Genomic DNA, 461,373 nt, shown 5'->3' with positions numbered 1-461,373 from the left:
AATGGATTTGTCCACTACGAGCTATTTAAAAGAAACGGAGTTCCTGCAACAGTAATAAAAAACAATACAACAGCACTACAGATGCTATTACGAAACAGAATCCAGCTTTTTCCTATCAACAACTTAGTGGCCAAACGTGAAATACAAAATAATTTTCCGGATCAGGCAAATGAATTCAGCCACACGAAGACTCCCATGTACGAAGTAACTCTCCATCTGATGATTTCTAAAAACAATCCCGAAGCAAACTATATCCTTTCCAACTTCGCTGAAGGAATGTCCATCATACGCCGCGAAGGCACTTTCGACCAAATTATCGAAAAATATTATTAAGCATGATTACCTTTAGAATTCTACCTGCCACCTGATTTAACTTGCTTTCTATACGCCATCCATATAATTTGACGGGCTTACCCAGTTTATGACCGCCTAACGCAAATATTCCTGCGTTTCGCGTATCTTATTATAAATTTCATTCAATTTTCTGCCTTTTTGAGAGGGCCGATAGCCCTAAACCGGAGACCTGATGCCCAGAATTACTATTTCATCCCTTGAAAAATCCTATAACGGAGAAGACCTTTTCAGCGACCTTTCATTTGAAGTGAGCGCCGGAATGCGCCTTGCCGTAGCCGGACCGAACGGTTGCGGTAAATCCACCCTGCTCAAGCTTATTGCCGGAAAGATCGAACCGGATGCTGGCGTACTCTCTATCTCCAAAGGTGCCCGCCTCGGCTATGTCGCTCAGGAGTTAACCGGGGAAATCCTTGAACACACCCTGCTCAGCTGGGTACTTTCCGCCCTTCCTTCATGGAACAAACTATGGGAACAGTGGGAAGAAGCCGGGCAGAAGAATGATCAGGCCCACATGGAAAGGCTCTCTGAAAAACAGGCCGAGCTTGAACACCAGTTCGGATATAACCCTGAACACAAAGCCCGTACCATCCTGACCGGACTTGGCTTTTCGGAGCACGACCTGCTCAGCAAGATCAAGGAACTTTCCGGCGGCTGGCGTGAACGCGCCAAGCTGGGCCGTGTTCTATTGCAGGGCGCTGACCTACTTCTTTTGGACGAACCTACCAACCACCTTGACCTTGAAGCCGTGGAATGGCTGGAAAGCTACCTGCTCTCCTTCCGTGGCGCGGTCATATACGTGGCTCACGACCGTATTTTTCTGGATAAAGTCGGCACCCACGTGCTTTTTCTCGGCTCCGGACGTCCTCAGGTCAGACGCGGCAACTTTACCGAATTTCTTAAATGGCGAGCTGAAAACGCTGAGCAGCGCAGCCGTGAGGTGGCCAAACTTTCAGCACGCATCGAGGCTGAGAACTCCTACATCAACCGCTTCCGGGTCAAGGCGCGCAAGGCTGCGCAAGCCCAGTCCAAGATCAAGAAAGTGGAAAAGATGTCCAAGGAGCTGAACAAGATTCAGGAAGAAGCCGACCTCAACCGTTCCGGCAGAACCCTGAGCTTCCGCCTCCCGCCTACTTCACGCGGGGACAAAGCAGCCATCAACGTGGTTGATCTTGAATTTTCCTATGACGGCAAACCGCCATCCATATGGCCCCTGCTCAATTTCCAGCTTTTCCGGGGTAAGAAAGTAGCCCTTGCCGCGCCCAACGGTGCCGGTAAATCCACCCTGCTCAAGGTAATCATGGGCACACTTGAACCAAACGCTGGTTTTGCCAAGATCGGGCAGAATACAAGCTTGGCCTACTTCAGTCAGCACCAGAGCGAAATATTGCGCGATGAAGCCACCGCACTGTCTGAAATCCGCCGTCTCTGCGACCCGGACACAACCGAGGAACAGCTCAAAAGCGTACTGGGGCTGTTTCTGCTTGGTGAAACATATTTTGAACGCAAGGCTTCCGCTCTTTCCGGTGGTGAAAAGAACAGGCTTATCCTCGCTTCACTTTTCCTTTCGCGGGCCAACCTGCTCATTCTTGACGAACCTACAAACCATCTGGACCTTGAAAGCCGTGAAGGTTTAATCCGGGCCTTGAAAGACTACGACGGCACGCTTTTCTTTGTAGCGCACGACCGTTACCTGCTTGGAGAAGTTGCTGACGAGATATGGGCTTTAACCGATTCTGGTATCGAAACATTTTTCTCTTTCGAAGAATACGATAACTACCGCAAAGAGAAGCTTGCAGCACCGACCGCCAAAACTGAATCCGATGATTCCGGCGACAGCTACAAGTCTGCCAAACGCAAGCTGAGCAAGGAAGATAAGCGCAAACAGGCTGAAATCCGTAATGCCCTGTACAAGGAACTCAAGCCCAAGACTGCGGAATACGAGAAGCTTGAAAAGGACCTTGAAAAGACTCTCGAAGATCAGGCGACCATGGAAGAACAGCTTAATGATCCGGAACTGTACAACGACGGGGCTGCAGCTGTGGAACTAAACTCCCGCTACACAGAAACCAGCGCATGGGCTGACGAGCTGATGGAAAAAATGGCCGTACTTGAAGAAGAAATTGCAGAATTGGAAGAACGCAAGAAACAGCTTTTGGAAGAAGGTTAATGAATAAGAAACCAATTGAAGTTGTTGCCGGTGTTATCTGGAAAGACGGACTTTTTCTTTCTGCTGAGCGCCCCAAAGGTAAGGACTATGCCGGATGGTGGGAATTCCCCGGCGGCAAGGTCGAATACAATGAATCCTTTGGTGATGCACTGGTGCGTGAACTTCAGGAAGAACTAGGTATAACTCCTACAAACTTTGACTTCTGGATGGAAAAGACTGTAGAGTATCCCGAATATACAGTACACTTAAATTTTTTCGACATCTGGGATTTTTCAGGTCAAGTGAAGTCACTTGAGGATCAGCGTTTTGACTGGTTTGATATAACCGACATTCGCGATGTAAAATTCCTACCCGTCAACTACGAAGTCCTAGAAATGCTGAAAGAACGGGAACTTAACAAATAAGATCCCTCCCCGCACATTCTTCCGCCGAACAGAGGCGGAGCCCTATAAAAAAGTTTTGGTCTCCTTAAACCCTTTTGTAAAAGAGTTTAAGCCGCCGGAGGCGAAATCAAATCGTCAAAAGCGCAAAACGCATCAAATTGGAGTTAAGCATGAAAATTATCGACTTGATCAATAAAAACGGACAGTTCATCTCGCTGGAATTCTTCCCTCCCAAGGATCGCGAATCTTGGCCTAAATTTTTTGAAGTTGTAGATAAGCTTAAAGTGCTGAACCCTCTCTTCGCTTCCGTAACTTACGGTGCAGGTGGCGGAACACAAGACAATTCACTTGAAATTGTCAAAAGAATGAAGCAGGATGCAGGCATTGAGCCTCTCGCACACCTGACCTGTGTCGGTGCCAGCCCTGAAAACATCAGTGAATTTGTTTCCGCACTCCAAGAGGCGGACGTTGAAAACATCCTTGCCCTGCGCGGAGATGCCCCTGCTGATGATAAGGATTTCGATTTCAACACCCAGATCTTCAAGCACGGCTCCGATCTCGTAACATACGTAAAAGATAAACATCCCGGCGTTGGCATTGCTGTAGCCGGGTACCCGGAAGCACATCTTGAATCTCCTTCCATCAAGGAAGACTTCAAGTGGATGAAGTATAAAATCGATGAGGGCGGCGAATTCATCATCACCCAGCTCTTTTTCGATAACCGGGTCTACTTTGATTTCTGCGACAGACTCAAAGGTATGGGCATTGATGTGCCAGTGCTCCCCGGAGTGCTTCCCATCATGAGCCTCAAGTCTGCAAAGTTCATCCTTTCCCTGTGCGGAGCTGCCATTCCCGGAAAATTTCTCAGCGCACTGGAAAAGGCCCACGCTGAAGGCGGAGATGATGCAGTGTACAAGCTGGGCATTGAATTCGCCACCAGACAGGCACAGGAACTGCTGGACGGAGGCGCACCCGGAGTCCATCTTTACACTTTGAACAGAGCTAAAGCCTGCCTTGAAATCGGTCAGGCATTAAAATTTTAATACGGCTATAGAACGGCATTTTATATTGCTGAAAACAATTAACAAATAAACCGGACTGCCGATGGTCCGGGTCAAGAATATGGAGGTTTAGCTATGAGTACCAAAAATCCCAGAGTTGCAGTTGTCGGGGCCACAGGCGCGGTTGGACGTGAAATGCTCAAAGTCCTTGAGCAGCGTGACTTCCCCGCATCCGAAGTTGTTCCCTTTTCTTCCGCCCGTTCCGCAGGAACCAAGGTTCCCTATAAAGGTGAAGAACTGACTGTTATCGAACTGAAGGAAGACTCCTTTGAAGGTTTTGATCTCGCTCTCTTTTCCGCAGGCGGCGGTACCTCCGAAAAATTCGCACCCCTTGCTGCTAAAGCGGGCTGCGTAGTCGTGGACAACTCCAGCCAGTGGCGCATGGACCCCAAAATCCCTCTCGTTGTGCCCGAAGTTAACCCCGAAGATCTCGACTGGCACCCCGGCATCATCGCCAACCCCAACTGTTCCACCATTCAGATGGTTGTTGCGCTGAAGCCCATTCACGATGCTGCAAAAATCAAGCGTATCATTGTTTCCACCTATCAGGCAGTATCCGGCACCGGACAGAAAGCCATCACCGAACTGGAAACTCAGGTAAGCAGACTTTTCAACGGCAAGGACATCGTACCCAGTGTCTACCCTCACCAGATCGCTTTCAACTGCCTGCCGCACATCGATGTTTTCATGGATAACGGCTACACCAAAGAAGAAATGAAAATGGTCAACGAGACCAAAAAGATCATGGGCGACGACTCCATCAAGCTCACCGCTACCACAGTGCGTGTGCCTGTCTTCTACAGCCACTCCGAGTCCGTGAACATTGAGACCGAGGAAAAAGTAACTGTTGAGGAATGCCGCAACATGCTTTCCAGCTTCCCCGGCATCACCGTTGTGGACTACCCTGAAAAGAACCTTTACCCCATGGCTATCGACTGCGCAGGTGAAGACGATGTATTCGTTGGTCGTATCCGCGAAGATGAAACCATCGAGAACGGCCTGAACATGTGGATTGTTTCCGATAACATCCGCAAAGGTGCTGCACTGAACACTGTACAAATCGCCGAGACACTCATCGAACGTGATCTGGTTCGTGTAAAATAGCACAATAGCTATCTATAATTTTAAAAAGCGGTGAAGTTGGAAAGAACTTCACCGCTTTTTTATTCCGTATTCCCACTTGCGGAAGACTGTCCTTTAACGGTAATGTAAATGGGCTTAGCGAAAGAAGATTTCTGCAAAGTTTATGGCGGTTATGATCCCTGACGGGGTTTAAATAAATTTACGGAGTCCGGAATTGATTAGAAAAGTAGACAGCAACGAATATATTGATGCCATGCTTTCCGCAATGCGTGCGGGAACCGAAAAGATCTGCGCATTTTACGAACACCGCATCGGGTTGGTCTGCACAGACCCGAAACTCATGCTCATGCCTTGGGATGACCACTTGGTCCATCGCGGAGACGGTGTCTTTGAAAGCATGAAGTTCGTAGACGGCAAACTTTACCAGCTTGAACCGCACCTGCGCCGCATGAAACGATCGGCACGCACAATCAGTCTGGAACCGCCCTGCTCATGGGATGAACTTAGGGATATCATTCTGGAAGTAGCCGGAGCAGCAGGTGTTGATTCCGGCATGGTCCGGGTAATGCTTGGGCGCGGCCCCGGAGGATTCGGAATCACTCCATATGAATGCCCGGTTCCGTCCCTGTACATTGTCGTCTACAAATTCGAGCCCAAACCCGAATCATGGTATGAAAAAGGCGTAACCGCTTTCAGAAGCAAGGTTCCGGCAAAGCAGCCTTATCTGGCTACAATCAAGTCCATCGATTACCTCCCTAACGTAATGATGAAAATCAACGCCAAGGAAGAAGGATTTGACGTACCCTTCTGCTTCGATGACCTCAGCTTCCTCGCAGAAGGTGCAACTGAAAATGTCTGCATTGTCGGTCAGGACGGTAAGCTGTATACCCCGAAATTTACCAATTCTCTGGCAGGTACAACCATTGCCCGCGCCCTTCAGCTCATTGAAGACGAGATTGAAGTTGATTTCAGAGCCATCTCTGAAGAAGACATCCTGCTGGCCCGTGAGGTCATCATCTGCGGCACATCAATTGATGCCGTAGGGGTTGTTCGCTTTAACAAAAAACCTATCCACGATGTCCGTCCCGGTCCCATCTGCAAACGCATGCGCGAATTGCTGCAAAAAGACCTGCAGGAAACAGGAACACCGATTATTATGAGCTAAAAAAACAGGCCGTGGATCTCGATGGATTCACGGCCTGCTTAAACATTATATAGACTATCGCGAGCTACTTCTTGGCAGTCAGCAGCATAAGTGAAAGATAGTTCGTTTTTTCAGGAACCTCATTGATATCCAAATAAATGGCCTCGCCATCCAGCCCCAGACGGGTGTAGAATTTTACATCCATCTTATCCATTTCATTAACCTTATCGCGCAGTTCAGGAAAATTACGATAGGCTTTTAGGATTACGGCATTGTCTACGTTATCCAAAGACTTGGCAAACTTTTCAGGATCGGAAACACCGGAAGTAAGCAACAGATTCTGACCGGATTCTACCAATACCTGCTGCGATCTTGCTGCTGCAGCCTGATAGGAAGTGATGCCCGGCACTACCTCGAATTCAACTTCAGGACACATCATCTTCATGGTCTGCATCATGTAGCCGAAAGTGGAATAAATCAGCGGATCACCAAGGGTCAAAAAGGCCGCTGTCTTACCTCCTTTGAGCATATCACAGGCAATATGACAATTTTCTTCCCATGCTTCTCTCAACACATCCTTATCGCGGGTCATGGGATAACCAAGCTTAACCACCTCACAATCATCACGCACAAATTCAGAAGCGATTTCAAGAGAGTGGGAATACTTGTTTTTAGTTGAAGAGGCTGCGAAGACTATATCAACTTTCTCAAGTACCCGCACAGCTCTCACTGTCAACAGATCGGAATCACCGGGACCGACCCCGATACCATATATTTTTCCAGAATTACTCATTTACTTCTCTTTGTTGTTGAAGAGGAAGTCCGCAAGAATCTCCACGGCTTCCACATTTCTGGGACCGGGCCGGGAAAAGACCGACTCGTCCACCTTTAAAATTCGTTTATTACGCACTGCATCAATCAACTTGAAATGACTGCGTTCATCGGGCCTGACAGGAGAAGGATTCATACGTCCTGCCTGATAAACATAAGTTCGCGGATTCAGCCTCATCAGCTCTTCCTCGCCCATGCGCACAATCTTTTTATGGTTGCTGATGCAGTTAACTCCACCGGCATGGCGGATAATATCATCGACGATTGAACCCTGACCAGCAGCCAGCAGATTGGGATAACGTATTTCAAAAAAAACTGACGGCATTACCGATGAAGTCACATACTTTTGCGACACCGCATTAAGCCGCGCATTCATGGACTCAATTAAACCAGCTGCTGATTCCGGTTCCCCGGTAAGCACACCCAGTCTACGAACCATGGAAAACATGTCCTCAAACGAAGACACCTTGAACATGGCACACGGGATGCCCCTTGTCTTGATTGGATCAAGGGCTGTTGCGGCCTGAGAGCGTCCTGCCATTTGCAAAACAAGATCAGGCTTCAGGGCCACGATCAGTTCCGGGTTAGGCCGCATGTGCGTACCTATGGACGGCAGCGACGTAATCTGTTCCGGATAATGATCCGCAGCAGTCCGGGCCACCAACCTTTCTCCAAGGTCCATGGCATACAAAATCTCATTGAATGATCCGTAAAGGGCCACAATACGCCTTGCCGGAACCTGCAAGATAACCTCATTACCAAAATCATCAGTAATGGAAAGTGCAGCATGCCCCACGGACACAGTTCCTGCTAAACTAACCAGCAGCAGGAGAAAAAAGGACCTGCTGAACGCCGAGACGCGGGTGCTCAACAACCGCAACAGATGTTTCATAAACATTTGAGATATTTTCCTCTGTGATAACTTCCGCAGGAGAACCGTCCAGCACCACATTTCCCTTACGCAGGAAGACCAGACGGTCAAAATACAGAGCTGCAAGATTAAGGTCATGGATCACACAGGCAATTGTTGCGCCGTCGCGATTCATACTTTTCAGCAGATCGAAAAGCTCGATCTTTCCTGCTACATCCACGCCTGACGAAGCTTCATCCAGCACCATAATCCGGGCCTGCTGGGCCACAGTCCGGGCCATAAGCACCCGCTGGAATTCTCCTCCAGAAAGCTCGGCAACCGAACGCTCAGTTAAATGACTGATCCCGACCCGCTTTATGGCCTCGGCACAAATTCTCTCATCTTCTGCATCATAACCGAAAAAACCTGAACCGTGGGCATAACGGCCCATCATAACCATGGATTTAACGGTCAGCCCGAAAGCGGGGTCCACCCGTTGCGGAAGCACTGCCATAATCCCGGCCAGTTCACGGGGACGGTATGCATTAACCTCCCGCCCTTCAATCTCAATCCGGCCCTCCAATGGAGAAAGCACCCCTGAAATAGATGAGACAAGGGTCGTCTTTCCGCTACCGTTGGGACCGAGAATGGCGGTCATGGAACCAGCAGACAAACTAAGGTTTATTCCGTGCAGGACTTCACGCCCTGCGTATCCGGCTTTCAAATCCTTAACACTGATCATGTGCTGCCACCTTTAAAACCGGAACGCAGTACAATGCAGAAAAACGGGCCACCGAGCAACGCAGTTACAACGCCCACCGGAAGTTCTTCACCACCGGAAAGCAGCGAACGGGCTATGACATCGGACCAGACCAGCAACAACCCGCCCAAAAGGGAGGATGAAAGCAGCAAAGGCCTGTGCTCCGCCCCCTGAAACATCCGCACTAGATGGGGAACAATCAGTCCAACAAACCCGATAATCCCGGAAACAGCCACCGCCGCCCCGGTCAACAGACCGGAACCGATCAGCAGGGCCATACGCACCTTGGAAACATCCATACCCAGATGGCGGGCCTGAGTTTCACCGAGAGAGAGAATATCCAGCTCGCGAGAATAATAAACCAGCGGAATCATGCCAGCTATAAAGTACGGCAGGAAAAGCTGTAAATGACTCCAGCCGCGCCCCTGAAAACTGCCCATAATCCAAAAAACAATGGAGGTTACGGACTCCTCATCAAGGGACTTGAGCAATGAAATTAGCGCAGAAAGAAAAGTCGCAACCACTATCCCGGCAAGGACCATGGTTTCCCGGCGAAGCCTTCCACCGATACGCCCAAGTATAAGCACCGCGCCGAGCGCAGCCATTGCTCCGGCAAGAGCAGCCAGCGGCAGGAAGAGATTCCCGAATCTGGCCCAGAGCTCCGCGCCCAGCATGGTCGAGCCGGAAAAAATCGCCAGACTGGCCCCGAAAGCCGCCCCACTGCTCACTCCGAGGGTAAACGGGTCAGCCAACGGATTGCGCAGGATTCCCTGATAGACAGTCCCGGCTACAGCCAAAGACATGCCCACCAGAAATGACAGACAGACCCTGCTCAAACGCAGATCAATAACAATAAAGGAAAGGGCCTGATCAACCTTCTGTGCGCCGATTCCAAGAGCGGATTTGAATACCGCCATCACCTGCGCCGACTCAGTTCCGTAAGCCCCGAAAAGACAGGCGGCAAAGATGGAAAGCGGCACGAGCAAAGACAGTACACTGACTGCCAGTACTCTTCTATTGCCTGTAAAAACCATCTTCACCGCCCGATTTAATTAGTGGTCACCAAGATGCTTGAAAGCAACCTTGAGGTGGTCAACCCAGATATCCAGAACCTGGGGAAATTCAGCGGTTCCCTTGAGTACGGGAACGCACTTATAGCCCAGCTTGGAAAGTTCGGATTTCCATGAGTCAGCTTCATCGCCAGCCATATCATTACGGGCATGGTCGCCCGCAACAGACATGTATGGAATGAGATAGACTTTCTTGGACTTGCTCTTCTTGAGCAGAACTTTCACATCATCAAGAGAAGGAGCACCTTCAACTGTGCCTACAAAAATCTTGGGATCAACTTTGGAGAAGTAATCCTGAGAAGCGGGATAATAGATGTTGGCAGGATGGTGAGTTCCATGCCCCATAAGCACAACCGCATCCTTGGACTTACGGTCCTTGGGAATGTTGGCGATAATGGCTTTTACGGTACGCTGCATGTCTTCGTCAGAATAAAGAAGCGGCTTACCAACGGTCACTTTGGTCATGCCTTTAGGCATACCTTCGAACCTTTTTACAGTGTCGTAGATACCTTCGAATTCTTCACCGGGGATGGTGTGCAGGGACTGCACTGCCACATGAGTAAAACCTTCATCCATCATTCTGGTCATAGCCATTACCGGGGAATCAACTCCACGGCCTTCTTTAGACAGAATATTCCTGATAATTGCGGAAGAGTACGCCCAACGTACAGAAACGCCCGGGAATGCAGCTTTCACAGCCTTGTCGATAGCATCAAAAGAAGGCTGTGCTTCAGGCATACTGGAACCGAAAGCTGCGAGCAGGATACCTTTTTTAACAGGCTTTGCATCACCGTGTCCGGCCATGGCGAATGAAGGGATTAACAGAAAACAAACCAGAATAAATGCGGGGAAGAACTTGAATTTGTCCCCAAAACGGTACTGCATAACAGTCTCCTCAAATTTGGGGGGCTTAAAAATAGTGGCACCGCACATGTAACTATGCGCAGTGATTTCTGACAGGTAAAAGCCCCGTTATCCATCAGAATGATCGTGATTTGCACCCAGGCAGGTCTTCCGACTCGTCCCATTTCACCCGGCCTTCCCGAAATTAATTCAGTGGCACGCAGGACCGGATTTAATCCGGCCACACGGGGTAAAACCGTTAAGGACTCACGGCGGCGGGTCCGTTCCCGACTTTAACGGGATTCCCTATTAAGCTCGTGAGAGCGCCTCAGGCAAAGGCTAAATATGATTGTTCACCTCTATTGTCAATCTCAGCGTGCAGCAAGCGGCCCATCTCCGATTCCGGGCCAAATACGAATCATTCCAAACAAAGCGCGTAATGTGGTCCATAATCCGGCCACTATCCAGATCCAAAACAACATCTGCTGCGGATGAATCCAATCTACCACAAAAAGGACAGCCGCACTCGTCAATACTGCCGTAAGCATGGCATTACGCAGATAGCGAAAATCTCCTGTTCCTAGATGAATCCCGTCTGTAGCAAAGGAAAGTGCGTTAATGGGCTGTAAAAAAGTCACCGCAAGCCATGCCGGCCCAAACACCATGGCTGCTTCTTCCGGCACCAGCATCCAGACCACAGGACCCTGCCCCAAATACATACCGATGGTCAAAAGAACACCGGTCCCGAAGCTCCATTTGCAAACCAGTGAAGCTACTTTACGAGCTGTAATTCGGTCTGCACGACCTACAAAATAGCCCACCAGCGATTGTCCGCTGATGGCAAAAGCATCCAGAAAAAGGGCCAAAAAAACAAAGAACTGACGGATAGCCTGATGCGCCGCACCGGATTCCGCACCGGCCTTAGTGGCAAAACGGGTACAGAGCAGCAGAAACAAACATACGCAGCCAGTACGCACGAACATATCCCCGCCGATAACAAAGAGCCTGCGGGCATCCGCAAGGCTGAAACCGGTATTAAATCCGTAATGCTTACGCACTACCAGCACAGCCCAGATCGCACCGATCCACTGACTGATGGCACTTGCCAGCGCGGCACCGCCGACTCCCATTACCGAAAACGGACCCTTACCGAAAACAAGACACCAATCCAGCACCACGTTGATGGCATTCATACCCAGCGCAATCCACAGCGGAGAACGCATATCCTGATAGCCGCGCAAAGAACCGAAGCAGGAAAGCACCACAAGTACGGCCGGAGCGCCCAGCAAACGGTAACTCATATAATCCACTGCCAGATCACGAACAGCGCCCTCGCCGCCCATCAATCCGGAAATGCTCCCTAAAAATGGAAAGACAACAAACATCAGCACCAGACCGATTACAGCAGAAATACCCGCCGCCATCCAGCCGAGAGAAGAAGCCCTTTCCAGATCGCCCTTACCAAGGGCATGCGAGACCTCGGTCTGGGTGCCGATACCAAGGAATCCGAAAACCCAGAACACAGACGAGAATACAATGGTCCCGATACCAAGCGAAGCCAACGGTTCCGGGCCGAGCTTGGCAACAAACGCGGTATCTACCAGCCCGGTCAAAGGCTCGGCGACCATAGAGAAAAGAACCGGAATTGCCAGTGTCAGCAATGTCCGGTTCGGATTAATTTCAAACGGATGTTGTTTATTTTCTGTCATTAAAGATGCCTTCGGCGACCCTGCCGGGATTCTTAAACCCTTTTAATACGCTTCGCATCTTGTGATGCTCAGACCGTTATTTAATATTCTCTTCAAACCAAACTTCAAAAAAATCCATTGCTCTCTTGCCGTACAGTTCTTTGCGGGCGCGCTTAGGTGCACGCTTCTTGAGTGCAGGCATTAGTCCGAACTGGACGTTGGAAGGCTGAAAATTTTTCTTAGCTTCACGCAGATGACCGAGCAGTGCGCCAATGGAAGTTTCCGGCGGCGGTGCAGGCAATTCGTTACCTTTGGCCTGCTCGGCGAGCATGCGCCCTACCCAGAGACCGCAGGCAGCGGATTCAAGGTAGCCTTCCACCCCGGTAATCTGTCCGGCAAGGTGAATGCGCGGGTCGGCCTTGAGCGCCAGCTTTTCGTCCAGAACTTCAGGAGCATTAACGTAAGTGTTACGGTGAATGGAACCCATGCGCAGGAATTCAACATCTTCAAGGCCGGGAATCATACGGAAAATACGTTTCTGCTCCGGGTACTTGAGCTTGGTCTGAAAACCGACAAGGTTGAAGGCTGTCTTGTCCTTGTTCTCGGCACGCAGCTGAACAACAGCATAAGCCTGCTCTTCAGTGCGAGGATCAATCAAGCCTACAGGCTTGAGCGGCCCAAAAGCAAGGGTCATATCACCACGGTCTGCCATCTCCTCAATGGGCAGGCAGCCTTCAAAATGGATTTCCTTTTCAAATTCGCGGGGCACAACGCGCTCGCCTTCTTTCAGTTCCTTGATGAAAGAATTGTACTGTTCCTCAGTCATGGGACAGTTCAAGTAATCATCATCCTCAGGCTTGTAACGGGAACCGTAGAAAGCCACATCCATGTTCACGGAATCACGGGTCACGATAGGCGCGATGGCATCATAAAAATATAGACGCTGTTCGCCGATCTTGGACATCAGGCTTTCGGTCAGCCCTTCGGAGGCCAGCGGTCCTGCGCAAACAACGATCTTAGAAAAATCAGCAAGTTCAGGATCATCAAGGGAAATAATTTCCTTGCGGACAACGGAGATGAATTCGTTCTGCTCAATCTCTTCGGTGACCAGTTTGGAGAAAACCTCACGATCCACAGCCAAGGCAGAACCAGCGGGAACACGGGCCTGCATTGCAGCTTTCATGAGGACAGAATCAAGGGCTTCCATTTCCTTTTTAAGCACGCCGATAGCAGTGTTCAGCTCACCGGAACGCAAAGAGTTGGAACAGACAAGTTCAGCCAGACCGGGCAGATGATGGGCCTCGGAATATTTATCGGGCTTCATTTCGAAAAGCACTACCGGAACTTCAGCCTTCGCCAGCTGCATTGCACATTCACACCCAGCCAGTCCGCCACCGATTACAGCAATTTTATCCACGTATATTACTCCAAAGTCGATTGAATTTTTCAGTTATCTCAATTAATAAATGATAGATGTGTTTCGCGATCCTGCAAAATTATACCTAACTCACCATTTATGACCGCACCAATCTTAAAAATCAAGAATCTGACCACATCTTTCGCCACTCCGGGCGGAATCATTAAAGCTGTGGATAATGCCAGTCTGGACTTAGGGCAAGGAGAAACTTTAGCCATTGTCGGTGAATCAGGCTGCGGAAAAACCGTCCTATCCCTCTCTGTAATGGGCCTTATCCCTGATCCTCCGGGACGGATCACCGCAGGACAGGTGCTCTACCGTGATCAGGACCTCGTGCTACTCTCTGAGCAGGAAATGCAAAAAGTCCGCGGCAACAAGCTTTCGATGGTTTTTCAGGAACCCATGACTTCGCTAAACCCGGTTTTCAAAATCGGTAACCAGATCGGTGAAACTCTACGACTGCATAAGGGGATGAATAAACATCAGGCCGCCGAAGCAGCGATAGAAGCCCTCAAGCTGGTCGGAATTCCCACCCCCCATAAAAGGATCAACAATTTTCCGCATGAACTGAGCGGGGGTATGCGTCAGCGGGTCATGATCGCCATGGCACTGGTCTGCTCACCGGAAATCCTGATTGCCGATGAACCTACAACGGCACTGGACGTGACCATTCAATCCCAGATTCTGCGGCTTCTGGACGAGCTTAAGCATAAAATGAACGGTTCACTCATGCTCATCACCCACGACCTAGGCGTGGTGGCACGGGTCGCCACAAGAGTTGCAGTCATGTATGCGGGACAGATTGTGGAGTCTGCGTCCATCTCGGACACCTTCAAGGAACCGCTCCATCCATACACGCAAGGGCTGCTTAATTCTGTACCCCGGCTTGGCTGCCGCACTGCCCTGACTCCCATTCCCGGCAACGTTCCTGCACTGCTGGACTTGCCAAAGGGATGCCGTTTCCATCCCCGCTGTGACCGGGCTTTTGATCTTTGCCGGGAGCAGGAACCTCAACTTTTAAATAAAGACGGCAGACAAGTGCGCTGCTGGCTGCATACATAGCATAATGAATGAAAACATACTGGAAATAAAAGATATTAAACGCCACTATCCCGTCAGCAACGGACTTTTCTCCCTGTCCAAGTCTACGGTGAAAGCTGTTAACGGCATTACCCTTGAAGTAAAGAAAGGTGAGACGCTTGGGCTTGTAGGCGAATCAGGATGCGGGAAATCAACTCTTGCCAGACTACTCACCGGACTGGAAAAGCCGGATCAGGGCAGTATAAATTTCAAAGGCCGCAGGCTTGATGAATGGACCGCAACTGAGCGCAGCACCATGCTTCAAATGGTCTTTCAGGACCCGTACTCTTCGCTCAATCCCCGCCAGAGAATCGGAAAAATTATTTCCGAATCCATGCGCATCCATAAATCAGGCAGCAAGGACGAAATCCAGAAACGGGTCGAAGAACTGCTGGTACAGGTAGGTTTAAGACCTGAGCACCACAAACGCTACCCCCACGAATTTTCAGGCGGCCAGCGCCAGCGTGTGGCAATCGCACGGGCCATTGCCATGAACCCGGACCTAATCATCTGTGATGAACCAGTATCCGCGCTGGATGTGTCCGTACAGGCGCAGGTCCTCAACCTGCTTAAGTCCATTCAGCGGGAATTCGAACTGAGCTACGTTTTCATTTCCCACGACCTTTCGGTAGTCAGCCACATAAGTGACCGGGTGGCGGTTATGTATCTTGGGCAGCTCATGGAGATTGCCACTGCCGAAGAGCTTTACCGCAACCCCCAGCACCCATACACCCAGATCCTTCTCGATGCTGTCCCGGTTCCTGATCCGGCTGTTCAGAGAGAAGATGTGGTCATAACCGGAGATATGCCCAGTCCCATCTCACCGCCTTCAGGCTGTCCCTTTCATACCCGCTGCCCCAAGGCTATGGATATCTGCTCGCAGGCCCAGCCGGAACTAAAAGAAACCGAGGACGACCATAGAGTGGCTTGTCATTTGTATTAAAAAAGGCCGGAGCATTTGCCCCGGCCTTTAAAATTAAATTTATTTTATTTGCAGTTACTTAGAATTAGAACGTTCATGATATGCTTTTGCCAGTCCGCCCGCTGACGTTTCGCGGTAAAGACTTGGCAGGTCATGTCCTGTTTTCTTCATAACTTCCACAACCTCATCAAAAGGAATACGGTGAGAGCCGTCGGAAAGAATGGACATCTGGGCACGAGCAAGGGCGCGGGTGGAGGCGCAGGCATTACGTTCAATACATGGAATCTGCACCAAGCCGTCCACGGGATCACATGTCAGGCCCAAATGGTGCTCAAGCCCCATTTCCGCTGCATATTCAATCTGACGCAAAGTCCCGCCCATAAGCTGGGTTGCTGCAGCAGAAGCCATGGCGCAAGCTGAACCTACCTCCCCCTGACAACCGACCTCTGCTCCGGAAATAGAGGCATTAGTCTTAATCACATTACCGAACAGTCCGGCAGTAGCCAGTGCACGGAGCAAATCATTCTCTTTAAGATGTTCCTGAGTATCTTTGAGATAGCGTAAAGTTGCCGGAACGATGCCGCATGATCCACAAGTAGGAGCGGTTACGATTTCACCGCCACCTGCGTTTTCTTCGGAAACAGCAAGGGCATATGCAGTGGTCATACCGGTAAGCTGCATATCAGCGCCGGCATGCTTAGTGCGGCGGTAATAAGATTTAGCCTGCCTGCGAAGTCCTATAGAACCGGGCAATACCCCCTCGGCCTCAAGACCGCGTTCAAGGGATGCTTCCATTACTTCCCAGACATCTCGCAGAAAATCCCAAATCTCAGGGCCTTCACACTTTTCTACATATTCCCAATAGGTGATACCTTTGTCTTCACAGTGGGCCATAATCTCAGTAATAGTGCTTAACCCGTAGACGGGATCAGCACTGGAAGCGGCAGCACCTTCTTCACGGATGGCACCACCACCGACACTGTAAACTTTCCAAGTGTCAATAACTGAACCGGAACTGTCCAAAGCTTCAAACTGCATTCCGTTGGGATGCTCGGGCATCTTCTCTTCAGCTTTCCAGACCAACTCAGTTTTATCATCGCCGAGGACACTGAGAATCGCCCAGTCGGTAAGGTGCCCCTTACCTGTAGCGGCAAGACTCTCAAAAAGCGTTACCCTGAACCGGGATGCATCAGAATGTTTCTCCAAAAACCTTTCCGCAGCCATACGCGGTCCCATTGTATGGCTTGAAGAAGGCCCCACTCCAATACGGTATAACTCCCTTAAAGACTCCATCTCTCCTGCCGCCTTGTAAAAAATTATAATTCATCCCCTGAAAACACGTTATGTTTTTCCACAATCAGAAACGCTTATATTACGCATTAACTAAAATTGACAACTAAAAAATACTGATTACGCGATCAATAGATTGTTAAACAAATTAAAATGAATACAATTCATGCATTTCTACAAGAAACATTTCATGAAATACTTGCTTATCATGAACCTAGACCTAATAAAAAAGCCTCCGATTGTAATACCGAAGGCTTAAATAAACATCAAAAGCAGAAATGGTTAATCAACCAGCCCTTCAGGCAGGGTTTCAACAAATCTCCTGATTTCATCACGAACCCTACGAAAACTATCGAGCTGTTCTTCATTTGAGCCACCTCTTTCCGCAATTTCCTTTGCCATTTTCGGCGGATCATCAAAACCGACATGAACAACTTTACTGCCGCCCGGAAAAAACGGACAAGTCTCGTGGGCATGATTGCAGACAGTAACCACTATATCAATAGGAATATCTCTAAGTTCATCAATATGAGTAGACTTATGCGCGGAAATATCAACACCGGCTTCAGCCATTACCTTTACAGCAGAAGGATTAAGTCCGTGCGTTTCAATACCTGCGGAATAAGCATTGATCTGATCTGATTTTAAATGCCGAGCCCATCCCTCAGCCATCTGGCTTCTGCAGGAATTGCCTGTACACAAAAACAAAAGATTTATCTTATTTTGCATTTTTCCACCTGTTTGGATATTTTGCCAAAGAGGAAAGTTCAATAAAAAATCATTCCATTTGAGTCAAGCAAACACAACAGTTGTAACTAAATCGGCACAATCAGAACTGTTATTCGCGCATGCGAGCCTGTTTTCTTATATAATGAGGCAGTCTGATCTTCCATCTATCCAACTCATATTGACTGAAAACAAACTCTCCCTGAGCTGGAATAACCGGAGAAATAGAACTGACAGGAGTGCCGTCAAGAATCTTCATTACAATCTCACCGGCAGCACGCCCTTGCACTTCGCCACTTAAGACCATTCCCCCAACGGCCTTATCTTTACCCACACTCATTTCCCAGAAAGCAAAAACAGGAACCGGAGAATTCTCTGAAGTCCATGCCAGGACTTCCTCTCCGTCAACATTTGCACCTTCTTCAAAAAGACTATGGTATAAACCAATGACTATAGCGTCATATCCATTTTTGTCGGCATTTTTTACGGCCTTGCGCCAGTTAGTGTAATCACAAAAAGAACTAACATCCGCCCTAATCCCGCTGATCTCCATGCTATGCTGATCATGGAACACAGATGCCCTGAAAACTTCAGAAGTCGTGCCCTTATCAAGCAGAATCAAAACTTTTTTATTATTGAAAAGAATCAATTCCTTTAAATATCTTATTGTTCTTTTATAGAGGGGACGCTCAAGCACCCCGGTAACATTTCCCCCTAACGGACCATAATTACGCGGGTTATTGTTAATACCCATATAAACAACAGGTGTTTTTGTTTCTAAAAATCTATGTTCAAGTAACATCAGGGCGTTATCATCAGAAATTACGACAACGTCCGGCTTGACTTCCAAATAATATTGCCAAGCCAAATCAGCCTTTTCCTGATACTTTGATGCATCAATTCGCTTGGTATCCATCTGAAAATTGTATAACTCAACCTGATCCTTAAATATGGACTCAAGCCCAGCTCTTTCCTCTTGATCCCAAACATACCCATCATGGTAACTCTCAATAAAGAGCACCTTGGGCTTTGCGTTTGCAGAAGCTGCAGACACAAATAACAGCAGAAAAATTAGAGCACTGACTTGTTTTAACATAACGCTCCCGGGCTTAAGTCGAACACAAACCTCTTTCCATCAATTGACTACCCAGACGGTACATCCTACTGCAGACTGGACCACTTTGGTTGAAACGGAACCGAACAAGAACTCCTCAGCCTTGCTGACACCGCGCCTTCCGATAACAATGGTTCCGTACTCGCCTTCTTCGCGGATACGCAAAATATCCATACCAATGCTGCGCCCGGTCGAACAGATGTCTGTTTCATGGAAAGGAGACTTGCAACTGGCAAAATACTCAATTTTAATTTCTTCCGGGTTTACTCCCATCGAGACGAGCTTCTTCTCGGCCTCGGCCAATTTCACCATCATCGCCTGCTCATTCTCTCCACATTGCTTTTCCCAAGCAGCATCATCGGGAAAGATATCTTTATCCGGTAATCTTTCCACATAAAGCAATACTATCTCGCCACCGGAACAATTGCGGGCAATATTACCAATATATTCCACAGCCTTGAATGAATTTTCCGAACCGTCAAAGGCAACCAGCATCTTCATGGATTCCATAATAATTTCCCTCCTGCAGACTTAAACTACGCAAACCGGCTTACAAACTACGTATTTCCTTCAAACTTTTATTCATATCCAGCATCAATTCATCAACAGTCTCATAAAAAACGGAACTGGAAGATGAAAAGTGCATCAGTATATTATTTAATGACGGTGGAATGTAATCGTAAATTTTCTTCAAATTTACAACCCGGTTCCCGATAACCACCGAATAATCACCCGGAGTTATGGACGAAAGCATAGCCGGATCAATGTGATGATCCTTCATGGTCTGTGGTGTAATATTAGCCTTACCCGCCAGATAGATAAGGATACTTCCAAGTCCGAACACATCAAGCCCGAATGGGTTTTCATAAAGTTCAAAAGCATAATCGAAGTCTATCCACCTGTAATCTCCGGTATCATATTCAACCCATAGATGATCACGTCGAATATCCCCATGCTTTTCATCATTGTCGTGCAGAAATTTGATGGCCTCACAAGCCCAGATATACTTTTCTAAAATATCCGGAAAATGCTCGTGAAAGTATGTTTTATGATCTACCGCAATATTATGTACCCAGACATCAAGACGCTTACCCCGTATTATATCCAGCACCCGCACATTATTTCCTGCAGAGTCATTCACTGAATACCCCTGCATAAAGCGCATATCACCCTTTACCAGATCAAGAATACGTGCTTCCTTACGCGGGCTCCGGAAACACTCGATTTTGAATGGACCGATATTCATGGGGAACTTTTCGTAAAAAACAAGCTTTAAAATCTTGTGCTGCCCATCTTCCAAGCGCTTGCATCTCTTGACCCAATACTTGGGGTCATCAAGACCGAATCTTCGTTCCATTTCATTTTTAGAGACAAGAAAATGCTCATTCCCAAGTTGGATAACATCACTGAAATCAATATTCATGAATTCAGAGGTATCTGTATATAAATTCCCGAAACGGGAACTGCTGTAGTCAGGCAGATGAGTCTTAATAAGATCTTGGACTTCCTTGCTCATATCCACTCCCGCGATTCAAGCTGTTGGGCAAAAATCAACTTCTATGCTTACTGTGAATATAACACACCGCCATCAATAAAGAAAGAAAAACAGAAAACAGAAGGATAGGATTATAGAAAAGCAAAAGGAATATATTACACCCTGACCCTTGCCTGTTATCCATTTGTACTTTAAGTTGAAAGATTGAGATAAACACTTTAACCGCAATATTCTCAACAGAGGATTTCTTGAACCAAAAATTTTATTCACTGGATGAACTGGGCTGGAAAGACTGCTTCAAAAACCAGCTGGACACTGACGACAATGAACTGATTCCCGCCCGGGTTACCATGACTCACAAGGGACATCTGGTTGTCTCCACCGGACAGTCCGAACTACTGCTGAAGATAGCAGGAAAAGGAATAGGCAGCTTAAACGAACAACCTACTGTAGGTGACTGGCTGCTTATGGATCGCGAGACCATGGTCCCGGTCAAAATACTTGAACGCACCAGCCTGCTCCAGCGCATGGCTCCCGGTCAGGAAGTCAAACTACAGCCCATTGCCGCCAACATCGATACACTTTTCATTGTTTCTTCCTGCAACACCGAATTCAACCTGAACCGCATTGAACGCTACATCTGTCTGGCTCTTGAGGCCGGGGTAAATTTCGTGCTTGTGCTGACGAAAGAAGACCTGACTGAAGAAGCGCAGCAATACCGCAAGCAGGCCGAACACCTATACGAGCCCATGCCCATTGTGACTATCAATGGCAAGGATCCGCAAAGCGTGCAGAGCCTGCAGGAATGGTTCAAGCCCGGCGAAACCGTGGCCCTGCTAGGTTCGTCCGGTGTAGGCAAGACAACTTTGCTCAACACCATAAACGGCACCGAAAAAGAGAAAACCGGAGCCATCCGCCATGGAGACGACAAAGGCCGCCACACAACAACCACACGCTCACTGCATGTAATGCCTAGCGGAACCCTGCTTATTGACGTTCCCGGCATAAGAGAGTTGCAACTCCATGACTGTCATGCCGGCATTGACCGGGCTTTCAGCGAAATAGTGGAAGCCGAAGAGATGTGCCGTTTTGCAGATTGCAGTCATGAACGTGAACCTGGATGTGGAGTACGTGAAGCACTTGAAAGTGAAACTATCACCCGGCGCAGACTTGAAAATTATCTGAAATTGAAAGAAGAAGCGGAAAAGAATACTACAGAGATTGCAGAACGGGCCAAAAGAAAAGCCGGAAAGAAGAACAAATATTCGCGCAAATGGAAAAAATAATTTATTAAACGGTGCGATCTTAAAAGATCGCACCGTTTTTTAATTGTTAGTACTGACTTATCTTCTTGGGAAGCTTGATCATCCAGAACCCGGCTTTCTCGCCAGTAGGGACAAGCTTGAATGAAGTAGATACTTCCTGACCGTCGTATGTCATCTTGTCGCCATCGATTACATAGCTTGTGGCCTTCTTGATAACCTTACCATCCTTATCCGTGGCAGGATCAATTATCTTGGAGCCGAAACCGAAATCGTTATCTGAACAGACTGCTATAGTACGCATATCAGGTAAAAGGGCCAGACCTTCAGCTTTGCTTGGTTTCCAGCCGTATTCACGCAGACTAATAATCTTTTTCTTGGCCGCCATCTTGATACCGAGAGACTCAAGCTCTGCTGCACCCGAAACTGCTTCCAACTCTTTTCCTTCTGCGGTCATTTTTCCAGTCAGGTCAGTAGCGCTACTGATGTCGATAAGATAAATGAGGTTGCGCAACCCTTCCTTGCCTGTACCCTGCTCAACAATAAGGAATTCAGTGTCACTCACAGCGTGCAGATCACCAATCTTGACATCCTTACAACGCTTATAAGCTTCAACGTCAACGGGATATGCGAACATTTTAGTTTCGCCAGTCTCAGGATCAAGAAGAACAAGACGGGTAAAAGGAGCCTTGCTGTCCTTTACATTGCCATCAATGTCGCAAATAGACTGAACAGCTCCGAGAACCTTATTGGAAGGAGTTACAGCAACACCTTCCATACCCCGGTTAGGCTGACGTTTGCCTACGATTTCAGGCAACCCCTCACCCGGACCATACTTTTTGAGCAGGCGCCCGGTATTAACATCCATCTTAGCGATAAAAGGACCGTACTCATCACAAATCCAGAGATTGCCGTCCTTGCGGTCAAGGGCAATGCCTTCGGTATCCAGACCCTCACGATCGTAAGAAAGAACCTTATAAGAATCATTAAGCGGAATCTCACCGGTGGAACCGACGGTTCCGGGAGGAATGGGACGGCCTGAAATTTTTCTACCCTTGGTATCTTTGATTTCAATAGTGCTCATTAGAGTCACCCTACCGTCTTTCAAACCAATAGCACCGTAAGAAGGAGTGTAATCAGGAGCGGGAAAAACCTTTGACGGGACTTTCCTGCCATCAACCATAACTTTGGGACTATCTGCATTAGGGCCGCGATCACCAATGGCATAAAAAAAGCGGGTGCCGTCCTTACCAAGCCCGATATAAGTCATGCCGGAACCGATACCGATTGGAAAGCCTTCTGGAAATTCAGCTGCATATTGCCCGTTATACGGAACGTTATACTTCAGAGGGGTGTCAATTTCGTATTTCTCGATTTCAAACTCAGACGCAAAAGCAAGTCCGGCACTAAGCGCAACGGCCGCACCTGCTACAATCAACTTTTTAAGCATGGTTGCCTCCAGATATTTATATCCAAAAGCAGCTACACTTTTTGCAGGCAAAGATGATCACAGACAAGTGACAAACAAGACTCCTGTGCAAAAATAAGGAGTCGTTTTAATGAAATATAAAAACAAAAAAACTAATTACGGCTGAATAATTTCCCGCAAGGCCTCTTCTGCTTCGGTAAAATCAAACTTGAATCCGGCAGAGATAAGGTTCACCGGCATTACAAATTGACCACTTAGCAACACCTCATCCGCCATCTGCCCAAGAGCTAGCTTGAGAACAAAACCGGGGGCGCGAAACCAGATCCTTTTACCAAATACACTGCTTAAGGTATCTGCAAACTTATTAAAGGTCAGTGGCCGAATGGAGCTGAGATTGAAAATGCCCTTACATTTCTCATTTTCAATCAGAAAAATTATGGCCCGGACCTCATCTTTAATATGGATCCATGAGACACCTTGATGCCCTGCCCCAAGATAACTGCCCAATCCCGCCTTAAAAGGACCAATCATCTTAGACAGCGCACCGCCGTTTCCAAGAACCATAGCCGTACGAATAATTGCACGCCTCACTCCATGTTCTTCAACCGAAGCTGTGCTCGCTTCCCATTTTTCAACTACATCGGAAAGGAAAAGGCTACCTTTGGAAGAATTTTCATTAACCGGTTCTGGACCGCAATCACCATAATATCCGATGGCCGAACCCTGAATAACCACCTTCGGTTTATTTGGCGCTTTTACCACAGCTTCGCTTACAGCCTCCCCAGCCTCAACCCGACTGGTGAGAATCGATTTCTTCTTAGCTGCAGACCAGCGCCCGGAAGCGATATTATCTCCGGCAAGGTTGACTATTGCTGCCGCACCATCGGCATATTCCAGCCAACCGGATGAAGTTTTGCCATCCCAGACAACATTACGCACTCCGGAAATATCAGAAGGACGGCTGGAACGGGTCAAGCAAATAACCTGATACCCCTTTGCAACCAATTCATGACTTAGCCTTTTTCCAATAAATCCGGTTCCTCCGGTAATCACGACTTTCATGATCCCTCCTTGCCGACAATCAGCATTTCGCTTCTTCAATGGGCAATTGTATTATGAAACGGGTCCACTCTCCGGGCATGGAATCAACTTCCATGGTTCCGCCATGATGCTCGGTAACAATAAAATATGATACAGACAGTCCCAACCCAGTCCCTTTACCAACTTCCTTCGTAGTATAAAACGGTTCGAAAATCCTTTTACTTACTATCTCATCCATGCCGGGACCGTTATCTTCAATTTCAACCCTGACCAGTCCTCCGGCATGCTTTACCCTTAAAACCATACGCGGCCCACCGCTACTATACTTCTTTGTCTGAAGAGCTTCAGCCCCATTTCTGATCAAATTCAAAAATACCTGCTGAATTTCATTGCTCTCACACCACACAGCGGGAACCCCGGACTCGTACTCCCTGACTATTTCAATCTGTTTAAAATCATATTTTTCTTTCAAACTGTAACTGCTTGAGACCAGATCAATTGTCATATCCAATAATTCAGGCAAGCTGTGACGGCCTTTAATTTTATCACTTTTACGGCTGAAACTCAGCATATTCGAGACGATCTTTGCAGAACGCACACCTGCTTCAAAAATGCTTTCAATTTTATGGGAGACCCCCCGCCTTTCCATATAACTATGGATCGCATCAATTGATGTTCCGCACTCTTGAGCAATAAGATCATTAGCTTCCAGTCCGGGTGTTATCTGACGGGTGATGTTCTGAACATTTCCCAGAATGATTGCCAAGGGATTATTTATTTCATGGGCCATTCCGGCGGCAAGCCCACCGACAGAAAGCATTTTTTCATTCTGCATCACCATTTGTTCAAAATTCATACGGTCAGTAATATCATCAATCCTGATTACCGCCCCTTCAACACCGGGTTCATTCAAAGGATAGATAGTAATATTTTCATAACGGACACGCTTATCAACATACCGTCGAACCATAGGATCAACAACTTTTATGCCTGTCTTCAAGGCAGTACGGACTCGTTCAAGTTCACCAATCAAATCAGGGACAACCTCAGAAAGCTCCTTTTTAAGAACATTTTCAAGCTTAAGGCCGTATGCTTTTTCAGCTTCAAGGTTCCACTGATTGACTCTGCACTCTTTATCCACCCCAATAATGATGGAAGGCATTGAATTAATAACACTTGAAAGATAAAGCTGAACTTCCTGCAGATTCTGTTCAACCCGGTGCCTTTCCCTGAGTTCTTCACGCAGCAACTCCGTCTTCCGCATGACCTTATGCCGTAAAAGACCAACCCAAAGCATTGTTAACGCAAGAAAAGTAAGAAGTGGTGTAAGAACCAGAAAAGCATAATGTATTATCTTATCGTAAAGACTCTTCCGTTCGTAAACACCAAACCATTTTTCATAAATTTCATCATATTTCCCTGACTTCTTAATCAGGTTCAATCCTTCGTTCAACCGACCCAATAATTCAGCATTGCCTTTACGGACAGCAAAACAATATTTGCCGAAAGCAAAGTCCGCACCGGTGGTCTCCAGATTATCCAAATCCTCTTCGGCGACCCGAAAAAGATTTTGTATCTTTCCAAGAAGCGCCGCATCATGCTTACCGGACGACAGAAGTTTCAACGCCGCACCCTGATCGGCTACAGGAACAATCGTCGCGTCCGGATAATGCTCCAAAGCATAATCGTGCATGATATCACTGCGTTGAACCAGAATTTCTTTACCATGGAGATCTTCAAGTCTTCTGATATCCGAACCGGAACGCACAAAAATTGAATGGGAAATAATATTATGTGGAATTGAAAAATCGAAAAGTTCTGTACGGGCAGGTGAAAAATACATTCCAAGGACTACATCACTGGCTCCTTTCTCGAGATTATCAATAACTTCACTCCAAGGACGAAGGTTAATACCGATATTTAACCCGGATGCTTTTGCCACAGCGCGGATAATATCAACATTAAACCCAGTTGGCACGCCATCCTTTAAATATTCATATGGCGGATAATTGTTATCTCCTTCCACAAGAATATTTTCAGCATGCACAACCTGCCCATGAAACATGTACAAAGCCATACAGAGCAAGCACAAGAATCTTAGCAATACATTTTTTTTGTAGACCAAACTCACTCCCGTATTCAGCACTATATATTCCTAAAACACAGCTCCTTTTTTAATATTGATAATAGATCATTTCCAACAACTTTTGTCCAGAATTACAACGAATGCTTCCCCTTAAAAAACAAAAATCCCGGACAGCGAAAGCTATCCGGGACAAAAAAAATCAGAGTTGTAAAAATAAAGCTAAGCAGCCTTAAGAGCCCTGCTGATAAAATTCAAGATTTCCTTATAAAGACTGGGAGGACTGTACGGAGTAAGCAGATTGGTCCTGACTGCACCAACAAGGTTACACTGTACAACCGCAGCAGTTTCTGAAACAGGCAGGTTGGGAATGGAACCGTCACGCACACCGCGGGCAACACAGTTTTCAAGCAGAACTGGAATCTGGACAAACTTGTGAACCATTGCGTCTCGATCTTCTCCGGTCTTCAGATCACTGTAAGGTGAACATCGAATCAGCACCAGAAAATCCTCATCAGGATCAACTGAAAACTCAAGATAGCGGCGGGCAAATCTATACACGGCATCAAAACCGTTCTCTGCCTGCACCACTTCATCCTGCAAAGCCTGAGTCAAACGTTCAGCAACGTCAAAACCGGCCGCTCGGAAAAGCTTTTCCTTGTTCCCGTAATGGTGGGAAAGCAACCCCACTGCAACGCCGGCGCGATCTGCGATCTTCTTGAATGTAGTACCACTATATCCAAGCTCTCCGAAAAGCTCTTTAGCCGCCTTTAAAACTGTATCCTTTTTGGTCATTACAAAGTCTCGTTATTTCAAATTGTTGAAATTTATCGACACAGAAAAATCTTTACACGTAAAATCAAGCAAAGGTCAACTCTGAAAGTGATCACACCCCTAGCAATAACTTTAAGTATTTAATCCCTATTCTCCAAAATACTTACCACAAACCTTTGCCAGAAAGAACAAAAGCCCCTCCGGTGGGGGAGGGGCCTATGCTTTAAGGAATGGAAACGGAAGGTGTTTTACTAAGCTGATCTATAAAAACCTGACATCCGGAACATGTCCGCACATCATAGGTTTTTATCTTGATCAATGCCGATGTCCATCAGACTCGGGGAGAGATGCGGGCTTCCCCCCGTGTTGTGTCAAAGTAACTCTTGCAATTTGCTATTGTGGTTGAATCGTCATCCAACGTTATCAGGTGAAGCTTTCAAACTTTCTTCCTTAGACCCCTACAGTCGCAGGAAGCAGGAAAATTACTAGACCTGAAGGCTACATCAGCCTCTTGCAGACATCTACTCTGAACTCTTTTTCAGAGCGACATCAACTGAAAACAGTATCTACGTTCAGTACTGACTTCTGTCAACAGTTTTTTCGACTTTTTTGATTTTTGAATCAACTTATATCATAAGTATCTGTTTTTTTTCTATTTACTTTTGTATTTTTCTTCTCTAAAAATGCTCTATATACGACAAAAAACATTTATTTCACTTCAAAAACCCTACTGGTCGAACATTCAATCAGTCTCTTTAGGCCCATTTATCCCTTAAATTATCCATCCTGTTGCACCAAACCGTCGCTTCAAGTAATATCCTCTAAACGCCCCTAGAAGGAGAACAGACATGATTTTTAAAAAGATATTAATTCCCGTTGACGATTCCAAACACTCCGAAAATGCAATCAGCTATGGAGCCTCTCTCGCGGAAATGTCCGGCGGCAAGCTGATCGTTCTTCACTGTCACCGCCCTGTCCCCACTGGACTGGGAGAACCTAATTTTCAGAAGGCCATCGACAATGCCACCCGTGAGTCCTACGCTATCCTTGAACAAAAAACCGCCTTTCTAAAAGACAAGAATATTAATCATGAAGAAAAAATAATCGGTGGTTCCACGGCAAAAGCAATCAAGACTGTTGCCGATACTGAAAAATGCGACCTGATCATTATGGGGTCCAAGGGAAAATCCGACCTTGAAGGACTTGTTATCGGCAGCGTAACCCATAAGGTCCTACACACAGCCGAAATCCCTGTTCTGGTTATTAAATAGGAGAATTAAAATTCTACGAACGACAATCTATAATTAAAATGAGATTGTAATTAGAACTGTTTTCAATTAAGTATTTCAAAAAAATATTCGTGTAATTTTATCATTATTTCCAGCATACGGAGAGTTTAATGCGGCTTTTGACACGATCAGACTTTGACGGCCTTGCCTGCGCTGTCCTGCTCAAAGAAATCGGAATCATGGACAACTGGATGTTCGTCCATCCCAAGGATGTGCAGGACGGACGCTACCCCGGCGACCCCAACGATATAGTTGCCAACGTTCCTTATATCGAAGGTTGCGGATACTGGTTTGACCACCACTCCAGCGAGGAAGAACGCCTCGACATGAAACTGGATTACAAGGGTATGTCTAAACAGGCCAAAAGTGCTGCCCGCGTCATCTGGGAATACTTCGGCGGTCATGAAAAATTCGCTGACAAATTTGATGAAATGCTCCACTACGTGGATAAAGTAGACAGCGGAGACATCACTGCCGAGGAAGTAGCCAACCCCAAGGGCTGGATACTGCTCGGCTTCATCATGGACCCGCGCACCGGACTGGGCAGATACAGGCATTTCCAAGTCAGCAACTACCAGCTCATGGAACACCTTATAGACTACTGTCGAGAATTACCCATTGAAGATATCCTAGAACTGCCCGACGTCAAGGAACGTGTCGACCTTTATTTTGAAAGGGACAAACAGTTCCGTGAAATGCTGGAAGAACGGACCGAGATGTTCGGCAATGTCGCCATTCTCGACCTGCGTGAACAGGAAGAAATCTACCCCGGCAACAGGTTCACCCTCTACTCCATGTACCCGGAATGCAACATCAGCATCCAGATCATATGGGGTAAAATGAAGCAGAACACCGTCTTCTCCGTAGGTCACAGCATCCTTAACCGCACCAGCAAAGTCGACGTGGGCAGTGTAATGCTCAAATTCGGCGGTGGCGGACACAAGCAGGTTGGAACCTGTCAGGTTCCTCACGACGAAGCCGATGCCGTCCTCGGCCAGATGGTCGCTATGTTCATGAATAAGGAATAATTACTAAGAGCCTGATCACTGAGGTCAGGTTCTTTTTTATACATATTGTTTATCTAAGATTGACAGCAACATGAAAAAGTCAATACAAGATAAACATGAAACAATTCTCTGCAGAAATACTTACCCCTGAAACCGCAAGAAAAATTAAACTGCCGCTGCTTCTATCCGAAGTAATCGCAGGCTTCCCCTCCCCTGCTGATGACTACATCGATAGAAAGATGGACCTCAATGAGCACCTGATAAGCAATAAAGCAGCAACTTTTCTCATCCGGGCCTACGGCGACTCCATGATCGACGCCAACATCAAAGAGGGAGACATACTTGTTGTCGACCGCTCCATGGACGCCCACAATAACTCCATCATCATAGCCATATTCAACGGAGAACTTACTGTAAAACGGATCAAGCAACGAGAGGGAAGACTTTTCCTTATCCCGGAAAATCCGGATTACCCCCTGCTTGAAATAACAGAAGAAACTTCTTTTGAAGTTTGGGGAGTAGTAACTTACATCATCCACAAGGCAGTATAATGAGAATCTTTGCGCTGGTGGATTGCAATAATTTCTACGTTTCCTGCGAAAGGCTGTTCCGCCCGAAACTCAGACTCCGTCCGGTTGTAGTTCTCTCTAATAATGATGGCTGCGTAATCTCGCGCTCACAGGAGGCAAAAGACATCGGCGTACCAATGGGAGCTCCGGCATATAAATATCACTCATTTTTCCTGCAAAATAATGTTGAAATATTTTCATCCAATTACGCTCTTTACGGCGACCTTTCGCAACGAGTAACCGCAACTCTGGCCTCCCTCACTCCAAACCTTGAGGTCTACTCCATCGACGAATCTTTCCTTGAATTTCCGCCCTGCATGCTCCGAGAACTACCATCTATAGGAAAAGAAATCAGAACCAGAATTCTCAAATGGACCGGAATACCGGTCTCCGTAGGATTCGGCCCCACAAAAACACTGGCCAAGATTGCCAGCCGATTTGCAAAAAAACATCCACAAACAGAAGGAACATTCAGCCTTTGCGCCAGAAATGATCTGGACCGGCTGCTGGAGAAAGTTCCGGTAACTGGCGTCTGGGGCATCGGCAGACGACACGGTAAAAGATTAATAGGACGAGGAGTCAGTACCGCACGAGCCTTTAAAGACCTGCCGAACCTCTGGCTCAAAAAAAATATGTCCGTTACAGGATTGCATACCGCCCTGGAACTGCGCGGAACCCCCTGCTTTGAATTGGACAATTCGCCGAAACCCAAAAAAACAATATCCTCATCCCGTTCTTTCGGACGTCCTGTTTCAACCCTGTCCGACCTTGAAGAGTCCGTTGCAACCTATATCTCCAGAGCAGGAGAAAAACTGCGCGAGCAGCAATCACTTACCAACGGAGTCATGGTCTATCTGACCACCAACCGCTTCAACAATCTGCCACAATACTCCAACTCCGCCACCCGCATGCTGCCCATTGCCACGGACTACACACCGGAACTGATCAACATCGGACTGCAATGCATCCGTTCCATATATAAGGAAGGGTTCAGCTATAAAAAGACAGGAATCGTTCTGCTCGACCTTTGCGGAAAGTACAACCAGCAGTGCAATTTGCTGGAACTGGACAATAAAGCCGAATCAACAAAAAAAGAGGCCCTCATGAACCTACTGGACTCAGCCAATACACGCTTCGGCAGACGCACCCTCAGCTATGCTTCCGAGGGCATTAAGCAGCCGTGGCAAATGAACAGAAAGCACAAATCACCAGCCTACACCACTAACTGGGACGAACTGCCGAGAATTGGATAAACATCCAGAAATCGAGGAATGACAGGAGAAATTGAACTTGAAACAGATTTTAGACTTATTAGAAATCCGAAAATGTTCTCCCGATCCTGCTTGCCCATTCGAAAACTTTAGGGCATTAAACGGAGTGAAAGTAAAACTCAAAAGCCCGTAGTTGGGAAAAAACAGAATTACTGTCTATAAAATTATGAATAAAACATTTACCAGCATCAGGACCAAGGCGACCTTGATCGGACTGCCCCTGATCATCGCAGCCCTGCTTACAGGTTGCGGCACAAAAAACGAAGCCGCAGGGCTCCACCAGACAGGAACCGTCGCCTTCATGCTCAATAAGGACAAGGCGGCCTCTGTCTACTTTGAAAAGGCAATAGACGCCAATCCGGAATACGGCCCCAGCTATATAATGCTCGGCGACTGCTACCTCCGGGAAGGCAAATACAAGGAAGCTGTTGACGTCATCAGCAGAGGACTCAAACTTGAACTGGAGCAGGGCCACATCAGACTTGCTCACAGAAAGCTGGCTCGAGCCTACAAAGAACTCGGAAATTCCGAAAAAGCACTTGAGCACATAACCATCTATACCCGCATGTCTGTCTGGCAGGATAAATTCACTCCGCAGAAAATTTCCGAAACAGAAACTTTCGTCGCAGAACTGAATCTACCGGATGAACAAAAAGACCTTGCGGTAGACAAAATCATGGAAGAATCCAACAAAGCCAAAGCCGGACCAGTCATTGAAGAAAGTCAGGAAGAAGAAACCGACATTCTAAACATGATCAGCTTTGGACTTATTTAGTTTTTTTGCACAAGCGCCATAAATCCCGCATTTTATAATGTAAAATGCGGGATTTTCTTTTTAAGGGCATAAACAATAGCCCTCATTCGGAATTTGACGAAATGCACGTGTTTGTTTTATCAGGGCAAGCTGAAATGAATTCTGGCGGAGTTCATTAATCAAAAAAACTGAAGCAGTCCTCTAGGGTCAACTTTCAACAAAACCACCAACCTAACTCCTCTTACTGGTTATAATTTTGTCCTAAAAATCAGAGCAGGACCTATTATACCTACGTAAGTGTTAGTTATATTTAACTTGACAGAAGCCTTATTTGGCTTAAAACGGTTGCGTATTTTTTTGAAAAAAACAGTTTTAACTAACATAATATATAATTAACCAGAAAGACTCAGGAGAGTCATTTTGAATCCCAAAACAGATAAAGTACTTATTGCTAACCGAGGCGAGATCGCCGTGCGTATCATGCAGGCATGTAAAGATCTCGGACTCAGTTTTGTCAGCGTATACACGGCAGAGGACAAGGATTCCGGGCACGTAACTCTCGCAAGGAAGCTCGGAGGCGAAGAAGCGATCTATATGATCAGATCCTACAACGATGCAGGGGATATCCTCTCCGTTGCAGACGAAACCATGTGTACCGCGGTACACCCGGGCTACGGCTTCTTCTCTGAAAACTTTCGTTTTGCCCGCAGGGTAACCGAAAGGGATCGTCCCATGACCTTCATCGGACCTTCCTGGTGGGTAATCCGCGACCTTGGTGACAAAATTAACACCAAACGTCTTGCAAGAAAACTCGGAGTTCCCACCATCCCCGGTTCCGACAGGGCAATTTACGATGAACTGGAAGCGGAAGAAATCGCGTCCAACCTGTTTGAATTTCAGAAAGAACAGGGAGTACGTAATCCCGTTGTTCTCGTAAAGGCATCCGCAGGCGGCGGTGGTATGGGTATTGACGAAGTGTATTCCATCGAGGAATTTCGTCAGGTTTACCGCCGTATCAGAAACTACTCCCTGCGTACCTTCAACGACGAAGGCGTACTTATTGAACAGCGTATCTTCAACTTCAACCACCTTGAAGTTCAGATCGTTTCCGAACGCTCCGGCAAGAAACATGTCCACTTCGGCACCCGTAACTGCTCCGTACAGAGCCCCGGACGCCAGAAGAGGATCGAAGTCGCACCCGGCTTCTTCCCTGAAAGCATCGCTTATTCCTTTGATGCCAAGAAAGTTCTCGACGACATTGTGGAACACTCCCTGAGCATGGCCCGTGAAATCAATTATGACAACGTGGGAACATGGGAATGGATTGTAACCCCCAAGGGCGCCCCCTTCCTCATGGAAGTAAACACCCGTATTCAGGTTGAAAACGGTGTTTCCGCTGCCATTTCACGCATCAAGGGCAACCCGGACGTAAACCTGATCAAAGAACAGATCAGACTCGCCCTCGGGGATGAGCTGGGCTACACTCAGGACGACATCACATTCGAAGGTGTGGGAATCGAATACAGAATCATTGCTGAAGACACAGACGAGAAATTCGCTCCTTGGGCAGGCGAAATCGAGAATCTCCGCTGGGATGACCATAATTGGCTCAGAATGCATACCCATATCCCAAAAGACCTGCCCTACCAGATTCCCACAGAATTTGACCCCAACCTGGCACTGGCCATCATCTGGGGCAAGGACCTTGAGGAATCCAAGAAACGCGGACTCGAATTCCTTGATGAATTCGTTCTGGAAGGCAAGGACAGAAAGGAAGTATCCCTGAAGTCCAACCTTAAGTTTCTGGCCAAGAAAACAACAAACATACTGGAATTCTAATAATACATTATGGATATAGAAAAGAAACTGGACGGGTTAATCAAGAGGGTCCAGTATGCGCGTGATATTCTCGGTGAAGCCGAGGACAGACGCCTTACTGCATTCGCAGGCAAGCTTGATGCCTTCCTTGAAACCAGCATAAATAAGACTCAGGAAGAGCTGTGGGACAAACTCAACACTTACGATGAGAGCCTCGCAGTACTGGAAAAAGACATCGACAAAACCCTGTCCGCCATGGACAAGGTCCGTATCGTACGTCATTCCGAAAGAATCTGCCTCGAAGACATCCTTGAAAACGTATACGACAACTACACTGTCGTAGGTGGTAAGGATGACATGAGCATCGACCCCGGCATGGTTATCGCCCGGGCCTACATCACCCGCCGCGTGGGCAAGAAAGTCCACAACCAGCCGGTAATGGTCGTAGGTCAGGAAAAGGGCCACGGTCAGGAGTTCCGCAACGGCGGCTGTATCAAACCGTGGGGTAATGCCAACGCCCTGCGCTACATGAAAGTTGCTGCACGCGAGAACATTCCCATTCACACCTACGTATTCACCCCCGGTTCCTATCCGGTGGAAGATTACCCCGGTGCTGCTCAGCAGATCGCAGAAAACATCTACGAAATGTGCGGTCTTGATGTGCCCATCATTTCCGTTATTTCCGAAGGCGGTTCCGGTGGTGCTGAAGCAATCGCCATGGCCGATAAACGTCTCATGCTTTCCCACGGTTACTATTCCGTTATCTCACCCGAAGGTGCTGCCGCAATTGAAGGCCGTATCCGCGGTGGAGAACGTGCTCCCGCCGAGCTGATCGAAACCTGTGCCAAATCCCAGTGCATTACTGCGGACGACAACCTGCGTTTCGGTTATATCGACGGAATCATCCGTGAGCCTGCACTTGGCGCACGTCCCGAGCATTTCGATTTCTACAAGATGGTCCGCTCTGAAGTAGTTCGGGCCACAGATGAAGTGGTTCTGAGCGTTAAGGGCCTTCGCCTCTTCAGTAAGGCTGCCATCAAGAACCATAATAAAAAAGATATCACAGACGAATCCGTATTCGTCCGCTGGCAGATCAGCCCCAATGCAAAAGACAGGCTGCTCTGGAAGCGTTACAAAAAATACCGCCGCATGGCACAGGATGCTTTCGACGACAAGCGTTCCTTCCTTGAAAAGCTCAACTCCGCAAAAGTTGATGCCATGGCCGCAGCATACTCCACCGTACGCTACGACATGATCAGGAAGTACCAGTCCAAGATTCAGGCCCTTGCAGATGAAGCCAAGGACGAAATGCATGTTGTGACCAACAAGTTCGATAAGCTCAAGCACATGCTCCTCGGCAAGATGGGCGCAAGCACCAAGAGCGTGTCTGAAGTTGAAGCGGCACTGACCAAGCTTTCCGTTGATGCGGAACCGGACACTCCGCCATCTGATTACCGTCACTACATCAGCCCCCGTGCCAGCGAAGACAAGGAAATCACCTGTCCCAACGCTGAGAAGAACGGCTGTCTCGAAATCTGGTCCCGTGACCTTTTCGACGAATTCGCCGGGGTATGCCCCACCTGCGGACACCATTTCCCCATGGAATACCGCTGGTACATGGCTAACCTCTTCGACTGGGGCACAGTACGTGAATTCAACAAATCAATATGCTCTGCCAACCCCACCGGCTTCCCTAACTTTCAGGAAAGGCTGGACGGCGCAAAAGCCAAAACCGGGCTTCAGTCCGGCTGCATCACCTTTGAAGGTGCCATCAAACACACCAAGGTGACCTGCGCCACTCTCGTAGCCCCCTTCCGCGGCGGTTCCGTAGGAGCGGCAGAAGGTGAAAAATTCATCCGCGCCCTTGAGCTGGCAGGTAAGAAACGTTATCCCTTCCTCGCATACGTTCACGGTACTGCCGGTATCCGTATTCAGGAAGGAACCAACGGTCTGATCCAGATGCCGCGTGTAACCATGGCTGTACGCCGCTACATTGAGTCCGGCGGACTCTACATCGTTCTTTACGATACCAACTCCTACGCCGGACCGGTGGCAAGTTTCCTCGGCTGCTCCCCTTACCAGTACGCTGTGCGCTCTTCACGCATCGGTTTCGCCGGTCCGGGTGTTATCAAGGAAACTACCGGTATGGAAATCCCGCCGGATTACCATTCCGCATACAACGCGCTCTCCAGAGGTCACATTCAGGACATCTGGGACCGCCGCGATATCCGCCGCAACCTGCATCAGGCTTTCCTGACCGTAGGTGGCCGCAACCTCTATTACAGATAGAGCCACTACACTCTATTCCTCATACCCAGAAACAGCCCCTGCTCTTCACGGAGCAGGGGGTGTTCTAGTTAAAAACAAATTTAATCTGCTTTACCGTTTTAGCTTATTGTCACCAATTGCTATCATTAATCCTGAGAGTGAGTTATAAGCAGAAGAGGAATGAACCATTTAAGCGGGAGGCAGCAAATGAAATTGGCAATAAGATTATTTTTTCTGGCACTTTTGACAGCCCTCCTAGTAACACCGGTTTCAATCGCCGGTAATATGGCCGATGGCCTTCAATGTCCTTCCGGCTGGCAAACAAGAGCAAGAGCGCCTGCACAGTATGACCTCAACCAACTTCTCAAACAATGCACTCCGCCGACCAATGATGCGATAATTCAATTATACGCAAAAACAACCTCAGCTTCCATAATCGCAGAGCTTGATAAATGGACTCAATATTTAAGAAGCAAAGGTTTGCCATACCAACGGCTTTTAAACGAACAGCCGGGACACGTTTCCGGATATCCGGCAACACTCAGATTTTTTTCAGGCTGGGACCGGGATGGAAAATGGTATGACTCATACCTTGTCGTTTCACGCTACATGGGAACTAACTATATTTTCATAGGCTACGCAATGAAAGGACATGACCGGGTCAGAATTCAGATGCGAAATGCCATGAACGACTGGCATTATCCCGGAGTTTCAGGACCTACAAATTCCGGTTATTCAAACACCTACAACAATAACCAGCAGGGCCTGCCGAACCAAGGCTCGGGCATCAATCCGAATACAAATGCCAACATAAACATCAACCCGACAGTCAATGTGAACAGACCGGGCTGCACACGCCAGACCAGCCAGAGCTCTACTTACACGAATCAGGGTAACTCATATTCAAACAGTCAGGACACGCAATATCCCGACTCTGGAAACACTTATCAAAACACACAGGACCCCAAACCTGACACAGACAAACCCGACAATTCGAATAGTAACGGCAACAACCAGAACACTGACCGTCCCTCGGACAATAAATATCTCGACTATATACTGGAATAACCCCACATCATCATAAATAAGAAACACCCCCGGCTCCTTATGGAACAGGGGGTGTTCTAGTGACTCAACCAAATCTGCCTTTCTACTTGCTGCTACCGCCACCAATATTTGAAACAGTTGCAGAGACTTCTCCTGATGTATCCACTGTTTTGCAAGCCACAAACGAAAAGCAAAGCAGCAACCCAAGGACCAAGACAGGTAATTTTGTTTTCAATATATTTAAATCAAAAGACATCAAATTCTCCTGAAGGCAACAAGAAAAACTTTACTTCTTACCTTTTTTCTCCTGAACAATACGCTCCATATCTTCGTCGTAAGAAGCGACATTCCAAGGAAATGATTTTCGGGCGGTCATGACCGCAAAATTTTCAACTTCCTGTACCCACTGGCGATAGTCTTCGAGGACCCGCTCACCCAGCGGGGTAAGGCTACAGCCTTTACGACCACGGGTTTTAAGCACCAGAGATTCACCGAGTACATCCTCGGTGTTTTTAAGCCTTCCCCATGCCGCACGGTAGGACATTCCAAGCGCTTTAGCTGCTTTATTCAGCGAGCCCTGTTTTTCTATCTGCTCCAGCAGTTGCGCCCTACCAAGGCCGAAAAGCATACCTTCTTCTGTTTCCAGCCATAAGTTTAATCGCACCCTAGGACAGAAATTATCATCGCTCGCCATTATTCAGCCTCCTTATATTTACATTCGCTTTCTGTTTACTTTTTTTGATAACATAAACAAAGCAGCGCACAAAGTACATGCCTCAAACCAATGAGAATAAATCTATAACCGGCACGATCAGCCGCAAGAGCAAAAATAAGATTCTACCAGTTCAACTCTTGCTTTTCCTGAAACTCTAACTAAACTCCTAGCTCCGCAGCCAAATCCGCCTTTCCTCTGATTTTTTTACACCGGATCTGCTATATAAGGCTGACTACGTTTGAATTTATACGGAGTTTTTCCCGCTTATGAATATGACCACCGCAGACATGACCAACTCTCCATACAAAACCATATGGAACCTGTCATGGCCGCAGATACTGATGATGCTCTTCCACTTGATGATCGGTCTTGTGGATGTCTGGGTTGCATCCAAACTTGGCCGAGAAATTCAAGCCTCCATGGGCATGATCAGCCAGTCGCTTTTTTTCTTTCTGGTCATCGCCATGGCCACAGCCAACGGCTCGGTAGCAGCAATCAGCCAGTCCATCGGTGCAGGCATGATGCTGCGGGCTAAGCGCTACGTGGGCCTGTGCTTCATCATCGGGGCCATATTGGGACTGATCATCTTCACCGTAGGTTTTCCATACCGGAATGGAATCCTTACAATTCTACAAGTCCCCGAGGAAATGCGCTATGTGATGGAATATTTTATTGAAGTATTCCTATACCTTGTACCCATCTATTACATGCTGATCATTACCAACGCGGTCTTCAGGGCCCAAAAAAAGGTAATGCTGCCCCTGTACAGCATGATTATCGTCACGGTTACCAACACTATCGGTGACTTAGGACTCGGAATGGGCATGTGGGGATTCCCGAATCTCGGATACAAAGGACTGGCTTGGGCAACTTTCGGTTCAATAACCATGGGTGCCATATTCAACGTCATTGTGCTCATCAGATCTGGTGACCTGCGACGCAAATGCATTGCTCCGTTACGCTGGATGAAAAGCGCTTTCCCGTACCTTTTCAAAGTCGCGTGGCCAAGCGGCCTGATGCAGCTGGTCTGGCATTCTGGATACATGGTGCTATATTCCATCACTGCCAGTCTGCCTGAAAACAACGTTATCGCGCTGGCAGGCATGACTGCGGGAATCCGCATTGAGTCTATCCTGTTCCTGCCGGCATTTGCTTTCAATATGACTGCTTCGATTATTATCGGGCACTACCTTGGTGACGGCAAAGCTGACGAGGCCAAGAAGTTCGGGTATAGAATATTGTTTCTGGCTATCGGGTTCCTGAGCATTACCGCCCTGCTGCTCTGGCAGGTGATTTATCCGGTAACCGCCATCATCGCCCCGGAACAGGTGGTCCTTGATGAAGCCGTAAACTATCTCTATTATAATATGCTCGCCATTCCATTTACCCTGACCTCCATGATCATGGCCGGGGCATTAAACGGAGCTGGCGCAACCCTCTACAACCTGTTCATTTTTGCCATCACCGTCTGGGGATGTAGACTTCCGCTGGCCTATTTTCTGGGCCACGAAGTACTGAATTCAGCCACCGGAATATGGATGGCCATGCTCATCTCACAAGGGGTACAAGCATCTATAATTTTTTACACATTCTCGTGCAGAAACTGGCAGAAGTTCAGCATGATTAAGAAAAACAATAAAAGGACCAGCAATGAATAATAAATTCAAGCCTATCACCCTTGAATGTCAGAATGAATTTGAAAAAGCTCTCGCGGCCTGCCCGCAGCGTACCTCTGATTTCACCTTTGCCAATATCTGGGGCTGGACCGAACATTACGGTCTTGAACTGAGCTGCGGTAAATCCGGACTCATCCATATTCGCCAGAACAAACCTGAAGTAATCAATTGGGCTCCAATTGGAGACTGGTTCAGCGCGGACTGGGAAAAGTGCGAACTCATGAATACCCCCGGAACCAAATTCACACGTGTCCCCGAAAAACTGGCTCTGTACCTTAAGGATCTCTTTGGAGACAAGATCGAAATCACAGAGAACCGCGACCACTTCGATTACGTATATTCAGTACAGGAACTCATTGAACTACGCGGAAACCGTTTTCATAAAAAGAAGAACCTCTACCGCCAGTTCATGAAAAAATATGACTACGAATACCGCGAAATCACCCCTGATTGCGTAGAAGAAGTGCTGGAAATGCAGCTTGATTGGTATCGCTGGCAGGAAGAAAAGAACTTCTCGCCCGCCCTTGTCGCTGAGAACGAAGCCATTGCCAAAGTTCTCAAGGAAATGGACACCATCAAAAATCTCACTGGCGGAACCCTGCGAATCGACAACCGCATCATCGCCTACACCATTGCCGAACCCTTAGGCGAAGACACCATCGTCATCCATTTTGAAAAAGGGAACACCTATTTTAAAGGCGTCTATCAGGCAATCAATCAGATGTTCCTCGAAAACAGCGCCAGTGACAAAAAATTCGTTAACCGTGAACAGGATCTCGGCGAACCCGGACTGCGCAAAGCAAAAGAATCATACAATCCAGTACACTTCATGAAGAAATACGAGTTGGTTGTATTATAGTTTGATTTGATGCGCTTTTTGATAAAAAGATTTTTGCCTCCGGCGGCTTAAACCCTTTGAAAAGGGTTTAAGAATCACAAACTTTTTTAGTAGGGCTTCGCCGCTTCGTTATATTCTATTGTCACTTGATTTAATATGCTTTTTAATCAAACAGAACATAAAAGATTCGTAGTATTGGGGCTGGATGGACTTCCGGCCTCTCTTGCTTTGAAATGGGCAAATAAGTTGCCCAACTTAAGCCGTATTGCGGGCAAATGTGACCCCATTTCCACTGAACTGCCCGAACTTTCCCCGGTAAACTGGACATCATTCTTTACTGCGCAAAGGCCGGAGAAGCATGGCCTCTACGGTTTTACATCCATTGATTCAAAAAACTACACCCTTTCTATCAATAACTTCGATCAGGTGCTCTGCCCGACGATTTTCGATGCACTTGGCAACAATAATCTGGTCAGCAAAATTATTAACCTGCCCAATACCTATCCCGCCAAGCCGTTACGGGGAATGCTGATTTCGGGCTTTGTTGCCGATTCATTCGAGAAAGCTGTGCAGCCGCCCTTCCTGCTCGGTCCACTTCGCGATGCAGGCTATCAACTTGAAGCAGACACCAGCCGGGGAATAATGGACCCGGATTATCTTTTTGATCAGGTCGCGCTTACACTGAAGGGAAGATTGAAGGCTCTGGAAATGCTCTGGAATGATCTTGCATGGGATTTATTCACCATTGTATTTACTGAGACAGACCGCCTGTTCCACTTTTTCTATCCTGCATTCGAAGACGAGAATCATCCCCTTTACCCCAAGGCTGCTGCGTTCATGCAGAAGTGGGATCATGCAATCGGTGCAGTGCTGGATAAATTCGAAGCTCTGCCGGGCGAAAAAAAGCTGATTTCATTTGCAGATCACGGATTTGCCACTCTTGAAACCGAAGTGGACCTGAACACCTTTCTAGTGCAACAGGGCTATCTGGAATACACCCAGCCCGCAAAAGACCAGTGGGATTCCACAATAATTGCGCCAAGCAGCAAAGCATTTGCCCTTGATCCCGGAAGGATATATATCCATACCTCTGATTTTGCGCGTGGAGAAATTGAGTCGTCACAAGCAGATAAAATATCTGCTGAAATAGCTGACAAACTCATGAGACTTGAATTCAACGGGCAAAGGGTAATGGCACAGGTTCTCACCAAACGTGAAGCTTATGGAGAAAGCCCCGTAGGTAATCCGCCTGACCTGATATGCACTGCCAAGCCCGGATTCGATCTCAAGGCTAAATTTGACCGCGCGGAAATCTTCGGATTCCATGGCAGAACCGGAACTCATACGGCGCAAGACGCATTCTTCTACAGCTCCGACGGGCAGCAGATAAGCACCATGCACCAAACCGGACAAATCATACTTGACTGGTTTAATATTACTCTGCCAGATTAACAAATTCACAACTAATTTTACATACGAAGCGGCAAAGCCCTACCAAAAGTTTATTTGCTCCCCGAAGGGCCGCCGGAGGCATACATAGATCATGATAGATTTCAAAAACAAATTGAACCCGGCACAGTACGAAGCAGCTACTCACCCACAGGGTCCCGTGCTGGTAATTGCGGGTGCAGGCAGCGGCAAGACCCGTACAATCGTATACCGTCTGGCATGGCTGGTTGAACAAGGCATTCCGCCGGAATCCATCCTGCTGATGACCTTCACACGCAAAGCCGCGCAGGAAATGCTTCAGCGTACCGAACTTATTCTGGGCAGAAATCTGCACGGCACTCAAGGTGGAACATTTCACGCTTTCGCTTATTCCGTACTGCGTCAAAACGCGGCTGAAATCGGCTTCCCCAACGGCATCACCCTCATGGACCGCAGTGACTCTGAAGCTGCAGTCAAAGAGGTAAAAGACCAGCTTAAATTCGGTAAAGGCGACCGCTCATATCCCAAGAAATCCACCCTGCTGGATATGATCAGCAAATCGCGCAACAAAGAACTTTCCATTGATACACTGGTCAATTCCGAAGCCTTCCATCTGGCAACCTACGCTTCTGAAATGGAACAAATTGCCAAAGGTTATGCTATATACAAAAAGCAGCATGGCCTGATGGATTACGACGACCTGCTTTTCTACCTTGAAGAACTGCTGGCAAAGGACAAATTCCTGCGCAACTCCCTGCGCTCGCGCTACCAGTATATCATGGTCGATGAATATCAGGATACCAACCTTGTGCAGGCCCGCATCGTCGGCCTGTTGGCCGGAAAGAGCGGAAACGTCATGGCTGTTGGCGATGATGCCCAGTCCATTTATTCATTCCGTGGCGCAGATGTAACTAACATCCTTAAATTTCCTGAAATTTTTGAAGAAGTAAAAATTGTAAGACTGGAACAGAACTACCGTTCCACCCAGCCCATCCTTGACCTGACCAACGCTATTCTGGACGGTGCTGAAACCAAGTTCGACAAAAAACTTTTCACTGAACAGACTTGGGGCAGTAAACCACAGCTCATGGTTCCGCTCAGTGATTTCAGCCAGTCCAACCGCGTATTGGACCGGATCATTGAATTACAGAAAAAGCACGGTCCCGAAGAAGTCGCTGTACTTTTCCGCGCCGGATATCAGAGCTACGGGCTGGAAGTTGCCCTTAAACGGTTGGGTGTCGGATTCAAGAAGTACGGCGGACTGAAATTCAACGAAGCCGCACACATTAAAGATGTTCTGGCTTTTATGCGTCTGGTCAGCAACCCTGCGGATATCATAGCATGGCAGCGCACTCTTGGGCATATCAAGGGAGTCGGCCCTAAAACCGCCACAAAGATTGCACAGACTATAATTTCTGCCGACCAGAAGGCGCTCGGTAAATATACCAAGAAATATCCGCTACTTCAGGATATTCTACGTGACCTTGATGGCTTGCGGAAGAAAAATTCTTCTCCGGCAACCTGTCTTGAGGTCATCATGCCGCTGTACAGGCCGTTGCTGGTTGCCCAATACCCGGATGATTACCCACGCCGTGAAGCCGGAATTGAACAACTCAGCCAGATTGCATCCAACTACGATGATCTTGAATTCTTTCTGACCGATCTCTGCCTTGATCCTGACCAGCACAGTGAGGAGGAGAAAAAGGAAGACGTGGTTACTCTCTCCACTATCCATTCCGCCAAAGGACTGGAATGGAATGCGGTCATCATCATTGACCTTGTGGAAGACCGCTTCCCTTCACGCAAATCCATGCAGAAGCCCCAGGAATACGAAGAAGAACGCCGTCTGCTCTATGTGGCCTGTACCCGTGCACGCAAGGAACTGATCATGTGTGCCCCGGCGTCCATCAACCGCAAAAACACTGATTTCTCCGAACCTGCGATACCCAGCCCGTTTCTACGCGAGCTTGATACCGAACTTTTTGAGGAATTACAGGAATCCTATTCCGGCGGCATGAATGTTAAAAAGAACGCTCCGGTGCAGCCTGATGCATATTCCGCTCCCTCGGTGACCACCACTAAGAAGCCCTCACCCATGAAGCTGGGCCATTGCAAACACAAAATCTTCGGACGCGGGAAGATTATCGAACGCATCGAGCCCAACAAGCTGCGCATCAACTTCCCCGGCTTCGGCCCCAAGGTCATTGTCGAAGACTTTGTGGAGATGCTGTAAGAAATGACAAAATTAAATTCAGAACAGGATTTCCTGACCCTGATCGACAAATACTTCCCGTCTGAAAATGGACATGTCGCCCTTGGACGCGGGGACGATTGCTCTATCCTGCGTACTGAAAAAGACCTTTGCATCAGCAAGGATTTGTTTCTGGAAGATGTACATTTCAGGAGATCATACTTCTCTCCGGCAGACATCGGCTACAAATCACTTGCGGTTAATATCAGTGACATTGCAGCCATGGGCGGACAACCATGCGGATTTGCGCTGGGCCTGATTATCCCGGCCAGTCTGGAAAGTGAATTCTGGGAGCCGTTCTTTCAATCAATGGCCGCCCTTGCGCAGCAGCATGGATTGATTCTGGCGGGAGGCGACCTTTCCGGCGGGCAATATCTTGGAATTTCGGTAACAGTATGGGGCGAAGCTGCGGGAGGCCGTTTTCTTTCCCGTGGTAATGCTGAGCAGGGAGACGTTTTATTCCTGCATGGCCCGGCAGGTATGGCCCGCACAGGACTGCTGGCACTTGAAGAATCAGGGCTTGAATCTGCGAAACTTTATCCTGAATCCGTACAGGCTCACCTGCGCCCGCCCATGCGTGTAGCAGCCGGAATCAAACTGGCTGAGTCGGAGCATGTAAAGGGACTGATGGACCTCTCGGATGGTCTGGCCCGTGACCTGCCTCGCTTTCTAGGCTGCTGTGACGGGAATTTTGGCGCTAGAATTTTACTTGATGAATCGCACTTGCACGAAGAAATCATCCGCTACGCTGAATCAAAATCAATTGCCGCTGCCGAACATGCTTTCCTCGGCGGAGAGGATTATGCACTGTTCGGGGCTGCATCAGCTGATGGCTTCGCAGAACTAAAAACAGCAATCCCCGGCCTGCACCAGATAGGCACAATCACCGGGGACAACAAAATATTACTCAATGGCAAAGAATACACTGCCGGTGGATTCGACCATTTTTCTAAATAATTACCACCCCAGCGCGGTAATATATTCATACATGACCCAAAAATGGCAGAAGCTTCCGGCCATAACGAATACATGAAAGATTTCATGGAAACCGAAAAATTCCGGCCATGGATCAGGCCGTTTCACTGCGTATATAACTGCCCCGATTGAATACATAATCCCGCCAGCAAGCAGCCAAAGCAAAGCCCCTACCTGCAAAGCCTGAATCAAGGGATAAGCTCCGACAATCACCAGCCAGCCCATGGCGAGATAAAACCCGGTGGACAACCATCGCGGAGCATTCAGCCAGATCATTTTGGTAATAATCCCGGCCAATGCCATACTCCATATTGCTGCAAACAAGGACCATCCCCACGCACCCTTGAGCCCGACAAGGCATATAGGCGTATAGGTTGCGGCGATATAAATGTAGATCATGGAATGGTCGAGCTTGCGCAGCCACATGATCCCCCGCTTGGAAAGGGGCAACCAATGGTAAAGGGTGCTCGCAAGATAAAGCAAAACCATCCCCCCGCCAAAGACCGAAAAAGTAACCACATGCATTACGCTGGTCGGGTTTACCGATGAAACCAGCAACGCAACCAGTCCGGCAATAGCGAGGCAAAAGCCTATGAAATGAGTTAACCCGCTCATGGGTTCGCGTACGTATTGCAGCATAATATCCCGTCCTTGAATAGCGAATTGGATAACTGAATTTGGCCCTAACATTTTTTCCGGAAAATCAACTTGAAGAATATTCTGCAAAAAGCGGGCAAAAGTTCACATTCAAACGATCGTTTAAATTTAATATGTAACAGTACACAAAAAAAGCCCGTAACACCAGCGGTGTTACGGGCCATTATCATCTATAGAACGTACAGAGCGGCTCTTATGATATGATCAGGACTATTCGGAAAGCATGCGTACTGCGCAGAATTTTCCGCACATAGCACATTCTTTTTCGTCTTTATGGTCTTTTCTACGGGCACATGCCAGAGCGGGGTCAATTGCCAGTTCAGCAATACGGTCCCAGTCAAGTTCCTTACGTGCGATAGAAATATCTTTATCACGCTGAACAGCATCCTTACGGCCAAGCCCTACTTCACCGCACTGAGCAGCAACAAGGGAAGCTTTAACACCATTCCAGACGTCATCAATTTCAGGCAGGGTCAGGTGTTCTGCGGGAGTAAGGTAACAGAGGAAGTCCACGCCGTTCATAACAGCAATGGCACCACCGATTGCACCAGCAATGTGGTCATAGCCGGGAGCGGAGTCAGTTACCAGAGGTCCGAGAACGTAAAGAGGTGCGTTGTAGGTAGCAGCCTTGATTCCACGAATCTGGGATTCAACGAGGTGCATGGGCACGTGGCCGGGCCCCTCGATCATTGCCTGTACACCATATTCGTGAGCACGCTTGGCGAGCTTGCCGAGCATGAGAACTTCTTCCCACTGTGCAGCATCACCGGCATCTTCACCTGCACCGGGACGAAGACCGTCACCGAGGCTCAGGGTCACGTTGTGCTTGAGGCAGATTTCGAGAAGACGGTCATAGTTGGTGAGCAGCGGGTTTTCCGCATCATGATCACGCATCCAGCGGGCAAGAATGGAACCGCCGCGGGAAACAATACCCAGCAGACGCTCACCTTCTTCAGTTGCCCACTCTGCACCACGACGGGTCAGGCCGCAATGCAGGGTCATGAAATCTACACCCTGTTCAGCTTCTTTTTCCACTTCTGCAAAAAGTTCGTCGATGGAGAAACCTGCGGGATCTTCATCACGTGCAACATACTGCTGCGCCATAGCGTAAATGGGTACGGTACCCAGTGGCAGGGGGCAGCTGGTGAGCATATCGGTCCTGATTCCGTCAAGATCACCGGCGGTGGAAAGGTCCATAACGGCGTGTGCGCCTGCCTTCCATGCGGTATCAAGCTTCTTCATTTCCTTTTCACGGTCATTCTTAAAAGGAGAAGTACCGATATTAGCGTTAACTTTAACCTTCGCGGGCTGCCCGATAAGGGTGGGAGTTACATTCTTGTGGTTGGGGTTCCCGAGCAGAACCATAGTCCCATCTTCAATGCCCTGAATAATGGTCTCTTTGGAGAGCCCTTCGCTCTTGCAAAGTTCATCAATGCTGGAATCAAATATGCTTTTGAGAGCTTTATTTTTTGAAAACATCTGATTTCCTTATAACGTTATTTAGGATTGTGCATTTTCGTATTCTCAATGGTGTCTGTACAGGCAAGTCCTTACCCCAATTTGTTAGCGGGTACAATGGAACTTTTTACCCCGAAATTAAATAAGGGTACAACTTTCGGTAAAGTCGATAGTTCCGGCAGCATTACTCTTTCATTAATTCTCTACGTTTAAAGCCTGTCATTTCGGAATTTTATCATGGAAAATTAAACAGATACAAAATCAAATTTGCATTTGTGCGCAAATTCTAGTAGATCAGCAGATCATATTTTTTGCGACACATAATATTTCAAGGGGGAAATTTAATATGCGCAATTGGAGAGGACTGTTATTACTGACAGTTTTATTTACGCTGCTCTGCCAGCCCGCATTCGCGGCTGACTCCAGCCTCGGCCCGGTTAACGCCAAAGTGTACGGTCTGTTTACACTCATTCCGCCGCTTGTTGCCATTGTTCTGGCTTTCATTACCAAGAACGTTGTTCTTTCACTTTTCATCGGTGTTTTTTCCGGTGCTTTCATGCTCGAAGCCAAAGGCTTTGATATTTATAACGGTTTCATAGGCGGCTTCCTGCGACTGTCCAACGAAATACTCGGTTCTCTTGCCGACTCATGGAACGCAGGTATAGTACTCCAGTGTCTCGCTATCGGCGGCCTCATTGCGCTGGTTTCCAAAATGGGCGGTGCAAAAGCAATTGCTGACGCTCTGGCTAAAAAGGCAAAAAGCCCGCGCAGTTCCCAGTTTGTTACTTGGGTGCTCGGTCTTTTCATCTTTTTTGACGACTATGCAAACTCCCTCACCGTCGGCCCCATCATGCGCCCAGTGACTGATAAAATGAAAGTTTCCCGCGAGAAGCTTGCTTTCATAATCGACGCCACCGCAGCACCCATTGCCGGTATCGCGCTGATCTCCACCTGGGTTGCCTACGAAGTCGGCCTGATCCGCGACGGTCTGCAAGGTATCGGCTACACCATGAACGCTTACGGTGTTTTCGTGGAAACCATTCCTTACCGTTTTTACAACATTCTCATTCTGGTCTTCATCCTCGCTACCATCTGGTTCATGCGTGAATTCGGCCCCATGTACAAAGCTGAACACCGCGCCCGTACCACAGGTAAAGTCCTTGATGACAAAGCCAAGCCCATGGTCGCAGATGAAGCAACTGAACTGCAGCCTGCAGAAGATGTTGACCCCAGCATCTGGTACGCAATTATTCCCATCGGAACCCTGATCGTTGCAGCCTTCCTCGGCTTCTACTTCAACGGTTACAATGGAATTATGGGCGGTGACGATGCTGCACTCAAGCAGATTTTTGCAGATGCTCCCATGAGTTTTACCGCTATCCGCGAAGCTTTCGGTGCTTCCGACGCTTCCGTTGTTCTCTTTCAGGCAGCACTTATCGCCGGTGTTGTGGCTCTGGCCATTGCCATCGGCAAGCGCATCCTGACCGTGGACGAAGCTATATCCACCTGGGTACAGGGAGTTAAATCCCTGAACATCACTGCAGTAATCCTGCTGCTGGCATGGTCCCTCTCCGGTATCATCAAGGAACTCGGAACCGCCGCTTACCTCGTAAACGTGCTTTCCGACACCATTCCGACCTTCCTGCTGCCTTCCATCATCTTTGTGATGGGTTCCATCATCTCCTTTGCAACAGGCACTTCCTACGGAACCATGGGAATCCTCATGCCGCTCTGCATCCCGCTGGCCTACGCGCTGGTTCCCGAACAGGGCTACGTAATCCTGAACATCGGTGCAGTCCTCACCGGAGCTATCTTCGGCGACCACTGCTCCCCCATCTCGGACACCACAATCCTGTCCTCCATGGGTTCCGCATGTGACCACATCGACCACACCAGAACACAGCTGTTCTACGCCATCCCGGTAGCACTTATTTCCATCTTCTTCGGCTACATCCCCGCAGGACTCGGAATGCCCGTACTGCTGGTACTGCCGCTGGGCATTGTAGCTGTTCTTGCAACAGTACGCTTCCTCGGCAAGCCTGTTTCGAACTAATCGAATCAGCATATACGTAATTTAAAATCCCTCCCTCCGATTTGATTCGGGGGGAGGGATTTTTTGTTTAACGTCATTGACACACCCCACCCCTCAAAGTTAAAGTGAATTCACATTCACATATTTGGAGAGTAATTAATGAGCAAACGAATGGATCGCCTATCAAGGCGCGATCAGATAGCAGAAGAAGCCCTTAAGCTGGCAGCCAAAGGGGTTTCCGCCATTACAGTGAGTAACGTTGCCAAGGCTTGCGGCATCGTGCCTGCCGCCCTTTACCGTCATTACAAGAACAAAGACGCAATTTTTGATGGGGTACGTGAACTGATTCGTAAAAAACTCATAGATAACGCTAAAACCGCCATGGATGAGGGAGAGACTCCTTTAGACGTGCTGAAGCAACTGGCCCTGCGTCATGCCGACCTGCTGCATAAACACCCCGGCATTCCACGCCTGCTCTTCTCTGAAGCTGCTTTGGACCAGAAATCTATCCGACGTAAGGCAATATACTCTTTGATGACCGAATACCGCGCGGCTGCAGGAGAAATAGCCGCCAAAGGGCAGGAAATGGGCCAAATCCGCAAAGACGTTGATCCTGCGGATATTGTCTTCATGCTGTTGGGAACTGTGGTTCCTCCTTCCTTCCTCTTTCATATTTCCAACGGAGAATTTGATCCTCGCGAACAGGTCAAACGCAACCTTCAGTTGTTTGAAGAAACTGTCGCTGTGAAAAAGGAGAACTAACTATGAAATCCGGTCTGAAATTTTCTCATATAATCGTAGCGATACTGCTTTCCACTCTGCTTTACGGCTGTAATGAATCAGAATCAAAGCTCTGGCAAGGCTATGTAGAAGGAGAATTCGTATACGTTTCTTCCCCCTTAGGCGGGCAATTGGATGAAATCAGCGTGCGTAAAGGACAGACCGTTCTAGCCGGACAACCTCTTTTCACTCTTGAACGTGAGTTTGAAAAGTCAGGAGTCGATGAAGCAGAGGGGAATCTTAACAGGACAATCAGTGATCTTGCCGACAAACGCAAAGGCCGTCGCCCTTCCGAAATTGCCTCCATCAAAGCCCGACTGAAAAAAGCTGTAGCCGCCGAGAGACTTGCTGCCACAGAATACAAACGACGCGCTGATCTTTACAGCACCAGAACTATCTCGGAAGAAGAAAGGGACCAAGCACGCACGGATTATGAGCAGGCCACACAACAGGTAAAAGAAATCAAATCCGAACTAAAAACAGCAACTCTCGGCTCCCGAAGCGATGAAATCAATGCTGCAGAATCTTCAGTAAGAGCCGCACAAGCCAAGCTTGAACAGGCCCGCTGGAACTATGATCAAAAAGCACAATCCGCACCTCGGTCAGGATTAATATTTGATACCATCCGTTATCAGGGAGAATGGGTTGCGGCCGGAAAACCGATCATTTCCATCCTGCCACCGGAAAACCGTAAAATCCGGTTTTACGTACCGGAACAGATTGTAGGCAGTTTCAAACTCGGTGATAAACTACTGGTAAATTTCGATGGGCTGGCAAAACCGATACCGGTAACTCTGAGCTACATTTCTGCACAGGCTGAATACACGCCCCCGGTCATATATTCCAGCCAGAGCAGAGCCAAACTGGTCTTTATGCTTGAAGCTGTTCCGGCAACGGACAAAGCCTTACTCTTCAAGCCCGGACAGCCTGTAGATGTCAGCAGGACAGAGTACGGATTTGAAATTGAAAACGGATTCTTTAGCCGTATAAAGAATTACTTCCGGAGCAGTGATGACTGAGCAAACTGTCATAGACGTATCCGGCGTGACCAAATCCTTCGGACCCAAAACTGTGGTTAAGGGTCTGGATATGCAGGTCCGCAAGGGTGAGATATTCGGATTTCTCGGCCCTAACGGGTCCGGCAAGACCACCTTTATCCGCATGCTCTGCGGCTTGCTGCGACCGGACTCCGGCTCCGGCACCTGCCTTGGTTATGACATCATTGAGGAAGCTGAATTCATTAAACCCAAAGTGGGCTACATGGCCCAGAAATTCAGCCTTTACGGTGACCTGACCGTAAAAGAAAACCTTGATTTCCTTGCCCGTGCCTACCAATTACCCAACCGCCGCAAGCTTGTTGATGATGCCATAGAACGCATGAATATGGGCAGGTTCACCAACCAGCTCGCCGGATCACTTTCCGGGGGCTGGAAGCAACGTCTGGCTCTGACCGGATGCACCCTGCATAATCCGCAGCTGCTGCTCCTTGATGAACCTACCGCGGGTGTGGACCCTTCCGCACGCCGCGATTTCTGGGATGAGGTACACAACCTAGCAGCGCAAGGCATCACCGCGCTCATTTCCACTCATTACATGGATGAGGCTGAACGCTGCCATCGCCTTGCATATATCGCATACGGCGATCTACTGGCTAAAGGCACTCTGGATGAGCTGGTCAGCAATTCCGGCCTGCACACATGGACGCTCAACGGTCCGAACCTGAATGACCTAACCCCGAAGTTGCGAGCATGTGAAGGTATTGATCAGGTAGTTGCTTTCGGCAACACCCTGCACATCAGCGGACGCGACAACAATTTAATTGAAAAGGGAATCCGCACCCATGCCGGAGCGGAGAATAGATTTGAGCCCTGCGCGACAAGCCTTGAGGAAGTTTTCATCGACCTCATGCGGGGGATGAATCCATGAGTTTACATTTATTCTCATTCAAAAGGTTCATGGCTATGGCCGGAAAAGAATTCATCCAGATGCGCCGGGACCGTTTAACTTTTGCCATGATGATCGGCATCCCTCTGATTCAGATCATCCTCTTCGGGTTCGCCATCAACTCCGACCCGCGCCATCTTCCACTTGCCGTGCTTTCCGGTGACAATTCACGCTATTCAAGATCAATCGTGGCCGGAATGCAGGCCAGCACCTACTTCGATGTAGATAAATTCATTAACTCACGGGCCGAAGCCAACCGTCTTCTGGAACTTGGCGAAGTCCAATTCGTGCTGACTATCCCCGAACAGTTCGGCTTGGACATTGAACGAGGAGAACGCCCGGTACTGCTTCTGGAAGCGGATGCCACCGACCCGATGGCTACAGGCAATGCAGTAAATTCCATGCGAGAAATCATAAACCGGGCCTTAGCACGGGAGCTCAAAGGATCGCTCAGTTACCTACTGCCCGAAAACAGCGCAGTAGACCTGCGCATCCACGCTGATTACAACCCAGAAGCAATCAGCCAGTACAACATCGTCCCCGGTTTGATGGGGGTTATCCTGACCCTGACACTGGTTATGATAACCTCGCTGGCAATCACCCGCGAAACCGAACGCGGAACAATGGAAAACCTGCTGACCACCCCGGTCCGCCCGCTGGAAGTAATGATGGGCAAGATTATCCCTTACGTCATGGTCGGCTACATCCAGATGATGCTAATCATGGCGGCATCCATTTTTCTTTTCCACGTACCAATTAACGGCAACCCGCTAATTGTGTTCACATATTCAGCCATTTTCATTGCTGCGAACCTGACCGTAGGCGTAACCATCTCCACCGTAGCCCACAACCAGTTGCAGGCCGTGCAGATGTCCATATTCTTCTTCCTGCCCTCGCTGCTGCTATCCGGCTTCATGTTCCCCTTCCGGGGCATGCCGGACTGGGCACAAAACCTAGGTTCCATCCTCCCGCTGACCCACTACCTGCGCTTAGTGCGCGGAGTCCTGCTCAAAGGAACAGGCTGGGAGGAATCCCTGTATCACCTCTGGCCCATCGTGGTTTTCTGGATAATTGTGATTATTGTCGGGTTGAAGAAGTATCGGCAGACTTTGGATTAATACGGCCACTTCGCTAAACAACTCTATCTATCCAGCCCTCCCCCCGTGAGGGCTTTTTTACGCCGCGCGCAAATACTAACTCAAATTTAATTTCAATATTGACATATTTTTTCAAAATCCGTAGCACATAAACACAATCAATCTATAATTTTTAACTGGAGCTTGTAATGAAATTTATAAAATCAACCACTCTCGTACTGTCCTGCCTGCTCGCGGTTCTGTGCTGCTCAACCGCATTTGCACATGAATTCATCATTAAACCTGTGCAGTTTACCGCTGAAAAGGACCATGTTGTACCCTTCAGCGTTGTATCTGCACATGTCTTCATGATCAGTGAAGAAATGGAACCTATCAAAGAGGTAGAAGCCAACCTCATTATGGGCGGCAAGACCACTCCCCTGAAACTTTCTGAAAATGAAATGCTCATGACTTTGGACGGTCAGCTCACCCCTAAGGCAGAAGGTACCGCTATCATTGCCGGACATCGTAACGGCATCATCTGGACCCAGACCACTCAGGGTTGGAAGCAGCAGTCCAAGAAAGGCTTGAAAGGCGTTATCGGAAGCGGAAAATATGAAAAATTCTGCAAAACCCTGATAACTGTGGGCAAAGCTGACGGCAGCTACAAAAAAGCAGTCGGGCACAAGCTTGAAATCATGCCCATGAGCGACCCTACTCTGGCTAAAGTAGGTGATGAAATAGAATTCCAGACCCTGCTGGACGGCAAGCCTGTTTCTGTCGAAAGCATGACCGCTACTTATGACGGATTCAGCATGACTCCCAACACCTATGCCTACTTTACCGAGCCCTACGGAAACGGCCTTGCAAAAGTAAAAATTTCCGCTCCCGGAACATGGATGGTCCGTGTGCAGTACAAAAACGCCAACCCCACTGCCGATTACGACAGCTATGTAATGCGTGCAGTGCTGGTTTTTGAAGTGAAATAAATGAAATTATTCAAAATTCTTCCGGTCGTAACACTTGTTGCGGCCGGAATTCTATATCTCAGCAATATCGCGTGGGCCCATGGGGTAGCTTATGAAATGGTCGAAACCTCACCGGCTGTGACATTCAAATCCGGTTTTTCTTCCGGGGACCCCATAGCCTACGGGCAAGTGCTCATCTATGCACCGGATAATACTGAAGTGGAATTCCAGAACGGACGGACTGACAGGAATGGCGTTTTCTCTTTCCTGCCTGACCGTCCCGGAATATGGAACGTGGAAGTTGATGGCGGAATGGGACACAAACTTATTTTTGATGTGGAAGTCTCAGGATCGGACAAAAACGAACTTTCAGCCCACGAAAAAGAAGCCCCATTGCAGGGCTCCATCGGGATCAAGGCCTTACTTGGAATCAGCCTGATTTTTAACCTTTGTCTTGTTGCCTCTTACCTCCGGGCAAGACGAAGAACTACGGAAATGAAAAACACTGACGGCTAGCCCTGATAATAACCGGGGAAAATATAGACCCCGTTAGCCTGCATCCAGAAGCCCTGTTTGCCACTTTTACTTTTGTACAACCTGCTGAGTCCCACACGGATGTACACTTCTTCCCCTCCGGCGAGCAGGGCTTCCAATTCATCCTGTCTATCCTGTTGCACATATTCCATTGCCATACGGTGAAAACACAAATCCGCAATTGGGGTAAGGCGAAACTTTTCTCCGGCTTTGTCAGTAAAACCGAGACGCAATTTTATATCTTCGTCAGAATTTACAACCGAAACAGTTACGGATTTGGGATCAATCCTGATTGTCCTGATCGACTGGGAACAAGGCGCTTCAACCGGCACACATCGATTCTTGGCTGTGATTATACCTTCAAAAGCTTCTTCCATTGAATCTACAGCGCTACGTTCCAGCAAATCCTTAAAAGTCTGCTCATCAACACAATCAAGCCAGACATCATTTTCAAAAGTACAATCTTCCACATGAGGAGACTCTGGGTTCTCATGGGGGATGACATCTGCGGAGACAATTATTCCCGGACGAATATTCCTGAACTCGACAAAATCCAGATTCTCATAAGGCAGCGGACGGTAACAAGTGCAATCATCCTCATCCAGCAAGGCCATGCAAACATTATCGCTATCATTAAATCGCGTTAAATCAGTCAAAACCAACATGTAAAAAAGTCCTTTATCTCAAAATATAATAACAGACACCCTCGCTCAAACATAGAAAGCACAAATAATCAAAAAAAGTCAAGTACATCAACACCTGAAGGACACTAAAACCAATTCACTATAACGTCTCAGTCCTAATGCAATAAAAAAGCGGAGCCATAATGACTCCGCTTTTAAAATTAATATTGCATCATCTGTCCGGCCTGATTGACCATACCCTGCATCTGGGCTGGATTCAAACCGGAGTGAGAAAGATCTTTCACAATGCCTGCCCCCATGGAGGCCGCCTGCAAACTCTGCTGCAATTGTTCTTGCTTCATGAGCATATCATTACGCATGCCCCTCAGCTTTTCCACCTCATCACCAGAACGGACAATACCGTTGGGAACCCCGATCAACTCCGCATAGTCATCAACGGCCCGGTCCATATCCACCTTATCCAAGACTTCAGGATTAGCCTTTGCCAGATTGCCTACAAACTGAGCCAGTGACTGAATAGACTGAGTGCCTACCATTTTCTGGGCCTGCGCCAGCACCGAGATATAGTCAATCTTAATATCAGCCCCTTCGAGAATAGAAGGAGCTTCCGGCAGTTGCCCGGAACGCATCAATATGCCGAAAACCCTGTCGATAAGCGGATCAAGAAGCTCCGTGTGCTGGCGTTCAATAACCGGACCGAGCTGGATAAGCTTTTCCTCATGCCGCTCAGCTACCTCAGCAGCGGTAATGGTTCTACGGTTGGTTCCGGCCATCATCATGAATATATCATTGTAGAACCCTTCACGAATTGCGGTCCGTACATCCTGAATCTTATTACTGACCCCGGCAAGGTCCGGCCGCACCTGATAAAGAGGGGAAACCGAATCCTGCTGATTCTGCTCCACCGGGTTCTGACCGCCAGGCAATAAATTCAACCGCCTTGAATACATGGAAGGGACTTTCATGGGCGGCCTGAGCGTTAAATGCACGGCCTGAATCTGGCTTTTGCTCATCTCCATAAGCATCTTCACATCCGCCAGCACATCCATGGCCGGAGAACGTCCATACACATCCATGGCGGAAGTATCCCAGCGCGGAGCCATATACGGGTTCTCCATGAAACCGCTCTCGGAAAGCACATGCCCGCCGTGACCATTGAGCAGAAACACGGATTCAAACGGCATATTCATAGTATCCATGAGGTCTACATCGAACTCATCACGAGGCTGGACCACATGCAGAACATCGAACCAATGATCGCGATTCATGTTCAGGCTGCTATGTACCGTGGCAGGCAAATTTTGCTTGCCGAACCTTTTTTCAAGCTGGCGGGCGGTCATCTTGAATTCACGGTAAACCGTATCCACGCGTCCTTGTGCATCTGTGGCTAGGCAGTACTCCCCGGCGGTAAGAGTACGGAACCTAATTCCGCGCTCGTCATCCGGTTCACAATAGAGAATCCCGGTACCGAATCCGGCAAGTTCCGTGTATAGTGAATGGATGCAGGAGTAAAAGTTACTGCGGGCCAGAGCACGATACATTGCGCTCTCTACCTTGGATATCCATTCCCGCACCGACTTATGCCGCGAAAGATCGCGATCTGAAATACCGAGCCTGAACCACGGCCGGGCCGGGGAAGTCAGCCCGCCCTGCAAGCCAGCTGCGAGAATACGCAGGGATCGCGTGGCAGTGGAATCAATGATCTTACCGGACCGCACCCGCCCATCATTCGGACGGTGCCCGTCATAAACGCCCTTACGTGGCAGAATGTAATCACTGATCTCCTGCCAATGCGATTCCCAGCTGTTGCGCTCCTGACGCAAATCATGCAACCGCCGTAAATATTGATTATTTTCAATGTGTCTCATTTATTAGCTATCTCCGACAATCCTCACAAGCTTCTTGCACTTTGGGCACTTAACCTGCACTTCAACAACTTTGCCTTTCATCAAAAGCCTGCGGCAAACCGGGCAGCGATGTTCACTCATTTCATTACTCCTTTGGAACGTTTCAAAAATTCCTTACTGATTGTAGCCTTGGCTACCACCCCATCCGGTCCGGTCAAAATTGTCTTCTTACGTCCTAGGGCATGGACCTTACGCATACGACCTTCAGATTCTCTGCGCCGTGCCACCTTGACTGCAAATTCCGCATTCTGACGATCGACTTCCCGTTGCCGGATATCATTGGGATGCAACCATTCACCGTCAATGTTGCTGTATCCGGCATTCTGCATTTCACCGGGTGTATACCAATGCCCGGTCTTTTCCGAGAAGGTCCAATCTTCCGGGGCACGCCAGTCCGCAGGGGCGTTGAGTCCTTCTGTGGATGATGACGGATTGGTGCCGTAAGTGTAGCGGTGCCATTTGAAATAGCCGTTAAATCCGGGGGAACCGTTGGCAAACCAGACATTGGACTGGCCTTCATTTGCTGCAGGAAGATCGGGTCTGTAATAATTCGGCATTTCTTCCCCCTACTGACCGAGCTTGGTCTTTTGAGCCTGTAAATTCTGAGTAGCTGTTGCCAGCTGTCCGGTATCGCCCTGTCCGCCGGTCAGCACGGTGGCGCTACGTCCTTTTTTCATGCGTTCCATTTCACGCATTCTTTTGGCTTTCAGCTCCTCCTCACTCTTGGTGATAGCTTCCATCTTTGGTGGTTCAGGTGCCGGTGCCACCGGGGGTGCCGGTGGCGGTGAAACTGGTGAAGTTGGTCCTTTTCCTCCTCCGCCTCCCATAATCATTCTCCTTGTTTAAAATTTTCTGTTTCGGGCATTTCGCCCTCTTTATTCCTAACCGCACAAAAAATTGCGGCATCAACGCTTTTATCTTCAGCCGCCAGATAAGCGGCCTGCGGCAGAATTCCCGCCTTCTTAAATCCGGACCGCTCTGCCATACGGCAGGCCAGCGGATTGGTCACGGGTATCAACCCCTTTATGCAGTCGAAAATATATCCACCCGCAACGTCAGTGACTGACAACAGATGTCGCAGCACCCCCCGTCCCATCAGCAGAGTCCCCTTACCGTGAAATCCGGGCATGATCGCGAGATGCACAAAACATGACTTTGAGGTGAAACCGTTCAGCCAGAACAATCCGGCGGGTTGCTGATCCTTAAATCCGAAAAAGAAATGCTGATCTTCACGAAAGACAAGATTCTGGAAATCGATAAAACCTTCCACGGTTCCATCATAAAAAATTACCGGAAGTTGACCTGCCTGGCGCATGGTTTCCCAGAACCAACGCAGATGCCCGTCGGCAAGTGATTTCGTGCCGTCAAAATCCCTGAATTTATAAAATGTAAAATCTCCATCCACTTCAAATGCATACATCAGCCCGCTCCTGTGAAAATGTCGTATTCCATCAAGGCCTGCATATCCTCCTGCTGTTCAAGCACATGGACTTCCTTAGGAAAAACAGCCCCTAATGCGGGGTCCTGAATACGGGCCATGCAATCGAGCATGTCATCGTGCGCGGCCACAGGAAAAGCGAGATATTCATCATCGATAAACTCACGCACAAGATCTCTTTCCCGTCCCTGGTGATCCATGAACCGTGCCTGCCATGGAAGATAGAACCGAGCCTGCTCGAAGAGGGGGACCAGCTTCCGTATACGGTCAGCCTTGGGAACATTCCCGCCCAGCGGCTCAATGGCAAAGCGGTAATTCTGCTCATTCATTACGTGACGCATATGTTCCACATCAGCCTGCTGCCCGTATTTTTCGTAGCCCACCGCAAGCGGCGAATATGTCCGGTGCAAACGAAACAAGGCCCGTGCTCGTTCGGTAAGATTCAGGCGATCGCGTATGCCATCAATGAGATAGTAATTACGGTCCGGGCCCAGTCCGATGACCAGCATTACCGTGTAGTCGCTGCCGGATTTTTTCTCGCTTGCCGGGTCGACCAGAAGATAACGGTTAAATTGCTGCCAGCGAGTTTTGCCCTTGCTGTCACGAGGGTCCCAGCGGACGATCCATTCTTCGCGGAATCCCTGCACATCATCAGCACGCGGGTCCTGCATCATCTGGCAACCGAACACATACGGCCCCATTTCCCGCCGTTTGGTCTGCAATTGCTCCTTCGTCAGCAGCACAGGCCGACCTTCCATGGTTCCGTCCGCGGTTGCCGGATAGACCCGCGGGACCGCAGCTTCACGCTTCATCATCTCCCGGTAGGTATCATTAAAATGATAGCGGGTTCCGATATAGCGTTTGATACCTTCACGGGTACCGAGGTTAATAGACAGAGCCCAAGCCTCGGTGGTCTTGAAGATCATATCCGGTGAGGAGACCGACTCGCGAGTGACCACATCATCATAGATCAGCCGGGAAAAATGCTTGCCAGTAGGCTGACCATCCACAAGTCCCCATGCTTCTACTGTTGCTTCCTTGGGATTGGATTTACGCTTAACGATAATCCCGTCCTCTTCCGACCATTTGGGAGAATCCTTTTTAGGATCAGCCCAAAGCACATCGGGATAGCACTGTTTGAGCAATTCGTTACGCTCGAATTCCTGCTTGATCTGACGCAGAAATCCCTTGGCGACAGGCCGTGTATGACTGAAAATCCCCACCGTAACTTCCGGGTCACGCAAGATATCCTGCACAGTCAGGGCAAAAGTAATAATGGTCGACTTGTAGTGCTCACGGGACCAGAGATCGAGATGCCCGTCCGGGTTGGCCTGCACTTCCCGGCAACGTTCAAAGACCCATTCATTATTGGCGTCTCCGCGCCCCAGCAATCTGGTCAGCAGAAAAAAAAGATCATTACGTCCAAGCTCAGCCATAACCAGCAACGGTTGTTTCTTTGCTTCGGCTTCACGCAGGATCGCGGCGTACCACTTATTGACGCTGTCCAGATCCGTAAACTTCATCAAGCTTCTCCCTCAGTTCCGGGCTGATGCTGCCGCTTTTCTTTACACTTCTCGCTGCCGCGCCCTCTTTCTTTACATCTCCGATACCCCACGCTTTGCGCTCCATATCGTGCCGCTTATGCATGATGTCGAGCTTGGCTTTCAGGTCCTTGACCATGTCAGAATCATCGCCCTCTACCGCCAGTGCGAATACCTCCCGGAACCGGTCCAATTCCTCTTTCTGTTTTTTTATGACCTCATTTCTCGTCACTGTTTTCTCCAAAAACATTTAGTTGATGCGCTTCGCGCTATTATCACGTGATTTCGCCTCCGGCAGACAGGAAATTTCCGCCTCCGCCCGTTTCATGCATTTGCGGCAGAGCCGTGACTCTCGGACTATCTTGCGTCCACCAAAATTAACCTCAACCCTGAAAGGCTCCAGCACATCTGTGCGGCCGCAACGCTCGCACCGTTCACCTTCAAACATCCCGCCGATCCATGCTGAAGCTTCAGCCAATATTGCTGTCCCGATCATTTGAAAGCCTCGTAAGCCACACGACCTGCGACACCTGCAACAACCGCAGCAGTACCCCAAACAGCCCTTTCAAGATTGCGGAACTTTTCAGCGTGGGTATGGCAACGCCGTGCCCCGTTAATCTCCGCAATGTCCTCCTGAATAGACTTGACTCGTTCATCTATGCGGATAAGCAGGTCCTGTAATTCACTCCTTTCCTCAACCATTTTTCTCCCTCCATGTTTTTGCAACTTTCTCGGCGCTACGCCCGACCACATACCCACCAAGTCCCAACTCCATGAGAGACCAGAGCTGTGCCGGCAATTCCAAATGAGGAGCCTTGACCCAAAACAAAGCAAGGTAAGGATAAAGAAGGTAATTGTTGGCTACGATGGCAACGATGGTCAGCATCAGGATCGGACGCCATGAACGCTGCAACCAGTTGCCGGACATTTCAGCCAGCATGATCTTGACCCTTGATTCAAGGTCTGCCAGCTCACCCCTGTTCTGCATTTCCATAAGCCTGAGCTTGGCTTTTTCTCGTTCCCCGGCATCGGGCCAAATTTTGTCGATGATGGTTGATCCGAGATCAAGAATTGAACCGATCATCACGACACCTCGACTCTACTTTTGCCAACTCTCACTGAACCGGAATAAATAGGACTAACCTTGTGTCGCTTGTAATCGAGAAGGGAATTCCCACTTTCCAGCCAGTCAGGATGCTCCTGAATAAAGGCTGCATAATTTTTGATGGTTCGCCGCGTCTCCAGCGGATAAAGAGCAGCGAGTGTTTCTGCCTTGATTTCTTTCATTATTTCGTCCTCCTTTACCTGTAAGATAATTAACTGGGCGGACCTGAATCAGAAGACTCAGGTCCGCCCACAGGACATTTCTAATAATCGGGCAAAAAAAATCCTCCCCGGCCAAACCGGGGAGGAGAAAAACAAAAGGCTGACCAATATTGATCAGCCCTTGATATTATCGACTTCTACTCTTTGACGAACAATCTACTTTCCACGAAAACAAAAAGCTCTTACCCCACTCAACAGCACACTAAGTCCTAGCAAAACCCACTCAAGCCCAATGCTTCCAGCCGGATTCATCACGCAGCCATTTGCTTCTGCCCGAGCCCCAATTGCTACAGGATCTTTGATAGCTCCCAAAGTTCTATCGGAATCATATTTACCGTTATCTTTAACTACATAGTTAACCCAGTAATTGGCACCAAGAGTCAAGGTATCGTCGGAAGCAATATAGTTGTTGCTGGAATCCTCAATCCACCATGCTCCTTCAGTTTCAGGATCAACAGCAGGTGAATAGCTGCCAAAGTACATACTGGTTCCATTTTCTTCGAAACACTTAAGCAGCTTCAGGCTTCCAGCAGTTCCATTAAGACTTGTAGAATTAAACCGAAAAACCCCGTTAGCCCCATTGCTGTCCACGGTAGCAGTAAATTTACCCATTGGTGCTCTAAGATCAAAACCAGAAGGGACGTCGAAGGCTGCTTGAAACTCTGATGCTGTAGTAGCGTTTTCAGTACTGGAAGTCAGGGTTACGGTCACGCCGCTAGGCTGGTTTTCAGATAATTTTACGTATCCTCCTACACTCATGGCGAGTGCAGTCGGCCCACTGAAAGAAGTGCATGTAATCGTTCTTTGAGGGGTAACATTTCCATCATCGGATGTCTTGAACACCCTTATCGCTTTGTCACCCAGATAGTTTAATACATAAATAAATCCATCTTTAGCTATAACTGAGTGCGGATCGTTAATTCCAGTCGTATTAATTTTAGTTGTAGGACTAGTTAAACCATTGGCAGATGCCGGAAACGTCAATATATGATCATTCTGCGCGTCACCGACATAAACAACACCATTATCAACCCACAATCCTCTGGAATAACCCAAATCGGAAGAAGTTATAGTGCGCTTAGGCGCGACATTTCCATTAGCAGATGAATCAAAAACAATTACTGCCTTCTTAGAATAGTCTACGATATAGAGTTCTCCATTCTCAACAAAACACATTTGAACGTCAGACAAATTTGTGCTTCCGCCCTGAATGGTCCTCTTTGGGCCAACAGCTCCGTTATCGTTAATATTAAAGACTCTTACCATGTTACTTTGGCTGGCAACAAAAATTTCACTGTCAGTAACAAACAAACCTCTAAGTGCCCCTGACACACCGGTAATTGTCCGCTTAGGAGCTACGTCTCCGTTCGCATTAGCATCATAAACTTTAATGGTATGATCGCCTTCATCGGAGAAAAAAAGTTCATCGTTACGTAAAAAGAGCCCATATCCTTGAGATATGGCAGTAGATACATTACCAGATATCTCTCTTGTAGGAGTGACCGCGTTATTCTCTTGACTATCGATCATTATAATTTTGTCGTTATCGCGGCTCATAACAAACAGATCTTCCGCAAAAACCGAAGAGGCTGGGTACACACTAAATAAAAAAACAGTAAAAATAATAATTAATCGACGCATACAAAAGCCCCTTTCTACGGATTATTTTCTATAATATATTAAAGTTGTGTTACATCATTAATAAACTTAACTTCTTAGCGTATTAAATAAAGTTTTGTTTTTTATCAAGCCAGTTTCATATATCTTCAACAGTAGACAAAAAAGAACAACGCAATATCTAATTCTAAAATAACAGTAATTACAAACATACAATGACAGTCTTATCTAAATCGCAACTTGTTGCTGCAATACTATATCTACCATTCCCCTCAACTCATTATAACTACACCAAAAAAATCCTCCCCGGCCAAACCGGGGAGGACATACACAACTCCTAAAAATTATTTTATTTAAATCTATCGCACAAGACTATCCAGCCCTTGAATATGCTTTCCGTCAGGAAATACTTCCTCATATCGACGTGCATATTCCGCAGCCTTTTCTTGCTGATCAAGCTGCATAAAACAACGGATAGCACCATAGAGGGCATTCTCATAATATGGTGTATTATGATATTCACGGATTATCCTGCGGTAAGAACGCAATGCCCCTTGAACATCATTTAGATGATAAAAATACAGCCCTCCAATCTGGAGCAGGACTTCACCCTTAACATTCTGTTTTGAAGTAAGTTCTTCTGCAATAAGCAATGCTGTTTCAGCATCTCCGGCTTTTCCAGCATCTGCCAGATAATGGGCATAGTTTATGATCCAACGGGCAAGAATTTCGTTAAGCTGCGCCTGCCCTTTCAAAGAAGGAGGAATCTCAATTGAAGTCAGCAAAGACAACTTGTCCCGAGCCTGAGACAACCCTGAAGACTTGCTGAATGTAAACACCGGCAAAGGCTTACGCCCCGCATAGGTAGCGGTCATCTGCCTTGCATCAAGCACGGCAATTGTACTTTCTGACTGCACCCCCACACGCCCTTCGTCTAAAAAATAAAATCCGGCATTACCTTTCTGAGTCAGGGAAATATCAGTACCCCGAATACCTATCAATGAACGGGGGGTGGCTATATAAGATCCTTCGCGTTTACTGAGTATGGCCCGCAATACCCCGCGATAGAAGGTACCGATAAGAGTTTGTTTCTCGCCCTCAATTTCTCCGCCAAGCCTAAATTCACTGTTTTCGCCAAAACTCATGGTTGATCCCGCATCAAGACGCAAAACAGCTTTTCCATCCGGTCCGGTACGCAAGACATCTCCGATCTTTACTTCCTGACCTATCTGCACCTGTACGAAAAAATCCTGATTGCAACGACACAACTCAACCTTACCGGTTATCTTCTCTAACGAAGCCGCATATGCCGAACCATTTAGCATCCAAAACAGCAGAAAGAACGAAACAAGAAGAACGCGCCGCATGAAAATATCCCCTTTTATGAAAGGATTGAAGAACACCGTAAATTTAATTAAATTCCTCCATAAGAGATTAAATCATAACATAGCTTCTACATCCTAACCAGAACCTTCAATGCTCCCTTACTCATAGCGCGCTCGAATGCATCATTAAAATCAGAAAAATCATACTCAGCTTCAATCAAGCCGCTCACATCAATAATTCCCTGTTCCAACACATTCAATGCCAGACCGATGTCACCGCAACGGGAGCCGACAATGGAAATTTCATCAACCACCAGCTTGGCGAGGTTGATAGAGCTGGGCAGATGCGAAGTGGTCTTGGCAACAATGGTTCCTTCAGGGCGCACAAAATCAAGAGCATAATTAATGCCTTTCTCGCTGCCGGTAGCTTCCACCACCAAATCAAATTTATCCCACTTTTCAGACAGCGCGGTAAGTTCTTCAGGGTCACTGAGACAATAGGTATTCACCCCCTGCTTCGCAGCAATGGCAAGCTTATCCTCATGCTTACCCACCAGTAAAACGTTAGGGTTGTATAACTTCAAAGCCAGCGCGGTAAGTAAGCCCAGCTTTCCATCTCCAAGCACCATTACCCGCATATCCCCGATAATATGAATCTGCTGGCTGACCTCCAGTCCGGCAGCAAGAGGCTCGGCAAAAACAGCAGCCCGATCCTCAACATTGTCCGCGACCACACAAAGATTATCAGCAGGTGCTTTCAGGTACTCGGCAAACGCCCCGTCATGATTGACTATACCAATAACAGTCCGATCAGGAGCATGCCTGTGATCACCCTTAAACGGACCAACCGGACAGTTAATATCTGCCACAACGCGCTTACCGACCAACTCAGGCCTATCAGGACAGTCTTCAACTTCCGCAACAAATTCATGGCCGGGAACACCTGCAAACCCGTAATAACCCTTATGCAATTCAATATCCGTATTGCAAATTCCAGCCAGCCGGACCTTGAGCAAAGCTTCGCCGGGAGCAAGTTGCGGCTTATCCCGTTCAACAAAATCAATTTTTCCATTTTCAAAATATATTGAGCGCATAATTTCTCCTTTAATCTCTATAATTACCGTTTTTAGCAGCAAGTCCGGCAGACGCCAAGAGATGAGATAGAAAAAGCCCCCGGCAACCTTCTGGTCAACGGGGGCTTAAAAATTAGTACCACCAAAAAATCTAATCAAGCATCTGCTGATCCTTAAACCAGCAGACCGCATCCTGAACCGCTTCCAAAGCCGGACGATGAGTGTAGCCCAATTCTTTTTCAGCCCGCTCAGAACTGTAATACATCTTTTTGGATGCCATGCGCACACTATCCATGGTAGCCACAGGATTCTTGAGCAGTCCCAGCCTTGCCATTACTTCCCCGGTGAAACCAGCGAGATACATCACCATCTGCGGGACCCTGAACCTAGGTCCGGGCTTATTGGTGATCCGGGCTGTCATGGCAAATAAATCCTTAAGGCTGATATTATCCCCTCCGAGGATATACCTGCGACCAATTCTACCCTTTTCCAAGGCAAGCAGATGACCGTAAGCAATATCATCAACGTGAGCGACATTCAGCCCTGTATCAGCGTAAAACATTCCGCCGTCACGGGCGGCATTGAGCACCATGGTTCCTGTAGGAGTCGGCCGCGAATCGCCCGGCCCAACCGGAGTTGAGGGATTCACAATCACAGCAGGAAGCCCCTCATCCCGAATCATCTTCATAACCACTTTCTCAGCTAAAAATTTGGATTTCTTGTACGGACTGATCATGTCCGCAACTGTTGATTCAGCGTCTTCGTCAGCAGGGCTCCCATCATCATTACTTCCAAGCACACAAACACTGGAAGTGTAGACAATACGCTCCACCCCGGCTTCAAGGGCTTTCTGCATCAGCAAACGCGTACCTTCCACGTTAGTACGGGTCATACTTTCCGGGTCCGGAACCCAAAGACGATAATCCGCTGCCAGATGAAAAAGATATCTACAGCCCTGCAAAGCCTCTTCAAGTGCAGATTCGTTATTCAAATCTCCAATTGCAAATTCCACTGGTTCATTAATAAGCTGCTGAGCCCTGATCTTATCGCGAACAAGAGCTTTAATATGGAATCCCTTTTCAGCAAGAATTTTGACAAGCCGGGAACCAATCAATCCGGTCGCCCCGGTGATCATTACGTTCATAATGTATGGTTGTTTATTGGTAAGGTATCGATATGAAATATTTTACTGGACCTGTCCGGCTTTCCTAAGAGGGACTTATACGAGCAGGAATAAATTTACAAAAAGCCGTGCCTGCCGCTTGCAGGAATGAATGAAGGATAGGTTTGTGTCAAGTTTGGAATTGTAAATAAGTATTACTTAATTCAATTCATCGATAAAATTAACATTGTGCGCGACTTTAAGTCCGGCACGTATCTTTACTTCTATTTCATTATATAGATGCGGCGGACAATCCATATAAAACGGCTTGCTGTACCACGCCCCCTTAAATCTTATAACATAGTCAGCAGGATACCAACTGATCTTCTTCATATCTGCAAAACTGATTTCAACATACTCATCAGATTTAGCCAGTATCCCCTGCCCCATGGCCTGGGGATTTCCCATCATGGCAGAAAGAACGACTATCGCTGTTGCTGCATCTTCCATCTTTCCCGTAAACATCCGAGAGTAAACTGATTTATCCGATACTCCGAACTGATATCTAAAAACATGGCCCACCAAGGCAAGGGCCACAAGAATCAGCACCCCGAATCCTCCTATGGCAGCCATAGAAATATAAAGAGCAGTCTGAAGCTCCCTCATACCTCCATCTACAGCAACGACAATAACCACCATCAAAACAATAAACATTACCAAGACAGCCACCAGCAATTTACCGAACTCCAGCATTCGATATTTATCCGCAAGAATATGCTTGGCGTTCCAATTCCAGATAATCCCGGATTCATTAATGGTTATATCTGTGGCTCTGTCTTCTGATTTCATGTTCCCTGCCCCTATACCTGCATGGACTGATTTATACACTTACCATCATAACCTCTCTCAAAAAACATGTACACATCCTTCACAAAAACACCCCCGACAACCAAAGGCTGCCGGGGGCTTCTTCACTATATGTACTGAAAACGATCAGCTAGGCGTTATCAGTAACTCCTTGTGCTTCTTCGTCACCGCCATAAACCTTCTTCATAATCAGATAGGTTTCAGCAATCATCCAGATTTCGAGCACGAATACAATCAAACCTACTACGAAGAGCAGCCACTTGCCTCCGGCGTAGAATTTCTGGAGGTTGAACACCATTGCCCAACCGGTCATGGCGATCATAAAGACCATGGGGATACCGGTATAAATGGCTTTAACTTTTTTACGTGCAAGATAAACAGTGATGATCAGCAAAGCCAGTGCTGCCAGCAGCTGGTTTACAGTACCGAACAGCGGCCAGAGAGCCAGAGCGCCCTTTTTCAGTGCGCCGATGGAGAACCCGCCGTTAAAGCAAAGTATGGCAGCAGTACCGACTGCAATCAAAGTTGCGGGAACGGCTCCGGACAAGGCAGGCATTTTATATGCCTGAGCCAGTTCACCTACAACGTAACGCTGAATACGGGTAGCACTGTCGAGGGTGGTCGCTGCAAAGCTGACCAGAAACACGCCCATGATTGCAAGAGCGATATTTGAAGGGATACCGTAACTGGCCATCAGGTTAGCGGAGCCTTCAACAAACGCACCCAGCTTTGCGCCGAGTCCGGCTGCGGATGCCCATGATGCGTAGTGGGTGGTGAAGGCTGCGGTTCCGGTCAGGAACTGACCATCAGCAGTATGCTTTCCAAGCCCAAGTCCAGCGCCGACAGCTACGATGACGAGGATAGACAATGCAGCTTCCATAAGCATGGAACCGTAACCGATCATACGGGAATCGCGCTCGGTTTCGCACTGCTTGGCGGAAGTACCGGAGCTTACCAGAGAATGGAAACCGGAAATAGCGCCACAAGCGATAATAACAAACAGGAAGGGCAGCATCGGCGGAGCACCCTGCGGTGCAAGGTCGAGAGCCGGGGCAACGAATGTGGGATGAGCCACAACAGCGCCGATTACCAACAGAATCAGGGCTACAAAGAGCTGGTGCCCGTTAATGTAGTCGCGAGGCTGCAACAAGGCGGTAACCGGAAGAATGGATGCGATAAATGCGTAAACCAGCATTATCAAAGTCCAGACCACGATCGGGTTCATGCCTGCAATAGCTGGCATTTTGAAGGGCAGGTAAACACCGACCACAACAAATGCGTACATGGCAATAAGGGCAATGATGGACCAGACAGTATGGTCCGCGCCTTTTTTATACATAAGCCAGCCAAGGCCGACAGCAATGGGGACCTCACTCCATACCGGAACAACCGCGGCGGGGTACATATTAAAAAGGATAGCGATAATCAGTGCAAAAACAGCGATAACGATCAGCAGCTCAAAAAAGATGATGATCAGAAACAAAGAACGCACACGATTGTTAAGCAACCCGGCTGCAAGATCGCCCACAGAACGGCCCTGATTGCGCAGGCTGACGACAAGGGAACCAAAATCATGAACAGCCCCCATGAAGATGGCACCGAAGAAAACCCAAAGAACAGCGGGGACCCAACCCCAGATAATAGCAATTGCGGGACCTACGATGGGACCAAGTCCGGCAATGGAAGTAAAATGGTGCCCGAAGAGCACTTCTTTTTTAGTAGGAACAAAGTCTTTACCGTCCTCGAGTTCGCAGCTGGGACAAACCTTGTTCTCATCAATCTGAAAAATCTTTTTTGCCAGAAATTTGCCATAGGTATGATACGCAACAATATACCCCACAAAGCAAAGACCGGCGATAACGAGTGAGTTCACCTCAATACCTCCAAAGAAAAAAGAACCAATACAGGCAGAAAGACCCGATGTCTTCCCGCAACCACACACTTTACGAGCACCCTGCCTTAAAAACCCTTTCCGGATTCAGCCCGCCCGTTGTCAGAAGACAACCTTATATGCTGAACCAGGCCCCCTCGGGACGGCAGTGGGTACTCATAATAATTTTAGGATTCTACTACCTAAATTATTTCAGCATGAATTACCAGTTCCCTTTTAAAAATACCGTAACCACAACCGTTTGCAATTTCACAATTCAAAATAACGCATGTGATATTAACGATTAACCTGCAACAAGTTCACCGAAAATCGTTTTTACGCAAATAATGCGGCCACAATTTAATTGCAGAATCATTGCAACGCCTCTTAAGTGCCTTCCACTACATCAACCTTGGCAAAAGCAGGCTCATGCAACGGGATAAGTATGTCTGCCATTTCTTTGACTTTAAGCATGATGTCGTAAGCTTTATAGGTATTGACCGAAGTCCCCGGAGGAATAACCTCCATCTCCATGCCCCGTACTTCTGGCGGAGGATTGAAGTTCTCCATAATCACACAAAATCCGGTAATAGCTGCCAGCCCGCCTTCGGTATCAATCAGGACAGTCATGCCGCCCGGTGTATGGACAGGGGTATGCATCATACGTATGCCGGGAACCACCTCGTAATCACCATCAACGGCCACTATTTGCCCAGCCTCCTCCACATCCTCCACATAATCCTCCAAATAGCGGAAATCCAGCGGATGCGGATCATGCACATGATCAAGCTCCTTACGATGTACGTAGAATTTAGCGTTGGTGCATTTGTAATCATTCTCACAATGGTCATTGTGCAAATGGGTATGGACAACTATGTCGATGTCTTCAGGCTTGAGACCGAATTTTTCCAGACCGTCTTCGAAAGTGTGTATTTTGCCGCCGAGATCAGCTTCGCGATCCTCGGAAATGATAGGCTGCATCTCTCCGGTATCAACAAGAATCTTCTTGTCACCGCCTTCCAGATACCAGCTATAAATAGGAATGATGTATGGCTGACCGTAATCATGCTGATAGGTCATCATACCTTTGTCGAATCTCTTCGTACCTACAACGATGGGATGAATTCTGTACTTGGACATATTTCCTCCTTATCCAGTTATCCATATCGGACAGTTTTCCGCCTGAATCTGCAAAGTTTAAGCAGCGTGAATCTTAGGTCATTTTACAGGCAATTGTAAAATTCAAACGAGATCTACAGTCAACGAGATAAGTGAAAAGTCTAACAATCAATTCTAAAAACGAATTTGTATTTTCTAAAAGTAATCATAATGTAAAATAAATTCAACTGAAGAAATTACTATAACATACTATTTTATATAATTTTATTAAATATATTGTGAAATTTTTATCAAAAGATTGAGCTCCATAGAGTTTTTTGAAGCGCAATTAATGTGAAAAAATGTTATTTTTTTCTTTATCCCAAAAACGTTTGTTTATTTTTTCACAGACCCATAAAAAGAGTGTAAGTTAAAAACTACCGGGCAATCACAGCACATTTATTATTTAAACCTAAATAGAAGGAAGTGAGGAGGTCACCATGACTTACAAAGAGATTCAAGAACTGCTGATGAAGGAAATGAGACTTTATCATTACCCTGTAGCCGTTAAATATTTCTTCGATCAGGCTGAAGTGGACGAATTCAAGGAAAAAGCGGATTTCCATGTTCCGCTCAAGCCCATGACCTTCTGCCAGTGGGAAATAGCAGCCCGCATGAAAGGCCAGACCGTATACTCCGATGTTGAAGGCCTTGGTTGCGGCAACGCAAAATACGCTTTCGCATGGAAGGAACTGGATGAAGGTGAAATCAAAGGTCACTCCAAATATGTTGTAGATATGGAGCAGGCTGAAAAATTCGTACTCAGCAAACCCCGCATGAAAGAAGGCCTCATCGGTATTGCTGTGGCACCTCTCGGTTCCATCGACGGCATCTTCGAACCTGACGTAGTTCACTTCTACTGTGACAACATGCAGGCTTACCACTTTGCAGTTGACTACGCAGCAGCCACCGACACCCATCCCCTGCGCCCGAACATCACCATGAACTCCTCCGCTTGCGCAGGCTGCGTGTACACCTACAACGAGCAGGAATTCAACATGGTCTGTGCATGTTCCGGCAGCTACAACGCCGGTAAAACCGAACGCGGCGAAATCAACGTCATGATTCCCGGCACCAAGTTCAAAAAAATGGTTCAGAGACTTGTGGACCGCATGGAAATCGCAAGTTCCTCCATCACCAAGCCCGGCGATGGCTTCCCCGGTCAGGATGTCTGCAAGAACTGTCCTCTGATTATTTTCAAGAAAGAAAAATAGTAAAAGCAAAAAAGCTATCCCCGGACACTGCAAGGCCCGGGGATAGCACAAATAGGAATGAAGGCGCTGTTCCTGTTCAATCTGAATCTGATAGGGTCTCCGGCTGCTGCAACAGCCGGTAAGGAAGCAGAAAGCAGACACAGCAAAACCAACTTTCGATCAAGGAGATACACTATGTTTAAATCACGCAAAAGCCTTTTGATCATGGCTATCGCGGCACTGGCAGTGGTGGCCTATATCCAGCCCGCCTTTGCAGACCGTCTCGCAGATGCCATCAGCGCAACCCCCAAAGGTGCTGAAGCAGGCCAAATCAACTCTGAACTCGCTCCCGGCTTCCTCGGAATCCCCGGTGGCCCCAGCGTTAACCTCGTAATCGGCTTCGTATGGGCAATCTGGGTAGGTTGGATTTTCTCCACCGTCGGCGCATTCGGCGGTATCATGGCCGGTGTAGGTCACATCACCATTTACGGTTTCGGTAACTACGCATCTACCTTCAAAAAGACCTCTCCGGTCATGAACAAACTGGTAACCGACTCCATCCGCGTATCTAACCAGTGGCTGGTTGGTACTTCCGCGGCAATGTCCTCTTTCAACTACTACAAGATGGGCCGTCTGGTTCTGCCGCTGGGTCTTTCCCTCGCCGCAGGTTCCATTGCCGGTTCCTACCTTGTTCCCTGGCTTACAGCCGGTAAAATCTCCCTGAAATCCTACATCGGATTCTTCGGTCTCTTTGTTCTGGCTCTTGGCTGCTACCTGTTCTACGAAACCACTCCCAAAGGACAGGCTGGCAAAAAGCAGGCTAAAGAAGCAGCAAAGGCATTCGAAGCTTCCATCAAAGAAGAAAAAGAAGGCGCAAAAGTTGATACCGCAGCCATGGGTGTTAAGGTTGTCAGCTTCTCCATGACCAAGTGCGTATTCACCTTCTACGGCGTTGAATTCTCTTTCAACCCCCTTATCCCCGTAGTCGGCGGTTTCATCATCGCAGCACTTGCTTCCTTCCTCGGCGTGGGCGGCGGATTCCTGCTCGTGCCCTTCCTGACCAGTGTTGCCGGCCTGCCCATGTACCTCGTTGCAGGTACCTCCGCACTGGCCGTACTCGTAGGTATGACCACCTCCGTCTTCACCTACATGGTTGTTAAAGATACCCCCGTGTTCTGGCCCCTCATCGGTGTTGAACTCCTCGGTATCCTCGTGGGTTCCTTTATCGGCCCCCGTACTTCCAAGTACATTCCGGACGTATGGCTCAAGCGACTCTTCGTCGTACTGGCTCTGTACGTAGGTATCCGTTACTCGTCCAAGGGATTCCTCGGCTACAGCCTCCTGCCTCCGTTCTAAGACTTTGTCCCTGACGTCCAGAGGGGAAAACTTTTGCAAAAGTTCTCCCCTCTGGACTCCCCTTTCAAAATCTTTTAACCGGCTTCGCTTCATCGTAATTCAAAACGGGGTTTAATTTATGTTCGAGTCAATTCATCCCATCATAGACAGCCTGCTTATCGCACCTTACCGCATTGGTTTACCTGCCCTTGCGGCTTTTTGGCTTGGTACTGCGGTGGTGGCCCTGTGGTGTACTATTGTCGGAGAAATATCCATGAGCCTGATCTACATCTGGAACAGGGAGTATTACACTGACTTGAACCGCGAAATGACCCGCATGAACAATATTTCTATTGAAGCGATTCGCCATAAACAAAAAGACACCTTCAAATCTGCCAATAAATGGGCCAATGAATATTTCGGCAAAGTCTTCTTTTCCCATGCCGCACTCTTTGCAGTTTCACTCTGGCCCGTACCTTTTGCCATGGCTTGGCTCCAGAGCAGATTCTCCGGCATAGATATCCACACTGTACCCTTCACCAAATTTTCACTCGGCTATCCTTTCGTTTTTATTTTATCTTATATTATTGTACGCTATGGTTTCTCCAAGATAAGACCATTTATACCAGTACTCAAAAAAATTGACGACTTGAGAGCGGAAGACGCAAAAAGGGCCGGAGAACTCACTTCATGGGACGAACTTGCGCAGATTCCTGAAGAAAAAAAGGAAACTGCAAGCGGTAACAGCCTTGAAAGCAGGGCTTAATCATGAACAGAATTCTCACCGGGAAAGGCGCTCCTCTCTCGAGGGAGAATTCATGTTCAAGCTCAAATATACTCTCCCGGCAATATTCCTGTTGGCTGGAGCCGCAATATACTTCTTCGGTTCACAACCTGAAGAAAAAATTGTGCGCGTGGACATGTCCATTCGTGAAGAAGTACGCGTACCGGAACCCCGCCCGGCCATAACTTATGCCTACTTACCCCAGTATTCACACCGGGTTTCATATTTAAGGCACAGCAAACTAATCGACTACCTCTCCCGCGAGTCCGGTTTTACAATTCGTCAGGTCTTTCCTGATACATTTGAAGAACATCGCCGCATGGTCAAAGACGGCGAAATCGATATTTCCTTCTCCAACCCCATGACCTACGTAAGCATCGCCAAAAGCGGTGCTCGTGCTTTTGCGCGAATCATCGAACCGTCCGGCAGCCCTACATTCAGGGGACAGATTATCACCCGCAAAGATAACCGGGCCATCACAAGACTAAAAGACTGCATCGGAAAAACATGGATCGCCGTGGACCCTCTTTCCGCAGGCGGATACCTTTTCCCATTGGGGCTTTTTCTCAAAAATGGAATCAAAGAATCTGATTTCAAAGAAATCTCATTTGCCCCCGGACCGGGTGGTAAACAGGAAAAAGCGGTCCTCGCAGTCTATGCCGGTAAATACGATTTTGCCTCCATCCGTGAAGGAACCCTCAATGTTGTTCGCGATAAAATTAATATTGATAAAATCAGGATAGTTGCGGAAACCGAACCCTTTCCGGGCTGGGTCTATGCGGCCCGTAAAGGATTGTCGGATAAAATAGTTGATAAGATAAAATACTGCATGTTCCGTATGTCCATGGATGACCCGGAACAGGCCGCGATTCTATATCAGGCAGGGATGAGAGGAATAATTCCTGCTCAGGACAGCGATTACGATACAGTAAGAAAGCTTACGGAAGAATTAGGACTGAACATTGATTACGGACAATAGGGAGGCTAGAATGATAGAAATTTTCTCCCGGCTTAAATTCCGGACAAAGATCAATCTCGGACTGACCTTAATTGTTGCCTTTACCTCGCTGATCATTGCAATTTTCGTCATTCGAATGTCCTCTGATGCTCTCATTGAGCAATCCCGCAAACGGGGTGAAGTACTCGCTGGGAATCTGGCCATGCGTGCGGAAAACCCTTTGCTTTCAGTTGATTTGCTGAACCTTGGCTCTATGGTCAATGAACTGAAAAAAGCCGATGATGAAATCGTCTACGCATTCATCATGGATGACCGGAATCGGGTGCTAGCTAACACCTTCAGTGAAGGCTTCCCAATTCAACTTAAGGATGCCAATCAAGGCGAGAATAACAAAATCAGCGTAGTGACCATCGATACAGGCAAAAAACGCATTTTCGACTTTGCCGCCCCGATTTTTCTCAGCGATAAAAAGCTAGGGACAGTCCGCATCGGCCTTTCGCGAAGCGGAATCCATGCTGTGGTTCAAAACCTTATTTTCGCAATTTTTGCCCTGACCGGAGCGGTTCTTTTACTTGCAGTGCTTATCTCTACCCAGTTTGCGAGGCATTTAACCTTCCGTCTCGGCTCATTGCAAAAACATGCTGAAGACATCGTTGCCACTCACCTTGGTCCCAGCCTGCGCAAAGAAGAAAACAGAAACATAAAATTTACAGACCGATTCAAACGAGCCATAACGCATGCCCCGAAAGGGGACGAAATTCAGGAATTGACAGATACATTCGATGCCATGGGCATGAGCCTTGCCTGCCATATTGAAGATCTCCAGATCACTGAAGCGGACTTGACCAGACAGAAAGAGCTGCTCAAGACCATCATCAATGTTTCTCCGGACTTTGTTTCACTGCTGGGACCGCAACTCACCTATCTCGCCGTAAACAAAAGCTATGCCGAGCATCTGGGGCATACGGAAGACGACATCATAGGACTGACCGATCAGGATCTCTATCCAGAGGAAATCGCAGCAGCGCGCATGGAAGAAGCACGCATGATCCTTGAAACCGGACGCATAGTGAACAAAGAGACCCGCGAACCGGAAACAGACGAATCACCTGCACGCTGGTTCCACACTATCCGTGTCCCCGTTCATGGTCAGAGCAATAATATTATCGGCGTACTCTCTACAGCCCGTGAAATAACCGAGCTAAAAAATTATCAGGCACAGCTGATCCAATCCCAAAAAATGGAATCAATCGGCAAACTTGCCGGAGGTGTTGCACATGAGATCAACACACCGCTAGGAATTATCCTCGGCTATGCCCAGCTGTTGCAGGAAGATCTCAAGCCAGAGGACCAAATATCCAAGGATTTGGAAATCATAGAAAAACAGGCCCGGGTATGCCGTAAAATTGTTGCCGACCTTCTCGGATTTTCCCGCCAGAATGAGAGTGAAAAAATAACCATGTGCTTCAACAATTCCATTCTGGAGGTGGTGCAGTTAGTCAGCCACACTTTCAAACTGGAACAGGTTGAAATTTCAACAGATCTTGATGACCGTTTCCCCATAATCCACGGAGACCCCGAAAAGCTGAAACAGGTCTGGCTGAACCTGCTTTCCAATGCACTGGAAGCAATTGATGAAAAAGGACGCATCCACATCTCAACAAAGCTCGATACGGATTCCATGACCATCACAGCAGTCTTCGCAGACAGCGGACATGGAGTAGAACCGAAGAATATTAATGCCATTTTCGACCCCTTCTACTCCACAAAACCTGTGGGCAAAGGGACAGGATTGGGCCTTTCCGTATCTTTCGGAATAATTAAAGACCATGGCGGCACAATTAAAGCAGTCAGCCCTCTTCCACGAGTCTTGCGCCGCAAGCTGGATCTGCCCGAAAACGCAGGACCCGGCACTTTGTTCGAAGTTACCCTGCCTCTTGATGAACTCTCTGAAGAGTAACTTAGGGTTTTATAAACACAACCACTTGTGATATGATTCACTATTATGAAATTCAGACACGTATTCAACCATTGGACCTACGAGACCTTCCCACCCGGACGGTTGCTCCGACGAAGGTACAACTCTTTCAAGAAACTCATGGAACTTGAGGAAGAGTGCCTTAAAGCTATCTCGCACATCGAAGATATCGGTTTCGGTTTGACCGTCACAGACTGGGCATACGTGGAAAAACAGGCATCCGATCTGGGTATCAATATCCGAATCATGCTTGAACACTTGCAGGACATGAACCCTGTGCGCTTCATGGACATCATGGATTACTACAACAAGATCAATTTCTACGTGCGCATGGCTGTAACCGTACCTGATCCAGAAATTTCAAAACCATTTACCTTTCCCCTCGAAGATGCCATCGACTATGAATTCAAAGCCGGGGCCTGTGCCGCCGACCTCGCTCGGCTGAAGCAGGCCGGCGTGCCTGTTCTGGACGGCATGGTCATCGGTTCCGATGTTTACAACTACTTCATTGAAGCCAACAACCTGCGTATTGCCATTGATGAAATTTTGGAATCAGCAGTAACAACTGGAATAACAGACCTGAATATAATTTCCCGGACCATCATTGATCGCTTTATGCAGGGAGTAATGCCTGAAACAATTGCTACTGAAATAGAAATTGCCGCCCTTGAAACTTCACGCGGAAGCGGCAACCTGAGTCTGACCGCATCCTCCACACCGGAAGGAAGCCTCTATGCCCTGCCCGAAAGCTGGTGCACCATATCTCCTGTTCCAGTGCAAAATATTGTCGAAGCCTGGAAAAAAGCGGTCACCTGTAAATTTACTGCGGAATCCATCAAGGCCCGTATTGAATCCGGCTATGCAGACCGCGAAAGCCCTGCCTCGGTCATTATCCAGCCCATGAAGGATATTCATGATTCAGGAGTAATTGAAACCCTGCACGAATCATCCTACCTGCCGCCTAAAGACAGGGAAAGCGGTTGCTCTGCAATTTTCAGCCACAATTCCACAACTCCTTTCCTGATTTCAAGGAGGGAAAAGCAAAGGATCATCTCACGGCCGGAGAAATCACCGCTATCCACCCACTCGGCAAAAACAATCGCATCTCTGGGTAAAAAAGCAGAAGAAATTTTCGACGCTCCGCAAAAATGCCACTGGATCACCGACCTGCGCAACAGGGTCATGATCACATCAGCCCGCTCCTACCCTTTTCAAGGGGAAAAGGAGACTGTGCGTATCAAGCAGGCCCTTTCCTACATCGCCAACCTGAATATTTCCCCTCGCAACACGGAAATGTTCCTGCCGGAAAAAAGCCGCTCCATGTATGATCTGGTGCGCTTTGCCAATGAAAAAGGCATTGAGGAAATGTTCTCGCTGGTCAGTAAAAAAGGATTGGGTATCGATGGCGCGAAACACCTGAAGGCACGCCAGCCCATTTCCGTAACAGTACTTAACCTTGCGGACGGCCTGTTCAGTACTGCAGCCGGTAAGATGGATATTTCACCGGATGACATCAAATCCGCTCCCATGTGGGCGCTCTGGTTCGGCCTTGGGGCAGATCGCGCAGGTTGGGATGGAGACAACAGCATTGAAGGCTACGCCATCCTTTCACGAACCTACATGAACATCACCCTGAAATCGGAAAAAGACCTGACCGAAGTGGATGCTGTCTGCGATCCTGATGCACAGGCCAACCACATCAACTTCCGTTTCAAAGGCGGCAGTGGAAGTCCGGAACAGCGCATAGCAAGAATCAGGTTTATCAACACCACCTTGAAGTCACAAGGATTCGCTACAAATCATCAAGGGGATATGATTGAAGCCAGATTTAAGGGAGGCAGGGAACCGGAAATTCAAAAATTGCTGGCGACAACAGGACATTTGATAGCCCACATCGGCACCCATCATCCGGTAGTAAAAGAAGAGGAAAATGCCGATCAGGTAGCGGCAAGATTTATTTCGGGACTTGGTTAAAAGATATTCAATTTAACTTTTAACCTGCGATTTCTTATGAATCTGGACCAGAAAATGGACCAGCTTATCTTCTATCTCGCGATCATCCACATATTCGATGATCATTTCCTTGGCTTCTTCAAGGTCATACTCATTAAGAAGCTCGCGCAAACGCATGCGCAATTGTGCTTTCTCACGCTTTATCTGCAAATCTTCCAGAATATCAGTAACGTAATCAAAATCTTTCTTGGCGAGAGCTTTACGGAAATTAGTCCGCACAAAATGGGAATAAAAACGACTTGAAATACCGGAAAGAAGCGTACCCAGCCAGACACCTATAACCAGCGTTACAAGGTCAGCAGCCCTTTCCTTGGCAATATTCATCCACTCGTAGAAGTCACGATCACGCAGTAGATCCTGTGTCTTACGCATTTCAAGAACCATGCGCTTGGCTACCGGGTTATTCTTATTGATATCCAAAGCCTTACGAAACTGGGCCTCAGCCAGTTCCAGATCACCCATCTTAAAATAAGCCCGCCCGAGCAGGCTGTATAGCCAGTCCGAGCGGGGGTGAGTCTTCAAACTTTGTTCAAGGCTGGAAACCGCAAGCTCATAGTCACCGCGGTCAATCAATTCCTGTCCCATCCTGCCACAGGAGACTTCTGACTCAAGTGAAACCTGCGAAACAGTATCGGCACGACACTCAATGATGCCGATCATTACGGTCAGGGTAAGAATAACGCATACCAACCAGATAATTCTTTCTGTTCTATTCATTAAGAGCCTTACTCATATGCCGAGCATCCCTAGGATTAATATATTCATCTTAGACCAGCGCAAACCTACCAAAGTTGTTTGACGCTGCTGCCCGGATAATAGAATTTCAAAATGTGATCGTACTTCTTGGTTTTACCCAATTCCGCAGCTCCCCACTGCGAATATCCTACACCATGACCCCAACCACGGCCTTTGAATGTATAATAATCTCCCGTCTTGTCAATCTCCAACAGAATATCAGGCAACTTCAAAACACGTGAACTTCCAAGGGTAGTCCGTGTCCGCAAATCCCGGTGGCCGGAACCGTAGTTGATACGTACTTTGACAATCCTGCCGGACGGTCCCTTTTCAAGAGATTTTATGGAACGGATACCGGGAACGGAGATACCGATTTTCTTAAGCTTGGCTTCAATATCCTTACTGCTGTACTTCTTAGTCCATGAAGCCATCTTTCCCTTCAGGCTGGCTGAATCTTTCTGGGCAATAAGATAATCCTTACCTGCACCGAATATCGCCTTGGCGTCAGCGGTAAAGCCCCCGCTGTTGGCCGTATACTGGGAAAGAATCGGTTTCTCCTTATAAAGCATAACCTGACCGCTGGTCTGTTTCACAGCCTTGTCAGTACGCTTATCTTCACGATCCACCCCTCCGTACATCTGATCATAGGTATCCGCGTAAACATCATAAAACAAGTGCGTGCGGTGCTCCTTCTGGTAGTAGGCATAAGTCCTCGCGGCAACAGCCTGAGCTTTCAAAGTCTCAGCCGGCCATGAGGCATAGGACTCCGCCGGAACAACTGAACGCAAATAATCTTCTATCTCGATAATATTGAGAATCAGCAATTTACCCTTGCGGATACTAACATCGATAATTCCGCGCACCTTCTTGGAGTCCGATCCGTAACTGACTTTAAGAGCTCCGTTGGACTTGAACTTAATCCTAGTGGCGCTAACCACTTTGCCGTCAAGAGTCAGCTGCTTGCCGGAAAGACCTACCTTGTACTTGCGCCCGCAGCCAAGTTCATCAGTGCAAATTTTATCCTTACCCGATCCCGTAGTTACGGTCATAGACGTTACATTACGGCTTAAACAAACCCTTAACGTCGGTTCTGCGCCTACCTTTGAAGGTATTTTTTCATCGGGCTTCTCATCAGGCTTTTGCTCCGGTTCCTGATCTACCATCTGATCCTGCTTGGCCTTCATGGAAGAGATCACAGCCTCGGCCTGATACTTGAATTTACCCTTGGGGAAATAACGCAGATACTGCCTGAACACAGATTCGGCACGGTCATACCTGTTCATCTGATAATAGAGAAAACCAAGACGATAAAGCGCTGTGTCAGCATAATCCGGATAGTTGCGGCCCACCATACGGTAAACATCGGCAGCCTTTTCCGGGGCATCAAGAAATGTGGATAACACCATGGCCTTGCCGAACATTGCATTAACCCGGGTCTTAGCTACAGGGGAATAGTCAACAGCCGTATCGTATTGCTCAAGCGCCTCAAAATACTTACCGATATCAATCAGATAACTGGCATAGTTAATATGCCACTGGGCCTGAGCCTGATCTTCCAGCTCAATGGGGGAATATTCGCGGGCCTGAACGCTAACCGGAATCAAAAGCATCAAAAGCAGAACCGGAAGAAAAACATTGTGCAATTTATTAAATTTATTTTTCATCATTTTTATCCTTAATTTTATCTTCACCTGCTTTTTCTTCATCAATATCAATCGGTGCGGACTCAGTCGGAACCGCCAGATGATCAAGGTAATCCTTCATATAAAGCAAGTTACTGTCTGACGGACTAAGCAGCAGGGCCTTATCCAAGACCTGCCTGGCCTGCTTGATATCACCTTTATTCAGCAGATAGCGCACATTAAGCTGGTGCAACCGGACGTCATACGGAAACTTAGATATACCTTCATCCAAAATTTCGGATAGAGCAACTTCATCTCCCAAAGCCAGCAAAGTGTAAGAAAGATAAAGATATATATCACGGTCATCCTTCATCTTCACAGCTTTAATCAAAACCTGATAAGCATCACCGTAGTGCTGGCTGTGAAATGCATTCACACCAAACGCCTTGAGTTCGGCAAATTTTTTCTCACGTAATTCAGGAGTAATTTCCTTGTCGTCAATAAGCACTACCCTGCGACCATGAGGATACGGGGCATCAAGGATGGATTTAACAAGAATATCTCCCTGCAGCTTCAATTTCTCAACCGAAGCCGATCCAAAATAGTTATCGCTGACCACAAGCTTACCTGCAGCAACAATATTGCGCTCATTATCAAAGATATTGTTATCCTTGATCTCTACGCTGCCGCCTTTGAAATCAATTCCTTGAGTGCAATTGGTTATGCTTGAACGGACAACAGAACCGTTACCTGCACATAGAACCAGTCCCTGCCTTACTCCGGAAATACGCAATCCCTTAAAATCATAGCTACCTGTTTCAGTCACAGCCACCGCATATTCACCACCACGGAATGAAGATGACCTGATTTCAGTATATCCACCCGTAGAAGTAACAGTCTTGCTGAACCCGTTGAATTCACACTGGGAAAACAACGCCTTACCACCGGACAAAACTTGTACTCCCACAGTTGAATTGGATTCCAAACGTACCGGGGCACTAATTTCACCTATGGATTCAAGTTCACCGAAAACATCAATCCGGCCTTTGTTCTCAAAACGTATCTTTGTCCCCGACTGGAGGGTGAATTTCGAACCTTCGGGAATAGTCACCGGAAATCCGATCCGGTAATTACCCTTGACCAAAACACCACTCAATTCACCGAAAAGCTCACGCTCATCGAACTGAGGCATGACCACCTTGGTAATTCCATTCAAAGGCGAAAGGTTTCCGGCTTTATCCTTGATACGAACCCGATAATATACAGCTGTCCCCTGCATCACATCAGGATCAGCAAATTCAGGATTCCTTGTCTGGGCAACAGTTTCAAATTCACCAACAGGATCGTTACCCTTTTCAACCACAAATTCTTCAAGATCAGGGGCAGAAGGCACCAGCCAATTAAGTTTAACGCCGTCACGTCCGGTCTGATATTCTATTGTCTCCAGAACCGGAGGAAGCACACCATCAAGTGATATAAGCGAACCTGATTCAATCCAAAGCCTGTCTACTCCGTTAGCCTTGCGCATTTTAACCATCAAAGGTTCATTGGCTGCTTTATCTCCCTCCGAAACAACATAAAAACCTTCGTAAACACCCTGTGAAATCTGCGGCAAAGGTATATTCTTCTTAAAATCTCCAATACTGAAAGAACACGTCAGACCCGGCTCAGCATCAACACGAACCGCTACCCGCTGGCCAACTCCGAAAAACAGATTATCCACGTTGGTATCAACTGCGATTACTTCCGGGAGCTTCGGTCCCTTGGGGCAATCAGGCAGCACCTGCGCCATATTCCATGCCCAATCATAAACAACCATACGCATCTGACGCCTGATAGGATCGGAAAAGACTTCCTCCACAATGGTCCCGGCAAGACCGATAACACCGGTAGGAACGGAAATCCTGCGCTTCGAGGCACTATCACGCCATTTGCCAACCAGAGTGCCGGCAGCATTATACATCATAACTTCCGCATCCAGTTGGAAGAGATCAAAAGCCAAAGCCTTGATCATATCCGCGCTGTAAATATCGGTCTTAACGATGCCGTCCGCATTGAGAAGCTTACAAAGCTCCACATCACTCATCTTGCGCCAGCCGTCATCCCGTCCCAGTTCAGCAAGGGCGTTATCCACCACATCCTTCTGCAAGGGCATGAATCCCTTACCTGCCAACTGGTTGGTAATTGCCGCACGGGCAATATCCGCAACAAACAAGCGATCATCATCAAGCACCAGCACGGATTTATGCTCTGTGGAATTCTCGGAATGCTTGAGGTACTCAGCAGGCAAGACCGCAATTTTATACGGAATCGCCTCTTCCTCGGTATACTGCACTGCCTGCGTGGTCTTCTTGGCAAAACAACTTCCCAGCAGGAGTACTGCCAGCAGTAAAAATAATATGGAACTATGCTTGTTAATCATGGCTATGACTTTAACTTCCTGTCTACGTTAAAGGAATTGACCGTACCTAGCACGGAACGGACCTTCCCCTCCAGTTGCAAATGCTTGTCGGCAATAGAATACGCCCCCCCGCCCCAAGCCTGCAATTGCCGCCCGCTAAGGTTGAATGAATTAATCAGCAGCTTTCTGCCGCTTAAAGCCGCACTCATCCGGGCGGTGGTAAAATTAAGTCCCTCCCCGCCTTCAGGGTTGAACGAAACAGCGTCCAACAGATCAATAAAGAATCCCAGCCGAGGATCGAGGTTGGCAAGGTTAAATATCTGCAACCCATCAATCTTCGCAGAAGCCTCCCCTCGTACGGACTGAACCAGCTCATCAGCATCACCGCCCTGCATGAACATATTAGCATTAAGATATATTTTACCGCGCAGGGAAATTGATAGATCCTTTGCAAAACAGGCTATCAGGCTGGGCAGGCTGGTGCCGCGTCCTTTCACATTGCATTGTGCTGCAAGCTGATCCTGCGCCAACACAACATCTGCATTCAAATTAAGATGAAAAAGCTTACCGCTGGCCTTGAGCAAGGCTCGTTCGTTACCGGAATGAACAAAGATGGCAACATCGCTGAACGGCCAGTCATTGTAATAAAAACGACGAATGGCAGCCTTACCGCTGATATCGCGGCCAAGTAACGCCTCAAAATTAAATTTTTCTTTTACATCAGACGTGTTATCGCCATCGTCCTTTTGGGGAATACGGATACTTAAAGATTTTATCTGCGCCTCATATCCGGTCAGCTGATTCTGGGGGGTATTGAAATAACCGGAAGCTGAAATTTGTATTTCCTTATGGCTAAACTGGGTATCAAACACAGTCCGCAAAGGATTTTTTTTTTCAGCCTCGCAAGTAATTATGTAGTCGAAGAGTGAAAAATCACTGGCCTCGGCCTTGAACCGGACCTGTTTCATATCAACAGGAAAAGTCAACGATGCTTGCGCGTTAAAGGTCCCCCCGGTTGCGGAAGCAACATTAAAGCTCCGCACAGAAACAACCGGTTTGCCATCTTTAAGTTCAACATCAGCATCAATCTCGGAAATACTCAGTTCCTGCTTTTTGCCGTCCAAAGACTCCAGCACCAGCACCAAGTCCTTGGCGCTTACTGTCATCTTACCTGATAGCCCCTTGTTGGCGACACTACTGGGAGGAGTATGCAGTGCAAGAGACTTAAAAATTAACGTACCTTTCGGCTTGATAGACTTCAGCTTGGCAGACTCGCAGAGAGAACGTGTTGCATTACGGCCCCGTTCACTCTTTTGGGCCATGGCGTAAAGCTCTCCGGCATCAACCTGAGCTTCATCAAGGGTGACCTGAAAAGTACCGCCCTGCCCCATTTGCAAGGACAAACCCTTGCCGCTGGTGGAATCAAGTATCAGTCCACCAGCCTTAATATTCATGGTTCCTGCGGCACTGTCCACGCTGAAATCAAGATCGGTTGTCTCAAACCTTCCGGCTTCGGCCAATTCCGGAATGGTGGAATTGGACATATAGCCGAATCCGGTAAGAAAACCCAAAAAGGATGCCGGATCTATTGAACATTCTGTAGCTTGAAGATTTAATTTCAGCGGAGAGGTGGATGCCATATCCAGACGACCGGAAAACTTGAATCCCAGCTCGGCAATAGAAGCACTGCGCACATTAAAGGCAAACCCGCTGCTCTCCTTTTCCACGCTGGCAGAAACAGTAAGAGGTTTTGCCTGATAGCTGTTAGTCAGCTGCAGCCTGCCGGAAACAACATCAATCTTATCTGGAAATATGGCAGGAATTTCCAGCGTACCGGAAGAAGACTTCCCACCATCTCGATGAGCAAGAGCATTCACATCCGGTTCCTGCAGGACAACATGCCTAAGCTTAATCTCACCACTGAGCAGACTGGGGATATCGGGAAAAATTTCCAATTGCGGAATACGGACTGTATCCATACCACTCTGAACACGCAGGTTGGTTACGCGAAGGGAAGGAAGGGGGGAGTAATGGAGCTCAATGTCCTCCATTACCACCCCCATATTGGTCATATCAGAAAGCAGTTTCTGTGCGGCTTCCACAAAATGAACCCTTACCAGCACCATGGAACCGACCATAAGCACGATCGCAATAATTCCGCCAATTAGGAGTCCCTTCTTGTGCATCATCACAGATACCGCCTTGTTACTCTACTTAAGAACGAATACTACCCTTGCCTGAGCCAGCAGGTTATACTTCTGGTCATAGGCAAATACAGTAGATGCATCGTCAACGCTGACCACAGCATCAGTTACGTTTTGCACGGTCTTGCCCTTAAGCACCATGGGAGACTTGCTGCCCCATGATTCGAGGAGGGCACGGGCCTTTTGCAGGTCAGTTGTGTAACCACCGCAGCCCCTTTCAATCAGGACCTGATTAAGAACCTTGGAAGGATCAAAAAGAACTTCATTCTTTTCAGTCAGGATACGGTTTACCAGCGCGGGCTTGAAGTCAAAATCACGCACATCGACAATTATACCGTCAACCGGGGTAGCCACTGCTTCCTGTATTTTTTCGGATGCAGGTTCAGTGGTCTGGACCGGAACTTCCACTTTTTCGACAACTTCACTAGGAGCTTCAACCTTTGCTACGACTTCTTCTTTCTTTTCTTCCACCGCAGGAACAACAATTTCCGGAAGGGTTTCAGGCTTGAATGCCGGGATATCACGAACTTTCAAGGCCTCAGGCTCTTTGAGAATAATTTCATCAAAGGCACTGTACACGGAATCGTGACCGTGGAGGTTCAACCGCAGGCAAACCCTTGCATAACCTTCTGTGCGGTCAAATGATTCACCGCAAGGGACAGCACCACGCAAGGTGCCTTCAACAGTGGTCCTGACCTTTTCACTTGTCAGCATTCCATCACGCACTGTGGTTTGTCCGCTCAAGCGCAGCCCCTGAAAGATTTCAAGCATCCTTCTCTGGGCAACCACTTCGGCAGCGCGTTTAGCCCGATAACGGCTCTGTCCGGCTTCGGACTCACCGATTACCTGAATGTACCCTTTCTGGAAAACTTCATCCTGATTCACCACCTCGACAATCTTTTCCCCGGCAACAGCGGAGCCGGCAAAAAGCACTACCGCTGTCAGGGCTAGCAATAATTTTTTCACATTATCCTCCACTGTTAGTAAATATTCATAATGTTACGCAGACGCATCAGGGAAAGGATGAGATCTGCGCCATCCATGTTGGCATCAGGACGGAAAGCACCGGACAGGTCGGTTTCCATCAGGTTACGGTTAACTACGGTAACTATGGCATTGTACCATGCATCAGTGGGCTCCACGTCAGGATAGAGCGACTTTTTCTGCCCCATATACTGGGTAGACATTGAATCATCGCCGGTCAGCTTAATAAGCACATCTTCCAGCACAAAAGCCAATTCCTTGCGGGTCATGGGCTTCTTGGGATGGAAAAGATAGGCGCGGGTCTGCTCGTCGTAAGTGGGTTCGAGTCCCCGGACATGCCATTTAAGGACAGTCATAATTTCCGGCTCAAACATATGCCCTACAACATCTGCGGGAGTGAATTCGGCCTTTTTATCATCACCGGGAACAGGAATGCGTCCTGCAAAAAGCCTGTCCAGATGGAGCTCATCCACCAGCAATGCAGCAACGTCAGCCCGGTCGACCTCTTCCTTTACAGCAATCTGCTTGGCAACGTCGGTCAGGGTGTAGTTACTCATGGCCCGCAGAATCTTCTGAGCACGGTTGTAAAGTGCATTTGCCTTATCGTGCCACTTGCCCGGAGAAGCTGAAAGAACTACCCCCAGCACATCTTCAGCCTTACGGAATTCACCGCCCTTGAAATAGGCCTCACCCATGAAATAGTGTACGGCCTCAGTCTGTCGGTAATAAGGAAGGTCTTCTTCCACCACATACTTAAGCATGAGCTTAGCATCGGCGTAAAGATCCTCAGCTCTCTGCAGCCATCCGCGAGTGGTAATGTGACTGTAAACACGGATTCCCGTCACGTAGACACTGAATTTCTGTGATCTGTCACGCCTTGCCTCACGCACAGCCTTATCAAACTGGTCAATGGCTCTTTCTGCATCAACAGCGCTGTATTCAGCATCGCTTTCAGCCTCGGCACGCATGGCATATACAAGAGCCTTGCCTGCAATAGCAGGAGCATATTCGTCATCAAGAGCAACAGCCCGCTCAAAACGGACAAAAGCCTTATCCGGCAAGCCTTGATCTATCAGTTCCATCCCCATCAGATAATGATGGGCCGGGTTATCTTCAATAGACATGGGTGAGACCTTTTTTCCGCATCCCGCAAGGGAGAGAATCAAAAGCAGGCCCGAGAGAAATATCAAATATTTTTTCATCCGGTTATCCTCCATACATTAGAATCCTTCAGGATTCTGCCAACGGAATTTTAAATTCCTGCCATCCATTTTGCTCTGGAATTTCTCCACTCCCACATTTTTCAATGCGGTGGAAACACGCTTAAGCAGATTTTCTGCGCGCAAGGTAGACCAGTAGGTCACTTCCATATTCTGACCGTTCTGGCGCTTAACTTCCTTACGCACAAACCCGGGCACATCCTCAAGGGCCGTGCCGATATGAGAAAGTTCGGGAAAACCAATGAAAGTCAACGTGTAACGAAAGCCCTTGCCTCGATCCAGCTCGGATTCCATCTGCTCAAGCAACTCCCGGGCAATCCTTACCGAGGCCCAATAAGCCTCTGGCTCAGCTGCATCAACAGCCCTGTTGTAGACTTCAGCAGGCTTACCGGAAAGGCTCACATATTTTTCAATGGGTCTGCGCACTTCTGCGATCTTGAGCCCGTCAGAGATTCTAACACAGGTCAAATGCATGACAGGGTTAGCATCCCTAGGCAATTCTAGATCAACAGTGACTACGTAGTCAGCCTTGAGCTGCCTGTTGAATCTTGCGGCCTTTTTGAGATTCATTGAGCCTTCAATCTCACTGTACTTGGCTCGGGACATGGGCCAGTCGATCACCTCAAACTGAAATTTATTCCCGAAAGTACGTGAAACAGCATGCACAAGTTCATTCATTGACTGAGGAGGAACGGAATTGAATCCGGCCCCGGAACCGAAAATGAGCAACCTCGGCAGGCCGGACATTTTCTGCAGAATGGCAAGGGTGGTGTAGTCGGAATACATAAGCTTGCTATCAACAACGGCATCTACAGTAATACTGTAACCGTCATCAGTAGCCCCTTCCCTCAACACCTTGTAAGAAGAGATATACCCTTTAGAATGGCTGGCAATCTCGTCACGGACCAGCACCCCGGACTCAACAAGAGAGTCAGAGGCTACAGCCGTGCCGATCTGCATTTCAACAGCAGTGCGCAAAGCAGAATTAAGCGCCTGCTGACGGTCAACTCCATCACCGGTAGCCTCCACAGCTAACGCTGTGGAGGCAGCCAGCAATATTGCAAGCGAAATGGCAACCACTTGAGAGTACAGTTTTGCTAAGGACATACAGACCTCATCTTTTTGCGGCAGAAGAAACTACCATTCACTGTTACTCTGCTTTCTACGCTGCTTCACCCGATGCTGCTTAACGATCTTCACCTCATTACCGGAAATGTAAACACGTCCAGTCATGTTCAGCTTTCTGAGCATACGAACAACATTACGCTTCAAGTGAGCGGAATCAATGGAAGACTTGTACCACAATTCATGATGGGAAGAGGTATTCAGAGCGTTGGTCTTGGGTCTGTGGCTGTCGTATCCGGTGAAGATAGTAATGTAATCTTCAACATCGAGCATATCATCATCGCTGAAACCATCAAAAACAAGATTCCATTCGACGAGACGGCCACCGGAACCGATACCTGAACCACCTCCGGCACCGCTACCGGAAGCGCCGCCATCACCATCAGAATAGCTCTCGCCTTCAGGATGATACTGACCAAGGCGGTCTGCAAGTACTGCCCCTACGTCAGAACCGATAATTTTAGACAGCTTACCTACTGCCTCAAGAACGTCGTTGCGGCTGTATGGCTGGGGCACGAGCTGGTATTGCTGAGGTTCGGCCTCAAAGTTACCCATTCTGGAACCATCCCATACGGACAGAAGACGTCCCTCAACACGGGCAGTAACCCTGACGCTGTTCTGGTTGGTCTTAGCATTGGGGTAAATGCTGAAAATACAAAGAACATCGATACCGGCATCCTTGGCAATCTGGATAAGCTCGGCATCGTCGCGTCTGGTACGTCCCTGAACATGAGTCATATGGGTCAGGGCTGTTTCGTCTTTAACATCAAAGCCGAGATTTATCATCTCGTTGGAAATAGCATTAATTACACGTTTAAAAACTCTAGAGCTGCGGGGAACAGTATCCGGATCAACATCCTCTCCGACAATCATAACTCTCGGCAGATCAGTAGCCAAAGCCATGGAAGGTGCTACAAAAAAGCAGACTATGGCTATGAGAAGCAGTATTGGTTTCCTCATGTCACTCTCCTTGAAAATGTGTGGTTACATCATTTTGCCCGATTCCCGATGTTCGGACAGATTCTATAAAACAAATCCTCAATCATATCCCGGATTCGGGAATGGTTGTCCCAGCCTAAGTTAACATAACTATAATTAGTAATTATACTATATTACACAACTTATGCAACATAATTAAATTTTCCGTTCAAGTCGCACACACGCATAGATTTATTTTAAGAATATGCCTGAAATATTACAATAAACATTACCGAAAGTTATATCTATTATTTATCCTGATTCCGCCAGCATACTCGATCATGATGAACGTGTGCATATTGAAAAACACCCTACTTTATGTATACCACAGACAAACAATCTTTATCTACGTTTTTTATAATGAAACCATGAGTAGGTAAAAGCGAGGGGAAAAATAGATCCAAACACCCCACGCACCCATATCAAAAGGAATCTGAACCGGCAGACGCATATTAACACCTAAAATAAAGGTTTTTCCTGATGAAACCCAAAAAGACTAATACAGCGACTAAAACATGGGAAATGATGCAATGTTCCCGGGATGTGCTTGGCGCAACCTGCATGCAGAAAATTTTTTCAAGGGGCCAGAGCCAGATCAACCGCTACTGCTCATCACCACACCATGAAGACCACCAACGAAATCCGCTGGACAGGCTCCACCTGCTCTTCAGTAAACTTGAAGAAGAGGGAGAAAAGGAACTTGTTATCGCCGCACTGAACCACCTGTGCAGTTCAATCGGATACAGAGTAGAAGAACAGCAGAAAATCGTCCCCGACAAATTGACCGTTGAAGAAGAGTGCCTTGATGACTATCCGGAAAAAGTTGAATTGGACAGGCTGATTGCTATAAACGCCGCCCCGGAACTTGTCCGCAGGCAGGGTGAACATACCTGCCGGGAAATTATGGAAACAGTGACGAGTTACGAGAATCACCGTAAAAAGAATGCATAAGAAAAACCCCGTGCTGAATGAACTCAGGACGGGGTTAAATTTTTTAATGAAGTTCTTTTACTAGTTCTTCATGTTCACAAACTGGAAAGGCATATCGAGATCTGAATCCCTGACCAGAGCAATAACGGCCTGCAGGTCATCAAGTTTCTTGCCGGTAACACGCACCTGCTCATCCTGAATAGCAGCCTGAACCTTGAGTTTGCTGGCTTTGATCATTTTTACGATCTTTTTAGCAGTATCCTTATCGATCCCTTCCTTCAATTTAATTTCCTGCTTGAGCTGAGCGTTGGAAGTAGGCTCGACTTTACCGAAATCAAGAGATCTATGATCAACCTTACGTCTGGTGAAATGAGTGATCATCATGTCCTTAACGGCCTTGATTTTCATTTCATCGCCGGTAACAAGACTGATGGTATTTGTCTTTTTATTCAGAACAATTTCAGTATTCACCCCGCGGAAATCGTAACGGGTTTCAATTTCTTTAAGTACGTTGTTTACAGCGTTATCAACTTCCTGTGCGTCGATCTGGCTGACAATATCAAAAGATGGCATTGTATATCCTCCATAATATAATTATCTGTTTGAAGTCGCCCGTAATCTAACAATCGGCGAGACATAGTCAAGTCCTACACCCCGCATAGTTCAAGATTTCAGGGCTTCACCTACGGATGTGTATATATCAAAAATGGTGTTAAGCTTAGTAAGCTTGAATATCTGTTCTACCTTAGGATGCAATCCGGCAATCAAAAGGCGTCCGCCTTTAGGCATATAATTCATAATGGGAATCAATCCGGCAAGGCCGCATGAATCCATAAAGAGCACAGTAGAAAGATCAAGCACAAAGTTACTGTCTCCTTCATTCACTAAAGAAGACACATGCTCCTGCAACTCTGAAGAATTAGCTGCATCAACCCTGCTTTCACCTATACGCAGAATGACAAAGTCCCCGACCCTTTCATGAGACAAAATCATAATCTGCTCCTCGACAATTTATGGAATTACCCTACATTCCATTGCTGCATAAAAGAACTGTCAATTCATAGCATTACAATGTATCAAAGCACTATCTAATAATTTTTATCACCCCAAGCAAGAGAGGGCAACAGCTATGTATATACTGAATTTAAGCTACATTAAGCCTTTAGAAAACATTGATGCATTACTGGAAGAACACATCAAATTCCTTGAAAAATATTACAAAAAAGGACTTTTCATAGCTTCAGGGCGTAAAGTTCCGCGCACCGGGGGAATAATTCTCACTAAAAATATTGGGCTTGAACAACTGGAAAAAGCCATCAACGAAGATCCGTTCAAACGGGAAGGGGTTGCCGAATACGAAATCATTCAATTTATCCCCACCATGATGGCAGATGGTTATGAAATTTTAAAAGAAACTCTTTGATATAAAAAAGGGCCGGAACTAACTATGCCCGGCCCTGCAAATATCCAAAAAAGCTCTAAATCAATCTGCAAGCACTACTTCGGCAACCAGCAGATCACTATCATTTAAACGATTGTGCTTGTCATTCCACTCATCCATGAACCGCAAACAATCTTCACCGGTTATCGGCCTGCTGAAGTAATAGCCCTGAAAACAGGTTCCACCGAGCTTCCTCAAACTTCTTAATTGCTCTGCATTTTCAACGCCTTCAACAACAACCTTCATTTCAATATTTCGGCAAAGTTCAAGTATGCTCGCGACGATATGCCTGTTCACATCGTTTAAAGAACCGAATGTAAGAGATCGGTCAATCTTAACCTTATCAATGGGCAGTTCCCGCAGATAACGCAAGGAAGTATGCCCCATTCCAAAATCATCAATTGAAATACGAATTCCTAACTCGCGCAGCCGGTTAAGATTTTGAAGTTCCTTCCCACTGGTTGACATGGCAACGGATTCTGTAATTTCTATCTCAAGACAATACGGCGGAACTCCGGCAGACCTCAAACAACCAAGGACTTCAGCTTCAAGTTCATTCGCCCGGAATAATGATGGAGGGAAATTAACAGAAACAAAAAGATGGTATCCGAACCTTTCCTGCCAGACCGCCAGTTGATTGCACGATTCCCTGAGAACAAAATAACTCAACTCATCAATACAATTCATATCCTCAGCCAAGGCAACCACCACTTCCGGGGAAATATGACCATATGCCGGATGATTCCAACGAATTAGTGCCTCAACTCCCAAAATTTCTCCGGCATCGTCATCTATCTGCGGCTGAAAAACCATATACAACTGTTCTTCAGTCCTAAGAGCGCGGACAAGATCAGAAGCTAACGATCTGGCCACAAAGCCTTCAAATCCCGGCAAACCAACACATTTAAATCCTATTGAAGCATCTTCTCCCCGGGCGGCAACAATGATTTCATTCATTCCCCGGTCATACTGTTTTTTCATCACCCGGTCGGAGATCAACACAAAAGGCATATACAGTCCTACACCGACTCCCAGAATAAATACCTGCAGCCAAACCCCGGCCCATGTTCCTGTCGACAGATAACCATTCAAAAATACCGGCGTCGTCCAATGAACAGCATGAACAATATAAGGCACAAGACCTAGAGCTGTTGCTGCATAGGCAAGACAGTAAGCGATTGAAGGAATAAGAAGAAAAGGAATTGCATAAACCGGATTAAGAACCAAAGGGATACCGAATAACAAAGGTTCATTAACATTAAACAGGCAAACCAAAAGAGCCAGCTGTGAAATTCTTTTGGTCCCTGAATCCCGCCCTTTCAGAAAAATAGCTATCAACAGACTCATGGTCAGCCCCGAACCGCCGATCATCGTAAAGTTATCCAAGAATCCTTTAGTAAGAATATGTGTGGGTGCCATCCCGGATTGAATATTTATGATATTTGCAGCCAGATTGTCTGCTAAAACAGTACTATCAAAAAAAGAAAGGGAATTCGGGCCATGTGCTCCGAAAAACCAAAGCAACTGCGATGTTATCGTATAAAAAAGCCCATTTAAAAAATCAGAATCGCTAAGGCTTACAACAACAAGCACTGCTTTACGATACAATTCACTTAAACTACTATAGCCACTAAACAAAATAATCTGCTTTAACAGCACAAAAACAAGAATAACTGCAACACAAGCAGGAATCAGAGAAAGTATTTCCCTTGAAAAAATATCATACCCAGACCCGGAGACTTCAAGCCTGAATCGAAACTGAATAAATTTATGTAGAAGATAACAGGAGAAGGAAGAAACGAAAAATGCCTGAGCAATCCCCTTACCCAATGAAGCAATATCAGCAAAGGATTTGAAATCAATATCACCGTGCAATACAAAAAAACATGACAGCGATATAACTATAAATAGATTAGGACTTACATATTCACCTGAATATTCTTTGTTATGAATCAGCCCGAAATTGTAGCTCATGCTACACAGCAAAACGAGAGCAGCAACTCCGTATGTGCCGCTTACAACATCCTGCAAAAGCTTTGTAAATGTAGCGGAAAAAATTCCGGAATCCTTCAAAAAAGGAAAATTAAGTAAACAAAGAAAAACAGCCCCAACAACGATAAGCGGGAAAACCTGCAACTGACTCCGCTGCAGCACCCGAAAGAAAACCCGTGACCCTATCCAATCCAGCCGCCGACCTAGAGTAGATATAACCAAACTGTCGGCATCAACTAACCAACTTAATTTATTCATCAAGTATTCTGCCATGAACTGCTATGTATAATTTAAACTCTCTCCTCACTCCATTATGAATTCATAGACACAATTAAGAGCAAAATCAACTTCAACCAAACATGAATACCCACTTACTCAATTTTTCCTATTAAAAACTCCCCCAGTTTCTTATCAGTATCGCTAATATGTGTAACCAGCCAATCACTCAAATAATTCAAGATATCCATAGTTAAGACGCAAGTTCCGTCAACACATCCACTCTCAACTTCCTTGACCTTATTAATAAATTCTTGATGCTTGAGCTTATGGGCTGGAGCTTCAGGATATTCAAATTCGTCCATATATTTTTCTTCAGTGCCAAAATGATCTACTGAATACCTGCGCATACCCTCAATAACCTCTATCACGTGAGGCTGATCACTTTCCCCGGAGATAAGCAGGTCATAAACATGATTTACCATGGACACCAACCCCTTATGCTGCTCATCAATCTCAATAACACCGACCGATAGAGAATCACTCCACTTCAACATTGACATATAGCACCTCCAAAACTATTTTTCCTTGCGTAAATAAGGTGTTGCATCTTCTACATCACATTGTTCGGGTGATAGGAACTTTTCAGCATATTCCATAAAGACATTTTTACGTAAAAAGACTTCCATAACATCTCCATCAATATGCTGATCATTTCGCATAAAGGTCATTATCTTTAGTGCCTCAGACAGCTTCTTTGCTTTCTTGTAAGGTCTGTCGGATGCTGTTAGCGCTTCGAAGATGTCAGCTATCGCCAATATCCTTGTCTCAACAGACAGGCTGCCTATATCCTTCTTCAAAGGATAACCGGTTCCGATCAACGTTTCATGATGCCCGGTGGCAATCTCAGTAACCCTCTTAAGATGCTTCGGGAACGGAATCTGTGAAAGCATATCAAGCCCGCTAAGCATATGTGCGTTAATCTTGAACCGTTCTTCGTCGGTAAGAGTTCCCCGCGAAATCATCAGATTATACAACTCCCCACGGTTGTATTCATTTTCAGGAATATCAAGCGGATTGCCCAACGCATCCTTGAAATGGTCATATTGGTTTGTTCTGAGAATGATATGCTCAGGATTATCCATAAGCAGTTTCTCCCATACAGGAAGTTCAGTGACAGAGTCCCCCATACGCTCAAGCTCGAAATGCCCAACCCCTAACCGCTTATCGAAATAGCGTAACCACTTCCGTTCACCGATTTCGGCCAAACGTTCCTTACGCTCATCTGACATAAATTCACCGCCGATATTACACTCGGCCAGAAAGGCAAAATCATCTTCCAATTGTTGAATCTCAACATCCAACTCTTCTTTCAACTCATCCTGATTACCACCATTGGCAAGCTTGCGGTAATATTCAATTTCAGCATCACGCCGCAAAACCTCAAATCTCATCCGCACTTCATGAATTCGGTCGTAAATAGTCTCTAATTTTGTTGCCTTATCAACCACATATTCCGGTGTGGTCACTTTACCGCAATCATGCAACCAACCGGCAACCCACAACTCCCGCCACTCTTCGTCTGTCTCCACACGAAAATTCTTCAACGGCCCTGAATCCATATCATGTACCGCCTTGGTCAACATCTCCGCCAGAACCGGAACTCGTGTACAATGCCCGCCTGTATAAGGAGACTTGGCATCAATAGAAGCAGCAATGACCTTGATAAATGCATCAAACAATTCTTCCAGTGAATTAACAAGCTTGCTATTATCCAATGCAATTGCAGCCTGGGCAATAAGCGACCCCAGCAAATCTTCCAGACCGTCTTCGAAAAGATCGCAGTCCCTGGAATTAAACAACTGTATAACACCTAGTATTTCATCACTTCTCGTAATGACCGGAACGGTTATCATTGAATGAATATGTCCACGCTCCGGTTCGTGATCCAACCCGGTAGGAAACAATGATAGTTCTACACCTTTTACATTGAGAATCTCGCGTTTGTTGTAGGCTTCACAGGCATACCACAACACTGAATCCTTGCTTACAAAATCAATAATTTCCGGGATTACCATTACTCTGGATACCGGATTTTCCGAAAGTCCACCAAGAACAAAACTTAATGAATCAAGCGAGAGCAGCTCAACTGCCAGCTTATTCCCTTCCATCAAATACATTACTCCACCATCCGCCTCCGCAAGATCACGAGCTGAGTCAAAAATTAATGAGACAAGTTTTTCCAGCTCCTTTTCCGAAGAGAGAGCGAGACCGCAGGAAACAAGTTTTTCCAGCTTTTCCTGTGTAGCTATGAGGTTGGCAGTTTTATCACGGATGGTTTCCTTCATAAGAAGGCCGGCCTTACCCAGAGTATCAAGTTCTTTTATCTGTGAATTAATGGGAGGGGATTCGGAAAAATCAAAATTCTGCACTTTCTTAGCTTCACGCAATAAAACTTCCATGACTCTGGTTCCCCTGCGGGCAATATATACTGAAGCAAAAGACAGCACCAAAAGAAGAATTGCAGAACTATATATGATTCTAGTCGACATTCTGGAGATATGCCCTGTCACATCACTTACCGGTGCAGCTGCCGCAACAACCAATTGCAAGCCGCTATTCCCGTATATCGGAGTAAGGCTTGCCATATAATCCTGACCGTCTGCACCCTCAAAAAATGTACAACATGTTCTGCCTTCTTCTGGGATAGAGATATGGCGGGCCACGCACCGGACAGTATTATCAGGAAATGAAACCGCCATGGGGAGCTGTAAATTGCTCCCGGCCACGGCCCAGTTTTTATTGGGATATGCAACCATGCGATTATCATCATCCATAATCCAAAGCAGGCCATGGTTGCTGACATGCTGTTTTGCAAGCATACTGCCCAGTTGGTTAAGGGAAATATCCAACCCAAAAACTCCCGTGCCATCCCCAAGGGTTCTTGCACAGGTAATCCCCGGCATTCCGGAACTGCTGAAAACATAAGGTGATGTAAAAACCGTTCCACATGAAAATAGAGCCTGCCTATACCATGGCCGTTTTCGGGGATCATATGAAGAGGTATCAAAACGTTCGCCAAGCAGGTGTTGAGAAGAATCGAAATACCGCCAACGCTGCTCCCCCCCTTCACTTTCATTCACGCTAAGCAGTCGTTCTATATATGCACATCCTTCCGGGGCCTTATACTTTGAGAGAATCTTCTCGGTCCCGCGTGGAGCAATAACCTGATAAAATGCACCGTTATCATAGCCGATATATGCAGACATCAATTGGTTGTTTGAGTCGAGCATAATCTTCAAAGCCTTAAACTTATTGTTAAACGACGCCTCTCCCATACTGGACACGTTCCCGCCAAGGGTTGCCCCGCCCACATTAGCGAGAACAACAACAGGTTCAATATATGCATCTAGTTTTGCGGCAGTCTTATCAGTTATTTCCTCAAAATATTCCTCAGCCGACTCGATCGCGGCCTGATCAGACTGACTCTTAACTATAATTATAATTGTCCCAGTGGTTAAAAGACATGTTCCAACAAGCAGACAACAAATAATAAATGCAATCGACCATTTCCGCTCCATATCCTCTCCCTTTCTTCTCCATGCAGAACACATCACAGAACAAATCTTCCACCCTCAAAGGGTTAACACTATAACAAATATAAAACAACGAGGGTAAAATAAAAAAACCGTGCGTATTTTTATAACGCACGGTTAATCTGTAATCAGCAATTATGTAAATTTATTCTACTTCAATGAATTAATTCTGTTTGTTAATTTTCTGAATTCAGTCTTCATTTCAATATTCTGAAAAACAACCAGATCAGGAGTTTGCAGCTCTGAAATGCGATCCAGCATGGCATTGGCATCCTTCATCAAGGCAATCAAACTGTGCGCACCTTGAACAGTCTCAAAGGTGTTGAGGGCCACCTCATATTCATGGGAAATACCGGATTTTGCGTCCGCAACACGTTTTTTATTCTTACTTAGATAGTCAGCATACATCTTAGCTGTTCTAACAGTCAGCCCTTGAGCTGCCAGGTTCGTCTTGTATATGCTCCGGTACTTTGCAGGCTCACTGTTTATCTTCTCTACAGTTCTCTGAATCAACTCTTCCTGTTTCTTTATTATCTCGGCGATACGGACCAGATACACATCATCTATTCTCTGCTCATAGTTATCATAAAGGTTAAGCAGAATACGCAGCAACAAGGTATGCATGCCATAATACCGCTTGGCCATTTCAATATTTTCATTTGCTTCAGCTGTGAGCCTCTGCAATTCCGAAGTAATCAACTTAACATTATTAAATACTGAAATGAGACGCACATCATCATCCCCGGTAACACTGTAAACAAGAGTTTCCACCTGTTCACGGTCAACCTTCATCCCGAATTCCTGCATCTCGCTAAGCAACTGATCAATCAAGCCTTCAATACGCTTATCGTTTTCTTCCTCTTGGATTTCAAGGTCTCTGATTTCCGAATCAATGGAATCGGCATCCTTTTTCCAGACTTCCCATTTTTTAACCTTCTTAGGTGCGGCAATCCGCTCAGTTTTAAGTTCAGCCGCCCGCTCACGGCAAGACCTTGAGTCATCCTGCAATTTCCTAATGGCAGTCTTGGATTCCGACATTCCTGAAATCCCTAAAATCTCGATACATTCATCCAGCAAATCATTAATTTTATTATCTACACTACCCTTGTCTGTTTCCAATGGGTTCCAAGAGGAATCAGGCACATTAGCCCGCAAATCAAGCCCTGAAACAGCCTCAGAGAGCAGAGGGTGAACCTCTCCCCATACATCTTCAAGAGAAGATGCCGAAGCATAATTCACGCAACAAAATACAATCACAACCAAGTAACAAAGAACTCTCACCAGTCTCCACCTCTAAATACAAATACTGAATAGTTTGAGACATAAACATAACACCTTACAAACGCAGGTGTCATGCATTAAATGCAAAACTAAAATGCTTCACTGCAAGACTCTAAAACTGCAACTTTACCTTTTCATTTCAATAAAATGTGAATTTTTTCCCATTTATAAACCGAAAATCATATAATACTATAATTTAGCCCTTCACTTCTGGACATATACTCAGCAGAGGCATATAAAACCCGCCGAAGGATAGTGGAATTACATCCACCTCTACATACTGATATCTGCGACACAGCCCCGGACCACCACCAGAACACAGGCCCTTCGGCAGTGCCCTACCTCCGGCTTCAAGCTATACGCAATTCCCGCGAACCATATCAACCACACCACAAATACGGGATATGCCGGAATTCAAACTTCAGTATTCATTGTTTTTACAGATCTAAGCGAATGGAGAGAAGCTATGACCCAATCATTGGCAAAGACTTTTGTGAACACCTTTCTGGGCCACGCCCCGATGTGGTACAAACTGGCTATTCTGGCCTTCCTGATCATCAACCCCATAATTATGGCCACCGTAGGACCTTTCGTAGCAGGCTGGGTTCTTATTGCGGAATTTATTTTCACCCTGACCATGGCTCTTAAATGCTACCCCCTTCCGGCAGGCGGACTGCTGGCAATGGAAGCAGTTCTCATCGGTCTGACCACCCCTGAAACCATCTATCAAGAAGCTCATCACAACTTTGAAGTAATTCTGCTGCTGATCTTCATGGTCGCTGGTATCTATTTTATGAAGGACTTCCTGCAGTTCACCTTTACCCGCATTCTGGTCAACGTTCGTTCTAAAAAGCTGATATCCCTACTCTTCTGCTTTGCCGGAGCATTCCTTTCCGCATTCCTTGACGCGCTGACCGTTACAGCTGTCATCATGGCTGTAGCTCTTGGATTCTACAGTGTTTACCACAAGTACGTTTCCAGCGGCGCAGACAAAGGCTCTCACAGCCTTGATTCCGACCTGCACCTCAAGGAAAAGAACCGTGAAGAACTTAAAGAATTCCGTGGTTTCCTGCGCAACCTGATGATGCACGGCGCTGTGGGTACCGCTCTCGGCGGCGTATGCACCCTCGTTGGTGAGCCCCAGAACCTGCTCATCGGGCACGAAATGGGCTGGCACTTCATCCCATTTGCAGTAAACGTAGCCCCCGTAACCATGCCGGTATTTGCAATCGGCATGCTGACCTGTCTCTTGGTCGAACAGTTCAAAATCTTCGGTTACGGTTTCACCCTCCCCGGCAACATTCGTTCCTTCCTCTTTGAAGAAGCAATGCGTCAGGAAAAACAGCAAGGGCAGGCAGGCAAGCTTAAACTGATCATTCAGGCCATCATCGGTGTCTGGTTGATTCTTGCGCTGGCATTCCACCTTGCCGCTGTCGGTATTGTCGGACTTTCCATTATCGTACTGCTTACCGCCTTCACCGGTGTCATTGAAGAAGGCCGCATCGGACCCGCATTTGAAGAGGCCCTGCCTTTCACAGCCCTGCTGGTTGTATTCTTTGCGGTAGTTGCTGTTATCCACTCTCAGGAGCTCTTCAAACCGATTATCTCGTACGTGCTTAGCATGCAGGGTCAGGCCCAGCTTATGGCCTACTACGCCGCAAACGGGCTACTCTCAGCAATCTCCGACAACGTATTCGTTGCCACTGTCTACATCTCCGAAACCAAGATGCATTTCGTACATGTACTTGATGCCATCCCCGGCATCGGTATGACCGGACAGGAATTGATGACTAAACTGACCGATCCCCACGCCGTACGTGCTGATATCATCGCATCACTGCCTCAGGCTGCAGGAGCACAGGTTCAGGCAGCCATGCACCAGTTCGACAAACTTGCTGTAGCAATCAACACCGGAACCAACATTCCTTCCGTTGCCACACCTAACGGACAGGCCGCATTCCTCTTCCTGCTGACCAGCGCACTGGCACCGGTCATCAGGCTTTCCTACGGCAGAATGGTTCTGCTGGCACTGCCCTACACCATCACCATGTCCATCACCGGACTGCTGGCTGTAGACTGGTTCCTGTAGACCATACTCATAAATAGCCTTAAAAAGCGGGTAACCTGAATCATCGGGTTACCCGCTTTTCTTTTGTCCATCTCTGGACATCAAAAAATAAAAAAACTAACCTCTACATGAAAATCGAAATCAACTACTATTTTCAGACACACTGGAGACTGCTTATGGACACAACTCTTGAAATCATCGGATACTTAAGATCAGACATAAAAACACGCGATAATGCCCCTAAGCAGGGCAGCGAGGGCGGAATTGAAGCTATAGTTGAAATAAATGAAAAGTACAAGGATGCACTGGAAGGATTAAAAACAGGAGATGAGATATTGCTTTTCTCCTGGCTCCACAAAGCAGACAGGAGTTATCAAAAGGTTCATCCGCGTGGCGATGAATCACGTCCAAAACGGGGCGTATTCTCAACCCGTTCCCCGGACCGGCCTAATCCTATCGGCCTGCATCCGGTGACCATCACCGCCATTGACGGCTGCAAAATAAAAGTCCGCCCTATGGAAGCCATAGACGGAACACCGCTGGTTGACATAAAAAACGCCCAACGCAAAAAATAGGACATACCACCATACCGGTAGCCACTAAATTAATAGCACCCACCATCCAGGTAGCCATTAAATTCATCAATATGAATTTAATATAAAATAAATCTAATTTATTTTAATGAGGACCACCATCCCACGGGGTCGGTTACAGAAAGACCGACCCCGCATGGGGTATTCCATCGATACAGGTATCGTGAAATCTCGGGTAGTTACTACCGGGGACGGTAAGTAATTCTGCCGCGAGTGAGATCGTAAGGAGAGAGCTCAACTGTAACTTTATCACCGGGCATAACTCTGATGCGGAATTTACGCATTTTGCCGGAGATGTGAGCCAGAACCTCATGACCGTTTTCAAGCTCTACGCGAAACATAGCGTTGGGGAGAGCTTCTTCAACAATACCATTAACTGCAATGCCTTCTTCTTTAGCCAAAACTTTTCCTCTTATTACTATTAGTTATCATAAAAAAAGCCCGCATACGCAACTGCGACAGCGGGCTTATTTTTCGATTTTCCCGGATAGGGGAATATCAAGACTGTCTTTAGGTACAAAATGGTTTCAGTGAGAATTACGTATTCTCACCAGCCCAAACGGGCTTTATACCAATTCGCAACAAATTACCAGCGTCTGGGACGTGGTTCGCGGGGACGAGCTTCGTTTACTTTCAGATTACGTCCGCCGAAGTCAGCACCATCGAGATTTTCAATAGCCTGAGTAGCGCCTTCATCTTCCATTTCAACAAAACCGAATCCGCGGGGGCGGCCAGTTTCACGGTCATTGATGAGTTTAACGGAAATTACTTCACCAAACTCTTCAAAAGCTGCCCTTACATCTTCCTCGGAAGAATTCCAAGGCAGATTACCCACGTAAATGTTCTTCGACATCTCAAAAAACTCCATAAAACGTTAAGACTTAAAACAACCCAGACAGCCGGTTCGAATCGAAATTCGTCACCACACTTTGCTACAGGCCAGAATTACGCCCCTAGCCCATAAACCATTCAACTAAATACCCATACAGACAATCTACGATATTCGGCTGAAATCCGGTATCCTATGTAGCCCCATACCTCAGTAAGGATAAAAGAGCAATAGGCCTGCGCAAAAAAGGTTATATAAGTTATACTTTTTTTACGCAGGCCTTAAATTATCAAAAAGAGCGACTACTTACTTCTTAAGCCAGCTCATCATTTTACGGAGTTCGCCACCAACCTGCTCGATCTGGTGCTCTTTACCGATGCGGCGCATAGCAGAGAAGTGAGCCTTGCCGGTCATATTCTCAGCGATGAATTCACGAGCAAATTCACCCTGCTGGATTTCCTTGAGGATCTTCTTCATTTCCTTACGGCTTTCAGCGTTGATAACGCGAGGACCGCGAGTCAGGTCACCGTACTCAGCAGTATCGGAAATGGAATCACGCATCTTGGCGAGACCGCCTTCGTAGATGAGGTCGATGATCAGCTTGCACTCGTGCAGGCATTCGAAATATGCTATTTCAGGCTTGTAACCGGCTTCTACGAGGGTTTCAAAACCGGCTTTGATCAGCTCGGAGAGACCGCCGCAGAGAACAGCCTGTTCACCGAAAAGGTCAGTTTCGGTTTCTTCACGGAAAGTGGTCTGCAGTACGCCGGAACGGGTTGCGCCGATACCTTTTGCGTAAGCAAGAGCGATATCAAAAGCTTTGCCGGAAGCATCCTGATCAACAGCGATAATAGCAGGAACAGCTCCGCCTTCAGTGTATGTGCGGCGTACGAGGTGACCGGGTCCTTTGGGAGCAGCCATGATAACGTCAACATCAGCAGGGGGAGTAATCTGTTCGAAATGAATGTTGAAACCGTGACCGAAAGCAAGGATGTTGCCGGGCTTCAGGTTGGGGGCGATGTCATTCTTGTAGACTTCAGCCTGAACCTGGTCGGGCAAAAGGATCATGATCAGATCGGCCTGTGCAGCAGCTTCAGCAGCGCTGACAGGTTCAAAACCGTGTTCCTTGGCAAGATCGTAGTTGGCGCCGCCGGGACGCTGACCTACAACAACTTTAACACCGGAATCACGAAGGTTCTGTGCGTGGGCGTGACCCTGACTACCGTAACCGATGATGGCAACTGTCTTATCTTTGAGCAGATTCAGATCAGCGTCATTTTCATAATAAACTTTCATTGCTTTCTCCTGATTTTTCTCTTTAATTCGGACACGAAACTCGCGAATAGCTTCCCGGCGGCTCGCCTTGAAAAAAAGCCAGCCGGAGGGCACTCCTGTGCCGAAATGTTGATGAAATTTTTTTACCTAAACTTGCAGGGCACGCTTCATAGCGACGGTGCCTGTACGGGCGATTTCCTTGATACCGAAACGAACGAGCATATTAATCAACGCTTCAATCTTGCCGTGGTCACCGGTAACTTCTATGGACAGCTCGTCCGGACTCACGTCTACCACTTTGCAACGGAAGATATCCACAATACGCAGAATCTCAGCTCGCTTGTTGTCTTCGGCATTAACCTTAAGGATGACCATCTCACGTTCAACAGCCTTGTGTTCCATCATATCCACAACCTTGATAACCGTAACCAGCTTACGCAGCTGTTTAACAATCTGTTCAACGATGTGTTCATCGCCGATGGTTGTGATGGTCATGTGGGAAACTCCCTCCTCTAGGGTGGGAGCAACGTTGAGGGATTCAATGTTGAATCCTCGCCCGCTGAACAGTCCTGCAACTCTGGAAAGAACCCCGGGCTCGTTTTCAACTGTCACGGATAAAGTATGTCTCATTACTTCCTCCTAAACGAGCAGCATGTCGGTTAATGAAGCACCGGCCGGGACCATGGGATACACGTTCTCTTCCGGATCTACACGGACATCGATGATGGTCGGCTTTCCGTTGGAGAAAGCTTCCTTGAGCACCGGTTCGAGGTCTTTTTCTTCAGTAATCCTGTACCCGGCAGCTCCGTATGCTTCGGCAAGTTTAACGAAGTCCGGCTGGGCATCCATGCAGGTTTCACAGTAGTTGCGATTGTAAAAAAGCTCCTGCCACTGGCGGACCATTCCGAGATAGCCGTTATTCAAGATAACAATTTTTACGGGAAGGTTGTTGCAGACAGCAGTCATCATTTCCTGAATATTCATCTGAATAGAACCGTCACCGGCAATATTCACCACAAGTTTGTCGGGGAAGGCCATCTGAGCACCGATAGCTGCAGGAAAACCGAAGCCCATGGTACCGAGACCACCTGATGAGAGGAAAGATTTGGAACGTTTAAACTTATAGAACTGAGCAGCCCACATCTGGTTCTGGCCTACTTCAGTAGCGACAATGGCTTCGCCGTTACTGATTTCGTAGACTTTCTCCACAACTCGTTGGGGCTTGATGTATTCGGTGTCGCCCTTATTATATCGCAGGGGATGAGTTTCTGACCATTCCTGAACCTGCCTGACCCATACAGCGTGGGCAACTTCCCAGTCCACGGAATCAAGGTTCGGTTCCATTTCACTCTTTAATGCAGACAGTGCGCTTTTACAGTCAGCGACCAGAGGCACGTGTACGGCTACGTTCTTCTGAATTGAGGTGGGGTCAATATCGATGTGAACAAGAGTGGCTTTGGGGGCAAAAGTGCTGACCTTACCGGTAACACGGTCATCGAACCTCGCCCCGATTGCCAGGACGAGGTCCGCGTTATTTATTGCCATGTTTGCGGCATAGGTGCCGTGCATTCCCAACATCCCCAGCCAAAGGGGATCATCTCCGGGAAAGGCGCCCAGCCCCATAAGGGTAGCGGTCACCGGAATGTTCAGACTCTGGGCGAGCCATGTTAATTCATCCTCAGCTCCAGAGCTGATAACCCCTCCGCCTGCATAAATCAAGGGTCTTTCTGCACCTTCGATTAATTTAGCGACTTTTTTAATCTGCCGCGCATGCGGTTTCAGATTGGGGTTGTAGCTTCGCAGCGACACATCTTCAGGCCATTCGAACTTGAATTTCTGCTGCATAATGTCCTTGGGCAAGTCGACCAGAACCGGCCCGGGACGTCCGGTACGGGCCAGATAGAAGGCCTGTCGGACAGTGTAGGCAAGATCTTTGATGTCCTTAACCAAGTAGTTATGCTTTGTGCAGGGTCGGGTGATTCCTACGATATCCACTTCCTGAAACGCATCGTTTCCGATCAATGGTGTGGGAACCTGCCCGGTGAAAATAACCACCGGGATCGAATCCATATACGCCGTTGCTATGCCGGTAACAGTGTTGGTCGCTCCGGGACCTGATGTCACGAGGCAGACTCCTACATCGCCGGTGGCGCGTGCATAGCCGTCCGCAGCATGGATTGCACCCTGTTCATGCCTTACAAGTATGTGCTTAAACGGATAATTGGGCAATTCGTCGTATATATCAATTACGGCTCCTCCAGGGAATCCGAATACGACGTCCACACCCTCCTTTTTCAGACATTCAAGAAATATCTGAGCTCCGGTGAGCTCCATGGCTACCCTCCCTTATTTATGCTTGTCGAGCAAAGCTTGCAGCTTTGTCTTTCCAGCGAGTTTTTTCTTTTTGAGTTCTTTGACCTCCTGAGTTTCAGTGTCACTCAGGTAGGACTTAGCTTCCATTTTATCGATGAGTTTCTTGAATTCGTTGTGCTGATTCCATAGAGCGTGAATCTCGCTATCCTGGCCCACTAGCTGCTCGATCAGTTCAATTTCTCTCTGTTCCATTTGAAACTCCTTTTTGCAATGGTTTGCAACTCAGGCGCTGGCAGGGATTATCCCAGCCCAGCGCGGTTCAACATCGGACTCCACCAGTAAAACCTTTTTACGGTTGGAATGCCCTGATGCAATGGAAATATTTCGCTTTTTAAGACCCAGACGGGTCGCGACAAATGCGGCAAGAGCCTTGTTGGCTTTGTTATCAACAGCGGGCGCGTTTATGCGCACACGAACGCTGTCCTGATACTCCCCGGTAATACCCTCATTTTTGGCGCCGGGTTGCACCCACACAGAGACCCTCCACGAACCGTGTCCGCAGGGCCTGATGTAAGATGGGAGTTCAGCTATAACTTCGCTCACTTGGCCTTCTTAAAGAATTTAAGTTTGGATTCGATGGCTTCGACTTTCTCAACTTCGGGATCACCTATCTCCAAAGTCTTGAGATGGGACTCAAGAAGAGCTTTCAACTCGACCTCAAAACGGGTTCTCTGCCGTTTCAATTCGTTGATATCCTCGTGAATCTGGGCAAGCCGGTTATGAGCCTGCTGCAAAATCACCTCAGCCCTTGAGTGGGCTTCATTGATGATAAGCTCGGCTTCTTTCCTTGCGGTAGCCTTAAGGTCATCCACCATCTTCTGGGTGGTCATCAGGGTATCGCGCAGTGTTTCTTCACGCTGGCGAAACTCAGTGATAGTGCTCTCACGACGGGAAACCATCTTCTGGAGCTGCTTTTTCTCGTCGGCAGAAGCCCCCAGAACCTCCGCGAGTTCGACCATAAGCTGGTCTACTTCACTCTTGGAGTATCCGAACAGCGACTTCGAGAATTTTTTATTAAGTAAGTCTATTTTTGAAAGACTCATGCCCACCTCCGGCATCTACATGCCATAAGCGAGTCTGGTGAGGTTGCCCACCAGAGCAATGTCGAGCATCTGGATGGCCAGAAGCACAACAATGGGTGAAAGATCAAAACCACCAATATTTACAAAGGGGAGATACTGCCGAACCTTGGCGAAAACAGGCTCAGTCACGCTACGTAAAAATCTGACAATCGGATTGTAGGGATCAGGATTGACCCAAGTAATCAGGGCGGAAATAATAACCACCCACATATAGAGATTAAGTACGAGCGAAAGGACCTTCGCCACGGCAAGAATCACGTAATCCATTTAACATACTCCTAACGGGCTGGACCGGAAGCGGCGGCTTCCGATCTTGACTATAAATTGGCACAGCAGGATTCAAGAATCAACTGTTTTTCCAAATTTAACTGAATTCTATTAAATATAAGAACATAGATCACAAAGAGCACACAGAAAAATCAAGCCCTGACAGCTCATTCATGTTCCTTCATACTAATTTAAATAAACTTTTGCTGACCGCAACCGCAACTGGACCAGACATCATTCCGGGCCTTTTCCAGCAGATTACATAAAGTCCAATAACTGTTCACATGCAAACGGGCATTAAGTGTAGGACTGCGATAAGCCCAGAATTCAACTCCGGCACGTTCTGCACAGCTCTCATCCACCCATGTATCACCGATATAAACCACTTCTTCAGGCTTCATCTTCCATTTATTAAGAATGTAATGAACGCCTTCAGGATGAGGCTTAGTGTTAGGCAGGGTCTGCGAAGTAACCATTGGCGCAAAGAAGCCCTCAATATCAAACATTTGCAAAACCAACGGAAGAGTATCAGTACGGTTTGTATTGATCCCCATACGGATATTATTGGTTCTCAGCCACTCAAGCAGACGGATAAGCCCTTCTTCTACTTTAATATAACTAATACCCTCCCTAAGTGAGGGATCAGAGCTGAAAACAAAGGCTTCTTCATGGAATTCTTCAGGCAGGATATGCTTCAAGGCTGCGGCATGAGTCAAAGCATGGACGGCTTTTTCTTCTTCGGCATCCATAAGATCAAGTCCAAACTTTTCCTTGAACTTGTTGTAGTACCACTTATTGGATTCAAAAGAATTGATCAAGACCCCGTCACAATCAAAAATCACACCCTTTATCTCTTTAACCACCTCAGGAGGAGTTACTGCACTGATATGTATGGATTCCATAGGATTTCTCCCTAAACTTCTTTCACTTTAAGAACTACGGTAAATTCCCGGGCAAGCCATGGTTTGTCTTCGGGCAATCCGGAAAGGTCCAGCAACTTCCACGCCTTTTCGCGGAGCACCAAAGCTTTCTCCTCCAACAGTCCTTCCTTTTCATAAAATTCAATATCAAGATCCTTCCAAAGAGAGACCGCATCAACATCTCCGGTTACCAAAACTGAATTTTCAGGCAACAGCAAGGCAAAACCTTCCAGCACCTTCTTCCACGGCAACTGAACGTCCCCGCCGCCCAGACCGGGCAAATTAGCCATAAGTCCCCCGAGAGCCATAGCCTTGCGGTCATCCTCGTTATCCACGTCCAAGCCGAGACTTTCACCAAATCCGGCCCATTTCTCACTCAATTTTTGTTCAAGGGACCCAAGTTCTAGATTCTTTTCTTCATAGGCATAACAAAGAGCCAGAACTACCTGATTCTGGATGCGTGCTTCTTCATCACTTTTATCCTCAACCTCAGGAGAGATACGGGAATTCAGCTCGTTCTGGATAGCGCTGGTTCTTTCACCGAACTGATCTCTATCGCTGGGCTGCGGGTTGGCAATAAACTTGAGCATATCGCCAAGGCTTTCACCGTAGCTGATGAAATCATCAACCATACGGCGGCAGGTCTGAGGTTCAACAGGCAGATTTTCAGGGCGGTAGACAAGCACATCCCCGTTAGCTTCCCTGTCAATACCCGGATCAAAAATCAAGGCACCCTCAACCTTTTCCCCCACCAACTCTTCATGCATTTGCGGAAAATATATCAGCACGGTAGAACTCCTTTTAGACCCAATTATTCTCTGAAATTTTATTTCTTATGCGGTTCGAAACGGCTGCAAACGCCCTCACATTCAGGCTGCTCAAAAAGACAAACTTCTTCATGCAGCGCTGCGCAGAAGGGAAAGCCCTCTTCGTCTCGCGGAACCATCTTGCGACACACAACTGTGGATTTCAAGTGTTCTTCTATTCTTTGTTCCCAAAGGTCACGAAAGGCCTGCTCGTCCAAATGAAAATTATCGGCCTGCAAAAGGAGTTTATCATACTTCCCTTCCAGATCCTTAAGAACCCGGCACCGCCATTCACGATTATACCCGGGATTAAGCATCTCTTCGTAAAGACACCTTCCATTTAGATAGAACCGGCACATACGGCCCGGCATCTTGGTTACCTTAGCCAAAAAACATCCCTCCGGGACAACACGGCCAGCGGCCTGAAACTGTTAAACATTCAACGTTTGAAGTATGTACGCATTGCGGCTTTGTAAAGATCAAAAAACATAAATTTTTCCGTGTCGTTCCGAGATAAGAAGTCATTCTTGACCAAAGAGCGAGGCACGTGTAAAAGTTCACTACCGTCTAGCATTGGAGGATAAAAATGTTCGGTTTAGGAATAACAGAAATTCTTTTAATTTTGGGTATTATCATCCTGATTTTCGGAGCTAAAAAACTTCCCGAAGTGGGTAGCGGTCTTGGCCGTGCAATTCAGAATTTTAAAAAGGCAAGCAGCGAATCTGAAGAAATTGACGTAACACCGTCAAAAGATAAGAACAAAGACGCTTAGTCTTTGCTGCCAGCTTGATTTATTTTGCAGGCCCCGCCTGCAACACCCCGGTTTGCTCTGCGAGCCGGGGTTTTATTTTATCCCGTTATCAAGAGCCTCAGCAAACATACCCAGCCCGCGCCTAAGATATATCGCTCCGGAAATAAAAGTAAAAACAGCAGTAATAATCTCTACTTCAGGATGCAGGAACCCCACATCCAATCCGAAAGCAAGTCCGGTCAAGACACTGAAAACGACCAAAAGTTGCAACGCTGTAGTTATTTTGCTGGACCAAAGAGGCTGAATCCTCTTTTCCACTTCTACACCGTAAAATTTCAGCAGGAAAAGTCCCCCGACAATGATCAGGTCACGGGAGACAGCAAGTACGGTCAGCCAGACAGGGACAAATTCTTGAGCAGAAAGGCAGATAAAGGAAGTTACCAGCAGAATTTTATCAGCCAGGGGATCAATCATGGCCCCGAATTCAGTGCGCTGTTTCATGACCCGAGCCAGAAAACCGTCCAGCCCATCTGAAATCCCGGCCACCATGAACAGCAGCCAAGCAGCAAGAAAATTGCCGTCAAGGTAAGTAATAACAAACCCCGGAGTAAGCAATATCCTGAAAATAGTGATCAGATTGGGTATGGTCCAGATTTTTCGGCTCTGCACGATCCTTCCTTTTTATTTTGCCTCCTCGAGTCCCTCCAGACTGAAAGTAAGCCCGCGGGGAGGCAGGTAGTCGTTTAAATACCCTCGCAGCACCCACTGGTCGGAAACTTCAAGGGACCAGCTTGCAGAAACAGCGGTGGGCTGCATTTCAACATCAAGTAACTCCACTTCCTGAACTGCGGAATCCCATGACTTAAGCTTACGCCCGAATTCACGTACTCCTTCTGGATTAAACCAGCCGCTGACAACCAGAACAGCCTTGGGATTCATGAGGGCTTCAATGTTTTCAGAACCGTAATACTTACCCCAGAGTTCACGCCAGACCCTTTCCATGCTGCTTCCGGAAGCAAACCATTTTCCACCGGAAGACTGCAGGTCACCGGTCCAACGATTCTTGGATGCATGCCGCACGGAAAGGACCGAGGCAGTCTTATTACTGTCAGCCACAGTCGCATTGCTCAGCCCGTAAAGAACAATCAACTCATTGATCTTCTCATTCTGTTCCAGCTGCCCCTCTTCATTGAGAGTAAATTTTTCATTGGAAACATCAATCTGAACAGGAACTACGGAAGATGAAAAGAGACCCATTTTTTTCATCGCAGCACGCAAAGACTTACGGTTAACACTAACGTCAATAGAAACGGAAACTCCGTCTTCGCTCATTTTAACGTTCATATCCTTATAGCCGTTGATGTACTCTTCATAATAACTGCCGAAAGCCTTCTTGACCGCCTCTGTCCTTTCTGCGGACAAGGTTCCGGGAAGCATGCGTGAAGCTTCGGCAAACAGAGCTTGAGCAAAAGCTTCAGTGACTGCTTCCTGACGCAGAACCCGCTGGGAAACTTCCTTTTCAGGATCAACAGGCTTGAAAATCTGAACTTTAACTGCGTAAGCAGGCAGAGCAGAAAACAGCAGCACCGCAACGCAGGCTGTCAAAACAAACGGCTTTATCTTATCTGAAAAATTCAACTTATCGCTCCGGTAATTTATCGCTGTTGATTCTGTTCTGCAGGATGTGCATCAAGAGATTCTTCCTGAATCTCACTATCATCAGTAACCGCACTAGCATCCTGCGGCAGTTCTTCATCTGCAGAATCTACGGATTCATCTTTTTTAACAGCCCCGGAAGGCTTATCTACAAGAATAACAACTGAACAATTCTCGCTCACAATCTTACGCTTAAGCACAGCTCTAACCTTAACCGCATCATCAAGTGAAAGAATCAGATTACTCCTTGAAGCCCCGTGGGTATTCACAGCCTTAACTTTCAAAGGAAAATTTCCAATCCGAGAACGCAAATTTTCAGATTTATCATCAGTCATATAAGTAACAATACCACGCTTGAGCACAGTCTCCCTGCTGACCGCAAAAGGACCGTACACCCCCACTCCCCGGCCGTCATAAATAAGGGGAAGCAGTACCGGATTACAATCAAGGCCCCGGGCATCGACTAAAATGCCACTGTAAACGGAGCTGTCAATATAACCGTTTTCTTCGCTTTCCAGAGCTTGCAATTCAGCTCCAGTCTCACCGCGATCACCGGAAATGGTCGGTGGAATACCGGTCTGAAAAGAAATGGTCGGTGGAATAATAATAGAGGAAAGGCCGTTACGCAGGTTGAGGGAAGAAGTTACGACCACTATCCCGTTTGCATCAACCGCCGTATCAAGCAATGAATTCTGCACGTAACCGCGTAGAGAATTCAAAGACTTAAGATCATCCTTGATAATGGAAGAGACCTTGCGGCGGCTGTCCAGCGGCAAAGAAAGAACCATATCCAGCAGCCCCTTGCGTGACTCTACCCCACCCTGCCGCACGGCGAGAGCCTTGCTGCGTACAGGATCAATACTGCCCGGCAGCAACTTGATAGACGAAGAAGCGGAAAGAAATCCACTTCCCCAGTTAATAAGGGTTCCGTCGTATTTCTCGATCAAACCGCCATAACCGTCACCGTTGTCTGCAGCTTGCCCCTGAGCACAAGCAAAAGAAGCTGTAAACAACAGGACAAATAAAACAAGAAAAGTATATATTTTCATTGGTTTTCCACCATTATAATTTCAAATACGCACACTTCTCCAATCTATCCCAAAACAAAACTAACAAAAGGTTTTGGGATTCTTAAACCCTTTTGCAAAAGGGTTTAAGCCGCCGGAGGCAAAAAACTCTTAAAAGTTCTTACCCTTCCCGGACTCAATCCGCAAGCCACTGCTCTACAAATTTAACAGCCTTGTCATGATCGTGAGGCGCAAACCAGTGAATATCCTTCTCGCGTTTGAACCAAGTCAGCTGCCGCTTGGCATAGGCACGAGTATTCTTGGCCCATAACCGGATGGTCTCATCCATGTCGATTTCGCCCTTGATGTAACGCATCAACTCAATGCAACCGATCCCGGTCCAACCGGGCGCATTTTCATCTGGGCACTTTTCCCATGCCTTACGGGCCTCTTCCACTGCCCCGGCCTCAAGCATATTTTCAATGCGCAACTTAAGCAGCGGGGTCAATTCATCAAGATCGACCTTAATGCCGATCTTCAAAAAATTATAAGGAGAAGGCGGTACTTCACGATTATGCCACCAAGTAAAATTCTTGCCGGTGGCCTCATAAACTTCAAGAGCACGGGCATTTCGCTGGCGGTTGTTGGGATGGGTGCGCTCGCAATACTCCGGATCAACCTTTTCCAGTTCGGCATAAATAGCCGGACCGCCCTCTTCTTCTGCACGCTTGCGAATACGTTCCCGAATTTCGTCCGGAATGTCCGGAATAGGCGCAAGACCGGAAATCAAGCTTTGCAGATACATGCCCGTTCCACCGACCAATACCGGAAGCTCTCCAGCTCCGGAAGCATCAATGCGCTCCTTGGCGAGATCAACAAAACCCGATGCGTTAATGGTTTCAGTGGTCGGCAGGAATCCGTAAAGTTCATGCGGACAAACGGCCATTTCATCCGGGCTGGGCTGGGCGGTAATTACCGGAAAATCAGTATAAACCTGCCGGGAATCAAAATTGATTACCCGCACCGGGAATTTCCGGGCCATACCGAGAGAAGTGGCTGTCTTCCCGGCCCCTGTGGGACCGAGAATACAAACAACTGGTCTGCGCTTTTCCATCATCTATTTTCCGGAAACAAGCCTTTCGATGACTTCATCATAAATCTGACGCGGCACAAGACCTTTAATATCCCCGCCGTTCACAGCCACATCCTTAATGATTGTAGAACTGAGATACATCCACTTGTAGTCGGTCATCAAGAAGACGGTCTGGATATCATTATCCAGACGACGGTTCATAAGTGCCATCTGAAATTCGTACTCAAAATCGGAAACCGCACGCAATCCACGCATGATAACATTGGCCGGACTTTGCTCCACATAATGTACCAGCAAACCGTCAAACGAATCGACCTCCACCTGCGGATGGTGTTCGAAAATGCGTTTTGCCATGTCCACCCGCTCCTCAAGAGAAAACTTTGTATTCTTGGAGGTGCTGCCCGCTACGGCGACGATGACTTTATGAAATGTCTTGATCCCACGCATGACCAATGAAAAATGACCACGGGTGAAAGGGTCAAAAGTTCCGGGGAATACTGCTGTTACTGGCCTTACTTCTGCCATAATAAAATCCTTGTTTGACCATAGAGTTTGTTTACCAGCAAATCGAGGCGCCCCACATGTTCAGATTCAGGTGGTTCGACTTTATCCTCAACTTCCGCCAGCACAAACCCGTCCTCGGAAAGCCAGCCGCTTTCAAGGGCCGCATCAAGGGCCTTGGGCAGCAGGTCATATCCGTAAGGAGGGTCGATAAAAATAAGATCGTAAGGTTTATCCGGGGCTTTTCCGAGTACTTTGAACAGGTCGGTCTTAAAGACCTTGTACTCCTTGGGCGAAGCTCCCAAATCCTTAAGATTGGTACTAATCAAGTTCGCGGCACGTCCGTTTTTCTCCACAAAAAGAGCGAACTCCGCACCACGGCTCAAGGCCTCAATGGCAAGGCTGCCGCTCCCGGCGAACATATCCGCAACACGCAGACCGTCCCACTCCACGCCCCTTGATTCGAGCATGGAAAAAATAGCCTGCCGAACCTTGGAGGTTGCCGGACGGTATCCGGGGCCGCTGGCGGTTTTGATTACCCGCCCGCCGTATTTGCCGCTAATAAGTCTCATATCTACAATTCCGAAATAAGTTCCACAACCTGACGATTGATTTCAAGCAGCCTGTCCCGCAGCTCGGTCTGGCTGAGGAAGGACTGAGCCTGCACTTTATCGAGCCTGCTTCTGAATTCAGTAAAAAGTTTTTCAGAGTCCTTGAGCAGAAAATCCCAGTCAATTCCCGGCTTGGCAGACATCCCCTTGGCTACAGGCTGTATTTCTCCGCCGGGCACAAGCATGAGTTCTTCCCGGTAATCAGCAATATGCACCTTGTAACCAAGTTCCTGCTTGATCAGACCGGCCAGCACTTTCTGCCCTTTCGGCTCGCCGTGGGTCAATATGACTTTCATAGCCGGACTGTCAAAGTTTTTCAGCCAATCAAGCATCTCATCCTGACCGGCGTGACCGGAAAAACCGTTAATAGTGAAGATTCTCGCCTCCACAGCCAGTTTTTCTCCGAAAATGGTGATGCTGTCAGCGCCGTTTACCAACTTGCGGCCCGGAGTACCCACACCCTGATAACCTACAAATACCACACTGGAATCTTTTCGCCAGATATTATGACGCAGGTGATGCTTGATACGCCCAGCGTTGGCCATGCCGCTTGCAGAAATAATAATGGCCGGACCTTTAGTATTGTTGATGGCCTGCGATTCTTCCGTGGTCAGGGTAAATTTAAGGTTTGGCAAAGAAAGGGGATCATCGCCGTTATGCATCAACTCTTTAGTATCAAGATCAAAAAATTCCGGATGGTTTTTAAAAATCTCGGTGGCTCTGATGGCAAGAGGACTGTCCAGATAGACAGGCATGTCAGCTGGAAGCTTGCCGTCTTTGTAAAGCAGATGCAAGGTGTAGATAAGCTGCTGGGAACGTTCCACAGCGAATGCCGGAATAACTACCTTGCCGCCACGTTCGTAACTCCATTTAATAGCTTCAGCCAATTCCCCAAGACTGTTGGAGGAGTCCTTGTGATTGCGATCCCCGTAGGTTGATTCCATAAGCAGGTAATCAGCCTTTTCGATAATACTGGGGTTACGGACGATAAGCTGGTCCTTGTGTCCAAGGTCACCGGAAAAAACAATCTTGGTAGTCTCCCCGCCTTCCTTGATCCACAACTCAATAAATGCGGAACCGAGAATATGTCCTGCATCCTTAAAGTTTACAGTCACATCTTCAGCGGGGTCGAAACTGGCTCCATACTGCACTGTGCGCATGAGCGGTACGGTCTTCAGCGCATCGTCCTGCTGATAGATAGGAGAAATGGGGGACATTCCCTTGCGCAACCTTTTACGGTTGGTCCACTCGGTTTCCATTTCCTGAATGTAGGCACTATCGAGCAGCATAATATCAAGCAGATCGCGGGTCGGAGTGGTCATGTAGATGGGACCTTTAAATCCGGCCCGCACCGCAGCAGGAAGCAATCCGGTATGATCAATATGAGCATGTGTAATCAGGATAAAATCAAGATTCTTCGGATCGTAATCCGCAATACCCCGGTTACGTTTTTCAATTTCAGCGTTACCCTGGTGAAGACCGCAATCAACAGCGAATCTGGTATTTTCGGTCTCAATGATATAACAGGAACCGGTGACAGTTTTAGCAGCACCCATAAAAGTAATCTTCATTTTTCCTCCCGAATCCAAACTTGAATCTATTACGACTAGGCTTGTTTTTCTTTTTTTGATAATTCGAATGCACTGTTACATGCACCATTAATCAAATTCAGGCAACAGCGGAGCAATTAGAAAATGCAGCAGCACAACCAGAAAAAAGCATACCTTTATGGACTTTCAGCCGTTCTCATTTGGTCTACAGTTGCCTCGGCATTCAAAATAGCCCTAGGCTACATGGACCCGCTGCAACTACTCTTCTATGCGGTTATTTTCTCCACCTTCTCCCTTTTCTTAATTTTGAAGATACAGAATAAAACCGCGCAGATAAAGTGCATGAGTATAAAAGAGTTACTCAAAAACGGCCTCCCCGGACTGATCAATCCATTCCTGTATTATATAGTACTGTTTAAGGCCTACGACCTGCTCCCCGCACAGGAAGCCCAGCCGCTCAATTACACATGGGCAATCACTCTTTCACTGCTTTCCATCCCCCTGCTGGGCCAAAAAATGACCATGCGCGAACTGCTGGCAATCCTGACCAGCTACTTGGGTGTGGTGGTAATTTCCACCCACGGCAATCTGCTAAATATTCAATTCAGTAATGGTTACGGGGTATTTCTAGCCTTGTTCAGCACTATACTCTGGTCGCTATACTGGATCATGAACACAAAAAGTAAATCCGACCCGCTGGTGGGGCTGTTTTTAAACTTCTGTTTCGGACTGCCGCTGGTAGCCGGAGCCATGCTTATCTTCTCCGGTCCGCCGCCGTTCAATGCCCCGGCAATACTTTCGGCTGCATATGTGGGTTTCTTTGAAATGGGGATAACTTTCGCTCTCTGGCTGAATGCCTTGAAATTGACTGAAAAGGCATCACGGGTGAGCAACCTTATTTTCCTGTCACCATTCCTGTCGCTGATCCTGATCCACTTTATTCTTGGTGAGGAAATTCTGCCTTCAACGCTAATGGGACTTCTGTTTATTGTGGGTGGAAATGTGATCCAGCAATTGGGAAAGAAGAGTTAAACTATAAAAATACAAAAGGACCGGGCTGGAGGTGTCCCGGTCCTTTTTGTACTTAAAGGAGTGATGATGAGGAATGAAGACTATATGTATATTCGGGCACTTGTTGAAGAAAGTGCAGGGGAACAATTTCTTCGCCCGTCTTGTATTTCCATTTAGCATCTAGCGTGCCAAAAAAGCTATTCCTTTATTTACAGCAACTTAAACAAAATAAACTTTTTCACTTACTCACCCTGCACATTTTCTTGCACATATTTTTTGCACATATGTGCAATGCACAAGTTCACAAACTGCACATCCATTCAGTCTTCTACTCAATGTTAAGTTTAAGGATTGACGACAGAACGGTTAAAAACGCGCAACCCACTGTACATAACTGTTTTTTCGTATTATGTTATTACTAGTGGTAAACGAAGAAACATTGAATCAAAACTCAATATACCATAGACACCACTTAGAAGATAAGGAGGAAATTATGCATACACGCCTATCAGATGTGTACCTGAACCATGAAATCAATGAAAAGATCGAAGAAGCCTGCCAGAATCTTGGAATCAGCAAGAGCATGTTTTTAAATGTCCTGCTGCAGGAACTGTTCAGCAAGGCCGAACCTGAAGATCTGTTTTACAACCGCGTGAGGCTCTGCAACGACAACGACATCGCAACAAAAACAACAAAGCAGATTTCACAGTAACCCAATTGCAATCACGCAGGCCGCACACAATAACAACCTCAACAACTTGCGGCTATTGAAACAAGGGAAGGCGCAAAAATCAGGAACTGACTGACAAGCTGACCTGACTTTTGCGCCCATGTTTCTTCATAAATCCCACCGCAGGGAATTTACCACGCAGCATATTAATGCTGCTTTTTTTATGCCTATCTATTTCTGCCCAAACTCACGCCCCTTAATTATGCTCTCCATGACATATGTCATGTTTGACAATAATTCCCCTACAAAATATACGGTTATTCCAATTCCCTTATTTTTTTAATTATCCTAAACTGGAGAAAAAAAATGCGTTCAATATCTTTAGGAGTGATTCTCGTCATGCTTTCACTGGTATCCGCTGTTCCGGGCTTTGCAACCGAAAAACTCAGCGGCGATGTAATCATGTTCCACGCCGGCAGCCTTTCCGTTCCCCTTGCTAAGATGGAAAAGGAATTCGAAGCCATGCATCCCGGCGTTGACATCAAACGCGAGGCCGGTGGTTCCACCAAAATGGCACGTATGATCTCTGAAGTGGGCAAACCTGCTGATATCATGGCTTCCGCAGACTACGTTGTCATCGACAAAAACCTGATTCCCAAGTTTGCAGATTTCAACATCCGCTTTGCAACCAACCAGCTTGTTCTCTGTTACACAGACCAGTCCAAATACGCATCTGAGATCAATTCCGACAACTGGTATGAAATCATCCAGAAGCCCGGCGTTGTCTGGGGTCACTCAGATCCCAACCTTGATCCCTGCGGCTACCGCAGCGTGATGGTTATGCAGCTGGCTGAAAAATTTTACGGCAAAGAAGGCCTCTTTGATAAACTCATCAAACAGCGCAAGAAAGAATGGGTCCGCCCCAAATCAGTTGAACTGATCTCACTGCTCAAAACAGGAAACATGGACTACGCTTGGGAATACCTCTCCGTGGCAGTACAGCACGGCCTGAAATACATTACCCTTGATAAACACATCAATCTTTCCGACTACAAATACAACAACTTCTACAAACAGGCGAAAGTAACTGTAAGCGGCAATAAACCCGGCACCACCATTGAACGTGTTGGAAAATCAATCACTTACGGTATCACCAAGCTTAAGGACGCCCCCAACAAAGCTGCAGCCACTGCTTTCATGGCTTACATGCTCTCCCCTGAAGGCGGCCTGAAAATCCTGAAAGAAATGGGCCAGCCTCCTTTTGTTCCTGCCATTGTCCCTGATGAAGCCATGGTTAAGAACATGCCCGCTGAACTGCAGAAACTTGTAAAAGTAAATAAATAATCCGACCAAAAATGAAAGCCGGGGAGATCCCCGGCTTTCATTAATTCCCGCCTATGAAAAAATTCCACAAGACTTCAGTCAGCTCAGTTCTTTCCACCATTCTGGTCCTAGGCTTCATTCTGGTTCCGTTAAGCCAGTTGATATTAGGCTCAAGCGTAAATGAACTTCTTGAAACCATCATGGACCCGGATGTTCGCGCAGCCATCAGTCGCAGCATGCTTTGTTCCGGTATGGCGGCACTCATATCTTTTACCATCGGCACTCCTTTCGCCTTCATGCTGGCCCGCAAGGATTTCAAAGGCAAAGCACTGGTGGAATCCATCATAGACATGCCGATTATGATTCCGCATCCGGTAATCGGTATTGCACTGCTGTCCATTGCCGGACGAAATCACTGGATAGGGCAGATGCTTCTGGATGCCGGAATCCGCATTATGGGTACAAATACAGGCATTGTAGCTGTTCTGGTCTTTGTTGGGTTACCTTTTTATCTCAATGCCGCACGGGACGGATTTGAAGCTGTTCCCGAGAGACTCGAAAAAGCAGCCCGAACCTTAGGGGCTTCACCTACACAGACATTTCTGCGGGTTACCTTGCCGCTGGCTTGGCGTTCATTACTGACCGGGATGATCATGTGCATGGCCCGCGCGCTGAGTGAATTCGGCGCAGTTGTTATCGTTGCCTACCATCCCATGATCGCACCAGTGCTGATGTACGAACGGTTCACCGCCTACGGGCTTTCCTATTCACGTCCTGTGGCTATCTGGCTGATTTTTCTATCATTGGTGCTGTTTGCTGCACTGCGACTTCTTTCACGCGGACTGGGGAGCAGAGAATCATGATCAAAATTGAAAAGCTCAACGTTAAACTGCCTAAATTTTCTCTGCAGGACATCAGCCTTCACATCCCGGAAGGGGATTTCTTCACCCTGCTCGGACCTACAGGTTCCGGTAAATCTGTGCTGCTGGAGACAATTGCCGGACTGGTTCCGGTATCATCCGGCTCCATAAAAATTTCCGGCAGTGAAATTACCTATCTGCCTCCTGAAAAACGGGGACTGTCCATTGTTTATCAGGATTACGCACTATTCCCGCACCGTAACGTGCTGGAAAACATAACCTTCGGCGCGAAATATAAAGGTATCAGCGCAGACAGCGCAATGCGCAAAGCAGAAGAACTTGCCGAAAAGCTGAATATTTCCCACCTGCTGGCCCGAACCCCTCGTCACCTTTCAGGCGGAGAGCGTCAACGCGCTGCCATTGCCCGCGCCCTGCTGGTGGACCCGGCAGTGCTGCTACTTGATGAGCCGCTTTCCGCTTTGGACCCGGCTTTCCGTCAGGAAGTTCAAGACCTGCTTAAAAACCTTCATCGCGAAACCGGAATAACCTTTGTCATGGTCACCCACGACTTTGACGAAGCACTCTATCTTTCCACCAATGGAGCCATCATCAGAAACGGTAAGCTGATCCGCAAAGGTAAAATCAGGGATATTTTCAACTCTCCGGGTTCTGAGTTCGTGGCCGGATTCGTTGGTATGTCCAACATCTACCCCTGCACACCCATGACTGATTACGTAAAGTTTAGCGACCTGAACCTGACTTACACCAAAAAAAGATCAGGTTCGGAAACAAGATTGGCCTTCCGTCCTGAAGAAGTGTTGCTGGGCAGTGAGATTGGAAAACACAACGGGCAGAACAGCTTTTACGCCACAGTCAAAGGCATAACAGCCGGAGGCTTCCATGCCCGGGTAACTCTTGATTACGACGGCATGGAAATCTATGCCCTTGTTCCGAGGAAAATGATTGGAAATGGCGAGTTGGAACCGGGACTGCCCATCAAAGTAGCTGTTCCGGAGCAAAGCCTGCACCTGTTTTAATTACGAGAACGCAAACCTGCGGCCAACGACCTTATATTATTGATATTAAGCAGCAAATATGAAATCAAAAGGACCGCAACGGACAACTCTCTATTCACACCATAGCTGTATAAAATCATATAAGTACCAACTATAAACAACTGTAAAAAAACAAAGAATTTCTGTTTGCTGTCCAGCCAACTGATTCCGAAAGAATTACGGCATTGAAAATAGCGAAGCAGGTTAATCAATACATTGGAAAAGCAGAAAGCCAAACCGGCACCGCTCACCCCTAGGCTGTTGTAAAGCAGCACACAGAGCCCCGCATTGAGAATCAATCCTGCAACCGTGTTGAAGACCTCAAGCCTTGATTTACCGGAAAGAATCAGCAGGTATCCCACCGGTCCAGTGTAGCAATTGCAGATCTGTCCGAGTAGCATCCAAAGCAGACAACTTGTCCCGGCAGTGTATTGCGCCCCGAAAAAGTTCATGATGACATCTGCATAAACAGCCACCCCGGCCAGCAGGATGAATGAGAACAAAGTCAATGCATGGGTGGCCTCGCGGTACATGGAGCAAAGAGCTTCATTATCTTCACGAGCGTAAACAGCAGAAATCTGCGGAGCATAAACGCTGTTGAATGTGTAAAGCAGTATGGAAATGCTCACCGCAACTTTCATGGCAGCCACAAAGAGAGCGGAATCAACCACCGCGCCCACAGCGCCGAGGATAAGTGTATTTATCCAGATCAATGAAGTCTGAGAAAATGCGACAATCAAAAGTGGAATGGAATAAACAACAATTTCCCGGACACTTACGGAACTGTGCAGCCGCAGGGAGAAATGTAAACCGTAATCCCCGCGCGTACTAAAAAAAGAATATAAGAACGATACCGCATAAAGAGCGGTGACTGCGGAAAGAAAACAAAGGACATCAAAATCGATAACAAAGGCCGAAGCAGACAAAAGCAACATGCCCAGCGGAATTATGAGATTTTCCACCACCGTGATTCCAGACATATCGCCAAGGCTCTGGCGGACCATTATGTTGGTTCTGGTCAGGCTCCAAAAAAAAATAATGGGGGAAGCATAAAAAATATACGCCCATTTTGACACATTTTTAAAAACCAAACCGGCAACAGGTTCAGCATAGAACATAACCGCGCCAGAAAGCAGTAACGCAAAGCCCCCAACAATCAACTGTGAAATGGTCCACATAGCAGAAAGATTGGATTCATGCTGTTCCCTGACCTGTGGAATATAGCGTAAACACGCGTTACCGAGTCCCAGCTGAGCAAAATTGGCACAAAGAAAAGCAAAAGTGTAGCCGATAAAAAAAAGACCGGTTCCGTAAGCACCGAACTTCATAGCCAGCACCCATGCCAGCAGCAAGCCGCCTATCCCCTTCACTCCCTTGGCTGTGAAGACAAGAATCAGCTTCTTCAAATTGGAGTGTTCACTGCTCAAACCGCTTTTCCCTCAGCTTGCGAAGAAGACTCCGCTCTATAAAAGTATAATAAAAAACATTACGCAGTTTCAGCCAGAGCCAGTGCCCCCCCTGTCCGACAATTACGCGCACACTGTCCATAAACGGCACATTTCCGGATGCACATAATTTATAGCCACTCTGCAAAAGCTCCTGTGCACAGATCAATTCATACAGTTGAATCTGGGCAGGACTAAGCCGCTCTTTCCATTTCTCTGCAATGGCGCGATCCGGGGCCTTTCCGACATTCTGATGCAGATGCTTTTGCCTGTTTCCGATCAGCTGGGAATAATCCTGCTGGGAAGCAACAACTTTTTTACCTTCCGGGCTGACACCAAATTCGTCAAGTATGCGAACAACTTCTCGCTCCGGTGCGGCAAGCAGGTCTTCGAAACGTAACCGGATTACCGACTCTCCTGCCACCCTTTGTATCATATTCTTCCAATCAAAGGCGGCTTGGAATACATTGTTGGACATCTTCATTCCGGTCAGGGAGACCATGTCCAATTTTGAATTAAACACTGCCCTGCCGTCACGAAGCAGAAAAACAAACCGAGCGTCGCTATATATGGTTTTCAATTTGGCCATGTGGAAATCATGCCTTGCACCTTTGATGACCAAAACTTCAGGCAGCCTTTCCCCGCGAACCTCAAGATACTCTTTGAAAACAGCATCAAACACGGCGCGGTAGCTCAAATCCCCCAACCCAGTCAATCGACTACGCAATTGTTCACGGTCAACATTCCATTCCACAAAACGAGGTTCGGAATAAAGAAGCTCCAGCACCCCGTCAACAGTCAGTAATTTTTCATCCCGATAATTTTCAAGAACTAGTGAGATAAAATGACTTTCCTGCCCAACCACAACCCCGGCATACTGATTCAGCAGCGAGGAAAGCAAAGTCGAACCGGAGCGGCTATCATAAAGAATAAATGCATGAATCATAATCTGCTCACCTTGAGCGTTGAAAAATCAATTCTATATCTTCCGCTGCGGGACTCGACTTTAACATTATCTCCGCCAACAGAACTGTCGAACAGTGACGGATCGGAGCATCCATCAGGAGTACGCCCCACTGCCGTATACATGACAGAAGGGTCTGAGGTCTTGCGCTCCGCCTGAAAAAGCATACCTGAACGGGGAATCTTCTTACCCATAAACCACAAGAGTCCTGTGTATTTTCTAAACGAAGTACTGAAATCCTGACCATAGAAATTGAGACTGTAACCGCTATCCAGCTCTAAGCAGACTTTACCAACTCCGGCATCGCTGACCAAACGGCCCTTACGGTATACATGCATTGGGTAAAGGATACTGGTATTACCTGCCGGAATTATCCGGTCACGCACAAAAATATCTTCACCGTTGATGACCACAATTGCCCGCTTCCAAGATTTCGGACGCACAGAAGCAGGATAGTATCCTGCCAGCTCAACTTCAACACCTTGGTACCCATCTCCGCTCACAAAGCGGGGCTTAGGAGTGGAACCTTTACCTTTCTTATAGTCATAAAGCTGAAAAACAGCCGTACCTTCACCAAGTTGTCCGATCTTATCAAAAACCGGAATGTTATGATTAATAGAAAGCTTCTTAAGCAAGAAACCGTCATCATTAACCAACGAACGCTTACCAAGCCACATCCCGAAATGCCCTGCATCAGGATGGATATGCGAACCGGGGAAAATGCCCTTGGACAAAGCATGAAATCCCTGTGGTGGACCGCACTTGAAAAAGACAAGTGAAGCATCATCTTCCCACGAGGAACGGGTCAGCAGAATTCCGAGATTTTCAAACCATGCATCAAGCGGAAGATTCTGCGGTTCCTGTGGCTCTATCTGCTTATCGTACCAGATATAATCCTGCCATAGCACGGTGCTCATGAGCCTTTTACGCTCAATCTCAGCTGCCAGCCACTGGGCATGCCTGTCTTTAAAAATCTGGGCAAGACAACGCAGGATTGCTCCCGGGCCGTAGAAATCAACCATGGGAGAATCAGCAAAATCAACATTGTATCTGAATCCGGGCAAAGAGGCGTAAAGTCTGAACTTGGCCGTATTGCGCAAAAAACCGCTATCACGAACCATCTCCAGTCCCTGCGCTGGGGCCATAGCCATATAATAGTTAAGCAGCCAGAGAGTTCCGTAACTCCAGTAGCCGACCCCTTCGTGAGAAGCTCCGTCAGGTGAAAGCAGGGGCAGAACCAGATTGAAATTATCTTCAGCTGTTTTCAGCCAGTCCAATGCCCGCCGATCATCGCCGTATAATGCAATCCCGGCAACAGCCAAGGCACCGGCATTTACATAGTTATGGTTCTGAAGCAGGCCACGGGACTGAGCCCACCACAAACGTTTAGAGCGAAGGATCTCATTCAATATCTCTGCATGTTCGATGATCGAATCCTTGACCATCAACCGCATAGCCGAGGATAATTCATCGTAAAACCAGTCATATGCGAGAGAAAGGGCAAAAAGACCGTGTGCGGCTCCAATATCTTCATTATTACCCCAGACCTGTGCGGAACAAAAAGTCCGCAACAAATTCTGAACAGCAATAAAAGAACTAGAATCACCGGTAATCAAGTAATAGAAAGCGCTATCCACCAGCCCGTCAGCAGGGCGGCGTACAGTTTCACTATTGTAGCGAAGCAGATTGTTCGGAACTCTATTGCCCACCATTGCCTTGGCCCGCTTACGAATGATGCGCAAAAACTCAGAATAAGGCTTTTCATCTTTAAAAGAACGCAATTGCTTTAAGCGGGCCTTATTGAAATAAAGTCTGGGACGCTCCTTGAATACAGATAAATCAGCAGCAGATGCGGAAAACGGCAACCCCCATAAAACCGAAATCATCACCAATACCGCAACAACCGGCTTATGCCGCATTACGCCCCCTAGATTTATTTTAAGCTAAAAATCTTCAATTTCTTAATTATCTTGACCAAAGTACGTTTTACAATGCCCATCGAAGACTCAAGACTGGCAACCCTTTTTTCCAAATCATCAATATAGCGGGCCACGTCCTCTTTGTCGCAGGGAATTGTAGATTCAGGCATGGGAAGCAGACCGTCGCTAATACGTTCCTGGGCAAACGTCTCCACAACATCTGCACTGACAGGCTTAATGTCATCTGCAAATCCGAAAACAAGTGAACCTTCACAAAGGACGTTGATATTACGAGGAATACCGTAGGAATACTCATATATCTTTGCCACTGCGTTTTCTGTAAAAACCATAAACGGATCATCAGCTCCGCCCTGCCGCAAACGGTAGTAAATATATTCCTTAACTTCCTGCTTACGCAGACGGGAAAGATGAGCACTGATTACAATACGCTGCACAATCTGGCTGTAGCGTGCCTTGCGCAGCCGATCACGGAAACCGGTCTGGCCGACCATAAGAATGGAAATCAAGTTATCTTTTCCGGCCTGCAGATTTGAAATCATCCGAACCTGCTCAAGAGCTTCGTCACTCAGATTCTGAGCCTCATCAAGAATAAGCAAAACCCGCTTATCACTGTTGGTATAAATATCGAGCAGGTGCTGTTGCAAAGCATCAAGACATGAAGCCGGGGTGGGATTTTCAGGCAGCTTTCCTTCTAGTTCTGTAAGGATCATCTCTACAATATAGTCACCGCTGACTGCACTATTGAAAATTACCCCTACAATGGTTTCCTCACTGTGCTCCACCACCAACTTATAAATAATGGAAGTCTTGCCTGTTCCGGCATCACCGGTAAGCAAAATCAGGCTGTCCCCGTTCATCAATCCGTATTCTATATGGGTAAGAGCCTGCTGATGCCATTGGCTCAAATAGAAAAATTCCGGGTCGGGCAGAATGTTGAATGGCTTTTCGTTCAAGCCGTAGAATTCTAAATACATTTAACCACCACCTCAGCTGATAACATTCAGGCTTTCCTTATCGCTCTTATTGAGGACTATACCCACAATATTCCGGCCTTCAAGGAGATTGAGCGCTTTCTGCACATATTCACGCGAAGTTTTGCCTGCTTCCACAACAAAAATGATTCCGTCCACATAGCTGGAAAAAACCAATGCATCAGGCGCATGCAGCAAATCAGGACAATCGAATACAACATAACGGTCAGGATACCGATCTTTCATTTCCGTAATCAAATCCTGAAGCTTGGGAGAACCAAGTATTTCGGTGGAGCCTTTAATCGGTTCCCCTGCAGGAAGAAAGGAAAGCTTATTAATCCCCGGTTTTATTAAAAGTTCAGGTACAGGAATATCATGGAGAAGATGATCCGTCAGTCCCTTTTCAACTTCTATTCCCAAGTATTTATGGATGCTTGGCTTACGCATGTCCGTATCAACCAGCAAAGCGAACTGGTCAACTTCACGGGCAATACTTATCGCCAAATTAATGGAAGTAATGGTCTTGCCTTCACCGGGCATGGCACTGGTAACCATTAACACATTATGCTTTTTCCTCTTAGTGCGATGAAAAATCTGGGTACGCAACAGGTTATATATATCAGTAAAAGAAGAGCTGCTATGCTTGGTAAGAATCCTGTTCTTCGCAAGCTCCATCTCATCAAGAACTATATCATCATAGAAGCTTTTAGGAAGATTACATCTTTGCTCCATTTCCTCTGAGGATCTGGATTCAGCTCCCTTTTTGGCTTCAGGCACAGGGAGAGGTGTTTCAACAGCAGTACTTTTAACGGCTGTTGACATATTTTCGCTAGAGACCTGCTCTTCCTGCAATATGCGATTTCGTTTGGCTTTTTCAACAGCCTTGAGCAGCTTACTCATGTAGACTCCCTGTCCATTAAAAATTCAACACTATTTTGCGAACAAGTTTAACTGCAATAACGTCAATCGGCATAAAGAAGATATGAACTGCAACTACGCTCACTGCCGCAGTAGAAAAGAACACTATCGTCATAATCCACTTTTTGCGCACCAAAGCCCGGGCCTCTAACTCTGTCTCCCAATATGGAACAATGGCAAGCACCGGGAACTTCACAATAGCCGACAACTCTTCCGGCCTGCGGATAGAGCGGTCCATGAACTCCAAAATAGTGCCGGTACTGGCTCCCACACCGAGAGAAAGTACAAAGCCAACAAGAATCAACGCAAGCCTGTTAGGACGGATCGGTTTTTCAGGCACAATCGGAGGATCAATAAGGGTGAACCGTTCAGCAAGCTGACTCTGTTCCAAACCTTTTGCCTCACGGGCAGACAGCAGCCTGTTATTGATATCCTGATACTTAAGCTGGGCGTTTTCATAATCTCGCAGCAGTACCTTATACTCCTGCTCTACCTGTGGGGTATTAACTACCCTGAGCTGGTAGGCAGCATATTTCTTGGCAAGCTCAGCATAGTTTCTTTCCGCCTCGACAATTTCAAGTTCAGTAGAAGCAATCTGAGTCTCAATCTGAATATACCCTGGATTATCCGGGACATCCGGAGCAGAATCGAACATTGAATCCTGCAGTGCTGCCTCTTCAAGGCTTTCATTAAGAGAATCAATCTGCTTGCGCAGCATGATCACCTCAGGATGCTTATCCGAATATTTCTTGCGCAGGACCATAAGCTCCTGCTCCTTATTCTTAATTTCCCGGTTTATTAAATCAAGGTTGTCAGCAGCATCGACCTCCCTTTCAAGGGATTCAATCTGCCTTTTCATAGCCAGCACGTCAGGATGCCGCGAAGAATAACGCGACTGCAATGAAAGGTACTCGCGCCTAAGTTTTTCGAGGTCTTCACGGGCAGTAGGAAAACGGGTTCCGTCATTAGCGACAATACGCAGGTTAGGATCAATACTGGCCCGCTGTCCTTCGAGATAAACCTTACGGTTCTTCAAGGAAACGATCTGTTCCTGAACCTTATCAAGCTCCCGCTGAAGGCGTTCCATGGAGTTCATGTTATGAATCAGCAGTTCCGGTAACTCATTTACATGCTCCTCCTTAAAGAGGGCAATGTTTGATTCCAGCTCCAGAATCTCGGAACGTAATTCGGCAAGCTGCAACTCAAGGAACTCAAAAGTCGACGTGGCTTTTTTCTCTCTCTCCTTCAAGTTTTCTTTCAGATAAAGAGAAGTGAGAACATTGGCTACCTGAGCAACTTTCTGTGGACTGCGTCCTTCATAGGAAAGGGTAAATGCAACTGTAGCCGTACCGGGACGACCGGAATACTGGTTGGTCACTTCAGCTGTAATAGGTTCAAGCTGGATATCCTCACGCATTTTAGCGATAATTTCTTCAGTGGTATATTTGCCGACCAGATCAGGATACAGTTCAAATTCCTTAATAATATTCAATAGGTTACCGTGACTGAGAACGACCTGTGATATTGCCTGCAGTCTTTCTTCAACAAATCCGGTAACCGTGGTCTGGACCAGATCTTGAGGAATGTCCTGATCCTCGATAAGGATGGTTGCCGTAGATTTGTAGACTGGTGACAAAATAAAGGCCAATACGAAAATCAAAGAAAAAACAGCTCCCGCAGGTATAAGGAACTGATATTTCCTGCGTTTTAGGACATCGAAATAATACGCTATATCCGAGCTTTCCTGCATATGCCCGCTCCCTTAATTTATCTCGGTCGGAAATGAATAAGAAAAACCGACCCAGCTTTTAAATCTTTCATCATTTGAGTCACTGATTTCGTTGAGCGAGAGATTGACGCTTAAGCCACAAAATGCGGTCCAATCTTCTTCAAATTTCCAGTTTACGATGGCCTGAGAAAAAACACCTTTTGCCTTGTGCTTCCTTCCTCCACTATTACCATCAGACTCATTCATCCAATATGTATTGATATTATCCAAGGTTAAATATTCGGAAAACTCATATCTAAAATAAATTTCCGCCTGATCAAAAACTTCATTCTCGCCATATCTTCCGGGTCGTACGGTCCTTTCAATGGCCGGAACAACGCTGAACTCCAGTTCACGATATCCCAACTCAGCACGGAACTGGTAGAGAAAATCAAGGCTGTCCCCGGTAATTGTGTCGCTTGAATAATTGGAAGAAGTAATTCCCGGTCCCCCCTTTACTGAAAGCTTCCAGCCCTCGGTAAACTGGTGGTCAATACCAACTATGCCCTGAAAGGAAATCTGATCACTCTTAAAATCGTCAATCTCGCGGCTGAAATGAGTAAAAGTATTCATTTCACCGACATATAAAGTTGTCCGTTCATTATCCAGAGCATGGCCCCAGATAAAGCTAAGCACATTGGTCAGGTAATCAGAATCGCTCTTACGCTCATAGTTGGTCTTATCAATATAATTACTGATTACCAGATTATCCTTTTCACCCATGCGCCATGTGAGTGATGGAGTGGCAGAGGTCTTTAAAATCACAGTCGGGTCAATATCGACACCGCCGGATTCATACGTGTTTTGATCAAGATTGTGGTAACGCTTGTGGTTAACTGCCAATGCACCCTGAAGATCAGGGCTGAAACTGTATTTACCGGAAAGATCCAGATTGTAGTCATACCGGTCCAGCTCATCATGGTTCAGATAATCCTTGTAAATGAAGTCTCCCCTGAAATTAACCTGCATATCTTCATCATAGATATCAACCTTCAGGGCAGGGGTAATCTCAGCAATAAAGTCATCAAACTTTTTGTAATCCACATTGCTGTCGTACATTTCCCGCATCCTGAGTACCGGTTTGATCTTAACCACTTTACCGGACAAACCTGCCGCGCGCTTCGGAGTCGTAAAAAATCCGCTATCGCCGGAAGCAACGGCTTCCTTTTGGCGTGCATTTTCTGAAGGGATAAGTGAAACAGAACTGCCCCCGGAACTTTGCTGCTCTTCCGGCAGATCTTCTTTTGCGCTTACGGCTGTTTTCTTACTCACGCTTACATCAGAAGATGCCAGCAGGACCGAAGCGGAATCTGAATGTGAGTTTGAAACCGATACGCTGTTTTCAGCTGAGGCACGGACAGCAACACGCTGTTGCACAATTTCATCAGGAACAACGGCCCTGACTTTTGCCCCCTGCTCCCCAACAGGTTCGAAAGGATCAGCCATCAGAGTCACATCGTTTACCGGACGCTTCAGATCCGCCACAAAAATTGCAGAGCCGGTTTCCGCTTTGCCGGACCAACTGTCCAAAGGCTGAATAACTGGAACACGCACCCTCCAGGAAACTCCGCCCTCTCCTGCTAAAACGACGCAAACCGGCACCAGCACAAGGCTGAATATCACAGCGCGAAAAATTCTGCGTACCGGTCCTGACATCTGACTCCCCTGTCAAAATCAATTAAAACAGACATATCCTAAGGTACAATAATAGTATCGCCCGGTTGCAAGAGGATATTCTGCTTCAAATTCTCCCCATCAGCCAATTGGTCATAATCAAAAGGAAAAACTTTCTGTGAGCCGTCCTTATTCTTGCGGACAATGATAATGCTGCCGCTTTCGGCAAAAGGACTTAATCCCCCGGACATCGCCAGCGCCTGAACCACTGTAATATCCTGTCCCATCACCAGAACTTTGGGGTTATTAACCTTTCCCATGACATAAACCTTGGGGTGCTCAACCTTGCGCAGGATTACCGTTACCGGGGCATCGGGAACAAACTCCGAAATCCGCGCTTTCAGCTTTTCGCGGAGTTCATTAACGGTTAAACCTCCGGCCTTCAAGTCCCCGGCCAGAGGAAAAGAAACGCCGCCGTCCGGTCTTACTACAACCTCTCTGGCAAGTTCTTTGTCACCCCAGACTGAGATTTCAATGACATCCTCAGGACCAAGCCTGTATTCATTGTTTACAGTCAGTTGGGCAGAAGCTCCCCGGGGGGCCGATGCAAATAAAATGACAAACATAAACAAAACAAATAATTTTAAACCCTTCACGCCGCCTCCCTGACAATTAAAAAATTCTTATTTAATAAAATTAAACTCTTAGGTCATTTTTCAGACATGTAGAGTCACTGTCTCCATGCAAAACTGAAGACAGTCTTAAAAATTATCTTCAAGTCCATAAGCACAGACCAGTTTTGAAGATATTCAATGTCAAAGGAAATGCGTTTCTGCATATCCTCGTCAGTTTTGACTTCACCTTTGTATCCATTAACCTGAGCCAGTCCGGTAATACCCGGCTTTGAAATATGACGCAGCATATAACCGGGAATATGTTTGCGGTAATCTTCATTCATTTTAACAGCATGCGGCCTTGGGCCAACTATAGACATCGTCCCGTCAAGCACATTGAAAAACTGAGGCAATTCATCAAGGCTGTTTTTACGCAGGAACATTCCGAACCGGGTAATTCGTGGATCTTTCTTTGTTGCGGGAGTAAAATCATACCCGTCTTCCAGAACCTTCATCGTTCTGAATTTATAAATCTGAAAAGGCTCTCCCTCCAATCCGTAACGCCATTGCCGGAAAAATACCGGTCCTTTGGAAGTTAACTTAATCCCCAATGCAATCAAAAGCATAAAAGGAGAAATAATAACCAAGATCAAACCGGAAACAATTAAATCTTCCATACGCTTGGCGAAACCGTTCATTCCTTCAAACGGAGAACTCCGGAGAACAATTGCGGTTTGCCCGGCAACATGAGCCACATCCCCGCCCATGAGATATTTAAAAATAGTCATATCCGGGAAAAAATAAATTTGAGCCGTGGTATCTTCCAGCCCAAGCATAAGCTTATTGAGCATATCTTCATCGCGCATGGGCAAAGCCAGAAAAACAAGCTGGATATTGTTTTTCTTTACATAATCAGGCAGGTCATCCAGCTCTCCGGCACAAGGGTTTGTACCACTGCAATCAGGAGCAGTAGAATCAAAGAAAGCCATTATCCTGATGCCGGCCCAGGGATTATCCTTCACCCAGGTATCCAGAGAATTGGCAAGCTTTCCGCTTCCGGCGATAATAGCCCTCCGCCCGGTGACATTCTCCGCAAAAAAACTGGAAGCAAACTTGCGTATAATAAGACGCTCCAGACAAAGCAAAGCAGGCCACAAAAGCATCGCTGCAAGGACTACCCGCCTTGAATAAACGCTTGAAACCTTAAAAGAATATCCCAAAAGCAACAAACCGCCGAAGACAAAAAAAACTGCGGCAATAATGCGGTTGCATTCCTGCAAAATATCCGAACCAGCCCAGTCCCGATAAACACCTACAATGTGAAAAGCGATAAGTCCCAATGCCGCAGTAACCGCAACCAGCAATGCAAGATGGGTAGCCCGTGATGAAAAAGATTCCGGGGAAAAGATATTATAAAGAACAAGAAGGACAAAAATCCCCGCCCCTATGTCAATAATCCTGTGAAACGGCTCAAACATATGCGGCGAAATGCTGATCTTTCGGTCCATCATTCCTCCTGCCCTAAAGCAAAATCATTTTATACTAACAAACTATAATCAAACAAAAATATGGAGGAAGCATAGTTTAGCGTCCTCCATATTTTTTCAATATTTATTCATTCTAAAGCCGCTCAAGCAGATTGACAGCATCTTTACGCTCTGGAAAATCTTCTTTGCTTTTCAGCAACTTATTCAAGACTTTCTTCGCCTCATCATTTTTCCCTTCGCGAGAATAAACCAAGGCCTTGTGGAATTGTGCAGCTGAGAAATCCGGTAACAATTGCAAAGCGGAGTTAAATACGTGCAGGGCCTGCTGGTATTCACCATTCAAGTAGAGCACGTATCCAAGGGTATCCAAAGCTTCCGGACTCTGGCTGCTGGACGCGACCCGGGCCAGCTTAAGGGCCTGTTCCATATATTCTCCATTGTCAGAGAACTTAGTCGCCAGCAGATAAGCCAAATTGTTAGCGGCCAACTGGAATCCGGGATGCTGTTCAAGAAGCTTTGAATAAACTTCACGAGACTGCTCATATTCGCCATTCTGCTCATAAAGAAGACCTAGCAGAAACTGCGGTCCGGGATTATCACTATCCTTTTTTATTTCTTCCTTAAACTTGGCTATCCCTTCTTTAAGCTTTTTATCCCTTACGTAGAGGTCGCCGATACGCAGATACGGAAGCATCCATTCCGGTGCAAGAGTTACCGCTCTTGAATAATTCGTTTCAGCAGCCTGAAAATTACCTCTGGCAGCATAAACCTTCCCAAGAAGCTCATAAATACGAGCATTATCGGGAAATTTTTCAAGCAGATTCTCGCAAAAATTAGTCGCGGCAGTATACTTGTGCTGAAGGATAAAAATATCAACTTTCCCCTGAATAGCGGCAAGAGAATCCGGAGCAATTTTAAGCGCATTGGTATAATGTTGCTCCGCCAGTGAACTCTTTCCAAGAGACCGGGCTAACTCAGCCAGTTTCATCTCTCCCACAGGAGAATCAGGGAATTTATCGCTCAGTTCATTAAAAGTGCGACTCGCAAGGTTTGCATCCCCTTTAATGGCATAAACATCACCGATAGCGGCCAAAATCTGGATGTCATCCGGTCTTTTTTCCCTTAGACGCTGCAACTCAAGAATGGCCTGATGCCAATCTTTGCGGTCGAGATAAGTGTTTATCAAAACCTCCCTTGCAGGGGCATAACCCGGCTCAAGGTTAATTGCTTCCTTAAGGTTCTCAATAGCGATATTAATTTCACCATTAATCAAATGCGCACGGGCCAGAAGAACATATGCTGGCGCACTTTCCGGATTATCCCGAACGACTTGGCGGAATTCAGATACGGCCAGATTCCCGCGTCCCTCAAAAAGGTAAATCTGCCCACGCAGATAATGCGCCTCGGAATCCTTGGAGTTCAGTTCAATTACTTTATCAAGCTGTTCAATGGCTTTTTTGGGTTCATTCATGTCCAAATACATTGTTGCAAGTTGCTTGCGGTAAACAACGTAGTCGGAACTTTCTGTCCCTTCAGGATCCAAAGCCACACCGTCCAACAAGATTTTTACTGCTTCTTCCTGCCGTCCCTGAGACATGTAAAGGCCCGACAGAGAGCTCCTGATCGCCAATAAAGACTTATCAAGCGCTAACCCTTCCTTGAGGACCTTTTCTGTTTCAACAAATTTTTTCTGGGAATTAAGCACCCTCGAATAAAGCACCCTATATTCTGCTTCTTCCGGATGAGTATGAACAACTTCAGCCATCAACTCGGCTGCCTTGGCATCATTACCCATGGAAGAATAGAATTCAGCCGCAAAAACTTTTGTACGAGGATCAGCACTGTTGCTCTGCAAAAGTTTTTCGACATACTTCAAAGCAGTGTCCGGCTCATTGTTCTGGCGGTAAAAAGCAACAACCTTCATCAACAGGGATGTATTCTGGGGAATACGCTTAAGCCCCTCAAGTAAAGCACCTTCAGCATCTTTCATGTTGCCCTGCCTGATAAAGACACTGCTCATGGAAAGATACACATCAGGATTTCCGGGATCTTCGTTTAAGGCAATTTCCAGCATTTTCTGTGCTTCAGCGAATTTCTTGCTCTCAGCAAGAACTGATGCCAGCACCAAACGGGCCTCAATATTTCCTGCATCCAGATTCAAAGCCTTACGGGCCATATCACCGGCATCATCATATTCACGGGCCAGCAGATAAAGCTTGCTGAGCTCCACCTTTGCTTCAATCAATGTAGGATCAAGATCTGAGGCATACCTGAAATTAATAAAAGCACCTTGGAAGTTTCCATTTTCCAAAGCAATCTTCCCAAATAGTAAGCGACACGAAGCGCATTCGGGATCGATGGAAAGAGCATTCTTTATTTCAAGTCCGGCCTCGGTCATCATCCCTTTATTGTAATATTCAACTGCCTTCTGGTAAAAGTCATCCCTTCTCTTTTCACACCCTCCAAGGAGGCCGACTGTGACAATTATCAGGAGTACCGCAAATAAATACTTACGCATTGATTTCCCCGTATTTATAAATTCAACTCAAAAACACTATTCAGGAATATAAGGTTTGAGTTCTATTGCTAAGTTCTTAGTAAAATTCTCAAGAATCTGCTGACCATGCTCGACGCTTTCATCTTCATTCAACAGCAACTCTACCCTGATGAGAGCTCCGTCAGTGCGCTGTCGAGTTATGGAATCAACTGCCAAATAAACTTTATTCATGTATTCGTCAGTTATAACTCTTCCCCGCTGCTGAAACCAGTAAAAAGCCAATAACCGTTGCCCCGGCTTATCCATAAGCAATCTGCGCACCTTAAAGGGACGCCCCTTTTGCGGATCTGCTGGCAGATCACGAGAGGAAGCAAGGCTCCACCCCCCACCACCAAGAAGGCAACTGACCGGATTATGGACCGCCCGCTGCGGTTCCTGATAATCATAGTACGTAACCAAAACTAAAATATCGCGGCCTGTTTGTTTATCCCTGAATACTCCTGAGAGATAATCATCCGAACCAAGTGATTCAAGAATATCATCATCGTAAAAATATTTTTTGCCAGCGTATTCACCGATCTCTAACGGGAAATTATCAAAGCTTGCACGCTGAGGTATAACCCTCCCGGTAAACAGGTACATATTACCTGCGAAATAAAGCCCCAGAATTGCGGCCATTAGAAAGACATGCAAAGCCCTGCCGGTCGGAACTCCGTAATAACCGGGCCGGGAAACGGCCCTCTGCTCAGGCTTTCGCCCGCCAATCAGATTCAACAACAGGCTCCATGTTGCGAGCACAATTATTGAAAGCAGATAAATAACAATACCGGACGCATCATGGAAAAAGTTCTCAGCAGTTTCCACCGAAACATTACGCGCCAGATAACCTACGATGGCTATACGTAACGCATTGGCGAAAATCGCAGTAGGTACGGTGGAAAGGACAACCAGCACACGCTGCCATGTGCGCGAATTGAACCAGTAGCCCATCAAAATGCCCAGAAGAATGGTGGGAAAAACATAGCGTAAGCCGCTGCAGGCATCGACCACATGCAATTGGATCACGCCCAGATCAATAACATTCCCCTCACGGAAGACGGGGATATCAATGAACTGCATTATGCGCACAGAGATGTCGGAAGAAATAAGGCGCAGTTTAAAAGTAAGTGTACGATTGATAAACGGCGGCGGCGGTACAGCAAAGGCCAGCACAAGCAACGGAAATAAAAATGCCTTCATGGAACGCCAACCGTAAACAAAGAGTACCAGCGATACTACGGTCAGCCACATGGAAGCAAAAACCAAAGCATCTACAGCGGCGGCCTTTCCCAGAAAATACAGAAGACCACTGAGCAGGAGCCCGATATAACCGGACCCCGACGATGGCGTAATAACTTTCGGAAGCAATTCTCTACGTTGCCACGCCACATAAAGGGCAAGCGGGACAACCAGCCAGCAATAGGAATAATCATCGGTGTTCCATCTCCTGAAAAGAGGCGGAAAAGAATCCCAGAACAGCATGCCCCACGCTGCAATAACAGAAATGAATGCTAAAACGGCTGCCACTTATTACACTCCCGAATCATTATATCCTGCAAGGCTTGCAGGAATTACCTGTTTTACCACTCATTAACAGAAAAAAGCATGATCAGAAACATCAAACAGCTTGAAATAAAAAACTTAGTTAAAAGCCGTCTCTTAATCATAGCCGCTGTTCAGTCTCCTGCCTCAGCGCTTCCAATTTTTGCTGTCTACGGATTTTATGTTCCGGCAGCTCAATATAGGCCAGCAATGCATAAAACATCTGTCCCAACCCAAAGCGGGTGACATAACTGTTGCTGACAAAGTTCATGAAAGTCACGGCGAGGAAAAGGGCAAGAAAAGCATAACGTTCCCTGCCCTCAAGCAATCGTATTTTTTGAAGAAGACATAACTGAAAAACAATAAAAAGGATAAAACCGATCAGTCCGGTCTGAGTCAGGACGTCAAGAAAGTCATTATGGCTATTCAAAACATCACCGACTTTTTGACGTTCGTTAATATGTGAAGTAACGCTGCCGACTCCGACTCCGGCCAGAATACCGTCCAGAGGCTGGGCGGCATATGTCTCTATATTATGCTTCCAGATCATCGGACGCCCTGAACCGAACTGGGACTTATCCGGCCCCTTAACTGCATCAACCATATCAAAAAAGATAGTATATACCACTGCAGCGGAAAGAATGAGCACAACACCCATAATCAAACTTAGAAAAGCAAGAAGCTTTTTATTAACTCTGAACAGATAGTAATAAATAAAAAGCAGAAGACCGAAAAAGCAGGTCCGCACATAACTCTTATACAGGCAGTAAAGAGCAAAAACACTTATCATACATGAAAAAACAAAAAAAAGACGCTGCTTTAAGATGGGCACAAGGTCATCATACTGCGAACATATCACTGCAAAAATCATAAGAGTCATCAAGTACAATGCCATGCAATGAGCAAGGTTGTGAGGATTTACATATGCCCCGCTATAACGAAAAAGATTGTTCCAGTATAAAACCTTATACAACCCCTTCCCCTGTACAATAAGAAATGTACTCGCAAGAATGGGTACAGAATAACCGATAAGCATCAACTTTATATAACGTGAATAGTCTTTTACTGTGGTAACAACATTTTTAAGAACAAAATAAGTGATAAAAGGAAGTACGAATTTTGCTGCATCTTTAACATTGGAATGATCAAGATATAGTAAATAAACAAACCACACCCAGAACACAAAAGAAAAAAGAAAAAAATCAACAATCGAAATATTAATTTTCTTAGTTACGATTGCACGCATAATAAAAGCAACAATCAAAATACCAGATGCAAAAATAGCGAATACTTCGGTCACATTCAGACTGAAAACCAACCATCCGATTTCCACGAACATGATCGGACGGAAAAAGAAGAACAAGATCAATAATGACGTCATGCAAGACCACCATTTTGCGTCTGAGGATTCAACTCTTCATAAAAACCTAGAAAACGATCTGTTACCTTGTGGGAACTGAAGTTTTCAGCTGCATATTCGCGGGCATTTTCAGATAACATAACCCTTAAACCGGGATCATCAATTACTCTCGCAACAGCCCCGGCAATTGCCTCGGCACTGATCTCTTCCAGCAGCACCGCAGTCTGTCCCGGCCTGACCACATCTTTTATGCCCCCGGCTGAAGTTACAACCGGCACAAGACCTGAAGCCATTGCCTCAAGCAATGACACAGGACATCCTTCTGATCTGGACGGCAACAAGAAGATACAAGAATCCTCCAGTGCCCTGCTCTTCTCAACACCCTGAATATATCCCGGGAATGAGACGTTTACGAGCTTAAGAGCAGCGGCTCTTTCCATCAACCCTTTCCGCTCAGGCCCATCTCCGGCCATTAGCAACTTCAGGCCATCATACTTTTTATTCAAAAGGGCAAAAGCTTCAATCAATTCATAGGCACCCTTTCCCCTGATCATGCGGGAAAGAAACAACAGCGATTTTCCGTCCTTACTGCAGGCGTCAGAGCGTGGAACACTGCGAGTATCAATCATCGTACTGACAACCTCAACCCGATTAAGATCAACCCCGGCCTGCCCCAATTTTTCCTTGAATTCTTCAGCCAGAACAACAACCTTGCCGGCCCTGTTTAAAATTATTCGGAAAATACGTGACGTAAACGGCCCGCTCGAAATTCGTTTAAAAAACACATCATCCCAACCATGACTGAAAATAAGAATTCTACCGGAATAACCGAACAGAAAAAATAAGATTATTAGTGCTGATTCCTTAAGGATAGAAACAAGATTCATTGACGGGTTCATGTGAATAACATCAAAACGGTTAAGGCAAAGTAACCGAAAAAACAGGAAAAGATCAGCCAGCGTTCTGAAATAGCGCATGACTCCTCTTTGCCCCGGTCTGCGCCCGTACGGAACAGCTGTCACATTAACTCGCCCGTGAAGCTCCTGTAACAGAAGCTTGACGGTTTCAGCCACACCACCCATATGGCGCAAATCTGTCGAAACAAGCAGCAGCCGCATTTATACTCCAAAATTATTCCATTCTAAGACCATATATTCCAAATACCTCAATTAGCACCACTATTCCAGTTAATTATATGTGACACCATTAAAAGCGCCATCCAGTGAGTTCCAGTTCCACTTCGAAACAATTCTTAAACACATTGTAACAGCACAGTAACAACCGACCATGAATTGAGCGTATTTTTCTCACACCGTATTAAAACGGCATTTCACACAACTGACAAGCTGAACACAGACTATCTTCCGGGGAAACATATGTTACAATTACTAAAGAAAAAGGCTGCAGACTTTACCGAAAGCCACAAAGAAGAGATTAATCTTCTTGAAGGCCCCGGCATCGGAAGCCTTATACAAAATGTAGGCTGGCTTAATATATTATACTTTGCAATTCAGGACTTTCCAACCCTCACAGCCATGTATGGCCCTGAATGGGCTGAACAATTGGAAAAACGAATCCGCACAGTAATCACAAAAGAAGGCTGTAAAAATCTTAACCATTCTGATTTCCACTTATTTTCCTTTAATGCAGGCGAATTTTTCTTGCTGGATCCTACCGACAATATAAAGAATTCATCCCTGCAGGAATTAGCATACAAATTCAAAGTAAAAACTGAAAACAAACTCAAAAGTGAACAGATTGCCCGTACCGGCAACAATGTAACCATCAACAGCGGACACTCTTCTTTCAAGGCAGAACACTCAAACGACAAGCTATGGTCGAACTTCCTTTCTGCCATAGGCGAAGCGAGGCTTGAAGCTCAGAAAAGTCTGGACATTTCCAACCTTGAATTAAGCAATGAATTCAATGAAATTTTGAGTAATTCAGACATCCGCTGCCACTACCAGCCCATAGTAAACTTGGACGACAAATCAATCCACGGCTGGGAGGCTTTAGCTCGGGGACCGCACAACTCACCGTTCCGTTCGCCCTTAACCCTTTTTGATATGGCTGAAAAACTTGGCAAACTTTTCCACTTGGAAAAACAATGCCGGGAAGCGGCCATCAAAGCTTTTGGAAATCACGGGCCCCAACATAAACTTTTTCTCAACATCCATCCCAGAACAATAGTGGACCCCAACTTCACCACCGGGGAAACCAAAAGATTACTGGATAAATGGGGCCTTAAACCGGGCAACATTGTCTTTGAAATTACTGAACGCCATAGCGTGAAAGATTTCAAAACATTCCGCAAGACATTGGACCACTACCGCAACCAAGGTTATCTTGTCGCCATCGATGATGCCGGGACTGGATACTCAGGACTGACCTCCATTGCCGAAATCAAGCCCGATTACATCAAAATGGATAAATCCTTTGTCGATAACATCGAAACCAATCAGGTCAACCGGGCTTTGATCGACACATTTACCGACTTTTCGGAGAAAATAGGCGGCAAGCTGATCGTTGAAGGCATTGAAACACAAGAACAGGCGCTAACCCTGATCGATATGGGAGTGCATCTGGGACAGGGATATTTTTTTGCCAGACCACAACGCGAAAAACCGCAACTCAGCGAGGAATCCCTTACCCTGCGCAGAACCTCCGACCTGATCTATAACACCGGAACATACGGAATTCCGGTAAAAAATCTGGTCAACAAGGTCGAATCCGTTGAATCCGACACTCCGGTGCCCATGGTGCAACAGATTTTCAAGGAAACCAATGCCCTGAACAGTATAGTAGTGATCAAAAACAACACCCCCTGCGGTCTGGTCATGGAATACAACCTGAACAAACATCTTTCCGGCAAATACGGTGTGGCCCTCTATTCCAACAAACCCATTTCATCAATAATGGATGATGGCCCACTCATTGTAGACCTCGAAACCACTGTTGAAAAAGTATCCCAACAGGCCATGGCTCGTTCCAGAAAACAGGCTTATGATGACGTAATAGTAACCATGCAGGGACAACTTTTGGGGACAGTATCTGTACAACGATTGCTTGATACCCTAGCGCATGTACAAGTAGAGATGGCCAAAGGCACGAACCCGCTGAGCGGATTGCCCGGCAACCTTGATATTGAAAAAGAAATAGACCGCCGCATGAAGGCTAACGAAAAATACAGCATCATCTACGCCGACCTCGATAACTTCAAGGTTTACAATGACACCTACGGTTTCAAAAACGGAGATAAAATAATCCTCCAGATAAGCAAAATTATCGCATGGGCCAGTAAAAAACATGGCGCAAACGGTGACTTTGTCGGTCATATCGGAGGAGATGACTTTGTCATGGTTACCAAACCTGCAAAGGCAGAACGCATCTGCAAATCCATAACCCGCATTTTCAAAAGGCTGGTCAAGAACAACTATAACGAGAATGATGCTACAAACGGTTGGATGGAAGGCAAAGGCCGCGATGGGTCAATCTCAAAATTCCCGCTTGTTTCAGTCTCTCTGGCAATCCTCGATTGCGAACCTGATCAGCATCTCATGGAAATCGGAGAACAGGCTGCATCCCTGAAAAAATGGGCCAAGTCCATCGAAGGGAACTGCTGGGTCAGAGAAAGACGCAGCCGATAACTTTTAAGCCGCCAGAGGGATTCTTACAATAAATTATCGTCAAAGATTTGCTTAATACGATGCCGCAGGTTGGTATATCTCTTGCCTGCGGTAACGTTGTTCAAACCGATGGTGAAAGCGCGTTTGCTGCCGATAAGCACAGCCAGCTTGCGGGCTCTGGTCAGTCCGGTATAGAGCAGGTTGCGCTGCAAAAGCATGTAATGCTGCGAAACAATAGGCATGACCACGGCAGGATATTCACTGCCCTGTGATTTATGAACGCTGACCGCATAAGCGAGCGTCAATTCATCCAGCTCGGAAAGTTCGTAATGCACGATATTACCGTCGAACTCGGCAGTAAGCTCATTTTCCTCGGTATTGATATACATTACCCTACCAAGGTCGCCGTTGAAGACTTCCTTTTCGTAGTTGTTACGCAACTGCAGAACACGGTCACCTACGCGGTATTCAACAAAACCGCGCTTCAACCCTTTACCATTGCCGGGATTAAGCTTTTCCTGCAACACCGCGTTTAATTTCTGGGTTCCTACATCACCTTTGTGCATGGGAGTCAGCACCTGCACATCAGTCATGGGATCCAGCCCGTAACGCTCAGGGATACGCTCACAAACGGTCTGGACGATCATGTCCTGAACTTTCTGCGTAGACTCCTGCGGTATCCAATAGAAGTCAGCTTCCGGCGCTTCTGCCGGATGCGGCATGGGAAAGTCACCGTCATTAATGCGGTGGGCGTTGACGACAATATAGCTTTCCTGCGCCTGACGGAAAATATGATTCAGCACCGCGCTCTGAACCTGTCCGCTTTGCAGCAGATCAGACAGAACGTTACCCGGTCCAACAGACGGAAGCTGGTTAACATCACCCACAAAAATTACGCGACAAGTCAACGGGACCGCGCGGAGCACCGCAAGACAAAGCTGGGCATCGAGCATGGAAGCTTCATCCACAACCAGCACATCCGCCTTAAGCTTCTGGTCTTCGTTGTAATAAAAACCGCCGTCTTCGGGAGTGAACTGCAACATTCTATGGATAGTTGAGGCCTGCCGTCCTGTTGCTTCGGACAGCCGTTTGGCCGCGCGTCCGGTGGGCGCAGCGAGCTTGATCTTCAGCCCCAGTTCTTTGAGCGTCATGACCACGGCTCTGGTAATGGTGGTCTTACCTGTCCCCGGTCCCCCGGTAATAATGAAAAATTTATTAACGCAAGCTTCAAAAACTGCCTCGCGCTGTTCATCTGAGAGTTCAAAACCAAGCTCGGATTCAACTTCGGGCAAAGCCTTCTCCACTTTCTCCCTGCTTACCGGAGATGGATGGCTGATAAGACCGTGCAGACGATTGCATATTTCCCGTTCAAAACGGTAAAAATGCATCAGGAAAACCGCTTCATCAATGTCCTGTTCCGGCAGATTTTCCACCCGGACCCGTTTGCGTTCTTCCAGTGAATTGATACCTTCGCTGATCAATTCCAAATCAATGCCGCCAAGCATCTTGGCAACATCTTCAACAAGCTTGACCTTAGGCGAGAACATATGCCCGCCCCGCTCGCTCACTGAAAACAAAGAGTAAATAATGGCAGCTTCAATACGCTGCGAAGAATCAGGAGCAAACCCAAGCTTAAGGGCCATGGCATCAGCAGTCTTAAAGCCGATACCGCGGATTTCATAAGCCAGTTCGTAAGGGTTTTCACTGATCTTATTAACAGCCTGAGCGCCGTAAAGATTGAAAATTTTAGCCGCATAGGTGGGCGGCACTTCGTGGGTGTGCAGAAAGAGAATAAGATTCTTAATTTCGCGCTGGGATGACCATGATTCCTTGATCGCTTCCAGCTTCTTCTTGAAAATACCTTTGATCTTGAGCAGCTTTTCCGGTTCATCGTCCAGAATATCCAGCACATCAATACCGAATGTCTTGACCATATCCGTGGCGATTGCTTCACCGATGCCTTTGATTGAAGATGATTTCAAAAAACGGATAACCCCGGCTTCAGTTGCCGGACGGACCCGCTCATAAAAATCAGCCTCAAACTGGCGGCCGAATTTTGGATGCTGTTTCCAGCGGCCGTGCAATTCCACGGATTCACCGGGTGTGAGTGACCCCAGAACTCCCACAACCGTAATATGCGAAGGTTCGTCTTTGGAGACGACACGGGCTACAATATAACCGTTCTCTTCGTTATGATAAACAACTGCCCGGACTTCACCAGTAAGCGTATCAGACATCAATTGGTCCTATATAGGCCTCCGGCGGCCCTGCCGGGGGCCTTAAACCCTTTTGCAAAAGGGTTTAAGAATCCCAAAACCTTTAATAGTTTTGAGCTAATTAAATTTCAAAATTGAAACTGTTGGCTTACAACTTTTGCCGATACTCAAGTGACTGCCGCAAAGTTTCCTTGTCCGTATATTTTACTTCAGAACCAATGGGGATACCCTGCGCAAGGCGGGAAAGCTCGATCCCGGGAAATTTGGATTCAACCAGATTCTTGATGTATGAAGCAGTAGCTTCAGCGTCAACAGTAGCTCCCAAAGCGAGAATAAGCTCCTTTACTTCGCCTTTGGCAAGACGCTCTTCAAGCTTCTGAAACTCAAGCTGTTGCGGTGTAACTCCATCAAGCGGCGAAAGAAGGCCGCCCAACACCAGATAATAGCCGCGATAAAGCCCCATTTCTTCGATCGCAAGCAGAGAATCCCATTCAGAAACAAGGCAAAGCTTTTCATGCTCACGCTTGGGATCAGAACAAATCCGGCAAGGACAGGTATCGGTAATGCTGGCGCACTGCTCACAGATACAAAGCTTCTCACGCAGATCAATAAAACTCTGACCGATGCCCGTAACTTTCTCTTTGGGCATCTTCAGCATGGTCAAAGCGATGCGGAGCGCAGACTTAGGGCCAAGACCGGGAAGTTTCGCCAGTTCCTGCGCAACAACCCGTAACGGCTCAGGTAAATTTTCCATTCTATGCCTTCAGCAATCCTGCCAATGTTAGGAATAAATAACGACAGGATGTGGAGAAAAATATTTTAAAAACTATCCCCAAACCAAACTATCCCAGCGGCGAAGCCCTATTAAAAGTTTTTGAAGGGATGGGGTCTGGGGAAGGGAAACTTTTGCAAAAGTTTCCCTTCCCCAGCCGTCGGAGACATTTATTAGAACATACCGGGGATGTTCATACCGCCGGTGATGGCAGACATTTCGGACTCCATCATGGCTTTTGCTTTCTTGTTGGCATCATTTACTGCTGCGAGTACGAGATCCTGAATCATTTCAACATCACCGGACTCAACGATGGTAGGATCAATTTTGATTTCGAGCACTTCGGAAGAACCGTTAACTTTAACGTTAACCATACCGCCACCAGCGGAACTTTCTACTTCACGAGTCTTGAGATCTTCCTGCAGAGCGGTCATTTTGCGCTGCATAATCTGAGCCTGGCGTACGAGATCGTTCATACCTTTCATTATATTACTCCTTGAAATTATTAACTTGTTAATTAATACACAAGACTACCGGACAGACCGGAAGCCTTATTAAACATCTTTACGCGGATCAATGGAAATGATGCTCGCCCCGAAGGCTTCCATCACCCTTTTTACATCCGGGTGGGCTTCCACCTCATCACGTATTTCCTGCCTGCTCCTGCGCTTGCCCTTCGAACTGATCTGAATTTCCAGCTCAATTTCAGGGCCGAAATATTCCTTCGCCATTCGTTCTACAACAGCACGAGATTCGCGTCCGGCAACCTGCCCCTGATGAAAAGAGTTGGCACAGGTCAATACCAGTTTACCATCAATAAACTCACCCTTGCATTTGCTCAGACCGGAAGTTGATCCATTCGCACCGCTATCTGCGACGTATTGCAAAAAACCATCAAAGTCACGCGGTCCACTGACTGATGCCGGAAATGAAGGCTTAGGCGGAGCAGGTTCGGGAACACGCTCCAACGGTGGAATAGATTCCGGCGCAGGATTTTCCAATTGTGGGACAGGGGGAGTTAAATCAGTTTCAGTAAAACCTGCCGCGTCAGGAAGGGAGGAATCATCAGCTCCCATATCGTTCACAGAACGGTTGCCAGCCGGAGAACCGGACTCGGTACGTCCCATGGGGCGTCCGTTTGCCCCCATGCCCTGTGGCTGCATGGACTGATTATGAGACGGAACCTGCTGCTGCATTCCCTGCTGCGGACTATTCTGCCACGGCGGAGTCTGCCCGCCTGACTGTTGGCCCATGGACCTGCTTGGCGGCGGAGTCTGTGGAGCTGCTTGTGACACTTGTTGCGGACTTGGTGCTGCCGAAGCAAGCGCGCCGGCCCGTTCCATGGAAATAAGGTCGGTAAGGCTGGCCATATTAAGCAAAAGCAGCTCAAGGGCCATGGCCGGTTCGAGACTGGTCATTACCTTGCGCTGTCCGTCCACGGTCATCTGCCAGCAGGCATGAATGAAGGAACGGTCAAAAGTCTGGGCCCACTTCATGAACTCCGCAGCTTCCTCGGATGAAAGTCCGAGCAAAGGCACAGCCCGTTCGCCGGATTGGTTGAGCAGAAACATATTCCGCCAGCAGTTACCAAGTTCACGAATGAAAAATCCGAGATCAAGTCCGCGACCAAGAACCTGCTGTACTGTGTCACCCACAGCAACCAGATCACGTCCGTGGATAGCCTGCATGAGCGTGAAGAACACATCACGACCGGCAAGTCCCAGAATTGAGCGGACATCTTCTTCCAGCAGCCTCTCGCTGCCAAGAGCCAATACCTGACCCAGCAGGGACATGGAATCACGCACACTGCCTGCGCCGCGTTTGGCAATAAGATCTACTGCTCCCTGCTCAAATTCGATCTTTTCCATATTTAAGATATTGGAAAGATGCGCGATCAGCTCATCATTGGTGAGCATCTTGAATGCGTAATGCTGACAGCGGCTGATAATGGTGGCCGGAAACTTATGCGTTTCCGTAGTCGCCATGATGAAAGTTGCGTGCGGCGGCGGCTCTTCAAGGGTTTTCAGCAAGGCGTTGAATGCCTGCACTGTGAGCATGTGCGCTTCATCGATAATGAAAACCTTGTAGCGGAATTCAATGGGCGCGTAACCGATATCTTCCTTGAGCCTGCGGGCGTCATCAACCTTACCGTGAGATGCGGCGTCAATCTCAACAACGTCTACACCGACACCGGCAGTAATCTGACGGCAGTTGTCGCACTCGTTACAGGGCTCGGCAGTGGGTGCATTTTTACAGTTCAGCGCCTTGGCGAAAATTCTGGCAATGGTAGTCTTGCCTACCCCGCGTGTACCACTGAAAAGGTATGCGGGAGCGATCTTGTCCTGTGCTGCAGCACGGGAAAGAATTGTTTTGACTGCTTCCTGTCCTGCAACTTCACCAAAAGTCTGCGGACGGTATTTTGCTGTCAGATTGGATGTACTCATAAATTAAGATGCCTTCGGCGACCCTTTTTGATGCGCTTCGCTTCTGTTAACAGATATAAAAAATCAGTTTGGGGACCCGTGCATCAGGCCCCCAAACTATTAATGACTAAATTTCGTAGTAATCCAGCCAGCCTTTGTACTTGTCGTTGCCGCCTTTGACAGCATTGAAGTACTCTTTCTGGAGGAGCGTACCGATGGGTCCACGTTTTCCTTCACCTATAACACGGTTATCAACTTCGCAGATGGGGGTAACTTCAGCAGCAGTACCGCAGAAGAAAGCTTCATCAGCAATGTAGAGTTCATCACGGGTGAAGAGCTGCTCCACTACTTCGTAACCAAGATCGCGGGCAACCTTCATCAGGCTGGCACGAGTAATACCGGGCAGTACGGAAGTAAGCGGAGTAGTTTTAATGATATTGTCTTTTACGATGAAAATGTTCTCACCGGTAGCTTCAGAAACAAATCCGGCAGTATCGAGCATAAGAGCTTCATCATAACCGTCTTTAACAGCCTCAACTTTGGCGAGGATGGAGTTGACGTAGTTACCGCAAGCCTTGGACTTGGTCATCATGGCGTTTACATGATGGCGGTTGAAGGAAGAAGTCTTAACACGGATACCCTTTTCAAGGGCTTCTTCACCAAGATAAGCCCCCCAAGGCCACGTTGCAATACAAACACGAATAGGGTTGGAGCCGGGGTGAACACCCATGACGCCGTCACCGATGAAAACCAAGGGACGAATATAACCTTCTTTGAGACCGTTTACTTTCAGGGTCTCAAGAATAGCATCGTGAATTTCTTCAACAGTAAAAGGTATGGTAAGACCAAGAATTTTAGCGGAATCGAAAAGACGAACCACGTGTTCACGCAACCTGAAAACAGCAGATTTGCCGTCCACAGTAGCGTATGCGCGAATACCTTCAAATACACCTGCACCGTAGTGCAGTGTGTGAGTCAGCACGTGAACCTGTGCGTCATCCCAATTGACCAATTCACCGTCAAACCAGATTTTTTCTGCTTTTTGAACCATTATGTCCCCCTAATTTTATTCTATAAATATTGCTAACGCAGGCCGAATGTAAGCCTTACTCGATAACAATAGCGAACAACAGAATGAATGAAGCTAAAAAAAAGAGGGTCCAAGGTCAAGAAGGAACGGGAAGATCAAGGTCAGTAAAACGATAAAAAGCAAAAAACACAACGCACTGAATGGACGGAGGCTGAATTGCCCCCGTCCTTATATTCGAACCATCATCGATTGAGATCAGACGCTGACAACTGAGTTTTCACCATCTCCGTATGGCGTCGTCTCAGTACGGTCTGGCTCGGTATCATTAAACCAGATATCGTCCCCGGCCAGATAACGGAACTGGTAGTCACGCCCGGTTTCAAGATCAACAGTCACAGTATACTTGCCGTTTTTTAGTTTTTTCATGGGAGTGGAACTTTGATCCCAACCATTGAAATCGCCAACCAGATAGATAGCTTCACCGTTTTCCACCTGATCCTTTTCCACTTCAAACTTAACCTTGCAAACAGATTTGCTTTTAAGAAATTTCTTGGAAAGAGCCACCGGAGCCTCCTGATGGTTTATAATTTCAAAAACGTCAGAAAAAGATTTTCTGTTAATAATTAATCGTTATTTTTTTTTAATGTCAACATCACTCTAAAAAATACATGTAAACGTCATCTGCTCATTTTGATTAATTATTCTAAAAAAGAAGTTTTTCACCCTATTATAACGTGCATAAAATCCTTAAAAACAGAATTTAATTCTGAATTTACAACTTAAAGGAATTATTTTTCTCCATAAACATTGTCCTGCACACAAATATTAGTTTTGACAGCGAAGGACACCGTGGTTACAAATCACCTTTAAGTTTATATTTTATTTAGGAGTAACGACCATGGACAAGTTTCCAAGAGTTCACCGGCTGCCCCCCTATGTGTTTGCCAAGGTGAACGAACTGAAAATGCAGATGCGCCACGAAGGTGAGGACATCATCGACCTTGGCATGGGGAACCCAGACCTCCCCACCCCGCAGCACATTGTAGACAAACTGGTTGAAGCGGCGCAGAAGCCCGCCAACCATCGCTACAGCGCGTCAAGGGGAATCAAGGGCCTCCGCAGAGAAATGGCGCTTTGGTATAAAAGAAGATATGGCGTTGAACTGGATTATGATCAGGAAGTGGTCGTTACCATGGGCGCCAAAGAGGGGCTGGCGCACCTGGCGCTGGTCATGCTTTCACCCGGTGATGTAGTTTTCGCACCGGACCCGTCTTATCCCATTCACCCGTACGCAAGTATCATTGCCGGAGCGGATGTAAGACGTGTTCCCATCGGTGCTGACCGCGATTTTTTTGAAGATCTGGAACTGGCAATGCGCCAGACATGGCCCAGACCGAAACTGTTGATCATCAACTACCCGCACAACCCCACCGGAGTTACCGCGGATATTCCGTTCTTTGAAAAAATCGTCGACTTCGCCAAAGAAAACAAGCTGCTGGTCATCCACGACCTTGCATATGCAGACTTCACCTTTGACGGCTACGAAGCTCCCAGCTTCCTGCAGGCTCGCGGCGCAAAAGACGTGGGTGTAGAATTCTTCTCCCTGTCAAAAAGCTATTCCATGCCCGGATGGCGTGTGGGATTCTGCTGCGGTAACCAGGAAATGGTACAGGCCCTGACCCGTATCAAGAGTTATCTGGACTACGGACTCTTCCAGCCCATCCAGATTGCGGCCTGCCATGCTCTTTCCGGCCCGCAGGAATGCGTCCGCGAAATCATGGACATCTATCAGGACCGCCGCGATGCTCTTTGCGAAGGATTGCAGCGTATCGGCTGGGACGTAACCCCGCCCAAGGCCACCCAGTTTATCTGGGCACCGATCCCGGAACAGTTCAAAGATCTAGGCTCGGTAGAATTCTCCAAGCTGCTGCTGCGTGAATGCAAAGTAGCAGTTGCCCCCGGACTCGGTTTCGGAAGCTACGGGGATGACCATGTCCGCATGGCCCTCGTAGAAAACAGACAGCGAATAAATCAGGCCATACGAGGCATGAAAGACCTATTTGCAAAAGGGTAAAAGATAATTATTCAAATTTCTGGCAGGTTGCGGTATAAAGCAGCCTGCCAGTTTTTTTTGAAACATGAGAAATGAATTAAGAGGTTTTAATGCAGACTGTTAAGCTTGCCATCGCCGGATTCGGCACTGTCGGAACCGGACTCGCCCGGATTTTGGAAGAAAACGAAGACGTAATCTTTGCCCGCTGCGGGAAAAAATTTGAGATTACTTCCGTTCTAGTCCGTGACGTGAACAAAAAAAGGGATTTCCTGCCCGGACCTGAAGTAAAATTCACCGCCGATCCTGATGAATTCACATCCAGTCCGGATGTGGATATCGTAGTGGAACTAATGGGCGGCACTACCGTGGCCAAGGAAATTGTTATTAAAGCCCTTAAAGCAGGCAAGCACGTAGTCACCGCCAACAAGCATCTTCTGGCCGAACACGGCATTGAACTTTTTGAAATCGCTGCCCAGAACAAGGTCGGCCTGTACTACGAATCCAGTGTTGCCGGCGGTATTCCCATCATCCAATCCATCAAGGAATCATTGGCCGGGAACCGCATTAAATCCATTGTCGGTATCCTCAACGGAACCGCCAACTATATTCTTTCCGAAATGTCCACCAACGGTCTTGAATTCGATACCGCACTGGCTCAGGCTAAAGAACTGGGCTATGCTGAAGCAGACCCGACATTTGATATTGAAGGCATCGACGCTGCGCACAAGGTCTGTGTGCTGACCCGTATTGCTTACGGCAAGGACTACCCCCTTTCCGAACTGCCCATTGAAGGCATCACAAAAGTCGAAGGTCAGGACATCCGCTTTGCCCGCGAATTCGGCTACCGCGTCAAACTTATCGGCGCAGTACAAGATGTAGGAGGTAAACTGGAAGCCGGAGTATTCCCGGCACTGGTCAAATACACCCTGCTGCTTGCGCGTGTCGGCGGCAACTACAACGCAGTCCGCGTTGAAGGAAATGCAGTAGGTCCCGCATTTTTCCACGGTCAGGGCGCTGGCTCACTTCCCACCGGAAGCGCAGTACTGGCTGACATCATGGCCCTCGCAAAGACCGACACTCCGGACAACACCGGATTCTGCAATGCTCCCATAGAGAAAGCAAACATCCTGCCACCGGAACTGGCGACTTCGGAATACTACTTCCGCTTCACAGTTCAGGATAAAGCGGGTGTTATGGCTGCTCTTTCCAAATGCCTTGCCGAACACAATATTTCCATTGCGCAGGCTGTGCAGAAAGGCAATCCAGACGATAAGGACATCCCGGTAGTCTTTACCACCCACAAGGCCAGCACCAAGGACGTGCATGCGGCCATCGCAGAAATCGACAAAATGCCCTTCATCGCCAAGCCGACTATGTCCATGCGCATTTTAAAAGGATAACTGCTAGTTATGAAACTTCTTTTTCTCATTGCTGACGGGATGGGCGGCTGGCCCATTGAAGAACTCGGAAACAAGACCACCCTTGCGGCCGCTAATACTCCAAACATGGATATGCTGGCCGGGAAAGGCTTAATCGGCACTTGCCGGACCGTGCCCAAGGGTATGGCTCCCGGTTCCGATGTTGCCAATATGTCTTTACTGGGCTTCGACCCCGCCACCTACCACACTGGACGCGGTCCTATCGAGGCAGCAGCTCAAGGCCTTCAGCTTAACCCGGATGATTTAGTCTGGCGCATGAATCTGGTTAACCTTTCCGAATTCGACGAAAACGGCACCATGTACGACTACTCTGCCGGACACATCGGAACCGATAAATCAGTGCCGCTGGTGGAAAAACTGCAGGCCGAGCTTGGCAATGATGAATTTACTTTCTACCCCGGTATTCAATACCGCCACCTGCTGGTCCATAAGGGTGGTGCCAAGAAGATGGAAGCCGGGCTGAACATTCGCCCGCCCCATGATCTGACCGACAAACCCATTGACGAAGACGTTCGCGAATTCGCCAAAAGCCCGCTCATGGACAAGCTGGTCCGTGATGCACTGGAAGTGCTTGCCGACAACGGCACTAAGGCTGTATCCATCTGGCCCTGGGGACAGGGACGACCGCTGATCCTGCCGCCTTTCGAAGAAAAGTTCGGAATGAAGGGTGCTGTAATTTCCGCAGTTGACCTGATCAAAGGACTGGGTAATGCTTCGGGCATGGAAGTAATCGACGTGGAAGGAGCCACCGGACTGGTGGATACCAACTACGAGGGCAAGGTCGAAGCGGCCCTGAAATTCCTTGAACATGGAGATTTCGTCTACGTACACCTTGAGGGCCCGGATGAATCCGGCCACATGGGCAGCGTGGAAGATAAAATAAAATCCATTGAACGCTTTGATTCACACATTGTGGCTCCTCTGCTGGAAAAATATCCGCTGGACAAAGCCAACTACGTGATCACCTGTGACCACTTTACCCCAATTGAAACCAGAACCCACGATGAAACCCCGGTTCCCTTCATCATGACTTCGCCGCGACTTATTCCTTCCGGAGAGAAATCATTCACCGAAGAAACAGCTGACCGGGCCGGAATCATTATCCCGGATGGACACGACTTCATGCAATGGGTTCTGAATAAGACAAGATAATCATGAACACCGAATTCCCAACCCCGCATTCATGGCTGGCTCATAGTGTTTCTTATGGTGAGACCGATGCCATGGGTGTGGTTTATTATGCAGAATATTTGCACTTTTTTGAGCGCTCCCGTTCGCTTTTTATCCGTGAACGGGGCATGAGCTATGCCGAAGTTGAAGAGCGCGGCATTTATCTGCCCGTACGCGAGGCCAATTGCCGTTACCGCATCCCGGCGCAATACGATGACCAGCTTGATATTCAGGTAGGCATCAGTGAATGGAAACGCGCTTCTATCAAGTTCACCTACAACATCTACAAAGATGAACGCTCAACGCTCATCGCAACCGGATTCACCGAGCACGCCTGCGTAAATAAAGACGGCAGGCCGGTCCGTGTACCCGAGTGGCTACGCGAAATTTTCTAATCAAACTTTTAATCCCCACTCGAGACTCTCGTCATTTTTCCTGACTTCAGATTCCCGTGAGAGGAAATAAGCAGGGTGTGAATATTTAATATTCGCACCCTGAATCAGTAATTTCAAACACGGATATATACCCATGTACTACGACGTTCATACCCATGCATTCCACCCTAAAATTGCCGACAAGGTAATCCAGCAACTCCACGACCACTACGGCATCACCGCAGTAGGTAACGGCCATCCTGAAGACCTGCTTAACCGCGCAACCCGTGCGGGGCTGGACAGGGTCATCATCCATACAGCGGCAACAGCCCCGGATCAGGTCATTCCCGCTAACAACTGGTCCATTGAGCTGGCAAAATCAGACGAACGCATTGTAACCTTCGGAACTATGCACCCTGATTACGCCGACCCGGAAAAGGAATTTGAAAGGCTCGAAAGAAACGGCATCAAGGGACTGAAATTCCATCCTGACTTTCAGGGATTCTTTATGGATGACCGCAAATTCTACCGCATCATGGAAATGGCGCAGGACCGTTTTATATGCATGTTCCATATCGGGGACAGGCTGCCGCCGGAAAAAAACCCATCCTGCCCGCTCAAGCTGAAGAAACTGCTTCAGAACTTTCCCCGCCTGAAAGCCATCGGCGCACACATGGGTGGTCTGTACCATTGGGAAATGGTTGCTGAAGAACTAGCCGGAATGGATGTTTATTTCGACACCTCAAGTTGCCTGCCCTTCATGGATAAAAAAGTTCTTTATAAGATTATCGAAAGACACCCGCGTGAAAGAATTCTGTTTGGCAGCGACTATCCGCTCTTTGACCCGCAGGATTCAATGAAAGAATTACAGCACGCGCTCAAACTAAAAGACAGCGAACTGGAACAACATATGAGTGCCGTAGAAGAATTACTCGCATAAAAGAAAACGCACAGGGGCAACCTTGTGCGTTTATTATTTTGCAGCGTGCCTACCCATGAAATAAACCACCAAGTGACTGAACGGCCTGATCAGATTGAAATAAACCGGACCTGTCCAATGTTTATAGTGTACGATTGTAAATACATGGTACCGATGCAAACCGCTTTCAACATGATCTGAGACTACGCCGATATATCCGATAAGATGTTTATCCTCGGCTGCTCCGAGCCAAAACCTGTCAGCTTCAAAGTCAACCGAATTAAAGAAATCCACCTGCCCGCCACGGTTGAAATCGTAATCAGAGACTTCAAGACCGTGATCCATAAACTCATCATGTTTCAGCCCCATAATTCGGGCCAGAACGCCTCTGACTTTGTACAGGAAAGTAAGCCATCCCGGTTTGTAAGACATTAAACGGATCAGGAAATCTTCCATCTCACGACGACTGTCAAAGCCCACACTGTAGACATGATCTGCATCACCGCAAAATTTATGTATCTGGGGAATTGAATTTACAATTGCTGCTGACTTACTCATGGATTCATCCTCCCTGCTTCAAGACCTTCAATACGCAACACCTCGAACTCACGAACCATATTCATATCCTTCCACAGCAAATCATGTCCTTTAAAAAAACGGTACATACTTACTTTGCCTAGAAAATTGTCGATCTCATTCTGCGTTGCTTTTCTCCTTACGCCTGTCCTGCAAAACAGCCGAAGGGCTGGTTGAGACGGAAAACGCCCTTTCCACAATGATTTTATCCAGAACCCCGCTCCCGGCTGGGCAACCATAAGTGTCATGCGCGGATCTCGTTCAATATTTTCACGCATTGTTTTGGGAAATTTTTCGAAGTAATATCCCTTGCCTTCCCCAGTAAAAGAAACTGAACCAATAGGAGAAATGCGAGGAAAACCATCAGCATCCACAGTGCCGAGTGAGGCATGCGCAACATTAGCAAATAACTCTTCAACTTCATTCCATAAAATATCTGACTGCATGATAAATACTCCCTTTTTATTTCACAGGAATTTTGTACAACTCCTTCTTCATTGTTTTGAGAATACGGCTATGATCTTCTTCCGATATATTCGCCCCCATCATCCGAACTCCTAAAAACATGGAGTAACTAATTTTAGAAAGCAGGGTTGCGCGTTCAGTGTCCCCACTGACCTCTTCAAAAATAGATCGCAAATATTCGATTCGCATACTGTCAACTTGCGCAATATACTTCTGCGCAAGTTGATCATGTAAAGCCCACGCCCTGATACTGGTCTCAGCCCCAGAGGGCAGCTTGTGGGCTTTCTCGACAATCAAATTAAAGCGAGCAGCAGCATCAACACCCTCGTCGGCTGCTTCGATACTGGCAAGCGTCCAGCCCTCCACCCAATGCTCAAGCATCCTTTCCAAAAAATCTGAGCGATTCTTGAAATGATGATAAAAGGAGCCCTTCGTCACCTTTAGCTTCCTGCACAGGGCATCGATGGTCAGCTGCTGAATACTTTCAGTTTCAAGCAGTTTTAATCCGGCATTAAGTAAATCCTCAGCGCAATGCCGGGATTCACTCCCTTCCGATTTCTTTGTCATTCTACCTCCTTCACACAATACCATACCGTATGGTATGTTTAAATTATATAAAGCATAAACAGAAGTCAACATGCAAGCGCATAAAAAAAGAGCCGCCTGTGGGGCAACCACAGACGGCTCTAGCGTACAACCTCGAAAAGTTATGAAATACTTTCTAGTTGTGTGCTCTTTCGCGCTTGGGGTGACATGCGTTGTTCGCACAAGGAGCAGTAGCAAGATCAGTCTTGCCTTCCTTGTTCATCTTCACATGGCAACCACGACAGCTGATGTCACTCTGAAGGGTATGGAATGCCTTGAAGTAAGAGTGAGGTGCAGCCTTCTGCTTCAGATTGTCATGACAACCGGCAGCAGCACAGCTTTTGATCTGAGACTTGCCGTCCCAAGTGTGGTGACACTTAGCACAGTTAACATCCTGGTGGTCAAAGTGAGAGAACTTAACCGGAGTAAACCGGACCTGATTCAGCACTTCAGGACGTTTGAATTCGAGATTTACGGGAAACCTTACAACCAGCTCTTCGGAGACAATTTCAACCTTCTTGTCACCGGAGATACTTGCAATCTCCTCACTGAGATTGCTGGTAGCAGTTGAGTACACAATTACGAGAACGGCAAAAACAACAGCCGCTCCAACATACAGAAAATTAGTCTTCATTCTATTCCTCCTCATGAAAGTCGTATCTTCCTACTCAAAATCAGGGATTATTTCAATAAAAATACGTAGATGTACATACTATGCAACGCCCGAAATCAGTGGTTTGAGAGACTACACAACATAGATTGAGAAAATTTTCACACAAGTCGTTTTTATACAAAACAATTACATCAAACCATAAAATAACTACAACTAAGCATATAAATATAATTTTACACAGCTCAACGAACAAAAGTTATATTCAGTAAACCTAGATTTAGTAAATTTTACACAAAATCATAAGCAAAATCGATAAAACCAATATCCACTTACTTCACACTAGAATCAAAAAAAACTTCACTTTTTTTCTATAATGACTCAAAAACATTCCCTGTCCTGAATAACGGACATTTACAGATTGGAATTTATACCCCGTTTTATATTCAAAACAATAAAAAGCCCCTCTTTGTTACACAAAGAGGGGCTTACAATTATTAATCGTATATTCGGATCAAAAATCGAAAAGCTACTCGCGAACTCCTGCCATAAGCAGGCCGATGCTGTCTACTTTCTCTTTATCATTGACCGAAAATTCGTCCATGATCTGACCGCAATACATAACCGCGACACGGTCAGCCAGCTGCAATGCTTCGCCAAGGTCTCCGGTAACAAGCAGGACACCGGCCATTTTGCGGGCCTCCAGCAGTCTATTCCAGACCTCCTCGGTAGCAGATATATCCAGCCCCTGTGTGGGCTGTTCTGCAACAATCAGGTGCGGCTGTCGGTAAAGCTCACGAGCCAGTACCATCTTCTGCAGGTTACCGCCTGAAAGCTGCCATGCCAGAGCGCGAATACGTCCGGGACGGACATCATATTCCTCGACCAGCTCTTCAGCTACCTTGGCAGCTTTATCATGCTGCAGCAACGGACCTGCGGAAAATCCCTGACGGGTTGTCAAAAGCAGGTTGTCCACAAGATCAAGGTTACGGGCAGTTGCAAGGTCCAGACGGTCTTCAGGAATGTAGGACATGGAATTATTCCAAGTCATTTCAGCAAAGAACTTACGCCACGGCTTGCCCATAATGAAAATTGTATCCTTGGGAGGCTTGCGCATGCCGCAGACACCCTCCACAAGCTCCTGCTGTCCGTTACCGGCAACACCGACAATGGCAACAACTTCACCCTTGCGCACATCAAGATTGATATCTCGCAGTCCGATTCCGGTCATATTCTTAACTTCCAGAACCTTCTCGCCGACCTCGACCTCTTCCTTGTCCACTTCAAGGATGATTTCCTTACCGACCATACGGCAGGCCAGATCAGCCTTTGAAGTAATCTTGTCGCGGGGAACTTCGGCATCAATATTACCGCGGCGCAGAATAGCGACCTCATCGGCAATGGCCATAACCTCTTCAAGCTTATGGCTGATGAAAACCACTGACTTACCCTGACGGGTCATGGCCCAGAGAGCTTCGAAAAGACGGAAAGCTTCGCGGGGGGTGAGAACTGCAGTTGGTTCATCAAAAATCAGCACCCTGCTCTCACGGTAAAGCAGCTTGAGAATTTCAACACGCTGCTTCTCACCCATAGACAGGGTTGAAACTTTGGCGGAAGGATCGATCTCAAGCTCATAATCTTCTGCAAGCTTACGCACCCTTGCTTCCATCTCCTTGGGGTTGACGAAAAATCCGCCTTCCTGACCAAGCAGCACATTCTGGGCTACGGTCATGGTATCGACCAGCATAAAATGCTGGTAAACCATACCCACCCCGGCTTTAATGGCATCCTTGGAGTTGGAGAATTCAACACGCTTGCCATCAACTTCAATATACCCTTCATCGGGGCGGAAACGTCCGGCAAGCATGGACATGAGAGTACTCTTACCCGCTCCGTTCTCACCGAGCAGAGCCTTGATGCGGCCGGGATAGAGATCAAGGGAAATTTTATTGTTAGCGACAACCTTACCGAAGCGCTTGGTAATGCCCTTCAAAGAGATAAGCGGAGCACAACCTTCAAAACCGGTAGCCTTCTGGCATTCGGGACGGGTGAAATCCTGATGTGAACTCATTGCTGCCACCTATCCTTCAGGCTCGATGTTGATTCCCAGATGTGCGGGAGCATTACCGCTGCGTCCACGCATAGCGGAAAAGATCAGTACAAGAATGGTCAGGGCATACGGCAGCATCAGCAGCAGAGTTGACGGGATATGGGTTCCCACAGCCTGCAAACGGAGCTGGAAAGCCATAACACCACCAAAAAGGTAGGCGCCAAAAACAGCGCGGCCCGGTCTCCAGAAAGCAAAAATAACCAATGCAACCGCGATCCAGCCACGTCCACCGGAAAGGCCGTTGGCCCAAAGGTGAGTATAAGCAAGAGAGAGATACGCACCGCCAAGCCCAATAAAAAAACCACCGCCCAGCAAAGCAATCCAGCGCAGGCGAATGGCCTTGAGTCCCACGGCTGCGGCTGCGGCAGGCTTCTCACCTACAGCAGAAATTGCCAGCCCGAGACTGGTGCGGTTGATGAAAAACATAAACAGCACAGGGATCAGGTAAGAAACATAAACAAGGGCATCCTGCTTGAAAAATATATCCCCAAGGTAAGGGATGACGGAAAGCACGGGAAAGCTGAACTTGTCAAAACCATCAGTAGCGGTACCGATATACGGAGTGCCGAGAAAGTTACACAGCCCGACACCGAGGATGGTCAATGCCAACCCGGAAACAACCTGATTGCCGAGGCAGGTAATACAGACGATACCATGCAGCGCAGCCATGAATGTTCCGGCAATACCTCCGGCGATAAATCCGAGCCACGGATTTCCTGTGGTCATGGTAACAAAAAAGGCTGCAAAAGCCGCCATGCTCATCATACCTTCGACACCGAGGTTGAGCACTCCGCCCTTCTCAGTGAGAATCTCACCAAGAGTGGCATAGAGGATCGGTGTACCGGACTGCACCGTGGCAGCCAGCAGGGGGACAATAAAACTTTCCAACATTATATCACCCGACTACTTCTTCTTAACAATCTTATATGTAACCAGCATCTGGCCCGCAAGAACGGACAAAAGGATAAGTCCTTCCATAATGGAACCGAATGATGCCGGGGTCTGCAGCTCAAGCTGCATGTTCTCAACACCTACACGCAGTGCTGCGAGCAGGTAGGCGGAAATACCGATGTACAGGGGATGCAGTCTGGCAAGCCATGCAACAACAATAGCAGTGTAACCGTAACCGACCATGATGGAGGGCTGCAGTCTATTGATCGTAGCAGAGGCTTCAATACATCCGGCCCATCCGGCTAATGCACCGGAGATAGCCATAACCAGAATGGTCAGCATTCCGTATGGCAGGCGTGAATACATAGCGATACGCTCACCCTCACCCGCAACCTTGATCTCGAAACCGAGACGGGTAAAACGCATGAACGCCCACATAGCAACACCAGAACCGACACAGACCGCGAATCCCCAATGCAGGCGGGAATCGCCGATCTGCCCGATAATCGCTCCGGGGGTAAACTCCGGGGTCACCGGAAAACCGAAGCTGGCCGGGTCCTTCCATGCGCCGAACACGAGGTATTGGAGCAACAGAATGGCAATGTAGTTGAGCATCAGGGTGGAGATAATTTCATTGACCTGCAATTTAAGCCGCAAAATAGCCGGGATATAAGCCCAGACAGCCCCGAAAAGGGCAGCGCAGATAAACATAAACGGCATGAGCAGGTAGCCGGGCAGATCAGGAAAAGTAAGCGCGGCCCAAGTGGCCCCGATTGCGCCGAGCGCAAACTGGCCTTCAGCCCCGATATTCCAGACCTGCATCCTGAAGGCTGTAGCAACACCCAGTGCACAGAGAAAAATGGGAATAGATTTTAAAAGGGCATCTTCCAAAGCCCATGAAGCACCAAAAGACCCCTGCCAGAGCACGAGGAGTCCTTGTACAGCAGATTTTCCCTGCAATTCAAGTAGGAGCGCGCTGATCCCGAAAGATAGAACCAGAGCGCCCACGATAACAATCGGGGCGCCCCAGTTCCAGGGTTCGTCACGCTTTTGTAAGCGATAACCCAACATAAATTATTACTTGGTGTTTCCGATTACGCCTTCAACAAACCACATCATACCGAGCATCTCAGGATCGGTCATGGCTTTTCCGGCCGGAACCATTTCTTTACCGTTCTGGTCCTTAAGGGGACCTGCGAAAATTGCGTTCTTACCTTCAACAATAGCTTTTTTGGCTTCAGCTACTTTATCCTTAACGTTCTGGGGAACCATGGGACCGTAAGGAGCGATGTCTACGATACCCTGATCCATGCCCCACCACAGGGACTCGTTACCCTGCCAAACGCCGTCGCGCAGCTGTTCAACAGCATTCTTGAAGAGAGGAGCCCAGTTCCAGATAGCAGCGGTCAGATGAGCCTTGGGAGCCATTTTGGACATATCGGAGTTGTAAGCGATGGAATACTTGCCGCGTTCCTGAGCTGCTTCCTGAGGACCGGGGGAATCCTGATGCTGGGTGATAACGTCAGCTTTCATATCCAGCAGGGAGATAGCTGCATCTTTTTCCAGTGCAGGATCGTACCAGGTCTTGGTCCATACTACACGAACGGTAGCTTCGGGATTAACGGAACGTACACCGAGGGTGAAGGCGTTGATGCCGCGGATAACTTCAGGAATGGGAAAAGCGGCAACGTAACCGATTACGTTGGACTTGGTCATCATACCTGCAACGATACCGGTCAGGTAACGGGCCTGATACATGCGGCCAAAGTAGTTGCTCATGTTAGGGGTGGTTTTGAAACCGGAGCAATGCATGAATGCGGTCTTGGGAAATTTTTTGGAAACTTTAACCATGGGATCCATGTAACCGAAGCTGGTACCGATAACCATATCGTAACCTTTACGTGCGAAGTTCAGTACTACGCGCTCGGAGTCCGGACCTTCAGCAACGGATTCAACAAAGGAAGTCTCAACCCAAGGAAGAGCGTCGATAGCTTTACGACCCTGATCCTGTGCATAGGAGTAACCTTCGTCACCCACGGGAGAAATGTAAACAAAACCGACTTTAACTTTGTCCTTCTTAGCTCCGGCAAACGCAACGGATGCCAGCATCACGGACATGGCTGCAACAATAGCCATAAGCAGAACTTTACGCATCATCCACTCCTTGAGAATTGGTTAGTAAACCCTGTTGAAGTTCCGTAACAACGAACCTTCCCATGATTGTGAAAACAAAAAACAAATACACAACCAGCCCCCGGACTCCCTTCGTCCGGCAGCTGGAAATGCAAATGTCTGAAAACCTGAACCGAATTAAAGCCCTAAAAGACTTTAACTATTATTTTTCCTGAGAAACCTTCACGATGGGCTGGGCGAACTGTGTTTCGCTATCCCACGGGAAGAGAATCCAAGTATCCTGACTTACTTCTGTGATGAAGGTGTCCACTAAAGGACGCCCTTCCGGTTTGGCGTAAACCGTGGCGAAATGGGCCTTGGGAACCATTTCCCGGACCAATCTGGCGGTGCCTCCGGTATCAACAAGATCGTCAACCAGAAGCCAGCCTTCTCCTTCGCCTTTGAAATCTTTAAGTACAGTGGCTCTCTTTTCCTGAACTTTCCAATCATAAGTTGAAATGCAGACGGTGTCGATAAGTCTTATATCGAGCTCGCGAGCCAGAATCGCCGCAGGAACAAGTCCGCCGCGGGTAATGGCAAGGATTCCTTCAAAAGGACCTTTTTCAAGCAGCCGCCAGGATAAAGCCCTGCAATCTCGGTGCAGCTGTTCCCATGAAATGGGGTACATTCTATTATATCTGTCTGCCTTGGACAATTTATCTTCTCCTTAATTTCCATGCATGCACGCGGTTTCCCTAGCCCAAGGAATGGACAAGAGCAACATAAAAATAAACGCAATTCCACATTTATGAAAATTCAGGGCTCTTTTCCATCAGGTCAGATCGACCTCAATTACCGTAAAACATCACCTTAAACAGCAGCCAATCTTTTAACAATAGAGAACTCATTCCGTCTACCCTGAGCGGTCATTGATAAAATCTCTCCTGAGTCATTATTTATTTTTAATTTTACATAAAACACAGGCAAGGATAAAAGAATAATTGTAGCAGAGAAACACAATCACCCCAAAATTAAAGGTTATGACTTATGAGATTTCAGGATGCCGCCCGACTGCGTTACAAAATAACCATTCCCATTATTCTTGTGCTGACTTTGGCTGCACTTTACCTTTTTCACACAATACTTATTGAACGCAAGAACCTTCTGGACACCCAGAATCTGCTCAGTGGGTTACGCACAACAGCCGTTGAAATCCTGACTGCTCCTGCCGAAACAACACATGAATCAACTCTGAAAATCTTCAAATCCATTCTTGAAGAATTGCAAAGCTACCCTGCGGACATCCGCTTGGCCAATCTGTTGGATAACGAAGACTCAAAACTTTTTTTCTCGGCAGAAAATTTCCTAAAAGCCGCAGCATCGGGTAATAGCAAAGCTTTAACAGTAGCTATGCGTGAACTGGACTCCTCCATAGGAATGGTCACAGTTGATATCAACAAGATCTCAGACAACTTTCATGTGAATATGGTTAAGTATGAATATGGAATTCTCTTTCTGATCTGCATCCTTGCGGCACTGCACCACTTCCTTGTGGACTCTCCCATGCGTGAAGAATTAATCCGTTGCGCCCGGGAAAAGGAAGTCAGCAAATCAACAATCAAAAAACTTGCCGAACGGGATACCCTGACCAACCTTCCCGGCAGGATGAAATTTTACGAAGAAGCGGAAAAAGCCGTATCCACCGCCACGAGATACGGCTCAGACCTCGCACTCATAAAAATGGATATTCACGACTTCAAAACCATCAACCAGATACACGGCCAGAAGGTCGGGGACAAGATTCTGGCAGGGTTTGCACGTGTAGTGCGTAAGAACTTAAGGCGTCCGGACAGCTTTTTCAGGGTTGGTGGAGACAAATTCATCATCCTTGCCCCGCACACAAATGTTACCAACGCCAAGAATCTTACTGAAAAAATCAACAAGCTGATTTCGACCGCAAAAATCCTGAAGCCAGTCCCTTTCATGATGAATACCGGAATCGCCATGTGCGGACATGAAGATTCAGGAGAGTCCCTGCTCAAAAAGGTTGATCTGGCTTTGAATGAATCCAAAAAATATGGCCCCGGGACCGTTTACACCCACCCCGAATCTGCAAAACCTACTGAGTAACAAAATGAGAACACCAAAATTTATTATTGTAACTGTCTTTGCTGTCGCCCTATTTCTGGGGCTTGCAGCCTGTTCCACCCACAAAACTGTCCCTGCCCCGGCAAAGCATGACGCCGGACATAAAGCAGGACAGATCCCTCTACGTGATTTCTTTAAGAACCCGGCAGCGGAAGGTTTTACTATCTCCCCGGACGGCAATAAAATTGCTTGGCAGGCTCCTTGGAAAAACAGACTCAATATTTTTGTCAAAGACCTTTCCAGCAATAAAATCACCAGAGTAACCAGCGCAACGAAGAGGGATATTTACGGATACTTCTGGGCCGGAAACGAACGTATTGTTTTCGGGCAGGACTCGGGTGGAGATGAAAACGTCCACACCTTTTCAGCCGCCATCGACGGAAGCGGGGAAAAAGACCTGACCCCATATGCAAACACCCGCACCAACCTGCTGGACGAGCTTGAAAATGATGCCGACCACATCCTGATCACCATTAATAAAGACGACCCCAGACTCTTTGATGTATACAAACTCAACGTTGTCACCGGAGAACTCAAACTGGAAGCACGCAATCCCGGTGACGTTGGTGGCTGGATGACCGATCATAACGGAACAGTTCGCCTTGCCATTGCCAGCCGCAACGGCCAGAACGTCATTCTCTACCGGAAAAATGCAAATGATTTATTCAGGCCGATCATGAGCTTGGATTTCAGGACATCATTCACTCCCCTGCTTTTTGATTTCCAAAATGAAAAATTCTACGTCAGCACGGACATCGATCGAGATAAACAGGCTATCTATCTTTTCAACCCGGATACCCTCAAGCTGGAACATCTCGTTTTCGAACATCCTGAAGTAGACGTAACACAGCTTCTGTACTCGAAAACACGCAAAGTAATAACTGGTGCAGGATTTTATACGGACAAGCATCATTACGTATTTTTTGATGATAAGCGCGAAGAAGTTCAAAACGATCTAGACGCCATGCTGTCCGGATATGAGGTTGTCATCACTGATGCTGACAAAGATGAATCCAGATGCATTGTCCGTACATATTCTGACCGCAGCCTAGGCTCCGGATACCTCTACGATATCGAAAGCAAGCAGCTCGAAAAAATTGCGGAAGTCAGCCCATGGTTTGATCAGACAAAGATGACTGAGATGAAACCTGTCTCCTTCACTTCCCGTGACGGGCTGACCATCCACGGTTATTTAAGCCTGCCGAAAGGAAAAGAGGCTAAAAATCTGCCAGTGCTTATCAACCCTCATGGCGGACCTTGGGCCAGAGACTACTGGGGATTTAATCCCGAAGTACAATTCCTGACCAACCGCGGTATTGCGGTAATGCAGGTCAATTTCCGGGGCTCCGTGGGATATGGCCGCGAATTCTGGGAAAAAGGATTCAAGCAATGGGGCCTCAACATGCAGAACGACATAACTGATGCCGTCAACTGGCTGATAGAGCAAGGCATTGCCGATCCTAAACGGGTAGCCATATACGGCGCATCATATGGTGGATACGCCACTCTTGCAGGACTGACCTTCACACCGGACCTGTATGCCTGCGGTATCGACTACGTCGGACCGTCCAACCTGTTCACTCTGCTGGAAACACTGCCGCCGTACTGGGAAACAGAAAAAGAAGAATTCTACATCAAGGTAGGTGATCCGGTACGTGACTACAAACTTCTACGTAAAATCTCCCCGGTATTTCATGCTGACAAAATCAAGGCACCGCTCTTCGTAGCTCAAGGAGCCAATGACCCGCGCGTGAAACAGGCCGAATCCGACCAGATAGTCAAAGCTCTTCGGGACCGAGGAGTAGCGGTAGAATACATGGTTAAAGACGACGAAGGTCACGGATTCCACAATCAGGAAAACCGCTTTGATTTTTATGAAGCCATGGAAAAATTCTTGGACAAACACCTGCTGCAATAAGCAAAACAACACCTCTCAAAACCATATGGCTGAAAGCATCCTCTGAAACGGACTGCTTTCAGCCTTTTTTTACTAACACCTTTTAATCCAGCATATCCTTGCCCCAGAACAACCTCATGATGTATACTGAACTAAACTCTACTAATAAAAAAATAAAATGGCCTTACACTGACTGAATCTGTGTTACGTGCATATTGGGAGAAACAGCAATGAAAAGAGAGCGAATCTTTTGGGCCAACAAACTGGCAATAGTCTGTGTTACTTTAAACTATATACTTCTATTCCCCTTAGTCGACATAGCTTACTCCCAAAAAACTCATCCACACCAGCCGGAAACAATTCTGGTACTCCACTCATATTCAAATGACTTCCAATGGACCAACGGTCTAAACCAAGGGATAATTGACGGATTCAAAGAACTGAACCGCCCGACTCTTTTCAGAGTGGAGTTTATGGACACTAAAAATATATACAACAAGACATACATCGAATCACTGTTCACTATTTACAAACAAAAATATGCAAAATCTCAACCCGACGGAATCATCGTCAGCGACAACAACGCCCTAAGTTTTATAGAGAAACACGGCAAAGAACTTTTCCCCGGAGTTCCAGTGGTTGCCTGTGGAATTAATAAGGCAGTTCCACCGGATCCAAATTCACAAATCAAAAGCGTTATAGTTGAACAGGCAGACCATGCTGAAACTATCCGACAGGCATATCTGATCAGACCTGACGCCCAGAAAATATTTGTAATTTATGATTCCACGCCAACCGGAATCAGTATTGCCGAAGAAATACGCACTATTGCTGCAACAAACGGAACCGCCATTCCGGTCGAATTCATAACCGGAATGAGTTTTGATGAATTAAAGCATTTTGCCTCCACCCGCAGAAAAAACGACTTCCTTTATCTGCTTCCTTTTTTCAGATCAGCAGATGGAAGAATTCTTCCTCAAGGAGATGCGGAAAAAGAGCTTTCCGGAATTTCATCCGTACCAATAGTGGTATCATGGGCATATCAACTCAACACCGGCACATTGGGAGGAAACACCCTGCAACCCAATGAGTTCGGAAAACAAGCCGCACTCACTCTAGCAGAGATTCTGCAGGGTAATGCGGTCCCACCATTTCAAAAAATCGCGACAACACAGCAGAACATATATGATTACATTACAATGCAACGTTTCAATATCCCGGAAAGCAGCCTTCCGAATAATGCCATCATTATAAACAAACCGATAAATTTTCTGGAAAAACATTCTTCAGTGCTGATTCCGGCCTCAGGTGCATTCTCTATCCTGCTCTGCATAATGGCATTGCTGGCAATGAACCTGAAAAAACAAAAACTGCTCAACCAGAATAACCTGAAGATGATGGAATTGGACAACGAAATAATTGAGACCCAACGCGAATTGGTCACAACCCTTGGCGAAGTTATAGAAGTCAGATCAAAGGAAACAGGAAATCATGTAAAAAGAGTAGCAAGTATTTCGCGCCTGCTAGGAGAAAAGCTTGGATTGGAAGCAACAGAACTAAAACTGCTCGAAGCTGCTTCACCAATGCACGATGTAGGTAAAATAGGAATTCCTGAAACAATCCTCCACAAAAAAGGGAGACTGACAGACAAAGAATATGAAATAATCAAGCAACATACTAACATTGGAAATGACATACTGAACAAATCCAAACGCGAACTACTGAACACAGCACGTATAATTGCATCGCAGCACCATGAACGCTGGGATGGAACGGGTTACCCCTATGGTTTACGGGGAAAAAACATTCATATCTATGCGCGGATAACCACACTTGCAGATATATATGACGCAATCTCCTCGGACCGGTGCTACAAAAACGCATGGCCCGAAGAGAAGGTTTTTAAGTATATCAAAACAGAAAAAGGAAAAATTTTTGATCCAAGTCTTGTAGATTTATTTTTTGAACATATTGACGAAATTAGAATTATTCGGAGTAAATACCCATCCCAGTAACACCTAGCGCCGCAATAGAGATATCCCGGAAATCTTGTTGAAAGTCCGTACTGCAAAGGTATCGGTCATACCGGAAACGTAATCCACAATCTTCTGGGTATTCTGGTACACAGTAGCCTCAGCAGATGGAGCATAAAGTTCCGGCAATAGCTTGACTGATTTCTTGCATTTCGCACCCAGCTTACCTTTAGTATGCATCTCAATGACTATACGTCCCAGAAAATCCAGAATCTTCCACAGTACTTCATAAGCAGCGGCCTCGGTTTCGATAACTTCTGTGGAATTGTAGACCTTCTCAATTGCAATTTTCTTAAGCTTGCTGAACTCCTTGGCCTTGCCGATTTCCTCGGTCAGGCTGGAATTAAATTCTCCGGCAAGAATATCCTGCTCATGATCGAAAAAGACACCACAGGAACTTTCCACCAACGCGTTAATGGTGCAGGCCCGCAAATATTCCACCTGTTCTTTCTTGCCGGGAATGCGGTCTACGCGTTCAATGATATCCGTTTTATTATCTAGAATATCCAAGAAAATACTGCGCAATTCATCAAAAGAAATCAAATCAAGACGGTGTCCGTCTTCAATATCAATAACGTGGTAGCAAATGTCATCCGCAGCTTCGACAAGATAAGCAAAAGGATGGCGCACCCATTTTTTCTCTTCCAGTTCAATCAATCCGAGATGTTCGGCAACTTCGGCGTAAATCTCAGCTTCACTGGCAAAAACACCGAACTTCTTCTTATCCTTGATGTGCCCGGAGACATATGGATACTTAGTAAAAGCGGCCAAGGCAGCACAAGTCAGCTGCATGCCGCCTTTGCTGTATGGTCGCTGCAAAGCGAGGATATTGCGCAATCCCTGCGCATTACCCTCAAACCATATGAAATCGTTACGATGCTTTTCATCAACCATCGGGCAAAGCTCTGAGCCAATTTCTGACGTTTGAAACCAGTCCCGGATGACATCTTCACCGGAGTGACCGAAAGGAGGGTTGCCGATATCATGAGCAAGGCAGGCTGTTGCCACCACTGTTCCCGGTTCAGAGGGAATCAGATCAAGATCAGGATATTTTTCCACCAGCCGACTGCCGACCATATTGCCGAGAGAACGTCCTACAGAGGAAGTCTCAAGACTGTGGGTCAACCGGGTTCGCACATAATCACTGCGTGAAAGCGGAAACACCTGTGTCTTGTCCTGCAACCTCCTGAAAGCTGATGAGAAAATTATGCGGTCAAAATCGCGCTGAAACTCACTGCGGTCCTTATCTGCGTAGTCTGATTTTTCTTTTCCTATTCTCTGCTTGCTTAATAACTTATTCCACTTCATTTAAACTCTATCCTTTGACTACTCATCAAAATATTTTTTCTTTATCCGATCCAGAGTTCCATCTAAACGCATTGCCTCAAGGGCTGCGTCAAATCTATCACGCAAACGCCCCAATTTACGCTTTCTGGAAAAAGCAACATGGACAGCACTTATATTAACCGGAGGGCCCAGCCTTCGAATCTGTCCCGCGACGCCCATTTTATGCATGGTATTTAATGAGGAAAAAGTATCGCCTACATAAATATCAAATCGTCCTCTAAGAAGCTTGGTAATATTCATTTCCGGAGAAACGCCTATTTCAACACGTGATTCCGGAACTTCATTCTTGAAAAAGGAATCTACTTCCTTCCCATAGCTGTAACCGCCAACCACTCCGAATGAACAGTTCTTAAGTTGAGTTAAATCACCGTTAAAAACAAGAGGGGAATCTTTGCGTACAAAAAAAGATATCTTCTCAGCACGAACAGGTTCACTGAAAAACATCTTCTCAACCCGCTCAGGACGCCTGAATATACCGAAGACGCCATCGGTTTCTCCGGCCATTCCCATTCTCAATGCTCGTGACCACGGGATAAGCTCAATTTCCAAATCTTCTCCCATACGGCGGAAACATTCTTCTATGACTTCTATGTCATAGCCTTTAAATGTACCATTCTGTGAATACGAATACGGCTCATATTCCAAGGAAACCAAAGAATACCCTTCCGCCCATCCTGTCAGGCTTACAAGTAACATGCAAACAAACAAGGCTGATAATAGTGCTGTATTTTTTAGTATTTTAGGAGACATATATCAATATTACCTTAAACCGATTCCCGATACAATATATGCACAAAACTCACACAACCAGCTAGCCGCGATACGAAAACAACAACTTCAAAACACTGCGCACCCGATCAGAAAAAATTTTCTCACCAAGTAATTTTCCGGCAACTTTCTTATTCATCTCCGCAAGTGTGGGATAAGGATGGATAGCCCCAGCAAGAGTTGCTAGCCCCACCTTACCGTTCACTGCAGCCACCCACTCTGAAAGCAACTCTCCGGCATGTACCGCTGCAATCTGGCACCCGATGGGCTTATCCTTTTCATTGAGCAGCAACTTGATCCGGCCTCGTCCCTCGCCTTCTGCAAGGGCGCGATCACTGGAGGAAAACTCTTCAATTACCGTTTTAAATTTAATACCTGTCTTCTGCGCTGCTTTTTCATTCATACCAACACTGGCTAGTTCAGGATCAGTATAAGTACACCAAGGCAACCAAGTGTAATCAGCCTTACGCGGAATTTTAAAAACCGCATTGGAAACGACGATTCCGCCTTCATATCCTGCGGCATGGGTAAAAAGATGCTTACCGGTCACATCTCCAGCAGCATAAATATGCGGAACTAAGGTGCGCATACGGGCATCCACCACAATAGAGCCATGCTCAATCTCAACACCTATATTCTCAAGCCCCATACCGGAAGTATTGGATCTGCGCCCCATGGCGACCAATAATTGCGAACCGGTAACTATCAATTTTTCCCCACCGGATTCCAGCTGAACTTCAACACCCTCATTGCAGTTCCTGACCTCATGAACCTTTGCCCCAAGGATAAAACGCACCCCATCCGCAGCCATACCATCCATGACATAACCGGCCATATCCTCATCTTCACGGCTGAGAATCTGATTGCTGCGCTGAATGACCGTGACTCTGCTGCCAAACCGCTGGAACGACTGGGCCATTTCCACAGCTATGGGACCACCGCCGAGCACAACCAATGATTCAGGGAGTTCCTGCAAGGTAAATATATCTACATTGGTAAGGTACGATACTTCATCAAGACCTTTGATAGGCGGTACAGAGGGAGAAGAACCCGTGGCAACCACCCACGAACGGGCCGAGACATTACTTCCGTTTAAGAAAACCGAGTAAGAATCAACAAAACGGGCTTCCCCGAAACGAACCTCAACTCCCAACGAGTTGAACCGCTCCACGGAATCGTGAATCTGGATAGTATCAATAACATCCCTGATCCGCTTGGAAACCTGAACGAAATCCACCGGAGGAAGCTCAACTTCGGGTAGGCCGAAATCACCTGCACGGCCCATAAGATGACGCACTCTGGCGCTACGGATCAAGGTCTTGCTGGGCACGCAGCCATAGTGCAGGCAATCCCCGCCCAGCTTCTCTTCTTTATCAATCAGAAGGACCTTTACGCCAAGTTGTGCGGCCCCGGCCGCAATAGTCAGCCCTGCAGCTCCACCACCGATAACGCCGAGGTCATAATCATATCGAGCCATCCCATCTCCACTTTAAATATGCAGCACACCACGCAAGGCAGCTCCGTAGAGCCCGCTCTCCTGATTGTCATTTAAAAATACAGGTATCTGCTTCAAAAGATCACCCATGGAACTGGAATCGAGAAATTCTTCAATGAACACAGGCTGCTCAACCACGAAGGGATTTTTAGCCACAATACCTCCGGCAATGTACAACCCTCCGGTGGCGCAAACAGTTATGGCATAATTGCGGCAGCAACGGGCAGTGAATCGCGAATACCATTCCAGGGTCTTACCGCCCTGCTTCATCTTTTCAGCGACCAGTTTCGGTTCAAGGTCTTCTCCGGTAAGATATAGGTGCAGCATATTCAAGCCGCGTCCGGTGAGCACTTCATCACCGCAGCAATAAGAAATTTTGCGCTTATCCATAACGAAGTTACAAAAATCCAACTCATCTACTGTCTGGCAGGGGAAGCTGATATGCCCGCCCTCGGACGGCACAGGAACATACCCCAGTTCGGAGACAGGAACAGGGACCAATGCACAATGGCCCAATCCGGTTCCGGCACCGATCACTCCCACCGTACCTGTAGGTGAAATTTCAGCATCATGGATGATCCGGCAGCCCTCTACCGCCGGAGTACGGCAGGCATAGGCCTGAGCCGCAAAATCGTTAATCAGCACGGCAGCGTTGAAGCCGTATTTTTTATAACCGCCCCGAAAATCAACATCCCAATCAACGTTGGTAACATTGCAGTAAACACCGCCAATTACCGGACCGGCCACAGCTATAACCGTGACATCAAAATCCGACGGCGAGTACGGAAAATCACTTGCGGCCAACATTTCCATAAGATGATCAAAACTGCGAGCTTCAACACTGGAAAGCCAGACAGTTTCCTTCATAACCAGCTTATGGCCCGGGCCGGATTCAAATGCGGCAAACCTGCTGTTTGTGCCCCCAATATCTACGGCAAGAACAAGTCCCATTATAGCAATCCCCTGCTCTGAAAATTAATTTTCTTTTCCCGATAAACTGACCGAAATTCTAATACATTCATAGAAATAAATAAATGAGATTGATTCAATGCTTCCTGCCTTGTCAAAAACCGGACACAGAAAAACCCGGCACGGACTATCCCTTCTCGGGATGCCGCACCGGGCATATGATTCAATTATGTTTGGAGATCTGTTCTATCTGCCTAAGACGCCTTAGCCTTCACTAAAGGGACTTCATGCAGAATCTTGTCCTTGGAATTCTTCTCCTCCCGGCGCATCTTGATATACTTGCGGGTAATATTCCTGAGTGCTTCAGCTTTCTCTTCGCGGTCATCCACAACAAGAAAAGCTGCAAGTTTTCTTTCCAGTTTGTAAGGATTCTGTTCATTTTTAATGGCAAGTACACCATCAAGAATCATCTTCTGGTTAATCAGCTCATTGCGGGTCCGGCAACGAACTGTTTCAGCCATGGGCGCGAAGATCATATTACTGAAGATTACACCATAGAGAGTTGAAATAAAGGCTACCGGAATATGTTTAAGGATCATTGCCGGGTTATCAATCCCCATAAGCAGGCCGATCAAACCTATTACTGAACCTGCAACACCGAAAGCTGGGGCAAAACGGGCCATGGACTGAAATACACGCTCGGATTCTCCGCGGCGCATATTGAAAAATGACATTTCAGTCTTCAGGCAATCCTTAATTTCATCTTCCTCAAAATTATCCACCAGCAGCATGAGTGCATGGCGCAAAAAAGAGATCGTTGTTTTTTCGCCCGCTTTTTCAAGGGAAAGCATGCCGTCCATCTTGGACCGGACACTCAAGTCAAGCAGGGTCTCAACAATCTCCTCATGTGTAGCAAGGCGGCTGGAATAAGTGTCCTGCACCACCCGAAAAGCTTCACGAAGCTGCTCCACCGGATAGCTGAGCAGAACCGCAACAGCCAGACCGGAGAGAACAATGGCAAGGGCCGCAGCGTTCCAGTAAAGGGCAATTCCACCGCTGAGCCAAAAGCTTCCGGCAAAGATGGATGAGGCGACTATGACACCGATTAAATTCTTTTTATTCATTACAGACCTCCTTACTGGGCATTGACGTCGGTATTAATGACTACGATCTCGACCCTGCGGTTGTTGCCTTCCACCTTGCCCATGTCATCGGGCAGTTCCGGAGCAACTCCGCCGCGTCCGCTGACTATAATACGGACCGGATCGATTGATTTTGTATTGATCAGATATTCTGCAACCTTGGCGGCGCGTCTTGCGGAAAGTTCAAAAGCGTTCTGCGTGCCCACTTTGTCAGCGTCAGAAGCATCAGTATGGCCGATAATATGAATGGCGTGCTTGCTGGTTTTGAGCACTTCAGCAACTTCAGCGAGATACTTGCTGGTCTTGGCACCAAATACAGTCTGTCCGGGAGTGAAAAAGGCACTGCCACGCATGACAATCTTAAGTTCCCCATCCTCTTCCTTCATACTCACGGCACCGTCATTGCTGCGATAAAGCACATCTTCGGGAGTCATGATCACTCTGGCAGAACTTGACATGGCGTCACGATGAAATGAAATCATTTCGATCAAGCCGTCAGCAGGATTCATTGCAACCTCTGACTGGGCATTACCCTCGAAAATGACTTTTATATTCTCCTTCGATTGGCTGTAGATAAACAGCACAACAAAAAGAACGAACATAACCATCATCAGGTCTGACCACGGAACTGCCCAGCCGTTCATGCCGGAAGTATCCGTGTCTCCTGAATTAAATTCCATAAGGTCAAGTTCACATTTAATTTCATCGAATTTCATACCATGCTCCATCATCTGCTGAGTACGGGATAACCCGAGGTTCTCTTTCGATTCTTAAAGCAAGGGTAATGCCAATCACCATAACAGTGTATATTACAGGGGCTAAGAAAGACTATTTTTAGTTAAGGAAAGGATAAAAATTGAAAAAGTCAAAAACAGGACATAAACGGATGATCTGAAAAAAAAGACGCTCACCGGAATCGGCAAGCGTCATTCAATTGATCTGCTAAGCTGGAACAATACTACAGGTCGATACACAGCCCGTCCTGAGCCATAATAATCTTATCCGGCCGGAACTCGGCAAGCTGCGAAAATTCAATGGTATCATCCAGAAACTTCTGGAGCTGAAAATCATTCATCACAGGTTCCTGATGGAATAGGCAAAGGGTTTTGACCTTAGCCATACCTGAAAGCTCAACCGCAATGATATTATTGGAATGCCCCCAATCTTCCTTGATGGAATTAGCCTCGGCAAAAGAATACTGGGCATCCATGATCAAAAGGTCCGCTTCCTTAAAAAATTCAACAAAGCCCTTATCCGCAAGGGCTGTAGCACTTTTGTGCTCACAATCCGTTGAATACACAGCAGACTTGCCGTCTTTTTCAAAACGGTATCCGAAAGAACCACCCGGATGGTATTGGGCCTTGATCTCAATATCGACTCCGGCAACTTGAAATTTCTGCCCGTTCTTCAACCGAACAAAATCAAATTCTGCAGCCAGATTATCAAAATGAACCGGAAAGCATGGCTCACTCTGCTGATTACGCAGAACCTTTTCAATATTGGGATGCCCACCGTAGAATGTTATTTTATTACCGGGAATGTATGCGGGAACGAAAAAAGGGAAACCCTGCACATGATCCCAATGCAGGTGGGACATGAGGATATGAAAATGCGCTCCCGGAGCACCATGACGGTCAGCCATAATCTTGTTACCCAGATCTCGCAGTCCGGTGCCGCAATCGCAAATGATATATTCATCCCCCTGCCCTTCAACCTGAATACAGGGAGTATTGGTTCCATAGGAACCACGAACAGGGAAAGGGAGCTCATTGTCAATAAACTGGTCAAGATCCGTAGTTGAGTCGATTCCCTTTTCAACTGCGATCTCAAGTGCGGCCTTGACCTTGGCTCTGGCTCTTTCGGCATTGAATGTGGCAGACAGGGAACCTCGTGCTCCCCAGATGCATACCTTCATTAATTACTCCTGTTCAGAAATTTATTAATTATTACATCCAGAAGCACAAAAGAGCAACAAAAGCGTATAAAAAATAACATAATTCCTACCAGAGCCATTCACATTTGATCATTTTCAAACTATCAACCAACAGTACCAATCACCAAAAAGGAATTATCATGAGCATATATAGAACAGTAAAACCGCTGATTCTCGGATCAGGCTCCCCGCGCCGCAAGGACCTGCTGCACTCAGCCGGACTGGAATTTGAAATCAAACCCGCAACATGTGAAGAACCAACCCCGACTCCCGGTCAGGATCCGGAAGACTACGCAACAAAAATGGCCGAACTCAAAGCCATAAACGTTGCTGAAAACAATCCCGGAACATACGTACTCGGTTCCGACACCATAGTAGTCCGTGACCGCGACATCCTCGGTAAACCCGTAGACCGTGAAGAAGCCTACCAGATGGTAAAATCCCTTTGCGGAAGAAAACATAAGGTAATCAGCGGCTGCGCGCTTATTTCCCCTGAAGGCAAAAAAATGAGCTACGCAGTCTCCACCGAAGTTGAGTTCATAGATTTCAACGAAGCAGCAGTACGAGCCTACGCCGCCACCGGAGAACCGGACGACAAAGCCGGAGCATACGCCATTCAAGGCCAAGGAGCGTTTCTGGTCAAAGGTATCAGCGGATCATACACCAACGTAGTGGGACTGCCCCTTGCGCGTGTCATTGAAAGTTTGATGGATTGGGGAGTGATTGTTGCGGGATAGGGATGAGTGCACACCTTTTATACATATAAATAATGATCTTTTTATCCAATTCGCATATGATAGTATTTTCCAGAAGACCGTCTGCTTAGTCGCAGACAAATAACATTTTGATAACCACACCGGACAAGAATAAATGCTGGCCCTGATAGACATGCGAACAATGCTGCAAGTCGGCGCAATGGTATGCCTTACTTTAGCACTGGTTATGACTTACTATTTTTTTGCTCGAAAAACATATCAGGGATTTCAACACTGGACAGCTGGATTTGTATGCGTGGGCATAGGAGCAGTTTTAGTTTCTATGCGAAATTTACTTCCGGCTTTTATTTCGATTATTTTAGGTAATTTTCTCATTATCATGATGCCTGCCTTACTCCTGTATGGCCTGGAAGTCTTTTTAAGCCTTGAGCAAAGACAAACAAAACTCAACACAATAGCCATAGCGTTATTTGTTTCAGCCTTCTTATGGTGGACATATATCAGCCCAAGCGTACACTTTAGAATAATATGCATAAGCATTCTAATGGCTTTACTTTTCGCACAATCATTTTACATCTCAATAAAATACATCCCATCAACATTAGGCAAACAGGAATGGTTGTTTGTTGCAACACTGGGTATATCTACCATATCTTCTGCCTTTCGGGCGACAATAACTATATTAAGTATAGGCAATGTAAAATTTATAAACAACACAAACATTCTACAATCAACAGCCCTACTTTTAATTATATTAAGCGTAACAGCATGCGCTTGCTCTATTCTTATATTGAACTCTTATCGAATGGAAAACGACCTAAAAAAAGCCAGAGACAGAATTGAAGGACTCGTCAATATTGATGATTTGTGCAAAATTTATAACAGAAGATTTTTTAACAAAAAACTAGTTCAAGAATTTACTAGACACCAAAGGACCTCAACACCCTTATCTCTGCTGATGCTAGATATTGACTGCTTTAAACTATACAATGATACCTACGGACACTTAGCAGGAGATCAATGCCTTACACAAGTTGCATCTGTATTGAATATGTCCGTGGGCCGATCTTCAGACATAACTGCGAGATATGGAGGCGAGGAATTTGTTGTTCTTCTACCGAACACGGAAACCAAAGGTGCCCAAAATGTAGCTGAGACCATCCAAAAAGGTTTAAAACATGCTGCAATCCCCCATAAAGCCTCAACTGTAGCTAACACTATAACCTTAAGTATTGGTATCGCCACAATCATTCCAGAAAGATCAACCTCACCTAATTTGCTTATTAAGCATGCCGATCATTCTCTATACATAGGAAAAAACAATGGAAAAAATCAAATTCAAATATATACGGACACATAACAATATCCCACACAACTCCCCACCAACAATAAACAGGACCGATACACAGGATCAGGCGGATGCAGTCCCACATGCCCACCACACAGTTTTAAATAAATTTAAAAAACGCAGCTATAAACATAGTTAGACGGCCACTGACGCGTGTCATTGAAAGTTTGATGGATTGGGGTGTGGTTCTTGCGGGATAGGGGTAAAACATACATTCATGATGCTTTACTGCTGTGGTTACTCTTGACCCAACACAATTTAACGATCACACTGGCGAACCAATTTATATATAAGGATATGAGGAGACTTGATCGTGAATCTGCAAGACACCCCGACCCTGAAAAATGCGCTAGCACTTAGTGCCGAGAAATATACAGACCGCCCCGCTGTCTGCTTTGTGGGCGAAACACCCATGACCTACGGTGAGTTCAAAAAGCTGGTGGACGACGTCTCCTTGCTGCTCCACAGCCGCAGCATCACCAAAGGCGACAAAGTCGCCATCTTGAGCGAGAACATGCCCAACTGGGGTGCCGCCTATCTTGCCATCACCTGCATGGGGGCCATTGCCATTCCGATACTCACCGAATTTCACGAAGGTGCAGTTCATCACATTCTCCGCCATTCCGAATCCAAAGCCATCTTTGTTTCCGAACGTCTGCAGCACAAAGTGGATGAATACGAATCCGATGATCTCCACACAGTTATCACTATCAATGACTTTTCGCTTTCCACAAACGAGGGACTGCGCCAGACTTTTAAGGAAGGCATGGTCCAAGCACGTAAATCCTTTGAACACGTCAAGGAACAGGTCAAAGAACGAATCAGCAAGGAACTGGAAAAATACACAGATATGGGCAAAGAATTCGTTCGCCCATCAACTGAAATCGACGTTGATGACATTGCCGCGATCCTATACACCTCCGGCACCACAGGAAGCTCTAAAGGCGTCATTCTCACACACCGCAACATTGTGTTCAACGCCATTGCAAGTGCCAATATCGTTGACGTGAATACCGAGGACCGTCTTGTTTCGGTCCTGCCGCTGGCGCACACCTTTGAATGCACTCTGGGCATGGTCCTGCCGCTCATTCATGGAGCTTCCATTCATTACCTGCGTAAGCCGCCAACTCCCAAAACCCTGCTCCCGGCCATGGCCAAGGTTAAACCGACCATGCTGCTCATCGTGCCGTTGATTATTGAAAAAATTTTCAAGAACCGCGTCCAGCCCAAGCTCAAGGGGTCCGGCATCATGCGCAGTGTCATGAAGCTCGGTGCTGCCCGCAAAAAGCTCTATGCTGTTGCCGGTAAAAAGCTCATGGAAGCCTTTGGCGGAAAGCTTCGCTGCATGCCTATCGGCGGAGCATTCCTGGCACCGGAAGTCGAAGAATTTCTTGTACATTCAGGTCTGCCCTATACCGTTGGCTACGGCATGACCGAGACCAGTCCGCTCTGCACCGGTGAACCAGCCAGTTCCACCCGTTTCCGTTCTGTCGGACGCCTTCTTAAGGGCATGGAAATAAAAATAGATAATCCCGACCCCGAGACCGGCGAAGGTGAGATTCTGGTCAAAGGCCCAAACGTTATGCAGGGCTACTACAAGGCACCTAAAGTCACGGAAGAAGTACTCATAGGAAACGGCTTTCTCCGCACTGGCGATCTCGGTTACATTGATAAAGACGGATACATTTTTCTGCGGGGTCGCCTGAAGAATGTGATCATCGGTCCCAGCGGCGAAAATATTTATCCCGAAGAAGTCGAATCCATTATCGGCGAATGCGACTACGTATTGGAATCAATTGTCTATCGCGCCGAGGGCAAGCTTGTTGCCCGCGTTCATCTCGATTATGTCAAATTTGATGAAGAACTCGGTACCGGTAAAATGATTGAGTCAAAAGCCCGCGAAGCCGTGCATAATCATCTCGATTCCATCAAGAAGACCGTCAACGGCAAGGTCTCCAGTTTTGCGAAAATCTCCAAGGTAATCGAACAAAGCGAGCCGTTTGAAAAAACTCCCACTCAAAAGATAAAACGCTATCTCTACATAGACATGGAAGAAAACCAAAAACGATAGAACTTATTCAATCGACAAGTTACAAGCCAATTTAGCACCCAAATAGACCATCCCGAAACAGGCACATCGCAGACTTATCACCCCGCCCCAAGGACCAACCATAGGGTCTTTTGGGGCGGGCATTTCAAGCATTTAATTGCTGCAAAAAAAATGTCATGCTAAAGTAAAGTTTAATTACAGGGATAAAATATGTACTATCAATGGAAAATAAACTTATTCAAACTTCTAATAATAATTCTATTGCTTGGTGCAGTTCGAAATGCACAAGCTTATGAACTTACTATCTTTGCAGACAACTGGCCTCCATATAACTTCAAAAAGAATAACAAGATTGTTGGAATCAGCACAGAACTGATAGAAGCAGCACTACAAAAATCTAAAATTAAATATAAAATTCAAACACGCCCTTTTAAACGGGCTTTACTTACTGTTCAAAAGAAGCCGGACACTATGCTCTTTACAGTGGCACGCATTCCGCAACGCGAGGATCTATTTTCCTGGATTGGCCCCCTACACCCCAGAAGAGTATACTTTTTTAAATTAAAAAATCGTACCGACATACAGATTGGTGGAGTAGATGATATTAAAAAATATTATACAGGCGTTCTTTCGGGAGGCTCTATTGAACAATTCTTTAACTCCAATGGGTTCCGGGATGAAAACTACTGTTTAGTCAGCAACTCTGAACAATTATTAAAAATGCTCTTTAAAAAGCGCATAGACCTTATTCCGGGAGATCCGCTAGATTTGGCCTATCAAATGAATACGCTGGGATACAAGTATTCAGAACTTGAAATTGCATACCTGCTATCTGAGGAAGGCGGTTACTATATGGTAGCAAATAAAAAGACTCCGGCGAGCCTTTTAAAAAAAATACAAAAATCCTTAGAAGAAGTTTTAGCAACAGGTCTCAGAGATCAAATTATAAAAAAATATGTGAAGTGAGTTTTACAAAGATATTAACATGATTCATGAAAACCCAATTCTAGCAACTTGGTCTTCTATAGCTGAGAGCTCTAAAGTATTTCCCGTTATGCCCGATGGTTGCCGCGACTTGATCATTAAACAAAATCCGGGCTGCCCGACGCACTTATTTATCTCGCCGCTCATGTCCACTCCCCAGAAGATTTTTGCTCAAAAAGGCACTGCATTTATCGGGATTCGGCTCAAGCCCGGTGCGTCAATTGCGGCTCATATACTCAACGATCATCCCCTGCCGGATTCCATACAAGGACTGACCGAATTAGCATATGATGCCGCTTCTATGTCTGGAGATGTCTCAGATATGATGCGCTGCTTGGCTCTGGCTACGACACCTGCCACTGCTGCCAGCGACTTGGGCGTTAGCCTGCGAACTTTGCAGCGCCACACCATGAAAGTAACAGGGCAGACTCCCGACTTTTGGCGCAGACTGGCCCGGGCACGCAAGGCTGCCCGCTATATCTTGTCCGGAGTCCTTTTGCATGAAGCTGCCCAAGCTTGCCATTATTCAGACCAAGCACACATGACACGGGAGTTAAAGTGCTGGTTCGCCATGACTCCCGGCGAGATAGCCGCCAGCCGGCATGACCGCAACCATCCCTCGTGGGGCATCTGCCATATTGGCTATGATGCCCCGGAGAGCGGCGAGCAGATTTCAATCAGATAGCCGTTGTTGTCGACAACGTAGGCTGTGGTCTGGCCCCACGCTTCATCACGTACCTCTTGCACCACAGTAGCTCCGGCAGACCTGGCTTTCTCAAGGGCGGCAGCCACATCTTCCGTTTCAAAAGCAATTTCAAAAACCGGAGAAGATGGATCGGGGATGCCGGGAGATTTACCAAGTTCAGTCATAAGGCGGCGCGATGAAAAAGACAATGTCGTTGCCCCGGTATTCAGTTCTCCATAATCTCCGGATTCATGAATCATGATGCGCTGCAGCCCAAAAGCCTGCTCATAAAACTCAATACTGCTGGTCACTTCCTCAACGTAGAGGATGGTATATTTTAATTTCATTGAAGGCTCCTTTTTGATTTTTTACAAACCTACTACTAGTCCGCGTTTTAGTCTTGAATAATCGCGACAAGATTTGAAATGTGCCATTCTACTACGCTTGAAGACTGAAACATAAGTCCATTGACGCTTGAGGCTTCGCGTTTTACCATTTTAATCATACAATCGCTCTGTTCCTTCCTAAATGATTATGAGCCAGAGAAGTTAAGATGAGGTTGTTCCGGAGCAATAATTAAATTGGTGACATTCAATGGAAAATTTCACTATTCATACCATGACTAGGGACGAACTGAACTGGGCAGTGGATATGGCTGCCAACGAAGGTTGGAATCCGGGCTTGAATGATGCGGAGGCATTTTATGCTCAAGATCCAAACGGCTTTCTTATCGGACTGCTGAACGACTCTCCTATCGGATGCATCTCTGCTGTAAGCTATGGCGGGACCTTCGGATTCATCGGGTTCTATATTGTTGCCCAGCCCCATCGGGGCAAAGGTTACGGCATGAAACTCTGGCGGGCAGCCATGGAAAAGATGCAAGGACATGTCGTTGGTCTTGACGGCGTCTTCGAGCAACAGGAAAACTATCGCAACAGCGGATTTGACTTTCAGTACAGCAATATTCGATTTGAATTCCGCAACACATTGCATACCGCAACAACACAATTACCTGCAGGACTGATCAAGACTGCCCCTACTATGCTTGAAGAAGTTGTCTCTTATGAATCCAAGCTGTTTCCCTACGCAAGGGAAACGTTTTTATCCAAATGGCTGAGCTTACCAGACTCTGTCGCTCTAGTCTCTCGCTCGGAAGGCCTCCTCAACGGATATGGCGTGATACGTAAATGCCGTTCCGGGAGCAAGATCGGCCCCCTTTTTGCCGACAACGGAGAAATCGCAGAACTTTTATTCCAGAACCTTTGTGCAAGTGTTGACGCAGAGTCCTTAATATACCTTGATGTTCCAGAGATAAACGCTCAAGGATTATCATTGGCTGAGCGCTACGGCATGAAAAAAGTTTTTGGTACAGCGCGTATGTATGCTGGACCGGCACCGGATTTGGATGTGAATAGAATTTTCGGCGTCACAACATTCGAGCTAGGATAATCCAAGCCCACCCCATCATTTTGTCAAATATTACGGCTTTGATAATATTTTTGGAAAGACTGTAATTGTAAGAGTGTGCCAACTCAGATCTACCCCATGTATAATATACGGTAATGTCGGTCATACTTAAAAACAAAAAGGGAATACTTTGTGCGAATAATCCATGACAACCTAACGAATCCCCAGATAATTGCCCTTCTGGAAGAACACCTCCGGCATATGATCAACATAACTCCTCCGGGTTGTGTGCATGCTCTTGATCTGGAAGCCTTGCGCAGACCGGAGATAACTTTCTGGAGTGTCTGGTATAAGGAAGAATTGCTTGGCTGCGTAGCGCTGAAAGAACTTGATCAGTATCACGCTGAAATCAAGTCCATGCGAACAGCTACCATTCATCAAGGGAAAGGTGTTGCGTCCTATCTTCTCCGGTTCATTATTAACGAAGCAAGACGTCGAGACTACAAGCAGCTGAACTTGGAAACAGGGTCATATGAAGCTTTTGAACCTGCACGCAAACTATACGAAAAATTCGGATTCACCTATTGCGGACCTTTTGCTGACTATAAGAAGAATGCAAATAGTACTTTCATGAGCCTTGATTTGTAACATCCAAAAAACAACTCCCGCACAAGATAGAAATCAGTTTAGGTCATATCTTTCTTCATTACTTACCTTTATCCACTCTTACTCAATTTTTATACTGCCCATTTGGAAACAATATGCTCCGTAACTATTATAGTTGCGGTCCATATTAATTATTCCCAACTCACCCCAAAAAACGTCATGGCAGCATAAAGATTCCTTGGCTCAATCCGGGCTATCATGATAAATTTAAGGTGCGAAAGAGCCTTAAAATACCCCACTAAAACGAGAGGGAAATTTTAAGAATATATTCCTTGGGGATAGATATGACCAGAATAGAAGAAATCCAAAAAAGAATAACTACAACTCCGAATCGGGAAGACATAAAGACATGCCTCCGCGAGGCCATTTCATTGGCCAGAGGGCAGGACGCCCTTTTAAGTATACACTATCTAACTCTTTCAATATTCGGACTCCTCAAAATCAAAGACCTTACCAAGCCGGAAAAGAATGCTTTCAATGATAACATCGGAAAAATTTTGGGCAGAATTGACCTCATGCCCACTGTAAAGGAAGCAACCAGCGGTGAGGCTTCCTTGCTTACCACCTTCGAAACTAAAGGTCTGAAACAGATCTTCACTAGACTGCAAGAACTCAATAAAGACATAAAAAGAGTAGAAAAAGAAGCTAAGAAAAGAAAAACTTTAGAGAATGAAAAAAAACTAAAAGTAGAACTGACAGCAATATCCCGAGAACTGGAAAAAGGGAATGTCGCTGCCGCTAAAAGCAAAGCCGACCGCCTGATTGAAAATAACCCTAAAAACAAATTCAAATTTTTAGACCAAGTAATACCTATATTCGAAGAAAAAGAATCTATCAAAGGATGGTGGCATTATCTGCAGCTGCGCTACGATCCCAAAGAATGCAATCTTGATGAAGCCAAGCATTGTGCGACCAAGGTTGCTAAAATCAAGGATCTTGATGATCCCAAAAACGCACAGAACTGGTATCGGAATAATCTGGATTACCGCCTCAGGGTATGGGAATTAACCTCGAAAGAAGATCATGCAGAAATGGATGCGATAGTAGAAGCTTGTTACAACCTAGCTATTTGCGTTTATTATTGCAGGGATGATATAAACGGCATGAGACCTCGAAACTTTGGACGATCTTTGATAGAGGAAGGACTTAAATATGCTCCTGATTCTCCACATCTAAAAAAGATGGCTAAGACATTCGGAGTCAGGTTTTAAGAAGTGCGTAGTTCATATTATTAATAAAGCCGCCCGTTACATACGACGGGCGGCTTTAATATTTAAAAAAAAAGTAATCATCCTTTAAAACCGTTTTCCTTGTGTGAGCCATCGCACAACGGCTTCTTCCCCGACCCGCCACAGCGACAAAGGGTATAATGATCAACCACAGGCAACAGTTCATCCGAATTCTGGTCATCAATCAGATCAACCTCTCCCTGAACATGCAAGGGGCCGTTTTTATAGACAACTACTCGCGGTTTATCAAAATAGGATCTGACATGCACTCCATCAAGAATGTAACTTAATGCCCCTGACGGACATTTTTCAATAGTTGCGATAATTTCTTCTACCGGCGCACCATCAGGGTCATACTTCGGTTTGTCATGAGTACCGAATACGGATTCAAGCTCACCGCAGGCCCCATCCCCCATACAAAGATAACAATCATAAACAATTGTTATTTCTTTACCTACATAGTGCTCCGGTTCCATCTTCTCGAATTTTTTTCTAGATCCTGCAAAACCTGCTGCTGAATGGCTGCCGTCGCACATGGGCTTATATTTAGATTCTCCACAGCGGACAAGGAACAGACACGCGGAATCTCGATAGAACTACCATCAGGTGCTATCAATGGAGTATCCACAGACAAAAACGGGCTATACTGAGTAAGTACTATCTGGCTCTTCTTCACTGAATCCCCCTTTGCAAAATTATACGAAAAACAGAATCAGAAACATCTTAACTGATAAAAAATAGCATAAACTCACATTTTTTGGGAATAGTTTGAGTAACAGAGAAGGTGAAAGAATCTAAACAAGTATACTTATACAGGAACAAAGGGAGACTTTAAAAAGTTAATCCCTTGCCTCTCAACATTTCATGATTATTATGGAGACAACCCAATCTAATGGAGCAAAATATGATCAGCTATGAATTTTTAATTACAGCGCTAGTTGTGGTACTCATACCGGGAACAGGAGTAATTTACACTGTCTCTAACGGGTTATTCCTTGGGAAAAAAGCCAGCCTTGCTGCAGCAGCCGGATGTACTGCCGGAATAATCCCCCACCTGGCAGCATCCACTCTGGGATTATCAGCGATACTGCACATGAGTGCACTGGCATTCCAATTTATGAAATTTGCAGGAGCGGCTTACCTGCTCTACCTTGCATGGATTACATGGAAAGACACGGGCGGCTTAAGTTTCAACAAACCCGGCGAAGAAAAAAATACCCAGTTATGGCATATTGCTAAGCGAGGATTTCTCATAAACATCCTCAACCCGAAATTATCTATATTCTTTCTTGCTTTCCTGCCTCTTTTCGTTCCGCAAGAAGCAAGCTCTCCGACCCTTTATATGATTACCTTAAGCGCTGTTTTCATGGCTATGACTTTTGTCGTATTCATTGCATACGGCCTTTGTGCAACAGGTGTACGCCATCAGGTAATATCTTCACCCAAGATTATTCGCTGGATGCAAAGATCGTTTGCAGTCATCTTTGCCGCTTTGGGGCTGAAATTGGCAGCAGCAGAGCAATAGAAGTAACCGTATATCTTAACGGTATTTATCATAGATTTTCGCAATAATTCCGTCATTCAGGAGCTTGTCTATCGCTTTGTTAAACCTCGGAAGAGCATATTGCTTACTGGGGTGAAAACGAATCATCATATCGAGAGAATCATAGGACTTACCGACCACAAGCTTATCCCCAATACCAAGCTCCCTGATCTGGTACAGCGCTGTATCTTTATTTATAAGTGCCTGATCTAAACGACCTGCAAGGAGCAATTGCAATAATTTATCCTCGTTTTCTAAAATATGGGTATTGATTCTCCCGTCTGCAAAATATGCACTGTACACCGGATAATGATACCCACGCACGACTCCTATACTTTTCCCAAGCAAGTCTTGAGGGGTGACATCGGGAATAAACGTCTCAGCCCTGAACAGAACAATTGAATGAGACACGGCAAACGGTTTACTGAAAACGCCCAAAACTTTAGCAGACTGCCGCCATGCGGGGTTAGACATGGGTTCAATATCTATTTCACCACGATCAAATTTGCGTTGAGATCTATTAAACGGGCACCGTACAAACTCAATTGTATCTCCGGTTTCCTTTACAAAGGCATTGAAAACATCTTTTACAATACCGGTTTTAGAGTCACCATCTTTATAATAATACGGAGGCAAGGCCCCCTCGTGCACCATAACACGCAAATTGTCCGCAAAACTATCATCGACGGGGACAACACCGATCACTAAAGATAATAAGACAAAAACAATCGCCACCTGCTTCATTTTTAGCTACCCCTCCCTAAAATCCCCTCTTTATAAAATAAAAAAAGCTATATACCTTAAAATCAGCTTCAAAACAATAGGACTTTAACCTACGTTGATGTAGCATTATTAGAGAGTAACACGACAATTCACTTCAGGAGAAAAAATGCTCAAAGCATTATTCACTTCATCTTCCACCCTGCATGAACTAGGGACTGTTGAACATGAGGATGCTGTTTTTGTCTTGCCCTTCATAGATAAAGAGCTGACAAACCGCTTGGTCGAAGTTCTTATCCGCAGGGCATTGCACCCCGGACTGCTGGTTCTTGTTGATGACGATGAACGTTTGGGTTTCATGAAAATTGCTAATTACGTATGCTCCCATTCATCATCCCGCTACTTCGGATACCTTGCACAGGATGCCTTTCCCGGTGACGGCTGGTTGCGATCATCAATTCAAACTCTGGACCAAAGTGGTGCATCACTTCTGGCATTCAACGACGGACGCTTCCACGGCACCCTTGCAGTGTTCGGTCTGGCTCGCCGAAGCTGGCTTGCCAGCCTTTACCATAAATACTTATTTTTCCCCGGCTATAACAGCCATTTCGGGGACACCGAACTTACAGCCATAGCCATTCATCAGAATAAGCTTATCTACAACCCCGGCTGCCTGATGGTAGAAGTTGATTATGAAAAACACCAGAAAGGCAACAATCCAGATGATGCAACTTTATACAAACTGCGGGAATCACAAGGTTTCGGCGATATTATAAAATAAAGAGGACTCAATGCCTGTAATCGACATTTCTCATACAATCAAAAACGGCATGCCCGTTTTTCCCGGTACGGAAGCCCCGACCATTGAAGAAGTGTTTTCGCATGAAGTGCATGGTTTTCGTGAACATAGGCTCAACATATTTTCACACATAGGAACTCACATAGACGCCCCAAACCATATGCTTCCTGAGGGCGAAACCCTGGATGAAATGGACGTCAGCCGATTTATAGGACCGGGGATATGCATTGATTGCACCCACAAGACTCCGGAATCGCCCGAGATTAGTATTGACGACCTTACTCCCTACGAGACGGAGATAAGTGAATGCGACTTTGTCCTGCTGAACACCGGCTGGAACAAACACTGGGGTACTAACAAGTATTTCACACGCTATCCGGCCTTAAATGAAGCCGCTGCCAGTTGGTTGGTTGATTTCAACCTGAAAGGAGTAGGAGTGGATGTTATTTCGATCGATTCTGCAGAGATCAGTGGTTATGCGGTGCACAATATTCTTTTGGAGCAGGGTACGATCATCATTGAAAACCTGAACAACCTTCACCTATTGCCGAAAGATGGTTTTTTATTCTCCTCCCTGCCGCTCAAGTTCGTGAGCGCTGACGGATCACCGGTAAGAGCCATTGCGATTTACTAACAAAGATGTATGTATATCTGGAGGGTTACAATACAATCACGAAAAATTAAAAACCCATACCACCCTACCGCAAAAACCCTCCACCCTACTCAAAAACCCTACCCTCAAATACAGTTCTAATTACCCAAAATACGGAGTTTAGCCCGTTTACAGAGAATCCTCCCAGACACATAATGTAGTTGAAGAATGAGGGCAGCGATTAAACAGCCCTGCATCAAAGGAGGATTAATATGAGCTATGAAACAATCACAAAAGTGACTCAGGATATTGTTCTTGAAGGAACCAAGCCGGCCAAAGAAGTGGCCCAGTCCATTGGAAAGCCCTACTCCACACTGCTGCGGGAAATCAATCCTTTTGACAACAACGCTAAGCTCGGAGCCACCACCTTGATGGATATCCTTAGGACAACACAGGAGACCAAACCTCTTGAGTTTATTGCCGAGTCCATCGGATATACCCTCAAACCGCGTGTAAATTAAGCTAACAACAGCAGTATATTTATAAGAAGAAGTCGGATTCATAACGAATCCGGCTTCTTCATTTCTGGACTTTTAACAACTTTCCACCGATACTGCCGCCATGAAAAAAATAAGCATAAACCTAACGCATGTGGCGACTCTCGGCCCTGTAGGACACCTGCCGAAGGCTCCGGGGACATGGGGATCAGCCGCAGCTCTTATTACCGCACCGTTTTTGTTTCTGCCATTTCAACTCCCGATCAGAATACTTATTCTGGGGTTGATTTTTTACTTCGGAGCTAAAGCCTGTTCTGTAGCCGAAAAACAATTTGGAAAGAAAGACCCCGGCTGTGTCGTCATTGATGAACTGCTGGGACAGTGGCTGGTATTTCTGCCTTTCCCTGCTGTCGTAACATGGCACCTGATTGCAGGTTTCATTCTTTTCCGAATCTTTGACATCCTCAAACCGTTTCCCATCAAGCAGTCCGAAAAATGGCTCAAAGACGGCTGGGGAGTGATGATCGATGATGCCTTTGCAGGAGTTTACGCCATGCTTGTTCTCGGTCTGCTCCGCTACCTTACCTAAAAAAATATCTTTAAAATTATTTTAGAAGCGTTCAAAGCCCTCATCAGGATTTGCCCGCTCAAAAGCAAAATCCCCGGTTTCCAAAGGAAGCCGGGGATTTTGTGTGCTTTTTGATTAAACTAGTAAGTCAGGCGGAACTGGGCTCTTCTGTTCTTAGCCCATGCGGTTTCATTGTGACCGGGATCAATGGGATCCTCTTCGCCGAAACTTACAATACTCAACCTTTCTGGAGCCACACCGAGCAGGATGAGAAACTCATATGCTGCACGGGCACGACGCTCACCAAGAGCAAGGTTGTACTCTTCGGTTCCACGATCATCGCAGTAACCTTCGATAACCATGGTAACGTTATCATACTTCTTAAGAATTTCAGCCTTCTGCTGCAGCAGAGGACGATATTCCTGCTTGATTTCAAAAGAATCGAAATCAAAATGGATCATATTTCCAAGCTCTACGACAGCATCATTAAAATCCTTTTTAGCGGCAGCAGCCTGACGCTCGTCTTCAAGAGCCTGCTCCTGAAGAGCTCTCTCTCTTTCCAAACGGGCTTGTTCTTCATTCTTAAGCTGTTCATTTCCCTGCTGCTGAGCCATTCTTTCCTCTACAGCAGGGCTGGCCGGGGAAGATTCAACTTGCTTCTTGGAACAACCGGCACCAAGACCGGCAATCAACATGAATACAACACATAATATTATCGCTCTAGCTCTCATTTGCCCTCCTGAATAAGGAACTTTTAGGGACAGGAGTTTGTCCACACGCCAAGATACAATACATTAACTTAGACTTACAATATAACGACACTAAAGTGTTTTGTAAAAAAATCAAGTCATGCCTGCAACAAAACGGTTAAATCACTCCTCAATTTACGATTTATGGGCCTTGCCCCATGCCGGGGCCTTTGCAACACCGCTTCCGGTAGGTACCAACATGGCCGGATCGCCATGCCGTGTAGTCAGATAAATCTTGTACTTACCGTTTCTGCTGGAAGAGAAAGCTATAAAATAGCCATCCGGACCGAATGCCGGCTCTTCATCATTACCTGGACCAAACGTCAGCTGCCTTTCCTGCCTTGTCTTCAAGTCATGCACAAAGATGCGATGTCCCAAAGGGGTCTGACGTGAAAAGGCCACAAAACGGCCGTCAGGGCTTATGGTCGGATTAGTGTTATATTTGCCTTCTGTTGTAATTCTGGTGACAACACCGCTTTTCATATCCAGCAGAAAAATATGGGGATTACCGAACCTTGCAGAAGTGAAAACCATCTTCTCTCCGGTCCGGTCAAAATCCGGTGAAACCTCAATAGCCCAGCTTTTAGCAAGAGCCTTTTTGGGCTTGTAATTACCGTTGATCAGGAAAATATCGGAATTTCCGTTCATGGTCAGTGTTGCCGCCATATTGCCGTCGGGAAGAAATTCCGGTCCGATTACGGTATTACCGGGAAAACTTTTCTGATCAATCTTTCCGGTAGCACGATCCCAGACACACAGCAGATGCTGACGAGAGCCAAGGCGGGTAAATACCAACCGATTTCCATCAGGGGACCAGTTGGGACTGAGATTAATGCCGCCAAGAGAACTGATCTGCCTAAGATTGCGGCCCTGCGGACTGACAGTATAAATTTCCTTGTCCTTACCTGTCTTACGCACAAAAGCGATGGAAGATTCAAAGAATCCGTCCCGACCGGTTAGAATACGCATCAGGTGCGAGCAGAAACGGTCGGCAATCCGGGGCAGCATTTCTTCGGTAACCATGGAGTACTTTTTACCCAAAATCGTACGCCCGTTGAATGTACCTATACAACGAATGAGCAGATTCTTCTCTCCGTTTGGTCTGATTTCCCAACCTGTGGTCACGGCAAGGTCTACCTTGGAAAGCCTGAGCGGCTTGATATCAATATCACCGGGGCGTACTCCGCGAGAAGGATCGCCACCCAGAATATCAGTAACAGGTACGATATTCAAAAAAGGGAGGAAAGCCAGATCCTTGGCAAGGTCCTTACCAAAAGAACCGGCCTCCGCAGGCAGAGGCAGATCCTTCTCCTTGGAACCTTCATATTTTCCTGCAGGAACGGTCTTGGGCGGCAGCAGGATGATATTCACCTTGCGCTGACCGGGACCGTAGATATCCACGCTAAGAGTATCCGCAGCAAAAAGATTCCCGGCAGCCAGAAGCGCAAGCAACATAACCACCAGCAATCCAAAAGCGGATTTTTTTATACTGAACTTATTTTCTTTCATAATTATGAACCTGCCCTACTGATCGAGATCATGCAGGTTAAAGTTTACAATGATGTTTCTGATAGATGTTCCCGGAGGCTTGGGCAGCACCTCGGTATCACGCAGAGCAGTAAGTACCGAGTCATCAAAATCAACATTGCCCGATGAATCGAGCAACTTGATATTGCTGATTTCTCCGCTGGATTTCAATTCTATTTGTACCCGGGCCATAAGATTCTGCTTTTGCCCGAAAACCGGATATCTCCAATTCTTGCGTACCGCTTCTTTTACGATTGAAGCGTAAACCTGAACCAGTCCGGATGCTCCGGCGGTGCCATCGGCAGTACCGGTTACAGCTGTGGCCTTGGCACTCTCAGTGAGCGAGGCCAGATCGCTGGCCACAGCCTGACGCTCGGCCTTTTCCTGTTTTTCCAAGATCTTAGCCAATGAAGCAAGATCAGCTGCGAGGGAATCTTCCGCCGAAATCTCAGGTTTCTTTTCGACTTTCTTCTCTACCTGCTTAGGCGGTGTCTTTTCAGCCACCTTCTTTTCAGGCGGAGCTTTCTTTTCGACCGGTTTTTCTGCTTCTTTTACCGTTTTTTTCGTAGTTGTTGTCTTTACTTTTTTGGGTGAAATTTTCGTTGTATCCGGCTTGGGCTTCGCTATTGGTTTAGGTTTTGGCTTGGGTACCGGTTTAGGAGCCGGAGCTTTTACTGTCTCTAGTTTTGCTTTGGGTACAACTTTCGGTTTTGCATCAGGAATTGCAACGGCATCAGGTTTTGAAAGTTTAGCAGAAGCTTTCGGAGCAGGTGCTTTCTTAACAACCGGAGCAGCAGGCAGAGGGGCAAGGCTGACCAGATCAACCTTGTATACGGGCATATCAAGTGAAATCTTCACCGGTGGTGAGATTGACCACGTCAGGGCTAAAAATATCAGACCGGCATGGAGCAGTAAAGATATGAAAAGGCCGATGATTTTCATCAATAAATTCGCCTGTAGCTTAGCTATTTCTTTTTCTTTTCAACAGGTTCTGCTACTACGCCAAGCCTGTCGATCCCGGCAGCCTTGATCTCACCCATGACTTTAACAACCTCGCCGTAGGCAACATTCTTATCCGCACGGAGAAAAAGCATCTTGTTCTGCTTCTTAACCAGCTTTTCGAGATGGGACTGCAATTCGTCAAAACCAACCTTGTATTCATCAAGGAAGATCTCGCCCTTATCGCTGATTGAAAGCACTAGATGCTCATTATCCTGCGGTAAGGAACGCACGTTACGGGTCTGAGGCAAATCAACTTCAACCCCTTGCGTCATCAACGGAGCTGTAACCATAAATATGATCAGTAGTACCAGCATGACATCCACAAAAGGAGTCACGTTGATCTCAGCAAGCATACCCCGGTTATTTGTAGAAATTCCCATACCCTACTCCTCTGAGGCAGAACTTTTCCCGGAAGGCTCAACCCATGAAACTTCACGTTCCACACGGTTGAGGAAAGTACCTGCAAAGTTGACCAACTCTGTCTCAATGCCATTCAGCACGCCCAGAAAAAAGTTGTAGAAGATAGTTGCGGGAATTGCGACACCCAGACCGATGGCAGTTGCCACCAAAGCTTCAGAAATACCTGGAGCAACAGCTGCCAGTGCAGCAGATTTGGCGGAACCGATAGCATGGAAGGAATTCATAATCCCCCAGACAGTACCGAACAGGCCGATAAATGGAGCGCCGTTCGCACAGGTTGCCAGAAAAGAGAGTGAGGATGTCAGCTTTTTCAATTCAGAGCTGACCTTGCGTCGCAGGATTCTGCGCAAGGTATCCTTGATCAGGCGGCGCTTGTGGCTGGCACTGACCGCGGATTTTTCCAGCACACGGTATTCCTTCACCGCTGCGGTTCCGATACGGTTCAACGGGGAGCCTTCAGTCTTGCTGATTTCAGTCAGACCGGAGGAAAGAGAATCAGCCTCTTCCATGATCTTGTTGCCCTTAAGGATCAAGGTTCTTGCCCTGCCAAGGGAGATCAGCTTCCAGAAGATGATTGTCCAGCTCCAGAGGGACATGGCTGCAAGCAATCCAAGAACACATTTGACCACAATTGTGGCCTGATCAAGCATCGCAAAAATTCCGCCCTGAGGTAAGAAATCCATACTTCACCGCACCTTTTAATATAATTTGTTCAGCTTAAATTCTGCACAATTGCAGGCAGAACATCTTCCGCCGCGCCTTGAATAAACACGTCGCTTAACGACGAGTAGGCGGACGGAGCCTTGTTTATCTCAATAATTAAGCCCCCGGCCTCCTGTATCCTCGGCGGGATCAGGCTGGCGGGAACAACTCCGCCGGAAGTTCCGGCAACAATGACCAGATCGGACTGGTCGGCAAGCTCAAAGGCAGCCTTATAGGCTTCGGACGGAATCTGTTCCCCAAAGAAAACCAAATCCGGCCTTACTACCCCAGGACATTGCAGACAGCGGACCGGAAGTTCAATCCCGGACTTAATCCGTTCGGCAGGAAATGGAGCAAAACACTCCATGCAATAAAAATCGCTGCAATTACCGTGAAATTCAACAACATTCACCGATCCGGAACGCTGATGCAGACCGTCAATGTTCTGGGTAATCACACCTTGCAGGTACCCTTCTTTCTCAAGCTGTGCCAGCCCCGTATGTCCTGCATTGGGTTCGGCACTTTTCAACATGGCATCCGCTTCTAGCAAAAATTTCCAGACTGTTGCCGGATCGGCCTGCAAGGCCCGGATTGAAGCAACCTTTTCAGGATCATGCTTTGACCACAAACCGCCCGGACTGCGAAAATCAGGAATTCCGCTGGCAACGGACATCCCAGCCCCGGTCAAGGCAATGGCGCAACGTGCTTTTCTAATCAGCTTAGCTGCCTGCTCTATCCCGGGTTTAAGGTTGCCCATGCTGCCGCCCTATGAACGTTTCATTATTTTCTGAACCAGCTCACGGGAATTTTCCTCGGCCTGAGCGTATTCTTCAAGGCTGAGCCCCGCGCCAAGGGCAATCTTTCGACGCATTTCAAGCCCAACCAGATCGCCGGGAGCGTGGGCATCGTTATTGATAACCAGCTTGGCCCCGTGCTTGCGCGCCAGAGCAGCCACATGCCCGTTGGTCAGGCTGTGTCCCTTGCGGGTGGTAATTTCCAGACAGACTCCATACTCAGCAGCCAGCTTTACTTCCACGTCGGTAATCAAGCCGGGATGAGCCAGCACATCTACCTTGGCCTCAATTGCAGCGAGGTTTGTCCCTTCGGCGACAGGCTCCACAATGGTTTCACCATGCACAACCACAATCTGGGCACCGGACTTACGGGCATGCTCAGCCATTTCGCCAATCAGCCCCGCAGGGACATGAGTAAGCTCAACTCCGGCAAAGACATCAATATCAAAATAGTGACCGTGTTTCTTTGCAAATCTGCGAATATTTTCAAGAATAATATCAATATTACTGGAATCGGCATGATCGGTCATAGCCAATGCGCGGTACCCCGCAACTTTAGCCCGCCTTGCCAATTCCGCAGGGATAAGCTCCCCATCACTGAAAACAGTATGAGTATGAAAATCTATCATCGAATTGCCCTACATTTTATATTTAAAGTCATCAGGGGAAAGTCCTTCGAGATCTTCTTCCCAGCCGGACTTTTCCTCAACTTTTTCTTCAATATCTCTCGTTCCGGCTACATCAAGAACCTTTTGGCTTACACGCACCGGACAGTCGGCACGAACAGCAAGGGCCACTGCGTCCGAAGGGCGGGAATCAATAGCCACCATCTCACCATCCTTACGGACCATGATTTCAGCATAAAAAGTTCCCTTCTCGATATCAACAATATCAACGGACACGAGTTCACCGCCAAAAGTGACGATGGTGGATAAAAGCAGATCATGGGTCATAGGTCTGGGAAAAGAAACTTCATTAAGTACCATGGAAATTGCCATAGCCTCCATGGCCCCTATCCAAATAGGCAGGACCATGCCCAGTTCCTCACTTTTCAAGACCAAAACCGGGCTCTCGGTATCATTTTCCACCGCCAGACCGTAAACCTGCATTTCTACCATGGCTCTCCCACCTTCGCCCCAACAAGGGAATGATTCTTGGCTTCGATAATCTTCACCTTAACCAGCTTGCCTCCGAGCTTCTGCCCTTCATCATAACCTGCAAAGTGAACATTGACTACCCGGCCTCCCGGATCTTTACCGCGCCATGTCATTCCGCCTTCTTCCTGTCTCTTGCTCAGGCGTTCCAGAAGAACCACGGTTTCATGGTCTTCTAAAGCTTCTAGACTTTCTCTAGTAATACGCTTTTGTCTTTCCTGCAAGCGGGCAAGGCGAGCTTGGGCCACATCCTCGGGAACTTTCGGCTTCATCTTAACTGCCGCAACGCCCGGACGGTCGGAATATTTAAAGGAAAAACTGCTTTCATAGCGCACCCTTTCCAGCATATCCATGGTCTGCTCAAAGTCTTCGTCTGTCTCGCCGGGGAACCCAACGATCAAATCAGTGGTCAGGGAAATATTAGGACAGGCTTCTTTTAACCCCTCCACGATTCCCAGATAACGTTCGCGGTCATATTTGCGACCCATTTTCTTCAAAATGCGGTCTGAACCGGACTGCACAGGCAGGTGCAGGCTGGGGCAAAGATTTGGCAGCTCACCAAAAGCCTTGATCACTTCAGGTGCAATGTCCTTAGGGTGGGAAGTGGTGAAACGAATACGCTCCAGTCCTTCAATGGCAGAAATCTTGTAGAGCAACTGCGCAAAGGAAATATCCTCGCCCTTCTTGTCTATGCCGAAGCTGTTCACGTTCTGGCCCAGCAGGGTAATCTCGCGGACACCGGACTTAACCAGATATTCGCATTCCTTGATCACAGCTTCCGAAGAACGGGATTTCTGACGGCCACGAGTGTAAGGCACGATGCAGTAGGCGCAGAAGTTATCGCAACCCTGCATGATATTCACGAAAGCCTGACCGGGAATGGTCCCGATGCCCGGAGGAATCAGGTCCGCGTTAGGCTGCACTTCACCGCCCTCGCGTTCAGGATAGTCCCCAAGGAAGTCGGTAAGGACAAGACGCTTTTCATGATTGGCTGCAAGATCTTCCAGCGCGTCCGGAGCCTGAGCAATACCGTCGCTGCCAAAAACAAGACGCACGTGCGGAAACTTCTCAAGGAAGCCGTCACCGATCTGCTGGGCAACGCAACCGCCCACAGCAACAAAGCTGCCCGGGTTCTTACACAGCGGAGCCAGTCGACCCAGCACGCTGTAGACTTTCTGTTCCGGTTTATCCCGCACAGAACAGGTGTTAATAATAAATATATCTGCTTCAGATTCTTCGACAGCTGTCCAGCCACGGCTCTCCATGGCCCGGATCAGCCAGTCTGAATCGTGAACGTTCATCTGACATCCGAATGTTAGTACTGTAAATTTCATACCCGGCTCATACGCTATATAAATATGATGGTAAAGCTTGGGAAGGTGGGTTTGAGTGGCGAGTTTGGGGATAAAAATAGCCCCCGAACCGAAGTCCGGGGGCTGCGAAATTTATTTTGGTAGTTGGTTGATCGTCTTACAATTGTAGCACTTATATCCTTCTTCTTTGAGCAGGTAATAAAAACCTGAAACAACAAAAAAAAGTCCGAATGTAAGACAATAAACATCATTTAAAACAAGAAACCCTACAACTAAACCTACAACATACATTAAATTTGTATACCCATCTACTTTGCTGGGAGTTACAATATATTTATACCCACAATTTGAGCAGATTATTTCTTTCTGCGAACGAGATGTAATCTTGAGCAGTAAAGCCGCGTAGCAGGCTAAAGCTATAATAAAGATCACGAAGTTCATTACTTGAAATCCTTCTTATTTGTTTTAGGAGTAGTGTCAAATATACCAAAAAAATCTTCTAAATCTTCTTTATCGATTCCTGTCATGTCAGCAAGCCCTTTATATCCAACTGCATTAAAAGCTCCTATAGACGCACCGTAAACACCTCCTGCGACAGTCGCTGCAAGTCTTCCGCCTGGTCCTAATACCTTCCCATACTTATCAAAAGCAACTGCTCCGCCAAGAGCCCCTGCCGCCATTCCTTTACCTAAATCCCAAAGCCCAAAACCATCTTTTTTGGCTTTCAGCCCCGCACGACGCCAATTATCCCGCATCTCTTGGTCAGAACGGGCCTTGCGTTCCATTCTAGCCTTTTCTTCAGCCTGCTGCTTATCCACCAATTCCTTATAGGCTTTTTCCATTTCCCTAGCGGTTTGCACGCTTGATTGATTCAGGTAATCTAAAGATTGCTGAGCACCTTTCTCAAAGGTCGCGTTGTTTTTAGCATTTTGCCCACCATTTCTGGAATTTACATTCCCTCCTTTTCCTCCGGGAGTACCCCCACCCCAAAGACTACCTGCGAAACTCGAGCCGTCGAGATCAACACTAGATCCAACATAATCACTAAAACTCGGCCCAGCGTAACCTGTCTGTCCATTATAGCCACCAAGTTCCGATAGCGACGAACTACCGGAACTTGAAGACGCTCCTCCAAGGGTTTCAGATTTAGCACTTTCCCCGCCTCCGGGAGAATTGCTACTTTCTGCCCCGTCATCTCCATCTTCACTCTCATCCTGCAACCCGATCCGATCAATAAAATTAACCGGATCATCAGCACAATACCCATAGACATCAACATCTCCGCCAGCCAATCCCAGCGGATCAGGCGTTATGAACCGCCCAATGGAGGGATCATATTCACGAAATCCGAAGTGAACCAGCCCAGTATCCTTATCGTACAATCCAGCGGCAAAACCGAGTGAGATGTCCATTCTCTTATTGGTATCGACAATCAGATTTCCAAACGAATCACGGATAATTCGCTTTACCTCATTTCCCTCTGCGTTAGCAACTATATTAATAGTTCCAACCTGATCGGTAGCAAAATAATAAACATTCTCGTTGAAGCGCATGGCAGCAGGATCGCCGTCTTCGTCATACTCGAACTCTTTGCGGTTGCCATAATTATCAGTCACAGCGGCGAGGGAAATGAAATCGTACCAGAGATAACTTTCCACCACCGCACCATTGATAGATTTTGCGATACGCATGCCTTCCGGATCAATGGCGTAGCTTATGCTTCTACCATCGGGCAGTTTAACCTGCTCCAACTGCCCGGAATGATGATAGCTGAATTCGGTTACTTCCGCGCCATGCTGCTTCTTAATCAGACAACCATATTCATCATAGAAATATTTCACATTCCCGGCCTGTTCCAATCGCAACCCCGGACCGTAGCGAAAAGTGCGGTGCGGCATGCGCGCTGTGGCACCGAAATAACGCTCACCGAATTCACCATACAAATATTCTTCAATCAGCCTTTCATCACTCCAGACTTTATGCAGCCTGCCTCCTTCGTCGTATTCGTATTTAAGGTCCTGATTGAAATTTCCAAATGCAATCTGTCGCTCGACAATGCGCCCATTCCCATCACACTCAGTTCTGAGCATCGAAAACGGCTCTGATGTTCCCGGAACTGAGAACGACGTTACACGAACAGCACCCCCGCTATTAAGCGCAACATTGTCGCGCTCAAATTCATCAAATAAATTTACACCAGTTCCGGTCTGGGGTGTGCGTGTCCTAATCTCCTTTTGAGAATTGTTTAATGACATTTTGTCCCTCCAAATTAAAAGTTTCAGGATCAGCCCTGAATCACTATGATTCAAAGCGACTATTATCCCTCACACTTTTAATTTACCGCCCATCCCGGACCGCAACAGGCATAAAAAAAGAGCTCCCTGCTCGCGCAGAAAGCTCTTTTTAAAATTATATTTACTACAGCCTAAAAGAAATCAGGATCGACAGCAGCCTTGCCGTTTTCAAGCATGGTCTTGTAAAACCTGATGATCTTTTCATCCACCGGAACTATCGGAAAATTCCGGCGGCAGGCATCGCAAGTTGCCATGGCAGGCTGAGTCGGTGCGATGTAAGGCACTTCCCGGCCGCAGAACGGACAGGGAAACATAAAAATTATCTCCATCCCGCTAGGCTTGACCGGAGATAAAGGTTTACGGGATTCAGACATCAATTATCCTTTTAAAAGATCTTTACCGGTCATTTCTTCGGGAACGGAAATGCCCATGTGATTCAAAATTGTGGGTGCGATGTCACAAAGCGCTCCTTCTGCAGGAGTCACGCCTTCAAACGCTTCACCGATAAATACCAGCGGTACGTTGTTCAGGCTGTGCGCAGTCTGCGGGCCGCCATTTGCATCAATCATTTCCTCGGCATTACCGTGGTCGGCAGTCAGCATAATGACTCCACCCTGCGCTTTCACAGCTTCTACGATCCTGCCGACACAGGCGTCAACAGTCTCGCAGGCTTTGATCGCCGCCGGGATGATGCCGGAATGGCCGACCATGTCGAGATTGGCAAGGTTGCAGATGCACAGCGAATATTTCGGTAATGCTTCAATCAACTTTTCAGTCACTTCCTCGGCGCTCATCTGCGGCTTAAGGTCGTAAGTTGCAACTTCACGCGGGGAAGGGACAAGAATACGGTCCTCGCCTTCGAAAGGTTCTTCGCGCCCGCCGTTCATGAAATAAGTTACGTGGGCATATTTCTCGGTTTCGGCAATGCGTAGCTGCTTGAGCCCGTTATCCGCAACAACTTCCCCGATGGGGTTGCTAATGTTCAGCGGAGGAAAGGCATTGGGGAAAGCAAAATCCGACTCATACTGAGTCATAGTCACAAAACCGCAGAACACCGGAGCTTTGGGACGATCGAATTCGCTGAAATCTTTCAGTGCAAGCACCCGGCAAAGCTGGCGGGCACGGTCGGCGCGGAAGTTGAAAAAGAACACACCGTCGCCGTCTTTCAAGGTTCCGTCTACACCGGAAACAAGGCGCGGCTTGATAAATTCATCAGTCTCTCCGGCAGCGTATGCGTCCTCAACACCTTTAACAGGGTCAGAAACTTCCTGCCCTTCGCCGAGAACCAGAGCCTTGTAGGAAAGCTCATTGCGCTCGTAATGCTTATCACGGTCCATGGAATAATAACGACCGGAAATAGAGGCCACTTTACCGGCCCCGATTTCAGTCATTTTATCCACCAACTGCTGCATGTAAACCTTACCGCTCGTGGGAGAGGTATCACGGCCATCCATAAAAGCATGGACGAAGATTTCCTTGATACCGGCATCCTTTGCCACTTCAATCAATGAAAAAAGATGATTGATGTGAGAATGCACACCGCCGTCGGAAAGGAGCCCCATGAAATGCAGGCGACCGTCCGCAGCTTTGACATTATCCATGAGACTGCTGATAGCTGCATTGGCTGCCAGCTCTTGCTTCTCAATGGCAATGTCAATGCGGGTCATGTCCTGATAAACAACCCGGCCTGCTCCGATGTTGGTGTGACCGACCTCGGAGTTCCCCATGAATCCGTCAGGAAGCCCAACCGCACGGCCAGCACATTTGAGCTGGGTCCGAGGACAGCTTTCCATCAGCCCGTCCAGAACGGGAGTGTTGGCAAGTTTTACTGCATTGCCTTTACCTTCAGGGGCAATTCCCCAACCGTCCAGAATAAGAAGAACGGAAGGAGCACCGGTTTGTTGCGACATGTTTCTATTCCTTGCGCAGATTTAATCCTGCGGCTTGAGATTTAATTCCATTCTGGTGCCTTCGGACCAGAGACCTTCCACGTTGTAAAAAGCGCGGTTATCTTCCTGAAAAATGTGTACGATAATATCGTTCAGATCGAGAAGGATCCAGTCTCCGGTTTTGTAGCCTTCCATACCGAGGTATTCGATATTTTCCTTGGAAAGCTGCTCCAGAACGAAATCAGCCAGAGCCTGTGCGTGGCGCACACCCTTTGCTCCTGCAACCATTACAACTTCGGCAATGGGGCAGATTCCCTGTACGTCTACAGCGGAAACATCACTGGCTTGTTTTTCATCCAACCATTCAGCAACAAGCTGAACTTTATCCTTAGTATCGATCTGTTTAAATTTCTTTTCTTTAGTTTTCATTCTTTTGGTTTAATTAACCGGCGTTTTCCCCTTTCGGAAAACGCGCTTGAATTCGGAGCACAAACAGCAGGAATAAAGGGCTTAACACCCCTGCGTGCCGGAGGTCCGTTACTCCCGGCCAGACGCAGTTCTCACATTTCGTCCAAAGTACAATATGATTATATAGAGAATTTACGCCCACTACGCAATCCATCTATAGCGGACTTTTAAATCATTTTCAATTACGAAAATTATTTTCGATTCCGAAAACAAAACCATGCAAAAATCGAGACTCTCAATATAGCCAAAATACCATGAAGCAGAATCACTTTCATAAGCTTCGTGATTAGCTGAGAATTTACTTGTGTATATACGTTTTTATAAACCATCCGGCTTGACGGCGAGCAAACACTTATGCATTATACACGACATGCTTAACCACGACCTTTTTTCCTTTTTCTTTTTTTTCTTTTTTAGGACTGAAATATAGTCATCCCGTGGTTATGGAAAAATACACTTTCTGATAGTTTACCGGGCCACGGGCGCAAACCCCGTGGCCTTTTTTATTTTGTAACTTAAACCCTGTACCGGGATCAGCCATATCAGGAGGCAAGAGATGATCTTCGACGTAGACAAGGAAACAATGCCGAGGGAAGAGCTGGAAGAATTACAGCTCAGACGTCTTAAACAACTTTGCGAGCGAGTTTATGCCAACGTTCCTTTTTACACCAACAAGTTTAAGGAACTGGGTATTGAACCCAAGGATATCAATTCCCTATCCGACCTGACCAAACTCCCGTTTACCGAAAAGCAGGACCTGCGCAACCACTACCCCTTCGGCCTTTTTGCTGTTTCCCGCGAGAACATCGTCCGCATCCATTCCTCTTCCGGCACCACCGGAAAGGCAACAGTTGTCGGCTACACCAAGCGCGACATCAAGAACTGGGCGGATCTCATGGCCCGTTCATTCGCCATTGCCGGAGCAACTCCTGAAGACAGCATCCACAACGCATACGGTTACGGCCTGTTCACCGGTGGTCTCGGCGCCCACTACGGTGCGGAAGCACTGGGCGCAACCATCATCCCGGTATCCGGCGGCGGTACCAGACGCCAAATCATGCTGCTCAAAGATTTCGGCGCCGATGTGATCTGCTGTACCCCTTCCTACGCCCTGTTCCTGCACGAAACAGGTAAGGAAATGGGCATCGACTTCAAGAAACTGCCCCTGCGTATAGGTATTTTCGGTGCCGAACCATGGACCGAGTCCATGCGCCGTGACATCGAACAGAAACTGCACATTAAGGCCCTCGACATCTACGGTCTTTCCGAAATCATGGGTCCCGGTGTTGCCATGGAATGTGCCGAAGAACAGAACGGCCTGCACATCATGGAAGACCACTTCCTGCCCGAAATCATTAACCCCGAAACAGGCGAGCACGTAAAGCCGGGCGAAACCGGAGAGCTGGTAATAACCACCCTGACCAAGGAAGGTATCCCGCTCATCCGCTACCGCACCCGTGACCTGACCCGCCTGAACTACACCGCCTGCCGCTGCGGACGCACCTTCGCCCGCATGCATCGCATAATGGGTCGCAGTGACGACATGCTCATCATCCGCGGCGTGAACGTATTCCCGTCTCAGATCGAGTCCATCCTCATCGAAACCGAAGGCCTCTCCCCGCACTATCAGCTGGTGGTTGAACGCGACGGCAATCTCGACATCCTGACCGTGAAAGTCGAAATTTCCGGCGCAGCCTTCTCCGATGAAATTAAAAATTTACAGCGTCTCGAAAGAAAGATACAAAAAACTATTAAGGAATTCCTTGGCGTAACCGCCCGGGTTAAACTTGTGGAACCCAAATCCATTGAACGTTCCGTAGGTAAAGCCCAGAGAATTCTCGACCTGCGTAATCAGGACCAGCAATAGAACCTAATTCAAATGCGAGGAAACACCATGAAATGTGACCAGCTATCCATATTCCTTGAGAACCGTGCCGGAAGACTCGCCGAGGTAACCCGTCTGCTTACCGAGAACAAAGTCAATATCCGCGCGCTCTCACTTGCCGACACTTCTGATTTCGGCATCCTGCGACTCATCGTGTCCGACTTCGAAACAGCGCAGAGAGTGCTCAAAGACGCAGGCTTCACTGTAGGCAAAACTTCTGTCGTAGCTGTAGTTGTAGACGACCAGCCCGGCGGTCTGCACAATCTGCTCGAAATGCTGCGCGGCTCCGGCATTAACGTGGAATACATGTACGCTTTCGTACATCAGTCCGGCTCCAACGCCGTAATCATCTTCCGCTTCGACCGCACCGATCAGGCTATAGAACTGCTCGGGTCCAAGAACATCAAGATGATCCCCAGCGAAGAGCTGTGTAAGCTGTAATAGTTTATTACGCTAAAACATTTAAGGGAGATTTTAACTTGAAATAGTTAAAATCTCCCTTTTCATTTATGATTGGAAAATGAATATCAAACTACTCAAACAAGAAGCTCCCTGCATATGGCGCATGAAAAAATACGGCCCCATGCGTGTGGATGCCCTATTCTTTGGAAACAAGGACATCATCCTTGAACTGGATGACACCACTGTCTCGCAGGTCCGCGATGTGGCCTCGCTTACGGGTGTGGTCGGTCCGGTCTGCGCCATGCCGGATGCCCATTCCGGTTATGGATTCCCAATCGGCGGCGTTGGAGCTTTTGATGAGAAGCGCGGGGTTATTTCTGCTGGTGGAGTTGGATTTGATATTTCCTGTGGCGTACGCACCCTCACTACCGGATTGAAGAAACAGGATTTGATCACTTGTGATGCCAAGCTTGCAGATTTACTTTTCAAGCGAATTCCGTCCGGCGCTGGGGTTGGAGGCGATATTATCCTAGAAGGCGATCAGCTTGATGAGATGCTGCTCGGCGGTGCTTCATGGGCTATTGGGCAAGGACTCGGAAAACCGGAGGACCTCGGCAGGATTGAGGGCAACGGCAGAAATAGCTTTGCTGATCCGGACAAAGTCCCTCTAAAAGCCAAAGAACGCATGCGCAACCAGATGGGATCGCTTGGTTCCGGCAACCATTATCTGGAAGTGCAGTATGTAGAAGAAATATACGATAAAGCCAAAGCTGCGGCCTTCGGCATCGGAATTGAAGAAGTGGTGGTCAGCATCCATTGCGGATCACGAGGACTAGGGCACCAGATTGCCAAGGACTACCTGCCTATGATGGCCAAGGCCGCTCCCGAATTCGGCATCAAACTTCCCCACAAGGATATTGCCTGTGCGCCGCTTAATTCCGAACTCGGACAGGATTACCTTGGAGCCATGGGAGCAGGCATTAACTGCGCTCTTGCCAACCGTCAGGCCATCACCCACCTTGTGCGGGAATGTTTTGCGGAAATCCTGCCACAGGCTGATTTGCGGCTGCTTTACGATGTAAGCCATAACACCTGTCAGCGTGAAGAATTCAAAATTAATGGCAAAAAGAAAAATATCTGGGTGCACCGCAAAGGCGCAACTCGTGCACTGGGACCGGGACACCCAGAGCTACCGAGTGAGTTCAAAAAACACGGACAACCGGTAATAATCGGCGGAAGCATGGGGACAGCTTCTTACATCCTTTCAGGAACAACCGAATCGGCAGAGATATCTTTTTCATCCTGCTGCCACGGTGCCGGACGGATTATGAGCCGGGCAAAAGCACGCAGGACTTTCAAGGGCAACACAATCCAGAAAGAGCTTGGCAGGCACGGGATCATCATCCGTACCGGATCATTCAAGGGCATTGCTGAAGAAGCTCCCCTTGCCTACAAGGACGTGGACATGATTATCGAATCAACTCAAGCTGCCGGAATAGCAGAAAAGGTTGCCCGTCTACGTCCTCTTTTATGTATAAAAGGCTAAAAATTGTGGAAATAGATTTTGATTTGGACTAAGTTACTCTAATGGAAAATATTGAAGTAATTAACAAGGATTGGCTGGCTTCCATGGCCTCCACAAAAAAGGAATTCCTGACCAAGCTTTTTGCCGTTTTCCTGCGAGATGAACCCGCCCGGGTAATCAAAATAAGGGAAGCTTTTGAAGGCGGACAGATGGATGAACTTAAATACCTTGCCCACTCCCTAAAAGGCGCAGCTGCCACCATGGGAGCAGACAGGGTTCGTGAAGCCTGCCTGCGACTGGAATACAGTGCTCGTGACGGTGACAAGGAACTCTCTGAACAAAACCTGCATACTCTGGAAGATGAGATGAAACTTGTTTACGATTTCATGAGCGATTTCATCCAATAACCCAAAAAGCTTACGCTGAATATTTCATAAAAAGACCGGGGAAATATTTCCCCGGTCTTTTTATATTTTAATAGCAGTTCCAATTGTAACCACCTTGTCAGCAGGAATCCGTAAATAGTCCAAGGGATCTTCAGACACTGAGTTAAGCATGATAAAAATTTTACGCCTTAGCAGGTGTTCTCTGTTGTCCTTGTTGAAACGCAACAACATCCGCCCGATATAAAAATAACTATCCGTGCTGCTAAGTCCCAGCTGATTCCATGACTGCACCAAAATCAGTGATAAATTCGGTTTTTCCATGAAACCGTAATTCACTGTCATCCAGTATATATTTTTTTCAACAGTCTTCAGAGAAATACGTTTATGCGAGTCTAAGTAAGGCTCACTGGAGGTGTTCACCCGCAGGAAAACAAGTTTCTCATGAACCACCCGGTTATTGCGCAGGTGTTGCAAAAAAGCATGTGGAATGAATTCGGAAGCTGAAAGAAAAACAGCCTCCCCCGGAACCTTTGCCAGCATATACTTTTCGATCTCGGATTCAAGATCGGACACCTCAAGGCCGCGCGCCTGCAACTGCTCCCGAAGCTTAGCCCTGCCCCAGATCCAGACATACATTCCATAAGCAATCAAACCGGCCAGCAGTATGGGGAACCAGCCGCCCCCCGCAATCTTGGTGAAGTTGACGATAAAAAAACCAAGATCGAACAGGGCAAAGAAACCGGTAAGTATTGCTGCAAGCATCCATGGGCAATTGCGGATTTTACGCAGATAAAACCAGAACAGATAAGTAGTGATGACCATAGTTCCTGTTATGGCAATCCCGTAAGCCCCGGCAAGATGCTCCGAAGCCTCAAAAATAAGCACCAGAAGAATACACAACCCGGCCATAACCCAATTTACTGAGGGTACGAATACCTGACCCGGATTTTCTTCCGAAGTCTGTAGAATACGGATACGTGGAATAAAACCAAGATGAACAGCCTGCGCTGTCAGCGAAAATGCACCGGAAATAATGGCTTGGGAAGCAATGATTGCCGCAAATGTTGCCAAAGCAACCATGGGCAGCATCAAAAATTTGGGAAAAAGACTGAAAAACGGGTTAATGATCGATTCTGGATTCTCGATCAGTATAGCCCCCTGCCCCAGATAATTAAGGACAAGACTGGGCAGGGCGACAAAATACCACGCAAGGGTAATCGGCCTGCGTCCGAAATGCCCCATATCGGCGAAAAGAGCCTCGCCACCGGTTACACAAAGAACGACCGCGCCAAGGACCATAGTGCCGGCCAGACCGTTTTCAGCAAAAAAATTCAATGCATAATATGGGCTGAATGCCTGCAGCACTACCGGATTTCCTGCGGCAGAGGACAAGCCGAAAATACCGATCACAGTAAACCAGACCAGCATGACCGGACCGAACAAACTGCCGATTTTGTCTGTTCCGCTGCTCTGAAAAGCAAACAGTGCCAGCAGAATTGTGCAGGCGATATGCGGAGTGTATTGGTGCGCGGCCGTTGTAGCAATATCAAGGCCTTCGATAGCGGAAAGCACGGAAATTGCCGGTGTGATAACCCCGTCTCCATAAAGCAATGCCCCGCCGACCATAGCAGCAAAAAGCATGAACGAAGCAGACCTGCGCTGACTTTCATGGCTGACCAGTTCATAAAGCGCAAAAATACCGCCCTCGCCCTCATTATCTGCAGCCATGACAAAAGTTACGTATTTTAGGCAGATCACAATCAAAAGAGACCAGATGATCAGCGAGAGCACTCCCAGCACGTTAACCGGGTTTAGTGTAATGGCATGATGCCCGCTGAAACAGGCTTTCATGGCATAAAGCGGGCTGGTTCCGATATCACCGAAAACCACTCCCAATGCCCCCAAGGCTAATGCAACCTGACGGCTTTTACCTTTCTGTTTTATCATAATCTTTCCGTGTGGGATTTCACAGGACAAATAAAAAAGGGAAAACTATCCAGCAAAATAGTTTTCCCCTCCTATGAAACATATTTAATTTACTCGCCCTTACGCCCGTATAATTCCTTCACAATCAACCACTTCCCGTCTTTACGCAGCAATTCGAAAGAAGGATTAAACTTACCGCGTCCATCGTTGCTCCGGTAATCCCACTGTACCCTCACGTTGCATGTATTACCGTTAACCTCAAATGAGGTAATTTTGAACAAACGCAATTTGAAGGAGCTGTCCAGCCAATATGAAGAACAACGAGGCAGACTTTCACTGAAATCTGCAAACATAAGTTCTTCCGTCGACTTGCAAGGAAAAGACATTACAACCGCATTATCAGCATACAAGGCGCGGATAGCAGCAAAATCCCTGATATTATATGAATCCTTATAATCAAAAAGTACATCCTTGATTTGATCGCGGACCCCGTCTTCAGCAGAAGCTCCGGCGGAGACAGCAGCACAAAAAACAACCATCAACATCAACATTGAGAGTAAAATTTTCTTCACAACAAGCACCTTATGATACGTTTATTTTATGCAACTTCATTTCCTTTAAAACAAAATGAAATAAAAATCAGCAAATCCCGTTCATCCTACGCCACTTTTGCAGGCAATCTTGCACCTCCTCAAAAGTTTCGTCAGGCGTTTTACCGGCTGTATCCACAATGCACTCGGCATTATTATCTTCCTGAAATTTCACATCCACCCCGATAACTTCACCGAGATTTTTGAATTCCTTTCCGGTACACTGCCGCTCAAGAGCCTTTTCATACAATCCGGCCATGACCAATCCCTGCTGCCGCCCGATTTCCCGTTTCATAGCCATATTCACAGGGCAGCGCAGATATACTTCAGCAAAAAATTCTATCTTCTCACGGGCATTATTGCGCCAGCAAAGCTCATGAGCAGAACCGTCCAGAATCACGCATCGACCGGACTGCATGATTGAGATAGCATCTTCCACAAAAAGATTATATGCCCGCTGTCTTTCATCACAAGTATATTCAGGATTAGGGATATAAATTTTCCGCCGCTCATCCATGCTAAGCAGGACAACCTTAACTCCCTCTGAACATAATTGGGCATACAATTTTCTGGCTATGGTGCTCTTGCCGCACGCAGGTAAACCGGTAATCCAGATAGCCCAGTTTTTGTTAACGCATATACCTTTCGAATTGGACATAATCGAAAACCTCATCCTCAAGGACATTTTCAATAAACCGCATCAACGCATCCCGCACTTCCTGCGGATGATCTGGATACCATACAGGAGAGCTAATGACCAACCCCCTGAACACGAAAAATGGGGCCATTACCTGCAGCACTTCCGTATCACCGGTCTTTTCAAGATAGGTTTCCATGTAGGTCATGTATAGATTACGCATCTTGTTGGAAAATCTACCGTCCGAATAAAGCCCGAAAAGGATATAATTGGTTGCCATGCAGCAAAGGTCCCCGGCTGGTTCACCCCATTCACCACGGCTGCGGTCAAGCACGCTGAAATCTTCCGGCCCGTTCATGAGTACATTCCATGGATGAAAATCTCCGTGAACAGCACATAGGCGGTGGGTGTAATGAAACATCTTCCAGCGCCAATCGATCAGCTTCTTCTCAAGATTCATAAACCGGCTCTGAGAAAAAAAATCGCAAGGATGTTTAAAAGCCTCATCAATCAATCCCATAATGCATTCACTGGAACCGATCAGATCGCGGATGCGGCGCATATACAGATGGGGATCATCCTTCTTAACCGAATGGATTTCCGCCAGCCACCCGGCAAGGTCTGCAGCGCTCTGAACGTCCTGATCCGAGAAGTCGCCGCTACGGATGCGGTCAAGATCGTGAAAGTAATCATATCCCTGTAACTTCTCATTAAGAATAAAGAATTCCTGCGGTTCATTAAGCGGAAGCATCTCGCCACTACGGCTGATATAGCCGATACCCATTGGTTTTACATGTCGCGGAAGCCGTGCCGAAGTTTCATACTGAAACATGAGCACCGCCGCCCGGTCCCAATAAAACTGATGCCCGTAATTATCCCCTTTCATGACCGAAATAACGGTTTCACGCTCCTCGCCGTCCACAGTGAAAAGCACCAGCAACGGTTTACCGTAGCCGAACTTCTTCATCCCCTGCTTATCAAGCGAACCGATATCCCCATAATCCACAAGGACCGTGCCGGGGCCAAAAGCTTCTCTCAAGTAACCTTCAAGCATGGCAGCGGTTATTTCAATCATGATGCTCCCTCCGGGATTTTAATTCCTAGGATACAGGAACAGACAACTCACTTACAACTATTTTTGGCAAAAAAGAGTTCAAAGCACTTAGAATAAAAAAACCGGAACCCTGCGAGCAGGATTCCGGCATAAAAGCAGATTGAGTAAACTGTTAATTTTAAAGTTTACCGAAGTTTGCTTCATAACGTGCCCAGAACTCTTCTTCAGTATAGGAATGCTCCTGAGTACCGAGTTTCTCAACACAGTAAACCGCGCTGACAGCACCCACATGGGCAGCTTCAGCAAGGGTTTTGCCCATGGCGAGACCTTTGATAAGACCTGCGCGAAAAGCATCGCCAGCTCCGGTGGGGTCTTCAACAGCTTCAGCCTTGGCAGCGGGGACTTTGGTTTCACCGTCTTTTTCAACAACAAGACAACCCTGATCGCCAAGAGTTACGATGATGGAATCACAGATTTCCATAAGTTGGTCACGAGTCTTGCCTGTAGACTTCATGATCATTTCCAGTTCGTAGTCGTTGGAAACAAGAATCTTGCAGCCGCTGATCATTTCCAGCAGCTGTTCACCGCTGAATGCGGGGATATTCTGGCCCGGATCGTAGATGAAAGGAACTCCCTTTTCACGGTATACCTTGGGGAAATTCTGCATGTCATCAAGGTTGCCGGGGGAAACTATCGCCAATGTATCTGCAGGATTCACTGTAGAAAAATCGTAATCGCAACCGTATTTCATGGCACCGGGGTTGAAACCGGTAATCTGGTTATCGGACTTATCGGTAGTGATGTATGCACCGGCAGTGAATTCACTCTCTATGCGCTTGATGCCTTCACGGGTAATTTTGTTCTCATCCAACCATTTTTCATAGCCGTCGAAATCCTTACCGCCTGTACCGAGAATTACAGGTTTCTCATCGAGCATGGAAAGAGCGTAAGCAATGTTTCCGGCTGTACCGCCGAAACGTTCATCAAGGCCGTCCACAAGGAAGCACACGTTAAGCATGTGAATTTTATCGGGCAGGATATGATCGGCAAAACTACCGGGAAAACTCATAATTCTGTCATAGGCCAAAGAACCGGAAACCAATATCTGCATTTGTTTGAACTCCTTAAATATGATTCGAGCAAGAAATAAAATAAGCATACTCCCACCCGGTTTGCGCGGATGAGAGTATGCTTTCTTTACTGGTAAAGTCAATAAACAGGCTAGCCGGTATGGATTTTCACCCATTCAAAAAACTCTTCATTACCCTGCTTTGACTCAATGGCAACAATTGCAGGACAATCATAGCTATGAATATTCTTTACCGTCTGGATCAACTTATCAACCAGTTCAGGCGTTGTCTTGGCGAGAAGCACAGTTTCCTCGGAATGCTCAAGCTTCCCCTCCCACCAATACATGGACTCCATCTTCTCGAATATATTCACACATGCGGCGAGATGACGCATAACCAGCTCTCCGCCGATCTCCCGCGCCTCTTCCACGTCCCCAGTGGTAATATAAACCATCATTATGGACATACAGCCCCCCTACTTGCAGACAGGTCCTTCACCGGGCTTGGCGTTTGCAAGATAGTTACTGATTGCATCCAGTTCATCAGCAGTAATGGTCATACCCATTTCAGCCATACGCTGGTTGGTTTTTTCCCACGCAGCCAGATCTTTTTTACCCAATCCGCGGCAGACACGTTTCAGACTGTGGCATGCGGTACACTTGGCAAGGACAAGTCCGGATCCATCTTCAGCACCGGAAGTGGAAAGCCCTAAACCGGAGAGGGTAAAAAGAGCTGCAACTATCAAACTTAATGCTATTTTCATATTCAATTCCTCCACTTTGGATTTGTGTTAAATGATACATGATTTGACATGAACGGCAACATTTATCAGGCTGTTGAAAAACAGCAATCTGCGTTGTTGCTTCAAAAAGTTCAAATCCTCACGTACCTTAAGTACACTTCGGCCTTGAACTTTTTTCGCGTCTAGCATCTTACTATTTTTGAACAGTCTGTATTTTTTATGTTTTTATAGATGATTGTAAGTTATAAAAAGAAATGATAGCCCACAGCAGATATTATGAAAATGAAAAGCCCAGATAAAAAAACTCTGCAAAGAGCAACCATAATCTATGACCGTCTGATTAAAAGGTATCCGAACCCGGAACCGGAATTGGATTGGCACAATGCATGGGAACTGATGGTCGCCACGGCTCTGGCCGCTCAGTGTACTGATGTAAGGGTCAACAAGGTTACCCCGGAACTTTTCAAACGCTGGCCCGGTCCTGCCGAAATGAGCAAGGCGGATATAGCGGACATTGAAGAAGTGATCCGCTCCACCGGACTTTTCCGCAATAAGGCCAAAAACCTGAAAGGTGCTGCGGAAGTTGTAATGAATGAATTCGGAGGTGAAATGCCCCGGACCATGAAAGATATGATCAAACTTCCAGGAGTGGCCCGCAAGACCGCCAACATCGTGTTGTCCAACGCTATGGACGTTCACGAAGGGGTGGCTGTGGATACCCATGTAAAAAGGCTTTCATTCAGGATGGGCTTAACCGAAAGCACCAACCCCAATGTAATTGAAAAAGACCTGATGCCGCTTTTCAAACGCGAGAACTGGGGCGATGCCAACCATGTTCTCGTCCTTTATGGTCGCGAAATTTGCTCGGCCAGAAGCCCTAAATGTGACATCTGTGAACTTAACGATATCTGTCCGCAAAACGGAATTGAGAAAAAATAATGAGCGAAGAGAAAAAGAAACCCGGTACCTTTACCGTACATGCTACCGACGGCCACGCACGCCGCGGAACCCTTGTCACCGCACACGGTGAAATCCAGACCCCGGTCTACATGCCCGTTGGCACTCAAGGGGCTGTAAAGGCTGTGTCCCCGCGTGATCTGAAGGAAATCAACTCCCAGATTATCCTCGGCAACACCTACCACCTCTACCTGCGTCCCGGCGACGACCTCGTGGCACGCCGTGGCGGTCTGCACAAATTCGCCAACTGGGACAAGCCAATTCTCACCGACAGCGGCGGATTTCAGGTCTTCAGCCTCGAATCCATCCGCAAAATCACCGAACAGGGCGTAGAATTCCGTTCCTACATTGACGGATCAAAACATTTCTTTTCCCCGGAAAAAGTCATTTCCATCCAGAACAATATCGGTTCCGATATCATGATGGTGCTGGATGAATGTGTTGGTTACGGACATGACCGCGACTACACAGCCAAATCCCTTGAAATGACCACCCGCTGGGCCAAACGCTGCCGTGACGCCTACCCCGTAGGTTCCGGTGACCAACTCATGTTCGGTATTGTTCAGGGCGGATTCCACAAAGATTTGCGTGAAGTCTCCCTTGAGCAGCTCCGCGAAATTCCCTTTGAAGGTTTCGCCATCGGCGGCCTGAGCGTAGGTGAGCCCATCCCGGATATGTACGACATCCTGCAGCACATCGGTCCCAAGCTGCCTGAAGAAAAACCCCGCTACCTCATGGGCGTGGGAACCCCGCTGGATATCCTTGAAGGTATCGCCAATGGTGTGGATATGTTCGACTGCGTACTGCCCACAAGGAACGCACGTAACGGGACCCTGTACACAAGCCTCGGTAAGGTCAACATCAAACGCGCCCAGTATCGCGAAGATGATTCCCCGCTGGACCCCAACTGCGACTGTTACACCTGCCGCACATTCAGCAAGGCCTACCTGCGCCACCTATACACAGCCAAGGAACTGCTTTCCTACCAGCTGAATTCGATCCACAACCTGCGTTTCTTCCTCAAGCTGACCGAAGAAGCCCGGGACGCCATTGAAAAAGGCACTTTCTCGAACCTGCGCAAAAGATACGAAGCAGTTTACGAATCTCCGGTCGAATAATGAAAATTTTCAGACCATTATTAACGCTGATTGGAGCACTGACCGTTGCCGGAATGCTGGCGGCGGCAGTGCTTTTTTTCTTTGCCCCGGTCCTTCTTCAGCAGGAGGATAAGCTTGAAAAAGCAGAAGCCATTGTGGTTCTTGGTGGTCACTATTACCGCCCGCTCTACGCTGCCGATCTCTACAATGAAGGCTACGCACCACGGATTTTAGCCAGCAAGCCGGTAATTACACCGGAAATCGAAGCTGTGCGTGATCTGGGTATACATTTCCCTTACCAATGGGAAGTATTTCGGGATGTACTGCTGAAAAAAGGTGTACCTGCTGAGAAAATCGAATTTTTCGGCAAGGCCAACATCAGCACCCTTGATGAAGCGAAAAATCTCAAAGAAAAATTAACTCCGCAAATCAAGTCGGTAATCCTTGTAACCTCGCCAATGCACACTCGCCGTGCCGGAATCATTTTTCGAGAAATTCTGCCGCCGGACGTAAAGATAATAGTGGTTGGAACTCCGTACGAAGTCACTCCGGATAAATGGTGGACCAATTTCAGGGCTGCACCATTTGTGGTTCTGGAAGTAGCCAAAACATTCTATTACGAGTTTGGCGGAGCTTTCACCAGCTCGGAACCAGTCAGCAATTAAAAGAAAAAGACCTTCTGAATTACCAGAAGGTCTTTTGTTTTATGCTTTAGTCATTTTTTGCAATGTGCTGACTATCTTTTCCATTATCACATCAATCTCCACAGACTCCGGCAGATTGAGGACACTACCGTCTGACATCTGGCGTTCAACCAAGCCGGACAGCTGCGGCATGGTGAACCGCTTATCCGGCAAATACTCCAGCTTGGGTGGCTCGCCACCCAAATAGCGATTGATAACCAGCACCTGATTATCCAGTCCCAGCTCCGAGGCCATGCGCCCCACTTCAGAAGCAGTCTGGAAGCTGCGCATGGAAGGTTCACTGACAATCACTAATCCGTCAACGTGCATTGCTGTACCCCTTCCGAGATGCTCTACCCCGGCTTCAAGATCAACCAGAACGCAATCATCACTGTCCATCACAATATGAGCCAGCAGAGCTTTAAGCAAGGCATTGGCATCACAGGCGCAACCGCCACCCGCATTGGAAAGCCCGCCCATTACCAGCAGCCTTTTCTTACCCGGTTCGACACCGGGAAAAGGCTCTTCATGAAGCGGAAGTTCCACCGCAAGCTCTTCCGGCAGGTCACCTACGTCAGGATTTAGATTGAGAAAACCTTCCTCATGTATCCGTTCCCTGACCAGATCGGTTCTTGAAGAAACAGGAACTGGAAGCGAATCAGCCTCTAGACCGGAGGCCTGCCCCAGCGACAAAGCCGTGTCTGCATCAATCATCCAGACATTCTGTCCGCTCCGGGCCATCCAATCTGCCATCCACGAAGTAATGGAAGTTTTACCTACGCCACCCTTGCCTGCAAATGCCAGCTTCATACTCAACTCCCCTACTCGCTTAAACCAAGACCTTTACGTTTGGCCTTGATCCTTTCATCGAAGAGCTCTGCAGCCTTGACCGGATCAGACTCAATGACAAACGAAGCACCGACCAGATCTTCAAGGCCGGATACAGCAATATTGGTCACGGTCTCGGAACCAAGAATATTCGGCGGATGTCCGAGATGGGTATAAATTCCACTGGCTACGGCATAAAGACCGATTGCTGCAGCTTTTTCCGAATACCACTCAGGGGAAGATGCTCCAACCGGCAGATCACTGATGTCTACATTCAAGGCATCAGCCAGCGCGGCACAAAGCTGCAGAATGCGGGCATTATCCACGCAGGAGCCGTAATGCAGAACCGGCGGGATTCCCAAAGCCCCACAGACCTTCTTGAGTCCGGGGCCGGCCATTTCAATGGCACCTGGAACCAGCAGCCCGGCTTTACCTGCCGCAGTGGTTACGCATCCGGTAACCAAAACGAGAATATCTTTCTTGATCAATTCCTTGGCAAGCCCCACATTCATGGAATCCTGCTGGAACTTCGGGTTGTTACAGCCGACAATTCCAACAGCGCCACGGATATCCCCGGCGGCAATGGCCTCTACCAGCGGATCAAGAGAGCCGCCCAGTGCGGAGATGACGGCCTCGTTGGAGAATCCGGTCATGATTTCCACAGGCTCACAGGGGATGTCCACACGGGAAGCATCACGCTCGGAATATGCTTTAACAGCCAGACGCACTATCTCTGTGGCCTGTTCGTAAGCGTTGTGCGGGTGAATATCAAAATGGGTTGCCCCGGTGAAACGGGCCTTGGCTGCGGTATCGATAAATCTGGTATGGTAGCAGCCGGAAATCTGCACAAGACTGGGCATGATACACTGATAATCAACAACCACGGCCTCAACCGCTCCGGTCAGAATTGCCAGCTCGGTCATAAGGTGGTTCCCGGCCATCGGTATGCCTTTACGCATAAGCAATTCGTTACCGGTACAACAGAGACCTGCGATGTTGATGCCTGCTGCTCCGGCGGCCTTTGCTTCAGCAACAATCTCAGGATCGCGGGAAGCAGCCAGAATCATTTCAGATACAACGGGATTATGTCCGTGCACAAGGATATTAACTTTATCTTCCTTGATTACGCCGAGGTTGGCCTGCGACATGGACGGAGTCGGGGTTCCAAAAATAACGTCTGAAAGCTCAGTACCGATCATGGAACCGCCCCAGCCGTCAGCAAGTGAAGTCCGAGCCGCATGTAGAAGGGTATTAGGTGCGTCGTTATCACAGCCCATATGGGTACGGTGCATCATCTCGGCTATTTCGCGGTCAACACCGCGCGGGGTAACACCCAGCTTAGCCCAGATGTCCTTGCGCTTCTGAGGTACGCGGGACAGGAAGGAGACCTGTTTCTTGCGGCTGCCGAAATCACCAAAAAAGCATTCCATGGCATCACGGGCAATGTCCATGATGTCACGTCCTTCGGTTTCAATTCCGATTTCTGCGGAAATATGGCGCAGTTTTTCCTCATCGGTAATTTTGTAGTCCTTGGTTTCACCCTCAACGATCGCTTCCAACACCTCAATCAGATCACGACCATGATCAGAATGCCCTGCTGCTCCACCAGTAACAAAACGTCCAAAATTCCTTGCCACCACTACGTCCGCATCAGCGCCGCATACACCGCGCGGAGATTTGGGGGTAATTTTGCACGGCCCCATGGTACAGATACGGCAGCTGGTACCAAGCTCGCAAAATTTGCAATGCGGAGTCTGCTTTTGCAACCTCTCATGCACAGTTTCAATGCCCTCGGCACGCGCTTTGTTAATCATCGCACGGGCATCTTCCCAAATTGTCAGTTCTTCAGCCGGACGGGGGTCTTTCGCCATTAACCTATCCTCCCTGTTTTAGCCGGAAGCATGAAAAAACTTCCGACTCATTCCTATTAATCTAACGTAACAAGTCGGACACAATATGTTTGTCGGGTAGCCGACAAAAGAAGTATATTTTTTGATATTTGATACGCTTTACAACCCGTGATCAGCAAACAGCACTAAAAATCACATGGTTATTTAACATTTAGTCACATTAACTTTCAGCGGCTGACTTCAGTTGCTCAAGATCAGAAACAAGCCAATAGGACCGGTCAATACGGACAAGGATTCCTTCGCGTATAAGATTGTTCAGCAAGGTAGATACGGTCTGGCGGGTGGCGCCAAGCAGAGTGGAGAGTTGCTCGGTAGTCAGGTTGAGATTGATCTCTATACCGCCGTCAACTGATTTACCGTATTGAGCGGCTTCCTTGTACAGATAAGCGCAAAACCGGGAATTGATATCTTTGAAAACCAATCCGTCAATTACGGAAAAAGAATTCTGCAGAATCTTACCCAAAACGCGGACCATAGTGCGGTTGAAAAGAGGTATGTCAGCCATGCAGCGTTTTACCGACTGGACACCGGTGGTCAGCAGCATGCCGTCCTCATAAGCCTGAACAAAACATCCGGCATGGGTCGAATAAAGATCACCGGGACCGAGTATCCCGAGAGTAAATTCCTTGGATTCGTAAGCAAGATAAATGCGCACCCGGCCTTTTGCGACAATGAATACAAGATCATCCTCAGTATCAGGAGCAAAAATAACCGCCCCTTTCTTAAACCTGCGCTCACCAAAAACACTACGGATATCTTCAAATTCAGCACGTTCAAGTTCATCCAGAAGATTGATGCCGGAAAATTTCATGCTTAACCGTCCTCGGGAGCGGCAGGAAGTTTTTTCAAAAATTTATCCATGTTTTCAGCACAATCAGAAAGAGACACATCGCATCCGCTTTCACGAATAACAGTTTTAACATCATCGATCATCTTAGAGACAAAAAGCATTCCCGGATTTTCAACCACAGAACTGGCCCCCTTGCCTGAACCTGAAAGAATACCCATAACCTGCAACATAGTCAGGTTACGGGGGGAAACGGCAAAAGAGTATAGCTCTTTACCATCTTCTTCCCCTTTAACCAGAACCCCACTTCCCACAAATTTATCCAACAGCGGCGAGATGAACCGGACAGGAACGCCAATCTCTTCGGCAAGTTCCTCTAAATCATAGGGATGTTGGGAGTTCTCAAAACGCAAAGTCATCAAACTGAGTGCCAGCAAGGAAAACTTCTGCATATCCTCCACCCCGGCATCAGGCATAAACTTCTGCTGCCTGTAAAGCATCACATTCTGTACAGCGTAACTTATCTCCGAGCCGAGCAGGACTATCACCCAACTGGCATAAAGCCAAACCAAAAAGAGTGGCAGCTGGGCAAAACTTCCGTAAATAGCGTTATACTTGGTTACCCCGATCTGCCAGTTAATGTAGGCCCACTGAGCCATCTGCCAGACCGTTCCAGCCACAATCCCGCCAGCCAGAGCACTGGTTATCCTCACTCTGGTATTAGGCATAAAAGCATATATAAAAGTAAAAGACAGCCAGATAAGCACCAAGGGAGTCAGGCTAATCAAAAAACTTTCCAGCTCCGTGATTCCGTAGAGACCTTCAAACTGTTGCAAAATGGCCTGCTTCTTAATGGAAACACTGACACTTGTGGCAACGATAACCGCCACCGGACAAATGAAAATTACCGAGAAAAAATCTGTAAATTTGCGCCAGAAAGTACGCCCGTGACTGACCTTCCAGATTATGTTGAAAGCTTTCTCAACTGTTCCCACAGTGGAAAGTACGGTGAAAAGCAGAGTTGCAACCCCGATCCAACCGAGAGTCTGAACATTGGTATTGTCCACATACTCAAGAATCTTCCCGACCACCTCTTCCCTTCCGGCGGAAACTTTAAGCAGCATCTCTTGGATATAACTTGAGTCCTGAAAGCCCATTCCCTTCATCAAAGAAAAAGCCACCGCAAGAAACGGGACAATGGATAGCATTGTAGTAAATGTAAGGGCGGACGCACGAATGATGCATTGATCCTTCAGGAATCCGATAGTGACAAGATAGCCCACCCGGGCCATGGTATGCATGATTTTTAAAGGGCCGCTGACATGGGAAGAACTCCAGTCCCAAATATCATTCAGGAAAAACTCGGAAATCCGTTTTCCAACTTTTCCACCGGTCATCGCGTCCCCCTGCTGGATTATGAATATGTAACTGAAAGCATCACTACACAAATATCAATTTTGTTGAACCATATCAGAATATAAGCTTCCTGAAAAACATAAAAGACTGCTCCGGAAGGCCAAGCACATCATTGAGCACATCACTCCACCGTTCAAGGCCCTTAACCTCAACCTTGGGATCACTGAGCTTTCCTGTAACAGCCACGTTGACTCCGGTCATAGCGTCAAGAAAAGCATTTACGAGCTTCAGGTAAAGATTCGGCAGCTTGATAATATCCGCATTGACCTGCACATCGATGGAATCTTCAGGAAAGCTGAATCCTCCCTTAGCCGTAGCGGTCAGGTAGTCAGTTTTTAAAAGATAATTACCAACCTTGAACCGGCCGTCCTTGCCGTTAACAACACCGGACATAATGGAAAAACGGGTTGGGCTGGGGGATTTCTTTTGCTTCATGTCTTCTTCAGCTGTAGCAACAAAAAGGTAAGAACCGTCAACAATCTTAAAGGCCAGCCCTCCGGTCATGGTATTCACAAAGTCAATATTGGCGGTGGAATGCCCACTCAACTTGAGGGAAGCATCGGTCGTGCCCTTCACGCAGTCACGGCCCACGTAATCAGCAAAAAACAATCCGGCATGAAATTTACGGACCTCAATGTCTGTATCCAATGAAACAGTTCCGTTCTTAAGACCCAGATCGAGCTTGCCAGCCAGATTACCTTCATGAAACTTACCTTGCATATTATTAATGCCGATAACCTGATCCTTCATATCCACGTCAGCACTGAGACTGCTGCCCGCAAAATCAAAAATACGGAAATAATTACACTCTACCTTTCCGCTGGCATTGATAGCTCCGAGCAATTCATCCGGGAACTGCCATTCCGGGAATTTAAAGTTCTGAACTTCCTTAAACCCGTTTTCCTTAGTTTTCCCTTCATGATTAGAACCAAAGACATCAGGCGGCAGGAAACGATCCACATCCACCCTGTCGCCTTTAATTACAAAGTTCAGAAACGGTTTTTTGAAATCACTAACCTGAAAAGTAGCTTCAGCCTCAGCTTCATCAAGGCTGACCTTGTTTACCCGGTAGGTGAGGTTCTCGCCATTAAGCTGAAAAGAGGAATCCAGCGAAACAGACTCAAATGCATCAGAAGCCTGAGTTTCCGGTTTTTCGACCCCGAAAAGATCAAAAAACTCCGAACAGGAGACCTTGGGAAGCTTAAGCACCCCATTTGCGGAAGCTGTCTCACTGCCCAGCCTGCGGGCATCCACAGAGCCGGACAAATGAATCTTACCGCTCTTCAAAGCAAAATTATCCAGCTTCAAATCACCGGACTTAACTGCTCCACTACCGGAAACAACAAGAGAAACATCTTTCTTGAGAACCGGGACACCTTTGCCGCCAATGGAAAAGCCCAGCTTTCCATTTCTGATCTCAACATTTGCCGGATCAAACCTGCTGGTCAACACACCGCCGTTGAAACCGCCCTTAAAAGCCCCCTCCGGCTCCAGAAAAGAACCGGACAGTTTCAGGTCAACCATACGACCGACTAATCCCAGAGGCGTATCCCCGGACAAGGGTGCAAATTTCAACGATAATCCGGCTCGTTTAACCCGCAGTTTTTTCAACTTATCAGGTACGTTCTTGAAGCCCAAATCAGCAACAACTCCATTACCCTCAAAATTGGAATCAAGCTTGAGATTACGGACCAGTTCTCCGGGAGTGCGGCCATTGGAGCGCAGGTAGTTCAGCTTTAAAGCAGCCCTTCCGGCATGAAATTTTAAACCGTCTACCTTAAGCGGAATACGGACCAAAGAGAACGGAGAGACTGCGCCTTGTCCGCTCAAGTAAAGCACATCCTTTTCACGGCGCTCATCAAAGCCCAAATCAACGGACAAGCCGAAATCACCATCCAAATAAGCCCCTTTGCCAATACTTAAACTAGCGACCTTCGGTCCCGGAGAAACTGCCAGTTTCACATTATCCAAGTTGATTCCGTCATAAACAAAACGGTCCAGCTGCACTTTACCATTACAGGGAATCTTCTTCACCAGATCGGCAATTACCATATCGCGCAACGGATTTTTCATCGGCTCAGGTTCAGATTTACCGACAGTACCGTTGCCGTTAATCTTTTTCTCCAGATCAAGAAGCTTCGCATAGGGATCAAAATTCACGTAATCAGCATGCACATCAAATTCAAGCCACGGTCTGCGGTAATCCTTAAGCGAAAAATCCCCTTTGATGACCGTCTTATCAACCGCCAGAACCATGTGCGAAAGCTCGGTCTTTTCCAATGTAGAATGGAAATCCATTTCAAAGGAAGCAACATTCAAAATATCTTTGAACTCAGCCGGAATTGGAATAGGCGTAAATCTGGAAAAAACTTTCTTGGGATCAAAACGGGTCGATTTGAGAGAACCTTTAAAATCAGGCGCATGATAAATATCAGTGCAGTTTGCAGAACCGCTTAAACGTACCCCGGCTCCTTGCAACACCAGCCCCTTAACATCAATCATCCCCTCAACAAGGTTGAAATCGAGAGAAGCGATACCTTCAACAACCTCATCTTTGCCAAGCAACTCATCGCTCTCAACCGTCACAGACAGAGAAGTCTCGGAAAGGGATATCTGTTTCTCCTGCACTGAGAAATCCATCAGTCCCTTAAGATTTGCCTGTGCTTTGAGATTGAACAAAGCTGCATCAAGCATTGCACTAAGATCAAATGCTAACGGAGTACCCTTACGCAGCAGACCGGTACGTACATTCACTCCTGAAACCGTGAAGGAATTACCGATCTCTTTATCACTGTACGAGCATGTTGCATTTAAAACGCTGAGCCCCCGGACGCTGATGCTTTCGAAATATTTTATCCCGGAATTATCATTCTCCGCGCCGTTATCAGACCCGAGAAGGGGGAGATTTAAAGAACCGTCTTTGAGGCGGTCCACATGGAGTGAGGGAGAATCCACAATGATTGTATCGACCTCCAGTTCCCCGCAAAGCAATGGAATCAAGCGTACTTTGAAGTCGATACCTTGAACGGTAAGCTGATGGGGATAGCCTGAATCTGCAGGAGCTGAAACAGTTACCGGACCGGTATCCACCCCCAGCCATGGATAAAAAATCAGATCTAAATTTTTATTGAAACGGACTTCCCGTTCAAGCTTTTCGCTGAGAATATCTTCAAGAGCAATGCGCGGTTCATCTGACTCAAGATAAAACACACCTCCAACCACCGCAGCCAGAAGACTGAGGTCAAAAAGGATAAACAGAATCCAAAAAAGTTTTTTTACCCGCGAAAGCACTGCCAGCACCCGTATATAAAAAATTACCCCGCCCACAAACTATTACGTTATTAACCGGGAAAAGGTAAGGGAATTCCAGAGAAACAGATTACCCTGCCTAAATTACTTTTCCTGACAGAACAATGAAGTCTTCATGGGATGCCCGGTCACATCAGCCACAACCGGACACTTTACTTTGAAAGCATAGTAAACATCCGGCCTGACACCCCAAAGGGATTCGAAATTACCCTGCCCTTTACTGAGCACCACAGGCGATTCATCAAGACGGACAAGGAATTCTGGACTGCAACGGTTAAGCACTGTTCCGGGAGTATCCACACCGGAAGTAACCACTTCGCATAAATCAGTCATGCCAACAACTTTTGCATCTACCACAGTGGCATCATTGAGAATATTCTTACCTCGCACAGCATATGTTACGTCAACACCTTCATCTCGCAACAATCCAGTCAAAATTGTATCCAGCCCGATTTCCCCGGCATTATCACCAAGTACCAGCAACGATTTATGCTCGCGTACTTCATGGACAAACTTACTGAAAGCATCATGATCGAGGCCATGCTCAAGGTTTTCAAGCTCAGCTTCCCAGTCATATTCACCCATGACTGCACAATCCATGTAGTTGCCGATAATGGACACGCCCATAGCCGCCAGCAACGGGTCATCACTGGCTTGAACCTTATTCTTTACTTCCGGCAAAAGCTCTAAAACACGCTTGTTGGCTTCTTCCTTCTGGATTTTAAAAATATCAATCTCGCCAACATAATCTGCAACCTCCCGAAAAAGCCGCCCGGCCAGAGAGGGAGGAGATTCACTCAAATCAGCAGAGGCAAAACCGGCCGCCCAATGCTTTACAACTTTTTCATGAATATCTTCCCGACCGGGACAGGTTTCCCTGATCCCCGCAAGAGCCATTTTCAAAAAGCATGGCAGGCAATCCAAATGAGTTCTCATACTATACCTTTCCCAACCTAAAAGAGCTGGGCTAATTTTGATTCCACTAGCGAGAAAAAAGGGCCTGTTTTTAGCCCGTACATCAACATGAAAACATTTACGCCATGCAATAAGATACTGAATTTATGATACTTACTACCAAGGCACGGCTGTTGCTTATATCAAAGTGACAACAACTTAAACAGAGGAGCAAACAATGCCATTTACCAACAGAAATAACAATAGCTCCCAAAGGGCCGGTCGGGGCCAGGGTCCTTGCGGAGCCGGAATGTCCAGAGGAAGAGGCGCAGGCTTCAGGCAGAATGCCAACAACATGGGCCCCGGAATGGGACAAGGCATGGGTGTCGGACGCGGACAGGGGCTCGGCTTAAGACGCCGCGACGGTTCCTGCGGGCGAATGCAGAATCAGCAATTCGAGACTGACCGGTATGCAAACGATCTTGAAAGACGTATCGCCGACCTTGAAGCCGAAAACCAAAGACTTAGAGCTGAAATGAATAAATAATTAATGGTTCCAAGATTTGATCTTGGAACCATTTTTAAGGACCTGATATGAAGATAGCAATTGCCAGCGGCAAGGGCGGCACAGGTAAAACCACTGTTGCCGTCAATTTTGCCGCCTACCTTGACTCCATGGGTAAAAGTGTAAGTTTCACCGACTGCGATGTTGAAGAACCCAATGCCCACTTTTTCCTGAACCCGGATCTCAGTGACGAAAGAGATGAATTCCTGCCTGTTCCGGCTATTGATGAAGATAAATGCATCGGAGAATCGTGCAGGAAATGCATTGAACTCTGTCGTTTTAAATCACTCATCTGGATGGTTAATTCCGTACTCAGCTTTTCTGAACTATGCCACGGCTGCGGACTATGCGAACTGGCCTGCCCAGCAGATGCCATCAGTGAAGGCAAACGTCTCATCGGAACAACTTCCACAGGCAAAGCCGGTAATATCGATTTTACAAGGGGCTTACTGCGCATCGGTGAAGCAATGTCTCCTCCTCTGATCAAGGCAGTTAAGAAAATATCCCCCCGGGCAGAGGTGAACATTCTGGATTGCCCCCCCGGAACATCCTGTCCGGTGGTGGAATCCATTGATGACACTGATTTTGTAGTGCTCGTAACTGAACCCACGCCATTCGGGCTGCATGACCTTAATTTGGCAGTGCAGCTGATGCAGACCCTGAACATGCCCTGCGGGGTAGTTATCAACCGTGCCGGAATGGGTGATGACCGGGTGGAAAAATATCTTGCAGAAAAAAAAGTCCCCCTGCTCGGCTCCCTGCCGCACAGCCGTGAAGCCGCTTCCAGTTATTCAAAGGGCGATCTGCTCTACGAAAACATTCCCGGATTCAAAGATGAATTCGCAAAAATCTGGTCTTCCATCCAAGAACAAGTGAGCGGAGCACAATAGAATGAAACAATTAGTAGTTATCAGCGGAAAAGGCGGTACCGGAAAAACCAGCGTAGTATCCGGCCTTGCTTCACTCGGTCCCAAGAAAGTCCTCGCGGACTGTGATGTTGATGCAGCCGACCTGCATCTGATCCTGCACCCTGAGATCAGGGATACACACGACTTTTTCAGCGGCGAACGCCCGGAGATAAACCCCGAGCTCTGCACTCAATGCGGTCTCTGTGCCGAACATTGTAAATTCGATGCCATATCCGCAGACTTCACCGTAATGTCTGAAAAATGTGAAGGGTGCGGAGTCTGTTCATATGTCTGTCCTGTTGAAGCGGTCTCAACTTCTCCCAGACTCTGCGGTCAGTGGTTCCGTTCTGAAACCCGCTTCGGACAGATGATCCATGCCGAGCTGGGCATAGGTGAAGAAAATTCCGGTAAGCTGGTTACCACTGTCCGCAATGCTTCCGCAGAAATAGGTGAAGAACTTGGTGCCGAACTGGTGCTGGTTGACGGTTCTCCCGGCGTCGGTTGTCCGGTAATCGCCTCTCTGACCAACGCAGATTTAGCCGTATTTGTGGCAGAACCGACCATTTCCGCAGTGCATGACCTGAAAAGGGTTCACAAGTTGACTGAGCATTTTAGAATTCCATCCATGGCTATCATCAATAAATGCGGAATCAACGCCGATCAGGAGAATGAAATTAAATCCTTCTGCGCTGAAAAAGAAATTCTTCTGGCTGGCGAACTGCCCTACGACACAATTTTTTCAAAAGCCCAGTTGGCTGGACAATCTGTAGTTGAATATGATCCGGACGGCTTGGGAAAAAAAATTGAAACGATCTGGAATAAAATGGAAGCAAACCTTTAAAGGAGAGTAAGCATGGGTAAGGAAAAGATCCTCATTCTTGGATGCAGTCAGGCAATGGATGATGTTTGTACTGGATGCTCACGTTGTATGGTGGGCTTTAACCGACGTGCCGGAGAATTTGCCAATTGCGCAGATGATGCAGAGCTTACTGCAATTGTAGGCTGTGGAGGTTGTCCGGGATCAGGAATTGTGACAAGAATGGCCAACATAAAACTATGGAATGCTCCTATGGGAGAAATCCCTAACAAGGTTTTTGTTGCCCCTTGCATAACCATGCACTGTCCTCACAAGGACGTACTACTCAAAAAAATTAAATCAAAGGCAGGATGTGAGGTCATTGAAGGCACACATCCCTACATTCCCGAAAACATTTTCGCCGAATAAATCCAGAATATGCCTATTTACGAATACAAATGCCGTGAATGCGGTGCTGTTTACGAAGAGATTGCCAGTGCAGGAAGTACTCCCGGCCCATGCCCTTCCTGTGGGAAAGATACCGGAGAAAAACTTATGTCGTCAACATCATCCCTGACAGGTAAGGATACTCCGAACAAACCTGATTCAGCAGGGACCGGATGTTGCGGAGCCAACCCTTCCTCTAAAGGATGCGTTCCCGGCTCCTGTTGCGGCAAAGCTTAATAAGAAAAGGCACCGTCTATGTTAACGACGGTGCCTTTTTTATTTATTAATCAGGGCATCTTCAAACCCGGCCTTGTAATCCCGGTCGAAAAATGCATTGAACTGCTTCGGAGTCCATCGCTGTAATATTTTTCTGTGCTCACCGGATCGGATAACACTCTCTAAAGTAGAATCTATTTCAGCTATGACCTTACGCCCCCACTCTGTCTTGGGAACGGCGTAGTAACCATAAATTGGTTTAACCGGGATCTCCAGACAAGGCACAATGTCTATCTGATCCGAGAGATTGGAATCCCGCAAAATAAAATCAGCAATCATAGGTCCGGCAAAAAAGAAATCTATCCTCTCTAGAATCAGCAATTGCATCAATTTATCAAAATCATTTGAAGAAAAAGCCCGCCCTTGGCTGTGAATATGATTGAAAACCAGACTCTCCAAATCACCGTAATCAATCCCTTTTACATAACCAAATCGGTATTTGGAATCACTTAAGGCAGCTTCAGCCCTGAATTGACCTTTAGAGTCGAGATACTCGCTGTCTCCTTTTCGGATAACAGCCAATATAGTCCACGTCATCCGGCAGGGTAACTTAGAGTAATAAAGATTGTCTTCGCGTGATGGAGTTTTAAGAACTCCGCTGAGAATCCAGTTGCGGCCTTCCCGAACAGACTGAAAAATTTTAAGTGGTGAAGCGGCAATTATCTGGTGTCCGTATTCAGGCATCTGCGATTGCAACAGGACACCAAGCTCCGGACCTATTCCTGTAAAATGCCCATCTTCATGAGAAATGCTAAGGGGAGGAAGATTAAAGTAAGGCCAGTACACATCGCTTTTGGCCTGAACTTTTGCGGCAAGGCCCAAAACATATAAAATCAATGAAATAATGATCGATAGACGCTTATCAGACAACATAACCAAAAACTCCTCCCAATATCCACCTTATCCTTAGATAATAATAGATAAAAAGAGGAGTTCAATGATTCTTAAGATAATTCTTTATCAATCAAGTCCTGATTCAACCCTACAATGGTAATTCCATGCTTCTCGGCAAACCTAACGGATTCTTCGAGATCGAAAAAAAGACTTTTACCAGCTTCAACTCCCAAACAGGTAGCTCCAAGCTCTTTCATCCCTTGAATGGTTTTAAGGCCGATTGAGGGCATATCTACCCGCTTTTCCTGACCGGGCTTGAAAACTTTGACTATGCAGCAGCCTTTCCCGCCAAGCTCGCATCCACGCTTAACTGCGGCATCAGTCCCTTCAATAGCTTCAACAGCAGCCACAATTCCTTCCCGAACGACAACACACTGACCGATATCAAGCCTGCCCAGTTCTCGGGCAATCTTCCATCCAAAGACAAGATCACCACGCTCAACATCATTAGGCTTGCGCTTAGTCAAAAAACCAGCCGGAGTAAGCAAATCAGGCGCATATTCATGAGGACCGACCACTTCCATTCCTTCAGTTTCGAACTCACCGGCAATGGCCCTGAGCAGAACATCATCACCTTTGGTAGCAAGCTTGAAAAGCAGCTTGGCGGCTCGGAAGTCAGGGCGGATATCAAGAGCCTTTGGCTTGTTAATGGTCCCGGCCATAACCACCTTGCTGACTCCATTCTGCTTGAAGAAGGAAATCAACTTGTTAAGTTGACCAAGCTTAAGCTCAACGGAGGCATCCGTATACTCACTGACTTCAAAATTTGAATGACCTTTAAAAAAAACAGCCACAACACGATTTCCCTGTGCTGCGGCTCCTTTTGCAACCAAGAGGGGGAATTGTCCCCCCCCGGCAATAAGACCAATTGTCTCAGTATTATTTGTCATACTATTTAGAACCGTGCCCGGCGGAGGTGACTCCCCTTTTGCTGGCACGAATAAATTCAACGAGGTTTAATACTTCCGGAATATCAGCAAACTGCTCTTCAGCAGCAACCAAAGCATCCTTCCGGGGCATTTCCGACCGGAAAATAAGCTTATATGCCTTTTTAAGAGCATTACAAGTCTTGGCAGTGAAACCGTTTCTTCTCAGTCCGATAGAGTTCGGACCTTGCAAGGCACCGCGAACGCCGGTTGCAATCATGTACGGGGGAATATCCTGCCCAAAACCGGACATGGCACCCACGAAAGCATAATCACCAATACGAACGAATTGATGAACCCCGGACATACCACCGATGGTAACGTAGTTACCGACATCAATGTGTCCGGCAAGGTTAGCTGAACTGGCCATGATTACATGGTCACCCAGTACGCAGTCATGGGCAACGTGGGTATATGCCATAAGCATGCAGTTACTGCCGATGACAGTACTTTCACGGCCGATAGAAACACCGGTTGCGCGGTGGATTGTAGCATATTCACGAAAAATGTTGTTATCGCCTATTTCTACCCATGTATCCTCACCTTTAAATCCGAGGTGTTGGGGCAGACCGCCGACAACTACACCGCTGTCAAGGGTGTTCCCATTTCCCATACGGGAAAATGACTTGATCTGAACATTCGCGTCAAGAGTGCAGTTATCACCGATAATGGTGTTCCCTTCAATAATACAGAAAGGACCGATCTTAACATTATCTCCCAGCTGCGCACCAGAATCAACGATGGCTGTGGGATGAATTTCAGTAGCCACTACATGGACTCCTTGTCTACAATAGCTGCGGAAACTTCACCCTGAGCGGCGACTTCACCATCAACAGTTGCAACACATTTCATTTTCCAAATGTGCATTTTGCGTTTTACATCGCTGATTTCGAGCACAAGTTTGTCCCCGGGCACAACAGGCCTGCGGAATTTTACCTTATTGATTCCGGTGAACAGGAAAACCTTGTCCTCGGTATCAATTTCATCTGTGCTGAGGACAATGATTCCACCAGCCTGAGCCAGAGCTTCCACAATGAGCACACCGGGCATTACCGGAAGACCGGGAAAATGCCCCTGAAAAAAAGGCTCATTCATGGTTACGTTCTTATATGCTCTAATGGACTCACCGGGGGTGATCTCTTCCACTCTGTCAACGAGCAAAAAAGGATAACGGTGGGGAAGCATCCCCATAATCTTTTTAATATCTATAACATCAGGAGTTGATTTACTCACTTTAATCTTCCTTGCTTAATTCTGCTTCCAATGCCTTTATGCGCTTTTCTAACACAGACATTTTTTTAGCCATATCAGGCAGTTTACGATGGTAAATAGAAGATCTCAAGAAATTGCCCTTCTCAAGCAGCGGAGAACCGGCACCCATGAATCCGGCCGGGACATCATTGGTAACCCCGGCCTGAGCTCCGATAATAGCACCATCGCCTATCTTGATGTTATCAACAAGACCGGCCTGTGCAGCAAGAATAACGCCCTTGCCAAGCTTGGTGCTGCCGGCAACACCGGACTGCGAGATAACAAGGCAATCTTCACCGGTTGTTACGTTATGAGCAATCTGGACAAGGTTATCAATCTTGGAGCCGGCGCCGATTCTGGTAACGTCCAAAGCAGCACGGTCAACACAGGCATTAGCTCCGATTTCAACCTGATCCTGGAGCTCTACCGTCCCGATCTGGGGAATCTTCACATGCTTTCCGGAAACCTGAGCATATCCGAAACCATCGCCACCGAGAACCGCTCCGGGCTGAACAATGCCCCCAGTACCAATAACTGTACCAGCCATGATTGAACAATTGGGATAAATTATACATCCCGGTCCCAATACAACATCTTCGCCGATATAAACACCGGAAAAAATTTTGCAATTAGGGCCTATTTTTACTCCTTTACCTATGAAGGCGAACGGATAAACAGTTGCGCTGTCATCAACATCCGCGTCAGGATGGATAAAGGCTAACTCATGGATTCCTTCCAGACATCCCTGAGGACGAGCAAATACATGCATCGCCTTAGCCAAATCCATATAAGGATTCTCGCTGATCAGAGCGGACTCAACCTGATCGGCGTACTTTTCCTCAAGTACAACCGCACCGGCCTTAGTAACCGCAAGGGCAGATTCATACTTAGCATTAGCCAGAAAAGACAGCTCCGTTGGTCCGGCTAATTCCAAGGTATTCAGACCTGAAATTTCCTTATCCTTTCCAGCCATCTTTAGGCCGATAAGACCTGCAAGTTCAGAAAGAAGCATACGGTCCTACTTCTTGCCGGCTCTGTAAGCACGGTTCATTTCAAGCATAAGCTGATTGGTAACATCGATAGTTTCATCAACGTAGAGAAAACCGGAGGATTTCTTGTCGTAGATGGCGGTATAACCATTCTTTTTACCGAATTCGTTTACAACCTTCTGAAGAAGTTCGAGAACGGGAGTTCCAACCTTTTTCTGTTCAATCTGCATCTTGCGCTGGGTAGCCTGAGTCAAATCCTGAAAGTCCCTTACCTTACGCTTGAACTCAAGCTCTTTGTCCTGCTTTGCTTCGAGGGAAAGAACGAGACTCTGCTTCTGGAGGTCCTGCTTCAGGGTTTCCAGTTCCTTCTGCTTGGCTTCAAGCTGTTTCTTTGCAGACGCAAATTTCTTTTCCATTTTCTGCTGAGCTTCCTGACCGATTTCGGAATCTTTGATCAGTTTAGCCATGGAAGTAACTGCTATCTTCTGAGGAGCGGCAATCGCCGGGGTCTGAAAAGCAAAAACCAGAACCAATACTGCAAAAAGAATTCTACGCATTTAAACTTACTCCTTATAATTCCTATCTGATAATCAGGCGAAAAGGCATGCCGAAAACCGGCATGCCCTTCGTTTACATTAATATGTTAAATTCTGCTAGAAGAACTGTCCCATAGAGAATTCAATCTTATGTCTTGAACTGTCTTCGAGCCTATCAAGTCCGTAACCGTACTCTACCCTGATCGGTCCCATGGGGGAGAACCAGCGAATTCCGGCACCGACACTCTTGTACATACCGAGGAAGAGTTCTGATCCATCTGCCTGTTTGGTATCATGGAAGAAACTCTGGCCATCATCCCAAGCGTTACCAATATCGAAGAAACCGACACCGACAAGACCAAGCTCTTCATTGATGGGGAACAAGAGTTCAAAGTTCATGTAGAACATCTTGTTACCACCGATGCGGTCATTTGTGTCTCCGTCACGGGGTGAGATTTCACGGCTGTCATAACCGCGTACGGTGTTGATACCACCGAGGTAAAAACGCTCGAACACTGGAATTTCGCCGCCACCGAAGTTGTCATGGATAAAACCGGCACTACCTTTCCAATGGAAAACCAGATCCCAGAACACCGGGGTAAAGAAGTTGGAGTCATAGGTGTATTTCACGAAAGAGTCATCACCCAGGAGGACACCACCACCCATTTCGACAACAAGGTTATTCACAGTACCGGTGGATGGGTTGAAAGCCTTGTTGGTAGTATCACGTTTAATACCGGCGGTAATTACGCTTGACCAGTTGTCACCTTCAATATCCTTGATCGACTGCGCCGCGTTGGTTCCAACTTCTGAAATCGTATAGAAGTCCAAGCGGTAGTTGGTATAGAAATTGGTGTACTCGCCGAGAGGATAACCGGCAGAGACAACGCCACCGATGGTCTGTTTATCATAATCGGTAAAGTCATCATTACGCCAGTAGGTGTTAAAACCGCCGCCCCAGAGAGTATCGTCGATGCGGGGGTTGTAGAAGCTCATACCATAACTGATAGTCTTGGAGCTCCAACCACCGTTAAGGGAGAATTCCATACCGCGACCGAAGAGGTTGCGTTCGGTAATCTTTGCAGAGACAAAGACACTGTCGGAGGTTGAGTAACCGATACCGCCGCTGACCATACCGGTGTTTTTATCCTTAACCTTGACCTTGAGATCCATCTCACCGGGGTCACCGGTAGGCAGAGGTTCGATATCAACTTCACTGAAGTAGTCCAGCTTGTTCAGACGAACAATTGAACGTTGCAGCTTGGAACCACTGAACTGGTCACCGTCAGCAAGACGCATTTCGCGCAGGATAACGTTGTTCCTAGTCTTGGCGTTACCTTCAATAATAACTCTGCGGATATGAACTTTCTGGCGCTTGGAGATGATGAAAGTAATATCTACGGACTTATCATCTGTATGCTGATCAAACTGAATATTTGCTTCAGCATAGGCATAACCATAGTTGGAATAAAAATCAGAAATTGCCTTCATATCCTCACGAAGGAGGGAACGGTCCAGATATTCGCCACCGTCAGACATATCGTCAGCAGTAACAAGTTCACGCAGTCTGGATTTCTTAACAATCAGGTCTCCCTGAAAGCTGACCTTACCGACTTTATAACGATCACCCTCTTTAACTTTGAAGGTAACGAAAATTCCGTCTTCCTTGATATCCAGCTCAGGCTCACCGACCTTGGCATCAACAAAACCGCGGTTACCGTAATAAGCCAATATCGCAGCAGCATCACGTTCTAACAGCTCTTCTTTAAGCACACCGGTTTTGGTGAACCAGGAAAGCCACCCCCTTTCAGTCAAGGCCAGCTGTGCCTTAACCTCGTCAGGATCAAGCTGTTTAGCTCCTTCGATCTTAATACCTTCGATATAAAGCTTCTTGCCTTCATCTATATTAAGATTCAATCGTGCCTGCGCACCTTCACCTTCTATATTGTAGTCGATCTTGGCGTTGTAATAACCTTCCTTGCGGTACATCTCACGCAGGGTGTTCAAGTCATCGGAGAGAACCTTCGGGTTCATTACCGCGCCTTTCTTGGTATTTACAGCAGCCAAAATATCTTCAGAATCAATAGCGTCTTCACCCTTAACTGAAATGGCCTGAATGCGGGGCCTTTCCTTGACGTCAAAGATGATCTGCTTACCACCGGGAACATCGGTAACCTTGACCTTAACATCGTCAAAGTAGCCAAGAGCATAAATATTTTTGAGATCTGCGTTAATCTTGGAAGGAGTGTAGATATCTCCGGTCTTGATGTTAGTACGCATCAGAATAACATCTTTATCAAGGACTCGGCAGCCACGGACTACGATATCAGCAATCTTGTCCTGACTGAGCAATTCAAGCTTAACCTTGGAAACAAGTTCATCTACGGCCGGAAGAAGATTGATCAGCCCTTTTTGGGAAACAAAAAGAGGAACCGCCGGTTTCATACCGAACGCTTCCACAAGACGAACATCAAGGCTCAGATCTTCGCCGATCTGGCTGAAACTACCATAAATGGAATATCCCGCTCCGGACAGGAGAGCCATATCCTTGGCAGCCTGAATATTCAAAAATTCATAACCCTGTTCATCGACAAGTCCCGCGACCTTTTTCTGATCAACTACGCGGAATCCTGCTTCACGCAATCTGTCTGAAAGAAGAGTAGGTAAACTGTCTCTAAGGTATTGTGTATCAGCGTCAGCATTAACTTCAAAAGGAAGTACGGCAATAATGATGCCTGAAGCATCTTCAGCCTGAGCCTTGCTTGTTCCGAAATTAATCAGAAAAGCAAAAGTTGCCGCAATCAGTAAAAGCAGAATTCTAGTTCTGGGCATACAGTTCTCCGGAACGCAACTCAAGCCGGCGTTTCATAACCCCGGCCAAATCCATGTTGTGTGTCACCACGATGAGCGTCATTCCAAGCTCTTCATTAAGGGAAGCCAGCATTTCTCCGACCATCTTCCCTGTCTTCTCATCCAAGTTACCGGTAGGCTCATCCGCAAGCAGGACCTTTGGTTTAAGGAGGATAGCACGCGCTATGGCAGCACGCTGCCTCTCTCCTCCTGACAGAGTCGTCACTCTGTGATCAATCCTGTTCTGCAACCCTACCAGCCCAAGGGCTTCACGGGCCATATCAGAGGCATCCCCCTGACCTATGCCTGCCATCATGGCAGGAAGAGCAACATTTTCCAGAGTGGTAAACTCCGGAAGAAGGTGATGAAACTGAAAAACAAAACCGATTCCCCTGTTCCTAATTTCGGCCCGCTTTTCAGGTGTCATATCATTAATATTCATTCCCGCAAAATGGATATTTCCACCGGAAGCGGTATCCAAGGTGCCGAGAATATGAAGCAACGTTGTCTTGCCGGACCCGGATGCCCCGAGAATGGCAAGGGACTCGCCGGAATCAACAGTCAGATTGACATGATCCAGAATCCGCACAGTCTCGGTCGGTCCTTCGTATTCTTTTACGACATCAGTAAGTTCGTAAAGCAAATTACTCATACCTTAAAGCCTGTGCCGGTTCCAAAGCAGCCGCCTGTTTTGCAGGGTACAGAGTAGCCAGAAAACAGAGCAAAAACGCCGCAACACCGATAATTGTCAAATCCATCCAATCCATCCTGATGGGCAGATAGTCCACAGGATAGACATTACTAGGCAGCTTGATGAACTGATACTTTTTAAGCAAAAGAGCCACCGGGATACCGATCAAGTACCCGATGGTTGTTCCGATCAATCCGATCAAAGTTCCCTGCAACATAAAAATTCTTCTAATGCTCCCGGAAGTCGCTCCCATGGACATCAGCACGGCAATATCCTTGGTCTTCTGCATGACCAGCATAACCAAGGTAGTGATAATGCTGAATGAACCGACCATAACGATCATTGCCAGAATGATGAACATGGCGGTCTTTTCAAGCTTGAGCGCGGCAAACAGGTTGGCATTCATTTCCTGCCAGTTCCTGATTTGAACCGGGTACCCGGCAAGCTCCTTGTCCAGAAGTTTACCTATGTTATCAACTGCATATACGTCTGCGAGACGAATTTCAAGGCCGGAAACAAAATCCCGATTGAATCCTAGCAGTTTCTGAGCTGCAGTATTGCTGATGTAAGCCAGTGAAGAATCATACTCATACATTCCTGTACGAAAGATCCCACCAACCTTAAATACCCTAACTTTCGGGGTAAATCCAGCGGCAGTTCGAGTACCGGACGGGGATAACAAGTTCACAGTATCGCCAATAACAAGTCCGAGGCGACGCGCCAACTGATTACCTATAACAATCTCCGGAATCTTGCTGTCTTTTGACAGACTATCCACACTTCCAGAAACCATATCTCCGGGAAGGCTCAATACACCTTTAGCGGTATCAGCATCGACACCCCTAAGGACAACACCTTTTACTCCCCCGCTGCTGGAGAGCATAACCTCAGAATAGATAAAGGGCGTTACACCTGTAACGCCCGGAATCTTTTCAATTCTATCGGTCATGTGATGGTAGTTTTCAAGCGTACCGTCATATGCGGTCACGATAACGTGGGCATTAACTCCAAGAATTTTGTCACGGAGATCGGTTGAAAAACCGTTCATAACCCCTATCACCACAATCAGGGCTGCTACGCCCAAAGCAACGCCGCACACGGCAAAGAGAGAGATGACTGAGATGAAATTATTCTTTCTCAGTGTAAAGAGGTATCTCAGTGCGACGAAGAGTTCAAACTTCATGAGCCACCATTACCGGAAGCACCTTCGGTTCTGAGCAGCGGGAACAGAATAACTTCCCTGATGGAAGCACTATCAGTCAAAAGCATGACCAGACGGTCAATCCCGATACCCTGTCCAGCAGCCGGAGGCATACCGTATTCAAGAGCGCGGACATAGTCCTCGTCCATGTTGTGGGCTTCATCATCACCGGCATCCTTCTCCGCAACCTGCTCCATAAAACGGCAGCGCTGGTCAACGGGATCGTTGAGCTCGGAAAAGGCGTTTGCCAGTTCACGACCGTAAATGAACAGCTCAAAACGGTCAGTAATATCCGGGTTCTCCTCATTCCTTCTGGAAAGAGGAGAAATATCAGTAGGATAGTGATAAATGAAGTGCGGCTGGATCAGCTTAGGCTCAACCAGTGCGTCAAAAAGCTTGGCCTGCAGCTTACCGAGCTTTTCGCCCTCAACTGCTTTCTCACCGAGCTTTTTAACAAGTTCCTTACATTTATCATAGTCAGTGTAGACTTCAGGAGAAACACCGCCAACCTTTTCAAGGGATTCGTGGAAAGCCATGCGGTGCCACGCTCCAGGGGTCAGATCAATCTTTTCTTCCTGATATTCAATGACAGTGTCGCCGTTAACTTCCTTACAAACAGAAGAAATCATTTCTTCGGTGAGATCCATAAGGTTTTCGAAGTTGGCATACGCCCAGTAGAATTCAAGCATGGTGAACTCAGGGTTATGCCTTACAGAAATACCTTCGTTACGGAAGTTACGGTTAATTTCGTAAACCTTCTCAAATCCACCTACCAACAGACGCTTGAGATAAAGCTCCGGCGCAATGCGCATATAAAGCTGCATATCAAGAGCATTGTGATGGGTGGTAAAAGGACGGGCTGCCGCACCACCTGCGATGGGGTGCATCATGGGAGTTTCCACTTCCATGAAACCCTTGGAATCCAGATAATTACGAATAGCCCTGACAATGAGGGTACGCTTCTGGAAAATTTCGCGTGCGCGTGGGGTTACGATGAGGTCGACATAACGCTGGCGGTATCTGGTCTCCACATCCTTGAGCCCGTGGTACTTTTCAGGAAGCGGGCGCATGGATTTGGTAATCAGATCTACCCTATCAGCTTTAACGGTCAGCTCGTCAGTTTTGGTTCTGAAGAGTGTTCCTTCAACGCCGACAATATCACCGATATCGAATTTCTTAAAAATTTTGTACAGGTCTGCGCCGAGATCATCCCTGGCTGCGTATACCTGAATCCTGCCGGTAGGATCCTGAAGATGAAAGAATGCGACCTTACCGAAAGATCTGTGAGTGATAACCCTACCGGCAAGCTTGAATTTCTTGCCCAGAGCTTCCAGCTCTTCTCCTCCGAGATTGTCATAATTATCCCAGATGTCTGAGACTTCTGTATCTTTACTGAAGTTGTTGGGGTAAAGCGGAACACCTTCGTCGAGAAGGCCACAGGCTTTTTCCACACGATTCTTCAGAACCTGATTGAGTTCGTTCTGAGCTTGCAGAGCCTCAAGCATGGGCATAAATGACTGCACATGCTCTGATTTGGTTGCCAGCTTGATTTGCTTATTCTTCTTGCCGCTCAAGTTATTAATTCTCCGTAACCGAATAAATTCTAGATAAATACAAGATCCGTTGATTGCCTAAGCTAATTACCCTTTGTCGTCAAGAAAGTACATCTTTAAATAGTTCACTTTCGCGCACAAAAATTTTTTAAAAAAAGTGTTTGACAAGTGCGCGGCAAATCCGTAGAACCCATCTTCGTTGCAGCGGGAAACGCTGCAACAACAAAATATTCCTCGGTGGCTCAATCGGCAGAGCGGGTGACTGTTAATCACTAGGTTGGGGGTTCAAGTCCCTCCCGGGGAGCCAGATAGCTCAAAGGCTGCTTTCGAAAGAAGGCAGCCTTTTTCTTTTCATTTCATTCAGCTGCCCAATTTCACGCCTGCACATTCGTTCATTAAAAATCATTTCCCTACATTTAAATATATATACCCGTAAATCGACTCTACCGGGACTTCGAAAGATGGACCTTTGGAAAACAGCCTTCTCAACGCTGACAACATCAACCTTCTCCAACCAAAATCAATCCCTGAAAGAAAGTCTAAAGAAAATTTAAATTAAATTAAAGATAATATTTGACATACTCGCAACAACTCCGTAGAACCCATCTTCGTTGAAGGGGAAAACTCCTCAACAACAAATATTCCTCGGTGGCTCAATCGGCAGAGCGGGTGACTGTTAATCACTAGGTTGGGGGTTCAAGTCCCTCCCGGGGAGCCAGATAGCTCAAAGGCTGCTTTCAAAAGAAAGCAGCCCTTTTTATTGCCTTTTACTTTTTCACGATACCCTTCAGGTTCTCCGGAATAACATCCTCAGGGACAACTCCGTTCATATGATATCTTTTCAGGATTGAATAATAGGTTCCGTCGCGGGCTATTTTTCCCAACCCTTTGATAAACCTTTCCTTCAACGGCCTGTTTCGTTTTTGAAAAATAACTGAAAGCTTCATCTGCTGGATAGGCTTACTGGTAAAACTGAACTCTGGAGCTTTTTCCGGAAACAGCTCCCAGATCAAGTATTCCCCGGTAACACGAAAAGCTACGGCAAAATCAAACCGCCCTGCATTCAATTTTAAAAAATTGATCCTGATATCGGAAGCCAAATCAGTCTGTAATCCAGCATCATCCAAGACCCGCTGACTACTGCTGCCACGCACATTGCCAAAAGAATATCTATTCAAATCTTCAAGCCGGTTAAACACAACACCTTCCGGAAATCGTTTAGCTTGATAAAAGCCTACAAAATTTAACTGGATGATATCTACAGCTTCTACCTTATCTTCCATTCCTCTTCTCTTAAACCATTCCATGGACCCTAAACAGCAGTCCTGCACACGTTTAACAATCGACCAGACATTTCTGGACATCGGCAAGAGATCATATTGAGCCGAAATGTCTTCGACAGCAAAAGCATCCGTTACAATATCCCTTAGCATGCCTTTACCAAATTCAGGCTCTGCTTCCTCAAAAACCAAGGGAGGATACAATACCGTTGCAACATTGACAGTTTCGCTGGCAAAAGCAGGTAAAATAACGCAAAACAGCATCCCCATCCCGAAGGCTAAACTGACAATCTTTGTTTTGATTTCCATGCAACTCCCTCACCAATAAAATTCAATCAACCTGATACAATACGACTCTAACAGAAAATCCGCCCCATGTTCAACCCGCATAAACACAGGCTTAACCACCTAATTTTAAAAAAATTGAATTAATTTAAAGATAATGTTTGACAACTTTAAGACAAATCCGTAGAACCAATCTTCGTTGCAGCGGAAAACGCCGCAACAACAAAATATTCCTCGGTGGCTCAATCGGCAGAGCGGGTGACTGTTAATCACTAGGTTGGGGGTTCAAGTCCCTCCCGGGGAGCCAGATAGCTCAAAGGCTGCTTTCGAAAGAAAGTAGCCTTTTTCTTTATCTATTATATTCTTTTCTTTGCTCTTAGCGTCCCTACAGGCTACAATCAGATTATGCAAATAATCAACAATCCTCTACCCTGTTCTTTCCTGAAGTCCTCCCCTCCCGGTACAAATTCCGGCATAGAGGTTGCGGACAAGGACGAACTGCGCGAATCCGAAAAGAAAGCCATAACCTGCCGTGAATGCGGAGCCAGGATCACTGACACCTCATTCTCAACAAAAGTCAACGACAACCATGAACACTCATTTTTTAATCCTCATGGCTATGTCTTTCAAATAAGATGCTTTTCTGCTGCTACAGGCTGTGCCACATCCGGCCCTCCATCAAATGAATTCACTTGGTTTGCAGGGTACACATGGCAGATAAGCTCATGCTCCAAATGCAGAGAACACCTTGGCTGGCGTTTCCAATCAAACACAAGCTCCTTTTACGGCCTGATCAAGGATAGAATAAAAGAATAAAAAAGCTCCCGGCACCTTCCGGCATCGGGAGCTTTTAATTGATACAGTCAGTTAATTTTACTTGTAGTAAAGCTTAACTTCGTTGGTCTTGGGCATAGTCTGTCCCGGAGTAGGCTGACCGGAAACAAGAATGTATCCCTCGCCTTTTTCAAACTTATCGTTGGCTTCAAGGAACTCCACAAGGCGATCCCTGTGGTCGGTAAGTTTGGACTCAGTGACAACAGGAGAAATACCCCAGAAAAAGTTGAGGTATGCTGGAACGCTTTTGTCAGGAGTCAGGCAATATACAGGCTGCGCAGGTCTACGACTGCAGATAATCCTTGCGGAAGAACCGCTTGAGGAATGACAAATGATAGCAGGACTGTCGATATCCTGAGCCAGCAGACATGCGGAATAGCTCAAGTACTTAACAGGGTTTGAAACAAGCTCATTGGCAGGCGTGTAGGGTCCCTTAATTCGCTCAAGATAATACGGCTCGGTACCTTCTGCGATCTCTTTAATATATCCGACAGCTTCAGCAGGATATGCGCCGATTGCAGTCTCTTCGGAAAGCATGCAGCAGTCCGCACCATCCATAATCGCGTTGGCTACGTCGTTAGCTTCCGCACGGGTGGGGATCGGGTTCTTAACCATGGAAAGCATCATCTGGGTGGCAACAATAACCGGCTTCTGAGCATGACGTGCTGCGCGGATAAGCTTTTTCTGGATAACGGGAACAGTAGAGAGCTTGCACTCAAGACCGAGGTCACCGCGGGCAACCATGATGCCGCTGGCAAGCTCAAGAATGGATTCAATATTTTCAACAGCATTCTGGCGTTCAATCTTAGCGATAATGGGAAGAACCACACCATGCTTATTCATCGCATCCAGAACGTCTTGAACATCCTGCGCAGTCTGGACAAAAGACATGGCAATTGCATCAACACCAATCTCGATACAGCCTGCCAGATCAACTTTATCTTTTTCAGTAAAAGCAGGAAGTGCGATATGCTTGCCGGGGAAAGTGATACCCTTTTTGGATGCAAGCAGACCGGCATTCTGAGCCTGAAGCTTGTACAGCTTATCTTTCTCAAGAGTTTCGGTTACGAAAAACTGAAGCATTCCATCACTAAGCGAAACTTCCATTCCATCCTCGAGTCCCTGCAACAATTCGGGCTGATCAAGGGGAATAAAAGGCAGATCTTTGGCCTCTTCAGCGAATTCAGGAAGCCCCAGATAGACATAAGCACGGGAGTCAATGTCATGAGGAGCATCCTCAATAACACCCACCCTGATCTTGGGCCCACAAAGGTCCCCCATGATAGTAAGGGGAATAGAAAGTTCCTTTTCAACCTGACGAATCATTGCAATGACAGGCTTAAAGCTCTCAGCGTCGGAATGGGAAAAGTTCAAACGGAGAATTCTGACACCGTTCTGGACCATCTTGGTAATGGTTTCAACATTACTTGATCCCGGGCCGAGAGTGGCAACAACTTTGGTTCTCATGATCTTGTCCTCAATATTTTATTTGGGTAAAATTTTACTGTCCCCAATTGATTGGAAAAATTCGGATCCACCTCTGTCCGATGTTCACTTTCGAAAATATTACTAACATAATTTTCGGAAATGTACAAAATTTTAATTTCAATGCTTTCTAATTTGCTTCAAATGTTTTTTTTATTTTACATGACACCTTTCCGAGTTTATACCGAATAACTCTAAATGAAAATATTTTTAACTAACGGAGTATTAAATGTTTAAAAACGTGCTGAAATTAGCTTTGATTATTGCCATGGCAGCTTTTATCGCCGGATGCCAGCAACAGGCCTCTTCCGGCGGCAAAGTAGGATTTGTTGATACCAATAAGGTTTTCAAAGAATGTAAAGCCGGCACCGAAGGTATGGAATACCTTAAAAAATCAAGCGAAGAATTTCAGGCAAAATTCACTGAAATGCAGAAAACCCTTGCAGGAAACCAGACTGAAGAGAACACCCGCAAGTTCCAGGAAGCACTCGGCGAATACCAGAACAAAATGGGCGCAGAGCAGAATCGCATCGTAGAAGCCCTGCAGGGCGGCTTTACCAAAGCTGTTGATGACTACCGTCAGGCTAACGGCTATTCCGTGATCCTCTCTACCGAATCTGCTATCAGCTACGACAAATCTGCTGACATCAGCGACAAGATCATCGAATCAATGAACAAAATGGACATTAAAATCAAGCCCGAATAATTACGGCTGATTCCATTAGACCTTAAAAATCCTCCTGAGACTTAGGTTTCAGGAGGATTTTTTGTTACAAAACAACTGTATTTACATACCGTCTTCAACCTTTCACTTGATTTTTCCCACCGCACAGGAGATTATCAAAGTCCATTTTATCTCTTAATTTCAACAAGCTAGTTAACGATCTGATATGAGTTTAGCATTATTTGGAAATCTGTTCGGCGGACTTGGACTTTTTTTGATCGGCATGCGTTTGATGACCACTGGCTTGAAACAAGCCGCTGGTAAATCCTTACGTAAAATACTCGGTCAATGGACCAAGAGCCCGAGACGCGGATTATTCTCGGGATTCCTGATTACCGCACTGGTCCAATCTTCAAGCGCTGTTACCGTTGCTGTTATCGGCTTTGTAAATGCCGGGCTCATCACTCTTTCTCAGTCCATCGGAGTCATTTACGGCAGTAACATCGGAACCACTGTAACCGGATGGATTGTTGCTGCCGTCGGATTCAGCGTAAACTTGAAAGCCTTTGCGCTTCCCGTCATCGCCATCGGTGCAATTCTACGTTTAACAGGTCCGACATCACGACGCGCTTTTTTCGGCGACGCTTTTGCCGGATTCGGCCTGTTCCTCATGGGAATCTCCACCTTGCAGATGTCTTTCAAAGGTATTGAATCATCAATCGACCTTTCAATCTTTGCATCCATGGGAGCTCTTTCCATCCCGATATTTATCGGCATAGGCTTGATGCTTACACTGCTCATGCAGAGCTCCAGCGCGGCTATGGCCCTTGTGCTTACCGCAACAGTAAGCGGACTGATGGACCTCAACCAGGGAGCCGCCGCTGTAATCGGAACCAATATAGGAACGACTTCCACTGCAGCCCTTTCCGTCATCGGTGCTACCATCAATGCCAAAAAGGTTGCTACAGGGCACATCATATTTAACCTGATCACAGCCCTTGCCGCCCTCATAATGCTGCCGGTACTCATAAAATCCATTCTTTTCTGCATGGACATTATGAATATATATCACGAACCGGCTGTTGTTCTGGCCCTGTTCCACACTCTGTTTAACTTTCTGGGAGTCCTGCTTCTCTGGCCTTTCACTGATAAGCTTGTTAGTTTTATCGAAAAGAGATTCGCTTCACTTGGAGATGACCGGGGGCGCCCCAAATATCTGGATAACAACGTCATCGGCACCCCTGCACTTGCCCTTGACGCTCTGACCCTTGAAATGGAACGTATAGGGCAGCTCACCCGCAGAATTGTGCGCAAAGGCCTTAACTCCGATTTTGGATACGGCGCACTCCCTGCGGATAAAGATGCACAGGACACCCTTATTGAGGCTGCCCGCTCTTTCTGTGCCAAACTGCAATCCCGTCCCCTTACCGAACAACAGGGACAACAAGTGGCAACCGCCCTGCGCGTACTGCAATATTTCCGTACCGCCGGAGCTCTCTGTGCCTCGTTGGAAAAGAAGAGACTCAAACCTGCTCTTGATCTGCTTGGTCAGGACGCTGACATGGTCACTGTCTTCCGCAACTCATGCCTCGGCGTCTTAAATGTTACAGAAAAGCCATGTTCCGATGAATTTTGTAAAATCGACAATATGATACATGACATGTTATCAGCATACCATGACTTGAAAGCAAAGCTGCTTTCTGCCGGAGGAACAGGCAACATTCCGGTTCCAGAAATGGTTGAACAGCTTGAACTTTTTTCAAAGATACGACGCATAGCAAGGCAGGCAGCCAAAGGCGCAGTCTACCTTACTGCTATGAGGCCGGACTCCGGCGTGGGCTGCCCGACCACTACCGTTAAATTCGCATGGAACCGCCATTGGTAATCAAAATGGAGCCGCAATGAACAAATTTAAAATTCCCGCAATCATATTCGCTGTTGTTTTCGTTGCTTCTGCAGCAGCACTGTATTTTTATGTTCAGAAAGATTTGGGAGAAAAATCAGACCTCGAAGTAAACGCTCCCGCATGGGTAAACAAAAATGGTTCCAGCGGGAAACTTCCTGTATCCGACAAGGTGGCCAAATCCGGTGATTCAATTAAGCCCGCACTGGAGAATAAAACAGAACCCATACCACCAAAAGATGACAGAGCAATTGCGGACAGCAAAACCGAGGCTTCCGCAGCAAATAAGACTGAGCAATCTCCGGTCCAAAAAACCGTGGATAAAATAAAGGATACTATCATCACCGAGGTCTTTCTTGATAATCTGGCCCAGTACATTGCAGACAGCTATCATCCGGCAGGTTCACTGCCTTATAAATCCCAAAAAGGGTTCAGTTCAGCGTCGTTCAAAGGAGTCAATATGCACTTCGGACTGAACCTGCGTGGCCTTATGCCTGATGCCGAGAACCTTGTAACAGCTCAAAAATCCATCTGGTCCTATCTGCTTACACCGGGAAAGCTGACTGTTCTTTCAAAATCAGAATCAGGACAGCTGCTTGATCTAATTGAGGAAAAAGGAATTCTTGCAGAAAGAACATTTGCGGAAGGGGACAGCTCCTCTCTGCATGAACTGACTAGAGAACAACGAGCAGAGATGTTCCGCACAAACAGCCAACCGCTACGCCATGTTGCGTCTGTTCTCAAAGCAGTTGCTGATAACCCAGACCTTTTGCAGGCTCTGGATAGCTATATCAAAGCTGAAAAACGAGTAGATTCCGCAAATGGTATTTTCCAGCTTGATCTGGACAATTCCCGCAACACCCAATCTGAATCGGCAAAAAACAAAGCTGCCCATTCCGGTAAAATTCTCAAAGAAGCCATTACTATCAGGGAAAAAATAAAGTCCGGTATCACACAGAAAATAAAGTCATATTGCGCAGGAGAATGCGACAAGCCTGACGATTCATTCTACATAGCCCAGTGGATTTTCAGGAGAGTTCATAACGATGAGAAAAAACTTAAAGCCATTGCTGATGGAGGCGAAGCCTTGAGCTACCTTGCAGACAAAATGGTTGAGAGAGCAGAAGCAATAGAAAAATCGATGTAATTGGATCTAACACTCGGATGGGATTCTGATAATAATCTTCATTCCTTCCCCCGGACTGGTTTCAATTTCAAAAGTCCCGCTATGCTTCTGGGTAATGATGAAATAGGAGACAAATAGACCGAGCCCTGTTCCTTCACCAACGGGTTTAGTCGTAAAAAAAGGTTCCAAAGCCTTTTTGCGGATTTCAGGCCCCATTCCGGGGCCGTTGTCTTCAATTTCCAGACGAACGAAACCTGACTCTTTTCTTAACCGTATAGTAATACGGGCAATATCATCGACTACCCTTGCCTGATCAGCAAGGATTGCCTGCACGGAATTCTTAAGCAGATTAATAAGAACCTGCTCTATCTCAGAGGGTGAACATAAAAGCTGAGGCAGAGAATCATCGTATTCCCTGATTATCTCCAATCCCCCCCCACCGGATTTGCTGTAAAAGTCATAACCGCTGAATGAAAGCTCTATAGCTGTTTCAACAATCTGCTCTATATCGGAACAAACCCTTTCCCCGCCGGACTGGCGACTGAATTGAAGCATATTGGAAACAATACGTGCAGACCTTTCACCCATCTCCCTGACTGATTCAAGCTTGTCGAGAATCCCTCTTTTCTCGCAATACTCGTGGATAGAGTTAAAAGGTATTCCCAATTCATCAGCCGCAGCATAGTTTTTAGGCAAATGCCCTGAAATCCTACGCTGAATATTCTGGATACCTTGAAGAATGCCACCAAGCGGATTATTAATTTCATGGGCCATGCCGGCAGCAAGCCCGCCAACAGTCATCATCTTCTCGGTTTGCACCATAACCTCTTCCATACGGGTCCGGGCAGTAATATCATCAATACGGATGACAGCCCCGGCCTCATCACCTTTGAACGGACACACTACAATTTCATGAAAGACATTGTATCCTTCCCGATCCATATGGAAAATTTCAGTACCACCTTCAACTTCACCGCGGATTGTTGCTGAAATCAAATGCTCAAAACGACTTAATTCCGGCATCATCTCGTAAACAAAATTACCTTCTGCGTCCTCGGCAGCCCGTCCGGTCTCCTCGTGAGCATAATCATTCCAGAGCACTACATTTGAATTTTCATCCACACCTACCAGTACGGAATGCATAGAGTTGATAACATTACCAAGGTAGTTACGGGTCCGCTGCAATTCCCGCTGATCGGCAAGCCTGCGCCTCACATCACGGGCAACCATGACAATATAAAGCCTGCCGCCCACGAAATGCACTCGAAGAGTCATTTCCACAGGAATACGAGAGCCCCCCTTTCCGAGCAGGTCAGTCATGGAAACATCTTCTTTATCCCATGACGAATAAACATCGTCATCAATCAAAACTTCGTGCAGCAAAAAACAGGTATCCTCGGGAAAGACCAGTTCCGGAGGGCTGTCCAGCAACTCATCCCTGCTGTAGTTCGTCTTCTTCAAAGCGGTTTTGTTGACGTCAGCAAAACTCCATGAGAATGCATCAAGCACGAACAAGGCATCATTAGCATTTTCCACTAAAGCTCTAAAACGCTCCAACTCATTAATCCTTTCCCGAAGTTCAGGATAATAACTTTTGCGCATGGATGTCTCGCCAAGCCCGATAAGCTTATTGCGGACATTCTCGTTGGAGTTCGTTTTAGAGCGCCGCTTCATAAATTTTCTCTACATCTTCCTGACTCAGTTCAACCGGATTAGTGACCATGCAGGCGTCTTTCAAAGCCATTTCAGCCAATTTAGGAATTTCATCACGGGTAAGCCCCAAATCACTAAGTGACATACTTATACCCGCTGCCCTGCTCAACGCCACAATCGCCTGCTCCAGCTCATTGCAGATTTGCTCATCTGTTTTACCGGAAACCGATACGCCCATTTTTTCGGCAATACGGGAGTATCTTTCAACAGCATAAGGAAAATTTACCCTGATCACATAAGGAAGCAGGATAGCGTTGCACTCACCGTGCGGCAAATCCAAATGACCGCCAAGACTATGAGCCATAGCATGCACAGCGCCAAGAATTGCATTGGAAAAAGCAAGCCCTGCCTCCATGCTGCCAAGCATGACCTGCCCGCGTAATTCAAGGTTACCGGGTTCTTTGATAACAGCGGCAAGATTACCTGTAACCTGCTCAATAGCATCAAGGGCCAGAAGATCTGTTAAAGCTGAGTTAGCATTCGAGACATAAGCTTCTATAGCATGAGTCAATGCATCCATTCCGGTAGCCGCTGTCAATTGCGCATCCATGGTTGATGTAAGTTCAGGATCAATCAGGGCTGCATCCGGGACCATGGCCTTACTGACGATACTTATTTTTACATCCCGTTCAGTGTCGGTTATAATTGCGAACTGGGAAACATCAGCAGAACTCCCGGCAGTGGAAGGAATGCAGATCAGAGGAGGTCCAGGGACATCAACCATGTCGACGCCCTCAAAATTCAAGATATGGGAATTATTTGTAGTGACAATCCCAATTCCTTTGGCACAATCCATCGGACTTCCACCGCCAACAGCAATTATGCAGTCACATCTGTTTTCCAGATAAAAATCAGCCCCGCTCATGACTTCAACATCACGGGGGTTCTCAGATACGTCACTGAAGATAAAAGTTTCAATGCCGGCATCATTCAGACTCTTTTCAACTGCCCGAACCCAACTGCATTTAACAATACCGGGATCAGTCACTATCAAAGCCCTGGAGACACCGAAATTTTCAGCATATTGCCCGGCAAGCTTGGAAGACCCCACACCGAAAACAAGTTCAGGAGCAACAAATTTTCTCATCGCCAAAACTTCTTTCACGTAGACCTCCACCACTTAAAAATATAATTCGTGCCTGTAATTACTCAGAGATACCAATATTATCAGCCATAATCATAAGTAACATATGAACTCACATTCCCGCAACAACAGAGCACAAAAAGGCATCTTCAAAAAAGAACCTCTCCAATAATGGACTCAATCTTGTAGCAACCGTACAGATAAAAAAATCTGCCCCTGTACAATATACAGAGGCAGAATCATTTTTGAGACACTTATAAATTTACGCTTAACCGCGATGTTCCTTCTTCAATAGGTCATTTACAGTCTTAACAGGAGAAAAAGTACTCAGCGGAACTTCTACAAATACAGTAATCCAATCAGCCATGGAACCGTTCCAAAGTCCCGGAAGCTCCATTGCCTTCAGTTTGCGGCCATTCTTGGACTTGTGTGAGATAAATCCGGTTTCGGGGTCAGTAAAATTCTTCAAGGCATACCACTCTCCACGAGGGCTTCTCATACCGCAAACAAGATCAACAGGATTGAAATGAGTTGCAGTCTGTACAATCGCAGCCTGTTCGGGATCATCCATATCCACCTGACTCTTTTCAACAATCTGCGGAGAGATAAAGCCGTCAGGACCGTCTACCCAGAAAGGCCCGCCACCCGGTTCGCCTTCATTCTTAACCATTCCGCATACACGTACAGGCTTGGATAACCGAACCCGCAACATGCTTATCTTATCATCAAGACTCATCTGACCGAAATTCTCAGGCAATTGCATGGAGAGATAGGAAACGGCGAAGATGGCTACCGCTGCGACTTCAAATTCACTGCAATTATGATTCTCAAGCATATTCAGACACTCAAAAATCTGATCCTGCAACTTTACCAACAAACCGCCGAGAAGCTTCTTATATTCAATAGTCGCACCCTTCATGCTGTCAGGGACAACATTATCAATATTCTTCAGATAAACAAGATCGCCACGCAGCTTATGCAAATTATCCAGCAAGGCGCCATGCCCGGCCGGCCGGAACAAGATCTTTCCATCATCAGTGCGGAACACATCGTTATTCATATCTACGGCAACAGTATCACTCTTCCTGCACTGCTGGGAAAAATCAATTTCAAAATGGCAATCAGGATAATTCTGAACGGCCTTTGCAATATGATCACGAATATTCTGCTCATGAGCCGGAGAAACAGTAAAGTGTAATTTCGCCTTACCACGACGATCTTTAATATGGGCAGCAGCTTCGGCAATATGTTCTTCAAAAGGAGTACGGTACCCGTCGTCATAACTATGAAACGGAATCAACCCCTTAGGCATTGCCGCATAGTTCAACCCTTTTTCTGTGAGCAGGTATTCGAGGATCTGTCCATAATCCTGATCCGCATATGCATCCTCAAGATTTACACCATCTTCCCTCATGACTTCCTGCAAATCATGATAAAACGGAAGCACCGGAAGCAGATCCATAAAAGTCTGGACCATTTCCGCATCCTTATCGGAAAGCTCCTCGTTTTTCAGCTTGGCGAGTAAATGCTTGAACATCCGAGTTGCTGCTCCTGAGGCCGGAACGAACTTGGTAAAACGTCCTTCGTCAGCTGCTTCTTCAAAGCAATCCAATAATTCTTCTCTTTCAGCGGGCCTAATCCGATAAATTCCATCGTTCAAAGTACAGGCCCGCTCAAGCTTTGTCGGTTCAAATCCAATCTTGAATCGCTCAATTTGCTCCGCCAATGCGGATGCAGAAATTCTCTCACCAATAATATCAATTAAACCATTCTCAATTTCGCGGAGATCATTTTCAGTTACCATAACGTACCTTCCCGTGATTTAAATTGAAAAACAGTGTAAAATCATAATCTTAAGGCAGCCTATACCCCACTCTAATACGCAATCGACACCGATAGATACTTACCCCTTAACACAGATTTTCAGCTGTGTTTAGGGGCAAAATAAACATATTTGAAACTTTTTTATTTTTCCCTGATAACTCAAAAACTTAATTTAACATACTAAAATAATTAATTATTTATTATAGACAAATTCTAAGGGATCAAAATAATGAAAATTATGTCCCAATTTTGAAACATAAATTGCAGCGTGATGACGAAAAGATTTCCCATTCGAGATAGAGAGGCAGAAGCGAAGCCGAAAAAAATCCCCACCTTCGCATTTCAAACGATGATGAGGGCAAAAAAAAAGACCCAACCTTTCGGTTGAGTCTTTTTGATGAAGCATGGTGGTTGCGGGGGCCGGATTTGAACCAACGACCTTCGGGTTATGAGCCCGACGAGCTACCAAGCTGCTCCACCCCGCGTCACTGTGAGAGCATGTCTACATGCTCTGCAATTTGCTGTCAACTACAAGTTGAACATTCTGCAAATTATTTTTCAAATATTTTCAGGATTTAAACATGCACTAAACACAAAATCCCAAAACTCAGTCAAAAAAGTTGAAGCTGGAAGCATCACTGGCTTTTGCCGCAAACATCCCCGTCATGACCGGAAATATAGGTGGTTGCGGGGGCAGGATTTGAACCTACGACCTTCGGGTTATGAGCCCGACGAGCTACCAAGCTGCTCCACCCCGCGTCACTGAGAAGAGAACAACTACAGATACACCCTACAGAAGTCAACTTAAAAATTAAAATAAAATGAATTTTAAAGTATATTCGTGCAATAACCCAAAATTTTAGGCCTTATTTTTGAAGTATCCCACCAATTCCCGGCGCAAACCTTCAAGCAAGGTAGTTTCAACATTCCAAGAATGCCAGTAAAGCGAAACAGGTACTCTACCCTCTGGCACGACCTCAATCAATTGCCCGGACTCCAGTTCTTCTTCCACTTGAAACTCAGGGACCATACCGTATGCAAGTTCACGACAGATAATATCAACAAAGGATTCTGTGGAAGGGATATAAAAGATTGGATGTGCGACCGATTCACCCGGAAAAACTTTTGCCAGCATCTGCGATTGAGTTTCATCTTTACGGTTAAAAACAGCTGCCGGAGCCTTTGCAACCGACTCACGATTAAATCCGTCTTTAAACCAACGTTTGTAAAAATCAGGTGTACTCAAACACAGATAATCGAAAGTTGCCAGATAATCGCTGCGACAGCCTTTCACAGGTTTAGAAACGGTTCCAATGCAGCCTACAACCTCCCCCCGACGTAGCATCTCATGGGTCCTGTTTTCATCATCTACATACAAATCAAACAACACATTGTGCTCTTTTAAAAAACCATCAAGAGCATCCAGAAACCATGTAGCAAGGCTGTCCGCGTTAACTCCCACAGGTAAAGTCACAAATTCACCGCTGGGATTAAGGCCCATGGAATCATTCAGGTCATGCTCCATAAGCCGGATAGTGTGCAGGTGCTTAATCAGCTTGCGGCCGTCCTCTGTGGGTTCAGGAGGATTGGACCGGACCACTAGCACCCGGCCCAATTGTTCTTCAAAATTTCGTATGCGCTGTGAAACTGCTGATTGGGAAATATTCAGCTTCAGTGCAGCCTTATCAAATCCACCCTCTTCGATTACCGCAGCCAGTGCTTCCAGAAAAATGTTATCAAGCATGCACACACTATAAGTTAAACTTATTAGAAATGAAAATATTTAATTGTACTAATTTTTATCGTCCCCCTATATTCCCGAAAAACAAACGGAGCAAACAATGTCATCACTTATTCCATATATGCAGGGTTTCGGGACAGGGGCAGGATTGATCATTGCCATCGGAGCGCAAAATGCTTTTGTGCTTACCCAGAGCATCAGAAAAAACCATCATATGACCATATGCCTTGTCTGCGCCATCTGTGATGCGCTGCTGATTACACTGGGGATATTGGGAACAGGAGAGCTTATCGCCTCAAATCCGATGCTGCTAAAACCAGCGGCATGGGGTGGAGCTGCGTTTTTAGCATGGTACGGATTCGGATCTTTACGCTCTGCCATCAAGGGCGGACATCTGGAAACCGGAGATGTTGCCAAGACAGGATTGAAATCAATAATCCTGCTGACCCTTTCCATCACTCTGCTTAATCCGCATGTTTATCTGGATACGGTAGTCATGCTGGGTTCAATCAGCGGACAATATGACGGTCTGGATCGTTACATGTTCGGATTCGGAGCAATGACCGCATCTTTTGTATGGTTTTATACCCTTGGATTCGGCGGACGGGCTCTTGCACCACTGTTTAAAAAGGCCGTAACGTGGCGGGTATTGGATAGCGCAGTCTGCCTGACCATGTGGTTTATCGCATGGAATCTGGCTGAAAAGGCCATGAGTGTTTAAATAAACTGCCTGCCCAGAGCCACGACCAGCATCCCTGCCAGCATAGCTAGAAAAACATTTTTAGTTTTGAAAGTAATCGCTACGGTGACTAGACCGCCTGCGAATCCGATCAAGCCTTCATTAAAGAAACCGGGGGCGGCAAGAGAGATGAGAATGGTACCGGGTAAAGCTTTCAAGACCCTGCCGAAACGTCCGCCCGTAGGTAGATATCCGGCCAGCAACAGACCGCCCACGCGCATGAAATAAGTTGCGAGAGCGGCAAGAGCGATAACCAGAATCGCATTTTCATGACTGTAAATATCCATTATGCCTCTCCTTCCCCTTCTTCGCTTGGTTCAGCTTCATTGATAAACGCAGCACAGACTGCACCGAGAATGCCGCCGACCAGAATATACCACTTGCCGGGAACAAAATGCTCGGTAAGCACCGACGCACTGATGGCTACCAGCCATGGCAATACGTCCTGTCTGCCCTGCCAAAGAGAAACTGCCAACGCGGTAAAAACTGCGGTAAATGCAAAATCAAGGGCCAGTATTTTAGGATCGGGAATCAATCCACCGAAGTACATTCCCCCCATAGTCCCAGCACTCCAGAAAAGCATGAGCAGCACACCACCGCCAAGCAGGTGGAACACATCACCCTCCCCCTTGCGAGCCGCAACCATGGTCATGGCCCAGTTCTCGTCGGCCACGAAGTGCATTATCCCCAAGCGTTTCAGCACCCCCTGTCCGGCAAATAAATCTTTAAGAGAAGCACCTATAAGGACATAACGCAGGTTCACAACAACCACCGCAAGGGCCATCTCAAGCACCGGAAGCGGAGCGTTCCACATATCCACCAGCACAAATTGCGCCGAACCAGCAAACATGAAGACGTTCAAGGCCATCATATCGGTCCAGCTTATGGACTTCTGTGCTGCCAGAACACCCAACACCCCTGCATATGCAACGACACTGGGCAAAAGCGTAACATTAGCTTTAACGCCGCGCATAAAACCGCTCATATACAAACCTCCAACATGAGGAAAATTACTTGAAAAGGAGAAAACAAGAATAGGACAGAATGCTATTTAGCTGAAATATGAAAAGGTTAAAAGAGACAGATTAATCAAAAATCGACAGCACAAAAGAAAAGGCCCGTGCAAAAGAACGGGCCTTTAGAATTATCGAATACAATCAAAAACTATTTCAACAAGTCACGGACTTCATCGCCGGATTTTGCAGCTAAAGCTTTTTCAGCCAAAGCACGGCAATCATCCATGGAGACAGCTCGAATGGCTTCCTTAACTTCAGGAATGGAAGGTCCGCTCATGCTCAGCTCATCAAGTCCGAGTCCGAGCAGCAATGCAGAGGCCTTAGGATTCCCGGCCAACTCACCACACATGCCGACTTCAATTCCACAAATCTTAGCGGCATCACAAGTCATTTTGACCATACGCAAGACAGCAGGATTGAGACTATCGCAAATCCTGGCAACAGACTTGTTACCACGGTCCGCAGCCATAACGTACTGGGTAAGATCATTGGTGCCGATACTGAAGAAATCGCAGATTGCACCAAGCTTTTCAGCTTCTGCAACAGCGGACGGAACCTCGATCATGATTCCGGTCTTAATCTTATCGGCGATCTTTACGCCTTCAGAAAGAAGTCCTTCGCGGACCTCAGCCTGAAATGCGAGCACACCTTCAAGCTCTTCCACCCCGGAAATCATGGGGAACATGATCCAGATATTTTCCTCGCTGGCAGCACGCAATAAAGCACGCAACTGAGTACGGAAAAGTTCGGGACGGGCCATGCAGAAACGTACTCCGCGTTCGCCAAGAAACGGATTCTCTTCAACCGGAGTATCGAGATATTTAACCGGCTTATCTCCGCCGATATCAAGGGTGCGTATGATCACCGGATTGCCGTTCATGGCCTTGGCAGCTTCCACGTATGCTTCGAACTGCTCCTGCTCATCCGGTTCCTGATCGCGGTCCTGAAAAAGGAACTCGGTACGGAAAAGCCCTACGCCCTCTGCTCCATATTCGAGCACACGCGGCGCATCAGCGGGGGTGCCTATATTACCCATAACCATAATTTCAGTGCCGTCTACAGTCTTGGCCGGGGCAGCACCTTTAGCCTTGGTTTCTTCACGATCAGCCAGCCACTTATCGCGCTTAGCAGAGATTTCATCCAGCTTGTCCTGATCCGGTGCGGTCCAAACTACACCTTCAAAACCATCCAGCGCAATCATCTGACCATCGGAAACCTGCTGGAAGCATTCCCCTGTGCCTATAACCGCGGGGATCCCCATGGAACGAGACAGAATTGCGGCATGGGAGGTTGCCCCACCTATCTCGGTAACAATACCCAGCACTTTTTCAGGGTCCATTCCGGCAACATCGGACGGTGTAAGATCATGAGCCACGATGATGGATTCACGTTCAAGCCTTATGGCCTGCTCACCTTCTCCGGTCAGCACGCGAAGCACACGCCCGCCACAATCCATAACGTCTGCGGCACGGGCCTGCATGTAGGCATCATCAAGTCCCCGGTAATCAGAAGCCATCTGGTACATGACCTGAAACCATGCGAACTCGGCATTGACCTTTTCAGCGGAAATAAGGGCCGCAGCGTTGTCACGCATATCCTTATCGCCGAGGATTAAGCCGTGCACTTCAAAAATTGCGGCATTAGCCTTGCCTGCGGTCTTTTCAGTTTCACGCTGTAAAGCCTGAATATCTGCTAGCGCGGCAGCTATTGCCTGATCAAGGCGCTTAGCTTCGGCATCAGTATCTGAAACTTCAATCCGCTCCACTTCGGGCAATGTTGCCAGATGGGCATAAACCGGACCGACGGCATAACCTGTTGATGCCGGAGCACCGAAAACAAATCCTTCGCCGCCAACCTTGCACGGTTCAGTTTCCATGAGCACTTCAGTTACGTCTTCATCACGCTCACCAAAATTATCGGCATGCAAAGCCTTCAAGCCTTCAATAGCCTGCTGCGCATCAGGTCCGGTCGCGGTGACAGTAATGATTTCGCCATTCTTGACTGCCAGCAAAGCAACCTGATTGATGCTCTTTCCGGATGCAGTCTTATCGTCCTTGCTAATCTGAATGGTAGACTGAAATTTACCGGCCACGGCAACAAGGTTCGCTGCCGGACGAGCATGCAATCCCATCTTATTAATGACCAGCAGGTCGCAACTGACCTCTTCGCCTTCCAAAATTTCTTCCTGCGCAGAACCGGCAGCCTGAACACTCTCTCCGGTAATCGGAGCTAACTGTTCAATCTTCACATTCAAGGCTGCGCCAGCCTCAGCACTAACTTCTTTAAGAGAAGCTCCAACTGAAGCCTGCACTGCCGCAGCCATGGTTCCCTCCACAATAGGAGCGGAACAAAGCAGAACCTTTTCCTTGACCTCATCAGGCAAAAAATCCAGCGCAGTTTCAGCACTCATAAGCGCGCTGCCAAGGTCCATTATGACCAGAACGCCGTCTTCGGACTGCGCGGCAACGGATTCAATGGCCATCATGACCTTCATAGGGTCGGTACCGATGGGGTTGTCCGGATCATCAATGCCGCCTGCGGCTTCCATGACCACAGAACCACGAGTCATCTGCTCAGCCAGTTCCAAAACACCCTGAGCCAGCATCTGGCTATGGGAAACAATTACTAATCCTACCATGTAATACTCCATTATCCCCACCATATTTTTAAATATGGTGGGGATAATAAATTAAGACAAAACTTCTTTCAGGGTCTCAAGCATGTAGTAAGAGGAAGTTGCACCGGGGTCCTGATGACCGATGGAGCGTTCGCCAAGATAGCTGGCGCGTCCTTTCTTGGCCTGCAGGGGGATGGTATCGGCAAGAGCCTTTTCACCTACGGGCAGTGCAGCTTCAACTATGGCGAGAACATCATCGCCGTTTCCGGCCTTCTCTTTGATAACTTCGAGAACAGGTGCCCAGAGGTCGTACATGGTTTTGTCACCAAGATCAGGACGACCGCGCTGGAGGATACCTTCAACACCAGCTTCGATAACTTTAGCGAAATCTTCGGAACTGAGTTCTTCCTTACCACCCATGATCATGCCGCCCTTCATCCAAAAAGTACCATACAGGGGACCGCTGGCACCGCCAACGCTGGACATGAGAGTCATGCCGACAGTCTTAAGGATAGTGCCGATATCTTTTGCTTCTACGGTGGGCAGCTTTTCCATTACCTTGCCGAAACCGCGGTTCATGTTGATTCCGTGGTCGGCATCACCGATGGCGGCATCGAGTTCAGTGAGGTATTCTTTTTTGTCGGCGTAAACTTCGTTAAGCTTTCCGAACCATGCAATAAGTTGAGCTTTGTTCATGGACATTTTCTATCCTCCAAAAGATGACGCCATTAAAAACTGGGTCAGGTTAAAATTACGGTGGGCATATACGATAACAGCGTCAGCCCGGAAAGACTCTTTAAAAAGAGGTCTTATTTCTAAAACTGGAACGCAGACGTGAAAGAGAACTCCCACGCCTGCGCATTTTAAACTAATAATTAAGCAAATTTAAGCCTAGCGAACAAAACCGGGAGTCTGTGCAGGAGCATCCCAGAACTTAAGCATTTCATCATCAACCTTAAGCAAGGTGATTGAGAAGCCCTGCATTTCCAGTGAAGTGATGTAAGGTCCGATCAGGTTACGGACAATATTGATTCCCTTGGCTTTGCAGACTTCATCAAGCTTTCTGTACACAGCGTAGAGTTCGGAAACAGGGGTTCCACCCATGCTGTTAACGAACGCGATAACATTGTCACCCTTGGCAAAAGGCTCATCGGTGAGTTTTTTATCTTCCCATTCGCTGCCGTTCCACTCACGGACAGTGCGGCTGTATGCGGGATCGTCAATAATCTGCTCAGCTGCGTACTGGGTCATTTCATCGACAGACTTAAGAGGCATACGCTCAATACCGGGTTCGCCATGTATACCGATACCCATTTCAACTTCGTCTTCACCAAGTTCGAAGGTGGGTTTGCCTGCTGCAGGCACGGTGCAGGAAGTCAGGGCTACGCCGAAAGAACGGCCGTACTGGTTGACCTTACGGCAAAGATCGGAGCATTTTTCAAGGTCGTAACCTGCTTCGGCAGCCGCACCGACAATTTTTTCAGCCAGAACAGTGGTACCAACACCGCGTCTACCTGCGGTATAGAGACTGTCCTTAACGGCTACGTCATCATCAATCAAAATATTCTGGACTTTGATGCCTTCACTTGCAACCAGCTCGGCTGCAGCTTCAAAGTTCATTACGTCACCAGTGTAGTTCTTAACCATAAAAAGAACGCCGGCACCGCTGTCTACGGCCTTGGCGCATTCGTACATCTGGTCAGGGGTGGGAGAAGTAAAAACTTCACCGGGGCAGGCGCCGTCGAGCATACCTTTACCGACGAAACCTCCATGCATGGGTTCGTGGCCGGAACCGCCGCCGGATACGATGGCGACTTTCCCTTTAACGGGAGCATCTTCACGTACTACGTAGTAGGGATCGTAGTTAACTTTCAGTTCGGGGTGAGCGAGGGCCATACCCTCAAGCTGTTCCTTAACCACATTTTCCACATCATTGATCAATTTTTTCATAGTTAAAATCACCTCTGGTTCTAAGTTCCATACGTGGTGGCAACATTAAATCAATTGATAAACATTGTCGACAAATGAACGCGTTTTTTTTCGGTTACATTAAAATTATTTTTATTAACAGGGATAAATTTTCACTTGCGAAAACAATTTCTTTAATCTTTTCCGTTAAAAATGGATAATACAATTATTTCATTCATGAGACAGTTTGATACCAGTAAATTTCCAAACTACTTTTTTTAAGACCTCAACTAAAAATATTATGCTTCCGTCCCAAAAATAATCTTAATCAATAAAAGCCTATTTCAGTCATAATCATTCTGCTAAGCAAATTAATAATGATTATTCGTATCGGCTGCATGGCCTATTAGAAAACGATGACTATATTTAAAGTATGCCTATCTTATGCTAGAATATAATTATGTATTAATTTACGGGGAGATTTGGAGTAATTCACGGGAGGGGGAAAAATGAAAAACATATTATTTTTATCAATATTATCAGTATTTTTTATACTCTCTACAGCTCAGGCCGCAACCATTTCAGGCTGGACACATCCTGATTACGTAACAGCAGACATTACGACCTCATACTCACCTGCAGATTCAAGCCTGCTGCTGACTGTAAAAAATACTTCGCCTGCAGATTCAGCAACCCTGCGAGGACTTCTATTCACTGCACCAGACGTAACACTGACCCTGCGGGAAGTCTCCTACTATTCTCAATCAGTCTCCACTCCCGTACAAGTCACAAAGAACTGGAGCATTGATTCTGCTGAAGGCACTAACCTTAATGCGGAACCTATGAAATATTACGAAGGGCTGAACACAGTGCTTTATACCGGCAGCAATTTTCAGGGAGGCAATCCTAAAACTGGGCTGGAAGTCGGCTGGACAGCTACATTCCTGTTTGATGTGGACGGAGAAATGGAAGCACCCTTGAATCAATTCATCGCCAGATTTCAAAGCATAGATTATGCCGGAATGACCGCATCGGACAGTGACTTTGCATATTCTGTCCCGACCCCCATTCCGGGTGCAGTGTGGCTTTTCAGCTTAGGACTGGCCGGAATAGCTCTATTACGACGGAGAATGATCACCTCATAAAAACCAAAAATCCTCCGGCGAAACATTTTCGCCGGAGGGTATTATTACGTGAAACGGACTCTAAAAATTATTCTTTCAGATTGCTCACCGACTCGCGCTCAACAAGGTTCGGTTCAACCTTTATCTGCAATCCCTTAGTCCGTTTACTGGACAACCTATCGATAAGGGTATCCACTGCACGTGCAGCAATTTCTTTTTTCGGCTGGTGGATGGTTGTCAATGCCGGAGCTGTAAAGCGGGAAATATAAACATTGTCATAACCGATGACAGACAGGTCCTGCGGCACCCTGACGCCGAGGCGAGCCGCTTCACTCAACACACCGATAGCCATCATATCGTTACAGACAAATACGGCACTGGGCAGTTCATCAAGTCCTGAAAGATAGCGCATGGCTTCAACTCCGCCTTCGCAGCCATAATCACCTTCCACGATCCACTCTTCGCGCACGACAAGACCCGTCTCAACCATAGCTTGTCGATAACCTTCCAGACGTTCCTTGGCAGAGCGGCGGTCCTGCGGTCCGGCGATGCAACCGATATCGGTATGTCCCTTGGCGATCAAATATTTAGTGGCCAGCCGTGCCCCGCTGAGTGAATTATCATAAATCCTGTCCACATTATCCGACTCCGGTCCCCAATCAAAAACAACAATGGGAACGCTACGTTCGGCTTCAATCAGATTGATAATCTCATCGTTAACTTCACTGCAAAGGAGCAGTAAACCGTCTACGCGCTTCTCCTCAAGAGCATCAAGGTTGGCTTCCATGCGTTTGATATCACCCTCGGTATTACACAGGAAAAGAGTATACCCACGCTCATAGCAACGGCGCTCAACTCCATGCACCACCTCGGCAAAAAACGGGTTGCGGCTGGCAGTAACCAGCATGCCCAAAGTCCGGGTCTGCTGAACTTTCAGGCTGCGCGCAATGGAAGACGGACGATAGTTCAACTCCTCCACAACCCGCTCAACCAACTCTCGCTTTTCGTCACTGACGAATCGAGTCCGATTTAGAACATGAGATACCGTAGAGGTGGAAACACCCGCCATTTTTGCTACATCTTTGATGGTCGCCATAAAATTTTATGAATTATCCTTTATAAATTGATTCACTTCTTCAAGGCTGGGAATGGAAGTCTGAGCTCCAAGACGGGTTACCGAAATCGCTGCCGCACCGTGGGCAAAACCAATTGCCTGTTCGATACTTGCGCCCTTCTGCATGGAAGCAACCAGAGCACCGTTAAAAGTATCCCCGGCAGCAGTCGTGTCTACAGCTTTAACCGAATAACCACCGATAAGCTTCTTCCCTTCGGCACGGCTCAAAAACGCCCCCTTTTCACCAAGGGTAATCAATACCGTTTCAACGCCTTTTCCGTGCAGCACACAGGCGGCCATTACAGCGTCTTCCTCACTCTCCACCTTAACTCCGGTAAGCAGTTCTGCTTCGGTTTCATTGGGAGTAATCATATCAAGATCAGCCAGCAATGAATCAGGAAAGACACGGGCCGGTGCGGGATTGAGGATAACTTTTGTTCCGGCTGCACGTGCTTCTTTTGCAGCAAGCTCAATTGTTTCCAGCGGGCTTTCAAGCTGCATGAGCAGAGTTTCAGCCTCACGGATCAAATCAAGATGAGGCTTAATAGCTTCGGGAGTAAGAGCCGCATTGGCTTCAGCTGAAATGGAGATGGCATTCTCGCCGCTGGCAGCAATCTGGATCAAAGCGATTCCGGTGGGCAGACCTTCTACAGCCATTACCGCAGAAGTTTCAATACCGTCCTGCTGAAATTCATTGATCATACGCCGTCCGAAATCATCATCACCCACGCAGGCAATAAAACCGATATCCGCACCAAGACGGGCCGCAGCCACCGCCTGATTAGCTCCCTTGCCGCCGGGTATGATCTGATAACCATGCCCGGTAACGGTCTCGCCGGGACGCGGGAAATTATCCACCTGCAAAACATGATCGGCATTTACACTACCGAGAACGATTAATCTGGGCGAAGCCATAACACTCTCCATCTCAAGGACAAGGCGTGTCGATAACAATCGACACGCCTTGGGATATTCAATTATTTTACAACCATCAAGGGGACGGGGATGTAAGCATCAACCTTTTCGCCCTTGAGGACCTTGTCGGCGGTTTTCACGCCGAGGAGACCGATCAGTGCGGGCTGCTGAGCAATGGTTCCGGCCATGTCGCCGCGCTTAACTGCTGCAACACCGTCATCGGTACCATCAAAACCTACAACCACAACTTTCTTACCAGCGGCCTGAAGAGCGCGGATAGCGCCGAGTGCCATTTCATCATTCTGAGCAAAAACACCCTGCACATCGCCGTTAGCGGTAAGCAGGTTTTCCATTACGTTCAGGCCCTTGGTACGGTCAAAGTCAGCAGGCTGTGAAGCAAGCACTTTAAAATCGTTAGCTTTAACTGCTTTGGCAAATCCTGCACCACGGTCACGGGCTGCGGAAGTTCCGGCCAGACCTTCAAGCTGGATAACTTTTGCGCCTTTACCCAGTTTTTCTGCCATGAAATCACCAGCCATTTTACCACCTGCGACGTTATCGGAAGCAATGTGGGAAGCAACTTTACCTGCGGATGCGCCACGGTCGAGGGTCAGCACAGGGATATTGCTGCGGTTGGCAAGACGGATAGCGTTAACAACAGCATCGGAATCAGTGGGGTTTATCAGGATAGCCTTTACGCCGCGTACGGTAAGGTCCTCAACGTTAGCCAGTTCCTTTGCAGGGTCATTCTGGGAATCGAGCACGATAAGTTCGTAACCCATGTCTTTAGCTTTCTTAACAGCACCGTCCTTGAGGGTGACGAAGAAGGGGTTGTTCAGGGTGGAAACTACAAGTGCGAGGGTTTCCTTAGCCTGTGCGGAAACGCTAAGGCCCAGAGTAAGTACCAGAGCCATGGCGAGGGTCATAAGTTTTTTCATCCTACACTCCTAATGTTTTTATTACTTGCTTTTGGTATCCACCAGAACCGCTAAAAGGATGACCAGCGCCTTGGCTATCATCTGATAGTAGGAAGATACATCAAGCAAATTCAGTGCGTTATTTAAGAAGCCGATAATGAGCGCACCCAACAGGGTCCCCATAATCGTGCCTTTACCACCCATAAGAGAAGTTCCGCCGAGAACAACGGCGGCGATGGCGTCAAGCTCATAACCGTATCCGGCAGTAGGCTGGGCCGAGGAAAGACGGGATGTAACGATCAGCCCGGACAAAGCCGAAAGGAATCCGGCTATAGCATAGACTGCAATCTTGATCCTATCCACGTTGATACCGGAAAGACGGGTAGCCTCCTCATTTCCGCCCAGCGCATAAATGTAACGCCCCAGACGGGTATGATTGAGCAGGTACCACGCTGCACCGAAGGTGAAGGCCATAATCCAGATAGGAAAAGGAATTCCGAACAGATAACCGGTGCCGATAAATGCAAAGGAATCGGCCACTTCAGTAAATCCGGTAGAGATGGGCCGTCCGTCCGTATAAACAAGGGTCAGACCGCGCACAAGGGTCATGGAAACCAGCGTGGCAATGAATGCCTGCACCTTACCTTTGGCTATAATGATCCCGCTGATTCCGCCTAGAATCGCCCCGGCGCCAAGGGCCGCACCAACAGCTACGCTTACCGGCATCTGGGCCGCAATCAGGCTGGCCCCGATGGCACCGCAAAGGGCGAGTACCGAACCGACAGAAAGGTCAATACCTGCGGTGAGAATAACAAGGGTCATACCCACTGCCATGACCGCGTTAATGGCAGTCTGGCGCAATATATTCAGGATATTCCCGATAGTGAAAAAATTGGGATTGAGAAAAGAAACAATGACGATCATTACCACAAGTGCAATGAGTGTTTTCTGCTCAATCAATCTATCTTTGATGGACACTGTTTTAAGCTGTCCGTTAACTGCTTCGCTCATGCGACCTCCTGTCCCGTACTTAAAAATAAATTCACTGCCTATCGGCCCCTGCCGATGGCGCAGGCCATGAGTTTTTCCTGATCAGCTTCTTCCGCTTTATATTCCCCGCAAATGCGCCCCTCGTGCATGACGAGAATACGATCGGACATACCCAGAATTTCGGGCATTTCAGAAGAAACAAGGATAATGCTCATCCCTTCTTCTTTGAAACGGTTGATGAACTGATAGATTTCTTTTTTAGCCCCCACATCCACCCCGCGAGTAGGTTCATCAAGGATAAAAACCTTGGGTCGATCCATAAGTCCCTTAGCGATGGCAACCTTCTGCTGGTTACCGCCGGAAAGGTTGCCGACAGACTGCTCCCGCGAAGGAGTGCGGATATTGAAAGTATTGATGTAGGAATCCACCGCCTCTTTTTCACGGCTGCGATGAATATGCCCTGCAGCGGAAGAAAATTCACGCAAAGCGGCGAGGGTCATGTTTTCTTTAATTGAAAGTCCGAGAACCAGACCGTCCGCCTTGCGGTCCTCGCTGATGTAAGCGATCCCGGCCTCAAGGGCATCGTGGGGGGATTTTATTTTCACTATTTCGCCGAACAGGGAGACAGAACCGCCTATGACAGGATAGGCCCCGTAAATGGCCTTCATCAATTCAGTACGTCCTGCACCCATCAAGCCGGAAACCCCTAAAATTTCGCCTTCATGAAGGGAAAAGGAAATATTATCCAACCTCGGTCCACAAAGCTCTTTTACTTCAAGACTGACCACCCCCGGCTGAACATCCACACGAGGGAATTGTTCGTCGAGTCTGCGTCCGACCATCATTTCAATGAGACGGTCTTCGTCAATCTCGCCAACAGGACTTTCGCCGATGAATTGACCGTCACGTATTACCGTAACGTCATCACAGATTTCAAAAATTTCTTTTAAACGATGGGAAATGTAAACAATGCCATGCCCGGAATCGCGAAGTTCGTTAATTACATTGAACAGGGCTGCGGTCTCAGGTCCTGTCAGAGTATCGGTGGGTTCGTCCATGATGATGACCTTGGACTCAAACGAAATAGCCTTGGCGATCTCAACCATCTGCTGCTCACCGATGCCCAGCTCGCCCAGCCGGGTTTTGGAAGACCGTTTCACTCCCAGCTTTTCAAGCAGCTTGTCGGCACTGGCATACATATCTTTCCAAAGAATACGGCCCATGACCCCAACTTTTTCCCGGCCCAGAAAAATATTTTCTGCAATGGACAGCTCAGGAAGCAAGTTAAGTTCCTGATGGATAATACTGATTCCGGCCTGCTGGGAATCACGAGGCCCCTTGAAGTTGCGATCCTGACCGAGATAATTAATGAAGCCTGCATCGCACCTGTAAATTCCGGTCAGCACCTTCATAAGCGTAGATTTACCTGCGCCGTTCTCACCCACAAGCCCCATTACCTTGCCTGCGGAAACATTCAGGTTCACGCCATCAAGAGCCTTAACGCCCGGAAAGCTTTTTTCTATTCCTTCCAACCTGAGCAGAAAACTCATGGTTTCCCCCCTAGAAAACAACGCCGGCCTTGAAAGTTATGTTAGCATAAGGAGTGAACTCTCCGGTGCGGACAATGGCAACACTCTTTTTAGTATTGAGTTTGAATGCTACGTGGCGAACGTAATCCACCGGAATATCTTTTCCGCGTTCTTTGGATTCCTCTTCAAGAAGGGCCAACAACTCATCATGCTTTGCGGAGCTTTCTGACCTAAACTCTTCAGCCAGTTCAACTGATTCCAGCTCCATTTCCATGAGCACAGCTTTAACCACATCAATAAAGGACGGAATCCCTTCAGATACGGCCAGATCAATGCGCTGCACACCTTCAGGAACAGGCAATCCTGCATCGCAGACGGTCAACGCATCAAAATGTCCCAGCTTGGATATAATATATGATAATTCAGAATTAAGAAGCCCTGTTCTTTTCATGTTCTCTCCTATGTAAAAAGCATCCCTAAACGGACAAAGTAACCAACCTGTAACACCATCGAAACGTTTGCGCAATCGATTCGATAATCAAATTGCTTCTTAATGAAGAACGAATGCCCATCCCAAGCCACATCCGACCATTCACACTATAAAAACTGGAAAAAACTAAATTTCTAACTAAGTCAGATATACAAGACAGTCACTTTAATACGGTCTCCAAAGCCTCAAAAAATGCCTGTGTTTATTATGCCACCTAAATACTACTAATAATAATTAAATTTTACCTCGACGCGTGTTATATTGTCATTTATCATAAAATGTAGCCTTTATTGAACCAAAACATACTATCGCTTAATATCTATGTTCGCTAGACAAACTCAATTTACCCTTTGGGGAAAATTTATCGCAAGCATTACTGCAATTGTGATTCTTATCGTGTTTGGTATTTTTGTAGGTATCTTCATCCGCAATAAAGATCTTATACAATACGAAATAGAAGCTCGTGCCCGCGCTCACTTTCATAATATTCTTCTAGCCAGGCGCTGGAATGCACAGTACGGGGGAGTCTTTGTTGAAAAAAAACAGGGAATAAAATCCAACCCATACTTAGCAAATCCCGACATTCACACTATTGATGGTAAAGTTTATACCAAGAAAAACCCTGCCCTTATGACGAGAGAAATGTCTGTCTTGGCTGACAAAGAAGGTCTGTACTCCTTTCACATCACCAGCCTTAAGCCTCTCAATCCGGACAATGCTCCAGACAAATTTGAAACCGAGGCATTAAAATCATTTGAATCTGGAGAATTAGAAAAAATAACAGAAGAAACCATCAACGGACGAACGTATTTCCGCTATATTGCACCGCTTTATACCGAGAATCCATGTCTGCCCTGTCATTCAAAACAAGGATATACAGGAGCAAAAGGAGAAGTGCGGGGTGGGATCAGTGTTAAATTCGATATTTCTGACGCACATGCAGCACTGGAAACCGATAATAAAAACATTATCGTCTTATGTATGTTTACATTAGTCCTTTTGCTTGGCCTGCTGTACGGATTTATTTTCAACATCATGAACAAACTTAATGCAGCAATGCAGCGTATTTCGGAAATGGCTGTCACCGATGCCCTTACAGGTCTAAAAAACAGAAGAGACTTTTTTGAGCATATTGAAGCCGAAACTGCCCGTGCGCAGCGCCATAGATCTCACCTCAGTTGTATTATGATGGATGTAGACCATTTCAAAAAGGTAAACGACACATACGGGCATCCCATGGGAGATAAAGTCCTCAAAAAAGTGGCCCGCATTTTAACCGAACACATACGTATTTCAGATTACGCAGCCCGCTTTGGGGGAGAGGAATTTGTTATTTTATTGCCTGAAACGGACATAGAAGGAGCCAGAGTTACGGCTGAAAAGATTCGTTCTGCACTTAAGACTTTCCAATTTATCACGGAAACCGGGGAAAGTTTTTATATAACTTCCAGCTTTGGATGCTCATCCATGGAGAACGGAGAGAATGCCGAAGCCTTAATCAGCATGGCGGATGAATCTTTATACCGCGCCAAAGCACGAGGACGCGATCGAGTTGTGTGTATGCATGATAACTAGCGGTACAATTTAAAAAAATAAAAAAGGCCCAACCTTTCGGTTGAGCCTTTCTGATGAAGCATGGTGGTTGCGGGGGCCGGATTTGAACCAACGACCTTCGGGTTATGAGCCCGACGAGCTACCAAGCTGCTCCACCCCGCGTCACAGGAAGAGGTTCTACAGATGAGACCACTTCCTGTCAACAGCTATTTACAAATTATTTAAATTTTCTTATCTCATCTCTCGATATGACAAACCACTACGAACTCTCTCTCGTAATCCCTGTCTATAATGAACAGGACAATTTACGAAAACTAATGCAGGAAATCGATTCGGCCTTAGAACCGAGTGATATTCCATATGAAGTTATATTTGTAGATGACGGAAGCAAGGATAACAGCCTCGCCGTTCTCAAGGATATTTCATCAACCTATCCCAAAGCCCGCTATATTTCATTTGCGGAAAACCGTGGACAGTCCGCTGCCTTCTGTGCCGGCTTCGATGAAGCCCGTGCGCCGCGTGTCGCCACAATGGATGCTGACCTGCAGAATGATCCTGCCGACCTTCCGGCTATGTATGCCCTCTACAATGAAGGACACACCATGACCATCGGCTGGCGCCAGAAGCGCAAGGATGTCTGGATCAAACGCATTGGCTCCAAAATAGCCAACGCCATTCGCAACAGGCTGACCAACGAGACTGTCAAGGATACCGGATGCTCGCTTAAAATCATGGATACTGCCATGGTCCGGGCTATCCCCCGCTTTAACGGCATGCACCGTTTTCTGCCCACACTCATGAAAATGCAGGGCGCTTCCGTTGCTGAGATGAAAGTAAACCACCGGCCACGCTTCGAAGGTGAATCCAAATACGGCACCCTCGATCGCGCTATTGCCGGTGGGTATGACCTGCTGGGTGTGCGCTGGCTGCTGGGTCGTCATTTTTCATACAGTGTAAAAGAACGTAGCGACGACAAGTAAATGAGTGCAGTAAGCAGTGAATCAAAAGTAAGCATGAAAGCCCTGATCAAAGGACTTGCCATGCTCAGCGTACTGGGACTTTCGGTCTACCTGATCCGTTATGCAGGACTTGCCGATGCCCTCGATACTCACTGGATGGACGAGCATGTGCGTTCTCGCGGCCTCACCGGAGTACTCACCTATGTGGGATTGGCGGCATTCTTTTCGGCTGTCGGTTTTCCCAGACAGGTGATCTGCTTCATGGGCGGATATGCATACGGCTTCGCCCTTGGAACCCTGCTCGGAAGCATCGGTACCGGACTCGGTTGTGCAGGGGCATTCATCTATTCCCGACTGGTAGGCCGCTCTTTCATCAAAAGAAAGTTCGGTACACGCATCCAGAAAGTAGATGATTTCCTGAGCCGCAGTCCTTTCAACATGGCGTTGACGATCCGTTTTTTTCCCTTAGGCAGCAACGTGATCACCAATGTGCTGGCAGGAGTAACCAGCATTCCAGCCATGCCCTTCATACTCGGTTCCACTGTGGGATACGTACCCCAGAATATGGTCTTTGCCCTCTTCGGCAGCGGCGTGGAAGTTTCATCCACCCTCCGCATGATCATGGCTGTGATACTCTTCGTTATATCCACCCTGCTGGGATTCAAAATCTACCGCAAATACCGCGATCAAGCTGAAGCGGTTGTGGAATAATCTTCTTTCTTTAAGAAAATGAAGAAGCCGAATGCAAACTTATTCGGCTTTTTTCATATTTCTTAATTGACATCGAAAATCGTTTTCAATATCAAGAAATCTCTTCTACCAACAAAACAAACACACCTGAGATTTAGCATATGAACCCAAAACTAATAGCCAATTCACTGCGTACATTGATTAAAACCAAACAGCCCACATTCCTCTGGGGGCCTCCCGGAGTTGGTAAAAGTCAGGTTGTCGGCCAAGTCACTGACGAATTGGACCTTGAGCTGGTAGATCTGCGCGCAGTATTGCTTGATCCGGTTGACCTGCGCGGTCTTCCACGCATTTCCGATGAGGGTGATGCAAGCTGGTGCCCGCCCTCATTCTTGCCCAAAAACGGCAAAGGTATCCTTTTTCTTGATGAACTTAACGCTGCCCCTCCTTTGGTGCAGGCCGCCTGTTATCAACTGGTCCTTGACCGCAAGCTGGGCGAATACACTCTTCCTGAAGGCTGGACCGTGATAGCGGCCGGAAACAGGGAATCGGATAAAGCTGTAACTCACCGTATGCCCTCTGCTCTTGCAAACCGCTTCGTGCATCTCGATTTTGAAGTAAGCACTCCGGACTGGCTGGACTGGGCCGCTGCAAATAACATTGCTGAAGAATTGCTCGCCTTTATAAAGTTCAGACCCGGCTTACTGCATGACTTTGATCCTGCCCGCAATGAGAAAGCGTTTCCTTCTCCCCGCTCTTGGGAATTTGTATCCGGGATCATCAAGTCTGCACCCAGCCCGGAAGTTGAATATGAACTCTTCAAGGGGACAGTCGGCGAAGGTGCCGCAGCTGAATTCAGCGGATTCTGCAAAATCTACCGCAAGCTTCCCGACCCTGAATTCGTGCTCAAATCACCGGACAAAGTAGCTATACCCGAAGATCCTGCTACGGCATATGCTCTTTGTGAATCCGTAGCCTCCAAAGCAGCCCCGGAACATGCGGAATCAATCATGATCTTTGCCTCAAGGCTGCCTGCTGAATTCGCTGTATTACTGGTACGCAACGCAGTCAAAAAAGACCGCTCCATTGTAGAGTCAGAGGACTTCAACCGCTGGGCCACCGCCAACTCGGACATCTTGTTCTAGGATTTTACCAATGAATGCTGACCGTAAACTGCTCAAGGCCCGTGCCGACCTGCTCCTAAAGCACCCATTCTTCGGTTCCCTATGCCTGCGCATGGAACCACAGGAGGACCGCACCTGTGACGGCACATGGACCGATGGTAAAACCTTCGCCTACAATCCGCACTTTGTAGACAAGCTTTCCAATGAAGAATTGCAGGGAGTACTGGCTCACACCATCATGCATCCGGCCTGTCAGCACCACAAAAGACGCGGCAACCGTGATGTACGACTCTGGAATATGGCATGCGACTACTCCATTAATTGGATTCTGTTGGAAGCAGGATTCCAGTTACCTGAGGGTTTTCTGGATGACGAAAAATACCACGACAAAAACGCAGAAAAAATTTTTACTGCACTGACAAAAGACTTCGACCAGTCCGGCAACCCGGAAATAGGCAAGCAGCAAGACGGCCCTAAACGCATCGATGTAGAATACGAGGATGGCCAAGGCGAAGGCAACTACCTTGAATCCGACGATGAGGAAGAACGTTCCCGGAACGGAGATAATGGCGAATCATCCTCAGAAGGCATGGACTCGGAAGAAATAGAGGATTCCGAAGGAGAAACCGATCAGGATCAATCAGCCGATCCCGGTGGAACCGGAGAAGTCCGCGATGCAGATGATGCAGAGTCCGGTTACGGTGATTCCGGCGAAAAAACCGATAAAGACTGGCTGCTTGCGCTGGCGCAGGCAACCAATCAGGCCCGTGATTGCGGAGATCTGCCCGGTGGACTTGAACGTTTGGTGGAAAAGCTGCTTTATCCGAAGCTGGACTGGCGAGAACTTCTTGAACGCTTCATCAGTGCCAGAGCACGCAACGACTATGCTTGGACGCCTCCCAGCCGCCGACATCTGCACATGGGCCTGTATCTACCCTCGCTTTCAACAGAACAGTTGCCTGAAGTAGTGCTGGCAGTTGATACTTCCGGCAGTATCACCCCGCAGGAACTGGAGCAATTTGCAGCAGAATTGTCCTCCATTCTGGAAGTATACGACACCACCCTCCGGGTTGTCTGGTGCGATCTCGAAGTAACTGGTGAACAAACCTTTACCCGTGCGGACCTGCCCCTTGAACTGCAACCTCATGGAGGCGGAGGAACAGACTTTCGGCCCGTATTTAATTTTATCGATAGTAAAAACATCGATCCGGCCTGTCTGATTTATTTGAGCGACATGGAATGCGGTCAGTTTCCTGAGTGCGAGCCGGACTACCCGGTGATCTGGGCCAGAACAGGCGGTGCGGGATACCCCCCGCCTTTCGGCGAAATGATTGATGTTTGTTAAGATAAAAAGGAGCTAAGCCTCTTAAGAATCCCTATTAATTTTAAACTTATAAGGGAAAAAATGATCATCGAATGGAATATAAATAAAAAACGCGGGAACTTCCGTCCGGTACTGACTTACACAATCAGTCTGGAAGATTTTGAAAAGGAACTGGGACTGCCGCAGGTAGTGCTGGAATCAAACATTCCGGAACCACCGGATTCATGGTCTGCAAGCTGCCTGCCAGGAAAATGTGAACGGAACGGCTGCGACTGTACCACATACCGTATCTATACACCGGACCACAAAACCGGGGAAACAAGCGGCAAATTGATGCTCCCTTGGCGGGGAGATTCCGACTATCCAGAAGTAAAAGAATCTTTCCTCAAGCTCAGAAGTAATTTCGAAGCAGTACTCAAGGAAGCATATAATAGCCACCCCATAGATGTTGACGGGAGACTCGAACTTTCCGGAGACACCCGCCGCTATATTGCCAGCGGCCTTGTCTCGCAGCGTTTTCTGAAAGCAGCGGGATTCTGATATTTACGTAAAGTTCATGCTGGTCCCTCCACCGGTATGTCTAGGCGTAGCCGGGTATACGGTTACGCCTTTTTTATCACCATTTCCACTTAACAAACAAACGTAGTAAAGGTATGAGAACCACCTAGATCATTTAAGGAGTCCAATCCGACCATGCCTTTTTACGAAATTTTCATTATCTCCGTGGCTCTTGCCATGGATGCCTTCACTATTGCCGTTGCTTGCGGCCTGTGCATGCCTGAAGTCAGCAAACGGCAGAACTTCAGGCTCTCTTTCCATTTCGGCCTGTTTCAGGCCCTGATGCCCCTTTTAGGCTGGCTGGCTGGACTTACTGTAAAATCCATGGTCGAAACATATGCTCCGTGGATTTCCTTTTTCCTGTTAGCATTTGTCGGCGGAAAAATGATTCAGGAATCCTTCGAAAAAGACGATTCCTGCGATACATATAAGGACCCCACCAAGGGGCTTTCCCTGGTATTCCTCTCTGTTGCCACCAGTCTGGATGCTTTAGCCGTAGGACTTTCCTTTTCCATAATGGACTATCCCATTACATTCCCCTGCATTATGATCGGGATTACCGCGCTGGTGCTGACCTCATTCGGTCTTTGGCTGGGCAAATCATTTGCCAAAGCTTCAAGTTACAGCCATATTGCTGAAAGGATAGGCGGAACAGTTCTCATTTTGATCGGACTGAAGCTGCTTCTACAGTAACTACTTGACTATCTTGGAAAGGATATTAATTACTTTGCACATAACCCTTTTGACAGAGGACCTGCAAGCGTATATCCTCAACTGAACTGTAAACAACAATCAACCGGCTTCAATTGAGCAAGCCAAAGGATGGATATTTTTACCAAATGCCTTTATTGCAACCCCCTCCCTATAAACCCAAATTCCCTCTCCAATCGGGTCATCTCCAAACGATATTTCCCCGCCTCTTTCGGAAAGTAAGCCTCCCGCCCGTAGTAAAAAGAAGAATCGAAACTCCTGACGGCGACTTTCTTGATATAGACTGGCACCTTGCAAGCAGTTCACGCCTTGCTGTCATTGCGCACGGACTTGAAGGTAATTCCCGCAGACCTTATGTACTCGGCATGGCCCGCGCCCTTGTGCTCGCAGGCTGGGATTGCATTACTTACACTTTTCGCGGCTGCAGCAATGAGCCAAACAAAAAACCCGGAATGTACCATAGCGGCGACACCCGGGATATACACACCGTACTTGAATACGGACTTAACCATGGTATTTACGATGACGCAGCCCTCATAGGCTTCAGCATGGGCGGCAATCACGTCCTGAAATACCTGGGTGAAGACCCTGATAAAGTTCCCTTTAAAGTAAAAAGGGCTATCGGCATTTCCGTACCCTGTGATCTGGAAGCCTCTGCTGTAAGACTCTGTGATAAGTCCAATTTTATTTACAGTAGTTATTTTTTGCGATCATTGAAGCAGAAAATAAAAATAAAAAATAAACAATTTCCAGATCTATACCCTCTCGACAGACTATCCTCCATCAAAAATATCGTTGATTTCGACAACGCCTATACAGCCCCAATCAACGGTTTCGCAGATGCATCAGACTATTACCGCCAATCAGCCTGCAAACAATTCTTGAAGAATATCAAAGTGCCGTCCCTTATTCTAAGTGCAGAAGATGATCCTTTCCTGACCCCGGAATGCTACCCTCTTGAGCAGGCGGAAAATAGCCAGCACCTGTACCTGCAAATTCCCAAGTACGGAGGACATGTCGGTTTTGCCGACCTGCCCATAGAGAAACAGCTCTGGTCAGAAGACAGAACTGTGAGATTCCTGAATACGTAATAAAAAATCCCGGAGCGGTTGCCCCGGGATTTTTTATTTTTTATCTGCATAATCAAGCAGGGGAATAAGCATCTTGCGTAGTCGCATAAAGTAGCAACTCAAATACAGGGGGGAGGTGCTGAATGCGGCAGTTTCAATATTCCCCGCGATCTTACTCAATTCATCAAGACCCAGATTTACAAGACTTCCTTTCAAGGTATGGGCACTTGAGACGACAACTTCAAACTGCCCTTCATCGATTCCCTCATCAAGAGCGTCCATTAGCCCCTTCAGATGAGTTGATGTCTCTTTCAAAAAATCAACAAGGGTATCTGAGGGCAGACCCACTTCTTCAAGCAGGTGCTTCTTTACGATCTCGATCAGTTCAGAACCCATGAGACCCTCCGGGGTTACCGTTATAGGGGCAGATAAATCTGCCCCTATAACTGAATATTAATCTTCACTACGTAACTCTTCAACCAGATTCAGAAGTTCCTGAACTTCAGCGGAAAGTGAACGTGTTCCTTCCGCAGCCAACTGGCTGTTATGTGCATTTTCTTCTGTCATGGTATCGATTTCGCCTACGCTGCGATTGATCTCGTCCGAAGTTGCGGACTGCTCTTCTGCAGCAGTTGCAATTGAACGGACCTGATCAGCCGAATTCCTTGCAAGATCAACGATCTCATCCAGCATATCACCGGAGGAACGTGAAAGCTTGGTGGCACTAGCCACAGCCTCGACAGTAGCATCCATACCCTTAACATTTTCACGGGTTAAAGCTTGGATGCCGCTGATACTCTTTTCTACCTCGTCAGTAGCACCGATGGTCTTTTCAGCCAGCTTGCGCACTTCGTCTGCAACAACCGCGAAGCCTCTACCTGCTTCACCTGCACGGGCAGCCTCAATAGCAGCATTCAGCGCCAGCAGGTTGGTCTGATCGGCAATATCGTTAATGACGCCAAGTACATTACCGATTTCCACTGCCTGATTATCAAGATGCTCCATAGATTCCTTCAGACTCGCAGTTCGTTCCTGAATATTGCCCATAGCCGAGATAACATCCTGCACAACCTTGGCCCCTTCGCTGGCCTTTTCCATAGACTGGGCGGAACTTTCATTGGTTTCAGTAGCGTTTCTGGCAACTTCGAGCACAGTCACATTCATTTCTTCCATAGCAGTGGCGGTTTCAGTTACACGCTGCTTCTGGAACTCACTTCCGCGCTGAATTTCTTCAGCATTGCTGGAAACCTCAGCGGTAATACTAGATACCCGCTCAACAACTGCCTGCAGCTTATCTGCTGCGGCAAGCATGCCTTCCTTCTTGGCACCCTCAGCCTTGATCTGGGCCTCACGAGCTTCGGCAGCAGCATCTTCAGCAATACGTGCCTGTTCTTGAGCTTCGGCTTCCTTAGCCTTAATACTTTCAAGGTTGGCGGACAAAGTCGCCACCATGGTATTCAAAGCAGACTGCAGAGTGGATATTTCATTGCGCCCTTCAGGATTAAGGGAAACATCAAGATTACCTTCGGCAACAGACGTTGCAGCTTCAGTTGATTCAGTCAGAGGATTAACAATTGAGCGGATCAGGTAAATGGAAAGCGGCAAAACCACCAACAGCAGTACAGCACCGGCTCCCATGACAATCTTCATAGTAAAGGCATTGGAACTTTCATGCATCAAGGCATCCATCTTACCCGTTTCTACTTCGATATTATCGATGTAGACTCCTGTACCGATCCACATATCAGTACCGGGAATCAGCATGGCATAACTGATCTTAGGTTGAATCCCAGATCCGGGCTTTTCAAAATAATACTTAACAAAACCGCCTCCGGAGTGGGCAACCTTGGAAAGTTCCCGAATAAGCAGCAACCCATTCTGATCCTTCAGCCCCCCAAGATCCTGACCCTGTAAAGACTTCTTAGGCGGCATAACCATATTCACAGTTCCCTTGTATACAAAGAAATAACCGGAATCATCCTTTTCAAAACGAACAGGATCCAGAGCTGCGCGGATGAATTCAAGTCTCTCAGTCTCATCAGTAATACCCTTAATTTCCATGCCAATAGACTTGGCCATAGCGAGGGTTGCCACCTTGACCTTATCCTTTTGATCCTGGAACATTATTTCTGCGGTATTGCTTACGCCGAGATTTGTAACATCCCGAATGGCTCCCATAAAAAATAATCCGGTTACAATCAGGAAAAGCACCATTAAAGCCAGTAATAGGAAAAATCGTGCTCCTATCGACAGATTCTTTAACATAGGCCCTCCCCCCTTCTTTGTAGTTTTTTGATGAAGATGCCCCACCCTTGTGGCAGGACAAAATCCAAGTCTTACTAAAAATATACACCTTTAGTGGAGAAATTCAATTTTTTTAATAACAATTTTGCGAAACATTATTTTCTTAAAACATACACTAGTGCATTTTTTCTCCACTCAAAACATCTCCTTTTATAAATATAAGCATTACTATTGGAAACACCAGCAACAAAAAAGGCCGAAGACATATCGTCTTCGGCCTTTTAAAGCGTATCCAGCTATATTTAAATTACATAATCTATTGCGTCTCGTGAAGAGACTACTTCTTTGATGAATGCAACACATTCCTGATGTAGAGGATGTACTGCATAAGCCTGAAGGTCTTCCTTGTTGTCAAATTCAGAATAAAGCACTAAATCCCACTTCTGTGTGGCTTCAAAAACATCCACACTGACTTCAACATGCTTGAGCTCGTCTATTTTACCATTAAGAGCCTCGATCATTTCTTTGACCTTAACTCCATTTTCAGCAGCGGATGCTCCGGCAGCTTCCTCTTTCAAGTTCCACATTACGATATGTTTGATCATTTTTCCTCCGTTCCTTAAGTGCATATGAAGAACAGGACAATGGATTATGTATTTTGAAGCTGCATTAGAGCCTATTTTTACAGGCTCCACAAGCTCAAATAAACTTAACTTCTAAGTTCTTCCACCAAAGCAACCAATGCATCAACCTCGCGGGAGAGGTCAGTGGCTGCTTCAGCAGCAAGCATGCTGTTACGTGCGTTATCTTCAGTCATGGAATCAATCTCAGATATGCTGCGATTAATCTCATCGGAAGTTGCTGACTGCTCTTCTGCTGCAGTAGCAATAGACTGCACCTGTCCTGCGGCATTTGAGGCCAGTTTTACAATCTCAGAAAGTACCTCACCGGAAGCACGGGAGTGTTCGGTTGCTCCGCCAATTGCCGAAACCGCAGTACGCATACCCTCAATGTTCTGCTTCGCGAGTCCCTGAATGGAAGAAATGGACTTATCAACCTCGTCAGTAGCACCGATGGTCTTTTCAGCCAGTTTACGAACTTCATCCGCAACAACAGCAAATCCTCTTCCGGCTTCACCGGCACGGGCTGCCTCAATGGCTGCGTTCAATGCCAGCAAGTTGGTCTGGTCGGCGATATCGTTAATCACGCTCATAACATTTCCGATCTCAATGGACTGGGTATTAAGCTGATCCATAAGCCTTTCCAGCTCATTGGTCTGGCCCTGAATGGCGACCATAGACTCAATAGTTCCCTGAACCACACTCTGCCCTTCGGTAGCCTTATCTCTGGTCTGCTCAGTATCTTCGTTAGTCTCGGTGGCGTTTCGGGCAACTTCGAGAACAGTGGCGTTCATTTCTTCCATGGCAGTTGCTGTTTCAGCAATACGCTGCTTCTGAAATTCACTGCCGTTCATAATTTCATTGGTAGATCTTTCAACATCGCGAGAGATTTTCACGATATTATTCAGAACTGACTCAAGCTTAGTGGCCGCAGCCAACATCCCTTCACGCTTAGCACCTTCTGCCTGCTGACGGGCCTCTTCTGCCTCGGCAGCCATTTTTTGAGCAACTCGAGCCTGTTCAGCAGACTCAGCTTCCTTACGTTTAATATCAGTAAGGTTCTCATCGAGCGTGGTGGTCATGGTATTAATAGCCCGCTGCAGAGTGGAAATTTCACTTCTACCGGTCGGATTGAGGGTAATGGTCAGATCGCCTTCGGCAACACGGCTTGCAGCATCAGTAGCGTCCTTTACAGGATTAACAATAGAACGGACGATAACGATGCAAAGCGGAGTAAGGGCAAAAAGCAACAAACCTAACATAATCAATACAATTCTTAGTGTTTCCTTCTTGACGGCCTCACCAAGTTCCTGATTGATTCGTGCTTTTTCAGCATCAACATTATCAATATAAACGCCGGTTCCGATCCATAAATCACTTCCAGGGATCATTGTCGAATACGCCAGCTTAGGCTGGAGTCCTTTACCTGGTTTATCAAATACATACTCGACAAACCCGCCTCCATCATGGGCAGCATTTGCAAGTTCTTTTACAAAGAACACACCATTTTTATCTTTTGCTCCGCTTAAATCCTTACCTTGCAATGACTTTTTTGTGGGGACAGTAACAACGTTAGTTCCACGGTACACAAAGAAATATCCCGACTTATCTTTTTCAAAACGGAAGTTATCTACTACCTTGCGCACATAAGCAATTTTTTCATCTTCAGTATCAATATCTTTAAGGTGCGCACCCAGCATATCAGCGGCTGCATTTGTAGCTACTTTAATTTTATCCTTATGTCCTTGCATCATGCCGGTTTCAACTTCGTGAATTCCTATACCGACAACAGAATTAATCTCTAAAAGAAACATTCCGCCACAGATTATGATAAACACAAGCGTTGAGGCCAACAACAACACAAACCGTCCGCCAATCGATAAATTCTTCAACATATCACTCTCCAAAATTCAAATTCGGGATTACCCCTGACGCACATATTTACAAAGTCACCATGTGCCAGCCCTCAAATTCTACAACTCAAGAGTCACGATACACATATATCGTCAACATAACAACAGAACATAAGACTTTGGCAGCTTGCATATTCAAATAAAAAGAGAAAAACGACATCGTGAAACTCTTGCTGACATGATCATAAAAAAGGCTTTTCCATCGGGCGAGCGAATGGAAAAGCCTTAGATGTGCGGCCTGTAACCGGCGTTTTCAGTTGCGAGGTGAAGGTACCGGGTTTGGAGGCATTATTACATGCCGCAGCTTAAACCACTGTCCGCGACCGGCAAACAAAGTCGCGGACAGTGAGCGTGTGTCATGTTTATTTTCTGCGAGCTGCCATATATTCAGCAATGTGTTTAACTTCGAGGTCAACACCCTGCTTTTTGGCTCCACCACGTATCTGCATTACACAGCCGGGGCAGTCAGTAAGCAGTATTTTTGCACCGCTTTCCTTCGCATTATTAACTTTCTTCTGAAGCAGCTGTTCAGAAATCTTGGGGAACTTCACAGAGTAGGTTCCACCAAAACCGCAGCATACTTCTTCTTCAGCACTTTCCTTGTAGTCCAATCCAGCTTTAGCCATCAGTTCGCGGGGAGCGGCTTTAACATCCAGACCGCGACAGAGGTGGCAGGGAGCGTGATAGGTTACTGCTTCACCGGCAGAATCAAGGAAGTCTTCTTTTTCAACACCGAGTACATCGTTCATGAAGGAGCTATAGTCGATGACCTTGTCGGCAAATTCCTTTACACGGGTTGCGTACTGGGGATCTTTGCCGAGCATCTTCATATAGTTGTGCTTCAGGTGGGATGCACAGGAGGCACACATGGTCAGGATGTAATCGCAGTCAGTACCTTCGAAAGCTTCCATGTTCTGGATAGCAACATCCCTTGCGGCAGTCACTTCACCCATCATCTGCAGCGGCAGACCGCAGCAGGACTGATCCATGGGGAATTCGAGGTTAACACCTTTGTTACGCATACTTTCTACAGTCGCAACAGACTGTTCGGGGTATACGAAGTCCTGTACGCAACCGGAGAAAAGACCGACTTTGTACTTGGGAGCGGCAACCTTTGCAGGCTGTACCTTGGCCCACATGTCACGGAAGGGAACTTCAGCAACGGTAGGCAGTGCCCTGAAATCATGATCAGGCATGAAGATCATGGGCAGGTGACGCATGAAACCGTCTTTACCCTTCACAGGTTTCTGTGCAGTCTTGGCGATGCGCAGGAACTTGTGGAACAGTTTACGGTTCTTCATCATCTTCGCGAGGAAGGAGGAGTACATGGGATGTCCTTCTTCTTCCAGAATGCGGGCCTGAATGTCTTTGATCAGGCCGGGCAGGTCAATTCCACCTGCACAGATTTCCTTACATGCTCCACAGTTGATGCAGTTTTGAACAAGGTTCTTAGCCTTCTCAGTACCGTGGTAGAAGTAGGTAAGGATGAGGCCGATAGCCCCGATATAGATATGGCCCATTTTGTGGCCGCCGACCATACGGTAGACAGGACAAACGTTGGCGCATGCGCCACAGCGTACGCAACGATGAACTTGAGAGAACACCGGGTCCTTTGCGAGAGCGCGTCTTCCATTGTCCAAAAACACGAAGTGCACTTTCTTCCTGTCATCCTCAGCCGCAGCACACTCGTTGGACCCGGTGATCCAGGTAACATAAGAGGTGATTGCCTGCCCGGTAGCGTTACGGGGCAGTGCTTTCAGCACGCGCAGAGCGTCATGAAGTTTGGGAGTCAGTTTATCGAGACCCATGAGAGCTACATGAACTCTGGGCAGGGTGGTAACCAGACGGGCGTTACCTTCGTTGGTAACCAGACCGATGGAACCGGTTTCGGCGATAGCAAAGTTACCGCCGGAGATGCCCATATCAGCATCAACAAAAGCCTGACGAAGTTCGCGACGGGCAACCTTAACAAGTGCCTGAACATCATCACCCTGCTTCTGGCCGGTCACGTCAGAGAAAAGGTCGCTGACCTGATGACGGGAAAGGTGAATCGCAGGCATAACCATGTGGGAAGGACCTTCATGACGCATCTGAATGATCCACTCACCAAGGTCGGTTTCAACAACCTTGAGGTTGAGATCATCTTCAAGATGGTGGTTGAGCAGGGTCTCTTCCGCAGTCATGGACTTGGATTTGACGATAGTCTTGCAGTTTTCCTCAACAGCGATGCGGCCGATGATTTCATTGGCTTCTTTAGCATCCTTGGCAAGGTGAACTACAGCACCGCGCTTTTCTGCTTCTTCTTTAAACTTGGCGAAAAGTTCGTCGATCCTCTGGGCAGCTGCATCTTTAGCATCTGCGATTTCACGGATCAGAGCTTTTTCGTCCATATCTTTAAACGCATTGGCGCGGCTGCCGCGATAGGCAACAGCAAATTTATCCATTGCGGTTCTAAGAAAATCGTTATCAAGGGATTCCCTGATCTCTTTCCTGTATTCTTTAAGATTCTTAGCGTCCTGCATGATTAGTCCTCCAGAAGAAGAATATGAAGTTCAAGGGGACCGTGAACACCGATAGCGAGAACGCGCTCAATGTCGGCAGTACGGCTGGCACCGGTGATGAATGCGGTGTAATCACCTTTCATCATGTTGCCTTCCATCCATGACTCGAGATCGTAAGAATTCTCCACAAGCTTGGACTTGGGCAGAACTGCTACGTGAACTTCACTGATCATGGTGGCAAGTCTCAATTCTTCACTGGGACAGTTGACTACGATGGTTCCGGTCTCGGCAATGCCGTGGTCAGCATAGGTAAATGCGATATCAATGCCGCCGAGATGGTTACGGACGCTGTCTTTAATCAGGGTAAAACCGTTTTCTTCGCACTGCTTTTCAAGCGCTGCGGCTTCTTTTTTAGCCAGAGCTGGAGCGACGATGGTTTTGCCGATTTTAGTTGCACAGAGCTGCTCAGCCTTGCTGGAGAGGTTCTGTTCACAACCGGAAATAAGCATTTTACAGGCTTCTTTTTTTCCGCAGAGATCCATTGTGTACTTGTATGCTTCATCCAGAGAAGAAATCTCTGTTACTACAGCAGACACAAGTTCAGCTTTATCGGTAAAAAGCTTTACACTTTCAGATTTAGCTGTCATTTTTCCCCCAAATACGATGGACGGTGTTTTCCACACATTGTCCGTTAATATTTCCGTAAAACCGCCTTATCCCTTCCACAAGATCGGCGGCACAGCCATTCCTTCAAGGCTGCTACGGACCGTTTCCTTCAGGCAGTGCTTCTTAGTGATGCGCCTATCAAATTCATCAATATGAATTTTCGGTTGTCACAAAAAATAAAGACGCCTGTCCATTCTTCTACCGGGGTGAAGTCTTCCACACTTCACCCCGGTTTCTTTTACAATATATACTTGTCTACAGTCCGAGAACCTTGACAGTATCGTTAGCGATTTCGAGTTCTTCATTAGTGCCGATGATAGCTACCTTTACAGCACCGTCGTCTTCACTGATGAAGGAGGGAGTTCTATCCCAGTTTTCGTTCTTTTCTTTGTTGATGGTGATGCCGAAGTTTTCAAGGCCGGAGAGGCAATTAGCACGGTAAACTTCGTCGTTTTCACCGATACCTGCGGTAAATACGATGGCATCTACACGGCCAAGTTCGAATGCATAGGCACCGATGAACTGACGTACGCGGTGGCAAGCCATGTCCAGAGCGAGTTTAGCTTTTTCGTCGCCTTCTGCGATACGGGCGTGGATATCACGCAGGTCGTTGGAACCGCAGATACCTTTAAGACCGGATTCGTTGGTCAGGGTAGCAACAACTTCAGCAGCGCTCTCTTTGGTTCTTTCAGCAATGAAACCTACGATTGCGGGGTCGATGTCACCGCAACGGGTACCCATGATGATACCGCCGAGAGGGGTCAGGCCCATGGAAGTGTCGTAGCACTTACCGTTCTTAACTGCGGAAATGGAAGCTCCGTTACCGAGGTGAACAGTAATGATGTTGGATTCTTCAAGAGGCTTACCCAGAAGTTTAGCGGTTTCACGGGCAACGAACTTGTGGGAAGTGCCGTGCGCACCGTATCTTCTGAGGCCCCAGTTTTCGTAGTACTCGTAAGGAACACCGTACATGTATGCTTTGGGTTCCATGGTCTGATGGAAAGAGGTGTCGAATACGGCAACCTGTCTTACACCGGGGAACAGTTCATAGCGGTTTCAATACCGATAACGTGACCGGGGTTGTGCAGAGGTGCGAGAGGAATACAATCGCGAATACCCTGCAGAACTTTATCGTCGATTTCAACGGGCTCGAAGAAAAGCTCACCACCGTGAACAATGCGGTGACCGATAGCTGCGATTTCAGCTTTGTCTTTAACAACACCTTTATCAGCAGAGGTCAGCAGGTTGATGACTTCAACCATACCTTCCCTGTGAGTGGGGAAAGGCTGTTCAGCGGTGTATTTCTCACCGGTTTTATAGGAGATGCTACCCATCTCTTCACCGATACGTTCAACGATACCGGAAGCAAGATCATTACCGGTAGACATGTCCAGAAGCTGGTACTTGATAGAAGAGGAACCAGCGTTAATAACTAAGATTTTCATTAAATAAGTCCTTTTTCGGCCTGAGCCTGAATTGCTGTGATTGCGACAGTATTAACAATATCCGGAACAGTGCAGCCTCTTGACAGGTCGTTCACAGGCTTATTGAGACCCTGAAGTACAGGGCCGATCGCGACTGACTGCTCGGCGGAGCGTTGTACAGCTTTATAAGTATTATTGCCAGTATTAAGATCCGGGAAAATAAAAACGGTTGCCTGGCCTGCAACTTCACTATCCGGAAGCTTGGTTTTCGCTACGGAAGGATCGATAGCCGCATCGTACTGGATAGGACCTTCGAGCTTCAATTCGGGGTTGCGTTCCTTGGCGATTTTTACTGCTTCCTTAACCTTCTCAACGTCAGCACCCTTGCCGGACTGACCGGTGGAGTAAGACATGAGAGCCACGCGGGGTTCAACACCGAAGATCTTTGCGGTTTCAGCAGAGTTCAGAGCGATCTCGGCAAGCTGTTCCGCATTGGGGTTCGGGTTAACAGCGCAGTCACCGAAGACCAGCACCTTATCTTTGAGGCACATCAGGAATACACTGGATACGATGGACGCACCGGGCTTGGTCTTGATGAACTCGAAAGCGGGACGGATAGTCTGGGCAGTGGTGGTGATGGAACCGGAAACCATACCGTCTGCATCACCCTTATGAACCATCATAGATGCAAAGTAAGTGGGATCAAGCATGCGGTCACGTGCATCGGACATGCGGATGCCTTTGTGTTCACGAAGCTTGAAGTAGGTTTCGCAGTAATCATCGAACTGAGGTGCGGACTCGGGATCAAGGATACGCACATTGTTCATTTCAAGGCCAAGCTGGGAAATCTTACCGGCAACTTCATCTGCCTTACCAAGCAGAACGATATCTGCAACGCCGCGGCGGGTAAGGATATCAGCTGCACGAAGAACCCTTTCACTTGTTCCTTCAGGCAGTACGATGGTCTGCTTGTTGGCTTTTGCCTTCTGAACCAGCTTGTACTCGAACATCTTGGGAGTAACTTTGCTGGACTTGCTGGTGATCAGACGATGTCTGAGTTCATCAGTCTTTACATTTGATTCAAAGGTACCGAGAGCAGAAGCAGTCTTGCGCTGATCGTCAGGATCAATTCTTCCGTACAGTTCGCTCAGCAACTGGGTGGTACGATAGGTGTTGGTGTTTACGGAAAGGATAGGAGTAGGAACACCGGTCCACCCTTCGATCAGGCGATGTACGGATGCACTGGGCTGCAGGCCACCGGTAAGCAGGATACCGGAAATATCCGGAAAAGAGCTGGAAAGACGGGAAGCCAGAGAGCTCAGAATGATATCGGAGCGGTCACCGGGAGTGATGATAAGGCTGCCGTCTTCAATGTACTCAAGGAAGTTGCCGATACGCATAGCGGCGATAACATAGTCATCAACGAGAGTATCAAGTCTTCCGTGGCCGTACAGTACGGAACCGTTCAGCCATTTGCGAACATCGTTCATGCTGGGGTTGCCGAGGCTTTCGTTCTCATCAATACCGTAAACGAGAAGCTCCTGAGTACATCTGGTTTTGCATTTGATGCTGGAAAGAATTTCTTTCTTCTCATCGCCTGTAGCAGTAAGCCTGTTGATAATTGCGGCTACGGTGTCTACGCCCTTGTCTTCGAGTGCATCAATAACAAGCTGGGTGGATGCGATAATGTCGTCAGCGCTCTTCCCTCTTCCGTTTGCAACAAGAAGAACGGGGCAGCTGAGGTTAGCGGCAATTTCCGCGTTGATATCAAACTCGAAGTTCTGGTCTTTGCCCTGAAAGTCGGTTCCTTCGCAAAGCACGAAATCATATTTCTCTTCAAGCTGGCTGTACTTGTTGAGAATATTCTCCAGCAGCAGGGAGTGTTTGCCGCTGTTGATGAGTTCACGTGCTTCCTTCAGAGTGTAAGCGTAGGTGTCTTCATATTTGATATCCAGATTGAAGTATTCCATGATCAGATTGATATCGTGATCACGGGAACCGGTCTGGTTATCATTAATGATAGGACGGAAGATGGCGACATGCTGCAGGTCTCTCAGCAACAGTTGCATCACGCCGAGAGCAATGGCAGATTTACCGCTCTTCTCTTCGGTGGCTGTGATGTAAAGGTTTTTAGACACTGGGATTATCTCCTGTGTAAAGCGTGAACGGCTGGAACCTTCAGAGCCGCATTTGAAGAGTCCACGCTATTTCATTTAGTTAATCTTGGGCCGGATCTGAACTTGGACGATCCTACTAACCCGGAAAATTGCTTCCAGCCAATCCCTATTTGAACTTTTTTTAGTGAAGTAGTCCAGAATGAAATCATTCTGGACTACTTTTGTATACTACTTCAGGGAATCGGCGTAGATTTCAAGAACGTGTTTCACCTCTACTCCACCGCCGGTCTGGGACAACATGTCACCGAGCTGCATCATGCATGCAGGGCAACCAGTTGCCGCAACCTGTGCACCTGCAGCGCGGACATTTCCTGCCTTGCGCTCACCGATGCTCTTGGAGAGGTCGTAGTGGTAAAGGTTGAAGGAACCACCGCAGCCGCAGCAACGGTTGGCTTCGTTCATTTCCTTGAACTCATAGTTTTCATTCTGCTTCAGCAAGGTACGGGGCTGTGCAGTAACGCCAAGTGACTTAGAGAGGTGGCAAGGGTCGTGGTAGGTGACGACTTTACCACCCTTCTTGGGTTCTGCAGGAGCCTTAACGCCCACGATATCAACGAGGAATGCGTTAATGTCCATAGTCTTAGCTGCGAGATCCTTAACTTTTTCTACAAAAACAGGATCTTCATTATCAATCATTTTAGGCCAGGTTTCATGCAGGGTCGCTGTGCAGGTAGCACAGGGAGTCACCAGATAATCAAAGGTTCCGTTTTCGAAAGCCTTAATGTTCTGTTTCATGAGCGCAACCATGGTATCAGCATCACCGGAGGCCAGTGTGGGGATACCGCAACATGCCTGTCCCTTGGGCAGGAAGATTCCAACGCCGTGGTGTTCAAGAATCTTGATTGCCGCATGACCGACTTTGGGGAACATCTTGTCCACAACACAGCCGGGGTAGAAAGCTACCTTGAGGCCGCTCTTGCCGCGGGGAGTATCCAGTTCAGGATAATCCTTGCGGAAAGGTCTTTTGGCCAGAGGCATGAAGTGACGTTCACCGAGAAGCGGGTTCAGCATGGCACAGCTCGCAGCACCGGAGGCCTGGTCGGCGATTTTTGCAAACGGGCCCTGAAACTTCGCACTCATTTCGGTCAGAGTGTTAAAGAGCTTGGGACGGGTAAGCAGTCCCTTGAAAATCATCTTCTTAGCGGGAGAAAGTCCCTTGTAGGAGGTAACGATAACACGCGCCTTCATGAAGATGTCCATAATCTTAACGCCGGAAGGACAGTTAGCCGCACAGGAGCCGCAAAGAAGGCATCTGTTAAGCTTTTCGTTAACCTGATCAGCGTCCTTAACCATTTCGTGGGCAAGCTTCTCAAGGAGAGCAATCTTGCCGCGGGTCACATCAGCTTCCCGCATGGTTTCGGCGAAAACAGGACACACGGCCTGACACATACCGCACTTCATGCAGGCGACCATCTGGTCATCCAGCTCCATGAGGTTTTTAGCTAATTGCTTGAGATCTTCCATGCTATACGTCTCCGATGATCTTGGTGGGGTTCAGAATGCCCTTAGGATCAATAGCACGCTTCATTTTCAAGGAGTACTCAAGGGTAGCCTTGGAAGTTTCTTTTTCCATCCACTTGGATTTTGCCATACCGATTCCGTGCTCGCCGGAAAGGGTTCCCTTGAGGGAAAGAGCAACATCAAAGATTTCGTTAACTGCTTCTTCTACGCGGTGGAACTCTTCTTTGTTACGGTTATCGCAGAGAATGGTGGGGTGAAGGTTACCATCACCGGCGTGACCGAAGGTTCCGATGTCGATTTTGTACTTAGCAGCAATCTTTTCCAGACCTTCCATCATTGCAGGAATCTGGGAACGGGGAACGGTAGCATCTTCGAGAACAGTAGTCGGTTTCGCACGTGCGAGAGCAGGCAGAGCGTTACGACGAGCAGTCCAGAGAGCTTCACGCTCTTCAGCGGTTTCAGCCATCTTAACTTCGTTAGCACCGCATTTCTTACAAATATTAACAACCTTTTCCGCATCTTCGATGACTTCAGCCTGATGACCGTCAACTTCGATGAGCAGGATTGCACCGGCATCGGTGGGCAAACCGGCTTTAGTGAAGTCTTCCACGTAACGAATGGTGGAATTATCAAGGAATTCCAGAGTACAAGGAACAATGTGGTTGGAGATGATGGAAGCAACTGTTTCAGATGCTTTGTGTACATCGGGGAACACTGCCATCATAGCCTTGGATGCCTTCGGCGGCGGAACGAGCTTGAGGATAATGTTGGAGAACACACCCAGAGTTCCTTCGGAAGCGACCATAAGGCCTGCAAGGTTGTAACCGGTTACACATTTAACTGTGCGGGAACCGGATTTGATCAGGTCACCGTTTACATCATAGAAATCCATGCCCATGACGTAATCTTTGGTAACACCGTATTTAAGTCCGCGGAGTCCGCCTGCGTTCTCCGCAACGTTACCACCGATGGTGGAAACAGCCTGGGAACCCGGATCCGGGGGATAGAAAAGTCCTTTAGAAGCAACCTGTGCTGCAAACTGTGCAGTTACAACACCGGGTTCTACTACTGCGTAGAGGTCCTGCTCGTTGATTTCGAGGATTCTGTTGAGACCGTTTGTCAGAACAACAACACCGCCGGGATGGGGAATGGTACCGCCGGAGAGGTTGGTTCCTGCGCCGCGAACGGTCATGGGCAGGCCGTGCTCATTACAAAGCCTGGTTACAGGACCAAGCTGTTCGGTGGTGGTAGGTTTAACTACGAGTGAGGGCACCTGGGGATCGAGTACCGCGGAATCGTAAGAGTACGCATGGAGGTCAGCCTCTTCGTGCATGACATTTCCAGCACCTACAATCTTTTCAAAGTCTTTTGCTAAGTTAGCGTTGGACATGTTTTTTTTGCTCCTGAATCTAAAAAACAATCATTTATATGAATCAATCTGAACTAATCAAACTCTCAGGGCCGGAGCCGTCTCCGGCCCTGAGGGGACGTTATTTAATTAGAACAGAGTCGGGTACATCACGAAGGAAAGTACACAAGCAATAACACCTACAACTACACCGTATACGAGGAAGGGCCATACGGTACGCTTGAGGATTGCGCCTTCCATACCGGAGAGGCCGACAACTGCACATGCTGCAACGATGTTGTGAATGCAGATCATGTTACCCATTGCGCCACCAACAGCCTGAGCAGATACAATGATCTGACGGGGCAGTTCGAGCTGTGCCGCTACACCCCACTGGAATTCAGCGAAGAGCAGGTCGGAGACAGTGTTGGAACCGGTGATGAAGGAACCGAGACCACCAACGAAGGATGCGAACATGGGCCAGGTCTGACCTGCGAGGCCGGATACAGCTTCAGCAAGTGCCAGAGGCATGGACATGTAACCGTTGGGGTTCAGTGCTGCATCGGCAATACCGGAACCGCGGAAGATGGATACCAGCGCTACGGAGAAGAACAGTGCGATGGTGGGGTTCTTCATTTTTGCAATTGCTTCTTTCCAAGCGGTAGCTGCTTTATCAGCAGGCATGCCGTGGATGAAGATGGTCAGTACTGCAACCAGTGCAAAAGGAATGGTACCGGGGAGGTACAGAACCTTGATGGAGTTGTTTACAGATGCAAAACCGAGGATGTTCTTAAAGGGAATTGCAACACCTGCGAGCATGCCTTTGAGGCCGAGCTCAGGAATACGGGTGATAACAAGGATGAGACCGATAAGGATGTAAGGGGTCCATGCCTTGAACTGGCTCATGTGAGCTTTAAATTCACCGGAGTTTTCTGCAGATACGGAACCGGTCCATTCAGCATCCCAAGTGGAGGGTGCGCCGAAGTCCCAAGTTTTTTCAGGCACGCAGAAACCGTTTTTAGCACCGAAGACAGCAATACCGAGACCAACGAGACCACCGATAAGGGAAGGAAATTCGGGGCCTACGAACCATGCAGTGAAGAGGTAAGGTACGGTGAAAGCGGTAGATGCGAAAAGAGAGAATTTCCATGCTCCAAAACCTTCAGACCAGCTCTTGTTTTCACCGAAGAAACGGGTCATGAAGCCGAGCATGAAGATGGGCAGGATGTAAATCATGGGCAGGTGCATTACAGTAGACCACTGGCCGATGATAGCATCGAAAGCTTCCATGGAGTGGAAGTTCAGACCGGGAACTGCAGCTGCAACAGCCTGATCAACATAAGAAGTCAGGTATTTCATACCAAGGATAACCGGGGTACCAACAGCACCGAAGGTTACAGGAAAGGAGTTGAATACCAGACACATTACTACTGCACACAGGGGGGGGAACCCGAGGCTGAGGAGCAGCGGAGCTGCCAGAGCTGCGGGAGTACCGAAACCTGCGGCACCTTCGATGAATGCTGCGAACAGATAACCGATGATAATTACCTGTACACGGCGGTCACGGCTGATACCCTGAAAACCGTACTGAATGGTTTCCATACCGCCGGAATATTGCAGGGTGTAAAGAATGATGATTGCCCCGAATACAATGATCAGGACACCGATAGCGGTAATGAAACCGTGAACGGTAAGAGCAGCAACGTAAGCTGCGGGCAGATTCCAGACGGCGATTGCGCCTGCAACAGCAGAGAGCCATGCAACGGGCATAGCTTTAGTAGCAGGCCAGCGCATGCCGACCATCAGTACCAGTGCCAGTACGATCGGGATGATCGCAACGAGGGCTAAAATTCCTACAGACATGTTTCCTCCTTAAGCAGTGAAAAATCACTTGTGTTCTTGCCGCACTCTGATGAGAACACTCCCATCATACCACATAAGTACGGCACAGGCTCAACGTTTTTTTGTAAGTCTGTTGAAAAGACTTCTGCCCTGCCCTCCTCTCACTACGACACCTTCCACAATTCGCAGCTAGAGGGGGTGCTGCGGACGGGCCACCTGTGCAGGCCCGTCCGCAGGCGCGGGTGGTGCTATTTGCTTCCGCTGTAATCAGCGTCAGCCATGTATTTCAAGATTTCGTACCTTTCGTTATAATCTTTTTCGATTTTAGCGCGGTACTCTTTGGATGCTTCGGGGTTGATGCGCTCAAGCAGGCCGTAGCGGTTTTCGCCGGCCATGAACTCCTGCATGGTTCCGTCGGGAGCTTTGGACTCCAGAACGAAGGGGTTCTTGCCTTCTTCAGCAAGCAGGGGGTTGTAGCGGTAGAGCGGCCAGTAACCGGAATCTACTGCGAGCTTCATTTCGAGCTGGGTTTTACCCATACCCTTTCTGATACCCTGGTTGATGCAGGGAGCGTAGCAGATTACGAGAGACGGACCGGGGTAAGCTTCAGCTTCCTGGATTGCCTTCATGAACTGCTGCTTGTTAGCGCCCATGGATACGGAAGCAACGTATACGTAACCGTAGCTCATCATCATGCGGCCGAGGTCTTTCTTGCCGGTGTTCTTACCACCAGCTGCGAACTTGGCGATGGAGCCGAGAGGGGTTGCCTTGGAGGACTGACCACCGGTGTTGGAGTATACTTCAGTATCCATTACGAGGATATTGATGTCGCGACCGGAAGCGAGAACGTGGTCAACACCGCCGAAGCCGATGTCGTATGCCCAGCCGTCACCACCGAATACCCAGAGGGATTTCTTGGTGAACAGGTCTTCCATGTCAGCGATTTCAGCGAGGAGTTCGGTCTGGGGAGCACCGTAGATGCCGTCCACAACTTTCTGACCGTACTCTTCGGAGAGAGCGGAATTGTCTTTGTTTTCCAACCATGCCTTCATGTCTGCTTCGAGTTCAGCGGGAACACCGGATTCGACAGCTTCAGTCACGAGGTCAGCCAGTTTTTCACGGCGGTGGGAAATACCCATTTCGATACCGTAACCGAACTCAGCTGCATCTTCGAACAGGGAGTTGCCCCAAGCGGGACCGTGGCCGTTCTTGTTGGTGCAGTAAGGAGTGGTCGGAGCGGATGCACCCCAGATGGAGGAACAACCGGTGGCGTTAGCAATAATCATGCGTTCGCCGAAGAGCTGGGTAAGAGCTTTAACATAGGGAGTCTCACCACAACCGGAACATGCGCCGGAGAATTCCATCAGCGGACGCTGGAACTGGGAACCCTTAACAGTGGTTCTGGTCATGAGGCCATCCTTTTCAGGAATGGTCATGGCAAAATCAAGGTTGGGAACTTCAGTAGGCAACTGGGAAGCGATGGGCTTCATTTCCAGAGCAGGAGTCTTTGCGGGGCAGATATCTGCGCAGTTACCGCAACCGAGGCAGTCCTGAGCGTAAACCTGCATGCGGTACTTGAGACCCTTGAGTTCTTTACCCTTCGCTTCAACAGCTACGAAGGACTCAGGAGCGTCTTTCAGCTCTTCTTCAGTTACGAGTACGGGGCGGATAGCTGCGTGCGGGCAAACAAATGCACACTGGTTACACTGAATGCAGTTTTCAGGCAGCCATTCGGGAACGTTGATAGCAACGCCGCGTTTTTCGTACTGAGAGGTGGAAAGAGGGACGAGGCCGTCAGGCTCAAAAGCGGAGACAGGCAGGTTGTCACCTTTCTGAGCCAGGATGGGACGAACGATATTTTTGATATAGTCCGGATCATCAGAAACGGCCACTTCACCATCAGTGAGGTCTTTCCAAGATTCAGGAACATTGATTTCAACAAGGTTGGCAACAGCCTGGTCAACAGCAGCATTGTTCATGTTGACGATCTTGTCACCTTTCTTGCCGTAAGCTTTCTTGATGGATTCTTTGAGGTACGCAACAGCGTCTTCAAAAGGAATAACATCAGCAAGCTTGAAGAATGCAGTCTGCATTACCATGTTGATACGACCGCCGAGACCTACTTCAGCTGCAATTTTAACAGCGTCGATGGTGTAGAACTTGAGGTTCTTCTTAGCGATGGTGCGGCGCAGTTCAGCGGGAAGTTCCTTCTCCATGTCTTCAGCAGACCAGGGGGAGTTGATCAGGAAGGTTCCGCCATCTTTAATGCCTTCAAGCAGGTCGTACTGGTGTACGTAGCTGGAGTTGTGGCATGCGATGAAGTCCGCGCTGCTTACAAGGTAAGTGGACTGAATGGGGCTGTGACCGAAACGCAGGTGAGACATGGTGATACCGCCGGACTTCTTGGAGTCGTAAGCGAAGTATCCCTGTGCGTACATGTCGGTTTTGTCACCGATGATTTTAATAGCCTGCTTGTTAGCACCGACAGTACCGTCAGCACCGAGACCCCAGAATTTACACTGAACAGTTCCTTCGGGAGTGGTGTCCATATCAGGACCTACTGCGAGGGAAGTATTGGTAACGTCGTCTTCGATACCTACGTTGAAGTGGTTCTTAGGACCGGCAGCTTTCATGTTGTCGAACACTGCTTTAACCATGTTGGGACGGAACTCTTTGGAACCGAGACCGTAACGGCCGGCAGTGATTACGGGGCTCATGCCGCTTTCCATGAATGCGGTGCAGATATCCTGATACAGGGGATCGCCGAGGGAGCCGGGCTCTTTGGTGCGGTCCAGTACAGTGATGTTGGTGCAGGTTGCGGGCAGAACGTTGAGGAAGTACTCGGTAAGGAAAGGACGGTACAGGCGGACTTTGATGAGACCGACTTTTTCGCCTTCAGCAACGAGTTTGTTAACAACTTCTTCAATTGCTTCACAACCGGAGCCCATAGCAACGATAACTCTTTCAGCTTCGCAGTGACCCACGTAGTCGAAAGGCTTGTAGTAACGACCGGTAAGGTCGCCGACTTTCTTCATGCAGCTGGTTACGATACCGGGGAGCTGGTCGTAGAAACCGTTAGCTGCTTCACGTGCCTGGTAGTAAATATCAGGGTTCTGAGCAGTACCGCGGATGGCGGGGTTCTCAGGGTTCATTCCTCTTGCGCGGAAAGCTGCAACTGCATCCCAGTCTACGAGAGACTTCATGTCTTCGTAGTCGATGACTTCGATCTTCTGAATTTCATGAGAAGTACGGAAGCCGTCGAACATGTGCAGGAAAGGCACGCTGGATTCGATGGCTGCGAGATGGGAAATAAGGGCGATGTCCATACATTCCTGTACAGAGCTGGATGCCAGCATCGCGAAACCGGTCTGGCGGCAAGCCATTACGTCCTGATGATCACCGAAGATGGAAAGAGCCTGTGCTGCGAGTGCACGGGCGGAAACATGAAAAACACCGGGAAGAAGTTCACCGGAGATTTTGTACATGTTGGGGATCATAAGCAGGAGACCCTGCGATGCAGTATAAGTAGAAGTAAGTGCGCCTGCTGCGAGAGCACCGTGAACGGCACCGGCGGCACCAGCTTCAGACTGAAGCTGTTTTACGTTGAGAACCTGACCGAAGATGTTCTTACGGCCCTGTGCTGCCCACTCTTCTGCAACCTCACCCATGGTGGATGAAGGAGTGATGGGATAGATGGCAGCAGTATCGCTCATCGCATAAGATACGTGAGCAGTAGCTGTGTTACCATCCATAGTTTTCATGTTCTTAGCCATTAAGTAAGCTCCTTAAGAGATTTTAATGTAGTAACCTCACCGAGTAATAAAAACCTTGCTGAAACAATCGGAACCCAAGGCGCAAGGTTGAACACTCACATAAGCCCCAGTTATCAATTTACGTGCCAAGTTTCTGACAAACAACAAAAGCTCGGATATTCGGGCAGTTAACTTGCCTTACTCCTTACATTCATAAGTGAACGCTCATCTATGTCCGATTTTTAAGACACTCAAAAATCGCCTTATAAAAAGCATTTACCTGTCACCGGACTGAAACATTGGAACAAAAGCCCGCATCCCAACGATTCTCGTCCACAGCACATAAAAAAAGCCTTGTCCTCAAAAAAAGACAAGGCTTAGTCTTAAAAACCAGACTGAACACTTATTCAATGATTATTTTATATTTCACGATTCACAACAGGTACTTACTAACGTTAATCATTGATACCGTGCTTCTTCAAAAGAGCATAAAAATGTGACCGCGAAAGACCCGATATTTTAAGGATTGTCGTTGTATCCCCTTCATGTCTCAGGAGCAATTCTTCAAGATATTTTTTCTCGGCCATACCCTTAAAAATTTTAAGAGGCGGCAGCTCTTCGGTGAGTATATCAGATACAGTTCCGCCAAGCACTGAATCTTGGTTCAGTCTAGGAGAGTCTTTTTTTTCAGACACAGATTGAATAGCTGACTCAGCAGCAGCTTTTACAGCTGCGCCCCCTTCTCCCAAAGAACCTTTACCGCTCTTCTCAAGATTTGATTGAGCCAATTTGATGCGCAAGGCATCAGAAAGGTGCATGGCGTAGATGGTGTTTCCTGAACCGGATGCAACAAAAGCCTGTTCGACAACGTTAAACAACTGGCGCACGTTGCCGGGCCAATCATAATTGTCGAGCACATCATAAAAGTCAGAACTGGCTACCTTGGGCGGCACTCCATAGTGTGCGCTGAGACGTGAAAGATGAAAAGAGGTCAACTCGCGGATATCCCCCTCCCTTTCGCGCAGGGGCGGCAAATGAATATGGATAGTCTGAATACGGTAAAGCAGATCCTGTCTGAATTCTCCGCGGGCAACCATAGCCTCAAGGTCGCGGTTCGTTGCGGCAATCAGTCTGAAATCACTCTTGAATTCCCTGTTCTCGCCAACCGGACGGTAAGTCCGCTCCTGCAATACCCTGAGAAAGGACTTCTGAACTGCAAGGGGCATCTCACCTACTTCATCAAGAAACAGGGTTCCCTTGTCCGCCAGAGGTATAAGCCCCTTACGGTCGGCCTGAGCACCGGTAAAAGAACCGCGTTTGTGCCCGAAAAGAGTGCTCTCAACCAAAGTTTCAGTCAGCGAGGCACAGTCAACCACTACAAAATTATTACCGGAGCGCTTGGAATTTTCATGAATAGTCTGAGCGAACAGTTCCTTACCGGTTCCTGTCTCGCCATTGACCAACACATTGGCATCAGAACCGGAGGCATGAGCGACAAGATCATAACAATTTTTAATTTCGACACTCTTACCTACGATATTATCAAGATTGAGGGCCACACACTGAGCCTTGTTCTGCTTTTCCTCATGAAACTCAAGGGCCCTGCGCATAGAGAGAGTTATCTGCTTTACTGAAGAAGGCTTAACCAGAAAATCCCAAGCTCCGCCTTGAATAGCCAACTCGGCACCATCGGCGTCCCCCTTACCGGTCAGGATGATTACTTCAGGATTACCCGAAGAATCCTTAACCTGCTGCAAGTAATCGAGACCATTCCCGTCAGGCAGGGAAATATCTAGGAATACAAGATCAAAATCATCAGATTGAACCTTGGAAAGACCGTCTCGCAAATTGTAAGAACTGACTGACTCATGCCCTGCACGGGCAATAAGACTCTCAATTGTTTCACACACCTGAACATCATCATCGATAATCAGAATTCTACCCATCTATGTTCTCCGTAGAAGAAAGAACTTCTCGAATTGCGTCTGCAATAATTGTTTTATTGTAAGGCTTCATCAAAACCTTCCTAACACTTTTAACATCATATTCAACGTCAGCTACATAACTAAGCACATTGCGTCTGCCGGAAACCACCAGAATCGGCAAATCCGGAGCCACATCCTGAACCATACGGGCTAATTCAAGACCATTGGTCTGCGGCATATCGTAGTCTGTTATCATCAAATCGAACCGTCCAGGCTCGTCCACAATCAAATTAAACGCTTTTTCAGGCGAAGCAAGGGCTGTAACCATATATCCGAGACTTTCCAGAATCCGTGGTGTAGTTTCCAGCTGATCTTCATCATCTTCCACAAAGAGTATATTCTCCTGCCCCATGGACAAGGCTCTGAAACTCTTGCGGGCAATATCCCGCAGCTGCCCCTGTACCGGGAGATAAATCTCAAATGAAGTCTTAACATCAGGAGTACTGCTAACGGAAATACCTCCGCCATGTCCTTTAATCAAACCGTGCACAACTGCCAGCCCCAGCCCTGTTCCCTCAGCCTTTCCCTTGGTGGTAAAGAAGGGATCAAAAATTTTATCCAGTATTTCAACGGGAATTCCCGGTCCGTTATCAGAAATTTCCAAACGAAGATACACGCCGGGGGCAACGCGCATGAACTGCGCCTGTTCATCCTCAACCTCAACAGTAGTCAGGGTAACGTCAATGCTTCCGCCCCGCCCTTTAAGTGAATGAAAAGAGTTGGTACACAGATTCATTATCACCTGATGAATCTGGGTGGGATCGGCCATAACCAGCGGAGCACCTTCCGGGACCATGGCTGATACCCGAATATTACGCGGCAGTGAAGCCTTAATAAAATCGACAGTTTCCTTAACAACCTCACCAATATCAGTAGGCTTGAATCCTTCCTGTGACGGCCTGCTGAAAGTCAGAATCTGCTTAACCACCCTACTACCACGCTGGGCAGCCTTGATAGCCCGGTCAAGGTCTTTCCAAGTAATGGTACCTTCCTCAATATCACTCAGGGCCAATTCGACAGAGTTCATGATTGAAGTAAGGATGTTATTAAAATCATGTGCAATACCACCGGCCAGAGTTCCGATAGCCTCCATCTTCTGCGATTGCAGAAGCTGCTTTTCAAGGTTGACCTTGCGGGTCACATCCTCAGCAGTTGAAAGAGTCCCCACAACCTCCCCTTTTTCATTGTAAAGGGGAACCTTGTTAATCTCCAACCAAACCGGGTCTTCACCATCACGGATAAGAGACCAGTTGATGCCCATACGCGGTTTGCCGGACGTCAAAACCTTCTTATCCCAGACCGCAGCCTGTTCCGCAAACCTACGATGAAGATCTATCTCCGAATCATTTAATCCGACCAGCGCCCACGGCGAACCTAGCCCGAAAAAATCGGTGAAAGAATGGTTGGCTCCCAGATAACGCTGCTTTTTATCTTTCCAGCAGATCAGCAACGGAATGGTATCCATAAGGATTTCCTGAAAGGAAAGCTGAGCCTTGATGCGCTTTTCAACCTTACGCCGCTGCAGAATTGAAATGATCAACATCACCAGAATAAGGCTCAATCCGAGAATAGAAACGATAATTATCCAGAATACCTGTTTATCCAGTTTGTAAAAATAGTCCGGCTCATTGATTATAACACTGTCTTCCGGAAGAATATCGCTGTTAATTTTAAATCGTTCCAGCACGTTATAATCGAACATATAATATTCGTTAGTAGCCTTGATCACCCTTTGCTTCGGCATCTTACCCGTCTTAAGCACATGCAAGGCCATCTCAGCAGCTTTACGACCCTGATCATTACCGGAAAGCAATTTACCACCGACAATACCGTGTCCAAGCAGAAACTCCCAGACACTGAAAATCATCACCGGAGAATTTTGATAAATAATATTGAGCACTTCTTCGGAAGAAAGAAGCTCACCGTGAGCACCTTTGTAGAAAGGAGTGAAAAGCAGGATTTCATTCTTAGTCATTGTCCGGGAATGAGCCAGCAAATCAACCAGCGGCATATCATTCCAATATTCAAATTTTATCACTCCCTTGAATAGAGGTTCAGCCTTCATAATCTGTGCCTTGATGGCACGGGAAGTAACGGACTGGTCCCCTACAACGACAACTTTTCGAACATTAGGATTAATCTTTAAGGCAAGCTCCAGATTGTCCTTAATATCAGGATTCTCAAGCACGCCGCAGTAATTATCGAGACCTTCAATAAGCTCAGGACGGAAATCGTTAATCCCGCTAAAAATAACCGGAACACCGGGAAAAAAAGAATCCCGGTAACGAAGCATGAAATTCAAGGCATTATTATCAGACACAACAATGGCTGAGAACTTGTACTTTTGATATTTAAATACGTAATATGAATGCAGAATTTCCATGAAATCCCGATCCTTGAAACGCTTTGTATCCATATATTCGATGTGCAGGTCAATATTCAGCCCGCTGGCTGCAAATGTATCACGCAAACCATCTAGAATATCATCCGACCACCTGTATCCGTTCTGGTAGGAGTTCAGATACAGGACGTTACGCTTCTCACTTTCAGCCAGAGCGACGGAAGAAAAAAATATACTTAAAATAAGAAAAGTTACAGTGAATATTTGTTTCACTTTTCATGTTCTCCGGTTAATATGCATCTAAAACAGGGACTGCTGAGATTACTTAACAATTTCAGGACATCAAAGCCCTCCCTGCCCAGTTACTACACCATACAAGAAACGTACCGTATTTAAACATTTTTTACGTTATCTGCATACCTTATAATCGTAAAGTTCCTTCTTCGAGAGGAAAAAATGAAAAAAATCATTATCTTTATTCTCATTCTCTGCTGCATGCCCTTCACCATGCTTTTCGGCGCATCCACAGAACTGAACAATCCCGCCCAGCCGGAACTTAACCCGATCCCGATTTCATTGGTAAGTGAACAGGAAGGCCCGCAAGCAGAAGAAATCCCTAAATTTGCAAACCCAAGACTCAAGTATCGCGGAACTCTGCTTTTAAATAGTCCGCATCCGGCCTTTGGAGGATTTTCGGACCTGCTGCTCAGTGATGACCGCAAAAATTTTCTGGCCATCAGCGACATGGGATTCTGGCTGAAGGGGTCCCTCAATTATACTCAGTCTGGTTTTTTAGAAGGAGTAGAACGCAAGGCTGAAATGGGCCAACTGCTCAATACCGAAGGCAAAACTTTCGCAATAAAATACTATGCTGACAGCGAAGCCCTATGTCGAGCCCCTGAATACGGCTACCTTGTCGCTTTTGAAAGGGTTCACCGTATTAACCGTTATGATTCAGAAAAAACTCTCGACCTATCCGGTAAAGCGACAGCCATTCCTCTTCCTGCTCAACTAAAAAAAGTCCCTGAAAACGGTGGAATTGAAACCATGCTTCTGCTCCCGGACAAAAGCATATTTGTCCTGACGGAAGGCGATGATTCCACAGACCAGTTTTCTGAAGCCGCTATATTGAAAAACGGCAAATGGACTCTCTTCAGGTACAAACGGAATTCAGCCTATCGCCCGACCTCCGCCGGCAACCTTGCTGACGGAAGGATCCTTATTCTTGAACGTAAATACCAAGGACCGGGAACTCTTGGAATCCGCTTCTGCACCGTAGAGAAAGATAAAATCAGAGCTGGAGCCACACTTTTCCCTGAACTGTTCTGCGAAATTAATCTCCCCATTCCCCGCGACAATTATGAAGGCATGGACATTATCACTGACAATACTGGAACCCAATGGATTTATATTATTTCAGATGATAATTTCTCCCCGGTTCAACGGACTTTGCTGACTTTATTTGAACTGGCAAAAGCAGAATCTGATTAGTCGTTATATTTCATATTGCTATACAACATCACCACAATTACATGTATTATTTCAATAAGTTACACTGGAAAATAAAAATATCCATACAATTCAAGAAGATTGAAATTATATCCATTTTTTTTACTTTGAAGCGTTGTTTTGTTCCCCTGTAGAGGTTATCTTCTAGATAGGTGAAACACCTTTTAACCAACGGAGAAAATCATGAAACAGAAGAAGACTCCGGAAACAAAGCCCAAAGTAACGGCCTGTCCGATTATGAACTTGAAGAACAAGAACGACCTGATTATGAATTCAAGCGACAACTGGAACACTCAGGACAACCGTACTTTCATTATGAATGCGGATTTCCGCCAGATGGACTCAGCTCGGGACAAGAAATAAATGGTCTCAACCGTATTCCCTCCCATTTCAGAACAGACATAGACAGTAGATCCCCCCTTTTAAACAGGACCATAAAGGGGGGATGAAGATAAAAAAAGGCACCCTACTTGTAGCAGGATGCCTATGATTACGTATGCCTTGAAAAGATTAGAAGTTTTTATTGATTGCTGTCAAAATTCTCCGGGAGGCATCTTCATCGCCTAAAATGCCATACCTGACCGTAACTTCCGTCACTTTTGTCGAGACATAACTAAGGTCGATAAACACATCCTTATCAACGTCTAAAGCCTTAATAGATGCATCGCTAAGTCTTTTCTTGCTATCTTTCACAGTCAGATTCAAATCCTGACAGGCTTTAAGTGCCGCCTTATAAGTGCTACCCAGATCGGCATTATATTTCTGTTTAGCCTGACCTGTTATGTAAACATATGTGCCGCCTGCTGCAGCCCCGCCAAGCACAACAGCCGCGCAGCCGGAAACAGCAACACACATAAAAAGAGCAAGGCTGAAAGCTAAGATTCTATTTTTCAACATAATGCAACTCCTTGGCATAAATATTTGCCTAATTAATTATCCTGTCACCTGAGAAGGGTCAACAACTCCTTAAGAGTCCCTCTGTCTATCAAAACACTTTAATCAACGGCAAAGCTCATAGAAGCACTCACACTTATTTATTTATAGCGGGAACATGGCCTCAAATTTATTTTTTACGATATGCGAAACTAAAGCAACTTTTTAATCAGCAACCAGCAATCCAAATATCCAGACTTAGCGCAAAACACCATCAAAGCCACATAATAACGTGCTTGAGCTAAGCATATACTTTTCCAAGCCGCTTGACACTCCTCTCATCAGGAGGCAGAGTGAACTTTATTTAGGGCATATTTGTGACACAGCCTAAATTAGACTTTAGACAAAACACTACGCAATCCGCAACCAAATTAATTAAACTAAGCACTTCAAATGACAGCAATGAAAATAGGCTGTATCGGCCCTTCAGACTCCATTAATCTTGTCAAAGACGTAGCCGCCAGATGCTGCCCGGAAATCACCCTGCTCACCTATGTGAGAGAACGGGCCGAAGATTCATGGGAAGTGCTTGAACAATGTCAGCGCGAAACCAGCGGAACCCTTTTTACCGGAATTGCGGTTCAGGAAGGAGCCAAGGCCCGGGGAACAATTACAAATCCTTATGAACACATCCAGCGCGGTGGATACAGCCTGTTGCGTGTACTGTCGGAAATGAACCGGAAAGGAATCAAATCCGGCAGACTCAGTATTGACGTAGTCAGTGACGACATTCTTGTTGAAGTTGTACGCGAATTCGGAGTGGAACTGGAAGACATCCATTCCATGCCTTTTGCCTTGCACCTTAGTGAGCAGGAATATTTAAACCGTCACATTGAGCTATACGAATCAGGAAAAGTTGAAGCGATCGCCACAGGGTTCGGATATGTGTACAGCGAACTCAGAGGAAGAAATCTTCCGGTTTTCAGGCTCTACGCCAGCACCCTGCAGATAAGGGATTCATTAAGCAGACTGACCGGGCGCATCAAAAATCTGAGCCTGCGCTCTGCCGGTATCGCCATTCAGCTGGTAAAACTCAAATCCATCACCCGCAGTTCCATCAACCAATACGACGACATGAAGAACGGAGGCAGATTTTATCTGGAACTCCTGGAATATGTCCGCGCCATTCAGGGCAGTCTCTTCAACTTCGGAACTGAAGAATACGTAATCTTCGCTACCCGCGGCCTCATAGACAGCACCCCGCACCGCCAACACTTCGAAAGACTGCTCAAATGGGGTCGGGAACGTAATATAATTTTTTCTTCCGGCATCGGTATCGGGGCAACGGCCTTTGAAGCTGAAAAATCAGCCCGCAAGGCTCTGGATAATGCCGCCAAACTCGACAAAGGAGGGCTTTTTATTGTCGAGGGCACCCAGATTCGCGGCCCTATCGGGGAGGAAGATGAGCTGGAGTACAGTACACATGTCGTTGACGACAGGTTGCTTGAGATGTCTAAAAAAATAGGCATCAGCCCCAGCTATCTGGATAAGATCAGATCCCTCATGGACAAAACCCGCAAAGACACCTTTGACACTTCGGACTTTGCTGCCTGCCTTGGAATTGGCGAGCGCAGTGCTCGAAGAGTCTTAAAAAAGTTCTTGGACAGTGGTTTTGCTGAAATCAACGGCAGGGAAGTGGCAAACCAGGTAGGCCGTCCCAAAAAGATGGTCCGCCTGCTGATTTAGAGGAATCTGATTTTTTCGGCGCATTTTCGGACACATTTATGTCGTGTCCGAAAAAAATTCAAGGCCTTGCCTGCAAAGGCATTTTGTTAACCAACTTTCCGGCTGCCCAGTGCAGCCAGCATCAGTGGAGTGTTTTATGAATGAAGCTGTGAAAAATGTTAAACTGCACCTTGTGGTTCTCGCTCTGGTTGTAGTTTCCGAACTCATAGGAATTATTACCTTTAAGGTCGGACCTGGTAAACTGGTCCTGCTGCCCATGTTGTATGCAATGTTTATCGGTATCTTCCTCGGACCCAAGTTCTGCAAGGTCGTTAAGGAGAAGGATATGGTTCAGGCCAGCACACTTGTAGGTCTTACCCTGCTCCTGCTCATGGCCCGTTACGGCACACTCGTAGGTCCGAAATTCTTTGAAATCCTCAAAGCCGGCCCTGCCCTGATTCTGCAGGAATTCGGTAACATTGCCACTTTGATTCTCGGTGTACCCATTGCCATGTACCTCGGACTGAAGCGTGAAGCCGTCGGCGCAGCGCATTCTATCGCACGTGAACCCAACGTAGCCCTTATCGGTGACATATACGGTCTCGACTCAGCAGAAGGACGCGGCGTAATGGGCGTATACATCTGCGGTACTGTTTTCGGAACCATCTTCTTCGGTCTGATGGCTTCTTTCCTTGCAGCCTTTGAAATCTTCCATCCCTATGCACTGGCAATGGCCTCCGGCGTAGGTAGCGCAAGTATGATGACTGCATCAGTTGGCAGCCTCAGTGCCGCATATCCGGCAATGGCTGAGCAGATTCAGGCTTTCGGTGTGGCAAGTAACACCCTCTCAGGAATCGACGGTGTATACATGTCCCTTATTCTGGCCCTGCCCATGTCCAACAAGCTCTACAACTATATTTACAAACTCAAATATAAAACTGCTCCGGAGGCCGTATAATGACTAAACAGCAGAACGTTATAGAATCCGCAGCCGTTCTCGTACTGGTAAGCATCATGGTTCTTATCGGTAACTATGTTGGCTTCAACAACAACATAGTGGAAGCCCTGCCCGGAATGGGCATCCTGCTCCTGCTCTGTGTAGCCGGTGTTGCCACCAACATGTTTGTATTCAAAAAAATCCCTTCTGTTCTCTTCGTCATCACTTACGGCGTAATTGTCAGCCTCCCGGGATTTCCCATGTCCGAAACCGTTAACGCATATGTAGCCAAAGTTCACTTTCTGGCTTTAACCACTCCAATCCTTGCATATGCGGGTGTTTCCATCGGTAAGGACCTTGAAACATTTAAGAAAAGCGGCTGGCGCATTGTCATCGTAAGTATCTTTGTCATGATCTCAACTTACATCGGCTCCGCTGCCATTGCCCAGAGCGTTCTCAAGTTCATGGGAGACATTTAAATGGCTTTGAATTCCGAAGTTCTTGCCCTTCTTGACGAAATGAAGGAACTCCGCCGCAATATCCACCGCAACCCGGAAATTGGACTGGAAACGGTGGAAACTGCAAAGCTTATCAAGTCCAAACTTGATGAATACGGTATTCCCTACTCAGATTGCGGTGTGAACTCTGTTGTAGCTGAAGTAAAGGGAGGAGAAGGCGACACAACCGTGGCCTTCCGTGTTGATTTCGATGCCCTTGAGATGGACGAAGAAAATGACTTCGACCACAAATCCCAAGTTGAAGGAAGGATGCACGCCTGTGGTCATGACGGACACTGCACCTCTCTGATCGCCCTTGCAGCCTACCTCTCCAAGAACCGTAATTTTAACGGCACAGTACTCCTACTTTTCCAGTCAGGAGAAGAAGGATACGAAGGAGCGCTCAAGGTTATCGAAGACGGGTTCTTTGATAAATACAAAGTGGACTACATGTTCGGATTCCATAACTGGCCCGGACTTGAAACCGGAAAAATTGCCGTTCACAACGGTGCCTGCATGGCTTCCGAAGACCGCTTTGAAATCTACGTGACCGGGAAAAGCGGACACGCTTCCATGCCTCACGTCAGCAACGAACCTTTTGCCGCTGTTGCGGATATCATCAAAGGGTTGCAGTCCATAATCGTCCGCAAGGTTCCTTCTCACGAACGCGGGGTAATTTCCATTACTCAGGTTCATGGAGGAAGCATGCGCAACGGTATCCCCGACCGTGTAATGGTTCAGGGTAACGTACGCACCTGCAACGAAGAGGTTCAGGATCTCATTGAAGAATCTATAGGTCAGGTAGCCAAAGGTGCTGCAACCATGTACGGAGTCAAAGCGGAACTGGATTATGTCCGCAAACACCCTGTACTGGTTAACTCAGTCCCTGAACTAGCCTTAAAAGCAGCAGAAAAGGTTGTCGGCGCGGAAAACGTCGTTACAGACATGGAGTCATCCATGGCTGCAGAAGACTACGCCTTCTTCATGCAGCACACCAAGGGATGTTATGTCTGGATCGGCAACGGTTTAGAGTCCGCCGCCCTGCACAACAGCAAATATGATTTCAACGATGAAATCCTGCCTGTTGCGGCAAGCTTCTTCATTGCCGTTATTGACGAGCTTCTGTAATAAAAAAGCGGGGCCCTCCACAGGCTCCGCTTTTCAAAACAGCTTGTCTAGTCGAAATTTTTTTTAAAGAATGTTATTCTCACGCAGCTCATTCATGACCTGCACCTTACTAAAAGGTTTTACTATATAACAACTGGCATATCCCTTAAAAAAGGCCTGACTGACATTTTTAGTGTCCTTCAAGGAAGTAATCATGACCAGCTTGAACTCATCCGGCCCGTCAACCTTCAGTTCCTTCTCCAGATCACGCAACTTCTTGGTCGCTTCATGACCGTCCATTTCAGGCATAAGAATATCCATAAACACCGTATCAAACGGGTCCTTGTCTTCATAAGCCTTCTTGTAAAGATCAATGGCATCAACTCCATTGAACACTGCCTCACACCGGGCATATGGTGAGAGCAATTTACTCAGGTACATGTGGACGGTTTCATCATCGTCAATAATTAGAAACCTCATATCCCCTCACTTAAACAGTATCAAAGTTAGGTATAGTTCAAGGCCTGCAATTTGTTTAATTTCTACTCTATACAATAAAATAAATAAAAAACCATAGCAACTTGAAATTCAAAAAAATACATCCATATTTGCTAACAGATCAACTATACCCTAATAATCTGCCAACATACTATTTTAAAACAAAAAACGCCGTCCCATAAAAGAGACGGCGTTTCAGATAGAACCATATTAAGGCTAGATATCAACGCCGTAGGCCTTGATGACCGCCATTCCACCCTGAGTGTTATGGACCTCTTCAAAACCGAGGGCATCAAGCATGATCTGAGCTTCATAGGAACGGCCACCGGTATTGCAGACCAGCACCAATTTCTTATCCTTGGGCAGCTCTTCGTACCTTCTGGGAATCTCACCCTGCGGAATATTGTGCCAGTGCTCAGGATACTTTTCGAGAAAAGGTTCGGCATCGGCTTTTTCACGAACATCAAGGAAGCAGTACTCACCGCCTTCACGTGCATCCCAATACTGGGCGAAAATATCTGGACCGTGACCATGGTTCATACCATTAATCGCGTTATCGGCCATGTTGGCGATAGCATTGAGAACGTCCATGGCGGAAGCAAACGGCGGGGAATAAGCAACTTCAAGGTTGCTGACATCTTCGATCTTGGGCTGGTATTTCATAATCGCAGCCACTGCGTTGATACGACCGACGAGAGCGTCGCCACCGGCAGAAATACCCTGAATACCGAGAACACGGCGGGTTGTCTGATCAACAACCATCTCAAGGGTCATCATGTCCTTTTCAGGATAGAAGTGAGCACGGTCAGCCATGATCAGCATGACGCTTATAGCATCAAATCCTGCCTGTTTGGCCGCGCCAAGGCTCATCCCGGTACCAGACATCGCCCGCTCAAAAATCTTAACGCACCAAGAACCGGCTGCCGCAGGAAAAATTTCCTTGCGACCGGCGAGGTTCCCGCCGATTATCCGGCCCTGCCTGTTAGCCATGGATCCCATGGGCAGGAACAGAGGTGAGCCGTCAACAGCGTTTTTGATAATTGCGCAGTCACCGCCGGAAAAAATCAGGGGATCTGAAGTACGCATGGTCTCATCAACCATAATACCGCCGCGCTCGCTGCACTCAAGACCGCATTCACGGGCAAGCTTATCATTGGGAATAACGCCTGCGGATATAATTACAATATCAGCTTCCACTTCACCGTCAGAGGTAATTACGCGCTCAACCTTGCCGTCACCTTCAATTCGGGAAACAGTCTGGCCGAGTTTGAAGGAAACACCCTCTTCTTCCATATGCCTCTGCCCCATCTTTGCCAGCACCGGGCTGCACATACGGGGCAGAATCTGGTCGAAAATTTCTACAACAGTGGTTTCAATACCCCACATATCGGAAAAAGCTTCAGCCATCTCAAGACCGATGAAACCGGCACCGACGACGACAGCTTTACCGTACTGGCCTTTGGTGATGCCTTCCTTGATCTTTTCAGCGTCATGCATGTTGCCGACATAGAAAACATTTTCAAGATCTTCACCGGGAAGCCCAAGCTTGCGGGGAGTGGCTCCGGTACCGATTACGAGTTGATCGTAATCAAGTACACTCTTTTCGCCTGTTTTCAGGTTTGTGATGTGAACCTGTTTGTTTTCACGGTCGATTTTGGTGGCTTCGGTGGAAGAAAGCACTTCCACGCCTTTGATGTCGTTGAAAAACGGCTCATCACGAACCATGTGGAAAGCGGTGGTACGAAGCTGGTTGGCTTCGGACACGTCTCCGGAGACAAAGTAAGGGATACCGCAACCGCCGTAGGAAAAAATTTCGTCCCTGTCGATCAGGGTAACGCGGGCATCCTGCCTGATTCTTTTATAGCGGCAGGCAGCTTTGGGACCAAGTGCAACAGCACCGATGACAACTACATGTTCTGACATGAACTGAACCTCTGTTTTGAGATTTACATAACTACTGAAAAGCCTCCAGATCAGTAGGGAAATTGTCTTTGGTCTACGAACTAATCATTTTAATGAATAAACGCAAGTAGCTTTGAAAAAGAAAAGCGGCAGCACTGATTAATCAGTGCTGCCGCTTTAATGAATCTAATATGAAAAAGCTTACTCTGCCTTGAACACTCCGGACTTGCCGCCTTCTTTGTAGACGAGTCTTACATCAGAGATAATTACATCCTTCTGTACGGCCTTGCACATGTCGTAAATGGTGGCACAGGCAACCTGAACGGCCACGAGCGCTTCCATTTCAACCCCGGTCTTACCGGTACAGCGGGCCTCGCCTTCAACTTCAATGGTCAGTTCGTCATCGTTAATTGCAAACCGCACATCAACGTAGCTGAGGGCAATAGGATGGCAGAGCGGAATAAGACGATGAGTTTCCTTTGCCCCCATGATGCCGGCAATCTTTGCAGAAGCAAGGGCGTCCCCTTTGGGAAGGGCCTGATGCTTAAGAAGATTGAAGGTCTCCTCATTGAGGATAACCCTTCCCTTGGCAATGGCAGTGCGCTTGGTGTCAGCCTTAGCGGCCACATCCACCATTGTCGCATTGCCTTCGGCATCAATGTGGGAAAACTCACTCATGCTACTCACCCATCACTTTATCTTTCGCTTTTTTAAAAAGCTTCTTAACTTTTTTCATGGGCTTCTCTTCATCAAGGGCTTCAAATTCCCTGAGAAGCTCTTCCTGCCTGCTGTTCAAGCCGGTCGGGGTCTTGACCTTAACTTCAACCAGCAGGTCTCCCTTATGGGAGCTGCCGAGGTAAGGAAGACCGAGCCCACGGAGCTGGAAGACCTCACCGGACTGGGTTCCCTTGGGAATGTCCATTTGAATGGGTTCATCCAGAGTAGGAACTTCGAGCTTGTATCCCAGCGCAGCCTGAACAAAAGTAATCTCAGTGCTCAGAACCAGATCCTGTCCCTGACGCTTGAAAACCTTGTCCGGCTCCACAGTGATAACCACATAAAGGTCACCGTGAGGGCCGCCGTTCATTCCGGCTTCACCTTCACCGCGCAGACGCAGGCGTGAGCCATTGTCCACACCGGCAGGAATACGCACATTCAGGTCTTTCTGCTTGCGCACATATCCGGCACCGCGACAGTCAGGACAAGGATCGGTAATAACCTTACCCCGTCCGTTACATGCGGGACAGGGAACGGAAATACGGAAAAAGCCCTGAGTCTGCTCTACAGCCCCCCTGCCGCCGCAGTGGGAGCAGGTCTCGGGAGAAGTTCCGGGAGCGGAACCGCTGCCATCGCAGGTGTCACAGGTATCGGTTACCGGGATATTCAGCTCAACTTCGGTTCCATTGGCTGCGTCACGGAAAGACACAGTCAGGTTGTAACGCAGGTCGGAACCGGCCTGCATGCGGTTTGCACCGCGACCACCGCCGCCAAAACCGAAAATATCGCCGAAGATATCGCCGAATGCACCGAAAATATCCTCGGAAGACTGGAATCCGCCAAATCCGCCGTTCATGCCTGCATGGCCGAAGCGGTCGTAACGGCTCCTTTTTTCAGGATCCCGCAGAACGTCATAAGCTTCAGCGGCTTCCTTGAATTTTTCTTCAGCTTCCGCATTACCCGGGTTACGGTCAGGGTGAAATTCCATGGCCTTCTTGCGATAGGCCCTTTTGATTTCCCCTTCCTGGGCTTCTCTGGAAACTTCTAAAACTTCATAATAACAACGTTTTGACATGACTTATTCGCTGCCGGGCTTTTTACCATCAGCAGTGTGGTAGCTCTCGGGGATAACCTTGGTAGCGGCAATCTCCCTGAGGGCGGTTACTATTTCTTTGTTTTTGGATTCAACAAGAGGAGTGTAACCTTCGCGGTACTGCTTCACTCTTTTAATGGCCATCTGGACAATAAGGAATCTGTTACCAACCTCAGCCAGACAATCTTCAACTGTGATTCTTGCCATGCGATCTCCAACACAATGGTTTTACCGGGTATTCCGGTTATTTTCTGAGAGGAATCTGGCCCTGAAGGTCTTCAAGCAGTTTGTCGGATACTGGATAGTATCCGCTGCCATCGCCTAAAGAGAGCCAGCATTGACCATCGGGCAGTTCAGGATCTGAATAAAAGGACACTTTAACAACGCGTGCGCCATTATCATCCATTAATTCCAAATCCATTACCTTTTCGGAAGTTTCCGAAAGGGAAGCCTTTGGTTCCGCCTCGAATTTTAATTCATTAAGTCGCCATAAGGACATGTCAATGCCCAGAAGCGGCTTTTTATCCTCAAAATTAATCCAACTCTTATCGGATTTGATTCCGGTAAAAGTCTGATTGCCCTGCACAACCCTAACAGATCCAAGCATTCCGGTAGCAATGGAGACAACATTCCGCTGCTGCATTGCAAAAGCTTGTTTATCCAATTGCTCGTAATGTTCTTTACTGAGAACCAGATATCCGCTCTGGGATGATGATCGGGCAAAATAAAATTTCTCTCCATCACCCGGTTCCAAAATTTCAAGGGTTTCAACCTTTTTACCGGATAATGAAATTTCAATATTTAAAAGAGTCCTGCTTTCCTTGTTCGGAATACCGGAAACAAGACCTTTCGCAGGCACCTCTAGCAAAGAGTGGAGAAAAAGATCCACTTCACTGCCACCAGCCTGCTTTCCCCCAAGGGAAGCGGGAAAAGAGAACATGAATGACCCGTCCTTACGGACCAGAGTCCATGAAAAAGAACCGCCATGCCCCAAAGAAATAGAAACAACCTCGTCCGGCTTTCCCGAAGCCAGATGCAGATTGTAATAATATTCGGCAGGAAACCCACACCGATTAACAAATTTTTCCCCAAGCAGAAAAAGACTGTCTTCTTCCTTGGAATTCAGCGCATAAAAGCCTTCACCGGAAGGGTCTTCAGAACCGACAGAAATAGCCAGCTCCTGTCCTCCACCGGCAGCTATACGCACCCGGGGAGCTTCAAAACCATATTCAGCCGGCACAGGATCCGCGATGCGGCCCATAAAACGCAGTGCTTTATCCTGAGCTAAAACATCAAGCAGAGAGTTTACTTTTTTCAGGTCAGCCTCAACCGTACCGTTCCAGCCATGCTGTACCACTCCCCAACCGTCAGTCCTGCGGACAAGGGAAAAACATTTCTCGCCCAATAAGCACACGTCAAGCCTGTCTACCTGCTCCTTATCAAGAACAGGCCAAACAGGCTCAGCTCGTTCAACCGGTTTTTTCGGCGAACTCAAATAAAAGGCTCCGCAAACAATGGAGACCAGAGTCAAAAATATAAAAAACCTTTTCAGCACAAACAGCACCTTGGGATTACTAGACTCACGACATTATTCAACAACGGAGCAATTTGCTAAAATAAGAGATATAAACTTGCATGTCAACCTATTTTAAGGCAGAATCCCCATCCCGTCGGTCTGGAATAGACAACGACGCTAATCTGGTATCAATAAATTATAAATACGAATTTTTCCACAACTTATTAGATAGATTTGGAGCAAGAAATGGCCAAATGGGGAAAACTGAGCTTTGCCCAGAAAAAATGCGTATCCACTGTAGGTATGCTCATGCAGAAGACCGAAATGGTCAACGATGGAGACCGTATCGGTATTGCCGTCTCCGGAGGCGTCGATAGCTTTGTGCTCATCCGCACCATGCTCATCCGGCAAGCCATCATACCATTTAATATAGAACTCATGGTCCTGCACGTTAACCCCGGATTTGTTCTCGACAGCCACTACCCTCTTTCAGACTGGTGCCGTGAAAACGGCGTCGCCTCCCACATCGAGCTTACCGACTACGGACCAAGAGCACACGGACCTGAAAACCAAAAAAAATCTGCATGTTTTTATTGCAGCCGTTTGAGGCGCAAAAGGCTATTCGAACTGTGTGACCAATACAATCTGACCCACCTCGCTCTCGGACACACTGCGGACGATCTGGTAACTACATTTCACATGAACATGCTCCAGAACGGACGGGTTGAAGGACTATCTGCCAATGAATCTTTTTTTCAAGGAAAACTGCAAGTTATCCGCCCGACGCTAATGCTTGAAAAGAAATATATCAAAGCGGCAGCACGTCAGTGGGAACTCCCCATCTGGAACAACAAATGCCCCTCCAATGACAACACCAAGCGCAGTGAAATCAACAACTGGCTGGAAGAAGAATGGCGAAAAATGCCCGGCTCCAGAAACAACACCTTCAATGCTTTAAGACGCTGGCAGCTTGACTTAAACATAAAAACATCTTAAAAATTTTTCAAATTTATTGCGCCTGTTAACCAGAGACATATTTAACGTCATAATAAGCAAGGCCAAAAACGAATCATGCTATCAAAAAAATACCACGTAGTTATATTTAAAAACCCCTGCGACAATGCCCGCAAATTTCAGCTCCGCGGCTGGATATTCTTTTTTATCTTTGCCCTTATCGCAGGCTTAGCCGGAGGAAACGTATACCTCTGGAAGTATTACCAAAGTTATTCCGGTCTGGAAAAGAATCTGGCCCGTGCCGAGAAGGCTGTCCAGGAACAAAAGGCTCAGCTCATCTCTCTTTCACAGAAGATGCAGAACATTTCGCAGGACCTTGACCGGGTCCATAACTTTGACTCCAAATTACGCGTTATGATCAACCTTGACCAAGGCAATGTTCAAAACGTAGCCCCCAAGGGGGGATCAACCGGAGCAGATTTTTCCAACAGCTACCTGCCGCTGTACAGACAGGAACTGCTTGTCCGCAAAATGCACGACTTCCTCGCCCAGCTCAGCACAGAAGCGAAACTGGAAGAAGTCCGCCAGCAGGAAATCATCCACTCCATGCGCTCCAAACAGGATGCCTTGGATGCAACCCCGTCCATCTGGCCGGCTGAAGGCTGGGTAACTTCTCCTTTCGGATGGAGAAGCTCTCCTTTTACCGGAAAGCGTGAATACCACAAAGGTATTGATATTTCCTGCCCCACTGGAACCCCCATCTACGCTCCGGCCAAAGGAACCATCTCCTTTTCCGGCGTTCAGGGAGGCTACGGTAAGCTAGTAAAAATCAACCATGGGGCCAACCTTTCCACCCGCTACGGGCACATGAAACAGCCCATAGTGAAGAAAGGACAGGAGGTAACCCGTGGCGAACTTATCGGTTATGCAGGTAACACCGGACGTTCCACCGGCCCGCACGTTCACTATGAGGTAAGACTCGGCGGAGTTCCGGTAAACCCCATGCGTTACATACTTAACTAAGCCGCAGCAAAATTAGATTCCAAGGTCCGTAAAGCCAAAACTTTACGGACCTTTTTTATTGGATTTGTTAAAAAAATTTACATATATGACCAACCGGGCTTTGCTCTCCACGATTCTTAATGATAATAGAGCGTAAAGAATGGGTCCTGATTTTGCAGACCCGTCTAAAACGAGGACAGCATGACTTTTTTTAATTTCAATCCCAGTGATCTGATGAGCTTTTATCTTACCCTATTCAGGGTGAGTATCGTGCTGTTTTTGCTGCCTTTCTTTGGAGGAAACTCCATTCCCAAAACAGTTAAGGCCGCTCTGACCATTGTTTTGACACTTGGAATCTGGCCCCACGTAACCTTCGATGGTAGCCTCATGCCGGCAAGCCCTTACAATATTGCCCTCATGATTCTGGGAGAAATGGTACTGGGCCTGGTGATGGGAATAGCTGTTCATGTAATGTTTGCCGCCATCCAAACCGGCGGTAACCTCATCGGGGTACAGATGGGATTTTCCATGGTTAACGTCCTCGACCCGCTGACAGGGACCAATGAGGCTGTCACCGCCCACTTCCTGTATATGTGTGCGATTCTGGTTTTCCTGAGCATCAACGGGCACCTTTACCTGATGTCGGCCATGGTGGAGAGCTTTAAATACATTCCACCGGGGCAGATCTTCATCTCCTCCACCTTGACCAGCCAAATAATGTCTATTTCCAAGGACTTATTCGTTCTGGCTGTTAAAGTAGCATCGCCCATCATCGCGACCATCTTCGTTGTCGACCTCGGTCTTGCCTTGATCAGTAAAATGGCTCCGCAGATGAACGTTCTTATGCTCGGCTTCCCTCTCAAAATTTTAGCAGGCTTCTTTGTCTTAAGTCTTGTATTCACAGTCCTCTCCCTACATGTGGGAGAATTTGTGGCAGACATGCCCAAATATTTATTAAGCATAATCAAAGCCGGCAGCCCACCGGCCCTGCCAATCGGTAACTAGGAGGAGCTGAATGGCTAAAGATCCTAGCAAAACTGAGAAGGCGACACCCAAACGAATAAACAAGGCTCGAAAAGACGGGAGCGTCGCCAAAGGGGAAGAGATGGGCAAAATAATGACCCTTATCGCAGGAGTACTCTGCCTGCGGGTCATTATGGACATGTACTATGAGCAATTCTATGAAATATTCCATTGGTTCTTAACCAAAGGAATATTCATTGATTTAGATAAACAATCTGTTTACCAGCTTTTTCAATGGTGCTCACAAAAACTGGCTCTCATACTACTGCCGCTATTCCTGTTTATCGCCTTTATAGCCTTTCTTGTCCTGCGCCTTCAGGTAGGCAAATTATGGACCACTAAGGTATTCAAACCAAAATTCTCAAAGATGTTCAATCTTGTTCAAGGATTGAAACGGCTTATGTTCAACGTAAAAACAGTGATTCGACTCGTCAAGAGCATGCTTTTCGCTGTCATAGTTGGAATTGCCCCTTACATAGTCATCAAAAATGAAGTTGGAAATTTCCTGCCTCTTTTTTATTCCAGCGCCCATGAACTGGGTATATACATGCTGCAGATCGGCTATAAAATGGTCACCTATACAATGCTGCCAATGCTCGTCCTTGCTTTGGCGGACCTCTGGTATCAACGCTGGAATTATCAAGAAGAGATGAAAATGAGCAAAGACGAAGTAAAGGACGAACGTAAACAGGCTGAAGGTGACCCGACGATCAAGCAACAACAGAAGCAAAAAATGATGGCAATCCTCCAGCAACGCATGATGGCGGAGGTGCCTAAAGCGGACGTGGTCATCACCAACCCTACCCACTACGCCATTGCCTTGAAGTATGATCCTATGGTAGCCCCAGCACCGTTGGTCCTTGCCAAAGGGATGAACAAAGTTGCGGAGCGAATCAAGGAAGTTGCCCGCGAAAACAAAGTACCGATCCGTGAGAACAAGCCTTTGGCACAGGCCTTGTATAAACAGGTTGAGATCGGTGACATCATTCCGGAAGAACTCTATAAGGCTGTTGCGGCGATACTTGCCAAATTGAACAAATTTACCCGCAGATAAAGGCCTGAGCACCTCTTCCGGTGAGCCGAAAGACCACCAGAAAACAACCTGAAAGGGGTGTCAAAATCATGGCCGAAACAAAATCGATAAATTATCAAAAATTTGCCAAGCAGGGCGATATTCTTCTCGCGGGCGGCGTTGTAGTTATTCTCTTCGTTATGCTCATCCCCCTGCCGACAATATTTATCGACTTCATGCTCAGTGTAAGTATTTCACTGGGACTGGTAATCCTGATTACATCCATGTTCCTGCAGTCACCCCTTGAATTTTCAATTTTCCCTTCACTTCTGCTGGTAACCACCCTGCTCAGGCTGGCTCTTAACGTAGCGACAACACGTGCCATCCTTCTCCACGGAGATGAAGGTACATCTGCCGCGGGTAGCGTTATCCAGAGTTTCGGTGAATTTGTTGTCGGTGGCAACTACGTCATCGGTATTGTAATTTTCATGATCCTGTTCATCCTGAACAAAACCGTTATCGTACAGGGTACTACCCGTATTGCTGAAGTTGCTGCAAGGTTCACTCTTGACGCAATGCCCGGTAAACAGATGGCGATTGAAGCTGACCTCAACTCCGGCCTAATCGATGAAGATGAAGCACGTTCCCAGCGACTTAATCTGCGCCGCGAGTCAGACTTTTACGGTGCCATGGACGGTGCCGGTAAGTTCGTACAGGGGGACGTTAACGCAGGTATGCTCATCACCGCCATCAACATCATCGGCGGAATCCTTATCGGTGTCCTGCAGAAAGGAATGCACTGGACCGACGCAGCCCAGACCTACACCCTGCTGACCATCGGTGACGGTCTGGTATCAACCATCCCTTCACTGATCATCTCCACATCCGCCGGTATCATTGTTTCCCGTGCAGCCGCAGAAGCTAAGATGGGTGAAGAATTCATCGGGCAGCTTACTTTTCATTCCCGTGCACTCAAGCTGGTATCCATCATCCTTGTTGTATTCGGAATCGTCCCCGGTATGCCCACCATTCCTTTCCTCTGCCTTGCAGGGATCGTTTATGGAGTATCTTTGCTCGGACGCGATGTAGAGGCCGAAGAACAGGAAACCGAAGCAAAAGCACAGAAAGCAAAGTCAGAACAGCCTTCTCTGGACAGCCCGGAAGAAGTTCAGGCACTGCTGCCTCTCGACTCTCTCGAACTGGAAGTTGGCTACGGACTCATCCCGCTTGTCGACGAAGAACAGAGTGGAAACCTGCTCTCACGCATCCGCTCCATCCGCCGCCAGTACGCTCTGGATATGGGTGTCATTATCCCGTCACTGCACCTGCGTGACAACCTGCAGCTCAAGCCCGGTGAATACCGCGTAATCATCAAAGGCAACGCTGTGGCCTCTGCTGAAATCCTCATCGACCACCAGCTGGCCATGGACCCGGGTGACGCCAAACACAGAATTAAGGGAATTGAAACAGTCGAGCCTGCATTCAACCTTCCTGCTATCTGGATTCCTGATACCCAGAAGGAAGAAGCAATGCTTGCCGGATACACAGTTGTCGATCCTTCGACAGTTATCGCTACTCACCTTACCGAAGTATTCCGCCGCAACCTCGGTGAATTCCTCGGCAGACAGGAAACACAGGATCTGCTGGACAACCTCTCCAAACGCGCTCCAAAGGCTGTTGAAGACCTCGTTCCCAACATCCTTTCCCTCGGTGCGGTTCAGAAGGTGCTCCAGAACCTTGTTCGCGAAAACGTATCTATCCGTGACCTGCTGACTATTGTTGAAGCAATGGCTGACTACGGTCCATCCATTCAGGACCCGAACCAGCTGACAGAATACGTCCGCTCTCACATGAGCAGGACCATTATCAAGCCTTACCTTGCAAGTGACGGAAGCCTGCCCATCATGACCTTCGGCCCCAATGTTGATGCCAAGCTCAATGACGCGGTGCGCTCATCTGAAAACGGCGGTTTTCTGGCCCTTGATCCCGGCAGTGCCCAGCAGCTCATCCAAAGCGTCAATGCGACCGCTGAAGGTGTACTGGAAACTGACGGTCAACCAGTCCTCTTGTGTACTCCTCAGCTGAGAAGTCACTTGGCACAACTGATGGTACGCTTCTTGCCTACAATTCCTGTAATATCGCAGGCCGAGATTCCTGCGAGTGTGAGAATCATGTCTGCGGGTATCGTAGAGTTCTAAAAAGGTTGGTAATATGCGGGTAAAAACATTCAGAGGAAGCAGCACAGCAGCAGTCTTCGCCGAAATCAAAGCGGAATTCGGTGACAACGCCGTCATCCTCAGCAACAAATCAGTTGAAGAGGACGGCCGCAAGATCCATGAGATCATGGTCGGCGTTGACGGTCAGGAAGAAGCTGTTCCGGCTCAGGAAACAAGGGACGAAGTCATTGATGCCGCAATGAACAACATACCGGACTGGAATCAGGAATGGAACCAGATCAAGGGACACATGATGGCCCTGCTGAAGCCGCAGATGAACCTGAACCTTCTTGCACCCCGCCAGCGCCTCGCACTGGAATATCTTGAGCGGGAAGGTGTTGAAAACAAGGTCATCCTTGATCTCTTCCAACAGCTTCGCGGCGATAAATCCAAAGCAATACTGCCGGAACTGGAAAAAATAGTTCCTGTCCGTGCATTGGACTCAAAAAATTGGCCCCAAAAATTTCAAGCCCTCGCCGGACCGCACGGCGCAGGCAAAACCTCCACTATTATCCGCCTCGCACTTAAGGAAAAGAAAGAGAACCCTACAGCACGCATCTGTCTTGCCTCGGCAGATCAGGGACAGGGCAAGGGACGTCTTGTCCTGCGTCACTATGCCGACCTTTCCGGACTCGAATTCAGGGAATTGGCCAACCGCGAAGATTTCGCCATGCTTATCGGTGAAAGCCGGAAATTTGATAGAGTCTTCATCGATCTGCCCGGCCTAGCCGGGAATGCAGAACTTGAAGGCTGGCTGTCAGCTTGCGGCATGCACGGTCCCTACGATCTGGCTGTGCATCTGGTTCTGAACCCATACTACGCTCCGGCACAGTACACCGCCTTTCTTAAAAAATTCCAATCCTCCAAAGTTAAAAGCCTCATCTGGACCAAACTTGATGAAGCCTGCAACTACGGAGCACTGGTCAACACTTCTTATGAAAGCGGTCTTCCGGTATCCCTGTTGTCTTACGGATCAGGATTGAGAAACAGCATGAAGCCGGCCTGTGAAAAAGACTTCTGGAGACTGGTCTTCAAACATCAGCTTCCCGTGCTGGAAAAAATGAAATTCGCTAAAGCGGTTTAACCGTCTTTTCCCCAAAAAAATAAGATAAATCAGGCACAATATTCGTTGCATAAAAATCGCTGGCAACGTAAACAGTATAGATAAATAAGAACAGGGTGATACAAATGAATTCCAATCTTCCCATGGTATTTTCAGTAACCTCCGGCAAGGGGGGCGTAGGCAAGACGAACATTTCCGTGAACTTGGCCTACAACTTAAGCCGCATGGGCAAGAAAGTCTTGTTACTGGATGCTGACCTCGGCCTCGCCAACGTCGACGTCCTGTTGGGCATTGCTCCCAAATACAACCTTTTCCACCTCTTTCACGAAGGAACCGGTATCAGGGAAGTTCTGCATAAGACCGAATACGGATTCGACATCCTCCCAGCTTCTTCCGGCGTAAGTGATATGGTATCCCTTTCTACCGGCCAGAAGCTGGATCTTCTGGAAGCAATGGACCACCTTGAAGAAGAAATTGACTACCTCATCGTTGATACCGGTGCAGGAATCAACGACAACGTTCTCTATTTCAACCTTGCTGTTCAGGAACGCCTTCTGGTACTGACACCGGAACCAACCTCACTAACTGACGCATATGCGCTTATTAAAGTCATGAAATTGCATCATGGGGTTGACAAATTCAAGGTTCTGGTAAACATGGCTCCTGACATAAAAGGAGCCAAGGAAGTTTTCAAGAAACTCTATATGGCCTGTGACCATTTCCTTAGCGGAGTTTCCCTGGATCTGGTGGGAGTAATCCCCCGCGATCCCAACATGAGGAATGCTGTAATCAAACAGACTCCCCTGTGTAAGATTGCACCTTCAAGCCCGGCTTGTACCCAGATTGCTGAAACCGCTAAAAGAATAACCAAATGGAAAGCGACATCCGAGCTAGATGGTAATATCAAGTTCTTCTGGAAAAAACTCCTCTTCCAAGAACAGTCCGTGGCTTAATTTAGAGTCCGGAAATACTGGTTGGGAAGATTTTTCGCCCGCAGATCAAGAGGCGATAGTACGGCATTACTCTCCGAAAATCCGTATTATCGCACTCCGTATGAAATCCAAGCTCCCGCAGAACGTGGAGTTGGGAGAGCTTATCAGTGCCGGAAGTTTAGGGCTTGTAGAATCTCTTGGTAAATTTCGCCCTGAACTAAAAATCAAGTTCGAAACCTATGCTGAAAACCGCATCAAAGGCGCCATGCTCGATGAATTGAGACGCATGGACTGGTTTTCACGCGGACTGCGCCAAAAAGTTAAGACTATAGAGACCTGCATACGCGAAATTGAACACGAAACTGGCGAAAAGCCCACCAGTGCTCAGCTTGAAGAGGCCACCGGATTTTCCGCCAAGGAAGTCCAGCAGGGACTCGAAGCCCTTCAAAATCAGCTTTGCGTAAATCTAGACGCATTTAACGACAATATTCCGAACAACAAAGATTCCCAGCTTGAAGATGAGCCGTTCCAGTCTGCTGTTTTTCAAGAAACAGTAGACAAGGTAGCTGATCTGATTGATAATTTGACGCCGAGAGAAAAACTGGTATTATCTCTGTACTACGGGGAGGAACTCAATATGAAAGAGACTTCCGAAGTAATGGATATTACAGAAGGCAGGGTATCCCAGCTGCATTCTCAGGCCTTGAAAAAATTGAGACAAATGTTCCACGATAAATATTCTACGGAACCTTAAGGAGAAATAAATGGCGATTAATTACTCTATGAAAGTTCTTGTTGTGGATGACTTCGCAACTATGCGGCGTATCATTAAAAACATCCTCCGCCAGATCGGCTTCACCAACATCGTGGAGGCTGACGACGGAACAACTGCCTGGGAAACACTGAATAAAGATGACAGCATCCAATTCATCGTTTCCGACTGGAACATGCCTCAGATGACCGGCATTGAACTGCTGCGTAAGGTAAGAGCCAGTGAAGAATTCGCCGATATTCCTTTCCTGATGGTTACTGCAGAAGCACAGCAGGAGAACATCATTGAGGCTGTTCAGGCCAAGGTTTCCAACTACATTGTTAAACCTTTCACCCCTGACACTCTCGGCCAGAAAATCAACAAGATTTTTGAATAAGAATTCCGGTTCAGCGGACACGTACCGACATGTCCGCTGAACCATATTTCAGGCGGCAGCTAAGGCCGATCCGCCCGGAACCTTGTCGATCAGGATACGTGCATGCTCTTCCTCGCAGTTGATGATATTGATGACTCTGAATCCGGGGAAGATACTCAATCTTCAGCCCCTGCCAGCAAGGCAGCTCAAAAGGTAGAGCTGGACCTTGACGATGCGCCTTTCCTTGAAGATGAGGACGAGGAAGACGATATTCCGGCGGATGAACCGGAAGAACTGGAAGCTCTTGAAGAAAAACCAGTTGAAAAAAAATCCAAAAACAAACTTTTCATTTTCATCGGAATCGGAATTATTATACTCCTGCTTGTAGCGATTCTGGTTAAACTTTTCTTTTTCGACTCCCCCCCACCGCCCCCCAAGGAAGAAACCGCTGTTGAAGAAACAGTGGAAGAAATTCCTATGGAAGTTCCCAAAGACACTCCGCCGCCTCCACCGGCTGAGCCAGGTGTCACCCTGCTGCGCATGGACCCTTTCTGGATTGAGCAGACAGATAAAGACAAGCGTACAAGATTTCTCATCGCCCGCTTTGCCATGACAACAACTGACGAACGTGTTGTTGCAGAATATGGACGCAAGACTCTTATCCTGCGCGACGCGGTCTATTTTTACCTCAAAAATAAAGATTTACAGTTTTTAGCCGATGAGAAGAATGTAGAGAAACTGAAAAAAGACCTGCTCATGGTAATCAACCAATACATTGTGGCAGGCGAATTTGAGAAAATCCTGTTTGAGGAGTATCTCGTGAGGTAAGAATCATGCCCGGTCCTGTGGATATGCCCCTGATCATTTCGCAGCTTGCGAATGTCCAGAAGATTTCCAACTCTGAAGTAACCAAATCCGGTCTTCAGCAGACCCTCATGATCAATCCCGAAGAACAGGAAAAGAATAAAGACGCTCAGAAACAGATCCAGAAAACTGAAAAAGATGAAGCCGCGATATCTGTGCGCGACGATAGCGGCAGCAGGGGTGGACGGCAGCATTTCAAGCGTAAGAGACAAAAAGAAGACGAAGAACCTGAAGAAGAAACCCCGACCAAAGAATCTCCGTGGTCCGGCAACATAATCAATGTAAAGATATAAGTTAGCGCACCTATTGCCCTTCTCCTGCAAACAGGGCAAACTGTTATGTATTCAATGAACCTCTACCTTATCAAATTATGACTGTATTACTTCTCATTTTCTTTTCCATAACAGAGATATCCCTGCTTATTGCCGTAATCTTTTTTTTCCTCAGGCTGCGCAAGTCCGAGGAACTTGTCACCCAGCTGCAGGCTAAGCAGGAGGAATTCGTCAAGAAACTCCAGTTTAACACTCAGCTAGAGAACGAGATGATGAACACTTTTGCCGAACGGCAAGAAGAGCTGGCTCAGCTGGATATGATGCTGGACCGCAAATCCAAGAAGCTCAAAAAGATACTATCTCAGGCTGAAGAATTCTCGCGTTCACCGCAGTTCCTGCGCCAGATCATCCTTACAGGCCACAAAGAAGGAAAGCCTGTCAGCAGACTAGCTAAGGCCACAGGACTATCCATTGAAGAAGTAGAGCTGATTATTGATCAGCACAGCTAAGCTATCATGAAAATTTCAAGATATGGCAGCCGTGGCTTTGGCGGAGGCGGCAGCAAATCATCGGCACGCTCTGCCATGTTTCGCAAGAGATTTTCTATTGGAGATATCCTGCAAGGTAAGCTGATCAAATGGTATCAGCCCAAACTCGGCTGGGTAATTATTGAAGACATGGAACTGCTTGCCAACATCCAGACCAATGCTGCTCCCGGTGCCATTCTCACTTTTCATGTCCAGCAACTTTACCCGGACATAATCCTCAAAGAGATCAACCCTGACCACCTCAACAGTCAGGGTACATACATAAATCCGTCAGAGATCACCCGTGAATTTGTCAGTAGCCGGGCAACATTCCAATCGCAAGCCAATTCCATCTTCAATAAACTCAATGAAGAGAAAATTAGCTACGCAAATAACCGGAAAGAACGCTTTTTTGAACTGTTGAAAGATGATGTTAAAACCGCCGTAATTTTTTTTAAAACCCTTGGATGTGCCGCAAAACTGAATTCAGTTTTAAAATCAACAAAGCTCTATTACATGCCGTGGCTCGTTCCCTGCGGGATCAATCAGGAAATAGTAATCAAAACCAGAACCGATATCGCGAATCCTGACAATTCATTCTACGAGCTGTTGTTTTCACTGGACTTGCCCCCATCAGTTCCTACCCGACTTAAAGTCATGTACAAAAAACCGCAATGCGGATTCAAACTGCTTGCTGACGACCCACGCATAAAGGCTCTGCTCGAACCAAAATTCAAGGGAGATTTCCCCGAATTTCTCGCCACGGAACACATACCGCCACACAATGCAGGCGGAATTCTGGCAGAACTGTTCTCCGGCTAATCCTTCTCTACTTTAAAAGCTGCAACTTCCTCCTCAAGGCTGGCAACAGAACTTGAAAGCTGCTCTGTAATTGACACGAATTCTGTCAGGGCGTCTTTAGTCTGAATGGAAGTCTCACTGAGCTGGATCATAGCTTTACTTATTTGTTCGGCCCCCTCACTCTGATTCTGCATACCTTCGTTCACAGATTCAAAACGCGGCGTCAGGGTCTGAACCTGATTTACAACCCCGGTAATCCCATCCCCAAGCAATGCCACATTGCTGACTCCGTTCTCAACCTGCTTGCGGAACTTATCCATTTCCATGACCCCGGCAGAAACAGCGGAAAGCATCTCAGCCACAATCTTTTCAATATCAAGGGTGGACATGGCGGTCTGGTCGGCAAGTTTACGAATTTCACGGGCTACAACTGAAAATCCCTGACCGAACTCCCCGGCCTTTTCTGCTTCAATTGCAGCATTCAAGGACAGCAGATTAATCTGCTCCGAAATCTTGGAAATAGAAGTAACCACCGAACTGATGTTTGCGGCTTTGGAGTTGATAACCGAAAGCTTGGAAAAAATACCGCCGGATGCATCACGCATTGCATCCATGGTCACACCCATCTCACCAAGATCACGGACCCCTTGCGCCGCCAGCTCACCTGTTGAGACGGCAACAGCGGTGGATTCATTCATGGTCCGGGCCAGTTCCTGCGAAGTAGCGGAAATCTCACGGGACGAGCTACCCAGTTCCTGAGTAGCGGCGGCCTGATTCTCTACTGCCGCTTCAAGCTGATTGATGGCGGTACCGAGCTTCAAGGCTGAGCCGGTAACCTGATCTCCAGACCTCTGCACCTGACTGACCAACGAATTCAACGTAAGCAACATGGTGTGGATGGACTTCACAAGATGATCCACCTCATCAAAACGTTTTTCTTTTCCAGTCTCAAAAGAATCCACGACCTTCTTCAGGTGCCCTTTATCCGTGGCCATGGCAAAAACTTTCTTGGCTTCTCGCAGATCCCCTTTAGATACATGGTGTGCTACCTTAGAAACACTTCGGATGGGCAGACAGATTCTGCGGATCACATAATAAATTACTCCGATGGTCAGCAGCAGAATGATGAAGCTGATTGCGCCCTGCTTTAAAATCAAATCCTCTACAGGAGCGAAAATTTCCTGCGTAGGCACTGTTGAAGCTACGTACCAGCCCAAGGGGGCAAAATAACGAACGTAGGATTGACGCTCAACGATTTCACCATCTTGACGACGCACACGATAATCAAGCCGCCAATCGCCAAGTTTGCCGACCTCTTTAAGGTCATGCATTAAAGAATTGCCGGTATCCAAATTCAAGGTTTTGGCAAAATCAGGCCCCGCACCCAAAGGCGGGACAAGCACATTCTTATTGTTGTCAAAAATAAAAAGGCGTCCGGTTTCTGCCAGCCTGATTTGTGAAAACCCCTTGCGCATATCGCGAATAAGGTCCTGTTTCTGGTTTTCAACCGCTCCTTCAATATCATCTACATAAGCTCCGGTACCGATAATCCATCCCCATTTCGGAAAACCTTTAACGTATAAAATCTTTGAAATCGGTTCACTCTCACCCAATCTTGTCCACAGAAGATGTACAAAACCGCCGCCTTCACGTGTGGCCCTCCGAATCATATCAGGACCATAGGCATAACCATTTTTATCAACACCCTTTGATAAATCACGACCTTCAAGGGAACGGTCCGGGTGAGCCAGAGCTTTTAACTTATCTGTATAAATGAAGAAATAATCATTGTTGAAATATCTTGTATTACGGGCAAGCTTGAATGCTGCTTCCTTGGCTTCCTTTTCGCTCAGCTCTCCGGCCTTGTACAGTTCATAAAAACTGCCGACTTGCGAGAGAAAAATCGTCATTGCATCTTTAACTGCCTGCTTGCGGTCCTGAAAGGCATGTTTGCGATAACGGTCAAGAGCCTGATGACCTTCCTGCAGATAGAGCATCCCGACCCTGATAGTATTCCGGGCTGTCCTTCCTTGAAAATCCGCCATATCCTCTTCCAGAGTTGAACTCGTAAAGACAAGCGTGACAATGGAGGAAGCAATAACAACGGCTGCAACTATATATGAAATTCTAGTACTGATTGACCGGAACATGAATTCTCCTTCAAATATGAAAACACCTACAGGCTATTGAAATCAATACAGCCATTTTTACCCCTGCATACACTGTAGTCAAGCCTGTCCCATAAATATCTGCATAACAGCAAAAAAAAGACCCACCAAAATGGCGGGTCATAAAATACTTACTAGCAGATCGCTGACTAAGCTGGTGCAGGAACTGCTTCCGGAGAAAGCGGTGCAAAAACTTTTTCTTCAGCCTTCCCAACTGCAGGTGCAAGCACGCGCTCTTCAAGATAATCAACTGCATTTTCATGCACATATCTCAAGAATGCATTATTCAAAGCATGACCGGAAGCGTAAACTTCAAAACGTCCCTGCAACGGAGCTTCAAGAACAGCCATATCGCCGATAAAATCCAGCATTTTGTGTCTTACAAACTCATCAGCAAAGCGGAGACCGCCGTCATTCAGGATGCCGTAGTCATCAAGAACAACTGCATTATCAAGAGAACCGCCAAGAGCAAGCCCGTTGGCATGCAGATATTCAACTTCCTTCAGAAAACCGAAAGTTCTGGCTTTTGCCAGTTCATCCATAAAAACATCAGGAGTAATTTCAAGGGAGAGAGTCTGTTTGCCGATCTGGGGATGTTCAAAATCAATTGTGTAATCAATGGCAAATCCGTCATGGGGAAAAGCCCTGACATACTTGCCGTCCTGCTCGAAATTAATAGACTTGGTCACGGCAAGAACCTTGCGGGGCTTGGAAAGCTCGCGAACTCCGGCCTGACGGAGCAGATATACAAAAGGCCCGGCACTGCCGTCCATAATGGGCAGCTCATTACCTCTTACTTCAACATGAATGTTGTCGACACCCATCCCGCGTACAGCGGCGAAAAGGTGCTCGACAGTGGAAACAGAATCCTGCCCGTTACCAATGGTAGTGGCAAGTCCGGTGGCTACAACCAGATTAGGATTGGGAGTGATAAAAGAGCTTCCGGAACCGGTGTGAACTGAAAAAAGAATACCGGTATCTGCTACAGCAGGCCTGAGTACGATTTCCACCTGCTTACCGCTGTGAAGACCAATACCCTTGCATCTTACTGTATTTTGAATAGTTGTTTGTAGCATATTATCTCCTGTTGCCCCTACTTACAGCAAATAATATGCCATCTCTAGCGAACAGCATAAATTACTATCTTTATTGTATTTTTAGGTCGTGAAAAACCTCACAACCCCTAACTAGTTGTATTTTTACAACAACACAAAACATACATTGTGGTTTTTTTGCAAACATGCAGCAAAGCTATCTCTTTTTTGCCACAACGATCCGGTCATGCTCAGAAAGGTCTTTTTGAACCTCAACACAACCGGAAAACTCCGTGCAGGAGTCAAAAATATTATGCGCAACCGTTCCCTGAAGATAACCTATCTCCATAAAAACTGTTCCGCCCTGTTTAAGAGCACTGGCAATACGCGGAGCACTGCCCTTGATATCTTCATCCCCGTCAGGTCCGCTGACCAGCGCTGACACCGGCTCAAATTCGGCAACTTCATAGCTGATCTCATCCAGTTCCGCTTCACAAAGATAAGGCGGATTGGCCAAGATCAAATCAAACTTAGTATCAGCCAGCAAAGGCTCATTAAAATCTGCCCTTACAAAAAGCACACGATCTGCAACATCATGAAGCCGTGCATTCTCCCGCGCAATCAGCAAAGCTGCAGGACTGAGATCGAGAGCAATTCCACGAGCCTTAGGAAACAGCTTCGCCACAGTTACGGCCAGAATTCCGGATCCGGTACCGAAATCAGCAAACATAAATTCATCGTCCGCGCTGAAAAGATGCTGCACCTTCTCGACAATCTCCTCAGTCTCAGGACGCGGAATAAGTACGCCGGGACCGACCTTGAAATCAAAGCCGAAAAACTCTTTTACGCCGAGAATGTAAGCAGCAGGTTCACCCTTGGCACGACGCTCCACCAGAGTCTCAAATTCAGCAATCTTTTCTGGCACAACTAAACTTTCCAACTCCATGATAAGCTGTACGCGGTTCAGCTCAAAAACCTTCTCCGCAAACAGCTGTGCAGACAAAGCAGGAGAATCAACACCGGCATTACTGAGCTGCGCAGTCGCCCTAGAAAGAACTTCTTTTAATTTTTGACCAGCCAAACCTTATCTCCAGAAATAAAAAGAGCGGGATATTTCGAAAAATATCCCGCTCGAATATTCTAAACTAAAAAACTAACCGTCCTGAGCCTGCTGCTTCAGGGCTTCAGACTGGTAGTGACTGATAAGGGATTCAACAAGTTCTTTCATATCCCCTTCGATCACAGCATCCAGTTTGTAGAGGGTCAGGTTGATACGGTGATCGGTCACCCTGCCCTGCGGAAAGTTGTAAGTACGGATACGTTCGGAACGGTCACCGGAACCAACCTGAGCGCGACGCTGCTCAGCCATTTCCGCATGCTGCTTATCCTGCTCGGCCTGCAGAAGACGGGAGCAAAGAACCTTCATTGCCTTGGCCTTGTTCTTATGCTGGGACTTTTCGTCCTGGCAGATAACAACCAATCCGGTGGGAAGGTGGGTAATGCGGATAGCGGAGTCAGTGGTGTTAACGGACTGACCGCCGGGACCGGAAGCACGGAAAACGTCGATGCGCAGATCTTCGTTACGCACCTGAACGTCAACTTCCTCAGCTTCAGGCATAATCGCCACAGTAGCTGCAGAAGTGTGAATACGGCCCTGAGTTTCGGTTGCAGGCACACGCTGAACACGGTGGGTACCGGACTCGTACTTCATCATGGAGTAAATACGGCTGCCGCTGATCGCTGCGATAATTTCCTTGAAACCGCCTGTTCCAGTCGGGTTGGAGTTCATAACTTCAACCTTCCAGCCATTGGATTCAGCAAATCTGGAGTACATACGGAAAAGGTCAGCAGCAAAGAGAGCTGCTTCTTCACCACCGGTACCGGCACGGATTTCAAGAATGATGTTCTTGCCGTCCATGGGGTCTTTAGGCAGCAGGAGAAGCTTAAGTTCTTCTTCCAGCTTGGGCAGACGGTCCTTGATTTCAGCAATTTCCATCTCAGCCATTTCACGGATTTCCGGATCGGAATCCTTAGCCATTTCCTTGTTATCTTCAAGGTCGGCAGAAAGTTTCTTGTACTCACGGAATGCAGCAACAACGTCACCCAACTCAGCATGAGCCATGGTTACTTTGCGGTAGCGCTCCTGATTATTATAAACTTCCGGGTCTGCAAGCTCCTGCTCCAGATCCATGAAAGAACGTTCAATATCTTCCAATTTGGCAAACATCAGCTGTTTCCTCCATCAGCATCGGCAGCAACCGCCTTGTTGAGCGCCGCGAGAGCAACTTCGATCTGCTCTTCGTCCGGCTCACGGGTAGTCAGCAGCTGCATTCCCATCCCCGGCAGGCAGGCAGCCTTGCACAGGGCCTTGTCCTCATGCTTGGAGGACACCTTGATCATCTCATAGGCGACCGCACTAACAGGAGCCATAAGCAGCAGCTTGATACCGACTATATATAAATGTTTAAGCACAAACCCTTGCGGTGCCCAGATAGATACGATCAGGGGAACCAGCACGGTAAAAAGCAGGATACTCACCACCAGCACGAAAAGCAGAAACGCTGTACCGCAGCGGGGGTGAAGCCTGCTGAATTTCTTAATATCACAAACCTCAAGATTGCCGCCCGCTTCATAAGCCCAGATAGCCTTGTGCTCTGCGCCATGATATTCAAACACGCGCTTGATGTCGGGCACAAATGAAATGGAGACAATGTAACCGATGAACATGAGCATTTTGAAAAAGCCGTCCCAGACGTGGAAGCTCAGGGAATCTACCCCGCCGGAAACACCCCACCATTTCATGGCTACAGAAAAAAAGTGTGGCAGCACAACGAAAAGTCCCAATGCAGCACCAAGAGCAATGACCATGGTCAGCACAAGATGAAAGGTGGTCAATTCGCCATCTTCCTCTTCATCAAGAGCCTGGGTTGCGGAATAGTTCAAGGCTTTAACCCCGTTTACCATGGTCTCCATAAAAATAGGAAAACCGCGCAGAAAAGGTTTTTTCATAAACGCGGGTGTCATTGAGAACCAGGGACGAAGTTCAACAGTAATTTCGCCGTCAGGACGACGGACAGCAATGGCGAGGTTGTCCTTTGCGCGCATCATAACGCCTTCGATAACAGCCTGTCCGCCAACAGTCTTGGCAGCGGACACAAGAAGAGGTAATTTCAAATCCGTTTCCTCACTGATAAGGACCTGACGGCCCGTAAAAATAGTAATGTTCTCAGGTAAGATAATCATTAACAGCCGTCAAGCAATACTGAAATTGAATATCATTACAAAAGAATTCAGCGGGGAGGGATTTGGAATGTCCCACCCGGCTACGATGCAGGACTCTAAAAATGTTCAAAAAAAGGACATGCCTCTGCCGTACAAAACGGTAGAGGCATGTCCACGCGGCAAAACCGCGAAAATATGAGCTAGTTGCCCTTAACTTTGCTTGCTGCGTCGAAGTTAGCAAACTTCTTCTTGAAGCGGTCAATACGACCTGCAGTATCAACAAAACGCTGCTTACCAGTGTAGAAAGGGTGGCAGTTAGAACAAATTTCAGTGCTCACCTCTTCACCGATGGTGGAGTAGAGTTCGGACTCGTAACCGCAGTGGCAGCGTACAGTTGCCTTATGAAGTTTAGGATGGATATCTTTTTTCATGACTTTCTCCTGTCTTTGTTAACCGTGAAAACAAGGCCAAATACACCTGCACATAAGAATATGCAAGCATTATTTGCCCAGCTCCGCAATTTTTGGTGCAATAAGTTAACAGGCTCGCCGGACTTGCGTCAAGCGACCGGGACGAACAGACAACCAGATGCCTGCTGACGATTAAGCTATTTACCGGGATATTTAAGAATCCCAACTTACACAAAGAGCCGAACCGTCACCATTCATCTACTTGTCACAACGGAACAAAAAAGGCGGGACCGCGAGGATCCCGCCTGAATATTCTGAAAGCTGTCTGGAACTAAACGCAGCCAGTAGGCTTAGGCAGACCAGCCATCTTACAAGCTCCCTTACCGGGACCGGAGGGGAACAGTTCGTAGATGTGCTTCAGTTTGAAACCAGTTACTTTAGAAAGGATACGCACCATGGGAGCGATACCGTTCTTTTTGTAGTAGTCCTGCAGAAAGTCGATAACTTTCTGGTGTTCTTCGTTGAGTTCTTTGATGCCTTCTGCGTCTTTGCAGAAGTCAACCCACTCAGGGCACCAGTCTTCAAACTTCAGGAGGAAACCGTCTTCATCAACGTCAAAGCTTTTGCCCTGGAATTCTACGATAGCCATAACTATACTCCTAGGAATATTTACATTTATTACTGTAGGTTCTAACTGTGTCGAACCCGCCATATCCAAAAACAGCGATCCGCTGTTTCACGACTATTTATTACAGTGCAAAATCACAATGCGTTTTTGCTAAAACTGAAATAAGCCTTAAATCCAGTTCTTGTCAATCAAGTACGGGAATTTATTTGTCGAGTAACTCCTGAAGATGCGGCAGCGCATACTCAAGGGTAGGGTCAAGTTCAAGTGCTGTGCTCAGGTACTCGATAGCTTCATCATCTTCGCCCATAAACTTATGACATAATCCAAGGTTGGCAAGGTCTGAAGCGGAACCGCTGTCCAAAGCAAGGGCTGCCTTGAAATCAACAGCAGCCAACGCGTAATCTTTAGCCTTGAATTTTGCTACACCGCGCAGGTTGAAGTACTCTTTAGCCTCGTCATCAAGCTCGATAGCCCGATCAAGATAGGGAATAGTTTCAGGCCAGCGCTCCTCAAGGGAAAGTGCGTATGCAGTATAAAATGCGGAAAGAGCCTTTTCTTCATTTGCGGGCTGCATATCAACCGCAATGCTGAACATATCCACCGCTCTGGAAGTATCACCGCCGCGCAGGGCCAGCATACCTTCAAAGAAAGGAATAAAATACGGATCGCCGTAAATATCGGAAATTACATCCAGACCGTCACCGGCAATATCAAGAGCAACCTTCTCGGAAAGGATTCGTCCTACAAAAAGGCCGAGGCTGGCATGCGGGGTACGCTCGCGAAACTGGAATCCGGGCACAAAGTTGTAGTTCGCGGGCACACCCAGTTCGGGGTGGGTGGTGTCCACTGTGTACAAGGTGTAGCCTTTTTCTTCCAACTGCGCCGCAAACTTCTTCAGCTCATCATAAATATCATCACCTTCAACAGAAGGCAGGGATTTCATCTTTACGCATTCCCCTGCACCAAGCCAGCCTGTCTGCTCAATCTCGGTAAACTTAGGCAGCCCGGAAGCTTCATACACCCTGCCGGTCTCAAAATCTCCGGCAAGCTGGGCAACTTCAGTAAAAGCGCGGATAGCTGCCTTGCATGGAGAAGCGGATGTTCCGGCGGTAAAGACAATTTCACTCATACCCGGAAAGGTGGAGGGGTCCCATGCAGTAACCGCAACTGTAGGCAACGGCATACCAAATGAGAAATCATTGATGATGTATTTAATGCCGTTGTCATCAAAGCATTTGCAAAGATTGGACAGCACCTCATCTTCGCAGGAAGCCGGATCAATCACCGGAACTTCAGGACGCTCACGATCAATCACAGCGCATACGTGCCGTTCAACCAATTCACTGCCTCCCTGCAGCACAGACTCCTCGGGAGTGTTACCGGCAGAAGAACCGTTGAATTCATTTAGAATCTTAAACCAGTCAAGAGGCACATACTCCTCTTCTCCGGTATGCACGTTCAATGCAGGGTGAAAATGCCAGCGCACCAGATCGAGAATAACCCGTGCTTTACCGGGGTCCATTTCTTCACCTACTGATTGCAGGATCTTCTCAATGGAAATAACCTTGCCGGGCCAGAGCTCCTCAGCTTCGCTGTATGTAGCAAGGGTAAAATTATCGGGTTTGGACCAGAAACTGAAAAAGCTGAACCGCTCAACGAGCTCCATAAGGGCGGAAGCTTCGGCCTGAACAACAGAAGCACCCTTCCCCATCTGCTTGCGGGTAGGCATAACTTCACGGGCAGTATCACCACATTCACTGATAAATACAGGAATACCCAAACGTCCGGTATCAACCTTACGGGTACACTTGAGAACGCCGTTACACTTCTCATCCAGCAGAGCCTTAACCCGTGAAACAGTCTCTTCGGGGCTGACCGCCTTATCCTGATCCTTGGAGTAAATTTTAGGGCATGATTTGAGTTCCAGCATTATTTTACTCCCATCCTGACTAAGGAAACAATTGACTTTCCTTCACCGGCATTTCCGGCAAAAGGAACTTCCTGTCTCATCAGGCGATAACTATCCTTGGTCTGTTCGAAAAATTTCTTACCGCCGCGCTTTTTATCCATAGCCAGCAGCACTTCGGAATCCTTGGCTTCCATCAGATGTTTGGTAATGAATCCGGGCAGAGCTTCAGCAACATCATCACGATGCAGAATTTCGCATCCAATAATGTAATTGAACTTTTCTTCCAGGTCGGTCTCAGCGAAATCAACCTTGCGCATGCTGACTTTATCTTCAAGCTTATTGCGGGAAACATTCAAGCGGGCAAAAAGCAAAGCATCGTCATCAGTATCAGCCAGAACAACTTCATAGCCTCGGCTGGCAGCGATCATGCCGCAAAGGCCGCCGTCTGTGCCTACTTCAAGAAATTTTGCACCTTCGGAAGCCTTGAATTTAAGCGCATAAAAACCAAGCACAAGAGAGGAAGGCCAGATTTTCGCCCAAAGGGGCAAATCAATTTTCTTACCGCCACGGGCTTTATTCACAAGCTTATCAAGATAAGCAGGCATATCTGCAATCTGCGCCAATTCAAATATCTGATCACCAACCTTAACTTCTTCAAACTTGATCGCACCGAATTTATTACGGGCCGCTGCGAGCAGCTCATCAAATGTTGCATCCGGCTTTAACGCTATATTTTTCAAGGAGACCTCCTGAAGGGGATTCTATTTATTTCATTCTACTGTGGTAGGAAATTTTTCCTTATCTTTCTGAAAGTGTCAGCCACAGAGGAAGATGAATAATCATTAACCAGAGGGTGGTCAACATCCGTCACAAAATGCACAAAAAAGGGCCGACCTTAGAGGTCGACCCTGAAATCTGGAGCGGGAAACGAGATTTGAACTCGCGACCTCAACCTTGGGAAGGTTGCACTCTACCGCTGAGTTATTCCCGCTGAAACTTTGTTGTAAAAAGAAAAAGGGTCGACCTTATTGATCGACCCTGAAATTCTGGAGCGGGAAACGAGATTTGAACTCGCGACTCCAACCTTGGCAAGGTTGTACTCTACCACTGAGTTATTCCCGCTCATGGAGGCGACATCCAGATTTGAACTGGAGAATGGAGGTTTTGCAGACCTCTGCCTTACCACTTGGCTATGTCGCCGAAATTTTTGGAGCGGGAAACGAGATTTGAACTCGCGACTCCAACCTTGGCAAGGTTGTACTCTACCACTGAGTTATTCCCGCTCAGTCTTTCCATATATCGGAAAGAAAACGGCCTCCCTGAAATAGGAAGGCCTGAAAATTCTGGAGCGGGAAACGAGATTTGAACTCGCGACTCCAACCTTGGCAAGGTTGTACTCTACCACTGAGTTATTCCCGCTCAGCAAGTTTTTCTTCAAGTGGCCTGAAGAAGGGACGATGTGGTATCGCCCAAGAAATTTAGTGGAGCGGGAAACGAGATTTGAACTCGCGACTCCAACCTTGGCAAGGTTGTACTCTACCACTGAGTTATTCCCGCTCGTGGAGGCGACATCCAGATTTGAACTGGAGAATGGAGGTTTTGCAGACCTCTGCCTTACCACTTGGCTATGTCGCCGAATTTTTTGGAGCGGGAAACGAGATTTGAACTCGCGACTCCAACCTTGGCAAGGTTGTACTCTACCACTGAGTTATTCCCGCTCACGAAAAGCGAAGCAGTTTTTAACTTTCTGAGCTTAAACTGTCAACACTTTTTTAATTTTTTTTATTCTTTCTGCTTTCCTTTAACCGGGCAGCCGAAGATAAATTCATCAATTATCCTGACAGCTTTACGCCAGCAAAGTCAAACAAATTATTTTCAAAGAACCGACGTCAATGTCGTGAAAGAGTGTTTAGGGCAGGTGCTTTTTTTTGTCAACCGTTTTATTTTTTTATTTTTTTATTTTTTTTTATCATGCACTTTACTTCCATGCCCACTTTAGGATAATACCATGCATCTTAAAAATAGTTTGAGTTGTTTTGGCAAATTGTAACCCCACCTCCTATCTTTTAAAGAGAGGTTATCAATATGGAACAGAAAGATATTGAATACTTCCGTGAGACCCTTAACAAGATGCTCGACGACATCCTCCAAAAGGGACAGGAAACCATTGAAGACATGACAGAATCCGGGGAAACTTATGCTGACCCCGCTGACCGCGCAACTGCTGAGTCCGATCGTGCCTTCACTCTCAGACTCAGGGACAGGGAACGCAAACTGATCAAGAAAATCCAGAAGGCCATTCAGCGTATTGATGACGGTGACTTCGGTGTCTGCCACGCCTGTGGAGATGACATCTCGGTACCAAGGCTTAAAGCCCGCCCAGTAACCACCCTCTGTATTGCATGTAAGAGCAAGCAGGAGGAAGAAGAACAGAACCGTGGAGACTAATCCCGGACGAATCTAAATGGATGCACACTTCTTTCGTGCCCTGACCGGAGAGCTTGAGGAAATCCTCAAAGGCCGCAGGGTGGAAAAAATATTTGCCCCCGCAGAGGGAGTGTGGACTTTCGCACTCCAATCAAAGGGAGGTAAGGAATATCTTCTTTTCAGGCCCGCCAAATCGGTGGGCCTGCTCTTTATTTCAAGGGTAAAACCGGTCAATCCTTCCAGTCCTCCGGCACAGGTCATGTGGCTACGCAAGCGGCTGGCAGGACGCAGGCTATTCGAAGCCCACCACGACTGGATCAACCTGAGGGTTGCCTTCTCCCTTTCACCATGGAAACAACACGATAAATACCGCTACCTGCTGCTGGATATGAAAAAAGGGGTTTCCCTGATCCATGATCTGCCGGAAGGATTTCCTGCGCCTGTCAGCTGGCCTTCCTACGAGGAAGCCCGGTCCAATGAAGAAATCTGGCGTGATTTCCCACAGATCTCCCCTCCCCTGCGCAAAACATTAAATACACTTGACGAGAATGAAGGTCGCGCCCTGCTGCACCGCCTTGAAATCGGTACAGCTGACCATTTCTATATTTCAGAAAAAAAAGGCGAAATGAATCCTCCACGTGTATGGTCCAATCAAAATAACACTGAGCAGGAATACGATTCGGCTATCGAAGCAACTTCTGTCTATGGCGAAAAGATCCTCTTTCCGGTCATGGAACGCATGGAGAATGCAGAGCAGCGCAACACTCTCAAAACAGGCAAAAAGAAATTCAAAAAGATTTTCCAGCGTATTGAGCAGGAAGAAGATCGTTTGCGAGCCCTGCAGGCCCGTAAGATCGAAGCCGAAGCCTTACAGGCTGAAATGTATCGCTTGAAGGACCTTCGTGAGCTGGACAGGGTAACAGTTACCCATCCCGAACACGGAGAGATTGAAGTTAAGCTTGATCCATTGCTGACTCCTGCTGAAAACATGGAAAGAATATTCAAGTTCGCAGCCAAGGCCCAGCGAGGCTTTAAGCACATGGAGCGGCGCAGGCAGGAAGTCGAAGCTGAACATGAACAGTTCCTCAAAGCGAACCTCATGCCCGCAACGGACGAAGGGCGTAAGAATAAAAATATCGAAATACCCAAGAAATATAAGAACATCGCAGCATCACTGTTCATATCATCCGACGGATTTCTCATGATCCGCGGAAAGAACAGCAAGGCTAACCACGAAATTCTGAGCAAGGTATCATCAGTTTTTGATTACTGGTTCCACGTACAGGGTGGCCCCGGCTCACATGTGATCCTTAAGCGTGATCATCCGAGCCAGGAAGTACCGGAGCAAACCCTGCGAGAAGCTGCAGTACTGGCGGCGCTGAAAAGCTACCGCACCAATGACTCCAAAGCAGATGTCATGTGTGCGCTGGTAAAAGATGTGCGCAAAGTCAAAGGCTGGGCGCATGGACAAGTAGCAGTAGACAGCGTGCTCCAGAACCTGCACATTGATATTGACCAAAGTTTAGAAGAAAAACTGTCTAAGAAATAAACAAAAACAACCGCAATATCATTTAAGATATTGCGGTTGTTTTTTGAAGGTAGGCCGACAAATATTGTGCGATACTTGCTAAAAAAATTGTACTTCCTATGCTGTCCGGGAAATTCCCTTTAACATGGACAGGACCATATTTTCTTCCTGATTGAAGCGACTGGCTACGCTTTTCTGTACTCTTTCAGTCGATGAGGTAAACTGATCCTTGCGTTCGCCATAGATTTCCTTGACCAGATCGACAGGAAAGCCCTTGCTTTCTGCGTTGGCAGCCAGCTTATCTATAGCCTTGGCGATCAGGCGGGACGCTCCGGTAGGACCGTGCTGCACGGAAGTGGACCAAAGGACTTCACGTACCGGCGCTGGCAGGGAATTCATATCAATACCGGTCTTTTCAAGAATCATTTTTGCAGCGGGATCGTAGTGGCTGCCCTGAATAAAATCGTGCTGCAATTTTTCGAAACCAGTGGGATCAGCTTCAGCTATCTGTTTCCAGATATCAGGCATTTCACCTTTCTTTGAACCTGTATCTGCAGGTCCGGCCCCAAGCAATTTATTAGCTACTTCCGGGGCCTTATCCTTTAAAAACTGGATAAATTCATCCATGGTCCCGGTTTTGGATGCTATCTGATACTTCCCATATGAAGTACCGCCAACACGGTCATATCCGATAGCGGATATTCCCTTTGAACCGGATTCGAATTTTGCGGATAAATTACCGGATACAAGCGATATGTCCATTTTTTTGACAGGAATATTGTCCGCAGCTGCAGCCTTAGCACGATAGGAATTCATGGCTTTAGCATTCTGCAGACCAGTCCCGCCCTGCAATCCTTTGATGGAATTAAGCGCGGTAAGGGCCTCCAGCATAAGCACATCATTCATGACCCCCATATCCATGCCGCTGGCAGAGAAGCCGTCATTGGAACCATCTGAAAACATTTTATTTGCCATCATAAGTTCCATATCAAAAGCTCCTGCCTTACCTTTCATGGCGGCAAGATTAGGAGTACTGCTTCCGCCAGTTCCGGAAACATTACCAAGCATCTTCATCATCGCTGCAATATCATTGGTCACATTGGTCATGGCTTACCTCTGTCAAAAAAATATTTTTTCAACATTGGTTTTGCAGCAAGTGTACCAACAGAGAACACCCTTGACAGCAACATCAAAAAGCCTACTCTCAAAAGTACTCCTCATCCATCAAGCACATAAAACACATCCATACAATATTCCCCAACTAAAGCGGAGAAAGAACATGCCCATAGAAAAATTCATTGAAACGGAATTCCCTTTTCATAAATTCCTCGGCATAAAAGTGGACAAAATAGAGACCGACTCTGTTCGCCTGTATATCCCCTTCAAAAAAGAACTCATCGGCCATGCAGATAATGAGATGATTCATGGCGGAGTGATTTCCACGCTGGCTGATATATGTGGAGGTTTTGCTGTTTGGACCCAATGTGAACGAAACGATTTTGTTGCCACGATTACGCTCAGCGTGGACTATTTAAGACCCGCAACAGCTCGCGATCTCTATGCTGAAGCAAAAGTCAGACTACTTGGCAACAAGGTTGGAAATGCCCACATTTCTATCTGGTCCGAAGGAGCACCAGACGTAAACGTTGCATAAGGACGAGGGGTATACAATATCAAACGCCGCAGAAAATCCTGATATACACAAAAAAGGAGCTTTCCGAATATTTCGAAAAGCTCCTTTTATTTATCAGAATCAAATAGAATCAATCATCATCCTTACCGTCATCAATGAGAAAGAGTTCCCTCTTTTTCTTCTCAAAAACCACAGCAGCACGGAAAGCCGCAAGAGCAATTGCCAGAATACTTAAGATCAAAATTAAACCTTTCTGAAACTCCCACTTCTGTCGAATAATCATATCTACAATGAAGTTCGATTGAAAATTATTCGAGTAATAGATCAGCAAAGGAATACACAGCAATGCCAAACCTAAAAATAACACTTCCAGCCAGATAAAACTTCTTCCCAAAAGCATGATAAACAAAGTTGAATCACGGATAACCCGCAGAGTTACCAGTCTTTTTCTAAGCTTTCTCAAGCGGTCATCAATGCGGTCCAAGTAGCGCTGAGTCTTGCGGAATGTTTCAGCTACGTTGAGCTGTTGAGTTTTAATCCAATAAATTTTATCTGCGCAATAGTTAAAATCACCATTAAATTCAGTCAAAAGCTTCGGAAACGGGAACCATGAAGCCTCACGCTGGACATCCAACAATTCCTCACGATAAATTTCAAGCTTCTTGTTGATGACCTTAATCTCGTATTCAACACGCTTCTCAATTTCTTGAGTAAGGCGGGCAATACCGCTGGTCAGCTGCCTGAAGGCTACATAGTTTTTGATCTTGGACAGCTTATTCATGCGATCCATAAAACGGGCAGCTTCATCGGCAAACTCATGTCCCTCCTCAAACCACTGTGCAATATCAGCAGAAAGAGTATCCATTCCCGAAGCTACTTCCTTAGCCTCTGCTTCGGCAATTTCCCAGAGCTCTCCCAACTCCTGCAAAACAGTCAGCCTGCCCCGGTCAAGTTCAGGATCAATCGCCACCCGGTTAAAATAATGGGGGTCCTTTTCGATTATGTGCTGAAAGGTAGAAATGGCCTGCTCCGCAAAGCCCATCTTAACCATACACACAGCTCGGCGATACTGGGGTTCAAGCCATTCAGAACACATATTCTGTGCCCTTTTATAAATATCACTGGCCTCACCGAACTCGCCCATAACTTCCTGCATCCTGCCCTGTAAATAGGCGAAATACCCCTGCTGCAATGGTGAGTAACAGAGCCTTTCAGCTTCCTGCCAATAAAAATATGCCTGTTCAAGGTCGCCCCCCTCAAGCTCATAAAAAGCCATCAAAGAGCGCGGCTGAAAACTGCGGCTGAACCTGATCATGGCATTCTTTATCAGGGTTTCAGCTTCACTTCTGGCACCGTTCTGCATAGCTTCAAAAGCTGACCAGATAAGCTCGCCCTCTTCCGGGCCCTGATCCTTGATACCGAGGGGCCAATCCTTACCCCGGCAACGCCAGACCAAATATAAGGTCCGCAACTGCGAAATCGCATTAATTGCAAACAAAGCCCGGGTGACAATCCCTTCATATCCTTTGCCCTTATGCAGAATTCTGGAAAACTCTTCGACAACATTTTCCTTACCCTGCATCTGCAAATCTATGTTCTGGAACCCCTCGTTGAACTTTTCACTGTCGATAGCCGCAAGCTGTTTCCAAACCACCGGATCAAGACCTTCCAAAGTCCGGCTGGGGCACTCTGAAGGGGAATGATTCTTCATACCGCAATAAAAGCAATCGTCCATCTCGCCCACGGAAACCCGACGAGAGATGGTTACGGAAATGGCAGCTGAACTGGTATCATGAACACCTTTTTTGAGGCTGACATGACACCATCCGTCCACATTTTCCTGTTCACTCCCGAAACGGACTTCATTTACCGCAAAATCGTTCCCCAGCAAAAATGCGTCCCGGTAGCGCAAGTGCGGACAATCAGGGGTGAGCTTGTCCCAATCAAGATTGACCTTACGGATGACCTCATCGTTAAAGCTCATGTTCAACTGCGGAACCAAAGCCATGACTGAAGGCCAGTAAGAAACTTCCTCGGCCTGCTCATTGTTCCTGACCCGATGAATGAGCATGAGCAACTCACGTAGAAAAGTCCTCAGCAAGGAAAAAGAAGCAATAGGCAGAATAACCTTAACGTCCGACGTGATGTACTGAATGCCCAGCTTTTGGAGCATAACCTGAACTTCGGAAAAAAATGAACGCCAGCCTTTGATGAATTCTTTGTCTGACGGATTGCCCACAGGGATAAGGATAAAATACCAACTCTGCAGAGAATCGTACCCCAACCCCTGATCAGGAACCAGAACCTGCCAGCCGGATTTTGATATTCCGGTTGGGGTTCTGGTATCTTCAAGATTCAACCCTGCAATAGCCTTTACCGAATCGGAAAGTTTAGGATGAATAAGTATCTCAAACTCAGTTGGCAGAGCTGTTTCCTGAGCAGTAAATTCGCTATCAACTTTTAGTGACAAATCGAGATTATAATCCACAAGGAGTGTTGCCGGCATCACCTGAATGTATACAGGCATAGGATTAAGTCTGGCCCAGAGTTCAAGGCGGGCAACCACCCGGAAAACATCATCACTGAAAAAGAACCAATAGGCCTGGTTGCGCTCCTCACTCATGAGCATACCGCCAAAATCCCGCATACTGCGGACAATGGAGTCTTCGAGAGTCTCGGCCCAGACCATCCAGACACCGAACCCGCGATTTACCATGCGTGAATGGCTGACAACCGGAAATTTTTCAAATAAGCTTGAAATAGAATACAAAACAACAACTCCTTACTTACGGAGGTACTATGGACATTTCAAAAAAAATTGCTGAACTCAAACAGGATCCTGAATTCGCCGATAACGTTGGCATGATCCTGATCCATAACGGAGTCGTCCGAGGCTGGTCGCGAGGTACCCGTGAAAAAGTAACCGGAATCGAAATCAAGGCCGATCACGACAAAATCGAACAAATCCGTCAGGAACATGAAAAGCATCCCGGAATTTATAAAATTGTGGCCCACGCTAACGAGGGCGTTTTCAAACCCGGCGATGATGTACTTTTCCTCATCGTAGCCGGAGATATCCGCGAAAACGTCAAGGCATGCCTCTCCAGCCTGCTTGACACAGTCAAAGCCGAAGCTTTTACTAAAAAAGAAGTTCTTGCCTAAAAAAATATCCAGAGGCCGGGTAATATTAAAACATCCCGGCCCTTTTAATTTTCAATAATTTCAGAAGGCAGAACATCCTCTCCCGCAATAATACCCTGAACCAGCCGTTCTATCCGCACGGCCTGTTCATCACGCCCCCGCTTCCTGCACCCACCTATATAAAAACCGGTCTTACGCTGAAGTTCATCAAGGGCCATGTTCCGCTCATCAGCAGTAAGAGTTCCTGCTTGAAGCAATTTCACTATAGCGTATATTCTGTATAAATCCAAACACCCTACGCTATTGGATAATTGATCCGGACGTCCGCCGTGTTTAATGGTCAGACGCTCACGCAACAGACCTACCGGATACTTTGTTCCGGCCCGTATCCAGAGATCATAATCCTCGCAGGCAGGCATATCTTCATCAAAAGGCCCCAGCTCCTCCCAGAATTTCCGGCTGAAAATTACACATGAAGGACTGACCATACACATTTCAAGCGAACGATCGAAAAACATTCCTTCCGGTTTTTCATGCTTTTTACACTGGTTGACCCGTTTGCCCTTACGAATCCATATTTCATCTGTCTGGCTGATTTCAAAACCAGCCTCAGCCATGAACGTCACCTGCTTCAAAAGCTTTTCCGGCACCCACTCATCATCGGAATCAAGCAAAGCAATCAAATCTCCACTGGAAGCAGCGATACCGTAATTGCGTGCGGCAGAAACTCCCCTGTTCTCCTGCCGGAGAATCTTCAACCGGGGATCATCGTATCCCGCCAGCCTTTCCGCAGTATCGTCAGTGGAACCATCATCCACTACCAGACATTCAAAATCAGTAAATTTCTGAGCCAGAACAGAATCCACAGCCCGGCATATCCGTTCAGCCCGGTTGTAAGTCGGTATAATTACGGAAACTTTGGGGTCATTATTAAGATCTTCCAATTAATCACCTGTATTATTACAATAAAAAAACATATCCATATCAAAACGTATTTGATCATGTTAATAAAAAAACATAGGCTGTGTATAGCAGCACAAGCACGGATTTTTTAACTGACAAATTGAATATCGGTTATTTTGCCCTACCCATTAGTTTTTTACGGAATATCATATACTCACATGCGAATTTTCCAAGTTATCAACGTCCGCTGGTTCAACGCCACTTCGTGGTATGCCCTTTACCTGAGCAAACTCCTGCAGGATGCCGGACACGAAATCCTTCTCATCACAGTCCCCGGCTCTGAAACCGAGGAAAAAGCCATCGAAATGGGTCTCAATGTAAAAACCATTGAATTGAACTCCGCCCATCCGCATAAACTCATCAAGGCTTGTGCCCAGGTCTATTCGCTGATTAAAAAGTACAAACCTCAAGTGGTAAACTGCCATCGCGGTGAAGCATTCTTCTGGTGGGGTATCCTGCGAAAGATGAGAATGGGTTACAAACTGGTCAGGACCAGAGGCGACCAGCGACTCCCCAAAAGCGACTTCTTCAACCGCTACCTGCATTCCAAGGTTGCTGATGCAGTCGTGGTGACTAACAAAAGAATGGCCGACCATTTTCTGAATAAAATGGAATTGGCCGAGAGCCGCCTTTGGCTGATCCATGGCGGTGTTGATAATGAAAAATTCTGCTTCGATCCCGAAGGACGCCAGCAGGCAAGGGATAAATTCGGTTTCAGTGAAGAGGATGTTGTCATCGGCATGCTCGGACGATTCGACCGGGTTAAAGGCCAAAAGGAACTCATCGAAGCTCTGGCTAAAACCCGCAACAACGTTCACGGTAAGAGCGTCAAGCTCTTCCTGATCGGCTTTCCTACAGCCACCAGCAAGCATGAAGTGGAGACATGGCTGACCGATAACGGGTTGACCGATATCACCTCCATCAGCGGAAAATGCGAAGACGTAACCGCCTGTATTTCAGCCATGGATATCGGAGTAATCGCTTCGCTCTGGTCTGAAACCATTGCCCGTGCCGCATTGGAAATCATGGCCTGCAAAAGACCGCTGATATCATCATCAGTCGGTGTAATGCCTGACCTCCTGCCGAAGGAAGCTCTTGTGCCCCCGCAGGATGTCAATCAACTTTCGCTCAAGCTGACTGAAGCAATCAACGATCCTGAATTCAGACAAAGACTTCTCACTGAGCACAAAAGGACCATGTCTCAGCTCTCAGGAGAAGACTTCCTGAAAAGAACTATGACTCTATATCAAGGTATATTGTAAGGCCTTCCCCTGCCCCCGGAGGCAAAGATTACTCAGGTCCAAAGGTGGAACGGATTTTTTCGAGTTGCCGTGAGACTTCGTAAATTGTCCGGGCGTAGACCATGGAATGGTTGTAGCGATAGATCACTTTGAGCTTCTTTTTCTTGCTCAGGGAATTTTTCCAGCCGTGCCGTTTAAAAAAACTTGCCATGCTGTAAAGGGCATCCTCACGGCTGAAAAGATCGATACGCCCGTCTTTATCGCCATCTACAGCGTAATGAACAGCGGTACTGGGCATAAACTGGCAAATCCCAAAAGCACCATAGGGAGAGCCGGGAATTTCAGTAGGAACGATAGAATTTTCCGAAGAGAATTTCAGTAAAGCTGAAAGTTCCCGATAAGCCCAGTCAGCCTTTTTCTTGGTTCGTTTTTTAAGCCAGACCATATCTTCTTCTTCCAGCTTTTCGTAACCGAGTTCATCAAAAAATCTCAGAGGATCAGGACTTGCTGCCATGTTGGCGAGGTTATTAAAGGCCGGAGCATCACCGAGGGTAAAACCCAGCTTGGTCTCGACCAACAAGAGGGCTACCAGCACAGACGGCGCTACACCGTACTCTTTATCTATATCCTGCAACAATGCGTAATGCTCGCGGAGATAGGAGTATCCTCCTGCCAGCATGATCGGGCCGACATATCTTTCATCAAACTCCTTTTCCCGGGCAACTTTCTTTGCCGGTGGCTCGAATCTCCGCTTGAGCAAAGCCCGCATCTTTCGAGACATCATAGCCGAATCATACTTCAAGGAACTGGCGGAAAAAACAGTATCCACATACTCGCGGTTAAATCCGTCAGCCACGAGTTTATCTTTAAGATCATCCCAGCTGTGCGAATCTCCGGCGTGAACAATGCCGCCACTTCCCAGAAAAAGAATAAGAAAAAATACTGCCAGTTTCCTGAACATTTTACAGTCTAAACTCCGTTAAAGCCTGTTCATGGGCACATTAGCCATTTCTTCTTCAAAATCGTCGTCTATGTATTCCGAATAATCAGCTACATTAAATTTACTGCCGCAAGACCCGCAGCGCAAAAATACCCCGCGTCACTCGCGGTGGGTATACAGATCTCCGCCACACTTGCTGCAACGCCCATCTTGATCAGGACCGTTGTCACGCTTCTTATTAAAAAGGCTTCGCCCACTAAACATTGTTTCCTCCACTCATGAGCAATATAAATTCCATCAAAGCCCGATGTCCACAATAAAAATCCGGCAGACTGCCTGCTGGCAATCTGCCGGATAAAATCAATCAGATTAGAGTAATGTAATCCCGGTCCTTAATTAGTTTTAAGGGAGGGGTTCATATCACCCATCGCAACGTAGAGCTTAGCAAGTGCAACCTGATAGTCGGACAGAGCCTGAATCAACTGGGCTTCACTATCACTCAAGCGAGACTGGGCGTTGAGCACTTCGTTGTTGGTGCTGACCTGAGCCTGATAACGGGCCATGGCCATTCTGTAACCTTCGCGACCAGCTTCAACGGACTTACGTCCAACACCGATACGGTCAGCGGCAGCCTTGAGGCTGAGCAGTTGGTCTTTAATTTCATAGGAAGCTTCAAGACGGGTGTTATCAAACTCGGCCTTGATTTTCTTTACGTTGTCTTCAGCGCGCTTGGTGTCATAGTAAGTCTGACCCCAGCTGAAAACTTCCCAGTTCAGGTTCGCGCCCACATTCCAGGAATCGGGACGGTTACGATAATTGTATTTGTTGGTGCTGACGGAAGGGTCGTCGCCGTCACTACTGTAGTTAAAGTCAGCAGTAATATCGGGATAAAAACCGCTCTCGGCGATGGTTACATCTTCTTCTGAAATTTCGACAGCCTTACGGGCAATCTTCAGGTCGGGACGGCCCTTGTCAGCTTTATCGATGCACTGGTCAAGAGTCATGGAAAAAGGCAGGTAAGTCAGCTCACCGGAGTAGTCCACTTTTTTCTCGATGGGCAGGTTGAGCAATGTGTTCAATCTGGCAGCCCTTGAATCCACGGAGTTCTTGGCGATAAGCAGATCCTGCTCTGCGTTGGCAAGTTCAACTTCAGCCTGCAGAACATCAACTCTCGGACGAAGACCGACCTGATAAAAAGCCTGAATAACATCAAGCTGGGATTGCAGACGGGCAACAGAGTCCTGCTTACTTTTAACTTCCATACGGCCCTGCAGCAGGGTCAGGAAAGAAGTCTGAATATTGCTAATGAGTGTCAGCTCTGCATTGTAAAGGCTGGCCTCGGTAGAAGCACGCTGCAGCTTGGTTTTCTGGTACTTGGAAAGCAGTTCAAAACCTTTAAAGACAGGCTGGCTGACATTAATTGAAAAAGCCCACTGATCTTGATAGCCGGCAGGAGTATCTCCTGAGCGGGGTGTATCGTTAAAGTGAGTGTAGCCGTACTTGGCAGTAACAGGACCACCGAAGGCTCCGCGCTGTCTCTTGACATCGCTCTCAGCAGCCAGCAGGTCTTTGCGGGCAGCAATAATGGAGGGATTCTGTTTCAGTCCGAGCTTTACACACTCTTCAAGGGTGAGTGTCATCTCAGCACCGACAGAGTCGTCAGTGACGGCCTGCGGAACCTGTGTGGCAGCCTCCTCCATGGAGACCGGTGCTTTAGCTTCACCGAGAGTGTTTTCTCCCTGTTCCTGCGCATAGGCAAAAGAAACTGAAGACAGCATGAAAATCAAAACTAATAAAAACGGAATATTGCGTTTCATTCTACACATCCTGAACGTGTGGTTATTATCTTTGGAAGAATTAATATACAAAAATCAAAACCTATATAGATGTTCCCGCGCAAGGAATCAAGCATCAATTTTGTTTTAAACACTAGGAAACAACCGCACAATCGGTTTTATCTCCCTGTAACTTATCCACGGTATGTTTCAGAGCAGGCAGTACAGCTTCAAGGCTTTCCCGCACAGCTTTAGGACTACCGGGAAAATTAACTACAACACTTTCCCCCAACGTACCGGCAACAGCACGCGAAATCATGGCATGGGGAGTCTTTGCCAATCCGGTAGCAGTAATGGCCCTTTCGAATCCGGGCAATCTCTTTTCAATTACCGCAAGGGTCGCTTCAGGTGAAACATCACGCGGCCCTACACCTGTCCCGCCTGTGGTCATGATCAGGTCATAACCATCCACATGGGCCAGATGCATAAGCAATGCTTTCAAGTCAGTGCACTCATCAGGGATCAGATAACCCTGAGCAATGGAAACCGGAAGTGCATTTTTTATCATTTCGGCAATAAGCGGTCCGGCTTTGTCTTTCCTTTCGCCTGCAGCACCCTTATCACTTAAAGTAACGTAAGCGATGGAATAGCCTTCTTTTTTTATAGTCAAAGGAGCAACTCCATCAGGCAATTCACCTATGATCTCGGCAATCCATGATTTTGCTCCCGGAACACCGGAAGTCCAAAATCCGGACATAATGCGCAATAGATCGACTCCACCGCTTTCAAGCACCATTCCGGCCCGCAGCCCTTTGGCACAGCCGGAAAGAGCAGCACAGACACATCCATTCGGCAGGAATCCCGAATCACCTAACACAATTAGACTTCCGAGACCTGCTCCATTTGTCGTAGAAAAATCACATTCAAGCACAAAAAAACTCCTTATCAAAATCAGGCCAGCAATACAGCCAGAATCCCGGTAATAAAAATTCCGTCAAAAGTACCGGCCCCGCCGATGGAAACAACAGGTGCATCAAGCACCCGCCGGGTGGCCGGAGTAGCCAGGTGCAGCAAGTCCGCACCTATCAGGGTACCGAGACTTCCCGCAACATAAGCCGCTATAGGTGCCATTTCACCCTGAACAAAGATCAAGGCCGCAAGTGCGGTAATTAATGGCGGGATAAGCACCGGGATACCGATCCCGACACCGGGAATGGGCCGGGCAAGGGCATAAGTTGCCGCACTCACCAATGCCACACAAAGCAGGATGGGAAAATCAAAACCGGACCTGCTGAGCAAAGACAAGGACAGCAGAACCGGAATAACACAACCGCCCAAATTAACTGCGACCACCTGATTGGTCAGGGTTGCGGCTTCACGCTGAACGTCCATGGGAGAATAGGGATTAAACATACGAACCCGTCTGATACGCACATCAGGGACAAGCCTTTCTGAACGGAATACCGGAATATTAACTCCGCTCCCGAACAAAGTGGCTATCAGCAGCAGAAACCCCTGTCCCGCAGTCAGCCCCAGCTTCGAGAAAGCCACGGTAACGAGACCAACCTGTACAAATATAAACAAAAAGAATATGAGGACAAAAAAAATGACGCCCAGAAAAAATACTGTGGGCAGTGAAAACATGGGGCCGCGCATAGAACGTAAACTCCTTGTTTGCGGATATGGACAAATTCAGGCTATTTAATGCTATAAATGCAGACACCTCAAGAATTTATTGTTAATTTAATTATGGCTTACCAGAGATAATCACTGCGAGGAAGGTATAATATGAAAGGAATTATTCTGGCCGGGGGATCCGGCACAAGACTTTATCCCCTGACAAGAGTGGTCAGTAAACAGCTTCTGCCTGTTTATGACAAACCCATGATCTACTACCCGCTTTCCATCCATATGATGTCGGGCATCCGTGATATCCTGATAATATCCACACCGGAAGACCTGCACAGATTTGAAGACCTTCTCGGTGACGGATCAAATCTGGGGATCAACATTTCATATAAGATCCAGCCTAAACCAGAAGGTTTGGCGCAAGCTTTCATTATTGGTGAAGATTTCATCGGCAATGACAGCGTAAGTCTGATTCTGGGCGACAACATCTTTTACGGGCATGACCTTCCGCACATCCTGCAAAAAACCGCTGAACTTGAGGAAGGCGGAACTGTTTTTGCGTACGCGGTCAAGGACCCAAAACGGTACGGCGTAGTTGAATTCGACAAGAACCAGACCGTAATCAGCATTGAAGAAAAGCCGGAAATCCCCAAATCAAAATTTGCAGTAACCGGACTTTATTTTTACGATAACTCGGTCATTGATATCGCCAAAAACATCCAGCCCTCTGCACGCGGAGAGCTGGAAATCACAGATGTGAACAATGAATACCTCAAACGCGGCAAGCTTAATGTTGAACTTCTCGGCCGAGGGTATGCATGGCTGGACATGGGCACCCACCAATCATTGCTCCGCGCCGCTTCATATGTGGAAGCTGTTCAGGAAAGACAGGGATTCATGCTCGCCTGTCTGGAAGAAATTGCCTTCCGCATGGGCTATATATCACTTGCTGACCTGAAAGACATGGCCACAGATATGCTCAAAAACGACTACGGTCAGTATTTAATGGAAATCTACAACGACGCAAAGGCGAAGAGTTAATGAAAAAAACAATTATCACGTTAATTATCACCTTGGCCCTGCTGACACCCTGCTCAGCATTCTGCGGAACCCCGGATCTCTCAGCACAGTTTGACAAGCTTTCAGGAGTTGAAGCCTCCTTCAGAACTCTGGGAATGAAAATCGACAAGATAACCGGGGCCGACACCAAACCCGACCGGGTATACGCCCTGCAGGACATGGCCGACATGTGTAAAAGCAGCAAAATGCAGGTACATAGCCTGACCGCCCTGTTTTCAGTGGTCAAACTCGTAAAAAGCGAAAAGAAATTTGAAAACAGTGAAGCGGCGCTGCTTAAAAAGAAATGCGGTTATGCATACAACGACTTCAATAGGCGCAAAACATTCATCAGGGATATTCTAGCCAAAGCAAAAGATCAGAAAGTAAAAGATCTGGCTCATATTTTCGACGCACAACTGGAAATAGTGCTGGAACAATTGGCAGCAATAAACAGCAAATTCAAATAAAAAAAGGCCCGCAAATGCGGGCCTTTTTTTATTTGAAAAGCACTAAAAGTCTTTTCTAAAATTTCTTAATGATGACCTTCGTTTTTGGTTTCATCAATCCTGCGAAAGATCATGAAGAGCATCCATGCAAGATAGCCAAAAATAAGAGATACACCTACAAAGCCAGCAGTGGAACTGTGGCCCATGTTGCTGATAAGTTCGCCGATCATTCCCAAATACCTCCAAGTATTTAACCCGATTCATTACAAAAATTTTAATTAGTCTTCGCTATATTTCTCAATAATGTCAAGCTCTAGTTTAAGTATAAATATTGACAAACTGCTTCATATATATAAGATAACAAAGAGTAGAGAATTAAATTAAGCTTAACAATCCTAGCGAATTATATTGACTGCTAATAGTTGTTACTTTTTTAATTTCATTAGGGGATGAGAATGGGGAAGGATAATACAGACAACAAACCCGGACTGATGGGCAAGCTTAAAACCAAGCTGGACCGCATGCTTGGCCGAAGTTCAGACGAATCGCTGGACATTGAATTCAAACCGCAAAAAAATATCCCCGCTGCACGTGGAGCCTTCAGGATTGACGTGGACAACATGCATGTCATTTGCCGTGTACCAAGAGTCAAATGCCGCATACTGGACATCAGCGCCAGCGGTATCGGTTTTGTCAGCAGCAAAGAATTTCAAGTTGGAACGATCATAGATGCAGTACTGCTCTGGTCCGGAAAACCTGTTCTAAAAAACGTAAAGCTTAAAATAGCCAGAAGAACCCCGAAAATAGTGGGCTGTGAATTTATCGAGCTTGAAAGATCTCAGGACAAAGTAATCAGTAAGATAGTACTTGCCGCCCAGAAACGTTTAATCGAGAAAAAACACTCCGGCAAACATCCTGACACAACAGAAGAAGAAATGGCGAAAGAAATCGAAGCCCAGAAAAAACGCGGTGTCACTCCTGCCTCCAAAAAGAAAATTAAGCTCTAACCCCGAATTTAAGACGGGAATTACGGGAAAAGTTCATGAAAACAGTTATTCTTGACAGCTATACACTAAATCCCGGAGATAACCCGTGGACAGAACTGGAAGAAATTTGTGAACTGGTCGTATATGACCGCACTAAGCCGGAACAGATCCTTGAAAGAGCCGCTGAAGCGGACATCATCCTGACCAACAAGACTGTACTGGACACGGACACCATCAAGGCTCTACCCAAGCTCAAATTTATTTCAGTACTTGCGACCGGTTACAACGTGGTCGATCTGGATGCGGCCGCAGCCAGAGGCATCCCGGTATCAAATGTCCCGGGATACTCCCCTCCTTCGGTTGCCCAGCATGTTTTTGCCATGATTCTTAATCACGCCAACAGAGTGGCACTGCACGATCAGGCTGTAAAAGAAGGCCAATGGGCGCAGCAGGAAGATTTCTGTTTCTGGAACGCACCGCTCATCGAACTGGCCGGGAAAAAAATGGGCATTGTGGGATTCGGGGCCATCGGCCAGATGGTTGGAGCCATCGCCAATTCTTTCGGCATGGACGTTCTAGCCTATGCACCGAGGCCGAAATCTGAACCGGAATACACCCCGTTTCACTTCGTCTCTCTTGAAGAACTCTTCCGGCAAGCTGATTTCGTATCCCTTCACTGCCCGCTGACCGCTGAAAATGAAAAATTTATCAACAAAAAACTGCTTTCGACCATGAAAGCAAATGCATACTTGATCAACACCGCCCGCGGCCCTCTCATTGACGAAGCAGATTTAGCAGAAGCACTGACAGAAGGAGTTATAGCCGGAGCTGCGCTTGACGTAGTAGAAAAAGAACCAATGCTCCCCGGCAATCCCCTTTCTGGAACGCCTAATTTGACAATTACCCCTCATATTGCATGGGCAACCCTTGAGGCCCGCTCAAGACTTACCGAAATTACCGTGGCTAATGTAAAAGCCTTTATGCAAGGAAAGGCAGCAAATGTAGTTAACGGGGTATAAAGTATATCGCTAAATAAAAAAGGCTGACATAGATATTATGTCAGCCCTTTTTATTTAAAATTCATTTAATTGCGTAAAATTATCAGACTTCACCAGCACCGTATTTCTGGACAGCTGAGATCAGGTCTGCCTTACGAACAGGTTTGGTCAAAAAGTAATCACAACCAACTTCATAGGCCTTATCTTCATTTTCCGGCAGAGCATGTGCAGTAACAGCTACAATAGGTGTCTTTTCCCGGCTGTGTTCTTTCTCAAAACCGCGCATAAGTGTAGTAGCCTCGTAACCGTCAGTTACAGGCATTTCGATGTCCATGAGGACTACATCGTATTCTTTACGTTGGAACAACTCAAAAGCTTCACTGCCGTTTTCAGCCACATCAATGGAATACGGAAACTTCTTCAGGTACAATTGCACCAGAAGCACATTGTTCTCACAATCTTCTGCAAGTAAAATATTCAAAGGCCTGACCGCTCCATCCAAAACTTTTACACCGACAGCATTTTTTTCTGCATTAAGCATTTATATACCCTGCACTAAGTCAAAAACAGACACCCTAAGGCAACCTGTCCCCCCTTTGACCCGACCACATTTGATATACTAACACATTGCCAAAAGCAACCGCCCATAGAAACAAAATAACACAGTTAAACAAAGGCGCAAGGGCTAACTTATTCTCTTCCGGACATTGCCCTGACCTTTACCGCAAAAAGATCTAAATCATTAGGTTCCCCATCCTTATGATCATCCGGATAAAGAAGTGCGGACATAAAGAAGACACTGCCAACCTGAAGGGACTGGGAGGCAGTAAGGGAAAAACGTTCAATGCGCTCTTTTACCTCATACGGAGCGGATTCAACCAATGACTCAAGTTCATCGGAAAGCCCTGCCAATACCATTGCTTTCCGGCGCATCAATTCTCTATAGCCATTGTCGTCATTTTTTTCATAAAGTACTTCACGCGCTTCTTCTTCAATCTCGCGAATCTGTATGGCAATATTTTCGAGACGATCCGCCAGCAATTCATATGGATTACCGGAAACCATAACTCCTCCAGCTTTTGTTTTACAGGGATATTATGACCCGGCCAAACCAAAAGCAAGAGGAGTTACAAAAATTCTGCCAGTGCTGAGCAATTATAGTGAGCCGCACATATGCCTATAGTTTCCGCACTCAATTTTGTTTATGAAAGGGCATGGGCTTTTCATAAACCACTTCTTGCGCGGACACCAGAAACGATCCTTAAACGGCTCGTTGCATCCGTCGGATGTCAACTTTTTTCTACGCTGATTACCAATTGTTATATAGTTACCTTCGGTGCGTACTTCAATGAGAGTCATAATGACCTCCACCGGCTTGCTTCAGCTCATACTGACTGAATCCTCCTTTGGGCCGTTACCTGATTTACAATCTTCTACAACTGAAATATATTATGCACCTAATATGCCATACTCAGCAGATAGGGTATTCTTTCCCTTTACATCCTGAAAAAATGGTCATAACAGATAACGTTTGCATTTATCATCACAGCGAAATAAATCCGGCAGTGCCAAAAGGGTGACAGTCGGTTCAAGGAGCATACTTTGCCAATACTTTCAGCCAGCACAGGAATAACCAGATACAGAATTCTGGAAGAAGTCAGCGATGATCTGATCCGGGAAATACCCGAAAAATTAGCTAAATTCGCATTCAAGGACATCGACCATACCGCTGAAGAACGTTCCTTCGGCTGGGTAAACATGGATGATATGCTTGATGACAAATGGGCTGTATCACCGCCGGAAAAGGCCCAGTACTTCACCTTTTCCCTGCGCCTTGATACCCGCAGAATTCAGCCCGCAGTTCTGAAAAAGCATTTCCAGATCGCGCTGAACCATGAGCTTGCTGAAGCCAAGAAAGAGGGAAAAAATTTCATCTCCCGCGACCGCAAAAGGGAAATCAAGGAACAAGTTACCCTCAAGCTGCGCGCACGCTCCCTGCCCATTCCGGCAGTTTTCGACGTGGTTTGGAACGTACCGGAAAACCGGGTTTACCTTGCTGCCACCAACTCCAAGGTAATGGACCTGTTTACGGACCATTTTTCAGACACTTTCGAACTGACCCTTGAACCGCTGACTCCCTTCTTTCTGGCCATGGAAATCCTCGGCGAAGAGGCTGTACAGAAACTCGAATCGCTCGACCCCACCTACTTTGTAGGATAGGGAATCAAAGAATCTACTCAAAGGAGCACCAGTTATGGACCTCATGATGTTAGCCGAAAGGGAAAACACTCTTCTGGGTCAGGACTTCCTGACCTGGCTCTGGTATAAAAGTGAAATTCAGGACGGAATGTTTGAACTGGATAACGGCGAACGCTTCTTGCTCTACATGGAACAACGCATGTCAGTTCAGGGCGGCGACGGCGAGAACGTTGACACCGCCACAGTAAACTCCGCAAGCGGAGATATGACCGAAGTTCTCTACGGCCTGCGCACCGGAAAGAAAGTCACCCGCTGTCAGTTGAAGATGGAGATCGACGAAAACCTCTGGCAGGTTCAGCTCAAGGCTGAAGATTTCACCATGAGCGGGCTGAAAACTCCCAAAGTGGAAATGAAAGACGAGGAAGGGGACGACCCGGACGCAAAATTTCTGGAAAAGATTTATTTGATCGAAAAATGTATCTCCCTCTTTGACCACGTCTTTAAAGAATTCATCACCGTCCGCATCTCGGAACAGTGGAAGGACGAAGTTTCACGTTTCCAGAGCTGGCTGCGCGAAGGAGAAAAATAGGCATGGCTAAAATCACATTGGCAGCATTCGGGGACAGCTTAACCGAAGGTTACGGTCTTCCTGCTTACAGTTCCCTTCCGGCACAGCTTGAACGCAAACTGCTTGAAGAAGGCTTCCATGTGGCAATTAATAATTTCGGCCTGTCCGGGGACACTTCCGCGGACGGGCTATTCCGCCTTGCCAATGTTATTGAAAGTGAACCGGATGCAGCATACATCGAATTCGGTGCAAATGACTGTTTCCAGCTCATGGACCCCGAACAGACCAAAATAAACCTCTCCCGCATGGTCGAAGCTTTTCAGGAAGCAAAAATTCCTGTCCTGCTGCTGGGCTTCAAACCCATGAATTTCACCCCGCAATCCTACTCCTCTGAATTTAAGCGCATCTTCACAGACGTTGCCGATAAATTCAGCGTTCCCCTCTACCCGTCTTTGACCGAAGGGATCGGTGAACTGCCCGAATTCTACCAATCCGACGGAGTACACCCAAACAGCGAAGGTGTAGCGGTAATGGTCGATAAAATGTTCTCGGCATTCAAATCCTTTCTGGAGTCCATCTCCGGGTAATTAATATTGTTTTTTCCACGCAGCCCATGTATCTTTTGCATTAAAGCATGGGAGAGAAGATGGAGAAGAACAGTAAACCCGATTCTATCGAAAACGAAAGTGCAACAGAAGAACAGGAAAAGGCTCCTAAAGCCCCTGAACGTCCTTCCGTCGCTTTAATTATCGGTTCGGAAGGTATAAAATCCTTCTGCGCACTGCCTTTCATAGAATTTCTGCAGGAAGAAAAGGTAACTCTTGACCTTGTCATCGGGGTCAGCGGCGGTGCACTGCTGGCTGGATTCATGGGGGCAGGATATGATCTCAAGCAGATTCAGGAAGTCTTTTCCAAAACCGTAGACCCGCGTTTTTATACCGACGTAGACTATAATTCAGTACTTGAAATAGCCAGCACCGGCATGGGCAGATTCACTGCCGAATCCGGCATCCTTAAAACAGACTGTCTACGCCGGACCTATGAAACCCTGTTCAAAAAAACCGACATTTCCGATCTCTCTCCCAAAACCCTGATTGCCACCACCGACCTTGAAACCGGAAAACCGGTTATCCTTGATAAAGGCAACCTTGCACAGGCCATTTATGCCAGCAGCGCCATATACCCGCTCATGCCCCCGGGAAATGTTGACGGCAAGCGCCTCATCGACGGTGCTTTTTCTTCTCCGGTTCCGGTAATGGAATGCGTTAAGCGGCAGATAGATATCATTATCGCCATCTACTTTGACGATGCCTGCAACCCTGAACCGGACAGCTTTGTCTCAAGCTACTTCAACACCTCACGCATCTTCAAACGATCCATTCTCACCAGCCAGCTTCCTCTTTCCATCGATATGCACCACTATGAAATCATTCCGGTCTACATCAAACATCCCCGGCCCATCGAACTATGGGAAGTAAAGAAACTCACTGAAATCGTTCATGCAGGCAAAGTCGCCTTCACCAATAAAAAATCAGAATTCAAGGAAGCTGTCTCAGAATTTAAAACCAAGATGAAACTGCGCGAAGCAGAACGGCAAAAGAAAGAGGCGGAACTTAAACTGGAACAGGAAAGGGCTGCTGCTGAAGAGAAAAAACATGAAGAGGCCTTGGAAAGAATGAAACAAGGAACTTCTGCAGCGAAAGAGCCGGAGCAACCTAGGACTGAAGAATCTCCCAAAAAACGTACATTTAAAATAGTCAAAACACACAAAGACCGTAGGGGGAGCGGTGTATGAAAATTTTCGTATTGCTGCTGGCTATAATCTGCATGCCCGTTCCGCTGCATGCCGGAGAAATCGTACTGGGCGCTATGTTCGGGCTCCGGGGCAGTCAAGCTCCAACCGCTCAGGAAGCCTTGAACGGAGCACTGCTGGCGGTGCAAAAAATCAATAAATCCAAAAGCGATATTAAAATAAGAATCGAAGTTGAAACCTCCACAGGAGAAACAACAGGAATTCTTGACGGTGCAAATAAATTGGCCCAATCCAAAGGAATCGTTGCCGCTACCGGGATAATTGATGACAATGCAGCCCTCACCGCCGGACCGGCATTTCAAGCCGTCCAACTTCCATTTTTATGTACCGGTGCACAGGCAGACGCGCTCTCGCATATGGGCTCAAATATTTTCAGCCTTGCCGTTCCCGACATCAAAACAGGTCAGCTGCTGGCAGAGTTCACCAGCAATACAATGCAAGTCAGCAACATCATGCTGATCCGTTCTGACCTTGCTGACAGCACCGCCCGTCAGGCAGACAGTTACGCCCGTCGCTTCAAACGCAACGGCGGTAAAATTATGGCAGAGATACGCATTACCGAACTGGACCCGGATTTGTCTTTCATCAGCACAAAACTGCAAGAACTGACTCCCCCGCAACCAACGAACAGCACGGTGATAAATGACACCGTTGGGGTTAACGACTTTGTGGACAGCGCAGCAGGCATTACTATCCAGAAACGGGAAACTGATCCAGCCAAACCACAAGTGGAAACAGTTGTAATCTTCGCCCCGGCCAATATTGCCGCGAAAATACTTGGACAACTGCAACAAAGCGGACAGACTTATTCCATACTCGGAGGGACATCGTTCGATACTGTTCCCATGCAGCAGCCCATGCAGGATTATCCCTCAACCGTCTATTTTGCAGCTCAGGCGGCCATGGATAGTGAAGCACCGTTGGTACGTTCTTTTGTTGAGTCTTACAAAGGACTGTTCGGCAATCCTCCCCGGACAGGCTACGCAGCCCTGGGATTCGATTCAATCATGCTTCTCGCTGCAACCGCACAAAATCATGGCACCACCGCCACAGCAGTTCGCAATGGACTTGTCCAGATTAAGGACTTTGAAGGAGTAAGTGGCAAAATATCATTTCAAGGCAATGGAGCGGAAAAACCACTTTATGTGATGCAATTCGAGTCTGGTCAAAAATCCATGGCGACAATACTCAAATAATATCAACCTTTTTTTTCATTTTCGAAGCCGAATAATCATTCCTGATCAAGGCTTCGCCTCACGGCTCGAACCAATATAGCTATCAGCACTGCTGCGGCTGCCAGCACAGCCAGCATTTTCCAATTCACAGTACCCATGCGTACTCCGGAGGACAACAGATGCCCACCGGCAGTCATAAAAACGGTCTCAGGAATCAAACAAACAACACTCATGATCAGGAACGGCAGGAAGCGCACACCAGTTGCCGCCCAAAGATAGTTGGCAACAGAATAAGGAACCACAGGAACAATCCTGCTTAAAGCCAGAACCTTTAACGGATGCTTACGGCTGAGCATTTCCATTTTCATAAAATTCGGATCATTGCGAAATCTCTTAAACACCCGCCCGCGCAACACGAACCTTCCCAGAAGGAAAGACAAAGAAGACCCCACAGCCATGCTGACCAAACACATGACCGTTCCTTTCACGGCGCCGAAAAGGACTCCAGCTACCACCGTAAACAGTGTCTGGGGAATCACCAGCACCATTCCGATCACATTTATGACCATAAACAAGAAGGGAGCAAAGTTACCGCTGGCTTCAATCCATGCAGTGAGTGCGGAAAGGTGCCCCTCCCCGTAATGCTCCAACGCAAAAGAAAGGATACCCACGAACGCCATAATAACAGTAGCATGCAGAATCATTTTTTTTGAATGAGATTTTTTCGAATGCATATTCCCTCTTCACTTGACGCTTTAAATATCATACCTTCACGGTCGGAAGTTGACGTGACATCCATCAAGGATAAGGATAACACTCGCTGACCGACTCAATATTTAATTACTGAAAAAATTAATTTCAGAAAACAATAATCAGGGGAAAATATGCGCTACGAACTCAAACTCATGGACACCCTTTCCGGAACCGGATGCTTTGCCGCGTTCCCCGGTCCCAACCTGAGCTTCTCTGAAGTACTGACCTATCTGGAAGAACATCCATACGATGAATTCATGCACCGCCATATGCTGGACATGCTGGGCAAGCACCGCACCCGCAAAATCCAAAAACTGATCGAGGAAATCAAGGACGATCCTAAAAAGAACATTCTTGCCGCCCTCATTTACGAAGCAGTCATCACCCATCCCCGCCTTGACTCTCTGCGTTCTGAAGTAGAAGCAACCTTTGATGCGCAAGAACTCAAGGAATACAGCCCGACTCTGCACCTACGCTCCCATCTGTTGCCAGACCAGCCCCTGCATAACAAATGGACCGGTATTTTCTCTGAAAACATGGAAATGCATGAGGAACTGCCCACAATTGAAGAAGCCGGGATTGAACAGCTCTACATGAACGAAGAGCTGCCTTCCAAAGATTTCACTACCGCCTCCGCTATCCGAGAAAAACTGGAAAATGAATCAAAACTTCCCCCGGCCAAAGAGCGCGCACCCATCGAGGAAGTCACCGCCAATGCCAATAAGAAGCTTGAAGCTATCGGCGTATTCATGGGACCTCAGATGCGTCAGAAAGGATGCCTCAGTCCCTTTGCCGTGCTTCATCACTGGATGGTCGACAACCGCACCGACAACGGATGTTTGAGCAACTCCCTGCGCGCCATCCAGACCAGTTACGGCCGAGGATTCACCTATGAGCAGGCCTGTGTATCCTGTGCCATGGAAGTTGCCGAAAGGGTAAGTTCCTACGCAAGCATCGGCAAATCCGGCGTTGCCAACCGCACAGCATCCCTGCCTGTCAGCAAAGGATCATACGCTGAGATTTCTAAAGAAGTTCCGGCAATCAACCCCGATAACCTCGGCCTTGAAGCTCCTTACGAAGGTCAGGAAATCTGGTGGATGCCTGCAGAAAAATTTGACGGGGAAAAACATGTACAGGCAAAAGTTCCGGTACAGCATGTATTCCTGTTCTGTAACCTTGATGAGCAGAACCTGTTCAGCGGGCTCAGCTCCACCGGACTTGCCTCAGGAAACACCATGGCTGAAGCACGCCTAAGCGGACTGCTGGAAGTTCTGGAACGCGACAGCAACACCACCATTCCCTTTAATAAAGAGAGATGCTTCACCATTGAATCCGAAGCCCCTGAAGTCCAGAAACACCTTAATGCCATGCAAGAAAGCGGCATAAACGTATGGTTTCAGGATATGACATCCGAACTGGGCATCCCCTGCTACACCGCCTTTGCCGTGGGCAAGCACGGAGACATTAACAAGGGCGGCGGCTGTTCGCTTTCCGGCAAACGCGCCCTGCTCTCGGCACTCACCGAGATTCCATATCCGTTCCCCGGACCGCCCACTTCTGAAATTCCGGAAGGGCTTCCGGTACGCAAGCTGGAAGACCTGCCCGACCTGACCACCGGAAGTGCGGAAGGTGATGTAATGGTTATTGAAAACACTCTGGCAGCCAACGGATTTGCCCCCTACTACGTAGACCTTACCCGCAAGGATCTCGAGATCCCGGTAACAAGGGCAATCATCCCCGGACTCGAAATTGTTTCCGACCTCGATAAGTTCTCACGCATCAGCAAAAGACTTTACCGGAACTATCTCGACATAAAAAATCTTCTGTAATATGTTCTCTCTAAGCTTGACTACTTAAAAGACAAAGTATATCAAGCATTACTTTCCGTGCCCGGATGGCGGAATTGGTAGACGCAAGGGACTTAAAATCCCTCGAGCTTACGCTTGTGTGGGTTCAAATCCCACTTCGGGTACCACAAGAATAATATTGGCGGATTTTCTCTTGAAGGAAATCCGCCAAATTACTTTAAAAACATAGCACTTGTCTCAAAATGGGAAACAGCATGAAACATCCAAGATTAGCTTTAGATGACTTCCAGGCTTTAGACATGCAAAGCAAATGGAACGCTGAAAAATTCTTTTTTGACATTGAAACTCCTCATGCACTCTCCCAGCTGGCTGGTTATGCCAAATACAGCCTTTCTGAATTCGGACCGGTATATTTCAGAGGTCAATCTAAACATTATGGCGAAATGCGCCCAAGCCTTTTTAGGGGCATTGAACGTTCTGGAACAGGTGATGCTAGAGTAAGGCAACTTCAAGATTACATAAAATTGCAGGCAAAAGAAAATTCCATATTCATAACAAACACACCTGAGAATGCTTATGAACCGATACTACAACACTATGGATTCAAAACCAGATGGATTGATATTGTCGATAATATATGGAGTTCATTATGGTTTGCTTGTCACAAAGCAACCACTGCTGGAAAATATGGTCAATACCTACACTTTGAAGAAAATGATAATGAGTATTGCTTTATCTATCTTATGCAATTTGGAAACGAGGCTAGAAAAATTGGAGCCGGACATATAAAAACATCCACAGGAATGAATGTGATAGACCTTCGTACAGCAGCTCCATCAATGTACTTAAGACCTCATTCTCAACACGGACTTCTAGCAAGAGCTAGTATAATTGACGACACAACAATCAACTACCAAAATTACATAGTTCTAACTTTAAGAATAAAAACAACCAAAGCCCTTAAATGGCTTGGACAAACGCCCCTGACTCAAACACATTTCATGTTCCCCCCGGCAACAGTAGATCAAGGCTATCAAGTATTTCTCGATAAAAAAATGCCCACACACGACATTCTAGGCTGCATTCATTATATTGGAACATAAAGCTAATTATTCAAAAGGAGAAATACGTACAACCAAAATACCGATGAGAGCATCCCCCTTTACTTAACCTTACATTCAGTCACAATTTGCTTCACTCCATCAATGCTTACTGGCAAACTCATCTTGCTGTCAGAACCTTTAACCGTGCCATCGCCCAGCAGCACAACAAACGGCCTCCAATTGTCCACACCATGAGCGCGAACCTCATCAACTACCTGCTCGAAGATATCTCCGGCCAGATTTTCACTGATTAGAACGATGTCGGGCCTCAACAAAGAAACTGCCCGTAAACCTTTTTCAACGGTTTCACGGATGACCAGAGTGAAGCTGTTCCATTTGGAAGATATTTTCCGCATTTCATTAATATTTTCGGGGTCATCATCAATGCACAAGAGAGTAGGAACAGGTTCATCGGCTTCCACCTGTTCAGACTGTTCATCCACTTCAGTATTAATGGCAGAGTTTTCGTGTTCAACCATCGAAAATTCAAAAACCTCAGAAACCTTCTCTTTTAAATGATGACCGGCAGTAGCAATATGATCTACATTAGATCGCAATTTTTCCGGCAGAGCATCGTCACTCAATAAAACATCTGAAAATTCAACAATGGTATTAAGAGGGGTACTCAACTCGTGACTCATACGGGATAGAAACTCTGATTTTGCCTTACTTGCAGCAGCGGCAGATTCCATAGCTTCCTTGAGTTGCTCTTCAACAGACACTCTGTCAGTGATATCCACAAAATTCTCCAGCAGGTAAGTGTCCTCTCCCCGCTTGAACGGCACAACACTTTTTAAAATCGACTTACCGTTAGACAGCCTGCGCACGGCATGGTCAACTTCCTGCCCAAGATCAATAACCGGACACTTCCCTACTTCAGCAGGACAAATATATTTGTGGCAGACAGTTCCCAAAGCTTCTTCACGATTCACACCTATAAGCCGGGCTGCGGTTTCATTCATATCCACAATTGTATGAGTATCGGCAGCAATGACAACAACTCCGGCCTGCACTCCCTGCAAAACAGCATTAGTGTAATCCTGCTGACTCTTAAGACGTCTTTCCATCTCAATACGCTGACTTATGTCCATGAATGCTTCAAGAACAAGACGCTCGCCTGACAAGGTAATATAAGCGGCATTCTTTAACACCGTAACATCTTTACCTCTGGCGGTCTTAATCTTCACCTCATTCTCATAAGCCCCCCCGATATTATGTAAAAACGGACAGTCATGTTGAGAAGAAAAACAAAATACCTTATCGCAGCGATTACCGAGGACCTTTTCCGCTGAGTCAGCTTCAAAAAGCCGTAAGGCCTCAGAATTGACCTTGATAACCTCTCGCTTCTCATTGACGATAACCATCCCGACCGGGATTGAATCAAGAATGGTTTCAATGGCGGACTTGGCCTCTTCAAGGTTTCTGGCCTTGGATTCCCGATCCTCCAGAATAGTGCGAATGTTGAAAATAATACGAAAAAAAATGAACAAACAGGCCGGGATGGAGACGGCAAGAACTCCCAACCTTAAATTATTCATTCCGGTGATGGCTTGTTCCTTAAGCGAACTCAGCCTCTTTATTTCTATCTGAGTCTCATGAAAAATCTTACTGGATGATTCTCTCGCCCTGAGAATAAGGGCTTCAATCTGCATAACCCGAAAATTCAAAGCATCGTGGACTTTTTTCAATGAAGGACTATCATCCGTGCTAAGCAATTTGCGCAAAACAGAATAAATACCTTCGGTAGCTACTTCCAGCTCATAAATCTTGGGATTCAGGTCAATAACTTCCAGAACATATCCGGCTTCCTTTCCCCTGTGAAAGGAAATCAATTCGTCAACTTCATCCCTATCGTAAAAGTTAGCCGGAAAAGTGTTCTTAAAAGTTCCTCCCCCCTGCAGTACGGCCAAAATATCTTCAAGCTTGCTAAAGCTGTGATTAATATCATTATTGATGACCTCAACTTTACGCAGGTCGGTGGTATCGACCATCCTTGCAATACCAAGCTCCACCATGAGCAGCCGGTGCATGATGGCCTTACCCAGTTCGGAGCGGGCCTGCTGGCTCTCGATTTCGTGATTGTAGCGATCCAGAGAGTTCAACTGTACCCTGTCCACAACATAAATTACTGCAAAAGCGACAAAGAAAACCAAGCAAAGAAATAAAACTTTAGAAATAACCTGCTCCTTGAGCAGGCCGGAAAGTCTTCTACTTAACATCATATAATCCGTACTTATTAAATATGGCTTTGCCCTCAGCACTGGAAGCATACTCCATGAAGGCCTTGGAAATCTCAGGGTAACGGGAGAATCTCAGCAATCCGATTATCAATTTCTTTTTTCCAGCATACTTATCACTGATCGGCAGCACGCTTAAACTGTCGCTATTTTCCGGCCAAGTTGAAGTAGCATACCAGTTAATAACAAGATCCGCTTCTTTATCCTTAAGCACGCGGACAAGATCTTTCGAGTCTGTAGTCATCATCTGCACATTGTCGGCAACTTGGGCGAATATACCTTTTTTATTCAGAATTTTCTCAGTCTCACGCCCGATACTGCCACTTTCAGGATTACCGATAACCACATAGTAACCATTGTCGGCCATACTATCCAGATTACCAGGAATATTCTTGGGATTACCTTTTTGGACCATCATAGCGGCCTTATTGAATCCCACATGACCTGTATCCGTAACCAATCCCTGCTCAAGACATGCTTGAATATAAGAGCCGGAACCAGGGAGATAGAGATCACCTATCTTGTTAGCTTTAATAGATTTTAAAAGGTTACCTGAACCACCCTTGGTTATCAGCACCTTACAATCATATTTTTGTTCTATAATTCCCGCTATCTCGCTCATGGGCTTAATCATGGTAATGCCGCAGTAGATCAATAATTCTTTTTTCTGCTCAACTTTCTGCTGCTGGCACCCGGACATAACAGTCAACCCCAGTACAAGAAAGAGAGTGAGGACAAGTTCATTAATATTTTTAAATAGCTGGCACAATTTCATTTTTACTTTCCCTGATTCAAGTTTGCATATGTTGGCGAAAACAACTTATATCATAACATAAATTTGAATCAAATATTGAGAAACCTGCCTGAATGAGAGAATTAAGCTTCCACTTAGATTCACTCTGCCACAAAAAACTTGCATTTATCCCATCCATAAGGCACTCAACCCGCGGCGTCAGTAGCACGCCTGATCCACGCAATAATAAACTTTTCACCTTGAGGCCAATCACCATGGACAAACATCCCAAGGACTGGCGGTTTGCGCAGGCGAACAAAGAAGCCCTGCTAACTCTCGGGGCTTACGCCCTTTATTTTATCTGGTGGTACGTCTGTGCCTACGGCATGGGCAGCGGAGACCCGGACCAGTATGAATATGTCTTCGGACTGCCGGAATGGTTCTTCTACAGCTGCATCGTAGGCTATCCGCTCATCACCGTCCTGCTCTGGGCGTTGGTCAGATTCAAATTCAAGGATATGCCCCTTGATGAAGAAATTGACGAGATAAATAAGGAGCAGCAGTCATGAGCAACACAATGCTGACCGTCATCCCGGTAATTATTTATCTGGCGCTGTCATTCGGCGTGGCTCTGTGGGCACGCAATAAGGCTGAATCCACAACTTCCTCCAAAGGTTTTATCGAAGATTACTTCATCGGCGGACGCTCCATGGGCGGCATGGTGCTGGCTATGACCATTATTGCCAGCTACACCAGCGCCAGCAGTTTTGTCGGCGGTCCCGGCGTGGCTTACAAGCTGGGACTGAGCTGGGTTCTGCTGGCAATGATTCAGGTCCCCACTACTTTCCTCACTCTTGGCATCCTCGGTAAACGGTTTGCCATCATGGCCCGTAAAACCGATTCCGTAACCATCACAGATTTCCTGCGCGCCCGCTACAAAAGCGACGCTGTGGTCATCCTCTGCTCGGTGGCTCTGATTGTATTTTTCATGGCTGCCATGCTGGCACAGTTCATCGGCGGAGCAAGACTCTTCCAGACCGTAACCGGATACCCATACATTGTAGGTCTCGGACTTTTTGGGGTTAGCGTGGTCCTCTATACCGCCATCGGCGGCTTCCGGGCTGTGGTACTCACTGATGCCATTCAGGGGATTGTCATGGTTGTGGCTGTAGTGGTTATCCTGCTGGCGGTCATTAATGCGGGCGGAGGCATGGAAAACTGCATCCAGTCCCTCAAGGCCATTGACCCCGGCCTGATTACTCCCACCGGTCCCAAAGATGCTGTACCGCAACCGTTCACCCTTTCCTTCTGGGTGCTTGTCGGTATCGGAATCCTTGGTCTTCCTCAGACCACCCAACGCTGCATGGGCTACAAAGACTCCAAAGCCATGCATGATGCCATGATCATCGGCACCCTGCTCATCGGTTTTATGATTCTCTGTGCACACCTCGCAGGAACTCTTGGGCGTGCGATTCTTCCCGAGCTCCCGGCAGGCGATCTGGCTATGCCTTCACTCATTGTAGAACTTCTCTCCCCGTTCTGGGCCGGAGTTTTCATTGCCGGACCTCTGGCGGCAATCATGTCCACAGTCGACTCCATGCTTCTGCTGGTATCCGCAGCCATCATCAAGGACCTCTATATTCACTACCGTCTTAAGGGTGATGCTTCACGCATGACTCTGGTCAGCCTCAAGAAAATGAGCCTGATCTGTACCGTAGTTGTAGGACTGATGGTCTTCGTGGCTGCCATTGAGCCGCCGGACCTGCTGGTCTGGATCAACCTTTTCGCTTTCGGCGGACTGGAAGCGGCTTTCCTCTGCCCCATTGTCATCGGGCTGTATTGGGATAACGCCAACTCCACCGGAGCCATATCCTCCATCGTCATCGGCGTGGGGACCTTCATTGTGCTGACCGTCATGAAACCTGCCATGGGCGGTGTGCATGCTATTGTGCCGACAACATTGGCCTCACTGACCGCTTTTGTACTCGGCTCATATGCCGGACACTCCAGAACAAGGAGCAACCGGACTCCTGCATAAAAGGACTTACGGCAGTTATATCCACTATCCCGAAACAGGTCCGACATGTTTTCGTAACAAAGATAACGTAATTGCTAACTGCGAAGCATGTTTGGAAATAACTGCCACCTAATATAAAAGCCCTCCAGTCCGGGCACAGGAGTGAATAATATGGATATGCACCATCCTCTGAAAGTATATGAAGAGGAACTTTCCGAGCTTCAGGGTCTTGTCCTTGAACTCGGTAATCTGGCACTCGACCAGTTGGACAAGGCTATCAAGACCTTCGAGGACAATGATCCCGAAAACGCTGAAGCTATCGTTAAAATGGATGAAAAGATCAACGATCTTGAACATGAAGTGGACAAAATGTCCCTGATGATCATCACCAAGATGGAGCCTAAAGCCGCTGATCTTCGTTATGTCCTGACCGCCAGCAAAATTGCCTCCGACCTTGAACGTATTGCCGACTATGCCAAGAGCATTGCAAAGAAAGGCAAACGCGGCTTTGCTGAGGAACACACCCAGCATCTAGGCTATGTGCAGCATATGGGTCAGGAGTTAAACGCCATGCTCTCCAGCATCCTTGAAGCATTCAAGGAACTGAGTGTGGAAAAAGCACTTGATGTCTGGCACAGCGACAGCAATGTAGATGCCCTGTTCAAGGAAGGTGTAACCGGCATGAAAGACTGCGTGGAAGCTGAAGACCTCGAAGGGAAAGGATTCATCTCCCTGCTCTTCACCATGCGTTGTCTTGAACGTGTCGGCGACCATATCACCAACATTGCCGAGCATATCTATTTCATTAAATATGCTGAGTATTTTGCTGGAAAGAAATAAATTTGATTTTTTTAAAAGGAAAAGGGTGGGAACGCTGTTGTGTTTCCACCCTTTTTAAATTCAATGACGAAGCTGTTTAATAATAAAGATCAACAACTTCCTTGATCATTTCCTCATCTTCATAATCTTTCGAATTCTTAACCGAATCCATGAAAGCGTGGGATGCTTCATTATCCATGTCCCCGATGGCTTTCAAAGCCATAAACTTCTGAGTGTTCTCGTGTTCCCGATAATATTCTATGAGAAACGGAAGCTTTTCTTCCGCCTGTAGTATGCCCAGAGCGCTTACCGCGCAAGACTGGATCATGGTGTCATCATGCCTGGTCAGATTCATGAGTGGCGTAATAGCTTTCGGGTTATTGGTGTAGCCCAGCTCCAGTACCTTCAGGTAATTGTAGTCGCTGTCATCATCGGCTTTAATATCACGGACTAGACGCTCTACATCGGCATCGGAAGCAACATACTTCATCACATGCCTGTTGACCTTGGATGCAACCTCCTTGACCATCAGACTGATGGGAACGTTGTAGCAGGGATGCTCCACCTCACGGAATGCCCAGATGGGAACTTTGCCGTTTTTAAAATAACTGGTAATGCGGTGCTTCTCATTGCCATCATACAGGTCGGCACTGAAAGTCATAAAAGTAAAGTAGGGAGAAAATCCGCTGCTGCGGTGGTTACGGATGCGGTACTTGTGAATTTCCAGATTGACGGGGTGGGCTGTTGCACCGTCTTTGCCGATGTGAACGCCACGCATCTGCAACTCTTTTTCCAAATATTTCTGCAGGAACTCCACTTCATTGTTAATGTCCAGATAGGCGGTGAGAGTCCCTACGGAAAACTGTTTATCTTCCGCGCTACGTACGTCTTCAAGTGCAAAAACAACTTCCTCTTCAACCGGGCCGGAATAATCCACACTGGAAGGGGTCGGCGGAGCAACATTAAACGACTTTGAACAGCCTCCCAGCATCAGCAGCGATGCCGCAAGGCACAGAAACAGACCTTTCAAATTCATAATCTTCAATTCCTTTACTATATAATAATTAATATAAAACTAACGGATGCAATATTCCAGACTCAAGTTAATCTCAAGATAAATATAAAACTATTATGACAAAACAACAGGATCTCTGAGTCCAGTTTAAATCTTTTCCCCTTTACACTGCTATCCGTTTTGTCTAGTCTCTTCCGCAGCTGGGGGTGCCTTATCTGGCTGAGATGGCGTAATAGCCTGTCCCTTCGAACCTGATGCGGGTAATCCCGCCGTAGGGAAGCTACATAGATTCTGTAGTTATATCTATTGTTGCGCTCGCCCTACGTGGTGAGCTTTTTTTTTACGGAGTGAAAATGATCGTAAAATTGAATGGCAAAGAAGCCGAACTGGCCGAAAACATCACCATCCTCGAACTGCTGGATTCCAAAAATCTCACACCGGACACCGTAGTTGTTGAACTCAACATGGAAATCATCCCGGCTGAAAACTACGGCTCCACACAAATAAATGACGGGGACCACCTCGAAATACTGCGCTTTGTAGGCGGAGGTTGATTACAATGAACAACGATATTTTCAAACTGGGCGGCCTTGAATTCGAAAGCCGTCTGCTGACCGGAACAGGCAAATACGCCGACGATTCCGTAATCCCGGACGTCTGTGAAGCTTCCGGCTCCCAGATCATCACCGTGGCCCTGCGTCGCGTTGACCTCGAATCTGAGACCGGAAACGTCATGGATTTCATTCCCAAACACATGCAGCTGCTGCCTAACACTTCCGGCGCACGCACAGCCGAAGAAGCAGTCCGCATCGCCCGCCTTGCCAAAGCCATGGGTTGCGGTAACTGGATCAAAATCGAAGTCATTTCCGATAACAAATACCTGCTCCCCGACGGCTACGAGACCGCCAAGGCCACCGAAATCCTCGCCAAAGAAGGATTCGTGGTCCTGCCCTACGTGAACGCAGACCTCTACATCGCCCGCTCACTGGTGGATGCCGGAGCCGCAGCAGTCATGCCCCTTGGCGCACCCATCGGAACCAACCGCGGCCTGAAAACTCGCGAAATGGTGCGCATCCTGATCGACGAAATCGACCTGCCGATCATCGTGGATGCCGGAATCGGCCGCCCCTCCGAAGCCTGCGAGGCCATGGAAATGGGGGCCGATGCCTGTCTGGTCAACACCGCCATTGCTACTGCATCCGATCCCAAAATGATGGCTAAAGCATTCGGTAGGGCAGTAAAAGCCGGGCGCGAGGCTTACCTTTCCGGTCCCGGAGCAAAACACAGCCATGCCAAGGCCTCCTCACCACTTACCGGATTCCTGCACGAAGGATAAAATAAAATGAGCTTCTATCCCATCTGCGCCGAATACAACGACGCCCCCCTTGCCGAGCAATTCGGATCCATAACTGAACACGATGTCAGGCGCGCCCTTAACAAGACAACTTTAAGCCCCGAAGACTTTCTTGCCCTGTTAAGCCCCGCAGCAGTTCCCTTTCTCGAAGAAATGGCCGCAAAAGCAAGTCAGCTGACCTTACAGCACTTCGGCAGGACCATTCAGCTGTTTACTCCGCTGTACATGGCTAACTTCTGCACCAATAAATGTGTTTATTGCGGCTTCAACACCAAAAACGACATTCCCCGCTCTCAATTGGGCCCGGAAGAACTGGAAAAAGAAGCCAAGGCAATTGCCTCCACCGGACTTAAGCACCTGCTTATCCTCACCGGGGATGCCCGGGCCAAATCTTCCCCGGAATACATTGAATCCGCTGTGGGAATCCTGCGTAAACACTTTCCGTCCGTATCCATTGAAATCTACGCCATGACCGAGGAAGAATACTCCCGTCTGGTTGAGGTCGGTGTGGACGGCATGACCATGTTTCAGGAAACCTACAACGAAAAGCTCTATCCGGAATTGCACCCTGCAGGACCGAAACACGATTACCGTTTCCGCCTTGATGCACCTGAAAGGGCCTGCAAAGCCGGAATGCGCGTGGTCAACATCGGCGCCCTGCTCGGCCTTGATGAATGGCGTAATGATGCCCTGAAAACAGGCATTCACGCCGCTTATCTGCAGAACAAATATCCCGAAGTAGACATCGCCGTATCACTGCCGCGTATCCGCACCCATGTGGGTGATGCCTTCACTCCCAAATCCCTTGTCAGCGACACCGCCCTTGTGCAGAACATGCTGGCCCTGCGTATATTCCTGCCCCGCTGCGGAATCACCATTTCCACCCGCGAAGCACCGGATTTCCGCGAGAACATCCTGCCGCTGGGCGTAACCCGCATGTCCGCAGGCGTTTCCACAGAAGTCGGCGGACATACCTGCGACGAAGAGGAAAAGGTAGGACAATTCGATATCAGTGATGGGCGCAGTGTGGACGAAATGTGCGCGGTGCTCCGTAAACACGGCTACCAGCCCGTATTCAAGGACTGGCATCCCTTGCAGGAAGCATCGTGAACAGCACAGAGCAAGGCATAGCAAAATATCTCGGTGAGGACCGTCTGCGCTACCTGCAAGCGGTCCACATCGGCATTGCAGGAGCCGGAGGACTGGGTTCCAACTGCGCTATGTACCTTGTACGCAGTGGGTTCAAGCAATTTGTCATTGCCGACTTTGACCGGATCGAGGAATCCAACCTCAACCGCCAATTCTATTTCATGGAACAGGTCTGCACCAACAAAGTTGATGCTCTCTGCGAGAACCTGAAATCCATCAACCCGGACCTCGACATAACTGCTCATGCTACCGCTGTCAGCCGTGAAAATGTTCATGAGTTGTTCGGCGAGTGCGATGTTATCATCGAAGCCTTTGACGGCGCAGCAGCCAAAAAAGCACTTGTAGAAACATTCCTGCCCACGGGCAAACTGCTGGTAACGGCATCAGGAATGGGCGGCACAGGCAATACGGATGAAATCAAAACCCGCAAGGTCCGCGACAACTTCTACATTGTCGGAGACATGAAAACCGAGTGCAATGCCGAGACCCCGCCATTCTCACCAAGGGTAGCAATCTGCGCCGCCAAACAGGCCGACATTGTTCTCAATCATTACCTGAACAAATTCCAAGAAGCCAAATAGGTATAAAAAATGAGCACCAAAAAAATCACCCGCCAGAACATCCTTGATACAGATATTTACTGTCTTACCGCCCTGAAATTTTCCAAGGACCGCTCCAATATCGAAGTTGTCCGCGAGATGCTCGATAACGGCATCAAACTGATCCAGTACCGTGAGAAGGAAATCAAGTCCGGGCAGAAGTATGAAGAGTGCATGGAAATCCGCCGCATGACCCGCGAAGCCGGGGCCGCCTTCATCGTCAATGACGACATCGATCTCGCCATGATGGTCGAAGCGGACGGCATCCATATCGGGCAGGAAGATTTTCCGGTCCACGCAGTACGCAAGCTCATCGGTGATGAAATGGCCATCGGCCTTTCCACCCACGCTCCCGAAGAAGCACTGGCTGCTGTTGAGGCTGGTGTAGATTACATCGGCGTAGGTCCCATCTTTAAGACTTACACCAAAGATGATGTTGTTGATCCCGTAGGCTTCGAATATCTCGACTGGGTAGTCAAGAATATCAATATTCCCTTCGTAGCTATCGGCGGTATCAAAGAGCACAACATTGCCGAGGTAATGAACCGTGGCGCAAAATGCGTAGCCCTCGTCACCGAAATCGTCAGCGCAGATGATATCGGCGGCATGATCAAAGACCTGCGCTCTGCAATGCCCAAATAAATTTTAAATCGGAACCACTCACATGAAGACACCCCTGAACCGAAATATAAGTAAGCTCCGGTTCAGGGGTGCGGGGTTGGTAACGTTTGAATTAAAACGGCTGTGAATTATTTAATGGATTATTTGTATCCGTAAATCCACCTACACCACTTCTCATTCTCCAAATTGATCCGATCAAAGCTTTGCGCAATTTCGAATCAGACGAAGACCACTCAATAGTTGCATAACCGGCAGTTCTTTTTATTCCTGATGGGGACAACATCCAATACAGACGGGTACTGTGAGCCGGAATTTCGAAATCTCCGGTTCCTGTAGCAATAACAGGCCAACTACTTTGACCTCCTTTAACAATCTGACTAAGATTAGTTATATCGACATCTTCATGATCATATACCCTAACTTTGCATTGAATGGTTTCACCTGTAATATTTGTTAATACAAATCGCGGGAGCATATAATTAGAGGAACTTGTGTATAAGTACACTATTCCCGGAACTGTTATCCCCCCTTGCGGAACAAAAGTCCCCTCCGCCATAGCCCCGCCGCTCATCAGCAAAACCATTGCCATTGCCAATACAATCTTCATTGCTTTTTTCATTGTTTCTCCTTTGAATTAAAATCTAAGAACTATAAACGCCCCCTAAACCATAAGCTTCGATTTAGGAGTGCGGGTTGGATAGTTTTTAAATTAGACTAGAAGGGCTGGCCGTTGTTGATGTATGCAACCCCACCATACAAATAATCATTATATGTACCTCCTGTATACTGAGCTGTACTAACAAGAGCTTTGGTCATCTGCGGATCATTTGAATTCCATTTAATAACTGCGTACCCCATTGTTCTCATTAAGATCCCTGACTTCGTAAAATTAAAATATCGCGTTGAATAAGCAGGAATATCAAAGACATCATCACCACCTGCTGCTAACTGATATTGACCCGAAACAATGGTCCACACGTCACCATAAGAGGATACATTGTTTCCACTCTGATCATAAACATCTACTTTGCATCTTACATTTTGATTTGTAATGTTTGATATGTAAAAACTCGTGTACAAACCTCCTTTAGAACTTCTATAGCTTTTCACATGGGGAACTATAGCACTTCCCTGCGCATTAAAAGCTTCCTCTGCCATAGCCCCGCCGCTCATCAGCAGCACCATTGCCATCGCCAGTACAATCTTCATTGCTTTTTTCATTGCTTCTCCTTAACAATTTCATTGTGTAAAATTAGACACACTAATCAATAGAGATATTATCGGAATAACAAAAAAGGTTCTTTAGATAAAATTTAAACTTTCTCTAAATTGATATTCAATAAACGCAACAAAGCATGTTCGAGCAAAAATAAAATGCTTGCGAATTTAAACGCGGGAAACAATATTACCTGCTAGACATATAAATATATTCAGTGAACATTAATTTTGTGCTATGAAGGAAATAAGTGAGGAATAAATGATCCTACGCCTATTTTTATACGCCATATTTATGCTATTGATGTTCAGTAACACAGCATCAGCACAATCTTTGCACAACACCACATTCATGGTGGAATCCATAATCCCTTATGCCTACATCAGCAATGGAACTGCAACGGGAATAAACGTTGAAATACTGATAGAAGCACTCGCAGCTGTAAACATAAAGCGACCTGCTTCTGATGTACAAATCATTCCATGGGCGCGAGCATATAAAACGATACTTTCAGCACCAAACACATGTACAATAAGCACCGTAAGAAGCCCGAAGCGGGAGTCTCTTTTTAAATGGGCAGGCCCAATAACAGGCTACGAATGCTCCTTTATTTCAAAAAAGAAAAACAAAAAAATAAATATTATCAACAACCTTAAAAGGCTTAAAACTGCAGCAATAAGAGATGCAATCTCTTATGACACTTTGATTAAAATGGGTTTTAATAAGAAAAATGTAGAAGCAGTAGTAACCATAAAAATGCTGGTTCAAAAGTTACAATACGGCAGGGTGGATATAATCTTCAGCAACCCACATGCTATTTTCAATGAAATGAAAAATTTAAATATCAACACCAATAATTATGAGATAATAAAAACAGTCAATACGGGGGATATGTATTGCGCCTTTAACAATGCAACAGATGATTCATTAGTAAAAAAGCTCCAACGAGGCATTGATATTATCCGGGCTAACGGAAAGCTGGATCAAATTATCGACAAATACAGACAACAGCTGAACAAATAATCCACCTCAAGCTACCTGCTTATGGGATGGCTGCAGGAAGATTAGATTTCATAAAACATAACAATCTATTTTATTTCCCTGATATTTAAGTTATAGTTAATTCGTGAGGTTTCTTATGCTTAGATATCTACTTACCACTATCTCCTTAATATTTTTCCTGAATGTCACAGCATCAGCCCAATCCCTAAATGACACTATCTTTATTACTGAAGAGCTCCCGCCTTATAATTTTGTAATTGATGGAAAGCCCACAGGGTTTGCTGTTGATATTCTTTTGGCAGCACTCAATGCAACAGGGATTAAAGCTGATATTTCAAAGGTGCATGTCTACCCTTGGCCGAGGGCTTACAAGGATGTTTTAGCCAAGCCCAACCACTGCCTCTTCAGCACAGTACGCAACAATGCCCGGGAAGAGTTGTTCAAATGGGCCGGCCCCATTGCAAACTATGACGTTGATTTCATCGCCGCTAAGGACCGAATAAAAGCAAACAACATTGATGATATTAAAAAATCCAAAATAAGTGTGATAAAAAACGATATTGCATATGAAACTATTCTAGCTGAAAAGTTTGATGAAGAACAAATAGACCTATCATACTCTGTTATATCAATGATAAAAAAACTCAACAAGGGCAGAGTAGATATAATAGCAGGCAACAGAGAAGCAATATTTTATAAAATGGGACAGAATCATATCAATCCAAAAAATTACGAGGTCATATTTTCGATTGAAACAGCTCCGCTGTACTTCGCCTTTAATAAATATACAAGTGATGCTGTAGTAAGAAGATTTCAAATAGGAATTGATAAGATTAGAAAAGAAGGCAAGCTGGATTGGTTAGTAAGAACTTATCTTCCAGACAATTGATTATACACTAATTGTGTATGAACCCAAAAAACCGCCGCAACCTCTCAGACTGCGGCGGTTTCTCATTTCATTTTCCCAATAAAATTTTACAGTACATTCCAAGGAGTTTCAGCCAGAGGCAGATAATCTTTTTCCTGTGCGCTGATATCAAGATGCACCAGCCCCAACGGTGCAACACGCGGGTCGGGCTGATCGGTGAGCTCACGGGTATCGATGGTCACGAAATAATGCTTGCACGATTCACAGACATCTACACGCTCATTCTTGCGCTCATCTGCCTGCAGGTATCGGAGCTTCTCAATATCCTCATTCTCGCACCATGGGCAGGTGTTACGCTTGAACCGCCATTCGTGTCCGCAACAGGAACAATGCAGCCAGCGCTGCCCGCCGTGGGATTTCAGATAGGCATTGTCATCACCGGACTTCTTAAGCAGGGCAAGATCAGGAAAAGTGCCGCAGACCGGGCAATAACCCTTATGCCAAGCCATATTCTCAATGGCCTTGGCTGCTTCAGGTTCCATGCGGGCCATGAAAGGCTTAAGAGCCATAGTCCCGATGAATGCCAGAGTCTGGTCATCAATCTTCCATTCATCAATCAAGGACCGTAGCATCTTGCTATCTTCATCCCAAAGAGCCTTGGCAAGATCATTAAAATTATCAACCTCACCTACTGCAGCTACGATTTTATCGACCTCTTTGGATATCGCAGGTAGCCCCTCAGTAACGGCCCCTGCAACCAGCATGAACACTTCGCGGTACTTTTCACCAAGTTCCGGCAATTCCATATCCGCCAGTAAGGCAACACCCTGCTCAAAACGCGGGGCATATGCTTCCGGGATTTCATAGCCATTCCAATCCGCCAAAAGATCATCTGCTTTTTCCAGAGCAATAACCAACGGCCCGAAAGCATCAAAAATATTTTCTAAGGCAGGCATTCTCGTACGCAAAGCAAAAAGCCCAGCCTGAACGTCACGTTTTTTCTTATTCTTACCCATTAATAATGCTCCAGAAATATTTGATGCGCTACGCGCTTTTTGACAAAAGATTTCGCTTCCGGCGGCTTAACCCCTTTGAAAAGGGTTTAAGAATCCCAAACTTTTTTAATAAGCTTCGCGTCCATTAACGAAAATCTGTAGAAATTTATTTTAATTAGCCCCAACTAATCCGTCCCTAAGGGCGAAGCCTTATTAAAAGGTTCTGAAGGGGATGGGGTCTGGGGAAGGGGAAACTCTTGCAAGAGTTTCCCCTTCCTGTAGCCGCGCGCGATAATTCGCCCTCGCGAGCGACATAAATTACCTTAGTTTCCAGTTTCACTATATGAAACACCTTTTCATTTCTAGAAGAAAATATCCAGCGGTCCGATTTATTCGGGCCGCTGGTCTTTTATCACATATTTCATTTTCAAAGATCAAATTTGCCGTTTAAGGCTCCTTGATTTCATCCCAAGGTTTAGGTCGAATTTTATTTTTTAAATGCTGATACAGCGTTTTCTGATTTTCCCATTCCCTTCATAATATATAGTCACCTCGCGCTTCCAGTTCCATGGCCCGTTTATACAGCCTACGCACATAGCTTGTAGTAATTCCCAATCTCTTAGCGATTGTAGCGTTTTCAAGTCCCTGTTTTTTAAACTTCACAACCATGGCCATCTTCCTATCCCGTCTGGCCTGTCTTGTTTCGTGCGGTATATCGGCCAGATTCGGATAAGCCTCATAGAGCTGGTAAACAGATTCTTCAGGGGTTTTGCGCCCATGTTTGACGGAATTAAGAGCATCCAGCAAAGCATTTTCAAAACCTACTCTCACGGCCTACCTCCAACCCCCACCCCGCTTGATATTCTCAACAGGCAGCAACATTTCCTGCCCATATTCCTTCTTGAGTCTGCGCTGGGTGCGCTTGATGGTGCCGGGGGAGATCATTTCCCGGATATGGTAGCCGACCATGTAGTCAAAGGCCGCCCTTGTGTACCAAAGGTTAAGATACGGGGTGTTGTTCAGGGCTTCCCGGATCAGGCCGTCCCGGCCTTTGGTCGGTTCGCCTGTGTAGAGCTGGTTAATGGATACGCCGATACTGCTCGCCGTGGATACTGCGGGACCTGCGATAGTGCCGAGAAACCCGCCGCCAAAGCGGTTGACCTTGCCCAGCAGGAAATCACCGTAGATTCCGGCCCCGCCGGACTGAAGCAGGGCCGCGCTTGCGGTTCCCATGTTGATCTTGCCGTCCTTATCCACCAGCTCACGGGGAGTGCGTCCCTTGGAAAGGTCCTTGGCGGTCATGGCCAGATAGCCCATTATAAATGATGTGGCCACGTAGTGACTGACTCCCATGAGATCCAGCCCGTCTACGTCGGCACGTTTCCAGCGTTTACCGGACATGGTGCGTTGAATGTAGGCAATGGGAAAACTCTTGAACTGGGTGACGAACCGCGCAGCCTCGCCCCAGCCTGATCCGGGCCGGGTCCCGCGCACCATGGCGGCCCGTGTTTTCTCATCAGGTTCAATGATGGCGTACATGGTTTCATCAGCGTAGTAGCCCATAAGATCGGTCTCCAGCTCCCGGCGCATGTCGGTGCGCAGACGTTGCTGAAACGCTTCGCGCTGCTCGTCATCACCACGGAAGTTCTCAAGCCTATGTTCAATAAGCGGATCAATGTCCGCATCGTCCAGAGCCCAGACCTTTTCGGGCAGAAGGTGGGTATTGCCGTCAACTTCCTTGGATGCGGCATAGCGCAGCACTTCCCACTTTTCCATGCTGATGCCCTGCCAATCCAGTATGCGCCGGGTGGCTTCGGGCAGATCTTCCCAGACCAGACCGCTAACGTGGCCCAACTCCGTGGAAAGCATATGCACGTAACCGGACTTGTTGGCCTCGGTCCATGCGGTCAAGCCTGACCATTTAAAGAAGCGGTTCAGATGTGAGCTGGTGCTGCCGAGGTGCGAGTCCTGAGCCTCAAACCTAGCTGCCAAGTCTCCGAGAGTGCCGTCAATCATGGTTCCTAGTGAACGGTAGATCTTGCGCTGCTCTTCAGAACTCAGTCCCTCAAAACGCATATCAAAAGCGGTTTTCCATGAATTCAGCAGGCTGTTTCCGTGGTGCCGGGCATTGATGGCCTTGACGAAAACATCGGCCACAGCGGAAAGGGTTGCGCCGCCCAACTTGCCCATGCTCATTACTGCACGGGTAACGGATGCGATCTTCGCAGCCGTGGGCCTCACAGCTCCGAAGGTTTCCCCGTTTAACTCGGCGTACCAGTGGGCCAGCTTGCCGGAAACAACCCGGCCCTGACTCCAAGCGTTATTCAGACGCTGCTCGGCATGGGCCTTGATCTGCGGCTCGGTCATTTCCTGGCGCATGTTGCGCAGCTTCTCGAAATTCACATAGCTCCGCGCGGCATCAACATCATTGCGCACCCGCAGCTTCTCGGCCTCGATGAGGGATTCCAGCATCACTTCCGGGTTAGGGCCGAAGGTATCCATCAGGGCCAGCTTGCGGGAAGACATATCCAGATGGCCAAGCACGTTATCCAGCACGTTACCGCGCCCATAAATCTCATGGTATTGCAGGAAATCGTCAGCACTTTTGAAGTGCAGCACACGGTGTTTGGTCATGGAGCGGGCCAAGTTTGCAGGGCCAACGTGTTCACCCTTGGCTTTCGCGTTGGTCTTAAGATCTTTGCCGCTGGAGATGGTATCGAATACAGATTCAAGGGCTGTGCGGACATCGTCTTCTTCCATATCAGGAAATGATCTTTCTGCATCCAAGTGTTCCATGACAAAATCAACCCAACCCGCGCGGCCCCCAAGGGTCTTGGAAAGCAGCTTGGACTGATCATGGGACTGCGGAATCCAGCCTTCAAGCTTGCCGATGTTGGCCCCGGCGCGGTTCATGCGCAGCCGTGCATCTTCGCAATACTTGCCCAGCACTTCCGCCACCTGTCCGGCCAGCTTGCCCTTGAAGTTCTCCGGTTCCATCATGGCCTTGGCCACATCGTTCTGGAAATCCTTATCCTTCAGCAGAAGCTTTTGCACCGGACCGTCCAATGCTTCCAGCTCGGAAAGAATTCCACCCTGCCAACGGCGTTGAATGCCCCGCATCTTGCGGCTTACGCTATTCCTTGCACCGCTGAATTTCTTGGAGCTGCCGACCATCATGGCTTCCATGGCATCAAGGAAATGAAAGCCTTCGCCTTCAACCTGAGAGATAAAACTATCCACGTTCTTGCGCTTCAGGATGGTCAGGGCAACCTGCTTACGGTTAAGCGCTGCCGCAATGGCTGCTTCCTCAGACTCCTTGGCAAGCAGGTCAACCAGCTCGTCAGTGGCCCGGTTCAGTCCGCCTTCCGCTTTCAGCTCCCTTTTTTTCTTGAGCATCTTTTCAACCACGGCCACGGCATCTGTCCGTTCCAGCCCGCCATCAATTACAGCCTGTACACAATCCGCTTTACTCGGCATCCGGCACCCCCAATACACATTCAACTACGCCAAGTCCGGCTTCTTCCATGTCGGCCACTTTGGCTTCGAGATCCTTGGCAGAGTCCAGTTCAAGCAGATCTTCTTCACTGACCCTGCCTTCAGCTATAAGTCTATCCAGTTCAATTTCTTCCTGGGACTTGCCGCTCTTGGCATCAATACCCATGGTTTCAAAGGCATCAGCTTTGTAGTCCGGGACTTCCAGCGGCTTGATGGGTTCAATGGTTTCTGTTTTCAGATTGACTTTATGTGTGTCGGTAGTTATTTCTTTATTAAGGTCAGGCTGTGTCGGACGATCAGGTATCCCGGCATTTGTATCCCCGTTAAGGTCATCCCCCTTCGGGAGACTCTGACCTTCAGAAACTTCTCGCCCCTGCTTAGATGAATGCGAAGTCTTGGCAGGTGTATCCCCAGCAGGTGAAAGACTGCCTTCGGTAGCCATCGACTGGGAGACGCGGGAAGTTTTTCTTTTTGAAAGGGAATAGGAACCTGTCTTGTCTACGAAGGTAGAAACTAAAGTCTGATCAGGATTGCCTTTCCGTTTCTTGGCTACATAAACGACATGCGCCCCGTCTTCACGGGCAACAGTCCAAGTTATATTGTTTTTGTGCTGCACTGCCGGGTCATACTCGCGCACCACATGCGGAAGACTAAGTATGTCTTCCTTTCTAACCTTCAGGTCGGCTTGCTTCCCGCTTTCCTCCCCATGCCTCCAGATGATTTTGACCAGGCCCCAGCCACGGGACTTATATTCACGGGCAAATTTCTTGTGCTTAACCACAAGGTTGCCGTCCTCGTTGAACATTGACGGCCCACGCTCAACCAGAATTTTTTCCAAGTCTTCAGGCTCTAAAGTGGCCAGCACCTCACCCGGATCACCAACGGGATCTGCGAGTACACGGTCATAGCCGCGGCCCAGCTCTTCCACTTCCTTCAGGATGTTTGAGACATCCACAGGGCGGTCATTAATTAGGTCATCAATGGCTTTATCAGCAGCCTCGGCAACCTTCTGCCGGGTCAGCGCATCGGACTGACGGCGCAGCTTGGCCACTCGCATGTCGTGCAGCTTGGCACCGCCGAAGCCGAACAGCCCACCAACGGCAGCACCGAAGAACACATCAGACATATAGTCGGCCAGCCCTACGTCCTTGCCCATCTTGGCCCGGTTGGGCATGACCACGGCATCGGCCAGCGCGGTACTGGCCGCGCCTTCAAACACTGCCGCACCCACACGGGCCATGGTAGAACCTCCGCGCACAGCTCCGCCAAAGGGAATAAAGTTCACCGGGTCAGGCAATGAACCAACAATCCCGGCGCCGAAGCCGAGGACGGACCGCGCACCGCCGCCCCCTCGTTCCATGATGGAAGTACGCTCCTTGCGCTTGTCGTATTCCTCGGCATAGATTCCGGCCCGGACCGGAGTCATGGTTTCTTCCCATTTGATGCCTTCCCGGTAATGCTCGGATTTCTGCCAGTCTGCTTCCGACATATACGGGAGCTGCTTCTGGGTACTGCGGTGCTGCATCCATTCACTGTGCTGGGTTACCGGATCATAAGGGTTCGGCCCCCAGAAGGAACTGGAGCTGGCCCCGTATGCGTCACGCTCGGCGTTGGCTATGCGGGTTTCGTCCATGGCCACAGCAAGGGTGGTGTCTTCAAATGCTTCAGTCATGGAAGCACCGAGATAACGGCCCAGCTCCGGGCGGTTTTCCATTACCCGGTTGCGTTCATCCTGCGGAGTAGAAAGAGGAATATCTACCATAGATCAATATCCTCCAGCAGAGATGAGGGCTTAACCTGTGAGAACTCAAGGCTTAAAGCATTGCCTTCAGCATCTGTAACCAACTTCTGACTGGCCGGATCAAGCAGAACAAAACGGCCATCCATGGTAATCCAGACCCCGTTATTCTCTATGTGCTCAATGTATTCCGCAGCTCCTGCCTTGCCGAGAGTGACAGATTTGAAAGCCAGCTCCTGGTCAAGGTTGTTCAGCCGATCATGAAGCTGATCTTCCACAGCATCACTGACCATATTCTTGGGAAAGTACACGGCTATTTGATCTTCGTTCAGTGTTTGGTAGTACTTATCCAGAATGGTTGCGCCGGTTGATGATCCGGTCAGCTTAGCCCCGTTCTTGGTTACATCTTCCAGGCCGGAAACCCTGCGCTGCATGGCTTCATTGGCTGGAATAAGCGTTCCAACCCGTTGCATCAACCCCAGAAAATCAGATGAACTGACTGCATTTGTGAGATCTTTACCCTTTAGACTGCCGGGAATATCAGCTGTGCGAGTTGTAGAAGCTGCAACCAGTGTGCGCAGGTCCTCATCCATGGCTGTGGGTAACAGCTCCTGAATAAGGTCAACACCTTCGGGCAGTTCCATTTCGTTGATGACTCTGCCGGAATAGTTGCCCCAGCTACCCTGAAGCTGACGCAGGAAATCAAGCTTACCTTCAGTGTCCGCGCTGCTGAATTCAGACTTCAGGTTACGCTTGACCTGTTCCGGCAGAACTACGCCTGGGCGGCCTGTAAGTTGCTCCTGCATCTGCAAGGACTTCTCAATAGTCATACGCAGCCGCTCTTCTTCGGTAATGTCCAAGCCGGTTGTCGCGGCTTCAACGTTCCGTCCAGCGCGATCCCAAACGTTCCCGGCAGGGTCTTTTTCAAAAGCCTTAAGCCGCTTGGTCAGGGCATCACGGGCAATGTTGTACTTCTGAAGCTGTTCAGAGGCGCCTTCAATTTCATCAGGACGCAGGCTTTCAACCCGCGCCCACTGTTGGCTGATAGGCACCAGATTGCCGGATTCATCCACCTGTCCTTCCTGAAGGAAGAAAGCCATTTCCCTGCGACTCTCCATCTCTGTAACCAGCTTTTGGCCCTGTCGTGCATACTTACCGCCAAGGTTCACGTAGGTTGCCAGCAGATCTGCATAGCCCTCCGGTTCTGAGCCGGTTGCTATAGCATAAGCATTCGCATCAGCCAGTTTCTCCTGAAGGAGTATGGCCCGTTCTTCCAGAGCCTTGGCTGCCTCTCTTTCCTGGACAAGCTGCTCGGCCCGTTCCTGCCTCTCGACCATGCGGATATCAGATTCAATCTTATCCGCAATCTTCAGCTGTTGAGCAGCGGAAAGCAGGGAATTACCTTCCTCATCTACTAGAGATTCCAAAGTCTGCCTGGCTTTGCGTGGGTCCTTCGAGGATTGAGCCGAGAGCATGGAAATCAAAGTCTGATCCTGAGTAGTACGCATGAGCTGGATCGCTTTTTCTTCAGGATAGGAAGCCTGAATATCTTCATTAAACTGGCCTAGCTTGTCGAAAACCAGAGTAGGATCTTCATGATTAGCGGCCGCAAAGTTGAGCAGCGCAGCCCCGGAGTTCTGGAATGAAAGGGCCTTTTCTTCGTTTCTTCTCTTGGAAACAAAGTTCATGGCCAGACCATTGCCACGCGCTTCCATGTTGGCCAGCTTGCTCAGAGCAACTTCTTTAGCGTCAGAGTTCCAGCCAAATTGCTTTTCTATGTCTTTACGTTTCCGTTGGTAATAAGCCTTAGATTCATCGCCAACTTTGAAGCGGCTGGAGTCGGTGCGTTCCTGCCATGAATTCTGGAACTCCATTTCTTCAGCTTCCATGCCTGTGAAATAATCCCGCAACTGGGTTCGGGCCTGATCTGCTTTGCGATCTTCACCGATATTGAAGATAGTATTGCCCAGCCGCGCCAGAGCTTCACCATCAGCAGCCAACGCATTGGGGTTAACACCGTAACCGGCATTACCCGGTTGAACCCGGCCAAGGTTATATCCGATAAGAGTTCTATCCATACATCTGGCTCCCCATGGACAGCAGCGAGCCGCCAGCGCCGAGGAATCCGGCATTGCTTTTCTGCATTCTGGAGGCTGCGGCGGAATTATAATAACCGGCCATTTTGTTGTCGGCTTCGTAGATGATGTTTTTCTTGCGCTGGTTATGGCTGATGATCAGGGAATTCTTGTCCCGTTCATCCATCCAATCAGTTGAAGCCAGAATGGAAAGCGGAGTGCCGACCATTTCAAAACCTGAAGCGGCGTTCTCCGCTATATACTGCGACCGTTCTCGTTTCTGTTTTTCGTCCAGCAATTCCAATTCTTTCTTATGTTCCCGCTCTTCAGCATCAATATTGCGCAGGGCAGCATCCTGAGTGAGGATTGCATTTTGCTCCTGAAGCTGAGCGTTGTATTCCAAGCCGGAATTTTTGGATTGTTGTGCGGAAATTTGACCCACGGCAGATACAGCTGCACCTACAACTCCGATAATTGCTGCCATATTACACCACCTTTGCGAATGTATAGCGGTCCTTAAAATTGGGCGGGGTCTTGCGGCTGAACCCTTCGCAAAGAAAGCCCATGGTCTCCAGCATCTTGACGCTGACTTTGTTTTCAGTCAGCACCCGCGCCTCCAGCCGTACCAGTTTCAGTTCCTTCAGGGCCTTGCGCATTATCACACGGGTCAAATGCAAACATTGCATGGGATATTCCGGTACAAGGTCGCTGGTCAGTGCCCATGCCTCAGCGCACCGGTATCCCTGATACATAATCCCGCCACAGCCGATGATGACACCGTCTTCCCGGACAACAGTCATGGCATAAGCGGACTTCTCAAGACCTAGTCCCAACTCATATAGATTTACCCCTTCAAGGTCTTTGCGGTCCATGGCCCGAAGCTGGATATCAACGGCATCTGTTGCCTTAAATTCACGTTTATAAGTCTTCATAGTTTTCCTAAGTATTAATAACTTGTGTCGGGACAACCATAAGTACGGTCATGGGCAACGGCTGATCCTGACGAATATGAATTACGCTGCCTCGGGTCCAACCGGTGGGGGAAACGAGTTCTTTGTCTCCGGTAAAAAGAGGAACGGCCTGCCCCATAGGCATATTGGGAGCGCGGGAATAGATAACGTCCAGCTCGCCTGGATTCATGCCCATTTTTCCGCCCAGAGTGTTGTAAAATCGGGCCGCAATTTTGAAGAGTAATTTAGGCTTAGTCTGGGAAGTTCCCCGGTGGCTGCCGAATTCAAGAGGCATAGGTTCAACAACGGAGCTATAGCCAAGTCCCACATGGATTTTCTGTCCTGCGGAAGTGAGTTCCAGCTTGCCGTCTTCGGCAACTGTTTCGTTAGGAATCACCGCGCCGTCCACAAGGATCTCAACCTCGGCCCCGGCCAAATGCTCTAGGCCGGAAAGTGATTTGGTCTTTTCTTCCAGATCAAAAGTAACCCCGGCATCAAGGAAAAAAGCTTCCACAGCAGTGTCGTCATTGACGCTGTCAAACTCGGCCTCAATGAATTCCACAAACCGCTTTTCAGTTCCGTTGATGTTCCGCAAAACAACAGCCCAAAGCTCGTCACGTCCGACAGCGTCATTGTGAATGGAAGCAATGGATTCAACCTTGCCCTTGGTTATGATGCGGCTCCAGGCAACCACGTTCTGCTCACGGTAGTAAGTGCAAGCCAGCAAGGTCCCGTCATTACGCAGCCCGTAAATAATGGAATCTGGTGCCTCCAGATAAGCCAGCTCCTTGATTCCATTACGGGTAATGTGTTCCGCAAAGATGGTCATATCGTTGGACGGGTATGAGTCGACCTGAAAATTATAGGCCATCTCCATAAGCCTCCGTCCAGCTCTTTGAATATAAAGGGCCGAGTTGGCAGCCAGCACAGGAACAACTGAAGCTGCTCCCACTGTTGATGCCTGCTTGGTACCAACGTCAGGAGTGCTGAATGTTCCGTTCTTGCCGAACACAGTCCAGGTTCCGCCCTGAGTTCCAACGTAGATCACGTCTTTGGGTAAAAGGAATTCAATGCGGTTGCCCTTGCCGGAGCTGATTTTTCTCTGGCCCGGAGCATCGGCCAGCACTTCCGCATCCGCTGCGGGCATGGTGAAATTCCAATAGTCACTGATTTTAGAGAAGTGGATCATCCCATCCGCAGTGGCCAGAAACAAACGGTCCTGGTAAAAACAGCAACAGGTGGGATGTAGTCCGGCTCCCTGCGGAGCGGAGAAACCGGACAGCGTCCAATTGTCGTGCGCGGTGCGGGTTAATTTCTGGGGCTGATGACCGGGGCAGGTCAGGATCAGAGTATCCAAAGACTGGCAGAAGTTAAGTTGCGCAATGTCTTCAGCAGTGAACGGGGTTGCCCGTTCATAAATCTCACCTTCACTGGTCTTGACCACACCCTGACCAGTGAAAACCCGCATTTTCAACGGCGAAAATTCCAAGACATAGGTCTGGGTTTCCGAGAATTCAAAGGGGATCAGACGTGATTTTTCAGAGTTGCTGACAGCTTCAACCACGAATCGGAAGCCGCTGCGCCGGGTGATCCCGCCATGAGGGTGAACATGGAAGTTCTCAAGGGTTTTGCAGCCGCTGTAATACTTGGCTACATCCACACGGCCAGCCAACCGGGGAGAGATCTCCCCGGAAGTAAAGCTGGCGATGACTGGGGTTGATATGGACAAACTATCCTCCGTATTTTGCTGTCAGCCAGCTTGAGTGCTGGACTAACTTGTGGTTCGTTCCTGTTTCCCGCGCATTGACTCCCCGCGCCTGGGTCAGGGTTCGCTCATATTTAGCAATCATGGATTCCGCCATGGAAGTTGAGCCGGTCAGCGGATAAGCCAGTTTGCTGGCCAGACACTCGGCTAACGCAGCCCTGAGCAATGAATCATAATTTAACGTGTTCTCGTCCCGGCGTACGTAGAGCAGACACAAGGGGGACGGTTCATTGCACAGGATCTTCGATCCCACGCGCTGCCAATTGTCGATAACGTTCCCGGACCTGTCGGCCACCTGTGAAATCCTGAGCAGGTCAAAGGGAAGCTGGTACGCATAATCCCAACCATATGCAGGTTTATCTGCCAGCGCGCCTATTGTTGTCATTTCCTGACAGCAGACCCAGTCATGTGAACGCAGCACCTCATCACGGACATTTTCCCAGTGCTGAAGACAAAGTCGCGCGCCCTGGCTTTCTTCTTTAATGGAGTTAATGCGGCTGGCAGCCAACAGGGTCAAAGCGGAATTGCAGATATTCTCTAAGCTGGACATTCGATTCTCCTAAAAAAAACGGGGAAGCCGTGCGGCCTCCCCGTTTGTAAGTTGTATATGATTAAGGCCCGCCTATTACGCGCTGGCCACCACGGTCACAGTGCCGTTTGTGTTCTTGGCCACAAGCAGGTCTACTGCCGCAGCTCCTTCCGCACCGGTTGTGGCGATGATTACATCGCCGGTATCAAGGTTAAAGTCATTGACCGCATCGTTGAAGTAACCGCTGGTCTTGACGGTAGTCGCCGTATCAGTGGTTTTGTAATGAAACTGCTGCTGGCCCGGTACGCCGTCAATGCGTCTCATCATTTTCCATTCGTAAGCCATATTAAGTCCTCCCTTTATGCGAGCGGTGCATCGTCATCGCATTTGATTTCAACCACGCCTTCACCGTCGATCAGAACCGCACCGGCGGAAATGTAACTGTTCACCAGATGGGCCGCCTTAAGAGGAACCCAGTCAATATCGCACTGGACATCACAGGCTTCAGCCAATCCGATAGCGGTCTTGTGGTACAGGAAGCAGCTACGCACACCGTCAACCAGAGGGAGATCCGGCAGCATCACCCAAGTATAGCCGTTCCAACTTTTACCTTCTGCATACTGAAGCCAGGGGAAAAGCTCTTTGGAGTAATCGCTGGATGCGAACTCCTTAATGTTCATCAGTTCTTCCCACTGGTTCGGTCCGACAATGGCATATCTGTTGCCGTCCTGCGGAACGCTGTTTCCGTTAAGAATTTTGTTTCCCTGCTGAAGCTTGAGCTTACTGAAACCAGTGGCACCGTCACCGATGACGTTCGTTGTTAGGGCTGCCTGACCGATGATACGCCCGTCAATAACTCCACCGAGGGCTGAAGCGGCAATGACCTGAGAGGTCTTGCGTTCATCGTGCTGAATTTTAAATTCATCCAGTTTGTCCACCAGTTCCGCAGCATACCAGTCTCCCAAAGTGGCTGTTGCCGGAGTGTGATCCGGGTTCATGAGCGGAACATCGCCGTTGCGGGTCTTTTTGCCCGCCGAGCCTTTCCCTTTTTTCTGAAAAGTAACATCCTTGCCGGTTACGTTAGTCTTGGTACGCACTGTATTACGCAGTTTGGAGCCGCCCTGACCCGAATAGATAATGTGTACACCGTCTTCAAATTCAGAAGTAAAGGCTGCACTGACATCGTTCTTGCCCATATTATTCTCCCTGTTCAGTTAATTCTTTATATCCTTCCCGTACCTTCTTCACATAAGCATCATCCCGTTTAGTGGGATCGCTGAAGCGCGGGTCCTGTTGCATCTTTCGCAGTTCCTCACGGGTATAAACCCCTGACTTACCTTTCTTCGGCCCTTTGAACTTACTTTCAGTCACCAGCGGCGCAATCTCGGCGAAAGCATTCAATACTTCCACCTTGTTTCCGGCAGAACCAAGAGCCTTAAGAAGTTCATCACCGCCGATAGCCTTAGCCGCGCTCAAGGCGGCATCTGCCATTTTAGCGGCATTCTTGCCGTGCTGTTTCTTGAACAGTTCAACCTGTTCCTTGCGGTCAATTTCGACTTCGCTGTCTTCCGCAAGATCACCTAATTCTTCGGCCTTATTGGCTACCCAGTCGCAAACACCATTGAACTGTTCTTTGTTCAGGTTCAGTTTCTTGGCTACGCCCCTGAATTCATCGCTGATTTCGTCCTGCATCTCAGCCATGCTTTCCGGGTATTCGTATTCAGCACCGTCTTCCGGCACGCCCATGGCTTTGAAGAACTCAGCCATTTCTTCCGGGGTGGCATCTTCACCGGGGATCATGAACTTGGGTGCATCTCCTTTAGGGTATTCACCTTCTTCTCCAGAATCCTCGCCATTTTCTTCGCCGTCACCATTCAGGTTCTGCTCGTCGGAAGTATCCGCACCGGCTTCGCCTTCATCTCCGTTCTGAAGCTTGGTGTCCTCGGAATCGTCCGTGTCCCCCAAGCCCTGTTCCAGCAGGGATTTACCCATGGGATTCCTCCTTCTTCTCGGTAAAATTATTAGTGTCCGTCATGAACAGAATGTGATTCAGGATTGACCTGCGGCCTTCATTAAAGTCAGTGCGGCCCGGCTCCGGTGAAAAAGAGCTTCTGGAATGGAAGCCCCTGGCTTTGAGATCCTCCAGCACTTTCTGCCCGTCATCAGTTTCAAACACCCGCAGGTAACGCCGGTGCTGTTCCATTAATTCTTGTTTTTCATCATTTTGCGTTTCCGCCATTAGGGTCCTCCAGTTGTTGTGCCTGTTGGGCAAAATTCATTAATTGACCGGCTCCAGCCACGGCCTGCTGGGCCTGCATGTCTTCCGCTCTTTTATTGCGCCGAGCTTTCACTTCGTCAGGATCGCGCAGGTAGGACGGCGGCAGCGCGTTGCTGTCGCACTGGTGGCGGACAATCTTGTCCACATCAAAGTTATCCATCATTTCAGCACGCTCCTGCGGAGTCTGGGCAAAGGGTGCCAATGAGTTGATTACCTGCGGCAATCCGCTGCTTTCCTGTGCTCTGCGCAGTCTGGTGATTGCGTTTTCAACACTCAGAACAATGTCATCAATGGTCATTCCTGATGGAAACGGACCCAGCTCCCCGGATCGGTGCAGGATTCCCAGCACACGCTTCAGCAGCATGACCAAGTATTCAGAAGTCAAACGGGTCAGCACCGGCTTAACCAGCCGCAGCTTTTCGCTCTGACGGATTAACCATTCCGTTGCCGTTCCCGATTCTTCAGGGGAAGCCATGATCTCATACATGAAGATGCGCAGGATGCTTTTTTCCTTGCGCTCCAACATGAGTTCGGTACCAGCAAGATCAACATCTACAGGCAAATGCTTCACATCATCGCCGGTGCCGGCGCGGTAATATGAAATCCCGCCCGGCCCGGAGCGGATCGGCCCCAGAAAACTGTCATCCGGCACCATCATCGGCCTATCTGCCATTTTTTCCGCGCCCATGAGTTCGGTCTTGCTTATGGCGTTAAGCACCCGTGTGTCCGAAAGTGCGGTCATGCCGGGGCTGCGTCCGAAAACTTCACCCGCAGCCTTTGACCAGCGCGGAACCATGTAGGGAAATTCCTGATAGCCGGATTCTTCCAGCACGGTCTTGGAATCCTTTTCCATATAAACCGACCCGAACGGCATGTTCTGGGCACCTATGCCCTTGTTGATGCCTTCCCGCGGGAACACGGCATGCAGGATTGCCACTTTGGTTTCCGGCTTTTTCTTAGCCATCTCCTTGACCTTGTCCGAAGCCTTGTCTTTCCATTCCTGCATAATGGCCCGTGCGCTCATTTCGTATTCCCGGAACAGGGTATCCACCCGGCCCTTGGAAGACTCGCTGATCACGCACTGGGGCAGCGGCAGGGTGGAAAACCTCACAAGGGTTTCCGGGTCGGCTTCCACGTACATGGCCCCGGTACCGAGCAGGCAGACTTCAAAAAGCAGCTCGTGGTCATGCTGGGCAAAGCCGGTATCATCACCGGTGAAAACGTGCTTCAGCTTTTCTTCAACCCTTTCCAGAAATTCCTTTACCTGCGTGTCATCAGCCTTGCTCTGGTCACGGTGACGGGCCTTGTACCAAGAGTCGGAACCGTCAGTGAGCAAACCGCCAAGGCCGGAAGCCAGCAGGTTCAGCGCGTATTCAGGTGTGGACTCAAAAATCTTTTCATCACCGATCTGGCCCTGCTGGATGGTGCTGCGCTTCATGGGCTGGTAATAGCTGTGCAGCTCATCCCAAAGCCCGGTCCACTTATCACGGTCCTTTTTGGCGTCCGTGTACTGGCTGAGTATGTTTTCAGCTAGATCCATGAATTACCCCAGAGTGGTTTTAAGGCCCTTGGAAGCGACACTTGCCACAGACTCCAGCCCCAGTGCGCCGGTTGCCAGAGTGGACGAACTCTGCCGCTTACGCAGGGTGTTGTTGGCCTTGGCCGCTGCAACGTCCGCCAGCTTCTTTTCTTCCGCTGCGGCTGCGGCTTCATCAGCTTCACGCTGCGCCTGAAGCTCCGCAGTGGTAGGTCCGGCCTGAGTTTCAACTTTGTTATCGCCGTTTAGCTCGGCTAATACGGGGTCATATTTTCCTGTCAGCCCGTAGACCGGGTTGGCGATTTTGGAGATTACTTTAACTACTCCGCCCATTACATGCTCCATAGGTTGCTTTCAGCTCTTGCCTGCTGGCGGTGTCCACCCCCTGCGAGGCCGATAGAGCTGTGAGAGTTGATAGTGTGAGTCTGCCGGGGGCCGCGCCTGCGATCCTCGCGAAAACCAACGGCAAAATATCTGAACGCATCCACCGCATGAGATGACCAGTCGTGCAGCGGCTTGGCTGCAAAGTCTCCAGCCTTCTCCTTGAACTGGCGGCGGTAATGAAGCAGGGCTTCAATGCCCAGATCACAACGGCCCTGATCAAAGTGGCAGTTGGGAATCATGGTTCGCACAGCGTTGATGCCGTCCTGCACCGGAATGTTAGGAGCCACGTCAAACCGGATTCCTAAAGACCGGGCAACCTCAAGCCGGCTTTTTCCCGTACCCAGTTCGCGTACCCGGATATCGTGAGGCGCAATGTGCCGTCCGTAGCTGTACGGTTTCTCACTGAGCACGTTGGCGTAGTGGTCCAAGCCTTCGCCGCTGGCCTCGTAGTAGTCGATCACAGCGTACTTGCCTCCGGGATACGCCTGCACGAACCAGATTGAAGTCGAATCGCTCATGCCAAGGTCCCATGAAGTATGAACAGGCAAGCTGGAATCGTAAGAGACATTAGCGATACGTTTGTCCCGCTCGGCATCTGCCATCAGCCTGCCGAAGAACGCGCCCTTGATTGCCGCCATGAAGCTGCATTCCATCTCCTGTTCGTATTCTTCAGGAGACATATCCGCCTTCATGGCTTCCAGTTCTTCAGGATCAAGGATTCCTGTCTCGGAAGCACGATAAAGTGCCGCAAACCAGTTCGGGTCGTTCTTGGCCCGCTGGTACAATTTCCAAAGGACGTTCTTGCCCTTGGGTGTACCGATGAAATCAGCCCAGCCCTTACGGTCAGCTAATGCAGGACGGACGATTTCAGTCCATGTGTTCCATGGCATCTGTTCGATCTCGTCAAAGATCACGCCGTCAAAATACAAACCGCGCAGGCTGTCCGGGTTGTTGGCTCCAAGAAGCTGAATGACCTTTTGCCGTCCCTTGGAATCTCTGGGAAAGCATGCTTTCAGCTCTGCTTCATTGAAGCTGATCCCCGGATAGTTCCACAGGTAATATTTCAGGTACGGCCATGCCACCGCTTTAGCCTGACGGTAGAGCGGTGCAATGTATGAGCTGAAACAGTCCGGCAGTTCGGACTGAATACTGCGCCGGATCAACTTGTTGACGGACATGACCGTCTTACCGAAACGCCTATGGCAGATCTCGACAGAAAAGCGGTAAGGGCGTTGATCCCTGTAAACCTGACGCTGAAGAGTGCGCGGGGAATAAGGGATGACAACTTTCTGAGGCATCTTACTCATCGCCTTCTTCCTCATCAGCCCAGGTGACAACAATGTCTCTAGGTTCATCGTCCTCGTCTGCCTTCTTGGCATCACGGGCCAGCAGCTCGAACTTGGCGCAGTCCATGGCGGCTTTCTGGACACGCTGAACAGACAGCGACAAATCCTTAAGGGATTCCGCATCCAGCTCTTCACCGGCCAGCATTTTGTTCGCTGTTTTAAAAGTCAGAGTGCGAACCATCTCAACAGTTGCGCGGCCCAGATCTGAGTGGCGAATATCACCGAGATCGCCCACAATCTGTTCCGCAACTTCACGGGCAACACGCACTTCACGCGCAGCTCGTTCCGTGGCCATGGCAAAACGGTTAAGAGCTGACCTGCTGATCCTCTCTTCCATTTCCAGCTCTTCAAGCAGTTCATTGGCTTGTTCCAAGATCTGCTTCTGGGACAAACGATTGTCCCGCAGCGCGTCCACAACAAAGACCCTAACCTCTTCAGGCAGAGTGTGGATGGATGAGAGCCGACCACGGCCAACTTTATTGTCAGCCACTACAGCCTCGGCTCCGGCTTCTTAACGCCGTCATGCTTCTTGCCGTTGGCAACGTCCGAACCGCGCTTGGTCAGGGTGGCAATGTAAAGACCGTTTACGTCCTTGAGTTCCACCAAGCCCTGATCTTCAAGCCAGCGCAGTTCCTTGCGCAGCCTTGAGCTGTCACGGTCAAAGGCATATTCAACGGTCAAATCCAGCAGGATGTCTTCATTGAGCGCGTAGTTCGCTTCTTCCTGCAGGAAGCGCAGGATGGTAATGCGCAGGTGCTGCGCAACTCGTTCAGGATAATCCACTACTTTCCCCCTTCACGGATTTGTTCTTCCTGCCGTTCAACGATTCGTTCCAACCGCTTCATGACGGCCTTGGTTCCCTCAAAAACACCCAGTAGTCGCTCAACTACCAAGGCAAGCTGATGCACTGAATCTTTGCTGGGCAGGTTCTCCAGAGCTATTTCGTTTTTGCCGATCCGCTTTTCATTTTCAGTGAGCCTGTCGCAGAAGCCATCCATCTTTTTGTCGATGCCTTCTTTGAACTCTTTCATGTCCTGATTCTGCTCTTTGATGGACGTAGCCACATCTTCACGCAGCCCTTTAAACTGCCTGTAAATAAGGATACCCAAAGGAATCAGGACCACCTGAACCCACTTCAGGATATGATCCACGGTTGCCATGTTAAAACTCTCAGCCACTCTTTTCCCTCCATGTTTTCGCTACCTTCTCCGCACTGCGCCCGACCACGTACCCGCCCAGCCCCAGCTCCATCAGACTCCAGAGCTGCGGCGGCAGCTCAAGGTGCGGAGCCTTGGCCCAAAACAAGGCCAGATACGGGTAAAGCAGATAGTTGTTGGCTACGATGGCGATGATGGTCAGCATGAGGATGGGCCGCCATGAACGCTGCAACCAGTTGCCGGACATCTCGGCCAGCATGATCTTGACCCGCGCTTCAAGGTCGGCCAGCTCGCCACGGTTCTGTAATTCCATCAGCTTAAGCTTGGCCTTTTCGCGCTCACCTGCATCGGGCCAGATCTTATCGATAATGGTGCTGCCGAGATCCAGAATTGAACCGATCACGACAACCACCTGACCAGGCCGTATATTCCCCACGAAATGAGATCAGCCAGTCCAATGCCGCCGCCGATAATAAGCGGACCAAGCGCGTCATAATTGTGAGTGCCCTTGAAGCGGGGATTTACAAATGCCCAGACAACAAAGAGCACGGCGATAACCAGAACAATCCAGTTCAAACAAAACCAGAATTTCATCACATCTCCCTTGGGTTAAAAATGACTGCCGACATAGCAGAGAAGCTTGGCGAACCCTGAACACAAGGCCCAGCACCCGAAAACAATCCAGACACTCAGCCCGACAAACTTCAGAAATTCACCCATTACTTTTCCGCTTCAGCAGCTTCAGTTTTTTCTTCTTTCTTGTCCTTAGCCTTGGCGGCTTTCTTGGGTTCAGGCTTGGGCTTGCCCTCGGCCTGCTCACCCTTGCTGCCGTCCACGTTGATGACGGTGATCTGCGCGGTGGCTTCGCCATCGCCCATGGCTGTCAGGAACTTGCCGAAAGCCCGTGCGCTGAATTCGACTTCACGCCTTTCATTTTTGGTGACCGGAAGTTCTCCGGGAAGCACACAGCCTGCGGTGTCATCAACAGAGTTGCCGATGTGGATGCGCACGTAGCTACGGCCCTGTACGTCCTTGATGGTCCACAGCATGCGGCCCTTGCTGGGGGAATGCTCCAACGCCAGCGGATAAGTTCCCGCAGGAATGCAGGACACATCAGGTTCATTCTCGCGCCACGGCTCTTCAAGGCACCAGCAGACACCTTCACCGTCCACGGTAAGGACACCGATGGTCACGTCTTCGGATTGTTCGACACGCCTCAATTCAACCTTCTTCATTCTTTCAGCCTCCATATTGTTGTTCGTGTGGCTCTCTCGGCTTTTGCAAAAGGGATTTGTCGGGTTTTAATCGTAAAAACGTGCAACGATCCCATATGAGCAAGAAAAGACGAGACAGCGCATTTTCAGGCTTAAATCTAGCAAGTGTAGTTAGGAAGGACCAAGAAAGGTAGGAATGCTGGGAAACTAAATAAAAACCTCCCCCGGCACGAAACCGGGGGAGGTAGAAAGGAGGTAGTTATGGTTTGGGACTATTCGTCCACGTTGTTCATTTCAGCCTGTACGCTGGTGGTTGTCACGCGCCATGGCGGGTCATTGTGGCGGATCAGCTTGCCTTCTTCAGCCAGTCTGTATGCCGTGCTGCGGCTGACCCGCAGGCAGTACATCACCTCATCAACTCGCAGGAACGCTTTATTCGCAAGCAGCTCTTCAGGAGTGATGTCGAACTGGTGGATGGATTTCTCTGCATGATTATCGGGAAGGTTCAGCATGACCTGAAAACCTTCTGTCTTTTTGGGTACACAACGCTTGCTGCAACCAAAGCAGTGCAGGATCGGCCAGCGACAAATCCAGTACGCCTTTTCCGGGTTCTTGCACTCAAGGCGCACGTAAACAGCAGGATCAATGATCCCATCGTACACACGGAAACCCTTGCCGTATAAATCTGCAAAGTCCTTGAGGTTGCGCGTTGTCATTTTAGCTTCCTGTTTTTAGTCTTCTTTCAACCCGTTCCTGCCACTTCTTCAACCTTTCAACCAGCCCTGATGCCTGTTTGGGAGTCAGCCAGTTAGGATCAGCGCAGCCTTCCGGCTGCTCGTCGCATACTGTCTGTTTCTGCACCCAGCTCACCGTGGCCTCGCGCGATCCGTCCCTGATCTCGCCCAGCTCGGCCAACTGTCTCCAGAGAACGAAGATTAAGCGAACCTGTGCCTGTGCGGCCTTGGCCTTGGGAGCCTTGCCTTTCTTCATCTTCGGCTTGGGTTCCCAGCCAAACTGTCTGGAGTACAAGCCGAGAAGGTCACCAAGCTGCTTGACGCTGAGGTCTTTGGAACTTTCCACGCCGTAGCGGGTTCTGAGCAGCGTGTAATAGGCTTCATCATCAATGGGGATCTGGCGGCGGCCTATGGCTGCTTTTTGGATTAGTGCTTTTTTATGATTGGTCATATTTCAGACTCCTATATCATGGCCGCCCATCGTCTGACGGACGGCCTTGCTGTTAATCTACAATCGCTTTCACCACGCCGCTGGTCATGATGGATTCCAGAACATGGCGGTAATCTTCCGGGCTGGCATCGCCTTCAACGCAGACTTTCTTCCAAGCATCTTTAGTGCGCTGACTCATCTGGCTGGTGTCAAAGTTCTCCGCTGCACGGGCAGCGGGGATTTCCCTATGTATGGAAACACCGGGTTGTTCTTCAACTTTGTGTCTCGTTTCACCCATGACTTACCCCTTGACTGGTTTTGACCGCAAAATACGGCATGAACCCATTCTTAAAACGGCCTGTTCGCCGATCTAAGTTAAACATGATCCCTTTAATTTCATGCAGGAAATCATCATCTTCAGCAGTCAGCAGGCTCGACAAATCAAGAGGGCAAGCGGAATTGTGGGTCGCTATCATGTCCAGCCGCAAATCCATTGGTGCGGCTGTCGTTGCTATTGCCATGTTGTTTTTTTCAAACAAACTGAATGCCCTAACGATTATTTTATCCACCAAGACATCAGTCTCTTTATCTATATGCCAGTTAATATTCAGCATGACTCAGATCTTGACTCCTTCAGCCTGTTCCAGCAGGTTGGTTGTTCTCTCGGTCCAGTCTTTCGGCATTGCTTCGCTATGGACGGCAATCTTAAGCTGCTTTGCCATTGACTGGGCCACCTTCGCATTCTTTATGGCTTGAGCTTCACAAGCCATCAGCCTCGAAAGCGGGACCATCTTTTCCGGGCCAGATGCATACTGTTCAAAGCACATGACTTAATCCCCCGAATCTTCCTGCGCGATCTCGTAGAAAAACGCATCTTCTTCCTTACGGCGCATTCTGACAGTCTTCAATTTTTCATCTGTCCAGCCCTTCATGGCTTCCTTATCAACGCTCTCAGTCAATTTGATACCCTTAGTCAGCTTGTGAGCTTTGAGGAGTTCCAGAACCTCTGCCATGGTGGTTTTCCCAATAGTCAGCAGCTTAGTGGATTTGCGGAAGCCGATGATGCCGAAGGTCATCTTTTTGCTCTTGTTTTTCGGGAATAGTTCATCCTTGTTCAGGCTGGCATAAGTTCCAAGAGCAGCTTCAAGGACTTTGATCCGGGCCTTTTTCGGCTCAACTTTGAGCTTGCAAACAGCTTTAGCGGCATCAATCGTTTCATTCATGTCAGCTTCAAGTTTGCCGATCCCGCGCTCCAGTTCGGCAATTTCAGACATGGCCTTATCAACAGCGGGCAGGTCCTCGATCACCATGATTTCCGGCTTCTTTCTGTTAGTGGTCATCTAGTTTTCCATCCTTCTGCCAAGCTCGTTGGCAATCCGTTTTGAGTCCATGGGCAGCTTGTATTCACTGACCGGGATGTGCTGTTCAATTTCTTCCATATGCAGGGCGCAGCCTTCCAGATCGTTGATGATAGCCTTCATTTCCAGAAAGTCTTCCTCGTTTGTCTGTTTCTGCTGAAGGCAGCGCAGCCTGAAAATGTTGTTCCTTACCTTTCCACCTACGGGACTGGGAGCCGGGAGAGCCTGAGTTGCTTTCTTACTGGGCATAGTTTTCTCCTTAGACCTGTTTAATGATTTCGGGGGTGATGCTGGGTGCGCCGATGTTTGCGGCCAAGTTCATGGCTGCGGTAAGCAGGTTGCCCACTGCCAGCGGATAGACCAGAGAGACAGATTCCTTTGACCCGGATCTGGGAGCAGGTCCGGTCAGCCGATCCCGCAAAGCTTCCATGGCCTCGGCGGTGATGATACTGGTGGCATCCTTGCCGATGCGGTCAAAACGGAACTTCACGTATTCGGGCAGGCTGCCGCTCATGTCGGGCAGTTCAATCATTTCGCAACGCTGGACCACTTCACGCACCTGCGGATTGGTTTCACTCAGCTTGTAGCGCAGCTCGGACTGGCCCAGCAGAATGATGGACATGAGCTTGCGGAAGCCGTCTTCCAGCTCCAGGAACCGCTTCAGGTGCTTAATTGTCGGGATAGGCAGCGCGTGTGCTTCCTCAATGATCAGACAATGCGCGTAACCGGCGCGGCTGCTTTCCCTGAGCGCGGTGTGCAACTGACGAAACCTTGCTTCAGGGCTGGATTTCAGCGGCGCGGTGGGATCAATGACTTCCATGATGGCTTCGGCAATGTGCAGGGACTTAAGGCTCTTGCCTTTCTTGTCGTTGTCTTCCATGGCCAGCACATAGGGTTCGATGATGTGGATGTGCTTGCTTTCATTCCTGACCCGTTCATGCAGATCTTTGCGCAGCGTGGATTTGCCGGACCCGGATTCCCCGACCACTGCGATCAACCCACCCTGACGGGCAGTGTGGTACATGGCCTCACGTACATAGCGGATGTCGTTGGACAGAAATACGTCTTCCGGGCTGTTGACCTCGTCAAACGGGTTTCTGACCAGACCGAAATGCCGCTTGGCCTCCGGGAATAATCCCTGCTTTCTAAGAAGCATAACCTTTTCCTCCGTGGGTTCTTCCCCGGTCCCGTCTTCAGGACCGAAGAGGTTCATAATTTCAAATTCTTCCGCGCCAGCCTTGCGCAGCTCGTCCAGAATGGCCTCTTTAATCTCGTTTTTATCCCTCCCTTTGGGCCATTTACCGCCCTTGATCAGGTGGCACATGGTGGTTGAGGAGTAGCCCAGCTTGCGGCCCATGCCACTCTGGGAAATCTTTTTGGCCTTCATCAACTCCATTAACTGTTGATATTCGTACATTTGCTACTCCTGTCCGTTCACTACGCGCAGCGGGGTAATGACCTCGGCCTGTCTGGAAAAACGTTCCACAATGCTGTCCAGCTCGTCATGGGGAACGGCATTGCCGTAACGCTGTTCGAGCCATGCATATGCTTCGCCAGTCCACTGATCTCCCAGCTTGTTCTTCAAGATCATGGCGGCCTCTACCAGCTTGTAAGGGGCAACCTCGCGCCTGCTGGCATCAAGACCCAGATCACGGCCCCGGCGGGGCATGTATTCGGGAGCGGGTTTGACATCGGCCATGGGATTGATGTTTTCCGGCGGGGCGCAATGGTTGGCACCCGGCTTAACGTTGGTGCCGGACATTTCATCAAATTCATTGAGAATCTTCTCAGCCTTGGTTTCAGCGTGGGATTTGTATTCCTCACCGATAATGGCCCCGTTCTCCCAGAATCCGGCCTCGTCCTTCTTCACCGGCTCAACAGTCCAGACCGTTTCGTCACCTGTGAGGGGATCGGCAACGGTCACATCCACTGCCGGGGCGCGGTATGGATTGACCACAACCATGACCTGCATCTGCGGCATGATCCCACCTACCATGCGCAGGTCGTAATCATTGCGGCCATATCCCTTGATGGTGTGGGAAATGGAAAGATCAGCGGCAACCTTGGCTTTTTTGGGCTTGGTGGTGACCAGTTCCCGGCACAGCTCCAATGAAGGAGCAAGGCGCAATTGTTTTTCTGTAATGGTCAGCCACATGGCATTCCGGCTTTTTCCGGTGCGGCTGTGGATGGCCTTGGCATTGTAATGCTGACGCCATTTGTCCGCCTCGGCTTGCAGCTCTGCAATGGAATTGATTTCCATAAAGCGTAGCCGGGCTTCGAATTGCGTTTCCACGATGTTGTTGGCGCATTCAACCTGCCCCTTGGAACGGGGACTTCCTGCCTGATGTGTTTCCCACCTGATCTGGAGACGCTCCAGCAGGTTAATGAACAAGTGTGCCATGTTCGCGCTGCCCTTATCCATATAGAGGAAGAACGGCAGCCCATGCATGGGATCATGCGGACCGCGCTTGATAACTGCATCCAGAAACACATCCACCAGACCCTGTGCCGATTCACCTGCGGCCTGCACGTAACGCACATAGATGGTGCCGGAATAATGATCTGTAATTACGTACCGCCAAACCCGCTCCCGTTCTGCTTTCTTAAGGTTGCCGGGTTTGTTTTTGTAGTAATCCTTCTCTTCCATGACCTTCACTTTGCCCTTGGGCAGGTAAAAAAGGACACACAAGGAGGGGTCAACCTGCCAACAATGGTTCGGGTGCAAGCTTCTCATATGAATATGCGGGTTTCCGTTTTTAAGCTGATCAGGATGGCAGCTGTAAGCCCTCATGGTCCGGCTGAGGGTGGAAGCTGATGGCATGATAACTTCGCCTGTTTCAGGATTTACAAAACCTTGGCCGGATTCTGCCAATATGTCGCGCACGGTGCTGATTTGCAGACGTTTCTTACCTACTGCGCTAGCTCCCTTGGTAATCATATATGAAGCTTTCATGGCCGTTTCCTCATCCAAAAAACATTTGCCACGGTCGTTGCGCCTCTTGCGCCCAGACTCCCAGCCTATCTTGGACTTAAGTCTGCGGTAGACTGTCTGTTCCGAGCAGTTAAGCAACTTGGCCGCCTCTTGTACCAGCGGCTTGCGCTTACCATGCCCGACCTCGTCCAGCCTGTTTGCAAGGGTGCGCAATGCGTCTATTTCGCCCAGAGTCACAGTCATGGCCTACCAGCTCCCGTGTGCGTCGTTTGGTTCTTCGGTGTTTCCGGCTTCCAGATCGGCCTGCGCATTTCCGCGCATCCATTCCGGGTAGACCATTTCTGCAAAGTCAACAGGTATGGAGCAGTCCATCAGGAACTGGTTAATGGCTCCGCAGACCTGCCGGGTCTCAAAAACAGCGTGTTCTTTGGTGTGCGCGGAAATATCGCCGTCACCAAGAACTTCGGAGACAACCTGCATGAAGGGCTTGATTGCAGCCAGAATGGCAACGTGTTCTTTGTGCAGCCGTTCCACAGCCTTTTCTTCACGGGCCAGTTTGAGTTCCAGATCAGCATCCGGGGGCAGGCTCTTGAGCTTGAACAGCTCAGTTTCTGCCTTTTCAAGGCGGGTGGATTTGTCCTTGAGCAGCTTGTCACGGGCTTCAAGATCGGCTTTGAGTTCGTTTGATTCCTTCTTGGCTTCTTCACGCTCCTGCACATGCCGTTCAGTCATGTCTTGAAGGATGTCCAAGACTTCTTCTTTGTTCTCAGCAGCAATGGCTTCTTTGACTACTGCCTGTTCTCCTTCAGGCAGAGCATTTAAAGCGCGGTAGTCTTTGTTACGGAAGCCGATTCTTTCAGCACTTTCATAGAGTTCAGGACCGAGGCTATTGAAGTTCTTTGAAAGTTCCTGCATACGGCGATAGGACTTGCCCAATTTTTCTTTGCAAAATTCTTCGATATTCTGAAACGGTCGCAGGTTTCCGTTTTCGTCGCAGAAATGTAGATTTTTATAAGCCTTTGATTTTTTTACTTTTTGAAAAATTTGGATAGTCATAGAATCTGCGACGGTCGCAAAAAATGTTGTTGCTTCAAGTCGTCCGAGGTCCTTGAAAACCTCTTCAACATTGTCAATGGCCTGCGCAACCAGTGCATCTGTATTCTGAGTCTGCTTAAGTTCCATTCCGCGCTCTTCACTGATCTCCGGCACCAGAGGTGCTTCCATGGCTTCGGTAGTGTCTGCCAGATCAACAATGTCAGGATCAGCAGGGGCGTTGATGACTTTATTGGCCTTCGCATACTTCTCGCACAGACCGTCAGTTCTGGTGCATTTGCCGGTTACGCCAGGGATGGTGATTCCCTTGGTAGGATTGTTTTTGCCCTTGTGGTATTCACATGATGTGCACGGGTATTTCATGGGTTACTCCTGAATATTTACTGTTGTGATGGCTGCTTCACCTAGATTGCTGCCGCACTGAATAAGACCGGAAGCGGAAGGCTTGCCTTCCTTAATCCATCCAATAAAAGCTTCGACCTCTTCGCTGTTCTCCAAAGCTTCATCAACTACATCCTGCATGATCTGGGTTACTTCGCCGGAAGCTTCCAGCAGAAGGAGCTGCATGGACGCAAAAAGATCTAATGCGACCGCAGGTGTATGCTCTTTATTCAGCTCCATAACGAAGTCGGAGTTGTAAACTTCAGTTCCATCCTTAAGGGCGATTACCAATTTGAGATCACTCATGATTCACCTCGTTAGTTGTATGCTGCTGCTCCGGCAGCAACTCTCTGGTTAAGTTCCATGATCCGGTTCTGCGCCCGGTCCACTTCGTTGGCGTGTGCCTGTGCGATCTGGAGCATGGTGATGGAAAGGACAAAACGCCCGGTTTCCAGTTTCGTGACCAGCCCAACATCCTGCAAAACAGCCAGGGCGCGGGTGATGTTGACGGGTGTTTCGTTCAGCCCCTGGGCCAGCTCTGAATTAGACAGCCCATTCAGGGAATGCCCCTTGAGTGCTACAAGGACATTCAGTGTGCGGTGGGCGGCGGTTACTTTTCCCATATTGATTTCCTTTGTTTGATCCTGTTATGAGCAGTGCAGGAGGTTAAATTTATGGAATCCACTTATTCTTTGTTCTGTCAGCATTGCCAGCAGCAAGGCCAAATAAGCCCTACGGGGCGATGTCCTTCTTGCAACAGACATTGCTATTCTTTCCCTGAGCTTTTTAGGGCTGACAATCTGCTTCGCTATGAATTTGAATCTATTGAAAAAAAGAATCCGGTAAGCATTGCTTACGATTCCCGTGGTGCAATGGAAGCTGGGACGACAACCCTGCTTCTGATTGAAGATACTCTTGAAAAGACCAAAGAGTTGCCCAAACCGGAAGAAATGGCTGAGTACGTGCCTGTTTGCGGATTGCCCAAGCTGGATATTGTGACGCTCACCTTCAAGCATCATGATACGCTGGAGAAAGTGACTATTTACCATGACCGCTTTCTTCATCCGTTTTATTTGCAGGAGCAGGCACACTTTGTTTCTGAGCAGGCAGCGTGTGCAGAGCTGCTGACTTCCTCAGTCTTTGACTTAGGAAACAGCCTATCTCAGCATCAAGACGCTGTTGAAAACGATCATGGAGTGCTGCGATTTTTTGACCTGCAATTAATGCTTGGCCTGATACGGACACGTAACCATCTATGGTATTCCGCTCTGTATGAGGGATATTACCTGATGCTTCTGTAACGGACTTGAGCGCGTGTTTAATCTCACCTTGAACGCTTGTGTTGAACTGATGAAACAGGCTTTCAATTTTGGCTTCAAGGTGAGCTTCACCGCCCTTGGCTCTGCAAATCATTTCCCGATCTTGTCCCATAATTCCTTCCTCTTCTTAGTGCGTTTCTTATCCTCAGCCGCCATGATCCCAAGCTCGAAGTAGGCAACTTCTTCTGGGCCAAGCAGCTTGCAACCTGTTCCTTCCAGCGCAGCCTTGATTAGGCTGTAGTCTTCCGTTATCTCTGTGAGCGCAGCCACGAAGTGCAGCGGAATCGGACGGTCCTCTTTCCCCGGCGCAGCCCAGTTGTTGAGCTGGTGGATGGAAACCTGATGCCCTGTGAGCCTTGAAAGCTCTTCCGCAACCACGTCACGCGAAAGCCCACACTCTTTCAGCGCATGGCCCAAAGCCTCTTTGACAGCCTCAAACCTGCGCAGTGAGCCACTTTCAAGGCTTTGCGATGGGAGGCTGGACAAAGGCAGGGTTAATTGCACCATGCGGTTGTCTGATTTGCGATTTCTTTTAGACATTGCGGTGGTTGCTGCTGGCTGCTATAGATTAGGCATTGATGGCGGTGGCGAGGTCCTGGACGATCTCACCATCTTTAAGGCCAAGCCTGACTGCGATCTGGTGGGTCATTCCCCTGGTGGGATTCCGCCTTTCGTTGATCACCTCATAAACAAGATTCGGGGGATAGCCGTTGGCTACGGCCCACCCGGAAATGGAGATGCCTTTTTTGCGGAATTCGTCCTTTACTTCTTTGGAGGTTCTAACAGAGCTGTTGACTGCCTGAAGCAACCGTTTGGTGTCATAGTTCTTTTCGACTAAGGCACCGCCGTATGAACCGATAATGATACACATGCATTTATCCTCGGATTATGCTGTTAACGGACCAGCTATATGACCATCATCAATGATTGTTCCATGCTTGATACCAAGCAAAACAGCAGCCTTATGGGCTTCCCCTCGGACACCTTTCTTGCGTCCGTTGAGAACATCACTGACGGTATTGGGGTTCAGTCGGTTCTTGGTTGCCCACTTGGAAACAGAAATACCCTTATCATTCAGCTTTTGACGTGCTTCTTCTCTGGTAAGAAGAGCCTTGGAGGTATCTCTACTCATAGATGATCTCCTATTTTTTTAGTGTTGATTGACGTGTTTTGACGTAGTTCGTGTTGTTGTTTTCCTAAAAAATTAGGAACAAGTCAACCCAATTTTTTGGGTTTTGGATTTATTATGCCCGAAAAAAGTCTTGGTGATAGAATTAGGCATCTCAGAGGTGACGTTCAAATCATCGAGTTTGCAAAAAGATATGGTATAAATAAGAACACCTTATGGAATTATGAAAAAGGTGTCACATCTCCCAAAGCTGATTTTTTAAAACTTCTAGCTTTGGATTTTGGTGTTTCTATGGATTGGTTGTTTTTTGGGGAAGATCCGTCCCAAAAATTTATGACAGCGGCACATAGACAAGGACCGAAAGAAGAATCGAAATCTTGTTCTAGGTGCTACACTCTTGATGTAGAATTATATGAAGAAAGGTCACTAAACAGAGAGCTAGTGCTGGAGAGCAAAGAGCAATCAAAAGAAATCAGAGAACTGAATAAAGAGAATCGGCAACTGACGAAAGATAACCGTGAGTTGGTGAGAGAAAACCGGGACCTCGGCAAGGAAAATATGAAGCTGGTGCGCCAGCTGGCTAGCCAGGGAAGTCCTGATCTCATGCCCAGAAATGCAAAGGCATCAAAAGGAAGCTCGATATATAGCCCTGCACACTGCCGCCTACCTGAAGATGCCCGGAATAAAGATAAGTATGAGGAACGCCAAGAGTGACAACTGCAAAATGGCCCTACCCCTGAAACAGAGTATGTGCAGGATCAGGGTGCCATGTATAGCGATGTGTACAGGGATAAATATGCTGACCCAATAGAATGGTGGGAAGACATGGCTGAAGAGTGGATGAAAGGGTCAGACATAGAAAGGGAGACTGGAGCCGTGTAGCTCTGGCAGAATTTTTGGTAAAGGGAAGAAATAGGTTTTATATATAATGAGTGGGAGCACCCCCAGAAGACAAAAAAAAGACCTGGAAAAGAGCCTTTGATCTATTTCACATAGTGAAACACTTTTTCAAAAACCTTTCCCAGATCATTCCGTGTCTTCCCGGTTAATCCCGAATTATCTCATCATTCCCCTTAATTTATATCACCAGTCTTCACCTTCCCCAGCCGCCGGAGGCTATTCTTTACCCAAACATGCGTTTTGCAGGCTTGGCGAGATTAGCGAGGAACTCCTTACGGGTTACGCCCTTGCCGACGCCGGAAGCGTCTGCAGTAACGTACTCGTAGTATAGTTCCGGTTTATCCTGCACCAGATAGATGACATTGACTTCATCAGCGTCAATGACCTGAGCATTGGGATAGTCTTTCTTGACCCGCTCAAGGGCTTTTTCTGCCAGAGCGATCATTTCTTCGCGTTCACCGAAGTTCATGGTGCCGGTAGGACAGGTCTTGACGCAGACAGGCACGAGTCCGGCCTGCTGACGGTCAATACACATATCGCACTTGGTCATCATTCCGGTACCGGTATTACGGCGCGGGATGTTGTAAGGGCACGCTTCGGTAATTTCCTGACACTCGTCAGCAGCGAGACGCTTGGTCTGATCGGTGAAGATTACCGCTCCGGTATCTTCGTCCTTGATAACCGCGCCGGTGACGTATGCATCAGCAATGTCCTTACAGGGCGGCACGTCGCAATGGCGGCACTGGTCGGGGAAGAAATACCACTCGACCTTGCCGTTGATGCGGTGCTCGCTGAAACGGACCAGTTTATAGTTAAAGGGGTTCAAGTCCGGCGGGTTCTGGTGCGAACCGCGCTGCTTGGTTTCTACTGCGGGCAGATCGTGCCATTCCTTACAGGCAACCTGGCAACCGCGGCAAGCCGTACATCTGGAGGTATCTACAAAGAATGCTTTAGGCATGTTTTACTCCTTGGTTGCAGGTTACTCTTCAATCTCGGTGAGCTTTTTCGCTTTGCGAACGTTCACCAGACAGGCCTTGTACTCGGGAATGGTTGTGTTGGGGTCACCTACAGCCGGGGTGAGGCGGTTGGTGGCATCCCCTACTCCTCTGGTTGTCCAGCCGAAACAGAAAGGCATACCGATTTCATGAACGGTCTCACCTTTGATTTCAAACGGGGTCATGCGCACAGTAACCATGGCAATGGCTTCAACTTTGCCGCGGATACTTTCAACGATAACCGGATCACCGTTTTCAATCCCTTTTTCCTTAGCCAGCTCGGGACTCATTTCCACATAAAGCTGCGGTTCGGCTTCCAGCAAAGCGGGGGTGTTTCTGGTATCACCGCCACCGCACCAGTGCTCAGTCATACTGTAAGTGGTGAGCACTATGGGGAAGCGCTCGTCAGCGGGCTTGGCAAGCTTGTCCATATCACTGAACACACGCTTGTAGACCGGACTGCTGAGCTGACTGGAGAACGGATGGCTCTTGATGGGAGTTTCCACCGGTTCGTAATGATCGGGGAAAGGACCATCCTGCAGGCCGGGGCCGTAAAGCTGCCCGTGACCTTCCTTACGCATGATGAAGGGATAGCGGCCCTTACCTGTTGCGTTCGGCGGCCATCCGCCATCAGGAATATCGCCGACCCACTTGGAACCGTTCCATTCGATAACGGCTTTTTCAGGAGCATAAGGCTTACCGTTAAGGTCGACAGAGGCACGGTTGTAGAGGATACGGCGGTTAACAGGCCAGCACCACGCATAGTTGGGGTAGAGGTTGATCTTAGCCTGCATGGGAGTCTGTTCCAGACTACGGCGTTTGGCCTTGTTTCCGCCTTCTTCAGTGTAACTGCCTGCGTACAGCCAGTTGAATGAGGAAGTAGAGCCGTCATCAGCCAGAGCAACGAAGGAAGGTACCTGCTGGCCCTTTTTGTACTTCTTGCCCTTGAATTCCACATCCTTGGTGAAACGGCCGTTGATACGCTGAGCCATGTCTTCGGCATCGTAGTAGGCAGGCCAGTCAAGGGAGAGCAAAGGTTCGGGGTAAGTACCGTTCTCTTTGTTGTAGAGGCGGCGTACGTGGTTGATGATATCCACATACATTTCACCCATGCTCTTGGATTCGCCCATGGGACGGCAGGCTTCATAGTGCCAGAGCAGCCAGCGGCCGCTGTTGGAGATGGAGCCTGCTTTTTCCGCACGCTGAGCGGAAGGCAGCAGGAACACCTCGGTCTTCATGCTTGTGGGATCAACGCCGGGACGGTGCCAGTTCTCGGAAGTCTCAGTGTGGTGAATCTCACCCACAACCAGCCAATCGAGGTTATCAAGAGCCTTACGGGTCTTGTTGGAGTTAGGCACACTCATGGCCGGGTTGGTTCCGAAAGCAAAACCACCCTTGATCTCACCCTTGTACATGCGGTCGAAGATGTAGATGTAGGAGTAGTCTTCACCGTCGTCCGCCTTGGGCAGCATCTGGTAACCGAAACCGTTATCTACGGAAGCGTTGTCGCCGCGCCAAGCCTTAAGCAGGGAGGCCATGTACTTGGGCTTATGCTGCCACCAGTTGGCACTTTGAGGATCGTGAGAAATCGGGGTGGTTTTCTCCACGTAATCTTCGTAAGTTCCCATGCTGGCTTTAGGCACAGGCAGGTAACCGGGCAGGATATGCCAAAGGATACAGTGGTCAGTGGACCCCTGTACGTTAGGCTCACCGCGCAGGGCGTTGATACCGCCGCCGGCTACGCCGATGTTACCGAGCAGAAGCTGCAGGATGGCGCTGGAACGGATGTTCTGCACACCAACGGTATGCTGGGTCCAGCCCAGTGCATACATGATGGTACCGGCTTTATCTTTCTTACCTGTGGAAGCGTATTCCTTGTAGACTCTGATCAGGTTGTCTTTGGAAACACCTGTGGTCTTGGAAACATTGGACATGGAATAGCGGGAATAGTGCTTCTTGAGCAGCTGGAATACGCAGCGGGGATGCTTCAGGGATTCATCGCGCTTGGGTACACCGTCTTTATCAAGCTCAAAAGCCCATTGGGATTTGTCATATTTGCGGGCTTTCTTGTCGTAACCGGAGAACAGTCCTTTGTTGAACTTGAAGTCCTTACCGACAATGAAAGCAGCGTTGGTATAATTGGCAACGTATTCCTTGAAGAACAGGTTGTTCTCCAGAACATAGTTGATCATACCGCCCATGAAGGCAATATCGGTTCCCGATCTCAAGGGAACGTGAAAGTCGCACCTTGCGGAAGTACGGGAGAATTTGGGGTCAACATGCATAACCGAGGCGCCTTTGTCCTTGGCCCGCAATACCCATTTAAAGGAGATAGGATGGTGCTCTGCTGCGTTACTGCCGATGATAAGAACGGAGTCCGCGTTTTCAATATCGCACCAATGGTTGGTCATCGCACCGCGCCCGAACGACTCTGCCAGAGCCGCAACTGTTGCGCTGTGTCAGATACGTGCCTGGTGATCAAAATGCACCAGGCCGAGGCCGCGTACACCCTGATGGACGACTGCACACTCCTCGTTATCCATCTGTGATGTACCAAGATGGAAAATTGATTCTACACGGTTGACTTCCTGCCCCTTGGCGTTGAACCGTTTGAAGTCGGCATCACGTGTTTCCTTTACACGCCGGGCAATGCGGTCAAGCACGAAATCCCAGCTCTTTTCTTCCCATTCAGTGCTGTAGGGAGCACGGTACAGGGGTTTCTCAATGCGGTGGTGGCTGTTATGCATGGCGAGCATAGCCGCCCCCTTAGCACAGAGAGCACCTTCGCTGACCGGGTAATCCGGATCACCTTCAGTGCTGACAATCTTTCCGTCTTTGACATGGGCGATGAAGTGGCAGCTGACCGAACAGAACGGACAGATGGAGATCACTTCTTTCGCACCCTTGATCTTCAACCCGGCAGCATAAGCCTGCGTAGGGGAAAGATCGAGTCCCAGCTGGCTCATACCGATACTTGCGACACCAACGCCCGCAAGTTTCATGAACCCTCGCCGTGAAATGTTCATGAGATCCTCCTCAGTTTAAATCAGGCTCACAAAACCGCGTAAATGCCTGACAATTACTTTGATGATCCCATAGAATCTTAAGTATGAAACAAAGTCAATAATTCGAATATGTTAGATTTAGCACATATGGGAGGGGGAGATTTTATGAGAAGACAGAAGGGTGTGCTGTTCGACAATATGGAAACAGGGCCACATCTGATCGACTTTGGAGGAAATAAAAATGACTAAAGATAACAACAATGAAATGCTGGCTTTAATTGAAAAAGCATTAAAACGTTCAGCACTGAAAGCACGGGAAACCGCCCTCCAGACTCCCCCCTATCGTTGTCAAAGTTGATGGCAAAGTTCAGCATGTAAAAGTGACTAAGCAGGACATCGAAGAATATCGGGAATCGATTAAGGATGCTTTGTAAGGTTCGTAAAAGAGATACATTTTTTAACAACTAAATTTATAATCAAAAAAAGGTTAACTCTTAATTAGAGCTAACCTTCAAAACAATACAGGCAAACCGTCTACTATAATTCATCCCAAATTGATTCTATATAAGCCAGCTCCCCCTTTAAAGCAGCATCAAATTTGGGCGAAGGAGCTACATACTCCATAAGCTTACCTCGCTTAACGTCTAATACCGCCATAATTGTATTTTCAGGACAATTATCACGAAGACACGTCTCCATGAGATGGGTTGATATCATTGCATGATTTTTAGGAAGCTTGTCTGCTTTAAAATACAACTTAACCAAATGAGGGACACCATTTATCACAGCCCCGACCTCTGGATTAACGCTTACCGAAATGTCACCCTGACCATATCCTCCCTTGGCTGGCTGAAACCATTCAATATTCTTTCGGCCCATCCACTTTACAAAACCGTCCGCAACTTCTTGGTAGTGATCTTTCCTTGAAGAATACGCATTCTCTACTGCAGTCTGGACATCTTCTTTGCCCTCGCCAAGCTCAACAATCTCAACAATCTTATCACGAATCCCTTTATAAAAATCGGTTGCTGGAGTGTAGGGTTTTCGATTTTTGATTGTTGCTACTTTAGTTGCTTTACTGGTGCCTGCCTTAGAAACAACATCGACAAAGTCCGTTAGCGAAATCTTATGCATGATTCCTCCCAGCTTGTTAGTTAAAAAACAATAAGTATTAACACATAAACACAAACAAAAACAATCAAAGCACCACTAGATTAACAAAATCATACACCTAAGCGAGGGTTAATATAAACGCACAAACCCTACACTCCCCCATAGACACAAATAGGGTTAACTCCAAACCGAGTTAACCCTATAATTTTATTCAATCTAACAGCTATCTTAAAACATATTTCTCAAAAGCATCCCCGCCTAGAGCATCAAAAAATATCAGATACAGAGAACCTTAACGATTACACCAGATGAGCATTAACATTTAAAGCAAAACGGCTTTGCTTAACTCAGAGCAAAATGTATAATGAATCAGGAGATAACTTATGGACTTTGCTTTGGAAAGATTCAAATTCGCAAACTGGCCTCAGCACGCACGCTGGCTGGTACTGAGCATTGCTGTTGGAGTTGTTGCCGGTATTGGAGCTGTATTTTTTGACAACCTTCTGGACAAGACTCTTGAGATCTTTGTCAAACTGCCAATCTGTTTTTTTGAACCGCATCTAGGCAATCCGCTGGATGTGGACATTGAAGCCACAGGATTTTCCTTATGGATTATCCCTATTGCTACACTAGGCGGACTTTTATCAGGATTGCTTGTTTTCAATATTGCACCGGAAACAGAAGGCCACGGCACAGATGCCATGATTGAATCTTTCCACAATCAGGGAGGCTTCACACGAAAACGAACTCCCTTCATAAAAATTATCGCATCTGCCCTGACCATAGGCAGCGGAGGCTCAGGCGGAAAAGAAGGCCCGATTGCGCAAATCGGTTCGGGATTCGGCTCGCTGCTCGCAACGTGGCTTGATCTAAAACCAAAAGAAAGACGAATTCTACTTCTTGCCGGTGCCGCCGGTGGAATTGGAGCGATTTTTCAGGCCCCTCTTGGTGCTGCCTTATTTGTCCCCGGTGTGCTCTACAGGGAAACAGAGTATGAATATGAAGCTATTCTGCCATGCATCATATCTGCAATTATGGCCCACGCTTTTTTTTCCGAAATATATGGCAGACATGCCCTTTTCCAACCCGGAAACGTTGCTTTCGACCTGCCTGTAGAACTTCTCCCCTATGCTCTGTTCGGAATAGTCTGCGCCATGGTAGGATTCGTATATATCAAATTCTTTTATGGAATTCGGGACCATTTTTTTGAAAAGCTGCCCATACCCCGGATGTTTCGTCCTGCTATTGGCGGATTCATGCTTGGTTGCGTTGCTTTCTTCTATCCGCAGATTATTGATGGCGGCTATGTATGGGTTCAATTGGCTCTTGATGGCAAAATGCTCTGGGAAACAATGCTGGTACTGGTCTTCGTAAAAATAGCAGCAACGAGCTTTACTATCAGTTCAGGTGGAAGTGGCGGTGTATTTGGACCATCAGTTTTCATCGGGGCCATGCTGGGGGGTGCTTTTGGTGGCATAGGGCACATGATTGCCCCGGAATGGGTTATTAACCCTAATTCTTTTGTACTGGTCGGCATGGGCGGTTTTTTTGCTGGTGTTGCAAAAGTGCCGATATCCTCAATCATTATGGCTTGTGAAATGAGTTCCAGCTACACCTTGCTGGTGCCGCTGATGCTGGTTTCAACTATCTCTTATTTAATTCTCGGCAAAACCAGTTTATATGAAAAACAATCCAGCAGCCGCCTGAACTCACCTGCTCATATAAACGAATTTGCCCAAGGTGTGCTTTCAGCATTGTTTGTACGTGATGCCCTGACCAACACTCATGTGAGTACATTAGAAGAAAATTTGGAATTTGGCACAGTGGTTAAAATTGTGACTAATTCACCGGAATCATATTTTCCCATTGTCAGCGCGGATGGAGATATGACAGGAATTTTGTCAATCAATGACATCAGGGAACTTATGTTTGAAGAATCTTTATCAAACCTCCTGATTGCAAAGGATGTTGCCACCACAAATGTCATTACAGTTACAGAGGATGCCACCCTGCAATCCGCACTGGAAAAAATGGTCGCCTTAAATGTTAATGAACTGCCTGTCGTATCCCGTGACAACCCCAAAAGACTTATAAGCATGCTTTCGAAGCAAGACCTGATCACCTGCTACTACAACCGGGAAGATTAAGTAATAAAAACATATCAATAAACACCTACCCAAAAACACAGAGAAAAACAGGGTTAACTCCAAACAGAGTTAACCCTATAATTTTATTCAGCATAAAAGCTATCTTAAGATCTGTTACTCAAAAGCAGCCCCCCACCTAGAGCAACAAAAAGCCCACCTGTGATTCCATCGATTTTGCGCTTAAAATTATCAAAGGAAAAGAACTTACCGAAATAAGCTATCAGATACGAATACCCCAGATGCACTGACGTAACGATAAAACAGATAGATAAAAACATTACTGCGAACTGTTCATACGCAGGATGATTTACATCAAGAAACTGCGGTAAAAAAGCTGACAGAAAAATCAACGTCTTGGGATTACTGGCTGAAACCCAGAACGCTTCGGCAAACATGTTGCTGACATTCGTATCAGCAGGAGCAGTCTTTTCGACGTGCTGTAAACCTGCTTTGCGCGCCGCTATCAGGTTCTTAATTCCAAGATAAATCAGATACGCTCCGCCAACAAGTTTCATCGCAAAGAACCAGAATGGAAGCTCCTGAATAAGCTTACCCACTCCAACAGCAACCAAGCATACTATAATAAACTGACAGCACAGGTTACCCAGAACAGTAATAAAAGCAGACTTCCAGCCATGCTTAACACTATTTCGTAGCACCAATAAGACATTCGGCCCCGGCGATAACGTGATCACCAAGTAGGCGGAAAAAAAAAGCAACCACATCTGTAGGTCCATTGAACACTCCATAAAAACGAAAAAATGCTATCAAGCAATTTTACGGTATATGATTAAGACTGGCTTTCTATCTTTGGTAGAAGCAGAGAATTTCAATCAGTAAATTTCTATTGTCAACGTATTCTTTACATGTAGACACACTAGTAAAACTAAACTTAGCCTTCGCCATCGAATTCTCAGAAAATTCCATAGAATCTTAGCAAAAAAACAGACAGCACTTTTACAAGCACTGTCTGTTTTTACTCATAATCCTTTGGATTAAATTTATTAACTTTCAAGCTTATGGATAAGCTGAACCAGTTGCTCTGAAAGATCCTTCAATTTGTGAAGAGCAGAAGTTGCCTGCTCCATGTCAGAAGAAATTTCCATGGCAATATTGTTGATGTCATCCATGGCCCGGTTGATCTCTTCACTTGAGGCTGACTGTTGCTCAGAAGCTGTAGCAATTGAGCGGACCTGATCAGATGTTATTTCCACAAAGGACACAATCTCAACCAGTGATTCACCTGCCTCCTTTGCCAGTCCCATGCTCTGATCCACGGCTTTTGTTGTATCATCCATGCAACGGATGTTTTGAGAACTGCTGTTCTGGATAGCAGTAATTACATTCTCAACTTCCTTGGTTGCCTGCATTGTTTTTTCTGCCAGCTTGCGGACTTCATCCGCAACGACTGCAAAACCCCTGCCAGCCTCACCGGCACGCGCAGCTTCGATTGCAGCATTCAGCGCCAGCAGGTTGGTCTGGTCGGCGATATCGTTGATAACATTCATGATGGTTCCGATTCCATCAGCATTCCTGCCCAACTCAGCTAAACTTTCTTTCATTTCGTCGGAAAGATTGCTGACGTTATTAATAGAGGCAACAAGATCAGAAACCTTGCTTGAACCAAGCTCAGCCTTATCTTTGGAAGATTCAGCACTGTCTGCTGCCAGCCCTGCATTTTGAGCTACCTCAAGTACAGTGGCATTCATTTCTTCCATTGCAGTTGCGGTCTCACCGGACCTGTCCCGCTGTTGCATTGTGTATTCGTTTACCTGATCGACACGACCGGAAAGATGATCCGCAGAATTAACAATATTTTCAGATATTTCCTTCAAAATGGACGCAGCTTCAAGCATTCCTTCCTGGCGGGCACTCTCAGCCTGCTGTCGCGCCATCTCGGCGTCATCATAGGCCTGTCTTGCTTCTTTTGCCGCTTCAGCAGCTTCGTTTTCCTTAACTTCCACCTCGCTGATGGTCCGCTTAAGATTCTGAACCATTTGAAGAATTGCTGTTTTAAGCTCACCCAACTCTCCGTAAAAAGTTCCTTCTTCGAAAGAACACTCCAAATCACCGCCACTCACTTTTTCCGCAAAGGTCTGTATTCTTTTTACGGGATTGATGAGCATTCCACGAATCACAAAAAAGAGAATAAAAATAATCAGAACATCGGTAACCACAGTCTTGAGTGTGATTCCCATAATTTCCTGGACAAGCTTTGCCTCAAGAATTTCACGGGTAAAATAAACCGTTACGACACCGATTTTTTTCTCTTTACGAGAAATATCCTTGCTTACTGTGACATAATTTCCGGTTGGCGGTTTCTCCAGCTTTTGAATTTCATCTGTAGAAGTCTTACCCAACGCGAGAAAAATTTTCTTACCATCAGCTTCATAAACAATAACGGACGACAACTCCTCAAGCTCCATTTCAGACTTGATAACTCTCGTTCCTAAAGAATCATTAAAATCCCAAATAGGAGTTATCATTCCTAATGCCAATCGTCCGGCAGTCCTGTCCGCTTGTTTATTCAGGTTAGTTTCCAATTGGGTACGAATCTGGTAGTAATCCCTCAAGCCGAATCCAAGAAGAATCAGTGTCACCACAGCAACTAATAACACGATAATCCTGAACTGGATGCTTTTTAGGAAGGGGGCTTTGTTCATGATATCTCCATTCTGAATCAAATTTAGCTGGGCAGCAGAAATAAAAGGCATCAATAATCTGCCGGGCAAGCTATCACCTGCCCGGCAGAACAGACCGCTGTTAGTTATTGTTAATTACCCAAGAAATCAGCAACGATTTTATCGACTTCACCACTTTTCTTCATTTCAGAAAGAACCTGATTGAATTTTTTAACAAAATCATCTTTGTATGAAGCGTTAAAAGCTTTAGAAAAAGCAAGGTAACCATTTTCGCTGCTTACCTGCATTGCTTTTACTATTTTACCAGAGGGAATATTCATCTGCTTCATACTATATCTAATAGACGCATCATCCTGAATGAAACAATCGATACGCCCACTAATGAGTTTTTTAAGGTTTGTTTCATTATTATCAGCGTCCTGAAAATTGAGTTCTTTTTTGTTGGGAATAGAATAACCGGAAATACAACCAAGTTCTAAGCCCTTAAAATCAGCCGGCCAATTCTGTCTTGGCTTTGAAACAACTTCCTTCCCGCAATATGCTGCATATCCCTCGCTTATAATCGGTTCTGACCAAGGAGAAACCCAAGGGCGCTCTTTGGGCCTGTAATACGAGGCAAAACATGCGAAACCTTTACCGGTTTCCACTAAATTCAATGCCCGTTTCCAAGGGACAAGCTCAATAGTCACATCATAATCAGTCATTTTCGAAAACACCTGATTAAGAATTTTCACGTAAATACCGTTAGGTGTTCCATTGTCCAAAAAAGCATAGGGAATATAGGATTCTTCCCCGTAAACAGTTACCTTTTGAGCAGCATGAGAAATTTGAGCGCCAATCAAAAATGCGACAACTAAGGCCAGACAGACTATACGTTTCATATTTCCTCCAGTGTTTGGAATACTGAGACCTACATTTACATTATACCAATTTGGTGTCTCACAACAGACAAAAATTAATATTTTTCATTACATTCATAGAACATAAAATAATCCATAATTTTAAACAGTAAGGGACTACGATACAAAAAATAACTTTTTTAACAGTTAAATCCCCCTTGTATAACTGAAAATTTAAGCCGTCTAAAACACACCCCAATCTACTTGCACCAAAATCCTTAAACCCCATAGACACAAATCACCCACAATGGCACACTAGCAAACAAACCATACCACCAGCTTACCATAGCCAATAGGGGGATTATCCATGGGCCAGACAGTTATCCAGCATTTGCTTGAACGACTGAAAGAAATCGGAATAACGGACATTTTCGGGGTTCCGGGCGATTATGCCTTCCCGGTTAATGATGCCTTCTGCACAGATTCAGACTTCAAATGGATCGGCTGCTGCAACGAACTCAACGCAGCATATGCCGCAGACGGTTACGCCCGTATCAAAGGTAAAGCCGCTGTCTGCACAACCTACGGAGTGGGTGAACTTAGTGCCATTAACGGCATTGCCGGATGCTATGCCGAGAACCTGCCTGTCTTCCATATTGTGGGCATTCCCAAATGCACGGTGCAACGCAACGGCAACCTTATCCACCATTCACTTGGCAACGGTGAATTCGACCTTTTTCATAAAATGACCCAACCTGTGGTCTGCGCAAGTACCATCCTTACGGCTGAAAATACTGTGGCAGAGGTAGAACGCTGCATCAATGCCGCACTGACAAAAAAACATCCCGTCTATATTGCGGTACCTGCGGATGAAGCGATCAAGGAACTGGGCTGCACCAAGCCGCATACCCTGCCCTCGCCTGTCAGCAATAAGGATACCCTTGATACGGTCATTCCGTTGATCATCGAAAGGCTGGAAAAAGCTGAAAGCGCCATCGCCATGGTCGGTGCCCTTATCGGACGCCATGAGCTGCATAACCCGATGCTCGAATTCATTGATAAATCCGGCATTCCCTTCACTTCCATGTTCATGGCGAAGGGTACGCTCTCCGAAACACATCCTAATTTTATCGGGGTATACAACGGACGCATTCTCGATGAGGAAGTGCGGCAGACCGTTGAATCAGCAGATCTGGTGGTTAGCTTCGGCACGATCCTTTCGGACATCAATACCGGGGCGTTTACCGTAAATCTCAGACCGAATCATGAAATTAAAATCCATCCTGACCGTGTCTGCATCGGGCATGCGGTTTACCATAATGTGCAGATGGAAGACGTACTGAGCGAACTTTGCGCACGAATCGGCAACCTTTCACTGCCGATCCCCATGACTCCACAGGGACTAGGTGAACCTGTGGGTGAGGCGGATGATGAAATAACTGCGGAATCACTATACCCGCGCATCGAACGCTTTTTCGCGGCGAATGATATTATTATGGGCGAAACCGGAACCCCTTCCATGGGGCTGGTCAATGCCCGTCTGCCCGAGGATGCGGTATTCTTCAACCAGACCCTCTGGGGCTCCATCGGCTGGGCTACTCCGGCATCTTTCGGGGCAGCACTTGCCGCGCCTGATCGCCGAACCTTGCTGATCACCGGAGAAGGCGCACACCAGATGACCGCCCATGAAATCTGCCAGTTTGCCCGTTTCAAGCTCAAGCCCATAATCCTCTGCGTGAATAACGATGGCTATCTCATTGAGCGGCTGCTCTGCGAAGATCCATACATCTATTATAATGATCTGGCCCAGTGGAATTACAGCAAGCTGCCTGAAGCCTTGGGCATGGACGGCTGGTTCAGCGTAAAGGTGACCACTAACCGCGAACTGGACAAGGCATTACAAAAAGCCGCAGCAGCGGACAGCGGATGCTATATCGAAGTAGTTACCGGAATGATGGAAAGCCCGAAGATGGGGCGTGTCCTGAACGAGATTGTTGTGAAAGGACCGGGCTGGAAGACTTGATTGTAAAAGCTAGTACCTAAAGCATAAGAAAGGGCCGTACATGTTGATCCATGTACGGCCCTCATTTATTTTCTGACTCTCAACTTTCCCCGAAACTCTTGGACTTCCAAGGAAAAATTTCCTCAGCCCGTGTGCGGGCATCCTGCTCAACCTTATTGAACCATTCAAGATATTTATCGCGCACAAGACGACCTGCCTCGGTCAGACGGTACCCGCTGCGCCTGCTGCCTGCCCGTTCCATGAGCTGGAACCCCAGAACCTGCTCGGTCTGTTTGATCTTACCCCAAGCGGCACGGTAGGACATGCCCAGCTCTTCGGATGCTTTTTTAAGCGAACCGCAGGTTTCAATCTTATCCAGCAGAAGCAATCTGCCGTAACCGAAGAACACCCCCTCACCTCCCTCCAGCCAGAGATGCAGCCGGATTGTTGGATTGTGGGTATCCATCTGGACCAGAGCCGCGGTTGAACCCAATTCGGGCGGGTCGATGTTCTTGTTCATACTCGCCTCCTATTTTCCGAAAGGACATTTGGGGAAAGTGCAAACCTTGCATTCCATGCAGTATCCGCCGTCAGCAAGTGCGGCGAGATCACTGCGGGAGATTTCCTGCCCTGCAATCACCTTGGGAAGTACAAGGTCCAAGCTGGTTGTCTTGAAAAAGAGAGCACAGGCCGGAACACCGATAACCCTCGCGTTACCGACTTTAGCCAGCAGCAGCATGGTGCCGGGGAGTACCGGAGCACCATAAAGGAGGTCGGATACTCCGGCATCCACCAGGCCGTGGCGGGTCACGTCATCAGGATCAACAGACATTCCTGCGGTTGTGATGAGCAGGTCACAACCTTCTTTCATGAGGGAAAGGGCCGCGTCGCGGATTTCTTCACGATTGTCCGGTTTAATGACAGAGCGGACAACTTCGCAGCCCAATGCCTGCACCTTTGCGGTGATGACAGACTCAAATTTATCATCTATCAGGCCGTTGAAAACCTCATCCCCGGTGATCAGGATGCCGACCTTCTTACGTTGTAAGGGAAGAATCTTGAACAGCGGATCGCCGTTCAGCGCAGAAACAGCGCGGGAAAAATTCTCGCGGGAAAGGTAGAGGGGAATGGCCCGTGTTCCAGCAATACGTGCGCCTTCTTTGACCAAAGTACCACTCTTACGGGCCGCAACCATCACATCGGGAACAAGGTTGAAACGGTTCATCATTTCAAGGTCGCTGACCAGAATCCCGTCATGTTCGGCGAGCAAAGTGACCTTACCTTCCTTTGGCTCACCATCGGGACAGATACCGTCCCCGGCCATGATGCGACCGAATGTCCGGGCAGCTTCGTTCTCGTGCACCCACTCCCCTTCGGGGATATCACCTTCATCCACATAGATATGGTTCTTGCCGATCATCTGCAATCTACAGATATCGTGGGCAGTGAAATCATGATTCTTGCGAAATTCCGGTCCCTTGCTTTCGCCGGGAACAATGCGGGTCATGTCATGAACTGCGGTCTTGCCTTCAGCTTCATCCACCGGGACTACTTTGAGTCCTTCAGGCAGCTTGGCTGTGGAAGCCTTGAGTCCGGCATCGCGACTGGCATAGGGGCTTTCACCCTGACAGCTTCTACAGATAGCGCCGAAAGACCCGGGATAAGCATCCCCGCATATAGGACAGGTAGTGATTCCGCCCTTGCTGCGCTTGATCATTGCTTCCGGTTTGATTCGCACTGCCTCGATGGAACAGAAAGAGGCTCCGGCTTCGCGAATTTCGGCATGAAGCTTTACGGAATCCTGCTCATGCTTGGGACGTCTCTTAAAAAACCATGATTCGGTTTCCGGCCAGTCTTTAAGTTTCTCGGGGTCCACCCGAATGCGCACACCCTCGCCAGTGTACTTATCGTAGAGAGACAGGGCATAGACCCCGAGATTCTTAACTCGCAACCAGCCGTTTCCTGTGCTGCACAAAGTCAGCATCTGCACTGCATCGGGCAGACACCACGAAGTCTCGGAAATTGCGTCGAAAAGTGTACCTTCAGGAAGATGCTTGCGGGCCTCCTCCATCATATAACCACCGAGAATGAGTCCCGGTGCAGGGCTGCCGTGAAATTTGCGGGCAGCTTCAATAAATTCATCATATGTATACGGACCTATGGAATCATCGCGGACCGGTGTGTTTTCCTGACAGATAGAGGCTTCAAGATTCATATTCTCTCCATATTCTAAAAACTTTAATTATGCCGTATAGGGCACAATTAAAGAAAGCAGGAGCGAACTTCAAAAGAGATGGGATTAAGTACGGTTTGGAACAAATTGTTTTTACTATTACATATCAATACTTTACGAGCAAAATTTCATACCGCGACAGTAGAGAAAGAACCTTTGTTTATAGCTTTAATCAAATAAATCAACATCAATTAGATCGAACTAACCTATTAATCATAAAGATTTTTCCGGTCCATAATACTGAAAAAGCCATATATGTTAAAATAAACCATTTACTGAGATCGTAAATTCTGCTGCGCGCATAGCGTCCCTCTATCTTAAATAGATCACCATCGCAGTTAAGAATCACAAAAATCAATCATAAACTCACCAAGTCATTTCAAAAACCAATTGGACGCAACAATAGTTCTGTGATCATTTAGCTCGGAAAATTATGACCTTACAAGACAAAATGAACTAACATTCACTTTTAAATAGAGGATGGAGCCGTGAACTTGAAGCCGTTCATTTCTTTTTCTGAATATAGTCTGGCGGAGCTTGAAGACTGGAAAGACCAAGGGAAAAAAGTTGCCGGGGTCTACTGTATTTATGCCCCTGATGAACTTATCCGCGCAGCTGGAATTGCTCCGGTAAGTCTTTGCGGAAAAAAGCAGGCTCCAATTAAGGAAGCAGAGCGGGAACTTCCAGCCAGTTTATGCCCGCTCATCAAATCCAGTTACGGCTATGCCGCCACAGATACCTGCCCATTTTTCGGATTCTCGGACATCATCGTCGCCGAGACCACCTGTGACGGCAAAAAGAAAATGTATGAACTGATGAAAGCAATCAAACCGCTTCATCTCATGCAACTTCCGCACACCCAGAAAGGGGAAGCTCCCTTCCAATACTGGCTGGCATCCCTACATGAACTTGAAGATTTTCTCGTCAAATATTCCGGCGTAGAAGTTACCGAAGAAGCCCTGCACGCTGAAATCGTCCTGCAAAACAAAATTCGCACGGAACTCTATGAACTGTTGGTTCTCTGCGCGGACAAACGTTCTCCGCTCACCGCCCGCGACATGCTCGCAGTGCAGGAAAGCAAAAGTTTCGCAGTGCATCCTGAAAGTTATCTGCAAAAATTACAGACCCTGCGTACTGAGGTTGATGAATATCTGATCCGCCCGAACCTGCCGAAAAAGAAAGGCGTGCGCATAATGCTTACCGGATGCCCGGTAGGTAAAGGATCTGAAAAAGCAATTACCATCACCGAAGAACTGGGTGCATACGTGGTCTGCATGGAGAACTGTTCCGGGCTTAAGGGCCAGACTCTTCAGGTGGATGAGACAGGTAATCCCTACGAAGCAATTGCACGCCGTTACCTGCAGGTTCCCTGCTCCTGTATGAGCCCCAACCCCGGCAGACTGGATTCCATCAACGAGATGGTCAAAACCTTTGAAATAGACGCAATTATCGATCTCACGTGGCTGGGATGTCATACCTACAATGCAGAATCCACTGTTCTGCGTAATTTCGTGGAGGACGAAATAGGTCTGCCATTCCTGCACATTGAGACCGACTATTCCGAATCAGACATTGAGCAACTACGGACCCGCATTGAAGCGTTTGTAGAGCTTGCTGAATAAACAATTCAAGGAGACAAGGATGAACGTTAAAGGATTTTTCAACAAAGGATTTATGATCCTCGCGGCACTGCTGCTGGCTTGCAGCTTCAGCGCCGGAGCTGCGCATGCTGCGAAGAGCAAACTTCCCAGCCTGTACATGGGTTACATTTTCACCACCCATCACACCCCGATCATGGTGGCGGCAATTAAGGGTAAGGAATTTCAGAGCACCGGTGCATATCTGGAAGAAATGGTTCCCAAACAGAAATTCAAACTCATGAATGCTGAAGGCAAACCTTTGGCTGTAATCAACCTGATTGTATCCAAGAGCGGTTCCGAAACAACCACCCTGTTCGCCATGAACCGTCTGGACCTCGGCCTTGCTTCCAGCACCGCTTTCATGAGCGGAATCGACAAGGGAACAAAGATGAAAATCCTCTGTCCCCTGCACGTGGACGGCATGAGCATGGTTTTCCCGGAAGGCAGCAAGGTCAACGGCTATGAAGACGTAGCCGCAGCAATCAAAGCGTCCAAAACACCTTTCAAAATCGGCTATCACTCCCCTACCAGCGCACCGCGCATCGCTTTTGAAGGGGCTCTGTACAATGCCGGATTCAAAGTTACCGGCAACCCCAACGATGCAGAAGCCGACATCCTCATGGTTGACCTCAAGTCCACCTCCAACCTCATCCCGGCACTGCTCAGTAAGCAGGTTGACTGTTGGGTCGGCCCTGCTCCGCATCCCGTTGTTGCCGAGCACAAACATGTTGGTCACATCGGTCTTGATTCCCGCGATCTGCCCCCGGCCGGAGCATGGACCGACTTCCCCTGCTGCGTAATGGGTGCCAGTGAACAGATCATCGCCAGTCAGCCCGAAGTTGTGCAGGCCATGACCGATCTCATGACTGCTGCTTCCAAATGGAGCAACAACAATAAAAAAGAAACTGCTGCTATCTCAGCCAAATGGATCGGAGTTCCCGCTGAAGCAGTAGAGAAATCCACTATCATCTACACCACTGATCCTACCGAAAACTGGATCAAAGGTGAGGCTAAGTTTATCGCCATGCTTAACAACATGCATAAGTTCAAAGGCAAAATGAAAGACGCGGATATCACTGCCGCTAAACCCGTTTTGTTCGATTTCTCTTTTGTAGAAAAAAGCTTGAAGAAATAAGATGCCTCCGGCGGCTGGGGAAGGGAAAACTTTTGCAAAAGTTTTCCCTTCCCCAGCCCTCATCCTTTTCAAAACCTTTTCGTATGCTTCGCATGCAGCGCGCTAAGACGGTCTTTCGTATGAAAACACGTGCTTTGTCACTTACACTTCCTGTTATGGCTCCGGCTTTGCTGGCTGTGGTCTGGATCGGCCTTGCCCGCGAGATCGGCAATCAGGTCATTCTGCCCGGTATAGAACAAGTCGGTCATATCGTATTCAATCCCACAGAAGATCTGATCAGCATGGGGTCTCTGGCTGGCAATGTGTTGGTCAGCCTTGTTCGGGTGATCATGGGCTACACTTTGGCGGCTGCTGTAGCCATCCCGCTTGGGGTAGTCATGGGATATTACGGGGTAGTGTTTAAATTTTTCAACGGCTTCCTAAACCTGTTCCGGCCCATCCCTCCATTGGCATGGGTTCCGCTGGTCATGGCATGGTTCGGAATTTCCAGCCTTGCGACACTAAGCGGTGTGGAAACAGGCCAGCTGTATATCTATCTGGACAACATCAAATTCTCCATGCTGTTCATTATCTTCATCGGAGCATTCTACCCCATCCTTACCTCGACCATTCACGGGGTCCGCAATGTGAATAAGACACTGATTGATTCCGCACGGGTGCTCGGTGCAAACGAACAACAGATTTTCCGTAAGGTACTGCTCCCGGCGGCAATGCCTTCCATCATTACTGGAATGCGCATTGGGCTGGGTATTGCATGGATGTGCCTTGTTTCCGCTGAAATGCTTCCCGGATCACTTTCCGGCATCGGCTACATGATTACCCATGCCTTCACGCTGGCCTCCACAGATATCGTTATTGCCGGGATGATTTCCATCGGCGCGGTCGGGGCTGCAATGGACGCGGTATTCCGCCACATTGAGCACAAACACTTCTCATGGCGCAGGCAGGCTGGTTAGATGAATCAAGAATTGGATCAAGTCATAGAAATCAACAGACTGAGCAAAGAATACACTACCGGGACAGGAAATACAGTTCTGGCTGTAGACGGTGTCAGCCTGCAAATTCCCCGCAATTCATTTACCTGCATAGTCGGGCCTTCCGGATGTGGTAAATCGACCATTCTGCGCATAGCCGCAGGACTGGAAAAAAGCTCTTCCGGCACGGTCCATTACAATGGAGCCACGGTCAGCAGGCCTTGCGCAGAGATCGGTCTTGTTTTTCAGGAATACTCACTATTCCCGTGGTTGAGTGTGCTCGATAATGTTGCAGCCGGACCGGAATTTGCCGGAGTGGATAAGGCCAAACGATACGAAGACGCCCAGCGATATCTCCGCATGGTCAACATGATCGATTTCAAGGATGCATATCCTCATGAACTTTCCGGCGGCATGCGCCAAAGGGTCGCCATTGCCCGTGCCCTTGCCAATGAACCGGATGTCCTGCTCATGGATGAACCTTTCGGAGCACTGGATGCACATACCCGCATCCTGCTGCAGAAGGAACTGCTTAAAGTCTGGGAAATGACCCGTAAAACAATCGTGCTGGTCACCCACTCTGTTGATGAAGCTGTATACTTGGCAGACCGTATAGTAATTATGTCCAGCCGACCCGGACGGATACGTAAAATGCTTGAAGTAGATATGGAACGTCCCCGCAGCAGGGCCATGCCTGAGTTCGGCGAGCTGACTGATTATATTTTAAAAGAGCTGGAGCATTAACTTAAACATTGATTTTTATCCCCTCGCCTCATAGTAAGGCCGAAAAAGCAAATCAAACTTCTGATCATCAGGGATAAATAATTATGCAAATCTGGGTCGACGCCGATGCCTGCCCCAAGGCAGTTAAGGAAATACTATTCAAAACCGCCATGCGCCGGGAAGTAAAACTTACTCTAGTGGCCAACCAGTATATGACTATTCCCGCATCTCCTTTTATCGAAATGGTTAAGGTAGGTGCAGGATTCGATGTGGCTGACAATGAAATCGTTAAGCTGTGCAATGCCGGAGATCTGGTTATTACCGCAGACATCCCGCTGGCAGACAAGATTGTTGAGAAAGGCGCAACTGGTCTAAACCCACGCGGAGAGCTTTACACCGAAGACAACATCAAGGGCATACTGAGCATGCGCAACCTCATGGAAGAACTGCGCAGCGCGGGAACTGTTTCCGGTGGTCCTGCTGCGTTCAGCCCTAAGGATAAGCAGAATTTTACCAACCAACTGGACAAATTCCTGACCCGCAGCTTGAACCGGATTTAACAAAACATAAAAATATTCCTGTAAATATATACATCTCCTCCCTAAATCTGCTAAGCTTATTCTGAAAACCATGCTTTGATTATCGAATACGCAAGGGAGGCCAGTATGACCGATCTCCATTTCTCAGACAATAAGACTGCCGAAAAATATCAACTGGAAAAGCTGAACCAGATTCTGGGCACTGCCGTTAAAGGCTCTTTTTATAAAAGACTTTATCAAGACATCAAATTGCCCCTGAGAAGTCTGGATGAGCTCAAGCATATTCCGATTATCGACAAGCAGACCCTCTGCACAGAAGGGGAAACCTGCAAGAAGTCCCTTTATACCCGCACCACCGGGGGATTCTATAAGTTCTCCACCGGAGGCACTTCCGGCAAGATGAGTTTTGCACGCTACGGTCTGGATGAATTTCAGGAAGTATGCAATGGAGCGGCCTATGGCCTCAAGGCTTGCGGGATAACTCCTGACGATCTGGTCGCAAACTGCATCCGCGCCGGAGCCTTCTGGAACGGATTCCTGATCAGTTACCGTGCCCTTGAAATGATCGGCTGCAACATACTGCCCATCACCGACAACCAACCGATAGAACGGACCCTTGATTATCTGGAGATGATGGGACCGAACACCCTTTTCGGAATATCCCCCACACTGGTCCAGATTGCTCAAGCAGCCACACGGCGCGGCCTCAAGCTTGATATTGAGAAAGTAGCATTCGCCTCCACTCCACTGACCACGGAGCAGGAAAGCTACCTCTCCTCGGTTTGGCCCGATGCGTCATTCCATTCTGCCGGATACGGAGCAGCTGAAGTAGGTCCTATCGGCTTCCAATGTGAACACTGTACCGGAACAGAGCACCACATCCTGCAACCGCACTGCATAGTGGAACAGGATGATGACGGAGGCATCATTGCCACCTCCCTGATCAGATCCCTACAACCAGCTATCCGCATGAAGGTTGGAGACGACATCGAATGGATAGACGGAGAGTGTCCATGCGGCAGGACCAGTCCACGCTTCAAATTACTGCAACGTTCCGATGAAATAATCGAATTTCAGTACGATTCCATGTCTCTGGATCAGATTGATTCCTGTCTGGGCAATTTCAAGGAACTGACTCCGGTCTTTCAAGTACGGCTGGACTTGAATGGAAAGGAAACAGACATCATTATACGCGTTGAAGCCGCTGACGGAGATGCAGTTGATGACTACCAGCTGTGCTCCAATGTCTATGAATGCCTGACAAGAAAAATCCCCGCAGTGGGTATCAACCGTAATAAAAACAGCATCCGGGCCTTCAAGATTCTGGTTGTACCCTCCGGCGGCATACAGAGGGTGGAAACCACGGGTAAGATCAGAAGGGTTATTGATAAGCGGTTCATGTAACTTAATATTTAACCTCAAAGCCCCTCTTTACCTGATCAGGCAGAGAGGGGCTTTGCTGTTTGGAAATAATATTATTTCTTCTCTTCCAGCCCCTGCGCCATCATCAGTTTGAACAGCAGCTCTATGAACTTACCGGAAACAACATCCGGCAGGGCAAAAAGCGGCAGTTTTCCATCCTGCATGGTTCCGGTACAGGCAAACCAGATTTCTTTGGAAATTTTATCAAGGCCGGGCATAAGCTCCTCGCGCCACAGCTGCCCGTTCTCCGAAGTATCCAAACCGAAAGCCCGACATTGGAGGGGCCGAGAATCAAAGAGTCGACATTTGCCTTCCTCCAGCAATGGACAAATCGAATCTACACCCGAAAGACAGAATCCGGCTTCATTATCACTCGATATTTCACGCATAGCCAGCCGTTCGGCACGAGCTGTAGCAACAGCTTTTTCAATAACAGCCAAACGATCCTCGTGGGTCAGTTCCAGATTCACGCAATGGCTTAAATGAAGGGCCTCAGCAAGGGTCATCCTTAGCGGAGTCCGGCAACAACGATCATGATCCAAGCCGCATTGCTGCTGGTCTTGAAACTTTGCTGCCAGTTGCTCAACTTTACCGGCCAAATCCAGATAATCATTAAAGAAGGGAGACAGATCAACTTTACGCTTAAATTCAACGCAGGGAGTGCGCGCGGTCAGTTTTCCACTTTTGCGGCCATACTTGCGGATAGTCCACCACTGGGAAAAATTGGCGGGTTTGGAGCGTAAGGCCTTCATTTTCCGTCCGGCCAGTTTATGCCCCAGACCTCGCCGCAATAGGTAAGCATTAAGCACGGTCCCGGTCCTGCCGATGCCATGGCGACAATGAATAAGAACCTTCTTGCCCAGATAAATGGACTCATCCAGCCACTCAAGGGCCTTTTCCAGCTCTACCAGCTCCGGAGCCTCCTCGTCTTCAAGAGGAAGGTAATAGACCTCAAACCCTGCATTCTGTTCAATCTCATGAAGGTCGCAGAACTCACCGCAAAGATTGATAATCCCGTCAATCCCCTGAGCTTTGAGAGAATCCAGCTGGGCATGGCTCATGGGAGCGCATCCGACAGCAAGCTGATCGGTCACCCAGCAGGGAATATAGATATCTCCGCTATTCTGCTCAGACATCTATCCCCTCCGCAGCGGATACAAATCTTGCCAGCTCAGCTTTCACCTGATCTGAGTTTTCCAACCTCATATCCATCATCCGTGTCACAGCCATGAGATATCCCAAAACAGCAAGTTGTTTTGCCGTAGCCTTTGAATCCAGTCGGGAGCTGACGGCCAACAGCATATCTCCGCGTATTTCAGTTTCAAATTCGTAATGCTGAAGTGCCTTGCTGATAAATTCCAACCGCAAAATACGGTTATCAAACCCGGCCCCGCCGCCCTTAAAACGAAACTTGATATAATTATGACCGGACACAGGTCCGCACAGGGAATCAATTTCAGAAAAATGGTAACCGAAACGAACCAGCAGATGCATATAATCTTCCGCCAGCAGACCGTAACTGGCGAGCAGTTTGGAATCCTTACTGAAAAGTCCTGCGGACATGCGATCAAATTCCTCCCAGTCCACGTGGGTCATTTCCTCAGGCCAAGCCACACGCACATCGGATAGCCCCTTCCAGAAAACCTGCATGGGGAAGCTTCTGATATCATCAGGAAGAACTTCCTTCTTGTGTTCAACACCGGAATTAAGGCCCCGTTCCAAATCAATCAGATAAACCACAAGCGGCAGTGAGGTTGCCAATCGTTTTGAATTTCCCATGCCCAGACCGCGTTTGTCCACCAGCGAAAACATTTCCTGAACAGCCTTTTCATGGCAGTAACGAATTAAATCATGCATGGATTCACAGCCGGAAGGGCTGAAATTTTCAGCATTCGGATCAACTAAATTCAGATGGACCAACGGCGGAGCCATATCCTTATATAAATCAAGAATACGCTGCGGAACCTGCGAATTATTGCAACTGCGGGTCAGCACGCTCTCTATACATCCTTGGTATACAGCTCCAGCTGTTCCATCCACAGTAACCAGCTGTCCCGGCTCGAAACGATTCAACACATCGCCCACCAGCACAGGAATCCCCATCTCCCTTGCAACAGAACCGAAATGACTGGCCCTGCTTCCGGCAGCAGAGAGCACGCCGTTCATCTTTGCGGCAAAAGTCAGCAAGGAAGGTTTCAGAGCAGGGGTAAGCACGATGGAGCCTTCAGGAATACGGGCTATCTCTTCACCGCTGCGGGCAAAATAAACTTTACCACACCCGGCTCCTCCAGAAGCACGTTCTAGACCTTCAACGAGCGGCAATGCGGCTATGGGTGCTATTTCCCCTACCTGACCTGCCGCCTCCTGCTGCAAAGGACGTGTCTGTAAAATATGAAACTGACCTTCCTGATCCAAGGCCCATTCCATATCCTGCGGACAACCGAACTGCTCTTCCAGCTTCAAAGCGCACTTGGCCAGTTGAATTAGCATTTGTTCATCAGGCAATGCAGCCCGATCAAAGGCACAGTCACTGACTAACCTCGGCTCCCTGTCCCGGTACAGTGAACCTTTAACCGGAACAACACTGCCATCCACAAGGGAGGCACCCAAGCCTGAAACTCCGTAAATACCGACACTATCACGGCTTAGGCAATCAGGATCCAAGGAATAAACAACCCCGGAACTACGGGCGTCTATCATAGGGACGATGAGTACTGCCATGGCAGTATCATTATCAGTCAAACCATTTGAGATACGATAAGAGACAGCACGCGGACAATACTTTCCGGCCAAAACCCGCTTATAAGCTTCAAGGATATCATCAGGATGCACATCAAGTTCACTTGCATATTGTCCGGCAAAAGAAATTTCACTGTCCTCGGCCAAGGCACTGGAACGCACTGCAATCCTGCCGGTACCATCCAGATAAGTGGAAAGACCGCGCTTTATCTCTTCGGCCACTTCGGGAGGGACTTTTCCTGCAAGAAACAACTCTTGGAGATCGAGGGTTAAAGATGAAAGCAAGCGGACATTACCGACTTCCATCCGGCACAACCTCTTATTTACGGCTTCACGCAGATTGTTGTGCTCCAGATAAGCTTGAAAAGCATTTGCTGTAACAACAAAACCGGGAAGGGCCTCCACATGCCCCAGCCCGTGCACCCGACCTAGATTTGCTCCCTTTCCCCCCGCTAAATCTGGACATTCACCAGCCGCAGCCAGAGGAACTGTGTAGGGAGGTCCTGAGTCAGGAGCAGGCAGAGCAACTGAGTTTCGCACTTTTGAATTAATTCGATGAAATTCCGGCAATAAATCATAAAATTTATGGGGATGCATTTCCTGCAATTCCATAATCATTCCATAAACAGCCTGCGACAGTTGAGCATGTAGACAATTAGCCTGCATGCGGTCAAAAAGCTTCCTGCCGTAAAACAATTCTTCAAGATCGGCTATCAGATCAAGAGCCTGCGAGTCGTATTCCAGCAGTATTTTAAACGCTTCATACTTCCGTTGCTGCAAAGCTCGCGGTGCCAGCAAGGTTTCAGCCCAAAATTTTAAACTTCTCAATAAAAGCATCAACTCTCCGGGACATACTTGAATACTATTTTGCCTTACAGCAAGATTATCTTATTACGTTGAAAAAACACAGTCCGGATAATCTATTTCAATAATATATTTTTTTAATCTCACTACCCATCGGCAACACATGTTTTTTCCACTGCATATTGATTTTATCTTCCCGCCAAGCTAAATATGAAACAGTGCCCTTTGCGCAGTATATTATTAAGGGATAACCGCCCTGCAAAATATTTGGAGATGTTTTCAAACAATGAATTATTTTAAAAAGTGGTGGCTGACAATTTGCTTTGTTTCAGTAACAGTTCTCCTGACGGCTATAATTATCATCCCCCACTCCACCACATCCCGTAAGGCTCTGACCGAACTGGCCTATGAGATTATGCTCAATATCTCCTCATATACGCTGGACAAATCGGAAAGCTACCTTCGTCCGGCGGAAAATGCAGCAGAGTTGACCCGTTTCCTTGCTGACAGCAATATTGTCAGCAGTGCTCATTACGAAAACATGATTCGGTATTTCAGTGAACAGCTATCCCTATATCACCAGCTCTCCGGCATCTACTACGGGACCACCAAAGGTGAATTTTTCATGGTTACCCGTTCCGATGATAAAGTAAAAAATGGACTGCTTTCAAAAACCATCCTTTTTGAAAACGGTGAACGCAAAACAACGATGACCTGGACCACCGCGGAAAATAAAATACTGCAAAGTGATCTAATGCCGCTCGATAAATATGATCCCCGTAAACGTCCGTGGTTCATTGAAGCACTCATGACCAATGATGTAATTTGGACCGAACCTTACATATTTTTTACCAGCCAGAAACCGGGGATAAGCACAGCAAGCCCGGTCTACGATGAAAATGGTAAATTGCAGGGTGTTGTCGGTGTAGACATCACAATTGCCGAGCTCTCTACTTTTTTAAGTACACTGACCATAGGACAGAACGGTAAAGCATTCATTGTTGATACAAGCGGAAATGTTGTTGCATTCCCTGACCTTGAAGCACTCAAACAAACCACACAGAATCACAAGATCCGCTTAAGTAAAATCAACGAGTTATCTGATGAAGTATGCCAAAAAGCTTACAAATCGCTAAGTGTACACCCTGATCAAATTCCGCAAAAACCGATATTTACAACATTTGAGCATCAGGGAGCGCGCTATAATGCGGTTTTTACCCCCTTTAAGAATACTCATTGGCCTTGGATTATAGGACTCTATATTCCTGAAGACGATTACTTGGGCGACATAAAAAAAGACTATCGGTTAAGTATCATGACTGCGGCCTTGGCTATCCTTCTTTCCGGGCTGATCGGCTGGGTGGTGGCTCGGAAACTGAACGCGGCCAAAGAAGATGCAATAGCTGCAAACCATGCCAAAAGCCAATTCCTGGCTGTCATGAGCCATGAAATCAGAACTCCCATGAATGTAATTCTAGGCACAACTGATCTGCTCAAGGATTCCAATCCGCGTGACGATCAGAAAAAGTATATCAAGCTGCTTGATAACGCCGGAGAAGGTTTGCTCTCCCTGATAAACGATATCCTCGATATGTCCAAGGTGGAAGCTGGTCTGCTGGACCTTGAAAGCATAGACTTTAATCCATCAAGAATAATGCGCCAATGCTGCAACGTCTTTGAGCAGTCAGCCTCCCAGAAAGGAATCGAACTGGCCTGCCGAATTGACGGCAAACTTCCTGATCTTGTCAAAGGCGATCCTGTCCGGGTCAAACAAATATTATTAAACCTGATAGGTAATGCGGTAAAATTCACTGATACAGGTGGAGTATATGTTCAAGCCGGATACAGACAACTAAGCAATAACAACGTTGAATTAAAATTTGAAATTCAGGACACCGGCCCCGGGATCCCCAAAGACAGGCAGCATGCTATTTTTGAGCATTTTACTCAGGCCGACAGCTCCATAACACGCGAATACCAAGGGACGGGACTGGGACTCTCAATCAGTAAAAAACTGTGTGAAATGATGAACGGCACAATTTCGGTATCAAGTACACCGGGCAACGGAAGCACATTCACCTTCACCATCACCATGAAAGAAGTGAAAGACTCTCACAACAAAGGAGAAAACTGCAAAGACCTGCCTGAAAACCGTACTCTTCCTCGCAAAGTTCTGCTTATTGAAGACAATAAAAGTAACCGTCTTCTTTTCAAGCATTTTATTTCCGATTCGCCGCACGTCATGAAATGTGCCTCAAATGGAGAAGAAGGAATTGAAATATATAAGGAATTTCAGCCTGATATTATTTTTATGGACATCGAAATGCCGGTCATGGACGGCTATAAAGCCACTGAAGAAATTCGTGATTGGGAAAGAATAATAGGTCTGTCCCCTGTTCCAATTATTGCTCTATCCGCACATGCCATTAAGGGTACGGCTGAATCAGCCCGTGAATCCGGATGTACCTGTTACATGACCAAACCAATAACCAAGCTGCAATTCCTTGAAAGGATTGAACGGGACAGCCAGACCAATAACAAGAATTGTTATTGACTATAGTGAAAATTGTTGTATAACCGATTTAAATTATATTGCAAACTTACTAATATTTTTACCTATAAAACAGGAAGTAAAGGCAAATAAAAGCCTTAAGGAGACTATTATGAATTCAAGAAGGAAATTCATGGCTATGTCTGCCGCAGCTACTGCAGCAATCCTGATGCCTGTAACCAATGCCGCTGCTGAAAAAAGCCGCAGGTATCCATCCAACATTATCTATACGCAGAAAGATCCCGGCGTATGGAGCAAAAAAGCAGCGACCCATCTGCCGCAGGTTGAAGTAAAAAACGGCAAGGTCATTATCAGCACACTTCATCCAATGACAAAAGAACACTATATCGTCCGCCACACATTGGTAGATGCTGATGGTAATGTTATCGGTGCAAAAACCTTTGCCAATACTGATGAAAAGGCTGTCTCCCGCTTCGCACTACCGGCCGGCAGCAAAGGGAAAAAATTCTTTGCAACCAGCTTCTGTAATAAACATGATTTCTGGGTAACTCCGGTAACCTTGTAAAAAACAAAAGCGGACTCTGCCTCTCACCCTCTTTGACTGAATTTTCTTACAGGAGAACGCATAGATGTACTTCAAACAACTAACAACAGAAGGACTGGGCTGCTATTCATACGTTATCGGCTGCCCGGCCGCAGGTGAAATGGTCATAGTAGATCCGCGCAGGGATGTTCAGGAATATCTGGATATTTCGCGCGAGGAAGGCATGAAAATCACACGGGTCATCAACACTCATGTTCATGCCGACCATGTAGGCGGTGAACAGGAACTTAAATCTATCGTCGGTGCAGAACTGTTCATCCACGAAAATGCCGATGTAGGGTATAAACACACCCCCATCAAAGAAGGAGACTCCTTCATCGTCGGGGCGGCAAAATTGGATTTCCTCTACACCCCCGGCCATACACCTAACGCCATTTCCATTCTGGTTACTGACACCATGCGTGGAAATGAACCTTGGATGATTCTCACCGGTGACCTGCTTTTCGTAGGCGACATTGGACGCCCAGACCTCCCGGGAAATGAAATTCTCGATGAACAGGTAGCCAACCTCTATGACAGTTTGTACATAAAACTTGGCAAACTTCCGGATTATCTGGAAGTTTATCCAGCCCACGGTCAGGGGTCACTCTGCGGTAAAGGAATGAGCGCCAAACCGAGCAGTACCCTTGGATATGAACGACGCTACAACCCCATGCTGCAGTTCAAAACCTTTGAAGATTTTAAAGCCAAGGTGTTGGAATCATTTCCCAGCCGCCCGAAATCCTTCACCCACATTATCAATACCAACTTTGAAGGAGCTCCTTTACTGGAACGCTGTCCGCTTGACCGGGCCATGAATCCTGAGAAGTTCAGACAGATGATTGATCAGGGGTGTACGGTAATTGATGTACGCGATGCTGCCGGATTCGGAGGATTCCATATTCCTGGAAGCATCAACATCGGCCTTGAAAAACAACTCGCCAACTGGGTGGGGATGGCGGTGGAACCGAATTCCGACCTGCTGCTGGTGGTTAATTCCAAAGAAGATTACGACCGGATGTGCACGGAACTGCACCGTATCGGTTATGATCGGATTTTCGGTTACCTGCACGGTGGAATTGCCGCCTGGCTCATGGCTGGATATCCGGTTGAAAATCTGGCCCAGAAATCAACTGAACAATTGCATGATGCAATAGCTGAAAACAAAACATTCACCCTGCTTGATGTGCGCACCCCCGCCGAGTGGAACAATGGTCACATCAAGGGAGCAATTCATAAACCCTTCGCTAAAGTACTTGAAGAAGGAATTGATGTAGACAAGGACAGTCCTGTCATCGTCATGTGCGGATCAGGATACCGTTCAAACATTGTCGGCAGCTACCTCCAAGGGAACGGATTTACACAGGTCTGCTCACTTGCAGGCGGAGCAATAGCCTGGTCCCGCTCAGGATACGGGCTGGAATAAATCAAAACAAAACCCCGGAGTAACACTTCGGGGTTTTCAATTACTCTTTTAAGATCAAAAGAACATTATCTATTAATCTTTGTATCTCGGGCAGCAACTCCATCAGCTGTTCAGCTGTAATACCGATCTTATCCCATGCTGTCCTATCAATAAAACCGATTACCGGAGAAATACCCAATTCATAACCGAGTGCCTGAGCTATAAAATCCGCCACATGAATAACCATTGCATCAGGATCACTCTCAATTTTACGCGGATTATGGTGCCCACCAGCGGCAGCTATCAATTGTCGGGGGAATTTCCATTTCTCTAAAATAAAACCGCCCATATCAGCATGGTTAAAACCGAGCATCTCATGCTCAGCCTTGTAAAGATTATATCCATCGCTGTTGGCCAATTTGAAAAGCTCGACCCCCATACTATAATTACTTTCAAATATTACGTGCAGGCCGATATCATGCATCAATCCACCTGCAAAAAAACGCTCTGGATCACCAAGTTCGGCAGTCACAGCAATTTCCTGTGCAACAACACCGCAGGCAATGGAATGCTTCCAGAATTTTTCCAGATCAAGGACCGCCTTGTCAGTACGTTTAAACAAACTCAAGGACGCAGTACCAAGGGCAAGTCCGCCAGCTTTTTTAAAGCCAAGTATTTTTAACGCCTTAGACGGAGTGTCGACTTCCCCTTCAATTTTGTAGAGCCCGCTGTTAGCCAGACGCATAACCGCAGCACACAACTTGGGTTCCTTGCTGATTATCTTAGCTAGGTCACTGATAGTACTTTCAGGGTTATCTATTACTTCCTGCAATTGAATTTGAATCTGCGGCAATGAAGGTAAGACAATAGGCCCTTTAAGAAAATCTGCGGGACCTCCAGGCTTTATTCCATCCCATGGCTCAGCATCAGATGAAAATGTCCTAGGCAAAAAATAATCCGGATCTGCAATCATTTGCTTATAAACGCGCTTAAAGGACTCTTTCTTAAGTAAATTCACTAAATTAGAACCTCCGGTATGCAAAAACAGTTTGTGCACATAGCGCGCTGCAGCCTCTTTGATATCAGGCCTGATTTTCGATGATGCCTTAATATTGGCCATTAAAAATCTCGTACAAACCTAGCGATTAAGCAGGATTCAGAATTTCAAAAATTTCATCAATCAGCTTCTGCACTTCAGGAATCATGTCGATGAACATTTCCCCACTGACGCCAAAGCTTTCGTAGATTTCATGATCCAGCACGCCAAGTACGGGGGACAAGCCCAGATGGTATCCCAATGCTCTGGAAATAAAATCAGCCACATGAATTATTCCGGCATCCGGATCTTCCTTGGCCTTATCAGGATTATGGTGGGCTGCAGCTGCAACCACTAAGGACTTAGGAAAATTCCAATCCTGAAGAATAACACCGCCTAATGCAGCATGACTAAAGCCAAGCAGTTCCATCTCGGCATCATAGAGGCTGTTACCGTTTTTGCGAGCTAACTCATACACTTCAAGACCAAGGCTCTTATTGCTTTCAAAAATAACATAAATCCCGATATCATGTAACATTCCGGCAACAAAAAAACGCTCAGAATCATGAAATCCGGCCATCTTAGCTATTTCCTGCGCAACTACACCGCAGGCTATGGCATGTTTCCAAAATTTCTCAACTTTCAGAACCTGAGGTCCATCACTCCGTTTAAAAAGACTGAGAGAAACAGTCCCAAGTGCAAGAGAACTGGCTTGCCTGAAACCCAATAGAGCGACAGCTCGTGAAGTAGTATCCACCTCAGTACGAAAATTATACATGGCACTGTTTGCCAGACGCAAAATAGCCGCCACCAATTTTGGATCCTTATTAATGACTGCAGCCAGATCATCTGCGGAACTGTCAGGATCTTTAACCACTTTCTGAATTTCCACCAAAACCTGAGGTAAAGACGGAAGAACCAACTTTGATTTTAAAAAATCTTTTGGGCTATCAGGCTTTGGTCCCGTCCATGGCTCAATATCAGCAGGACGAGGCTGGGGCATAAATTCATCAGGCTCAACAATCATCTTCTTGTAAACATTCTTAAATGCTTCTTTTTTTAAAAGACGAATAAAATCAGAATCATCAGCCTGACTGAAAAGATGTCTCACATATTTAATCGCGGCATCTTTAACCTGCTGATTAAGCGTTGTAGTCTGATCAATTTCTTGCATAGATATCCTTCATGAAAATTAGGACTTAGATTTCATGGCCCAATCAACAGTTCGTGCCAAACCTTTCTCAAAAGCTACTTCGGCCTTAAAACCTTCTGCTGCAATTTTACTAATATCAGCACGGGAATGCCTGATGTCCCCTGCTCGTTCGGGCTTAAAATCGATCCCTTCCGGCGCAGAGGTCAAGCCAGCGACAACTGTGGCAAGCTCATGTACAGATCGGCCCAGCCCGGTTCCTACATTATAAATCCCGGTCAACGGCCCCCGGCCCTGCTCATCAAGACCGGCAGCGATTAAATATGCAGTAACCACATCGGAAACATAGAGGAAATCCCTTGTCTGCTCCCCATCCCCGAAGATGACCATGTTTTTCCCGGCCAATCCGAAATCCACAAAACGGGAAATAACGCCGCTATACTGGCTGGTCGGGTCCTGACGCGGGCCGAAAATATTAAAAAAACGCAATGAACAGCCATAGCCGGAATCTTCAATATACGCCGAAGATTTGTATTTAGCTATACCATAAGGGCTTAACTGTTCAGCATCCTGAGCATATTCTTCCTTAACCGGAAGCCGGTCTTCATTACCATATTCTGCTGCAGAGCCAGCAAAGACGAAACTGGAAATTCCAAGATCCTTTGCGGTATCAAGCATATCCCGGTTGGCTTCAAAGTTGATCTGCATAGTTAATTCAGGATGCTCCACAGAATATGGAACACTGACAACAGCAGCCAACTGAAAAACAACATCCAAATCAGGGTGAGCTTGTTTTAATTCCGCCAGTAAGCCTTCTTCGGCTATAGACCTTTCATAAAATGTAAATCCAGCATTATCGATAAAACCATCCATATTATGCACATAGCCACTGGCAAAATTATCAACCCCCAAAACGAAATGTCCAGCATCAAGCAGACTCTGTGTCAAATGGCTACCTATAAAACCAGCACATCCGGTAACAAGACAAGTCTTCTTCATCTCCCCTCCCGGCATTACATCAGAACAATGGCTGACTTGAAAAAGTTATATACTCCAGATCACGAACACTTTTTGAAACAAGGTAATAGGCAACCATCAAAGCAATAAAACATGAATAGCAATAGCCAAAACCGTAAAAGGTAAAACCAAGCTGCATGCTCAGCCAGGTCAGTCCGATGTTGCTTAGCAGAAAGGCAATGGTTACCGTCAATACTTCCTTACGCTGATCAAAATAAAACAAAATAATCACAGCTACAGAAAGCATGACCTGCAATAGGGAACCAACCAAAGCAATTTGCAAAAGAGGCTGCTGCAAAGGAGAAAGGCCAACCAGATCAACAAACTCAGGAGCCATAAAAATACAAAGCATTGTCAATGTTCCCTGTACAATCAAAATCTCACGCAGGCTTTCCTTGAGCATTTTGATCATGCCCTTCTTTTCCTGCAAAATACTGGAAAGGTCTTCCTTGGATATTATTTTTGCAAAATAGTCGTGATAATGCTCGTAGAACTTTGTTTCAATTTTAACCAGAAAAATGGCTAAGGTAGGCACAATGGTCAGGTAAGCAAAAAAGATAGGACCTTCATACATGTCATGGGTGCGCAGGTAAGGCACCACCATTCTGGAGTCCGGTGCAAACCAGAACATGATTTTGTCTACCCAGATTGCGAGGTTGAAAAACATGCCGATCAAGGCCAGTTCCCAATATTTAATAAAATATGAAAACATTGCGGAATCCCAGACCCTGCCCGGGGGAAACTCCGCAAGCAGACGGGCCAAGAGCCAGAAAAAAATGACCGACTGCCCCAAGGTGTAACCCAGCAAATATCCCTCAAGACCAAACAGCGGATAAAGTATGAAAGCACTCCCCACGCTGCACATGGTCCCCACTGCGAAGGCCTGCACAATGGACCGGAAATCCTTAACTGCTGAAAGAAAAATCATGGTCAGCCAGATCATAGCCACGACAAGAAAAAGAATTACCGCAATGATCTTGTACGTAAAGCTCAGCTCAAAGAACCAAATGCCCCCAACACCTATTACTGCCCCGGCAGCAAGCACAACAAGAGCACTGGTAAAGAAAGCGGTCAGGGTTACCTTCTCATCCCCCAGATAAAAACGGTCGGCAAGGTAACGGGTAACCACCAGCTGGATATACCCTACGTAAATAAGAGTGAAAGCATAGACATAAACAATAGTTGTCCGGAAAATATCCTGATCCATCCGGGAAAAACCTGAATAAGAATATAACCCCAGCACGGCAAGGCAGAGAACGCTCATAAGCCAAGGCCCGGATGAAACCATTGCCGCATACAAATAAGCGGAAACTTCGGAAAGGAAGCTGTCTCCGCGCAGCATTTTTCTCAGTTCAAATCCTATTCCAGCCATATGCTACTCCAGATCATCCATTGCCATATAATCTTTGTAAATATTCAAATAGGTCTCGTTGAGATCCGACTCTTTGTAAAATGTCTTCACCCGTTCAATTCCCGCTTTCGACATCTTGCTGCGCAGGATCGGGCTGGTTAAAATTTTCAGGATCGCCTCCCCGGTGCTGACCGGGTCCGCAACTTTAGTTACTATTCCGGATGGTCCCAGCGCCTGATCGGCTACGGTACGCCCTTCCAGAAGTTCCCGGCAGGAACCTACATCCGAGGCAACAGCCGGAACGCCTGCACAGTTCGCCTCCATAATAACCAAGGGCTGCGCCTCACTGATGCTGGTCAACACAATTAAATCAAGCTTAGGCAGGTAATCCGTAACCCGGACCTTTCCGGTAAATTCCACAACATCCTCAAGGTTCAGCAGTCGAACAAGGTTAACACATTCTTCGTAATACTCCTTATCCTCCTCAGTGGGCCCCATGATATAAACCTTAAGATTCTCGATCTTAATTGCCACTATCTTGATAGCACGCAAAAATGTCTTAACGTCTTTGATAGGTACCACACGCCCCACAAAACCTACGGCAAACTCAGTCTGACCCATGTAGTCATGGTCAGCAGGCTTGAGTCCCAGAAAATTATCAAGACTGATACCATTGGGAATCACCCTGATTTTGTCCGGATCAGCCCCCTCCTGAATCTCAAGCTGCCTATTCCCTTCGTAAAGGGTATAAATAGCCGAAGAGTAATCATAACACAGTCTGGCCAGTTGTTCGAACATCCTTATCCAGAAAGTCTGGAACGCACCAAGTTTGCTTTGAATGCGCATCCGCTCATCTTCCTTACGGTATACCCACTCTGCCTGAGAAATTTCAATTTTGCGTTCTTTAACATAAATACCGTGCTCGGTGAGCAGCAACGGACGCCCGGTCATAACACGGGCAACAACCCCGAGAAGGCCCGCATACCCTGTAGAAATAGTGTGATAAACTTTAGCATTAGGCAAATCGAGTGGCAGCATTTTGAAGATAGGCAAATGAGTAAAACGAAACGTCCAGAAATAATCGATAAATGACTCTTCATTGCCCTCGGGCTTGTAGCGCTCCACTAGTAAATCCCAAGGCCTTTTACCGTGCATAAGTTCTGAAAGGGGGAATTTACCATCACGGAACAATTCAACCATTTCCTTCATCATACTAATATCATTACGATCCATACGGTAATGAAATTTTCTGAGCTTCTCCATATCCTTTGCGGAAATCCTCTTGAAAATGCTCCGGGATATTTCAATCGGATCATGAAGATAAACAATCTTCGGATCAACAAAGTTATCAGGAACTTCGTAGCGATATTCTGCTTTTTCCTTGGATGAGGCTAAAATACAAACCGCAGTAAAGGTCAGCTCCGGCATACCCTTAATCAGGTTGTGAATCCATGTGGAGACACCTCCGGCCACAAAAGGATAAGTGCCCTCAAGAAGCAGGCAGACATCATATTGCTTATCCGAGCTCATTGCCCACCTCATTAAACTCTAATTCTACTTGCGCTTTTGTCCCTGACTCAACCTTCTCCCTCCAAAAATTATAAATCAAAGCTTTAAAGGGATCGGGAGACTCCAGTTCAGGGCGAGCCCGCAACTTTTCTACCTCTTCGAACAATGCAACGAAGTTGCCCATTTCAAAAAAAGTCCTGCAAATACCAAGGCGAGACTCCATTTCGAGTACAGGCTCTTTAATTGTCTCACGGTAAATATGCAGCGCTTCGCTAAAAGCTCTACTTTCCAGATATGCTTCAGCAAGCCGCATCAAGTAATCTTTATTTTCCTGATCCTTTTCAACTGCCTTACGCCAATGCTCACATGCCAGTCCCATGGAACGTTCCTGCATATTCACTTCCGGCAAACCGCTACGCGCATAATTACGATAAACTGATGCAAGCTCTGCATGAGACTGCGGACTATCATACTTATCAGCACGGAAACAGGCCTTATCAACCGCTTCTGCATAATCCTCTTCAAGTCTTGTCAAAGCGGTGTGAGCATAAAAACGGACCTCGGCACTTTCATCGGAAAGACTTTTGCGCAAGAGCTTTACCGCCTCGGCAGAACCGATACGACGCAGCAAATTAACGGCCCCACGCTTCATCTCCATGTCATCCCCGGTCAAGATATCCGCAATGGGATGGACATCAATTTCATCATATAAAAATTCTGTAATATCAGATGGAAGGTCTATATCAACGCCTCCACCCTCATAAGCCTTTTCTTTATAATCCTCAGCAAGCCCGTAACTTTTCATGAAAACACGGGACATAAGCAACGTAAGCGTAATCCCAGCTAATCCGATCAAAGGCATAAAAACGGTAAACAGAGCCGCCATACGGGGATAGTAGAAAGCAATCCCGGGCAAGGCACGTGGCTTTGAGGCTGTAAAAAGGACAAAGGACAAAGCTGAAAAAACATGAGCTCCAATTGCAGCGTATACGTACCACGAGACAGCTTCCCTATTCAGATAGAACCACACAGCTCCACCTTCAAATATATAAGAAGCAGTAAAAGCCCCCAGCAGGCGCATTCGCGCCATTCTGATTACCCTACTCCGCAAAAAGTACACTAACCATATCCTCTTTCACATTCTTAACCAGTTCTTCAGGATCTTCCATACCCAAAGTGTAGCCAGCCACACCGGCACGAAGCTCCACAAGATTCTGGTCTGTTTCAAAGGCCATCACACTAAGGGCCTTGAAAGAACTAAGCAGGTTATTGACCACCACCCGCGCTCCAGCGGTAGGTGTGGTTGGCAGGATCAGATAAAAAGCCCCCGGTTCATCACTGATAAACAGGATATCGATTTCACGAATCTGATTTTTAAGGATCATACTGAAAGCCATGAGAACTTCGTCACGTCCTTCATCAGAGGCATTAGAAAGGCCCGGAAATTCAAGCATGATCAAGGACAAATCCAGTTCATAACGGCGAGCCCGTACAAATTCCTCCCGCAGTCTGCGCAGGAAGTAATCATAGGTATAGGCGTCAGTGATTTCATCAGCAATGAGCTTCTCTTTGGTCTCCGCAAAGACTGTGGCATTTTCAACACTACTTCCGCACCAGTCTGCAACCAGCCCGGCAACACGCACAGAATCGCTGGTGAATTTGAGAAAAGGCATCTTCTCAACATTCAATACTCCGACCACATGCTGATTGTTATCAGCCAGAATAGGGGCGGAAATGATTATACCACTGGGCATGCTATCAGTGCTGGCAATCTCACGGATGGAGACAGCTTTCTTCTGGGCAGCAGCAATGCTCATCAAGCTTTCGCCCCATGGAACAACTTCAGGTAAATAACTCTTACCATGCCTTAAAGCGGTATCGAGCCGGAATTCAGTTCCGTCCAGCAGATAAATCGAACATTCCTCCACATCCATGAACTCGCGCAGAATTTCCAGCACTGCCGGATAAATGCTGTCTATACTCAAAGTACGCAATCCCTGAGCAGCTTCATAAAGAGTACCCAGCGTGCTTTCCTGCGAAAGAATCTTGCTGTCCAATTCCTGCTTGGCTTCGCTCAGTATGTCATACTTGACTTTGATCTTGTCAAAAGCATCGTGATAGGCGTCCCTTTCTTCGCAGACACCATTGTATTCCTTGATATGCAGCTGACGAGTCTCACCAAGAACAATCCCCACTAGAAAGAAAAGGATTGGTTTACCCCACATGGCAAGGCTCCTGAAATCAATCAGTTCAATATCAGGAATGGACAGGCTTTTGAAAACTACAAAAAAGATTGCGGTCATAATTCCGGAAAAAAGCCCTCCGGCAAATCCATAGCGGGAAGCTGTCAGCAGAACCACGATCCAGTATGGATGTGGTGAAACAGAAATGAATCCCGGATCCTGTCGAAAAAATATAAGGTTGGCCGCAGTTATGGCGATCAATCCGAGCAGGACTTCATAGTATTTTGAAAGCTTATATTTCTTGGCTGCTGCTTTGACTTTAAACATATTCACCGGCCTGAATATTTTCAATTACATTAGAAAACATAACCGATCCCCCCGCTGAACAACTGGGTTTCCCCGCCTCCGGCAAGCCCGGAATCACTGCTGTATTCATAATTGAGACTCAGATCAAACCTGCCCAGCCTTAAAGATAATGACGGACTCCCGAAATAACTGGGGCTGTTCTTGAACTCATCAAGCCTGATACCTCCAGCGGCTTGAAAAACAAGTGTATCACAAATAGACTTGCTGAAGCTGGCACTGAGAGTGTGGATACTCTCATTTTCCACCACCTCAAACGGCTTGAAAGTTTCATCATCATACTTAAAGAAAGAGCGGTAGAAAGAGTAAGAAATGAAAAGATCGGGGTCAGCAAGAAGCCTGCGGGTCAGGATTACGTTATAAAGTCCCTTGGCTCCGTAATTACGGTCTGATTCAAGCTTATACTGCCGCAACTGACCGTTAAGAAATAGGCCCCAGGTATCATCATAAAAGCCATCATAGGTCAGGGACAACTGGTTGTAGTGCCCTTCATAATTGGCTGCTGAAGGTTCATCGAGCCAAGGATTATTGTAATCGATCATGGCGGAGAAAGTTCCGGGATCATGAATGCGCCAATCAAAGCCAAGAGCACCGGATACTCCCGAACCAATTCCATCATAGCCACCCACTCCCGCAATACCGGTGAAAGTGCGGGTAAAATCACGCTTCAGAAGAAAGGACGCCTGATTCACATCCTTATCGATCTGCTCAACTCCATCCTGCTGCGAACGATATATACGTGTGTTAGCGTAATATATTTCACCTCTGGTCTGGTCTGTGACCTGCATGGAAAAACGGCTGCCCAGAGTGGTAGTTATCGATTCATCAGATTGCAGGCTAACACTGGGGATAAAATCTAGGCGCGGCCTGCGTTCCATGAGCAGGCTGGAAAGAGCCTGCCGAGCTTCATAGTTATCTGGTTCGGCATCGACAAGCTGGGAAAAACTTTCAATCGCCCCCAGCCAATCTCCACCCTGCTGAGTACTGTAGGCCTTGGCGGAGATGGAATCGGTATCTCCGGGCCGCAACCGCAACAGATAATCGAGGGTATCAATCTGTACGGAATAGTCTCCAGCCAGCAAACGCAAACGAGCTTCCTGACGCAGAGCGCCCGGAGACTCAGGATCAAGATTGAGCCAGCGGCGCAACATGGCCTCGGCCTTTGCCGTTTCACTGTTATCGATAAGAGCGCCGATATATTCTTCGCGCAAATCCAGATCATCGGGATAAATGTTCAGCAGTCTTGCATACTCTCTGAGGCCGTCTTCCACATAACCGCGACGAATCATAATACGGGCTAAAATTACTTTCTGTTGCCTCTGCCCGTTAACCCGTAACACATCTCGCTGATCCAGTTCATAAAACAAAGATTCAGGAGCACCGGTCAATTCGGGCTCAGCTATCAGAACAGTGTTTGCAGTTGCCCTCTGCGGATTCGCAACTTTCGCAACCAACCCAGCTGATGGCGGAGGCAGTAAAGCTCCGGGTGAATCCAGAGTACGCTCTGCAAGCATAGCCACAGACATGGAGCGGACAATATAATCGAGTCTGGTCTTATCCTTAAAAAGACGCCCGGCAGCCCTCGCCTGACTGCGAGTAGGATAATCACCTATCTGAACCACGCGCCAGCCTTTTCCCTGTCTATCATAAAGATAAACCATGACCGGGGAATAACCTTCACCTTTCAGGTAAGACATGAAACTCCATGCCGTATCGGCTTCCTGAAAGGAACTGACCCTGACCGTCCAAATTATCTCGCTCTTTGTTTCAACAGGCACAGCGGTAGTGTCCTCCGCAAGGAGCGGAGTTCCATGCATGACCGGCAGCAGTACCGTCATCAAAAGAAAAACCCAAAAAAATAACTTTTTCAAAACACTACCTATTAATTATATTTAGATTCCTGCCGGAAACTTTAACACGACCTTCACGGCGAAGAATGCGCTCAGCGCGCTTAAACTCGCGTACAGCATCATTCTCGCGGCCCATAAGTCGATATATTTCACCCAATTGATAACGCCCTTCGGCGTCATTGGGAACCAGTCTTAAATATTTCCGCAACTTAGCTGTAGCCTGTTTATATTGTTCTCGTTCCCCAAGTATAATACCAAGCCCCTTGAGCGCGGTATGATTTTCCGGGTTCACCTTGAGAGCAGCCTGAAACAAGTCATAAGCATCGGTCTGAAAATTATTGAATAAGGCTTCCGCACCCAGTCGGGACAAGAAGACTTCGTCCTTAATATACTCTTTTTTCAACCTTTTATAAACATCTGAGGCCTCACTACCGCGCCCGGCCATCTGCAATGCCGAAGCCAACAAAAATCCTTCAAAGCGGGGCAACTTTTTCAAACGGGCATAAGGCTCCAGAATCCGCAAAGCGGCATCTGGTTCACGCTCATCAAGATAGGCCCGAGCCAGCTCAATGCGTTCGGTTTCAGGGAGTTTTCCTGCGGCTTGCAATTCCCTGAAGACCCTTATCTGATCCGCAAATTTTTCAGCAAAACCGTACACCCTTGCAAGATCCAATTTCAGCTCATAATCACGAGGTTTGATACCAACAGCCCGCTCATAGTAATCAGCGGCTTTGAGATATTCCCCGGCATCAGCCCAAGACTTTCCTGCACGTTTGGCGAAATCAAAATTATCCGGAGCTTCATCGGAGATTTCAGAATAAAGTTTGGCTGCAACAGCTGGACGAGCGGTCCATTCAGCCAGTCTGGCAAGGTTTTCCCTGATTTCCTTACGCTTGTAATCACGCGAATACAACTCATCATAGATTCGATAAGCCTCTTCACTCAGACCGGCCTGATCCGCGAATTCCGCCCACTTGTACAAAATATCGAGATTCTTCGAACTCTGACCTGCAAATTGCGAAATGAGCAATTCCGCTTTTTTGCTATCACCGGCAGCGGCCCATACCGCAGCAGCAAGCAAGGCAACCTGTTCATCCTCCGGGCGCAGGCTGATGGCGGTTTCAGCCGCATCGCGAAAAATAGCCTTATCTCCGGTGTAAGATGCAATCTGGATAAGGTTCATGACATATTCACGATTGCCACCGGTCATGACAGCAGCCTTTTTGTAATAGGGATAACCGTCTTTTGGAGAATTCAGCCAAAGCATTATTTCCCCGGCCTGCGCGATTACCTTTACATCCTTGGGCGCAATCTTTTCAGCATACTTGGCAGCCTGCCTTGCCAGCTTCAAATCCTGAGTATCAGAAGCGGCCAGCAGCATATCAAGAATATCCTGCTGTTCCTGCTCTCTTTTCAGCAATTCGCGATAAATACGGTAAGCCTTATATGGTTCGTTAATATTGCGGTAAGCTGAACCGGCTGTACGCATTATCTTGATGTCATTCGGAAAAACCTTAAGAGCCAAGCCCACAGTATCGGCCAAAAGTTTATTGTCTGCGGTGGTTGCAGCAGCATCTATAAGACTCTGGTAATCAGCCAGAGTAGCTCCAGGGCTATCAACAACCTTACGCAAAACATCATAGGCTTCACGCGGACGTTCAAGGGTCAGCAGCAATGCCCCTCGGGTTCGCAGATAATCAGGCTCTGAAATATTTATATCTTTTGTATCTTCAACAACTTCAGCCATAAGAGCACGGTCTTCACTGAACAATGCCGCCCGCAGCATGTCATGGGCATACGCAAGCCAACTACCGACCCGCTCCGCCAGCCTGCGGAAGAGATTTACAGCTTTGCGGTGATTACCGGTCTGCATATAAACATCGCCGAGCGCCTGCTGATGAGAAGTATTATCCGGCTCTATCTTGACTAATCTTTCCAGCACCAATTGCGCCAGATCATTCCTCGCAGCATTACGGGCCATCCATGCGGTTTCGGTAAGCAGCTCTACATTTTCAGGACTGATCTCGAGCAGCCTTTGCGCCACATCCAATGCCCGGTCATAATCACCGGACCAGCCCAGAACCTTAACCAATTGCACCCTGCTCTCAATATCAAGTCCGGCCTGTTTATCCATACGGGCAGCATATTCATAGCCCTCTTCCACGCGGTCCACTGCTACGAAATACTCCAGCACATAAATTACGTACCGCAAAAAATCGACTTTCTCACCGGACTCGGCCCGGAACTCAGTTTCTGCCTTGAACTGCTCACCTACAATGAACAACCGCTGAAGCAGGAAATTAAGATAGGGGTCATCGGGGGTCGTGGTATGCTCTTTTCCCAGACGCTCAATTTCATCATTAAGCACAAGCATAAAATTACCGCTGAAAGGTCTCTCTCCCTGCAATTCATTAAGCTTGATGATTGCATCAACTTCCTGCGGGAACATATTGAAATAGCGATAATACATCACCATCTTTTCAAGCGGTTCCATCTTTTCCGGCTCAATCTTCGAAATCTTTTTCCAGGTATGGAGAGCTTCGCGGGGCATTACATTCCATTCAAAAACCTGCACAAGCTTGCGCAATTCAGAAATTCGACGCGGTTTCTGTTTTAAAATCTCTTCAAGGCTGGCTATAGCTTTGTCCGGCATACCCCGTTCAAGGAAGACATCCACACCAAGCCTCAGCAATCTCAAATCATGAGGATCTTCCTCAAGAAGCTCGTTTAGTAAATCAGCCGCCTTGGAAATTTCCCCACTCCGCAGGTACAACGGGACCATATCCCTCGGAAAGGGATATATAAGTACGGTCGTCCCGATTATGATGAGTACGAAAAGCAGTACCCGCCAGAGCTTTATGTTCAAATCAGATCAATCTCCATAGGTCCGGAAGCAACATCTTTGACCGATAAAATGCCCTCACCGTCAGTCATAAGTTCCTGCGGCGATCCGTCCTTGCGGATAAGTTTGTATTTTCTGTTCGGAATAAGACCTGCCAGCTCAAATTTACCTTTGCTGAAACATTCAAAATCAAAGCGCACACTCTTTGCTGTACGCTCGAAATTACGTACCCAGCCGGAACCGTTTCTAAGATACGGCACGCTGCCGTTAACCTTTTTATCTGTAGTCAGAGCCAAATCAGCCCGAACTGAGCCCGGATTTAGGTGCACAAAAACACCTTCAGGCTGGATATCGTAGCCAAGTACATTTGTGGATTTTTTAAGATCGGGAACCTTTTCCATACCGTCCAGACGGACCGAAAGGCAGTCGGCGTAATTGGTGAAGACAAACTTATCCGGTGAAATCTTCTCCACTTTTGCAGCAAGACAACCATTAACCATTCTGATGTAAGAGGAAGCATATACTCTGGCTGTATCCTGACTGAGCGCCCATTCGTAGACATCTTCAAGGGCCTTGAGGGAAGCGAATTTCTCGCCGCTGTAAAAATGGTAATAGATGTCAATGGGCATTATCCGACGCGGAGAACCGGTCCGCTTCATGGTATCCACGATATTGCGAAACCCGAAATACGGCCCGGACCAAAGGTTGGTCAGAATATTCTCATTAGCCTGCCCGGTATAAATCTGGTTACGCTTGCCCAAGGCACGATAAAGAGGCGAAACCCCGAAATACGAATTGCGACGCGCATCGAAAACAGTATCCCCGCCGTTCAGATTCAGAATTCCAGCCTTATCGGCAATGGCGACCTGCTCTTCAGTTGGCTCACACATACCGGACCAGAACAGCACCCGGCAGGGCTTTTCCACCGGAGCAAGATTCTCGGAGATATAATCGCATGACCCCACAATTTCGTAGTGGGCATCGAATTTATATCCGGCCACCTCATACTGCCCGACAACAAAATCTTCAGCGTATTCCTTGGATTCCCGTAACTTGGCATTCCAAGCAAAGGGATGGGTATAAGAATGAGAGGAAGTCTCAACATTTTCCAGTTCGAAAAGGGTCTTAGCCATCTCTATATTGTCCAGACTCCCTTTAACATCCGGATTGATCTCCCCGGCAATTACCGAGGCAGAATTGGGAAAATCGTAGCGCTCAAAAATGCGCTCCATGATAATTTCCCCGCACACCTTATTCTGATCGACCTCGGTGTAACCGACAAAACCGTCTCCATCGATATGGGCAAAGGCAACCCGCTTACCATTCAAGGTCGTTGGGGTAAGTGCCGGCATACCTTTCAAATCCAAAGAAACCCTTAAGAATTCAAATGGATTCAAATACCACTGTTTCTGAAAATTGACCGGATCCTGCCAGCGCATATAGCCGTCAAGAGCAAATCCGCCACGCGGTCCCAATCCTACAGCCGCTGCAGCGGTACTCGATTTCCCCTTCAGCGCAACGCTAACCCACGAACTGACATCCTCAGTTGTGGGAACAATCTGAATATACTTTTCCGGAAATAATGGGAGCTTCCGCTCAAAATTCATATTCTGCTGATCAACAGATTTATATTCCAAGCGATAATCATCATTAGTGGCATTACCCTGATATGAAAATCCGAGGTTGGAAAACACCTTCTTGATCAGCAAAGGCTCTGCCAAAACATTATTAAAATCACTAAAAGCCCCCAGATTTCCGGCAATGATGACCTTCTTACCCTGCTTCTGCTGCCAGATCAGCCAATTGAGAAACTCGTTAGGATTATTCATCATGTCTGCAGAAAATGAGGTGAAGACCGCCCGATATTCCTCCATGTCTTTGTCTGAAGGCAAAGGACGCTGCGACACATCGCGCACCTCGTACAAAAACCCGAGGTAATTGAGTGGTGCGGCAAAGCCTTCAATGAAATTGTTATCCACTGCAGTTCGGTCTTCCGCTCCGTTATAGAGCACTAGAACCTTACGCTTGACCGGCTCAGCATAAGCACAGGGCAAAGCAAGGATGACAATCAGAAATGCGACAACAAGCCTATTCACCAGATGCATGAATAAACACCTCGTTTAATGCAGGAGTACTGACATAAGGGATAAAGCCCATCTTTCGGGAAAAATCGTAAGCTTTCAAAATTTCCTGCTTTTCTCCTGCAGGGACATAATCAAGAGTCAGGACCACCAGCTTGGAATTGACCTTCAAAGCGGCCTTTGCCTTGGAAATAAGAAAATTACGTTCCTCATCCGAAACATCTCTACGGACGGAAGTAGACAAGTCCATAGAGCTGCTCAATCCCTCTATCAACAGGTAGTTAAGATACGGAGCCGTGCGTCTCACAATTTCAAATCCCCTGTTCTGACAAAGCAGCAGCTTGGGGAACTTAATCTTGATTCCACGGACCAAATCAACGCAAGCCCGCTCTGTACCCTTGTAGGTATCCGGATCCCTGCGTTGCATATCAATGGGAGAATCGAGCGTATCAAAAAAAAGCCCGTCATATCCGGCCGAAAGGGCATCGGGGATAATACGGGAGAAAAGCAACTCGGCCCACTCAGGGCGGCGCACATCCACCACCCATGAGTCCCAGTTTTCATTATATCTCACAAGCAGATCAAGGTGCTTGGCCTCCTCGAAATAAGGTCCGTTCGCGGCAACCTCTCCAAGGCTGACATAAACCAGCACTTTTACACCTTTTGCGCGCAAAGGAGCAGGGTCCTGCCCTCCGGGAGCAGAGACCAGCAGATCGAAACCGGACAGATCATCCGTCCGGTCCTCACTTCCATAATAGCAGGCCCACGATTCAACAGCATTACTTCCGCCAAAAGCAAAAGTCCTGCCGAAGAGGGAAAAGGTAACCACAAGCAGCGCGATTATTGCGCAGAAACGGAAGACATTGCTGCCACCATATCTGCAAGAGTTTCCTGCGCTACGCTGTTCAGGGATTCCGTACATCCGAAAAAGCACCCCCCACTTTTGGAAGAAGATGAAGCCCACAGAACATTACCGGAAGAGACATCAACCATACGCAGGTTGATCCCCACAGTAGGACTTTGGTTAACCCCGCGCTTGTACTGGTACTCGGTCACAGAACCATAGATAACGGTGTCCACTCCAAGCTTGCTGCCTAATTTCTGAGCCACAACATCTTCCATGACAAACTCAAGATCGTCTTCATCACCTTTGATGCGCTTGAGCATTTCGGTGGTTTCCATGAGATCAAACTTAGTGGAAGCATAGAGTTCGGTGGTCAACAGGTCACCGACCATACGTCCTGCATTGGGAGTATTGGTCAGGTTCACCAGCGGCAGCACCGCAGCATGACGGGCTTCACTGGCAACCCCGTTGGGCTGGACATAATCTTTCATGTAGGTACCGGAACATCCGGCGAGAAAGAGAATAAAAATCAAAGTAGTGAAAAAGCTTTTTTTCACAGCACCCTCCTTATTTTATCGAAAATTTTAATTTTTAATTCGAATTAACCACATGAATTAAATAACAAATTCATCCCCGACTAAAAACTGGAATCACAGCTATATGCTAAATCATTCATTTATTCAGAACACTATAATCCGAATCCATCTCTATGCAAAGTATTTTTATTTGTAACCTTCAAAAATTACATTATATTTTGTACTGCAATCAAAGATTGAACCCTTTAATTTTATCTTTCGCCATGCTATTATTCCAAAACATAAAAATTCAACCGGAAGTCATAAGCATGAAATTACATACTATAGTAATCCTGACCTTTTTATCCATCATTGCCGCCTGTGCATCCACAACCCCAGCCCCCCCCTCAAGCAGCGCAGCCAAACAATCGCAACAGGAAACACGAATGACTACACCGCATATAAAAATCAACAGTTGGGCATACCAACTGCAAGGTCCTAAAATAGCAACACTGGCAGAATCTCCGTATGATTTGCTGGTAATTGACTATTCAAAAGACGGCTCTGATAAAAACAGATTTTCAGCCAAAGAAATATCCGTGCTCCACAAATTCAATAAAACCGTACTCTGCTACTTTTCCATCGGGGAAGCAGAAGATTATCGGTTTTACTGGCAGAAAGAATGGAAAGATAATCCACCGCGTTTTCTCGGAGAAGAAAACCCTGATTGGGCAGGTAACTTCAAAGTAAAATACTGGCGTGAGGACTGGTGGGAGAAGGGATTACGTCCTTATTTGGACCGTATTATCGAGGCCGGATTTGACGGTGTTTATCTGGATATAGTCGATGCGTACTGGTTCTGGCACGAGCAAGGCATTGACGTACGGAACACCGCAGACGATATGGTCAAGCTGATCAAAAGAATCGGAGACTACACCAGAACGAAAGCCGGAAAGAATTTCATCATCTGCCCTCAGAACGGCATGGGAGTATTCAAAGACTGCTCCCCGGAATACAAGGACGTATACTTCAAAACCGTAGATATGGTCGGGCTTGAGAGTCTGCTTTTCAACTACTATAGCGAAGGCGATAAAAACTACCGCCTGCAATTGGCAAGAGAACTTGCCGGGGCAGGCAAAACAATTCTTGATGTAGAATACATTGATAAGTCGCAATACGCTGATTACCTGAAACAGGTAAAGGGACTCGATTTCAAGCTGATCCCTTACGGATCAACGCCAGATGCTGCATTGGACGGGATTACTGATTTTTGGAAGTTTAGAAAGTAACCCGTAAAATTCCACCGGCATGCAGAGCGTTGAGTGCGATAGCTATTCCGGCCAGCATAACAAGCCCTGCGCTCAGCACAGGCAGGTTTTCAATCCACTTGCGTGAACCGGAAAACCTTTCGGTAAGCTTCGAGGCTCGTAGAGTCAGAATCCCAATGAGGATCAGCACTGCGGCAAGTCCAAGACTAAAGGCAAGAATCAGCAACAGCCCGAAAACAATACGCCCGAAAGCCACTGAAGCAAGCAAAACGACTAAAGCTGTCGGACAGGGTACCATACCTCCTGCAATGCCGAGGCTGAGCATGGACCACCACGAAACAGGCTCGGATTCATTGCCGTGCTCATGTGAATGGTCATGTGAATGGCCGTGGTGGTGGTCGTGACTATGCACAGCCCTGCGGGCAAGCATCATGTATCCGACTCCGAAAACCAATGCCCCGGAAAATGCTCCCAGCCACGGATAAAGATCTCCGGGCAGAAAATAACGCGAAAGCAGCAGAGCGATAATACCGAGAACGATAACACTGGCGACATGGGTAATGGTAACAATTGTGCCTAGAGTGAATGCGTCTCGAATACGCCCGCTGCGCCCGATGAGATATGCTGCCACCATGGCTTTACCGTGTCCGGGACTGAGCGCGTGCCCCATGCCCAAAAAAAATGCCAACCCAAGAGCGAACAGGACTGTACCCGGACCAAGATTTTCCTGCGCCAGATAATCCTTAAGAGCAGCCTGACTGGAATCTTCCTGCGGAACAGGCTTTAGACCGCTGCCATCCACCGCTGGAGTCGGGACGGGAAAAGACGTTCCCTGTCCTTCAACTTTCTTGGCAAAAAACTGATAATTCAATTCCCGTGAATCAGGTGAAGTTCTTACTATGCTGAATTGCGGGTCAGCCTGCACCTTCCACTTCAGCCACTTCAACTCCCCGGTCTGAAAATTGTTGTCCGAAAGTTTCAGGTAATGCTTACCGAAATCATCTTCCGGCAAAGGTATGGCGTAAACAAGGTTTGAGCGTAGTCCGTTATTATACCCGCCCGGAGCCGCTGAGACGGAATCATAATAGAGTTCAGGAACAATCGGCTTATCATCCAAATAGACTTCCAGGTTTGGCAGTAACAAAGAGTTAATATCCCGCGAAAGCATTCTTTCCTCTGAGCCGGAGACCTTGCCGTCATGGTCGGCATCAGGAATGAGTGTAGCGGTGATGGAAGGCCCGATGGAAGTATCATATACTATCAACAACCTCGTCCCTTCGTTCATAACTGTTGTTTCCTGCACAACTTCCCCCAAAGGATGGGCTTGGGCAACAACAGCACTCAGGCAACAGATCAGGATACTGAATATGATATACAGCTTTCGCACTTTTAATATTTCCTCACAACAATTTTGGTTTCTCTGACCACAAGTTGTCATAGATAGAAGTTGACAGCAATAGTGCTCAAAGCTATACACCATAAAAAATGACCAGCGGTCACTTTATGACCAAAGGTCGCAAAAACAAGTAACCAGAAAACCAAATGGCCAGAAAACAACAGGAAAAATCTCTACAAACCAAGAAAGAACTCATGGAAGCTGCCAACGAACTTTTTGGAAAGAAAGGTTTCGTAGAAACTACAGTGGCAGAAATCACCAGATATGCTGGATACGCCAAAGGCAGTTTCTACCGCCACTGGGTGAGCAAGGACAAACTCTTTCTGGAAATCGTAGAAGAAAAGCTGACCGAGTATCGCAATTCCCGCGATGACCGCTTGGACAAAGCAGAATCCCTTGAAGAGGTCATGAACATTATCTGGGATTTTCTGGAAAACATTGTCCGCGACCAAAACTGGGCCAAAGTCTTTCTGGAATTTACCATCTATGCTTCAAGGGTGCCGGAACTGCGCGAAGACCTGAGCCTGAGTCAGTACCGTCTTTCCGAAGAAGTCTTTGCCGCTCTGGTTCGCGATTTTGTTGAGACGGACTATCCGCCGGAAAAGATCGGAGCATTCAACACCGTACTATTCGAAGGATATATGGTCAGAAGTTCCATTGAAACCGGGTTTATGATCCAGAACAACAATGGCCCAGGACTAATCGATTTTAACGACGTCCGCGAAGCAGCGGTAACTCTTGCCTTAACCAACGGACTGAAAAAAGCTGAATAAACAGCCAGTTTAGATAAAAAACGGAGGGAACATGAAAAAACTTTTAATTACAGTAGTGGCCGCAGCCATGTGCATGTGCGCCCTGCCGCTCACAGCAGGTGCAAAATCCATTAACCTTACCTACTCAAACTTTTTCCCGCCCACCCACATCCAGTCCAAACTGGCCAAGCAGTGGGGAGAGGAAGTAACCAAACGCACCGAAGGCCGTGTGACCATCGCCTACTTTCCCGGCGGAACCCTGACCAAAGCCAAGCAATGCTACGACGGCGTAGTTGAAGGTCTTTCCGATATCGGCATGTCTGCGCTGGCATATTCCCGTGGCCGTTTCCCGACAATGGCTGCTGTTGATCTGCCTCTCGGCTACAAATCCGGCGTAGCTGCAACCAAGGTTGCCAATGCGGTTTACGATAAGTTCCAGCCAAAAGAACTGCGCGACGTAAAGGTTCTGTTTTTCCATGCCCACGGTCCCGGCCTGCTCTTCACCGCCAAGAAACCGGTTAAGACTCTCGAAGACATCAAAGGCATGAAACTGCGCGGAACCGGAAACTCCGCTCAGCTGCTTAAAGCTCTCGGCGCGGCTCCGGTTGCCATGTCCATGCCTGACAGCTATCAGGCCATCCGCAAAGGCGTTGTTGACGGCGGCGTATACCCCATGGAAACCAACAAGGGTTGGAAAATGGGCGAAGTCGTTGACTACTGCACCCTCGATTATCCCGTCGGTTACACCACCACTTTCTTTGCAGTCATGAATAAGGATAAATGGGAAGCTATTTCCGAGCAGGATCAGAAAATCATTATGGAAATCAGCAGAGAGTTCGCGGGCAAGCACGGTCAGGCCTGGGATGAAAGCGACAAAGAAGGACGCGAGTTCCTGACCCAGAAAGGTGGACAGTTCATTGAGCTGAGCGAAGCCGAAGGCAAGCGCTGGAAAGAAAAAGCTGCGCCCATGATGGATGATTACATCGAGAAAGCCGGCAAGAAGAAACTCGACGGCAAAGCAATTCTCGACTTTACCGTAGAAACTTTGAACAGCGTTCAGTAATCGCAGGACAATATAGATTCAATCTCCCCCATTCTGCTATGCGGAGTGGGGGAAATTTCGTAAATTCGGAGATTGTAGTGGGTAATCAAGTCATAAGCCTCATCAACAAATTTGAGGCATTGTTAAAAAAAATTGCCGCCGTATGCTTAATAGGCATGGCCCTTTTAACCGGGGCGGATATTATTTCACGCGGCGTGCTGAACACCCCCATTTTCGGGGTCGAGGATATTGTGGCAGTGCTGGCGGTTTTGACTACCGGACTGGCTCTTGGCTATGCCGAAAACCAAAAGGCAAACATAGGTGTGGAATTCCTCTACAGCAAGATGAATGCCCGCACCCGACGCATTGTTAAGATCATAACTACGTCCTTAAGTGTTGCCCTGTTCGGACTGGTTACATGGAGACTATATCTTTACGGCTGCTCAATGCGTGAATCCGGGGAAGTTTCAATGACCCTTGAATTACCCACTGATATGGTCATTTTCGCGCTGACTTTCGGTTTCGGTTGCTTCACTCTCACCCTGCTGAAAGAACTCATCATGCTTTTCAAAGGGGAAGAATAAATGGAACCGACCACTCTTGGAATTATCGGCATCTTTGTAATGCTGGCCCTGCTAATGACCCGCATGCCCGTGGCTTACGTCATGACTCTTGTCGGCTTCGGCGGGTTCTCCTTGCTTATTTCCGTGAAAGGCGGCATGAACCTGCTTTCCCGCAGCTTTTACGACACATTTTCATCATATAGCCTGTCCACTATTCCCCTGTTCATCCTCATGGGCCAGTTAGCCTTTAACAGTGGGATCAGCCGCAGGCTCTACAGTACGGCATACCATTTCCTGGGACACATTCAGGGCGGTTTGGCCATGGCAACTGTTGCCGCATGCACTGCATTCGGTTCGGTCTGCGGCTCCAGCCCTGCAACTGCTGCCACAATGGCGACCGTCGGTATCCCGGAAATGAAACGCTACGGTTACTCCAACTCCCTCGCAGCCGGTTCCGTTGCTTCCGGCGGTGGTCTGGGTATGATCATGCCGCCCAGCATCGTGCTCATCGTCTACGGCATACTTACCGAGCAATCCATCGGTGAATTGTTCATGGCAGGAATTCTACCTTCTGTAGTGCTGACCATCCTGTTCATCATCGCTATTGCCATAGTCTGCCACCGCGACCCCAGCCTCGGACCCAAGGGCGAAACTTTTCCCTTGAGCGCCAAACTTAAATCTCTCATGGGACTGATGGACACCATCGCCGTATTCGCCCTTGTAATCGGTGGTATGTTCTTTGGATTCTTTACTCCCAACGAATCCGCTGCTGTCGGCGTACTGGGGATTCTCGTACTTGGAATAATCAAACGTCAGCTGACATGGGAGGCTTTCGTAAATTCACTGTATGAAACCCTGCGCACATCAGTAATGGTCCTCTTCCTCGTAGCCGGGGCGCTGATTTTCGGTAAATTCCTAGCCGTAACCCGCATTCCTTTCAATGTTGCCGAATGGACTGCTTCATTCGACCTGCATCCGCTGATCATCGTTTCCATGATCCTAATCGTCTACTTCATCGGCGGCTGCATCATGGACGCACTGGCCCTCATAATGCTGACTATCCCGGTATTCTACCCGGTTATCACGACACTTGGCTTCGATCCCATCTGGTTCGGGGTCATCATAGTGCTGATCACCCAGATCGGAGTCATCACACCTCCTGTAGGAATCAACGTGTACGTGGTTTACGGCATGGCCCAAAAATTTGCCCCGGATATCACCCTTGAGGATATCTTCAAGGGGACCATGCCCTTCCTGCTGGCAATTCTGGTGGGAATAGTACTCTTCGCCATTTTTCCGCAAATAATTTTGTATCTGCCGCAGGCAATGTATTAAAAACAAGTAATATAAACGAAGAAAGCCGCAGTACCAATGGTGCTGCGGCTTTAATTTTAACAACTATTCTTTAACCAGATATCCGGCAGGAGCGTTAGTCCACGGCAAAGTCTTAATCTTCACTCCGGGCTTATCAGCAAAAAATTCATCCACGGCTTTGGTTTCACCGGGCCACTGCTGAATCCCATATTCATCAAAGAGAATAACCCCACCCCGGCTTAACAAAGGCCAAAACGCCTCTAAGGCAGCCTTCGTAGGTGCATAAAGATCACAATCAAAATGAATCAGCGAGAAACGCACCCCGGGATTATCCTTCACAAACTGCCTGCAAGTCTCTTCAATCTGCCCTTCAACTAGTTTAATTCTGGGCTTCTGCGGAATAAATCTATCATTATCAAAAAGTTTAATCGCATCCAGAAGCTCCTGATAATGATCCTTGGGCGAAAATCCACCTATCATTTTATTGGATTCTTCGATGGATTTTCCATCCTCAGGTGAAAAGGAGGTGAACCCCTCCCAATTATCAAATCCCCAGACGGTTTTGGTCCGGTCGCCAATGCAGTATGATTCAAGCAGATTTGCCCAAGTAAATAGGCCCATCCCCCTAAACACACCAAGCTCAGCAATATCACCGGGAACATCAAGGGTCATGCGGAATAATTCGGAATGTGCCAGAAATCTTTTAATCCACTGTCTCCGCCCCAAAACCATCCAGTGCTTAGCAGCATCAAGAGAGGAAAAACCATATCGTTCACAGTGTTCTGCAATCTGGTCTTCGACTTCGCAGTCGCTCAAAGATTTTGCAAATCCATCGAATTTTTTAGTCATTTCTTCCCTTGAGATCAAAAAGTTTGTAGGCATCCAGAGGCTTAGCCTGCCCGACATACGGAGCTACATATTTATCGAAAAATTCATCATCCTCACCCAGCAGACAACAAGGATGGGTTCCCTGAAACCATTTACTTGTAAGTAAGGATTTCCGAGCGTCAGCCAAAGAGACATCTTTTATATTACCTAAAGTGTACTGACAAAAATTGCAGGGAAAAATCTCGCCGCTGGCACTGATTGCCATGAAATTTACCCCAGCAGGACAACGATCCTTACCATTACAGTTATAGATATCACGTCCGATATGACGCTGACCATTGGGCAAAGTTCCCCGCGTTTCAAAAATATCTTTCAACTGCGCAGCTTCATCAGGGGTGATCCGTATATCCTTTATCCCGTCCCACTTTCCAACTGGCATAGCGACCTGAACTTCTACCCTAACCTGTAATTCCTTAGCGATCTCCAAAACCTTTTTAAAACTATCCTGTTCAATCGTCCCGTGGGAAACTACTGTGGACACAGCCGAGTGCAGCCCTTCAGCTGTGGTATTCTTAACCGCTTCAATTACTCGTTCAAATGAACCAAACACCCTGTTCTCATCATGCTCAGCCGCAAATCCGGAATCAAGGCTGTAGGATATCTTATCTACATTCAGGGCCTTTAACTCTTTAATTTTATAATGATCCATCTCCCAGCCGTTGGAGACAACATTAATATATGTTTCCTGAGGATGAATCATTTCAATAATGCTTACCAATCTGTCAAACTCCAGTATAGCCTCGCCGCCCTGCAGGACATAATGGAAAACACCAAGTTCATAGGCCTCTCGGGTTACTCTCCTCAGATATTCAAGATCAACATCAGGTTGCTGCTTGAAAACGGAAGCATAACAATGCGAACAGGACATATTACATCTATTAGTGACATCCAGAGCAATTGTCCGCAAACGGTCAGGAGTATTGTTGGCCTGCCTTTCATGCAATAAATATTTATCTTCAAACATATGTATAAAGAACTAATTTAATAAGTATATGGAGTCAAATCATAGACTAATTCAAAAGAAAATACGCATTCCCGCCACCAACACGACCAAAAATATGATAGTCATCCCGGCACCGGCGCGCAGATAATCAACAGCCTTTAAACCTGCCGGACGCATAACCAGAGCATTTACCTGATGCGTGGGCAGAACGAAGGTATTGGAAGCAGCCAAGGCCACTGTCATAGCTGCTACACGCGGATCAGCACCGCATGAAAGAGCTAGGTTCATGGACAATGGCACCAGCAAAACCGTGGCTCCTACATTGGAAGTAAAGAGAGTAAAAAAAGAAGTTAACAGCCCTATACAGATAAGCAGGACCGTTGGTGATGGAACTCCAACTGCATTCATGAGCATATCGGCAATCATTTTAGCAGCTCCAGTATTTTCAAAAGCAAGTCCCAGCGGAATCAATCCTGCCAACAGGAATACTGTCATCCAGTCCACGGAACGGTATGCTTCATCAATAGTCAGCACCTTACCGAGAATCATTGCCATGGCTCCGAACAATAGCGCAATGGAAAGCTGAATATCCAATACCAGAATCATGAACATGGTCACAGCCAGACATCCAATGGCAAATGGTGCCTTATCTTCACGCTGCAATTCACCTTGTATCGGTTCAGTAAAGATGAAATCGTTCTGATCCTTGAACTGATGAAAAGCGCTCCACTTACCATGTAGCAGAAAAGCATTACCTTCACTGACAACCATATCGGAAAGGTCGCTGATAATCATCTCATGGCCTACATAAACGGCCAGTGGAACTACACCAAATTTCTTACGCAGCTGGATCTCCCCCACGGTCATTCCAATAAATTGAGATCTGGGCGAAACAATCCCTTCCATGATCCCTGAATTGGTAGGGGCAAGATCATCAGCGAAAACTTTCAGCTCATGCGAGTACGTCCAGCCATAGTCAGCCGCAAGTTTTTTAATAAACATGGCCTCACCGATTATAGCGATAGTATCTCCGGGACAAAGAGTATCTTCAGGACGGGGCGCAACATTTCTTTTATGGGTTTGTGCGTTATATGAAGCAAGAACTGAACAAGCGTAGTTTGATCGTATTTGAAGCTCAGAAAGACACTGCTCATTAAAACCATGAACAGGTATTTTCATCTCATATACCTCGCCCACGTCATGGTAAGTCTTATCCAGCAAAGGTGACAGCGGTCCACTAATCTTACTGGCCTTACTATGGGGCAAAATCCATTTTCCAAATACATTGAAATAAATCAAAGCTGAAAGGATAAGCATGATCCCGATAGGAGTCATACTGAACATTCCGAAATGTTCATAGCTGACACCTCGCACGGTCAGTAAATCATTGAGCAAGATCAGAGGGCTTGAACCGACAAGGGTAAGAGTACCGCCGATAATGGCACAAAAAGCCATAGGCAATAAAATATGAGAGGCAGGAACTCCGGTCTGGATAGAAATACGTTTAGCAGCGGGCATAAAAAGCGCAGCAGCCCCGATATTTTGCATGAACCCCGATATTCCGGCCACGGTAGCCGAAACCATAGAAGTAATCTTCCTTTCATCTCTTCCGGCAAACCTGAGAATTAACTGGGCAAGTTTATTCATTACACCGGTCTTATCGAGGCCTGCCCCAATAATGATAACAGCAATGATAGAAACTACGGCGTTACTACTCAACCCGCTGATAGCCTGCTGCGGCGTGACCAGACCGAGCAAAGGCAAGCAGACCATGACCATAATACCGACCATGTCTACGCGTACCCATTCAAATATAAAGAAAAGTACGACTAAAAATAGGACTGCGAGAACTAAGATAATATCTGGAGTGATAGACATAACGAGCAGGCTTTTCCTTTTATTTGATAATTATCAGACATTATTAAAATGCCTGAGTTTTTTTTTTAAGACAAGAAGGAGTTTGATCTAAAGGAACAATCAACTAATCGCTTCACTTCATCTAATACGGCATAGTCTATTTATTCCACTTGACTTATATAAATAAAACGATGCACTTTAAATAAAAAATAATAAGGAGACATAGATACAAAAAGACATGCATTACTACGGGACTTACGCGTTAGCCAGAGCTGCAGGTATCAAACCTGAAGCTGCACAGATCATAGCTTCTGCTTCTCAATTTGTGGATGATAATGCCAAGAAAGAAAACATTGATTTCACAGATAAGGCGTGCCTCATTTCAAGGCCGACAGCACATCATTGTGAAGATGTAAAAAACATTCTTCCTGATGACCAGCGAGTGGTCTGGGTGCCTTTTCACTTTCTTCCCGGCGGAGAAGGCAGGACCTTTAATGAAAGGATTGTCTGTACTCAAGACAGTGAAATTGCGCGAAAGATGGTAGCCAATCATCTGAGTAAGACAGACAAGGATTTCTATCAGCAATTGATTGGCATTACGGCACATGTCTACGCAGACACATTTTCTCATTACGGTTTTTCAGGAATGAGTTCTGATGTGAATGACGTGGATACTTTAAGTATTGAACTGGTGGCGAATGCAGACCCCAACATATTCAATAACCTGAAAGACAAGGCGTGTCATTTTTTGGAAAAGCTAAAAACCGGGGCTGCTGAGTTCGGCTCACGTAAATTGGGTCACGGAGGTGTATATACATATCCGGACCAACCGTTTCTCAAATGGAATTTCAAGTATGAAAACGGAACTCCCAGTAACCGAAACAACCTGCAAACCTTCATGGACGGATCTGAAGCCATTTATAATTTGTTTCGAGCTGCTTGTGAGACAGATAAGAGCATTTATGAAGGCAAGCATCGCAACTTCTCCCAAATCAAAGCCAGTTTGCAGGAGATCTTATCATATCCCGAACATGATGAAGATAAGCGTTGTGAAAACTGGATTAAATCATTCGAGAACGAAACCTCCAACTTTACTGAAGGAGCAGAAATTATGCCAGAGTATCTGGGGGATGTATGGAACGGAGAGAGAAAAGCTTTGGACAACAACGCTCATTCATCGCTTATCCTGCAATCGCCGGTATACAATTTCTACAAAGCGGCATCCTATCATCGACATTTCGTATTGCGGGACCTACTTCCCAAATATGATATCGTAGTCGCTTAGGATCCGCCCCTCAAATCCCTCAACACTCGAAAATCCCCCTGCGCCAACAAGTAAAGCCCCCTTGAATTAACAAGGGGGCTTCGAAATAAAAAAGCTTGCGGCGACCTACTTTCCCACTAGCTACCTAGCAGTATCATCGGCGATGGAGAGCTTAACTTCCGAGTTCGGAATGGGGTCGGGTGTGACCTCTCCTCAATGGCCGCAAGCAAATTTAGCTTGCTTTTGAGCAAAAATATATGGTTGAAATAGAGAAGATTAACCTTAACTATTTAAAGTTAAGGGAAGAGAAGAAAAATAAGTCGCACGATTTATTAGTACTGGTCAGCTGAATGCATCACTGCACTTACACCTCCAGCCTATCAACCAGGTGGTCTACCTGGAATCTTTAGATGCTAAAGCATAGGGATAACTAATCTTGAGGCAGGCTTCCCGCTTAGATGCTTTCAGCGGTTATCCCTTCCGAACTTAGCTACCCTGCAATGCCACTGGCGTGACAACAGGAACACCATAGGTTCGTCCACCCCGGTCCTCTCGTACTAGGGACAGACCCTCTTCAATTATCCTACGCCCACGGTAGATAGGGACCAAACTGTCTCACGACGTTTTAAACCCAGCTCGCGTACCACTTTAATCGGCGAACAGCCGAACCCTTGGGACCTGCTTCAGCCCCAGGATGTGATGAGCCGACATCGAGGTGCCAAACCGCATCGTCGATGTGAACTCTTGGATGCGATCAGCCTGTTATCCCCGGCGTACCTTTTATCCTATGAGCGATGGCCCTTCCATGCGGAACCACCGGATCACTAAGACCAACTTTCGTTCCTGCTCGACATGTCTGTCTTACAGTCAAGCTCCCTTATGCCTTTGCACTCGACGGCTGGTTTCCAATCAGCCTGAGGGAACCTTTGCAAGCCTCCGTTACTTTTTGGGAGGCGACCGCCCCAGTCAAACTACCCACCAGACACTGTCTCCAAGCCGGATAACGGCATTGGATTAGAATTCAAGACTATCAAGGGTGGTATTTCAAGGATGGCTCCACCGACACTGGCGTGCCGGCTTCAAAGCCTCCCACCTATCCTACACATGATAGCCCTAAACCCAATGTCAAGCTATAGTAAAGGTGCACAGGGTCTTTCCGTCTTACCGCGGGTAACCAGCATTTTCACTGGTAATTCAATTTCACTGAGTCTCTGGTTGAGACAGTGGGGAGATCGTTACGCCATTCGTGCAGGTCGGAACTTACCCGACAAGGAATTTCGCTACCTTAGGACCGTTATAGTTACGGCCGCCGTTTACTGGGGCTTCAATTCGGAGCTTCGGCCGAAGCCTAACACCTCCTTTTAACCTTCCAGCACCGGGCAGGCGTCAGTCCCTATACATCGTCTTACGACTTAGCAGAGACCTATGTTTTTAGTAAACAGTCGCCCCCCCCGATTCTCTGCGGCTCCAAACAGCTCGTTAAGTGAATCAAGTCACCGTCTGGAGCATCCCTTCTCGCTAACTTACGGGATCATTTTGCCGAGTTCCTTAACCAGAGTTCTCTCAAGCGCCTTGGTCTACTCGACCCGACTACCTGTGTTGG

Annotated in this window: 428 protein-coding genes, 15 tRNA genes, 2 rRNA genes, 2 pseudogenes and 2 riboswitches (2 of these 449 running past the window's edge); of the genes and pseudogenes, 161 read left to right on the top strand and 286 right to left on the bottom strand. The window is 47.4% G+C overall.

All coding sequences use genetic code 11. The annotated features are described in order from the left end of the window. The 6 genes from ACKU40_RS04235 to ACKU40_RS04210 form a co-directional block, all read left to right on the top strand. Positions 1–333, top strand: partial view of a transporter substrate-binding domain-containing protein gene (locus ACKU40_RS04235; RefSeq protein ID WP_320175284.1) — the final stretch only. 405 nt of this gene lie to the left of the window's left edge; 333 of the gene's 738 nt are visible here — the last part of the coding sequence; the start codon falls outside the window, past its left edge; the stop codon is at positions 331–333. Between the two features lie 193 nt (positions 334–526). Next, a complete protein-coding gene (locus tag ACKU40_RS04230) occupies positions 527–2,521 on the top strand; it encodes an ABC-F family ATP-binding cassette domain-containing protein (RefSeq protein WP_320175283.1) in 1,995 nt (664 codons plus the stop codon). Next, the gene (locus ACKU40_RS04225; protein WP_320175282.1) at positions 2,521–2,925 is read left to right on the top strand and encodes an NUDIX domain-containing protein; all 405 of its coding nucleotides are present in this window, start codon (positions 2,521–2,523) and stop codon (positions 2,923–2,925) included. Before ACKU40_RS04230 ends, ACKU40_RS04225 begins: the two co-directional genes overlap by 1 nt. Positions 2,926–3,074: 149 nt before the next feature. Further along, complete coding sequence (locus ACKU40_RS04220; protein WP_320175281.1) at positions 3,075–3,947, top strand: methylenetetrahydrofolate reductase; 873 nt, start codon at positions 3,075–3,077, stop codon at positions 3,945–3,947. Positions 3,948–4,040: 93 nt separating this feature from the next. Further along, positions 4,041–5,069 (top strand): aspartate-semialdehyde dehydrogenase, encoded by a 1,029-nt coding sequence (locus tag ACKU40_RS04215; RefSeq protein WP_320175280.1) that lies wholly within the window; start codon positions 4,041–4,043, stop codon positions 5,067–5,069. Between the two features lie 193 nt (positions 5,070–5,262). Continuing rightward, positions 5,263–6,213 carry an aminotransferase class IV gene (locus ACKU40_RS04210; RefSeq protein ID WP_320175279.1) on the top strand — a complete coding sequence of 317 codons (951 nt, stop codon included), beginning with the start codon at positions 5,263–5,265 and terminating at the stop codon, positions 6,211–6,213. Between the two features lie 64 nt (positions 6,214–6,277). Here the strand turns inward: ACKU40_RS04210 and cobI are convergent, their stop codons facing one another. The 7 genes from cobI to trmFO all read right to left on the bottom strand — a co-directional run bounded on the left by cobI (position 6,278) and on the right by trmFO (position 13,651). After that, entirely contained in the window at positions 6,278–6,985 is a 708-nt protein-coding gene (cobI, locus tag ACKU40_RS04205; protein WP_320175278.1) for a precorrin-2 C(20)-methyltransferase, read from the bottom strand. Beyond that, on the bottom strand, positions 6,986–7,921 hold the full coding sequence (locus ACKU40_RS04200; protein ID WP_320175277.1) for an ABC transporter substrate-binding protein: 936 nt from the start codon (positions 7,919–7,921) through the stop codon (positions 6,986–6,988). Further along, complete coding sequence (locus ACKU40_RS04195; RefSeq protein ID WP_320175276.1) at positions 7,839–8,615, bottom strand: ABC transporter ATP-binding protein; 777 nt, start codon at positions 8,613–8,615, stop codon at positions 7,839–7,841. The genes ACKU40_RS04200 and ACKU40_RS04195 overlap by 83 nt, the downstream gene beginning before the upstream one ends. Further along, positions 8,612–9,667 (bottom strand): iron ABC transporter permease, encoded by a 1,056-nt coding sequence (locus ACKU40_RS04190; protein WP_320175275.1) that lies wholly within the window; start codon positions 9,665–9,667, stop codon positions 8,612–8,614. Before ACKU40_RS04190 ends, ACKU40_RS04195 begins: the two co-directional genes overlap by 4 nt. Before the next feature lie 18 nt (positions 9,668–9,685). Next, entirely contained in the window at positions 9,686–10,588 is a 903-nt protein-coding gene (locus ACKU40_RS04185) for a sirohydrochlorin cobaltochelatase (protein WP_320175274.1), read from the bottom strand. A 101-nt stretch (positions 10,589–10,689) separates the two neighbouring features. Continuing rightward, a riboswitch (cobalamin riboswitch) is annotated at positions 10,690–10,892 on the bottom strand. A gap of 25 nt (positions 10,893–10,917) precedes the next feature. Beyond that, a complete protein-coding gene (locus ACKU40_RS04180; RefSeq protein ID WP_320175273.1) occupies positions 10,918–12,255 on the bottom strand; it encodes an MATE family efflux transporter in 1,338 nt (445 codons plus the stop codon). A gap of 76 nt (positions 12,256–12,331) precedes the next feature. Beyond that, positions 12,332–13,651: a methylenetetrahydrofolate--tRNA-(uracil(54)-C(5))-methyltransferase (FADH(2)-oxidizing) TrmFO gene (gene trmFO / locus ACKU40_RS04175; protein WP_320175272.1), complete on the bottom strand. Its 1,320-nt coding sequence runs from the start codon at positions 13,649–13,651 to the stop codon at positions 12,332–12,334. 99 nt (positions 13,652–13,750) lie between these two features. Between trmFO and ACKU40_RS04170 the strand changes: the two genes are divergently transcribed. Next, positions 13,751–14,713, top strand: a complete 963-nt coding sequence (locus ACKU40_RS04170) for an ABC transporter ATP-binding protein (RefSeq protein WP_320175271.1) — start codon at positions 13,751–13,753, stop codon at positions 14,711–14,713. 4 nt (positions 14,714–14,717) lie between these two features. Beyond that, positions 14,718–15,674 (top strand): dipeptide ABC transporter ATP-binding protein, encoded by a 957-nt coding sequence (locus ACKU40_RS04165; RefSeq protein ID WP_320175270.1) that lies wholly within the window; start codon positions 14,718–14,720, stop codon positions 15,672–15,674. 54 nt (positions 15,675–15,728) lie between these two features. Here the strand turns inward: ACKU40_RS04165 and ACKU40_RS04160 are convergent, their stop codons facing one another. The 5 genes from ACKU40_RS04160 to ACKU40_RS04140 all read right to left on the bottom strand — a co-directional run bounded on the left by ACKU40_RS04160 (position 15,729) and on the right by ACKU40_RS04140 (position 20,299). After that, positions 15,729–16,946 carry an L-serine ammonia-lyase gene (locus tag ACKU40_RS04160; protein ID WP_320175269.1) on the bottom strand — a complete coding sequence of 406 codons (1,218 nt, stop codon included), beginning with the start codon at positions 16,944–16,946 and terminating at the stop codon, positions 15,729–15,731. Positions 16,947–17,225: 279 nt separating this feature from the next. Further along, complete coding sequence (locus ACKU40_RS04155) at positions 17,226–17,672, bottom strand: arsenate reductase ArsC (RefSeq protein ID WP_320175268.1); 447 nt, start codon at positions 17,670–17,672, stop codon at positions 17,226–17,228. 109 nt (positions 17,673–17,781) lie between these two features. Beyond that, a complete protein-coding gene (locus ACKU40_RS04150) occupies positions 17,782–18,765 on the bottom strand; it encodes an ABC transporter substrate binding protein (RefSeq protein WP_320175267.1) in 984 nt (327 codons plus the stop codon). Positions 18,766–18,804: 39 nt separating this feature from the next. After that, entirely contained in the window at positions 18,805–19,293 is a 489-nt protein-coding gene (locus ACKU40_RS04145) for a universal stress protein (protein ID WP_320175266.1), read from the bottom strand. 40 nt (positions 19,294–19,333) lie between these two features. Further along, complete coding sequence (locus tag ACKU40_RS04140; RefSeq protein ID WP_320175265.1) at positions 19,334–20,299, bottom strand: serine/threonine protein kinase; 966 nt, start codon at positions 20,297–20,299, stop codon at positions 19,334–19,336. Between the two features lie 227 nt (positions 20,300–20,526). Between ACKU40_RS04140 and rsgA the strand changes: the two genes are divergently transcribed. Further along, on the top strand, positions 20,527–21,564 hold the full coding sequence (rsgA, locus tag ACKU40_RS04135; RefSeq protein ID WP_320175264.1) for a ribosome small subunit-dependent GTPase A: 1,038 nt from the start codon (positions 20,527–20,529) through the stop codon (positions 21,562–21,564). A 46-nt stretch (positions 21,565–21,610) separates the two neighbouring features. Here rsgA and ACKU40_RS04130 read toward each other — a convergent pair whose 3' ends face one another. The 4 genes from ACKU40_RS04130 to ACKU40_RS04115 form a co-directional block, all read right to left on the bottom strand. Beyond that, positions 21,611–22,990 carry an esterase-like activity of phytase family protein gene (locus tag ACKU40_RS04130; RefSeq protein ID WP_320175263.1) on the bottom strand — a complete coding sequence of 460 codons (1,380 nt, stop codon included), beginning with the start codon at positions 22,988–22,990 and terminating at the stop codon, positions 21,611–21,613. 135 nt (positions 22,991–23,125) lie between these two features. Beyond that, on the bottom strand, positions 23,126–24,031 hold the full coding sequence (locus ACKU40_RS04125) for a TIGR01777 family oxidoreductase (RefSeq protein ID WP_320175262.1): 906 nt from the start codon (positions 24,029–24,031) through the stop codon (positions 23,126–23,128). A 19-nt stretch (positions 24,032–24,050) separates the two neighbouring features. After that, a complete protein-coding gene (locus ACKU40_RS04120) occupies positions 24,051–26,087 on the bottom strand; it encodes a transporter substrate-binding domain-containing protein (protein ID WP_320175261.1) in 2,037 nt (678 codons plus the stop codon). A 228-nt stretch (positions 26,088–26,315) separates the two neighbouring features. Further along, positions 26,316–26,888, bottom strand: a complete 573-nt coding sequence (locus ACKU40_RS04115; protein WP_320175260.1) for a TetR/AcrR family transcriptional regulator — start codon at positions 26,886–26,888, stop codon at positions 26,316–26,318. 827 nt (positions 26,889–27,715) lie between these two features. On the opposite strand from ACKU40_RS04115, the gene ACKU40_RS04110 reads away from it, so the two are divergent. The 8 genes from ACKU40_RS04110 to ACKU40_RS04075 all read left to right on the top strand — a co-directional run bounded on the left by ACKU40_RS04110 (position 27,716) and on the right by ACKU40_RS04075 (position 36,911). Then, positions 27,716–28,138 (top strand): universal stress protein, encoded by a 423-nt coding sequence (locus ACKU40_RS04110; protein ID WP_320175259.1) that lies wholly within the window; start codon positions 27,716–27,718, stop codon positions 28,136–28,138. 128 nt (positions 28,139–28,266) lie between these two features. Next, a complete protein-coding gene (locus ACKU40_RS04105) occupies positions 28,267–29,184 on the top strand; it encodes an exopolyphosphatase (RefSeq protein ID WP_320175258.1) in 918 nt (305 codons plus the stop codon). A gap of 95 nt (positions 29,185–29,279) precedes the next feature. After that, complete coding sequence (locus ACKU40_RS04100) at positions 29,280–29,714, top strand: translesion error-prone DNA polymerase V autoproteolytic subunit (protein ID WP_320175257.1); 435 nt, start codon at positions 29,280–29,282, stop codon at positions 29,712–29,714. Next, entirely contained in the window at positions 29,714–30,985 is a 1,272-nt protein-coding gene (locus ACKU40_RS04095) for a Y-family DNA polymerase (protein WP_320175256.1), read from the top strand. Before ACKU40_RS04100 ends, ACKU40_RS04095 begins: the two co-directional genes overlap by 1 nt. 184 nt (positions 30,986–31,169) lie before the next feature. Next, a complete protein-coding gene (locus ACKU40_RS04090; protein ID WP_320175255.1) occupies positions 31,170–31,778 on the top strand; it encodes a tetratricopeptide repeat protein in 609 nt (202 codons plus the stop codon). A gap of 399 nt (positions 31,779–32,177) precedes the next feature. Further along, positions 32,178–33,596, top strand: a complete 1,419-nt coding sequence (locus ACKU40_RS04085) for a biotin carboxylase N-terminal domain-containing protein (RefSeq protein WP_320175254.1) — start codon at positions 32,178–32,180, stop codon at positions 33,594–33,596. A 9-nt stretch (positions 33,597–33,605) separates the two neighbouring features. Next, positions 33,606–35,864, top strand: a complete 2,259-nt coding sequence (locus ACKU40_RS04080) for a carboxyl transferase domain-containing protein (protein WP_320175253.1) — start codon at positions 33,606–33,608, stop codon at positions 35,862–35,864. A 186-nt stretch (positions 35,865–36,050) separates the two neighbouring features. After that, the gene (locus tag ACKU40_RS04075) at positions 36,051–36,911 is read left to right on the top strand and encodes a hypothetical protein (protein ID WP_320175252.1); all 861 of its coding nucleotides are present in this window, start codon (positions 36,051–36,053) and stop codon (positions 36,909–36,911) included. A gap of 82 nt (positions 36,912–36,993) precedes the next feature. Here the strand turns inward: ACKU40_RS04075 and ACKU40_RS04070 are convergent, their stop codons facing one another. Both ACKU40_RS04070 and ACKU40_RS04065 read right to left on the bottom strand, forming a co-directional pair. After that, the gene (locus ACKU40_RS04070) at positions 36,994–37,146 is read right to left on the bottom strand and encodes a hypothetical protein (protein ID WP_320175251.1); all 153 of its coding nucleotides are present in this window, start codon (positions 37,144–37,146) and stop codon (positions 36,994–36,996) included. Between the two features lie 30 nt (positions 37,147–37,176). Further along, entirely contained in the window at positions 37,177–37,584 is a 408-nt protein-coding gene (locus ACKU40_RS04065; protein WP_320175250.1) for a LysR family transcriptional regulator, read from the bottom strand. A gap of 287 nt (positions 37,585–37,871) precedes the next feature. On the opposite strand from ACKU40_RS04065, the gene ACKU40_RS04060 reads away from it, so the two are divergent. The 5 genes from ACKU40_RS04060 (at position 37,872) to thiL (ending at position 44,755) form a co-directional block, all read left to right on the top strand. After that, positions 37,872–39,263, top strand: a complete 1,392-nt coding sequence (locus tag ACKU40_RS04060) for an MATE family efflux transporter (RefSeq protein WP_320175249.1) — start codon at positions 37,872–37,874, stop codon at positions 39,261–39,263. Continuing rightward, positions 39,256–40,140 carry a phosphatidylglycerol lysyltransferase domain-containing protein gene (locus tag ACKU40_RS04055; protein WP_320175248.1) on the top strand — a complete coding sequence of 295 codons (885 nt, stop codon included), beginning with the start codon at positions 39,256–39,258 and terminating at the stop codon, positions 40,138–40,140. The genes ACKU40_RS04060 and ACKU40_RS04055 overlap by 8 nt, the downstream gene beginning before the upstream one ends. 135 nt (positions 40,141–40,275) lie before the next feature. After that, positions 40,276–41,571 (top strand): alkaline phosphatase family protein, encoded by a 1,296-nt coding sequence (locus ACKU40_RS04050; RefSeq protein WP_320175247.1) that lies wholly within the window; start codon positions 40,276–40,278, stop codon positions 41,569–41,571. 91 nt (positions 41,572–41,662) lie between these two features. Further along, positions 41,663–43,780, top strand: a complete 2,118-nt coding sequence (locus ACKU40_RS04045) for an ATP-dependent helicase (protein WP_320175246.1) — start codon at positions 41,663–41,665, stop codon at positions 43,778–43,780. 3 nt (positions 43,781–43,783) lie between these two features. Then, the gene (thiL, locus tag ACKU40_RS04040; RefSeq protein ID WP_320175245.1) at positions 43,784–44,755 is read left to right on the top strand and encodes a thiamine-phosphate kinase; all 972 of its coding nucleotides are present in this window, start codon (positions 43,784–43,786) and stop codon (positions 44,753–44,755) included. On the opposite strand, the gene ACKU40_RS04035 is transcribed toward thiL, so the two are convergent. Then, positions 44,756–45,412 carry a hemolysin III family protein gene (locus tag ACKU40_RS04035; RefSeq protein ID WP_320175244.1) on the bottom strand — a complete coding sequence of 219 codons (657 nt, stop codon included), beginning with the start codon at positions 45,410–45,412 and terminating at the stop codon, positions 44,756–44,758. It abuts the gene before it with no gap. Positions 45,413–45,640: 228 nt separating this feature from the next. After that, entirely contained in the window at positions 45,641–46,909 is a 1,269-nt protein-coding gene (thiC, locus tag ACKU40_RS04030) for a phosphomethylpyrimidine synthase ThiC (protein ID WP_320175243.1), read from the bottom strand. A 325-nt stretch (positions 46,910–47,234) separates the two neighbouring features. Here thiC and ACKU40_RS04025 point away from each other — a divergent pair, with 325 nt between their 5' ends. The 7 genes from ACKU40_RS04025 (at position 47,235) to ACKU40_RS03995 (ending at position 54,204) form a co-directional block, all read left to right on the top strand. Continuing rightward, the gene (locus ACKU40_RS04025) at positions 47,235–48,941 is read left to right on the top strand and encodes a Na+/H+ antiporter NhaC family protein (RefSeq protein WP_320175242.1); all 1,707 of its coding nucleotides are present in this window, start codon (positions 47,235–47,237) and stop codon (positions 48,939–48,941) included. A 138-nt stretch (positions 48,942–49,079) separates the two neighbouring features. After that, on the top strand, positions 49,080–49,682 hold the full coding sequence (locus ACKU40_RS04020; protein ID WP_320175241.1) for a TetR/AcrR family transcriptional regulator: 603 nt from the start codon (positions 49,080–49,082) through the stop codon (positions 49,680–49,682). A 2-nt stretch (positions 49,683–49,684) separates the two neighbouring features. Continuing rightward, on the top strand, positions 49,685–50,719 hold the full coding sequence (locus ACKU40_RS04015; RefSeq protein WP_320175240.1) for an HlyD family efflux transporter periplasmic adaptor subunit: 1,035 nt from the start codon (positions 49,685–49,687) through the stop codon (positions 50,717–50,719). Beyond that, positions 50,712–51,626 (top strand): ABC transporter ATP-binding protein, encoded by a 915-nt coding sequence (locus tag ACKU40_RS04010; RefSeq protein WP_320175239.1) that lies wholly within the window; start codon positions 50,712–50,714, stop codon positions 51,624–51,626. Before ACKU40_RS04015 ends, ACKU40_RS04010 begins: the two co-directional genes overlap by 8 nt. Beyond that, the gene (locus tag ACKU40_RS04005) at positions 51,623–52,762 is read left to right on the top strand and encodes an ABC transporter permease (RefSeq protein ID WP_320175238.1); all 1,140 of its coding nucleotides are present in this window, start codon (positions 51,623–51,625) and stop codon (positions 52,760–52,762) included. Before ACKU40_RS04010 ends, ACKU40_RS04005 begins: the two co-directional genes overlap by 4 nt. A 167-nt stretch (positions 52,763–52,929) precedes the next feature. Next, positions 52,930–53,709, top strand: a complete 780-nt coding sequence (locus ACKU40_RS04000) for a DUF4198 domain-containing protein (RefSeq protein WP_320175237.1) — start codon at positions 52,930–52,932, stop codon at positions 53,707–53,709. Next, entirely contained in the window at positions 53,710–54,204 is a 495-nt protein-coding gene (locus tag ACKU40_RS03995; RefSeq protein ID WP_320175236.1) for a hypothetical protein, read from the top strand. On the opposite strand, the gene ACKU40_RS03990 is transcribed toward ACKU40_RS03995, so the two are convergent. The 19 genes from ACKU40_RS03990 to ACKU40_RS03900 form a co-directional block, all read right to left on the bottom strand. Further along, complete coding sequence (locus ACKU40_RS03990) at positions 54,201–54,887, bottom strand: hypothetical protein (protein ID WP_320175235.1); 687 nt, start codon at positions 54,885–54,887, stop codon at positions 54,201–54,203. The two genes, ACKU40_RS03995 and ACKU40_RS03990, sit on opposite strands and share 4 nt — an antisense overlap. A 179-nt stretch (positions 54,888–55,066) precedes the next feature. Continuing rightward, positions 55,067–56,734, bottom strand: a complete 1,668-nt coding sequence (locus ACKU40_RS03985; protein WP_320175234.1) for a portal protein — start codon at positions 56,732–56,734, stop codon at positions 55,067–55,069. 3 nt (positions 56,735–56,737) lie between these two features. Then, positions 56,738–56,854, bottom strand: a complete 117-nt coding sequence (locus ACKU40_RS03980; protein ID WP_320175233.1) for a Com family DNA-binding transcriptional regulator — start codon at positions 56,852–56,854, stop codon at positions 56,738–56,740. After that, complete coding sequence (locus tag ACKU40_RS03975) at positions 56,851–57,330, bottom strand: aminobutyrate aminotransferase (protein WP_320175232.1); 480 nt, start codon at positions 57,328–57,330, stop codon at positions 56,851–56,853. The genes ACKU40_RS03980 and ACKU40_RS03975 overlap by 4 nt, the downstream gene beginning before the upstream one ends. A 9-nt stretch (positions 57,331–57,339) precedes the next feature. Next, on the bottom strand, positions 57,340–57,600 hold the full coding sequence (locus ACKU40_RS03970) for a hypothetical protein (protein WP_015852222.1): 261 nt from the start codon (positions 57,598–57,600) through the stop codon (positions 57,340–57,342). Positions 57,601–57,602: 2 nt separating this feature from the next. Next, positions 57,603–58,193, bottom strand: a complete 591-nt coding sequence (locus ACKU40_RS03965; RefSeq protein WP_320175231.1) for a GNAT family N-acetyltransferase — start codon at positions 58,191–58,193, stop codon at positions 57,603–57,605. Further along, positions 58,193–59,734, bottom strand: coding sequence for a hypothetical protein (locus ACKU40_RS03960; RefSeq protein ID WP_320175230.1), 1,542 nt, complete (start codon positions 59,732–59,734; stop codon positions 58,193–58,195). The genes ACKU40_RS03965 and ACKU40_RS03960 overlap by 1 nt, the downstream gene beginning before the upstream one ends. After that, the gene (locus ACKU40_RS03955; protein ID WP_320175229.1) at positions 59,703–59,984 is read right to left on the bottom strand and encodes a hypothetical protein; all 282 of its coding nucleotides are present in this window, start codon (positions 59,982–59,984) and stop codon (positions 59,703–59,705) included. The genes ACKU40_RS03960 and ACKU40_RS03955 overlap by 32 nt, the downstream gene beginning before the upstream one ends. A gap of 18 nt (positions 59,985–60,002) precedes the next feature. After that, positions 60,003–60,248, bottom strand: a complete 246-nt coding sequence (locus ACKU40_RS03950; RefSeq protein WP_320175228.1) for a hypothetical protein — start codon at positions 60,246–60,248, stop codon at positions 60,003–60,005. Further along, a complete protein-coding gene (locus ACKU40_RS03945; protein WP_320175227.1) occupies positions 60,245–60,454 on the bottom strand; it encodes a hypothetical protein in 210 nt (69 codons plus the stop codon). The genes ACKU40_RS03950 and ACKU40_RS03945 overlap by 4 nt, the downstream gene beginning before the upstream one ends. Further along, on the bottom strand, positions 60,447–60,836 hold the full coding sequence (locus ACKU40_RS03940; protein WP_320175226.1) for a holin family protein: 390 nt from the start codon (positions 60,834–60,836) through the stop codon (positions 60,447–60,449). The genes ACKU40_RS03945 and ACKU40_RS03940 overlap by 8 nt, the downstream gene beginning before the upstream one ends. Beyond that, positions 60,836–61,039, bottom strand: a complete 204-nt coding sequence (locus ACKU40_RS03935; protein ID WP_320175225.1) for a hypothetical protein — start codon at positions 61,037–61,039, stop codon at positions 60,836–60,838. Before ACKU40_RS03935 ends, ACKU40_RS03940 begins: the two co-directional genes overlap by 1 nt. 195 nt (positions 61,040–61,234) lie before the next feature. Next, positions 61,235–62,719 (bottom strand): hypothetical protein, encoded by a 1,485-nt coding sequence (locus tag ACKU40_RS03930; RefSeq protein ID WP_320175224.1) that lies wholly within the window; start codon positions 62,717–62,719, stop codon positions 61,235–61,237. 335 nt (positions 62,720–63,054) lie between these two features. Next, positions 63,055–64,062 carry a tetratricopeptide repeat protein gene (locus tag ACKU40_RS03925; protein ID WP_320175223.1) on the bottom strand — a complete coding sequence of 336 codons (1,008 nt, stop codon included), beginning with the start codon at positions 64,060–64,062 and terminating at the stop codon, positions 63,055–63,057. Between the two features lie 86 nt (positions 64,063–64,148). Continuing rightward, positions 64,149–65,114 carry an alcohol dehydrogenase catalytic domain-containing protein gene (locus tag ACKU40_RS03920; protein WP_320175222.1) on the bottom strand — a complete coding sequence of 322 codons (966 nt, stop codon included), beginning with the start codon at positions 65,112–65,114 and terminating at the stop codon, positions 64,149–64,151. Between the two features lie 130 nt (positions 65,115–65,244). Beyond that, the gene (gene hpnA / locus ACKU40_RS03915; protein ID WP_320175221.1) at positions 65,245–66,237 is read right to left on the bottom strand and encodes a hopanoid-associated sugar epimerase; all 993 of its coding nucleotides are present in this window, start codon (positions 66,235–66,237) and stop codon (positions 65,245–65,247) included. A 177-nt stretch (positions 66,238–66,414) separates the two neighbouring features. Continuing rightward, positions 66,415–67,044 carry a hypothetical protein gene (locus tag ACKU40_RS03910; RefSeq protein ID WP_320175220.1) on the bottom strand — a complete coding sequence of 210 codons (630 nt, stop codon included), beginning with the start codon at positions 67,042–67,044 and terminating at the stop codon, positions 66,415–66,417. Between the two features lie 148 nt (positions 67,045–67,192). Beyond that, positions 67,193–68,935: a carbon starvation protein A gene (locus ACKU40_RS03905; protein WP_320175219.1), complete on the bottom strand. Its 1,743-nt coding sequence runs from the start codon at positions 68,933–68,935 to the stop codon at positions 67,193–67,195. A 384-nt stretch (positions 68,936–69,319) separates the two neighbouring features. Continuing rightward, complete coding sequence (locus ACKU40_RS03900) at positions 69,320–70,072, bottom strand: N-acyl homoserine lactonase family protein (protein WP_320175218.1); 753 nt, start codon at positions 70,070–70,072, stop codon at positions 69,320–69,322. Positions 70,073–70,530: 458 nt separating this feature from the next. Here ACKU40_RS03900 and ACKU40_RS03895 point away from each other — a divergent pair, with 458 nt between their 5' ends. The 6 genes from ACKU40_RS03895 to ACKU40_RS03870 all read left to right on the top strand — a co-directional run bounded on the left by ACKU40_RS03895 (position 70,531) and on the right by ACKU40_RS03870 (position 78,312). Beyond that, entirely contained in the window at positions 70,531–71,304 is a 774-nt protein-coding gene (locus ACKU40_RS03895; RefSeq protein WP_320175217.1) for a DUF169 domain-containing protein, read from the top strand. A gap of 174 nt (positions 71,305–71,478) precedes the next feature. Beyond that, on the top strand, positions 71,479–72,639 hold the full coding sequence (locus ACKU40_RS03890) for a sulfite exporter TauE/SafE family protein (RefSeq protein ID WP_320175216.1): 1,161 nt from the start codon (positions 71,479–71,481) through the stop codon (positions 72,637–72,639). A gap of 118 nt (positions 72,640–72,757) precedes the next feature. After that, positions 72,758–73,384, top strand: a complete 627-nt coding sequence (locus ACKU40_RS03885) for a hypothetical protein (RefSeq protein ID WP_320175215.1) — start codon at positions 72,758–72,760, stop codon at positions 73,382–73,384. A 52-nt stretch (positions 73,385–73,436) separates the two neighbouring features. After that, positions 73,437–74,381, top strand: a complete 945-nt coding sequence (locus ACKU40_RS03880) for a phosphate/phosphite/phosphonate ABC transporter substrate-binding protein (protein WP_320175214.1) — start codon at positions 73,437–73,439, stop codon at positions 74,379–74,381. Between the two features lie 10 nt (positions 74,382–74,391). Further along, on the top strand, positions 74,392–76,320 hold the full coding sequence (locus tag ACKU40_RS03875; protein ID WP_320175213.1) for an ATP-binding protein: 1,929 nt from the start codon (positions 74,392–74,394) through the stop codon (positions 76,318–76,320). A gap of 45 nt (positions 76,321–76,365) precedes the next feature. Beyond that, positions 76,366–78,312 carry a PEP/pyruvate-binding domain-containing protein gene (locus tag ACKU40_RS03870; protein ID WP_320175212.1) on the top strand — a complete coding sequence of 649 codons (1,947 nt, stop codon included), beginning with the start codon at positions 76,366–76,368 and terminating at the stop codon, positions 78,310–78,312. 12 nt (positions 78,313–78,324) lie between these two features. Here the strand turns inward: ACKU40_RS03870 and ACKU40_RS03865 are convergent, their stop codons facing one another. The 8 genes from ACKU40_RS03865 to ACKU40_RS03830 all read right to left on the bottom strand — a co-directional run bounded on the left by ACKU40_RS03865 (position 78,325) and on the right by ACKU40_RS03830 (position 89,602). Next, entirely contained in the window at positions 78,325–79,068 is a 744-nt protein-coding gene (locus ACKU40_RS03865; protein WP_320175211.1) for a tetratricopeptide repeat protein, read from the bottom strand. Between the two features lie 65 nt (positions 79,069–79,133). After that, positions 79,134–80,750 carry a SpoIID/LytB domain-containing protein gene (locus tag ACKU40_RS03860; RefSeq protein WP_320175210.1) on the bottom strand — a complete coding sequence of 539 codons (1,617 nt, stop codon included), beginning with the start codon at positions 80,748–80,750 and terminating at the stop codon, positions 79,134–79,136. Beyond that, positions 80,740–83,130 (bottom strand): right-handed parallel beta-helix repeat-containing protein, encoded by a 2,391-nt coding sequence (locus tag ACKU40_RS03855; protein ID WP_320175209.1) that lies wholly within the window; start codon positions 83,128–83,130, stop codon positions 80,740–80,742. The genes ACKU40_RS03860 and ACKU40_RS03855 overlap by 11 nt, the downstream gene beginning before the upstream one ends. 2 nt (positions 83,131–83,132) lie before the next feature. Beyond that, positions 83,133–85,298, bottom strand: coding sequence for an AsmA-like C-terminal region-containing protein (locus ACKU40_RS03850; protein WP_320175208.1), 2,166 nt, complete (start codon positions 85,296–85,298; stop codon positions 83,133–83,135). Between the two features lie 21 nt (positions 85,299–85,319). Continuing rightward, entirely contained in the window at positions 85,320–86,279 is a 960-nt protein-coding gene (locus ACKU40_RS03845; RefSeq protein WP_320175207.1) for a hypothetical protein, read from the bottom strand. A gap of 14 nt (positions 86,280–86,293) precedes the next feature. Further along, positions 86,294–87,499: an S-layer homology domain-containing protein gene (locus tag ACKU40_RS03840; RefSeq protein WP_320175206.1), complete on the bottom strand. Its 1,206-nt coding sequence runs from the start codon at positions 87,497–87,499 to the stop codon at positions 86,294–86,296. A gap of 18 nt (positions 87,500–87,517) precedes the next feature. Next, positions 87,518–88,624 (bottom strand): hypothetical protein, encoded by a 1,107-nt coding sequence (locus ACKU40_RS03835; RefSeq protein WP_320175205.1) that lies wholly within the window; start codon positions 88,622–88,624, stop codon positions 87,518–87,520. 30 nt (positions 88,625–88,654) lie between these two features. Beyond that, complete coding sequence (locus ACKU40_RS03830; protein WP_320175204.1) at positions 88,655–89,602, bottom strand: hypothetical protein; 948 nt, start codon at positions 89,600–89,602, stop codon at positions 88,655–88,657. A 498-nt stretch (positions 89,603–90,100) separates the two neighbouring features. Here ACKU40_RS03830 and ACKU40_RS03825 point away from each other — a divergent pair, with 498 nt between their 5' ends. Further along, positions 90,101–90,571 carry a hypothetical protein gene (locus ACKU40_RS03825; RefSeq protein WP_320175203.1) on the top strand — a complete coding sequence of 157 codons (471 nt, stop codon included), beginning with the start codon at positions 90,101–90,103 and terminating at the stop codon, positions 90,569–90,571. A gap of 60 nt (positions 90,572–90,631) precedes the next feature. On the opposite strand, the gene ACKU40_RS03820 is transcribed toward ACKU40_RS03825, so the two are convergent. Beyond that, positions 90,632–91,123, bottom strand: a complete 492-nt coding sequence (locus ACKU40_RS03820; protein WP_320175202.1) for a YajQ family cyclic di-GMP-binding protein — start codon at positions 91,121–91,123, stop codon at positions 90,632–90,634. 90 nt (positions 91,124–91,213) lie between these two features. Next, positions 91,214–91,543 carry an STAS domain-containing protein gene (locus ACKU40_RS03815; protein ID WP_320175201.1) on the bottom strand — a complete coding sequence of 110 codons (330 nt, stop codon included), beginning with the start codon at positions 91,541–91,543 and terminating at the stop codon, positions 91,214–91,216. 136 nt (positions 91,544–91,679) lie between these two features. Between ACKU40_RS03815 and ACKU40_RS03810 the strand changes: the two genes are divergently transcribed. Next, the gene (locus tag ACKU40_RS03810) at positions 91,680–91,973 is read left to right on the top strand and encodes a YciI family protein (protein WP_320175200.1); all 294 of its coding nucleotides are present in this window, start codon (positions 91,680–91,682) and stop codon (positions 91,971–91,973) included. Positions 91,974–92,033: 60 nt separating this feature from the next. On the opposite strand, the gene ACKU40_RS03805 is transcribed toward ACKU40_RS03810, so the two are convergent. The 4 genes from ACKU40_RS03805 to ACKU40_RS03790 form a co-directional block, all read right to left on the bottom strand. Next, entirely contained in the window at positions 92,034–94,241 is a 2,208-nt protein-coding gene (locus ACKU40_RS03805; protein ID WP_320175199.1) for an EAL domain-containing protein, read from the bottom strand. Between the two features lie 113 nt (positions 94,242–94,354). Next, entirely contained in the window at positions 94,355–94,762 is a 408-nt protein-coding gene (locus ACKU40_RS03800; protein WP_320175198.1) for a bacteriohemerythrin, read from the bottom strand. Positions 94,763–94,777: 15 nt separating this feature from the next. After that, positions 94,778–97,780 (bottom strand): HD domain-containing phosphohydrolase, encoded by a 3,003-nt coding sequence (locus ACKU40_RS03795; protein WP_320175197.1) that lies wholly within the window; start codon positions 97,778–97,780, stop codon positions 94,778–94,780. 165 nt (positions 97,781–97,945) lie between these two features. Then, positions 97,946–99,076, bottom strand: a complete 1,131-nt coding sequence (locus ACKU40_RS03790; RefSeq protein WP_320175196.1) for a hypothetical protein — start codon at positions 99,074–99,076, stop codon at positions 97,946–97,948. 466 nt (positions 99,077–99,542) lie between these two features. Between ACKU40_RS03790 and nhaB the strand changes: the two genes are divergently transcribed. Beyond that, positions 99,543–101,165 (top strand): sodium/proton antiporter NhaB, encoded by a 1,623-nt coding sequence (gene nhaB, locus ACKU40_RS03785; RefSeq protein WP_320175195.1) that lies wholly within the window; start codon positions 99,543–99,545, stop codon positions 101,163–101,165. 155 nt (positions 101,166–101,320) lie between these two features. Next, positions 101,321–101,719 carry a tRNA (N6-threonylcarbamoyladenosine(37)-N6)-methyltransferase TrmO gene (tsaA, locus tag ACKU40_RS03780; RefSeq protein WP_320175194.1) on the top strand — a complete coding sequence of 133 codons (399 nt, stop codon included), beginning with the start codon at positions 101,321–101,323 and terminating at the stop codon, positions 101,717–101,719. A gap of 200 nt (positions 101,720–101,919) precedes the next feature. Here tsaA and infA read toward each other — a convergent pair whose 3' ends face one another. The 12 genes from infA to ACKU40_RS03720 form a co-directional block, all read right to left on the bottom strand. After that, positions 101,920–102,138, bottom strand: a complete 219-nt coding sequence (gene infA, locus ACKU40_RS03775) for a translation initiation factor IF-1 (protein ID WP_015852266.1) — start codon at positions 102,136–102,138, stop codon at positions 101,920–101,922. Positions 102,139–102,323: 185 nt separating this feature from the next. Further along, positions 102,324–102,590: an RNA-binding protein gene (locus tag ACKU40_RS03770; RefSeq protein ID WP_320175193.1), complete on the bottom strand. Its 267-nt coding sequence runs from the start codon at positions 102,588–102,590 to the stop codon at positions 102,324–102,326. A gap of 282 nt (positions 102,591–102,872) precedes the next feature. Beyond that, positions 102,873–103,862, bottom strand: coding sequence for a ketol-acid reductoisomerase (ilvC, locus tag ACKU40_RS03765; RefSeq protein ID WP_320175192.1), 990 nt, complete (start codon positions 103,860–103,862; stop codon positions 102,873–102,875). Between the two features lie 126 nt (positions 103,863–103,988). Further along, positions 103,989–104,471, bottom strand: a complete 483-nt coding sequence (gene ilvN / locus ACKU40_RS03760) for an acetolactate synthase small subunit (RefSeq protein ID WP_320175191.1) — start codon at positions 104,469–104,471, stop codon at positions 103,989–103,991. 9 nt (positions 104,472–104,480) lie between these two features. Further along, entirely contained in the window at positions 104,481–106,175 is a 1,695-nt protein-coding gene (ilvB, locus tag ACKU40_RS03755; RefSeq protein ID WP_320175190.1) for a biosynthetic-type acetolactate synthase large subunit, read from the bottom strand. Between the two features lie 12 nt (positions 106,176–106,187). Beyond that, positions 106,188–106,406 carry a DUF465 domain-containing protein gene (locus ACKU40_RS03750; RefSeq protein WP_320175189.1) on the bottom strand — a complete coding sequence of 73 codons (219 nt, stop codon included), beginning with the start codon at positions 106,404–106,406 and terminating at the stop codon, positions 106,188–106,190. A 30-nt stretch (positions 106,407–106,436) separates the two neighbouring features. Next, positions 106,437–106,757 carry a DUF167 domain-containing protein gene (locus ACKU40_RS03745; RefSeq protein ID WP_320175188.1) on the bottom strand — a complete coding sequence of 107 codons (321 nt, stop codon included), beginning with the start codon at positions 106,755–106,757 and terminating at the stop codon, positions 106,437–106,439. Beyond that, the gene (locus ACKU40_RS03740) at positions 106,754–107,257 is read right to left on the bottom strand and encodes a DivIVA domain-containing protein (protein WP_320175187.1); all 504 of its coding nucleotides are present in this window, start codon (positions 107,255–107,257) and stop codon (positions 106,754–106,756) included. Before ACKU40_RS03740 ends, ACKU40_RS03745 begins: the two co-directional genes overlap by 4 nt. A gap of 15 nt (positions 107,258–107,272) precedes the next feature. Beyond that, the gene (locus tag ACKU40_RS03735; protein WP_015852274.1) at positions 107,273–107,563 is read right to left on the bottom strand and encodes a YggT family protein; all 291 of its coding nucleotides are present in this window, start codon (positions 107,561–107,563) and stop codon (positions 107,273–107,275) included. A gap of 191 nt (positions 107,564–107,754) precedes the next feature. Then, complete coding sequence (locus ACKU40_RS03730) at positions 107,755–108,465, bottom strand: HAD family hydrolase (protein WP_320175186.1); 711 nt, start codon at positions 108,463–108,465, stop codon at positions 107,755–107,757. Between the two features lie 11 nt (positions 108,466–108,476). Beyond that, complete coding sequence (locus tag ACKU40_RS03725) at positions 108,477–109,271, bottom strand: hypothetical protein (RefSeq protein ID WP_320175185.1); 795 nt, start codon at positions 109,269–109,271, stop codon at positions 108,477–108,479. A gap of 38 nt (positions 109,272–109,309) precedes the next feature. Next, the gene (locus ACKU40_RS03720) at positions 109,310–109,678 is read right to left on the bottom strand and encodes a hypothetical protein (RefSeq protein ID WP_320175184.1); all 369 of its coding nucleotides are present in this window, start codon (positions 109,676–109,678) and stop codon (positions 109,310–109,312) included. A gap of 197 nt (positions 109,679–109,875) precedes the next feature. Here ACKU40_RS03720 and ACKU40_RS03715 point away from each other — a divergent pair, with 197 nt between their 5' ends. Continuing rightward, positions 109,876–110,061 (top strand): twin-arginine translocase TatA/TatE family subunit, encoded by a 186-nt coding sequence (locus ACKU40_RS03715; RefSeq protein WP_015852278.1) that lies wholly within the window; start codon positions 109,876–109,878, stop codon positions 110,059–110,061. 72 nt (positions 110,062–110,133) lie between these two features. Here the strand turns inward: ACKU40_RS03715 and ACKU40_RS03710 are convergent, their stop codons facing one another. The 7 genes from ACKU40_RS03710 to ACKU40_RS03680 all read right to left on the bottom strand — a co-directional run bounded on the left by ACKU40_RS03710 (position 110,134) and on the right by ACKU40_RS03680 (position 116,479). Beyond that, complete coding sequence (locus ACKU40_RS03710) at positions 110,134–110,709, bottom strand: CDP-alcohol phosphatidyltransferase family protein (protein ID WP_320175183.1); 576 nt, start codon at positions 110,707–110,709, stop codon at positions 110,134–110,136. A gap of 12 nt (positions 110,710–110,721) precedes the next feature. Next, a complete protein-coding gene (locus ACKU40_RS03705) occupies positions 110,722–111,678 on the bottom strand; it encodes a hypothetical protein (protein WP_320175182.1) in 957 nt (318 codons plus the stop codon). A 17-nt stretch (positions 111,679–111,695) separates the two neighbouring features. Continuing rightward, positions 111,696–112,745, bottom strand: coding sequence for a hypothetical protein (locus tag ACKU40_RS03700; protein WP_320175181.1), 1,050 nt, complete (start codon positions 112,743–112,745; stop codon positions 111,696–111,698). 154 nt (positions 112,746–112,899) lie between these two features. Then, entirely contained in the window at positions 112,900–113,820 is a 921-nt protein-coding gene (gene miaA / locus ACKU40_RS03695; protein WP_320175180.1) for a tRNA (adenosine(37)-N6)-dimethylallyltransferase MiaA, read from the bottom strand. Next, positions 113,821–114,321: a pantetheine-phosphate adenylyltransferase gene (gene coaD / locus ACKU40_RS03690; protein WP_320175179.1), complete on the bottom strand. Its 501-nt coding sequence runs from the start codon at positions 114,319–114,321 to the stop codon at positions 113,821–113,823. Then, on the bottom strand, positions 114,309–114,869 hold the full coding sequence (gene rsmD, locus ACKU40_RS03685) for a 16S rRNA (guanine(966)-N(2))-methyltransferase RsmD (RefSeq protein ID WP_320175178.1): 561 nt from the start codon (positions 114,867–114,869) through the stop codon (positions 114,309–114,311). The genes coaD and rsmD overlap by 13 nt, the downstream gene beginning before the upstream one ends. Before the next feature lie 2 nt (positions 114,870–114,871). Continuing rightward, on the bottom strand, positions 114,872–116,479 hold the full coding sequence (locus ACKU40_RS03680) for an MBL fold metallo-hydrolase (RefSeq protein ID WP_320175177.1): 1,608 nt from the start codon (positions 116,477–116,479) through the stop codon (positions 114,872–114,874). A 123-nt stretch (positions 116,480–116,602) separates the two neighbouring features. Here ACKU40_RS03680 and ACKU40_RS03675 point away from each other — a divergent pair, with 123 nt between their 5' ends. From ACKU40_RS03675 to ACKU40_RS03655, 5 genes are all read left to right on the top strand, one after another. Then, positions 116,603–117,490 (top strand): DMT family transporter, encoded by an 888-nt coding sequence (locus ACKU40_RS03675; protein ID WP_320175176.1) that lies wholly within the window; start codon positions 116,603–116,605, stop codon positions 117,488–117,490. A 472-nt stretch (positions 117,491–117,962) separates the two neighbouring features. Continuing rightward, entirely contained in the window at positions 117,963–118,181 is a 219-nt protein-coding gene (locus ACKU40_RS03670) for a hypothetical protein (RefSeq protein ID WP_320175175.1), read from the top strand. Between the two features lie 324 nt (positions 118,182–118,505). Further along, positions 118,506–119,483: a tungstate ABC transporter substrate-binding protein WtpA gene (gene wtpA, locus ACKU40_RS03665; protein ID WP_320175174.1), complete on the top strand. Its 978-nt coding sequence runs from the start codon at positions 118,506–118,508 to the stop codon at positions 119,481–119,483. Between the two features lie 53 nt (positions 119,484–119,536). After that, positions 119,537–120,325: an ABC transporter permease gene (locus ACKU40_RS03660; RefSeq protein ID WP_320175173.1), complete on the top strand. Its 789-nt coding sequence runs from the start codon at positions 119,537–119,539 to the stop codon at positions 120,323–120,325. Continuing rightward, the gene (locus ACKU40_RS03655; RefSeq protein WP_320175172.1) at positions 120,322–121,359 is read left to right on the top strand and encodes an ATP-binding cassette domain-containing protein; all 1,038 of its coding nucleotides are present in this window, start codon (positions 120,322–120,324) and stop codon (positions 121,357–121,359) included. Before ACKU40_RS03660 ends, ACKU40_RS03655 begins: the two co-directional genes overlap by 4 nt. Here ACKU40_RS03655 and ACKU40_RS03650 read toward each other — a convergent pair. The 13 genes and pseudogenes from ACKU40_RS03650 to ACKU40_RS03590 form a co-directional block, all read right to left on the bottom strand. Beyond that, positions 121,356–122,804: a polysaccharide biosynthesis C-terminal domain-containing protein gene (locus ACKU40_RS03650; protein WP_320175171.1), complete on the bottom strand. Its 1,449-nt coding sequence runs from the start codon at positions 122,802–122,804 to the stop codon at positions 121,356–121,358. The two genes, ACKU40_RS03655 and ACKU40_RS03650, sit on opposite strands and share 4 nt — an antisense overlap. After that, the gene (locus tag ACKU40_RS03645) at positions 122,794–123,768 is read right to left on the bottom strand and encodes a sulfotransferase (protein ID WP_320175170.1); all 975 of its coding nucleotides are present in this window, start codon (positions 123,766–123,768) and stop codon (positions 122,794–122,796) included. The genes ACKU40_RS03650 and ACKU40_RS03645 overlap by 11 nt, the downstream gene beginning before the upstream one ends. Positions 123,769–124,904: 1,136 nt before the next feature. Then, positions 124,905–125,498, bottom strand: a pseudogene (locus ACKU40_RS03640) (DUF4962 domain-containing protein); the annotation flags it as partial. Positions 125,499–125,719: 221 nt separating this feature from the next. Further along, positions 125,720–126,700 carry an AAA family ATPase gene (locus ACKU40_RS03635; protein WP_320175168.1) on the bottom strand — a complete coding sequence of 327 codons (981 nt, stop codon included), beginning with the start codon at positions 126,698–126,700 and terminating at the stop codon, positions 125,720–125,722. Between the two features lie 12 nt (positions 126,701–126,712). Further along, entirely contained in the window at positions 126,713–127,597 is an 885-nt protein-coding gene (locus ACKU40_RS03630; RefSeq protein WP_320175167.1) for a polysaccharide biosynthesis tyrosine autokinase, read from the bottom strand. Between the two features lie 16 nt (positions 127,598–127,613). Continuing rightward, positions 127,614–129,365 carry a lipopolysaccharide biosynthesis protein gene (locus ACKU40_RS03625; protein WP_320175166.1) on the bottom strand — a complete coding sequence of 584 codons (1,752 nt, stop codon included), beginning with the start codon at positions 129,363–129,365 and terminating at the stop codon, positions 127,614–127,616. Positions 129,366–129,377: 12 nt separating this feature from the next. After that, positions 129,378–131,039 carry a hypothetical protein gene (locus tag ACKU40_RS03620; protein ID WP_320175165.1) on the bottom strand — a complete coding sequence of 554 codons (1,662 nt, stop codon included), beginning with the start codon at positions 131,037–131,039 and terminating at the stop codon, positions 129,378–129,380. A 38-nt stretch (positions 131,040–131,077) separates the two neighbouring features. After that, positions 131,078–131,653, bottom strand: coding sequence for a polysaccharide biosynthesis/export family protein (locus tag ACKU40_RS03615; RefSeq protein ID WP_320175164.1), 576 nt, complete (start codon positions 131,651–131,653; stop codon positions 131,078–131,080). Between the two features lie 74 nt (positions 131,654–131,727). Then, positions 131,728–133,122: an undecaprenyl-phosphate glucose phosphotransferase gene (locus ACKU40_RS03610; RefSeq protein WP_320175163.1), complete on the bottom strand. Its 1,395-nt coding sequence runs from the start codon at positions 133,120–133,122 to the stop codon at positions 131,728–131,730. A 109-nt stretch (positions 133,123–133,231) separates the two neighbouring features. Beyond that, a complete protein-coding gene (locus tag ACKU40_RS03605) occupies positions 133,232–135,616 on the bottom strand; it encodes a tetratricopeptide repeat protein (protein ID WP_320175162.1) in 2,385 nt (794 codons plus the stop codon). Between the two features lie 36 nt (positions 135,617–135,652). Beyond that, entirely contained in the window at positions 135,653–137,161 is a 1,509-nt protein-coding gene (gene xrtD / locus ACKU40_RS03600; protein ID WP_320175161.1) for a VPLPA-CTERM-specific exosortase XrtD, read from the bottom strand. Positions 137,162–137,297: 136 nt separating this feature from the next. Further along, complete coding sequence (locus ACKU40_RS03595) at positions 137,298–138,557, bottom strand: O-antigen ligase family protein (RefSeq protein WP_320175160.1); 1,260 nt, start codon at positions 138,555–138,557, stop codon at positions 137,298–137,300. Then, on the bottom strand, positions 138,554–139,654 hold the full coding sequence (locus tag ACKU40_RS03590; RefSeq protein ID WP_320175159.1) for a glycosyltransferase family 4 protein: 1,101 nt from the start codon (positions 139,652–139,654) through the stop codon (positions 138,554–138,556). Before ACKU40_RS03590 ends, ACKU40_RS03595 begins: the two co-directional genes overlap by 4 nt. Positions 139,655–139,912: 258 nt before the next feature. On the opposite strand from ACKU40_RS03590, the gene ACKU40_RS03585 reads away from it, so the two are divergent. Continuing rightward, complete coding sequence (locus ACKU40_RS03585; protein ID WP_320175158.1) at positions 139,913–142,183, top strand: bifunctional diguanylate cyclase/phosphodiesterase; 2,271 nt, start codon at positions 139,913–139,915, stop codon at positions 142,181–142,183. Between the two features lie 23 nt (positions 142,184–142,206). On the opposite strand, the gene ACKU40_RS03580 is transcribed toward ACKU40_RS03585, so the two are convergent. The 6 genes from ACKU40_RS03580 to ACKU40_RS03555 form a co-directional block, all read right to left on the bottom strand. Next, a complete protein-coding gene (locus ACKU40_RS03580) occupies positions 142,207–144,399 on the bottom strand; it encodes an ATP-dependent RecD-like DNA helicase (protein WP_320175157.1) in 2,193 nt (730 codons plus the stop codon). Positions 144,400–144,526: 127 nt separating this feature from the next. After that, complete coding sequence (gene recR, locus ACKU40_RS03575) at positions 144,527–145,132, bottom strand: recombination mediator RecR (protein ID WP_320175156.1); 606 nt, start codon at positions 145,130–145,132, stop codon at positions 144,527–144,529. Positions 145,133–145,323: 191 nt separating this feature from the next. Continuing rightward, positions 145,324–145,635 (bottom strand): YbaB/EbfC family nucleoid-associated protein, encoded by a 312-nt coding sequence (locus ACKU40_RS03570; RefSeq protein ID WP_320175155.1) that lies wholly within the window; start codon positions 145,633–145,635, stop codon positions 145,324–145,326. Between the two features lie 69 nt (positions 145,636–145,704). Further along, positions 145,705–147,594: a DNA polymerase III subunit gamma/tau gene (gene dnaX / locus ACKU40_RS03565; protein WP_320175154.1), complete on the bottom strand. Its 1,890-nt coding sequence runs from the start codon at positions 147,592–147,594 to the stop codon at positions 145,705–145,707. Between the two features lie 106 nt (positions 147,595–147,700). Next, on the bottom strand, positions 147,701–148,624 hold the full coding sequence (locus ACKU40_RS03560) for a branched-chain amino acid transaminase (protein ID WP_320175153.1): 924 nt from the start codon (positions 148,622–148,624) through the stop codon (positions 147,701–147,703). A 234-nt stretch (positions 148,625–148,858) separates the two neighbouring features. Continuing rightward, the gene (locus ACKU40_RS03555; protein WP_320175152.1) at positions 148,859–149,167 is read right to left on the bottom strand and encodes an isoamylase early set domain-containing protein; all 309 of its coding nucleotides are present in this window, start codon (positions 149,165–149,167) and stop codon (positions 148,859–148,861) included. A gap of 334 nt (positions 149,168–149,501) precedes the next feature. Here ACKU40_RS03555 and ACKU40_RS03550 point away from each other — a divergent pair, with 334 nt between their 5' ends. The 5 genes from ACKU40_RS03550 (at position 149,502) to ACKU40_RS03530 (ending at position 154,579) form a co-directional block, all read left to right on the top strand. Next, entirely contained in the window at positions 149,502–150,677 is a 1,176-nt protein-coding gene (locus ACKU40_RS03550) for an aminotransferase class I/II-fold pyridoxal phosphate-dependent enzyme (RefSeq protein ID WP_320175151.1), read from the top strand. A gap of 89 nt (positions 150,678–150,766) precedes the next feature. After that, positions 150,767–152,056, top strand: coding sequence for a homoserine dehydrogenase (locus ACKU40_RS03545; RefSeq protein ID WP_320175150.1), 1,290 nt, complete (start codon positions 150,767–150,769; stop codon positions 152,054–152,056). A 9-nt stretch (positions 152,057–152,065) separates the two neighbouring features. Beyond that, a complete protein-coding gene (locus ACKU40_RS03540; RefSeq protein ID WP_320175149.1) occupies positions 152,066–153,247 on the top strand; it encodes a cofactor-independent phosphoglycerate mutase in 1,182 nt (393 codons plus the stop codon). A gap of 2 nt (positions 153,248–153,249) precedes the next feature. Next, positions 153,250–153,660 carry a thioesterase family protein gene (locus ACKU40_RS03535; RefSeq protein ID WP_320175148.1) on the top strand — a complete coding sequence of 137 codons (411 nt, stop codon included), beginning with the start codon at positions 153,250–153,252 and terminating at the stop codon, positions 153,658–153,660. A gap of 133 nt (positions 153,661–153,793) precedes the next feature. Further along, positions 153,794–154,579 carry an amidohydrolase family protein gene (locus tag ACKU40_RS03530; RefSeq protein WP_320175147.1) on the top strand — a complete coding sequence of 262 codons (786 nt, stop codon included), beginning with the start codon at positions 153,794–153,796 and terminating at the stop codon, positions 154,577–154,579. 33 nt (positions 154,580–154,612) lie between these two features. Here the strand turns inward: ACKU40_RS03530 and ACKU40_RS03525 are convergent, their stop codons facing one another. The 9 genes from ACKU40_RS03525 to gpt all read right to left on the bottom strand — a co-directional run bounded on the left by ACKU40_RS03525 (position 154,613) and on the right by gpt (position 162,622). Next, positions 154,613–155,116: a DUF2867 domain-containing protein gene (locus ACKU40_RS03525; RefSeq protein WP_320175146.1), complete on the bottom strand. Its 504-nt coding sequence runs from the start codon at positions 155,114–155,116 to the stop codon at positions 154,613–154,615. Next, on the bottom strand, positions 155,113–155,580 hold the full coding sequence (locus ACKU40_RS03520) for a pyridoxamine 5'-phosphate oxidase family protein (protein ID WP_320175145.1): 468 nt from the start codon (positions 155,578–155,580) through the stop codon (positions 155,113–155,115). Before ACKU40_RS03520 ends, ACKU40_RS03525 begins: the two co-directional genes overlap by 4 nt. A gap of 16 nt (positions 155,581–155,596) precedes the next feature. Further along, complete coding sequence (locus ACKU40_RS03515; RefSeq protein ID WP_320175144.1) at positions 155,597–156,166, bottom strand: TetR/AcrR family transcriptional regulator; 570 nt, start codon at positions 156,164–156,166, stop codon at positions 155,597–155,599. Positions 156,167–156,320: 154 nt separating this feature from the next. Then, on the bottom strand, positions 156,321–156,818 hold the full coding sequence (locus ACKU40_RS03510; RefSeq protein ID WP_320175143.1) for a cytochrome c3 family protein: 498 nt from the start codon (positions 156,816–156,818) through the stop codon (positions 156,321–156,323). 505 nt (positions 156,819–157,323) lie between these two features. Continuing rightward, positions 157,324–158,865 carry an ABC transporter ATP-binding protein gene (locus tag ACKU40_RS03505; protein WP_320175142.1) on the bottom strand — a complete coding sequence of 514 codons (1,542 nt, stop codon included), beginning with the start codon at positions 158,863–158,865 and terminating at the stop codon, positions 157,324–157,326. Between the two features lie 9 nt (positions 158,866–158,874). Next, positions 158,875–159,795: an ABC transporter permease gene (locus ACKU40_RS03500; RefSeq protein WP_320175141.1), complete on the bottom strand. Its 921-nt coding sequence runs from the start codon at positions 159,793–159,795 to the stop codon at positions 158,875–158,877. A gap of 12 nt (positions 159,796–159,807) precedes the next feature. Then, the gene (locus ACKU40_RS03495; protein ID WP_320175140.1) at positions 159,808–160,866 is read right to left on the bottom strand and encodes an ABC transporter permease; all 1,059 of its coding nucleotides are present in this window, start codon (positions 160,864–160,866) and stop codon (positions 159,808–159,810) included. 6 nt (positions 160,867–160,872) lie between these two features. Continuing rightward, positions 160,873–161,949 (bottom strand): BMP family ABC transporter substrate-binding protein, encoded by a 1,077-nt coding sequence (locus tag ACKU40_RS03490; RefSeq protein WP_320175139.1) that lies wholly within the window; start codon positions 161,947–161,949, stop codon positions 160,873–160,875. A gap of 181 nt (positions 161,950–162,130) precedes the next feature. Further along, entirely contained in the window at positions 162,131–162,622 is a 492-nt protein-coding gene (gpt, locus tag ACKU40_RS03485; RefSeq protein ID WP_320175138.1) for a xanthine phosphoribosyltransferase, read from the bottom strand. A gap of 332 nt (positions 162,623–162,954) precedes the next feature. Between gpt and ACKU40_RS03480 the strand changes: the two genes are divergently transcribed. From ACKU40_RS03480 to ACKU40_RS03470, 3 genes are all read left to right on the top strand, one after another. Next, positions 162,955–164,037: a GGDEF domain-containing protein gene (locus ACKU40_RS03480; protein WP_320175137.1), complete on the top strand. Its 1,083-nt coding sequence runs from the start codon at positions 162,955–162,957 to the stop codon at positions 164,035–164,037. A gap of 4 nt (positions 164,038–164,041) precedes the next feature. Next, complete coding sequence (locus ACKU40_RS03475) at positions 164,042–165,973, top strand: S9 family peptidase (RefSeq protein ID WP_320175136.1); 1,932 nt, start codon at positions 164,042–164,044, stop codon at positions 165,971–165,973. 209 nt (positions 165,974–166,182) lie between these two features. Further along, positions 166,183–167,967 (top strand): HD domain-containing phosphohydrolase, encoded by a 1,785-nt coding sequence (locus ACKU40_RS03470; RefSeq protein WP_320175135.1) that lies wholly within the window; start codon positions 166,183–166,185, stop codon positions 167,965–167,967. A gap of 3 nt (positions 167,968–167,970) precedes the next feature. On the opposite strand, the gene ACKU40_RS03465 is transcribed toward ACKU40_RS03470, so the two are convergent. The 7 genes from ACKU40_RS03465 to ACKU40_RS03435 form a co-directional block, all read right to left on the bottom strand. Beyond that, complete coding sequence (locus ACKU40_RS03465; protein WP_320175134.1) at positions 167,971–169,293, bottom strand: deoxyguanosinetriphosphate triphosphohydrolase; 1,323 nt, start codon at positions 169,291–169,293, stop codon at positions 167,971–167,973. Between the two features lie 18 nt (positions 169,294–169,311). Then, entirely contained in the window at positions 169,312–170,082 is a 771-nt protein-coding gene (locus ACKU40_RS03460; RefSeq protein ID WP_320175133.1) for a transporter substrate-binding domain-containing protein, read from the bottom strand. A gap of 61 nt (positions 170,083–170,143) precedes the next feature. Continuing rightward, the gene (locus ACKU40_RS03455) at positions 170,144–171,577 is read right to left on the bottom strand and encodes an FAD-dependent oxidoreductase (RefSeq protein WP_320175132.1); all 1,434 of its coding nucleotides are present in this window, start codon (positions 171,575–171,577) and stop codon (positions 170,144–170,146) included. A 12-nt stretch (positions 171,578–171,589) separates the two neighbouring features. Continuing rightward, entirely contained in the window at positions 171,590–172,546 is a 957-nt protein-coding gene (locus ACKU40_RS03450) for a glucokinase (protein ID WP_320175131.1), read from the bottom strand. Between the two features lie 212 nt (positions 172,547–172,758). Beyond that, positions 172,759–173,628: a MotA/TolQ/ExbB proton channel family protein gene (locus tag ACKU40_RS03445; RefSeq protein ID WP_320175130.1), complete on the bottom strand. Its 870-nt coding sequence runs from the start codon at positions 173,626–173,628 to the stop codon at positions 172,759–172,761. An 11-nt stretch (positions 173,629–173,639) separates the two neighbouring features. Continuing rightward, positions 173,640–174,362 carry an OmpA family protein gene (locus tag ACKU40_RS03440; protein ID WP_320175129.1) on the bottom strand — a complete coding sequence of 241 codons (723 nt, stop codon included), beginning with the start codon at positions 174,360–174,362 and terminating at the stop codon, positions 173,640–173,642. 242 nt (positions 174,363–174,604) lie between these two features. Beyond that, positions 174,605–175,561, bottom strand: a complete 957-nt coding sequence (locus ACKU40_RS03435) for an MBL fold metallo-hydrolase (protein ID WP_320175128.1) — start codon at positions 175,559–175,561, stop codon at positions 174,605–174,607. 158 nt (positions 175,562–175,719) lie between these two features. Here ACKU40_RS03435 and ACKU40_RS03430 point away from each other — a divergent pair, with 158 nt between their 5' ends. The 5 genes from ACKU40_RS03430 (at position 175,720) to ACKU40_RS03410 (ending at position 181,362) form a co-directional block, all read left to right on the top strand. Continuing rightward, positions 175,720–176,316: a nucleoside triphosphate pyrophosphatase gene (locus ACKU40_RS03430; protein WP_320175127.1), complete on the top strand. Its 597-nt coding sequence runs from the start codon at positions 175,720–175,722 to the stop codon at positions 176,314–176,316. A gap of 133 nt (positions 176,317–176,449) precedes the next feature. Beyond that, a complete protein-coding gene (locus ACKU40_RS03425) occupies positions 176,450–177,655 on the top strand; it encodes a diguanylate cyclase (protein ID WP_320175126.1) in 1,206 nt (401 codons plus the stop codon). Positions 177,656–177,956: 301 nt separating this feature from the next. Further along, positions 177,957–179,714, top strand: a complete 1,758-nt coding sequence (locus ACKU40_RS03420; RefSeq protein ID WP_320175125.1) for an AMP-binding protein — start codon at positions 177,957–177,959, stop codon at positions 179,712–179,714. Positions 179,715–179,903: 189 nt separating this feature from the next. After that, positions 179,904–180,659: a transporter substrate-binding domain-containing protein gene (locus ACKU40_RS03415; protein WP_320175124.1), complete on the top strand. Its 756-nt coding sequence runs from the start codon at positions 179,904–179,906 to the stop codon at positions 180,657–180,659. A gap of 19 nt (positions 180,660–180,678) precedes the next feature. Further along, positions 180,679–181,362 (top strand): AraC family transcriptional regulator, encoded by a 684-nt coding sequence (locus ACKU40_RS03410; RefSeq protein ID WP_320175123.1) that lies wholly within the window; start codon positions 180,679–180,681, stop codon positions 181,360–181,362. Here ACKU40_RS03410 and ACKU40_RS03405 read toward each other — a convergent pair. Then, positions 181,320–181,709: a VOC family protein gene (locus ACKU40_RS03405; RefSeq protein WP_320175122.1), complete on the bottom strand. Its 390-nt coding sequence runs from the start codon at positions 181,707–181,709 to the stop codon at positions 181,320–181,322. The two genes, ACKU40_RS03410 and ACKU40_RS03405, sit on opposite strands and share 43 nt — an antisense overlap. Before the next feature lie 247 nt (positions 181,710–181,956). Here ACKU40_RS03405 and ACKU40_RS03400 point away from each other — a divergent pair, with 247 nt between their 5' ends. The 3 genes from ACKU40_RS03400 to ACKU40_RS03390 all read left to right on the top strand — a co-directional run bounded on the left by ACKU40_RS03400 (position 181,957) and on the right by ACKU40_RS03390 (position 184,646). Beyond that, the gene (locus ACKU40_RS03400; RefSeq protein ID WP_320175121.1) at positions 181,957–182,811 is read left to right on the top strand and encodes a GNAT family N-acetyltransferase; all 855 of its coding nucleotides are present in this window, start codon (positions 181,957–181,959) and stop codon (positions 182,809–182,811) included. Between the two features lie 219 nt (positions 182,812–183,030). Then, the gene (locus ACKU40_RS03395; protein ID WP_320175120.1) at positions 183,031–183,417 is read left to right on the top strand and encodes a GNAT family N-acetyltransferase; all 387 of its coding nucleotides are present in this window, start codon (positions 183,031–183,033) and stop codon (positions 183,415–183,417) included. A 302-nt stretch (positions 183,418–183,719) separates the two neighbouring features. After that, positions 183,720–184,646, top strand: a complete 927-nt coding sequence (locus ACKU40_RS03390; protein ID WP_320175119.1) for a hypothetical protein — start codon at positions 183,720–183,722, stop codon at positions 184,644–184,646. Positions 184,647–184,723: 77 nt separating this feature from the next. On the opposite strand, the gene ACKU40_RS03385 is transcribed toward ACKU40_RS03390, so the two are convergent. After that, a complete protein-coding gene (locus ACKU40_RS03385; RefSeq protein ID WP_320175118.1) occupies positions 184,724–185,200 on the bottom strand; it encodes a (4Fe-4S)-binding protein in 477 nt (158 codons plus the stop codon). 368 nt (positions 185,201–185,568) lie between these two features. On the opposite strand from ACKU40_RS03385, the gene ACKU40_RS03380 reads away from it, so the two are divergent. Further along, entirely contained in the window at positions 185,569–186,189 is a 621-nt protein-coding gene (locus tag ACKU40_RS03380; RefSeq protein ID WP_320175117.1) for a LysE family translocator, read from the top strand. A gap of 15 nt (positions 186,190–186,204) precedes the next feature. On the opposite strand, the gene ACKU40_RS03375 is transcribed toward ACKU40_RS03380, so the two are convergent. Beyond that, positions 186,205–186,951 carry a transporter substrate-binding domain-containing protein gene (locus ACKU40_RS03375; protein WP_320175116.1) on the bottom strand — a complete coding sequence of 249 codons (747 nt, stop codon included), beginning with the start codon at positions 186,949–186,951 and terminating at the stop codon, positions 186,205–186,207. Between the two features lie 145 nt (positions 186,952–187,096). Between ACKU40_RS03375 and ACKU40_RS03370 the strand changes: the two genes are divergently transcribed. The 4 genes from ACKU40_RS03370 to ACKU40_RS03355 all read left to right on the top strand — a co-directional run bounded on the left by ACKU40_RS03370 (position 187,097) and on the right by ACKU40_RS03355 (position 189,404). After that, positions 187,097–187,708, top strand: coding sequence for a hypothetical protein (locus tag ACKU40_RS03370; protein ID WP_320175115.1), 612 nt, complete (start codon positions 187,097–187,099; stop codon positions 187,706–187,708). Positions 187,709–187,718: 10 nt separating this feature from the next. Beyond that, positions 187,719–188,360, top strand: coding sequence for a cyclase family protein (locus tag ACKU40_RS03365; protein WP_320175114.1), 642 nt, complete (start codon positions 187,719–187,721; stop codon positions 188,358–188,360). A gap of 230 nt (positions 188,361–188,590) precedes the next feature. Continuing rightward, positions 188,591–188,839 carry a phage regulatory CII family protein gene (locus tag ACKU40_RS03360; RefSeq protein WP_320175113.1) on the top strand — a complete coding sequence of 83 codons (249 nt, stop codon included), beginning with the start codon at positions 188,591–188,593 and terminating at the stop codon, positions 188,837–188,839. A 100-nt stretch (positions 188,840–188,939) separates the two neighbouring features. Further along, entirely contained in the window at positions 188,940–189,404 is a 465-nt protein-coding gene (locus ACKU40_RS03355) for a phosphatidylglycerophosphatase A (protein ID WP_320175112.1), read from the top strand. 119 nt (positions 189,405–189,523) lie between these two features. On the opposite strand, the gene pal is transcribed toward ACKU40_RS03355, so the two are convergent. From pal to rsfS, 13 genes are all read right to left on the bottom strand, one after another. Beyond that, positions 189,524–190,114, bottom strand: a complete 591-nt coding sequence (pal, locus tag ACKU40_RS03350) for a peptidoglycan-associated lipoprotein Pal (RefSeq protein ID WP_320175111.1) — start codon at positions 190,112–190,114, stop codon at positions 189,524–189,526. Between the two features lie 153 nt (positions 190,115–190,267). Then, complete coding sequence (locus ACKU40_RS03345; RefSeq protein WP_320175110.1) at positions 190,268–191,641, bottom strand: protein tolB; 1,374 nt, start codon at positions 191,639–191,641, stop codon at positions 190,268–190,270. A gap of 15 nt (positions 191,642–191,656) precedes the next feature. Further along, positions 191,657–192,601, bottom strand: a complete 945-nt coding sequence (locus ACKU40_RS03340; RefSeq protein ID WP_320175109.1) for a cell envelope integrity protein TolA — start codon at positions 192,599–192,601, stop codon at positions 191,657–191,659. Between the two features lie 23 nt (positions 192,602–192,624). Beyond that, the gene (tolR, locus tag ACKU40_RS03335) at positions 192,625–193,041 is read right to left on the bottom strand and encodes a protein TolR (protein WP_320175108.1); all 417 of its coding nucleotides are present in this window, start codon (positions 193,039–193,041) and stop codon (positions 192,625–192,627) included. A 3-nt stretch (positions 193,042–193,044) separates the two neighbouring features. Beyond that, positions 193,045–193,764 carry a MotA/TolQ/ExbB proton channel family protein gene (locus ACKU40_RS03330; RefSeq protein ID WP_015852353.1) on the bottom strand — a complete coding sequence of 240 codons (720 nt, stop codon included), beginning with the start codon at positions 193,762–193,764 and terminating at the stop codon, positions 193,045–193,047. Between the two features lie 29 nt (positions 193,765–193,793). Further along, positions 193,794–194,540, bottom strand: a complete 747-nt coding sequence (locus ACKU40_RS03325) for an NAD-dependent deacylase (protein WP_320175107.1) — start codon at positions 194,538–194,540, stop codon at positions 193,794–193,796. A 9-nt stretch (positions 194,541–194,549) separates the two neighbouring features. After that, positions 194,550–195,206, bottom strand: a complete 657-nt coding sequence (locus ACKU40_RS03320; protein ID WP_320175106.1) for a histidinol phosphate phosphatase domain-containing protein — start codon at positions 195,204–195,206, stop codon at positions 194,550–194,552. Positions 195,207–195,215: 9 nt separating this feature from the next. After that, complete coding sequence (locus tag ACKU40_RS03315; protein WP_320175105.1) at positions 195,216–195,695, bottom strand: bifunctional nuclease family protein; 480 nt, start codon at positions 195,693–195,695, stop codon at positions 195,216–195,218. Next, positions 195,689–197,065: a tRNA (N6-isopentenyl adenosine(37)-C2)-methylthiotransferase MiaB gene (gene miaB, locus ACKU40_RS03310; protein WP_320175104.1), complete on the bottom strand. Its 1,377-nt coding sequence runs from the start codon at positions 197,063–197,065 to the stop codon at positions 195,689–195,691. Before miaB ends, ACKU40_RS03315 begins: the two co-directional genes overlap by 7 nt. Before the next feature lie 419 nt (positions 197,066–197,484). Continuing rightward, positions 197,485–199,353 (bottom strand): RHS repeat-associated core domain-containing protein, encoded by a 1,869-nt coding sequence (locus ACKU40_RS03305; RefSeq protein ID WP_320175103.1) that lies wholly within the window; start codon positions 199,351–199,353, stop codon positions 197,485–197,487. Positions 199,354–199,469: 116 nt separating this feature from the next. After that, entirely contained in the window at positions 199,470–199,712 is a 243-nt protein-coding gene (locus ACKU40_RS03300) for a hypothetical protein (RefSeq protein ID WP_015852362.1), read from the bottom strand. A gap of 3 nt (positions 199,713–199,715) precedes the next feature. Next, a complete protein-coding gene (gene gpmI, locus ACKU40_RS03295) occupies positions 199,716–201,248 on the bottom strand; it encodes a 2,3-bisphosphoglycerate-independent phosphoglycerate mutase (protein ID WP_320175102.1) in 1,533 nt (510 codons plus the stop codon). Between the two features lie 21 nt (positions 201,249–201,269). Continuing rightward, complete coding sequence (gene rsfS, locus ACKU40_RS03290; protein ID WP_320175101.1) at positions 201,270–201,656, bottom strand: ribosome silencing factor; 387 nt, start codon at positions 201,654–201,656, stop codon at positions 201,270–201,272. A 595-nt stretch (positions 201,657–202,251) separates the two neighbouring features. Here rsfS and ACKU40_RS03285 point away from each other — a divergent pair. The 4 genes from ACKU40_RS03285 to ACKU40_RS03270 all read left to right on the top strand — a co-directional run bounded on the left by ACKU40_RS03285 (position 202,252) and on the right by ACKU40_RS03270 (position 205,914). After that, entirely contained in the window at positions 202,252–203,562 is a 1,311-nt protein-coding gene (locus ACKU40_RS03285) for a phenylacetate--CoA ligase (RefSeq protein WP_320175100.1), read from the top strand. A gap of 27 nt (positions 203,563–203,589) precedes the next feature. Continuing rightward, a complete protein-coding gene (locus ACKU40_RS03280) occupies positions 203,590–204,021 on the top strand; it encodes an ACT domain-containing protein (protein ID WP_320175099.1) in 432 nt (143 codons plus the stop codon). Positions 204,022–204,100: 79 nt separating this feature from the next. Next, positions 204,101–205,528 carry an RtcB family protein gene (locus tag ACKU40_RS03275; RefSeq protein WP_320175098.1) on the top strand — a complete coding sequence of 476 codons (1,428 nt, stop codon included), beginning with the start codon at positions 204,101–204,103 and terminating at the stop codon, positions 205,526–205,528. Between the two features lie 41 nt (positions 205,529–205,569). Continuing rightward, positions 205,570–205,914: an Hpt domain-containing protein gene (locus tag ACKU40_RS03270; protein ID WP_320175097.1), complete on the top strand. Its 345-nt coding sequence runs from the start codon at positions 205,570–205,572 to the stop codon at positions 205,912–205,914. A 60-nt stretch (positions 205,915–205,974) separates the two neighbouring features. Here ACKU40_RS03270 and ACKU40_RS03265 read toward each other — a convergent pair whose 3' ends face one another. The 7 genes from ACKU40_RS03265 to ACKU40_RS03235 all read right to left on the bottom strand — a co-directional run bounded on the left by ACKU40_RS03265 (position 205,975) and on the right by ACKU40_RS03235 (position 211,933). Continuing rightward, positions 205,975–207,840, bottom strand: a complete 1,866-nt coding sequence (locus ACKU40_RS03265; RefSeq protein ID WP_320175096.1) for a KUP/HAK/KT family potassium transporter — start codon at positions 207,838–207,840, stop codon at positions 205,975–205,977. Between the two features lie 89 nt (positions 207,841–207,929). Continuing rightward, positions 207,930–208,391, bottom strand: coding sequence for a nuclear transport factor 2 family protein (locus ACKU40_RS03260; protein ID WP_320175095.1), 462 nt, complete (start codon positions 208,389–208,391; stop codon positions 207,930–207,932). Between the two features lie 67 nt (positions 208,392–208,458). Continuing rightward, positions 208,459–209,067 (bottom strand): adenylyl-sulfate kinase, encoded by a 609-nt coding sequence (locus tag ACKU40_RS03255; protein ID WP_320175094.1) that lies wholly within the window; start codon positions 209,065–209,067, stop codon positions 208,459–208,461. Next, positions 209,039–210,121 (bottom strand): phosphotransferase, encoded by a 1,083-nt coding sequence (locus tag ACKU40_RS03250; protein ID WP_320175093.1) that lies wholly within the window; start codon positions 210,119–210,121, stop codon positions 209,039–209,041. The genes ACKU40_RS03255 and ACKU40_RS03250 overlap by 29 nt, the downstream gene beginning before the upstream one ends. A gap of 157 nt (positions 210,122–210,278) precedes the next feature. After that, complete coding sequence (locus tag ACKU40_RS03245; RefSeq protein ID WP_320175092.1) at positions 210,279–211,211, bottom strand: carbohydrate kinase family protein; 933 nt, start codon at positions 211,209–211,211, stop codon at positions 210,279–210,281. Between the two features lie 110 nt (positions 211,212–211,321). Beyond that, entirely contained in the window at positions 211,322–211,636 is a 315-nt protein-coding gene (cutA, locus tag ACKU40_RS03240; RefSeq protein ID WP_320175091.1) for a divalent-cation tolerance protein CutA, read from the bottom strand. Between the two features lie 9 nt (positions 211,637–211,645). After that, positions 211,646–211,933 carry a hypothetical protein gene (locus ACKU40_RS03235; protein WP_320175090.1) on the bottom strand — a complete coding sequence of 96 codons (288 nt, stop codon included), beginning with the start codon at positions 211,931–211,933 and terminating at the stop codon, positions 211,646–211,648. 255 nt (positions 211,934–212,188) lie between these two features. Here ACKU40_RS03235 and nth point away from each other — a divergent pair, with 255 nt between their 5' ends. From nth to ACKU40_RS03220, 3 genes are read left to right on the top strand one after another with little or no spacing between them, the layout of a single operon-like run. Continuing rightward, the gene (nth, locus tag ACKU40_RS03230; RefSeq protein WP_320175089.1) at positions 212,189–212,851 is read left to right on the top strand and encodes an endonuclease III; all 663 of its coding nucleotides are present in this window, start codon (positions 212,189–212,191) and stop codon (positions 212,849–212,851) included. Further along, positions 212,851–213,987: a tRNA guanosine(34) transglycosylase Tgt gene (tgt, locus tag ACKU40_RS03225; RefSeq protein WP_320175088.1), complete on the top strand. Its 1,137-nt coding sequence runs from the start codon at positions 212,851–212,853 to the stop codon at positions 213,985–213,987. The genes nth and tgt overlap by 1 nt, the downstream gene beginning before the upstream one ends. After that, positions 213,987–214,631, top strand: coding sequence for a YdcF family protein (locus ACKU40_RS03220; protein WP_320175087.1), 645 nt, complete (start codon positions 213,987–213,989; stop codon positions 214,629–214,631). Before tgt ends, ACKU40_RS03220 begins: the two co-directional genes overlap by 1 nt. 39 nt (positions 214,632–214,670) lie before the next feature. Here ACKU40_RS03220 and ACKU40_RS03215 read toward each other — a convergent pair whose 3' ends face one another. From ACKU40_RS03215 to ACKU40_RS03190, 6 genes are all read right to left on the bottom strand, one after another. Beyond that, positions 214,671–215,459: an ArsA-related P-loop ATPase gene (locus ACKU40_RS03215; protein WP_320175086.1), complete on the bottom strand. Its 789-nt coding sequence runs from the start codon at positions 215,457–215,459 to the stop codon at positions 214,671–214,673. 11 nt (positions 215,460–215,470) lie between these two features. Next, entirely contained in the window at positions 215,471–217,348 is a 1,878-nt protein-coding gene (gene cooS, locus ACKU40_RS03210; protein WP_320175085.1) for an anaerobic carbon-monoxide dehydrogenase catalytic subunit, read from the bottom strand. A 199-nt stretch (positions 217,349–217,547) separates the two neighbouring features. Continuing rightward, the gene (locus tag ACKU40_RS03205; protein WP_320175084.1) at positions 217,548–218,198 is read right to left on the bottom strand and encodes a Crp/Fnr family transcriptional regulator; all 651 of its coding nucleotides are present in this window, start codon (positions 218,196–218,198) and stop codon (positions 217,548–217,550) included. Between the two features lie 2 nt (positions 218,199–218,200). Then, the gene (locus ACKU40_RS03200; RefSeq protein WP_320175083.1) at positions 218,201–219,571 is read right to left on the bottom strand and encodes a YihY/virulence factor BrkB family protein; all 1,371 of its coding nucleotides are present in this window, start codon (positions 219,569–219,571) and stop codon (positions 218,201–218,203) included. A gap of 73 nt (positions 219,572–219,644) precedes the next feature. After that, positions 219,645–222,881: an AsmA family protein gene (locus tag ACKU40_RS03195; protein WP_320175082.1), complete on the bottom strand. Its 3,237-nt coding sequence runs from the start codon at positions 222,879–222,881 to the stop codon at positions 219,645–219,647. A 102-nt stretch (positions 222,882–222,983) separates the two neighbouring features. Further along, positions 222,984–223,835: an ARMT1-like domain-containing protein gene (locus ACKU40_RS03190; RefSeq protein WP_320175081.1), complete on the bottom strand. Its 852-nt coding sequence runs from the start codon at positions 223,833–223,835 to the stop codon at positions 222,984–222,986. A 268-nt stretch (positions 223,836–224,103) separates the two neighbouring features. On the opposite strand from ACKU40_RS03190, the gene ACKU40_RS03185 reads away from it, so the two are divergent. The 5 genes from ACKU40_RS03185 to ACKU40_RS03165 are packed head-to-tail and all read left to right on the top strand — an operon-like array spanning position 224,104 to position 226,746. Beyond that, complete coding sequence (locus tag ACKU40_RS03185) at positions 224,104–224,340, top strand: hypothetical protein (protein WP_320175080.1); 237 nt, start codon at positions 224,104–224,106, stop codon at positions 224,338–224,340. Between the two features lie 47 nt (positions 224,341–224,387). Beyond that, positions 224,388–225,248: an ATP-binding protein gene (locus ACKU40_RS03180; RefSeq protein ID WP_320175079.1), complete on the top strand. Its 861-nt coding sequence runs from the start codon at positions 224,388–224,390 to the stop codon at positions 225,246–225,248. Position 225,249: 1 nt separating this feature from the next. Further along, positions 225,250–226,107, top strand: a complete 858-nt coding sequence (locus ACKU40_RS03175; protein ID WP_320175078.1) for a 4Fe-4S binding protein — start codon at positions 225,250–225,252, stop codon at positions 226,105–226,107. Between the two features lie 12 nt (positions 226,108–226,119). Beyond that, the gene (locus ACKU40_RS03170) at positions 226,120–226,491 is read left to right on the top strand and encodes a CGGC domain-containing protein (RefSeq protein WP_320175077.1); all 372 of its coding nucleotides are present in this window, start codon (positions 226,120–226,122) and stop codon (positions 226,489–226,491) included. Between the two features lie 9 nt (positions 226,492–226,500). Further along, positions 226,501–226,746: a zinc ribbon domain-containing protein gene (locus tag ACKU40_RS03165; RefSeq protein ID WP_320175076.1), complete on the top strand. Its 246-nt coding sequence runs from the start codon at positions 226,501–226,503 to the stop codon at positions 226,744–226,746. A gap of 39 nt (positions 226,747–226,785) precedes the next feature. Here the strand turns inward: ACKU40_RS03165 and ACKU40_RS03160 are convergent, their stop codons facing one another. The 10 genes from ACKU40_RS03160 to lysS all read right to left on the bottom strand — a co-directional run bounded on the left by ACKU40_RS03160 (position 226,786) and on the right by lysS (position 237,628). Next, positions 226,786–227,658 carry a transporter substrate-binding domain-containing protein gene (locus ACKU40_RS03160; protein ID WP_320175075.1) on the bottom strand — a complete coding sequence of 291 codons (873 nt, stop codon included), beginning with the start codon at positions 227,656–227,658 and terminating at the stop codon, positions 226,786–226,788. A gap of 71 nt (positions 227,659–227,729) precedes the next feature. Beyond that, positions 227,730–228,569 (bottom strand): UDP-2,3-diacylglucosamine diphosphatase LpxI domain-containing protein, encoded by an 840-nt coding sequence (locus ACKU40_RS03155; protein WP_320175074.1) that lies wholly within the window; start codon positions 228,567–228,569, stop codon positions 227,730–227,732. Position 228,570: 1 nt separating this feature from the next. After that, the gene (gene lpxA / locus ACKU40_RS03150; RefSeq protein ID WP_320175073.1) at positions 228,571–229,374 is read right to left on the bottom strand and encodes an acyl-ACP--UDP-N-acetylglucosamine O-acyltransferase; all 804 of its coding nucleotides are present in this window, start codon (positions 229,372–229,374) and stop codon (positions 228,571–228,573) included. Beyond that, on the bottom strand, positions 229,374–229,838 hold the full coding sequence (fabZ, locus tag ACKU40_RS03145) for a 3-hydroxyacyl-ACP dehydratase FabZ (RefSeq protein WP_407944323.1): 465 nt from the start codon (positions 229,836–229,838) through the stop codon (positions 229,374–229,376). Before fabZ ends, lpxA begins: the two co-directional genes overlap by 1 nt. 1 nt (position 229,839) lies before the next feature. Then, on the bottom strand, positions 229,840–230,868 hold the full coding sequence (gene lpxD / locus ACKU40_RS03140; protein WP_320175072.1) for a UDP-3-O-(3-hydroxymyristoyl)glucosamine N-acyltransferase: 1,029 nt from the start codon (positions 230,866–230,868) through the stop codon (positions 229,840–229,842). 6 nt (positions 230,869–230,874) lie between these two features. Next, positions 230,875–231,402, bottom strand: a complete 528-nt coding sequence (locus ACKU40_RS03135; RefSeq protein ID WP_320175071.1) for an OmpH family outer membrane protein — start codon at positions 231,400–231,402, stop codon at positions 230,875–230,877. Positions 231,403–231,498: 96 nt separating this feature from the next. Further along, positions 231,499–234,213: an outer membrane protein assembly factor BamA gene (gene bamA, locus ACKU40_RS03130; protein WP_320175070.1), complete on the bottom strand. Its 2,715-nt coding sequence runs from the start codon at positions 234,211–234,213 to the stop codon at positions 231,499–231,501. After that, the gene (locus ACKU40_RS03125; protein WP_320175069.1) at positions 234,200–234,883 is read right to left on the bottom strand and encodes an ABC transporter ATP-binding protein; all 684 of its coding nucleotides are present in this window, start codon (positions 234,881–234,883) and stop codon (positions 234,200–234,202) included. The genes bamA and ACKU40_RS03125 overlap by 14 nt, the downstream gene beginning before the upstream one ends. After that, on the bottom strand, positions 234,876–236,105 hold the full coding sequence (locus ACKU40_RS03120) for a lipoprotein-releasing ABC transporter permease subunit (RefSeq protein WP_320175068.1): 1,230 nt from the start codon (positions 236,103–236,105) through the stop codon (positions 234,876–234,878). Before ACKU40_RS03120 ends, ACKU40_RS03125 begins: the two co-directional genes overlap by 8 nt. Then, positions 236,102–237,628 (bottom strand): lysine--tRNA ligase, encoded by a 1,527-nt coding sequence (gene lysS / locus ACKU40_RS03115; protein WP_320176359.1) that lies wholly within the window; start codon positions 237,626–237,628, stop codon positions 236,102–236,104. Before lysS ends, ACKU40_RS03120 begins: the two co-directional genes overlap by 4 nt. Before the next feature lie 279 nt (positions 237,629–237,907). On the opposite strand from lysS, the gene ACKU40_RS03110 reads away from it, so the two are divergent. Together ACKU40_RS03110 and ACKU40_RS03105 are read left to right on the top strand one after the other, a co-directional pair. Beyond that, a tRNA-Asn gene (locus tag ACKU40_RS03110) sits at positions 237,908–237,983 on the top strand. A 335-nt stretch (positions 237,984–238,318) separates the two neighbouring features. Next, positions 238,319–238,394 (top strand) — tRNA-Asn (locus ACKU40_RS03105). Positions 238,395–238,443: 49 nt separating this feature from the next. Here the strand turns inward: ACKU40_RS03105 and ACKU40_RS03100 are convergent. After that, entirely contained in the window at positions 238,444–239,265 is an 822-nt protein-coding gene (locus tag ACKU40_RS03100; RefSeq protein WP_320175067.1) for a transporter substrate-binding domain-containing protein, read from the bottom strand. Positions 239,266–239,472: 207 nt separating this feature from the next. Between ACKU40_RS03100 and ACKU40_RS03095 the strand changes: the two genes are divergently transcribed. Then, positions 239,473–239,548 (top strand) — tRNA-Asn (locus ACKU40_RS03095). Between the two features lie 98 nt (positions 239,549–239,646). After that, a complete protein-coding gene (locus tag ACKU40_RS03090; RefSeq protein WP_320175066.1) occupies positions 239,647–240,057 on the top strand; it encodes a cereblon family protein in 411 nt (136 codons plus the stop codon). A 57-nt stretch (positions 240,058–240,114) separates the two neighbouring features. Here ACKU40_RS03090 and pyk read toward each other — a convergent pair whose 3' ends face one another. Then, positions 240,115–241,542: a pyruvate kinase gene (gene pyk / locus ACKU40_RS03085; RefSeq protein ID WP_320175065.1), complete on the bottom strand. Its 1,428-nt coding sequence runs from the start codon at positions 241,540–241,542 to the stop codon at positions 240,115–240,117. Positions 241,543–241,789: 247 nt separating this feature from the next. On the opposite strand from pyk, the gene ACKU40_RS03080 reads away from it, so the two are divergent. From ACKU40_RS03080 to ACKU40_RS03070, 3 genes are all read left to right on the top strand, one after another. After that, positions 241,790–242,266, top strand: coding sequence for an OmpH family outer membrane protein (locus tag ACKU40_RS03080; protein WP_320175064.1), 477 nt, complete (start codon positions 241,790–241,792; stop codon positions 242,264–242,266). A 184-nt stretch (positions 242,267–242,450) separates the two neighbouring features. Beyond that, the gene (locus tag ACKU40_RS03075; protein WP_320175063.1) at positions 242,451–244,109 is read left to right on the top strand and encodes a Na/Pi cotransporter family protein; all 1,659 of its coding nucleotides are present in this window, start codon (positions 242,451–242,453) and stop codon (positions 244,107–244,109) included. 16 nt (positions 244,110–244,125) lie between these two features. After that, positions 244,126–245,274, top strand: a complete 1,149-nt coding sequence (locus ACKU40_RS03070; protein ID WP_320175062.1) for a hypothetical protein — start codon at positions 244,126–244,128, stop codon at positions 245,272–245,274. Between the two features lie 6 nt (positions 245,275–245,280). On the opposite strand, the gene ACKU40_RS03065 is transcribed toward ACKU40_RS03070, so the two are convergent. The 6 genes from ACKU40_RS03065 to ACKU40_RS03040 form a co-directional block, all read right to left on the bottom strand. Continuing rightward, entirely contained in the window at positions 245,281–246,927 is a 1,647-nt protein-coding gene (locus ACKU40_RS03065; RefSeq protein WP_320175061.1) for a PAS domain S-box protein, read from the bottom strand. Further along, a complete protein-coding gene (ercA, locus tag ACKU40_RS03060) occupies positions 246,911–248,071 on the bottom strand; it encodes an alcohol dehydrogenase-like regulatory protein ErcA (RefSeq protein WP_320175060.1) in 1,161 nt (386 codons plus the stop codon). Before ercA ends, ACKU40_RS03065 begins: the two co-directional genes overlap by 17 nt. A gap of 247 nt (positions 248,072–248,318) precedes the next feature. After that, positions 248,319–249,854: a DUF4301 family protein gene (locus ACKU40_RS03055; protein WP_320175059.1), complete on the bottom strand. Its 1,536-nt coding sequence runs from the start codon at positions 249,852–249,854 to the stop codon at positions 248,319–248,321. Between the two features lie 428 nt (positions 249,855–250,282). Next, positions 250,283–250,359 (bottom strand) — tRNA-Met (locus ACKU40_RS03050). Positions 250,360–250,556: 197 nt separating this feature from the next. Then, positions 250,557–250,633: transfer RNA gene (locus tag ACKU40_RS03045), tRNA-Met, on the bottom strand. A 100-nt stretch (positions 250,634–250,733) separates the two neighbouring features. After that, positions 250,734–251,618 carry a LysR family transcriptional regulator ArgP gene (locus ACKU40_RS03040; protein ID WP_320175058.1) on the bottom strand — a complete coding sequence of 295 codons (885 nt, stop codon included), beginning with the start codon at positions 251,616–251,618 and terminating at the stop codon, positions 250,734–250,736. Positions 251,619–251,715: 97 nt separating this feature from the next. On the opposite strand from ACKU40_RS03040, the gene ACKU40_RS03035 reads away from it, so the two are divergent. Further along, on the top strand, positions 251,716–252,336 hold the full coding sequence (locus ACKU40_RS03035; RefSeq protein WP_320175057.1) for a LysE/ArgO family amino acid transporter: 621 nt from the start codon (positions 251,716–251,718) through the stop codon (positions 252,334–252,336). Here the strand turns inward: ACKU40_RS03035 and ACKU40_RS03030 are convergent. The 5 genes from ACKU40_RS03030 to dhaK form a co-directional block, all read right to left on the bottom strand. Continuing rightward, positions 252,333–252,641 carry an AzlD domain-containing protein gene (locus tag ACKU40_RS03030; RefSeq protein WP_320175056.1) on the bottom strand — a complete coding sequence of 103 codons (309 nt, stop codon included), beginning with the start codon at positions 252,639–252,641 and terminating at the stop codon, positions 252,333–252,335. The two genes, ACKU40_RS03035 and ACKU40_RS03030, sit on opposite strands and share 4 nt — an antisense overlap. Continuing rightward, the gene (locus ACKU40_RS03025; protein WP_320175055.1) at positions 252,641–253,339 is read right to left on the bottom strand and encodes an AzlC family ABC transporter permease; all 699 of its coding nucleotides are present in this window, start codon (positions 253,337–253,339) and stop codon (positions 252,641–252,643) included. The genes ACKU40_RS03030 and ACKU40_RS03025 overlap by 1 nt, the downstream gene beginning before the upstream one ends. Positions 253,340–253,518: 179 nt before the next feature. Further along, positions 253,519–256,008: a phosphoenolpyruvate--protein phosphotransferase gene (gene ptsP / locus ACKU40_RS03020; RefSeq protein WP_320175054.1), complete on the bottom strand. Its 2,490-nt coding sequence runs from the start codon at positions 256,006–256,008 to the stop codon at positions 253,519–253,521. A 51-nt stretch (positions 256,009–256,059) separates the two neighbouring features. Then, the gene (dhaL, locus tag ACKU40_RS03015) at positions 256,060–256,689 is read right to left on the bottom strand and encodes a dihydroxyacetone kinase subunit DhaL (RefSeq protein WP_320175053.1); all 630 of its coding nucleotides are present in this window, start codon (positions 256,687–256,689) and stop codon (positions 256,060–256,062) included. A gap of 189 nt (positions 256,690–256,878) precedes the next feature. Beyond that, the gene (gene dhaK, locus ACKU40_RS03010; protein WP_320175052.1) at positions 256,879–257,937 is read right to left on the bottom strand and encodes a dihydroxyacetone kinase subunit DhaK; all 1,059 of its coding nucleotides are present in this window, start codon (positions 257,935–257,937) and stop codon (positions 256,879–256,881) included. A gap of 467 nt (positions 257,938–258,404) precedes the next feature. Here dhaK and ACKU40_RS03005 point away from each other — a divergent pair, with 467 nt between their 5' ends. Further along, positions 258,405–259,040: a hypothetical protein gene (locus tag ACKU40_RS03005; protein ID WP_320175051.1), complete on the top strand. Its 636-nt coding sequence runs from the start codon at positions 258,405–258,407 to the stop codon at positions 259,038–259,040. 67 nt (positions 259,041–259,107) lie between these two features. Here the strand turns inward: ACKU40_RS03005 and ACKU40_RS03000 are convergent, their stop codons facing one another. The 6 genes from ACKU40_RS03000 to rbsD form a co-directional block, all read right to left on the bottom strand. After that, on the bottom strand, positions 259,108–260,115 hold the full coding sequence (locus tag ACKU40_RS03000) for a substrate-binding domain-containing protein (RefSeq protein ID WP_320175050.1): 1,008 nt from the start codon (positions 260,113–260,115) through the stop codon (positions 259,108–259,110). Positions 260,116–260,121: 6 nt separating this feature from the next. Continuing rightward, positions 260,122–261,048, bottom strand: a complete 927-nt coding sequence (rbsK, locus tag ACKU40_RS02995) for a ribokinase (RefSeq protein ID WP_320175049.1) — start codon at positions 261,046–261,048, stop codon at positions 260,122–260,124. 62 nt (positions 261,049–261,110) lie between these two features. Continuing rightward, a complete protein-coding gene (rbsB, locus tag ACKU40_RS02990; RefSeq protein ID WP_320175048.1) occupies positions 261,111–261,986 on the bottom strand; it encodes a ribose ABC transporter substrate-binding protein RbsB in 876 nt (291 codons plus the stop codon). Positions 261,987–262,007: 21 nt separating this feature from the next. Next, a complete protein-coding gene (gene rbsC, locus ACKU40_RS02985) occupies positions 262,008–262,976 on the bottom strand; it encodes a ribose ABC transporter permease (RefSeq protein ID WP_320175047.1) in 969 nt (322 codons plus the stop codon). A gap of 38 nt (positions 262,977–263,014) precedes the next feature. Next, the gene (gene rbsA / locus ACKU40_RS02980; RefSeq protein WP_320175046.1) at positions 263,015–264,505 is read right to left on the bottom strand and encodes a ribose ABC transporter ATP-binding protein RbsA; all 1,491 of its coding nucleotides are present in this window, start codon (positions 264,503–264,505) and stop codon (positions 263,015–263,017) included. A gap of 10 nt (positions 264,506–264,515) precedes the next feature. Next, entirely contained in the window at positions 264,516–264,935 is a 420-nt protein-coding gene (gene rbsD, locus ACKU40_RS02975) for a D-ribose pyranase (RefSeq protein ID WP_320175045.1), read from the bottom strand. A gap of 360 nt (positions 264,936–265,295) precedes the next feature. Between rbsD and ACKU40_RS02970 the strand changes: the two genes are divergently transcribed. Beyond that, entirely contained in the window at positions 265,296–266,549 is a 1,254-nt protein-coding gene (locus ACKU40_RS02970) for a diguanylate cyclase (protein ID WP_320175044.1), read from the top strand. 64 nt (positions 266,550–266,613) lie between these two features. Here the strand turns inward: ACKU40_RS02970 and ACKU40_RS02965 are convergent. Next, positions 266,614–266,690: transfer RNA gene (locus tag ACKU40_RS02965), tRNA-Met, on the bottom strand. A gap of 86 nt (positions 266,691–266,776) precedes the next feature. Between ACKU40_RS02965 and ACKU40_RS02960 the strand changes: the two genes are divergently transcribed. From ACKU40_RS02960 to ACKU40_RS02930, 7 genes are all read left to right on the top strand, one after another. After that, a complete protein-coding gene (locus tag ACKU40_RS02960) occupies positions 266,777–267,508 on the top strand; it encodes a glycosyltransferase family 2 protein (protein WP_320175043.1) in 732 nt (243 codons plus the stop codon). Beyond that, a complete protein-coding gene (locus ACKU40_RS02955; protein WP_320175042.1) occupies positions 267,509–268,198 on the top strand; it encodes a VTT domain-containing protein in 690 nt (229 codons plus the stop codon). It abuts the gene before it with no gap. A 140-nt stretch (positions 268,199–268,338) separates the two neighbouring features. Next, positions 268,339–269,322, top strand: a complete 984-nt coding sequence (locus ACKU40_RS02950) for a MoxR family ATPase (RefSeq protein ID WP_320175041.1) — start codon at positions 268,339–268,341, stop codon at positions 269,320–269,322. A gap of 10 nt (positions 269,323–269,332) precedes the next feature. After that, positions 269,333–270,646: a DUF2201 family putative metallopeptidase gene (locus tag ACKU40_RS02945; RefSeq protein WP_320175040.1), complete on the top strand. Its 1,314-nt coding sequence runs from the start codon at positions 269,333–269,335 to the stop codon at positions 270,644–270,646. A 60-nt stretch (positions 270,647–270,706) separates the two neighbouring features. Further along, positions 270,707–271,165: a hypothetical protein gene (locus ACKU40_RS02940; RefSeq protein WP_320175039.1), complete on the top strand. Its 459-nt coding sequence runs from the start codon at positions 270,707–270,709 to the stop codon at positions 271,163–271,165. 153 nt (positions 271,166–271,318) lie between these two features. Further along, positions 271,319–271,876, top strand: a complete 558-nt coding sequence (locus ACKU40_RS02935; RefSeq protein ID WP_320175038.1) for a manganese efflux pump MntP family protein — start codon at positions 271,319–271,321, stop codon at positions 271,874–271,876. Between the two features lie 146 nt (positions 271,877–272,022). Next, complete coding sequence (locus ACKU40_RS02930; RefSeq protein WP_320175037.1) at positions 272,023–272,985, top strand: alpha/beta fold hydrolase; 963 nt, start codon at positions 272,023–272,025, stop codon at positions 272,983–272,985. 33 nt (positions 272,986–273,018) lie between these two features. On the opposite strand, the gene ACKU40_RS02925 is transcribed toward ACKU40_RS02930, so the two are convergent. The 14 genes and pseudogenes from ACKU40_RS02925 to ACKU40_RS02860 all read right to left on the bottom strand — a co-directional run bounded on the left by ACKU40_RS02925 (position 273,019) and on the right by ACKU40_RS02860 (position 297,511). Continuing rightward, positions 273,019–273,360 carry an Hpt domain-containing protein gene (locus ACKU40_RS02925; RefSeq protein WP_320175036.1) on the bottom strand — a complete coding sequence of 114 codons (342 nt, stop codon included), beginning with the start codon at positions 273,358–273,360 and terminating at the stop codon, positions 273,019–273,021. 57 nt (positions 273,361–273,417) lie between these two features. Then, positions 273,418–275,229 (bottom strand): methyl-accepting chemotaxis protein, encoded by a 1,812-nt coding sequence (locus ACKU40_RS02920; protein ID WP_320175035.1) that lies wholly within the window; start codon positions 275,227–275,229, stop codon positions 273,418–273,420. Between the two features lie 281 nt (positions 275,230–275,510). Further along, positions 275,511–275,813, bottom strand: coding sequence for a Dabb family protein (locus ACKU40_RS02915; protein ID WP_320175034.1), 303 nt, complete (start codon positions 275,811–275,813; stop codon positions 275,511–275,513). Positions 275,814–275,917: 104 nt separating this feature from the next. Beyond that, positions 275,918–277,723, bottom strand: a complete 1,806-nt coding sequence (locus tag ACKU40_RS02910; RefSeq protein ID WP_320175033.1) for a methyl-accepting chemotaxis protein — start codon at positions 277,721–277,723, stop codon at positions 275,918–275,920. Positions 277,724–278,103: 380 nt separating this feature from the next. Next, on the bottom strand, positions 278,104–280,263 hold the full coding sequence (gene ldhH, locus ACKU40_RS02905) for an L-lactate dehydrogenase (quinone) large subunit LdhH (protein WP_320175032.1): 2,160 nt from the start codon (positions 280,261–280,263) through the stop codon (positions 278,104–278,106). A 2-nt stretch (positions 280,264–280,265) separates the two neighbouring features. Continuing rightward, positions 280,266–280,889 carry a lactate utilization protein gene (locus tag ACKU40_RS02900; protein ID WP_320175031.1) on the bottom strand — a complete coding sequence of 208 codons (624 nt, stop codon included), beginning with the start codon at positions 280,887–280,889 and terminating at the stop codon, positions 280,266–280,268. A gap of 274 nt (positions 280,890–281,163) precedes the next feature. Then, a pseudogene (locus tag ACKU40_RS02895) lies at positions 281,164–282,353 on the bottom strand (acetate kinase). Next, positions 282,353–284,470: a phosphate acetyltransferase gene (gene pta / locus ACKU40_RS02890; RefSeq protein WP_320175030.1), complete on the bottom strand. Its 2,118-nt coding sequence runs from the start codon at positions 284,468–284,470 to the stop codon at positions 282,353–282,355. Before pta ends, ACKU40_RS02895 begins: the two are co-directional and overlap by 1 nt. A gap of 207 nt (positions 284,471–284,677) precedes the next feature. Beyond that, entirely contained in the window at positions 284,678–285,973 is a 1,296-nt protein-coding gene (locus ACKU40_RS02885) for a (Fe-S)-binding protein (protein WP_320175029.1), read from the bottom strand. A gap of 1 nt (position 285,974) precedes the next feature. After that, the gene (locus ACKU40_RS02880; RefSeq protein WP_320175028.1) at positions 285,975–287,360 is read right to left on the bottom strand and encodes an FAD-linked oxidase C-terminal domain-containing protein; all 1,386 of its coding nucleotides are present in this window, start codon (positions 287,358–287,360) and stop codon (positions 285,975–285,977) included. A 108-nt stretch (positions 287,361–287,468) separates the two neighbouring features. Next, entirely contained in the window at positions 287,469–289,181 is a 1,713-nt protein-coding gene (locus ACKU40_RS02875) for an L-lactate permease (RefSeq protein WP_320175027.1), read from the bottom strand. Positions 289,182–289,408: 227 nt separating this feature from the next. Then, on the bottom strand, positions 289,409–292,933 hold the full coding sequence (gene nifJ, locus ACKU40_RS02870; RefSeq protein WP_320175026.1) for a pyruvate:ferredoxin (flavodoxin) oxidoreductase: 3,525 nt from the start codon (positions 292,931–292,933) through the stop codon (positions 289,409–289,411). A gap of 434 nt (positions 292,934–293,367) precedes the next feature. Next, positions 293,368–294,858, bottom strand: a complete 1,491-nt coding sequence (locus tag ACKU40_RS02865) for a sigma-54 dependent transcriptional regulator (protein ID WP_320175025.1) — start codon at positions 294,856–294,858, stop codon at positions 293,368–293,370. Continuing rightward, positions 294,851–297,511: an ATP-binding protein gene (locus tag ACKU40_RS02860; protein ID WP_320175024.1), complete on the bottom strand. Its 2,661-nt coding sequence runs from the start codon at positions 297,509–297,511 to the stop codon at positions 294,851–294,853. Before ACKU40_RS02860 ends, ACKU40_RS02865 begins: the two co-directional genes overlap by 8 nt. A gap of 183 nt (positions 297,512–297,694) precedes the next feature. On the opposite strand from ACKU40_RS02860, the gene ACKU40_RS02855 reads away from it, so the two are divergent. Together ACKU40_RS02855 and ACKU40_RS02850 are read left to right on the top strand one after the other, a co-directional pair. Next, positions 297,695–298,729, top strand: a complete 1,035-nt coding sequence (locus ACKU40_RS02855; protein ID WP_320175023.1) for an esterase-like activity of phytase family protein — start codon at positions 297,695–297,697, stop codon at positions 298,727–298,729. A 201-nt stretch (positions 298,730–298,930) separates the two neighbouring features. Next, on the top strand, positions 298,931–299,110 hold the full coding sequence (locus ACKU40_RS02850) for a hypothetical protein (protein WP_320175022.1): 180 nt from the start codon (positions 298,931–298,933) through the stop codon (positions 299,108–299,110). A 147-nt stretch (positions 299,111–299,257) separates the two neighbouring features. On the opposite strand, the gene ACKU40_RS02845 is transcribed toward ACKU40_RS02850, so the two are convergent. Beyond that, the gene (locus ACKU40_RS02845) at positions 299,258–299,644 is read right to left on the bottom strand and encodes a DUF3568 domain-containing protein (protein WP_320175021.1); all 387 of its coding nucleotides are present in this window, start codon (positions 299,642–299,644) and stop codon (positions 299,258–299,260) included. Positions 299,645–300,073: 429 nt separating this feature from the next. Here ACKU40_RS02845 and ACKU40_RS02840 point away from each other — a divergent pair, with 429 nt between their 5' ends. The 4 genes from ACKU40_RS02840 (at position 300,074) to ACKU40_RS02825 (ending at position 303,907) form a co-directional block, all read left to right on the top strand. Further along, complete coding sequence (locus tag ACKU40_RS02840; protein ID WP_320175020.1) at positions 300,074–301,366, top strand: hypothetical protein; 1,293 nt, start codon at positions 300,074–300,076, stop codon at positions 301,364–301,366. 136 nt (positions 301,367–301,502) lie between these two features. Continuing rightward, the gene (locus tag ACKU40_RS02835) at positions 301,503–302,303 is read left to right on the top strand and encodes a DUF3100 domain-containing protein (RefSeq protein WP_320175019.1); all 801 of its coding nucleotides are present in this window, start codon (positions 301,503–301,505) and stop codon (positions 302,301–302,303) included. Next, a complete protein-coding gene (locus ACKU40_RS02830; RefSeq protein ID WP_320175018.1) occupies positions 302,303–302,761 on the top strand; it encodes a hypothetical protein in 459 nt (152 codons plus the stop codon). Before ACKU40_RS02835 ends, ACKU40_RS02830 begins: the two co-directional genes overlap by 1 nt. After that, complete coding sequence (locus ACKU40_RS02825) at positions 302,762–303,907, top strand: amidohydrolase (protein ID WP_320175017.1); 1,146 nt, start codon at positions 302,762–302,764, stop codon at positions 303,905–303,907. It begins immediately after the preceding gene. 63 nt (positions 303,908–303,970) lie between these two features. Here the strand turns inward: ACKU40_RS02825 and ACKU40_RS02820 are convergent, their stop codons facing one another. The 6 genes from ACKU40_RS02820 to ACKU40_RS02795 form a co-directional block, all read right to left on the bottom strand. Continuing rightward, the gene (locus ACKU40_RS02820; protein WP_320175016.1) at positions 303,971–304,366 is read right to left on the bottom strand and encodes a response regulator; all 396 of its coding nucleotides are present in this window, start codon (positions 304,364–304,366) and stop codon (positions 303,971–303,973) included. 234 nt (positions 304,367–304,600) lie between these two features. Beyond that, positions 304,601–306,307, bottom strand: coding sequence for an FAD-dependent oxidoreductase (locus tag ACKU40_RS02815; protein WP_320175015.1), 1,707 nt, complete (start codon positions 306,305–306,307; stop codon positions 304,601–304,603). Between the two features lie 180 nt (positions 306,308–306,487). Next, positions 306,488–306,964, bottom strand: a complete 477-nt coding sequence (moaC, locus tag ACKU40_RS02810) for a cyclic pyranopterin monophosphate synthase MoaC (RefSeq protein ID WP_320175014.1) — start codon at positions 306,962–306,964, stop codon at positions 306,488–306,490. Position 306,965: 1 nt separating this feature from the next. Beyond that, entirely contained in the window at positions 306,966–308,078 is a 1,113-nt protein-coding gene (gene dnaJ, locus ACKU40_RS02805) for a molecular chaperone DnaJ (RefSeq protein ID WP_320175013.1), read from the bottom strand. Between the two features lie 3 nt (positions 308,079–308,081). After that, positions 308,082–308,303, bottom strand: a complete 222-nt coding sequence (rpoZ, locus tag ACKU40_RS02800; protein ID WP_320175012.1) for a DNA-directed RNA polymerase subunit omega — start codon at positions 308,301–308,303, stop codon at positions 308,082–308,084. A 37-nt stretch (positions 308,304–308,340) separates the two neighbouring features. Continuing rightward, positions 308,341–309,591: a DUF4340 domain-containing protein gene (locus ACKU40_RS02795; RefSeq protein WP_320175011.1), complete on the bottom strand. Its 1,251-nt coding sequence runs from the start codon at positions 309,589–309,591 to the stop codon at positions 308,341–308,343. Positions 309,592–309,858: 267 nt separating this feature from the next. Between ACKU40_RS02795 and ACKU40_RS02790 the strand changes: the two genes are divergently transcribed. The 13 genes from ACKU40_RS02790 to ACKU40_RS02730 all read left to right on the top strand — a co-directional run bounded on the left by ACKU40_RS02790 (position 309,859) and on the right by ACKU40_RS02730 (position 321,426). Beyond that, complete coding sequence (locus ACKU40_RS02790) at positions 309,859–310,608, top strand: tRNA 2-thiocytidine biosynthesis TtcA family protein (protein ID WP_320175010.1); 750 nt, start codon at positions 309,859–309,861, stop codon at positions 310,606–310,608. A 75-nt stretch (positions 310,609–310,683) separates the two neighbouring features. Beyond that, the gene (locus ACKU40_RS02785; protein WP_320175009.1) at positions 310,684–311,589 is read left to right on the top strand and encodes a peptidoglycan DD-metalloendopeptidase family protein; all 906 of its coding nucleotides are present in this window, start codon (positions 310,684–310,686) and stop codon (positions 311,587–311,589) included. A 180-nt stretch (positions 311,590–311,769) separates the two neighbouring features. Further along, positions 311,770–312,573, top strand: coding sequence for a flagellar biosynthetic protein FliR (gene fliR, locus ACKU40_RS02780; RefSeq protein WP_320175008.1), 804 nt, complete (start codon positions 311,770–311,772; stop codon positions 312,571–312,573). 10 nt (positions 312,574–312,583) lie between these two features. Then, entirely contained in the window at positions 312,584–313,645 is a 1,062-nt protein-coding gene (flhB, locus tag ACKU40_RS02775) for a flagellar biosynthesis protein FlhB (RefSeq protein WP_320175007.1), read from the top strand. A 68-nt stretch (positions 313,646–313,713) separates the two neighbouring features. Next, on the top strand, positions 313,714–315,801 hold the full coding sequence (gene flhA, locus ACKU40_RS02770; protein WP_320175006.1) for a flagellar biosynthesis protein FlhA: 2,088 nt from the start codon (positions 313,714–313,716) through the stop codon (positions 315,799–315,801). Between the two features lie 13 nt (positions 315,802–315,814). After that, positions 315,815–316,903 carry a flagellar biosynthesis protein FlhF gene (locus tag ACKU40_RS02765; protein ID WP_320175005.1) on the top strand — a complete coding sequence of 363 codons (1,089 nt, stop codon included), beginning with the start codon at positions 315,815–315,817 and terminating at the stop codon, positions 316,901–316,903. Between the two features lie 104 nt (positions 316,904–317,007). Continuing rightward, positions 317,008–317,835, top strand: coding sequence for a MinD/ParA family protein (locus ACKU40_RS02760; protein WP_320175004.1), 828 nt, complete (start codon positions 317,008–317,010; stop codon positions 317,833–317,835). Continuing rightward, entirely contained in the window at positions 317,777–318,568 is a 792-nt protein-coding gene (locus ACKU40_RS02755) for a FliA/WhiG family RNA polymerase sigma factor (RefSeq protein WP_320175003.1), read from the top strand. Before ACKU40_RS02760 ends, ACKU40_RS02755 begins: the two co-directional genes overlap by 59 nt. Positions 318,569–318,578: 10 nt before the next feature. Beyond that, complete coding sequence (locus ACKU40_RS02750; protein WP_319779156.1) at positions 318,579–318,962, top strand: chemotaxis response regulator CheY; 384 nt, start codon at positions 318,579–318,581, stop codon at positions 318,960–318,962. A gap of 102 nt (positions 318,963–319,064) precedes the next feature. Further along, the gene (locus ACKU40_RS02745) at positions 319,065–319,769 is read left to right on the top strand and encodes a flagellar basal body-associated FliL family protein (RefSeq protein ID WP_320175002.1); all 705 of its coding nucleotides are present in this window, start codon (positions 319,065–319,067) and stop codon (positions 319,767–319,769) included. A gap of 5 nt (positions 319,770–319,774) precedes the next feature. Continuing rightward, positions 319,775–320,098, top strand: coding sequence for a hypothetical protein (locus tag ACKU40_RS02740; RefSeq protein WP_320175001.1), 324 nt, complete (start codon positions 319,775–319,777; stop codon positions 320,096–320,098). A gap of 77 nt (positions 320,099–320,175) precedes the next feature. Then, positions 320,176–320,586, top strand: a complete 411-nt coding sequence (locus tag ACKU40_RS02735) for a hypothetical protein (RefSeq protein ID WP_320175000.1) — start codon at positions 320,176–320,178, stop codon at positions 320,584–320,586. Between the two features lie 6 nt (positions 320,587–320,592). Next, positions 320,593–321,426: a hypothetical protein gene (locus tag ACKU40_RS02730; protein WP_320174999.1), complete on the top strand. Its 834-nt coding sequence runs from the start codon at positions 320,593–320,595 to the stop codon at positions 321,424–321,426. Here the strand turns inward: ACKU40_RS02730 and ACKU40_RS02725 are convergent. The 17 genes from ACKU40_RS02725 to ACKU40_RS02645 form a co-directional block, all read right to left on the bottom strand. Further along, a complete protein-coding gene (locus ACKU40_RS02725; protein ID WP_320174998.1) occupies positions 321,423–323,555 on the bottom strand; it encodes a methyl-accepting chemotaxis protein in 2,133 nt (710 codons plus the stop codon). The genes ACKU40_RS02730 and ACKU40_RS02725 overlap by 4 nt on opposite strands. 167 nt (positions 323,556–323,722) lie before the next feature. Beyond that, positions 323,723–324,649 carry a UDP-3-O-acyl-N-acetylglucosamine deacetylase gene (lpxC, locus tag ACKU40_RS02720; protein WP_320174997.1) on the bottom strand — a complete coding sequence of 309 codons (927 nt, stop codon included), beginning with the start codon at positions 324,647–324,649 and terminating at the stop codon, positions 323,723–323,725. Between the two features lie 175 nt (positions 324,650–324,824). After that, positions 324,825–325,688 carry a peptide chain release factor N(5)-glutamine methyltransferase gene (gene prmC / locus ACKU40_RS02715; RefSeq protein WP_320174996.1) on the bottom strand — a complete coding sequence of 288 codons (864 nt, stop codon included), beginning with the start codon at positions 325,686–325,688 and terminating at the stop codon, positions 324,825–324,827. Between the two features lie 72 nt (positions 325,689–325,760). Further along, positions 325,761–326,834, bottom strand: a complete 1,074-nt coding sequence (gene prfA / locus ACKU40_RS02710) for a peptide chain release factor 1 (protein WP_320174995.1) — start codon at positions 326,832–326,834, stop codon at positions 325,761–325,763. After that, positions 326,834–327,781 (bottom strand): DUF1385 domain-containing protein, encoded by a 948-nt coding sequence (locus ACKU40_RS02705; protein WP_320174994.1) that lies wholly within the window; start codon positions 327,779–327,781, stop codon positions 326,834–326,836. Before ACKU40_RS02705 ends, prfA begins: the two co-directional genes overlap by 1 nt. A gap of 248 nt (positions 327,782–328,029) precedes the next feature. After that, positions 328,030–328,260: a 50S ribosomal protein L31 gene (gene rpmE / locus ACKU40_RS02700; RefSeq protein WP_015852479.1), complete on the bottom strand. Its 231-nt coding sequence runs from the start codon at positions 328,258–328,260 to the stop codon at positions 328,030–328,032. Positions 328,261–328,570: 310 nt separating this feature from the next. Next, positions 328,571–328,888 (bottom strand): TusE/DsrC/DsvC family sulfur relay protein, encoded by a 318-nt coding sequence (locus tag ACKU40_RS02695; RefSeq protein WP_320174993.1) that lies wholly within the window; start codon positions 328,886–328,888, stop codon positions 328,571–328,573. Between the two features lie 181 nt (positions 328,889–329,069). Continuing rightward, complete coding sequence (locus ACKU40_RS02690) at positions 329,070–330,797, bottom strand: YcaO-like family protein (RefSeq protein ID WP_320174992.1); 1,728 nt, start codon at positions 330,795–330,797, stop codon at positions 329,070–329,072. Continuing rightward, positions 330,797–331,516: a methyltransferase gene (locus tag ACKU40_RS02685; RefSeq protein ID WP_320174991.1), complete on the bottom strand. Its 720-nt coding sequence runs from the start codon at positions 331,514–331,516 to the stop codon at positions 330,797–330,799. The genes ACKU40_RS02690 and ACKU40_RS02685 overlap by 1 nt, the downstream gene beginning before the upstream one ends. A gap of 176 nt (positions 331,517–331,692) precedes the next feature. Beyond that, positions 331,693–331,767, bottom strand: a tRNA-Gly gene (locus ACKU40_RS02680). A 56-nt stretch (positions 331,768–331,823) separates the two neighbouring features. Continuing rightward, positions 331,824–331,898, bottom strand: a tRNA-Gly gene (locus tag ACKU40_RS02675). A gap of 3 nt (positions 331,899–331,901) precedes the next feature. Continuing rightward, positions 331,902–331,976: transfer RNA gene (locus ACKU40_RS02670), tRNA-Cys, on the bottom strand. Positions 331,977–331,984: 8 nt separating this feature from the next. Beyond that, positions 331,985–332,059: transfer RNA gene (locus ACKU40_RS02665), tRNA-Gly, on the bottom strand. 61 nt (positions 332,060–332,120) lie between these two features. Further along, positions 332,121–332,195: transfer RNA gene (locus ACKU40_RS02660), tRNA-Gly, on the bottom strand. A 63-nt stretch (positions 332,196–332,258) separates the two neighbouring features. After that, a tRNA-Gly gene (locus ACKU40_RS02655) sits at positions 332,259–332,333 on the bottom strand. A 3-nt stretch (positions 332,334–332,336) separates the two neighbouring features. Next, positions 332,337–332,411: transfer RNA gene (locus tag ACKU40_RS02650), tRNA-Cys, on the bottom strand. Between the two features lie 8 nt (positions 332,412–332,419). Beyond that, positions 332,420–332,494, bottom strand: a tRNA-Gly gene (locus tag ACKU40_RS02645). A 367-nt stretch (positions 332,495–332,861) separates the two neighbouring features. On the opposite strand from ACKU40_RS02645, the gene dksA reads away from it, so the two are divergent. Beyond that, entirely contained in the window at positions 332,862–333,224 is a 363-nt protein-coding gene (gene dksA / locus ACKU40_RS02640; protein WP_015852483.1) for an RNA polymerase-binding protein DksA, read from the top strand. A gap of 16 nt (positions 333,225–333,240) precedes the next feature. Continuing rightward, positions 333,241–334,752 carry an NFACT RNA binding domain-containing protein gene (locus ACKU40_RS02635; RefSeq protein ID WP_320174990.1) on the top strand — a complete coding sequence of 504 codons (1,512 nt, stop codon included), beginning with the start codon at positions 333,241–333,243 and terminating at the stop codon, positions 334,750–334,752. A 96-nt stretch (positions 334,753–334,848) separates the two neighbouring features. On the opposite strand, the gene ACKU40_RS02630 is transcribed toward ACKU40_RS02635, so the two are convergent. Further along, positions 334,849–335,838 (bottom strand): hypothetical protein, encoded by a 990-nt coding sequence (locus tag ACKU40_RS02630; protein WP_320174989.1) that lies wholly within the window; start codon positions 335,836–335,838, stop codon positions 334,849–334,851. A 172-nt stretch (positions 335,839–336,010) separates the two neighbouring features. Between ACKU40_RS02630 and ACKU40_RS02625 the strand changes: the two genes are divergently transcribed. Further along, entirely contained in the window at positions 336,011–336,385 is a 375-nt protein-coding gene (locus ACKU40_RS02625) for a PaaI family thioesterase (protein WP_320174988.1), read from the top strand. Positions 336,386–336,494: 109 nt separating this feature from the next. Here the strand turns inward: ACKU40_RS02625 and ACKU40_RS02620 are convergent, their stop codons facing one another. Then, positions 336,495–339,134 (bottom strand): hypothetical protein, encoded by a 2,640-nt coding sequence (locus ACKU40_RS02620; RefSeq protein WP_320174987.1) that lies wholly within the window; start codon positions 339,132–339,134, stop codon positions 336,495–336,497. A 29-nt stretch (positions 339,135–339,163) separates the two neighbouring features. On the opposite strand from ACKU40_RS02620, the gene ACKU40_RS02615 reads away from it, so the two are divergent. Beyond that, positions 339,164–339,526 (top strand): molybdenum cofactor biosynthesis protein MoaE, encoded by a 363-nt coding sequence (locus tag ACKU40_RS02615; protein ID WP_320174986.1) that lies wholly within the window; start codon positions 339,164–339,166, stop codon positions 339,524–339,526. A 44-nt stretch (positions 339,527–339,570) separates the two neighbouring features. Here the strand turns inward: ACKU40_RS02615 and ACKU40_RS02610 are convergent, their stop codons facing one another. Further along, the gene (locus ACKU40_RS02610) at positions 339,571–340,449 is read right to left on the bottom strand and encodes a glycosyltransferase (RefSeq protein WP_320174985.1); all 879 of its coding nucleotides are present in this window, start codon (positions 340,447–340,449) and stop codon (positions 339,571–339,573) included. 177 nt (positions 340,450–340,626) lie between these two features. On the opposite strand from ACKU40_RS02610, the gene ACKU40_RS02605 reads away from it, so the two are divergent. Beyond that, positions 340,627–341,730 (top strand): glycosyltransferase, encoded by a 1,104-nt coding sequence (locus ACKU40_RS02605; RefSeq protein WP_320174984.1) that lies wholly within the window; start codon positions 340,627–340,629, stop codon positions 341,728–341,730. A gap of 28 nt (positions 341,731–341,758) precedes the next feature. On the opposite strand, the gene ACKU40_RS02600 is transcribed toward ACKU40_RS02605, so the two are convergent. The 5 genes from ACKU40_RS02600 to ACKU40_RS02580 all read right to left on the bottom strand — a co-directional run bounded on the left by ACKU40_RS02600 (position 341,759) and on the right by ACKU40_RS02580 (position 346,080). Further along, a complete protein-coding gene (locus ACKU40_RS02600; RefSeq protein WP_320174983.1) occupies positions 341,759–342,670 on the bottom strand; it encodes a lytic murein transglycosylase in 912 nt (303 codons plus the stop codon). Positions 342,671–342,688: 18 nt separating this feature from the next. Further along, positions 342,689–342,913: a dual CXXC motif small (seleno)protein gene (locus ACKU40_RS02595; protein WP_407944322.1), complete on the bottom strand. Its 225-nt coding sequence runs from the start codon at positions 342,911–342,913 to the stop codon at positions 342,689–342,691. 128 nt (positions 342,914–343,041) lie between these two features. Beyond that, the gene (locus ACKU40_RS02590) at positions 343,042–344,466 is read right to left on the bottom strand and encodes a TolC family protein (protein WP_320174982.1); all 1,425 of its coding nucleotides are present in this window, start codon (positions 344,464–344,466) and stop codon (positions 343,042–343,044) included. A 112-nt stretch (positions 344,467–344,578) separates the two neighbouring features. Continuing rightward, positions 344,579–345,355: a MogA/MoaB family molybdenum cofactor biosynthesis protein gene (locus tag ACKU40_RS02585; protein ID WP_320174981.1), complete on the bottom strand. Its 777-nt coding sequence runs from the start codon at positions 345,353–345,355 to the stop codon at positions 344,579–344,581. A 20-nt stretch (positions 345,356–345,375) separates the two neighbouring features. Then, positions 345,376–346,080 (bottom strand): DUF1614 domain-containing protein, encoded by a 705-nt coding sequence (locus ACKU40_RS02580; RefSeq protein ID WP_320174980.1) that lies wholly within the window; start codon positions 346,078–346,080, stop codon positions 345,376–345,378. Between the two features lie 132 nt (positions 346,081–346,212). Between ACKU40_RS02580 and rfbA the strand changes: the two genes are divergently transcribed. Next, positions 346,213–347,094, top strand: coding sequence for a glucose-1-phosphate thymidylyltransferase RfbA (gene rfbA, locus ACKU40_RS02575; protein ID WP_320174979.1), 882 nt, complete (start codon positions 346,213–346,215; stop codon positions 347,092–347,094). Then, complete coding sequence (locus ACKU40_RS02570; protein WP_320174978.1) at positions 347,094–347,579, top strand: hypothetical protein; 486 nt, start codon at positions 347,094–347,096, stop codon at positions 347,577–347,579. The genes rfbA and ACKU40_RS02570 overlap by 1 nt, the downstream gene beginning before the upstream one ends. A gap of 65 nt (positions 347,580–347,644) precedes the next feature. Here the strand turns inward: ACKU40_RS02570 and ACKU40_RS02565 are convergent, their stop codons facing one another. Further along, positions 347,645–347,788, bottom strand: a complete 144-nt coding sequence (locus tag ACKU40_RS02565) for a hypothetical protein (RefSeq protein ID WP_320174977.1) — start codon at positions 347,786–347,788, stop codon at positions 347,645–347,647. A 225-nt stretch (positions 347,789–348,013) separates the two neighbouring features. Between ACKU40_RS02565 and ACKU40_RS02560 the strand changes: the two genes are divergently transcribed. Both ACKU40_RS02560 and ACKU40_RS02555 read left to right on the top strand, forming a co-directional pair. Further along, positions 348,014–348,565, top strand: coding sequence for a PilZ domain-containing protein (locus ACKU40_RS02560; protein WP_320174976.1), 552 nt, complete (start codon positions 348,014–348,016; stop codon positions 348,563–348,565). Positions 348,566–348,600: 35 nt separating this feature from the next. Next, on the top strand, positions 348,601–349,563 hold the full coding sequence (locus tag ACKU40_RS02555) for a D-2-hydroxyacid dehydrogenase (RefSeq protein ID WP_320174975.1): 963 nt from the start codon (positions 348,601–348,603) through the stop codon (positions 349,561–349,563). An 82-nt stretch (positions 349,564–349,645) separates the two neighbouring features. Here ACKU40_RS02555 and ACKU40_RS02550 read toward each other — a convergent pair whose 3' ends face one another. Then, positions 349,646–350,083 carry a response regulator gene (locus ACKU40_RS02550; protein WP_320174974.1) on the bottom strand — a complete coding sequence of 146 codons (438 nt, stop codon included), beginning with the start codon at positions 350,081–350,083 and terminating at the stop codon, positions 349,646–349,648. 149 nt (positions 350,084–350,232) lie between these two features. Further along, complete coding sequence (locus tag ACKU40_RS02545) at positions 350,233–350,607, bottom strand: hypothetical protein (protein WP_320174973.1); 375 nt, start codon at positions 350,605–350,607, stop codon at positions 350,233–350,235. Positions 350,608–351,144: 537 nt separating this feature from the next. Between ACKU40_RS02545 and rdgC the strand changes: the two genes are divergently transcribed. The 5 genes from rdgC to ACKU40_RS02520 are packed head-to-tail and all read left to right on the top strand — an operon-like array spanning position 351,145 to position 355,318. Next, complete coding sequence (gene rdgC, locus ACKU40_RS02540) at positions 351,145–351,762, top strand: recombination-associated protein RdgC (RefSeq protein WP_320174972.1); 618 nt, start codon at positions 351,145–351,147, stop codon at positions 351,760–351,762. Positions 351,763–351,796: 34 nt separating this feature from the next. After that, positions 351,797–352,330, top strand: a complete 534-nt coding sequence (locus ACKU40_RS02535; RefSeq protein ID WP_320174971.1) for a hypothetical protein — start codon at positions 351,797–351,799, stop codon at positions 352,328–352,330. 2 nt (positions 352,331–352,332) lie between these two features. After that, positions 352,333–352,896: an arylesterase gene (locus tag ACKU40_RS02530; RefSeq protein ID WP_320174970.1), complete on the top strand. Its 564-nt coding sequence runs from the start codon at positions 352,333–352,335 to the stop codon at positions 352,894–352,896. Between the two features lie 59 nt (positions 352,897–352,955). Beyond that, positions 352,956–354,104, top strand: coding sequence for a patatin-like phospholipase family protein (locus ACKU40_RS02525; RefSeq protein ID WP_320174969.1), 1,149 nt, complete (start codon positions 352,956–352,958; stop codon positions 354,102–354,104). After that, a complete protein-coding gene (locus tag ACKU40_RS02520; RefSeq protein WP_320174968.1) occupies positions 354,101–355,318 on the top strand; it encodes an ABC transporter substrate-binding protein in 1,218 nt (405 codons plus the stop codon). The genes ACKU40_RS02525 and ACKU40_RS02520 overlap by 4 nt, the downstream gene beginning before the upstream one ends. Before the next feature lie 35 nt (positions 355,319–355,353). On the opposite strand, the gene ACKU40_RS02515 is transcribed toward ACKU40_RS02520, so the two are convergent. Then, on the bottom strand, positions 355,354–356,031 hold the full coding sequence (locus ACKU40_RS02515; protein WP_320174967.1) for a TVP38/TMEM64 family protein: 678 nt from the start codon (positions 356,029–356,031) through the stop codon (positions 355,354–355,356). A 150-nt stretch (positions 356,032–356,181) separates the two neighbouring features. Here ACKU40_RS02515 and ACKU40_RS02510 point away from each other — a divergent pair, with 150 nt between their 5' ends. The 3 genes from ACKU40_RS02510 to ACKU40_RS02500 all read left to right on the top strand — a co-directional run bounded on the left by ACKU40_RS02510 (position 356,182) and on the right by ACKU40_RS02500 (position 358,961). Next, the gene (locus tag ACKU40_RS02510) at positions 356,182–357,879 is read left to right on the top strand and encodes a YcaO-like family protein (RefSeq protein ID WP_320174966.1); all 1,698 of its coding nucleotides are present in this window, start codon (positions 356,182–356,184) and stop codon (positions 357,877–357,879) included. Between the two features lie 59 nt (positions 357,880–357,938). Continuing rightward, a tRNA-Leu gene (locus ACKU40_RS02505) sits at positions 357,939–358,025 on the top strand. An 87-nt stretch (positions 358,026–358,112) separates the two neighbouring features. Then, positions 358,113–358,961 carry an FRG domain-containing protein gene (locus tag ACKU40_RS02500; RefSeq protein WP_320174965.1) on the top strand — a complete coding sequence of 283 codons (849 nt, stop codon included), beginning with the start codon at positions 358,113–358,115 and terminating at the stop codon, positions 358,959–358,961. A gap of 59 nt (positions 358,962–359,020) precedes the next feature. Here ACKU40_RS02500 and ACKU40_RS02495 read toward each other — a convergent pair whose 3' ends face one another. Both ACKU40_RS02495 and ACKU40_RS02490 read right to left on the bottom strand, forming a co-directional pair. Next, positions 359,021–361,183, bottom strand: coding sequence for a PAS domain-containing protein (locus ACKU40_RS02495; RefSeq protein WP_320174964.1), 2,163 nt, complete (start codon positions 361,181–361,183; stop codon positions 359,021–359,023). Then, positions 361,170–361,973 carry a substrate-binding domain-containing protein gene (locus ACKU40_RS02490; protein ID WP_320174963.1) on the bottom strand — a complete coding sequence of 268 codons (804 nt, stop codon included), beginning with the start codon at positions 361,971–361,973 and terminating at the stop codon, positions 361,170–361,172. Before ACKU40_RS02490 ends, ACKU40_RS02495 begins: the two co-directional genes overlap by 14 nt. 233 nt (positions 361,974–362,206) lie before the next feature. On the opposite strand from ACKU40_RS02490, the gene ACKU40_RS02485 reads away from it, so the two are divergent. The 3 genes from ACKU40_RS02485 (at position 362,207) to phoU (ending at position 364,788) form a co-directional block, all read left to right on the top strand. After that, complete coding sequence (locus ACKU40_RS02485) at positions 362,207–362,500, top strand: YhdT family protein (RefSeq protein ID WP_320174962.1); 294 nt, start codon at positions 362,207–362,209, stop codon at positions 362,498–362,500. Beyond that, complete coding sequence (gene panF, locus ACKU40_RS02480; protein ID WP_320174961.1) at positions 362,497–363,969, top strand: sodium/pantothenate symporter; 1,473 nt, start codon at positions 362,497–362,499, stop codon at positions 363,967–363,969. The genes ACKU40_RS02485 and panF overlap by 4 nt, the downstream gene beginning before the upstream one ends. A gap of 150 nt (positions 363,970–364,119) precedes the next feature. Beyond that, positions 364,120–364,788 (top strand): phosphate signaling complex protein PhoU, encoded by a 669-nt coding sequence (gene phoU, locus ACKU40_RS02475; protein WP_320174960.1) that lies wholly within the window; start codon positions 364,120–364,122, stop codon positions 364,786–364,788. 76 nt (positions 364,789–364,864) lie between these two features. Here the strand turns inward: phoU and ACKU40_RS02470 are convergent, their stop codons facing one another. Further along, complete coding sequence (locus ACKU40_RS02470; protein ID WP_320174959.1) at positions 364,865–365,803, bottom strand: HEAT repeat domain-containing protein; 939 nt, start codon at positions 365,801–365,803, stop codon at positions 364,865–364,867. 171 nt (positions 365,804–365,974) lie between these two features. After that, positions 365,975–366,077: riboswitch (TPP riboswitch) on the top strand. A 58-nt stretch (positions 366,078–366,135) separates the two neighbouring features. Here ACKU40_RS02470 and thiS point away from each other — a divergent pair. The 5 genes from thiS to thiE are packed head-to-tail and all read left to right on the top strand — an operon-like array spanning position 366,136 to position 369,526. Then, on the top strand, positions 366,136–366,336 hold the full coding sequence (thiS, locus tag ACKU40_RS02465) for a sulfur carrier protein ThiS (protein WP_320174958.1): 201 nt from the start codon (positions 366,136–366,138) through the stop codon (positions 366,334–366,336). Between the two features lie 5 nt (positions 366,337–366,341). Further along, positions 366,342–367,118, top strand: a complete 777-nt coding sequence (locus ACKU40_RS02460; RefSeq protein ID WP_320174957.1) for a thiazole synthase — start codon at positions 366,342–366,344, stop codon at positions 367,116–367,118. A 6-nt stretch (positions 367,119–367,124) separates the two neighbouring features. After that, positions 367,125–368,246 carry a 2-iminoacetate synthase ThiH gene (thiH, locus tag ACKU40_RS02455; RefSeq protein WP_320174956.1) on the top strand — a complete coding sequence of 374 codons (1,122 nt, stop codon included), beginning with the start codon at positions 367,125–367,127 and terminating at the stop codon, positions 368,244–368,246. Further along, a complete protein-coding gene (gene thiF, locus ACKU40_RS02450) occupies positions 368,243–368,866 on the top strand; it encodes a sulfur carrier protein ThiS adenylyltransferase ThiF (RefSeq protein ID WP_320174955.1) in 624 nt (207 codons plus the stop codon). Before thiH ends, thiF begins: the two co-directional genes overlap by 4 nt. Positions 368,867–368,875: 9 nt before the next feature. Further along, positions 368,876–369,526, top strand: a complete 651-nt coding sequence (gene thiE, locus ACKU40_RS02445) for a thiamine phosphate synthase (RefSeq protein ID WP_320174954.1) — start codon at positions 368,876–368,878, stop codon at positions 369,524–369,526. A 91-nt stretch (positions 369,527–369,617) separates the two neighbouring features. Here the strand turns inward: thiE and ACKU40_RS02440 are convergent, their stop codons facing one another. Together ACKU40_RS02440 and ACKU40_RS02435 are read right to left on the bottom strand one after the other, a co-directional pair. Next, the gene (locus ACKU40_RS02440; RefSeq protein WP_320174953.1) at positions 369,618–370,124 is read right to left on the bottom strand and encodes a hypothetical protein; all 507 of its coding nucleotides are present in this window, start codon (positions 370,122–370,124) and stop codon (positions 369,618–369,620) included. Between the two features lie 95 nt (positions 370,125–370,219). Further along, a complete protein-coding gene (locus tag ACKU40_RS02435) occupies positions 370,220–370,726 on the bottom strand; it encodes a hypothetical protein (protein WP_320174952.1) in 507 nt (168 codons plus the stop codon). Between the two features lie 256 nt (positions 370,727–370,982). Here ACKU40_RS02435 and ACKU40_RS02430 point away from each other — a divergent pair, with 256 nt between their 5' ends. Further along, complete coding sequence (locus tag ACKU40_RS02430; protein WP_320174951.1) at positions 370,983–371,744, top strand: transporter substrate-binding domain-containing protein; 762 nt, start codon at positions 370,983–370,985, stop codon at positions 371,742–371,744. A gap of 115 nt (positions 371,745–371,859) precedes the next feature. Further along, positions 371,860–372,612, top strand: a complete 753-nt coding sequence (locus ACKU40_RS02425) for a transporter substrate-binding domain-containing protein (protein ID WP_320174950.1) — start codon at positions 371,860–371,862, stop codon at positions 372,610–372,612. 86 nt (positions 372,613–372,698) lie between these two features. On the opposite strand, the gene ACKU40_RS02420 is transcribed toward ACKU40_RS02425, so the two are convergent. The 34 genes from ACKU40_RS02420 to ACKU40_RS02255 all read right to left on the bottom strand — a co-directional run bounded on the left by ACKU40_RS02420 (position 372,699) and on the right by ACKU40_RS02255 (position 399,565). Next, positions 372,699–373,607, bottom strand: a complete 909-nt coding sequence (locus tag ACKU40_RS02420) for a formate dehydrogenase accessory protein FdhE (protein ID WP_320174949.1) — start codon at positions 373,605–373,607, stop codon at positions 372,699–372,701. A 513-nt stretch (positions 373,608–374,120) separates the two neighbouring features. Continuing rightward, the gene (locus ACKU40_RS02415) at positions 374,121–374,417 is read right to left on the bottom strand and encodes a helix-turn-helix domain-containing protein (RefSeq protein ID WP_320174948.1); all 297 of its coding nucleotides are present in this window, start codon (positions 374,415–374,417) and stop codon (positions 374,121–374,123) included. 3 nt (positions 374,418–374,420) lie between these two features. Continuing rightward, positions 374,421–377,063 (bottom strand): hypothetical protein, encoded by a 2,643-nt coding sequence (locus tag ACKU40_RS02410; protein ID WP_320174947.1) that lies wholly within the window; start codon positions 377,061–377,063, stop codon positions 374,421–374,423. Next, positions 377,053–378,843, bottom strand: coding sequence for a hypothetical protein (locus tag ACKU40_RS02405; protein ID WP_320174946.1), 1,791 nt, complete (start codon positions 378,841–378,843; stop codon positions 377,053–377,055). Before ACKU40_RS02405 ends, ACKU40_RS02410 begins: the two co-directional genes overlap by 11 nt. Further along, positions 378,837–380,897, bottom strand: coding sequence for a hypothetical protein (locus ACKU40_RS02400; RefSeq protein ID WP_320174945.1), 2,061 nt, complete (start codon positions 380,895–380,897; stop codon positions 378,837–378,839). Before ACKU40_RS02400 ends, ACKU40_RS02405 begins: the two co-directional genes overlap by 7 nt. Next, positions 380,890–381,378, bottom strand: coding sequence for a hypothetical protein (locus ACKU40_RS02395; RefSeq protein WP_319778294.1), 489 nt, complete (start codon positions 381,376–381,378; stop codon positions 380,890–380,892). The genes ACKU40_RS02400 and ACKU40_RS02395 overlap by 8 nt, the downstream gene beginning before the upstream one ends. 1 nt (position 381,379) lies before the next feature. Further along, positions 381,380–381,826: a hypothetical protein gene (locus ACKU40_RS02390; protein ID WP_320174944.1), complete on the bottom strand. Its 447-nt coding sequence runs from the start codon at positions 381,824–381,826 to the stop codon at positions 381,380–381,382. 7 nt (positions 381,827–381,833) lie between these two features. Then, positions 381,834–383,573, bottom strand: coding sequence for a hypothetical protein (locus tag ACKU40_RS02385; protein ID WP_320174943.1), 1,740 nt, complete (start codon positions 383,571–383,573; stop codon positions 381,834–381,836). A 1-nt stretch (position 383,574) separates the two neighbouring features. Further along, entirely contained in the window at positions 383,575–384,159 is a 585-nt protein-coding gene (locus ACKU40_RS02380; protein ID WP_320174942.1) for a hypothetical protein, read from the bottom strand. 75 nt (positions 384,160–384,234) lie between these two features. Next, positions 384,235–384,483, bottom strand: a complete 249-nt coding sequence (locus ACKU40_RS02375; protein ID WP_320174941.1) for a hypothetical protein — start codon at positions 384,481–384,483, stop codon at positions 384,235–384,237. A gap of 14 nt (positions 384,484–384,497) precedes the next feature. Continuing rightward, complete coding sequence (locus ACKU40_RS02370; protein WP_320174940.1) at positions 384,498–385,334, bottom strand: phage capsid protein; 837 nt, start codon at positions 385,332–385,334, stop codon at positions 384,498–384,500. A 1-nt stretch (position 385,335) separates the two neighbouring features. Further along, entirely contained in the window at positions 385,336–386,130 is a 795-nt protein-coding gene (locus tag ACKU40_RS02365; RefSeq protein ID WP_320174939.1) for a capsid assembly protein, read from the bottom strand. Continuing rightward, positions 386,123–386,377 (bottom strand): hypothetical protein, encoded by a 255-nt coding sequence (locus ACKU40_RS02360; protein WP_320174938.1) that lies wholly within the window; start codon positions 386,375–386,377, stop codon positions 386,123–386,125. The genes ACKU40_RS02365 and ACKU40_RS02360 overlap by 8 nt, the downstream gene beginning before the upstream one ends. Continuing rightward, entirely contained in the window at positions 386,358–387,956 is a 1,599-nt protein-coding gene (locus tag ACKU40_RS02355) for a portal protein (RefSeq protein WP_320174937.1), read from the bottom strand. Before ACKU40_RS02355 ends, ACKU40_RS02360 begins: the two co-directional genes overlap by 20 nt. Before the next feature lie 3 nt (positions 387,957–387,959). Next, positions 387,960–388,286: a hypothetical protein gene (locus ACKU40_RS02350; RefSeq protein ID WP_320174936.1), complete on the bottom strand. Its 327-nt coding sequence runs from the start codon at positions 388,284–388,286 to the stop codon at positions 387,960–387,962. After that, the gene (locus ACKU40_RS02345) at positions 388,286–389,644 is read right to left on the bottom strand and encodes a terminase large subunit domain-containing protein (protein ID WP_320174935.1); all 1,359 of its coding nucleotides are present in this window, start codon (positions 389,642–389,644) and stop codon (positions 388,286–388,288) included. The genes ACKU40_RS02350 and ACKU40_RS02345 overlap by 1 nt, the downstream gene beginning before the upstream one ends. Continuing rightward, positions 389,637–390,173 carry a phage protein Gp27 family protein gene (locus ACKU40_RS02340; protein ID WP_320174934.1) on the bottom strand — a complete coding sequence of 179 codons (537 nt, stop codon included), beginning with the start codon at positions 390,171–390,173 and terminating at the stop codon, positions 389,637–389,639. Before ACKU40_RS02340 ends, ACKU40_RS02345 begins: the two co-directional genes overlap by 8 nt. After that, positions 390,173–390,466 carry an ArsR family transcriptional regulator gene (locus ACKU40_RS02335; protein WP_320174933.1) on the bottom strand — a complete coding sequence of 98 codons (294 nt, stop codon included), beginning with the start codon at positions 390,464–390,466 and terminating at the stop codon, positions 390,173–390,175. The genes ACKU40_RS02340 and ACKU40_RS02335 overlap by 1 nt, the downstream gene beginning before the upstream one ends. Next, positions 390,466–390,861, bottom strand: coding sequence for a DUF2730 family protein (locus tag ACKU40_RS02330; RefSeq protein WP_320174932.1), 396 nt, complete (start codon positions 390,859–390,861; stop codon positions 390,466–390,468). Before ACKU40_RS02330 ends, ACKU40_RS02335 begins: the two co-directional genes overlap by 1 nt. After that, on the bottom strand, positions 390,854–391,243 hold the full coding sequence (locus ACKU40_RS02325) for a holin family protein (protein ID WP_320174931.1): 390 nt from the start codon (positions 391,241–391,243) through the stop codon (positions 390,854–390,856). Before ACKU40_RS02325 ends, ACKU40_RS02330 begins: the two co-directional genes overlap by 8 nt. Then, the gene (locus ACKU40_RS02320; protein ID WP_320174930.1) at positions 391,240–391,434 is read right to left on the bottom strand and encodes a hypothetical protein; all 195 of its coding nucleotides are present in this window, start codon (positions 391,432–391,434) and stop codon (positions 391,240–391,242) included. The genes ACKU40_RS02325 and ACKU40_RS02320 overlap by 4 nt, the downstream gene beginning before the upstream one ends. Positions 391,435–391,559: 125 nt before the next feature. Beyond that, the gene (locus ACKU40_RS02315; RefSeq protein ID WP_320174929.1) at positions 391,560–392,075 is read right to left on the bottom strand and encodes a DUF5675 family protein; all 516 of its coding nucleotides are present in this window, start codon (positions 392,073–392,075) and stop codon (positions 391,560–391,562) included. Positions 392,076–392,326: 251 nt separating this feature from the next. Then, positions 392,327–392,770 carry a helix-turn-helix domain-containing protein gene (locus tag ACKU40_RS02310; protein ID WP_320174928.1) on the bottom strand — a complete coding sequence of 148 codons (444 nt, stop codon included), beginning with the start codon at positions 392,768–392,770 and terminating at the stop codon, positions 392,327–392,329. A 1-nt stretch (position 392,771) separates the two neighbouring features. Then, positions 392,772–393,239, bottom strand: coding sequence for a regulatory protein GemA (locus ACKU40_RS02305; RefSeq protein ID WP_320174927.1), 468 nt, complete (start codon positions 393,237–393,239; stop codon positions 392,772–392,774). A 52-nt stretch (positions 393,240–393,291) separates the two neighbouring features. After that, positions 393,292–393,516 (bottom strand): hypothetical protein, encoded by a 225-nt coding sequence (locus ACKU40_RS02300; protein ID WP_320174926.1) that lies wholly within the window; start codon positions 393,514–393,516, stop codon positions 393,292–393,294. Then, the gene (locus ACKU40_RS02295; protein ID WP_320174925.1) at positions 393,509–393,832 is read right to left on the bottom strand and encodes a hypothetical protein; all 324 of its coding nucleotides are present in this window, start codon (positions 393,830–393,832) and stop codon (positions 393,509–393,511) included. Before ACKU40_RS02295 ends, ACKU40_RS02300 begins: the two co-directional genes overlap by 8 nt. Before the next feature lie 3 nt (positions 393,833–393,835). Next, positions 393,836–394,045, bottom strand: a complete 210-nt coding sequence (locus ACKU40_RS02290; RefSeq protein ID WP_320174924.1) for a hypothetical protein — start codon at positions 394,043–394,045, stop codon at positions 393,836–393,838. A 3-nt stretch (positions 394,046–394,048) separates the two neighbouring features. Next, positions 394,049–394,558, bottom strand: coding sequence for a host-nuclease inhibitor Gam family protein (locus ACKU40_RS02285; RefSeq protein ID WP_320174923.1), 510 nt, complete (start codon positions 394,556–394,558; stop codon positions 394,049–394,051). Continuing rightward, the gene (locus ACKU40_RS02280) at positions 394,559–394,825 is read right to left on the bottom strand and encodes a hypothetical protein (protein WP_320174922.1); all 267 of its coding nucleotides are present in this window, start codon (positions 394,823–394,825) and stop codon (positions 394,559–394,561) included. It abuts the gene before it with no gap. A gap of 10 nt (positions 394,826–394,835) precedes the next feature. Next, entirely contained in the window at positions 394,836–395,993 is a 1,158-nt protein-coding gene (locus ACKU40_RS02275) for an AAA family ATPase (protein ID WP_320174921.1), read from the bottom strand. Between the two features lie 3 nt (positions 395,994–395,996). Next, positions 395,997–397,751 carry a DDE-type integrase/transposase/recombinase gene (locus tag ACKU40_RS02270; RefSeq protein ID WP_320174920.1) on the bottom strand — a complete coding sequence of 585 codons (1,755 nt, stop codon included), beginning with the start codon at positions 397,749–397,751 and terminating at the stop codon, positions 395,997–395,999. A gap of 3 nt (positions 397,752–397,754) precedes the next feature. Further along, on the bottom strand, positions 397,755–398,924 hold the full coding sequence (locus tag ACKU40_RS02265) for a hypothetical protein (RefSeq protein ID WP_320174919.1): 1,170 nt from the start codon (positions 398,922–398,924) through the stop codon (positions 397,755–397,757). Between the two features lie 3 nt (positions 398,925–398,927). Further along, complete coding sequence (locus ACKU40_RS02260) at positions 398,928–399,248, bottom strand: hypothetical protein (protein ID WP_320174918.1); 321 nt, start codon at positions 399,246–399,248, stop codon at positions 398,928–398,930. Positions 399,249–399,259: 11 nt separating this feature from the next. Further along, complete coding sequence (locus ACKU40_RS02255; protein ID WP_320174917.1) at positions 399,260–399,565, bottom strand: IclR family transcriptional regulator; 306 nt, start codon at positions 399,563–399,565, stop codon at positions 399,260–399,262. Positions 399,566–399,616: 51 nt separating this feature from the next. On the opposite strand from ACKU40_RS02255, the gene ACKU40_RS02250 reads away from it, so the two are divergent. Next, positions 399,617–400,243, top strand: a complete 627-nt coding sequence (locus ACKU40_RS02250; protein WP_320174916.1) for a hypothetical protein — start codon at positions 399,617–399,619, stop codon at positions 400,241–400,243. A gap of 108 nt (positions 400,244–400,351) precedes the next feature. Here the strand turns inward: ACKU40_RS02250 and ACKU40_RS02245 are convergent, their stop codons facing one another. From ACKU40_RS02245 to ACKU40_RS02235, 3 genes are read right to left on the bottom strand one after another with little or no spacing between them, the layout of a single operon-like run. Next, the gene (locus ACKU40_RS02245; protein ID WP_320174915.1) at positions 400,352–400,801 is read right to left on the bottom strand and encodes a hypothetical protein; all 450 of its coding nucleotides are present in this window, start codon (positions 400,799–400,801) and stop codon (positions 400,352–400,354) included. A 28-nt stretch (positions 400,802–400,829) separates the two neighbouring features. Beyond that, positions 400,830–401,132, bottom strand: coding sequence for a DNA-binding protein (locus ACKU40_RS02240; protein ID WP_320174914.1), 303 nt, complete (start codon positions 401,130–401,132; stop codon positions 400,830–400,832). Between the two features lie 15 nt (positions 401,133–401,147). Continuing rightward, a complete protein-coding gene (locus ACKU40_RS02235) occupies positions 401,148–401,393 on the bottom strand; it encodes a DNA-binding protein (RefSeq protein WP_320174913.1) in 246 nt (81 codons plus the stop codon). A gap of 114 nt (positions 401,394–401,507) precedes the next feature. Here ACKU40_RS02235 and ACKU40_RS02230 point away from each other — a divergent pair, with 114 nt between their 5' ends. Continuing rightward, positions 401,508–402,104, top strand: a complete 597-nt coding sequence (locus tag ACKU40_RS02230) for a helix-turn-helix transcriptional regulator (protein ID WP_320174912.1) — start codon at positions 401,508–401,510, stop codon at positions 402,102–402,104. Positions 402,105–402,513: 409 nt separating this feature from the next. Here the strand turns inward: ACKU40_RS02230 and ACKU40_RS02225 are convergent, their stop codons facing one another. From ACKU40_RS02225 to ACKU40_RS02215, 3 genes are all read right to left on the bottom strand, one after another. Continuing rightward, positions 402,514–403,248, bottom strand: a complete 735-nt coding sequence (locus ACKU40_RS02225) for a 4Fe-4S dicluster domain-containing protein (protein WP_320174911.1) — start codon at positions 403,246–403,248, stop codon at positions 402,514–402,516. Between the two features lie 21 nt (positions 403,249–403,269). Continuing rightward, positions 403,270–406,311: a formate dehydrogenase-N subunit alpha gene (gene fdnG / locus ACKU40_RS02220; RefSeq protein ID WP_320174910.1), complete on the bottom strand. Its 3,042-nt coding sequence runs from the start codon at positions 406,309–406,311 to the stop codon at positions 403,270–403,272. Between the two features lie 516 nt (positions 406,312–406,827). Then, complete coding sequence (locus tag ACKU40_RS02215) at positions 406,828–407,424, bottom strand: hypothetical protein (RefSeq protein ID WP_320174909.1); 597 nt, start codon at positions 407,422–407,424, stop codon at positions 406,828–406,830. A 362-nt stretch (positions 407,425–407,786) separates the two neighbouring features. Here ACKU40_RS02215 and ACKU40_RS02210 point away from each other — a divergent pair, with 362 nt between their 5' ends. Continuing rightward, entirely contained in the window at positions 407,787–409,550 is a 1,764-nt protein-coding gene (locus tag ACKU40_RS02210; RefSeq protein WP_320174908.1) for a chloride channel protein, read from the top strand. A gap of 104 nt (positions 409,551–409,654) precedes the next feature. Here ACKU40_RS02210 and ACKU40_RS02205 read toward each other — a convergent pair whose 3' ends face one another. The 3 genes from ACKU40_RS02205 to ACKU40_RS02195 form a co-directional block, all read right to left on the bottom strand. Further along, a complete protein-coding gene (locus ACKU40_RS02205) occupies positions 409,655–410,287 on the bottom strand; it encodes a LysE family translocator (protein WP_320174907.1) in 633 nt (210 codons plus the stop codon). Between the two features lie 267 nt (positions 410,288–410,554). Further along, positions 410,555–412,213 carry a methyl-accepting chemotaxis protein gene (locus ACKU40_RS02200; protein WP_320174906.1) on the bottom strand — a complete coding sequence of 553 codons (1,659 nt, stop codon included), beginning with the start codon at positions 412,211–412,213 and terminating at the stop codon, positions 410,555–410,557. A 110-nt stretch (positions 412,214–412,323) separates the two neighbouring features. Beyond that, a complete protein-coding gene (locus ACKU40_RS02195) occupies positions 412,324–413,073 on the bottom strand; it encodes a transporter substrate-binding domain-containing protein (RefSeq protein ID WP_320174905.1) in 750 nt (249 codons plus the stop codon). A 325-nt stretch (positions 413,074–413,398) separates the two neighbouring features. Here ACKU40_RS02195 and ACKU40_RS02190 point away from each other — a divergent pair, with 325 nt between their 5' ends. Beyond that, complete coding sequence (locus ACKU40_RS02190) at positions 413,399–415,054, top strand: thiamine pyrophosphate-binding protein (RefSeq protein WP_320174904.1); 1,656 nt, start codon at positions 413,399–413,401, stop codon at positions 415,052–415,054. A 79-nt stretch (positions 415,055–415,133) separates the two neighbouring features. Here ACKU40_RS02190 and ACKU40_RS02185 read toward each other — a convergent pair whose 3' ends face one another. Beyond that, entirely contained in the window at positions 415,134–415,553 is a 420-nt protein-coding gene (locus tag ACKU40_RS02185; protein ID WP_320174903.1) for a LysR family transcriptional regulator, read from the bottom strand. 9 nt (positions 415,554–415,562) lie between these two features. Then, positions 415,563–417,248 carry an FmdE family protein gene (locus ACKU40_RS02180; protein ID WP_320174902.1) on the bottom strand — a complete coding sequence of 562 codons (1,686 nt, stop codon included), beginning with the start codon at positions 417,246–417,248 and terminating at the stop codon, positions 415,563–415,565. A gap of 506 nt (positions 417,249–417,754) precedes the next feature. Here ACKU40_RS02180 and ACKU40_RS02175 point away from each other — a divergent pair. The 6 genes from ACKU40_RS02175 to ACKU40_RS02150 all read left to right on the top strand — a co-directional run bounded on the left by ACKU40_RS02175 (position 417,755) and on the right by ACKU40_RS02150 (position 423,681). Then, positions 417,755–418,888, top strand: coding sequence for a double-cubane-cluster-containing anaerobic reductase (locus ACKU40_RS02175; protein ID WP_320174901.1), 1,134 nt, complete (start codon positions 417,755–417,757; stop codon positions 418,886–418,888). A gap of 19 nt (positions 418,889–418,907) precedes the next feature. Continuing rightward, positions 418,908–420,041, top strand: a complete 1,134-nt coding sequence (locus ACKU40_RS02170; RefSeq protein WP_320174900.1) for a CmpA/NrtA family ABC transporter substrate-binding protein — start codon at positions 418,908–418,910, stop codon at positions 420,039–420,041. A gap of 119 nt (positions 420,042–420,160) precedes the next feature. Continuing rightward, on the top strand, positions 420,161–420,997 hold the full coding sequence (locus ACKU40_RS02165) for an ABC transporter permease (protein WP_320174899.1): 837 nt from the start codon (positions 420,161–420,163) through the stop codon (positions 420,995–420,997). Next, positions 420,998–421,759, top strand: coding sequence for an ABC transporter ATP-binding protein (locus tag ACKU40_RS02160; protein ID WP_320174898.1), 762 nt, complete (start codon positions 420,998–421,000; stop codon positions 421,757–421,759). Positions 421,760–421,842: 83 nt separating this feature from the next. After that, on the top strand, positions 421,843–422,298 hold the full coding sequence (locus tag ACKU40_RS02155; RefSeq protein ID WP_320174897.1) for a YaiI/YqxD family protein: 456 nt from the start codon (positions 421,843–421,845) through the stop codon (positions 422,296–422,298). 105 nt (positions 422,299–422,403) lie between these two features. Next, positions 422,404–423,681 (top strand): phenylacetate--CoA ligase family protein, encoded by a 1,278-nt coding sequence (locus ACKU40_RS02150; RefSeq protein ID WP_320174896.1) that lies wholly within the window; start codon positions 422,404–422,406, stop codon positions 423,679–423,681. Between the two features lie 71 nt (positions 423,682–423,752). On the opposite strand, the gene ACKU40_RS02145 is transcribed toward ACKU40_RS02150, so the two are convergent. Both ACKU40_RS02145 and ACKU40_RS02140 read right to left on the bottom strand, forming a co-directional pair. After that, positions 423,753–424,835 carry a dual specificity protein phosphatase gene (locus tag ACKU40_RS02145; RefSeq protein WP_320174895.1) on the bottom strand — a complete coding sequence of 361 codons (1,083 nt, stop codon included), beginning with the start codon at positions 424,833–424,835 and terminating at the stop codon, positions 423,753–423,755. Further along, complete coding sequence (locus ACKU40_RS02140; RefSeq protein WP_320174894.1) at positions 424,828–427,275, bottom strand: PEP/pyruvate-binding domain-containing protein; 2,448 nt, start codon at positions 427,273–427,275, stop codon at positions 424,828–424,830. The genes ACKU40_RS02145 and ACKU40_RS02140 overlap by 8 nt, the downstream gene beginning before the upstream one ends. Positions 427,276–427,528: 253 nt before the next feature. Here ACKU40_RS02140 and ACKU40_RS02135 point away from each other — a divergent pair, with 253 nt between their 5' ends. The 3 genes from ACKU40_RS02135 (at position 427,529) to ACKU40_RS02125 (ending at position 431,763) form a co-directional block, all read left to right on the top strand. Then, positions 427,529–429,796 carry an ATP-binding protein gene (locus ACKU40_RS02135; protein ID WP_320174893.1) on the top strand — a complete coding sequence of 756 codons (2,268 nt, stop codon included), beginning with the start codon at positions 427,529–427,531 and terminating at the stop codon, positions 429,794–429,796. Between the two features lie 109 nt (positions 429,797–429,905). Continuing rightward, the gene (locus tag ACKU40_RS02130; RefSeq protein WP_320174892.1) at positions 429,906–430,319 is read left to right on the top strand and encodes a desulfoferrodoxin family protein; all 414 of its coding nucleotides are present in this window, start codon (positions 429,906–429,908) and stop codon (positions 430,317–430,319) included. Between the two features lie 64 nt (positions 430,320–430,383). Then, positions 430,384–431,763 (top strand): rhodanese-like domain-containing protein, encoded by a 1,380-nt coding sequence (locus ACKU40_RS02125; protein WP_320174891.1) that lies wholly within the window; start codon positions 430,384–430,386, stop codon positions 431,761–431,763. Between the two features lie 40 nt (positions 431,764–431,803). Here the strand turns inward: ACKU40_RS02125 and ACKU40_RS02120 are convergent, their stop codons facing one another. From ACKU40_RS02120 to ACKU40_RS02065, 12 genes are all read right to left on the bottom strand, one after another. Then, positions 431,804–432,691, bottom strand: coding sequence for an HDOD domain-containing protein (locus tag ACKU40_RS02120; RefSeq protein WP_320174890.1), 888 nt, complete (start codon positions 432,689–432,691; stop codon positions 431,804–431,806). A gap of 196 nt (positions 432,692–432,887) precedes the next feature. After that, on the bottom strand, positions 432,888–433,952 hold the full coding sequence (locus ACKU40_RS02115) for an HDOD domain-containing protein (RefSeq protein ID WP_320174889.1): 1,065 nt from the start codon (positions 433,950–433,952) through the stop codon (positions 432,888–432,890). 18 nt (positions 433,953–433,970) lie between these two features. Beyond that, complete coding sequence (locus tag ACKU40_RS02110; protein ID WP_320174888.1) at positions 433,971–434,927, bottom strand: NAD-dependent epimerase/dehydratase family protein; 957 nt, start codon at positions 434,925–434,927, stop codon at positions 433,971–433,973. Between the two features lie 19 nt (positions 434,928–434,946). Beyond that, the gene (gene pelG / locus ACKU40_RS02105) at positions 434,947–436,317 is read right to left on the bottom strand and encodes an exopolysaccharide Pel transporter PelG (RefSeq protein WP_320174887.1); all 1,371 of its coding nucleotides are present in this window, start codon (positions 436,315–436,317) and stop codon (positions 434,947–434,949) included. 3 nt (positions 436,318–436,320) lie between these two features. After that, on the bottom strand, positions 436,321–437,826 hold the full coding sequence (pelF, locus tag ACKU40_RS02100; RefSeq protein ID WP_320174886.1) for a GT4 family glycosyltransferase PelF: 1,506 nt from the start codon (positions 437,824–437,826) through the stop codon (positions 436,321–436,323). Beyond that, a complete protein-coding gene (locus ACKU40_RS02095) occupies positions 437,813–438,895 on the bottom strand; it encodes a HEAT repeat domain-containing protein (protein ID WP_320174885.1) in 1,083 nt (360 codons plus the stop codon). The genes pelF and ACKU40_RS02095 overlap by 14 nt, the downstream gene beginning before the upstream one ends. Before the next feature lie 10 nt (positions 438,896–438,905). After that, positions 438,906–440,315, bottom strand: a complete 1,410-nt coding sequence (locus ACKU40_RS02090) for a GAF domain-containing protein (protein WP_320174884.1) — start codon at positions 440,313–440,315, stop codon at positions 438,906–438,908. A gap of 29 nt (positions 440,316–440,344) precedes the next feature. Next, the gene (locus tag ACKU40_RS02085) at positions 440,345–442,189 is read right to left on the bottom strand and encodes an SPOR domain-containing protein (protein WP_320174883.1); all 1,845 of its coding nucleotides are present in this window, start codon (positions 442,187–442,189) and stop codon (positions 440,345–440,347) included. Positions 442,190–442,226: 37 nt separating this feature from the next. After that, positions 442,227–445,067 carry a tetratricopeptide repeat protein gene (locus ACKU40_RS02080; protein WP_320174882.1) on the bottom strand — a complete coding sequence of 947 codons (2,841 nt, stop codon included), beginning with the start codon at positions 445,065–445,067 and terminating at the stop codon, positions 442,227–442,229. After that, a complete protein-coding gene (locus ACKU40_RS02075) occupies positions 445,064–447,148 on the bottom strand; it encodes a DUF2194 domain-containing protein (protein WP_320174881.1) in 2,085 nt (694 codons plus the stop codon). Before ACKU40_RS02075 ends, ACKU40_RS02080 begins: the two co-directional genes overlap by 4 nt. Further along, on the bottom strand, positions 447,132–448,046 hold the full coding sequence (locus ACKU40_RS02070; RefSeq protein WP_320174880.1) for an endo alpha-1,4 polygalactosaminidase: 915 nt from the start codon (positions 448,044–448,046) through the stop codon (positions 447,132–447,134). Before ACKU40_RS02070 ends, ACKU40_RS02075 begins: the two co-directional genes overlap by 17 nt. After that, entirely contained in the window at positions 447,965–448,525 is a 561-nt protein-coding gene (locus tag ACKU40_RS02065; RefSeq protein WP_320174879.1) for a GNA1162 family protein, read from the bottom strand. The genes ACKU40_RS02070 and ACKU40_RS02065 overlap by 82 nt, the downstream gene beginning before the upstream one ends. A 287-nt stretch (positions 448,526–448,812) precedes the next feature. Here ACKU40_RS02065 and ACKU40_RS02060 point away from each other — a divergent pair, with 287 nt between their 5' ends. Then, a complete protein-coding gene (locus ACKU40_RS02060; RefSeq protein ID WP_320174878.1) occupies positions 448,813–449,772 on the top strand; it encodes an MJ1477/TM1410 family putative glycoside hydrolase in 960 nt (319 codons plus the stop codon). On the opposite strand, the gene ACKU40_RS02055 is transcribed toward ACKU40_RS02060, so the two are convergent. Further along, positions 449,762–451,138 carry a sulfite exporter TauE/SafE family protein gene (locus ACKU40_RS02055; RefSeq protein ID WP_320174877.1) on the bottom strand — a complete coding sequence of 459 codons (1,377 nt, stop codon included), beginning with the start codon at positions 451,136–451,138 and terminating at the stop codon, positions 449,762–449,764. The two genes, ACKU40_RS02060 and ACKU40_RS02055, sit on opposite strands and share 11 nt — an antisense overlap. A gap of 155 nt (positions 451,139–451,293) precedes the next feature. Here ACKU40_RS02055 and ACKU40_RS02050 point away from each other — a divergent pair, with 155 nt between their 5' ends. From ACKU40_RS02050 to ACKU40_RS02035, 4 genes are all read left to right on the top strand, one after another. Next, positions 451,294–451,920, top strand: coding sequence for a TetR/AcrR family transcriptional regulator (locus ACKU40_RS02050; RefSeq protein WP_320174876.1), 627 nt, complete (start codon positions 451,294–451,296; stop codon positions 451,918–451,920). Positions 451,921–451,951: 31 nt separating this feature from the next. Then, entirely contained in the window at positions 451,952–452,962 is a 1,011-nt protein-coding gene (locus ACKU40_RS02045; protein WP_320174875.1) for a TRAP transporter substrate-binding protein, read from the top strand. A 77-nt stretch (positions 452,963–453,039) separates the two neighbouring features. Further along, positions 453,040–453,525, top strand: a complete 486-nt coding sequence (locus ACKU40_RS02040; protein WP_320174874.1) for a TRAP transporter small permease — start codon at positions 453,040–453,042, stop codon at positions 453,523–453,525. Further along, entirely contained in the window at positions 453,526–454,839 is a 1,314-nt protein-coding gene (locus ACKU40_RS02035; protein ID WP_320174873.1) for a TRAP transporter large permease, read from the top strand. Positions 454,840–454,902: 63 nt separating this feature from the next. Here the strand turns inward: ACKU40_RS02035 and ACKU40_RS02030 are convergent, their stop codons facing one another. From ACKU40_RS02030 to ACKU40_RS02020, 3 genes are read right to left on the bottom strand one after another with little or no spacing between them, the layout of a single operon-like run. Then, positions 454,903–455,667 (bottom strand): TylF/MycF/NovP-related O-methyltransferase, encoded by a 765-nt coding sequence (locus ACKU40_RS02030; RefSeq protein WP_320174872.1) that lies wholly within the window; start codon positions 455,665–455,667, stop codon positions 454,903–454,905. Beyond that, positions 455,660–456,670, bottom strand: coding sequence for a radical SAM protein (locus ACKU40_RS02025; RefSeq protein ID WP_320174871.1), 1,011 nt, complete (start codon positions 456,668–456,670; stop codon positions 455,660–455,662). Before ACKU40_RS02025 ends, ACKU40_RS02030 begins: the two co-directional genes overlap by 8 nt. 51 nt (positions 456,671–456,721) lie before the next feature. Beyond that, positions 456,722–458,527, bottom strand: a complete 1,806-nt coding sequence (locus tag ACKU40_RS02020) for an SLC13 family permease (RefSeq protein WP_320174870.1) — start codon at positions 458,525–458,527, stop codon at positions 456,722–456,724. A gap of 217 nt (positions 458,528–458,744) precedes the next feature. On the opposite strand from ACKU40_RS02020, the gene ACKU40_RS02015 reads away from it, so the two are divergent. Then, positions 458,745–459,791, top strand: a complete 1,047-nt coding sequence (locus ACKU40_RS02015) for a DUF6765 family protein (RefSeq protein WP_320174869.1) — start codon at positions 458,745–458,747, stop codon at positions 459,789–459,791. A 92-nt stretch (positions 459,792–459,883) separates the two neighbouring features. Here ACKU40_RS02015 and rrf read toward each other — a convergent pair. Next, positions 459,884–459,998: ribosomal RNA gene (gene rrf / locus ACKU40_RS02010) — 5S ribosomal RNA — on the bottom strand. 83 nt (positions 459,999–460,081) lie between these two features. After that, positions 460,082–461,373, bottom strand: a 23S ribosomal RNA gene (locus tag ACKU40_RS02005) (it continues 1,644 nt past the right edge of the window).

It is taken from the genome of Maridesulfovibrio sp. (assembly GCF_963666665.1).
In the GTDB taxonomy this organism is placed as follows: domain Bacteria; phylum Desulfobacterota; class Desulfovibrionia; order Desulfovibrionales; family Desulfovibrionaceae; genus Maridesulfovibrio.
Note: the sequence above shows the minus strand (reverse complement) of the source record. Positions and strands in the feature narration are given on the sequence as shown.

Coding starts and splice junctions, on each gene's coding strand:
- ACKU40_RS04230 (WP_320175283.1), top strand. CDS start 527: ATGCCCAGAATTACTATTTCATCCCTTGAAAAATCCTATAACGGAGAA.
- ACKU40_RS04225 (WP_320175282.1), top strand. CDS start 2,521: ATGAATAAGAAACCAATTGAAGTTGTTGCCGGTGTTATCTGGAAAGAC.
- ACKU40_RS04220 (WP_320175281.1), top strand. CDS start 3,075: ATGAAAATTATCGACTTGATCAATAAAAACGGACAGTTCATCTCGCTG.
- ACKU40_RS04215 (WP_320175280.1), top strand. CDS start 4,041: ATGAGTACCAAAAATCCCAGAGTTGCAGTTGTCGGGGCCACAGGCGCG.
- cobI (WP_320175278.1), bottom strand. CDS start 6,985: ATGAGTAATTCTGGAAAAATATATGGTATCGGGGTCGGTCCCGGTGAT.
- ACKU40_RS04200 (WP_320175277.1), bottom strand. CDS start 7,921: ATGTTTATGAAACATCTGTTGCGGTTGTTGAGCACCCGCGTCTCGGCG.
- ACKU40_RS04195 (WP_320175276.1), bottom strand. CDS start 8,615: ATGATCAGTGTTAAGGATTTGAAAGCCGGATACGCAGGGCGTGAAGTC.
- ACKU40_RS04190 (WP_320175275.1), bottom strand. CDS start 9,667: ATGGTTTTTACAGGCAATAGAAGAGTACTGGCAGTCAGTGTACTGTCT.
- ACKU40_RS04185 (WP_320175274.1), bottom strand. CDS start 10,588: ATGCAGTACCGTTTTGGGGACAAATTCAAGTTCTTCCCCGCATTTATT.
- ACKU40_RS04180 (WP_320175273.1), bottom strand. CDS start 12,255: ATGACAGAAAATAAACAACATCCGTTTGAAATTAATCCGAACCGGACA.
- ACKU40_RS04170 (WP_320175271.1), top strand. CDS start 13,751: ATGACCGCACCAATCTTAAAAATCAAGAATCTGACCACATCTTTCGCC.
- ACKU40_RS04165 (WP_320175270.1), top strand. CDS start 14,718: ATGAATGAAAACATACTGGAAATAAAAGATATTAAACGCCACTATCCC.
- ACKU40_RS04160 (WP_320175269.1), bottom strand. CDS start 16,946: ATGGAGTCTTTAAGGGAGTTATACCGTATTGGAGTGGGGCCTTCTTCA.
- ACKU40_RS04155 (WP_320175268.1), bottom strand. CDS start 17,672: ATGCAAAATAAGATAAATCTTTTGTTTTTGTGTACAGGCAATTCCTGC.
- ACKU40_RS04150 (WP_320175267.1), bottom strand. CDS start 18,765: ATGTTAAAACAAGTCAGTGCTCTAATTTTTCTGCTGTTATTTGTGTCT.
- ACKU40_RS04145 (WP_320175266.1), bottom strand. CDS start 19,293: ATGGAATCCATGAAGATGCTGGTTGCCTTTGACGGTTCGGAAAATTCA.
- ACKU40_RS04140 (WP_320175265.1), bottom strand. CDS start 20,299: ATGAGCAAGGAAGTCCAAGATCTTATTAAGACTCATCTGCCTGACTAC.
- ACKU40_RS04130 (WP_320175263.1), bottom strand. CDS start 22,990: ATGCTTAAAAAGTTGATTGTAGCAGGTGCGGCCGTTGCGCTTAGTGCC.
- ACKU40_RS04125 (WP_320175262.1), bottom strand. CDS start 24,031: ATGAAAGTCGTGATTACCGGAGGAACCGGATTTATTGGAAAAAGGCTA.
- ACKU40_RS04120 (WP_320175261.1), bottom strand. CDS start 26,087: ATGGCTTTGTACATGTTTCATGGGCAGGTTGTGCATGCTGAAAATATT.
- ACKU40_RS04115 (WP_320175260.1), bottom strand. CDS start 26,888: ATGACCAAAAAGGATACAGTTTTAAAGGCGGCTAAAGAGCTTTTCGGA.
- ACKU40_RS04110 (WP_320175259.1), top strand. CDS start 27,716: ATGATTTTTAAAAAGATATTAATTCCCGTTGACGATTCCAAACACTCC.
- ACKU40_RS04105 (WP_320175258.1), top strand. CDS start 28,267: ATGCGGCTTTTGACACGATCAGACTTTGACGGCCTTGCCTGCGCTGTC.
- ACKU40_RS04100 (WP_320175257.1), top strand. CDS start 29,280: ATGAAACAATTCTCTGCAGAAATACTTACCCCTGAAACCGCAAGAAAA.
- ACKU40_RS04095 (WP_320175256.1), top strand. CDS start 29,714: ATGAGAATCTTTGCGCTGGTGGATTGCAATAATTTCTACGTTTCCTGC.
- ACKU40_RS04090 (WP_320175255.1), top strand. CDS start 31,170: ATGAATAAAACATTTACCAGCATCAGGACCAAGGCGACCTTGATCGGA.
- ACKU40_RS04080 (WP_320175253.1), top strand. CDS start 33,606: ATGGATATAGAAAAGAAACTGGACGGGTTAATCAAGAGGGTCCAGTAT.
- ACKU40_RS04075 (WP_320175252.1), top strand. CDS start 36,051: ATGAAATTGGCAATAAGATTATTTTTTCTGGCACTTTTGACAGCCCTC.
- ACKU40_RS04070 (WP_320175251.1), bottom strand. CDS start 37,146: ATGTCTTTTGATTTAAATATATTGAAAACAAAATTACCTGTCTTGGTC.
- ACKU40_RS04065 (WP_320175250.1), bottom strand. CDS start 37,584: ATGGCGAGCGATGATAATTTCTGTCCTAGGGTGCGATTAAACTTATGG.
- ACKU40_RS04060 (WP_320175249.1), top strand. CDS start 37,872: ATGAATATGACCACCGCAGACATGACCAACTCTCCATACAAAACCATA.
- ACKU40_RS04055 (WP_320175248.1), top strand. CDS start 39,256: ATGAATAATAAATTCAAGCCTATCACCCTTGAATGTCAGAATGAATTT.
- ACKU40_RS04050 (WP_320175247.1), top strand. CDS start 40,276: ATGCTTTTTAATCAAACAGAACATAAAAGATTCGTAGTATTGGGGCTG.
- ACKU40_RS04045 (WP_320175246.1), top strand. CDS start 41,663: ATGATAGATTTCAAAAACAAATTGAACCCGGCACAGTACGAAGCAGCT.
- thiL (WP_320175245.1), top strand. CDS start 43,784: ATGACAAAATTAAATTCAGAACAGGATTTCCTGACCCTGATCGACAAA.
- ACKU40_RS04035 (WP_320175244.1), bottom strand. CDS start 45,412: ATGCTGCAATACGTACGCGAACCCATGAGCGGGTTAACTCATTTCATA.
- thiC (WP_320175243.1), bottom strand. CDS start 46,909: ATGTTTTCAAAAAATAAAGCTCTCAAAAGCATATTTGATTCCAGCATT.
- ACKU40_RS04025 (WP_320175242.1), top strand. CDS start 47,235: ATGCGCAATTGGAGAGGACTGTTATTACTGACAGTTTTATTTACGCTG.
- ACKU40_RS04020 (WP_320175241.1), top strand. CDS start 49,080: ATGAGCAAACGAATGGATCGCCTATCAAGGCGCGATCAGATAGCAGAA.
- ACKU40_RS04015 (WP_320175240.1), top strand. CDS start 49,685: ATGAAATCCGGTCTGAAATTTTCTCATATAATCGTAGCGATACTGCTT.
- ACKU40_RS04010 (WP_320175239.1), top strand. CDS start 50,712: ATGACTGAGCAAACTGTCATAGACGTATCCGGCGTGACCAAATCCTTC.
- ACKU40_RS04005 (WP_320175238.1), top strand. CDS start 51,623: ATGAGTTTACATTTATTCTCATTCAAAAGGTTCATGGCTATGGCCGGA.
- ACKU40_RS04000 (WP_320175237.1), top strand. CDS start 52,930: ATGAAATTTATAAAATCAACCACTCTCGTACTGTCCTGCCTGCTCGCG.
- ACKU40_RS03995 (WP_320175236.1), top strand. CDS start 53,710: ATGAAATTATTCAAAATTCTTCCGGTCGTAACACTTGTTGCGGCCGGA.
- ACKU40_RS03990 (WP_320175235.1), bottom strand. CDS start 54,887: ATGTTGGTTTTGACTGATTTAACGCGATTTAATGATAGCGATAATGTT.
- ACKU40_RS03985 (WP_320175234.1), bottom strand. CDS start 56,734: ATGAGACACATTGAAAATAATCAATATTTACGGCGGTTGCATGATTTG.
- ACKU40_RS03980 (WP_320175233.1), bottom strand. CDS start 56,854: ATGAGTGAACATCGCTGCCCGGTTTGCCGCAGGCTTTTGATGAAAGGC.
- ACKU40_RS03975 (WP_320175232.1), bottom strand. CDS start 57,330: ATGCCGAATTATTACAGACCCGATCTTCCTGCAGCAAATGAAGGCCAG.
- ACKU40_RS03970 (WP_015852222.1), bottom strand. CDS start 57,600: ATGGGAGGCGGAGGAGGAAAAGGACCAACTTCACCAGTTTCACCGCCA.
- ACKU40_RS03965 (WP_320175231.1), bottom strand. CDS start 58,193: ATGTATGCATTTGAAGTGGATGGAGATTTTACATTTTATAAATTCAGG.
- ACKU40_RS03960 (WP_320175230.1), bottom strand. CDS start 59,734: ATGAAGTTTACGGATCTGGACAGCGTCAATAAGTGGTACGCCGCGATC.
- ACKU40_RS03950 (WP_320175228.1), bottom strand. CDS start 60,248: ATGATCGGGACAGCAATATTGGCTGAAGCTTCAGCATGGATCGGCGGG.
- ACKU40_RS03945 (WP_320175227.1), bottom strand. CDS start 60,454: ATGGTTGAGGAAAGGAGTGAATTACAGGACCTGCTTATCCGCATAGAT.
- ACKU40_RS03940 (WP_320175226.1), bottom strand. CDS start 60,836: ATGATCGGTTCAATTCTTGATCTCGGATCAACCATCATCGACAAAATT.
- ACKU40_RS03935 (WP_320175225.1), bottom strand. CDS start 61,039: ATGAAAGAAATCAAGGCAGAAACACTCGCTGCTCTTTATCCGCTGGAG.
- ACKU40_RS03930 (WP_320175224.1), bottom strand. CDS start 62,719: ATGCGTCGATTAATTATTATTTTTACTGTTTTTTTATTTAGTGTGTAC.
- ACKU40_RS03925 (WP_320175223.1), bottom strand. CDS start 64,062: ATGCGGCGCGTTCTTCTTGTTTCGTTCTTTCTGCTGTTTTGGATGCTA.
- ACKU40_RS03920 (WP_320175222.1), bottom strand. CDS start 65,114: ATGCGCTCAATATATTTTGAAAATGGAAAAATTGATTTTGTTGAACGG.
- hpnA (WP_320175221.1), bottom strand. CDS start 66,237: ATGAACGTAATGATCACCGGGGCGACCGGATTGATTGGTTCCCGGCTT.
- ACKU40_RS03910 (WP_320175220.1), bottom strand. CDS start 67,044: ATGAAATCAGAAGACAGAGCCACAGATATAACCATTAATGAATCCGGG.
- ACKU40_RS03900 (WP_320175218.1), bottom strand. CDS start 70,072: ATGTCCAAGTACAGAATTCATCCCATCGTTGTAGGTACGAAGAGATTC.
- ACKU40_RS03895 (WP_320175217.1), top strand. CDS start 70,531: ATGACTTACAAAGAGATTCAAGAACTGCTGATGAAGGAAATGAGACTT.
- ACKU40_RS03890 (WP_320175216.1), top strand. CDS start 71,479: ATGTTTAAATCACGCAAAAGCCTTTTGATCATGGCTATCGCGGCACTG.
- ACKU40_RS03885 (WP_320175215.1), top strand. CDS start 72,758: ATGTTCGAGTCAATTCATCCCATCATAGACAGCCTGCTTATCGCACCT.
- ACKU40_RS03880 (WP_320175214.1), top strand. CDS start 73,437: ATGTTCAAGCTCAAATATACTCTCCCGGCAATATTCCTGTTGGCTGGA.
- ACKU40_RS03875 (WP_320175213.1), top strand. CDS start 74,392: ATGATAGAAATTTTCTCCCGGCTTAAATTCCGGACAAAGATCAATCTC.
- ACKU40_RS03870 (WP_320175212.1), top strand. CDS start 76,366: ATGAAATTCAGACACGTATTCAACCATTGGACCTACGAGACCTTCCCA.
- ACKU40_RS03865 (WP_320175211.1), bottom strand. CDS start 79,068: ATGAATAGAACAGAAAGAATTATCTGGTTGGTATGCGTTATTCTTACC.
- ACKU40_RS03860 (WP_320175210.1), bottom strand. CDS start 80,750: ATGAAAAATAAATTTAATAAATTGCACAATGTTTTTCTTCCGGTTCTG.
- ACKU40_RS03855 (WP_320175209.1), bottom strand. CDS start 83,130: ATGATTAACAAGCATAGTTCCATATTATTTTTACTGCTGGCAGTACTC.
- ACKU40_RS03850 (WP_320175208.1), bottom strand. CDS start 85,298: ATGATGCACAAGAAGGGACTCCTAATTGGCGGAATTATTGCGATCGTG.
- ACKU40_RS03840 (WP_320175206.1), bottom strand. CDS start 87,499: ATGAAAAAATATTTGATATTTCTCTCGGGCCTGCTTTTGATTCTCTCC.
- ACKU40_RS03835 (WP_320175205.1), bottom strand. CDS start 88,624: ATGTCCTTAGCAAAACTGTACTCTCAAGTGGTTGCCATTTCGCTTGCA.
- ACKU40_RS03830 (WP_320175204.1), bottom strand. CDS start 89,602: ATGAGGAAACCAATACTGCTTCTCATAGCCATAGTCTGCTTTTTTGTA.
- ACKU40_RS03825 (WP_320175203.1), top strand. CDS start 90,101: ATGAAACCCAAAAAGACTAATACAGCGACTAAAACATGGGAAATGATG.
- ACKU40_RS03820 (WP_320175202.1), bottom strand. CDS start 91,123: ATGCCATCTTTTGATATTGTCAGCCAGATCGACGCACAGGAAGTTGAT.
- ACKU40_RS03815 (WP_320175201.1), bottom strand. CDS start 91,543: ATGATTTTGTCTCATGAAAGGGTCGGGGACTTTGTCATTCTGCGTATA.
- ACKU40_RS03810 (WP_320175200.1), top strand. CDS start 91,680: ATGTATATACTGAATTTAAGCTACATTAAGCCTTTAGAAAACATTGAT.
- ACKU40_RS03805 (WP_320175199.1), bottom strand. CDS start 94,241: ATGAATAAATTAAGTTGGTTAGTTGATGCCGACAGTTTGGTTATATCT.
- ACKU40_RS03800 (WP_320175198.1), bottom strand. CDS start 94,762: ATGTCAATGTTGAAGTGGAGTGATTCTCTATCGGTCGGTGTTATTGAG.
- ACKU40_RS03795 (WP_320175197.1), bottom strand. CDS start 97,780: ATGGAGCGGAAATGGTCGATTGCATTTATTATTTGTTGTCTGCTTGTT.
- nhaB (WP_320175195.1), top strand. CDS start 99,543: ATGACCCAATCATTGGCAAAGACTTTTGTGAACACCTTTCTGGGCCAC.
- tsaA (WP_320175194.1), top strand. CDS start 101,321: ATGGACACAACTCTTGAAATCATCGGATACTTAAGATCAGACATAAAA.
- ACKU40_RS03770 (WP_320175193.1), bottom strand. CDS start 102,590: ATGTCGAAGAACATTTACGTGGGTAATCTGCCTTGGAATTCTTCCGAG.
- ilvC (WP_320175192.1), bottom strand. CDS start 103,862: ATGAAAGTTTATTATGAAAATGACGCTGATCTGAATCTGCTCAAAGAT.
- ilvN (WP_320175191.1), bottom strand. CDS start 104,471: ATGAGACATACTTTATCCGTGACAGTTGAAAACGAGCCCGGGGTTCTT.
- ilvB (WP_320175190.1), bottom strand. CDS start 106,175: ATGGAGCTCACCGGAGCTCAGATATTTCTTGAATGTCTGAAAAAGGAG.
- ACKU40_RS03750 (WP_320175189.1), bottom strand. CDS start 106,406: ATGGAACAGAGAGAAATTGAACTGATCGAGCAGCTAGTGGGCCAGGAT.
- ACKU40_RS03740 (WP_320175187.1), bottom strand. CDS start 107,257: ATGAGTCTTTCAAAAATAGACTTACTTAATAAAAAATTCTCGAAGTCG.
- ACKU40_RS03735 (WP_015852274.1), bottom strand. CDS start 107,563: ATGGATTACGTGATTCTTGCCGTGGCGAAGGTCCTTTCGCTCGTACTT.
- ACKU40_RS03730 (WP_320175186.1), bottom strand. CDS start 108,465: ATGGAATCCATACATATCAGTGCAGTAACTCCTCCTGAGGTGGTTAAA.
- ACKU40_RS03715 (WP_015852278.1), top strand. CDS start 109,876: ATGTTCGGTTTAGGAATAACAGAAATTCTTTTAATTTTGGGTATTATC.
- ACKU40_RS03700 (WP_320175181.1), bottom strand. CDS start 112,745: ATGAAAATATATACTTTTCTTGTTTTATTTGTCCTGTTGTTTACAGCT.
- miaA (WP_320175180.1), bottom strand. CDS start 113,820: ATGATGGAAAAGCGCAGACCAGTTGTTTGTATTCTCGGTCCCACAGGG.
- coaD (WP_320175179.1), bottom strand. CDS start 114,321: ATGGCAGAAGTAAGGCCAGTAACAGCAGTATTCCCCGGAACTTTTGAC.
- rsmD (WP_320175178.1), bottom strand. CDS start 114,869: ATGAGACTTATTAGCGGCAAATACGGCGGGCGGGTAATCAAAACCGCC.
- ACKU40_RS03680 (WP_320175177.1), bottom strand. CDS start 116,479: ATGAAGATTACTTTTATGGGTGCTGCTAAAACTGTCACCGGTTCCTGT.
- ACKU40_RS03675 (WP_320175176.1), top strand. CDS start 116,603: ATGCAGCAGCACAACCAGAAAAAAGCATACCTTTATGGACTTTCAGCC.
- ACKU40_RS03670 (WP_320175175.1), top strand. CDS start 117,963: ATGCATACACGCCTATCAGATGTGTACCTGAACCATGAAATCAATGAA.
- wtpA (WP_320175174.1), top strand. CDS start 118,506: ATGCGTTCAATATCTTTAGGAGTGATTCTCGTCATGCTTTCACTGGTA.
- ACKU40_RS03660 (WP_320175173.1), top strand. CDS start 119,537: ATGAAAAAATTCCACAAGACTTCAGTCAGCTCAGTTCTTTCCACCATT.
- ACKU40_RS03655 (WP_320175172.1), top strand. CDS start 120,322: ATGATCAAAATTGAAAAGCTCAACGTTAAACTGCCTAAATTTTCTCTG.
- ACKU40_RS03645 (WP_320175170.1), bottom strand. CDS start 123,768: ATGATTCATGCATTTATTCTTTATGATAGCCGCTCCGGTTCGACTTTG.
- ACKU40_RS03635 (WP_320175168.1), bottom strand. CDS start 126,700: ATGTATTTAGAATTCTACGGCTTGAACGAAAAGCCATTCAACATTCTG.
- ACKU40_RS03630 (WP_320175167.1), bottom strand. CDS start 127,597: ATGAGTAAGCTGCTCAAGGCTGTTGAAAAAGCCAAACGAAATCGCATA.
- ACKU40_RS03625 (WP_320175166.1), bottom strand. CDS start 129,365: ATGCAGGAAAGCTCGGATATAGCGTATTATTTCGATGTCCTAAAACGC.
- ACKU40_RS03620 (WP_320175165.1), bottom strand. CDS start 131,039: ATGTCAGGACCGGTACGCAGAATTTTTCGCGCTGTGATATTCAGCCTT.
- ACKU40_RS03610 (WP_320175163.1), bottom strand. CDS start 133,122: ATGATGGACCGAAAGATCAGCATTTCGCCGCATATGTTTGAGCCGTTT.
- ACKU40_RS03605 (WP_320175162.1), bottom strand. CDS start 135,616: ATGCGTAAGTATTTATTTGCGGTACTCCTGATAATTGTCACAGTCGGC.
- ACKU40_RS03595 (WP_320175160.1), bottom strand. CDS start 138,557: ATGACGTCATTATTGATCTTGTTCTTCTTTTTCCGTCCGATCATGTTC.
- ACKU40_RS03590 (WP_320175159.1), bottom strand. CDS start 139,654: ATGCGGCTGCTGCTTGTTTCGACAGATTTGCGCCATATGGGTGGTGTG.
- ACKU40_RS03585 (WP_320175158.1), top strand. CDS start 139,913: ATGTTACAATTACTAAAGAAAAAGGCTGCAGACTTTACCGAAAGCCAC.
- ACKU40_RS03580 (WP_320175157.1), bottom strand. CDS start 144,399: ATGTCTGATACGCTTACTGGTGAAGTCCGGGCAGTTGTTTATCATAAC.
- recR (WP_320175156.1), bottom strand. CDS start 145,132: ATGGAAAATTTACCTGAGCCGTTACGGGTTGTTGCGCAGGAACTGGCG.
- ACKU40_RS03570 (WP_320175155.1), bottom strand. CDS start 145,635: ATGAAAGGTATGAACGATCTCGTACGCCAGGCTCAGATTATGCAGCGC.
- dnaX (WP_320175154.1), bottom strand. CDS start 147,594: ATGAGTACATCCAATCTGACAGCAAAATACCGTCCGCAGACTTTTGGT.
- ACKU40_RS03560 (WP_320175153.1), bottom strand. CDS start 148,624: ATGGTTCAAAAAGCAGAAAAAATCTGGTTTGACGGTGAATTGGTCAAT.
- ACKU40_RS03550 (WP_320175151.1), top strand. CDS start 149,502: ATGGACAAGTTTCCAAGAGTTCACCGGCTGCCCCCCTATGTGTTTGCC.
- ACKU40_RS03545 (WP_320175150.1), top strand. CDS start 150,767: ATGCAGACTGTTAAGCTTGCCATCGCCGGATTCGGCACTGTCGGAACC.
- ACKU40_RS03540 (WP_320175149.1), top strand. CDS start 152,066: ATGAAACTTCTTTTTCTCATTGCTGACGGGATGGGCGGCTGGCCCATT.
- ACKU40_RS03535 (WP_320175148.1), top strand. CDS start 153,250: ATGAACACCGAATTCCCAACCCCGCATTCATGGCTGGCTCATAGTGTT.
- ACKU40_RS03530 (WP_320175147.1), top strand. CDS start 153,794: ATGTACTACGACGTTCATACCCATGCATTCCACCCTAAAATTGCCGAC.
- ACKU40_RS03525 (WP_320175146.1), bottom strand. CDS start 155,116: ATGAGTAAGTCAGCAGCAATTGTAAATTCAATTCCCCAGATACATAAA.
- ACKU40_RS03520 (WP_320175145.1), bottom strand. CDS start 155,580: ATGCAGTCAGATATTTTATGGAATGAAGTTGAAGAGTTATTTGCTAAT.
- ACKU40_RS03515 (WP_320175144.1), bottom strand. CDS start 156,166: ATGACAAAGAAATCGGAAGGGAGTGAATCCCGGCATTGCGCTGAGGAT.
- ACKU40_RS03510 (WP_320175143.1), bottom strand. CDS start 156,818: ATGAAGACTAATTTTCTGTATGTTGGAGCGGCTGTTGTTTTTGCCGTT.
- ACKU40_RS03505 (WP_320175142.1), bottom strand. CDS start 158,865: ATGAGTTCACATCAGGATTTCACCCGTCCCGAATGCCAGAAGGCTACC.
- ACKU40_RS03500 (WP_320175141.1), bottom strand. CDS start 159,795: ATGTTGGAAAGTTTTATTGTCCCCCTGCTGGCTGCCACGGTGCAGTCC.
- ACKU40_RS03495 (WP_320175140.1), bottom strand. CDS start 160,866: ATGTTGGGTTATCGCTTACAAAAGCGTGACGAACCCTGGAACTGGGGC.
- ACKU40_RS03490 (WP_320175139.1), bottom strand. CDS start 161,949: ATGCGTAAAGTTCTGCTTATGGCTATTGTTGCAGCCATGTCCGTGATG.
- ACKU40_RS03480 (WP_320175137.1), top strand. CDS start 162,955: ATGAGATTTCAGGATGCCGCCCGACTGCGTTACAAAATAACCATTCCC.
- ACKU40_RS03475 (WP_320175136.1), top strand. CDS start 164,042: ATGAGAACACCAAAATTTATTATTGTAACTGTCTTTGCTGTCGCCCTA.
- ACKU40_RS03470 (WP_320175135.1), top strand. CDS start 166,183: ATGAAAAGAGAGCGAATCTTTTGGGCCAACAAACTGGCAATAGTCTGT.
- ACKU40_RS03465 (WP_320175134.1), bottom strand. CDS start 169,293: ATGAAGTGGAATAAGTTATTAAGCAAGCAGAGAATAGGAAAAGAAAAA.
- ACKU40_RS03460 (WP_320175133.1), bottom strand. CDS start 170,082: ATGTCTCCTAAAATACTAAAAAATACAGCACTATTATCAGCCTTGTTT.
- ACKU40_RS03455 (WP_320175132.1), bottom strand. CDS start 171,577: ATGGCTCGATATGATTATGACCTCGGCGTTATCGGTGGTGGAGCTGCA.
- ACKU40_RS03450 (WP_320175131.1), bottom strand. CDS start 172,546: ATGGGACTTGTTCTTGCCGTAGATATTGGGGGCACAAACAGCAGGTTT.
- ACKU40_RS03445 (WP_320175130.1), bottom strand. CDS start 173,628: ATGAATAAAAAGAATTTAATCGGTGTCATAGTCGCCTCATCCATCTTT.
- ACKU40_RS03440 (WP_320175129.1), bottom strand. CDS start 174,362: ATGAAATTCGATGAAATTAAATGTGAACTTGACCTTATGGAATTTAAT.
- ACKU40_RS03435 (WP_320175128.1), bottom strand. CDS start 175,561: ATGAAGGTATGCATCTGGGGAGCACGAGGTTCCCTGTCTGCCACATTC.
- ACKU40_RS03430 (WP_320175127.1), top strand. CDS start 175,720: ATGAGCATATATAGAACAGTAAAACCGCTGATTCTCGGATCAGGCTCC.
- ACKU40_RS03425 (WP_320175126.1), top strand. CDS start 176,450: ATGCTGGCCCTGATAGACATGCGAACAATGCTGCAAGTCGGCGCAATG.
- ACKU40_RS03415 (WP_320175124.1), top strand. CDS start 179,904: ATGTACTATCAATGGAAAATAAACTTATTCAAACTTCTAATAATAATT.
- ACKU40_RS03410 (WP_320175123.1), top strand. CDS start 180,679: ATGATTCATGAAAACCCAATTCTAGCAACTTGGTCTTCTATAGCTGAG.
- ACKU40_RS03405 (WP_320175122.1), bottom strand. CDS start 181,709: ATGAAATTAAAATATACCATCCTCTACGTTGAGGAAGTGACCAGCAGT.
- ACKU40_RS03400 (WP_320175121.1), top strand. CDS start 181,957: ATGGAAAATTTCACTATTCATACCATGACTAGGGACGAACTGAACTGG.
- ACKU40_RS03395 (WP_320175120.1), top strand. CDS start 183,031: ATGATCAACATAACTCCTCCGGGTTGTGTGCATGCTCTTGATCTGGAA.
- ACKU40_RS03390 (WP_320175119.1), top strand. CDS start 183,720: ATGACCAGAATAGAAGAAATCCAAAAAAGAATAACTACAACTCCGAAT.
- ACKU40_RS03385 (WP_320175118.1), bottom strand. CDS start 185,200: ATGTGCGACGGCAGCCATTCAGCAGCAGGTTTTGCAGGATCTAGAAAA.
- ACKU40_RS03380 (WP_320175117.1), top strand. CDS start 185,569: ATGATCAGCTATGAATTTTTAATTACAGCGCTAGTTGTGGTACTCATA.
- ACKU40_RS03375 (WP_320175116.1), bottom strand. CDS start 186,951: ATGAAGCAGGTGGCGATTGTTTTTGTCTTATTATCTTTAGTGATCGGT.
- ACKU40_RS03370 (WP_320175115.1), top strand. CDS start 187,097: ATGCTCAAAGCATTATTCACTTCATCTTCCACCCTGCATGAACTAGGG.
- ACKU40_RS03365 (WP_320175114.1), top strand. CDS start 187,719: ATGCCTGTAATCGACATTTCTCATACAATCAAAAACGGCATGCCCGTT.
- ACKU40_RS03360 (WP_320175113.1), top strand. CDS start 188,591: ATGAGCTATGAAACAATCACAAAAGTGACTCAGGATATTGTTCTTGAA.
- ACKU40_RS03355 (WP_320175112.1), top strand. CDS start 188,940: ATGAAAAAAATAAGCATAAACCTAACGCATGTGGCGACTCTCGGCCCT.
- pal (WP_320175111.1), bottom strand. CDS start 190,114: ATGAGAGCTAGAGCGATAATATTATGTGTTGTATTCATGTTGATTGCC.
- ACKU40_RS03345 (WP_320175110.1), bottom strand. CDS start 191,641: ATGAAAGAAAATAAGTTCAGTATAAAAAAATCCGCTTTTGGATTGCTG.
- ACKU40_RS03340 (WP_320175109.1), bottom strand. CDS start 192,601: ATGAAAATCATCGGCCTTTTCATATCTTTACTGCTCCATGCCGGTCTG.
- tolR (WP_320175108.1), bottom strand. CDS start 193,041: ATGGGAATTTCTACAAATAACCGGGGTATGCTTGCTGAGATCAACGTG.
- ACKU40_RS03330 (WP_015852353.1), bottom strand. CDS start 193,764: ATGGATTTCTTACCTCAGGGCGGAATTTTTGCGATGCTTGATCAGGCC.
- ACKU40_RS03325 (WP_320175107.1), bottom strand. CDS start 194,540: ATGGGCAACCTTAAACCCGGGATAGAGCAGGCAGCTAAGCTGATTAGA.
- ACKU40_RS03320 (WP_320175106.1), bottom strand. CDS start 195,206: ATGATAGATTTTCATACTCATACTGTTTTCAGTGATGGGGAGCTTATC.
- ACKU40_RS03315 (WP_320175105.1), bottom strand. CDS start 195,695: ATGGTAGAAATGCAGGTTTACGGTCTGGCGGTGGAAAATGATACCGAG.
- miaB (WP_320175104.1), bottom strand. CDS start 197,065: ATGAAATTTACAGTACTAACATTCGGATGTCAGATGAACGTTCACGAT.
- ACKU40_RS03300 (WP_015852362.1), bottom strand. CDS start 199,712: ATGTCTGAATCCCGTAAACCTTTATCTCCGGTCAAGCCTAGCGGGATG.
- gpmI (WP_320175102.1), bottom strand. CDS start 201,248: ATGTCGCAACAAACCGGTGCTCCTTCCGTTCTTCTTATTCTGGACGGT.
- rsfS (WP_320175101.1), bottom strand. CDS start 201,656: ATGAAAACTAAAGAAAAGAAATTTAAACAGATCGATACTAAGGATAAA.
- ACKU40_RS03285 (WP_320175100.1), top strand. CDS start 202,252: ATGATCTTCGACGTAGACAAGGAAACAATGCCGAGGGAAGAGCTGGAA.
- ACKU40_RS03280 (WP_320175099.1), top strand. CDS start 203,590: ATGAAATGTGACCAGCTATCCATATTCCTTGAGAACCGTGCCGGAAGA.
- ACKU40_RS03275 (WP_320175098.1), top strand. CDS start 204,101: ATGAATATCAAACTACTCAAACAAGAAGCTCCCTGCATATGGCGCATG.
- ACKU40_RS03270 (WP_320175097.1), top strand. CDS start 205,570: ATGGAAAATATTGAAGTAATTAACAAGGATTGGCTGGCTTCCATGGCC.
- ACKU40_RS03265 (WP_320175096.1), bottom strand. CDS start 207,840: ATGATAAAACAGAAAGGTAAAAGCCGTCAGGTTGCATTAGCCTTGGGG.
- ACKU40_RS03255 (WP_320175094.1), bottom strand. CDS start 209,067: ATGTCCAATTCGAAAGGTATATGCGTTAACAAAAACTGGGCTATCTGG.
- ACKU40_RS03250 (WP_320175093.1), bottom strand. CDS start 210,121: ATGATTGAAATAACCGCTGCCATGCTTGAAGGTTACTTGAGAGAAGCT.
- ACKU40_RS03245 (WP_320175092.1), bottom strand. CDS start 211,211: ATGCAGATATTGGTTTCCGGTTCTTTGGCCTATGACAGAATTATGAGT.
- cutA (WP_320175091.1), bottom strand. CDS start 211,636: ATGTCCATAATGATGGTTTATATTACCACTGGGGACGTGGAAGAGGCG.
- ACKU40_RS03235 (WP_320175090.1), bottom strand. CDS start 211,933: ATGAAAATAGCATTAAGTTTGATAGTTGCAGCTCTTTTTACCCTCTCC.
- nth (WP_320175089.1), top strand. CDS start 212,189: ATGAAAATGAAAAGCCCAGATAAAAAAACTCTGCAAAGAGCAACCATA.
- tgt (WP_320175088.1), top strand. CDS start 212,851: ATGAGCGAAGAGAAAAAGAAACCCGGTACCTTTACCGTACATGCTACC.
- ACKU40_RS03220 (WP_320175087.1), top strand. CDS start 213,987: ATGAAAATTTTCAGACCATTATTAACGCTGATTGGAGCACTGACCGTT.
- ACKU40_RS03215 (WP_320175086.1), bottom strand. CDS start 215,459: ATGAAGCTGGCATTTGCAGGCAAGGGTGGCGTAGGTAAAACTTCCATT.
- cooS (WP_320175085.1), bottom strand. CDS start 217,348: ATGGCGAAAGACCCCCGTCCGGCTGAAGAACTGACAATTTGGGAAGAT.
- ACKU40_RS03205 (WP_320175084.1), bottom strand. CDS start 218,198: ATGAAATTTTCCGGCATCAATCTTCTGGATGAACTTGAACGTGCTGAA.
- ACKU40_RS03200 (WP_320175083.1), bottom strand. CDS start 219,571: ATGACCGGTGGAAAAGTTGGAAAACGGATTTCCGAGTTTTTCCTGAAT.
- ACKU40_RS03190 (WP_320175081.1), bottom strand. CDS start 223,835: ATGAGAACTCATTTGGATTGCCTGCCATGCTTTTTGAAAATGGCTCTT.
- ACKU40_RS03185 (WP_320175080.1), top strand. CDS start 224,104: ATGTCCAGAGGAAGAGGCGCAGGCTTCAGGCAGAATGCCAACAACATG.
- ACKU40_RS03180 (WP_320175079.1), top strand. CDS start 224,388: ATGAAGATAGCAATTGCCAGCGGCAAGGGCGGCACAGGTAAAACCACT.
- ACKU40_RS03175 (WP_320175078.1), top strand. CDS start 225,250: ATGAAACAATTAGTAGTTATCAGCGGAAAAGGCGGTACCGGAAAAACC.
- ACKU40_RS03170 (WP_320175077.1), top strand. CDS start 226,120: ATGGGTAAGGAAAAGATCCTCATTCTTGGATGCAGTCAGGCAATGGAT.
- ACKU40_RS03165 (WP_320175076.1), top strand. CDS start 226,501: ATGCCTATTTACGAATACAAATGCCGTGAATGCGGTGCTGTTTACGAA.
- ACKU40_RS03160 (WP_320175075.1), bottom strand. CDS start 227,658: ATGTTGTCTGATAAGCGTCTATCGATCATTATTTCATTGATTTTATAT.
- ACKU40_RS03155 (WP_320175074.1), bottom strand. CDS start 228,569: ATGACAAATAATACTGAGACAATTGGTCTTATTGCCGGGGGGGGACAA.
- lpxD (WP_320175072.1), bottom strand. CDS start 230,868: ATGCTTCTTTCTGAACTTGCAGGTCTTATCGGCCTAAAGATGGCTGGA.
- ACKU40_RS03135 (WP_320175071.1), bottom strand. CDS start 231,402: ATGCGTAGAATTCTTTTTGCAGTATTGGTTCTGGTTTTTGCTTTTCAG.
- bamA (WP_320175070.1), bottom strand. CDS start 234,213: ATGCCCAGAACTAGAATTCTGCTTTTACTGATTGCGGCAACTTTTGCT.
- ACKU40_RS03125 (WP_320175069.1), bottom strand. CDS start 234,883: ATGAGTAATTTGCTTTACGAACTTACTGATGTCGTAAAAGAATACGAA.
- ACKU40_RS03120 (WP_320175068.1), bottom strand. CDS start 236,105: ATGAAGTTTGAACTCTTCGTCGCACTGAGATACCTCTTTACACTGAGA.
- lysS (WP_320176359.1), bottom strand. CDS start 237,628: ATGCTTGAGGCTCTGCAAGCTCAGAACGAACTCAATCAGGTTCTGAAG.
- ACKU40_RS03100 (WP_320175067.1), bottom strand. CDS start 239,265: ATGGAAATCAAAACAAAGATTGTCAGTTTAGCCTTCGGGATGGGGATG.
- ACKU40_RS03090 (WP_320175066.1), top strand. CDS start 239,647: ATGCAAATAATCAACAATCCTCTACCCTGTTCTTTCCTGAAGTCCTCC.
- pyk (WP_320175065.1), bottom strand. CDS start 241,542: ATGAGAACCAAAGTTGTTGCCACTCTCGGCCCGGGATCAAGTAATGTT.
- ACKU40_RS03080 (WP_320175064.1), top strand. CDS start 241,790: ATGTTTAAAAACGTGCTGAAATTAGCTTTGATTATTGCCATGGCAGCT.
- ACKU40_RS03075 (WP_320175063.1), top strand. CDS start 242,451: ATGAGTTTAGCATTATTTGGAAATCTGTTCGGCGGACTTGGACTTTTT.
- ACKU40_RS03070 (WP_320175062.1), top strand. CDS start 244,126: ATGAACAAATTTAAAATTCCCGCAATCATATTCGCTGTTGTTTTCGTT.
- ACKU40_RS03065 (WP_320175061.1), bottom strand. CDS start 246,927: ATGAAGCGGCGCTCTAAAACGAACTCCAACGAGAATGTCCGCAATAAG.
- ACKU40_RS03055 (WP_320175059.1), bottom strand. CDS start 249,854: ATGGTAACTGAAAATGATCTCCGCGAAATTGAGAATGGTTTAATTGAT.
- ACKU40_RS03040 (WP_320175058.1), bottom strand. CDS start 251,618: ATGCTTGATAACATTTTTCTGGAAGCACTGGCTGCGGTAATCGAAGAG.
- ACKU40_RS03035 (WP_320175057.1), top strand. CDS start 251,716: ATGTCATCACTTATTCCATATATGCAGGGTTTCGGGACAGGGGCAGGA.
- ACKU40_RS03030 (WP_320175056.1), bottom strand. CDS start 252,641: ATGGATATTTACAGTCATGAAAATGCGATTCTGGTTATCGCTCTTGCC.
- ACKU40_RS03025 (WP_320175055.1), bottom strand. CDS start 253,339: ATGAGCGGTTTTATGCGCGGCGTTAAAGCTAATGTTACGCTTTTGCCC.
- ptsP (WP_320175054.1), bottom strand. CDS start 256,008: ATGGTAGGATTAGTAATTGTTTCCCATAGCCAGATGCTGGCTCAGGGT.
- dhaL (WP_320175053.1), bottom strand. CDS start 256,689: ATGTCCATGAACAAAGCTCAACTTATTGCATGGTTCGGAAAGCTTAAC.
- dhaK (WP_320175052.1), bottom strand. CDS start 257,937: ATGAAAAAATTGATCAATGATGTGGAAAATGTGGTTAAGGAACAGCTT.
- ACKU40_RS03005 (WP_320175051.1), top strand. CDS start 258,405: ATGAAAAACATATTATTTTTATCAATATTATCAGTATTTTTTATACTC.
- ACKU40_RS03000 (WP_320175050.1), bottom strand. CDS start 260,115: ATGGCGACCATCAAAGATGTAGCAAAAATGGCGGGTGTTTCCACCTCT.
- rbsK (WP_320175049.1), bottom strand. CDS start 261,048: ATGGCTTCGCCCAGATTAATCGTTCTCGGTAGTGTAAATGCCGATCAT.
- rbsB (WP_320175048.1), bottom strand. CDS start 261,986: ATGAAAAAACTTATGACCCTCGCCATGGCTCTGGTACTTACTCTGGGC.
- rbsC (WP_320175047.1), bottom strand. CDS start 262,976: ATGAGCGAAGCAGTTAACGGACAGCTTAAAACAGTGTCCATCAAAGAT.
- rbsA (WP_320175046.1), bottom strand. CDS start 264,505: ATGAGTTTTCTGCTCAGGTTGGAAGGAATAGAAAAAAGCTTTCCGGGC.
- rbsD (WP_320175045.1), bottom strand. CDS start 264,935: ATGAAAAGAACAGGGCTTCTTAATTCTGAATTATCATATATTATATCC.
- ACKU40_RS02970 (WP_320175044.1), top strand. CDS start 265,296: ATGTTCGCTAGACAAACTCAATTTACCCTTTGGGGAAAATTTATCGCA.
- ACKU40_RS02960 (WP_320175043.1), top strand. CDS start 266,777: ATGACAAACCACTACGAACTCTCTCTCGTAATCCCTGTCTATAATGAA.
- ACKU40_RS02955 (WP_320175042.1), top strand. CDS start 267,509: ATGAGTGCAGTAAGCAGTGAATCAAAAGTAAGCATGAAAGCCCTGATC.
- ACKU40_RS02950 (WP_320175041.1), top strand. CDS start 268,339: ATGAACCCAAAACTAATAGCCAATTCACTGCGTACATTGATTAAAACC.
- ACKU40_RS02945 (WP_320175040.1), top strand. CDS start 269,333: ATGAATGCTGACCGTAAACTGCTCAAGGCCCGTGCCGACCTGCTCCTA.
- ACKU40_RS02940 (WP_320175039.1), top strand. CDS start 270,707: ATGATCATCGAATGGAATATAAATAAAAAACGCGGGAACTTCCGTCCG.
- ACKU40_RS02935 (WP_320175038.1), top strand. CDS start 271,319: ATGCCTTTTTACGAAATTTTCATTATCTCCGTGGCTCTTGCCATGGAT.
- ACKU40_RS02930 (WP_320175037.1), top strand. CDS start 272,023: ATGCCTTTATTGCAACCCCCTCCCTATAAACCCAAATTCCCTCTCCAA.
- ACKU40_RS02925 (WP_320175036.1), bottom strand. CDS start 273,360: ATGGGTTCTGAACTGATCGAGATCGTAAAGAAGCACCTGCTTGAAGAA.
- ACKU40_RS02920 (WP_320175035.1), bottom strand. CDS start 275,229: ATGTTAAAGAATCTGTCGATAGGAGCACGATTTTTCCTATTACTGGCT.
- ACKU40_RS02915 (WP_320175034.1), bottom strand. CDS start 275,813: ATGATCAAACATATCGTAATGTGGAACTTGAAAGAGGAAGCTGCCGGA.
- ACKU40_RS02910 (WP_320175033.1), bottom strand. CDS start 277,723: ATGTTGAAGAATTTATCGATTGGCGGACGGTTTGTGTTGTTGTTGGCC.
- ldhH (WP_320175032.1), bottom strand. CDS start 280,263: ATGCAGGACGCTAAGAATCTTAAAGAATACAGGAAAGAGATCAGGGAA.
- ACKU40_RS02900 (WP_320175031.1), bottom strand. CDS start 280,889: ATGACAGCTAAATCTGAAAGTGTAAAGCTTTTTACCGATAAAGCTGAA.
- ACKU40_RS02885 (WP_320175029.1), bottom strand. CDS start 285,973: ATGGAAGATCTCAAGCAATTAGCTAAAAACCTCATGGAGCTGGATGAC.
- ACKU40_RS02880 (WP_320175028.1), bottom strand. CDS start 287,360: ATGTCCAACGCTAACTTAGCAAAAGACTTTGAAAAGATTGTAGGTGCT.
- ACKU40_RS02875 (WP_320175027.1), bottom strand. CDS start 289,181: ATGTCTGTAGGAATTTTAGCCCTCGTTGCGATCATCCCGATCGTACTG.
- nifJ (WP_320175026.1), bottom strand. CDS start 292,933: ATGGCTAAGAACATGAAAACTATGGATGGTAACACAGCTACTGCTCAC.
- ACKU40_RS02865 (WP_320175025.1), bottom strand. CDS start 294,858: ATGGGTAGAATTCTGATTATCGATGATGATGTTCAGGTGTGTGAAACA.
- ACKU40_RS02855 (WP_320175023.1), top strand. CDS start 297,695: ATGAAAAAAATCATTATCTTTATTCTCATTCTCTGCTGCATGCCCTTC.
- ACKU40_RS02850 (WP_320175022.1), top strand. CDS start 298,931: ATGAAACAGAAGAAGACTCCGGAAACAAAGCCCAAAGTAACGGCCTGT.
- ACKU40_RS02845 (WP_320175021.1), bottom strand. CDS start 299,644: ATGTTGAAAAATAGAATCTTAGCTTTCAGCCTTGCTCTTTTTATGTGT.
- ACKU40_RS02840 (WP_320175020.1), top strand. CDS start 300,074: ATGACAGCAATGAAAATAGGCTGTATCGGCCCTTCAGACTCCATTAAT.
- ACKU40_RS02835 (WP_320175019.1), top strand. CDS start 301,503: ATGAATGAAGCTGTGAAAAATGTTAAACTGCACCTTGTGGTTCTCGCT.
- ACKU40_RS02830 (WP_320175018.1), top strand. CDS start 302,303: ATGACTAAACAGCAGAACGTTATAGAATCCGCAGCCGTTCTCGTACTG.
- ACKU40_RS02825 (WP_320175017.1), top strand. CDS start 302,762: ATGGCTTTGAATTCCGAAGTTCTTGCCCTTCTTGACGAAATGAAGGAA.
- ACKU40_RS02820 (WP_320175016.1), bottom strand. CDS start 304,366: ATGAGGTTTCTAATTATTGACGATGATGAAACCGTCCACATGTACCTG.
- ACKU40_RS02815 (WP_320175015.1), bottom strand. CDS start 306,307: ATGTCAGAACATGTAGTTGTCATCGGTGCTGTTGCACTTGGTCCCAAA.
- moaC (WP_320175014.1), bottom strand. CDS start 306,964: ATGAGTGAGTTTTCCCACATTGATGCCGAAGGCAATGCGACAATGGTG.
- dnaJ (WP_320175013.1), bottom strand. CDS start 308,078: ATGTCAAAACGTTGTTATTATGAAGTTTTAGAAGTTTCCAGAGAAGCC.
- rpoZ (WP_320175012.1), bottom strand. CDS start 308,303: ATGGCAAGAATCACAGTTGAAGATTGTCTGGCTGAGGTTGGTAACAGA.
- ACKU40_RS02790 (WP_320175010.1), top strand. CDS start 309,859: ATGGCCAAATGGGGAAAACTGAGCTTTGCCCAGAAAAAATGCGTATCC.
- ACKU40_RS02785 (WP_320175009.1), top strand. CDS start 310,684: ATGCTATCAAAAAAATACCACGTAGTTATATTTAAAAACCCCTGCGAC.
- fliR (WP_320175008.1), top strand. CDS start 311,770: ATGACTTTTTTTAATTTCAATCCCAGTGATCTGATGAGCTTTTATCTT.
- flhB (WP_320175007.1), top strand. CDS start 312,584: ATGGCTAAAGATCCTAGCAAAACTGAGAAGGCGACACCCAAACGAATA.
- flhA (WP_320175006.1), top strand. CDS start 313,714: ATGGCCGAAACAAAATCGATAAATTATCAAAAATTTGCCAAGCAGGGC.
- ACKU40_RS02765 (WP_320175005.1), top strand. CDS start 315,815: ATGCGGGTAAAAACATTCAGAGGAAGCAGCACAGCAGCAGTCTTCGCC.
- ACKU40_RS02760 (WP_320175004.1), top strand. CDS start 317,008: ATGAATTCCAATCTTCCCATGGTATTTTCAGTAACCTCCGGCAAGGGG.
- ACKU40_RS02755 (WP_320175003.1), top strand. CDS start 317,777: ATGGTAATATCAAGTTCTTCTGGAAAAAACTCCTCTTCCAAGAACAGT.
- ACKU40_RS02750 (WP_319779156.1), top strand. CDS start 318,579: ATGGCGATTAATTACTCTATGAAAGTTCTTGTTGTGGATGACTTCGCA.
- ACKU40_RS02745 (WP_320175002.1), top strand. CDS start 319,065: ATGCTCTTCCTCGCAGTTGATGATATTGATGACTCTGAATCCGGGGAA.
- ACKU40_RS02740 (WP_320175001.1), top strand. CDS start 319,775: ATGCCCGGTCCTGTGGATATGCCCCTGATCATTTCGCAGCTTGCGAAT.
- ACKU40_RS02735 (WP_320175000.1), top strand. CDS start 320,176: ATGACTGTATTACTTCTCATTTTCTTTTCCATAACAGAGATATCCCTG.
- ACKU40_RS02730 (WP_320174999.1), top strand. CDS start 320,593: ATGAAAATTTCAAGATATGGCAGCCGTGGCTTTGGCGGAGGCGGCAGC.
- ACKU40_RS02725 (WP_320174998.1), bottom strand. CDS start 323,555: ATGTTCCGGTCAATCAGTACTAGAATTTCATATATAGTTGCAGCCGTT.
- lpxC (WP_320174997.1), bottom strand. CDS start 324,649: ATGCTACAAACAACTATTCAAAATACAGTAAGATGCAAGGGTATTGGT.
- prfA (WP_320174995.1), bottom strand. CDS start 326,834: ATGTTTGCCAAATTGGAAGATATTGAACGTTCTTTCATGGATCTGGAG.
- rpmE (WP_015852479.1), bottom strand. CDS start 328,260: ATGAAAAAAGATATCCATCCTAAACTTCATAAGGCAACTGTACGCTGC.
- ACKU40_RS02695 (WP_320174993.1), bottom strand. CDS start 328,888: ATGGCTATCGTAGAATTCCAGGGCAAAAGCTTTGACGTTGATGAAGAC.
- ACKU40_RS02690 (WP_320174992.1), bottom strand. CDS start 330,797: ATGCTGGAACTCAAATCATGCCCTAAAATTTACTCCAAGGATCAGGAT.
- dksA (WP_015852483.1), top strand. CDS start 332,862: ATGGAACAGAAAGATATTGAATACTTCCGTGAGACCCTTAACAAGATG.
- ACKU40_RS02635 (WP_320174990.1), top strand. CDS start 333,241: ATGGATGCACACTTCTTTCGTGCCCTGACCGGAGAGCTTGAGGAAATC.
- ACKU40_RS02630 (WP_320174989.1), bottom strand. CDS start 335,838: ATGACCAATGTGACCAATGATATTGCAGCGATGATGAAGATGCTTGGT.
- ACKU40_RS02625 (WP_320174988.1), top strand. CDS start 336,011: ATGCCCATAGAAAAATTCATTGAAACGGAATTCCCTTTTCATAAATTC.
- ACKU40_RS02615 (WP_320174986.1), top strand. CDS start 339,164: ATGGACATTTCAAAAAAAATTGCTGAACTCAAACAGGATCCTGAATTC.
- ACKU40_RS02605 (WP_320174984.1), top strand. CDS start 340,627: ATGCGAATTTTCCAAGTTATCAACGTCCGCTGGTTCAACGCCACTTCG.
- ACKU40_RS02600 (WP_320174983.1), bottom strand. CDS start 342,670: ATGTTCAGGAAACTGGCAGTATTTTTTCTTATTCTTTTTCTGGGAAGT.
- ACKU40_RS02590 (WP_320174982.1), bottom strand. CDS start 344,466: ATGAAACGCAATATTCCGTTTTTATTAGTTTTGATTTTCATGCTGTCT.
- ACKU40_RS02580 (WP_320174980.1), bottom strand. CDS start 346,080: ATGCGCGGCCCCATGTTTTCACTGCCCACAGTATTTTTTCTGGGCGTC.
- rfbA (WP_320174979.1), top strand. CDS start 346,213: ATGAAAGGAATTATTCTGGCCGGGGGATCCGGCACAAGACTTTATCCC.
- ACKU40_RS02570 (WP_320174978.1), top strand. CDS start 347,094: ATGAAAAAAACAATTATCACGTTAATTATCACCTTGGCCCTGCTGACA.
- ACKU40_RS02565 (WP_320174977.1), bottom strand. CDS start 347,788: ATGATCGGCGAACTTATCAGCAACATGGGCCACAGTTCCACTGCTGGC.
- ACKU40_RS02560 (WP_320174976.1), top strand. CDS start 348,014: ATGGGGAAGGATAATACAGACAACAAACCCGGACTGATGGGCAAGCTT.
- ACKU40_RS02555 (WP_320174975.1), top strand. CDS start 348,601: ATGAAAACAGTTATTCTTGACAGCTATACACTAAATCCCGGAGATAAC.
- ACKU40_RS02550 (WP_320174974.1), bottom strand. CDS start 350,083: ATGCTTAATGCAGAAAAAAATGCTGTCGGTGTAAAAGTTTTGGATGGA.
- ACKU40_RS02545 (WP_320174973.1), bottom strand. CDS start 350,607: ATGGTTTCCGGTAATCCATATGAATTGCTGGCGGATCGTCTCGAAAAT.
- ACKU40_RS02535 (WP_320174971.1), top strand. CDS start 351,797: ATGGACCTCATGATGTTAGCCGAAAGGGAAAACACTCTTCTGGGTCAG.
- ACKU40_RS02530 (WP_320174970.1), top strand. CDS start 352,333: ATGGCTAAAATCACATTGGCAGCATTCGGGGACAGCTTAACCGAAGGT.
- ACKU40_RS02525 (WP_320174969.1), top strand. CDS start 352,956: ATGGAGAAGAACAGTAAACCCGATTCTATCGAAAACGAAAGTGCAACA.
- ACKU40_RS02520 (WP_320174968.1), top strand. CDS start 354,101: ATGAAAATTTTCGTATTGCTGCTGGCTATAATCTGCATGCCCGTTCCG.
- ACKU40_RS02515 (WP_320174967.1), bottom strand. CDS start 356,031: ATGCATTCGAAAAAATCTCATTCAAAAAAAATGATTCTGCATGCTACT.
- ACKU40_RS02510 (WP_320174966.1), top strand. CDS start 356,182: ATGCGCTACGAACTCAAACTCATGGACACCCTTTCCGGAACCGGATGC.
- ACKU40_RS02500 (WP_320174965.1), top strand. CDS start 358,113: ATGAAACATCCAAGATTAGCTTTAGATGACTTCCAGGCTTTAGACATG.
- ACKU40_RS02495 (WP_320174964.1), bottom strand. CDS start 361,183: ATGATGTTAAGTAGAAGACTTTCCGGCCTGCTCAAGGAGCAGGTTATT.
- ACKU40_RS02490 (WP_320174963.1), bottom strand. CDS start 361,973: ATGAAATTGTGCCAGCTATTTAAAAATATTAATGAACTTGTCCTCACT.
- ACKU40_RS02485 (WP_320174962.1), top strand. CDS start 362,207: ATGGACAAACATCCCAAGGACTGGCGGTTTGCGCAGGCGAACAAAGAA.
- panF (WP_320174961.1), top strand. CDS start 362,497: ATGAGCAACACAATGCTGACCGTCATCCCGGTAATTATTTATCTGGCG.
- phoU (WP_320174960.1), top strand. CDS start 364,120: ATGGATATGCACCATCCTCTGAAAGTATATGAAGAGGAACTTTCCGAG.
- ACKU40_RS02470 (WP_320174959.1), bottom strand. CDS start 365,803: ATGAATTTGAAAGGTCTGTTTCTGTGCCTTGCGGCATCGCTGCTGATG.
- thiS (WP_320174958.1), top strand. CDS start 366,136: ATGATCGTAAAATTGAATGGCAAAGAAGCCGAACTGGCCGAAAACATC.
- ACKU40_RS02460 (WP_320174957.1), top strand. CDS start 366,342: ATGAACAACGATATTTTCAAACTGGGCGGCCTTGAATTCGAAAGCCGT.
- thiH (WP_320174956.1), top strand. CDS start 367,125: ATGAGCTTCTATCCCATCTGCGCCGAATACAACGACGCCCCCCTTGCC.
- thiE (WP_320174954.1), top strand. CDS start 368,876: ATGAGCACCAAAAAAATCACCCGCCAGAACATCCTTGATACAGATATT.
- ACKU40_RS02440 (WP_320174953.1), bottom strand. CDS start 370,124: ATGAAAAAAGCAATGAAGATTGTATTGGCAATGGCAATGGTTTTGCTG.
- ACKU40_RS02435 (WP_320174952.1), bottom strand. CDS start 370,726: ATGAAAAAAGCAATGAAGATTGTACTGGCGATGGCAATGGTGCTGCTG.
- ACKU40_RS02430 (WP_320174951.1), top strand. CDS start 370,983: ATGATCCTACGCCTATTTTTATACGCCATATTTATGCTATTGATGTTC.
- ACKU40_RS02425 (WP_320174950.1), top strand. CDS start 371,860: ATGCTTAGATATCTACTTACCACTATCTCCTTAATATTTTTCCTGAAT.
- ACKU40_RS02420 (WP_320174949.1), bottom strand. CDS start 373,607: ATGGGTAAGAATAAGAAAAAACGTGACGTTCAGGCTGGGCTTTTTGCT.
- ACKU40_RS02410 (WP_320174947.1), bottom strand. CDS start 377,063: ATGCCGAGTAAAGCGGATTGTGTACAGGCTGTAATTGATGGCGGGCTG.
- ACKU40_RS02405 (WP_320174946.1), bottom strand. CDS start 378,843: ATGGTAGATATTCCTCTTTCTACTCCGCAGGATGAACGCAACCGGGTA.
- ACKU40_RS02400 (WP_320174945.1), bottom strand. CDS start 380,897: ATGGATAGAACTCTTATCGGATATAACCTTGGCCGGGTTCAACCGGGT.
- ACKU40_RS02395 (WP_319778294.1), bottom strand. CDS start 381,378: ATGGCAGCAATTATCGGAGTTGTAGGTGCAGCTGTATCTGCCGTGGGT.
- ACKU40_RS02390 (WP_320174944.1), bottom strand. CDS start 381,826: ATGAAGACTTATAAACGTGAATTTAAGGCAACAGATGCCGTTGATATC.
- ACKU40_RS02380 (WP_320174942.1), bottom strand. CDS start 384,159: ATGTCCAGCTTAGAGAATATCTGCAATTCCGCTTTGACCCTGTTGGCT.
- ACKU40_RS02375 (WP_320174941.1), bottom strand. CDS start 384,483: ATGGCTTACGAATGGAAAATGATGAGACGCATTGACGGCGTACCGGGC.
- ACKU40_RS02370 (WP_320174940.1), bottom strand. CDS start 385,334: ATGGGCAAGAACGATGTCAGTGCAGCCTTTACTTCTGAATTTGAAGAC.
- ACKU40_RS02365 (WP_320174939.1), bottom strand. CDS start 386,130: ATGGGTAAATCCCTGCTGGAACAGGGCTTGGGGGACACGGACGATTCC.
- ACKU40_RS02360 (WP_320174938.1), bottom strand. CDS start 386,377: ATGGCGGAAACGCAAAATGATGAAAAACAAGAATTAATGGAACAGCAC.
- ACKU40_RS02355 (WP_320174937.1), bottom strand. CDS start 387,956: ATGGATCTAGCTGAAAACATACTCAGCCAGTACACGGACGCCAAAAAG.
- ACKU40_RS02350 (WP_320174936.1), bottom strand. CDS start 388,286: ATGGGCGGAGTAGTTAAAGTAATCTCCAAAATCGCCAACCCGGTCTAC.
- ACKU40_RS02345 (WP_320174935.1), bottom strand. CDS start 389,644: ATGAGTAAGATGCCTCAGAAAGTTGTCATCCCTTATTCCCCGCGCACT.
- ACKU40_RS02320 (WP_320174930.1), bottom strand. CDS start 391,434: ATGAAATTCTGGTTTTGTTTGAACTGGATTGTTCTGGTTATCGCCGTG.
- ACKU40_RS02315 (WP_320174929.1), bottom strand. CDS start 392,075: ATGAAGAAGGTTGAATTGAGGCGTGTCGAACAATCCGAAGACGTGACC.
- ACKU40_RS02310 (WP_320174928.1), bottom strand. CDS start 392,770: ATGACAACGCGCAACCTCAAGGACTTTGCAGATTTATACGGCAAGGGT.
- ACKU40_RS02305 (WP_320174927.1), bottom strand. CDS start 393,239: ATGACCAATCATAAAAAAGCACTAATCCAAAAAGCAGCCATAGGCCGC.
- ACKU40_RS02300 (WP_320174926.1), bottom strand. CDS start 393,516: ATGGGTGAAACGAGACACAAAGTTGAAGAACAACCCGGTGTTTCCATA.
- ACKU40_RS02295 (WP_320174925.1), bottom strand. CDS start 393,832: ATGCTGAATATTAACTGGCATATAGATAAAGAGACTGATGTCTTGGTG.
- ACKU40_RS02290 (WP_320174924.1), bottom strand. CDS start 394,045: ATGTGCTTTGAACAGTATGCATCTGGCCCGGAAAAGATGGTCCCGCTT.
- ACKU40_RS02285 (WP_320174923.1), bottom strand. CDS start 394,558: ATGACCACTAACAGAAAGAAGCCGGAAATCATGGTGATCGAGGACCTG.
- ACKU40_RS02280 (WP_320174922.1), bottom strand. CDS start 394,825: ATGCCCAGTAAGAAAGCAACTCAGGCTCTCCCGGCTCCCAGTCCCGTA.
- ACKU40_RS02275 (WP_320174921.1), bottom strand. CDS start 395,993: ATGTACGAATATCAACAGTTAATGGAGTTGATGAAGGCCAAAAAGATT.
- ACKU40_RS02270 (WP_320174920.1), bottom strand. CDS start 397,751: ATGACTGTGACTCTGGGCGAAATAGACGCATTGCGCACCCTTGCAAAC.
- ACKU40_RS02265 (WP_320174919.1), bottom strand. CDS start 398,924: ATGAAATACCCGTGCACATCATGTGAATACCACAAGGGCAAAAACAAT.
- ACKU40_RS02260 (WP_320174918.1), bottom strand. CDS start 399,248: ATGAGTGATCTCAAATTGGTAATCGCCCTTAAGGATGGAACTGAAGTT.
- ACKU40_RS02255 (WP_320174917.1), bottom strand. CDS start 399,565: ATGGGAAAAGTAACCGCCGCCCACCGCACACTGAATGTCCTTGTAGCA.
- ACKU40_RS02250 (WP_320174916.1), top strand. CDS start 399,617: ATGGAATCCACTTATTCTTTGTTCTGTCAGCATTGCCAGCAGCAAGGC.
- ACKU40_RS02245 (WP_320174915.1), bottom strand. CDS start 400,801: ATGTCTAAAAGAAATCGCAAATCAGACAACCGCATGGTGCAATTAACC.
- ACKU40_RS02240 (WP_320174914.1), bottom strand. CDS start 401,132: ATGTGTATCATTATCGGTTCATACGGCGGTGCCTTAGTCGAAAAGAAC.
- ACKU40_RS02235 (WP_320174913.1), bottom strand. CDS start 401,393: ATGAGTAGAGATACCTCCAAGGCTCTTCTTACCAGAGAAGAAGCACGT.
- ACKU40_RS02230 (WP_320174912.1), top strand. CDS start 401,508: ATGCCCGAAAAAAGTCTTGGTGATAGAATTAGGCATCTCAGAGGTGAC.
- ACKU40_RS02225 (WP_320174911.1), bottom strand. CDS start 403,248: ATGCCTAAAGCATTCTTTGTAGATACCTCCAGATGTACGGCTTGCCGC.
- ACKU40_RS02215 (WP_320174909.1), bottom strand. CDS start 407,424: ATGCATAAGATTTCGCTAACGGACTTTGTCGATGTTGTTTCTAAGGCA.
- ACKU40_RS02210 (WP_320174908.1), top strand. CDS start 407,787: ATGGACTTTGCTTTGGAAAGATTCAAATTCGCAAACTGGCCTCAGCAC.
- ACKU40_RS02205 (WP_320174907.1), bottom strand. CDS start 410,287: ATGGACCTACAGATGTGGTTGCTTTTTTTTTCCGCCTACTTGGTGATC.
- ACKU40_RS02200 (WP_320174906.1), bottom strand. CDS start 412,213: ATGAACAAAGCCCCCTTCCTAAAAAGCATCCAGTTCAGGATTATCGTG.
- ACKU40_RS02195 (WP_320174905.1), bottom strand. CDS start 413,073: ATGAAACGTATAGTCTGTCTGGCCTTAGTTGTCGCATTTTTGATTGGC.
- ACKU40_RS02190 (WP_320174904.1), top strand. CDS start 413,399: ATGGGCCAGACAGTTATCCAGCATTTGCTTGAACGACTGAAAGAAATC.
- ACKU40_RS02185 (WP_320174903.1), bottom strand. CDS start 415,553: ATGAACAAGAACATCGACCCGCCCGAATTGGGTTCAACCGCGGCTCTG.
- ACKU40_RS02180 (WP_320174902.1), bottom strand. CDS start 417,248: ATGAATCTTGAAGCCTCTATCTGTCAGGAAAACACACCGGTCCGCGAT.
- ACKU40_RS02170 (WP_320174900.1), top strand. CDS start 418,908: ATGAACGTTAAAGGATTTTTCAACAAAGGATTTATGATCCTCGCGGCA.
- ACKU40_RS02165 (WP_320174899.1), top strand. CDS start 420,161: ATGAAAACACGTGCTTTGTCACTTACACTTCCTGTTATGGCTCCGGCT.
- ACKU40_RS02160 (WP_320174898.1), top strand. CDS start 420,998: ATGAATCAAGAATTGGATCAAGTCATAGAAATCAACAGACTGAGCAAA.
- ACKU40_RS02155 (WP_320174897.1), top strand. CDS start 421,843: ATGCAAATCTGGGTCGACGCCGATGCCTGCCCCAAGGCAGTTAAGGAA.
- ACKU40_RS02150 (WP_320174896.1), top strand. CDS start 422,404: ATGACCGATCTCCATTTCTCAGACAATAAGACTGCCGAAAAATATCAA.
- ACKU40_RS02145 (WP_320174895.1), bottom strand. CDS start 424,835: ATGTCTGAGCAGAATAGCGGAGATATCTATATTCCCTGCTGGGTGACC.
- ACKU40_RS02140 (WP_320174894.1), bottom strand. CDS start 427,275: ATGCTTTTATTGAGAAGTTTAAAATTTTGGGCTGAAACCTTGCTGGCA.
- ACKU40_RS02135 (WP_320174893.1), top strand. CDS start 427,529: ATGAATTATTTTAAAAAGTGGTGGCTGACAATTTGCTTTGTTTCAGTA.
- ACKU40_RS02130 (WP_320174892.1), top strand. CDS start 429,906: ATGAATTCAAGAAGGAAATTCATGGCTATGTCTGCCGCAGCTACTGCA.
- ACKU40_RS02125 (WP_320174891.1), top strand. CDS start 430,384: ATGTACTTCAAACAACTAACAACAGAAGGACTGGGCTGCTATTCATAC.
- ACKU40_RS02115 (WP_320174889.1), bottom strand. CDS start 433,952: ATGCAAGAAATTGATCAGACTACAACGCTTAATCAGCAGGTTAAAGAT.
- ACKU40_RS02110 (WP_320174888.1), bottom strand. CDS start 434,927: ATGAAGAAGACTTGTCTTGTTACCGGATGTGCTGGTTTTATAGGTAGC.
- pelG (WP_320174887.1), bottom strand. CDS start 436,317: ATGGCTGGAATAGGATTTGAACTGAGAAAAATGCTGCGCGGAGACAGC.
- pelF (WP_320174886.1), bottom strand. CDS start 437,826: ATGAGCTCGGATAAGCAATATGATGTCTGCCTGCTTCTTGAGGGCACT.
- ACKU40_RS02095 (WP_320174885.1), bottom strand. CDS start 438,895: ATGGCGCGAATGCGCCTGCTGGGGGCTTTTACTGCTTCTTATATATTT.
- ACKU40_RS02090 (WP_320174884.1), bottom strand. CDS start 440,315: ATGTTTAAAGTCAAAGCAGCAGCCAAGAAATATAAGCTTTCAAAATAC.
- ACKU40_RS02085 (WP_320174883.1), bottom strand. CDS start 442,189: ATGACGGTACTGCTGCCGGTCATGCATGGAACTCCGCTCCTTGCGGAG.
- ACKU40_RS02075 (WP_320174881.1), bottom strand. CDS start 447,148: ATGCATCTGGTGAATAGGCTTGTTGTCGCATTTCTGATTGTCATCCTT.
- ACKU40_RS02070 (WP_320174880.1), bottom strand. CDS start 448,046: ATGTACGGAATCCCTGAACAGCGTAGCGCAGGAAACTCTTGCAGATAT.
- ACKU40_RS02060 (WP_320174878.1), top strand. CDS start 448,813: ATGAAATTACATACTATAGTAATCCTGACCTTTTTATCCATCATTGCC.
- ACKU40_RS02050 (WP_320174876.1), top strand. CDS start 451,294: ATGGCCAGAAAACAACAGGAAAAATCTCTACAAACCAAGAAAGAACTC.
- ACKU40_RS02045 (WP_320174875.1), top strand. CDS start 451,952: ATGAAAAAACTTTTAATTACAGTAGTGGCCGCAGCCATGTGCATGTGC.
- ACKU40_RS02035 (WP_320174873.1), top strand. CDS start 453,526: ATGGAACCGACCACTCTTGGAATTATCGGCATCTTTGTAATGCTGGCC.
- ACKU40_RS02030 (WP_320174872.1), bottom strand. CDS start 455,667: ATGACTAAAAAATTCGATGGATTTGCAAAATCTTTGAGCGACTGCGAA.
- ACKU40_RS02025 (WP_320174871.1), bottom strand. CDS start 456,670: ATGTTTGAAGATAAATATTTATTGCATGAAAGGCAGGCCAACAATACT.
- ACKU40_RS02020 (WP_320174870.1), bottom strand. CDS start 458,527: ATGTCTATCACTCCAGATATTATCTTAGTTCTCGCAGTCCTATTTTTA.
- ACKU40_RS02015 (WP_320174869.1), top strand. CDS start 458,745: ATGCATTACTACGGGACTTACGCGTTAGCCAGAGCTGCAGGTATCAAA.